The sequence below is a fragment of the Caulobacter sp. GW821-FHT10A06 genome, from assembly GCF_059415805.1.
In genome coordinates, this window is sequence record NZ_JBWKNY010000001.1 from 171,875 (window position 1) to 629,479 (window position 457,605).

General features: G+C 67.8%; 393 protein-coding genes, 2 tRNA genes and 4 pseudogenes (2 of these 399 only partly in view). 249 read left to right on the forward strand and 150 right to left on the reverse strand.

Features of this window, described 5'->3' with window-relative positions:
* A protein-coding gene (locus tag AC07NF_RS00710) for an RsmD family RNA methyltransferase (protein WP_494632486.1) crosses the window boundary here: on the reverse strand, positions 1-78 show its beginning. It extends 834 nt beyond the left edge of the window; only the first 78 of its 912 coding nucleotides appear in the window; the start codon lies at positions 76-78; the stop codon falls past the left edge of the window.
* Between the two features lie 17 nt (positions 79-95).
* On the reverse strand, positions 96-1,514 hold the full coding sequence (locus tag AC07NF_RS00715) for a glycosyltransferase (protein ID WP_494632485.1): 1,419 nt from the start codon (positions 1,512-1,514) through the stop codon (positions 96-98).
* A 210-nt stretch (positions 1,515-1,724) separates the two neighbouring features.
* Between AC07NF_RS00715 and AC07NF_RS00720 the strand changes: the two genes are divergently transcribed.
* The 4 genes from AC07NF_RS00720 to AC07NF_RS00735 are packed head-to-tail and all read left to right on the forward strand — an operon-like array spanning position 1,725 to position 4,903.
* Entirely contained in the window at positions 1,725-2,360 is a 636-nt protein-coding gene (locus AC07NF_RS00720) for a TetR/AcrR family transcriptional regulator (protein WP_494632484.1), read from the forward strand.
* Positions 2,361-2,364: 4 nt separating this feature from the next.
* Positions 2,365-3,171 carry an ABC transporter substrate-binding protein gene (locus AC07NF_RS00725; RefSeq protein ID WP_494632483.1) on the forward strand — a complete coding sequence of 269 codons (807 nt, stop codon included), beginning with the start codon at positions 2,365-2,367 and terminating at the stop codon, positions 3,169-3,171.
* The gene (locus tag AC07NF_RS00730) at positions 3,114-4,154 is read left to right on the forward strand and encodes a FecCD family ABC transporter permease (protein ID WP_494632805.1); all 1,041 of its coding nucleotides are present in this window, start codon (positions 3,114-3,116) and stop codon (positions 4,152-4,154) included. The genes AC07NF_RS00725 and AC07NF_RS00730 overlap by 58 nt, the downstream gene beginning before the upstream one ends.
* Positions 4,151-4,903 carry an ABC transporter ATP-binding protein gene (locus tag AC07NF_RS00735; protein WP_494632482.1) on the forward strand — a complete coding sequence of 251 codons (753 nt, stop codon included), beginning with the start codon at positions 4,151-4,153 and terminating at the stop codon, positions 4,901-4,903. Before AC07NF_RS00730 ends, AC07NF_RS00735 begins: the two co-directional genes overlap by 4 nt.
* On the opposite strand, the gene AC07NF_RS00740 is transcribed toward AC07NF_RS00735, so the two are convergent.
* Positions 4,900-7,005, reverse strand: coding sequence for a lytic transglycosylase domain-containing protein (locus AC07NF_RS00740; RefSeq protein WP_494632481.1), 2,106 nt, complete (start codon positions 7,003-7,005; stop codon positions 4,900-4,902). The genes AC07NF_RS00735 and AC07NF_RS00740 overlap by 4 nt on opposite strands.
* 245 nt (positions 7,006-7,250) lie before the next feature.
* On the opposite strand from AC07NF_RS00740, the gene dapA reads away from it, so the two are divergent.
* Both dapA and smpB read left to right on the forward strand, forming a co-directional pair.
* Positions 7,251-8,135: a 4-hydroxy-tetrahydrodipicolinate synthase gene (gene dapA, locus AC07NF_RS00745; RefSeq protein WP_494632480.1), complete on the forward strand. Its 885-nt coding sequence runs from the start codon at positions 7,251-7,253 to the stop codon at positions 8,133-8,135.
* Positions 8,135-8,596 (forward strand): SsrA-binding protein SmpB, encoded by a 462-nt coding sequence (gene smpB / locus AC07NF_RS00750; protein WP_454716805.1) that lies wholly within the window; start codon positions 8,135-8,137, stop codon positions 8,594-8,596. Before dapA ends, smpB begins: the two co-directional genes overlap by 1 nt.
* 14 nt (positions 8,597-8,610) lie before the next feature.
* Here smpB and AC07NF_RS00755 read toward each other — a convergent pair whose 3' ends face one another.
* Positions 8,611-8,730 (reverse strand): hypothetical protein, encoded by a 120-nt coding sequence (locus AC07NF_RS00755; RefSeq protein WP_494632479.1) that lies wholly within the window; start codon positions 8,728-8,730, stop codon positions 8,611-8,613.
* A 213-nt stretch (positions 8,731-8,943) separates the two neighbouring features.
* Here AC07NF_RS00755 and AC07NF_RS00760 point away from each other — a divergent pair, with 213 nt between their 5' ends.
* Positions 8,944-9,489: a DUF1697 domain-containing protein gene (locus tag AC07NF_RS00760; RefSeq protein ID WP_494632478.1), complete on the forward strand. Its 546-nt coding sequence runs from the start codon at positions 8,944-8,946 to the stop codon at positions 9,487-9,489.
* A 69-nt stretch (positions 9,490-9,558) separates the two neighbouring features.
* On the opposite strand, the gene AC07NF_RS00765 is transcribed toward AC07NF_RS00760, so the two are convergent.
* From AC07NF_RS00765 to AC07NF_RS00780, 4 genes are all read right to left on the reverse strand, one after another.
* The gene (locus AC07NF_RS00765) at positions 9,559-9,753 is read right to left on the reverse strand and encodes a hypothetical protein (RefSeq protein WP_492811588.1); all 195 of its coding nucleotides are present in this window, start codon (positions 9,751-9,753) and stop codon (positions 9,559-9,561) included.
* Between the two features lie 150 nt (positions 9,754-9,903).
* Complete coding sequence (locus AC07NF_RS00770) at positions 9,904-10,899, reverse strand: DUF2891 domain-containing protein (RefSeq protein WP_494632477.1); 996 nt, start codon at positions 10,897-10,899, stop codon at positions 9,904-9,906.
* On the reverse strand, positions 10,896-11,837 hold the full coding sequence (locus AC07NF_RS00775; protein WP_494632475.1) for a DUF979 domain-containing protein: 942 nt from the start codon (positions 11,835-11,837) through the stop codon (positions 10,896-10,898). Before AC07NF_RS00775 ends, AC07NF_RS00770 begins: the two co-directional genes overlap by 4 nt.
* The gene (locus AC07NF_RS00780; RefSeq protein WP_494632474.1) at positions 11,834-12,478 is read right to left on the reverse strand and encodes a DUF969 domain-containing protein; all 645 of its coding nucleotides are present in this window, start codon (positions 12,476-12,478) and stop codon (positions 11,834-11,836) included. The genes AC07NF_RS00775 and AC07NF_RS00780 overlap by 4 nt, the downstream gene beginning before the upstream one ends.
* 149 nt (positions 12,479-12,627) lie before the next feature.
* Between AC07NF_RS00780 and AC07NF_RS00785 the strand changes: the two genes are divergently transcribed.
* From AC07NF_RS00785 to AC07NF_RS00805, 5 genes are all read left to right on the forward strand, one after another.
* Complete coding sequence (locus AC07NF_RS00785) at positions 12,628-13,404, forward strand: class II aldolase/adducin family protein (protein WP_494632473.1); 777 nt, start codon at positions 12,628-12,630, stop codon at positions 13,402-13,404.
* Positions 13,350-14,186: a hypothetical protein gene (locus AC07NF_RS00790; RefSeq protein ID WP_494632471.1), complete on the forward strand. Its 837-nt coding sequence runs from the start codon at positions 13,350-13,352 to the stop codon at positions 14,184-14,186. Before AC07NF_RS00785 ends, AC07NF_RS00790 begins: the two co-directional genes overlap by 55 nt.
* 118 nt (positions 14,187-14,304) lie before the next feature.
* Positions 14,305-15,435, forward strand: coding sequence for an efflux RND transporter periplasmic adaptor subunit (locus AC07NF_RS00795; RefSeq protein ID WP_494632469.1), 1,131 nt, complete (start codon positions 14,305-14,307; stop codon positions 15,433-15,435).
* Positions 15,435-18,578, forward strand: coding sequence for an efflux RND transporter permease subunit (locus tag AC07NF_RS00800; RefSeq protein WP_492811577.1), 3,144 nt, complete (start codon positions 15,435-15,437; stop codon positions 18,576-18,578). Before AC07NF_RS00795 ends, AC07NF_RS00800 begins: the two co-directional genes overlap by 1 nt.
* A gap of 15 nt (positions 18,579-18,593) precedes the next feature.
* Entirely contained in the window at positions 18,594-20,948 is a 2,355-nt protein-coding gene (locus AC07NF_RS00805; protein ID WP_494632467.1) for a thiamine pyrophosphate-binding protein, read from the forward strand.
* On the opposite strand, the gene AC07NF_RS00810 is transcribed toward AC07NF_RS00805, so the two are convergent.
* Genes AC07NF_RS00810 through AC07NF_RS00825 form a run of 4 tightly spaced genes read right to left on the reverse strand, consistent with a single transcriptional unit; the run spans position 20,945 to position 22,551 of the window.
* Positions 20,945-21,301 (reverse strand): nuclear transport factor 2 family protein, encoded by a 357-nt coding sequence (locus AC07NF_RS00810; protein ID WP_494632465.1) that lies wholly within the window; start codon positions 21,299-21,301, stop codon positions 20,945-20,947. The genes AC07NF_RS00805 and AC07NF_RS00810 overlap by 4 nt on opposite strands.
* Positions 21,298-21,669, reverse strand: coding sequence for a nuclear transport factor 2 family protein (locus AC07NF_RS00815; RefSeq protein ID WP_492811574.1), 372 nt, complete (start codon positions 21,667-21,669; stop codon positions 21,298-21,300). Before AC07NF_RS00815 ends, AC07NF_RS00810 begins: the two co-directional genes overlap by 4 nt.
* A 6-nt stretch (positions 21,670-21,675) precedes the next feature.
* Positions 21,676-22,050, reverse strand: coding sequence for a nuclear transport factor 2 family protein (locus AC07NF_RS00820; RefSeq protein ID WP_492811573.1), 375 nt, complete (start codon positions 22,048-22,050; stop codon positions 21,676-21,678).
* Positions 22,051-22,053: 3 nt separating this feature from the next.
* Positions 22,054-22,551, reverse strand: a complete 498-nt coding sequence (locus tag AC07NF_RS00825) for a c-type cytochrome (RefSeq protein WP_494632457.1) — start codon at positions 22,549-22,551, stop codon at positions 22,054-22,056.
* A 280-nt stretch (positions 22,552-22,831) separates the two neighbouring features.
* Here AC07NF_RS00825 and AC07NF_RS00830 point away from each other — a divergent pair, with 280 nt between their 5' ends.
* The 3 genes from AC07NF_RS00830 to AC07NF_RS00840 all read left to right on the forward strand — a co-directional run bounded on the left by AC07NF_RS00830 (position 22,832) and on the right by AC07NF_RS00840 (position 24,326).
* Positions 22,832-23,332, forward strand: a complete 501-nt coding sequence (locus AC07NF_RS00830) for a GcrA family cell cycle regulator (RefSeq protein ID WP_494632456.1) — start codon at positions 22,832-22,834, stop codon at positions 23,330-23,332.
* Between the two features lie 66 nt (positions 23,333-23,398).
* Positions 23,399-23,608 (forward strand): hypothetical protein, encoded by a 210-nt coding sequence (locus tag AC07NF_RS00835; RefSeq protein WP_492811570.1) that lies wholly within the window; start codon positions 23,399-23,401, stop codon positions 23,606-23,608.
* A 190-nt stretch (positions 23,609-23,798) separates the two neighbouring features.
* A complete protein-coding gene (locus tag AC07NF_RS00840) occupies positions 23,799-24,326 on the forward strand; it encodes a MarR family winged helix-turn-helix transcriptional regulator (protein ID WP_492811569.1) in 528 nt (175 codons plus the stop codon).
* A gap of 104 nt (positions 24,327-24,430) precedes the next feature.
* Here the strand turns inward: AC07NF_RS00840 and arfB are convergent, their stop codons facing one another.
* The 4 genes from arfB to amaB all read right to left on the reverse strand — a co-directional run bounded on the left by arfB (position 24,431) and on the right by amaB (position 27,022).
* On the reverse strand, positions 24,431-24,853 hold the full coding sequence (gene arfB, locus AC07NF_RS00845; protein WP_454716787.1) for an alternative ribosome rescue aminoacyl-tRNA hydrolase ArfB: 423 nt from the start codon (positions 24,851-24,853) through the stop codon (positions 24,431-24,433).
* A complete protein-coding gene (locus tag AC07NF_RS00850; protein ID WP_494632454.1) occupies positions 24,850-25,326 on the reverse strand; it encodes a YaiI/YqxD family protein in 477 nt (158 codons plus the stop codon). The genes arfB and AC07NF_RS00850 overlap by 4 nt, the downstream gene beginning before the upstream one ends.
* Positions 25,327-25,364: 38 nt before the next feature.
* Positions 25,365-25,439: transfer RNA gene (locus AC07NF_RS00855), tRNA-Thr, on the reverse strand.
* A gap of 65 nt (positions 25,440-25,504) precedes the next feature.
* Entirely contained in the window at positions 25,505-27,022 is a 1,518-nt protein-coding gene (amaB, locus tag AC07NF_RS00860) for an L-piperidine-6-carboxylate dehydrogenase (RefSeq protein WP_494632452.1), read from the reverse strand.
* A gap of 96 nt (positions 27,023-27,118) precedes the next feature.
* Between amaB and folD the strand changes: the two genes are divergently transcribed.
* Genes folD through AC07NF_RS00875 form a run of 3 tightly spaced genes read left to right on the forward strand, consistent with a single transcriptional unit; the run spans position 27,119 to position 29,791 of the window.
* Positions 27,119-28,012, forward strand: a complete 894-nt coding sequence (folD, locus tag AC07NF_RS00865; RefSeq protein ID WP_494632450.1) for a bifunctional methylenetetrahydrofolate dehydrogenase/methenyltetrahydrofolate cyclohydrolase FolD — start codon at positions 27,119-27,121, stop codon at positions 28,010-28,012.
* A complete protein-coding gene (locus AC07NF_RS00870; protein WP_494632449.1) occupies positions 28,012-28,371 on the forward strand; it encodes a c-type cytochrome in 360 nt (119 codons plus the stop codon). The genes folD and AC07NF_RS00870 overlap by 1 nt, the downstream gene beginning before the upstream one ends.
* Positions 28,372-28,384: 13 nt before the next feature.
* The gene (locus AC07NF_RS00875; RefSeq protein ID WP_494632448.1) at positions 28,385-29,791 is read left to right on the forward strand and encodes a D-arabinono-1,4-lactone oxidase; all 1,407 of its coding nucleotides are present in this window, start codon (positions 28,385-28,387) and stop codon (positions 29,789-29,791) included.
* Between the two features lie 4 nt (positions 29,792-29,795).
* On the opposite strand, the gene AC07NF_RS00880 is transcribed toward AC07NF_RS00875, so the two are convergent.
* From AC07NF_RS00880 to AC07NF_RS00890, 3 genes are all read right to left on the reverse strand, one after another.
* Positions 29,796-30,281: an Hpt domain-containing protein gene (locus tag AC07NF_RS00880; RefSeq protein WP_492811563.1), complete on the reverse strand. Its 486-nt coding sequence runs from the start codon at positions 30,279-30,281 to the stop codon at positions 29,796-29,798.
* A 116-nt stretch (positions 30,282-30,397) separates the two neighbouring features.
* Complete coding sequence (locus tag AC07NF_RS00885; RefSeq protein ID WP_492811562.1) at positions 30,398-31,180, reverse strand: NAD kinase; 783 nt, start codon at positions 31,178-31,180, stop codon at positions 30,398-30,400.
* Positions 31,181-31,223: 43 nt separating this feature from the next.
* The gene (locus AC07NF_RS00890) at positions 31,224-32,309 is read right to left on the reverse strand and encodes a DUF2336 domain-containing protein (protein WP_492811561.1); all 1,086 of its coding nucleotides are present in this window, start codon (positions 32,307-32,309) and stop codon (positions 31,224-31,226) included.
* 162 nt (positions 32,310-32,471) lie between these two features.
* Between AC07NF_RS00890 and glpK the strand changes: the two genes are divergently transcribed.
* From glpK to AC07NF_RS00910, 4 genes and pseudogenes are all read left to right on the forward strand, one after another.
* A complete protein-coding gene (glpK, locus tag AC07NF_RS00895) occupies positions 32,472-33,962 on the forward strand; it encodes a glycerol kinase GlpK (RefSeq protein WP_494632445.1) in 1,491 nt (496 codons plus the stop codon).
* 71 nt (positions 33,963-34,033) lie between these two features.
* Positions 34,034-35,068, forward strand: a complete 1,035-nt coding sequence (locus tag AC07NF_RS00900; RefSeq protein WP_494632444.1) for an SMP-30/gluconolactonase/LRE family protein — start codon at positions 34,034-34,036, stop codon at positions 35,066-35,068.
* Positions 34,975-36,173 (forward strand): annotated as a pseudogene (locus tag AC07NF_RS00905) (Gfo/Idh/MocA family protein). The gene AC07NF_RS00900 and the pseudogene AC07NF_RS00905 overlap by 94 nt, the downstream one beginning before the upstream one ends.
* The gene (locus AC07NF_RS00910; protein WP_494632443.1) at positions 36,170-37,009 is read left to right on the forward strand and encodes an alpha/beta hydrolase; all 840 of its coding nucleotides are present in this window, start codon (positions 36,170-36,172) and stop codon (positions 37,007-37,009) included. The pseudogene AC07NF_RS00905 and the gene AC07NF_RS00910 overlap by 4 nt, the downstream one beginning before the upstream one ends.
* A 2-nt stretch (positions 37,010-37,011) precedes the next feature.
* Here AC07NF_RS00910 and AC07NF_RS00915 read toward each other — a convergent pair whose 3' ends face one another.
* Both AC07NF_RS00915 and AC07NF_RS00920 read right to left on the reverse strand, forming a co-directional pair.
* Complete coding sequence (locus AC07NF_RS00915) at positions 37,012-37,689, reverse strand: uracil-DNA glycosylase (RefSeq protein WP_454760422.1); 678 nt, start codon at positions 37,687-37,689, stop codon at positions 37,012-37,014.
* A 1-nt stretch (position 37,690) separates the two neighbouring features.
* On the reverse strand, positions 37,691-38,287 hold the full coding sequence (locus tag AC07NF_RS00920; RefSeq protein WP_494632440.1) for a LabA-like NYN domain-containing protein: 597 nt from the start codon (positions 38,285-38,287) through the stop codon (positions 37,691-37,693).
* Between the two features lie 48 nt (positions 38,288-38,335).
* On the opposite strand from AC07NF_RS00920, the gene folK reads away from it, so the two are divergent.
* The 5 genes from folK (at position 38,336) to AC07NF_RS00945 (ending at position 44,956) form a co-directional block, all read left to right on the forward strand.
* Positions 38,336-38,824, forward strand: coding sequence for a 2-amino-4-hydroxy-6-hydroxymethyldihydropteridine diphosphokinase (gene folK / locus AC07NF_RS00925; RefSeq protein WP_494632803.1), 489 nt, complete (start codon positions 38,336-38,338; stop codon positions 38,822-38,824).
* 101 nt (positions 38,825-38,925) lie between these two features.
* A complete protein-coding gene (locus tag AC07NF_RS00930; RefSeq protein ID WP_494632437.1) occupies positions 38,926-40,971 on the forward strand; it encodes a M13 family metallopeptidase in 2,046 nt (681 codons plus the stop codon).
* Between the two features lie 134 nt (positions 40,972-41,105).
* A complete protein-coding gene (gene rpoZ, locus AC07NF_RS00935) occupies positions 41,106-41,465 on the forward strand; it encodes a DNA-directed RNA polymerase subunit omega (protein WP_047413437.1) in 360 nt (119 codons plus the stop codon).
* 95 nt (positions 41,466-41,560) lie between these two features.
* Positions 41,561-43,774, forward strand: coding sequence for a RelA/SpoT family protein (locus tag AC07NF_RS00940; protein ID WP_492811552.1), 2,214 nt, complete (start codon positions 41,561-41,563; stop codon positions 43,772-43,774).
* 72 nt (positions 43,775-43,846) lie between these two features.
* Entirely contained in the window at positions 43,847-44,956 is a 1,110-nt protein-coding gene (locus AC07NF_RS00945; protein WP_494632435.1) for an alpha/beta hydrolase, read from the forward strand.
* On the opposite strand, the gene AC07NF_RS00950 is transcribed toward AC07NF_RS00945, so the two are convergent.
* Positions 44,953-45,363, reverse strand: coding sequence for an NUDIX domain-containing protein (locus AC07NF_RS00950; protein WP_494632433.1), 411 nt, complete (start codon positions 45,361-45,363; stop codon positions 44,953-44,955). The genes AC07NF_RS00945 and AC07NF_RS00950 overlap by 4 nt on opposite strands.
* An 81-nt stretch (positions 45,364-45,444) precedes the next feature.
* On the opposite strand from AC07NF_RS00950, the gene pyrE reads away from it, so the two are divergent.
* From pyrE to AC07NF_RS01015, 13 genes are all read left to right on the forward strand, one after another.
* The gene (gene pyrE, locus AC07NF_RS00955; protein WP_492811549.1) at positions 45,445-46,029 is read left to right on the forward strand and encodes an orotate phosphoribosyltransferase; all 585 of its coding nucleotides are present in this window, start codon (positions 45,445-45,447) and stop codon (positions 46,027-46,029) included.
* A 3-nt stretch (positions 46,030-46,032) separates the two neighbouring features.
* Entirely contained in the window at positions 46,033-46,788 is a 756-nt protein-coding gene (locus AC07NF_RS00960; RefSeq protein ID WP_494632427.1) for a pyridoxine 5'-phosphate synthase, read from the forward strand.
* Entirely contained in the window at positions 46,785-47,186 is a 402-nt protein-coding gene (gene acpS, locus AC07NF_RS00965) for a holo-ACP synthase (RefSeq protein ID WP_492811546.1), read from the forward strand. The genes AC07NF_RS00960 and acpS overlap by 4 nt, the downstream gene beginning before the upstream one ends.
* Before the next feature lie 120 nt (positions 47,187-47,306).
* Positions 47,307-48,152: a signal peptidase I gene (gene lepB, locus AC07NF_RS00970; RefSeq protein WP_494632421.1), complete on the forward strand. Its 846-nt coding sequence runs from the start codon at positions 47,307-47,309 to the stop codon at positions 48,150-48,152.
* A gap of 9 nt (positions 48,153-48,161) precedes the next feature.
* The gene (gene rnc, locus AC07NF_RS00975; RefSeq protein WP_492811544.1) at positions 48,162-48,857 is read left to right on the forward strand and encodes a ribonuclease III; all 696 of its coding nucleotides are present in this window, start codon (positions 48,162-48,164) and stop codon (positions 48,855-48,857) included.
* Positions 48,858-48,920: 63 nt separating this feature from the next.
* A complete protein-coding gene (locus AC07NF_RS00980) occupies positions 48,921-49,259 on the forward strand; it encodes a hypothetical protein (RefSeq protein WP_492811542.1) in 339 nt (112 codons plus the stop codon).
* 1,166 nt (positions 49,260-50,425) lie between these two features.
* Positions 50,426-51,322 carry a LysR family transcriptional regulator gene (locus tag AC07NF_RS00985; RefSeq protein ID WP_494632417.1) on the forward strand — a complete coding sequence of 299 codons (897 nt, stop codon included), beginning with the start codon at positions 50,426-50,428 and terminating at the stop codon, positions 51,320-51,322.
* Between the two features lie 48 nt (positions 51,323-51,370).
* Positions 51,371-52,321, forward strand: a complete 951-nt coding sequence (gene era / locus AC07NF_RS00990) for a GTPase Era (protein WP_492811537.1) — start codon at positions 51,371-51,373, stop codon at positions 52,319-52,321.
* A complete protein-coding gene (locus AC07NF_RS00995) occupies positions 52,314-53,165 on the forward strand; it encodes an arylamine N-acetyltransferase family protein (protein WP_494632415.1) in 852 nt (283 codons plus the stop codon). The genes era and AC07NF_RS00995 overlap by 8 nt, the downstream gene beginning before the upstream one ends.
* A complete protein-coding gene (gene recO, locus AC07NF_RS01000) occupies positions 53,162-53,899 on the forward strand; it encodes a DNA repair protein RecO (RefSeq protein ID WP_494632413.1) in 738 nt (245 codons plus the stop codon). The genes AC07NF_RS00995 and recO overlap by 4 nt, the downstream gene beginning before the upstream one ends.
* Before the next feature lie 52 nt (positions 53,900-53,951).
* Entirely contained in the window at positions 53,952-55,544 is a 1,593-nt protein-coding gene (locus AC07NF_RS01005) for an alkaline phosphatase D family protein (protein WP_494632412.1), read from the forward strand.
* Positions 55,545-55,604: 60 nt separating this feature from the next.
* Complete coding sequence (gene parC, locus AC07NF_RS01010; RefSeq protein ID WP_492811528.1) at positions 55,605-57,881, forward strand: DNA topoisomerase IV subunit A; 2,277 nt, start codon at positions 55,605-55,607, stop codon at positions 57,879-57,881.
* Entirely contained in the window at positions 57,878-59,278 is a 1,401-nt protein-coding gene (locus AC07NF_RS01015) for a serine hydrolase domain-containing protein (protein WP_494632411.1), read from the forward strand. The genes parC and AC07NF_RS01015 overlap by 4 nt, the downstream gene beginning before the upstream one ends.
* A 181-nt stretch (positions 59,279-59,459) precedes the next feature.
* On the opposite strand, the gene AC07NF_RS01020 is transcribed toward AC07NF_RS01015, so the two are convergent.
* On the reverse strand, positions 59,460-60,896 hold the full coding sequence (locus AC07NF_RS01020) for a hypothetical protein (protein ID WP_494632409.1): 1,437 nt from the start codon (positions 60,894-60,896) through the stop codon (positions 59,460-59,462).
* A gap of 203 nt (positions 60,897-61,099) precedes the next feature.
* Here AC07NF_RS01020 and AC07NF_RS01025 point away from each other — a divergent pair, with 203 nt between their 5' ends.
* Genes AC07NF_RS01025 through AC07NF_RS01040 form a run of 4 tightly spaced genes read left to right on the forward strand, consistent with a single transcriptional unit; the run spans position 61,100 to position 65,103 of the window.
* Complete coding sequence (locus AC07NF_RS01025; protein WP_494632407.1) at positions 61,100-62,404, forward strand: serine hydrolase domain-containing protein; 1,305 nt, start codon at positions 61,100-61,102, stop codon at positions 62,402-62,404.
* Between the two features lie 25 nt (positions 62,405-62,429).
* Positions 62,430-63,392, forward strand: a complete 963-nt coding sequence (locus AC07NF_RS01030; protein WP_492811520.1) for a quinone oxidoreductase family protein — start codon at positions 62,430-62,432, stop codon at positions 63,390-63,392.
* Complete coding sequence (locus tag AC07NF_RS01035) at positions 63,389-64,324, forward strand: NAD(P)H-dependent flavin oxidoreductase (RefSeq protein WP_494632406.1); 936 nt, start codon at positions 63,389-63,391, stop codon at positions 64,322-64,324. The genes AC07NF_RS01030 and AC07NF_RS01035 overlap by 4 nt, the downstream gene beginning before the upstream one ends.
* 11 nt (positions 64,325-64,335) lie before the next feature.
* Positions 64,336-65,103: an SDR family NAD(P)-dependent oxidoreductase gene (locus AC07NF_RS01040; protein ID WP_494632404.1), complete on the forward strand. Its 768-nt coding sequence runs from the start codon at positions 64,336-64,338 to the stop codon at positions 65,101-65,103.
* 207 nt (positions 65,104-65,310) lie between these two features.
* Here the strand turns inward: AC07NF_RS01040 and AC07NF_RS01045 are convergent, their stop codons facing one another.
* Both AC07NF_RS01045 and AC07NF_RS01050 read right to left on the reverse strand, forming a co-directional pair.
* On the reverse strand, positions 65,311-66,153 hold the full coding sequence (locus AC07NF_RS01045) for an arginyltransferase (RefSeq protein WP_494632403.1): 843 nt from the start codon (positions 66,151-66,153) through the stop codon (positions 65,311-65,313).
* A gap of 119 nt (positions 66,154-66,272) precedes the next feature.
* Positions 66,273-67,172 carry a flagellar motor protein MotB gene (locus tag AC07NF_RS01050; RefSeq protein WP_492811512.1) on the reverse strand — a complete coding sequence of 300 codons (900 nt, stop codon included), beginning with the start codon at positions 67,170-67,172 and terminating at the stop codon, positions 66,273-66,275.
* A gap of 115 nt (positions 67,173-67,287) precedes the next feature.
* Between AC07NF_RS01050 and AC07NF_RS01055 the strand changes: the two genes are divergently transcribed.
* The gene (locus AC07NF_RS01055) at positions 67,288-68,142 is read left to right on the forward strand and encodes an NAD(P)-dependent oxidoreductase (protein WP_494632400.1); all 855 of its coding nucleotides are present in this window, start codon (positions 67,288-67,290) and stop codon (positions 68,140-68,142) included.
* Here AC07NF_RS01055 and bioD read toward each other — a convergent pair.
* Positions 68,131-68,787, reverse strand: coding sequence for a dethiobiotin synthase (gene bioD / locus AC07NF_RS01060; protein WP_494632397.1), 657 nt, complete (start codon positions 68,785-68,787; stop codon positions 68,131-68,133). The two genes, AC07NF_RS01055 and bioD, sit on opposite strands and share 12 nt — an antisense overlap.
* Entirely contained in the window at positions 68,784-69,926 is a 1,143-nt protein-coding gene (bioF, locus tag AC07NF_RS01065) for an 8-amino-7-oxononanoate synthase (RefSeq protein ID WP_494632393.1), read from the reverse strand. Before bioF ends, bioD begins: the two co-directional genes overlap by 4 nt.
* A 71-nt stretch (positions 69,927-69,997) precedes the next feature.
* Between bioF and AC07NF_RS01070 the strand changes: the two genes are divergently transcribed.
* Together AC07NF_RS01070 and AC07NF_RS01075 are read left to right on the forward strand one after the other, a co-directional pair.
* Entirely contained in the window at positions 69,998-71,260 is a 1,263-nt protein-coding gene (locus AC07NF_RS01070) for an adenosylmethionine--8-amino-7-oxononanoate transaminase (RefSeq protein ID WP_494632390.1), read from the forward strand.
* 32 nt (positions 71,261-71,292) lie between these two features.
* Positions 71,293-72,204 carry a DMT family transporter gene (locus AC07NF_RS01075; protein WP_494632385.1) on the forward strand — a complete coding sequence of 304 codons (912 nt, stop codon included), beginning with the start codon at positions 71,293-71,295 and terminating at the stop codon, positions 72,202-72,204.
* On the opposite strand, the gene AC07NF_RS01080 is transcribed toward AC07NF_RS01075, so the two are convergent.
* A complete protein-coding gene (locus AC07NF_RS01080; protein WP_494632382.1) occupies positions 72,194-72,673 on the reverse strand; it encodes a hypothetical protein in 480 nt (159 codons plus the stop codon). The genes AC07NF_RS01075 and AC07NF_RS01080 overlap by 11 nt on opposite strands.
* A gap of 2 nt (positions 72,674-72,675) precedes the next feature.
* Positions 72,676-73,200 carry a superoxide dismutase[Cu-Zn] gene (gene sodC, locus AC07NF_RS01085; protein WP_494632378.1) on the reverse strand — a complete coding sequence of 175 codons (525 nt, stop codon included), beginning with the start codon at positions 73,198-73,200 and terminating at the stop codon, positions 72,676-72,678.
* 124 nt (positions 73,201-73,324) lie between these two features.
* On the opposite strand from sodC, the gene gyrA reads away from it, so the two are divergent.
* From gyrA to AC07NF_RS01100, 3 genes are all read left to right on the forward strand, one after another.
* Positions 73,325-76,084: a DNA gyrase subunit A gene (gene gyrA, locus AC07NF_RS01090; protein ID WP_494632375.1), complete on the forward strand. Its 2,760-nt coding sequence runs from the start codon at positions 73,325-73,327 to the stop codon at positions 76,082-76,084.
* A gap of 30 nt (positions 76,085-76,114) precedes the next feature.
* Positions 76,115-76,606: a pantetheine-phosphate adenylyltransferase gene (gene coaD, locus AC07NF_RS01095; protein ID WP_492811498.1), complete on the forward strand. Its 492-nt coding sequence runs from the start codon at positions 76,115-76,117 to the stop codon at positions 76,604-76,606.
* An 83-nt stretch (positions 76,607-76,689) separates the two neighbouring features.
* Positions 76,690-77,304: a hemerythrin domain-containing protein gene (locus AC07NF_RS01100; protein ID WP_494632370.1), complete on the forward strand. Its 615-nt coding sequence runs from the start codon at positions 76,690-76,692 to the stop codon at positions 77,302-77,304.
* Between the two features lie 165 nt (positions 77,305-77,469).
* On the opposite strand, the gene AC07NF_RS01105 is transcribed toward AC07NF_RS01100, so the two are convergent.
* Positions 77,470-78,045, reverse strand: coding sequence for a glycosyltransferase family protein (locus AC07NF_RS01105; protein WP_492811495.1), 576 nt, complete (start codon positions 78,043-78,045; stop codon positions 77,470-77,472).
* A 377-nt stretch (positions 78,046-78,422) separates the two neighbouring features.
* On the opposite strand from AC07NF_RS01105, the gene AC07NF_RS01110 reads away from it, so the two are divergent.
* The 3 genes from AC07NF_RS01110 to AC07NF_RS01120 all read left to right on the forward strand — a co-directional run bounded on the left by AC07NF_RS01110 (position 78,423) and on the right by AC07NF_RS01120 (position 80,636).
* Complete coding sequence (locus AC07NF_RS01110; RefSeq protein ID WP_494632365.1) at positions 78,423-79,256, forward strand: peptidylprolyl isomerase; 834 nt, start codon at positions 78,423-78,425, stop codon at positions 79,254-79,256.
* 2 nt (positions 79,257-79,258) lie between these two features.
* Entirely contained in the window at positions 79,259-80,077 is an 819-nt protein-coding gene (locus AC07NF_RS01115) for a peptidylprolyl isomerase (RefSeq protein ID WP_492811492.1), read from the forward strand.
* Positions 80,078-80,168: 91 nt separating this feature from the next.
* A complete protein-coding gene (locus AC07NF_RS01120; RefSeq protein WP_454716738.1) occupies positions 80,169-80,636 on the forward strand; it encodes a peptidylprolyl isomerase in 468 nt (155 codons plus the stop codon).
* Positions 80,637-80,690: 54 nt separating this feature from the next.
* On the opposite strand, the gene AC07NF_RS01125 is transcribed toward AC07NF_RS01120, so the two are convergent.
* Positions 80,691-81,668: an endonuclease/exonuclease/phosphatase family protein gene (locus AC07NF_RS01125; RefSeq protein ID WP_494632360.1), complete on the reverse strand. Its 978-nt coding sequence runs from the start codon at positions 81,666-81,668 to the stop codon at positions 80,691-80,693.
* A gap of 39 nt (positions 81,669-81,707) precedes the next feature.
* Positions 81,708-82,313, reverse strand: a complete 606-nt coding sequence (locus tag AC07NF_RS01130; protein WP_494632358.1) for a hypothetical protein — start codon at positions 82,311-82,313, stop codon at positions 81,708-81,710.
* A gap of 127 nt (positions 82,314-82,440) precedes the next feature.
* On the opposite strand from AC07NF_RS01130, the gene queA reads away from it, so the two are divergent.
* Together queA and tgt are read left to right on the forward strand one after the other, a co-directional pair.
* Complete coding sequence (gene queA, locus AC07NF_RS01135; RefSeq protein WP_494632356.1) at positions 82,441-83,538, forward strand: tRNA preQ1(34) S-adenosylmethionine ribosyltransferase-isomerase QueA; 1,098 nt, start codon at positions 82,441-82,443, stop codon at positions 83,536-83,538.
* Positions 83,539-83,540: 2 nt separating this feature from the next.
* Complete coding sequence (tgt, locus tag AC07NF_RS01140; protein WP_494632355.1) at positions 83,541-84,656, forward strand: tRNA guanosine(34) transglycosylase Tgt; 1,116 nt, start codon at positions 83,541-83,543, stop codon at positions 84,654-84,656.
* Here the strand turns inward: tgt and AC07NF_RS01145 are convergent.
* Positions 84,653-85,390, reverse strand: a complete 738-nt coding sequence (locus AC07NF_RS01145) for a hypothetical protein (RefSeq protein ID WP_494632351.1) — start codon at positions 85,388-85,390, stop codon at positions 84,653-84,655. The two genes, tgt and AC07NF_RS01145, sit on opposite strands and share 4 nt — an antisense overlap.
* Before the next feature lie 127 nt (positions 85,391-85,517).
* Here AC07NF_RS01145 and AC07NF_RS01150 point away from each other — a divergent pair.
* The 6 genes from AC07NF_RS01150 (at position 85,518) to AC07NF_RS01175 (ending at position 89,889) form a co-directional block, all read left to right on the forward strand.
* A tRNA-Lys gene (locus AC07NF_RS01150) sits at positions 85,518-85,592 on the forward strand.
* 89 nt (positions 85,593-85,681) lie between these two features.
* Complete coding sequence (locus AC07NF_RS01155; RefSeq protein ID WP_494632348.1) at positions 85,682-86,467, forward strand: LbetaH domain-containing protein; 786 nt, start codon at positions 85,682-85,684, stop codon at positions 86,465-86,467.
* Positions 86,468-86,645: 178 nt separating this feature from the next.
* Positions 86,646-87,518, forward strand: a complete 873-nt coding sequence (gene cysT / locus AC07NF_RS01160) for a sulfate ABC transporter permease subunit CysT (RefSeq protein ID WP_492811380.1) — start codon at positions 86,646-86,648, stop codon at positions 87,516-87,518.
* Entirely contained in the window at positions 87,518-88,387 is an 870-nt protein-coding gene (gene cysW / locus AC07NF_RS01165) for a sulfate ABC transporter permease subunit CysW (RefSeq protein WP_494632342.1), read from the forward strand. The genes cysT and cysW overlap by 1 nt, the downstream gene beginning before the upstream one ends.
* A 15-nt stretch (positions 88,388-88,402) precedes the next feature.
* Entirely contained in the window at positions 88,403-89,422 is a 1,020-nt protein-coding gene (locus AC07NF_RS01170) for a sulfate/molybdate ABC transporter ATP-binding protein (protein ID WP_494632340.1), read from the forward strand.
* 110 nt (positions 89,423-89,532) lie between these two features.
* Positions 89,533-89,889 (forward strand): PilZ domain-containing protein, encoded by a 357-nt coding sequence (locus AC07NF_RS01175; RefSeq protein WP_454716727.1) that lies wholly within the window; start codon positions 89,533-89,535, stop codon positions 89,887-89,889.
* A gap of 1 nt (position 89,890) precedes the next feature.
* On the opposite strand, the gene AC07NF_RS01180 is transcribed toward AC07NF_RS01175, so the two are convergent.
* From AC07NF_RS01180 to AC07NF_RS01190, 3 genes are read right to left on the reverse strand one after another with little or no spacing between them, the layout of a single operon-like run.
* Positions 89,891-90,874 (reverse strand): transglutaminase family protein, encoded by a 984-nt coding sequence (locus AC07NF_RS01180; protein ID WP_494632338.1) that lies wholly within the window; start codon positions 90,872-90,874, stop codon positions 89,891-89,893.
* Between the two features lie 11 nt (positions 90,875-90,885).
* On the reverse strand, positions 90,886-91,830 hold the full coding sequence (locus AC07NF_RS01185) for an alpha-E domain-containing protein (protein ID WP_492811375.1): 945 nt from the start codon (positions 91,828-91,830) through the stop codon (positions 90,886-90,888).
* Positions 91,827-93,350 carry a circularly permuted type 2 ATP-grasp protein gene (locus tag AC07NF_RS01190; protein ID WP_494632337.1) on the reverse strand — a complete coding sequence of 508 codons (1,524 nt, stop codon included), beginning with the start codon at positions 93,348-93,350 and terminating at the stop codon, positions 91,827-91,829. Before AC07NF_RS01190 ends, AC07NF_RS01185 begins: the two co-directional genes overlap by 4 nt.
* Positions 93,351-93,605: 255 nt before the next feature.
* On the opposite strand from AC07NF_RS01190, the gene AC07NF_RS01195 reads away from it, so the two are divergent.
* The 7 genes from AC07NF_RS01195 (at position 93,606) to AC07NF_RS01225 (ending at position 105,214) form a co-directional block, all read left to right on the forward strand.
* Complete coding sequence (locus AC07NF_RS01195; RefSeq protein WP_494632333.1) at positions 93,606-95,390, forward strand: autotransporter assembly complex protein TamA; 1,785 nt, start codon at positions 93,606-93,608, stop codon at positions 95,388-95,390.
* A 71-nt stretch (positions 95,391-95,461) separates the two neighbouring features.
* On the forward strand, positions 95,462-99,592 hold the full coding sequence (locus AC07NF_RS01200; protein ID WP_494632802.1) for a translocation/assembly module TamB domain-containing protein: 4,131 nt from the start codon (positions 95,462-95,464) through the stop codon (positions 99,590-99,592).
* A gap of 100 nt (positions 99,593-99,692) precedes the next feature.
* Complete coding sequence (locus AC07NF_RS01205; RefSeq protein WP_494632332.1) at positions 99,693-100,937, forward strand: hydrolase; 1,245 nt, start codon at positions 99,693-99,695, stop codon at positions 100,935-100,937.
* On the forward strand, positions 100,937-101,941 hold the full coding sequence (locus tag AC07NF_RS01210; RefSeq protein ID WP_494632331.1) for an arginine N-succinyltransferase: 1,005 nt from the start codon (positions 100,937-100,939) through the stop codon (positions 101,939-101,941). The genes AC07NF_RS01205 and AC07NF_RS01210 overlap by 1 nt, the downstream gene beginning before the upstream one ends.
* Positions 101,938-103,389 (forward strand): succinylglutamate-semialdehyde dehydrogenase, encoded by a 1,452-nt coding sequence (gene astD / locus AC07NF_RS01215; RefSeq protein WP_494632330.1) that lies wholly within the window; start codon positions 101,938-101,940, stop codon positions 103,387-103,389. The genes AC07NF_RS01210 and astD overlap by 4 nt, the downstream gene beginning before the upstream one ends.
* Complete coding sequence (gene astB, locus AC07NF_RS01220) at positions 103,386-104,720, forward strand: N-succinylarginine dihydrolase (RefSeq protein WP_494632329.1); 1,335 nt, start codon at positions 103,386-103,388, stop codon at positions 104,718-104,720. The genes astD and astB overlap by 4 nt, the downstream gene beginning before the upstream one ends.
* On the forward strand, positions 104,717-105,214 hold the full coding sequence (locus AC07NF_RS01225; RefSeq protein ID WP_494632325.1) for a GNAT family N-acetyltransferase: 498 nt from the start codon (positions 104,717-104,719) through the stop codon (positions 105,212-105,214). The genes astB and AC07NF_RS01225 overlap by 4 nt, the downstream gene beginning before the upstream one ends.
* Here the strand turns inward: AC07NF_RS01225 and AC07NF_RS01230 are convergent.
* Positions 105,211-106,131 carry a LytTR family DNA-binding domain-containing protein gene (locus AC07NF_RS01230; protein WP_494632323.1) on the reverse strand — a complete coding sequence of 307 codons (921 nt, stop codon included), beginning with the start codon at positions 106,129-106,131 and terminating at the stop codon, positions 105,211-105,213. The two genes, AC07NF_RS01225 and AC07NF_RS01230, sit on opposite strands and share 4 nt — an antisense overlap.
* 12 nt (positions 106,132-106,143) lie before the next feature.
* On the opposite strand from AC07NF_RS01230, the gene AC07NF_RS01235 reads away from it, so the two are divergent.
* Positions 106,144-107,367 carry an acyltransferase family protein gene (locus tag AC07NF_RS01235; RefSeq protein ID WP_494632320.1) on the forward strand — a complete coding sequence of 408 codons (1,224 nt, stop codon included), beginning with the start codon at positions 106,144-106,146 and terminating at the stop codon, positions 107,365-107,367.
* Here the strand turns inward: AC07NF_RS01235 and phhA are convergent.
* Positions 107,322-108,206, reverse strand: a complete 885-nt coding sequence (gene phhA, locus AC07NF_RS01240; protein ID WP_494632319.1) for a phenylalanine 4-monooxygenase — start codon at positions 108,204-108,206, stop codon at positions 107,322-107,324. The two genes, AC07NF_RS01235 and phhA, sit on opposite strands and share 46 nt — an antisense overlap.
* A gap of 81 nt (positions 108,207-108,287) precedes the next feature.
* The gene (gene hspQ / locus AC07NF_RS01245; RefSeq protein ID WP_291873144.1) at positions 108,288-108,617 is read right to left on the reverse strand and encodes a heat shock protein HspQ; all 330 of its coding nucleotides are present in this window, start codon (positions 108,615-108,617) and stop codon (positions 108,288-108,290) included.
* Positions 108,618-108,777: 160 nt separating this feature from the next.
* Between hspQ and AC07NF_RS01250 the strand changes: the two genes are divergently transcribed.
* Positions 108,778-109,890, forward strand: coding sequence for a Ppx/GppA phosphatase family protein (locus AC07NF_RS01250; RefSeq protein ID WP_494632316.1), 1,113 nt, complete (start codon positions 108,778-108,780; stop codon positions 109,888-109,890).
* Positions 109,887-110,597, forward strand: coding sequence for an RlmE family RNA methyltransferase (locus AC07NF_RS01255; RefSeq protein ID WP_492811362.1), 711 nt, complete (start codon positions 109,887-109,889; stop codon positions 110,595-110,597). The genes AC07NF_RS01250 and AC07NF_RS01255 overlap by 4 nt, the downstream gene beginning before the upstream one ends.
* Here the strand turns inward: AC07NF_RS01255 and AC07NF_RS01260 are convergent.
* Both AC07NF_RS01260 and AC07NF_RS01265 read right to left on the reverse strand, forming a co-directional pair.
* Complete coding sequence (locus AC07NF_RS01260) at positions 110,584-110,886, reverse strand: type II toxin-antitoxin system RelE/ParE family toxin (protein WP_494632313.1); 303 nt, start codon at positions 110,884-110,886, stop codon at positions 110,584-110,586. The genes AC07NF_RS01255 and AC07NF_RS01260 overlap by 14 nt on opposite strands.
* Positions 110,883-111,158 carry a type II toxin-antitoxin system ParD family antitoxin gene (locus AC07NF_RS01265; protein ID WP_494632309.1) on the reverse strand — a complete coding sequence of 92 codons (276 nt, stop codon included), beginning with the start codon at positions 111,156-111,158 and terminating at the stop codon, positions 110,883-110,885. Before AC07NF_RS01265 ends, AC07NF_RS01260 begins: the two co-directional genes overlap by 4 nt.
* A 160-nt stretch (positions 111,159-111,318) precedes the next feature.
* Between AC07NF_RS01265 and guaB the strand changes: the two genes are divergently transcribed.
* The 5 genes from guaB to AC07NF_RS01290 all read left to right on the forward strand — a co-directional run bounded on the left by guaB (position 111,319) and on the right by AC07NF_RS01290 (position 117,624).
* Positions 111,319-112,782 (forward strand): IMP dehydrogenase, encoded by a 1,464-nt coding sequence (guaB, locus tag AC07NF_RS01270; protein ID WP_494632306.1) that lies wholly within the window; start codon positions 111,319-111,321, stop codon positions 112,780-112,782.
* 3 nt (positions 112,783-112,785) lie between these two features.
* Positions 112,786-113,181 carry an MAPEG family protein gene (locus tag AC07NF_RS01275; RefSeq protein ID WP_494632302.1) on the forward strand — a complete coding sequence of 132 codons (396 nt, stop codon included), beginning with the start codon at positions 112,786-112,788 and terminating at the stop codon, positions 113,179-113,181.
* Entirely contained in the window at positions 113,181-114,458 is a 1,278-nt protein-coding gene (locus AC07NF_RS01280; RefSeq protein WP_494632299.1) for an RsmB/NOP family class I SAM-dependent RNA methyltransferase, read from the forward strand. Before AC07NF_RS01275 ends, AC07NF_RS01280 begins: the two co-directional genes overlap by 1 nt.
* A gap of 31 nt (positions 114,459-114,489) precedes the next feature.
* On the forward strand, positions 114,490-116,049 hold the full coding sequence (guaA, locus tag AC07NF_RS01285; RefSeq protein WP_494632294.1) for a glutamine-hydrolyzing GMP synthase: 1,560 nt from the start codon (positions 114,490-114,492) through the stop codon (positions 116,047-116,049).
* A gap of 318 nt (positions 116,050-116,367) precedes the next feature.
* On the forward strand, positions 116,368-117,624 hold the full coding sequence (locus AC07NF_RS01290; protein WP_494632289.1) for a tyrosine-type recombinase/integrase: 1,257 nt from the start codon (positions 116,368-116,370) through the stop codon (positions 117,622-117,624).
* 21 nt (positions 117,625-117,645) lie between these two features.
* On the opposite strand, the gene AC07NF_RS01295 is transcribed toward AC07NF_RS01290, so the two are convergent.
* From AC07NF_RS01295 to AC07NF_RS01305, 3 genes are all read right to left on the reverse strand, one after another.
* Positions 117,646-118,812, reverse strand: coding sequence for a hypothetical protein (locus tag AC07NF_RS01295; protein ID WP_494632284.1), 1,167 nt, complete (start codon positions 118,810-118,812; stop codon positions 117,646-117,648).
* A gap of 86 nt (positions 118,813-118,898) precedes the next feature.
* Positions 118,899-119,627 carry an HNH endonuclease gene (locus AC07NF_RS01300; protein WP_494632279.1) on the reverse strand — a complete coding sequence of 243 codons (729 nt, stop codon included), beginning with the start codon at positions 119,625-119,627 and terminating at the stop codon, positions 118,899-118,901.
* 95 nt (positions 119,628-119,722) lie between these two features.
* Positions 119,723-121,237: an AAA family ATPase gene (locus AC07NF_RS01305; RefSeq protein ID WP_494632275.1), complete on the reverse strand. Its 1,515-nt coding sequence runs from the start codon at positions 121,235-121,237 to the stop codon at positions 119,723-119,725.
* Positions 121,238-121,323: 86 nt separating this feature from the next.
* Between AC07NF_RS01305 and AC07NF_RS01310 the strand changes: the two genes are divergently transcribed.
* Positions 121,324-122,247 (forward strand): hypothetical protein, encoded by a 924-nt coding sequence (locus AC07NF_RS01310; RefSeq protein ID WP_494632268.1) that lies wholly within the window; start codon positions 121,324-121,326, stop codon positions 122,245-122,247.
* Here AC07NF_RS01310 and AC07NF_RS01315 read toward each other — a convergent pair.
* Entirely contained in the window at positions 122,232-122,549 is a 318-nt protein-coding gene (locus AC07NF_RS01315) for a helix-turn-helix transcriptional regulator (protein WP_494632262.1), read from the reverse strand. The two genes, AC07NF_RS01310 and AC07NF_RS01315, sit on opposite strands and share 16 nt — an antisense overlap.
* A gap of 686 nt (positions 122,550-123,235) precedes the next feature.
* On the opposite strand from AC07NF_RS01315, the gene AC07NF_RS01320 reads away from it, so the two are divergent.
* Entirely contained in the window at positions 123,236-123,763 is a 528-nt protein-coding gene (locus AC07NF_RS01320; protein ID WP_494632258.1) for an antirestriction protein ArdA, read from the forward strand.
* Here AC07NF_RS01320 and AC07NF_RS01325 read toward each other — a convergent pair.
* The 3 genes from AC07NF_RS01325 to AC07NF_RS01335 are packed head-to-tail and all read right to left on the reverse strand — an operon-like array spanning position 123,714 to position 125,205.
* Complete coding sequence (locus AC07NF_RS01325; RefSeq protein ID WP_494632256.1) at positions 123,714-124,112, reverse strand: hypothetical protein; 399 nt, start codon at positions 124,110-124,112, stop codon at positions 123,714-123,716. The two genes, AC07NF_RS01320 and AC07NF_RS01325, sit on opposite strands and share 50 nt — an antisense overlap.
* Positions 124,109-124,882 (reverse strand): exodeoxyribonuclease III, encoded by a 774-nt coding sequence (locus AC07NF_RS01330; RefSeq protein WP_494632253.1) that lies wholly within the window; start codon positions 124,880-124,882, stop codon positions 124,109-124,111. The genes AC07NF_RS01325 and AC07NF_RS01330 overlap by 4 nt, the downstream gene beginning before the upstream one ends.
* Positions 124,879-125,205 carry a DUF3606 domain-containing protein gene (locus AC07NF_RS01335; protein ID WP_494632250.1) on the reverse strand — a complete coding sequence of 109 codons (327 nt, stop codon included), beginning with the start codon at positions 125,203-125,205 and terminating at the stop codon, positions 124,879-124,881. Before AC07NF_RS01335 ends, AC07NF_RS01330 begins: the two co-directional genes overlap by 4 nt.
* 119 nt (positions 125,206-125,324) lie before the next feature.
* On the opposite strand from AC07NF_RS01335, the gene AC07NF_RS01340 reads away from it, so the two are divergent.
* A complete protein-coding gene (locus AC07NF_RS01340; RefSeq protein ID WP_494632247.1) occupies positions 125,325-125,507 on the forward strand; it encodes a hypothetical protein in 183 nt (60 codons plus the stop codon).
* A gap of 179 nt (positions 125,508-125,686) precedes the next feature.
* Positions 125,687-126,121 (forward strand): hypothetical protein, encoded by a 435-nt coding sequence (locus tag AC07NF_RS01345; RefSeq protein WP_494632245.1) that lies wholly within the window; start codon positions 125,687-125,689, stop codon positions 126,119-126,121.
* An 82-nt stretch (positions 126,122-126,203) separates the two neighbouring features.
* On the opposite strand, the gene AC07NF_RS01350 is transcribed toward AC07NF_RS01345, so the two are convergent.
* The 4 genes from AC07NF_RS01350 to AC07NF_RS01365 are packed head-to-tail and all read right to left on the reverse strand — an operon-like array spanning position 126,204 to position 132,240.
* A complete protein-coding gene (locus AC07NF_RS01350) occupies positions 126,204-126,818 on the reverse strand; it encodes an alpha-ketoglutarate-dependent dioxygenase AlkB (RefSeq protein ID WP_494632244.1) in 615 nt (204 codons plus the stop codon).
* Between the two features lie 7 nt (positions 126,819-126,825).
* Entirely contained in the window at positions 126,826-129,990 is a 3,165-nt protein-coding gene (locus tag AC07NF_RS01355) for an error-prone DNA polymerase (protein WP_494632243.1), read from the reverse strand.
* Entirely contained in the window at positions 129,987-131,426 is a 1,440-nt protein-coding gene (locus AC07NF_RS01360) for a Y-family DNA polymerase (RefSeq protein WP_494632800.1), read from the reverse strand. The genes AC07NF_RS01355 and AC07NF_RS01360 overlap by 4 nt, the downstream gene beginning before the upstream one ends.
* A 37-nt stretch (positions 131,427-131,463) precedes the next feature.
* Complete coding sequence (locus tag AC07NF_RS01365) at positions 131,464-132,240, reverse strand: ImuA family protein (protein WP_494632240.1); 777 nt, start codon at positions 132,238-132,240, stop codon at positions 131,464-131,466.
* A 227-nt stretch (positions 132,241-132,467) separates the two neighbouring features.
* Between AC07NF_RS01365 and AC07NF_RS01370 the strand changes: the two genes are divergently transcribed.
* Together AC07NF_RS01370 and AC07NF_RS01375 are read left to right on the forward strand one after the other, a co-directional pair.
* Positions 132,468-133,043 carry a YbhB/YbcL family Raf kinase inhibitor-like protein gene (locus AC07NF_RS01370; RefSeq protein WP_494632238.1) on the forward strand — a complete coding sequence of 192 codons (576 nt, stop codon included), beginning with the start codon at positions 132,468-132,470 and terminating at the stop codon, positions 133,041-133,043.
* Between the two features lie 8 nt (positions 133,044-133,051).
* Positions 133,052-133,738, forward strand: coding sequence for an extensin family protein (locus AC07NF_RS01375; RefSeq protein ID WP_494632236.1), 687 nt, complete (start codon positions 133,052-133,054; stop codon positions 133,736-133,738).
* A gap of 6 nt (positions 133,739-133,744) precedes the next feature.
* Here the strand turns inward: AC07NF_RS01375 and AC07NF_RS01380 are convergent, their stop codons facing one another.
* The 5 genes from AC07NF_RS01380 to AC07NF_RS01400 form a co-directional block, all read right to left on the reverse strand.
* Entirely contained in the window at positions 133,745-133,912 is a 168-nt protein-coding gene (locus AC07NF_RS01380) for a hypothetical protein (protein WP_494632234.1), read from the reverse strand.
* Positions 133,913-134,003: 91 nt separating this feature from the next.
* Positions 134,004-134,318 (reverse strand): hypothetical protein, encoded by a 315-nt coding sequence (locus tag AC07NF_RS01385; protein WP_494632233.1) that lies wholly within the window; start codon positions 134,316-134,318, stop codon positions 134,004-134,006.
* A gap of 275 nt (positions 134,319-134,593) precedes the next feature.
* Positions 134,594-135,364 carry an SOS response-associated peptidase family protein gene (locus AC07NF_RS01390; protein WP_494632232.1) on the reverse strand — a complete coding sequence of 257 codons (771 nt, stop codon included), beginning with the start codon at positions 135,362-135,364 and terminating at the stop codon, positions 134,594-134,596.
* Between the two features lie 90 nt (positions 135,365-135,454).
* Positions 135,455-135,718 carry a DksA/TraR family C4-type zinc finger protein gene (locus tag AC07NF_RS01395; RefSeq protein WP_494632229.1) on the reverse strand — a complete coding sequence of 88 codons (264 nt, stop codon included), beginning with the start codon at positions 135,716-135,718 and terminating at the stop codon, positions 135,455-135,457.
* Positions 135,719-135,858: 140 nt separating this feature from the next.
* On the reverse strand, positions 135,859-136,500 hold the full coding sequence (locus AC07NF_RS01400; RefSeq protein WP_494632228.1) for a hypothetical protein: 642 nt from the start codon (positions 136,498-136,500) through the stop codon (positions 135,859-135,861).
* Positions 136,501-136,701: 201 nt separating this feature from the next.
* Between AC07NF_RS01400 and AC07NF_RS01405 the strand changes: the two genes are divergently transcribed.
* The 3 genes from AC07NF_RS01405 to AC07NF_RS01415 all read left to right on the forward strand — a co-directional run bounded on the left by AC07NF_RS01405 (position 136,702) and on the right by AC07NF_RS01415 (position 146,191).
* Positions 136,702-141,651, forward strand: coding sequence for a protein NO VEIN domain-containing protein (locus AC07NF_RS01405; protein WP_494632227.1), 4,950 nt, complete (start codon positions 136,702-136,704; stop codon positions 141,649-141,651).
* Positions 141,652-141,653: 2 nt separating this feature from the next.
* The gene (locus AC07NF_RS01410; RefSeq protein WP_494632226.1) at positions 141,654-143,375 is read left to right on the forward strand and encodes an NERD domain-containing protein; all 1,722 of its coding nucleotides are present in this window, start codon (positions 141,654-141,656) and stop codon (positions 143,373-143,375) included.
* Positions 143,376-144,049: 674 nt separating this feature from the next.
* On the forward strand, positions 144,050-146,191 hold the full coding sequence (locus AC07NF_RS01415; RefSeq protein ID WP_494632809.1) for a hypothetical protein: 2,142 nt from the start codon (positions 144,050-144,052) through the stop codon (positions 146,189-146,191).
* 241 nt (positions 146,192-146,432) lie between these two features.
* Here the strand turns inward: AC07NF_RS01415 and AC07NF_RS01420 are convergent.
* Positions 146,433-146,924: pseudogene (locus AC07NF_RS01420) on the reverse strand (DUF736 family protein); the annotation flags it as partial.
* Between AC07NF_RS01420 and AC07NF_RS01425 the strand changes: the two are divergent.
* Positions 146,907-147,242: a DUF736 domain-containing protein gene (locus AC07NF_RS01425; protein ID WP_494632224.1), complete on the forward strand. Its 336-nt coding sequence runs from the start codon at positions 146,907-146,909 to the stop codon at positions 147,240-147,242. The pseudogene AC07NF_RS01420 and the gene AC07NF_RS01425 overlap by 18 nt on opposite strands.
* A 98-nt stretch (positions 147,243-147,340) precedes the next feature.
* Here the strand turns inward: AC07NF_RS01425 and AC07NF_RS01430 are convergent, their stop codons facing one another.
* Positions 147,341-147,994 carry a hypothetical protein gene (locus tag AC07NF_RS01430; protein WP_494632222.1) on the reverse strand — a complete coding sequence of 218 codons (654 nt, stop codon included), beginning with the start codon at positions 147,992-147,994 and terminating at the stop codon, positions 147,341-147,343.
* A gap of 71 nt (positions 147,995-148,065) precedes the next feature.
* Here AC07NF_RS01430 and AC07NF_RS01435 point away from each other — a divergent pair, with 71 nt between their 5' ends.
* Positions 148,066-148,404, forward strand: a complete 339-nt coding sequence (locus AC07NF_RS01435; RefSeq protein ID WP_494632220.1) for a DUF736 domain-containing protein — start codon at positions 148,066-148,068, stop codon at positions 148,402-148,404.
* Positions 148,405-148,412: 8 nt separating this feature from the next.
* Here the strand turns inward: AC07NF_RS01435 and AC07NF_RS01440 are convergent, their stop codons facing one another.
* Positions 148,413-148,904 (reverse strand): helix-turn-helix domain-containing protein, encoded by a 492-nt coding sequence (locus AC07NF_RS01440; protein WP_494632219.1) that lies wholly within the window; start codon positions 148,902-148,904, stop codon positions 148,413-148,415.
* Positions 148,905-149,236: 332 nt separating this feature from the next.
* On the opposite strand from AC07NF_RS01440, the gene AC07NF_RS01445 reads away from it, so the two are divergent.
* The 3 genes from AC07NF_RS01445 to AC07NF_RS01455 all read left to right on the forward strand — a co-directional run bounded on the left by AC07NF_RS01445 (position 149,237) and on the right by AC07NF_RS01455 (position 152,903).
* Positions 149,237-149,848 (forward strand): GntR family transcriptional regulator, encoded by a 612-nt coding sequence (locus AC07NF_RS01445; protein ID WP_494632216.1) that lies wholly within the window; start codon positions 149,237-149,239, stop codon positions 149,846-149,848.
* A 543-nt stretch (positions 149,849-150,391) separates the two neighbouring features.
* Entirely contained in the window at positions 150,392-151,051 is a 660-nt protein-coding gene (locus AC07NF_RS01450; protein WP_494632215.1) for a lasso peptide biosynthesis B2 protein, read from the forward strand.
* Between the two features lies 1 nt (position 151,052).
* On the forward strand, positions 151,053-152,903 hold the full coding sequence (locus AC07NF_RS01455) for an asparagine synthase-related protein (RefSeq protein WP_494632214.1): 1,851 nt from the start codon (positions 151,053-151,055) through the stop codon (positions 152,901-152,903).
* Here the strand turns inward: AC07NF_RS01455 and AC07NF_RS01460 are convergent.
* From AC07NF_RS01460 to AC07NF_RS01475, 4 genes are all read right to left on the reverse strand, one after another.
* Positions 152,810-155,230, reverse strand: coding sequence for a S9 family peptidase (locus AC07NF_RS01460; protein ID WP_494632212.1), 2,421 nt, complete (start codon positions 155,228-155,230; stop codon positions 152,810-152,812). The two genes, AC07NF_RS01455 and AC07NF_RS01460, sit on opposite strands and share 94 nt — an antisense overlap.
* A 32-nt stretch (positions 155,231-155,262) precedes the next feature.
* Entirely contained in the window at positions 155,263-158,340 is a 3,078-nt protein-coding gene (locus AC07NF_RS01465; RefSeq protein WP_494632210.1) for a TonB-dependent receptor, read from the reverse strand.
* A gap of 121 nt (positions 158,341-158,461) precedes the next feature.
* Positions 158,462-159,454 carry a FecR family protein gene (locus tag AC07NF_RS01470; protein ID WP_494632208.1) on the reverse strand — a complete coding sequence of 331 codons (993 nt, stop codon included), beginning with the start codon at positions 159,452-159,454 and terminating at the stop codon, positions 158,462-158,464.
* A complete protein-coding gene (locus AC07NF_RS01475; RefSeq protein WP_494632206.1) occupies positions 159,451-159,990 on the reverse strand; it encodes an RNA polymerase sigma factor in 540 nt (179 codons plus the stop codon). The genes AC07NF_RS01470 and AC07NF_RS01475 overlap by 4 nt, the downstream gene beginning before the upstream one ends.
* A 127-nt stretch (positions 159,991-160,117) precedes the next feature.
* Here AC07NF_RS01475 and AC07NF_RS01480 point away from each other — a divergent pair, with 127 nt between their 5' ends.
* The 31 genes and pseudogenes from AC07NF_RS01480 (at position 160,118) to AC07NF_RS01630 (ending at position 187,389) form a co-directional block, all read left to right on the forward strand.
* Positions 160,118-160,324, forward strand: coding sequence for a helix-turn-helix domain-containing protein (locus tag AC07NF_RS01480; RefSeq protein ID WP_494655319.1), 207 nt, complete (start codon positions 160,118-160,120; stop codon positions 160,322-160,324).
* Positions 160,325-160,423: 99 nt separating this feature from the next.
* Complete coding sequence (locus AC07NF_RS01485; protein ID WP_494632797.1) at positions 160,424-160,651, forward strand: helix-turn-helix domain-containing protein; 228 nt, start codon at positions 160,424-160,426, stop codon at positions 160,649-160,651.
* A 6-nt stretch (positions 160,652-160,657) separates the two neighbouring features.
* Positions 160,658-161,557, forward strand: a complete 900-nt coding sequence (locus tag AC07NF_RS01490; protein ID WP_494632204.1) for a DUF2285 domain-containing protein — start codon at positions 160,658-160,660, stop codon at positions 161,555-161,557.
* 120 nt (positions 161,558-161,677) lie between these two features.
* The gene (locus AC07NF_RS01495) at positions 161,678-161,974 is read left to right on the forward strand and encodes a helix-turn-helix domain-containing protein (RefSeq protein WP_494632201.1); all 297 of its coding nucleotides are present in this window, start codon (positions 161,678-161,680) and stop codon (positions 161,972-161,974) included.
* On the forward strand, positions 161,974-162,444 hold the full coding sequence (locus AC07NF_RS01500; RefSeq protein ID WP_494632200.1) for a DUF2840 domain-containing protein: 471 nt from the start codon (positions 161,974-161,976) through the stop codon (positions 162,442-162,444). Before AC07NF_RS01495 ends, AC07NF_RS01500 begins: the two co-directional genes overlap by 1 nt.
* Positions 162,441-162,956, forward strand: a complete 516-nt coding sequence (locus AC07NF_RS01505) for a S26 family signal peptidase (RefSeq protein ID WP_494632197.1) — start codon at positions 162,441-162,443, stop codon at positions 162,954-162,956. The genes AC07NF_RS01500 and AC07NF_RS01505 overlap by 4 nt, the downstream gene beginning before the upstream one ends.
* Positions 162,953-163,777, forward strand: a complete 825-nt coding sequence (locus AC07NF_RS01510; protein WP_494632196.1) for a lytic transglycosylase domain-containing protein — start codon at positions 162,953-162,955, stop codon at positions 163,775-163,777. Before AC07NF_RS01505 ends, AC07NF_RS01510 begins: the two co-directional genes overlap by 4 nt.
* Positions 163,778-164,011: 234 nt before the next feature.
* A complete protein-coding gene (locus tag AC07NF_RS01515; protein WP_494632193.1) occupies positions 164,012-165,736 on the forward strand; it encodes a relaxase/mobilization nuclease domain-containing protein in 1,725 nt (574 codons plus the stop codon).
* A 13-nt stretch (positions 165,737-165,749) separates the two neighbouring features.
* On the forward strand, positions 165,750-167,702 hold the full coding sequence (locus AC07NF_RS01520) for a conjugal transfer protein TraG (RefSeq protein ID WP_494632190.1): 1,953 nt from the start codon (positions 165,750-165,752) through the stop codon (positions 167,700-167,702).
* Between the two features lie 10 nt (positions 167,703-167,712).
* A complete protein-coding gene (locus AC07NF_RS01525) occupies positions 167,713-168,132 on the forward strand; it encodes a ribbon-helix-helix protein, CopG family (RefSeq protein WP_494632187.1) in 420 nt (139 codons plus the stop codon).
* Between the two features lie 348 nt (positions 168,133-168,480).
* Positions 168,481-169,317: a hypothetical protein gene (locus tag AC07NF_RS01530; protein WP_494632186.1), complete on the forward strand. Its 837-nt coding sequence runs from the start codon at positions 168,481-168,483 to the stop codon at positions 169,315-169,317.
* Positions 169,314-169,850, forward strand: coding sequence for a hypothetical protein (locus tag AC07NF_RS01535; RefSeq protein ID WP_494632183.1), 537 nt, complete (start codon positions 169,314-169,316; stop codon positions 169,848-169,850). Before AC07NF_RS01530 ends, AC07NF_RS01535 begins: the two co-directional genes overlap by 4 nt.
* Positions 169,829-171,943: a DEAD/DEAH box helicase family protein gene (locus AC07NF_RS01540; protein ID WP_494632180.1), complete on the forward strand. Its 2,115-nt coding sequence runs from the start codon at positions 169,829-169,831 to the stop codon at positions 171,941-171,943. The genes AC07NF_RS01535 and AC07NF_RS01540 overlap by 22 nt, the downstream gene beginning before the upstream one ends.
* Positions 171,930-172,121, forward strand: a complete 192-nt coding sequence (locus AC07NF_RS01545; RefSeq protein WP_494632179.1) for a hypothetical protein — start codon at positions 171,930-171,932, stop codon at positions 172,119-172,121. The genes AC07NF_RS01540 and AC07NF_RS01545 overlap by 14 nt, the downstream gene beginning before the upstream one ends.
* Entirely contained in the window at positions 172,121-174,040 is a 1,920-nt protein-coding gene (locus AC07NF_RS01550) for an AAA family ATPase (RefSeq protein ID WP_494632177.1), read from the forward strand. Before AC07NF_RS01545 ends, AC07NF_RS01550 begins: the two co-directional genes overlap by 1 nt.
* Positions 174,040-174,381 carry a hypothetical protein gene (locus AC07NF_RS01555; protein WP_494632174.1) on the forward strand — a complete coding sequence of 114 codons (342 nt, stop codon included), beginning with the start codon at positions 174,040-174,042 and terminating at the stop codon, positions 174,379-174,381. Before AC07NF_RS01550 ends, AC07NF_RS01555 begins: the two co-directional genes overlap by 1 nt.
* 446 nt (positions 174,382-174,827) lie before the next feature.
* Positions 174,828-175,835, forward strand: coding sequence for a nucleoid-associated protein (locus tag AC07NF_RS01560; protein ID WP_494632171.1), 1,008 nt, complete (start codon positions 174,828-174,830; stop codon positions 175,833-175,835).
* A complete protein-coding gene (locus AC07NF_RS01565; RefSeq protein ID WP_494632169.1) occupies positions 175,828-177,063 on the forward strand; it encodes a hypothetical protein in 1,236 nt (411 codons plus the stop codon). The genes AC07NF_RS01560 and AC07NF_RS01565 overlap by 8 nt, the downstream gene beginning before the upstream one ends.
* A gap of 118 nt (positions 177,064-177,181) precedes the next feature.
* Positions 177,182-177,351: pseudogene (locus AC07NF_RS01570) on the forward strand (integrase); the annotation flags it as partial.
* Between the two features lie 259 nt (positions 177,352-177,610).
* Complete coding sequence (trbB, locus tag AC07NF_RS01575) at positions 177,611-178,519, forward strand: P-type conjugative transfer ATPase TrbB (RefSeq protein WP_494632794.1); 909 nt, start codon at positions 177,611-177,613, stop codon at positions 178,517-178,519.
* Between the two features lie 103 nt (positions 178,520-178,622).
* On the forward strand, positions 178,623-178,937 hold the full coding sequence (locus tag AC07NF_RS01580) for a TrbC/VirB2 family type IV secretion system protein (RefSeq protein WP_494632792.1): 315 nt from the start codon (positions 178,623-178,625) through the stop codon (positions 178,935-178,937).
* A complete protein-coding gene (locus tag AC07NF_RS01585; RefSeq protein WP_494632166.1) occupies positions 178,937-179,203 on the forward strand; it encodes a VirB3 family type IV secretion system protein in 267 nt (88 codons plus the stop codon). Before AC07NF_RS01580 ends, AC07NF_RS01585 begins: the two co-directional genes overlap by 1 nt.
* Positions 179,204-179,207: 4 nt before the next feature.
* Positions 179,208-181,658 (forward strand): conjugal transfer protein TrbE, encoded by a 2,451-nt coding sequence (trbE, locus tag AC07NF_RS01590; protein ID WP_494632164.1) that lies wholly within the window; start codon positions 179,208-179,210, stop codon positions 181,656-181,658.
* Positions 181,658-182,371 (forward strand): P-type conjugative transfer protein TrbJ, encoded by a 714-nt coding sequence (gene trbJ / locus AC07NF_RS01595; RefSeq protein WP_494632162.1) that lies wholly within the window; start codon positions 181,658-181,660, stop codon positions 182,369-182,371. Before trbE ends, trbJ begins: the two co-directional genes overlap by 1 nt.
* The gene (gene trbK-alt, locus AC07NF_RS01600; protein WP_494632160.1) at positions 182,368-182,604 is read left to right on the forward strand and encodes a putative entry exclusion protein TrbK-alt; all 237 of its coding nucleotides are present in this window, start codon (positions 182,368-182,370) and stop codon (positions 182,602-182,604) included. The genes trbJ and trbK-alt overlap by 4 nt, the downstream gene beginning before the upstream one ends.
* Positions 182,601-183,836, forward strand: a complete 1,236-nt coding sequence (trbL, locus tag AC07NF_RS01605) for a P-type conjugative transfer protein TrbL (RefSeq protein ID WP_494655317.1) — start codon at positions 182,601-182,603, stop codon at positions 183,834-183,836. The genes trbK-alt and trbL overlap by 4 nt, the downstream gene beginning before the upstream one ends.
* Positions 183,836-184,522, forward strand: coding sequence for a conjugal transfer protein TrbF (gene trbF / locus AC07NF_RS01610; protein ID WP_494631701.1), 687 nt, complete (start codon positions 183,836-183,838; stop codon positions 184,520-184,522). Before trbL ends, trbF begins: the two co-directional genes overlap by 1 nt.
* Positions 184,519-185,307, forward strand: coding sequence for a TrbG/VirB9 family P-type conjugative transfer protein (locus AC07NF_RS01615; protein WP_494631700.1), 789 nt, complete (start codon positions 184,519-184,521; stop codon positions 185,305-185,307). The genes trbF and AC07NF_RS01615 overlap by 4 nt, the downstream gene beginning before the upstream one ends.
* Entirely contained in the window at positions 185,304-186,452 is a 1,149-nt protein-coding gene (locus AC07NF_RS01620) for a TraB/TrbI/VirB10 family type IV secretion system protein (protein WP_494631699.1), read from the forward strand. Before AC07NF_RS01615 ends, AC07NF_RS01620 begins: the two co-directional genes overlap by 4 nt.
* Positions 186,449-186,673, forward strand: a complete 225-nt coding sequence (locus tag AC07NF_RS01625) for a DUF2274 domain-containing protein (RefSeq protein ID WP_494631698.1) — start codon at positions 186,449-186,451, stop codon at positions 186,671-186,673. The genes AC07NF_RS01620 and AC07NF_RS01625 overlap by 4 nt, the downstream gene beginning before the upstream one ends.
* Before the next feature lie 368 nt (positions 186,674-187,041).
* On the forward strand, positions 187,042-187,389 hold the full coding sequence (locus tag AC07NF_RS01630) for a DUF3768 domain-containing protein (RefSeq protein WP_494631697.1): 348 nt from the start codon (positions 187,042-187,044) through the stop codon (positions 187,387-187,389).
* A 35-nt stretch (positions 187,390-187,424) separates the two neighbouring features.
* Here AC07NF_RS01630 and AC07NF_RS01635 read toward each other — a convergent pair whose 3' ends face one another.
* A complete protein-coding gene (locus AC07NF_RS01635) occupies positions 187,425-188,288 on the reverse strand; it encodes a S1/P1 nuclease (RefSeq protein ID WP_494631696.1) in 864 nt (287 codons plus the stop codon).
* Positions 188,289-188,419: 131 nt separating this feature from the next.
* Here AC07NF_RS01635 and AC07NF_RS01640 point away from each other — a divergent pair, with 131 nt between their 5' ends.
* Together AC07NF_RS01640 and AC07NF_RS01645 are read left to right on the forward strand one after the other, a co-directional pair.
* On the forward strand, positions 188,420-188,758 hold the full coding sequence (locus tag AC07NF_RS01640; RefSeq protein WP_494631695.1) for a hypothetical protein: 339 nt from the start codon (positions 188,420-188,422) through the stop codon (positions 188,756-188,758).
* 64 nt (positions 188,759-188,822) lie between these two features.
* Positions 188,823-189,044 carry a hypothetical protein gene (locus tag AC07NF_RS01645; protein ID WP_494631694.1) on the forward strand — a complete coding sequence of 74 codons (222 nt, stop codon included), beginning with the start codon at positions 188,823-188,825 and terminating at the stop codon, positions 189,042-189,044.
* 5 nt (positions 189,045-189,049) lie between these two features.
* Here the strand turns inward: AC07NF_RS01645 and AC07NF_RS01650 are convergent, their stop codons facing one another.
* The 4 genes from AC07NF_RS01650 to AC07NF_RS01665 are packed head-to-tail and all read right to left on the reverse strand — an operon-like array spanning position 189,050 to position 193,049.
* Positions 189,050-189,178: a hypothetical protein gene (locus tag AC07NF_RS01650; RefSeq protein ID WP_494631693.1), complete on the reverse strand. Its 129-nt coding sequence runs from the start codon at positions 189,176-189,178 to the stop codon at positions 189,050-189,052.
* Between the two features lie 10 nt (positions 189,179-189,188).
* Complete coding sequence (gene dinB, locus AC07NF_RS01655; RefSeq protein ID WP_494631692.1) at positions 189,189-190,316, reverse strand: DNA polymerase IV; 1,128 nt, start codon at positions 190,314-190,316, stop codon at positions 189,189-189,191.
* A gap of 49 nt (positions 190,317-190,365) precedes the next feature.
* A complete protein-coding gene (locus AC07NF_RS01660) occupies positions 190,366-191,874 on the reverse strand; it encodes a glycosyltransferase family protein (RefSeq protein WP_494631691.1) in 1,509 nt (502 codons plus the stop codon).
* Positions 191,871-193,049: a glycosyltransferase gene (locus AC07NF_RS01665; RefSeq protein WP_494631690.1), complete on the reverse strand. Its 1,179-nt coding sequence runs from the start codon at positions 193,047-193,049 to the stop codon at positions 191,871-191,873. Before AC07NF_RS01665 ends, AC07NF_RS01660 begins: the two co-directional genes overlap by 4 nt.
* A gap of 410 nt (positions 193,050-193,459) precedes the next feature.
* Between AC07NF_RS01665 and AC07NF_RS01670 the strand changes: the two genes are divergently transcribed.
* From AC07NF_RS01670 to AC07NF_RS01685, 4 genes are all read left to right on the forward strand, one after another.
* Complete coding sequence (locus AC07NF_RS01670; RefSeq protein ID WP_494631689.1) at positions 193,460-194,212, forward strand: response regulator; 753 nt, start codon at positions 193,460-193,462, stop codon at positions 194,210-194,212.
* Positions 194,209-195,165, forward strand: coding sequence for a cytochrome-c peroxidase (locus AC07NF_RS01675; RefSeq protein ID WP_494655318.1), 957 nt, complete (start codon positions 194,209-194,211; stop codon positions 195,163-195,165). Before AC07NF_RS01670 ends, AC07NF_RS01675 begins: the two co-directional genes overlap by 4 nt.
* Positions 195,162-197,576, forward strand: a complete 2,415-nt coding sequence (locus AC07NF_RS01680) for a two-component system VirA-like sensor kinase (protein ID WP_494631687.1) — start codon at positions 195,162-195,164, stop codon at positions 197,574-197,576. Before AC07NF_RS01675 ends, AC07NF_RS01680 begins: the two co-directional genes overlap by 4 nt.
* Positions 197,577-197,681: 105 nt before the next feature.
* Complete coding sequence (locus AC07NF_RS01685) at positions 197,682-198,416, forward strand: nuclear transport factor 2 family protein (RefSeq protein WP_494631686.1); 735 nt, start codon at positions 197,682-197,684, stop codon at positions 198,414-198,416.
* Between the two features lie 241 nt (positions 198,417-198,657).
* On the opposite strand, the gene AC07NF_RS01690 is transcribed toward AC07NF_RS01685, so the two are convergent.
* On the reverse strand, positions 198,658-198,999 hold the full coding sequence (locus AC07NF_RS01690; protein ID WP_494631685.1) for a hypothetical protein: 342 nt from the start codon (positions 198,997-198,999) through the stop codon (positions 198,658-198,660).
* Between the two features lie 374 nt (positions 199,000-199,373).
* Between AC07NF_RS01690 and AC07NF_RS01695 the strand changes: the two genes are divergently transcribed.
* The 3 genes from AC07NF_RS01695 (at position 199,374) to AC07NF_RS01705 (ending at position 201,275) form a co-directional block, all read left to right on the forward strand.
* Positions 199,374-199,913: an isoprenylcysteine carboxylmethyltransferase family protein gene (locus tag AC07NF_RS01695; protein WP_494631684.1), complete on the forward strand. Its 540-nt coding sequence runs from the start codon at positions 199,374-199,376 to the stop codon at positions 199,911-199,913.
* A 185-nt stretch (positions 199,914-200,098) separates the two neighbouring features.
* Complete coding sequence (locus AC07NF_RS01700; RefSeq protein WP_494631683.1) at positions 200,099-200,779, forward strand: MarC family protein; 681 nt, start codon at positions 200,099-200,101, stop codon at positions 200,777-200,779.
* Between the two features lie 157 nt (positions 200,780-200,936).
* Positions 200,937-201,275: a P-II family nitrogen regulator gene (locus AC07NF_RS01705; RefSeq protein WP_494631682.1), complete on the forward strand. Its 339-nt coding sequence runs from the start codon at positions 200,937-200,939 to the stop codon at positions 201,273-201,275.
* On the opposite strand, the gene AC07NF_RS01710 is transcribed toward AC07NF_RS01705, so the two are convergent.
* The 7 genes from AC07NF_RS01710 to AC07NF_RS01740 form a co-directional block, all read right to left on the reverse strand.
* Positions 201,276-201,947 carry a phosphatase PAP2 family protein gene (locus AC07NF_RS01710; protein ID WP_494631681.1) on the reverse strand — a complete coding sequence of 224 codons (672 nt, stop codon included), beginning with the start codon at positions 201,945-201,947 and terminating at the stop codon, positions 201,276-201,278. It abuts the gene before it with no gap.
* 63 nt (positions 201,948-202,010) lie between these two features.
* Positions 202,011-203,312, reverse strand: coding sequence for a glycosyltransferase (locus AC07NF_RS01715; protein ID WP_494631680.1), 1,302 nt, complete (start codon positions 203,310-203,312; stop codon positions 202,011-202,013).
* A gap of 158 nt (positions 203,313-203,470) precedes the next feature.
* Positions 203,471-204,376 (reverse strand): helix-turn-helix domain-containing protein, encoded by a 906-nt coding sequence (locus AC07NF_RS01720; protein WP_494631679.1) that lies wholly within the window; start codon positions 204,374-204,376, stop codon positions 203,471-203,473.
* Positions 204,377-204,569: 193 nt separating this feature from the next.
* Entirely contained in the window at positions 204,570-205,124 is a 555-nt protein-coding gene (locus AC07NF_RS01725) for a cytochrome C (protein ID WP_494631678.1), read from the reverse strand.
* Positions 205,125-205,260: 136 nt separating this feature from the next.
* Positions 205,261-206,175 carry an NAD(P)-dependent oxidoreductase gene (locus AC07NF_RS01730; RefSeq protein WP_494631677.1) on the reverse strand — a complete coding sequence of 305 codons (915 nt, stop codon included), beginning with the start codon at positions 206,173-206,175 and terminating at the stop codon, positions 205,261-205,263.
* Between the two features lie 54 nt (positions 206,176-206,229).
* Complete coding sequence (locus AC07NF_RS01735; RefSeq protein WP_494631676.1) at positions 206,230-206,937, reverse strand: SDR family NAD(P)-dependent oxidoreductase; 708 nt, start codon at positions 206,935-206,937, stop codon at positions 206,230-206,232.
* 326 nt (positions 206,938-207,263) lie between these two features.
* Complete coding sequence (locus AC07NF_RS01740) at positions 207,264-208,148, reverse strand: AraC family transcriptional regulator (RefSeq protein WP_494631675.1); 885 nt, start codon at positions 208,146-208,148, stop codon at positions 207,264-207,266.
* A 261-nt stretch (positions 208,149-208,409) separates the two neighbouring features.
* Here AC07NF_RS01740 and AC07NF_RS01745 point away from each other — a divergent pair, with 261 nt between their 5' ends.
* Positions 208,410-208,949 carry a helix-turn-helix domain-containing protein gene (locus AC07NF_RS01745; RefSeq protein ID WP_494631674.1) on the forward strand — a complete coding sequence of 180 codons (540 nt, stop codon included), beginning with the start codon at positions 208,410-208,412 and terminating at the stop codon, positions 208,947-208,949.
* A 63-nt stretch (positions 208,950-209,012) separates the two neighbouring features.
* On the opposite strand, the gene AC07NF_RS01750 is transcribed toward AC07NF_RS01745, so the two are convergent.
* The 7 genes from AC07NF_RS01750 to AC07NF_RS01780 form a co-directional block, all read right to left on the reverse strand.
* Complete coding sequence (locus AC07NF_RS01750) at positions 209,013-210,596, reverse strand: hypothetical protein (protein WP_494631673.1); 1,584 nt, start codon at positions 210,594-210,596, stop codon at positions 209,013-209,015.
* A complete protein-coding gene (locus tag AC07NF_RS01755) occupies positions 210,596-210,991 on the reverse strand; it encodes a hypothetical protein (RefSeq protein WP_494631672.1) in 396 nt (131 codons plus the stop codon). Before AC07NF_RS01755 ends, AC07NF_RS01750 begins: the two co-directional genes overlap by 1 nt.
* Positions 210,992-211,067: 76 nt before the next feature.
* Complete coding sequence (locus tag AC07NF_RS01760; protein WP_494631671.1) at positions 211,068-211,736, reverse strand: hypothetical protein; 669 nt, start codon at positions 211,734-211,736, stop codon at positions 211,068-211,070.
* 267 nt (positions 211,737-212,003) lie between these two features.
* Positions 212,004-213,368 carry an alginate export family protein gene (locus tag AC07NF_RS01765; RefSeq protein ID WP_494631670.1) on the reverse strand — a complete coding sequence of 455 codons (1,365 nt, stop codon included), beginning with the start codon at positions 213,366-213,368 and terminating at the stop codon, positions 212,004-212,006.
* A 56-nt stretch (positions 213,369-213,424) separates the two neighbouring features.
* Positions 213,425-215,368 (reverse strand): amidohydrolase, encoded by a 1,944-nt coding sequence (locus tag AC07NF_RS01770; RefSeq protein WP_494631669.1) that lies wholly within the window; start codon positions 215,366-215,368, stop codon positions 213,425-213,427.
* On the reverse strand, positions 215,365-215,622 hold the full coding sequence (locus AC07NF_RS01775; protein WP_494631668.1) for a DUF1427 family protein: 258 nt from the start codon (positions 215,620-215,622) through the stop codon (positions 215,365-215,367). Before AC07NF_RS01775 ends, AC07NF_RS01770 begins: the two co-directional genes overlap by 4 nt.
* Before the next feature lie 58 nt (positions 215,623-215,680).
* Complete coding sequence (locus tag AC07NF_RS01780) at positions 215,681-216,352, reverse strand: hydrolase (protein ID WP_494631667.1); 672 nt, start codon at positions 216,350-216,352, stop codon at positions 215,681-215,683.
* A 199-nt stretch (positions 216,353-216,551) separates the two neighbouring features.
* Between AC07NF_RS01780 and AC07NF_RS01785 the strand changes: the two genes are divergently transcribed.
* The gene (locus tag AC07NF_RS01785) at positions 216,552-217,466 is read left to right on the forward strand and encodes an SMP-30/gluconolactonase/LRE family protein (RefSeq protein ID WP_494631666.1); all 915 of its coding nucleotides are present in this window, start codon (positions 216,552-216,554) and stop codon (positions 217,464-217,466) included.
* A gap of 10 nt (positions 217,467-217,476) precedes the next feature.
* Here the strand turns inward: AC07NF_RS01785 and AC07NF_RS01790 are convergent, their stop codons facing one another.
* The 7 genes from AC07NF_RS01790 to AC07NF_RS01820 form a co-directional block, all read right to left on the reverse strand.
* Positions 217,477-218,178 (reverse strand): YoaK family protein, encoded by a 702-nt coding sequence (locus AC07NF_RS01790; RefSeq protein ID WP_494631665.1) that lies wholly within the window; start codon positions 218,176-218,178, stop codon positions 217,477-217,479.
* The gene (locus AC07NF_RS01795; RefSeq protein WP_494631664.1) at positions 218,175-218,612 is read right to left on the reverse strand and encodes a DoxX family protein; all 438 of its coding nucleotides are present in this window, start codon (positions 218,610-218,612) and stop codon (positions 218,175-218,177) included. Before AC07NF_RS01795 ends, AC07NF_RS01790 begins: the two co-directional genes overlap by 4 nt.
* A gap of 117 nt (positions 218,613-218,729) precedes the next feature.
* Positions 218,730-219,599: a substrate binding domain-containing protein gene (locus tag AC07NF_RS01800; RefSeq protein ID WP_494631663.1), complete on the reverse strand. Its 870-nt coding sequence runs from the start codon at positions 219,597-219,599 to the stop codon at positions 218,730-218,732.
* Between the two features lie 90 nt (positions 219,600-219,689).
* Positions 219,690-220,358: a DedA family protein gene (locus AC07NF_RS01805; protein WP_494631662.1), complete on the reverse strand. Its 669-nt coding sequence runs from the start codon at positions 220,356-220,358 to the stop codon at positions 219,690-219,692.
* A 126-nt stretch (positions 220,359-220,484) separates the two neighbouring features.
* Positions 220,485-221,390, reverse strand: a complete 906-nt coding sequence (locus AC07NF_RS01810) for a pirin family protein (RefSeq protein WP_494631661.1) — start codon at positions 221,388-221,390, stop codon at positions 220,485-220,487.
* 130 nt (positions 221,391-221,520) lie between these two features.
* Complete coding sequence (locus tag AC07NF_RS01815) at positions 221,521-221,892, reverse strand: nuclear transport factor 2 family protein (protein WP_494631660.1); 372 nt, start codon at positions 221,890-221,892, stop codon at positions 221,521-221,523.
* Positions 221,893-222,020: 128 nt separating this feature from the next.
* Positions 222,021-223,544, reverse strand: coding sequence for a PAS domain-containing sensor histidine kinase (locus tag AC07NF_RS01820; protein ID WP_494631659.1), 1,524 nt, complete (start codon positions 223,542-223,544; stop codon positions 222,021-222,023).
* Positions 223,545-223,629: 85 nt separating this feature from the next.
* Between AC07NF_RS01820 and AC07NF_RS01825 the strand changes: the two genes are divergently transcribed.
* Both AC07NF_RS01825 and AC07NF_RS01830 read left to right on the forward strand, forming a co-directional pair.
* A complete protein-coding gene (locus AC07NF_RS01825) occupies positions 223,630-224,268 on the forward strand; it encodes a response regulator transcription factor (protein WP_494631658.1) in 639 nt (212 codons plus the stop codon).
* A gap of 109 nt (positions 224,269-224,377) precedes the next feature.
* The gene (locus tag AC07NF_RS01830) at positions 224,378-224,749 is read left to right on the forward strand and encodes a response regulator transcription factor (protein WP_494631657.1); all 372 of its coding nucleotides are present in this window, start codon (positions 224,378-224,380) and stop codon (positions 224,747-224,749) included.
* A 196-nt stretch (positions 224,750-224,945) separates the two neighbouring features.
* Here the strand turns inward: AC07NF_RS01830 and wrbA are convergent, their stop codons facing one another.
* From wrbA to AC07NF_RS01845, 3 genes are all read right to left on the reverse strand, one after another.
* Complete coding sequence (wrbA, locus tag AC07NF_RS01835) at positions 224,946-225,545, reverse strand: NAD(P)H:quinone oxidoreductase (RefSeq protein WP_494631656.1); 600 nt, start codon at positions 225,543-225,545, stop codon at positions 224,946-224,948.
* 75 nt (positions 225,546-225,620) lie between these two features.
* On the reverse strand, positions 225,621-226,277 hold the full coding sequence (locus AC07NF_RS01840; protein ID WP_494631655.1) for a hydrolase: 657 nt from the start codon (positions 226,275-226,277) through the stop codon (positions 225,621-225,623).
* 674 nt (positions 226,278-226,951) lie between these two features.
* Entirely contained in the window at positions 226,952-227,320 is a 369-nt protein-coding gene (locus AC07NF_RS01845) for an alpha/beta fold hydrolase (RefSeq protein ID WP_494631654.1), read from the reverse strand.
* Positions 227,321-227,570: 250 nt separating this feature from the next.
* On the opposite strand from AC07NF_RS01845, the gene AC07NF_RS01850 reads away from it, so the two are divergent.
* Together AC07NF_RS01850 and AC07NF_RS01855 are read left to right on the forward strand one after the other, a co-directional pair.
* Entirely contained in the window at positions 227,571-229,052 is a 1,482-nt protein-coding gene (locus AC07NF_RS01850; RefSeq protein ID WP_494631653.1) for a hypothetical protein, read from the forward strand.
* A gap of 753 nt (positions 229,053-229,805) precedes the next feature.
* On the forward strand, positions 229,806-231,995 hold the full coding sequence (locus AC07NF_RS01855) for a TonB-dependent receptor (RefSeq protein ID WP_494631652.1): 2,190 nt from the start codon (positions 229,806-229,808) through the stop codon (positions 231,993-231,995).
* A gap of 44 nt (positions 231,996-232,039) precedes the next feature.
* Here the strand turns inward: AC07NF_RS01855 and AC07NF_RS01860 are convergent, their stop codons facing one another.
* Positions 232,040-232,828: an MlaA family lipoprotein gene (locus AC07NF_RS01860; RefSeq protein ID WP_494631651.1), complete on the reverse strand. Its 789-nt coding sequence runs from the start codon at positions 232,826-232,828 to the stop codon at positions 232,040-232,042.
* Positions 232,829-233,074: 246 nt separating this feature from the next.
* Between AC07NF_RS01860 and AC07NF_RS01865 the strand changes: the two genes are divergently transcribed.
* Positions 233,075-234,016 (forward strand): purple acid phosphatase family protein, encoded by a 942-nt coding sequence (locus tag AC07NF_RS01865; RefSeq protein WP_494631650.1) that lies wholly within the window; start codon positions 233,075-233,077, stop codon positions 234,014-234,016.
* Here the strand turns inward: AC07NF_RS01865 and AC07NF_RS01870 are convergent.
* From AC07NF_RS01870 to AC07NF_RS01890, 5 genes are all read right to left on the reverse strand, one after another.
* Positions 234,013-236,442, reverse strand: coding sequence for a TonB-dependent receptor (locus tag AC07NF_RS01870; protein WP_494631649.1), 2,430 nt, complete (start codon positions 236,440-236,442; stop codon positions 234,013-234,015). The two genes, AC07NF_RS01865 and AC07NF_RS01870, sit on opposite strands and share 4 nt — an antisense overlap.
* 2 nt (positions 236,443-236,444) lie before the next feature.
* Complete coding sequence (locus AC07NF_RS01875) at positions 236,445-237,434, reverse strand: FecR family protein (RefSeq protein ID WP_494631648.1); 990 nt, start codon at positions 237,432-237,434, stop codon at positions 236,445-236,447.
* Between the two features lie 115 nt (positions 237,435-237,549).
* Positions 237,550-238,077 (reverse strand): RNA polymerase sigma factor, encoded by a 528-nt coding sequence (locus AC07NF_RS01880; protein ID WP_492811338.1) that lies wholly within the window; start codon positions 238,075-238,077, stop codon positions 237,550-237,552.
* A gap of 170 nt (positions 238,078-238,247) precedes the next feature.
* Positions 238,248-239,444, reverse strand: coding sequence for an LptF/LptG family permease (locus tag AC07NF_RS01885; protein ID WP_494631647.1), 1,197 nt, complete (start codon positions 239,442-239,444; stop codon positions 238,248-238,250).
* A 16-nt stretch (positions 239,445-239,460) separates the two neighbouring features.
* Positions 239,461-240,711, reverse strand: a complete 1,251-nt coding sequence (locus AC07NF_RS01890) for a glycosyltransferase family 4 protein (RefSeq protein ID WP_494631646.1) — start codon at positions 240,709-240,711, stop codon at positions 239,461-239,463.
* Positions 240,712-240,857: 146 nt separating this feature from the next.
* On the opposite strand from AC07NF_RS01890, the gene AC07NF_RS01895 reads away from it, so the two are divergent.
* The 6 genes from AC07NF_RS01895 to AC07NF_RS01920 are packed head-to-tail and all read left to right on the forward strand — an operon-like array spanning position 240,858 to position 247,446.
* The gene (locus AC07NF_RS01895) at positions 240,858-242,027 is read left to right on the forward strand and encodes a glycosyltransferase (protein WP_494631645.1); all 1,170 of its coding nucleotides are present in this window, start codon (positions 240,858-240,860) and stop codon (positions 242,025-242,027) included.
* Positions 242,027-242,953, forward strand: a complete 927-nt coding sequence (locus AC07NF_RS01900) for a hypothetical protein (RefSeq protein ID WP_494631644.1) — start codon at positions 242,027-242,029, stop codon at positions 242,951-242,953. The genes AC07NF_RS01895 and AC07NF_RS01900 overlap by 1 nt, the downstream gene beginning before the upstream one ends.
* On the forward strand, positions 242,946-243,839 hold the full coding sequence (locus AC07NF_RS01905; RefSeq protein ID WP_494631643.1) for a glucosamine inositolphosphorylceramide transferase family protein: 894 nt from the start codon (positions 242,946-242,948) through the stop codon (positions 243,837-243,839). The genes AC07NF_RS01900 and AC07NF_RS01905 overlap by 8 nt, the downstream gene beginning before the upstream one ends.
* A 40-nt stretch (positions 243,840-243,879) precedes the next feature.
* On the forward strand, positions 243,880-245,085 hold the full coding sequence (locus AC07NF_RS01910; protein ID WP_494631642.1) for a CDP-glycerol glycerophosphotransferase family protein: 1,206 nt from the start codon (positions 243,880-243,882) through the stop codon (positions 245,083-245,085).
* A complete protein-coding gene (locus AC07NF_RS01915; RefSeq protein ID WP_494631641.1) occupies positions 245,078-246,244 on the forward strand; it encodes a glycosyltransferase family 4 protein in 1,167 nt (388 codons plus the stop codon). The genes AC07NF_RS01910 and AC07NF_RS01915 overlap by 8 nt, the downstream gene beginning before the upstream one ends.
* Before the next feature lie 5 nt (positions 246,245-246,249).
* The gene (locus tag AC07NF_RS01920) at positions 246,250-247,446 is read left to right on the forward strand and encodes a glycosyltransferase (protein WP_494655320.1); all 1,197 of its coding nucleotides are present in this window, start codon (positions 246,250-246,252) and stop codon (positions 247,444-247,446) included.
* On the opposite strand, the gene AC07NF_RS01925 is transcribed toward AC07NF_RS01920, so the two are convergent.
* Positions 247,338-249,560, reverse strand: a complete 2,223-nt coding sequence (locus AC07NF_RS01925; protein ID WP_494631640.1) for a TonB-dependent receptor domain-containing protein — start codon at positions 249,558-249,560, stop codon at positions 247,338-247,340. The genes AC07NF_RS01920 and AC07NF_RS01925 overlap by 109 nt on opposite strands.
* 120 nt (positions 249,561-249,680) lie before the next feature.
* Between AC07NF_RS01925 and AC07NF_RS01930 the strand changes: the two genes are divergently transcribed.
* The 7 genes from AC07NF_RS01930 (at position 249,681) to AC07NF_RS01960 (ending at position 258,032) form a co-directional block, all read left to right on the forward strand.
* A complete protein-coding gene (locus AC07NF_RS01930; protein ID WP_494631639.1) occupies positions 249,681-249,989 on the forward strand; it encodes a PepSY domain-containing protein in 309 nt (102 codons plus the stop codon).
* Positions 249,990-250,015: 26 nt separating this feature from the next.
* Positions 250,016-250,693: a winged helix-turn-helix domain-containing protein gene (locus tag AC07NF_RS01935; protein WP_494631638.1), complete on the forward strand. Its 678-nt coding sequence runs from the start codon at positions 250,016-250,018 to the stop codon at positions 250,691-250,693.
* The gene (locus AC07NF_RS01940) at positions 250,694-252,013 is read left to right on the forward strand and encodes a sensor histidine kinase (RefSeq protein WP_494631637.1); all 1,320 of its coding nucleotides are present in this window, start codon (positions 250,694-250,696) and stop codon (positions 252,011-252,013) included.
* 90 nt (positions 252,014-252,103) lie between these two features.
* Positions 252,104-253,462 (forward strand): TolC family protein, encoded by a 1,359-nt coding sequence (locus AC07NF_RS01945; protein ID WP_494631636.1) that lies wholly within the window; start codon positions 252,104-252,106, stop codon positions 253,460-253,462.
* Complete coding sequence (locus AC07NF_RS01950; protein ID WP_494631635.1) at positions 253,459-254,358, forward strand: hypothetical protein; 900 nt, start codon at positions 253,459-253,461, stop codon at positions 254,356-254,358. The genes AC07NF_RS01945 and AC07NF_RS01950 overlap by 4 nt, the downstream gene beginning before the upstream one ends.
* A gap of 3 nt (positions 254,359-254,361) precedes the next feature.
* The gene (locus AC07NF_RS01955; RefSeq protein WP_494631634.1) at positions 254,362-257,448 is read left to right on the forward strand and encodes an efflux RND transporter permease subunit; all 3,087 of its coding nucleotides are present in this window, start codon (positions 254,362-254,364) and stop codon (positions 257,446-257,448) included.
* The gene (locus AC07NF_RS01960; RefSeq protein WP_494631633.1) at positions 257,445-258,032 is read left to right on the forward strand and encodes a cation efflux transmembrane domain-containing protein; all 588 of its coding nucleotides are present in this window, start codon (positions 257,445-257,447) and stop codon (positions 258,030-258,032) included. The genes AC07NF_RS01955 and AC07NF_RS01960 overlap by 4 nt, the downstream gene beginning before the upstream one ends.
* Here the strand turns inward: AC07NF_RS01960 and AC07NF_RS01965 are convergent.
* On the reverse strand, positions 258,029-258,841 hold the full coding sequence (locus tag AC07NF_RS01965; protein WP_494631632.1) for a phosphatase PAP2 family protein: 813 nt from the start codon (positions 258,839-258,841) through the stop codon (positions 258,029-258,031). The two genes, AC07NF_RS01960 and AC07NF_RS01965, sit on opposite strands and share 4 nt — an antisense overlap.
* Positions 258,842-259,260: 419 nt before the next feature.
* Here AC07NF_RS01965 and AC07NF_RS01970 point away from each other — a divergent pair, with 419 nt between their 5' ends.
* The 3 genes from AC07NF_RS01970 to AC07NF_RS01980 all read left to right on the forward strand — a co-directional run bounded on the left by AC07NF_RS01970 (position 259,261) and on the right by AC07NF_RS01980 (position 263,517).
* A complete protein-coding gene (locus AC07NF_RS01970; protein WP_494631631.1) occupies positions 259,261-261,696 on the forward strand; it encodes a TonB-dependent receptor in 2,436 nt (811 codons plus the stop codon).
* 26 nt (positions 261,697-261,722) lie between these two features.
* Positions 261,723-262,442, forward strand: coding sequence for a phosphatase PAP2 family protein (locus AC07NF_RS01975; RefSeq protein ID WP_494631630.1), 720 nt, complete (start codon positions 261,723-261,725; stop codon positions 262,440-262,442).
* A 70-nt stretch (positions 262,443-262,512) separates the two neighbouring features.
* Positions 262,513-263,517 carry a YncE family protein gene (locus AC07NF_RS01980; protein ID WP_494631629.1) on the forward strand — a complete coding sequence of 335 codons (1,005 nt, stop codon included), beginning with the start codon at positions 262,513-262,515 and terminating at the stop codon, positions 263,515-263,517.
* Here the strand turns inward: AC07NF_RS01980 and AC07NF_RS01985 are convergent.
* The 4 genes from AC07NF_RS01985 to AC07NF_RS02000 all read right to left on the reverse strand — a co-directional run bounded on the left by AC07NF_RS01985 (position 263,514) and on the right by AC07NF_RS02000 (position 267,596).
* The gene (locus AC07NF_RS01985) at positions 263,514-264,917 is read right to left on the reverse strand and encodes a sensor histidine kinase (RefSeq protein ID WP_494631628.1); all 1,404 of its coding nucleotides are present in this window, start codon (positions 264,915-264,917) and stop codon (positions 263,514-263,516) included. The two genes, AC07NF_RS01980 and AC07NF_RS01985, sit on opposite strands and share 4 nt — an antisense overlap.
* The gene (locus AC07NF_RS01990; RefSeq protein WP_494631626.1) at positions 264,914-265,639 is read right to left on the reverse strand and encodes a winged helix-turn-helix domain-containing protein; all 726 of its coding nucleotides are present in this window, start codon (positions 265,637-265,639) and stop codon (positions 264,914-264,916) included. Before AC07NF_RS01990 ends, AC07NF_RS01985 begins: the two co-directional genes overlap by 4 nt.
* 65 nt (positions 265,640-265,704) lie before the next feature.
* Positions 265,705-266,874: a class I SAM-dependent methyltransferase gene (locus AC07NF_RS01995; protein WP_494631624.1), complete on the reverse strand. Its 1,170-nt coding sequence runs from the start codon at positions 266,872-266,874 to the stop codon at positions 265,705-265,707.
* Between the two features lie 179 nt (positions 266,875-267,053).
* Positions 267,054-267,596: a hypothetical protein gene (locus tag AC07NF_RS02000; RefSeq protein WP_494631622.1), complete on the reverse strand. Its 543-nt coding sequence runs from the start codon at positions 267,594-267,596 to the stop codon at positions 267,054-267,056.
* A 146-nt stretch (positions 267,597-267,742) separates the two neighbouring features.
* On the opposite strand from AC07NF_RS02000, the gene AC07NF_RS02005 reads away from it, so the two are divergent.
* Positions 267,743-267,970 carry a hypothetical protein gene (locus AC07NF_RS02005; RefSeq protein ID WP_492811293.1) on the forward strand — a complete coding sequence of 76 codons (228 nt, stop codon included), beginning with the start codon at positions 267,743-267,745 and terminating at the stop codon, positions 267,968-267,970.
* A 22-nt stretch (positions 267,971-267,992) separates the two neighbouring features.
* Here the strand turns inward: AC07NF_RS02005 and AC07NF_RS02010 are convergent, their stop codons facing one another.
* Entirely contained in the window at positions 267,993-268,427 is a 435-nt protein-coding gene (locus tag AC07NF_RS02010) for an EamA family transporter (RefSeq protein ID WP_494631619.1), read from the reverse strand.
* 220 nt (positions 268,428-268,647) lie between these two features.
* Between AC07NF_RS02010 and AC07NF_RS02015 the strand changes: the two genes are divergently transcribed.
* Both AC07NF_RS02015 and AC07NF_RS02020 read left to right on the forward strand, forming a co-directional pair.
* Positions 268,648-270,951, forward strand: coding sequence for a TonB-dependent receptor (locus AC07NF_RS02015; protein ID WP_494631617.1), 2,304 nt, complete (start codon positions 268,648-268,650; stop codon positions 270,949-270,951).
* Between the two features lie 75 nt (positions 270,952-271,026).
* Positions 271,027-271,764 (forward strand): tetratricopeptide repeat protein, encoded by a 738-nt coding sequence (locus AC07NF_RS02020; protein ID WP_494631615.1) that lies wholly within the window; start codon positions 271,027-271,029, stop codon positions 271,762-271,764.
* Positions 271,765-271,766: 2 nt separating this feature from the next.
* Here AC07NF_RS02020 and AC07NF_RS02025 read toward each other — a convergent pair whose 3' ends face one another.
* Positions 271,767-272,273 carry a hypothetical protein gene (locus AC07NF_RS02025; RefSeq protein ID WP_494631611.1) on the reverse strand — a complete coding sequence of 169 codons (507 nt, stop codon included), beginning with the start codon at positions 272,271-272,273 and terminating at the stop codon, positions 271,767-271,769.
* A 183-nt stretch (positions 272,274-272,456) separates the two neighbouring features.
* On the opposite strand from AC07NF_RS02025, the gene AC07NF_RS02030 reads away from it, so the two are divergent.
* Both AC07NF_RS02030 and AC07NF_RS02035 read left to right on the forward strand, forming a co-directional pair.
* Positions 272,457-273,134, forward strand: a complete 678-nt coding sequence (locus AC07NF_RS02030) for a response regulator transcription factor (RefSeq protein WP_494631607.1) — start codon at positions 272,457-272,459, stop codon at positions 273,132-273,134.
* Between the two features lie 70 nt (positions 273,135-273,204).
* Positions 273,205-274,518: a HAMP domain-containing sensor histidine kinase gene (locus AC07NF_RS02035; RefSeq protein WP_494631605.1), complete on the forward strand. Its 1,314-nt coding sequence runs from the start codon at positions 273,205-273,207 to the stop codon at positions 274,516-274,518.
* Here AC07NF_RS02035 and AC07NF_RS02040 read toward each other — a convergent pair.
* The 5 genes from AC07NF_RS02040 to AC07NF_RS02060 are packed head-to-tail and all read right to left on the reverse strand — an operon-like array spanning position 274,495 to position 281,994.
* Positions 274,495-275,835 carry a sensor histidine kinase gene (locus tag AC07NF_RS02040; protein ID WP_494631600.1) on the reverse strand — a complete coding sequence of 447 codons (1,341 nt, stop codon included), beginning with the start codon at positions 275,833-275,835 and terminating at the stop codon, positions 274,495-274,497. The two genes, AC07NF_RS02035 and AC07NF_RS02040, sit on opposite strands and share 24 nt — an antisense overlap.
* Positions 275,832-276,506 (reverse strand): response regulator transcription factor, encoded by a 675-nt coding sequence (locus AC07NF_RS02045; RefSeq protein ID WP_494631596.1) that lies wholly within the window; start codon positions 276,504-276,506, stop codon positions 275,832-275,834. Before AC07NF_RS02045 ends, AC07NF_RS02040 begins: the two co-directional genes overlap by 4 nt.
* 9 nt (positions 276,507-276,515) lie before the next feature.
* Complete coding sequence (locus AC07NF_RS02050; RefSeq protein ID WP_494631593.1) at positions 276,516-277,901, reverse strand: efflux transporter outer membrane subunit; 1,386 nt, start codon at positions 277,899-277,901, stop codon at positions 276,516-276,518.
* Positions 277,898-280,981 (reverse strand): efflux RND transporter permease subunit, encoded by a 3,084-nt coding sequence (locus AC07NF_RS02055; protein ID WP_494631589.1) that lies wholly within the window; start codon positions 280,979-280,981, stop codon positions 277,898-277,900. Before AC07NF_RS02055 ends, AC07NF_RS02050 begins: the two co-directional genes overlap by 4 nt.
* A 2-nt stretch (positions 280,982-280,983) precedes the next feature.
* Positions 280,984-281,994 carry an efflux RND transporter periplasmic adaptor subunit gene (locus AC07NF_RS02060; RefSeq protein ID WP_494631585.1) on the reverse strand — a complete coding sequence of 337 codons (1,011 nt, stop codon included), beginning with the start codon at positions 281,992-281,994 and terminating at the stop codon, positions 280,984-280,986.
* A gap of 239 nt (positions 281,995-282,233) precedes the next feature.
* Between AC07NF_RS02060 and AC07NF_RS02065 the strand changes: the two genes are divergently transcribed.
* Positions 282,234-283,817 (forward strand): rhamnogalacturonidase, encoded by a 1,584-nt coding sequence (locus AC07NF_RS02065; RefSeq protein WP_494631580.1) that lies wholly within the window; start codon positions 282,234-282,236, stop codon positions 283,815-283,817.
* Positions 283,818-283,830: 13 nt separating this feature from the next.
* Entirely contained in the window at positions 283,831-285,450 is a 1,620-nt protein-coding gene (locus AC07NF_RS02070; protein WP_494631576.1) for a glycoside hydrolase family 43 protein, read from the forward strand.
* Here AC07NF_RS02070 and AC07NF_RS02075 read toward each other — a convergent pair.
* Positions 285,431-286,840, reverse strand: a complete 1,410-nt coding sequence (locus tag AC07NF_RS02075) for a glycoside hydrolase family 28 protein (protein WP_494631573.1) — start codon at positions 286,838-286,840, stop codon at positions 285,431-285,433. The genes AC07NF_RS02070 and AC07NF_RS02075 overlap by 20 nt on opposite strands.
* Before the next feature lie 146 nt (positions 286,841-286,986).
* Here AC07NF_RS02075 and AC07NF_RS02080 point away from each other — a divergent pair, with 146 nt between their 5' ends.
* Both AC07NF_RS02080 and AC07NF_RS02085 read left to right on the forward strand, forming a co-directional pair.
* Positions 286,987-290,046, forward strand: a complete 3,060-nt coding sequence (locus AC07NF_RS02080; RefSeq protein WP_494631571.1) for a TonB-dependent receptor domain-containing protein — start codon at positions 286,987-286,989, stop codon at positions 290,044-290,046.
* 237 nt (positions 290,047-290,283) lie between these two features.
* Positions 290,284-292,377, forward strand: coding sequence for a catalase (locus AC07NF_RS02085; protein ID WP_494631569.1), 2,094 nt, complete (start codon positions 290,284-290,286; stop codon positions 292,375-292,377).
* Between the two features lie 108 nt (positions 292,378-292,485).
* On the opposite strand, the gene AC07NF_RS02090 is transcribed toward AC07NF_RS02085, so the two are convergent.
* The gene (locus AC07NF_RS02090) at positions 292,486-293,100 is read right to left on the reverse strand and encodes a TetR/AcrR family transcriptional regulator (protein ID WP_494631566.1); all 615 of its coding nucleotides are present in this window, start codon (positions 293,098-293,100) and stop codon (positions 292,486-292,488) included.
* A gap of 75 nt (positions 293,101-293,175) precedes the next feature.
* On the opposite strand from AC07NF_RS02090, the gene AC07NF_RS02095 reads away from it, so the two are divergent.
* The 3 genes from AC07NF_RS02095 to AC07NF_RS02105 all read left to right on the forward strand — a co-directional run bounded on the left by AC07NF_RS02095 (position 293,176) and on the right by AC07NF_RS02105 (position 299,765).
* Positions 293,176-295,461 (forward strand): TonB-dependent receptor, encoded by a 2,286-nt coding sequence (locus tag AC07NF_RS02095; protein ID WP_494631562.1) that lies wholly within the window; start codon positions 293,176-293,178, stop codon positions 295,459-295,461.
* An 11-nt stretch (positions 295,462-295,472) separates the two neighbouring features.
* Complete coding sequence (locus tag AC07NF_RS02100) at positions 295,473-296,657, forward strand: Ca2+-dependent phosphoinositide-specific phospholipase C (RefSeq protein ID WP_494631558.1); 1,185 nt, start codon at positions 295,473-295,475, stop codon at positions 296,655-296,657.
* A gap of 255 nt (positions 296,658-296,912) precedes the next feature.
* Positions 296,913-299,765 (forward strand): TonB-dependent receptor plug domain-containing protein, encoded by a 2,853-nt coding sequence (locus AC07NF_RS02105; RefSeq protein ID WP_494631554.1) that lies wholly within the window; start codon positions 296,913-296,915, stop codon positions 299,763-299,765.
* 75 nt (positions 299,766-299,840) lie between these two features.
* Here the strand turns inward: AC07NF_RS02105 and AC07NF_RS02110 are convergent, their stop codons facing one another.
* The gene (locus AC07NF_RS02110) at positions 299,841-301,142 is read right to left on the reverse strand and encodes a M28 family peptidase (protein ID WP_494631549.1); all 1,302 of its coding nucleotides are present in this window, start codon (positions 301,140-301,142) and stop codon (positions 299,841-299,843) included.
* Positions 301,143-301,305: 163 nt separating this feature from the next.
* Positions 301,306-302,280, reverse strand: a complete 975-nt coding sequence (locus AC07NF_RS02115) for an MBL fold metallo-hydrolase (RefSeq protein ID WP_494631545.1) — start codon at positions 302,278-302,280, stop codon at positions 301,306-301,308.
* Between the two features lie 313 nt (positions 302,281-302,593).
* Between AC07NF_RS02115 and AC07NF_RS02120 the strand changes: the two genes are divergently transcribed.
* From AC07NF_RS02120 to AC07NF_RS02130, 3 genes are all read left to right on the forward strand, one after another.
* Positions 302,594-303,646 carry a hypothetical protein gene (locus tag AC07NF_RS02120; RefSeq protein ID WP_494631541.1) on the forward strand — a complete coding sequence of 351 codons (1,053 nt, stop codon included), beginning with the start codon at positions 302,594-302,596 and terminating at the stop codon, positions 303,644-303,646.
* A gap of 235 nt (positions 303,647-303,881) precedes the next feature.
* The gene (locus tag AC07NF_RS02125; protein ID WP_492811248.1) at positions 303,882-307,124 is read left to right on the forward strand and encodes a TonB-dependent receptor; all 3,243 of its coding nucleotides are present in this window, start codon (positions 303,882-303,884) and stop codon (positions 307,122-307,124) included.
* A gap of 68 nt (positions 307,125-307,192) precedes the next feature.
* Positions 307,193-308,785 (forward strand): adenosine deaminase family protein, encoded by a 1,593-nt coding sequence (locus tag AC07NF_RS02130; protein WP_494631535.1) that lies wholly within the window; start codon positions 307,193-307,195, stop codon positions 308,783-308,785.
* On the opposite strand, the gene AC07NF_RS02135 is transcribed toward AC07NF_RS02130, so the two are convergent.
* From AC07NF_RS02135 to AC07NF_RS02145, 3 genes are read right to left on the reverse strand one after another with little or no spacing between them, the layout of a single operon-like run.
* Positions 308,782-309,768 (reverse strand): alpha/beta fold hydrolase, encoded by a 987-nt coding sequence (locus AC07NF_RS02135; RefSeq protein ID WP_494631532.1) that lies wholly within the window; start codon positions 309,766-309,768, stop codon positions 308,782-308,784. The two genes, AC07NF_RS02130 and AC07NF_RS02135, sit on opposite strands and share 4 nt — an antisense overlap.
* Entirely contained in the window at positions 309,761-310,261 is a 501-nt protein-coding gene (locus tag AC07NF_RS02140) for a DUF1097 domain-containing protein (protein ID WP_494631530.1), read from the reverse strand. Before AC07NF_RS02140 ends, AC07NF_RS02135 begins: the two co-directional genes overlap by 8 nt.
* 57 nt (positions 310,262-310,318) lie before the next feature.
* Entirely contained in the window at positions 310,319-310,738 is a 420-nt protein-coding gene (locus AC07NF_RS02145) for an organic hydroperoxide resistance protein (RefSeq protein WP_494631527.1), read from the reverse strand.
* Positions 310,739-310,881: 143 nt separating this feature from the next.
* Between AC07NF_RS02145 and AC07NF_RS02150 the strand changes: the two genes are divergently transcribed.
* The 9 genes from AC07NF_RS02150 to AC07NF_RS02190 all read left to right on the forward strand — a co-directional run bounded on the left by AC07NF_RS02150 (position 310,882) and on the right by AC07NF_RS02190 (position 323,370).
* A complete protein-coding gene (locus AC07NF_RS02150) occupies positions 310,882-311,337 on the forward strand; it encodes a MarR family winged helix-turn-helix transcriptional regulator (RefSeq protein ID WP_494631524.1) in 456 nt (151 codons plus the stop codon).
* Between the two features lie 411 nt (positions 311,338-311,748).
* Positions 311,749-313,062 carry a pectate lyase gene (pelA, locus tag AC07NF_RS02155; RefSeq protein WP_494631519.1) on the forward strand — a complete coding sequence of 438 codons (1,314 nt, stop codon included), beginning with the start codon at positions 311,749-311,751 and terminating at the stop codon, positions 313,060-313,062.
* Between the two features lie 174 nt (positions 313,063-313,236).
* Positions 313,237-316,563, forward strand: coding sequence for a TonB-dependent receptor (locus tag AC07NF_RS02160; protein ID WP_494631516.1), 3,327 nt, complete (start codon positions 313,237-313,239; stop codon positions 316,561-316,563).
* A gap of 51 nt (positions 316,564-316,614) precedes the next feature.
* On the forward strand, positions 316,615-319,272 hold the full coding sequence (locus AC07NF_RS02165) for a glycosyl hydrolase (RefSeq protein ID WP_494631513.1): 2,658 nt from the start codon (positions 316,615-316,617) through the stop codon (positions 319,270-319,272).
* A 38-nt stretch (positions 319,273-319,310) separates the two neighbouring features.
* Positions 319,311-320,270 (forward strand): 2-hydroxyacid dehydrogenase, encoded by a 960-nt coding sequence (locus tag AC07NF_RS02170; RefSeq protein ID WP_494631511.1) that lies wholly within the window; start codon positions 319,311-319,313, stop codon positions 320,268-320,270.
* A complete protein-coding gene (locus AC07NF_RS02175) occupies positions 320,254-321,036 on the forward strand; it encodes a kinase (RefSeq protein WP_494631509.1) in 783 nt (260 codons plus the stop codon). The genes AC07NF_RS02170 and AC07NF_RS02175 overlap by 17 nt, the downstream gene beginning before the upstream one ends.
* 98 nt (positions 321,037-321,134) lie before the next feature.
* On the forward strand, positions 321,135-321,671 hold the full coding sequence (locus AC07NF_RS02180; RefSeq protein WP_492811228.1) for an RNA polymerase sigma factor: 537 nt from the start codon (positions 321,135-321,137) through the stop codon (positions 321,669-321,671).
* The gene (locus AC07NF_RS02185; RefSeq protein WP_494631507.1) at positions 321,668-322,681 is read left to right on the forward strand and encodes a FecR family protein; all 1,014 of its coding nucleotides are present in this window, start codon (positions 321,668-321,670) and stop codon (positions 322,679-322,681) included. The genes AC07NF_RS02180 and AC07NF_RS02185 overlap by 4 nt, the downstream gene beginning before the upstream one ends.
* Before the next feature lie 77 nt (positions 322,682-322,758).
* Positions 322,759-323,370, forward strand: a complete 612-nt coding sequence (locus tag AC07NF_RS02190) for a hydrolase (RefSeq protein ID WP_494631505.1) — start codon at positions 322,759-322,761, stop codon at positions 323,368-323,370.
* Positions 323,371-323,413: 43 nt separating this feature from the next.
* Here AC07NF_RS02190 and AC07NF_RS02195 read toward each other — a convergent pair whose 3' ends face one another.
* From AC07NF_RS02195 to AC07NF_RS02205, 3 genes are all read right to left on the reverse strand, one after another.
* Complete coding sequence (locus AC07NF_RS02195; protein ID WP_494631503.1) at positions 323,414-323,887, reverse strand: cupin domain-containing protein; 474 nt, start codon at positions 323,885-323,887, stop codon at positions 323,414-323,416.
* On the reverse strand, positions 323,884-324,804 hold the full coding sequence (locus AC07NF_RS02200; protein ID WP_494631502.1) for an alpha/beta fold hydrolase: 921 nt from the start codon (positions 324,802-324,804) through the stop codon (positions 323,884-323,886). The genes AC07NF_RS02195 and AC07NF_RS02200 overlap by 4 nt, the downstream gene beginning before the upstream one ends.
* 83 nt (positions 324,805-324,887) lie before the next feature.
* Positions 324,888-327,962 (reverse strand): TonB-dependent receptor plug domain-containing protein, encoded by a 3,075-nt coding sequence (locus tag AC07NF_RS02205; protein WP_494631499.1) that lies wholly within the window; start codon positions 327,960-327,962, stop codon positions 324,888-324,890.
* Positions 327,963-328,117: 155 nt separating this feature from the next.
* On the opposite strand from AC07NF_RS02205, the gene AC07NF_RS02210 reads away from it, so the two are divergent.
* The 5 genes from AC07NF_RS02210 (at position 328,118) to AC07NF_RS02230 (ending at position 335,480) form a co-directional block, all read left to right on the forward strand.
* A complete protein-coding gene (locus tag AC07NF_RS02210) occupies positions 328,118-328,699 on the forward strand; it encodes an RNA polymerase sigma factor (RefSeq protein ID WP_492811216.1) in 582 nt (193 codons plus the stop codon).
* The gene (locus AC07NF_RS02215; RefSeq protein ID WP_492811214.1) at positions 328,663-329,610 is read left to right on the forward strand and encodes a FecR family protein; all 948 of its coding nucleotides are present in this window, start codon (positions 328,663-328,665) and stop codon (positions 329,608-329,610) included. The genes AC07NF_RS02210 and AC07NF_RS02215 overlap by 37 nt, the downstream gene beginning before the upstream one ends.
* Positions 329,611-329,684: 74 nt before the next feature.
* Positions 329,685-332,486, forward strand: coding sequence for a TonB-dependent receptor (locus tag AC07NF_RS02220; RefSeq protein ID WP_494631497.1), 2,802 nt, complete (start codon positions 329,685-329,687; stop codon positions 332,484-332,486).
* A gap of 75 nt (positions 332,487-332,561) precedes the next feature.
* Positions 332,562-334,019, forward strand: coding sequence for a CehA/McbA family metallohydrolase (locus AC07NF_RS02225; RefSeq protein WP_494631493.1), 1,458 nt, complete (start codon positions 332,562-332,564; stop codon positions 334,017-334,019).
* 93 nt (positions 334,020-334,112) lie between these two features.
* Positions 334,113-335,480 carry a glycoside hydrolase family 28 protein gene (locus AC07NF_RS02230; protein ID WP_494631489.1) on the forward strand — a complete coding sequence of 456 codons (1,368 nt, stop codon included), beginning with the start codon at positions 334,113-334,115 and terminating at the stop codon, positions 335,478-335,480.
* Positions 335,481-335,483: 3 nt separating this feature from the next.
* Here the strand turns inward: AC07NF_RS02230 and AC07NF_RS02235 are convergent, their stop codons facing one another.
* Positions 335,484-336,422 carry a LysR family transcriptional regulator gene (locus tag AC07NF_RS02235; protein WP_494631486.1) on the reverse strand — a complete coding sequence of 313 codons (939 nt, stop codon included), beginning with the start codon at positions 336,420-336,422 and terminating at the stop codon, positions 335,484-335,486.
* 94 nt (positions 336,423-336,516) lie between these two features.
* Between AC07NF_RS02235 and AC07NF_RS02240 the strand changes: the two genes are divergently transcribed.
* The 6 genes from AC07NF_RS02240 to AC07NF_RS02265 all read left to right on the forward strand — a co-directional run bounded on the left by AC07NF_RS02240 (position 336,517) and on the right by AC07NF_RS02265 (position 347,289).
* Positions 336,517-337,704, forward strand: a complete 1,188-nt coding sequence (locus AC07NF_RS02240) for a mandelate racemase/muconate lactonizing enzyme family protein (RefSeq protein ID WP_494631482.1) — start codon at positions 336,517-336,519, stop codon at positions 337,702-337,704.
* Positions 337,705-337,765: 61 nt separating this feature from the next.
* The gene (dctA, locus tag AC07NF_RS02245; protein ID WP_494631479.1) at positions 337,766-339,034 is read left to right on the forward strand and encodes a C4-dicarboxylate transporter DctA; all 1,269 of its coding nucleotides are present in this window, start codon (positions 337,766-337,768) and stop codon (positions 339,032-339,034) included.
* Between the two features lie 44 nt (positions 339,035-339,078).
* Entirely contained in the window at positions 339,079-342,816 is a 3,738-nt protein-coding gene (locus tag AC07NF_RS02250) for a LamG-like jellyroll fold domain-containing protein (RefSeq protein WP_494631475.1), read from the forward strand.
* A gap of 5 nt (positions 342,817-342,821) precedes the next feature.
* Complete coding sequence (locus AC07NF_RS02255) at positions 342,822-343,028, forward strand: hypothetical protein (RefSeq protein WP_454716557.1); 207 nt, start codon at positions 342,822-342,824, stop codon at positions 343,026-343,028.
* Positions 343,029-343,188: 160 nt separating this feature from the next.
* Complete coding sequence (locus AC07NF_RS02260) at positions 343,189-346,011, forward strand: TonB-dependent receptor (RefSeq protein ID WP_494631467.1); 2,823 nt, start codon at positions 343,189-343,191, stop codon at positions 346,009-346,011.
* A 117-nt stretch (positions 346,012-346,128) separates the two neighbouring features.
* Positions 346,129-347,289 (forward strand): YncE family protein, encoded by a 1,161-nt coding sequence (locus AC07NF_RS02265; protein ID WP_494631466.1) that lies wholly within the window; start codon positions 346,129-346,131, stop codon positions 347,287-347,289.
* On the opposite strand, the gene AC07NF_RS02270 is transcribed toward AC07NF_RS02265, so the two are convergent.
* Entirely contained in the window at positions 347,286-348,434 is a 1,149-nt protein-coding gene (locus AC07NF_RS02270) for an alpha/beta hydrolase (RefSeq protein ID WP_494631462.1), read from the reverse strand. The two genes, AC07NF_RS02265 and AC07NF_RS02270, sit on opposite strands and share 4 nt — an antisense overlap.
* A gap of 64 nt (positions 348,435-348,498) precedes the next feature.
* On the reverse strand, positions 348,499-350,880 hold the full coding sequence (locus AC07NF_RS02275) for a TonB-dependent receptor (protein WP_494631458.1): 2,382 nt from the start codon (positions 350,878-350,880) through the stop codon (positions 348,499-348,501).
* Positions 350,881-351,147: 267 nt separating this feature from the next.
* Between AC07NF_RS02275 and AC07NF_RS02280 the strand changes: the two genes are divergently transcribed.
* The 12 genes from AC07NF_RS02280 to AC07NF_RS02335 all read left to right on the forward strand — a co-directional run bounded on the left by AC07NF_RS02280 (position 351,148) and on the right by AC07NF_RS02335 (position 370,826).
* Entirely contained in the window at positions 351,148-353,832 is a 2,685-nt protein-coding gene (locus tag AC07NF_RS02280; protein ID WP_494631454.1) for a TonB-dependent receptor, read from the forward strand.
* Positions 353,833-353,930: 98 nt separating this feature from the next.
* Positions 353,931-354,461: an RNA polymerase sigma factor gene (locus tag AC07NF_RS02285; protein ID WP_454716549.1), complete on the forward strand. Its 531-nt coding sequence runs from the start codon at positions 353,931-353,933 to the stop codon at positions 354,459-354,461.
* A 4-nt stretch (positions 354,462-354,465) separates the two neighbouring features.
* Entirely contained in the window at positions 354,466-355,449 is a 984-nt protein-coding gene (locus AC07NF_RS02290; RefSeq protein ID WP_494631450.1) for a FecR family protein, read from the forward strand.
* 108 nt (positions 355,450-355,557) lie between these two features.
* On the forward strand, positions 355,558-357,426 hold the full coding sequence (locus AC07NF_RS02295) for a hypothetical protein (RefSeq protein ID WP_492811192.1): 1,869 nt from the start codon (positions 355,558-355,560) through the stop codon (positions 357,424-357,426).
* Positions 357,427-357,474: 48 nt separating this feature from the next.
* Positions 357,475-360,294: a TonB-dependent receptor gene (locus AC07NF_RS02300; protein WP_494631445.1), complete on the forward strand. Its 2,820-nt coding sequence runs from the start codon at positions 357,475-357,477 to the stop codon at positions 360,292-360,294.
* Between the two features lie 272 nt (positions 360,295-360,566).
* A complete protein-coding gene (locus AC07NF_RS02305) occupies positions 360,567-362,990 on the forward strand; it encodes a TonB-dependent receptor (protein ID WP_494631442.1) in 2,424 nt (807 codons plus the stop codon).
* A 55-nt stretch (positions 362,991-363,045) separates the two neighbouring features.
* The gene (locus AC07NF_RS02310) at positions 363,046-364,206 is read left to right on the forward strand and encodes an alginate lyase family protein (protein ID WP_494631440.1); all 1,161 of its coding nucleotides are present in this window, start codon (positions 363,046-363,048) and stop codon (positions 364,204-364,206) included.
* Complete coding sequence (locus AC07NF_RS02315; RefSeq protein ID WP_494631438.1) at positions 364,199-365,314, forward strand: aldose epimerase family protein; 1,116 nt, start codon at positions 364,199-364,201, stop codon at positions 365,312-365,314. The genes AC07NF_RS02310 and AC07NF_RS02315 overlap by 8 nt, the downstream gene beginning before the upstream one ends.
* A 121-nt stretch (positions 365,315-365,435) precedes the next feature.
* Positions 365,436-367,685 carry a TonB-dependent receptor gene (locus AC07NF_RS02320; RefSeq protein WP_494631435.1) on the forward strand — a complete coding sequence of 750 codons (2,250 nt, stop codon included), beginning with the start codon at positions 365,436-365,438 and terminating at the stop codon, positions 367,683-367,685.
* Positions 367,682-369,349: a carboxylesterase/lipase family protein gene (locus tag AC07NF_RS02325; RefSeq protein WP_494631431.1), complete on the forward strand. Its 1,668-nt coding sequence runs from the start codon at positions 367,682-367,684 to the stop codon at positions 369,347-369,349. Before AC07NF_RS02320 ends, AC07NF_RS02325 begins: the two co-directional genes overlap by 4 nt.
* Positions 369,346-370,047, forward strand: coding sequence for a TetR/AcrR family transcriptional regulator (locus tag AC07NF_RS02330; protein WP_492811180.1), 702 nt, complete (start codon positions 369,346-369,348; stop codon positions 370,045-370,047). Before AC07NF_RS02325 ends, AC07NF_RS02330 begins: the two co-directional genes overlap by 4 nt.
* Positions 370,044-370,826 carry an SDR family oxidoreductase gene (locus AC07NF_RS02335; RefSeq protein ID WP_494631422.1) on the forward strand — a complete coding sequence of 261 codons (783 nt, stop codon included), beginning with the start codon at positions 370,044-370,046 and terminating at the stop codon, positions 370,824-370,826. Before AC07NF_RS02330 ends, AC07NF_RS02335 begins: the two co-directional genes overlap by 4 nt.
* Here AC07NF_RS02335 and AC07NF_RS02340 read toward each other — a convergent pair.
* Positions 370,819-372,153: an MFS transporter gene (locus AC07NF_RS02340; protein WP_494631419.1), complete on the reverse strand. Its 1,335-nt coding sequence runs from the start codon at positions 372,151-372,153 to the stop codon at positions 370,819-370,821. The genes AC07NF_RS02335 and AC07NF_RS02340 overlap by 8 nt on opposite strands.
* A gap of 197 nt (positions 372,154-372,350) precedes the next feature.
* On the opposite strand from AC07NF_RS02340, the gene cyoA reads away from it, so the two are divergent.
* The 7 genes from cyoA to AC07NF_RS02375 are packed head-to-tail and all read left to right on the forward strand — an operon-like array spanning position 372,351 to position 379,004.
* Positions 372,351-373,403 (forward strand): ubiquinol oxidase subunit II, encoded by a 1,053-nt coding sequence (gene cyoA, locus AC07NF_RS02345; protein WP_494631417.1) that lies wholly within the window; start codon positions 372,351-372,353, stop codon positions 373,401-373,403.
* Positions 373,404-373,421: 18 nt separating this feature from the next.
* The gene (gene cyoB / locus AC07NF_RS02350) at positions 373,422-375,419 is read left to right on the forward strand and encodes a cytochrome o ubiquinol oxidase subunit I (protein WP_494631415.1); all 1,998 of its coding nucleotides are present in this window, start codon (positions 373,422-373,424) and stop codon (positions 375,417-375,419) included.
* Between the two features lie 2 nt (positions 375,420-375,421).
* Positions 375,422-376,042 (forward strand): cytochrome o ubiquinol oxidase subunit III, encoded by a 621-nt coding sequence (gene cyoC, locus AC07NF_RS02355; RefSeq protein WP_494631410.1) that lies wholly within the window; start codon positions 375,422-375,424, stop codon positions 376,040-376,042.
* Positions 376,039-376,434, forward strand: coding sequence for a cytochrome o ubiquinol oxidase subunit IV (cyoD, locus tag AC07NF_RS02360; RefSeq protein ID WP_492926581.1), 396 nt, complete (start codon positions 376,039-376,041; stop codon positions 376,432-376,434). The genes cyoC and cyoD overlap by 4 nt, the downstream gene beginning before the upstream one ends.
* A complete protein-coding gene (locus AC07NF_RS02365) occupies positions 376,431-377,135 on the forward strand; it encodes an SURF1 family protein (protein WP_494631407.1) in 705 nt (234 codons plus the stop codon). Before cyoD ends, AC07NF_RS02365 begins: the two co-directional genes overlap by 4 nt.
* The gene (locus AC07NF_RS02370) at positions 377,132-378,481 is read left to right on the forward strand and encodes an ATP-binding protein (RefSeq protein WP_494631404.1); all 1,350 of its coding nucleotides are present in this window, start codon (positions 377,132-377,134) and stop codon (positions 378,479-378,481) included. The genes AC07NF_RS02365 and AC07NF_RS02370 overlap by 4 nt, the downstream gene beginning before the upstream one ends.
* Complete coding sequence (locus AC07NF_RS02375) at positions 378,471-379,004, forward strand: response regulator transcription factor (RefSeq protein ID WP_494631400.1); 534 nt, start codon at positions 378,471-378,473, stop codon at positions 379,002-379,004. The genes AC07NF_RS02370 and AC07NF_RS02375 overlap by 11 nt, the downstream gene beginning before the upstream one ends.
* On the opposite strand, the gene AC07NF_RS02380 is transcribed toward AC07NF_RS02375, so the two are convergent.
* The 3 genes from AC07NF_RS02380 to AC07NF_RS02390 all read right to left on the reverse strand — a co-directional run bounded on the left by AC07NF_RS02380 (position 378,997) and on the right by AC07NF_RS02390 (position 384,309).
* Positions 378,997-379,854, reverse strand: a complete 858-nt coding sequence (locus AC07NF_RS02380; protein WP_494631398.1) for a 3-keto-disaccharide hydrolase — start codon at positions 379,852-379,854, stop codon at positions 378,997-378,999. The genes AC07NF_RS02375 and AC07NF_RS02380 overlap by 8 nt on opposite strands.
* Positions 379,855-379,928: 74 nt before the next feature.
* Positions 379,929-381,218, reverse strand: coding sequence for a glycoside hydrolase family 1 protein (locus AC07NF_RS02385; RefSeq protein WP_494631396.1), 1,290 nt, complete (start codon positions 381,216-381,218; stop codon positions 379,929-379,931).
* Between the two features lie 61 nt (positions 381,219-381,279).
* A complete protein-coding gene (locus AC07NF_RS02390) occupies positions 381,280-384,309 on the reverse strand; it encodes a TonB-dependent receptor domain-containing protein (RefSeq protein ID WP_494631394.1) in 3,030 nt (1,009 codons plus the stop codon).
* A gap of 204 nt (positions 384,310-384,513) precedes the next feature.
* Between AC07NF_RS02390 and AC07NF_RS02395 the strand changes: the two genes are divergently transcribed.
* Entirely contained in the window at positions 384,514-385,188 is a 675-nt protein-coding gene (locus AC07NF_RS02395; protein WP_494631392.1) for a TetR/AcrR family transcriptional regulator, read from the forward strand.
* On the opposite strand, the gene AC07NF_RS02400 is transcribed toward AC07NF_RS02395, so the two are convergent.
* Positions 385,185-386,495 carry a spinster family MFS transporter gene (locus tag AC07NF_RS02400; RefSeq protein WP_494631390.1) on the reverse strand — a complete coding sequence of 437 codons (1,311 nt, stop codon included), beginning with the start codon at positions 386,493-386,495 and terminating at the stop codon, positions 385,185-385,187. The two genes, AC07NF_RS02395 and AC07NF_RS02400, sit on opposite strands and share 4 nt — an antisense overlap.
* A 176-nt stretch (positions 386,496-386,671) precedes the next feature.
* On the opposite strand from AC07NF_RS02400, the gene AC07NF_RS02405 reads away from it, so the two are divergent.
* The 7 genes and pseudogenes from AC07NF_RS02405 (at position 386,672) to AC07NF_RS02435 (ending at position 396,356) form a co-directional block, all read left to right on the forward strand.
* Entirely contained in the window at positions 386,672-388,945 is a 2,274-nt protein-coding gene (locus AC07NF_RS02405) for a TonB-dependent receptor (RefSeq protein ID WP_494631387.1), read from the forward strand.
* Between the two features lie 10 nt (positions 388,946-388,955).
* Positions 388,956-390,596 (forward strand): carboxylesterase/lipase family protein, encoded by a 1,641-nt coding sequence (locus tag AC07NF_RS02410; RefSeq protein ID WP_494631384.1) that lies wholly within the window; start codon positions 388,956-388,958, stop codon positions 390,594-390,596.
* Positions 390,593-392,149 carry an AMP-binding protein gene (locus AC07NF_RS02415; RefSeq protein ID WP_492811774.1) on the forward strand — a complete coding sequence of 519 codons (1,557 nt, stop codon included), beginning with the start codon at positions 390,593-390,595 and terminating at the stop codon, positions 392,147-392,149. Before AC07NF_RS02410 ends, AC07NF_RS02415 begins: the two co-directional genes overlap by 4 nt.
* Before the next feature lie 21 nt (positions 392,150-392,170).
* The gene (locus AC07NF_RS02420) at positions 392,171-392,869 is read left to right on the forward strand and encodes a TetR/AcrR family transcriptional regulator (RefSeq protein WP_492811154.1); all 699 of its coding nucleotides are present in this window, start codon (positions 392,171-392,173) and stop codon (positions 392,867-392,869) included.
* Positions 392,870-392,974: 105 nt separating this feature from the next.
* Positions 392,975-393,867: pseudogene (locus tag AC07NF_RS02425) on the forward strand (SDR family NAD(P)-dependent oxidoreductase).
* Positions 393,867-395,039, forward strand: coding sequence for an acetyl-CoA C-acyltransferase (locus tag AC07NF_RS02430; protein WP_494631380.1), 1,173 nt, complete (start codon positions 393,867-393,869; stop codon positions 395,037-395,039). The pseudogene AC07NF_RS02425 and the gene AC07NF_RS02430 overlap by 1 nt, the downstream one beginning before the upstream one ends.
* Positions 395,040-395,078: 39 nt before the next feature.
* Positions 395,079-396,356 (forward strand): MFS transporter, encoded by a 1,278-nt coding sequence (locus AC07NF_RS02435; RefSeq protein WP_494631378.1) that lies wholly within the window; start codon positions 395,079-395,081, stop codon positions 396,354-396,356.
* Here the strand turns inward: AC07NF_RS02435 and AC07NF_RS02440 are convergent.
* Together AC07NF_RS02440 and AC07NF_RS02445 are read right to left on the reverse strand one after the other, a co-directional pair.
* A complete protein-coding gene (locus tag AC07NF_RS02440) occupies positions 396,353-397,363 on the reverse strand; it encodes a serine hydrolase domain-containing protein (protein ID WP_494631376.1) in 1,011 nt (336 codons plus the stop codon). The two genes, AC07NF_RS02435 and AC07NF_RS02440, sit on opposite strands and share 4 nt — an antisense overlap.
* 12 nt (positions 397,364-397,375) lie before the next feature.
* The gene (locus AC07NF_RS02445) at positions 397,376-398,119 is read right to left on the reverse strand and encodes a GntR family transcriptional regulator (protein WP_494631374.1); all 744 of its coding nucleotides are present in this window, start codon (positions 398,117-398,119) and stop codon (positions 397,376-397,378) included.
* Between the two features lie 172 nt (positions 398,120-398,291).
* Here AC07NF_RS02445 and AC07NF_RS02450 point away from each other — a divergent pair, with 172 nt between their 5' ends.
* Together AC07NF_RS02450 and AC07NF_RS02455 are read left to right on the forward strand one after the other, a co-directional pair.
* On the forward strand, positions 398,292-400,625 hold the full coding sequence (locus AC07NF_RS02450; RefSeq protein ID WP_494631372.1) for a TonB-dependent receptor: 2,334 nt from the start codon (positions 398,292-398,294) through the stop codon (positions 400,623-400,625).
* 11 nt (positions 400,626-400,636) lie between these two features.
* The gene (locus tag AC07NF_RS02455; RefSeq protein WP_494631370.1) at positions 400,637-401,923 is read left to right on the forward strand and encodes a protease-associated domain-containing protein; all 1,287 of its coding nucleotides are present in this window, start codon (positions 400,637-400,639) and stop codon (positions 401,921-401,923) included.
* Here AC07NF_RS02455 and AC07NF_RS02460 read toward each other — a convergent pair.
* A complete protein-coding gene (locus AC07NF_RS02460; RefSeq protein WP_494631368.1) occupies positions 401,920-402,540 on the reverse strand; it encodes a glutathione S-transferase family protein in 621 nt (206 codons plus the stop codon). The two genes, AC07NF_RS02455 and AC07NF_RS02460, sit on opposite strands and share 4 nt — an antisense overlap.
* 143 nt (positions 402,541-402,683) lie before the next feature.
* Between AC07NF_RS02460 and AC07NF_RS02465 the strand changes: the two genes are divergently transcribed.
* Entirely contained in the window at positions 402,684-403,910 is a 1,227-nt protein-coding gene (locus tag AC07NF_RS02465; protein ID WP_494631367.1) for a serine hydrolase domain-containing protein, read from the forward strand.
* On the opposite strand, the gene AC07NF_RS02470 is transcribed toward AC07NF_RS02465, so the two are convergent.
* The 3 genes from AC07NF_RS02470 to AC07NF_RS02480 all read right to left on the reverse strand — a co-directional run bounded on the left by AC07NF_RS02470 (position 403,911) and on the right by AC07NF_RS02480 (position 406,673).
* Entirely contained in the window at positions 403,911-404,843 is a 933-nt protein-coding gene (locus AC07NF_RS02470) for an iron-containing redox enzyme family protein (protein WP_494631365.1), read from the reverse strand.
* 137 nt (positions 404,844-404,980) lie between these two features.
* Positions 404,981-405,502 (reverse strand): glycine cleavage system transcriptional repressor, encoded by a 522-nt coding sequence (locus tag AC07NF_RS02475; RefSeq protein ID WP_494631362.1) that lies wholly within the window; start codon positions 405,500-405,502, stop codon positions 404,981-404,983.
* A 70-nt stretch (positions 405,503-405,572) separates the two neighbouring features.
* On the reverse strand, positions 405,573-406,673 hold the full coding sequence (locus AC07NF_RS02480; RefSeq protein ID WP_494631358.1) for a sialidase family protein: 1,101 nt from the start codon (positions 406,671-406,673) through the stop codon (positions 405,573-405,575).
* 97 nt (positions 406,674-406,770) lie between these two features.
* Between AC07NF_RS02480 and AC07NF_RS02485 the strand changes: the two genes are divergently transcribed.
* Complete coding sequence (locus AC07NF_RS02485) at positions 406,771-409,581, forward strand: family 78 glycoside hydrolase catalytic domain (RefSeq protein ID WP_494631710.1); 2,811 nt, start codon at positions 406,771-406,773, stop codon at positions 409,579-409,581.
* On the opposite strand, the gene AC07NF_RS02490 is transcribed toward AC07NF_RS02485, so the two are convergent.
* Complete coding sequence (locus AC07NF_RS02490; protein ID WP_494631354.1) at positions 409,578-410,201, reverse strand: TetR/AcrR family transcriptional regulator; 624 nt, start codon at positions 410,199-410,201, stop codon at positions 409,578-409,580. The genes AC07NF_RS02485 and AC07NF_RS02490 overlap by 4 nt on opposite strands.
* Before the next feature lie 110 nt (positions 410,202-410,311).
* Here AC07NF_RS02490 and AC07NF_RS02495 point away from each other — a divergent pair, with 110 nt between their 5' ends.
* The 7 genes from AC07NF_RS02495 (at position 410,312) to AC07NF_RS02525 (ending at position 424,634) form a co-directional block, all read left to right on the forward strand.
* Positions 410,312-411,742: an efflux transporter outer membrane subunit gene (locus tag AC07NF_RS02495; RefSeq protein WP_494631350.1), complete on the forward strand. Its 1,431-nt coding sequence runs from the start codon at positions 410,312-410,314 to the stop codon at positions 411,740-411,742.
* Positions 411,743-411,777: 35 nt separating this feature from the next.
* A complete protein-coding gene (locus AC07NF_RS02500; protein WP_494631345.1) occupies positions 411,778-412,887 on the forward strand; it encodes an HlyD family secretion protein in 1,110 nt (369 codons plus the stop codon).
* 12 nt (positions 412,888-412,899) lie between these two features.
* Positions 412,900-414,453, forward strand: a complete 1,554-nt coding sequence (locus AC07NF_RS02505) for a DHA2 family efflux MFS transporter permease subunit (RefSeq protein ID WP_494631343.1) — start codon at positions 412,900-412,902, stop codon at positions 414,451-414,453.
* A gap of 124 nt (positions 414,454-414,577) precedes the next feature.
* Positions 414,578-416,821, forward strand: coding sequence for a hypothetical protein (locus tag AC07NF_RS02510; RefSeq protein WP_494631341.1), 2,244 nt, complete (start codon positions 414,578-414,580; stop codon positions 416,819-416,821).
* A 342-nt stretch (positions 416,822-417,163) separates the two neighbouring features.
* Positions 417,164-419,860, forward strand: coding sequence for a TonB-dependent receptor (locus AC07NF_RS02515; RefSeq protein WP_494631339.1), 2,697 nt, complete (start codon positions 417,164-417,166; stop codon positions 419,858-419,860).
* Positions 419,861-419,944: 84 nt separating this feature from the next.
* Complete coding sequence (locus AC07NF_RS02520) at positions 419,945-421,273, forward strand: oligogalacturonate lyase family protein (RefSeq protein WP_494631335.1); 1,329 nt, start codon at positions 419,945-419,947, stop codon at positions 421,271-421,273.
* Between the two features lie 16 nt (positions 421,274-421,289).
* Positions 421,290-424,634 (forward strand): DUF4450 domain-containing protein, encoded by a 3,345-nt coding sequence (locus AC07NF_RS02525; protein WP_494631333.1) that lies wholly within the window; start codon positions 421,290-421,292, stop codon positions 424,632-424,634.
* On the opposite strand, the gene AC07NF_RS02530 is transcribed toward AC07NF_RS02525, so the two are convergent.
* Together AC07NF_RS02530 and AC07NF_RS02535 are read right to left on the reverse strand one after the other, a co-directional pair.
* Positions 424,631-425,992, reverse strand: a complete 1,362-nt coding sequence (locus tag AC07NF_RS02530) for a glycoside hydrolase family 28 protein (RefSeq protein ID WP_494631331.1) — start codon at positions 425,990-425,992, stop codon at positions 424,631-424,633. The genes AC07NF_RS02525 and AC07NF_RS02530 overlap by 4 nt on opposite strands.
* Before the next feature lie 13 nt (positions 425,993-426,005).
* Positions 426,006-428,267, reverse strand: a complete 2,262-nt coding sequence (locus tag AC07NF_RS02535; protein ID WP_494631330.1) for a glycoside hydrolase family 88 protein — start codon at positions 428,265-428,267, stop codon at positions 426,006-426,008.
* Between the two features lie 104 nt (positions 428,268-428,371).
* On the opposite strand from AC07NF_RS02535, the gene AC07NF_RS02540 reads away from it, so the two are divergent.
* The 6 genes from AC07NF_RS02540 to AC07NF_RS02565 all read left to right on the forward strand — a co-directional run bounded on the left by AC07NF_RS02540 (position 428,372) and on the right by AC07NF_RS02565 (position 435,505).
* A complete protein-coding gene (locus AC07NF_RS02540) occupies positions 428,372-429,076 on the forward strand; it encodes a LamG domain-containing protein (protein WP_494631328.1) in 705 nt (234 codons plus the stop codon).
* Between the two features lie 122 nt (positions 429,077-429,198).
* Positions 429,199-432,438, forward strand: a complete 3,240-nt coding sequence (locus AC07NF_RS02545; RefSeq protein WP_494631325.1) for an autotransporter family protein — start codon at positions 429,199-429,201, stop codon at positions 432,436-432,438.
* Positions 432,439-432,561: 123 nt separating this feature from the next.
* The gene (locus tag AC07NF_RS02550; RefSeq protein WP_492811111.1) at positions 432,562-433,290 is read left to right on the forward strand and encodes a response regulator transcription factor; all 729 of its coding nucleotides are present in this window, start codon (positions 432,562-432,564) and stop codon (positions 433,288-433,290) included.
* A gap of 113 nt (positions 433,291-433,403) precedes the next feature.
* The gene (locus AC07NF_RS02555; protein ID WP_492811109.1) at positions 433,404-433,859 is read left to right on the forward strand and encodes a DUF2147 domain-containing protein; all 456 of its coding nucleotides are present in this window, start codon (positions 433,404-433,406) and stop codon (positions 433,857-433,859) included.
* Between the two features lie 5 nt (positions 433,860-433,864).
* Positions 433,865-434,692, forward strand: coding sequence for a helix-turn-helix transcriptional regulator (locus AC07NF_RS02560; protein ID WP_494631323.1), 828 nt, complete (start codon positions 433,865-433,867; stop codon positions 434,690-434,692).
* 81 nt (positions 434,693-434,773) lie between these two features.
* A complete protein-coding gene (locus tag AC07NF_RS02565) occupies positions 434,774-435,505 on the forward strand; it encodes a DoxX family protein (protein WP_494631321.1) in 732 nt (243 codons plus the stop codon).
* Here AC07NF_RS02565 and AC07NF_RS02570 read toward each other — a convergent pair.
* Genes AC07NF_RS02570 through AC07NF_RS02585 form a run of 4 tightly spaced genes read right to left on the reverse strand, consistent with a single transcriptional unit; the run spans position 435,502 to position 439,177 of the window.
* Positions 435,502-435,816 (reverse strand): hypothetical protein, encoded by a 315-nt coding sequence (locus AC07NF_RS02570; protein ID WP_494631319.1) that lies wholly within the window; start codon positions 435,814-435,816, stop codon positions 435,502-435,504. The genes AC07NF_RS02565 and AC07NF_RS02570 overlap by 4 nt on opposite strands.
* Positions 435,813-437,309, reverse strand: coding sequence for an FAD-dependent oxidoreductase (locus AC07NF_RS02575; protein WP_494631318.1), 1,497 nt, complete (start codon positions 437,307-437,309; stop codon positions 435,813-435,815). Before AC07NF_RS02575 ends, AC07NF_RS02570 begins: the two co-directional genes overlap by 4 nt.
* A 43-nt stretch (positions 437,310-437,352) precedes the next feature.
* On the reverse strand, positions 437,353-438,804 hold the full coding sequence (locus AC07NF_RS02580; RefSeq protein WP_494631314.1) for a M56 family metallopeptidase: 1,452 nt from the start codon (positions 438,802-438,804) through the stop codon (positions 437,353-437,355).
* Entirely contained in the window at positions 438,794-439,177 is a 384-nt protein-coding gene (locus tag AC07NF_RS02585; RefSeq protein WP_494631709.1) for a BlaI/MecI/CopY family transcriptional regulator, read from the reverse strand. Before AC07NF_RS02585 ends, AC07NF_RS02580 begins: the two co-directional genes overlap by 11 nt.
* Before the next feature lie 127 nt (positions 439,178-439,304).
* On the opposite strand from AC07NF_RS02585, the gene AC07NF_RS02590 reads away from it, so the two are divergent.
* Both AC07NF_RS02590 and AC07NF_RS02595 read left to right on the forward strand, forming a co-directional pair.
* Positions 439,305-439,883: a 2'-5' RNA ligase family protein gene (locus AC07NF_RS02590; RefSeq protein WP_494631311.1), complete on the forward strand. Its 579-nt coding sequence runs from the start codon at positions 439,305-439,307 to the stop codon at positions 439,881-439,883.
* On the forward strand, positions 439,883-440,554 hold the full coding sequence (locus AC07NF_RS02595; RefSeq protein WP_494631310.1) for a DNA alkylation repair protein: 672 nt from the start codon (positions 439,883-439,885) through the stop codon (positions 440,552-440,554). Before AC07NF_RS02590 ends, AC07NF_RS02595 begins: the two co-directional genes overlap by 1 nt.
* Here AC07NF_RS02595 and AC07NF_RS02600 read toward each other — a convergent pair.
* On the reverse strand, positions 440,542-441,027 hold the full coding sequence (locus AC07NF_RS02600; RefSeq protein WP_492811096.1) for an SRPBCC family protein: 486 nt from the start codon (positions 441,025-441,027) through the stop codon (positions 440,542-440,544). The two genes, AC07NF_RS02595 and AC07NF_RS02600, sit on opposite strands and share 13 nt — an antisense overlap.
* The gene (locus tag AC07NF_RS02605) at positions 441,024-441,377 is read right to left on the reverse strand and encodes an ArsR/SmtB family transcription factor (RefSeq protein ID WP_454716472.1); all 354 of its coding nucleotides are present in this window, start codon (positions 441,375-441,377) and stop codon (positions 441,024-441,026) included. The genes AC07NF_RS02600 and AC07NF_RS02605 overlap by 4 nt, the downstream gene beginning before the upstream one ends.
* A 120-nt stretch (positions 441,378-441,497) precedes the next feature.
* On the opposite strand from AC07NF_RS02605, the gene AC07NF_RS02610 reads away from it, so the two are divergent.
* The 15 genes from AC07NF_RS02610 to AC07NF_RS02680 all read left to right on the forward strand — a co-directional run bounded on the left by AC07NF_RS02610 (position 441,498) and on the right by AC07NF_RS02680 (position 452,834).
* Entirely contained in the window at positions 441,498-441,845 is a 348-nt protein-coding gene (locus tag AC07NF_RS02610) for an ArsC family reductase (protein ID WP_492811094.1), read from the forward strand.
* A gap of 124 nt (positions 441,846-441,969) precedes the next feature.
* Positions 441,970-442,638, forward strand: a complete 669-nt coding sequence (locus AC07NF_RS02615) for an HAD family hydrolase (RefSeq protein WP_494631307.1) — start codon at positions 441,970-441,972, stop codon at positions 442,636-442,638.
* A gap of 47 nt (positions 442,639-442,685) precedes the next feature.
* Entirely contained in the window at positions 442,686-442,862 is a 177-nt protein-coding gene (locus AC07NF_RS02620) for a hypothetical protein (protein WP_494631305.1), read from the forward strand.
* Between the two features lie 12 nt (positions 442,863-442,874).
* Positions 442,875-443,291, forward strand: coding sequence for a hypothetical protein (locus AC07NF_RS02625; protein WP_492811088.1), 417 nt, complete (start codon positions 442,875-442,877; stop codon positions 443,289-443,291).
* The gene (locus AC07NF_RS02630) at positions 443,291-443,821 is read left to right on the forward strand and encodes an RNA polymerase sigma factor (protein ID WP_494631301.1); all 531 of its coding nucleotides are present in this window, start codon (positions 443,291-443,293) and stop codon (positions 443,819-443,821) included. The genes AC07NF_RS02625 and AC07NF_RS02630 overlap by 1 nt, the downstream gene beginning before the upstream one ends.
* Before the next feature lie 57 nt (positions 443,822-443,878).
* On the forward strand, positions 443,879-444,187 hold the full coding sequence (locus AC07NF_RS02635) for a hypothetical protein (protein WP_492811086.1): 309 nt from the start codon (positions 443,879-443,881) through the stop codon (positions 444,185-444,187).
* A gap of 113 nt (positions 444,188-444,300) precedes the next feature.
* The gene (locus tag AC07NF_RS02640) at positions 444,301-444,684 is read left to right on the forward strand and encodes a DUF6249 domain-containing protein (RefSeq protein ID WP_492811084.1); all 384 of its coding nucleotides are present in this window, start codon (positions 444,301-444,303) and stop codon (positions 444,682-444,684) included.
* 21 nt (positions 444,685-444,705) lie between these two features.
* Positions 444,706-445,296: an RNA polymerase sigma factor gene (locus AC07NF_RS02645; protein WP_494631296.1), complete on the forward strand. Its 591-nt coding sequence runs from the start codon at positions 444,706-444,708 to the stop codon at positions 445,294-445,296.
* Entirely contained in the window at positions 445,289-445,672 is a 384-nt protein-coding gene (locus tag AC07NF_RS02650; protein WP_492811080.1) for a hypothetical protein, read from the forward strand. The genes AC07NF_RS02645 and AC07NF_RS02650 overlap by 8 nt, the downstream gene beginning before the upstream one ends.
* Positions 445,673-445,747: 75 nt before the next feature.
* Complete coding sequence (gene panB / locus AC07NF_RS02655) at positions 445,748-446,575, forward strand: 3-methyl-2-oxobutanoate hydroxymethyltransferase (RefSeq protein ID WP_492811079.1); 828 nt, start codon at positions 445,748-445,750, stop codon at positions 446,573-446,575.
* 151 nt (positions 446,576-446,726) lie between these two features.
* On the forward strand, positions 446,727-447,500 hold the full coding sequence (locus tag AC07NF_RS02660) for a tetratricopeptide repeat protein (protein WP_494631291.1): 774 nt from the start codon (positions 446,727-446,729) through the stop codon (positions 447,498-447,500).
* The gene (locus AC07NF_RS02665) at positions 447,497-448,927 is read left to right on the forward strand and encodes a PQQ-like beta-propeller repeat protein (protein ID WP_492811076.1); all 1,431 of its coding nucleotides are present in this window, start codon (positions 447,497-447,499) and stop codon (positions 448,925-448,927) included. The genes AC07NF_RS02660 and AC07NF_RS02665 overlap by 4 nt, the downstream gene beginning before the upstream one ends.
* A gap of 131 nt (positions 448,928-449,058) precedes the next feature.
* Positions 449,059-450,819, forward strand: a complete 1,761-nt coding sequence (gene der, locus AC07NF_RS02670) for a ribosome biogenesis GTPase Der (RefSeq protein WP_494631285.1) — start codon at positions 449,059-449,061, stop codon at positions 450,817-450,819.
* Entirely contained in the window at positions 450,819-451,643 is an 825-nt protein-coding gene (locus AC07NF_RS02675) for a hypothetical protein (protein ID WP_494631282.1), read from the forward strand. Before der ends, AC07NF_RS02675 begins: the two co-directional genes overlap by 1 nt.
* Positions 451,644-451,706: 63 nt before the next feature.
* Positions 451,707-452,834, forward strand: coding sequence for a serine hydrolase domain-containing protein (locus AC07NF_RS02680; protein ID WP_494631280.1), 1,128 nt, complete (start codon positions 451,707-451,709; stop codon positions 452,832-452,834).
* Here AC07NF_RS02680 and AC07NF_RS02685 read toward each other — a convergent pair.
* The 4 genes from AC07NF_RS02685 to purF all read right to left on the reverse strand — a co-directional run.
* Complete coding sequence (locus AC07NF_RS02685; protein ID WP_494631278.1) at positions 452,831-454,318, reverse strand: methyl-accepting chemotaxis protein; 1,488 nt, start codon at positions 454,316-454,318, stop codon at positions 452,831-452,833. The two genes, AC07NF_RS02680 and AC07NF_RS02685, sit on opposite strands and share 4 nt — an antisense overlap.
* A 192-nt stretch (positions 454,319-454,510) precedes the next feature.
* Positions 454,511-455,266, reverse strand: coding sequence for an SDR family NAD(P)-dependent oxidoreductase (locus AC07NF_RS02690; RefSeq protein WP_494631275.1), 756 nt, complete (start codon positions 455,264-455,266; stop codon positions 454,511-454,513).
* A 49-nt stretch (positions 455,267-455,315) separates the two neighbouring features.
* Positions 455,316-456,311, reverse strand: coding sequence for a bile acid:sodium symporter family protein (locus AC07NF_RS02695; RefSeq protein ID WP_494631272.1), 996 nt, complete (start codon positions 456,309-456,311; stop codon positions 455,316-455,318).
* Positions 456,312-456,314: 3 nt separating this feature from the next.
* Positions 456,315-457,605, reverse strand: the 3' portion of a protein-coding gene (gene purF / locus AC07NF_RS02700; RefSeq protein ID WP_454716450.1) for an amidophosphoribosyltransferase. 209 nt of this gene lie beyond the right edge of the window; the window shows 1,291 of its 1,500 coding nt (coding positions 210-1,500); the start codon falls outside the window, past its right edge; it ends in the stop codon at positions 456,315-456,317.

Here is a 457,605-nt window from a genome sequence, read left to right on the forward strand (position 1 = left end):
TCCGCTGTCCAGCAGGGCGTAGTCCGCCCAGCCGGTGGTGCGCATGACGATGGGGGCGGGAGCGATCTTCGGAGCCATCGCCCGCCCATACCGCCTTACGGGTGGGGAGGTCCAGAGCGTGGCGTGTGCCGCGTTTTGTCCCAACGGTGTGGCGCGGTGATGAACTGGTGCAGGGCCTTCACCGCCGCAGCGCTCTGGAACAGCCAATAGGCAGGCATGCCCAGCAGGTGCAGGGACTTTGGCCGGCCGCCGGCCCGCATCACCCCGCGCGCCCCGGCGATGGCGGCCGAGCCCCAGCCCAGGACGTAGAGCATCAGGTCCCACGCCGGGATGCCGAACGCCGCGTCGGGGATGTAGTCGATGATCGCCGCCGTGATGGCCACGGCCATCACCGGTCCGTGTAGGTGGGATGAAGCCACCGATTGGGCCAAGGTCAGGATCAGCGCCACGGCGTTGCGCGGTTGGCGGGGGACCGGACCGCGCGCGTGGACGGCCAGGGTCTGCATGTGGCCCTTGATCCAGCGGGCGCGCTGGGGGAACCACTGCTCGGTAGTGGTCGGGGCGGTCTCCCAGGTCGGGCGGCCGATCACGCCCAGGCGATGACCGGCGGCGGCGAGACGGAAGCCGACATCGGCGTCCTCGGTGACGTTGTAGGGATCCCAGCCGCCAACCGCGCGCAGCGGCGCGGTCTTGAAGTGGTTGCTCGTCCCGCCCAGCGGAAAGGCCAAGCCCCAGCGAGCCAGGGCCGGCAGCAGCACCTCGAAGTGGGCGGCGTATTCCAGGCGAAACTGCGAGGGCAGGAACAGCGAGAAGCCCGGATCCTCGATCCGCAGCGGCGCTTGCAGGCAGGCTAGGCGCGCGTCCGAGGCGGCGAAGCGGGTGGCGGCTTCACGCAGTTGGCCCGGATCGGGCATGTCCTCGGCGTCGTAGATGACCACGAACTCGCCCCGCGCCCGGTCCAGGGCGTGGTTGCAGGCGCGCGGCTTGGTCTTGGGGACGCCCGGCGGGGCGATCAGCACCTGGACGAAGGCGGGCAGGTCGATGGCGCGGACGGCGGCCTTGGTGATCTCGTCGTCGGCCTCCAGCACGATAAGCGCCTGCAGCCGGTCGCGCGGATAGTCGATGGCGATCAGGTTCTCGACCAGCTCGGCAACGACCTCGGCCTCGCGATAGAGCGGGGCGATGATTGTGTAGGTCGGCAGGTCCGCCTCGGCCAGCGGAGGGACGTGGACGGGCGGCAGCGGCGTGCAGGCCGCCGCCAACCGGGTGAAGCCGCCCAGCAGGAAGACGCCGAAGAACAGGTGGTGGATCACCATCATGGCGCCATTCGGATCCAGCGCCACGCCCAAAGCCGCCAGCAGGCCGGCTAGAGCGACAAAGGCCGCCTGAATGCGCGACAGCGTCATGTGCGCGCCGTCTCGCGCGCCGGTTTCCGCCGGTCCTTCCTGTGCAGCAGGCACAGGTCCGCCCATCGGCCTGGACGCGAAGTCCAGCCGCCTTTCCTCGCGCGCCATGGAAGCCCCTGAAACGCTGCTCGCCCCAACGGCGCGCATAACGGAATCGCAACCAAGGGCTGTCAAATAGAAAAATGCGCGTTTTGCGACGTGCTCCTCGCGCGCGCGAGGCCAGGCTCGCCCGAAATTCTCCTGCGACGCACGTTCTTGCGACGGCTGGGTGATTCCCGTTTAGTGTCGGACTGGGGAAATGCAGGGGAAGCCAAGTCCGTGACGGTCGTTCTGAAGAAGCCTCACAAGTCCGCGCGAAAGCCCAAGGGTGACGGGCACTTGCGTCGAGGCGAGATCCTGGCGGCGGCTGAAAAGATCTTCATCGCCGAAGGTTATGCCGGCGCGACGATCCGCAAGATCGCCGACGCGGTGGGCGTGTCGTCGACGGCGCTCTACATGCACTTTCGCGACAAGGACCAGATCCTGCTGGAAATCAGCAATGACGCGATCGAGCGTCTGCTGGAACTGAACACGCAGATCGCCGCCCAGCCGATCGACCCGGTCTCGCGGGTGCGGGTGATGCTGGAGGCGTACATGCAGTTCGCCCTCGACAATCCCAACACCTACCAGCTGGTGTTCTGCAGCACCGGCGAGCACGTCTCGCAGGACAAGAGCGCCGACGTCATGGCGCTGGGCGACCGGTGCTTCGAGAAATTCAGCGAGCCGGTGCACCAGATCGCCGCCCATGGCCGCCTGCGCTCGGGCTCGGCCGTCGAGGCCGCCGAGGTGCTGTGGAGCGGCTGCCACGGGCTGGTCTCGCTGCTGATCACCAAGCCCTCGCGGGGGTGGTCCGATCCCGACCAGCTGATGAAGGTGATGCTGGACGGCCTGTTGTACGGCCTGGTCACGGACTGATTTCATGAGCGCCGCCAAGGCCTTGCTAGCGCTTCTGGCGGCGATGGCGGTTGCGCCCAGTGCGGTGCTGGCCGGACCGCGCGTGATGTCGCTGGACTCGTGCGCTGACCAATATGTGTTGGCCCTGGCGCCGCGCGAGACCATCGTCGGCCTCTCGCATCGGGCCGTTTCGCGCGACAGCTACATGCGGGATCGGGCCGGCGGCCTGCCGCTGCGGCGGGCGACCTTCGAGAGCCTGGTGGCGGCGCGGCCCGAGGTCGTGGTCCGCCTGTGGGGCGGTGATGCGCGGCTGTCCAAGGCCTTGGAAAAGAAGAACATCACCACCGTCGCCCTGGACGACGCCGCCGACTTCGACGGCCTGCGAGCCAATGTCCGCAAGGTCGCCGTCGCCCTGGATCGCAAGCCGCAGGGCGAGGCGCTGATCGCCCGCATGGACGCCCAGTTGGCGCGTTCGGCGGGGGCAGGGCGGGGGCGGCCGGCCCTCTATCTGACGCCGGGCGGTTTCACGGCCGGCTCGGGCACCCTGGTCGACGCCATGTTCAAGGCCGCCGGCTACACGAACGCGACCAAGGGCCCGTACTTCGCCCCGGTGTCGCTGGAGCGCATGGTCATGCAGCCGCCGGCCGCGGTGGTGTTGGGCCTGTTCGACATGGTCCGTGCTGGCGCCGATCGCTGGGGACCTGGCCGCCACGCCGCGCTCCAGAAGGTCGTGAGCACCCGCACCGTGGCCTCGCTGCCTGGCTCCGTGGTCGGCTGCGCTGGCTGGTTCGCCGCCGACGGGGCCGAGGCCCTGGCGAGGGCGGCGCGATGAGCCTGCTGCGTCTTTGTCTTGTGATGCTGCTGGCCTTGGCTGGCGCGGCGATCCTGGCCGTGTCGCTGGGCGAAACGCCGTTGACCCTGGCGCAGTACGGCCTGGCCCTGAGCCATCCGGCCTCGCCGCCGGGCGAGGTGCTGTGGACCATCCGCGCGCCACGCGTGGCGGTGGCGGCCCTGGTCGGGGCGGCCCTGGGCCTGGCGGGCGCGACCATGCAGGGGCTGTTGCGCAATCCGCTGGCCGATCCTGGCGTGCTGGGCGTCTCGGCCGTCTCGGGCCTGGGCGCGGCCTTGGCCATCTCGGCCGGGTTGGCCGTCGTTCCCGGCGGCATCGAGCTGTCGGCCCTCGTCGGGGCCCTGGCCGCCGGCGCCATGGTCGTGGCCCTGGCCGCGCGGTTCAGGGAGCCTGAGGCGTTGATCCTGTTCGGCGTGGCCTTGTCGGCATTCGGCGGCGCTCTGACGGCGCTGGTCTTCAACCTCTCGCCCTCGCCGGTGGCGACGGCCGAGATCCTGGCCTGGCTGATGGGCTCGGTGCAGAACCGCGACTGGACGGACGCCGCCCGCGCCCTGATCCCGATGGTGCTGGGCGCGGCCCTGTGCATGCGGGCCGGGCAGGGGCTGCGCATGCTGACCCTGGGCGAGGAGGCCGCGCGGATGTCGGGCCTGCCGATGTCGCGCCTGCGGGTCTATGCCGTGGCCGGTTCGGCCCTGCTGACCGGCGCGGCCGTCGCAGCGGCCGGCGTGATCGGCTTTGTGGGCCTAGCCGCGCCGCATCTGGTGCGGGCGCTGGTCAAGGATGATCCCCGTCGGATCTTGTGGCCCTCGGCCCTGGCCGGGGCGCTGCTGCTGGTGCTGGCCGACCTGGCCGCCCGCCTGATCCCGACCGAGCAGGAGCTGAAGCTGGGCGTCGTCACGGCCCTGTTCGGCGCCCCGGCCTTCGCCCTGCTGGCCTGGCGCGCCTCGCGGAGTTGGCGGGCATGAGCGCCTGGACCCTCACGGATATCTCCGCCCGCCAGAGCCGCAAGACGGTGCTGGAAGCCGCCTCACTGAGCGTCGCCGCCGGCGAACTGGTCGGCGTGGTCGGCCCCAACGGCGCGGGCAAGACCAGCCTGCTACGCGCGGGCCTGGGTCTGCTGCCGCTGACGGCCGGTGAAGCGAAACTGTCGGGCAAGGCGCTGGCCGCCCTCAAGCCGGACGAACGCGCCAAGCTGGTCGGTTACCTGCCGCAGGATCGCCGCGTGGCTTGGAACCTGCCGGCTCGCATGGTCGCGGCCCTGGGCGCCAGCGACCTGGCCGATACGGCGGCCGACCTGCTGGCGCTGCAATGCCTGGACCGCGTGGGCGCCAGGGACCTCGCAGATCGCGGCGTACTGGACATGTCCGGCGGCGAGCGGGCGCGGGTGTTGCTGGCGAGGTTGCTGGCCACGCGGGCGCCACTGCTGGTCGCTGACGAGCCGGCAGCGGGGCTGGATCCTGACGCTCAGCTGCTGACGCTGGACTTGCTACGCGCCGAGGCCAAGCGTGGCGCGGCCGTCGTGGTGACGCTTCACGACCTGGGCCTGGCGGCCCGGTCCTGCGACCGGATCATCGTCGTTGATCACGGCCGCATCGTCGCCGAGGGCAAGCCGCGCGAGGCGCTGTCGCGGTTCATCCTCAGCCATGTCTTCCGGCTGGACGGCGAGCTGGTCCAGACCGACGTCGGACCGGTGCTCGCCGCGAGGCGCGCCTAGGGCTGCGCCGAGCCCATGTCGGCCGAGGCCACCGACGGCGTGTAGACATAGCCGCCGCGCTTGAGGTCGGACGACAGGGTCAGCGGGCTGACGCCGCCGTTCAGGCGAGCGCGATAGACCATGGTCGTCTCCAGGGTCCGCATCACGTAGTTGCGGGTCTCGGAGAACGGGATGCACTCGATGAAGTCCAGCGGGTCGGTCTGGGCGCCGCGCGGGTCGCCGCAGAGGCCCGCCCAGGCGGCGGGGCGTCCCGGGCCGGCGTTGTAGGCCGCGGCGGCCATGATGTACGAGCCGCTGAAGCTGCGGACCATGTCGCCCAGATAAACCGAGCCCAGGCGCATGTTGTAGGGCGCGTCCGACAGGCGATCGACGGTATGGGCCTCGCCCAGCTTGCGCGCGACGATGGCGGCGGTGGCCGGCATCAGCTGCATCATGCCGCGCGCGCCGACACCCGAGCGGGCGGCCGGGTCGAAATTGCTTTCCTGGCGCGAGATGGAATAGACGAAGGCCGTCTCGGCCGCGCCGGCGCCGGGCGTGAAGTGGTGGTCCAGCAGCGGATAGCCGCGCTCGGGCAGCATCATGCCGCGCTGGGCGGCGGTGCGGACCGCGCGCATGGCCAGGTCCTGGTCGCCATAGCCGCGCGCCATGTCGACCAGCAGGGCCGACTCCTCGGCATTGGGCAGGGTGTCGTCGATATAGAGAACCAGGCTGCGGAACAGGTCGTGCTGGCCGGTGTCGGCCAGGATCCGCGCGGCGCGGACCTGCTCGCGGCCATAGAAGCGGGCGCGGTCAGCCTGGGTGATGACCGGGTCGCGGTCCAGGCGCAGTTCCTTGATGCCGGCCTTCTCGGCGGCCAGCTGGCCGTAGAAGGTGGTGATGTAGCGCGCGCCTTCGCCATAGAAGGCCTGGGCGGCGATCAGGTCGCCTTGGGCCTCGGCCGCGCGGCCCTGCCAGTAGAGGGCGCGTCCGCGGGTAATCGGCGAGGCGCCGACGGCGGCGATCTCGGCGAAGTGGGCGGCGGCGGCGTCGGGGTTTTTCAGGCGGGTCAGGGCGATCCAGCCAGCGTAGAACTCGCTCTCGGCGATGTCGGCAGGGGCCAGAGCCCGGGTGTTGTCGGCGGCGGCGTAGGCGCCCGCGCTGTTGCCGGCCTTCAGGGCCGAGACGATCAGCTGCTTGCGTTCCTTCCAGATGGCGGTGGAGGCTTCTTCGGTCGGCGGGACCGGGAAGTTGACCACCATCGGCAGGGCCAGGGTGTCCATGCCGGCGCGGCGCAGATAGGCGGCGCGCTCGAACACCACGCCGGGCGAAGCCTGCAGGTCGGGCGTCAGGCCATTGTAGAGCGTGTTGGCGCTGGCCGAATTCGAGCGATAGGCCATGCGCACGCGGGCGGTGGCCTGTCCGGTGTCGGACAGCATGGCGACCATGTCGCGGGCGGCCGGGCCTTGTTGGCCATACAGCAGGATGTCGGCGCGGCGGGCGTAGTCGTCGGCGGTCAGCATGCCGCCGAAGCGCGCGATCATGCTGCGCTGGGCGTCGGCCTCGAACACCTTGTCGCGGAAGGTGCGGCGGATCAGGTTCGTGGCGTCTTGATTGCGGCCGGTGGCCTGCCAGGCGCTGGCCAGGGCCATGGCGCCGTCGGCCGTCACCGGCTGGGCGCCGCCGAACCAGGCGATGATGCGGGCCGGATCCAGGCCCGAGGTCGACAGCGCCTTCTCGGCGGCGGCGTCACGGCGGGCGCCGCGCGGCCAGCCCGACAGATCGCGGCGAGCGGCGTCCAGTTCGAAGAAGCTCAGGGCCTCGGCGTTGCTGTCGACTAGCTGCCACTGGGCGATCTTCTTGGCGATCGGGTCCTGCAGGCTGTCCATGGCCATACGCGCGCCCGAGACGTCGCCACGCTTGGCGGCGGCCAAGGCGGTCTGCAGGTTGGCCGAGTCGGTGTCGGACAGGGCGCCCGGGACGGCGGTCGGCGGGGTGGTGATCAGGCCGGGCTGGCTCTGGTACGGAGTCGCATAGCCCGACGTGGTCTGGGCGTCCGCGGCCCCGACGACCAAGGCCACGATGCAGGCTCCCCCGAGCAGAATCCGACGCGCCACAGACACCAAACCACTCTCCTTAACCAAGCCCCCGAAGAGCTTGTACTCGAATCTCGGGCCGTCCCCTATGCGACGATTCAGGCCCTAATAGGTTTAAAGACCGGTTGGCGGGGCTTGACCGGACCGGCTTGGCCCATCAAATCCCGCACCTGCCCCGAGGCGCCCATTGCGGGACCGAGGGGCAGGGACATATTGTCCGCCCCCATCATCCTGCCGCAACCGATGCGGCGTCTCCTCACGGCAATTTGCAAGTCATGGTCCAGTCTCACTTCAAGGGCGTCATTCCGGCCCTCGTCACGCCGCTTCGGGACGGTGAGGTGGATGAAAAAGCGTTCGTGGCCCTGGTCGAGCGCCAGATCTCGGGCGGCGTCCACGGTCTGGTGCCCGTGGGCACCACCGGCGAGACCTCGACCCTGTCGCACGAGGAGCACAAGCGCGTCGTCGAGCTGTGCGTGAAGACCGCCGCCGGCCGCGTGCCGGTGATCGCGGGCGCGGGCAGCAACTCGACCGAAGAAGCCATCATGCTGGTCCAGCACGCCAAGGCCGTTGGCGCCGACGCCACCCTGGTCGTGACCCCGTACTACAACCGTCCCAGCCAAGAGGGCATGTACCAGCACTACAAAGCGATCAACGACGCCGTGGAGCTGCCGGTGTTCGTCTACAACGTGCCGGGCCGCACGGGCGTCGACATCTCCAACGAGACCCTGGCGCGCCTGTCCAAGCTGCCCAACATCATCGGCATCAAGGACGCCACCGGCGACCTGACCCGCATCAGCATGCAGCGCCTGCTGTGCGGTCCCGACTGGGTGCTGCTGACGGGCGACGACCCCTCGGCCCTGGGCTACATGGCCCATGGCGGCCACGGCGTGATCTCGGTGACCTCGAACGTCGCCCCGGACGCCTGCGCGGCCTTCATGAATGCCTGCATGGCTGGCCAGTGGGAAACCGGCCTCTACTGGCAGGACCGCCTGGTGCGCCTGCACAAGGCCCTGTTCCTGGATTCGTCGCCGGCCCCGACCAAGTTCGCCATGGCGCAACTGGGCCTGTGCTCGGACGAGGCGCGCCTGCCCATCACCACCTGCGCCGAAGCCGTGCGTCCGATCATCTTGGAAGCCATGCGCGAGGCCGGTCTCGAGTAATGACCAAGCCGATCGCGGAGAACCGGCGCGCCCGGTACGACTACTTCATCGAGGAGGTCTTCGAGGCCGGCATCATGCTGACTGGCACCGAGGTGAAGTCTCTGCGCGTCGGCCGGGCCAATATCGCCGAGTCCTATGCGTCGGTCGAAGGGCGCGAGATCAAGCTGATCAACGCCGACATCCCGCCCTACGGCCACGCCAACCGCTTCAACCACGAGCCGCGCCGGCACCGTAAGCTGCTGCTGCATCGCAAGCAGATCGACAAGCTGATCGGCGCTGTCCAGCGCGACGGCCGGACGATGATCCCGCTGAAGCTCTATTGGAACGAGAAGGGCCTGGCGAAGCTGGAGATCGGCCTGGCCAAGGGCAAGAAGAACCACGACAAGCGCGAGACCGAAGCCGCGCGCGACTGGCAGCGCGACAAGGCCCGCCTGATGAAGAGCGGCGGCCGAGACGACTAAAGGGGGCCCTCTGCTTAGGAGAGCCCGCCCAGGGTGATGAAGCCGATGGCCAGGCCCAGGGCGAACGCGCCGGCGCTGACCAGGAGGTAGGTTCGGACTTCGGTACGCAACTGGCTACGCGTGGTCTGGGCCATGGCTAGGCTCCATCAGGTCGCGCCATCCCGGGCGCGGCAAATCAGTCCCTGATGAATATGTTAGCCCTACCAGCGGCGAAACATTGTCAACGATTGTAAAGGGTTGGCTTGAGGGGTGTTGCACGGGCTTTACGTGTTCGTCCGTCCTCAGGACTAGCGACCGCTTTCGATGCGGAAGAAGTAGATCAGCCGTCTCGTTTGAAAGGCCCGACCATGTCTCTCCACATTGCCCTGCTGCGCAGCGTTAATGCCGCTGGCGGTCGCCTGTTCACCGCCGACGAGCTGACGGGCCTGCTGACCGATCTCGGCCACACCGAAGTCCGCATGGGCCCCAAGAGCGGCGACCTGGTGTTCGAGAGCGGCGAGCGCACGGGTACAGAACTTCAGACGCAGATCGAAACCGAGCTGATGGCGCGCCTGGGCCTGCGCACCGATGTCTATGTCCGCAGCGCCGAGGCTTGGCGGGCCCTGGTCGCGGCCAACCCGTTCCCGGATTTCGCGGCGACCGATCCGGGCTGGCTGATGACCCTGTTCTGCAAGGACACCCCCGACAAGAAGGCCATGGGCGCCCTGCGTGCGGCAATCCGCGGGACCGAGCAGGCGCGGGCCGAAAGCCGCCAGATCTATGCGATCTATCCCGACGGCGTCGGCGGCTCGAAACTGACCAACAGCCTGGTCGAGAAGACCCTTGGCACGCGGATCACCGGTCGGCCGTGGACGGCGGTGCTGGCGCTCGCCGAGATGCTTGAGCCGATCTAGTCTCCCACCGGCCGTCATTCCCGCCGCAAAAGCGCGAATGACGGAGGTTGGAGGTTGATGCTGCGAACTTCAGGCCAGGACCGGCACTTCGTAGACCTTCGAGGCCACGCCGCGTTCGAACAGGTCGCCACAGATGGCGAGGGCCTGCTTGTAGGCGGTTTCGACGCTGTCGAAGTGTCCGGCCAGTCGACCGTCCTCGGTGACGACCCAACCTTCGGAGACGTGGGCGATTTCTATACGCTGGCAGTGGGCGGCGTCAGGCATGACGACGAACTCCCCGAACTAGAATCGCGCCCCTGAGCTTGAGCGCGCGTTCATCCTTAACGCGTACCCGTCGCCTTGCATTGTCAACGATTGTAAACCGTGTGCGGACATTCGTGCAAGCGATCTTATCGTCAGGGTTGCATGGTCTAGCTAGCCGTTCTCCAGCGCCAGCAGGGCGAAGGTGGCCAGCCAGTGCTCGCCCATATAGTCGCCGGACACGTGCGGGATGGCGGCGGCCAGGTGGTTGAGGGCCGCGTTGACCGCGTGGGGCTTGGCCGGGTCGGCCTCGGACATAGCGCTGGCCAGGGTGCGCCAGCACCAGGCGCGCGACAGGTTCAGGCCGTCCAGGTGGGCGATCTTTCCGTCGCTGCGGTCGCTGACCCGGACAGGGTTGAACAGCGTTGCGGGCTGCTTCTGGCCAAGATCCGGCAGGAAACGGGGGAACCAGATCTGGAACCGCTCGTGCGACAGCAGGCGGCGCATGGCCTCGGCCTCGATCAGGGCGGGCGAGAGGAAGTCGTCGCCCGACGGCTCCCAGGCCGGGCAGGCGGCGTCCTGGCCATACCAGACCAGGGCCCGGCTCTGCAGCAGGTCGAAGAACGCCTGATCGCCGGTCATCTCGGCATATTCATAGGCGAGCACCAGGGCGAAGGCGGTGTTGTAGTGCGTGCCCGTGCGGACCGGATAATCGGCGATCGGCAGGAAGGTCTCGAACCGGGCCTTGAAGGCGGCGGCCAGGGGCGCGTGTGCCTTGGCCCAGGGCCGGTCATGGCGCAGCAGTTCGGCTTGCAGCATCAGGCTCCAGGCCCAGCCGTAGGGGCGCTCGAAGCCTCGGCTCTCGGGACGGGCCAGGTAGGCGACCTCGCCGGCGACCTTGTCCGGCGTGAAGGCGTCGTCGAACAGGGCGATGATGGTCTCGGCCTCGGCCATCTCGGGGCGCAGGCGCAGCAGGGTGGCCAACAGCCAATAGCCGTGCACGCAGGAGTGCCAGTCGAAGCTGCCGAAGAAGATCGGGTGCAGCTCGCGCGGCGAGCGGACGTCGTCCGGCCCCGCCATCACGTGGTCCAGCTTATTGGGATACTCGCGTGTCAGGTGGCCCAGGGCGATCTTGGCGAAGCGCGAGGCGGTGGAGCGGGCGAGGCTCATTTGTGAAAAGCGAGGGCGTTCATCAGGACCACGTTAACGACCAGCATCAGCACCGCGGTCGGCGCCTGGGCGCGGATCACGGCGTAGCGGTCCTTCAACTGTAGCAACGCCGCCGGCACAAGGTTGAAATTGGCCGCCAGCGGCGTCAGCAGCGTGCCACAGAAGCCCGACAGCATGCCGATGGCGCAGACCACGGCCGGATCACCGCCAAAGCGGCCGATGACCAGGGGCAGGGCGATGCCGCCGGTCATCACCGGGAAGGCCGCGAACGCGTTGCCCATCATCACCGTGAACACCGCCATGCCCAGGCAGTAGGCGACGATAACGGCGAAGCGGCTGTCGACCGGCGTCAGCTGCACGGCCAGTTCGCCGATGGTCTTGCCGACGCCCGCAAGCGCGAAGACCGCGCCCAGGGCGGCCAGCATTTGGGGCAGCAGGGCGGCCCAGCCGACCAGGTCCATCAGCCGGCGGCCTTCCTGGAGCGGCGCTGACGCCGGCTGGCGGAACATGATCTTGGCCAGGATCGCCGCGACCAGGGCGGCCAGGGCCAGCGAGACCAGGGTGGCCTGCTTGGGATCGACGAACGACAGGCGCTTGAGGGTCAGGGAGCCGACCAGCACCAGCACGGGAATGACCAGAGCCGGGATGAACAGGCGCGCGCCGTATGTGGCCGCCAGGCTCTCGCGTTCGGCGGGGCTGGTGGTCTTCGGCGAGCCGACGCCCAATTGGCCGGTTCCGGCGATCAGGGCCAGGGCCAGCGCCAGAAAGCCGTTACCCAGGTCACCGAAACGGTCGCCGAACAGGAAGCTCAGGGCGAACAGGCCCCAGAAGGCGGCGTTGCCGAAGCGCTTCTTGTTTTCGCGATCCAGGGCGCTGAGCACCGCGAAGGCCGCGAACATGAGGCCGGCCAGCAGATAGACGAGCGGCAGGCCGATCATGAGCGGATCTTCCGGTCGAACAGCAGCAGTCGGCCGCCGTGGATGACGAAGGCTGCGATCGCAGACGGGATGGCCCACATCGACAGGTGCAGCGGCTCGACGGTGATGCCGCTCTGGTCCAGGAAGCCGACGATCAGCAGGATCGAGCCGATAGCCAGGAAGATGTCCTCGCCGAAGAACAGTCCGACATTGTCGGTGGCGGCGGTCATCGCCTTGACCTGTTCACGCTGTTCCTCGTCCAGCGGCTCGCCGGCGGCCTCGGCCATCGGCGCGACCAGCGGACGGACGGTCTGGGCGTGGCCGGCCACCTGGGTCATGCCCAGGGCCGCCGAGATCTGGCGCAGGGCCAGATAGGCGATCAGGAGCCGGCCCGGCGTGGCCGCCTTCAGCCCCTGGATCGTTCGGCGCGCCTGTTCGCGCAGGCCGGCGCGCTCCAGCACCGCGATGGCCGGCAGCACCAGCCAGGCGACGGTGACATAGCGGTTGGTGTTGAAGGCCTTGCCGAAGGCGGCCAGCACTTCGACCGGCGACAGGCCGGCGGCCAGGCCCGAGGTCAGGGCGGCGGCGATCACGACCAGCAGCGGATTGAAGCGCAGGGCAAAGCCCAACACGATCACCGCCACGCCCAGCAGGGTCAGCATTTGGTCCGACTCGTCCCCTCAGTTCGAAGGCACGGTCTGATGCCTGAGTGAGGCTGGCAAGCGGGCAGACGGGTTTATCGGGCCTCTTGACGGCCGCTGCCCCCGGCGCGACCCTCAAGGTAACAATGATAACCTACGGGAGGCTCACCATGGCCGATGGCGCCCTGCCTATCACGTCCCTCAAGGGCAAGGTCAGCGAAGCGGAGTGGCAGGCGCGGGTCGATCTCGCCGCCCTCTATCGTCTCGTGGCCCTGCACGGGTGGGACGACATGATCTTCACCCACATCTCGGCCCGCATCCCGGGTCCCGAGCATCATTTCCTGATCAATCCGTACGGGATGTTCTTCGGCGAGATGACCGCCTCGTGCCTGGTCAAGGTCGACCTGGACGGCAACGTCATCGACAAGACGCCGTACTACATCAATCCGGCGGGCTTCACGATCCACTCGGCCATCCACGCCGCGCGCGAGGACGCCCAGTTCGTCATGCACCTGCACAGCGACCAGGGCGTGGCGGTGTCGGCCCATGCCGAGGGCCTGCTGCCGCTGACGCAGCATTCACTGATTGTCTTGCCTCAGCTCGCCTATCACGACTATGAAGGCATTGCTCTCAACTTGGACGAGCGGGAACGGCTGGTAGCCGACCTGGGCGAGACCAAGAAGCTGATGATGCTGCGCAACCACGGCACGCTGTCGGTGGGCAGCTCGGCGGCCGAGTGCTGGTTGGGGATGTTCTTCCTGGAGCGGGCGTGCGCGCAGCAGGTCATGGCGTTGTCGATCGGACGCGAGAACGTCCTCCTGGCGCCCGACGCGGCGCAGGAGGAGGTGCGCAAGCAGGTCGGCATGGGCATGGGCATGATCGGCGGCCTGGCGTGGCCGGGCTGCCTGCGCAAGCTGGATCGCGAGCTGCCGGGCTACGCGGACTAGGCTGCGCTTCCAAGATCCTGAAAGCCGTCGCGGTCCTGGCGATCGCGGCGGCTTTTTCGTGCCCGGTCGCGGCGCTGGCCGGCGCCTGGCCGGTGGAGAGGGGGCGTACGCTCCTCATCGCCAAATACGAACAGAGCACCGCAGACCAGGGCTTCGACCCCGACGCCGTGTTGGTCGACATCGGCCATCGCCGCGACGAGGCGCTGTCGGTCTTCGTCGAGCACGGCCTGAGCCCGCGCCTGACCTTGCAGGCCAAGGTCGGCGTCACGCGCGGCCACGACCAGTGGGTCGAGTACTCCGGGCGCGGACCGGTCGAGGCCGGGCTGCGCTGGACCGTTCGGCAGGACGACCGCTCTGCCTTGGCCGTCTATGTCGGCGCGGGCGAAGCGGGGGCAGGGCGCAACGCCGGCTATGCCGCGCCGGGTCAGGGGAGCCTGGACCTGGAAGCGCGCGTGCTCTACGGCCGCTCGGGCGTCTGGAAGGGCCGCGAGGTCTATGTCGACCTGCAGGCCGCGCGGCTGAAGCGCCAGGGCCTGGCCGACGAGACCCGGATCGACACCACCCTGGGCCTGCGTCCGGCCAAGAACTGGCTGCTGTTGGCCCAGACCTATGGCGGCCAGGCCGACCGCGACACGATCAAGGCGCGCTGGCTGAAGGCCGAACTCTCCGTCGTCAGATCGATAGGAAACTGGAGCGTCCAGGCCGGATGGCGTGATACCCTCTCCGGGCGCGAAACCGCCCGAGATCGCGGCGTCGTGCTCGCTTTGTGGCGACGTCTGTAGCTTGTTTCAAAACTGAAACAGTTGGTCATCCGCGTGTCACTGGACGCCGCTTTAGGCTGCGGTGCATATCTCGCCGCACTTATAGCTTCGCCGAGTCATCGGCGCCCGGAGCGTTTTCTTGATCCGTAGGCACTTCTTCCTCGTGGTGGCCCTGGTGGCCGTGGTCCTGATGGTCGTGATCGGGGGCTGGAAGCTCGCCTTCGCCGACAAGGAGGCCAAGGGCGGCGCGGGCGGCGGTCGTGCGACCAACGTCTCGCAGACGGTGGTCGCCGAGCAGGCGTTCACCGACCGCATCGAAGTGCTGGGCGCGGCCAAGGGCCGTCAGTCGGTGACGATCACCTCCAACACCCCGGAACTGATCACCTCGGTGCACTTCAGCGACGGCCAGGCCGTCACGCGCGGCCAGGTGCTGGTTACCCTGAAGGCCGACCAGGAAGACGCCGGCATTTCGGAAGCCAAGGCCCGCCTGGCCCAGGCCGAGCGCGACTACGCCCGCTGGAAGACCCTGGCCGACAAGGGCATCGCCCCGCGCGCCACGGCCGAGCAATACCTATCCGCCCTGGAGGTCGCCAAGGCCTCGGTCGGGACCGCCCAGGCCCAGAAGCTGGACCGCGTGCTGCGCGCGCCGTTCTCGGGCCGTGTCGGCATTTCGGACGTCGCGCCGGGCATGCTGATCGCCGCCGGCACCCCGATCGTCAGCCTGGACGACGCCTCGGTGATCCGCGTCGATTTCTCGGTGCCCGATCGCTACCTCTCGACCCTGCGCGTGGGCCTGCCGATCGCGGCGCGTCCCGACGCCCTGCCGGGCGAGACCTTCCAGGGGACGATCGCCCAGATCGACACCCGCATCGATCCCGCCACCCGCGCCATCAAGGCCCGCGCCGAGTTTCCGAACGGCGGCGGCCGCCTGAAGCCGGGCATGCTGGTCAAGGTCGCCATCGACCAGGGCGTGCGCAACGCCCCTGCCGTGCCGGAAGCGGCCGTGCAGTTCGAAGGCAACCAGGCCTCGGTCTACCGCATCGCCAAGGGTCCGAAGGGCATGGTCGCCCGTCGCACCGACGTCGACACCGGCATCACCCAGAACGGCTTCGTCGAGATCCGCGGCGGCCTGAAGGCTGGCGACAAGATCGTCGCCGACGGCCTGAACCGCATCCAAGACGGCGCTCCGGTGGGCGGCGGCAAGGGCGGCCAGGGTGGCGGCCAAGGCGGCAAGGGCGAAGGCAAGAAGCGTGAAGGCAAGGCCGGCTGATGCTGTCCGACCTTTCCGTCCGTCGCCCAGTCTTCGCCGCCGTCGCGGCGATCATTCTCTGCGTCATCGGTTTCGCGGCGTTCTCGTCGCTGGCGATCCGCGAGCTGCCCAATGTCGACCCGCCCGTGGTCTCGGTCTCGACCGCCTATCGCGGCGCCTCGGCCGAAGTCATCGAAGAGCGCATCACCCAGGTGATCGAGCGCCAGGTGGCCGGCATCCAGGGCATCGACCGCGTGAACTCCAGCAGCCGTGACGGCCGCTCGCAGATCACCATCACCTTCAACCTGGACCGGGACCTGGACGCGGCCGCCAACGACGTGCGCGACGCCGTCAGCCGGGTGACCAGCAACCTGCCGGACCAGGCCGATCCGCCTCAGATCGCCAAGGCCAACGCCGACTCCTCGCCGATCATTATCCTGAACCTGACCTCGACCACGCTGGATCCGTTGCAGCTGGCCGACTATGCCGACCGCTACCTGGTCGAGCGGATGTCGACCATCGACGGCGTGGCCCAGGCCAACCTGTTCGGGGCCAAGATCTACGCCATGCGGATCTGGTTGGACGCCAACGAGATGGCCGCCCGCGGCGTGTCGGTGGATGACGTCGAGAACGCCCTCAACGCCCAGAACCTGGAACTGCCGGCCGGCTCGCTGGAAAGCGCGTCCAAGGACTTCACCATCCGCGTGGCCCGCGCCTACGCCAAGCCGGAAGAGTTCGCCCGCCTGCCGCTGCGCGCGGCTGACGCCAACGGCTTCGTGCTGCGCCTGGGCGATGTGGCCCGCATCGAGGAAGGCCCGGACGAGCGCCGCCGCCAGTTCCGCGGCAACGGCATCGACCAGGTCGGCATCGGCCTGACCCGTCAGTCGCAGGCCAACGACGTCGCCATCTCCGAGGCCGTCCGCAAGGAAGTGGACGTCATCAACCAGAGCCTGCCGCCCGGCACCAAGATGGTCGTGGCCGTGGACAACTCGATGTTCACCGCCGAGGCCATCCACGAGGTGTGGATCACCATGGGCATGTCGATCGGCCTGGTGGTGCTGGTCAACCTGATCTTCCTGGGCAGCTGGCGCTCGGCGCTGATCCCGTCGATCGTCGCGCCGATCTGCATCCTGTCGACCTTCATCGTCCTGGCCCCGCTGGGCTTCTCGCTGAACCTCCTGACCCTGCTGGCCCTGGTGCTGGCCGTCGGCCTGGTCGTCGACGACGCCATCGTGGTGGTCGAGAACATCCAGCGCCGGGTGGACGAGGGCGAGCCGGCCCTGGTCGCCGCCGAGCGCGGCACCCGCCAGGTGTTCTTCGCGGTCGTCGCCACCACCATCGTGCTGATCTCGGTGTTCGCGCCGCTGATGTTCCTGCCCGGCTATATCGGCCGCCTGTTCGTCGAGCTGGCCGTGGCCATCGCCGCCGCCGTCGGCTTCTCGGCCCTGCTGGCGCTGTCGCTGTCGCCGATGATGGCGTCCAAGCTGCTCAAGCCCGCGCACGGCGAAGGCTGGCTGGCTCGTCGCGTCGATCGGGCCATGGACGCGCTGAAGAACTCGTACCGCGCCTCGCTGGAAAGCATCCTGGGCGGCTGGTCGGCGGCGATCGCCGGCGGCATCGTGGTGCTGCTGGCGGGCTTTGCCTTCCTGCTGTTCACCCACATCCCCAAGGAGCTGGTGCCGCCGGAAGACCGTGGTCGCGTCGACATCCAGATCAGCGCGCCGGAAGGGGCGGGCTACGACTACACCGCCTCGATCGGTTCGCGCGTCGAGAAGATCATCTCGAAGTATCGCGAGAACGGCGAGGCCGAGCGCACCATCCTGACCATCCCGCGCTTTGGCCAGAACCAGTTCAACAGCGGCAACGCCGTCGTGGTCATGAAGCCCTGGGGCGAGCGCAAGAAGACCGCTGACCAGGTGGCCGCCGAGCTGAACAAGGAGCTGTCCAAGATCACCGGCGTCCGCGCCGTGGCCAGCGTCCGTGGTCCGTTCCAGCGGGGCGGCGGTGGCGGCGGTGGCGGCGGCACGAACGTCGACCTGATCGCCGTGGGCAACGACTACATCCAGCTGGCCGATTGGCTGAAGCCGATCCTGGCCGAGGCCCAGGACAATCCGGGCCTGTCGCGTCCGCGCCTGGACTACGAGCCGACCGCGCCGCGCCTGCTGGTGCAGATCGACCTGGACAAGGCCGCCACCCTGGGCGTCTCGGCCCAGTCGGTCGGTCGCGCCCTGGAGACCATGTTCGGCTCCCGCCAGGTCACGACCTACATCAAGAACGGCCAGGAATATGACGTCCTGCTGCAGACCAACCTCGACCAGCGTCGCAGCGTCGAGGACCTGAACCGGCTGAACGTCCGAACCAGCTCCGGCGCCCTGGTGCCGCTGTCGACCGTGGTGACCACGCAGCTGCGCGGCGACACCCCGGACCGTCCGCGCGTCGACCGTCTGCGCTCGGTGACCCTGACCACCCAGCTGAACCCCGGCTACACCGTCGGCGACGCCGTGACCTTCTTCCAGGACCTGGCCAACGAGCGCCAGGCGCCCGGCGTCAGCATCAAGTGGGGCGGCCAGGCCAAGGACTATCTGGAAGGCTCGGGCGGCATCGCCATCGCCTTCGGTCTGGCCCTGCTGCTGGTGTTCCTGGTGCTGGCGGCCCAGTTCGAAAGCTGGATCCACCCGGCCGTGATCATGCTGACCGTGCCGCTGGCGGCGCTGGGTGGCCTGTTCGGCCTGCTGGTCATGGGCTCGACCATCAACACCTACAGCCAGATCGGCCTGATTATCCTGGTCGGCATCGCCACCAAGAACGGCATCCTCATCGTCGAGTTCGCCAACCAGCTGCGCGACGAGGGTCTGACCGTGCGCGAGGCGGTGATCGAGGCGGCGGCCCTGCGCCTGCGTCCGATCATCATGACCTCGATCGCCGCGGCCATGGGCGCTCTGCCGCTGATGCTTTGGGCGGGCGCTGGCGCGGGAAGCCGCAAGACCATCGGTTCGGTGATCTTCACCGGCTCGATCTTCGCGACCCTGCTGACGCTGTTCATCGTTCCGGTGTTCTATGACCTGCTCGCGCGCTTCACGAAGTCGCCGGAGTGGACGGCGCGCCAGATCGAAGAGTATGAAGCCGCCGAGAAGAACGGCGAGGGGCAAACCTCGCCCGCTTAACGCAGGTGAGGAAGCATGGCTGATGGCCATCCGACGGCCAAGCGGCAGGAAATCGCTCTGCTGCGCCGTCTCGAGGAACGGATTCTGTGGTTGGCGGCGTGGACGATCCACAACGCCAACCATCTCCGCGAAAGCCGCGATGGCCTGAAGGTCGGTGGACACCAGGCCTCCTGCGCCTCGATGACCACGCTGATGACGGCCCTCTACATGAAGGCGCTGCGGCCGCAGGACCGGGTGGCGGTCAAGCCGCACGCCAGCCCCGTCTTCCACGCCATCCAGCACCTGTTCGGCCGCCAGAGCCTGGACAATCTCAAGCGTTTCCGCGCCCTGGGCGGGGCGCAGTCCTATCCCTCGCGCACCAAGGACGTGGACGACGTCGACTTCTCGACGGGCTCGGTCGGCCTGGGCGTGGCCATGACCGCCTTCGCCTCGCTGACCCAGGACTATCTGGCCGCGCGCGGGGCGGTGAAGCCGGAGAAGATGGGGCGGATGATCTCGCTGCTGGGCGACGCCGAGCTGGACGAGGGCAACATCTACGAGGCCCTGATCGAGGCCTGCAAGCACGACATTCGCAACACCTGGTGGATCGTCGACTACAACCGCCAGAGCCTGGACGCGACCACCCAGGACCGGATGTTCACCCGCTACGGCGAGATCTTCGAGGCCGCAGGCTGGACCGTCGAAACGCTGAAATGGTCCAAGCGCCAGCGCGAGGCCTTCGCCAAGCCGGGCGGCGAAACGCTGCGGGAATGGATCGAGACCGCGCCGAACGACCTGTTCTCGGCCCTGACCTACCAGGGCGGCGCGGCCTGGCGTGAGCGACTGAATGCCGACCTGGAGGGTAGTCCCAAGACCCTGGCCCTGATCGCGTCCTACAAGGACGTGGACCTGGCCGAGTTGATGACAGAGCTGGGCGGCCACTGCCTGGAGACCCTGCTGGAAGCCTTCGAGAAGGCGGGGCAGGATGACCGGCCGCGCTTCTTCATCGCCTACACCGTCAAGGGCCTACGCCTGCCGTTCCAGGGCCACAAGGACAACCATGCCGGCCTGATGACCCCGTCCCAGATCGCCGAGCTGCGCGAGCGGCTCGGCGTCGTGGAGGGTGAGGAGTGGGATCCGCTGTCGGGCCTGTCGGCTGCCGAACGCACGGCCCTGAAGGGCCTGGTCGCGCGCGCGCCGTTCACCAACGAGGTCGAGCGCCAGCATGTCGCGCCGGCCATCCCGACGCCCACGGCCGACGAACTGCTGGCCGCCGTCGCCGGCGGTGGCGAGCAGTCGACCCAGGCCGCCTTCGGCAAGGTGATGTTCGAGATCGCCGCCCGGAAGGACGAGTTCGCCGGCCGCGTCGTCACCACCTCGCCGGACGTGACGGTGTCGACCAACCTGGGCGGCTTCGTGAACCGCCGGGGCGTCTTCCAGCGCCGCGCCCACGACGACGTCTTCAAGCGCCGCCGCATCCCCTCGGCCCAGGTCTGGTCCAAGGCCGAGACCGGCCAGCATGTCGAGTTGGGCATCGCCGAGAACAACCTGTTCATCGCCCTGGCGGCGCTAGGCCTGACCGCGCCGCTGTTCGGCGAGCGGCTGTTCCCGGTCGGGACCCTGTACGACCCTTTCATCGCCCGCGGCCTCGATGCCCTGAACTACGCCTGCTACCAGGACGCCCGGTTCCTGCTAGTCGCCACACCCTCGGGCCTGACGCTGGCCCCCGAAGGCGGCGCGCACCAGTCGATCAACGCTCCGGTCATCGGCATGGCCCAGCCGGGCCTGGACACCTACGAGCCGGCCTTCGCCGACGAGACGGCGGTGCTGATGGCCCACGCCTTCGACCGCATCCAGGCCGTGGACGGCTGCTCGACCTATCTGCGCCTGTCGACACGGGTGCTGCAGCAGCCCGAGCGGATGGAGGACGCCTGGCGCCAGGGCGTGATCGACGGGGCCTATTGGCTGAAGCCTCCGGCGCCCGGCGCGCGCCTCGCCTTGGTCTACAGCGGCGCGCTGGCCCCCGAGGCCCTGGCGGCGTTCGAGGCGTTGGCCGAGGACATGCCAGAGGCCGGCCTGCTGGCCGTGACCTCGGCCGACGTGCTCCACCGCGACTGGACGGCTTCTGGCCGCGCCCGCTGGACCGGGGAGGGCGCTTGTGTCTCCACGATCGAGACCCTGCTGGCCCCGCTGGATCGCGACGCCGGCCTCGTCACCCTGACCGACGGTTCGCCGTTGGCCCTGTCATGGCTGGGTTCGGTGCGTGGACAGCGGGTGCGTGCCCTGGGCCTGGAGGTCTTCGGCCAGTCCGGCGACCTGCCGGATCTGTACGGGAAGTACCGCCTGGACGCCGACGCGATCCTGGACGCCTGCGCGGACCTGTTGGCCTAGAACCCGCCGACGATCGTCATGCCGGTCAGCAGGCGGTCGCGGAAGTGATAGGTCAGGGTCGCGCGGGTGTCGGTCCAGACGTGGCCGTCGGGGCTTTCCACCGAGTACTGGGCCTCGACCATCAGGGCGTCGGCGGTCTCTTCCAGCACCCGGATCAGCTGGATGTTCGGCACGATGGTCGCGAAGATGTGGGCGAACTGGGCCATCGTGGCTTCCAGGCCGACGAAGGGTGGGCCGCTCTCCAGCGTGTCGGGCCAGGTCACCTCGGGATGCAGCGCCGCGCGGATGCCCGCCAGGTCTTGGGCGTTGAAGGCCTCATAGGCCTCTTCCAGCACGGCCAGCAGCGCGCTCATGGTTCGTTTCCGTCCCGACCGCTGTCGTCGACGTCCTGCTCGGCGATCAGCCCCCGGTCCAAACGATACCAGACCGTGATCACATCGTCCTGCCAAAGCCCGCCGCCAGGGCCGCGCGTGACGATGTGCAGGCGGGCGCGGACGCGGTCGTCGGGTTCGCGCGTGAGCGTGATCGCGGTCAGCTCCACGCGAACGGCTTCGAACAGATGGACGAAGTGGGCGCGGATAGCGTCCAGGCCTTCCAGCATGCCGCCTTCGAGCGGATCGGCGAAGCGGGCGTCAGGCGCGTAGCACGACACGGTCGCGTCGAGGTCCCGGGCGTTGATGGCCCTTAGCAGCTGCGCGATCCGATCCTCATCGGGCGTCATGGGCCTTCAGTCCGAGTCCCCCCTGGAACCCACATCCATGCGCCAGAAAAGGCCGTCGCGGAGCGTGTAACAATGCCGCACGCACATGTCCGACCATAGCTGGCCATTGCGGTTCCAGACCACCTGGTTGGCGTCCACGATGATGCGGTCGTCGTCATCCAGATGGACCTCGACCGGCGTGGTTTCCACCCGGATCGCGGCGTCGTTGTAGGCCCAGTACGCGCGAACCGCCTCGGGCGAGGTCAGCACGCCGCCTCGCGTGGCGTCCGGCCACTGTAGGTCCGGTGCGACCAGGGCGCTGAACGCCGCGAAGTCGCGCCGCTGGTTGGCGTCGTAGAGGCGCTGGACCAGCGCCTCGATCTCGGGCGGGGCCGGGCGCATCGCTTACGGAGCCGGTTTGTAGCCGGTCTCGACCTTCAGATAGGCGATCAGGTCGATGCGGTCCTTGGCGTCGTGGATGCCCGCGAAGGTCATCTTGGTGCCGGGCAGGAACTCGCGCGGGCTCGACAGCCACTTGTCCAGATGTTCGGCGTCCCAGGTGAAGCCGGCGCTCTTCACCGCCTCGGAATAGGCGTAGCCGGGCTTGGAGCCGACCTTGCGGCCGAACACGCCATAGAGGTTGGGGCCGGTCATGTCCGGGCCGCCCTCGGTGATGGTGTGGCACGAGCGGCAGAAGGCGAACTTGCTCTGGCCGTTCGACAGGTCGCCGGTGTTGTACGGGGCGGGGAGGGCGGCCAGGGCCGCGGCCTTGTCGGCGTCGGTGACCTTGGGCGCGGACGCCGGTGCGTCGGCGGGGGCGTCCGCCGAGCTGCCGCCGTCCTTCGAACAGGCTGAAACGGTCAGGCAGAGGGCCGCGACGACGGCCAGTTTCACAGTACGCATGATGGTCCCCGACTGACGTTTCGCCGCACGGTCTGCGACCGCGCGACGCATTCCAAACCCTTATAAAATCAGGGCCGCGGGCTTGTCACGGAACAATGTTCCTTAATCTAAGCTTGGCCGCGCCCCTGCGACAATCGCCGGTATCTACGTGATTCTTCACACGAAAAGTGAAATCGCAAACCGTGGGTCTGCACATAACTGTTTGACGAGCGTTAACCATAAAATCTACCACTTTTCTCACCGGAGCGGGCTGGCTCCGGACGGGCAGGGAAGAACGACCATGGACTGGAGCGAAGAGCGGACCGCCACCCTCAAGAAGCTGTGGCTCGAAGGCCTCAGCGCGAGCCAGGTGGCCCGTCAACTGGGCGGCGTCAGCCGTAGCGCGGTGATCGGCAAGGTCCACCGCCTAGGCATCACCGTCCGCGAAGTTCCGGTGCGCCAGCGCGTCACCAGCGTCCGTGTTTCGTCGCGGATCCCGGCGCGCCGACCGACCCGCGAGACCACCGCCGCGCCCCACGTCGCGCCGCGCCTGGAGCGCACCGAAGAAGACCTGCTGCCGACCTCGGGCATCCTGGAGCTGGGCGCCCACTCGTGCCGCTGGCCGATCGGCAATCCGGAAGGCGACGACTTCGGCTTCTGCGGCCGCCCCAAGCTGACCAGCCGCGGGTCCTACTGCGAGCAGCACACGGCCGGCGCCTTCCGCCGCCTGGGCAATGCCAAGGCCGTCGAGGCCTGGGCGCTGAAGGGCCTCAAGGAACGCGTCCAGCCCAGCCAGATCTAGGCCCGGTTCCGACCTTCCTTCCGCACGACTTTCTCATTTTCCTCGAGATCACCGAGTAGAACCCCCATGAACATGGTCCTGATCGAGAACGCCGCCGGCAGCAGCCAAGTGATCACCATCATCGAGGAGTTCGCCGGCCACTCGGTGTCGCGCGATCTGAACCCCGGCGACCACGCCAGCATCCCTGTCACCCAGTTCAAGTCGATCACCGTCCGTGAGACGTATCCGGACGATTGGTTGACCCGCGGCGTCACCCGCAACCGCGCCGCCGCCTGACTAGGGGCTCGCGCCTGAGACCGGTAACACCGGGCAAGCGCATTTCACCGCTCGGGTTTCGCGCTTAAATTGAAAGAGATGACCCCGCGAAGCCTTTCGCGGGGTTTTTCGTTTGGCCTAGGGGCGCCGCAGATTGCGTGACCGTTAACCTTATGAGACACAGAGCGCCGCTTTGGGGGGCGAAACGACTATGCGTAAGGGGGATGAGCGCGCCGGCTTGGTCGAGGACCACGCCCTGCCGCTGCCGAGCTATCTGAGTTACTTGCTTTATCAGACCGAGCAGCATCGCCGCGCGGTCGCCGCCGACCTGTTGGCGCAACACGGCCTGACCTTCGCCAAGTGGGTGGCGATGATCTCTCTGCGTCGGTTCGGCGACCTGTCGATGACCCGGCTGGCCAAGCTGGCGGCCACCGATCGCACGACCCTGACCCGTTCGATCGACAGCCTGATCGCCGACGGCCTGGTGGCGCGGGAAGCCTCGCCCAGCGACCGCCGGATCGTCGTCGTGTGCCTGACTGACACCGGTCGCAACCTGCTGGAAAAGATCCGCGGCGAGATCCGTCCGCTGAACCGCGAGATCTGCGCCAACCTGACCCCGGAAGAGCAGGCGGCCATGACCGGCTACCTGCAGAAGATGCTGACCGGCCTGATCGTCGAACCGGAATGGAAGCAGGACGTGATCGGCTTCAGCACCCCGGCGCCGCCGGAGACGGCTTGAGGGTCCGTCCTCGTCCTTCGACAGGCTCAGGATGAGGACTACTTTTGACGGCGGTTCACTAGAAACCTCATCCTGAGCTTGTCGAAGGACGAGGTTTCGGCCGTTCAGTCGTCGAACTTCACCCGTCCGCGTCCGGACTTCACGGTCCCGCGCTTGGCCTTGCCGTCCAGGCGCTTGAGCTTGCTGGAATAGGTCGGCTTGGTCGCCTTGCGCGGCTTGGGCCGTTCGGTGGCGCGGCGGATCAGGTCGACCAGGCGCTCCTGGGCGTCCTGGCGGTTCATTTCCTGCGAGCGCGAGCCTTGCGAGAACAGGATCAGCACGCCGTCCTGCGTCAGGCGGCTGCCGGCCAGGGTCTCGAGCCGCGCCTTGACGTCCTCGGGCAGGGCCGGGGAGTTGCGGACATCGAACCGCAGCTCGATCGCCGTCGAGGTCTTGTTGACGTGCTGGCCGCCGGGACCGGAAGCGCGCGTGGCCTTCCAGACCAGCTCGTCCTCGTCGATCCGCAGCCAGGAGGTGATCTCGATCATCTTGGGGCGATCTTGGGCGGCGCTACGCGCTTGGCTTTCACCACCAGCTGATCCAGCGCCTGCAGGAAGCGCGAGCGGTCGGCGTTGGCGAAGGCGGCGGGGCCCTTGGTGACCTCGCCCATCGAGCGCAGGTGCTCGCCGATGGACCGTGAGGCCAGGGCCGAGCCGATCATGTCGGGGCTGAACACCCGGCCGTTCGGGGCCAGCGCCGCGCCGCCGGCCTTCAGCACCCGGTCGGCCAGGGGGATGTCGTTGGTCACCACCACGTCGCCCGGCCCGCAGCGCTCGGCGATCCAGTCGTCGGCGACGTCCGGCCCGGCGTCGACCACGATCTGCTCGATCACCGGCGTCGCGGGCACCCGGATCCAGCTGTTGGACACCACGAAGGTCTTGAAGCCGTGGCGAGCGGCGACCTTGTAGGCCTCGTCCTTCACGGGGCAGGCGTCGGCGTCGATGAAGAGGATGGCGGTCATCGACCTGAAGCCTACCGGAAAGGGGACCTGGAAGAGAATGGTGCCGGCTGAGGGGATCGAACCCCCGACCTTCGGTTTACAAAACCGCTGCACTACCGCTGTGCTAAGCCGGCGTTTCATGGGTCGATGACCCGAGGCAGGGCTTATGCCGTTTGCCGGGGCGGACGGCAAGGGCGCCTCACAGATCGAACCGCACCCCTTGAGCCAGCGGCAATGCCCCGGAATAGTTCACCGTCGCGGTCTGGCGGCGCATGTACTGCTTCCAGCTGTCGGAGCCGCTTTCGCGGCCGCCGCCGGTTTCCTTCTCGCCGCCGAACGCGCCGCCGATCTCCGCGCCCGAGGGGCCGATATTGACGTTAGCGATGCCGCAGTCGCTGCCGGCGGCCGACAGGAAGGCTTCGGCCTCGCGGACGTCGTTGGTCATGATGCAGGAGGACAGGCCTTGCGGGACGTCGTTCTGGATCGTCACGGCTTCGTCGAAGTCGCCGTAGGGCACGACATGCAGCAGCGGCGCGAAGGTCTCGCGCTGCATGCAGGGCGCCGGCGCGGCGAGGCGGGCCAGGGCGGGGCGCACATAGAAGGCGTCGGGGTGCTCGTCGATCAGCAGGCGTTCGCCGCCGCTGACGGTTCCGCCCTCGGCGCGGACCTGGTTCATGGCCTCGACGAAGGCGTCATAGGCGGCCTTGTCGATCAGCGGGCCCAGCAGGGTCTTGGCCTCACGCGGATCGCCGACCGGCAGGCGCTGGAAGGCCGTGTCGACGGCGCCGGCGACCTTGTCGACGAGGCTCTCGTGGACGATCAGCCGGCGCAAGCTGGTGCAGCGCTGGCCCGCCGTGCCGGCCGCCGAGAAGACGATGGCGCGCAGGGCCAGGGACAGGTCCGCCGAGGGCGTGACGATCATGGCGTTGTTGCCGCCCAGTTCCAGGATCGAGCGGCCGAACCGCTCGGCGACCAGCGGCGCGAGCGCCTTGCCCATGCGGGTCGAGCCGGTGGCGCTGACCAGGGCGATGCGCGGATCGCGGGCCAGACGCTCGCCGGCGTCGCGGCCGCCCAGGACGACGGAGCACAGGCCCTCGGGCGCATCCTCGAAGCGGGCAAGAGCGCGCTGCAGGATGGCGTAGGTCGCGAGCGCCGTCAGGGGTGTCTTCTCGGACGGCTTCCAGATCACCGGATCGCCGCAGACCAAAGCGAGGCAGGCGTTCCAGGCCCAGACGGCGACCGGGAAGTTGAAGGCGCTGATCACCAGCACCGGTCCCAGCGGGTGCCAGGTCTCGCGCATGGCGTGGCCGGGGCGCTCCGACGCGATGGTCAGGCCGTGCAGCTGGCGGGAAAGACCGACGGCGAAGTCGCAGATGTCGATCATCTCCTGGACCTCGCCGGCGGCCTCGGAGGCGATCTTGCCGGCCTCCAGGGTGACCAGGGCGGCGAGGTCGGCCTTGGCGGCGCGCAGTTCTTCGCCGAACAGGCGGACCAGTTCGCCCCGACGCGGAGCGGGAACGATGCGCCAGGCGGCGAAGGCATGGCAGGCGGCCGAGACCTTGGCGCCGATCTCGCGGGCGTCGTCGAAGGCGACGTGGGTCAGGACCTGGCCGTCGATCGGGCTGCGGACCGGGTGACCTGCGTCAGCGGGAAGCGCGGGCACGCCCAGTTGGCTCAGCAGGTCACGGGCATGGGCGGCGGGAGAGGGCTGGCTCATGAGGCGAGGACACGCCGGCGCCATCGAACGGTCAACCCCTCGGCGTTGCGAGTCTCGTCTCCAAACGGTAGGGACGGGCCAAGCAGGAGAACGACCATGGCCCAGGGCAAACTCATCGACGGCAAGGCCTTCGCGGCCGATCTGCGGGCCAAGGTCGCGCAGGAAGTCGCGGCGCTGAAGGCCGAGCATGGCCTGACCCCCGGCCTGGCCGTCGTGCTGGTCGGCGAGGATCCGGCCAGCCAGGTCTATGTTCGCAGCAAGGGCCAGCAGACGGAAGAGGCGGGGATGTACTCCGAGACCCACCGCCTGCCGGCCGAGACGACCCAAGACGAACTGCTGGCCGTGGTCGCCAAGCTGAATGCCGATCCGAAGATCCACGGCGTGCTGGTGCAGTTCCCGGTGCCGTCGCACATCAACCAGATGGACGTCGTGGCGGCCCTGTCGCCGGACAAGGACGTCGACGGCCTGACCGTGACCAATGCCGGTCGCCTGGCCAGCGGCCTGCCGGCCCTGGCGCCCTGCACGCCGACGGGCTGCATGATGCTGATCAAGGACGTGATCGGCGACCCGAAGGGCAAGAACGCCGTGGTGATCGGGCGTTCGAACCTGATGGGCAAGCCGATGGCCCAGATGCTGCTGGCCGCCGACTGCACGGTGACCATCGCCCACTCGCGCAGCCAGGACCTGCCGGGGATCGTGCGCCAGGCCGACATCGTCGTGGCCGCCGTGGGCCGGGCCGAGATGGTCAAGGCCGACTGGATCAAGCCGGGCGCGGTGGTGATCGACGTCGGCATCACCCGCTTCCCGGCTCGCGATCCGGAAGCCGCCGCGGCCGGCAAGACCCGGCTTGTCGGCGACGTCGCCTTCGACGAGGTTAGGGAAATCGCCGGCGCCATCACGCCGGTTCCGGGGGGAGTCGGGCCGATGACCATCGCTTGCTTGCTGGCCAACACGCTGACGGCGGCCAAACGCCTGTCGGGGATCGCCTGATGCGGAGGGCGTTCGTCGTTGTAGCGTCCGCCCTTTTCCTCACCGCTTGCGGGGCCAAGACCCCGCCGCCGCCCACGCCTGAACAGGCGGCGGCGCTGCGCCCGACCAACGCCAAGCTGGCCGGGCTCTACGAGACCTCATGCCACGCCTGCCACGCGACGCCCGGCACGGGCGCGCCGCTGGTCCATGACCACGCCGCCTGGGACCCGCGCTGGAAGCAGGGCGAGGCCGTGCTGCTGGACCACACCATCCAGGGCTTCAACGCCATGCCGGCCACCGGACAGTGCGTGGCTTGCACACCGGATGATTTCCGGGGTCTGATCCGATTCATGGCGGGGCGCGAAGACTCCGGCAAATAGGCGAGGAGCGGGCATGATCTCCAGGCGCGGAGCCCTGATCGCGGGCGGAACCGGAGCGGCTGTGGTCGCGGGCGGCGGTGTCGCCGCGTACAAGGTCGCCACCGGGGACAAGCCCGAACCGCCGTCGCCGGCCTCGGTCAATGCCGACGGCAAGCTGCTTTGGCGAAACTGGTCGGGCGTGCAGCACGCCTATCCCGCCGCCCGCCTGGCCCCCAAGGACGAGGGCGAGCTGGCCACGGCCCTGAAGGTCGCCCAGGCCCCGATCCGGCCCGTTGGCGCAGGCCACTCCTTCACCGCGCTCGCCCCCACCAGCGGGACCTTAGTGTCGCTGGACGCGATGTCCGGCATCGTTGGCTGGGAAGGCGACGAGGCGATCATCCGCACCGGCACCCGGTTGGGCGCGCTCGGCCCGCTGCTTGCTGAGAAGGGCCGGGCGCTGCCGAACCTGCCCGACATCAACAAGCAGTCGCTGGGCGGCGCCCTGGGCACCGCCACCCACGGCACGGGCCAGAAAATCATGGCCATGCACGGCGACGTCACAGGCCTGAGACTTGTGACGCCCTCGGGCAAGGTCATCGACGCCGACGCGACCAAGAACCCCGAGGTCTTCCAGGCCGCTCGCGTCTCGCTGGGCTCGCTGGGCGTGATCAGCCAGGTGCGGATGCGCACCAGCGCCAACCGCCGCCTGCGCCGCAAGGTCTGGCTGGAGCCGTTCGATGAGGCCCTGGCCAACGCCGAGGCCCGCTGGGCTCAGCACCGCAATTTCGAGTTCTACGCCGTGCCGTTCACGGGGCTGGCGGCCAATATCAGCCACGACGAGACCGACGATCCGGCCCTGGACCGGGGTCCCGACCAGGACACCGAGTTCCTGCTGGCGCTGCGGGGCCTGCGCAACCTGCTGGGCTTCGCGACGCCGCTGCGCAAGGCCGCGGCCAAGGCGCTGCTGTCGACCGCCAAGCCCGAGACCGCCGTCGACGAGGGCTGGAAGCTGCTGTCGACCGAACGGCCGGTGCGCTTCAACGAGATGGAGTTCCACCTGCCGGTCGAGAACCAGCTCAAGGCCCTGCAGGAGGTTGTCGCGACCATCGAGAAGGAGCGTCCCGACGTCTTCTTCCCGATCGAGGTGCGGCGCATCGCGGCCGACGATGCCTGGCTGTCGCCGTTCCAGGGCGGGGTGCGCGGCTCGGTGGCGGTGCACGCCTACTACCGCGACGACTTTACGTTCCTGTACGAGCTGATCGAGCCGATCTTCCGCCGCTATGACGGCCGGCCGCACTGGGGCAAGCTGCACACGCTGAACGGCGGCCAGCTGGCGGCGATCTATCCACGCTGGAAGGACTTCCTGGCCGTGCGCCAGGAACTGGATCCGGAGGGCCGGATGCTGAACCCGTATTTGAAGGGGCTGTTTGGCCTAACCTGATCGGTTAGGCCGCAGCGCCCAGATATTCGGTGACGCGGGCTTCCAGCTCGGTGACCAGGGCCTTGCCCACCGGATGGGTGTCGACCTTGATGTCGTCGCGGACGCAGGCCTTGATCGCGTCGATGTGAGCGTCGACCAGGAACATCGGCGCCGACAGGCGGGTGTCCGGATCGTCGATCAGCTTGCACAGCGAGGCCGACAGGCGCGTGATCAGCGGGAACTCGTAGGTCGCGCCGAGGCCCTTGAGGTCGTGAGCGCGAAGATACAGCGTCTCGACCGTCTGGGCGTTGAGGCCCTCGGTGCGAACGCCCAGACGAGCGGCTTCCAGCTTGGTGATTTCGTCGTTCAGCCATTGGGCGAAGTTGCCCGACAGGCTCTTCAGAGCGGCCTCGGCTTTGGCGATGGCAGCCATGTCGATGCCGCCACGCCCGCCCACCTTGAGCTTGAGCATATTCGGCACCTGAATGACTTCAGCGGTCTTGTTCGTCACGGAGCGCCTCCCCAGTGGCGGATAGTTGAGTACCGCTAACATAGCAGGCGTTAACATTGGATGAGACCGTCGTTTCCCGCGACCCAACGTCTCAGGGGGCGGGCGAGATCTTCAGATCAGGCCGAGAACTGTTCGGCCAACACTCTCTCTTCCAGGCTGCGGCCGGCGTCGAACAGCATGGACAGCGAGGTGCCGCGATCCTCGGAGATGTGGACCTCGATCACGTCGCGGACCTCGAAATTGTCCGCCACCGCACTAACCGGACGCTTGTCGGCCTCAAGGATCTCGAAGGTCACACGGGACGACTGCGGCAGCAGGGCGCCCCGCCAACGGCGGGGGCGGAAAGCGGAAATGGGCGTCAGGGCCAGCACCTGGCCGTCGATCGGGATGATCGGGCCGTGGGCGGACAGGTTGTAGGCCGTCGAGCCGGCCGGGGTGGCCAGCAGGGCGCCGTCGCAGACCAGCTCGCCCATCCGCACCTTGCCGTCGATCGAGATGCGCAGCTTGGCGGTCTGGCGGGTCTGGCGCAGCAGCGAGACCTCGTTAATCGCCAGGGCCCGATGCTGGGTGCGGCGCGAATCGATGGCGACCATGGCCAGCGGATGGATGACGGCGCGCTCGGCGGCGTTGATCCGCTCCAGGAGGTCGTCCTCGCTGTACTCGTTCATCAGGAAGCCGACCGAGCCGCGGTTCATGCCGTAGATCGGCGTCTGGGTGGCGATCGCCTCGTGCAGGGTTTCCAGCATGAAACCGTCGCCGCCCAGGGCCACGATGACCTGGGCGTTCTCGTCGCCGACATCGCCATAACGGGCGGTCAGGCGTTCACGCGCTTCGATGGCCTCGGGCCGGTCGCTGGCCTTGAACGCCAAGCGAGTCACGATCGGTTGCGGCTGGTACATGCGGCCAAGTGGCGGGAACGCCGCCGCCTTGTCAAACCACAGATCAGGCCTGGCCGACGGCCTGACGGAAGGCCATGCCGGCGATGTCCGGCGTGAAGGGGCCGAAGGCGCTGGCGGCGCGTCGCACGCCCTCGTCACCGCCGCCAGGACGGCCGCCGTTCAGCTGGCGGACGTGCTCCAGGATGGTCGGGAAGACGCTGCGGTCGATGCCCACGGCCGAGCAGGCCAGGGCCAGCAGTTCGGGGCGGCCGCTGTCGATGGCGCGGCGGATCTGGGCGGATTCGAACTTGCCCAGGCGCGCCAGGGCCATGACGAACAGCTGCAGCCGGCCTTCACGCAGCACGCGCAATAGGTAGCCGGGGCGCAGCTGGCCGGCGGAGTCGAGCTTCTCGATCAACGAGCGCTCCATCTCCTCGCGGTCCTCGTCCTGTTCGACCGGGCCGACCTCGTCATCGTTCTCGCCACGATGTGCGGCGCGCAGGGCGTCGTTGACCGCCGCCTGCATCTTGGCCGGATCCAGGTGGAAGCGAGTCGCCAGCGCGTCGCGCAGCGCGCGGCCGACCAGCAGATAGAGCTGCTCGGCCAGGTCGCTGGACAGCCTGGGATGGCGCGCCAGGGGCGAGCGCAGGGCGACGACCTCGCGCGAGCGGCTCACCAGACGGCCCATGGCGTCGGGCGAGATTTCGGCGGTCTCGTTGGAGGCCAGGGCGGTCAGCACGGCCGGCTCGTCGCGGCTGATGATCGCCTCGACCACGGCGCCGGGCAGGCGCGGGCGGCGGGCGATCTCGATCTGGTGTTCCAGGGTCGCCTGGACCAGCAGGCGGATCAGGTCGTGATCCTGCAGCACCGGGCTGCGAGCGATGATCGGCCGGGCGATGTCGATCTCGTCCAGCGCCATGATGTTGATCAGGGCCGAGGGCGCCCAGTCGGCGTCGGCCAGGCGTTCGGACAGGCGATGGCGAATGTCGCGCTCGGCCTCGACCACCAGGGTCATGAAGATCGAGTTCAGCAGGGCCTGGATGTCGGGGTGGGTCGGCTCGCCACGCGCCTGGCCGGCCTCGCACAGGTCGATGATCCCCGTGAGCAGACGTTCACGGTCTCCGGCCTCGCGACTGCGAGCCAGCTTCATGAGCGATGCGATTTCGACGGCTTGGATGGCCCGCCTCCTTCGAATCCGGAAGACCGGATGAGGATGACCTTGCCGTCCCCAAATGAAAACATGCTTAAACGGAACAAAGACGCCGACGCAGCGTATCGCGTCGAGATGTCGCAAGCTTGAGCGGAGGCGCGTGTGGCCCAAGATCTGATTTTGGCCCTGGACCAGGGCACGACCAGCACCCGGGCCATCCTGTTCGACCGCGCCGGCCAGCCGTTGGCCGAGGCTACGCGGCCGCTGCGCCAGAGCTATCCGAACGACGGCTGGGTCGAGCACGACGCCGAGGAGATCTACGCCGCCTGCGTGGCGGTGCTGCGTGAAGCTTCGGAGAAGTCGGGCCGCGCCGAGCACATCGCCGCCATCGGCATCACCAATCAGCGCGAGACGGTGGTGATCTGGGACCGCAAGACCGGCCGCCCGATCCATCCGGCCGTCGTCTGGCAGGACCGCCGCACCGCCGAGGTCTGCGCCAAGCTCAAGGACGAGGGTCACGAGCCGCGCGTCACCGAGGTCACGGGCCTGCTGCTGGATCCGTACTTCTCGGGCACCAAGATCGCCTGGATCCTCGACAAGGTCCCCGGTGCGCGGGCTCGGGCCGAGGCGGGCGAGCTGTTGTGCGGCACCATGGACACCTGGGTCATCTGGAAGCTGACGGGGGGCGGGGTGCATGCCACCGACGCCACCAACGCCTCGCGGACCCTGCTGTTCGACATCGCCGGGCAGGACTGGTCGGCGGAGATGCTCGAGCTCTTCAACGTGCCGGCGGCGCTGCTGCCCAAGGTGCTGGATTGTGTCGACGACTACGGCGCGTCGAAGGTCGAGGTGCTGGGTCGCGAGGTCCCGATCCGAGGTGTGGCCGGCGACCAGCAGGCGGCGCTGATGGGGCAGGGGTGCGTGGCGCCCGGCCAGATGAAGGCCACCTACGGCACCGGCTGCTTCATGCTGATCAACACGGGCGAGGACCGTCCGATCTCGCGCTCGCGGCTGCTGACCACGGTGGCGGCGCGGGTGAACGGCAAGACGACCTATGCTCTGGAAGGCTCGATCTTCGTGGCCGGGGCGGCGATCCAGTGGCTGGGCGAGGGGCTGGGCATCACCGGCGGGCCGCGCGCGGCGGAGGCTCTGGCCCGCGCCGCCAAGGCCGACCACGGCGTTGTCGTGGTGCCGGCCTTCACGGGCCTGGGCGCGCCCTGGTGGGACGCCAATGCGCGCGGCGGCATCTTCGGCCTGACCCGCGACGCCGGCCTGCCCGAGATCGCGGCCGCCACCTTCGACAGCTGCGCCCTGCAGAGCCGCGACCTGATCGAGGCCATGCGGGCAGACGCGCCCACCGCGTTCGGCGAAGCGGCGCAGCTGCGCATCGACGGCGGCATGTCCAAGAGCGTCTGGTTCTCCCAGCGCCTGGCCGACCTGACCGGCATCTCGGTGCGGCGAGCCAGCTACCAGGAGATGACGGCGCTGGGCGCGGCCTTGTTCGCAGGGGTCGGGGCGGGGCTCTACGCCTCAGTCGAGGAGGCGGCTGAAGTCAGTCCCGCCGCCGAAACCCTGACACCCTCGATCAAGGATCACGAGCGCGAGGCGGCCTACGCCCGCTGGGTGGACGCGGTGCCCCGTATACGACTTTAGTCGTACTGCGGATTGCAGCGACAACGCTGTCTCCGCATAAAGGTCAGACCAATCAAGAAGCGGAACTCATCATGACAACCCGCCGCGCCGTGCTGGGCGCTGGAGCCGCCCTGTTGGCCTCGAGCCAGGCCTTCGCCGTTCCGACGGCCTATCCCAAGATCGGCCGAATCCGCCGCCTGTCGCCGGAACTGGACGCGATCATCGACGCCAATGCCCCGATTGAGCAGATCGCCGACGGCATCACCTGGGCCGAGGGGCCGACGTGGGTCTGGGAAGGCAAGTACCTGCTGTTCTCGGACGTGCCCGGCAATGTCATGCACCGCTGGGACGCCAAGGGCGGCAAGACCGATTTCCTGCGGCCCTCGGGCTATGACGGCTCGCCGACCAAGATCTTCCGCGAGGCCGGCACCAACGGCGCGATCATCAGCCTGGCCGGCGAGCTGCTGGCCGCCGACTGCGGCAATCGCGGCATCGCCAAGATCGACCTGGCGACCAAGAAGAAGACGATCCTGGCCGGGACCTACAAGGGCAAGAAGTTCAACAGCCCCAACGACCTGGTCGAGGTCCGCGACGGACCACTGCGGGGCTCGCTGTACTTCACCGATCCGCCCTATGGCCTGGAAGGCGGCGACGCCTCGCCGGCCAAGGAGCTGCCGTTCAACGGCGTCTATCTGCTGCGGCCCAATGGCGAGGTGGCGCTGGTCGACGACAAGCTGACCTTCCCGAACGGCGTCGGCCTGTCGCCGGACGGCAAGCGGCTGTACGTCGCCATCTCGGATCCGAAGCGGCCAGTGATCATGGCCTATGACCTGGGCGCGGACGGCCTGCCGACCTCGTCCAAGGTGTTTTTCGACGCGACCGAGCTGAAGGCCGCCGGCGGTCCCGGTTTGCCCGACGGCATGAAGGTCGACGCCAAGGGGCGGCTGTTCGCCAGCGGGCCGGGCGGCATCCTGATCCTGACGCCGGAGGCCAAGCTGCTGGGCGTGATCGAGACCGGCGGGCCCGCCGCCAACTGCACGTTCGGCGAGGACGGCAAGACGCTGTTCATCACCTCCAACCACGTCGTGGCGAAGGTGCGCACCAAGACCTCCGGACTAGCCTGGTAAGGGGAGAAGCATCATGGACGAGATCAGCAAGCGGACATTCCTGGCGGCTGGTCTCGCCGCCGCTCTGCCTCTGGGCGCGAAAGCCGCCGAGCCCGGGCGCAAGCTGGGCTACGCGATCCTAGGGCTGGGCTACTACGCCACCCGGATCATCATGCCGCGCTTCGCCGAGTGCGAGCACTCCAAGCTCGTGGCCCTGGTCAGCGGCACGCCCGAAAAGCTGAAGACCTTCGGCGAGCAGTACGGCATCCCGGAAAGCCACCGCTACAGTTACGAGACCTTCGACAAGATCATCGACAATCCCGACGTCGACATCGTCTACATCATCACGCCCAACAGCCTGCACCGCACCTTCACCGAGCGGGCGGCCAAGGCCGGCAAGCACGTGATGTGCGAGAAGCCGATGGCCAATACGGTCGCCGACTGCGAGGCGATGATCGCCGCCTGCAATAAGGCCGGCCGCAAGCTGATGATCGGCTATCGCAGCCGCTTCCAGGCCCACAACATCGAAGCCATCAAGCTGATCCGCGACGGCGCGCTGGGTCCGGTGCGGACCGTGGTGGCCGACCACGGCTTCACGATCGGCGATCCCAAGCAGTGGCGGCTGAACAAGGCCCTGGCCGGCGGCGGCAGCCTGATGGACATCGGCATCTACAGCCTGAACGCCGCTCGCTACCTGACCGGCGAGGAGCCGATTGCGGTCAACGCGGTGGAGTCCACCGACCGTAGCGACATCCGCTTCAAGGAGGTCGAGGATGTCATCAGCTTCCAGCTGAAGTTCCCCTCGGGCGCGACGGCCAACTGCTATTCCGCCTACAGCGCCAACTTCAATCGTTATCGGGTGACGGGGCCCAAGGGCTTCGTCGATTGCGAGCCGGCCACCAGCTATGAGGGCCAGTCGATGCGCGCCCGGTTCAGCGGTCAGAACGGCCAGCGCGAGCCGGCCCCGCAACCCAAGAGCCAGTTCTCGGCCCAGCTGGACCACCTGTCGGAATGCATCCTCCAGAACCGCGAGCCGATCGTGTCGGGCGAGGAGGGGCTGAAGGACCTGCGGGTGATCGAGGCCATCTACCGCGCCGCCCGCGAAGGCCGGACGGTGAAGCTGTGAGGGCTCTGGTCCTGGCCTTGGCGCTGCTGGCGCCTGGCCTGGCTCATGCCCAGCAGCAGATCCCGCTGTGGCCCAAGGGCGCGCCGGGCTTCGAGAGCCGCAAGGACATGTCCGAGATCCCCGGCGACTATTGGCTCAGGAGCATCAACAACCCGTCGGTCACCGTCTATCTGCCGCCCAAGGACATCGCCACCGGCGCGGCCCTGGTCGTGCTGCCGGGCGGTGGTCACCGGATCCTGGTCATTCGCTCGGAAGGCACGGACGTCGCCAAGGTCCTGAACCCGGCCGGCGTGGCGGTCTTCATCATCAAGTATCGGCTCTTCCGTGAGGAGGGCTCGCCCTACACGATCGAGCACACCCGCCAGGACGCGGTGCGCGGCGTGCGGTGGGTTCGCAGCCACGCCGCCGAGTATGGGATCGACCCCAAACGCATAGGCCTGATGGGCTTCTCGGCCGGCGGCGAGACGGCGAATCTCGAGGTCTACCAGGGCGCGTTGGCCAGCGACCCGAAGGTCGACGCCATCGACCAGGTCAGCGCGCGGCCGGACTTCCAGGTGCTGGTCTATCCGGGACCCTTGGGCGTACCCGACAAGGTACCGGCCGATACGCCGCCCGCCTTCATGGTCGCGGCCAATGACGACGAGTGCTGCTCGGCGCCGCTGGTCGACCTGCTGCCCAAGTTCCGCGCCGCCAAGGTGCCGGTTGAGCTGCACCTGTTCCAGGCCGGCGGCCACGCCTTCAACATGGGCCTGCGCAAGGAGCAGGCCTCGTTCAAGCACTGGCCGAACCTGCTGGTCGACTGGCTGAACGACAACGGCTGGATGAAGCCCCGCTAGGGTTAGGGGTTCTCGTCCAAGTACGCCTTCACTCGCTCGAACAGCGCCTCGAACATCGGCGTCGTCAGGCGGCCGGTGTTCGTGTTCAGCCGCGAGCAGTGATAGCTGTTGAAGATCCGATAGGGGCCGGCCTGGAACTCCGAGCCGTGGCCGGGGATGCCCGCCGAGGCCTTCAGGCCCAGGGTCTTCAGGACGTTGCGTCGCGAGACGTCGCCCAGGGTGACGATGACTTTCAGGTTCGGGAACATATCCAGCCGCGCTTTCAGGAACGGCCGGCAGTTGTTCTCTTCCGAGGTCTCGGGCTTGTTGCCGGGCGGGGCGCAGCGGACGGCGTTGGTCACCGCCGCGCCGACCAGCTTCAGGCTGTCATCGGGCCGCGCCTCGAACTTGCCGGTGGCGAAGCCGTACTTGATCAGGGTCTCGTAGAGCAGGGTGCCGGCATAGTCGCCGGTGAACGGCCGGCCGGTGCGGTTGGCGCCCTTGCGGCCGGGCGCCAGACCGGCGACCAGCAGACGGGCGTCCTTGTCGCCAAACGACGGGGCGGGGCCGTTGAACCAGTCCGGATAGAGATCCTGGTTCTCGCGGCGATAGGCCACCAGGCGCGGACAAAGCGGGCAGTCGCGCGGCGGCTCGGCGGGGTTGGGGACCACTTCGCCGACGATGTTGGAATGTTGCTGCATCTCAGTACTCGTCGTCGGCTTCGCGTTCGGCCGGGGTGCGGGTGTCCGAGGCCGGGCGCGGCTGGATCCGCTGCGGGCGGCCGATGATGTTGCCCAGGTCGTTGAGGTCGACGAAGTTGTCGGCCTGACGGCGCAGGTCGTCGCTGGTCATCGGCGGCTGGCTCTTCATGGTCGAGACCACGGTGACGCGGCGGCCCTTGCGCTGCACGGCCTCGACCAGGGCGCGGAAATCGCCGTCGCCGGAGAACAGGACGAGGTGGTCGGCCGTTTCAGCCATCTGCAGCATGTCGACGGCGATCTCGATGTCCATGTCGCCACGCCAGCGCTTGCGACCCTGGCTGTCGGTGAACTCGCGGGCCGGCTTGGTCACCAGGGTGAAGCCGTTGTAGTCCAGCCAGTCGACCAGCGGGCGGATCGGCGAATAGTCGTCGTTCTCGGCGATCGCGGTATAGTAGTAGGCTCGGATCAGGACGCCGCGCTTTTTGAACTCGTCGAGCAGCTTGCGGTAGTCGATGTCGAAGCCCAGGGCCTTGGCGGCGGAGTAGAGATTGGCCCCGTCGATGAACAGGGCCAGTCGGTCGGTAGGATAGAAGGTCACGGTAATCCCTTGAAAAATCAGGTCTCTAGAAATGACTTGGACGAGGCCGTGATCGTGGCGCTCGGGTGCAATCTGCCGGGAGCCTATACGAGTCGCGAGGCCTTGTTGGAAGCCGCCCTGGAGGCTCTGCCGGGCGAGGGGCTGGCGCTGGTGGCGCGCTCGACCTGGTGGGCCTCGGCGGCCTGGCCCGATCCCACGGGGCCGGAATACCGCAACGGCGTGGCCGTCGTCCGCACCGAACTCGATCCGTTCGAGACCCTGGCGGCCCTGCACCGGATCGAAGAGAGCTTCGGGCGGGCGAGGGGGGAGGCCAACGCCGCTCGCACCCTAGATCTCGACCTGATCGCCCATGGTCGCACGGTGCTGGAAGACGACGTCTGGGTGCCGCATCCCAGGGCCCATGAGCGCTTGTTTGTGATGGGGCCGCTGGCCGAGCTGGCCTCGGCCTGGATCCATCCGGTCAATGGCGAGCCGGCCTTCCGCTTGGCCGCCAACGCCACGGTGGGGCGCGACGCGCGCTCCATTGCCAAAGTTTAATCCCCGATCGGATCAAGCGGCGCCCATAGTCCGGCCAGATTTCCGCGCCCCCATTTCCTATCAATGGCGTCTCCGCACGCTCATCTGGACCTAGCTCAGCCATGAACCTGACCCGCTCGCTGCTCGCCTGCGCCGCCGCCTGCGCGCTGCTGACCGCCGCTCCCGCCGCCTTCGCTCAAGCCAAAAGCGGCGTCGACCTGACCTCGATCGACAAGACGATCAAGCCGGGCGACGACTTCTGGACCTACGCCAACAACGAATGGATCAAGGCCCACCCGATCCCGGCCGACCGCAGCCGATACGGCATCGGCGCGGTGATGACCGAGGAGGCCAGCAAGCGCACGGTCGACCTGATCCAGGAAGCGGCCAAGGGCGGCAAGGGCGACGGCCAGAAGGTTGGCGACTACTACGCCAGCTTCATGGACGAGGCCGGCATCGAGGCGAAAGGCCTGGCGCCGGCGAAGGCCGATCTCGCCCGTATCGCCGCCATCAAGGACAAGAAGCAGCTGGCCACGGTGCTGGGCGGCAATGTCCGCGCCGATGTCGACGCCCTGAACGCCACCGACTTCTACACCGACAACGTCCTGGGCCTGTGGGTCTCGCCGTCGTTCGACGACACCAGCAAGTACGCGCCGTTCTTGCTGCAGGGCGGCTTGGGCATGCCCGATCGTGAGTACTACCTCTCGGACAAGGCCTCGATGGTCGAGGCGCGGGCCAACTATCTGGCCCATCTCGAGAAGATCCTGGCCCTGGGCGGCGGCGTCGACGCGGCCGGCAAGGCCAAGGCGATCATGGGCCTGGAGACCCAGCTGGCCCGGGCCTCGGCGACCCGCGCCGACAGCGCCGACGTCCAGAAGGCCAATAACAGCTGGACCCCGGCCGACTTCGCCAAGAACGCGCCGGGCCTGGACTGGAGCGCCTTCTTCGCCGCCGCCAAGCTGACCGGCCAGCCGCGTTTCATCGTCTGGCATCCGACCCTGGTCGTCGGTCTGGGCAAGGCCGTGGCCGATGTGCCGCTGGAGACCTGGAAGGCCTATCTGACCTTCCACCTGCTGAACCACAACAGCTACTACCTGCCCAAGGCGTTCGTGGACGAGCGCTTCGCCTTCTACGGCGCGGCGCTGCAAGGCACGCCGGCCATATCGCCGCGCTGGAAGCGGGCGGTGAACGCGACCAACGGCGCGCTCGGCGACGCCGTTGGCAAGCTCTATGCCGACAAGTATTTCTCGGCGGAGTCCAAGGCGGCCGTGACCGCCATGGTCGACAACATGAAGGTCGCCTTCGAAAAGCGCATCGACGGCCTGGACTGGATGGACCCGACCACCAAGGCCGAGGCCCGCAAGAAGGTCGCCGTGCTGAAGGTCGGCGTCGGTTATCCCGACACCTGGCGTGACTATTCCGGCTATTCGGTCGTGCGCGGCGACGCGTTCGGCAACCAGAAGCGCTCGGAAGCCTTCGATTACGCCACCGCCCTGGCCAAGCTGGGCAAGCCGGTCGATCGCGGCGAGTGGGTGATGACCCCGCAGACGGTCAACGCCGTGAACCTGCCGATGCTGAACGGCCTGAACTTCCCGGCCGCCATCCTGGCCCCGCCGAACTTCGACCTGAACAACGACCCGGCCGCCAACTACGGCGCGACCGGCGCCACGATCGGCCACGAGATCAGCCACAGCTTCGACGACCAGGGCGCCCAGTTCGACAGCCAGGGCCGCCTGCGCAACTGGTGGACGCCGACCGACCTGGATCACTTCCAGAAGGCCGGCGCGGCCCTGGCCGACCAGTTCGACACCTATAAGCCGTTCCCGGACCTGGCGGTGAACGGCAAGCTGACGCTCAGCGAGAACATCGCCGACGTCGCCGGCCTGGGCGCGGCGCTGGACGCCTACCACGCCTCTCTGAAGGGTAAGGAAGCTCCGGTGATCGACGGCCTGACCGGCGACCAGCGCTTCTTCCTGGCCTATGCCCAGAGCTGGCTGGGCTATTCGCGCCCGGCGGCCCTGCGCCAGCAGATCATCACCGACGGTCACGCGCCGGACCAGTATCGGGCCTTCACGGTGCGGAACCTGGACGACTGGTACGCGGCCTTTGGCGTGAAGCCGGGGGATTCCATGTATCTGCCGCCCGAGAAGCGTGTGAAGGTCTGGTAGACCCAACGGGGTAGACATTGACTCGCGAAGGGGGCATAAGCGCCCCCTCGCGAAAGCTAGAACATCGTGCGCGGCGTTGCGTGTCGCCGCACGGAAGCCTATTTTGCGATAGCTAACCGCAGCCCGAGGAACTCATGGCCCGCGTCACCGTCGAAGATTGCGTCGAAAAAGTTCCGAACCGCTTCTCGCTCGTCCTGCTGTCGGCGCACCGCGCTCGCGGCATTTCGGCCGGCGCGGCCCTGATGGTCGACCGCGACAACGACAAGAACCCGGTCGTCGCCCTGCGCGAGATCGCCGACGACGTGATCGATCACGAGGCCCTGAAGGAACACCTCATCAGCACGCTGCAGCGCGTCGATGAGCACACCGAGGCCGAGGAAGAGGCCGAGACGCTGGCCCTGCTGGCCGATCCGAGCCACATGCAGATGAGCGAACTGGAACTGGTCCGCGCTCTGCAGAGCGACCGCGACGGCGGTCAGGAGGAGCGGTACTGAGCCCCGAAGGCGCAGACCCTCTGACCCTGGAAGCGGTCGAACCGACCGCTTCACCCCAACGCGCGCCCGATCCAGAATCGGGCGCGTCGTCGTCTGTGGCTCCTGCCACGCCGACTGAAGCGCCGAAGCCTCGGCCGAAATTCCTTCGCCAATACGAACTGATCGAGCGGGTCCATGCCTACGACCCGACGGCCGACGAGGCGCTGCTGAACCGCGCCTATGTCTACGCCATGCGGATGCACGGCTCGCAGACCCGGGCCAGCGGCGACCCGTACTACGCCCACCCGATCGAGGTGGCGGGCATTCTCACCGAGTACCGTCTCGACACCGCGACCATCGTCACGGCCCTGCTGCACGACGTGATCGAGGACACCCCGGTCACCAAGGACGAGATCGCCAAGCTGTTCGGCGACGAGATCGGCGAGCTGGTCGAGGGCGTCACCAAGCTTTCCAAGCTCGAGCTGCAGGCCGAGCACATGCGCCAGGCCGAGAACCTGCGCAAATTCATCCTAGCCATCTCCAAGGACGTCCGCGTTCTGCTGGTGAAGCTGGCCGACCGTCTGCACAACATGCGGACGCTGCACTTCATCAAGAACCAGGCGAAGCGCGAACGGATCGCCCGCGAGACCCGCGACATCTACGCGCCGCTGGCCCGCAACATCGGCTGCCACAAGATCTGCGTGGAGCTGGAGGAGCTGTCCTTCCAGCACACCAATCCGGTCGCCCGTGACGCCATCATCCGCCGTCTCGACACGCTGCGCGAAGAGCAGGGCGGGGCGGTGACCCTGGTCAGCCAGGAGATCGGCGCGCGCCTGGAATCGGCTGGCCTGCCGGCCCGCGTCTTTGGTCGCGAGAAGTCGCCTTATTCGATCTGGCGCAAGCTGCAGCGCAAATCGATCGGCTTCTCGCAGATGGCCGACATCTATGCGTTCCGCGTGATCGTCGACAGCGAGGAAGACTGCTACCGCGCCCTGGGCGTCGTGCACCGGGCCTGGTCCAGCGTGCCCGACCGCTTCAAGGACTACATCTCGACGCCCAAGCGGAACAACTACCGCTCGCTGCACACCACCGTGGTCGGCCCGCGCGGCATGCGCATCGAGATGCAGATCCGCACCGAGAGCATGGACCGCGTCAACGAAGAGGGCGTCGCCGCCCACTTCCGCTACAAGGACGCCTCTTACGGCCTGGACCTGGAAGGCATGGAAGCCGCTGGCGGCCGCGATCCGCTGGCCAACCTGCGCCAGTTGGTCCAGGTGCTGGAGCACGGTGGCGACAGCGAAGAACTGGTCGAGCACGCCAAGCTCGAGATGTTCCTGGACCAGGTGTTCGTCTTCACCCCCAAGGGCAAGCTGGTCAGCCTGCCCCGGGGCGCGATGCCGCTGGACTTCGCCTATGCCGTCCACACCAGCGTCGGCGACACCTGCATCGGCGTGAAGATCAATGGCGAGCTGAAGCCGCTGCGCACCCCGCTGGTCAATGGCGACGTGGTCGAGGTGGTGCGCGGCTCCAAGCCCGTGGTGCCGCCGGACTGGCGCTCGCTGACGGTCACGGGCCGGGCCCGCTCGGCCATCCGCCGCCACATCCGCCAGACCGAGAAGGAAGAGTTCCTGCGCCTGGGCCGGGCTTCCCTGGAACAGGTCTTCGAGCGCGCCAGCAAGAAGCTGAAGGACGTGTCGCTGCGGCCGATCCTGGAGCGCTTCGCCCTGGAGAGCGACGAGGCGCTGTTCGACGCCGTCGGTCGTGGCCGGGTCTCGCCCAGCCAGGTGCTTGAGACGGCCTATCCGGGCATGAAGGACTCCGATCGCGAGGCCGCCACGGCGCGCCGCAAGATCGAGGGCGGCCAGGACGCGACGCTGTACGTGCGTGGCGGCGGCCTGACGCCGGGCGTCTCGCTGCACTTCGCCCATTGCTGCAGTCCGGTGCCGGGCGACCGCATCGTCGGCATCCTGCGCGAAGACGGCGAGGGCCTGGACGTCCACACCATCGACTGCCCGCGCCTGGCCGAGTTCGAGGACCACGAAGAGCTGTGGCGCGACCTGAACTGGACGCCCGAGGCCGAGCGCTCGACCATCTCGCTGACCCGCCTGCACGCCACGATCCAGAACGCCCCGGGCGTGCTGGGCCTGGTCTGCACGATCATCGGCGAGGCCGGCGGCAACATCGTCAATCTGCGCATGCACCACCGGCAGAGCGACTTCTTCGACACCGACATCGACGTCGAGGTCCGCGACGCCAAGCACCTGACCAACATCCAGGCCGCCCTGCGGGCCTGTCCGTCGGTCGAGACCGTGGACCGGACGCGGGGTTAAGCCCCAAGCTGCGCGGTTGATGAATTCTCGTTAAAGGCGCATCGTCCTTCTCCTGCAAGTCAGGGGGCGGCCATGGAAGAAGTGCGCGTCTACTTTGCGACCAATCGCAACTATCAGCCCGAGAACAGCCACCTGGTGTTCGGGGGCGGCATCAATCTGGACGGCGTAGCCGCCTTGCGGTTCGGCCATGTCGACTTTGGCAAGGGCGTCGACAAGCTGCTGGGCGGCGCCACGGTCGAGGTCTACGAGGACGTCGTGGTCGACCCGAATAAGCCGCCTCCCGCTGAGCCGGATCTGGAGCGTGGCGGCGGACGGCTCCTGGAAGGGGTCCGCAAGGCGATGTGCGAGGGTCGCGACACCCTGGTCTTCATCCACGGCTTCAATGTCAGTTTCAACGACGCCATGGAGGCCGGCGCGCGTCTGGCCCGACAGCTGACGGTCACGCCGCTGGACGACCATGGCCGGCCCGAGGCCGAGCCTCGCCTCCTGAATGTGGTCGTGTTCACCTGGCCGTCGGATGGCCAGAAGGTGCCCTGGATGTCGTACTACAGCGACCGCGATGACGCCCTTGCGTCGGGAGCGTCGCTGGCGCGGGCCTATTTCAAGCTGCGCGATTTCCTGACCTGGCTGCAGAAGAAGGACGCCCAACGTCCGGAAGGAACACCGTCGATCCTCTGCGACCGTGACATCCACCTGATGACTCACAGCATGGGCGCCTATGTGCTGCGCCACGGCGTCCAGGCCCTGCTGTCCAAGGAGCGAGAAGGGATCAAGCGGATCTTCGGTCAGATCCTGCTGGCCTCGCCCGACGAGGATGACGACACTTTCGAGCACGACGACAAGCTCAAGCCGCTTCCGGGTCTGGCCAAGCGGGTCACGGTCTACTTCAATCCGAAGGACAAGGCCCTGTGGGTCTCCGACAAGACCAAGACCAACCCCGACCGGCTCGGTACGGATGGACCGCGCTTGATTGATCTGCTGCCCAAGAAGGTGGCGCTGGTCGATTGCCGCCGGGTGGCCGATATCTCTGACCGGCAAGTCCAGCACAGCTACTACACCGACAATCCTGCGGTGGTCAGCGACATCGATCGGACCTTGGCCGGCGCGGATATTGACGACTTCCCGCGCCGCAAATGGGTGCTGGAGCGCCGGGTCTGGCGGATCGAGGTGGCGACGGCCTAGCGCGCCGCCTTGAGGGCCGCCACGGCGTCCAGGCTGCCGGCGGTCATCGGCGAGGGCAGGGCGTCCAGCGCGAACCAGCCCCATTCGTGGATGGCGTGGGCTTCCTGGATGACCGGCTCGCCCTCGAAGCTTTCGACCGCGTAGGTGATGGCCACCCAGTGATAGTCCGGCGCGACCATGTCGGTGACCGCCAAGACGCGGCCGGCCTTGATGGTGATGCCCAGTTCCTCGTTGATCTCGCGTTCGGCGCAGACGTGGGCGGCTTCGCCCCAGTCCAGCTTGCCGCCGGGCACGCCCCAGTGGTCGGCCTCGGGGTTCTTGACCCGCTTGACCAGCAGCAGCCGGCCCTGATCGTCGAGGATGGCCGCGCCGCAGCCGACGCGAGGGCGTTGAATCTCTTCGCTCATGGGCGCGGTTGAGCCCGAAAGCGTCCCGTAAGGCAAGGCGGTGTTTGAAGACTCAGCCTCCTGCTTCTATATCCGTCGCTCATGACCAACGACGACGTCCTCGACGAATTCCGCGCCGCCGGCGCTCTCCGTGAAGGCCACTTCGTGCTGTCTTCCGGCCTGCACAGCCCGGTGTTCCTGCAAAAGAACCTGGTGTTCATGCGCCCCGAGCGGTGCGAGCGCCTGTGCAAGGCCCTGGCGGAAAAGATCATCGCCACGGTGGGCCAGCCCGACGTCGCCGTCTCGCCGGCCGTCGGCGGCATCATCCCGGGCTACGAGACCGCCCGTCACCTGAACGTCGCCTCGATCTATGTCGAGCGCGAGGGCGGCGGCTTCAAGTTCCGTCGCGGCTTCCACCTGGAGCCTGGCCAGAAGGTCGTGATGGTCGAGGACATCGTCACCACCGGCCTGTCGTCGCGCGAATGCATCCAGGCGATCGTGGACGCCGGCGGCGACGTCGTCGCGGCCGCCTGCATCGTCGACCGCTCGGGCGGCAAGGTCGATGTCGGCGTGCCGCTGATCTCGCTGTGCAGCCTGGAAGTGCCGGCCTATCCCGCCGACGCCCTGCCGCCTGAACTGGCCGCGATCCCGATCGAGGATCCCGGCTCCCGTCGTCTGAAGGGCTGAGCCATGCTGCGTCTGGGCGTCAACATCGACCACGTGGCGACGATCCGGAACGCCCGGGGCTCTTCCTATCCCGAGCCGGTCCGGGCCGCCGAGCTGGCCCTGGCCGCCGGGGCCGACGGCATCACGGCGCACCTTCGCGAGGACCGTCGGCACATCAGCGACGCCGACATCGCCGTTCTGACCGACCTGTGCCACAAGCGCGGCAAGCCGCTGAACTTCGAGATGGCGGTGACCGACGAGATGATCGGCATCGCGCTGGGCGCCAAGCCGCACGCCGCCTGCCTGGTCCCTGAGCGCCGGGAAGAGGTCACCACCGAAGGCGGCCTCGACGTGGTCAAGGGGCAGAACCGCATCGCCGACGCCACGAGCCGCCTGCGCACCGTTGGGGCGCGGGTCTCGCTGTTCATCGAGGCCGATCCCGACCAGATCCGCGCCTCGGCCGCCGCCGGCGCCCAGGTCGTCGAGCTGCACACCGGCGCCTATTGCGACGCGGCCCGCGAAGGTCACCTCGAGCGCGCCGAAGCCATCCTCGAGCGCCTCAAGAAGGGCGCGGCCCTGGCCGCCAGCCTTGGCCTGGAGGTCCACGCCGGCCACGGCATCGACTACGCGACGGTGAAGCCGATCGCGGCCATCCCCGAAGTCGCCGAGCTGAACATCGGCCACTTCCTGATCGGCGAGGCGATCTTCGTGGGTCTGCCGCAGGCGATTCAACGGATGCGCGCCCTTATGGACGCGGCGCGCCTGGAGGCCGCGGCGTGATCATCGGGATCGGCTCGGACCTGTGCGACATCCGCCGGATCGAGAAGTCCCTCGAGCGCTTCGGCGACCGGTTCACCAACAAGGTCTTCACCGAGATCGAGCGCAAGCGGTCCGAGCGCAAGCCCGACCGCGCCTCCAGCTACGCCAAGCGGTTCGCGGCCAAAGAAGCCTGCTCCAAGGCCCTGGGCACGGGCCTGAAGCGCGGCGTCCACCTGGCCGGCATGGGCGTCGTCAACCTGCCGTCGGGCAAGCCGACCATGGCCCTGACCGGCGGCGCGCTGGAGCAGCTGAAGTCGATGACCCCGCCGGGCATGGAGGCGGTGATCCACCTGTCCCTGACCGACGATCACCCCTACGCCCAGGCCTTCGTGATCATCGAAGCGCTGCCTAAGGCGTAGGTCGCCCCAACACCGCCTCAAAGCCAAGCTAACGCGCCGCACTTGCCCGGCGGGCTCAGCCCGTCTAGCAAAGCCAAACGGGTTCGCCCGGAAATCATCTTCGAAGAGCTCAGCGCCCGCATGACCGACGCCGCCGACGACCTCACGCCGCCCGAAGAGAAGGGCGTCGTCGCTGAGCTCATCGAGATCATCAAGACCGTCGCTTACGCCCTGGGTATCGCCCTGGTGCTGCGGGTCCTGCTGTTCCAGCCGTTCACGATCCCGTCGGCCTCGATGGAGCCCAACCTCTATCAGGGCGACTACATCATCGTGTCCAAGTTCAGCTACGGCTGGAGCAAGCACTCGATCCCGTTCAGCCCGCCGATCATCAAGGGCCGGATCCTGGGCCATGCGCCCAAGCGCGGCGACATCATCGTCTTCAAGCTGCCGCGCGATAACCGCACCGACTACATCAAGCGCCTGATCGGCATGCCGGGCGACAAGGTCCAGATTCGCGGCGGTCAGGTCTACATCAACGGCAAGGCCCTGCCGCGCAAGGAGCAGGCTCCGGCCCTGGTCGACACCGGCTACGGCTTCACCCAGCAGGTCCAGCGCTTCGCCGAGACCAATCCGGAAGGTCGCGTCTACAACACCCAGGACTTTGGCCCCGACAGCCGTGGCGACAACACGGGCATCTATACGGTCCCGGCCGGCTGCTACTTCTTCATGGGCGACAACCGCGACAACTCGGCCGACAGCCGCTTCGACCCGGGCGTCTCGCCGTACAAGGAAGCCGCCTGCAAGTGGGACTATGAGCTGGACCAGTATATCGGCGACGAGGTCGGCGTCGGCTTTGTTCCGGAAGAGAACCTGGTCGGCCGCGCCCAGATCATCCTGCTGTCGTGGAGCGCCGAGGCCAGCCTGTTCAAGCCGTGGACGTGGTTCCTGAACGCCCGTCCCAGCCGCTTCTTCCACGTGCTGAAGTGATCTCGCAAAATGGATAGACGGGTCGCCGCCGTCGGCGACCTGGAGCGCCGGATCGGCCATCAATTCCAAGATCGCGAACTGCTCGAACGCGCCCTGACGCACGCCAGCGTCGGGGACGGGGCCAAGAAGGTCCGCGACAACGAGGTGCTGGAGTTCATCGGCGACCGCGTCCTGGGCCTGCTGGCCGCCGAGGCCCTGGCCCAGCGGTTCCCCAAGGCCAAGGAAGGCGAGCTGGCCCCGCGCCTGAACGCCATCGTCAGCCGCGAGACCTGCGCCCGTGTGGCCCGCAAGGCCGAGCTGGGCGCGTCCCTGCGCCTGTCGGCCTCGTCCAGCAAGATCGGCGGTCGCGAGACCGACTCGATCCTGGCCGGCGCCACCGAGGCCCTGATGGCCGCCCTCTATCAAGACGGCGGCCTGGACGCCGCCCGCAAGGTCTTCCTTGACCTGTGGAGCGAGGAGTTCGACCGGGCCGGCGAGGGGCGTCCGCGCGATCCCAAGACTGCTCTGCAGGAGTGGGCGCAAGGCAAGGGCCGGCCGCTGCCGACCTATCGCGTCCTGGACCGCACCGGGCCCGACCACGCCCCGGTCTTCACCGTGGAAGCGACGGTCGCCGGCGTCGACCCGGCCATCGCCAAGGGCAAGTCCCGCCAGGAAGCCGAAAAGGCCGCCGCCAAGGCGCTGCTGGAGCGGGAAGGGGCGGGCTAGGTTTCCAAGCGGAACCAAGGCCTTATCCATGCGCTGCTCTTCGGGGTTTTCCAGGAGCTGTTCATGAGCCTTTTGATACGAACGACCACGGGTCTGATGCTGATCGCCACGCTGGGCGGCTGTTCCATGGGCGGCCGGATGAGCGCCGGCGGTCCCAGCAGCGATGAACGGATGTGGGCCACCACCTTCGCGTCCTGTCGCGAGCAGGTCCGGGCCGGCAAGACCGACAACTTCAAGATCTCGTCCGCCTCGCCGGCGGCGCAGGCCACGCCCAGCGGCGACACCGGCCTGCGCCTCAAGCCGCCGTACGACCGCCACAAGGGCAAGCAGCGCCACGCCCGCAATGCCGCCACCGAGGCCGCGACCGAGCGGTGCATGGCCGCTAACGGCTACCAGCCCTGACAGGGCCGCGCGGTCGCCGCTTCACGCGGCGACCGCTGAAGTTCGTGAAAGGGACCGCGGAGCGCCGGGCGTCGCCCGGAAGGGGGATGAGTTGAATACCGTTTCGACGAAGTCCGAACGCTCCGCGTGATCCGTTATCCGGTGAGCCTGCGAGACGCGGGGTCTTAACCCGCTCCCGACCTTTGGCCCCCGACGGGCGGAGGGATTGGCCATCCCATCCGGACCGCATGGGCGATTTCAGCCCGTGCCTGCCGCGTTTTCCGAACCCTCGCCGCCAGAGCTTCGTCCCGATGTTTCAGGGAGCCTGCTGCTGGATCCGTCGCGAAGGCGAGACTTCGAAAAGCCCCGGGAACGCTTCCCGCTCGATCACCCCTGACGGCCGCCCAAGTCGCCGGCCGGACGTCCCTTTCGCGCCGTCAGGTGAGGATGAGTATGAGGGCGGTTCTGGGCGCGGATCATTCAAGGCCGCGTAAAATCGACAACACATTGAATTCTTTGGCTTCGATCTCGCGAACGCCGAGCGTTGGGCCGCGCCAATCCCCGTCGACTCCGCCTTCGAGTTGCTCCGGACCGGAATGCGTCCGGGAGTGTATGTAAAAGCAATCGCTCTATACTTATAACGTATAACTACTTGGTATTTTACAATTTAATACATTCTTTACCTGGAAATCCCAGATTTCCACAGAAACCAAAATGGGTTTCTCGGAATTGAGTTTGCGAAGAGACCTGAACTCTACATAGGATTTATTCCGACACCGCAAGGTGTCTCCCATCCATTGACGACTTTCTTGTTCGCGGTCCGGTGGCCTACGGGGGGCGACGACGGCGTGAGCCAGGAGCTTTTTGATCGTCCTGCGAAGAGACATGCCCCGTGCCAAGTATTGTGCGTTCGAGTGATCTGAAGCCGGAAAACAAGACGCTGGTGGTTGTCACGACCATCCTGCAGTTGTCGGCCATCATTCTGGTCTGGCTTCTGGCAATCGTCCCCGCGGCTTTGCTAGCGCTGGCGGCGATCGTGGGAAAGACGGTCGCCGGAGCTCTCCGGGACTCTCGCAAGCACCCACCGACGTCATAAGCTGCGCCTAGAAGGTGCGCGCTTCAATTTCCAGACGGATACCGATGCCCGACTTCAAGCCCCGCCGCGCGACCCGGATCTGAGCGCCCGCATGGAACTTCGCCATATCCGTTATTTCCTGGCCGTCGCCGAGGAGCAGAACTTCACGCGGGCCGCGGCGCGGATCGGCATCGGCCAGCCGCCGCTGAGCCAGCAGATCCGCGACCTGGAGACCGAGATCGGTTTCGCCCTGTTTCGCCGCCGGCCGCACGGGGCGACCCTGACCGAGGCCGGCGAGGCCTTCCTGCCCGAGGCGCGCAAAATCCTGGCCCAGGCCGAACGCGCCGTGCGCGCGGCCCGGCGCGCGGGCGGCGGTGAGGACGGCGCCCTGCGGGTGGGCTTCACCTCGTCGGCCAACTTCCATCCGATCGTCACCGAGGCCTTCACGGTCTTCCACTGGAAGCACCCCGACGCCAGCCTGGTGGTGGAGGAGGGCAATACCGCCCGCCTGGTCGAGCGGCTGCGCAGCGGCGAGCTGGATGCGGCCTTCGTGCGCCCGGCCAATGTCGAGGACGGCGCCGACCTGCGCCTGATCCCGCTGGGCGAAGAGCCGCTGATCGTGGCCCTGCCGGTGGGCCACGCCCTGACCGGCCGGGCCAGCGTGCCGCTGTCGGCCTTGCGCGCCGAACCGTTCGTGATCTTCTCGCGGGGCATCGGCCAGACCTTCCTGAACCTGATCGCCGAGGCTTGCCGGCGGGAAGGCTTCGAGCCGACGATCGCCCAGGAGGCCCCGCAGATCGCGGTGATGGTCAATCTGGTCGCCGCCGGCCTGGGCGTGGCGCTGGTCCCGGCCTCGATCGCCCAGCTGGCGGTGAAGGGCGTGGTCTACCGACCGATCGACGGCGAGCCGCCCCGCGTCAGCCTGGCCCTAGCCGCCCGCGCCGGCGACATCCCGGCCAGCGCCCGCAACTTCCTGGCCCTGATCCCGAGCGCCGAAAGCGGGGCCTGACGCGGCCTCGCTACCGCCGGAACGTCATCGGTGCTACACGCACGCGCAATGACTGACACCACCTCCCAAACTAAGGCCGGGTTCGCGGCCATCATCGGCGCGCCGAACGCCGGCAAGTCCACCCTGGTCAACCGCATGGTCGGGGCCAAGGTCTCGATCGTGACCCAGAAGGTCCAGACCACCCGCTTCCCCGTGCGCGGCGTCGCCATCGAGGGCGACACCCAGATCGTCCTGGTCGACACCCCCGGGATCTTCAGCCCGCGCCGTCGTCTGGACCGCGCCATGGTCCGCTCGGCCTGGGCCGGCTCGGAAGACGCCGAGGCCACCGTCCACCTGGTCGACGTGCAGGCCGAACTGTCCAGCCGCGCCGACAAGGCCACGCCGGGCGAGTTCCGCTCGGCCCAGGACGTCCAGACCATCATCGAGGGCCTGAAGGCCGCCGATCGCAAGGTCATCCTGGCGCTCAACAAGATCGACGGCATCAAGCGCGACACCCTGCTGGCCGTGGCCAAGGACTTCTTCGACCAGGGCGTCTATTCGGACGTCTTCATGATCAGCGCCACCACCGGCGCGGGCGTCGAGGACCTGACCGCCAAGCTGGTGACCCTGATGCCGGAAGGCCCGTGGCTGTATCCGGAAGACCAGACCGCCGACCTGCCGGCCCGCCTGCTGGCCGCCGAGATCACCCGCGAGAAGGTCTACCTCCGCGTCCACGAAGAGCTGCCCTATGCGGCCAGCGTGGAGACGACCGCTTTCGAGGAACGCAAGGACGGCAGCGTTCGCATCGAGCAGACCATCTTCGTCGAGCGCGAGGGCCAGCGGGTCATTGTCATCGGCAAGGGCGGCCAGACCTTGAAATGGATCGGCCAGGCCTCACGTGAGGAGCTGTGCGACATCCTCGACCGCAAGGTTCACCTGTTCCTTCACGTGAAGGTCAAGGAGAACTGGGCCGAGGAGCGCGGTCTGTTCAGCGATATCGGACTGGATTTCGATGTTTGATGCTCCGGCCTCGGCCGTTGATCTCGACGCCTACTTCGGGCGCATCGGTTATGACGGCCCCCGCGAGCCGACCATGGAGACGCTGCGCGCCATCACGCTGAAGCACCCGGACCTGATCCCGTTCGAGAACCTCGACGTCCTCTTGGGACGCGGGATCAGCATCGTGCCGGCCGATATCGACGCCAAGCTGATCGTCGGCGGGCGGGGCGGCTACTGCTACGAGCAGAACGGCCTCTTGAAGCGCGTGCTGGAGACCCTGGGCTTCCAGGTCGAGGGCCTGATGGCCCGCGTGCAGTGGATGCTGCCGGAAGGCGCGCCGCCGCGTCCGCGCTCGCACCAGGTGCTGGGCGTTTCGATCGACGGCGAGACCTGGCTGGCCGACGCCGGCTTCGGCGGCTGCGTGCTGACCGCGCCGCTGCGGCTGTTCTCGGACGAGATCCAGGACAGCCCGCACGGCAAGTTCCGGATCGTCGATGCTGAGACCGACGGCGTCGCCGAGCGTCAGGTCCAGGCCGACCTCTCGGGCCGCTGGGCGCCGCTGTACCAGGTGTCGAAGGGCGGCTGGGCGGCGGTCGACTACGAGCAGGCCAACTTCTTCACCTACACCCACCCGAGCTCGCACTTCACCTGGAGCATGACGGTGGGCCGCACCACGGCCAACGCCCGCTACGCTCTGAAGAACAACCGCTTCACCCATCGCGACCTGACCGGCGCGGTGGTCGAGCAGCGCGACCTGACCGTCGACGAGCTGGAAGCGACCCTGCGCGACGTGATCGGCCTGCCGGTCGAGGCTGACTGGAAGCCGGTGCTGGAGAAGGTCGTGGCCTGGGGTACGCCCGCTTGACCACCGAATGGGAGGACGAAGCCTACGTCCTCTCGGCCCGCTCGCATGGCGAGACGGGGGCCATCGTCGAGCTGTTGACGGAAAGCCACGGCAAGTTCGTCGCCCACGTGGCCGGCGCGGCTTCGCGGCGGATGAAGCCGTTCCTGCAACCGGGCGCGCGGGTCATCGCCCGCTATCGCGCCCGGGTCTCCGACCAACTGGGCTCGGCCACCCTGGAGCCGATGGGCGAGGGGCCTTCCAGCCTGTTCGACGACAGCCTGGCGCTGGCGGGCCTCTCGTCCGCCGCCTCGGTCGCCGCCTTGGCCCTGCCGGAGCGCGAGGCCCATCCCGGCGCCTTCCACGCGCTGGAAGCCCTGATCCGCGTGCTGGAGATCCCCGAGATCTGGCCGGCCGTGTACGTCCGCTACGAGGCGGGCCTGCTGCAGGAGCTGGGTTTCGGCCTGGACCTCTCCAAGTGCGCCGCGACCGGCAGCTTCGACGACCTCGTCTATGTCAGCCCGCGCACCGGCCGGGCGGTAAGCCGCGCGGCGGGCAAGCCGTATCACGACAAGCTGCTGCCGCTACCGCCGTTCCTGCTGTCGGCCCAAGGCGGTCTGGGCGAGGGCGACGTCAAGGCCGGCCTCGATATCACCGGCCACTTCCTGGAGCAGTTCGTGTTCGGCCCGCTGAACCGACCGCTGCCCGCGCCGCGCCTGTGGCTGCTGGATCGCCTGACGGAAGCGGGCCGGCTTTAAGAACCGTCACACTGCCGCGCTATCGGCGGAGCTTCAGTTCTGGAGTTCCGCCATGTCTGTCCTCGACCGCTACGCCCTCAGCCGTCGCCGCCTGCTGAACGTCTTCGGCGCTTCGGCGATCACCGCCCTGGCGATCCCGCTTGAGAGCGGCAAGGCGCTCGCTCAAGTCGCGTTCCGGACCTATCCGTTCCAGCTGGGCGTGGCCTCGGGCGACCCGTCGCCGGACGGCTTCGTGATCTGGACCCGCCTGGCCCCCGAGCCGTTCGAGATCGGCTACGGCATGCCCATGGCCCCGGTGGCGGTCGACTGGGAAGTCGGTGACAGCGCCAACTTCAAGACCGTCGTCGCCAAGGGCACGACCATCGCCCCGCCGGAACTGGGCCACGCCGTCCACGTCGAGGTCGCGGGCCTGCAGCCGGGTCGCGACTACTGGTACCGCTTCACCGTCGGCAAGGAGCGCAGCCTGACCGGTCGCGCCCGCACCACGCCGGCCCTGGGCGCGGCCCTGGACCGCGTCCGCTTCGCCGTCGCCGGCTGCCAGGCCTATGAGGCTGGCTACTACACGGCCTATCGCCGCCTGGCCGAGGACAATCCCGACTTCGTCTTCTGCTACGGCGACTACATCTACGAAGGGCGCGGCAACCGCACCTACAACGGCGGCGCCAATGGCCCGACCGAGAATGTCCGCCAGCACTTCGGCAGCGAGATCTACGCGCTGGACGACTACCGCCGCCGTTACGCCCAGTACAAGATGGACACCGACCTGCAGGCCGCCCACGCCGCCGCGCCGTGGTTCACCGTCTGGGACGATCACGAGACCGACAACAACTGGGTCGGCGACCGGGATCAGGACGGCACCGATCCCAAGCTGTTCAACCTGCGCCGCCAGGCCGCCGTGCAGGCCTATTACGAAAACATGCCGCTGCGGGCCTCGAGCTTCCCGGCTGGCGCATCCATGCAGATCTACCGCCGCGCCGCCTATGGCCAGCTGTTGAACCTCAACCTGCTGGACACCCGCCAGTTCCGCACCGACCAGCCCTGCGGCGACAAGTACGCGGCGTCCTGCGCCGAGATTGGCGATCTCAAGGCCGAGGTCGTCGGCGCGGCCCAGGAGAAGTGGCTGATGGAGGGCCTGACGGGCTCGAAGTCGACCTGGAACGTTATCGCCCAGCAGATCATGATGATGGATCTCGATCGCGACGCGGCTCCGGGCGTGCAGGTCAATCCGGACTCGTGGGCCGGCTACCGTATCCCGCGGGGTCGCCTGCTGCAGAAGATGAAGGACGCCAAGGTCGCTAACGCCGTTGTCCTGACCGGCGACGAGCACCAGAACTTCGCCGGCGACCTGTGGGTGGACGGCGCCAAGCACGAGGGGGCGCCGATCGCTTCGGAATTCGTGATCACCTCGATCACGTCGGGCGGCGACGGCGTCGACCAGCGCGCCGACATGGCCAAGGTCCAGGCCGGCAACCCGCAGCTGAAGTTCAACAACAGCCAGCGCGGCTACGCGATCTGCGACGTGACCCCCAAGGCCTTCGTCACCGAGTTCAAGGTGCTGGACGCCGTCTCCCGCCGCGACGGCAAGCTGTCGACCCGCGCCAAATGGGCGCTGGAAGCCGGAAAACCGGGGATCGTTCAGGCCTAAGCGCTCGAATCAGCGGGGGGATTCCTGCTAGACTCCTGACCCGGAGTACGAATCCCCTCGATGAACAAATCTGTCCTGCCCCCCGGCGGTCCCGACGACGGTGATCGCATCCTCGACGAGCCGCTGACGGAAGCCCTGTCGCGGCGCTATCTGGCCTATGCGCTGTCGACCATCGGCTCGCGGGCGCTGCCCGACGTGCGCGATGGTCTCAAGCCCGTGCACCGTCGCGTCCTGTACGCGATGAGCAACATGCGCCTGAACCCCGAGGCCGCCGCGCGCAAGTGCGCCAAGGTGGTCGGCGAGGTCATGGGTAACTTCCACCCGCACGGCGACCAGTCGATCTATGACGCCCTGGTGCGTCTGGCCCAGGACTTCTCCCAGCGCGTGCCGCTGGTCGAGGGGCAGGGCAACTTCGGCAATATCGACGGCGATAACGCCGCGGCCATGCGTTATACCGAGTGCAAGATGACGGAAGCGGCGACGCTTCTGCTGGACGGCATCGACGAGGACGCGGTCGACTTCCGCCCGACCTATGACGGCCAGGACGAGGAGCCGGTGGTCCTGCCGTCGGGCTTCCCGAACCTGCTGGCCAACGGCTCGTCGGGCATCGCGGTCGGCATGGCCACCTCGATCCCGCCGCACAACGCCGCCGAGCTGATCGACGCCTGCCAGCTGCTGCTGACCAATCCCGACGCCACGACCGAACAGCTGATGGAGAAGGTGCCGGGTCCGGACTTCCCGACCGGCGGCGTCATCGTCGAACCGCGCGCCAGCATTCTCGAGACCTACGAGACCGGTCGCGGCGGCGTGCGCATCCGCGCCAAGTGGGAAAAGGAAGACACCGGTCGCGGCACCTACCAGATCGTCGTCACCGAGATCCCGTACCAGGTGAAGAAGTCCGATCTGGTCGAGCAACTGGCCGATCTGATCGACAGCAAGAAGGCCGCCCTGCTGGGCGACGTCCGCGACGAGAGCGCCGAGGACATCCGCCTGGTGCTCGAGCCCAAGTCCAAGAACGTCGAGCCCGAAGTGCTGATGGAGAGCCTGTTCAAGCTCTCGGCGCTGGAGAGCCGCTTCCCGGTCAATATCAACGTGCTGGACGCGCGGGGTACTCCCGGTGTGATGGGCATCAAGCAGGCCCTGATGGCCTTCCTGGCTCACCGCCGCGAAGTGCTGACCCGCCGGGCCCGTCACCGCCTGGCCAAGATCGAAGCCCGTCTGCATATCCTGGACGGCCTGCTGATCGCCTATCTGAACCTCGACGAGGTCATTCGGATCGTCCGCTACGAGGACAAGCCGAAGGAAAAGCTGATCGAGACCTTCGGGCTCTCGGACATCCAGGCCGACGCCATCCTCAACACCCGCCTGCGCCAACTGGCCAAGCTGGAAGAGATGGAGATCCGCCGCGAGCACGCCGAGCTGGTCGAAGAACGCGACAAGATTCTGGCGATGCTGGCCAGCGACGAGAAGCAGTGGAAGCTGGTGGGCGTGGGCCTGGCCGAGGTCCGCGCGACCCTGCTGAAGATCAAGCACCCCTGGGACAAGACTCGTCCGACCGGCGTCAACGGCCGCTCGATCTTCGCCGATGCGCCGATCGTCGACGCCGACGCCGCCATCGAGGCGATGATCGTCCGTGAACCGATCACCATCATCCTGTCGGAACGCGGCTGGATCCGCGCCGCCAAGGGCAAGATCGACGATCCGTCCGAGCTGAAGTTCAAGGAAGGCGACAAGCTGGGCTTCCTGGTCCCGGCCGAGACCACCGACAAGCTGCTGATCTTCTCCAGCGACGGCCGCTTCTTCACGCTGGGCTGTGACAAGCTGCCCAGCGCGCGCGGCCATGGCGAGCCGGTGCGGATGATGATCGAGCTGGACGACAAGGTGAAGATCATCGACGTCTTCCCGTTCAAGGCCGGCCGCAAACGCATTCTGGCCTCGAAGCTGGGCTACGGCTTCCTGATGCCCGAGGAAGAAGCGCTCGCGAACCGCAAGGCCGGCAAGCAGGTCCTGACCGTCGACGCCGCCGGCGCCGCCTTCTGCCTGGAAGCCGTGGGCGACCAGTTCGCGGTGATCGGCGACAACGGCAAGATCCTGATCTTCCCGCTGGAAGAGCTGCCCGAAATGCCGCGCGGCAAGGGCGTCAAGCTGCAGGCCTACCGTGAGGGCGGCCTGCGCGACGGCCTGTCGTTCAACGCCGAGACCGGGGCCTACTGGATCGACACCGCCGGCCGCCGCCGCGATTGGGCGGAGTGGAAGGAATGGGTCGGCCGTCGCGCCGGGGCTGGCAAGCTGGTTCCCAAGGGCTTCGCGACCAACAAGCGGTTCAAGCCGAAATGATGAGTGGACGGCTGCGTCGTCGCGCGCTGCGCCTCCTGGCCAGCGTGTTCGGCTGCGCGGCCGTTGCCGCGACTCCGGCCTTGGCCCTGCCCAAGGCCAAGCCGGAGGACTTAGGGTTCTCGTCCGAGCGCCTGAAGAAGCTGGACGAGCACATGCAGGCGATGGTCACCAATGGCCAGGTCGCCGGCGGCGTGACCCTGCTGGCCCGCCACGGCCGCGTCGTCCACGCCAAGGCCTTCGGCAAGCGGGCTCTGAACGGCGAGCCGATGCCGTTCGACGCCATCTTCCGCATCCGCTCGGAGACCAAGCCGGTCACCGGCGTGGCGATGATGATCCTGTACGAGCAGGGCCTGTGGAAGCTGGACGACCCGATCAGCCTGTACGTGCCCGAGTTCGCCAATCTGCGCATCGCCACCGGCGTCGACGCGGCCGGCCAGCCGATCCTGGCCCCGATCACCCGCCCGCCGACCATGCGCGAGCTGATGACCCACACGGCCGGCTTCGCCTATGGCCTGGCCGATGATCCTAACAGCCCGGCCGATCAGGCTTACTACCGGGCCGGGGTGCTGCAGTCTTCGTCGCTGACCGACCTGGTGCAGAAGGTCTCGGGCCTACCGATGTTCTCGGAGCCCGGCCAGCTGTGGCGCTACAGCGTGGCGGCCGACATCCAGGGCTATATCGTCGAGAAGCTGTCGGGCGAGGCCCTGCCGATCTTCATGGAAGAGCACATCTTCAGCCCCCTGAAGATGAAGGACACGGCCTTCTACGTGCCCGAGCAGAAGCAGGGGCGCCTGGCGGCCCTGTATGACGGCGACCCGGCCACCGGCCAGCTGGTCCCGGCCGTCGAGGGCGCCTGGCGCGACGTCAGCAAGCCGCCGGCCGCGCCGCTGGGCGGGGGCGGGCTGGTCTCGACGACCGACGACTTCGCACGTTTCGCCCAGATGATCCTGAACAAGGGCCAGCTGGGCGGCGTGCGGATCCTCAAGCCCGAGTCCGTGGCCCTGATGACCCAGAACCATCTGCCGCCGGGCTTCGTGGTCACCACCAACGGCACGACCGGGGTCCTCAAGCCTGGCCCCAAGCCGTTCCCGTTCGCCGCCGGCATGGGCTACGGCCTGGACATGGCCGTGGCCGTTGACCCGGCCGCCTCGGGCGCGCCGGTGGGACCGGGCACCGTCAGCTGGGGCGGCAGCGCCGGCACCTGGTTCTGGATCGACCCGGTCAACGACCTGTTCTTCGTCGGCATGATCCAGCGGCTGGGTGGCGTGGGGCCTGGCCTGGACGCGCAGTCGCGGAGCCTGGTGTATCAGGCGATCGAGCGGCCGCCGGTCGTGCCGGCGCCGCCGGGGCAGCAGCCGGCCAAGCCGCCAACGGTGAAGACGACCGCGGCGCGGTAACTCAAATACCTGTCATCCCGGCCGCAGCGAAGCGAAGAGCCGGGACCGCGGAAAGCTCGGCGCTTCCGGCGGTCCCGGATCGGCGCGCTGCGCGCTTGTCCGGGATGACAGTTTTTGACGAAAAAGCTCCCCCCGCGGTGGGCGAGGGGAGCTCCGTCACGGTCCTAGAAGGGCTGAAGTTCTAGGCCGCGAACAGGATGTCACCGACGCCCACGCCCTTGCCGACGGTGAGGCCGGTGACGCCGGCCAGCTTGATCAGGCCATCGCCCGCATCCAGCCCCGCCGTGGCGTTGTTGTGGAAGACGTAGGTGTCGCCGCTCCACTCGAAGACGGTGTTGCTGTTGGCGGCGGTCTGGCCGGCATAGGCGGTCAGGGCGTCGTCGAAGGTGGCGGTGGCGATGAAGTAGAGCTGCTTCTTCTCGCCCGGACCGACCACGCCGGCGAAGCTGAGCAGGTCGAAGCCCTTCTGGAAGTCCTGGATCACGGCGATGTCGGTCGCCTTGCCGCCGACCAGGTGCATCGCCGCGAACGAGCCGATGTCGACATTGTCATAGCCGGAGCCGGTGATGATCTTGCCGTCGAACTTCTCCAGGAAGATCGAGTCGTTGCCGGTTCCGGTGTCGATCAGGCCGCGCATGACGCCGTTGTCGACCCGCACGACGTCGTTGCCGCCCGCGGTGCGGATGTGCTTGCCGGCGTCCAGGCCGCCGATGTCGGAGATCACCGGCTTGATCACGTCGTTGCCGTCGCTGGCCAGGACGTGGGTGTTGTCGTCCGGCTCCTGGTTGAAGGCGTCGACGTTCCAGTCGTGGGCGAAGCTGGCCTTTTCGCCGGGCAGGCCGGGGTCGGACGGGCCGCCGGCGGCGTAGTCGCCGCCCTTGCCGTACAGGGAGTAGAAGGCGTTCACGGGCGTGGCCTTACCGTCCAGGCCGATGTCGGCAAGGTAGGCCTTCATGGCCTCGGCATAAGGACCCTGGCCGATCTTGACCGCCTCGGCCATCAGCCAGCCGATCATGGCCGCGCGGGTGCCGATGCCGAACGAGCCGTCGCCGCCGATCGCCTCGAAATAGGCGAAGCGGCCATAGGTCCCGCCTTTGCCGTCGGGCACCGGCTCGGCGAAGATGGCCAGGACCTCGTCCAGCGTCTTCTCGACCCCGAACAGCTTCAGATAGGCCTTCTGGAAGGTGTTGATGGGCGAGGCGTTTTCGCCGTAGGCGGCCGAGAACTCGTCCTTGGCCTCACCGAACTTCACCAGGTTGAGGGCGAAGTTGATGAAGCGGTTCTCCAGGCTGAACTGGGCGTAGTAGGCGCTGTTCAGGTTGTTGGGATTGCCGCCCGTCGCCGAGACCAGATAGTCCAGCCCGCTCGAGCCCAGGGTCACGTCGGCCAGGAAGCCGTACGACATCACCGCCACCTCGGTGGTGGTCTTAGCGCTGCCCTGGATCCAGTCGACCGCGCTGGCATAGGTCCAGGTGTCGCCGGCCATGCCGTTGCGCGCCGCGTCGATGCCCTGGGCCATCAGCGTCAGCTGGGTCCAGGCGTTGGCGGGCAGGTCCGAATTGCCCGGCAGGCGGTGCACGTTGCGATAGATCGAGACCAGGTTGTCGATCGTGGCCATAGGTGGGTCATCCCCGATTTATTTCGTAATCCCTCGTGCAGTAAAAAATATACATGAACGCCGTTCGATCAACCCAGCTTCACATTAAAAGACCTTAACGTGAGACGAGCTGGCGCGCGTATGGCGCTGGTCGCAGAAAAAGCGGGTTTCATCGCGGGAAAGCGCGCTCTAAGGTCCCTCAAACATCTGTTCGGGAGGGCGTGTTGGCGTTTCGTAGAGTGATCGCGGCGGTGCTGGCCGCGACTTTGATGACGGGCGGCGCATCCGCCGCCTATGCCGCTGCTCCCGCGTCGATCGTGGCCGCCGCGCCCGACAGCGTCGGCTTCTCGGCCGAGGGCCTGAAGAAGCTGGACGCCCACATGCAGGGCCTGGTCGACACCGGCCACCTGCCTGGCGTCACCACCATGCTGGTCCGCCACGGCAAGGTCGTGAACTACGAGGTCCACGGCAAGAAGGGCTTCGACGGCCCGCCGATGACCAAGGACACGGTCTTCCGCATCTACTCCCAGACCAAGCCGGTCACGGGCGTGGCCATGATGATCCTGTTCGAGGAGGGCAAGTGGAAGCTGGACGACCCGGTCAGCAAGTACGTGCCGGAGTTCGCATCCTTGCGCGTCTTCAAGGGCGTCAATGCCGACGGTTCGTTCGACACCGTGCCGGCCGACCGTCCGCCGACCATGCGCGAGCTGATGAGCCACTCGGGCGGCTTCGCCTACGGCCTGGTGCAGGACAACCCGATCGACAAGGCCTATGCCGAGAAGGTGCTGGGCGCCAAGTCGCGTCCGGAGTTCGTGCAGAACATCGCGGCCCTGCCGCTGGTCGCCCAGCCGGGCACGCGCTGGAAGTACAGCATCTCGGTCGATATCCAGGGCCTGATCATCGAGAAGCTGACCGGCATGTCGCTGGGCGACTTCATGAAGTCGCGGATCTTCGACCCGCTGAAGATGACCGACACCGGCTTCTGGCTGCCGGCCAGCAAGATGGACCGCCTGGCCTCGCTGTATCTATGGGGACCCAAGCAGAACAAGCTGATCCCGGCCGAGGGCTTCATGGTCCTGGACATCACCAAGCCGCCGGCCATGGCGTCGGGCGGCGGCGGCCTGGTCTCGACCAATGCCGACTATGCCCGCTTCGCCCAGATGCTGCTGAACGGCGGCGAGCTGGACGGCAAGCGCATCCTCAAGCCTGAGACCGTCAAGCTGATGCGCACCAATATGCTCAGCGACACGATCATGAGTTCGGATCCGTCGTTCAGCACCGCCAAGGGGCGGGGTTTCGGCCTGGACTTCGCCGTGGTGCTGGACAGCGCCAAGGCCGGGCCGCAGGGCGAGGGGACCTACAGCTGGGGCGGCGCGGCCGGCACCTGGTTCTGGATCGACCCCAAGAACGACCTGTTCTTCCTGGGCATGATCCACATCCTGAACAAGCAGGGCGACCCGGCCATCAAGGACATCGACGATGACAGCGCCAAGCTGGTCTACGACGCGCTGATCGACCCTTCGAAATAACAAGAACAAGTCTGGGAGGAACGCCATGAAGGCCGCCGTCTATTACGAGACCGGGGCGCCGGACGTCTTTCGCTATGAGGACGTCGCCGATCCCGTCCTCCATCCGCAGGGCGTGATCATCCGCGTCGAGGCGGTCAGCATCGAGGGCGGCGACACGCTCAATCGCGGCGGCGGCCAAATGGCGGGCAGCCCGCACATCGTCGGCTACCAGGCCGCCGGCGAGATCGTCGAGGTCGGGGCCGAGGTCAGCCACCTCAAGGTCGGCCAGAAGGTGGTCACCGTGAACGCCTTCGGCTCGCACGCCGAGCTGCGCGCGGTGCCGGCCCGCAACGCCTGGCCGATCCCGGACGGTTTCGACATCCACAAGGCCTCGGCCATCCCGGTGCCGTTCGGCACGGCGCACGAGTGCCTGTTCGGCGCGGGCCGCCTGAAGGCCGGCGAGACCGTGCTGGTCCAGGCCGGGGCAGGGGCTGTGGGCCTGGCCGCCATCCAGCTGGCCAAGCAGGCCGGCGCGACGGTAATCGCCTCGGCCTCCAGCGACGAGCGGCTGGAGCGCCTGAAGGCGTTCGGCATGGATCACGGCATCAACTACGGCCGCGACGACCTGGTCGAACAGGTCATGAAGCTGACCGGCGGCAAGGGCGTCGACCTGGTCGTCGATCCGGTCGGCGGCGCGACCCTGCAGGGCAGCCTGGGCGCCCTGGGCTATCGCGGCCGCATCTCGCTGGTCGGCAATGCCGGGCGCGAGCCGATGAAGGTCGACGTCTCGTCGTTGATGGGCGGCAACCGCTCGCTGACCGGCGTCTTCCTGGGCGCGGAGATCATGACCGACCGCGTGCACGACATGATCCAGGAGATGATCGACCGCGCCGCCAAGGGCGAGCTGGAAGTGGTCATCGACAAGACCTTCCCGCTGTCCGACGCGGCGGGCGCCCACGCCTATATCGAGAGCCGCCAGGCCGTGGGCCGGGTGCTGCTGATCCCATGAGCAACCGCGTCCTAGCGCACACCGGCGCCAAGTACCCGATCATCCAGGCCCCGATGGGCTGGATCGCTCGTTATCCGCTGGCCTCGGCGGTATCGCGGGCCGGCGGGCTGGGGGTCATCGAGACCTCGTCGGGCGAGACGGAGAACTGCAAGGCCGAGATCACCAAGATGGCGGCCAGCGGCCTGCCGTTCGGGGTGAACCTGCCGATCCTGTTCCTGCGCGACGACGCCATGCTGCGTTTCGTCTGCGAGAGCGGGGTCAAGTTCGTCACCACCTCGGCCGGCAGCCCGGCCAAGTTCGTCGGGCCCCTGAAGGACGCCGGCATCGTCGTCTATCACGCCGTGCCCACCGTCGATGCGGCGGTGAAGTGTGTCGACGCCGGCGTCGACGGCCTGGTGGTCGAGGGCGCCGAAGGTGGCGGCTTCAAGAACCCCGAGGAGGTCTCGACCCTCGTCCTGCTGCAGGCGATCCGGGCCAAGGTCGACGTGCCGATCGTCGCCGCCGGCGGCATCTGCGACGGCCGCGGCATGGCGGCGGCGTTCGCCCTGGGCGCCGAGGCGATCCAGATGGGCACCCGCTTCGTCAGCTCGGCCGAGAGCCCGGTCCACGCCAACTACAAGGCCGCGATCACCGGCGCGAAAGAGACCGGCACCTGGGTGCTGAACAAGAAGGCCAGCCCCTGCATCCGGGCGATCAAGTCGGAGCTGACCAAGGAGATCCACGACGCCGGCGTCATGCCGCCCGACGTGCTGAAGAACATCCTCGACGTCTATTTCGGCGGCGACATGGAGGCCGCGCCCGCTCTGGCCGGCCAGACCGTCGGCCTGATCGACGAGGTGAAGTCCGCCCAGCAGATCATCGACGAAACCGTCGCCCAGTTCCACGCCATCACCGGACGCCTCGGCGCCCTGGCCGCCACGCGCGGCTTCTAGGAGTTCCCACCATGCAAGACCTGTTCTCCCTCGAAGGCCGCGTGGCCCTGGTCACCGGCGGCTCGCGCGGCATTGGCGCGATGATCACCAAGGGCTTCCTCGTCTACGGCGCCAAGCGCGTCTACATCACTGCCCGCAAGGCCGCCGCCTGCGACGCCGCCGCCGAGGAACTCAGCCAATACGGCGAGTGCGTCTCGCTGCCGGGCGACATCTCGACCATGGAAGGCATCGAGGGCCTGGCCAAGCGCATCGCCGAGCGTGAGGACAAGCTCGACATTCTCGTGAACAACGCCGGCGCCGCCTGGGGTGCGGGCTTCGACGAGTTCCCGGAAGCCGGCTGGGACAAGACCGTCGACCTCAACATGAAGACCCCGTTCTTCCTGACCCAGGCCCTGATCGGCCAGCTACGCGCGGCCGGTAAGGATCGTGTCGCGAAGGTCATCAACATCGCGTCGATCGACGGCCAGTCGGTGGCGCGGGAAGAGACCTATCCCTACGGCGCGTCCAAGGCCGGCCTGCTGCACATGACCAAGCGCATGGCCCTGCGCCTGGCCCCCGACAACATCGCCGTCAGCTGCATCGCGCCCGGCGCCTTCGCCTCGGACATGAACAAGGTCGCCCGCGACCACGCCGAAGCGGTGTCCAAGGCCATCCCGGCCGGCCGCATCGGCTCGGAAGAGGACATGGCCGGCGCGGCCATCTACCTGGCCTCGCGAGCAGGGGACTACGTGATGGGCGGCGCGGTGACGGTGGACGGCGGGGTGAGCTTCGCGCGGTAGAGCCTACTACCCAGTTCCATCCCACACTTGCGTTCCTCGCCCTTGTGGCGAGGACCCATGGCGCGGCTGGGTTCTGGATCTCGGGAGCGCTTCGCTAGCGTAGGCGCGCTCCCGGCGCTTCCGAGCAAGCGGATGCATGGGTCCTGGGCACAAGGCCCAGGAAAGCAAATTTTGAGTGTTTGAAGAGCGGTGGGAGAGGGCGGTCCTCTACCCCAGCTCCTCGATATCCGCCGGCTCCGCATCGCTCAGCGGCAGGTCACAAGGATCCTTGGCCCCGCCACGCATGCTGCTGGGCGGCCTCGCCCCGCGTTCGCGGGCTGACATCAGCGACCAGCCGCCGGGCTTGAGGATCTCCAGCGGCGAGAAGCGCGCCTTGTAGGCCATTTTCTCGCTGCCCGGGACCCAATAGCCCAGATAGACGTAGGGCAGGGCGCCCTGCTGGGCCTGGACGATGTGGTCCAGGATGATGAACGAGCCCAGGCTGCGGCGCGGCAGGTCGGGATTGTAGAAGCTGTAGACCAGCGACAGGCCGTCAGCGAGCACGTCGACCAGCACGCAGGCGATCAGGTCGCCCGGGCCGCCGTCCGTCGACTTCTTGCGGTATTCCAGAAGGTGGGTGCGGACCGCGGTGTCTTCGACCATGGCCACGTAATCGGGCCAGGTCATCTCGGCCATGCCGCCGTCGGCGTGACGGGCCAGGAGATAGCGGCGCAGCAGTTCGAACTGCTCCAGCGTGGCCTCGGCCTCGACCAGGTGGCGTTCCAGGTCGTCGTTGCGGTTCAGGACCTTGCGCTCCGAGCGCGACAGCACGTACTCGGCCGCCGGCGCGCGGGCCGACTGGCAGGCGCGGCAGGTCTCGCAGGCGGGGCGGTAGGCGATGTTCTGGGAGCGACGGAAGCCGACCTGGGTCAGGCTGTCATTGACCGTCGGGCCGTCGGACAGCGGCAGGTGGGCGAACACCTTGCGTTCCTCGCGGCCAGGGAGGTACGGGCAAGGCGTGGGCGCCGTCAGAAAGAACCGAAGCTGCCGCGTCGGAAAATGCTGCGTCACTGTCGCCCTGTCCCCTTCAACTGATGCTCAGCCCTGAACGAGATTAGGGGGCATTGCGTTCAGTTGCGCAAGCTTCGCTGCGCACGCACGCGGCGAACGGTCACAGGTTGACGGCTCTACTAGAGATTATCCGGCAGAACGGGCTTTTCGCGCAACAGGACGATCGAGATCCGACGGTTGCCGGCCAGGGTCGGATCGTCGGCGTAGAGCGGCTCGGAATTGGCCTTGCCCGACACCTGATAGATGCGGTCGTCGTCGACTCCGGCGCTGCGCAGCACGATGCGCGAGGCGTCGGCGCGCTGGGCCGACAGGGCCCAGTCGCCGTCCTGCTTCTTGCCATAGGCGTTGGCGCTAGTGTGGCCCGAGATGGTCACGCGGTTGGGCAGCTGGTTGATCACCTTGGCCACGGCGCGCAGCAGGATCTTGGCGCGATCGTTGGGTTCCTTGGAGTTTTCCTTGAACATCGAGCGGCCTTCCTGGTCGACCAGCTGGATGCGCAGGCCTTCCGGGGTCTGGTCGATCATGATCTGCTTCGACAGCTCGGCCAGTTCGGGCATGTCCTGCAGCGACTGGCGCAGCGACTGGGCGGCCGAGGCGAAGGCGTCCTGTTCCTTCTTGGCCAGGGCGTCGCGCAGGGCCTGCTCGCTGGCGGAGTCCAGGTTGGCGGTGGTGGTGCTCTGGCCGTCCTTGTTGACGTTGTCGGGCGCTTCGGGAGCCATCTGCTGGATGACCGACATCTTGCCGTCGGCCTTGGCGCCGTCATCGCCCAGCGAGGTGCCGCCCAGGATGCCGCCCGAGCCGCTGGTGGTCGACGAGATCGAGGCGGGCGCGAAGTAGTCGGCGATGCCTTGCTTCTGTTCGGGGCTGGTCGTGTTCAGCAGCCACATCAGCAGGAAGAAGGCCATCATGGCCGTCACGAAGTCGGCATAGGCGACCTTCCACGCGCCACCGTGGTGACCGTGTCCGCCGCCTTTCTTCACCTTCTTGATGATGATCGGCTGTTCGCTGTTGACCGCCATCGTGCTTAAGCCCGCTTAACCATAGGGTCGGAACCTGCCCGAAGGTCGTTAAGATGGGGTTGCCGCGAGCCCTGCCAGGCGCGTAATCCCGGGCTCTCTTGCAAGGAGTCTGCGCATGAAGACGGCGTTTATCGGCCTGGGCGTGATGGGCTTTCCGATGGCGGGCCACCTGAAGGCCGCCGGCCACGAGGTCGCCGTCTACAACCGCACCGCCGAAAAGGCCCGGAAATGGGCCGAAAAGCACGGTGGGCAGGCTTTTGAGACGATCGCTGAAGCCGTGGCGGGCGCGGAAGTCGTGCTGCTGTGCGTCGGCAACGACGCCGATGTCCGCGACGTCGTGGCGCAGGCGCTTCCCGCGTTGGCGGAGGGCGCGACCGTCGTCGACCACACCACCACCTCGGCCACCGTGGCGCGCGATATGGCGCAGCTGCTCGGCGAGAAGGGCCACGCCTTCGTCGACGCCCCGGTCTCGGGCGGCCAGGCGGGCGCCGAGAACGGCCAGCTGACGATCATGGTCGGGGCCGAGCAGGGCGCTTACGACCGCGTGCTGCCGGTCATCGACGTCTACGCCAAGGCCGTGCGCCGCATGGGCGAGGTCGGCGCGGGCCAACTGACCAAGATGTGCAACCAGATCGCCATCGCCGGCGTCGTCCAGGGCGTGGCCGAGGCGCTGCACTTCGCCAAGCGCGCCGGCCTGCCGACCGACGACGTCCTGGCCGCCATCTCCAAGGGCGCGGCCCAGTCGTGGCAGATGGAAAACCGCTGGCCGACCATGGCCCAGGGCAAGTTCGACTTCGGCTTCGCGGTCGACTGGATGCGCAAGGATCTGGGCATCGCACTCGAGGAAGCAGGCCGCAACGGCGCCAACCTCGAGAGCACGGCCCTGATCGACCAGTTCTACGCTGAGGTCCAGGCGATGGGCGGCAACCGCTGGGACACGTCCAGCCTGGTGGCGCGGCTAGAGAAGTAGGTCTGCGAGGTCCGCCGCGTCCCAGTCTGTTTCGCGCGGCGCGACGACAATCGGCGTTTGCCGTTCGAAGGCGCGCAGCATCTCCACGGTCTGGGCCAAGTCCGGCGCATCCAGGCTCTCGCTGACCACGATGGCGGCGACGATCAGGCCGCGCGCCCGCACCACCTCCAGCGCCGTCAGCAGGTGGCTGGCCGTGCCCAGGTAGCTGCCGGCGACCAGCAGGACGGGCAGGGCCAGGGCGGTCATCAGGTCGAGATTGGTCGCGTCGTCGGTCATGGGCGACATGACGCCGCCGGCGCCTTCGACCAGAGCGAGGTCGACGTCGCGCGCAGCCAGCCAGGTCCGGCAGTCGGCGACGAGGTCGGGCATGGCCAGGGTCTCGCCTTCCAGACGGGCGGCCAGGTTCGGGGCCAGGGGGGCGCGGTAGCGGCGGGGGGAGATCTCTGGCCAGGCGTCCGGGCGGCCCAGTGCGACGGCGAGGCGGGCGGGGTCGCTGGTTTCCGGCTCGGCGGGATCGAAGCCGCTGACCACGGGCTTGAAGGCGTCGACGGTCAGGCCCTTGGTCCGAGCGGCGCGGAGCAGGGCGCAGGCGATGTGGGTCTTGCCGAGGTCGGTGCCGGTTCCGGCGACGAAGAGGCTTTTCATCGCAGCGCCGCCACAGCGTCGGCCAGGCGGATCACGTCGGCGTCGGCGTGCTCGGCGCTGAAGGCCACGCGCAGGCGGGCCGTGCCCTCCGGCACGGTCGGTGGGCGGATGGCGACGACCAGGAAGCCCTGCGCCTCCAGCGCGGCCGAGGCGGCGAGGGCGGTGTCGGCGTCGCCCATGATCACCGGGACGATCGGGCTCTGCGCATCGGGCAGGCCCAGGCGGCGGGTGAACAGGCGGGCCTTGGCCAGCGGCTGTTCGGTGAAGGCTGGATCGGCCTCGATCAGATCCAGCGAGGCCAGGGCGGCGGCGGCCGAGGCGGGCGGCAAGCCGGTGGCGTAGACCAGGGTGCGGGCGCGGGTCTTCAGCAGGTCAATCACCGCCTGCGAGCCGCAGAGGTAGCCACCGTATGAGCCCAGGGCCTTGGACAGGGTGCCCATCTGCAGCGGGATCTTGGCGTCCGGGAACAGGGCGGCCGAGCCCTTGCCCTCGGCCAGCACCCCCACGCCATGGGCGTCGTCGCTGAGCAGCCAGGCGTCGTGCGCCTCGCAGAGCGCCGACAGCTGGTCTAGCGGCGCGATGTCGCCGTCCATCGAGAAGACGCCGTCGGTGGCGACCAGGGCGCGGCGGGCCAGCGGGCGTTCGGCCTGCAGCAGGCGCTCCAGGTCGGCGACGTCGTTGTGGGCGAAACGGATGATCTTGGCGCCGGACAGCTGGGCGCCGGCCCAGATGCAGGCATGGGCCAGGGCGTCGACGAAGACCACGTCGCTGGGCCCGACCAGGGTGGGGATGACGCCGGTATTGGCCAGGTAGCCCGAGCCGAACACGCAGGCGGCCTCGGTTCCTTTCAGGCGCGCCAGGCGCTTTTCCAGGTCGCTGAGCAGCGGGTGGTCGCCGGTGACCAGGCGCGAGGCGGCCGCGCCCGCGCCGTAGTTCAGCGCCGCTTCCGCCGCCGCCGCGCGGACCAGGGGGTGCTGCGACAGGCCCAGATAGTCGTTGCACGAGAACGAGATCAGCCGCTTGCCGTCGCGCTCGACCACGGCGCCGTCGTGGCGGCGGGTGGGCTTGAGGCGTCGGCGCAGGCTCTTGGCGTCCAGGGCGGCCAGCTTCTCGCCGGCGAAGGCGTCGAGGCTCTGCATGTCGTTTCCCTTTGCGGCCAGTGAGCCGGGGGCATAGGCAAGGCGCCCCGAGTCCGCAAACGGAAAGCGTCATGACCCAACCCGACTGGCTTACCGCCGGCGCGCCGCATGTCTGGCGTCCGTATTGCCAGATGAAGACCGCGCGGCCGCCGCTGCCGGTCGTGGCGACCAAGGGTTCGCGGCTGGTGCTGGCCGATGGGCGCGAACTGGTCGATGGCCTGGCCTCGTGGTGGACGGCCTGCCACGGCTACAACCATCCGCACATCGCCGACGCGCTGCGGGCGCAGATCGAGACCATGCCGCACGTGATGTTCGGTGGCCTGGCGCATGAGCCGGCCTATCGCCTGGCGGCGCGGCTGGCCAAGCTGCTGCCCGGCGACCTGGACCACGTGTTCTTCGCCGAGAGCGGCTCGGTCTCGGTCGAGATCGCCATGAAGATGGCGCTGCAGTTCCAGATCAATCGGGGCGTGAAGGGGCGCACCAAGTTCCTGGCCTTCCGGGGCGGCTATCACGGCGACACCCTGGCGACGATGACCATCTGCGACCCGGAGGAGGGCATGCACAGCCTGTTCGCCGGCGTCATGCCCGCCCAGGTGATCGCCGACCTGCCGCGCGATACGGCCGGTGAGGTGGCGCTGGATGCGCTGCTGGCGGCGCGCGGCCACGAGATCGCGGCCATCCTGGTCGAGCCGCTGGTCCAGGGCGCGGGCGGCATGCTGCTGCATCCGCCGGAGGTGCTGCGCACCCTGCGCCGCCTGGCCGACAAGCACGGCGTGCTGCTGGTGTTCGACGAGATCTTCACCGGCTTTGGCCGCACCGGGACCCTGTTCGCCATGCAGGCGGCGGGGATCGAGCCTGATATCGTCACCCTGTCCAAGGCCCTGACCGGCGGCACCCTGCCGCTGTCGGCGGCGGTGGCCTCGCGCAAGGTGTTCGAGGCCTTCTGGTCCGACGACGCGGGCGCGGCGCTGATGCACGGCCCGACCTACATGGCCAATCCGCTGGCCTGCGCGGCGGCCAACGCCTCGCTGGACCTGTTCGAGGACGGGAGCTGGGCCAAGGACGTGGCGCGGGTCTCGGCGGCGCTGGCGCAAGGGCTGGAGCCGTGCCGGGCGGGCAAGGGCGTCGTTGACGTCCGCGTCCTGGGTGCGATCGGCGTCGTCGAGTTCGACGCGCCCGTGGCCGTCGGCGATCTCTGCGCCCGTTTCGCCGAACTGGGGGCCTGGATCCGGCCGATGGGCAAGGTGATCTACCTGACCCCGGCTTTCACGACGTCGAACGCGGATCTCGAGCTGCTGACCTCCGCCGTCCGTAAGGTCGTCGGCGTGAATTGATTTTCCAGGCGAGGGGTGGTCCAAGCACGGCCATGTCCTCCAAGTCGTCGCCGCTTACGGTCGTGGAATATCTCGCCATCCTGGCGATCATCCTGACCTGGGGGATCAACAACGCCGCCGCCAAGGTGGCGACGGCCTATCTGCCGCCGATGCTGATGGGCGGCCTGCGCTTCGCCTCGGCCCTGGCCTTCCTGTTCCCGTTCGTGCGGCCGCCGTTCCCTGAGCCCAAGAAGCTGCTGACCATCGTGCTGCTGACCGGGCCGATCCATTTCGGCGTCATCTATGTCGCCTTCAGCATGGCCGACGCCCTGAGCCCGCTGGTCGTGGCCAGCCAGCTGTGGATCCCGTTCACGGCCATCTTCGCCTGGCGGATGCTGGGCGAGACCATGCGTCCGCCGGCCGTCATCGGTTTAGGGATCGCCTTCCTGGGCGTGGCCTGGATGAGCCTGGACCCGCACGCGGCCGGCGACCTGCCGGCCATCGCGCTGATCGTCTTCGCCGGCGCCTGCTGGGCGGTGGCGACGGTGCTGGTGCGCAAGACACCCGGCATCAAGCCGCTGAAGATGCAGGGCATGACCGCCCTGGTCGCCGCGCCGACCCTGTTGGCGATGTCGTTCCTGTTCGAGCACGACCAGGTCGCCAAGATGCAGGCCGCGCCGCCGATCGCCTGGCTGTGCGTGCTGTTCGCCGGCGTGGTCTCGACCATCGGCGCCAGCGCCTTGCTGTTCTGGCTGGTGCAGAAGCGCGAGCCCGGGCGGGTGACGCCTTACTTCCTGCTGACGCCGCTGGTGTCGTGCACGATCGGCATCCTGTTCCTGGACGACAAGCTGACCGCCCAGCTCTTGATCGGCGGCGGCGCGACCATGGTCGGCGTGGCGCTGGTGGCCCTGACCGAGAAGCGGGCCAAGGCGGCCGAAGCGGTGGTCGAGACCGCTAACCCTTGAGCGGTGGGCACTGCGCGGCCGGCTGACGGCTCAGCAGGGCCGGCGTCGCGGTGAGCTCGCTCTGTTCGCCGTCATCGGCATAGACGCCCGTGAGCAGCTTGCCGCTGACGCCCAGCGGCTGGCCGTGGGGGCGGATCAGGAAGAGGCCTTCCAGATCGTCCAGATGTTCGATGCTGACAAACCCCGCGCCGACCGTCGCATAGCCTTTGATTGCCGCGCCTGAGGCGTCGATGATCCAGCCGGGCGGCTTCTTGCAGACCGAGACGATCTCGGCCCCGGTCAGTGTCAGCTCGAAGGACTGGAGGTTCTGGTTGGCGTCCGCCGGCTTCCAGGCCAGCGAGACGAGCTCCGTCGAGGCTGAAGCTGGAGCCTTGGGAGGCGGCTTGGCCTCCTTGTCCCCCTTGGAGTCATGACAGGCGGCCGTCGCGGCCAGCAGAACAGCGAGAAGCGACAGCCGCCAGGTGCGCATGACTACTTGATCACCCCGCAGGCGGCGCGAGCGCCGGCGCCGCCGATCGGCTGGGTCTTGTGGTCGTCGGGGCTGGCGTGGACGACGATGGCGCTGCCGTCGGCGTCCAGCAGGGCGGGACGGCCGCCCGCGCCCTTCAGCGACACCAGAGTCGAATAGACCTCGGCCGTGGCCGCGCCGTCGGCGCCGGCGAAGACGTTGGGCAGGTCGCCGCTGTCATTGGAGTCCGGGTTCAGCAGGCCGTGCACGGTCGTCGCGGCGGTGTGGACGTGGGCGCCGGCCGACTTGAAGTCCGGCGCGCCGCAGTCGCCCTTCTCGTGGAAGTGGATGGCGTGCCAGCCCGGCGTCAGGCTTTTCAGCTCCAGCTTCAGCAGCACCCCGTGCGGCGCTTCGGTAGCGGTCACGACGCCGGCGTCCTTGCCGTCACCGGTCTTGACCACGGCGGTCGCGGTGGTCTGGGCCAGGGCAGGAGAGGCGGCGATCAAGGCGGCAAGGCTCAGGGCAGTCGCGATGGGGAGGCTACGCATGCGTTATTCCTTCTGAATCAACCGGAGGCTGGGGTTCCTGCACCGGTGAAGGTGGCGCCGCCGTCCTTGAAATGCTAACCCTTTTCGACGGTTCCGTGTCCGATTCTGACGGCGAAAAATCCCCTTGAGCGACGATCAAAACACTATCCCCGCTGACGGTTCTCGCGGGGATGTCGCCCCGATCAATATCGAAGACGAACTGCGTCGTTCGTACCTCGACTATGCGATGAGCGTCATCGTCAGCCGCGCCCTGCCGGACGCGCGCGACGGTCTCAAACCCGTGCACCGCCGGGTGCTGTTCTCGATGCACGAGCAAGGGCAGACGCCCGAGCGTCCGTACGTCAAGTCGGCCCGCGTGGTCGGTGACGTTATGGGTAAGTATCACCCGCACGGCGACGCCTCGATCTACTTCACCCTGGTCCGCATGACCCAGTCGTTCTCGATGGGTCTGGTGCTGATCGACGGCCAAGGGAACTTCGGTTCGGTCGACGGCGATATGCCGGCCGCCATGCGTTACACGGAATGCCGCATGGCCCCGCCGGCCATGTCGCTGCTGGCCGATCTGGACAAGGACACGGTCGACTTCGCCGACAACTACGACGGCAAGGAGCAGGAACCGACCGTCCTGCCGTCGCGGATCCCCAACCTGCTGGTCAATGGCGCGGGCGGCATCGCCGTCGGCATGGCCACCAACATCCCGCCCCATAACCTGGGCGAGATCATCGACGCCTGCCTGCTGCTGATCGACCAGCCGGACGTGACGACCGACCAGCTGCTGGACCTGGTGCCTGGTCCCGACTTCCCCACCGGCGGCGAGATCATCGGCCGCGCGGGCCCGCGCCAGGCGCTGCTGACCGGCCGTGGCTCGGTCATCATGCGTGGCGTCGCCACCGTCGATGAGATCCGCGCCGGCCGCGAAGCCATCATCATCACCGAGATCCCGTATCAGGTGAACAAGGCCAACCTGGTCGAGCACATCGCCGAGCTGGTCCGCGACAAGAAACTCGAAGGCATCGCCGACATCCGCGACGAGTCCAACCGCGACGGCATGCGCATCGTGGTCGAGCTGAAGCGCGACGCCTCGGGCGAGGTGATCCTGAACCAGCTGTTCCGCTTCACGGCGCTGCAAAGCTCGTTCGGCGTCAACATGCTGGCCCTGAACCGCGGCCGCCCCGAACAGATGGGCCTGCACAAGCTGCTGCAGCTGTTCGTCGAGTTCCGCGAGGAAGTCGTCGTCCGCCGGACCAAGTTCGAGCTGGGCAAGGCTCGCGACCGCGGCCACGTGCTGGTCGGCCTGACCATCGCCGTCGCCAATATCGACGAGTTCATCCACATCATCCGCTCGTCCAAGGACCCGACCGAGGCCCGCGAGCGTCTGGTGGCCAAGTCCTGGCCGGCCGGCGACATGCTGCCGCTGGTCGAGCTGATCGCCGACCCGCGCACGATCCAGGAAGGCGGCGGCCTGATCCGCCTGACCGACGAACAGGCGCGCGCCATCCTGGCCCTGACCCTGTCGCGTCTGACGGGCCTGGGCCGTGACGAGATCGGCAACGAGGCGACGGCCCTGGCCGACGCCATCCGCGGCTATCTGGAGCTGCTGTCGGACCGCGCCAACATCATGGCCGTGGTTCGTGAGGAGTTGGTCGAGGTCCGCGAGAAGTTCGCCATCCCGCGCCGCTGCCAGATCGTCGACGGCGACGCCGACATGGAAGACGAAGACCTGATCGTCCGCGAGGACATGGTCATCACCGTCACCATGAGCGGCTACGTCAAGCGCACCCCGCTGGCCAACTACCGCACCCAGCATCGGGGCGGCAAAGGCAAGTCGGGCATGGCGACCAAGACCGAGGACGCCGTCACCCGCGTGTTCTCCGCCTCGACCCACGCGCCGCTGCTGTTCTTCACCTCGGGCGGCAAGGTCTACAAGCTGAAGGTTTGGCGTCTGCCGCAAGGCGTCGCCAATTCGCGCGGCAAGGCGTTCGTCAACCTGCTGCCGATCGAGCCGGGCGAGACCATCACCTCGATTCTGGCCCTGCCGGAGGACGAAGCGACCTGGGGCGGCCTGGACGTGATGTTCGCGACCCGCTCGGGCAGCGTGCGTCGCAACAAGCTGTCGGACTTCGTGGACGTCCGCCGCAACGGCAAGATCGCCATGAAGCTGGACGAAGGCGACGGCATCGTCGGCGTCTCGGTCTGCAACGCCGACCAGGACGTGCTGCTGACCACGGCGGCCGGCCGCTGCATCCGCTTCTCGGTCGACGAGGTGCGTGTGTTCGCCAGCCGTGACTCCACGGGCGTTCGCGGCGTGAAGCTGGCGGGCGAGGACACCGTCATCTCGATGGCCGTGCTGCGCAGCGTCGACGCCACCCCGGCCGAACGCGCCGCCTACCTCAAGCACCAGCGCGCCATGCTGCGCGCCGCCGATGGCGAAGAGGGCGAGGATGTCTCGACGTCCGCGGATGAAGGCGACGAGGAGGTCGGTGAGGCCTCGCTGACGCCGGAACGCATCGCCGAGCTGGGCGCGGCCGAGGAAATCCTGCTGACCGTATCGTCGGAGGGCTTCGGCAAGCGCACCAGCGCCTACGACTTCCGCCGCACCGGCCGTGGCGGCCAAGGCCTTGCCGCGCAAGACCTTTCCAAGCGCGGCGGTCGTCTGGTGGGCTCGTTCCCGATCGACGAAAGCGACCAGATCCTGCTGGTAACTGATCAAGGTCAACTTATTCGGGTGCCGGTCTCGCAAATTCGTGTTGCAGCGCGGAATACTCAAGGCGTAACCATCTTCCGCACCGCGCAAGACGAGCACGTCGTCAGCGTCGAGCGCCTCGCCGATTCCGGCGGTGACGACAACCAGGGCGAGGACAGCGGGGCGGAAGAGACCCTGTAACCCCTCGAACCCTTAGAGGAAGGGGGCTGCATGCGGGTTGGGCTTTATCCGGGGACCTTCGATCCGGTCACCAACGGTCACCTCGACATCATCGGGCGGGCCGTCAAGCTGGTGGACAAGCTGGTGATCGGCGTGGCGGTGAACAGCGGCAAGGGTCCGTTGTTCACGCTGGACGAGCGGGTCGCCATCCTGGAGCGCGAGACGGCGCACCTGACCAAGATCGCCCAGATCGAGGTCCGGCCGTTCGAGAGCCTGCTGATGCACTTCGCCCGCGAGGTGAACGCCCAGATGATCGTGCGCGGCCTGCGGGCCGTGGCCGACTTCGAATACGAATTCCAGATGACGGCGATGAACCAGCAGCTGGACCGCGAGATCGAGACCGTCTTCCTGATGGCCGACCCGCGTCACCAGGCCATCGCCTCGCGGCTGGTGAAAGAGATCGCGACCCTGGGCGGCGACATCGGCAAGTTCGTCCCGGCCGGCGTGGCCGAGCAACTGCTGGCCAAGGTCGGCAAGGGCTAAAGCGGAACCTTTTGGCGGACCCCCGCGTAGGCGTCCTGAACGACGGGCCGTGACCTGCGGCTCGTCCCAGAGGGAGCCAAGCCATGCCGGGCCACACGCAGGACGTCTCAACCCCCCGCCGCGAGCACGACGCCAAGGCCGAGGCCATCGCCAAGGCCAAGGCGATCGCGCCGAACATCGCCGCACGCATCGGCAGCACGCCCAAGACGACGTTCCGGGGCGACCCGGACGTCTTCGGCCGCCTGGTCGAGGATCATGACCGCCACCGCGCGTTGCTGGCCATGATCGAGGAAACTCACGGCGTCTCCGAAGACCGCCGGACCCTGTTCGAAGAGCTGACGCGTGAGCTGAAAGCCCATGCGGCGGCCGAGGAGCAGGCGCTGTGGTCGTCGGTGTTGCGCGATCCGGCCACCACCGACTTCGCCCGCCACGCCATTTCCGAGCACAAGGAAATCGACGACATGCTGGCCGACCTGGCGGCCCGCGACATGGGCTCGCCCGGCTGGCTGCGCCGGTTCGCGGGGCTGAAGGAGGAGTACCTCCATCACATCCGCGAGGAAGAGCAGGAGCAGTTCGTCGCCGCGCAGGAGCACCTCAGCGCCAGCGACGTGCGCCACATGCGTCAGGTCTTCGAGCGCCGCAAGAAGGCCGAGAAGGCCAGTGCCGTGATCGAAAAGAAGATCAAGCTCAAGGACTAGGACCGATCGCCATTTGTCCTTCGGCTACCTCCAGACCCGACTATCCCCGCGAAAGCGGGGATCCAAGCCGAGTCAGAGGATTGTCGCTCGGTCTCACCTCATCCTGAAAACCAGCTTGGATCCCCGCTTTCGCGAGGATGATCGGTGATGGGGAAGCTCTAAGGATTACAGGCGGGCGCGGAACAGGAACGGGCCGAAGTGGCCGACCGTGTCGTCGAAGATCGTCCACAGCTCGCCGCCCTTGTCCCGCCAGCGGCGGCAGAAGGACAGGTCTTCGCCGATGGCGACGCCGTTCGGCTCGTAGACCGGGTCGAAGCACTGCAGGACGTTCTTCAGGCCCTGTGACTGGTAGTAGCTGTCGGCCGCCGACCGGTAGAGGTCGGGATAGTCCTGGCGGATCTTCTCCAGCGCCTCGCGCTTGATCAGCATCAAGCCGGCCGGGATGGTCTCGGCGCGATAGAAGTCGCCGCGCGAGACGTGTGGGGTTTCCAGGGTCATCGGAAAGCTGAGCGCCGTGGCCCAGGCGGAGTTGGCGTCCGCGCGGTTTCGGGCCTGGTGGAAGAAGCGCTGCTGGTCGATCGTCCGCTGCGGATAGACCGCGCCGACGATCTGCTGGTCGAACTCGATCAGACGTTGAACGATTTCGGGCTGAAAACTGACATCAGAGTCAATAAATAGCAGGTGGCTGAAGTCTTCTTCAAGCACACGGCTGGCCAGGGCGTTGCGCGCGAACGCAATCAAGGTGCCATTCGTCGTCGCCCACTCCATCTTGTTGCCAAGGAGTTTGGAGAGTCCCAGCAATGATGACGTATACGGAGTAGTGAGCTGTCCGTTATACGTCGGAGTCCCGACGAGAATTCGCATATACGCACCCAATATTAGTGGCGAGACTCTACTCGTCTCACCTTGAGGTTGGCGCAGGTGGCACGCACCCCGGCGTAAGGTCCAGTTTCTTTTTGTTCATGATCGCGGCGAGGGGAGGCCGATCCTCGCGATCGGCGGTGATCGTCCGACGTCGCCCCGAAGCGGCCGGAATCGTGCGGTTCAAGGGCTGTCGCACTTGTCGGGGAGGCCGTGTCGTTCTACGCCCACCCGGCCTATCCAGTTCGGGGAATTCGATGAAGCTCGCCATGACCGCCGCCGTGCTGGCGCTTACCGCCACCGCGACGTCCTTTGGGGCGGCTTCGGCCCAAACGGCCGCCGATTGGCGCACACCCGATCCGAATAACGTCATCGTCGTCGAGACCAACAAGGGCCGGATCATCGCCGAGCTCTATCCGCAGGCCGCGCCGAACCATGTCGAGCGCATGCGGAGCCTGGTGAAGAGCGGCTTCTATGACGGCCTGACCTTCTTCCGCGTGATCAACGACTTCATGGCCCAGACGGGCGATCCGCAGAACACGGGCATCGGCGGCTCGGACCAGCCCAACCTGACAGCCGAGTTCACCTTCCGCCGCGGCGCCGACACGCCGCTGGCCCAGAGCTACAAGGTCGGGACCAACGAGGCCGGCTGGGTCGGCGTGATGCCGGTGACCAGCCAGAACTCGGCCCTGGCCGTGATGACCGCCGACCGCAAGGTCGCGACCTGGGGCAACTTCTGTCCGGGCGTCCTGGGCGCGGCCCGCGCCGGCGACCCCGACAGCGCCAACAGCCAGTTCTTCTTCATGCGCCAGGCCAACGACTCGCTGGACAAGACGTACACGGCCTTTGGTCGCGTGCTGCAGGGCCTGGAAGCCGTTCGCGCCATCAAGACCGGCGAGCCGGTGCCGGACCCGCAGGACAAGATGATCAGCGTCAAGCTGCTGGCCGACCTGCCGGCCGACAAGCGTCCGTCGATCCAGGTGATGAACACCGGCTCGGCCGCCTTCAAGGCCCTGGTCGACAAGCGCCGCGCCGAGATGGGCGGCAGCTTCACCAACTGCGACGTCGACGTTCCCGTGCAGGTGAAGTGACCATGAGCCTCGCGATCGCCCTCATGGCCGCCGGTTTGGCGACCGCCGCGCCGGCCAAGCCCACCGAGGCTGACTGGCGCACGCCGGCGCCTGAGACGGTGATGGTGATCGACACCAACAAGGGCCGCGTGCTGGTCGAGCTGGTCCCCGAGGTCGCGCCCAACCACGTGGCGCGGCTGCAGGACCTGACCCGGGCGGGCATCTATGACGGCCGGACCTTCTTCCGGGTCATCGATCGCTTCATGGCCCAGACGGGCGATCCGACCAATACGGGGGAGGGCGGCACGGACCGCCCGAACCTCAAGGCCGAGTTCACCTTCCGTCGCACCGCCGCGACGCCGTTCGTGGCCATGGCCGCGCCGGCCGGGCTGGAAGTCGGCTTCATCAAGTCGCTGCCGGTCGTCAGCCAGGCCTGGAGCTGGGCCGAGGCGACCAGCGACAAGAAGGTCTCGGCCTGGGGGACCTATTGCCCCGGCGTGCTGGGCATGGCCCGCGACGAGGACAACAACTCGGCCAACAGCCAGTTCTTCCTGATGCGCCAACCCTATCCGTCGCTGGACAAGCGCTACACGGCCTTCGGTCGGGTGATCAGCGGCCTGGAGGCGGTGCGCGCCATCAAGACCGGCGAGCCCGTGCCCGCGCCGCAGGACCTGATGCAGAAGGTCCGCCTGCTGAGCGACATCCCCGAGAACGAACGCCCCAAGATCCGGGTGATCGACCCCAAGGGGCCGTGGTTCGCCGCCGAGACCCAGCGCCTGCGGGCCCTGAAGGGCGCGGATTTCTCGGTCTGCGACATTGATCCGCCGGCGCAGGTTCGTTAGCGACTACCGTTTTCCGGGCCAAACTTGGTTCACAGATGGGCGTGAACCGCGCTAGAAGCGCGATCACACATTTTCCATCCAAGGGAAGACCATGTCGGCCGACCTCGAAAACACCCTGATCCTGACGCTCGAGACCGGCCCGGTCACCATCAAGCTGCGTCCCGACCTGGCCCCGGGCCACGTCGCCCGCATCAAGGAACTGGTGCGCGAGGGCTTCTATGACGGCGTCGTCTTCCACCGCGTGATCCCGGGCTTCATGGCCCAGGGCGGCGATCCGTCGGGCACCGGCCGCGGCGGTTCGGACAAGCCGGACCTGAAGGCCGAGTTCAACGACGAGCCGCACGTGCGCGGCGTGGTCTCGATGGCCCGCACCCCGAACCCGGACTCGGCCAACAGCCAGTTCTTCATCGTGTTCGACGACGCCACCTTCCTGGACAAGCAGTACACTGTCTGGGGCCAGGTGACCGAAGGCATGGACCACGTCGACTCGCTGCCCAAGGGCGAGCCGCCGCGCGCGCCGGGCAAGATCGTCAGCGCCAAGATCGCCGCCGACGCCTAAGCGTTCCAGCGACCTGATTTTGGGAACGGCCTCGGACCTCGTCCGGGGCCGTTTCTATTTGCGGCGCAGGGTGACCACGATCGGGCGGTGATCCGAGCCGAGGGCGGGGCCGCGCTCGACGTTCACGGCGTGCCATTCCGAACCCGCATAGACGTGGTCGATCGGCAGGAACGGGGCCGGGGCGACCATGACGCGCGAGAACTTGCTGGCCGGCCACGAGGGGATGGCGCGGGTCCAGCGGCGCAGGCCCAGCGCCTTGTCCTGACGCTTCAGCGTGAACGACCACGGGGTCGAGTTGAAATCACCGGTGACGATCGCGCTCTTGCGGTCGAAGCCGGAGACCAGCTTCACCAGCTTGCGGCTCTGCGCCTGCTGCAGGCCGGGCGGCACGGGCCAGGTATAGTGGACGCCGGTGACCGTGAACGGCCCCTTGGCGTCGGCCAGGGTCGCCCAGGCGCCGGACAGATAGGGCCGTTCGGCCGGCATGCCGCCGCGCGCCAGCATCTTCTTGCGCGAGAAGATCCAGGTCTCGCAGCGGCTGACCTTGTCGCACGAGGCGAACGGATAGGCTTTTCTCAGCGCTTGGATGGTCGGCCAGGACTCCCCGGCGCCTTCCTCGATGATCACGACGTCGGCGTCCTGGTCCAGGATCCAGGCCAGGCTCTTCTCGGCGGTCTGGTTGTCGTGCCAGACGTTGAACTGGCCGATCTTGAGGTCGCTAGCGGCCGGCGTCGCGGGCTTGAAGCGCCATGACGCCCACAGCTCGGGCAGCATCAGCACCGAGCAGGCCAGCAGCGTCGCCGTCCCTAAGCCCACCATCACCCAGCGCTCGCCGCCGCGGGCGAAGATCCCGCCCAGCACGACCGCGCCGACACCCATCATCAGCCACAGCGGGGCGGCGTGGGTAAAGGCATCCAACCGGTCGCTCCAGGCCCCGCCGAGGCAAGCGATGGCCATGCCGACCCCGACCAGGCCCAGCATCAGGGCCGTACCACGGACGAGAAGACTCAAGAGCTGGACGATCAGGCGCATGATCCGCCCATAGCACGCCTTCCATGAAGGAAGCGTCGCTTACTCTCCGGGGTGGTACGAGAAGCTGAGATTGCGGATCCGCTCGGCGCCGATCTGCAAGGAGCCGGTGAAGACGGGCTTCTGCACGCCGTCGTTCGGGCCGCTGGAGCGGGCTTTCTTGTAGGCGGCCAGGTCCGGATAGAGCTCCAGCACCACCTCGCCCAGGCGCTTGTCGTTGGCGTGGTAGCGCACCGTCTTGCCGTCGACGCTGTAGCTGTCGGGCAGCAGGCGCAGGCTGACCTTGTGATAGGTCCGGCCCAGTTCGTTCTCGGCGGTCGGGCTGGTGACGTCGTCGAAGGCCAGGAAGATCGGCGCATAGGTTTCGGTGCGCTTGCCCGCTTCCCAGTCGACGAAATCGGACGGCTGGCCGATGTCCAGCGAGGTCAGTTTCCAGTTCCCGGCCTGGACAGGCGTTTCTGTGAAATAGAAGCCGGTCAGCTCGACGGCGGGGTCATGCTTGAAGGCCGTCTCGGCAGCGGTCGAGGTGGCCGGCGTGGCGACGGTGCGCTCCTCGGCCGGGGCGGGCGCAGGCGGCGCGGCGGTCTTCTGTTCGCAGGCGGCGAGCAGCAGCAGCGGCGCGAGCGCTGGGATCAGCAGGCGTTTCATGGCGTTCTTCCCCCGAAGAGTATCGTTATCCGAAACCATGCCCGTGTATCGCCAGGGTTGTCCATCGCGCTCGCGTGAGGGCGTATGTCTTGACGTCCTCGGTCCATCGTGCGCTTGAAGCCCGCCCATGCGCCTTTCCGACTTCGATTTCGACCTGCCCGAGGACCGCATCGCCCTGCGTCCGGCCGAGCCGCGCGACGCCGCGCGCTTCCTGGTGGTCCGACCCGGCCAGCCGCTCGCCGATCATGTGGTCCGCGAGCTACCCGACTTCCTGCGTCCCGGCGACGCCCTGGTGTTCAACGACACCCGCGTGATCCCGGCCCGCCTGTCGGGCCTTCGCGAAGGCCGCACGACCGGCGGGTCCGATGGCACGCCGGTGGCCGTCGAGGCGACCCTGCACCGCCGTGTCTCGCCCAGCCGCTGGAGCGCCTTCATGCGTCCGGGCAAACGCCTGAAGGTCGGCGACCGTGTCGCGTTCGGCGCCAGCGAAGACCGCGCCTGTGACGCCGACCGCTTGGACGCCACCATCGTCGAGAAGCACGAGGGCGGTGAAGTTCTGCTGGCCTTCGACGTCTCGGGTCCTGACCTGGACATCGGCATCGCCAGGCACGGCGACATGCCGCTGCCGCCCTATATCGCCGCCAAGCGGGGCGAGGACGAGCGCGACCGCGCCGACTACCAGACCGTCTACGCCCGCGAGGACGGCTCAGTGGCCGCCCCGACCGCCGGCCTGCACTTCACGCCCGATCTGCTGGAGCGCCTGAAGGCAAAGGGCGTCTCGCTGCACTTCGTGACCCTGCACGTGGGGGCGGGGACGTTCCTGCCGGTCAAGACCGACGACGTTTCCGACCACAAGATGCACGCCGAGTTTGGCGAGGTGACGGCCGACGTCGCCGACGCCCTGAACGCGGTCCACGCCGCCGGCGGCCGCATCGTCTGCGTCGGCACCACGTCCCTGCGCCTGCTGGAGAGCGCCACGGGCGAGGACGGGATCGTCCGCCCGTTCGCCGACGAGACGGCCATCTTCATCACCCCCGGCTATCGCTTCCGCGCCGTCGACGTCTTGATGACCAACTTCCACCTGCCCAAGTCGACCCTGTTCATGCTGGTCAGCGCCTTCGCCGGCCAGGCGACCATGCGCGCGGCCTATGAACACGCGATCGCGACGGGCTATCGCTTCTATTCCTACGGCGACGGCAGCCTGCTGTTCAAAGACGAGGCTTAGCTATGGCGTTCCCCTTCGAGATCAAAGCCACCGAAGGCAAGGCCCGCACCGGCGTGCTGAAGACCCCGCGCGGCGACATCCGCACGCCGGCCTTCATGCCGGTCGGCACGGCCGCGACGGTCAAGGCCATGACCGTCGACCAGGTCAAGGACACCGGCGCCGACATCATCCTGGGCAACACCTACCACCTGATGCTGCGGCCCTCGGCCGAGCGGGTGGCGCGCCTGGGCGGCCTGCACAAGTTCATGCGCTGGGACAAGCCGATCCTGACCGACAGCGGCGGCTTCCAGGTCATGAGCCTGTCGGGCATCAGCAAGCTGACCGAGGAGGCGGTGACCTTCTCCAGCCACGTCGACGGCTCCAAGCACGTGTTGACGCCTGAGCGCTCCATCGAAATCCAGGCCGACCTGCTGGGCAGCGACATCGTCATGCAGCTGGACGAGTGCGTCGCCTGGCCGGCCGAGGAGGCGAGGGCGCGCAAGGGCATGGAGCTGTCCGCCCGCTGGGCCCAGCGCTCCAAGGACGCCTTCGGGACGCGCGACAGCCAGGTGCTGTTCGGCATCCAGCAGGGCTCGACCTTCGAGAACCTGCGCCGCGAGTCCTCCGACCGCCTGCGCGAGATCGGCTTCGACGGCTACGCCATCGGCGGTCTGGCCGTGGGTGAGGGCCACGAGGCGATGTGTGAGGTGCTGGACTACGCGCCCGGCATGCTGCCTGACGACCGTCCGCGCTACCTGATGGGCGTGGGCAAGCCGATCGACCTGGTGGAAGCCGTGGCGCGGGGCGTCGACATGTTCGACTGCGTGCTGCCCACCCGCTCGGGCCGCCACGGCCAGGCCTGGACCTGGGACGGCGCGATCAACATCAAGAACGCCAAGTACGCCGAGGACGAAAGCCCGCTGGATCCCGACAGCGATTGCCCGGCCAGCCGCGACTATTCCAAGGCCTATCTGCGCCACCTGTTCAAGGCCGAGGAGATCCTGGGCCAGGTGCTGCTGTCCTGGCACAACATCGCCTTCTTCCAGGCCCTGACGGCGGCCATGCGCGCCGCGATCGAGGAAGGTCGTTTCGAGCAGTTCCGCCGCGACTTCCGGGCGCGGCACCTGAACGAGGGCTAGTAGCGAGGCCCTTGCGGCACCGGCGGGACCTCTTCCTTGGTGATCGGGAAGCGGGGCTTGCGCGGGCCGTAGGGATCGCGCGGCGGCGGCATGCCGGGCTCGACGACTGGCGCTGCGGTCGGCGGCTTGTGCTGCGGCGTGGCCGGCGGATTGCAGCCGCGCGCCTCGCCCAGGCCCTTCAGATAGGCCCGCCGCACCGCGCCCGAAGCGACCGCGCTCTGCACGAGCCGGTCGTGGCGCTCGGCCCCCGTCAATTTCCGCACCCAGCCGCGCATCGGAATCATGTCCTGCGCCGCGCTGGCCACCGCCCCCAAGGCCGCGCCGCCGGCCGCCCGGCGGCCGCGGTCCATCAGGTCCTCGTTCTCGGCCGGCGGTACGCGGTCGATATCCTCGCCCAGCGCGACGTCCAGAGGCTGGACCAGGCTGATCAGGGTCTTGCAGTCGCCGCTGGCGGGTCGCTGGTAGGGATCGTCCATCGCTTCGAGCAGCACCCTCGGGATCTTGGTGCGAACCAGGTTCACGTCGCGCAGCGGCGCCTGCATGGCGCCGGTGATGCCATCGCGGTTGGCCTCGGAGGTCGATCTGATTCGTCCGTCGTCGGTCGGTTGGACGGGCGAATCCTCATGCTGAGGAGGCGGCACGCCCAGCAGGGGCGGGGGCTGCTGCTGCCGGGCGAAGGCCGTTCCGGCCAGGCTGGCGCCGCAAAAGACCGCCAAAAGCAAGGTTCCACGCATGACTCACCCTAACCCGCCCACAGCTTTACCGTCATCCATCGGAAAAACGGCGAAACCATGCTTGCGGCGCGGAAGACCCCCGCCTATGGTCCGCGCCGCTTCCAACCGGCGCCCGCCGGACGTTAGCGGGCCGGTAGCTCAGTGGTAGAGCATTCGACTTTTAATCGAATGGTCGTGGGTTCGAACCCCACCCGGCCTACCAATCAAACCTCTGATCTTGCGGGATTTCAGAGCCCATCCGGCGCCGCATGGCGCGTTTGCGCGAGGCATTTGTTCTGCTAGCCAGAGCAGATGAACTGGTCCGCTCCCGTCTCCATCACTCTGCCCGGCGACGCCACCGCCTGGAACAGGATCCTGACGTTCCTGGGCCACTACGACAGTCGTTTCTACTGCTCGCCCGGGGCCTATGTGGATATCGGGGCCGGCTCGCTGCCCTGCGTCACCAACCTGATGCTGGTGCCGGCGGGTGAGCCGGGCAAGATCGGCGAGATCGGCCGGTTCTGCGAGATGCACCCATCGGCGCGCATTCTGGTGCGGGGCGAGCACGCCAACGACCGGCCGGTGAACATCTGCTTCAGCGGTCTGCCGATCATACACGGCAGCTTCGACGATGAGGGCCTGGCGCCCTTGCAGCCCTTCAGCATCGGCAACGGCGTCGTGGTCTCGGCCAACGCCCAGGTGCTGAGCGGTCGACGCATCGGCGACGGCGCGGTGATCGGGGCCTCCAGCGTGCTCACCAAGGACGCCGAGCCGCGGGGCATCTATGCCGGGGTTCCGGCCCGCAAGCTGCGGACGCGCGAGGCCTGCGCGCCCTGGTGGGATTTCGACATCGCCTATCTGACGGCCAACAAGGCGAGTCTGCAGGCGCTGGCGGCCGATGGTTCGGCGGCGCATGTCTATCGGTCCGAACGTCCGCGTTTTGTCCTGCGCAACGAAGGGACGTCGATGTCGCTGCTCGGCTTCCTGGACGGCGACGCGATCCGGTCGTTCGACGACGCGCCGACTAAGGTTCGGGACTATGTGGTCCAGGCGTTCGGCTCCGGGCCGACCCACTGGCTGGCCGATTGCTGGGCCTGAGGCGTCTCGCCAGTTTTTCTGCGGCCCCGACCGGGGTTTTCTCATTTGCCCCATAGGCGCGGTAGAGATTTAAGCGGCTCAGTTTCAGCAGCGCCGCCGGGACCCTTATCGGATCCGGCGCGTTCAACCTTTGCCTTGAGCTATGTGGCGAGCCCGGACCCTGGACGACGATCAGACGATGACCGCCGACACCGCCTCGCGCCGGCCGTCTGGCCCGAGCGGAAAGCGGCCGTTTTTCCGTAGGCGTTCGGCTATTCCGGGCTTTGGCCTGACGATGGGCGTGACGCTGACGGTGCTGTCGCTGATCGTCCTGATCCCCTTGAGCGCCGTGGTCCTGAAGGCCGCCAACCAGTCGCCGGCCGAGTTCTGGGCCGTGGCCACCTCGCAGCGCTCGATGGCCGCCTATCGGCTAAGCTTTGGCGCGGCGTTCGTGGCGGCAGTGATCAACAGCATCTTCGGCGTGCTGACCGCCTGGGCCCTGGTCCGTTACGAGTTCCCCGGCAAGACGATCATCAACGCCCTGGTCGACCTGCCGTTCGCCCTGCCGACCGCGGTGGCCGGCATCGCCCTGGCGACGCTGTATGCGCCGAACGGCTGGGTGGGGCAGTTCCTGACGCCGCTGGGCATCAAGGCCGCCTACAACCCGGTCGGCGTGACCATCGCCCTGATCTTCATCGGCCTGCCGTTCGTGGTCCGCACCATCGAGCCCGTCCTGCGCGACGCCGCCGAGGACGTCGAGGAGGCCGCCGCCAGCCTGGGCGCCAATCGCCTCGACACGATCCTTCGGATCGTCCTGCCCGCGCTGGCGCCCGCCTGGCTGACCGGCTTCGCCATGGCCTTCGCCCGGGGCGTGGGCGAGTACGGCTCGGTAATCTTCATCGCCGGCAACATGCCCTACAAGTCCGAGATCGCGCCGCTGCTGATCATCATCCAGCTGGAGCAGTTCGAATATGCCCGCGCCGCGACGATCGCCGTGGTGATGCTGGCCGTCTCGTTCACGATGCTGCTGGTCATCAACGCCATCCAGGCCTGGGCGCGGAGGTTCGACTGATGGCTGGCGCCTCAAACTTCGCTAAGGGGCACCGCAAGGCCACCGACGATCCGCTGTGGGCCAAGGTCCTGGTCATCGGCACGGTCATGGCCTTCCTGGCCCTCGTTCTGATCCTGCCGCTGGTCGCCGTGTTCGCCGAGGCGCTGCGCAAGGGTTTCGGCGCGGCCATCGAGGCGATCAACAACACCGACGCCCTGGCGGCCGTGAAGCTGACCCTGATCACCGCCGCGATCTCGGTGCCGTTCAACGCCGCCTTCGGCCTGTGCGCCGCCTGGGCGATCGCCAAGCACGAGTTTCCGGGCAAGCCGCTGCTGATCACCCTGATCGACCTGCCGTTCTCGGTGTCGCCGGTCGTGGCCGGCCTGATCTACGTGCTGATCTTCGGCTTGCAGGGCTGGTTTGGTGAGTACCTGGTCGACAACGACATCAAGGTCATCTTCGCCGTGCCGGGCATCGTGCTGGCGACCGTCTTCGTGACCTTCCCGTTCGTGGCCCGCGAGCTGATTCCGCTGATGCAGGAGCAGGGGACCAGCGAGGAAGAGGCCGCCGTGTCGATGGGCGCTGGCGGGCTCTACACCTTCTGGCGGGTAACCGCCCCTAACGTGCGCTGGGGCCTGATGTACGGCGTGCTGCTGTGCAACGCCCGCGCCATGGGCGAGTTCGGCGCGGTGTCGGTGGTCAGCGGCCACATCCGCGGCCTGACCAACACCATGCCGCTGCACGTCGAGATCCTCTACAACGAGTACGACTTCGTCGGCGCCTTCGCCGTCGCGGCCTTGCTTTGCCTGCTGGCCGTGGTGACCCTGGTGCTGAAGACGGCGGTCGAAGCCGCCCAGCCCGGCGTGCGCAGCGGCCGCGGCGGACACTGAACGGACTGAAGACCCATGACCATCTCCATCCGCTCCGTCGAAAAGAAGTTCGGCCGCTATCCGGCGCTGAACAAGGTCGATCTCGAGATCAAGGACGGCGAACTGCTGGCCCTGCTGGGGCCGTCGGGCTCGGGCAAGACGACGCTGCTGCGCACGATCGCGGGCCTGGAATTCCCGGACGCCGGCCAGGTGCTGTTCGACGGCCAGGACGTGACCTTCGCCTCGGCGGCCGACCGCCGCGTGGGCTTTGTGTTCCAGCAATATGCGCTGTTCAAGCACATGACTGTGGCCAAGAACATCGCGTTCGGCCTGGACGTGCGGAAGGGTAAGGACAAGCCGTCCAAGGCCGAGATCACCAAGCGCGTCGACGACCTCTTGAAGCTGGTCGAGCTGGATGGCTTGGGCAAGCGCTACCCCTCGCAGCTGTCGGGTGGCCAGCGCCAGCGCGTGGCCCTGTCGCGCGCCCTGGCGGTGCAGCCCAGCGTGCTGCTGCTGGACGAGCCCTTCGGCGCCCTGGACGCCACGGTCCGCAAGTCGCTGCGCAAGGAGCTGCGGCGCGTGCACGACGCCACGGGCGTCACCACCATCTTCGTGACCCACGACCAGGAAGAAGCCCTGGAGCTGGCCGACCGCGTGGCCATCCTCAACAAGGGGCAGATCGAGCAGATCGGCACGCCCGACCAGGTGCACGACACGCCGCAGACCGCCTTCGTCTGCGGCTTCGTGGGCGAGGCCAACAGCTTCGAGGGTCAGGTCGGCGGCGGCCAGTTCACCGCTGGTCTGCTGCGCCTGCCGGCCGGCGGCGTGCGCGAAGGCTCGGCTACGGCCTATGTCCGCCCGCACGACTTCGTGCTGGATGACAGCGGCTTCGAGGTGCGGGTCGAGCGCGCCCACGTGCAGGGCGCCCTGACCACGGTCAACGCCACGGCGCTGGACGGCCGTCCGATCGAGATCAGCGCCTCGCGCGCCGAAGCCGCCCGTTTCCAGGGCACGGTGAAGATCGCCGCCCGCAAGGCGCACGTTTACGCCGCCTAAGCTTCTCTCGGTTATACCGGCGTCGGACGAACGTGGGCCAACCTAGGCGCGCGTTGCGTCCGGTTGCGCTAAAATCGTCTCCGACGACTCGGCGGGAGTTCTAAGGTCGCATGGTCATGGTCGAGCCCACCGGCGCCGAACGTCGCGTCCACCCCCGGATGCCGGCGGCGCGCAAGATCTACATCGTGGATGATCCGCGGTCGTGGAAATGCTCGCTGCTGGACGTCGCCGAGAAGGGCGCGCGCCTGTCGACGGCCGGCATCGCCACGCCGCCGGACAAGTTCATCTTCGTCGATGCGGGCGGCCGCCGGGTGCACCTGGCCCACGTCGTCTGGCGCTCGGGCACGGAAGCTGGCGTGCAGTTCCTGCAGACCGAACGCATCGGCCCGCGGGCTGGCGGCGCCGCAGGGGCGCTGGACATCGCCCGCCGCTTCGCCGCGACCCTGACCCCCGAAATTCTTCAGTAGGTCACTGCTGCTGCTGTTGCTGCTGCTGTTGGTGCAGCTCCTGCTTCAGCGCCGAATCCGGACGACGACGGCCGCCGGCGAAGCTGGGTCGGGCCATGCGCAGGAACTCCGGCTCGGCTATGGCCGCGCGGGCCCGGCGCACCGTGACGCCCACCGCCAGCTGGCTCTCGGCATTGCCCTTGTAGACCCCGCGTGAGGGGGTGACGTCGGCATAGTCGCGGCCGACCGCCACGGCCACGTGCCGTTCGCAGGTCATCATGTTGTTGGTCGGATCCAGGCCCACCCAGCGCAGGCTGGGCAGGAAGACCTCGACCCAGGCGTGGGTGGCGTCGGGGTCCGAGCGGTCGCCGGCGTCGCGGTCGGTGAACAGATAGCCCGAGACATAGCGCGCCGGGATGCCCCACTCGCGGCAGATCGCCAGCATGATGTGGGCGAAGTCCTGGCAGACGCCGCTGCCGGCCTTCAGGGCCAGGTCGATGGGGCTGTCGGCGTCGGTGACGCCCGGCTGGTAGTCGAACGCCTTGTAGATGGTCTCCGACAGGGTGCGGACCGCCGTCAGCGGGTCGCGACGCTTCAGGTCGTCCAGGTCGTGCGCCTTGATAAAGCCCCGCAGCGCCTCGGTGGTCTCGACGAAGCCGTGCGGGCGCAGGAAGTCGAAGCACTCGCCGCGCACGAACTCGCTGCGCAGCCGGTCCCATTCGCCCATGTCCAGGTGGTCGGGGCGCTCGCCGGTCGGCTCGGTCTCGACGGCCGAGCGGGCGATGATGGTCAGCTTGTCGTGCGGCTGGGGCACGTCGAAGTGATAGACGGCGTTGCCGAAGCTGTCGGCGTAGGAGAACACCTGGGCGGCGGGCTCCAGGTCCAGCTCGAAGCTGACCAGGCGCTGGCGGGCGGTCTTCTGGGGCTGCATCCACAGCTCCATCAGGCTTTCCCGGACCGGGCGCTCATAGTGGTACTGGGTGACGTGGCGGATCTCTAGAAGCACTGGATTTGATCCTAAGCCGGGAGACGCATTTCGAGCGGATAGGCCACGAAGGTCTCGTAGATCGCTTCGTGGATGCGGGCGCACTCGTTGACGACGGTGGTCAGCAGCGGGCCGGCGCCGACGGCTTCCAGCTCGTCGACATCGGCGAACTGCAGGCGAGCCTTCAAGCGGCCGGCCAGGCGTTCGGGCGTGGCGCGCTCGCCGCCGCCCGCGCGGGCCATGGCCGACAGGTGCTGCTCGATCTGGGCGGTGGCGAAGCGGATCGAACGCGGGAAATCCTCGTCGAAGACCAGGAACTCCAGGATGTGCCGCGGCTCGATCTCGGCGGTATAGACCCGCAGATAGGGCTCCAGGGCGCAGGCCATGCGCAGCACGCTGACCAGGGCCACGTGGTCGTCGACCTGGCCGTGGGCGGGGCTCTCGGCGAAGCAGACTTCCAAGAGGCGCGAGACCAGCTGGGCGCGCTCCATATAGATGCCCAGCATCATGAACCGCCAGCTTTCGCCATGGCTCATGGTGGTGTCGGCCGCGCCCTTGAACAGGTGCAGGTCGGCGATGACGTCGTGCAGGAAGTTGGCTGAGCCGTCCGAGAACGCCTTGCCGGCGTCCTTGTCGGTGACCTTCAGGTACAGCAGGTTCAGCCGCTCCCAGGTCTCGGTGGTGATCTGGTCGCGCACCTGGCGGGCGTTCTCGCGGGCCCTGGCCAGGGACGAGACCACCGAATTGGCGTCCGAGCGGTCCAGCACCAGGGCCTGGGCGGCCTCGAACGAGTTGATGCTCTCGCCGTCATTGGCGTCGCCGACGGCGGCCATGGCGATCCAGACGGCCTGGGTCCCGGAGTCCGTCTGGTCCAGGGTGGCGTTGAGCATCACCGACGACAGGCGAGACAGGTGCTCGGCCCGTTCGATGTAACGGCCCAGCCAATAGAGGCTGTCGGCGACGCGAGCTAGCATCATGGGCGTTGCCCCCCATTGCCGGAGCCATTGGAGTGGCCGTTCTCTTCGGCCAGCACCCAGGTGTCCTTGGAGCCGCCGCCCTGGCTGGAGTTCACGACCAGAGAGCCGCGCTTCAGCGCCACGCGGGTCAGGGCGCCAGGCGTGACGATGGTCTTCTCGCCCGACAGGATGAAGGGCCGCAGGTCGACGTGGCGCGGCTCGATGCGGCCGTCGACCAGGCAAGGGGCGGTCGACAGCTGGATGGTCGGCTGGGCGATGTAGTTGTCCGGATCGGCCTTGATCGCCTCGGCGAAGTCGTCGCGTTCCTTCTGGCTGGCGTGCGGGCCGACCAGCATGCCGTAGCCGCCCGAGGCGCCGACGGCCTTGACCACGTACTTGTCCAGGTTCTCCAGCACGTGGCCCATCTGGCGCTTCTCGCGGCACAGGAAGGTCTCGATATTGGGCAGGATGGCGTCTTCGCCCAGGTAGTAGCGGATGATGTCGGGGACGTAGGCGTAGACGGCCTTGTCGTCGGCCACGCCGGTGCCAGGGGCGTTGCAGATCACCACATTGCCGGCCCGATAGGCGTTGAACAGGCCCGCCGCGCCCAGCGAGCTGTCGCGCCGGAAGGTGAGGGGGTCGATGAAGTCGTCGTCGACCCGGCGATAGATCACGTCGATCCGGCGCAGGCCCGTCGTGGTCCGCATGTAGACCATGTTCTCGTGCACCACGAGGTCGCGCCCCTCGACCAGCGGCACGCCCATCAGGCGGGCGAGGTAGGCGTGCTCATAGTAAGCGCTGTTGTAGACGCCGGGGGTCAGCACCACGACCTGCGGATCGTTGCGCCAGTCGGCGGCCATGCTCTTCAGCGTGGAGAGCAGAAGGTCGGGATACCGCTCGACCGGCCGCACGCCGGCGGCGCGGTAGGTGCCGGGGAAGGTGCGTTTGGCCGCGTCGCGGTTGGCCAGCATGTACGAGACGCCGGACGGGACGCGCAGGTTGTCTTCCAGCACCGCGAACTGGCCGTCCTGGCAGCGGATCAGGTCGCTGCCGCAGACATTGGCGTAGGCCTTGTGCGGCACATAGACGTGCTGCATTTCGCGGCGGTACGAGGGCGCGCCCAGCACCAGCTCGCGCGGCACCACGCCGTCCATCAGGATCTGCTGGTCGCCATAGATATCGGCCAGGAACAGGTTCAGCGCGTGCAGGCGCTGGGTCAGGCCCAGCTCGATCCGCTTCCACTCGTCCGCCGGGATGATCCGCGGGAAGAGGTCGGTCGGCATCACCCGCTCGGTGGTGTTGTCCGCGCCATAGACGGTGAAGGTGATGCCCTGCAGCAGGAACGAGCGCTCGAGCGTCCGCTGGCGGCCCGCCAGCTCCTCGGCGCCCAGGGTCGACATGCGCCCATGCAGGGGATCGTAGTGCGGCCGGACCTCGCCATCAGGCGTGAACATCTCGTCGTAGGCGACCCCCGGCAGGTACGCCGCCTCCGTCATCGGCAGGGTCGGTGCGTCGTCGAGGGTCTGGGTCTTCGCCGCCACGCTTTTGTCCACGTTTCTCATAACCTTGGGCGCGGCCGTTGAGACCGCGCCATCCCCGACTCTAGAGCGTTGCGCGGCGCGAGCGCGACGGATTCGACCTCCGCCGCGTGATTGCGCACGACTGCTCAGCATTTGGGCGCCGATCGCCTGCTTTGCTAAGCGCTACTAGGGCGAAGTCGTTGCATTTACTGTCGTGACATGGCGCGAACCCCGGACTACAGCAGGGCCGGGGGCGCTTCGCGCGGGGTATGTGATTTGGTGCTTGGGCGGACTACCCTGGCTTTGACGGCGGTGACTTTGCTGGCGGCTTCGGCTGCCCGCGCCGACGAGCCGATGGCCCAGATCCAAGGCGTCGACGACAAGGCCCTGCGTGAGGCCATCCGGCTCGCCCTGACCGAATCCAAGCATCCTGCCCAAAGCCGCGCCGAAGCCCGCCGCCGCGCCCGCCAGGCCGGCGAAGACGCCATCGCCGTGCTGCGCGCCGAGGGCTACTATGCCTACACCGTCGAGCCCGACGTTCTGGACGGCGAGCCGCCGCGCGCGGTGGTCAAGATCACGCCGGGGCCGGCCTTCGTCATCGCCGATCCGCGCATCGACTGGTCCGGCGCGCCGCCCGACGAGGGCACCCGCCAGCGCGCTGCCGCCTCCATGCGCCTGACCCAGGGCGAGCCAGGGCGCGCCGCCGACGTCGTCGGGGCCGAGGGCCGCATCGTCGCTCAAGTGGCCAAGCTGGGCTATGCCGACGCCGCCGCCGAGCCGCGCGAGGTCATTGTCGACCACGCCGACCACACGCTGCGCCCGGCCTTCAAGATCGCTTCCGGCAGCCTGGTCCACATGGACGGCGTCGAGGTGGTGACCAAGGGGCGAACCAATCCGGCCTGGGTCTCGCACCTGGCGCCTTGGAAAACCGCCGACGTCTATGACCCCGAGGACGTGGCCGAACTGGAGCGCCGCCTGCGCGACACCAGCGTCTATGACTCGATCTCGGTCTCGCTGGCCGGGCCTGAGAAGGCCACGCCCGACGGTTTGCGCCCCGTGGTCGTCACCCTGGCCGACCGTCGCTCACGCACCATTGAAACCAGCGCCGGCTATTCGACCAGCGAAGGCTCGGGCTTCGACATCCGCTGGAGCCGCTACAACCGACTGAAACGCGCCGACACCACCACCTACGCCCTGCGCCTGGCCAAGCTGGAGCAGCGCCTGGGTGCCGAGATCTCGCTGCCGCACTGGCAGCGGCCACAGCAGACCCTGAAGCTGAACAGCTCGGTCTTCCGCAACGACACCGACGCCTATAACGAAACCGGCGCCACGGTCGGGGTCGACCTGACCAAGCGGCGGCAGACCACGTCCTATCGCACCTTCGGCGTGTCGATGGACCTGTCCCAGACCAAGGAGCAGATCAGCCGCAACGGCTCGGTCGCGGGCCGCAAGCTGAACCTGGTCACCGTCGCGGGCCTGGCGGCCTATGCCTGGGACTTCTCCGACAGCATCCTGGATCCCAAGCGCGGCTGGCGTCTGGAGGCTCGCGGCGAGCCGACCTATGTGGTGGGCGACACGACCCTGCCGTACCTGAAGCTGACGACCCAGGGCTCGATCTACCTGCCGGTCGGCAAGGGGGCGAGCACCGTGCTGGCCACCCGGGTCAAGCTGGGCGCCATGCTGGGCGGCAGCATTCCCGACGTCCCGGCCTCGCGGCGCTTCTACGCCGGCGGCGGCGGTTCGGTGCGCGGCTATGCCTACCAGGCCATCGGCCCGCGCCTGACCGACAACACGCCCCAGGGCGGCGTCTCGCTGGTCGAGACCTCGTTCGAGCTGCGCCAGAAGATCACCTCGAAATGGAGCGGCGTGGCCTTCATCGACGCCGGCGCCATTGGCACGGACAAGACCCCGCGACGCGAGGACTTCCGAGCCGGCGCGGGCATCGGCATCCGCTACGACCTGGGCTTTGGCCCCATCCGCGCCGACATCGCCGCCCCGCTGGGCCGCCGCAAGGGCGACCCGGCCTTCCAGATCTATCTCAGCATCGGGCAAAGCTTTTGAGCGGGGAGCAGGACAAGCCTGACCTGACGGAAGCCGTCACCCACGCCGCCGAGGCGACGGGCGAGGCCGCGGTGAAGGTGGCCAAGAAGATCGGCTGGGGCGGCGCGGTGCTGATTGCCTCGGCGATCCTGGCGGCGATCCTGATCGTCATGGCCGGCGGCCTGCGCTTTGTCCCCATCACGCCGCAAGGCCGCATGTTCCTGGAGGCCCGCGCCTCGGGCCTGAAGCTGGGTCGGATCGGCAAGCTGCATATCGAAGGCCTGTCGGGCGACATCTGGAAGGACTTCGGCGTCCGCCGCCTGACCATCACCGACGAGAAGGGCGTCTGGCTGGAAGCCCACGACCTGCGCGTGGCGTGGCGTCCGACCGAGCTGTTCGGTCGTCGTTTCCACGCCGAGCGGGTCGACGCCCGAGACGTCATCGTCCTGCGCCGCCCGACCATGACGCCCAAGGGCCCCAAGTCCGGCGCCGCGCCGGTGTCGGTCGACCTGGACGCCTTCAAGTTCCGCCTGATCACCCGGTCCGCATTCAGCGGCCGCGAGGGCGATTTCGACGTCGGCGGCGACTACGAGATGGCGCGGCAGGGCGGACACAAGGGCAAGCTGGCCGTCGCCTCGCGCCTGCATGTCGGCGACCACCTGAACCTCGACTTCGACCTGGGGCGCACCCAGACCCTGCATCTGAAGGCCGACGCCACCGAGGCCAATGGCGGCGCCATCGCCGGCGCGCTGGGCCTGGCCGCCGACCGGACCTTCGATCTGAAGGCCAAGGCCGACGGCACGCTCAGCCGCGCGGCGTTCAACGTGCTGGCCCGCTCGGGGAACACGATCCCGCTGCAGGCCGACGGCGCCTGGACCGAGCAGGGCGGCTCGGCGCGTGGCCGGCTGGACCTGGGCGCCTCGCGGTGGACCCAGCGACTGGAGAAGATGTTCGGCCCCGAGGCCAACTTCACGCTCGACGGCAAGAAGGCGACCAAGGACGGCCTGTCGAACCTGAACCTGGACATCCGCGCCCAGAACCTGTCGCTGCAAGGCCATGGCCTGGCCGATCTGGCCAAAAAGCGCACCGGCCCCGACGGCATCGCCTTCACCGCCCAGGTCGGCGCGCTGAAGCGCATCGTCACCATCCCGCAGATGGGCCGCGGCCTGGCCGACGGCGTCTTCCGGCTGGAGGAGGGCGGCTTCTCGGTCGAAGGCGATGTCGATGTCGCCGATCTGGAGCTGCTGGGCTACCACCTCAAGCGCGCCAAGGGGCCGGCCATGGTCCGCTGGGCCAAGGGCGAGCTGGAGATCAAGGCGGCCGCGACCAGCTCGGGCGGCGGCGGCACGGGCCTGCTGGCCCTGCTGGGCGCCAGCCCCAAGGCCACCTTCGAGGGCGCGCGGGTCAAGGGCGGCCGTTTCCTGATCAAGGCCGCCCGCATCGACGCCCCCAACCTGATCGTCACCGGCAAGGGCGAGCGCGGCGTGCTGGGCGGCCTGTCGTTCGACGGCGAGATGCGCGTGGCCAGCATGGGTCCGGTGCGGCAGGGGGCGAAGGGCTCGCTGCTGGCCAAGTGGACGGCTTCCAGCTTCGCCAATCGTCCGTGGAGCTTCACCGTCGATAGCCGCGCGTCGAACTTCGCCACCGGCTATGCCGAGATCGACCGCCTGCTGGGCGCGACGCCACGCCTGACCGGCAAGGGCGCCTGGAACGACGGCGTGCTGAGCATCTCCGACGCCAAGCTGGACGGGACCAACGCCAGCCTGAAGTCGTCGGGCAAGATGACGGTCGCCAAGGCCCTGGGCCTGGACTTCAAGCTGGACTGGACCGCCACTGGCCCGTTCAGCGCCGGTCCGGTCGAGGTCGCCGGTAAGGCGGCGGGCGACGGCCACATCGGCGGCACGCTGGCCGCGCCCCAGGCCCAGCTGAACGCCGACTTCGACAGCATCGACCTGCCGCGCCTGCCGCTGACCAAGGCGCACCTGACCTTGACCTTCGCGCGCGGTCCCAACGCCACCGACGGCGTCGCGGCGCTGCAGGCAGACAGCCAGTATGGCCCGGCGCGCGGCCGCACCGCCTTCCGCTTCTCGCAAGGCGGCATCGAGCTGTCCGAGCTGGACGTCGATGCCGGCGGCGCGAAAGCCAAAGGCGCGATGAGCCTGCGCGATGGCCTGCCGGCCACTGCCGACCTGACTGTCGCCGTCGGCCCTGGGGCCTTCCTGCCGCAAGGCCAGGTCAAGGGCTCGGCCAAGCTGGTCGACGCCCCCGGCGGCGGTTCGGCCGCCGCGACTCTGGACCTGACGGCCGAAGAGGTGGCTTTCGGGTCGTGGAAGGTGCGATCGGCGCGGATCAAGGCCGACGGCCCGCTGGCGCGCCTGCCGCTGTCGATCGACGCGCGCGGTGACGCGCCCGGCGGCCGCTGGCGCATCGGCGGCGCGGGCCAGCTGGCCCAGGCCGGCAAGGCCTATGACCTGGCGCTGGATGCGGCCGGCCGCATGGGTCGCACCGAGATCAAGACCCGCGAGACGGCCAAGATCCACTTCGGCGACGGCCCCACCCAGGCTCGCCTGCGCCTGGCCATCGACAAGGGCCGCGCCGACATCGACGCCGACATCGGCGGGGCCGCGGTCATGCTGAAGGCCGAGCTGGCGGACGTGGCCATCACCGCCTTCAACCCCGACCTCGAAGGCGACATCAACGGCGCGTTCAACCTGCGTGGCCAGGGCGAGACCCTGACCGGCGACTTCGATATGCGTCTGGCCAACGCCCGCGAGCGCGGGGCCAAGATCGAGCAGTCGCTGGACGCCAAGATCCATGGCGACCTGACCGACAACCAACTGACCATCGTGGCCGACGGCGACAATCGCCAGGGCCTGAAGGCCGACGCCCACCTGGTGCTGCCGGTCGAGGCCTCGGCCAAGCCGCTCAGCCTGGCCATCAGCAAGAAGCGTGGCGTGCAAGGCCGGTTCTCGGCCCAGGGCGAGATCAAGCCGCTGTGGAACCTGCTGATGGGCGCGGACCGCTCGCTGTCGGGTCGTATCAGCCTGCAGGCCACGATCGGCGGCACCCTGGGCGACCCGCGCCTGCTGGGTTCGGCCACTCTGGACAATGGCGGCTTCGAGGACGGCCAGACGGGTCTGCGCCTGAAGAACGTCACCCTGCGCTCGGCCCTGGCCGACAACGCCATCGACGTCAGCCAGGCCATCGGCGAGGACGGGCAGGGCGGGTCGATCTCGGGCGCCGGCCGCATCAGCCTGGCCCGCGATGGCGTCGGCAGTTTCAAGCTGGACCTGAAGGGCTTCCGCCTGATCGACAACGACTTGGCCTCGGCCGTGGCGACCGGCTCGGCCACCGTCAACCGCTCGGCCGACGGCAAGATCAAGCTGGCCGGCGCGGTGACCATCGACCGCGCCGACGTCTCGGCCCAGAGCAAGACCCCGGTCGGCGTCGTGGCCATGGACGTGATCGAGCGCAACCGCCCGTCCGACCTGGACCAGGGCCTGCAGCGCCGTCCCAACACTGGCGGCATGATCCTGGACCTGGACCTCAAGGCCCCGCGCCGGGTGTTCGTGCGCGGTCGCGGCCTGGACGTCGAACTGTCGCTGGACGCCCATGTCGGCGGCACCTCGCTGGCCCCGTCGCTGAGCGGCGTCGCCCGCGTGGTGCGTGGCGAGTACGACTTCGCCGGCAAGCGCTTCGAGTTCGATGACGACGGCACCGTCTATCTGTCCAGCCAGCTGGACCGCATCCGCCTGGACCTGTCCGCCACCCGGGAGGACGCGTCCCTGACGGCCGTGGTGCGCATCCAGGGCACGGCGGCCAAGCCGGAGATCACCCTGACCTCCAAGCCCGAACTGCCCAGCGACGAGGTGCTGAGCCAGGTGCTGTTCGGCTCGTCGGCGGCCCAGCTGTCGCCGATCGAAGCCGCACAACTGGCGTCCGCGCTGGCTTCGCTGGCCGGCGGCGGCGGTTTCGACGTGATCGGCAACCTGCGCAGCTTTGCGCGCCTGGATCGCCTGGCCTTCGCCGAAAGCGCCACGGGCATGACGGTGTCGGGCGGCAAGTACGTGACCGACGACGTCTATGTCGAGATCATCGGCGGCGGTCGCGAAGGCCCCGCCGCGCAAGTCGAGTGGCGGATTCGCCGGACCCTGTCGCTGGTCTCCCGGATCGGCGGCCAGAACGACGCGAAGCTTTCCGTCCGCTGGAGAAAAGACTACTAAGACAGCAAGGCTGTTGCGCGGGACATCGGTTACCTCGTCTGAGGTGAGCACGATTTGCCCGCGGCCCTTGGTTATCGTGACTGAGGGAGGACCGGCCTAAATGCATCTCAATTCAGAAGATCGCGCCGTTCTGGATCACATCGCGCGTGACGGCGGCCAGATCGTCGACCGCGCCGTGGCCTGGTGCGCGACAAACTCCGGCAGTCGGCATCTAGTTGGCCTGGAGCGCCAGAGGCAAATCCTGCTCGACGCCGCCTCGCGCCTGCCAGCCGCGCCGATCGACGTGCCGCTGTCGCCCTCGCGCGAAGTCGCCGCTGACGGCCGTGAGACCGAGTTCGCCCATCCGCCTTCGCTGGCCGTCGTCGTGCGCCCCGAGGCCCCGGTCCAGGTCGTGCTGACCGGCCACTACGATACCGTCTATCCCGAGACGAGCCCGTTCCAGGTGGTCCGCACCCGTCCCGACGGCGCGCTGCATGGTCCCGGCATTGCCGACATGAAGGGCGGGATTTCGGTGATGCTGGCGGCGCTCGAGGCCTTCGAGCGATCGTCAGACGCCGCCAATGTCGGCTACCGCGTGCTGCTGTCGCCGGACGAGGAGATCGGCTCGATCGCCTCGGGGCCGGTGCTGGCAGACTTCGCCCGGCGCGGCCATGTCGGCCTGACCTACGAGCCGGCCCTGGCCGATGGGGCGCTAGCCTCGGCGCGCAAGGGTTCGGGCAATTTCCACATCGTCATCCATGGTCGCGCGGCCCATGCCGGCCGCGACTTCGCCGCGGGCCGCAACGCGGTGATCGGCGCGGCCCGCGTGGCCGAGAAGCTGCACGGCCTGAACGGCCAGCGCGACGGCGTCACGGTCAACGTCTCGCGCATCGACGGCGGCGCGCCGCTGAACATGGTGCCGGACGTGGCGGTGGTGCGCTTCAATGTCCGCTTCCCGGAAGCGCAAGCCGCCGCCTGGTTCGAGGCCGAGGTGGCGCGGATCGTCGGTGAGGTCGGCGACGATTTGCACGCCCACCTGCACGGCCTGATCACCCGCGGCGCCAAGCCGTTCAACGCCGCTCAGCAGCAGCTGTTTGGGGCGGTGAAGGACGTCGGCGCGCTGCTGGGCCAGGACATCGCCTGGAAGCCGTCCGGCGGGGTCTGCGAGGGCAACAACCTGTTCGCCTCGGGCCTGCCGAACGTCGACACCCTGGGCGTCCGGGGCGGCGACATCCACAGCGAGGCCGAGCACGCCTTCCCCGAAAGCTTCGTCGAGCGCGCCCAGCTCTCGGCCCTGATCCTGATGAAACTGGCCAGCGGCGAGATCGACGCCCGCGCCATCCGCGCCGCCATGGGAACTGTCTGATGCTTGTTGTTCGCCCCGCCGGTTCGCCCGACTTCGAGGCCCTCATGGAGTTGGCCGTGCTGTCCGGGCGCGGCTTTACGAGCTTACCCGAGGACGAGCCGACCCTGCGCGCCCGCCTGGCCCTGTCGGAAGCCAGCTTCCAGGCCAATGTGGCGCCGCCCGAGGCCTGGTACACCCTGATGCTGGAAGACCTGGAGACCAGCGACGTGATCGGCGTCGCCGGGGTCAAGGCGGGGGTGGGGCTGAAACGCCCGCACTTCTCGTTCCGCGTCGTCACCCTGGCCCAATCGTCGCCGACCCTGGAGAAGCGCTTCGATCACCGCGCTCTCGTTCTGGTCAACGAATGCGCCGGTTGGTCAGAGGTGGGCTCGCTGTTCCTGCGGCCCGAGCGGCGCAAGGGCGGGGCGGGGCGCCTCTTGGCTCAGTCGCGTTACATGCTGATCGGCCTGGAGCCCCAGCGCTTCGCCGAGATGGTGCTGGCCGAGCTGCGCGGCTGGTTCGACGAGGATGGCGGCTGTCCGTTCTGGGATCACGTGGCCAGCAAGTTCTTCCGCCTGGAGTTCGACGAGGCCGACATGATGAGCGCCTCGACGGACGGCCAGTTCATCCTGGACCTGGCGCCGCGACACCCGATCTATGCCGAGCTGCTGCCGGAGCAGGCCAGCGCGGTGCTGGGCCGCGTCCACCGCGAAGGCGAAGCCGCGCGGGCTATGCTGGAGACCGAAGGCTTTCGCTACCAGGGCCTGATCGACATCTTCGACGCCGGACCGACGGTCGCGGCGCGTCGCGACGACATCAAGACCGTGCGCGAGGCGCGGCGTCTGCGCGTGAAGATCGGCGAGGACGCTTTCGGCGAGGAGGCCCTGGTCTCCACGGGCGAGGTGGCCAGGTTCCGGGCCGTGCGCGCGCCGGTGCTGATCGATGGCGAGAGCGCGATCCTTGGACGCGACGCGGCGCAGGCCCTGGGCGTGAGTGAAGGCGACATGGTGCGGGTGAAGGCATGAGCGGCTTGTTCATCGACGGAAAGTGGCGTTCGGGGCAGGGGACGGAGCTGGTCTCGACCGATCCGGCGACCGGCGAGATCGTCTGGCGAGAGGCCACGGCCACCGAGGCCGACGTCACTGACGCCGTGACCGCCGCGCACCGGGCTTTCCCGACGTGGGCCGACCAGCCGCGCGAGGAACGGATCGCGGTCCTGCGTCGCTACAAGGAGATCCTGGTCGAGCGCACCGCCGCGTTCGCCGAGGCGCTGAGCCGGGAGACCGGCAAGGCGCTGTGGGAGACCAAGGCTGAGCTGGGCTCGATGGCCGGCAAGGTTGACCTGTCGATCAAGGCCTATGACGAGCGCACCGGCGTCACCGAGACGACCATGCCGTTCGGCCGCGCCGTGCTGCGCCACCGGGCGCATGGCGTCATGGCGGTGCTGGGACCGTTCAACTTCCCCGGCCACCTGCCCAACGGCCACATCGTGCCGGCGCTGCTGGCGGGTGACACGGTCGTCTTCAAGCCCTCGGAAGAGACGCCCATGGCCGGCCAACTGATGGTCGAGGCGCTGGAGGCGGCCGGCGTGCCGGCGGGCGTCGTCAACCTGGTGCAGGGCGGGCGCGAGACCGGCCAGGCGCTGATCAACCAGCCGATCGACGGCCTGCTGTTCACCGGCTCGGCCACGGCTGGGACCTTCTTCCGCCGCCACTTCGCCGACCGGCCCGACGTGATCCTGGCCCTGGAACTGGGCGGCAACAATCCGCTGGTGGTCTGGGACGCCGATGACGCCGAGGCCGTGGCGGCCCTGGTCGTGCAGTCGGCCTTCATCACCACCGGCCAGCGCTGCTCGTGCGCCCGGCGCCTGATCTTGCCGGACGACGCCTTCGGGCGGAAGGTGATCGAGGCGACGGCCGGCCTGGCCGAGCGCCTGTCGATCGGACCCTGGAACGGCGAGGGAGAGGCCTTCATGGGCCCGCTGATCTCGGCCCGCGCGGCGCAGGCGGCGCGCGCTGTGGCCGACACAATGGGCGGCGATCGCATCCGGTCGCTGGGTTCGGTCGAGGGCTTGAGCGAGGCGTTCGTGACCCCCGGCCTCGTGGATGTCACCGGCGTCGACACGCCCGACGAGGAGCTGTTCGCGCCGTGGCTGCAAGTGCGTCGAGTGGCCAATTTCGACGACGCGCTGAAGGCCGCCAACGCCACGCGGTATGGTCTCTCGGCAGGGCTTATCTCTGCTGAGTCAAAGCGTTGGGATCAGTTCCTGAACCGCATCCGCGCGGGCGTCGTGAACTGGAACCGCCCCACCACGGGCGCCGCCGGCTCGATGCCGTTCGGCGGGCTGGGCGCCTCGGGTAACCACCGGCCCAGCGCCTACTACGCCGCCGACTACTGCGCCTATCCGGTCGCCAGTTTCGAGGCCGAGGCGGTCGCCGATACGCACAAGGACATCAAGGGCCTGCGCGGATGAGCTGGGAAGCCAATTGCGACGGCCTGGTCGGTCCGACCCACTCCTACGTCGGTCTTTCGCCCGGCAACCTGGCCAGCGCCAAGAACGCCGGCGAGGTCTCCAACCCGCGCGGCGCGGCCCTGGAAGGGCTGGGGAAGATGCGCCGGCTCTCGGACCTGGGCATCCCGCAGTTCGTGCTGCCACCGCATGAGCGGCCGGCGGTAAGCCTGTTGAAGTCGCTGGGCTTCTCGGGTTCCGAGGAAGCGGTGATCGAAGCCGCCTGGAAGGACGCACCAGCCCTGGCCGCCGCCGCCTATTCGGCCTCGCCGATGTGGGCCGCCAACGCCGCCACGGTGACGCCCAGCGCCGATACGGCCGATAGCCGGGTGCACTTCACGCCGGCCAACCTGCTGACCAACCTGCATCGCAGCCTGGAAGGCCCGCAGACGACGCGCGCCCTGCGCCGCCTGTTCCCGGACGAGACCCGTTTCGCCGTCCACGACCCGTTGCCGGCCCAGCCGCACTTCGCCGACGAGGGCGCGGCCAACCATGTGCGCCTCTGCGCCGAGCATGGCGCGCCGGGGGTGAACCTGTTCGTCTGGGGTCGCGAGGCCTGGACGCATTGGGACGGCAAGTTCCCGGCCCGCCAGACCCGCGAGGCCTTCGAAGCCATCCAGCGTCGCCACGGCGCGGCGCGGGCCGTCTTCCCGCAACAGGGCAAGGCGGCGATCGAGGGCGGGGCGTTCCACAACGACGTGGTCTGCGTCGGCACCCGCGAGTGCCTGTTCTTCCACGAACGCGCCTTCGAGGATCGCGCCGGGATGGAGCGCCAGGTCCGCGCCGCCGCCGATGGCCTGTTCGAGCCGGCCTTCGTCGAGGTCTCGGAAGCCGACCTGCCGATGGCCGACCTCGTGGCCAGCTACCTGTTCAATTCGCAGCTGCTGGTCGTGCTTGGCGAGGACCGCCTGGTGCTGCTGGCCCCCGCCGAGACGCGGGACAATCCCCGCGCCTTCGCGGTGGCCGAGAGCCTGGCGTCCTCGAACGGTCCCATCGGCCGCGTGGAGTATGTCGATGTCCGCCAGAGCATGCGCAACGGCGGCGGGCCGGCCTGCCTGCGCCTGCGGGTGGTGCTGACCGACGCCGAGCTGGACGCCGCCAATCCGGCGCAGCGCTTCTTGCCGGGTCTGCACACGACCCTGGCCGACTGGGTCACGCGCCGGTATCGCGACCGCCTGGCGCCGGCCGACCTGGCCGATCCTCTGCTGCTGACCGAGAGCCGTGAGGCGCTGGACGAATTGACCCAGATTCTCGACCTGGGCGGCGACTTCTATCCGTTCCAGAGGGACGCGTGAGCACCTCGGTCCGTTCCGCGACGCCGGCCGACCGCGAGGGCATCGTCGCCCTGCACCAGGCCGTCGCCGCCATCCCTGGCGGCCTGGCCCGACGGCCCGAGGAGGTGACGGCGGACTACGGCGACTACGCCCTGGCCAACGACGTCTGCCTGGTCGCGGTCGAGGCGGACGGCTTCATCTGCGGCGAGATCCACGCCAGTCGCGAGAGCCTGGCGATCTTCAATCACGTGCTGGGCGGTCTGACCGTGGCGGTGCATCCGGAGCGACAAGGGCTGGGGATCGGCTCGCAGCTGTTCGAAGCCCTGATTGCTTGGGCGCGGGCGGCGCAGCCGGAGATCCTGCGGATCGAACTGGAGACCGGAGCGGCGAACCACGGTGCGATGCGGCTCTACGAGCGGCTGGGCTTCAAGCATGAGGGCCGCCAGACCGCGCGAGGGCGCTTGCCCGACGGCCGGTTCGAGGACGACATCCTGATGGGGCTGCTGCTGTTCTAGCCGCGCAGGGTCGCGAGCGCTTCGGGGAACCGCCGCGACAGCGGAACCTCCAGCGCGCCCAGCTCGACGGCGTAGTCGCCGGAACCCTCGGGCTTGAGGCCCGTGACCCGCGCCGTATTGACCAGCCAGGACTTGTGGGTGCGGACGAAACCGTGCGGGGCCAGGCGCTCCAGAACCGCGCTCAGCGACGAGCGGGTCAGCGGGCGGCGGCCGTCGGCGAGTACGAACTCGGCATAGTTGCCGGCCGAACGCACGGCCAGGATCTCGGACACCGGCACGCGGATCAGCCGCGCGCCGTCCTGGATGTCGAAGGTGGTGGGCGGGGCAGGGGTCAGGACCTCGGGCTTCTGGCCGCTGCGACGCAGGGCCAGCCAGAAGATGATCGTCGCCAGGCCGTACGACATCATGTCCTTGCGGAACTCGTACGGGAACTCAGTCGACAGCGGGCCGAACTGGTAGCGCTCGTTCAGCAGGACGTGGTGCCCCAGCTTGCGCAGCACGACGAACCCCGAGACGTGCAGCACCGAATAGATCAGCACGGTGACCAGATGCGCCGGGACGGCCAGCCACCAGCGTGGCTGAGTGCGGACCATCCAGAACGCCATCGCGCCCGGGATCATGAAGATGCAGAAGGTGACCAGCGCGCTGCTGACCTCCCAGATCGCCGGCCGGATGACGCCCAGGCGCGGCGCGTCGTGCTGGATGGTCAGGACGTTGACGAAGGCGATGGCGCCGACCAGCGCGACGCCCAATAGCCAGGCGCGGGTCAGCCACAGACGCTCCTCGCCGGTCATCCCGAAGGGCCCGCCGCTCGTCCCTGAAGCTTTTCCGGTCGTCCCAGCCAGCGACCGCTGGTCACCCAGCGCTTGGCCGGTTTGGGCGTCGTGCGGCAGGTCCTTGGCGTCGCTCTTCACCACGGACGCCTCTTCATGACCACGACCTCACCACCCCTGGACCGGCGCTACGACCTCGATTGGATTCGGGTCGGCGCGTTTTTCCTGCTGATCCTGTACCACACCGGCATGTTCTACGTGCCCTGGGATTGGCACGTGAAGACCCCGCATCCGGTCGAGGCGCTGGAGCCCTTCATGCTGCTGACCAATCCGTGGCGGCTGACCCTGCTGTTCCTGGTCTCGGGCGCGGCGACGCGGTTCATGGCCGACAAGGTCAGCGTCGGGAAACTGACCACGGCGCGGATCGCGCGCCTGCTGCCGCCGCTGATCTTCGCCATGCTGGTGATCGTGCCGCCGCAGTCCTACTACCAGATCGTCGAATATATCGCGGCCCATCCGGGCACGCCGCTGACCGTCGACAACTTCTGGATCCGCTACGTCACGGCCTCGGGCCAGTGGTGCGGGACGGACGGCAATTGCCTGATCACCCCGACCTGGAACCACATGTGGTTCGTGGCCTATCTCTTTGTCTACACGATGGTTCTGGCGGCCATGCTGCTGGTCTGGAGGAGGGCCGGCGAGCACATCCAGAAGGGCGCGGAATGGCTGCTGAAGGGCGTTGGCCTCTTCGTCTGGCCGGTGCTGTTCCTGGGGATGCTGCGCGCCACCCTCTACGCTAAGTTCGGCGAGACCCATGCCCTGGTCGACGACCCCTATGTTCACGCCGTCTCGTTCAGCGCCTTCCTGCTGGGCTTTGGCCTGGCCAAGTCGCAGCTGCTGCGCGATCGCCTGACCGCGGCGCGTTGGCCGGCCCTGGTTCTGGCGGTCGCCGCCTGGGCCGTCTGGTCATGGATGGTGTGGACCTACTGGCGCCACGACGGCCTGCCGCAACCGTCGCCTCTGGTGGGCCTGGCCGGTCGCTTCGTGTTCGCGATCCAGGGCTGGTGCGCCATCGTCGCGATCCTGGGCTTCGGCGCCAAGCACCTGGCGAACCGGGGAGGGCCGGCGCTGCGCTACCTGACCCTGGGCGTGTTCCCGTTCTACCTGGTGCACCAGACCCTGATCGTGGTCATGGCCCATCACTTGGCCAAGCTTCACCTGCCGCTGGCCGTGGAAGGCGCGATCCTGGTCGTGGCCACCTTCGCCGGGTGCTTCGCGACCTACGAAGCGGTGCGACGCATCCCGGGTGTGCGGATCCTATTCGGCCTGAAAGGTCAGCCCGCCGAGGCGGTCGCCAAACGTCCGCCGGCCTTCGCATAGGCCTGGGAGCCGCGCGTGATGACGGTGTCGCCGGGGACGATCTCGGCGACACCGATGTCGCTAGCGCCGGCCATGCGGTCATAGATCGCGCCGAAATCGCGCAGCGTCACTTCCTGCAGGGTCTGGATCGAGTCGATCACGAAATAGACCTGCTGGAAGTCGTCGATCCGGTAGTTGGTCCGCATCACCCGCTCCAGCTCGAAGCCGATGCGATTGGGCGAGGGATCGTCCAGGGCGAAGATCGACTCCGTGCGCGACGAGACGATGCCGGCCCCATAGATGCGCAGGCCCGCGGGCGTGTTCATCAGGCCAAACTCCACCGTGTACCAGTAGAGGCGGGCCAGGTTCTTCAGGCGGCCCAGGCCCAAGGCCCGCTGGCCGCCCTGGCCATAGGCCTGCATGTAGTCGGCGAAGACCGGGTCGGTCAGCATCGGCACGTGGCCGAAGACATCGTGGAAGATGTCCGGCTCCTGTAGGTAATCCAGCTCGTGCGGCTTGCGGATGAACTGGCCGGCCGGGAAGCGGCGGTTGGCCAAGTGGTCGAAGAATACGTCGTCGGGCACCAGGCCCGGCACGGCGACCACGCTCCAGCCTGTCAGGCGCTGAAGCTCTTCATTGATGCGATTGAAGTCGGGGATGCCCGTGCGGTGCAGGTCCAGCGCGTCCAGGCCACGCATGAACTCGTCGCAGGCGCGGCCATGCAGCATAGCCGCCTGGCGTTCGTACAGGGTGATCCAGACGTCGTGCTCGGCTTGGGAGTAGTTCTCCCAGCCCTGATCGATCGTCCAGTCGGGGCGGGCGCCTGGGGGCGGCCCGTTGCTAAAACCATCTCCGCTCATGCGATGACGCTACGCCCCGAATTTCGCAATTGCTGTTCGCAGTTTGCGTCAAAAGGGCAGGTCGGCGGATAGACGTTTCGCCTAGTGGGAAATCCGGGGACGAAGCTTGTACAGCCCGTGATCGAAGGACTCGAAGATCACCGCGGTCTGCGGATGGCCGACCGGCTCGCCGCTGTCGTCGGGCAGCAGGTTCTGTTCGGAGACATAGGCGACGTAGCTGTTGTCGTCGTTCTCGGCCAGCAGATGGTAGAACGGCTGGTCCTTGGTCGGCCGGATATCCTCGGGAATGGATTGCCACCATTCCTCGGTATTGGCGAACACCGGGTCCACGTCGAACACCACGCCCCGGAACGGGAAGATGCGGTGCCGGACGACCTGGCCGATCGCGAATTTGGCGAGTCGAGAGTTCATGGCGTTAAGGATAGCCGGCTCACCTGACTGAAACCTGAACGGTCTGATGTCCGAACCCGGATGACAAGCGGGCGCCTTCCGGTGGGCGAGTCACGTGATATGGTCGACTCGAAGTGAGGCTTCGCAACGTTCGCGAAGACCTGCGAGACAGGTAGAGACCATGTCGGAGGCGCCGCGCGCGCCCGGCGCCGCTCCGCAAGGCCGGCGTCGGCGGTCTCAGGATGAAGCGGCTGCGTGCTACGCGGCGCTCGACCTGGGGACCAACAATTGCCGCCTGCTGGTGGCCACGCCCACGCCGCGCGGATTCCGCGTCGTCGAGGCCTATTCCCGCATCGTGCGCCTGGGCGAGGGTCTGTCGCAGACCGGCGAGCTGTCGGACGCGGCCATGGAGCGCTCGCTGGCGGCGCTGAAGGTCTGCGCCGAGAAGATCCGCCGCCGCAAGGCGATCCGCGTGAAGGCCGTGGCCACCCAGGCCTGCCGGGGTGCGACCAATGGCCCCGACTTCGTGCGCCGGGTGCATGAAGAGACCGGCCTCAAGCTGCAGATCATCAGCCCCCGCGAGGAAGCCCAGCTGTCGGTGGCCGGCTGCATGAGCCTGTTCGACCGCGAGCAGGACGCGGCCCTGGTGGTCGATGTCGGCGGTGGTTCGACGGAGTTGTCCTGGGTCGACCTCAAGGGTGGCGGCCTCGACGCCAAGCCACGCCAGTTCGCCGCCTGGAAGCTGCCGATCAAGGCCTGGCTGTCGATCCCGGTGGGCGTCGTCACCCTGGCCGAACGTTTCCCCGAGGGCGAACGCGCCGACGAGGGCTGGTTCCGGGCCATGGTCGAGGACGTCAAGGCGCGGATCGAGGCCTTTCCGCACGCTGAGCCGATGCGCGAGATCTTCGCCGAGGGCCGGGCGCATCTAGTGGGCACCTCCGGCGCCATCACCAGCCTGGCAGGCCTGCACCTGGGCCTGCCGCGCTACGATCGCAACGTCGTCGACGGCCTGTGGATGGACCGCACCGACTGCGAGGCCGCGTCCGAACGCCTGCAAGGCCTGACCGCCGCCGAGCGCGCGCTGGAGCCCTGTATCGGCGCCGATCGGGCGGATCTGGTCCTGGCCGGCGCGGCGATCCTGCAGGCCGTGCAGGAGCTGTGGCCATGTTCGCGCGTGCGTGTCGCCGACCGAGGCCTTAGAGAGGGGCTCCTGATGTCCCTGATGTCCGACCAGCAGAAGCGCCCGCGTCGGCGCCGTCGCGGCGGCTCTTCAAAGAAACCGGTAGCCGCATGAGCGACGAAGAACCGCCCCGCAAGCGTATGGTCAAGCCGCCGGCTGGCGGCAACGAAGGCGGCCGCGCCAAGCCCGCGCGCCTGAAGACCGCCTACGGCCGCACGCCCAGCCAACAGGCCTGGCTGGAGCGCCAGATCAACGACCCGTTCTCGGCCAAGGCTCGCGCCCTGGGCTATCGCAGCCGCGCGGCCTTCAAGATCAGTGAGATCGACGACAAGTTCCGCTTCTTCCACAAGGGCGCGAAGGTCATCGACCTGGGCTGCGCGCCCGGCGGCTGGCTGCAGATCGCCGTCGAGCGTGGCGTCACGCAACTGGCCGGCATCGACCTGCTGCCCGTCGACCCGGTGGCCCCGGCGCACCTGCTGGAGATGGACTTCACCGCCGACGACGCGCCGGCCCAGCTCCTGGAGCTGTTGGACGGCCAACCAGATGTCGTGCTGTCGGACATGGCCCCGAACACCGTCGGCCACCGCGAGACCGATCACCTGCGCATCGTGGGCCTGATCGAGATCGCCGCCGAGTTCGCCATCGACGTCCTCAAGCCCGGCGGCGCCTTCGTCGCCAAGGCCTTCCAAGGCGGCGAGACGGCCGAGGTCATCGCCCGGCTGAAGAAGCACTTCGACAAGGTCCAGCACTACAAGCCCAAGGCCAGCCGAGCGGACAGCTCGGAGGTCTTCCTGGTCGCGACGGGGTTCAAGGGGCGGTAGACGGTAGCAGGCCGGTGACGTCGCGTGCGCTGTGCAGGATGCGGGCGACGAGAACCTCGTTCGGGAGGACGCGATAGTAGATCGTGTATCTCCCAAGCGGCCTGCGGCGAAACAGGCCATCGAGGACGCCTTCAGCCTCGGGATAGGCCTCAGGCGTATCGCCCAAAGCGCGGCAGGCGGCCTGAATTTCGAGAGCAATTCGGCGCGCGACGATCGGGCGATCCTTGGCGATCCAGGCAGCGATGGACCGGATATCCGTCGTCGCCGCCTTGGAAAGCCGAGCGATCATTCCTCCGCGAAGCCGGCTGTCGGGCGCGACAGGAGGTCGAGATCGGCCTCGACCATGGCGAAGGCTTCTTCCAGCGAGTAGGTGCGGCCGGCTTCGATGTCGGCCAGACCTTCCGCGAGCGCGGCCTCCAGCGCCGCCAGTTTCGCCTCGCGTTCCTGCAGCAGGCGTACGCCCGTGCCGAGCACGTCGACCCTCGAGCCATATCGACCCGTCTGGACCAATGCGTCGATGGCGGCTTCAAGCTCCGGATCCAGATCACCGCTGATCGCCATCAATGTTCTCCTTTTGATCTAATATCCGCCATCGGCCCTGGATCGGCAAGCCGGTCTCGCCAGACACTGCCCTTGAAAAATTCATCTCCATTTCGCACTTGCGGCGGGTCGACAACCGCCCCCCTCGCGGCTACATACGCGCCGCAAAATGGAGACTCCGATGGAGATTCGCGAAGGGCTTACCTTCGACGACGTTTTGCTCGAACCCGGCCCGTCCGACGTCATGCCTACCCAGGTGACGACCGAGACCCGGTTCACGCGTGAAATCAGTCTGAACATTCCGCTCGTGTCCGCCGCCATGGACACGGTGACCGAAAGCCGCCTGGCCATCGCGATGGCGCAGGCCGGCGGCCTTGGCATCCTGCACCGCAACCTCACCAACGAGGAGCAGGCCGACCAGGTGCGCGAGGTCAAGCGCTACGAAAGCGGCATGGTCATCAATCCGCTGACCATCCACCCCGACACCACCTTGGCCGAGATCCGCGAGATCACGGCCCGTCGCAAGATCTCGGGCTTCCCGGTGGTCGAGCGCGGCACCGGCAAGCTGGTCGGCATCGTCACCAACCGCGACATGCGCTTCGAGGGCGACGCCAACGTCCCGGCCTCAGCGATCATGACCCGCGAGAACCTGATCACCGTCGCCGAAGGCGTCGACCAGGCCGAAGCCCGCGAGCTGCTGCGCAAGCACAAGATCGAACGCCTGATCGTCGTCGACGAGGCCTATCGCGCCGTCGGCCTGATCACGGTGAAGGACATCGAGAAGGCCCAGGCTCACCCCCTGGCCGCCAAGGACGACAAGGGCCGCCTGCTGGTCGGCGCGGCCTCGACCGTCGGCGACGCCGGCTTCGAGCGCTCGATGGGCCTGGTGGACGCCGGTGTCGACGTCGTCGTCATCGACACCGCCCACGGCCACTCCAGCCAGGTCGCCGCGGCGGTCTCGCGCCTGAAGCGCGAAGCCAACCGCGTCCAGATCGTGGCCGGCAACATCGCCACCTATGACGCTGCCCGCGCCCTGATCGACGCCGGCGCCGACGCGGTGAAGGTGGGCATCGGCCCGGGCTCGATCTGCACCACCCGCATCGTCGCAGGCGTGGGCGTGCCGCAGCTGACCGCGATCATGGAAGCCGTCCGCGCCGGTCGCGAGAGCAACACCCCGATCATCGCCGACGGCGGCATCAAGTACTCGGGCGACCTGGCCAAGGCCATCGCGGCCGGGGCCTCGACCGCCATGATGGGCTCGATGTTCGCCGGCACCGAAGAGGCGCCGGGCGAGGTGTTCCTGTACCAGGGCCGCTCGTACAAGAGCTATCGCGGCATGGGCTCGGTGGGCGCCATGGCCCGCGGCTCGGCCGACCGCTACTTCCAGAAGGAAGTGACGGACAACTTCAAGCTGGTGCCGGAGGGCATCGAGGGCCAGACCCCGTTCAAGGGGCCGATCTCGCCGGTGCTGCACCAGCTGGTCGGCGGCCTGCGGGCGGCCATGGGCTATGTCGGCGCGCCGACCATCGCCGAGCTGCAAAAGCGCGCCAAGTTCGTGCGCATCACGGGCGCGGGCCTGCGGGAAAGCCACGTCCACGACGTGATGATCACGCGCGAAGCCCCGAACTATCCGAGCGCGGTCTAAGCGATGCGGATGGCCTTCGAGCTGCAGATGCTGGCGGTGGCGGTCCTGATCGGGATCGTCCACCTGCTGTGGGCGGCTGCCGCCGCCCAGCCTCAGCGCGGCTTGAAGTGTAATACGGGTCCCCGCGACGAGCCGGTCGTGCTGACCGGCGTCGCGGGGCGCCTGGAACGCGCCTTCGCCAACTTCCGCGAGACGTTCGCGTTCTTTGCGGTGCTGGTGATCGTCGACTATCTGGGCGGTCGTCTGGGCGACCTGACCGCCTACGGCGCGGTGGTCTATGTGGCCGCGCGCGCCGTCTATATTCCGCTCTATGCGTTCGGCGTGCCTTATGTACGCAGCCTGGCCTGGGTCGCTTCGATGGTCGGGATCTTGATGTTGCTCGCGGCCCTGGTGGTCTGATGCGAGACGGCGGACGGGTTTCAGCAGCGATCGAGGTTTTGACCGAGATCGAGACGCGGCATTTTCCCTCGAAAATGGCTCTGAAGCGCTGGGGCGAGACGGCGCGCTACGCCGGCTCCAAGGACCGCGCCTTCGTCTCGGGCCTGGTGCTGGACGCCCTGCGTCGCAAGCGCTCGCTGGGCTGGATGATGGGCGATACGAGCGCGCGCGGCGTGATGCTGGGCGTCCTGGCCTTCGTCTGGGCGTGGACGCCCGAGCGGATCGCTGAAGCGGCCTCGGAAGAGCACGGCTTCGGCGCCTTGACCGACGGCGAGCGCGAACGCCTGGCCAATCCCGTTGCGCTGGACGGCGCGCCGGCCCCGGTGGCCGGCGACTATCCCGACTGGCTGGAAGAGCGGCTGGTTCGCACGTTCGGCGCCGACCAGACCGTCGAGATGCGGGCGCTGTCGGAACGCGCGCCGGTCGACCTGCGCATCAATACCCTGAAGACCGACGCCGAGCGCGGCGCCAAGGCGGTCGCGCTGATCGGCGCTGTCCCGGCCGGCGTCCTGCCCACCGCCTTCCGCATCCCCGCGCCCGAGGCCGCCGACCGCACGCCGTCTGTGGAAGCCGTGCCGGCCTTCTCCAAGGGCTGGTTCGAGGTCCAGGATCTGGGCTCGCAGATCGCCGCCGCCGTGGCCGGTGAGGTCAAGGGTAAGCAGGTGCTGGACTTCTGCGCCGGCGGGGGCGGCAAGACGCTCGCGCTCGCCGCCGCCATGGGCAACACCGGCCAGATCTTCGCCCACGACAGCGACGCCCGCCGCCTGGCCGACACCATCCGGCGCGGCCAGAGGGCAGGGGTCCGCAACCTGCAGATCCGCTCGCCGATCGAGGCCACGCCGCTCAAGGGCCTGGAAGGCAAGATCGACGTCGTCTTCGTTGATGCTCCCTGCACCGGCGCCGGCACCTGGCGCCGCCACCCTGATGCGAAATGGCGTTTGTCGCCCGACCAGCTGGCGAAGCGCCAGATCGAGCAGGACTCGGTCCTGGAGGACGCCTCGACCTTCGTGAAGGCCGGCGGCCGCATGGTCTATGTCACCTGCTCGCTGCTGACCGACGAGAACGAAGACCGCGTCGCCGGCTTCCTCGAGCGTCACCCCGAATTCACCGTGAAGCCGATCGCCCTGGACGGCGTCGAGCACGTCACGCCCGAAGGCTATCTGCGCCTGACCCCTTATCGCGCTGGCACCGACGGCTTCTTCGCCGCCGTGCTGGAGCGATCGTCCTACACGCCCTGACCTTGACCGCTAGACCGCTGGAGATTTGCCGATGACCACCGAACCCAACCACCAGCGCGTCCTGATCGTCGATTTCGGCAGCCAAGTGACCCAGCTGATCGCGCGCCGAGTGCGCGAGGCCGGCGTCTATTGCGAGATCCATCCGTTCGACAAGGCTGAAGAGCTGGTCGACAGCTACAAGCCCTCGGCCATCATCCTGTCGGGCGGTCCGGCCAGCGTGCTGGAAGACGACAGCCCCCGCATCGGCCGCAAGCTGTTCGACCTGGGCCTGCCGATGCTGGCCATCTGCTACGGCCAGCAGCTGCTGTGCGACGTGCTGGGCGGCAAGGTCGAGGGCGGTCACGCCGGCGAGTTCGGCCGCGCCGAGCTGACGGTCGGCAAGGTTAGCCCGCTGTTCCAAGGCCTGGCCGGCGTCGGCGAGCTGGAAACCGTCTGGATGAGCCACGGCGACCGCGTCACCGCCATCCCGGAAGGCTTCGAGGTCATCGGCACCTCGACCGGCGCCCCGTTCGCCGCCATCGCCAATGACGCCAAGCAGATCTACGCCCTCCAGTTCCACCCGGAGGTCTATCACACGGTCAACGGCGCCAAGATCTACAAGAACTTCCTGGCCCTGGCCGGCCTGACGGGCGACTGGACCATGGCGGCGTTCCGCCAGGAGATGGTCCAGAAGATTCGCGACCAGGTCGGGACCGGCAAGGTGATCTGCGGCCTGTCGGGCGGCGTCGACAGCTCGGTGGCCGCCGTCCTGATCCACGAGGCGATCGGCGACCAGTTGACCTGCGTGTTCGTCGACACCGGCCTGTTGCGCAAGAACGAAGCCGACCAGGTCGTCACCCTGTTCCGCGACCACTACAACATCCCGCTGGTCCATGTGGACGCCGGCGACATGTTCCTGGGCGAACTGGCCGGCGTCAGCGACCCGGAAACCAAGCGCAAGACCATCGGCCGCCTGTTTATCGAGGTCTTCGACAAGGAAGCCGCCAAGATCGACGGCGCGCAGTTCCTGGCCCAGGGCACCCTCTATCCGGATGTCGTCGAGAGCGTCTCGGCGCGTGGCGGCCCGTCGGCGGTGATCAAGAGCCACCACAATGTCGGCGGCCTGCCGGACTACATGAAGCTGAAGCTGGTCGAGCCGCTGCGTGAGCTGTTCAAGGACGAAGTCCGCGCCCTGGGCGTCGAGCTGGGCCTGGCGCCCGCCTTCGTCGGTCGCCACCCGTTCCCTGGTCCGGGCCTGGCCATCCGCATCCCCGGTGAGATCACGCCCGAGAAGGTCAAGGTCCTGCAGGACGCCGACGCCATCTATCTGGAAGAGATCCGCAACGCCGGCCTCTACGACCAGATCTGGCAGGCCTTCGCCGTGCTGCTCCCCGTGAAGACCGTCGGCGTCATGGGCGACGCCCGCACCTACGAGAACGTCCTGGCCCTGCGCGCGGTCACCTCGACCGACGGCATGACCGCCGACTTCTTCGAATTCCCCTGGCCGATCCTGGGCAAGACCGCCACGCGCATCATCAACGAAGTGCGCGGCGTCAACCGGGTCGTCTACGACGTGACCAGCAAGCCGCCTGGCACGATCGAGTGGGAATGATTCTGGGTCCTTTTCGGACCTTCGCGGACAATCGCGGATAGCGTCTAAATCATTGAAATAATTTGTGTTCTGGCTCTCCAACGATCGGCAACGATCGGGGGGAGCCAGTTCACATTTCGTGCGTCTGACGGTATCGCCGCGACCTTGCTCGCGAGGCCGGGCGGCTGATACCGTCATGGCAAGTCAGGCCTGACGGTACTTTTTCCAGCATCAAGCCCCTGAATTTACTCAGGAAAAGTCGCTCCTAGCATGCCGTTTTCGGCGTGACGGTATTTTGCGTCGCTTTTCATGGTTTTCGGGGTGCGCAGGAGGCCGATCATGCTCACCGACGCAGCTCTCAAGCATCTGAAACCAAAGAAGAAACCGTACAAGGTCGCTGACCGTGACGGTATTTATGTGGTGGTCTCTCCCGCAGGGTCGATCACCTTCCGCCTGGACTACCGGCTCAACAACCGACGGGAGACCCTGACGCTCGGCCGATATGGCCGCGACGGCGTCAGCCTGCTGGCGGCGCGCGAGCTCGGCCTGGAAGCCCGCCGCAAGGTGAGGGAAGGGATCTCGCCCGCGATCGAGAAGCAGAGGGACAAGGCCCGCATCAAGGCGGCCAAGACCTTCGGCGACTTCGGCCGCAAATGGCTGGAGGAAGCCCGCATGGCCGAAAGCACCAGGGCCATGCGCCGCTCCATCTACGAGCGCGACGTCGAGCCCGCGTTCAAGAACCGGCTGCTGACCGAGATCGAGCCGGCAGACATCCGGGCCCTCTGCCAGACGGTGAAGGACAGGTCCGCACCGGCCACCGCGATCCACATCCGCGATCAGATCAACCTGATCTTCGCTTTCGCCCGACTGCACGGCGAGAAGGTCGAGAACCCGGCCAGCGACGTCAGCCCCTCGTCGATCTGGTCGTTCGTGCCCCGCGAGCGCGCCCTGTCGCCCAAGGAGATCCGGCTCTTCTACCCGCTCCTCGAGCAGGTTCCGACCCTGCCGACGATCAGGCTTGGCATGAAGCTCATCCTGCTGACCCTGGTCAGGAAGAGTGAGCTGCAGGACGCCACCTGGGACGAGGTCGACTTCGTCAACGCGGTCTGGTCCATTCCCGCCGCCCGGATGAAGGGGGCGAGGGCGCACAACATCTATCTGTCGACCCAGGCGCTCGACATCATGATCGCGCTCAAGACCTGCGCGGGAAACTCGCCCTACCTGTTGCCGTCTCGCTATGAGGCCGACCAGCCGATGTCGCGGGCGACCTTCAACCGGGTGACGATGTCGATCGGCGAGCGGGCCAAGGAGCAAGGTCTGCCGCTGGCGCCGTTCACGGTCCATGACCTGCGACGGACGGGATCGACTCTCCTGAACGAGGTCGGGTTCGAGAGCGACTGGATCGAGAAGTGCCTCGCCCATGTCGATCGTCGGACCTCTCGCCGCGTCTACAATGTCGCCGAGTACGCCCAGCAGCGTCGGCACATGCTCCAAGAGTGGGCCGACATGATCGACGCCTGGGTGAGGGGCGAGCGGCATGTGCCGACGCTGCGGCCGGCCGAGGTCCATGGGGTCACCTTGGATCCGCGCGCCTGAGCCAGGGTTCCCGGACCAGGTCTAGGCGTCCGAGGCGTCGGGCAAGGACAAGCCGCCCGATAGGACCGGATCGAGGACGTCTGCCTCCGCCAGCGCCCAGTCGGCCCAAGCCCCGAGGTCCTCGGCCGACTGGGCGGGAGCCGGCTGGGCCAGCACCGAGGCGACGAAGCCGCGAATGTCCTGCGCCGTCCGCCAATCCCGGGCCTGGCCGAACAGCTGCTCCCGTCGGGCCTGGAGCGCGGCGGCGCGGCGCTCGCGAGCTTGCCTCTCAGCCTCGATGCGGCGCTTTTCCAGGTCGCGCGCCAGCTCGATCCGATATTGGAGCCGTCGTTCATGGATCCGATGCTGGGTCGCGCGGTACTCCGCCTCGCCGGCCACGACGGTCTCCAAAGCGATCGCGGTCAGCTGTTCCTCCAGCTTGCCCTCGTCGCCGTCCTCCCAGACGGCCTGGTAGTTCCCGGCGCGATCCTTGTCGGGTCCGATGATCAACCGCAGATCGTCTACCGGGCCCTCCCGGATAGCCCATTCGCCGTGTTGGCTGGCCTTCGCCGAGGGATGGTCCAGGCGGATCTTGATGGGCGTATCACCGACCGTCGCGAGGATGTCGCGACCCGTGCGGCCGCGTACGTCCAGCCGGATCTGGCTCTTGGCCAAGCCCAGGCCGAGGCTGTTGAGAACCCGCATCCGGCGCCTTTCGAAGGGGCTCTCGAATTGCGGATTGTCCCAGGAGAAGCTGTAAGGGCTGGTCTGCTGGCGAAGCGCGCGCTTGGCGTCTTCCTGCACGAGCCGGCGCAGACCGGCGCACGGGCTGGTCAGGTCGCGCACGAACTTGACCTTGCCTAGACGCCGTTCAGCCCGGGCGCGCACGGCGTCTAGGGCTTCGTCGAAGACGGGCGCCTCCGGCGGCGGCTTGGCCAATTCGGCCTCGGCGTTGAAGCTGCCATAGGTCTCGGGACCGATCCGGATCCTGTCGTTGGCGCCTGGGTCGCGGGGCGGGAGCTTAAAGCGTATGACCGGTTTGCCGGCCGTCAGCTTGGCCCAGTAGCCGCGCTCGGGAACGGGTATGCCGCCCCGCATGCAGTACTTCTTGAACGCGACGTCGGACATCCCGAAGCGGGGCGCGATGACTTTGACGGGCTCGGACCAGACGAGATCGTAAAGCGACTGGCGCGTGAATTCCTTTTCCATGGGCTCCTTCCTCGTGCGGTGACGGGACGGCTAGCCGAGGAACGCCAATTTGCAAACGCCGCTGGTTGAGGCGCCAGGCGATCGAGCTATGGCGTGGTCAGCCAGTCGAGCGTTTCCTGCGGCTGAATAATCACCGCGCGGTAGAGCGCTGGCCGCCAGCCGTTGACGGGTTCGCCGAATTCGGGGTTCTCGATTTTCGAATGCAGCGCTTTCGCAACCGCCGCTGCCGAGTGGCCTGCAACGCTGGCCTTAAATGAGGCCATGTAGCTGTGAGCTCGCCGGCTGTAGCGATCACCCAGACCCAGGCGAGCGAAGTGGCGTTTTACCAGCGCGAGCTCGTCATCCGACAAAGCCCCGGCGTCGTCGATGCGATAGGTGACGGTCATTTTTCCATCTGCGAAGCTGAGGTCGGCTTCCAGCACCTGGGCATTGTCGGTTGGTTCAGCACTCGGGTGCAGGAACAAGCGCGCGTTCGTGACCTTGGCTTTGATGGCGTTGAGCTTCTTGCGATTGCAGGGCGTGCAGATCGGAACGAGGTTGCGCGCATGCAGTGAGAACTCCGGGAACACGGCCTTGGGTAAGAAGTGGTCGAGGTCCGGATTGGTGTCGAGCGAGCAGTAGGGGCAGAGGTCAGCGTCCGCGGCCGGCAAGGAGGCGATCATCTTGCCCAGCCGGCGCTTGATCGCGACGGTGCGGCCGTCATAACCATCAATCAGGGCGTCGCGATCGACCTTGGTCATCTTGATCGCCGCCAGCGCATGAACATCGGGCGACGCGTCGTCGTAGGCGGCGCAAGCCGCAGCTACGGCGGCCACGAAGGGTTCCAGGGTCGCCTTACGCTCGGGCGTCGAATCTTCCACTAGAGTGGCGAACGACGGAACGGTTCTCGCCGCGTAGGGTCCCAGCCGCCTCACAGTCCGCCGTCCGGGTCTTCTTGGGCTTCCTCCAGGCCGTACAGATGCATTTGGGCCGGAACACCCAGCGGGTAGGGAAACAGCGCTTGCACAGCCTCGGCGCTGCCATGCTGCTTGAACAGCGCGTCCAGTACGTGCGTGAAGTCGGTCTCCGGATCAGCCAGGCCCAGGACACGTCGGGTCAGTTCCCCCAGGTCTTCCCCAAAGCTCTCAAACCTGGGTGTCCGGATGTTGGGCCGATCGGCGCTATCGCGCGTGAAGACGCGAACATAGCGACTGGGGATCTGCTGCAGCAGGATCGGGGAATGCGTGGCCACGACGGCGTAGGAATCGAATTCTTCCAGCGTCTGGTTCAACGCCGCGATGACCGTGGTGAGGAGCCCGGGGTGAAGGTTCGTTTCGGGTTCGTCGATCAGAAGCAACGAGCCTTCCTCGATAAAGCCGACGATGTTGCTGAAAATTGCCGCCACGAGGCGCTGACCGGCGCTCAAGGCACGTACCGCTTCGTCCCGGACGTCCTGGTCGCCGGAACTCAAGGCTTCGGCGCGCGCGGGGTCGAGCAGCGTGGAGAGGACGCGCTGGAGAACGTCCTCCCGGTCGCTTTCGACGACCGGCTGCAGCGCTTCACCCAGCATTTTGCTGATTTCGTCGGCGTTGATCGTGCCGTCGACCGTGCGTAGACCGCAATACTTGTACGAGGCCCTGGAGCGATAGGACACACCCAGCAGTCGCGGCGCGCGCGCCGGTTCATTGGGTAGGGGGAACTCGTCGAAGGCGTTGTACGAGATGGTGATCACCCGACTGATTTCGGGGGGCGGGGTGATCTCGGCCTTGGGCATGCCTTTGCGCGTGTCTTCGGTGAAGACCTGAGGCGGCATGACGGTGGCGGCCAAGCTGGAAAGCGCACGGGTCTTGCCGGTGCCGTTGCGGCCGACCAGCAGGATGGTTCGGTTGGGCAAGCCGTTGTGCGCCGAAAAATCCAGGTCGACGACGTGGGGACCGGTGGCGCCCTTAAGCTTCATCGTGAACTTGAAGACAGGCGGTTCGATTTTCTCGCTGGGCGCGTCGATATAATGGCCGCCACGCTTCAGCGCGTGCCGTGAGGAGGCTTCCCGTTGAAAAGAGTCCTCCCACAGCTTGATGGCTGTGATGCGTTTCTGCCGCGAAGGCCTAGCGACGATATCGCGAAGCGCAGTGAGATACCTTTTTCGCAGCTTTTCGGGGAGTTCGCCAATACGGCGGTAATAGGCGATGGATTCGCCGAGGGAGGCCGCCTTGGCCGGCAGCTCGTCGATGAGCGCCGGAAGTTCTCCGCCCCGAAAGCCCTTGTCTCCCACGGCGATGCGCACCGCACCCAGGTCGATCTCGTCGTCCTTGGTACGATGCAACGTGGCTATGAACCGGCATTTCCAGCCGAAGTCGTCCCAGGCGTCCTGGTAGAGACTGACATAGGGGTATGTCAGGCCCTTCAGCGTGGGGGTCGATCGGGTCCGATAGACAAGAAACTGCATCCAGGCACTATGCCCGTCCGCCTATGGCTAAGCTAGGGTCCGCGAGTTGGTTCGTTTTTGGACCTGAGGTTGAAGCAGGATCCACCTTGGAGCATTTCATCCGCATCGGAAGGCATGGCGAAAATCTCGGGGTTTACAAGGTGACGCCCGCGCAGATCAGCCAGGTCGACATCATCGCTTCGCGGCACATTCCCGGGTCTCTGTTCAAGGCGCAGCCAGGCGACGAAGACGCGTGGGTCGAGATGCGACGGCAGTGTCCCAGCTGGCTCCCGCCGGTCAACGAGGGCACCTTCCACCGCCTTGACCTCGGGCCTGGCCGGTTTCATCGCCGGATCGCTCGGCCGATCTACGTGCGCTCGGGTACGGAATCCTTTTCAGCCGGAGGACCGACGCCAGGCATGGTCGCTGATCGCGAAGCCATCGCCAGTGGGCTGGCGCAGTTGTCGGTGCTCAACCGTTCATTGGAGCGGATTTGCCTGGTGATCGAGCCCAGGGGGCGCAACCTTGCGGCCTATGGCCACGAGACCCGAAACCTGCTGCTTTTGGCGGCTATGGAGGTCGAGGCCCACTGCCGAGCCGTGCTGCGCGCCAACGGCTATGTGCGACCCAAGTCCAACACCAATGACTATGTGAAGCTCTTGCCGGTTCTGAAGCTCGACAAATGGCTCGTGGAGTTTCCGCAGTACCCTTGGCTCGAGCCGATGGCGCCGTTCGCCGGCTGGAACGCCGGAGCGCCGACGACGTCGTTGCCTTGGTATGACGCCTACAACGCCACCAAGCATGATCGCGAGACTGGCTTGGCCCGTGCCGGCTTGCAGCAGGCGTTCCACGCGGTGTCCGCCTGCGCCATCCTGATGGCGGCGCAGTTCGGCTCCGCCGGCCAGTTGAAGGTTGGCGACGGCGGTGCGCCGGCCATCTGGCCGACATTCATTCCGGGACCCACCGAGGTCTATGTGCCGGCTTACAAATCCCACGGGCGTTGGCGGGCCCAGGACTATCCGTTCGATTGACGCTGAACGGATCTCACCGGACGGGTCCTGCGATCTCGCACGTCAGGTGCGGGCGCGCGCTCCTGGACGCCTGCTTCACCGTCGCGCTTGCGCTCGGCCAGCCAGGCCTCGACCTCGGAAAGGTCCCAGACCACGCAGCGGCGGGTGAGGGCGAACCGGCGCGGAAACTCCCCGCGTCGCTCCATCTCGTAAATGGTGGTGTCGGCCAGCGGCACGATCTGGCGAAGCTGGGCGCGCCGTATAGCGCGCGTGGGCATGGAATCAGGGTGGCGTCGAGGCATTTGCGGTGCGCTTTGGGTCATGGTCGTGCTCCTTGGCAATGACCTAAGTCCTTGGCCATCGCCCCGAAAAGCGTGTTGTCACCCACTGCCGGCCCTGGCGCGCAAAGGCAGGCAAACGGCGGTTGCGGGTTCGAGCCGTGAACCAGCGACGTCCGCGTGGCCGCGAGGGTGTGCAAGCTCCGCTGGTTCTTGCAGTCGGAGCAGCCAAGGGGTTAGCTAGGATCATGAGGCCTCGGAAGTCGCTCGATGACGTCGATTGGGACGAAGCTGCCGGCCATCTGATCGGCGCGTTTCCAGGCGCATCTTTGAGCGAGGTAATCGCTCGGGCGGAGGCTGCCGCGATCACGCTAGAGCAGTGGGGCAAGGCGCGCGAGGCGGAGTCCATGCGGCGCGCGGCGGCCCACATTCGAAGAAAGCTTTTGAACTGACCCGCCAGTTGGCGCGTAATCCCGTTCTCGCCACCGCTTCGCGAGCAGATCGCGAGGCGACCGTGACCTCGACACCACCAGAATAGTACGGGCAGGGCTTGGGGCTCCGCCCCCGGCGCGCTTCGGACCGGCTTCCGCCCAGCTTCGGCCGGCCTGCGGCCGTCCTGCAGCCGGGTCCCCGCGAAGCCGGCCGCTCCGCTTGCACCCCCGGTCTCGCCGACGGGCGTCGGGGTTCAGCGCGCCTTTTGCGCTCGAACCCCGGCCTTCGAGGAGAGCCCCATGCAAGACCCTGACGCCCTGGAGCCGCGCATCTATGTCGCCTGCCTGGCCGCCTACAACGGCGGCCGCCTCCACGGGGCCTGGATCGAGGTCGGCGAGGACGCCGACGCCGTGCGGGCGGCCATCGCCGCCATGCTGGCGGCCTCGCCCGAGCCGCTGGCCGAGGAATGGGCCATCCACGATCACGAAGGGTTCGGCGGGATCGACATCACCGAAGATGCGGGGATCGACCGCGTGGTCGCCGTCGCCGCCTTCCTGCGTGAGCGTGGCGAGCTGGGGGCGGTGGTGCTTGAGCATGTCGGCGGCGACCTGGAGGCGGCGGCCGGGGCGCTCGACGAGGACTATCGCGGCGCCTACGACAGCCTCGCCGACTGGGTCCAGGAGCTGACCGAAGAGACGACGGAAATCCCCAAGACGCTGCGCTACTACATCGATTGGGAAGCCATGGCCCGCGATGCGAAGTTGAACGGCGAAGTCTTCACCCTGCGGACGGGCCGCGACGGGGTTCACGTTTTCCTGTCGCGCTAGTGGTTCCGCGTCGCCCGGGGCGCTGTTCTTCGGTCTCGGTCAGCTCGGCGAACCACGCGGCGTAGGGGGTGTTGCGCGCCATGTGGCGATTGAGGTCGGGGGCGCCGTCGCGCCACCATACCGGTCCGCGCTCACCGAGCCCGACCTTGGCCGCATCGACCTGGGCGCGCGCGTCCGCCAGAGCGGCGGGTTCGTCGGTCTTCAGCGCCGCGCGCACGGCTCGCCGTCCGTTCATCAGCGCGGTCACCAGGGCTTGGCGCTCGCGCTCGGGAAGGCCGGGGTTGGCCGCGCGCCACAGCCGACCGCGCACCAGGATGTAACGGCCATCGGGCGTGCGCGGCGCGCTCACCGGGCAAGCTCGATCCAGGCCGGGGCATGGTCGCTGGCGCCGTCCTGGCCGCGGGTCCAGCGGTCCACGCCCGCCGAGACCATTTCGGCGGCAAGGTCGGGCGTCAGCAGAAGGTGGTCAATCCGCATGCCCTTGTCGCGTGGCCAGCGCTCGCGAAGATACGACCAGAAGGTCCAGGGCGGCGCCTCGGGGACGGCTGTGAGCAGGGCGTCAGTCCAGCCCTGATCCAGCAGCCGCTGGTAGGCGGCCCGGGCCTCGCGCGAGAGCAGGGCGTTGCCGGCGTAGGAATGGCCGGCATAGAGGTCGGCCTCGCTGGGCACGACATTGTAGTCGCCGGCCAGGACCACGGGCGCGCCGGTGGCCATCAGGCCGGCGGCATGATCGATCAGCCGCTCGAACCAAGCCAGTTTGTAGTCGAACTTGGGTCCCGGCCTAGGATTGCCGTTGGGCAGGTAGAGACAGCCGACCAGCACGCCGTTCACCGCCGCCTCGACATAGCGCGCCTGGCGATCATCGGGCGCGCCGGGCAGGGCGGTGCGGGTCAGGACCGGGGTGGCGCCGCGCGCCAAGATGGCCACGCCGTTCCAGGTGCGCTCGCCGCGCCAGACCGCGCCGTAGCCCAGCTGCTCAAGCATCTCGGCCGGGAACCGGCCTTGCTCGGCCTTCAGCTCCTGCAAGCAGACGACATCGGGCTCGGCCTCGGCCAGCCAGTCGATCAGGTTGTCCAGGCGCTTGAGGACGTCGTTGATGTTGAAGGTGGCGATCTTCACGCCGGACCGGAGGCCCCGCGCGCTGAGGCCAGTCTGAGGCCGACCGCCTCGCTGTCGGTCCCCACCGCGATCACCGCATTGCGCACGGCGTCGGCGTCTACGCCCAGGCGTTCGGCCCAACGCTGCAGGGCGCGCGGATCTCCGATGTCGATCGCTTCGACATGGCCGTCCTCGGCCCGCGTGGCCGCGCTATCCAGTCGCGCGGCCGTTTCGTGCGCGGCCTGTGGGGTCATCGACACGCCCGTCGGTCCAGGGCCGCGCACGCTGACCTCGCCCTCGACGGGGTCGACTTGGCTTGGCGTATCGTAGGCGTCGGTGTTCATGATGTCCTCCAGACTGGCCTAACCGACAGGCGGCGCGCGCGTTCCGGGTTGGCGCGGCAGGGACAAGGACGGAACCAGCAGCCTGAGTCGCGGATTCGCCTTCCAGAAGGAGACCCGCCATGTCCAAACGCGAACTCATCGAGCCCACCCCCGGCGACAAGCGCTTCGTCCGGCGCGACGGCGAAGGCCACTTCACCGAGGAGGTCGATGTCGGCAAGTCGTTGGCCGCCGACCAGCGCCGCCACTCCAGCCACGACGCCGGTCCCGGCCAGGGTGACAAGGGCGATCGCCAGAAGGCTTGAGGCCGGCCCGCCGCGATCACGTCTGGATCGGGGAACCAGATCCGGACGCGATCGCTGGATTTAAGCTCCGTCGCGTGGCGTTTCGGCGGACGGAGAAGGCCGGTTCGTGCGTTCGCCCTCTAGCGCCCGCGAGCCGGCCGATCTCTCGAAAAGCGCTGCTCGCATCCCCATTTAGGATCATGGCACGGACACCGGCGGCTCACGCTGTTCTCGACCTCTTCGACGACGACGCGACCGCCCCTCAGGCGGCGGAAGTCCTCGGCGTGGACGGCGTCGTGGCCCGTCGCGAGCTCTTCATGGCGCACGCCGCCGCCGCCAGTCGCGTTGCGGTCTACGAATTCCGCATCGCGCCCGGCGCGAGGGTCCAGGCGCTCGGCGCCGGGGCAGGCGAGCGCGACGCGCACGACCAGCTGTTGCTTGCCGTGGCCTTGACCGGCGGGGCGGTCGGCAAGTTCCCGGGCGGGCTGCGGGCCCGCGTTCCGCTGGCCGCCGTCCAGCGGTTCGAGACCCTGGCCGCGCCGCTCATCGACGGCTTCATGATCGCGTTCCAGCGCGATGCGGCAGACAGCGAAGTCCTGCTTAACCGGGTCATGGCGCACGCCCGGCGGCCGTGACTGGAACGACGCGGGCCGCCCGGCGCCGAAGTGGTCGTCACCCTGCCGCGCGAAGCGCCCAACGAAGGCCTGCGACGGGCGGCTAGGGGTTTGCTGGCACGAACCGGTCTCGAAACGTGCGGAAGGTCACCGAATAGCGCAGCGTCTCCACGGGCGGGATCGAATGCTCCCAGATCTCGCGCGCCGGCCCCGTCAGCACATAGGCCGATCGCGGCGCCGGCCGCAGCGTCGCGCGCTCCCAGCGCTCGCCCGTCGTGCGCCGGAAGCGGAACGGGCAGCTGGAAACCAGGGACACGCCGGCGACGACGTCGAACTGGGGCCGGTCGCGATGCCAGCCGATGCCGGCGCCGGGGGCGTATTCGATCGCCAGGGCCTGCCGGAAGGCTTCCGGATCGCGCCCGGCCAGCGCCGCTACCCGATCGCGAAGGGGCAGCAGGAACGCCGGGATCGGCGCGGCAGGCTCCAAAGTCTGCCGCGCGAAATCGTACGACCAGCCGAAGGCCACGACCCGGCGATTGCCCTCGTAGCCGTGGAACTGGAACGGCGCGAAGGGCAGCGCGGCGATCTCGCTCGCCAGCACGGCCTCCTCGTTGGCGTCGATCAGGTCCGGCCGGTAGAGCAGACCCTCGGGGAGGCCGGCCGCCGGGGCCGCGCGGGGCGCATCGTCCAGGGTGAAGAGGCTTGGTTGCGGGCTCATCGGTTCCTCAGCAGAAGTTGCGGCTGCGCCGCGCCCACGACAGGTCGCCACCGTCCGCGCCCCGCTCGCGCAGGGTGGCCAGGACATCGCTCAGGTCGTGCAGCTTGTAGGCCACCAGGTGAACGACCGCGCCCTCGCGCTGGATGCGGCCATCCACGCCCAGCAGGTGCGCGCCCAGGGCGATGCGCCGCTGCTTTTCGTAGAGGGTGCGCCAGATCACCAGGTTGGCCTCGGCGTCCTCGTCCTCGATGGTCATGAACATCACACCCTTGGCCGTGCCGGGCATCTGGCGCACCAGCACCAGACCGGCCGTCCTGACGAACTGGCCGTCCTTGCCGTTGGCCGCCACCTGGCAGGGGACGCGGCCGAGATCGGCCAGGGCACCGCGCAGAAGGGCGAGCGGGTGGCGGCGGAGCGAATGGCCCATGTGGCTGTAGTCCTCGACGATTTGGCGACCCTCGGTCATGGGCTTGAGGTCCGGCGCCGGCTCGTTGAGCTCGGCCGCGCCCGGCTGATCGAACAGTGGCAGGACGTCGTCGCGCAGCGCATCGATGGCCCAGCCGGCCTCGCGGCGGGCCAGGCCCAGGCTCGGAGCGAAGGCGTCGGCCTGGGCCAGGCGCGACAGGGCGCCGGTCTTGATCCCGGCGCGCCGCCACAGGTCGTCGACGGCGCGATAGGGCGCCTCGCCGCGCGCCAGCACCAGGCGCGCCGCGTCGGCCTCGGCCAGGCCCTTGACCCGGCGAAGGCCCAGCCGCACCGCCAGCGCGCCGTCGGCCCCGTCCTCCAGCGTGCAGTCCCAGCGCGAGGCGTTGACGCAGACGGGCCGCACCTCGACCCCGTGGCGCTGGGCGTCGCGGATGATCTGGGCCGGCTGATAGAAGCCCATCGGCTGGCTGTTGAGCAGCGCCGCGCAGAAGACCTCGGGATGGTGGCACTTGAGCCAGGAGGAGGCGTAGGCCAGCAGGGCGAAGCTGGCGGCGTGGCTTTCCGGAAAACCGTAGGAGCCGAAGCCCTCCAGCTGGGCGAAGGTCTGCTCGGCGAAGGCCTGGGGATAGCCGCGCTCGACCATGCCGCCCACGAGCTTGGTCTTGAAGTGGCTGACACCGCCGGTGAACTTGAAGGTGGCCATGGCCCGGCGCAGCTGGTCGGCCTCGCCCGGCGTGAACCCGGCGCACTCGATGGCCACCCGCATGGCCTGCTCCTGGAAGAGCGGCACGCCGAGCGTCTTGCCCAGCACCTTCTCCAGCTCGGGCTTGGGGTAGCTGACCTGCTCCTTCCCCTCGCGGCGGCGAAGATAGGGATGGACCATGTCGCCCTGGATCGGGCCGGGGCGCACGATCGCGACCTCGATGACCAGGTCGTAGAAGCTGCGGGGCTTTAGCCTGGGCAGCATGGCCATCTGGGCGCGGCTTTCGATCTGGAAGACGCCCAAGGTGTCGGCCCGGCGGATCATGGCATAGGTGCGCGGGTCCTCCGGCGGGATCGTCGCAAGATCCCGATCGACGCCCTTGTAGGCTTTCAGCAAATCCAGGCCGCGCTTGAGGCAGGTCAACATGCCCAGGGCCAGGCAATCGACCTTCATGAACTTCAGCTCGTCGATGTCGTCCTTGTCCCACTCGATGATCTGGCGGCCGTCCATCCGCGCCGGCTCGATGGGCACCAGCTCGTCGAGACGATCCTCGGTCAGGACGAAGCCGCCCGGGTGCTGGGAGAAGTGGCGCGGGGTGTTGAGAAGCTGGCTGGCCAGCTGCAGCGTCAGCCGCAGCCGCCGGTCGGTGAGATCCAGCCCCACGTCGCGCGCGTGCTTCTCCTCGATCTCCTCGCGCGAGAAGCTCCAGACTTGGTTGCCTAGCGCCTCGGTCATGTCCTCGGGCAGGCCCAGCACCTTGCCCACGTCCTTGACGGCGCCGCGCGGCCGGAAGCGCTGAACGACCGCGACCAGGGCGGCGCGATGGCGGCCATAGGTCTCGAACACCCACTGCATGACGATCTCGCGCCGCCCGTGCTCGAAATCGACGTCGATGTCCGGCGGCTCGTCGCGCTCCTGGGAGACGAAGCGCTCGAACAGGAGGTCGTTGCGCTCGGGGTCGATCGAGGTGATCCCCAGCACGTAGCAGACCGCCGAGTTGGCGGCCGAGCCGCGGCCTTGGCACAGGATGTCCTGGCTGCGCGCGAAGCGGACGATCGAATTGACCGTCAGGAAGTAGGGGGCGTAGCCGAGCGCGCCGATCAGCTTCAGCTCGTGCTCGAGGATGCGCCGCACCTCCGGCGTCACCCCGTCGGGAAAGCGCTCGGTCGCGCCCGCCCAGGTCAGCCGCGCCAAGGTCTCCTGGGCCGTACGCCCCGGCTCGATGACCTCGTGGGGGTACTGATAGGTCAGCTCCTGGAGGCCGAACCGGCAGCGCCGGGCGATCGCCACCGAGGCGGCGATCGCATCGCGATGGCGGGGGAAGAGCCGCTCCATCTCGATCGGCGCCTTCAGGTAGCGGTCGGCGTCGCGCTCGCGGCGAAAGCCGACGTCGTCGATCGTGGTGTGCTCGCGGATGCAGGTGACCACGTCCTGCAGCAGCCGCAGCTCCCTGTGGTGCATCAGCACCCGGTTGGTGACCACCGGCGTCACCCCGGCCGCGCGGGCCAGCTGCTCCAGTTGGTGCAGCCGCATCGCATCGCCCGGTCGCCGGCGCAGAGTCAGGGCTAGGTGCGCGTCGGGGCCGAAGATTTCGGCCAGTCGCTCCAACCGGCGGGCGCACTCGGCGTCGGGCCGGTCGGGCACCAGCATGGCGATCAGCCCTTCGGCGTGGGCGGTCAGGTCGGCCCAATCCAGGTCGCATTCGCCCTTTCCGGCCCGGCCCTTGCCCAGGGACAGGAGCCGGCAGAGCCTGGCGTAGGCCGCCCGATCGGTGGGGTAGACCAGCACCACGGCGCCGTCGCGCAGGGCCAGCTCGCAGCCGACGATCAGGCGAACGCCGGTGGCCTTGGCCGCCACATGGGCCCGCACCAGGCCGGCCAGACTGTTGCGGTCGCAGATGGCCAGGGCCGTGTAGCCCAGGGCCCGGGCTTCCTCGAAGAGCTCGCCCGGCGAGGAGACTCCGCGCAGCAGCGAGAAGTGCGAGGCGCACTGCAGCTCGACATAGTCGCCCAGGTCGGCGAGCTCGTGGTTGGAAGGGGTCATCCGAACACCCCGGCCATGAACCACCGCTGCGAGCCGGTCTCCAGGTCCTCGCCGTCGCCGTCGCGATAGATCCAGAAACGCTCGCCGCCCTCGTCCTCGACCTGGAAGTAGTCGCGCGAACGGGCCAGTTCGGCGTCGGTCTTCCACCATTCCCCGAACACCCGCTCGGGCCCGTCCGCCCGGCGCACGCGCCGGCGCTGGCCGCGCCAGGTGAAGGAGGCCGGCGGCTGGTCGGGCAGCAGGGCCACCGTCTCGATCGGCTCGGGTCGCGGGAAGATCCGCGCGGGCCTTGGCCAGTCCAGCGGCCAAGAGAACGCCTCCGGTTCGGCCAGGGGCGGGGCCTTGCGCACCGATCGCTCGGGAATGTCGCTGTCGGCGCTGGCCAGGCGATAGACGTGGTCGGCCCCGAGGCGATGGGACAGGGTGTCGATCAGGCCGGCCAGATCCGCTCCGCACGGGCCGTCCTGGCCGGCGCGGCCGCTGATCGCCGCCTCGGCCTGGCGGTAGCCGAGCGGCTCGGCGCCGGGCGCGGCCAGCAGCATCCGGTCGACCCCGAACCCGGGATCGACCTTTTCGAGCGTCTCGCACAAGAGCTTGGCCAGCCGCTTGCCGTCGCGCGCCGGGGCGCTGAGGCCGACGCGCGCGGTCTCGACCCGGTTGTCGATACGGAAGAACCAGGCATCCAGGCGCTTGGCGCCCTGGCCGGCGGCCTCCAGCGCCGCGCAGAGTTCACCGGTCAGCAGGGTCAGGTAGCGGGCCAGCGTCTCGGGCGCGCCGATCGGCTCGGCGAACACGCGCTCGACCCGGATCGTTTCGGGGGCCAGGACCGGCACGATCGGCTCGGCCTCGCGGCCGTGAGCCTGGTCGAGCCGGCGGACCGGATCGAGGCCCAGACGCCGAACCAGCGGTCCCTTGGCCGTCGCCTCCAGCTCGCCGATGGTGTCGAAGCCGTGCTTGGCCGCGGCCTGGACGAGGTCGGCGGACAACCTCAACGCCGCCACCGGCAGATCCTCCAGCGCGCGGCCCGTGGCGCCGGGGTCGACGATGAACACGGCCCGCCCGCCATGGCGGGCCAGGGCGTGGGCGCCGCCCCAGGTGTCGGCGATGGCGACCTGAGCCGCGAAGCCCGCCTTGGACAGCCGCTGGCGGATGTCGATCGCCATCTTCTCCTCGCCGCCGAACAGGTGGGCGCAGCCGCTGGCGTCGATCACCAGGCCATCGGGCGGGTCGGGCGCGACGCTGGGCGAATAGCGCTGGGCCCACAGGGCCAGCCGATGCAGGGCCGCGGCGTCGCCGGCCGCGTCGAGGTCGCGCAGCACCAGGCCCGGGACGAGCGCGGTGGCGTGGGCCACGGCCTGGCCGATCCTCAGGCCGGTACGGGCGGCGGCCAGGTTCATGTGGGCGATGGCGCGGCGGCGGCCGATCCGCCCGACCATCACCACGGGGGTCTCCGTTCCGGCGCCGGGCGCGGTCTCAGGCGGCGACGCGCCCTGGCTGGGCCTGGCCGGGCTGCGCGTCCGGGCCAGCCGGTCTGTTGGCCAGCGGGGGAGGAAGACGGAGATGACCCTTTGCGTCACAGGCTTCTAGCTCGATGTCGAAGGCGTCGCCGGCGCGGCAGCGGAGAAGTTCGAGAAACCAGCGGGAGCGGCCCACGCCGGGAACGGGAAGCGGGCTGGAGGGCAGGGCCGAGATCCGCCATCGCGTCTGGGCCGCGGTCGGCTGGCCAAGGTCCGCCGCATCGGCCACCCGCCGCCATCTTCGCACCGCGATGGCCATCTGGCCGCTCTTCTCGGCGGCCAGATGCAGGCGCCGCGAGGCGGTCATCGACAGCTTGCCGACCTCGCCGACCACGCCGGCCAAGCTCGCGTGTCGCAGGCCTTCCTCCATCGAGGCCAGGACGCCGGCTTCGTCGCCGGCGTCGGCGAAGATCACCCGTCCCGGCGGCAGGCCGACCAAAGCCAGGGACGGGGCGAAGAGATCGGCATGGCGACGGCACCACAGCACCTGACCGCCGGTCCGAGCCAGGATCCCGGCCGCAAACAGCGCGGCGGACGCGCCGTAGAGCGCCTCGTCGCCGCCGCCCGCCACCTCATGCAGCGCGCCGAAGGCCAGGCCACCGCCCGGCAAGCGCGCGTCCAGAGCCGCCACCCCGAACGGCAGCACCGCGCGCGTCGCCCTGTCCTCGGCCTCCAGGGCGCGGACCTTGCGGCGAAGCGCGTCGAGCGCGGCGGGAGCGGATGCTGGGGTCATGGCCTCTTCGAGAACGAGCGCGTTCCAGCTTTGTTCTCTTCAGGCGCCGGGAGTCAACGGGTGGCGGGGTGCGGCGCAGACGCGCGGGTGGCCAGACTCGCAGTCGCCACAAGGCTTTGGGCCGATTCAGAAAATTTCCGGCACGCTCAAGCTGCGACCGCTTCTGTCGGGCCGTCCGATTGAACAAAGGCGGGCGCTCGACGGTTAGGCGAGGACCGGAGGTCCCCATGCTCGAGAACATTCCCCGCGGCCTCGGCCACGCCCTGCGCGGCGCCCGGGCCGGCTTCGACAAGATCGCCAGCGAGGATCGCGCCTTCGCGGCGGCCGCCGATACGATCGCCCTGACCAGCACCGCCTTCGAAGATGGCGCGGCGATACCCGCGCGCCATACCGCGGACGGGGAGGGCCTGTCGCCGCCGCTGGCGTGGCGGAGCTTGCCGTCCGGAACGGCCGCCGTGGCGATCCTCGTCGAGGATCCCGACGCCCCCACGCCAAACCCGCTCGTCCATCTCCTGGCCTGGGACCTGCCGCCCGATCTCGAAGAATTGCCCGAGGGGCAGTTCAAGAGCCCCGGCCATGACGGCCTCGACGAGAACCTGGGCCGCAACAGCTTCCTGGCGGCCGGCTGGCTTCCGCCCGATCCGCCCACCGGCCATGGCCCGCATCTCTACGTGTTCCAGATCTTTGCCTTGGATCGGCCGCTGGTCTTCGACGGCCATCCGGGCCGAGAGGCCTTCATCGACGCCATCCAGGGGCGCGTAATGGCCAAGGGCCTGCTGGTCGGCGCCTACGAGCGGCCGTGAGGCCGTCCGTGCGGAGCCGGATCGCCGTGGCGGCCGCCGCCGTGCTGGCCGCCGGTTGCCAGCCGCTGACGAACCTGGGTCTGGATCGTCGGCCGGTAAATCTTGCGGACCCGATCGATGCGACGACGCGGGGGCGCCTGTCGGCGAGCCTCGACGGTCCCGGCGCATGCCCCGCCTGGCTGAGGAACAACGGACTGTCCTTCCGGCCGATGGCCGATCGCGCCGAAACCGCCGTCTGCGACGTGCGGGGGGCTGTCCAACTGGTCGAGGCGCCGCGCGTGGATCCACCACTGTCGCCGGCCCGGCCGATGATGGACTGCAAGCTGGCCGCGGCCGTCGCGATCTGGCGGCGCCAGTCGGTCGAGCCCGCGGCGCGTGAGCTTCTCGGCGCCGGCGTGCAGCGGATCGATCATTTGGGAGTCTATGCCTGTCGCGGTGTCGGCGATCCGCTGACCGGGCGTCCGAGCGCCCATGCACGCGCCCAGGCCATCGACATCGCGGGGTTCCGCCTGTCCGACGGTCGGCGCGTGACCGTGGCCAAGGACTGGTCGGGCCAGGGCCCTGAGGCGGCCTTCCTGCGCCGGGTGCGCAATGACGCCTGCCGGGTGTTCGGCGTCACCCTGTCGCCGGACTACAACGCCGCCCACGCCGACCATCTCCATCTGGAGGCGGCCGGCGGACGGCTCTGCAGCTGATCGGCCTTAGCGAGGCGGCGTGTCGTAGGGGCGCTCGTCGCCGGGATCGATCGGCGGGACCTGCTCGGGGGTCTCGGAAGGCGAGGGCGGATCGACGATTTCAGGCGGCGCCGCGGCGGGATCGATCTCGGGCGGCGGCGGCGTGACGGGCGGCGGGGCGGTCGGGTCGGTCATGGGACGCTCCTGATGACGGGCAGAACAAACGTCCGCGGCGCGGCGAGGCTCCATGGCTGCGCGTGATCGACACCGTGATGACCCGTCCCGTTCAGGGCTCGGATGGGGCCAGGCGCAGCAGGAACGGGCGCAGGCTGGGATGCTCGGCCACGAGCGGGCGCATCGCGAGGGCGACGAACGGCGCCAGGGACGGGGTCTCCTCGGCGAGCTGCGTCGTGACGGCGACGATGGTCCGCAGGTCCGGCGAGACAAGCCGCCGACGCTGATCCTCAAGGCGACCGCGCCGCTTCTGATCCCCCGTGGCTGCCTGTTCAGCGATCGCCTGGTCGCAATCCAGGATCAAGCTGGCGATGCGGCGCTCCAGCCCGATCATGCGGGCGCAAGCCATGAAGTCGTCTTCGGCCATGGGCGTGGCTTTACAGGCCGACGCTGCGGAAGTCGCCTATCCGTGAGCCGAAATTTGGCGCAGATCGGGTAGGACCTTCGCGGCCGGTCGGCGAGCGCGGTCCGCGCCTGCGTGGCGCTTCGTCACCAGCGCTGGGATCGCCGGATCGGCCTTGAGCCTTCACCGCGACTAGGTCCTGCGCCTTGGGCAAAGGTCGCCCGGGCCCCTGTCGATGCGGAGAGGGCGCACGCGCGATCCGGGCTTCGACGACGTTTGATCGACCATCGGGGTCGACTTCAGGCCGCCGCCGCTTCGCGCTGGGGCGGGGTCTCGATCACCTGCAGGTCATCGTCGGGCAGGGGGCGCTGCAGGGCGGTGGCTTCCTTCCAAGGCGCGCGAAGCCAGGTGTCGATCTCCTCGGCGGTGCGCAAGAACACCGGCATCGCCTTCTTGTGGAACGGCTTGACCACGGCGTTGGCGTCGGTGGTCAGGAAGCCGTAGAGCTCGCATTCCTCCCAGCCGGTCTTGATCTTCTTGACGCAGGCATGGGCCGTCCAAACGCCGGCGAAATAGGCCAGCGGCCGCGCTTCGTTCAGGGCGAACCACACCGGTTTGAGCGACTTGGTCAGGTCCTGGTCGGGCTCGCTGAAGGCGGTGATCGGCACCACGCAGCGGTGCTCGATCCCATGCCAGCGCCGCCAGTGCGGACTTTCCAGGTTGCGGATGTTGGTGACGCCGGGGTCGGGCTCCATGCGCAGCAGCTCGGCGAAGTCGTAGGGCTTGCCCTGCTTGTCCAGGCGATCGGCGCGCTTGCGCGCCAGCTCCTCCAGCCGGTTGCGGGCCGACGGCATGCCCCAGCGGGCGAAGTGGACTTCGTGTTCACCGTCGTGACCCAGCCTCACGGTCGGCGACCGATAGTCGGGATAGGCGAACTGCTTGTAGTAGAGGTCGATGTTGGCGGATGAGAACGGCACGCCGCCCGGCAGGCTGAGGTGGCGGCCCAGGAGATCCTCGTGGGCCTTGGCCCAACCGAAGATGTCGTAATAGAGCTCATAGAGATTGCACACCGGTCGCTGGTCCTTCCGTGTCCGGACCAGACGCTAAGCGATCGGCCGGCGAGCGCAAGCCGGGGGACGCGGGCCGGAAGACAGCCCGGCCTACCGCAGCTGGCTGTCCTTGCTGCCGCGCCGATTGATGCCGCCGATCACCACGCGCTTGTCCCGGCCCGACTGGCAGGCGACGCAGGTTCGCGCGCCCGGCAGGGCGCGGCGCCGGGCTTCGGGAATGTCTTCGCCGCACTCGTCGCAAAACAGCGAGCCCTCTCCAGTGGGCAGGCGCGCGCGGGCGTGCAGGACCCCGTCGGTGACCGTGTCCTCGATCTGGTCGAGGACGCCTCCGTCATGTGTCCATCCGCCAGCCATGCCGCGTTGATCTCCTGACCTTTACAGGTGGTTAGATGGGGCTTTTACGGTCCGGATCCAGATGACGGAGACGGCGCCTGACCCCGGCAAATCGCCGCATGGGAACGCGGAGAGCGTCAATCACGGACCGAGTGCGTGGGCTATGTCTCGGCTTCGAGGAGCGCCAAGGCCTTCTTCAGGGCCTTGTCCTTCTGATCGCGCCGCTCTTGTTTCGCGCGACGTCCAAGCTCAACGATCGTCTCACTATTGAGGTGCTCACGTCGCCGGCCGTGCCAGGCTAGATCGCCGATATTGTCGTCGATGTCGTATTCGATGAGGTCCGGCCACGACAGATGGGGCCGGCGTCGACGGCGCACCCCCTCGGGGGAATACCAGCGATTGACGACGACCACAGAGTCCTTGGGTGGCGTGCAGCGCTTGGCCTTGTTGAGGGGAAGCGCCAACAGAAACGCCAGCGCGCTTTCCGCCAGATAGAGCGGCGGCGACCACTTGCGCGCGTGATGGCTGGCCTTGCGGCCCGCGACGGCCTGCGAGGTGACAATTCCAATGAAGAGTCGAAGGTTGTCGCGCTTGAGCACCGTCTGGATGGGATGCTTGCCGTCGAAGCGCGCCGTCAGATCGGTCGTGATGCCCACATACTGGATATGGACCTCCCGCTGACGTGGTCGTGAGCCGATGGCCACGTAAAGCGCCTCTCCGACGCGCCATTCGCCCGCCGCCTCCTCCAGTGCTGCGATTGTCGCGAAGGGGCCGTACCAGTCGATCACGGAAGCATAGGGCAAGGCGTTGTTCCCAACCCCAGTTGCGGGGGCGTTATCAGACGCTACCGTTGATCACAGTCAAGCTCCAGCACCCGCTTGAGTTTCACGGCAGGCACGGCCTATCGTTGGACGGGGGACGCAAAATGCCAAGTTCGACAATCGGGAGAAAACCCGGCGCTAGCGGCGATCCAGCGTTCGCGACCCCGGTCGGGTGGGCCTAAAATGATCGATCTTGATTACCGCGCTGATCTGCTGGGCAACATCCAGCAGGCGCTGACCGGCCTGCAGGGCTTTGAAGTCATGGCGCTGGAACTGGTCCAGAACGCCGACGATGCCGGCGCTGCTAAGCTCGTGTTCGACGTGCGTGATGACGCCTTGGTCGTGCGCAATGACGCCCGTTTCACCCGTTGCGACCTAGCTAGCGTCCAATGCCCGTGGGAAGAGGGCGGCGATCCGGACGGCGCCCTGCGGCCCTGTAATTTCCACGCGATCTCGTTGATGGGCGCGCGCAGCAAGATGCGAACCGGCTCACAAATTGGCCGGTTCGGCATCGGCTTCGTGTCCGTCTACCAGATCACCGACGAGCCCATCATTCGCTCGGCGGGCGTGGAGATGCGGCTCGACCCATATCTGGGTAAGAGCCTCACCAGCGGCATACCGATCGCGCCTGTCACCGAGTTCGAGCTTGGCTGGGCTTCAGCGCCGTCGAGGATCAGGGCTGGTTTGAACGCCTCGATCACCCCCGACGACGTCGTTCCAAAAATGGTCGCGGCCGTGGCCGAGGTTATGTCGCGCGGCCTGCTGTTCTTGCGACATTTACAGCGGGTCGAGCTGCACCAAAACGGTGTGCTGCAGAACGCGATGACTCTGGCCAGAGCCGATGGCGTGGTCACGATCTCAACTCACCCGGCCAGTGGCTCCCAAGCCTGGCGCGTGCTGCAGAAGGACGCGCGGCCTCTGGCGGAGGAGCGGGGTCTTTATCGCGACTACCCCGCGCTGCGGGATCTTGATCGGTCAACGGAGGTGCAGCTCGCGATCCCGCTGGGCGATGAGCCTGTCGATGGTCGGCTCTACGCCTACCTGCCGACCGATCAATCGTCCGGGCTGCCGCTGCACATCAACGCTGATTTCTTTCCCCACTCCAGTCGGCGGGCGATTGTCCTAGACGGGCTGCAGCACGATCGGCCCTGGAACGAAGTCCTTCTGGAAACCGCGGCGACCGCGATCGCCGAGAGTTTCGACAGCTTGCGCCAAGACCTAGGACATCGGCGTTTGTGGGCGCTGGGCGGAGCGGCCTATGCGATGCGGGAGAAGCGGGCGTTCGAGCCGTTCTGGACGCAGTTCTCCGAAGCCGCGTCACAGATCGACAGCATCTGGACGATCAAGGACGAGTGGCGACCGGCCAGTGAGGCGCTGTTGGCCGCCGAAGCGCTGAGCACCGACCAGAAGATTGCGGTAGCGGACCTTGGCCTGGATATCATCCATGACGATCTGAGGGGCCACTACAACGCCCTGCAGACCTTGGGGGCCAAGCCGCTGCGCTTGCCCGCGGTCGTTGACCGTTTGGACGCCCTGTTTACCGCGACCGAAACGTCGCACGTTTCGCTCGTGCCTCTCTGGCAAGCCGTGGACTATCTGGGCGCCAATTTCGGCCAACCGCCATTTGCGTCGCCGGCCGTTGTCGAGCGTCTGAAACTCATTCCATTTTGCCGGGACGTGGACGGCGCCCGGGGGGCGCCCAAAGATCTCTGGCGACCAGCTGATGGCGTGAACGCGTCCGATGTCCGCGCCTATATCCGCGATTGTCGCTTCGCGGACCCCGAGGTCCTGTCGCTCAGTTGGTTGGGACCAAAAGTCGACGTTTATGATTTCGACGACCTAGCGCGGGATCTCGCTGCGACGATCAGCTCGACCGAAGACGCCACTCGAGTGATTGGCCCGACCCTCATCGAAGCCGAGCGCTTCTACAATCTACTCTCTGCCTTCGACTCCAAGCCGGATAGCACCGCGCGTTTGGTTCTCGCTGAGACGCCAATCCTGCGGACGGGCCTTGGCTTCCAGGTTCCTCAGCACGTCCAGATGCCCGGCGGGTTCGTTGATCCCATCGGCCACTTCGACTTGATGGATATGTCGATCGTCGACGACCGGATGCGCCGCGTGGCCCGCGACAGCCTAGGTGTCGGCGTGCTGACTTTTCAGGCTTATGTCCAGGATCATCTGGAGACCATTCTCGCCAGCGATCCCGGTCCGGCGCCATATCGCGACCTGCTCACCCAGATTGCCCGACATTCATCCCAGTTGGACGTAGACGGAGGCATCCAAGCGCTGGCGAATGTCGCCTTCATCCGCAACCGGGCGGGCGGCTGGTCGCGACCCAGCGACTGCTACTATTGGACCCCCACCTTAGACGCCTTGCTTGGCGAAAGCGGCAGCCATTGGGTTGATGAAGGTTGGATGCCTTCAGGATTGGATGGAGCCCGCCTAAGAGACCTTTTTGAAGTTCGACTGGGAATGGAAACTCGGGTTTCCATGGCCGATGCGGCGGGGAGGATCGCCGCCATCGTCGCGTCGGAATGGTCCGAGGCGTCGATACGAGTCGTCAACAGAGTAACCCGCTACATCTTGGATCGGTTCGTGGGTCTGTCACCCGACCATAGGCTCGCGCTTAGGCCGCTTCAGACCCTGAAGTGGATACCCGCTTCATTGAATGGCGAGCTCTTGGCTGAGCCGATGGCGCCAAACCAAATATATCGCGCGGTCCGGGCCCAAGGCTTTTCGTCTCAGGCGCCGGTGGTTGAACTGCCGGTCTTGCGCGGCACGACGGCGCGGTCGTTGGGTGACTTCCTCGACTTTCTGGAGATGCCGCTGCAGCCTGCCACCGCAGTCGTCGTCGGCCACCTGCAGGCCTGTATGACGCGAAACGCTCCGGCCCACGACACGGTCTACGCAATGCTGCAGGAGGGGCTGCTGAGAGGTGACACCGCCGCTATCGATGCCCTCGTCGGTCAGGCCTGCATCTATGACGGCGAAAAGGAACGTTACTACCTGCCGCGCGAGGTGTTCTGGACCCATCCACCGTTCGGGGGGCGATGGCACAACGCCACCGAACGCATGCGCACCCGCATGGAGGTCTACAGCTACCTGGGAGTGAAGCAATCACCCACGGCTGAGGACTATGCTTACCTGCTGGTCGAGATCGGTCGGCAAGGTCAGGTCGGCGCGGAAGACGTGGCTGTCCACACCCAATGTCTTTTGCGCCTGGCGACGGACCTGGAGTCTGATCCTTCAGTTGAGACGGTGTTGGAAGACATCGCCGGCCAACCCGTGCTCCTCAACCTTCTCGACACCTCTATCCTTCCCCACGCTGCGGTCTGGCTCGACAGCGAGGCGCTTTCGACGCCGTTCCAAGGCGGTCTCGATGCACAGCTGGTGAGGCAGCCACCCGTGGCCCGGGCGACGGCCGCGCGGCTGTTCCGCGCCCTGGGTTGCGCGCCGCTCTCCGATGTCGCGCATTTGAAGTTGGCGAGCGAACCCGACCGCACGCCGGAAGACCAAGTGACCGCTGCGCTTCACAGTCGCGCGGACCTACTGCTCTGGCTGGCGCCGACGCCGGAGATCGCCTCGGCCCTTCAGGATATCCTCACGAGGGTCCAGGTGGTGTCGACCCTGGCCTTGCAGGTCCGCAGCGAACTGTTCAAATCAGAGCCGCCCATCCCGTCCTCGCCCAGCGCCGCCAAGGCGTTTCTGGACGCTGAGACGCTGGACCTCCACGTGCGCGCGACGCCTGGAACTCCGCCAGACTGGCCAACGGTCTTCATGGCGATCTTCGCTCAGCTCGAACGGTACACTCACGGCGTGGACATGCGTCCCCTGGCGATGACCGCTGCCTACGTCATGTCCTTCATGACCGCAGAGGAGGCCAGACTCGCTCTGTTGGCCTCGGAGTTCAAAGCGCCGGTGATCCCAGTCGATCATCTGCCCGCGGTCGAGGCGATTGGCGACGCGGCGCCGGATGTCGAAGATGAAGAGGGCGTCCCTGAAGACGGCGAGCTTCCGCTCGACGACGCCGTAGCTGACGACCCCGTTGCGGACGATCCCCTGGCGGACGACGTCGTGACCGACGAAGAAGAGACCGTCGCGCAACAGGCCGGTGACGACGTCGTGGATGACGAAGGTGGTTCGCCCGTTGTCGATGAAGCGGTGCGTCCAGCCGTCGAGGGCCCCGGTGTTGGCGCAGGAGAGACCGGACACGCTGTTGCTGGCGGCGATCTCCGGGACTCGGCCGCTGAAGGTGCGGCCGGTGCGGCCGGTGCGGCCGAGGCCGCCCAAGGTCAAGCCGAACCCCGCGGTGGTCAGGAAGAGTTCACCTCCAGGCGCGGGTCCGGTGGATTTGGAGACGAGCCGTACGCGGGGAACGGCGCGGGCCAAGAGTCGGGCGTGTCTTCTGGCGCGGGGTTCGGCGACGGCTACGGAGGCGGCTACGGTCGCGGCTGGACGGGGTCTCGCCGTGTGACCCATGTCGATGGCGAGGTCCGGCGATCGCGCATGCTGGCCTATGTCGTTACCGAGGCTCATGACCATCGCACCGGCGATGACGACCGCCAGGAACAGGCCGATCGGTCCAGGGAGCTCAATGCTCAGATCGACGCCGGCGCCGTGGCCGCCGTCATGGAGTATGAGCGCGCCCGAGGCTGGACGCCCGAGGAACAGGCGCATGGCAATCCCGGGTTCGACGTCGTCTCGCAAGGCCCAAGCGGCGAACGAAGACTGATCGAGATCAAGGGCCTGCGCGCCGATTGGACCGCCCGGGGCGTCAAGCTGTCCTCGGTGCAGTTCTCGACCGCCCAGGCCTATCCGGGCGACTATTGGATCTATGTCGTCGAGCGCGCCTTGGACGCCACCCAGCGCCATGTGACGGCGATCGCCAATCCCTTCTCCAAGGTGGCCGAGTATTGGTTCGACGACGGGTGGCGCGGCGTCGCCGAAGATCGTCCCCCGCCTGAAGGCGGCGCCATCCGCGAGGGACAGCGCGTTCAGCACGACCTCTGGGGGCAGGGAGAGATCGTCGAAATTCACCACGGCGGCGTCGCACCCAGCGTCACCGTCGACTTTGGGGAAACCCATGGACGTCGCCGCGTGCCCGCCACCGGCGCCCTGATGATCCTGGACTAGTCATGGCGATCTGTATTCCCGCGCCCGAAATCGTCACCCCGACCTCCAAGGCCGAGGCGCGGCTGTACGCGGCCTTGTGCGAGCAGCTGGATGACGACTTCCTGGTGCTGCACTCCGTGGCCTGGATCGCCAAGCCCAGGGGGCAGGCGCGCGATGGCGAGGCTGACTTCCTCATCGCTCATCCCAAGCTTGGCCTTCTGGTTGTTGAGGTGAAGGGCGGCGAGGTGTCGCTGGACTATGAGCGGTTGCAGTGGACGTCCCGCGATCGAAACGGCGTCCTGCATGACATCAAAAACCCCTTCGATCAGGCCAAGGGCGCGAAATTCAGTATTCTTGAGAAGCTCAAGGAAAGCCCGATCTGGCAGCGCCTGAAGGTGGGCCGGATCACCCTGGCCCATGCGGCTTTCATGCCGGACATCGACAACGGCCAGCGTCTGGCGGGTCCCGACGCGCCGGCGATCCTGATCGGTGATCGAGGCGATATGGGGTCCTTGGCCACCTGGGTCACGAACGCCCTTGGCTTTTGGCGTGCGGAACCGGGCGGGGGTTCGGCGACCATGGGGCCCAGTGGCGTCGCCGCCGTGCGCCAGATCTTTGCCAGGGTCGCGTCGACCCGCGCGCTGCTGTCGACTCGCCTGCACGAGGAAGAACAGCAGCGCATCGAGCTCACCAAGCGCCAGGCCGCGATCCTGGATTTTCTGTCGCGACAGCGGAAGGCGATGATCGCTGGCGGGGCCGGCACGGGAAAGACCCTCATCGCCCGCGAGAAGGCTGTCCGCCTGGCCGGCGAAGGCATGCGCACGCTGTTGGTCTGCTACAATCGGGGTCTCGCTGATTTCCTGCGCGAGCAGAGCCAGGATGTGGAGGGCCTGGACGTGGCCGGCTTCCACCAGCTGGCCAACCTTTGGATCGACCGCGCGAAGGCCGAAAGGGGCAGGGACCTGATGGCCGAAGCCCGCCGAAAGTACCCCACGGCGGACCGCTACAATCATCAAGAGCCCGCGGCCCTGGCGGACGCCCTGGATATATTCGGTCCCCAGTACGACGCGATCGTTGTGGATGAGGCCCAGGATTTCGGCGACGACTACTGGTTGCCAATCGAGATGATGTTCACCAAGCCCGATGACGCCTTGCTCTACGTCTTCCTCGACGAGAACCAGGGCATCTATCGTCGCTCGGCCGTCATTCCGGTCCAAGGCGAGCCGTTCGTTCTCGACAGCAACTGCCGCAACACCGGGCGCATTCATGAGGCGGCCTATCGCTATTATCGCGGTGAGGTGGTCACGGCGCCGGCGCATGACGGCGTGGTCGTGGACAGCCTGGTTGGCGCAGGCCTGGATAAGCAGGCAGGCATGATCGCCCAGTTCGTCACCCGCCTGATCGCCGAAGAGCACGTCGCGCCCCACCACATTGGCATCCTCGTCGTCCAGAGCGGAAAAATGGACGCTTGCGCCAAGGCGCTGGCGGCTACGCCAATTCCAAAATCCGCCCGCTTTGGTCGGATCGAGAACTACGCCGATGGGGTCGTCACGGTGGATACAGTCGCCCGCTTCAAAGGCCTTGAGCGGGCGGTGGTCATTCTCTGGGCGTTGGACGACAGCGACCCAGTGGAAGATCGCGAAATCCTGTACGTGGGTCTGTCGCGCGCGAAATCGGTTCTGGTCCTGTGCGGTACCGCAGAGGCCTGCGGGAAAATCCTGTCGCCTCCGACTACACTCGCCTGAGGACCACTTTCGGTCGCGCAGAACCGCGGTCTGGGCATTGCCCTCCAGGATCGATGAAGGCGGGGGGGCAAAGCAGGGTCAGCGTTTGCGCGGCCAAGCCCCCGTTTTCTGCGGTAATGCGCGCCGTCATTCACCGGGTCATTCTTCCCTCGTCGCTGGTTGCGTGAGAACGGCAAGCGACAGGCCCGGCGGCGTGAGAAGCGTCGGGCCACCCTGATTTAGAGGGTTCTCGCCGGCCGCTTTCGCGCCCGGCTTCACCTGATCCCGAGGTCGGCCGGCGGTCACGCTCGGTCCCGCGGCTTTCGCCGCTCCTACGGGCGCGACACCCGGCGGGCGCCTTTATGGCGCCGCCGTCCTCCCGGCGCCGCTTCCCGCCACGCGCTGTTCGCGCGGGCTCCTCGCAGTCTTCATTGTTAGCGGCGGCCTGACGGCCGCGTGGGTTTGTCTGGCCGCTGCCGCGGCCGGGGCTTGGGGCTCTGCCCCCAGCGCGCTTCGGACCGGCTTCCGCCCAGCTTCGGTCGCTGGCCGGGAGGACGGGATGGATGGGGTTGAACGCCCTGTAGCCGGGTCCCCGCGAAGCCGGCCGCTCCGCTTGCACCCCCGGTCTCGCCGACGGGCGTCGGGGTTCAGGCGCGCCTTTTGCGCCTGAACCCCCATGCCCCAAGGAGGCAGACATGACCACTCACAGCCAAGCCGTTTCGTCCGCTGGCGTCCAGTGCGGCGAGGAGCGCATCTATCCGCTCAACAAGCTCAAGAAATCGCCGCGCAACGTGCGCAAGGTGCCCCACACCGAGGCCGAGATTGAGGCGCGAGCGGCCAGCATCAAGGCCAAGGGCGTACTGCAAATGCCCGTGGTCGAGCCCGAGCTTCGCGCCGATGGCTCCGAGACCGGCTACGCCCTGGTCACCATCGGCGAGGGCCGCCGCCTCGCCCTGCGCTTGCTGGCCAAGCGCAAGGTGATCAGCAAGACCACCCCGGTCAAATGTCTTGTCGATACGGTCAACGACCCGCAGGAAATCTCCTTGGACGAGAACGTGTCCCGCTCGGCGCTTCATCCGGCGGACGAGTACGAAGCTTTCCGCGATCAGGCCGAGCGCCGGGGTTTCGGGGCCGAGGAGATCGGCGCGCGGTTCGGCGTCACCGCCGCCGTCGTGCGCCAGCGCCTCCGCCTGGGCGCGGTGGCGCCCGACCTGCTGGACGTCTACCGCGCGGGCGAGCTGACCCTCGACCAGCTCATGGCGTTCGCCGTGTCCGAGGACCACGCCCGCCAGCGGCAGGTGTTCGAGACCCTGACCAACCGCCAACCCCACGCCATCCGCCGCGCCATGACCGAGGCCCAGGTCACGGCCGACGACCGCCGTGTGGCCTTCATCGGCTTGCCCGCCTATCTCGCCGCTGGCGGCGAGGTGGTGCGCGACCTCTTCACCGAAGACGCCGGGGGCTATTTGGACGTGGCGCTGGTGGACCGTCTGGTCGCCGACAAGCTGGCGGACATGGCCCAAGACCTTCGCGACGCCGAGGGCTGGAAATGGTCCGTGGCCTATCTGGACTATCCGCACGGTCATGGCCTGTCGCGCATCTATCCGCGCCCGGTCGAGCGCGACGAAGCCGAGGCCGCGCGGCTGTCGGCCCTCCGCGACGAGTACGCCGAGCTTTCCGAGCAGTGGGGCGCGGTCGAGGACCTTCCCCCCGAGATCGAGGCCCGGCTGAGCGGGATCGAGGAGGAACTAGCCGCCGCGCCGGAGTACGCCTACGACCCCGCCCAGATCGCCTATTCCGGGGTGATGGTCATCCTGGGCTATGACGGGGAGGTCCGGATCGAGCGGGGTATGGTCCGCGTCCAGGACATTCCGGCGCCCGAGCCCGAACCCGAGACGGACGAGACCGGCGACGAAGGGGAGGCGGCGCAGGATGGCGACGGCGCGCCGCCCTGGACAGAGGACGACGAGGCCGGGGAGGCTCCGGCGCCGGAGCCCGAGGACGAACCGGCCGGTGATCCCGCCGCGCCGCTGCCTGCCAAGCTGGTGGCCGAGCTGACGGCCTACCGTACGGCGGCCATGCGCCAGAGCCTCGGTCAGGACCCGGAGCTGGCCCTGGTCGCTCTGACGCACGCCCTGGTCCTGCGCGCCTTCGTCCAGTACGGCGCCATGCCGACCTGCCTGGACGTGCGGATGGCCTCGCACAGCCTGAGCGAGGAGGGCGGCGCGGCCGAGGGCTGTCCGGCGGCTCTGGCGGTGGCGGATCGCCATGCGGCCTGGGCCGCCCAGGTTCCGGCCAACGCCCAGGACATCTGGGCGTTCGTCGTCGGCCTGGACCCGGTCAGCAGGCTGTCGTTGTTGGCGCACTGCGTTGGCCTCAGCGTCAACGCCGTCCACGGTTGGGAGCGCCGTCCCGCCGCCTGGGCGCATGCCGACCAACTGGCGCAGGCGATGGGCCTAGACATGGCCGAGCATTGGTCGCCCACGGCCGACCGCTATCTTGCCCGTGTCACCAAGGCCCACATCGCTGCGGCCGTGAGCGAGGCGGTCTCCCCGGAGGCGGCCGCGCGGCTGGCCGGGTTGAAGAAGGACGCCATGGTCGCCGCCGCCGAGCCGCAGTTGGTTCCGGCGCGGTGGCTGCCGGTGCTGCTGCGCACCGGCAACGCTTCGGCCCGCGCCGAGACGTCCCAGGTCGAGGCGTCCCACGCCGGGACCACCGAGGCCGAGGCGGACCAGACCCGAGTGAACGCGGTCCTGGCCAGCGAGGCCGTGGCTGACGTCCTGGTCGAGCCCGACACCGCTGAGGAGGTCGATCAGCACCTCGTCGCCGCCGAGTAGGAGAGGGCGGGGCGGCTTTGGCCGCCCCGCTGTTCCGTTTCCAATCCAAGCTCCCGTAGCCTCCGGCTCGAACGAAAGGCGCCCGCCCCGTGACGGCGGGCGACGTCATGTCGGCCAACCACCTCGTCGCTGGAATGGCCGGCTTGGACGGGCGACCCCAGGCCAGATCGAAGACTTCAAGGCGGCATGCGTCCAGGCGGGATCGGAACCGGCACGCACGGGTCGTCGGCCTGACAGACAGGTAGTCGTTGCCCTCGCGCGACTTGCGCTTCCAGGCCGCTCCGATCGGCACGCCGTCAAAGGCGGCGACACGTTTATCCGGCTGTTTCCAAGCGCCGTCGCATTCGACCGCCCGAAAATGCACGCTCTTCAGGGCTAGCTTGAGCGAGCGGAGGGCGCCGACCAAGCCGTCCAGACGAGGCGAAGAGACCAAGGTGGCCAAGTCAAAGTCCGGTTCGCCTTCCGGGCCGACCCGATGCCGCGTCCTCTTTTGGCTTTGATCCGACCGAGGCGGTCCCAGCCCGCAACCTGGCCGGCGACTGTCTTCCCCTGGGCGGCGCCCATTCCTCGCGAGGCAACACAGACGCCGTCGGCGGTCCTCCGCTCCGCTGCGGGGCGCGCTCGCGCGCCTGCCGGCCGGTCCATCGCCCCGGTCCCTGGATCGCCATCGAGGCCGCGATCGGCGCGGCCCGGAAGACGAACAGGAGCTTTTCAGATGTCCACCATTGGTCATTTCGCCATCGCCTCGGACGGTTATGTCGGCGCCATCCGCTCGCTCAAGCTCAACCTCAAGAACGTCCGCTTCCGCGAAGTCGAATGCGACGACGCCAAGAAGCAGCCAGCCTATCGCATCGACGCCGCCGGCGGCGTGCCGATCGGAGCGGCCTGGAAGCGCAAGTCGCGCGAGGGCAACGACTACCTGTCGGTCAAGCTGGACGATCCGAGCTTCCCGGCCCCGGTCTTCGCCCGGCTGCACGCCGCCAAGGAAGGCTTCGACTTGGTGTGGAGCCGCCCGTCCAAGCCCGGCCAGCCCGACGACGAGGAAGGCTGATCGAAACGACGACGCCCGCCGCAATGCGGCGGGCGCCTTTCGTTCGGGGCGGGGCTAGGGGAGCTTGAGGTCGGGTCCGGCCGCGTCACACGCAAGCGTCAGCCTACGGCCCTTTCTGGAACGCCTACTGCGTCTGCGTCTGGTTCGTCGATCTCGGCAGCCCACAGGGCCCAGCGGATCGGCACGGTGACGGCGTCCGGTCCTGTTTCGCCGGGGCGCTGCTGGGAACCGGCCAGATGCACCAGCAGCTCGTTCATTCCCGCGCTTACCGCATAGGCCCAGCTTGGATGGTCGTGGCGAGCGACGCGGTTGATGTCCTTGGCCAGCTCGTAGTGAAGGATGGTGCGGCCGCCGTCCGGGTCACGCCGGGCGAAGGCGAACAGGCCATCGCCGCGCACGAACCGGCCGTCGTGGTGATGGAGGCTCATGAACGCTACACCCTCGATGATGACTTCGCTGTCCGGCATCTCGGCCTCCTCGTTACGAAAGCGAACATAAGCAGAACATCTCTCCGCTGTGGAGTCCGGATCCGCGATGCCGATCTCGGCGGGTTCGCCGATTCCACGCCAGGGCCTGTCTCTACGCGACCAGCCAGCGAGACGGATTGAGCCGCCGTACGCCTTGGCGGACAACGGTTTGGCGGGTCCGCGACGACGCTCCCAACCGCCCGCCAAGCGTCGGCTTCGCCCCCGCAGATCGCCGCCGCCTTTCTCCCCCGAGGCGGCGGCGACGGCGGCGGTCCAGGACAGCACCGGTTTCCCCCCGCCGGTTCCTGGGCCGCCGCCGATGGCGCAGCTTGCGGGCTTCTACAAAGGACAAGACCATGACCACCATCGGCCACTTCCGGCGCGAGGGTGAGGCGTTCGTCGGCCGCCTCACGACGCTGCATCTCGACGTCACGCTGAGGCTGGCGCCCGGCGACAAGTTCTCCAGCAGGGCGCCGGACTACCTGGCGTTCGTCGGGGAAAACGAATGCGGGGCCGCATGGCGCGGATCGGATGCCTCCGGTGCAATCCTCAACGTCAAGCTCGACGATCCCACCTGGCCCGAACCCGTCAATGCGCGACTGATGCCTGCCGAAGACGGAGTCTTGCCGCTCGTCTGGATCCGAAAAGCCGAGGCGCCGAACCCGCCGACGGCGGCTCCGCCCGCGCCCGCCTAGTGCGCGGGTCACTCGGTCTGGGGATCGTACGGCGGCTTGTAGAGGCGGCTGATCTCCTGTTCGAGCCAGCGTTCCGCGCCGGTGTCGCGCCGGCGGAGCAGCTCGCCCAGCTCGGCGAAGGCCTTGCGGAACGCCTCGAACGCCGACGTCCCGGGGATGCCGGCCATGGCGTCGCCGACGTCGTCGCCAAACTCGCGCAGCGCGATCCAGAGGATGGTCGAGATCTTGTTGTCCATGGCCCGCAGCGCAATGTCCGCCGAACCAAACATCACGCCCAGCAGGATGGCGACCGCGTCAGAGCGGGTGGCCTCCGCGAACAGGCGCACCTTTTCGAGGTCGAGCCGCCCTCGGCCGGCCTCGAAATTCTCATAGGTCTTGAGGGCGATGCCCATGGCGCTGGCGACCTCGGCGGCTTTCAGTCGTCGCTCGCGTCGAATGGTCTTCAGGATGAGGGAAAGCAGTTCGGACTGCCGCGCGTAGCTTTCCGCAGATTTCGTCATGCGCACTCCGCAACACACGCGGTCAACCTAAAGACGCGAACCACTCTGGGATTCATCCGCAAGCCGATCAATTGGCAACTGCTGTTGAAGCTGAACGCGGCGGCCGTATAGGCCGATTGTGCTGGCCTTGGAGCGTTTCTGCGGTTGGACTCCCGTTATACGGCGGAAACACCCGCACAGTTCTGGGGATACGCCCGCATACCCAGGTTTCAACGGCGTGGGATCGACAGCCGACCCAGTCTTGGCGGGTCATTTTGAAACCGTCAAAGCGGCGCGTCATCGACAGCAGCACACGACGGGCGTCAAGCTCTGAGCCTTTGCGGTGATATGCTGTGAGCCGTGATCGGGACCCCTTCGAGCGCGCGCTGGACGCCATCCGTTTGAAGGTGCGGGCGGGCGAAGGGCTGCAGGGCCGACCCTTGGCCATCAATCTCCTGGCGCGTGAGCTGAACGTGAGCCAGACGCCTGTCCGCGAGGCGCTCGCCTGGCTGGCGGGTGAGGGCCTCGTGGTGAGAACCCACGCCGGCTACGTCGGCCGAACCTACGAAGCCACCAACCTAGCCGAACTCTACCGCCTGCATCTGACACACCTCCTGGCCGCCCTGTCTACCGACGCCCGGCTAGCCCGGCTCGGGCCAGGGCAGGGTTCTCCGGCCTGGCCCGTCACCCCCGTGGGCGAGCCCGCCGCCGTCTTCGATGTCCTGGCCGCCCTGGGCGGCGACCGCACCCTCTTGGCGTCGCTGAGGCGAACGCGCGAGCCCCTGTCGGCCTTCCTGCCGGCGGAGATCGTCGTGATTGGCGACGGCCAAGCCAGCATGGCCGAGTTGCGCGCCGCCTATCCTGAGCTCGTTCCGCTCCGGGCCATTGCGCGCGCCTACTACAGACGGCGCATTGCGACAGCAGCCCTACTGCTGCGGGAGACCCTCGAGCGCCTTCAGATATAGGCCGGATATAGTTTGAATATACCTCCGGCCGGTCGCCTCCTGATTGGGCTGCAATCTGCAGCTGCACATCGAATGAAGGAGAAGACCATGCGCAACACGTTCACCCTCATCCGTCTGGGCTCCGCCAAGAGCCTGACCCAGAACGGCACTGGCGACCTGTTCCCGGAGGTCGCCCAACCCGACCGTTACAACGGCATCTGACACTCGTCCAAGACGGCGGCCCTCGGCCGCCGTCGCCACCGGCGGGCGGCGCTCAGACGATCCGTCGCGCCTTTGCCGACCGTCTCCGGGCGATCGGCTGACAAGGAGGACTTCGACCATGACCAAGTTCAAAATCCTCAGCCTGGGGGCCGCCTCGGTGCTCACCCAGGACGGCTCCGGCTGGCAGGCGCCCGAACTTCTCATGCCCGATCGCTACAACATCACCTGAGCGGCGGCTCGGCGTGAACCTTACGGGATCGCGATCGAAGGGGCCGGCTTTTCAAGCCAAGCTCGATGGGCCGGCCCCCATCGGCTCCTCCACACCAGATCAGGATTGAACCCATGGCGCTGCGCTTGGCCGACGGCGTGTTCGCCGTCCAAGTCTCTTCCGACCTCGTCTTCCTGGTTCCTCGGGACGACGCCTACTTTTGTCTTCCGCTCGACCCTGGCGCGCTCGATCTGACAGACGACCAAGTCGCCGCGCACGTTCCGGGGCTTGCCGAGGCGCTGGTCGAGTCCGGGTTGGTCGAGCCGGTGACGGCCAAGGCAGTCTTGTCGATGCGTGCGCCGCCTGGCGTTCCGATCCGCACCGCGCGGCGACTGATCGAGGATCAGATCAAGATCCTGGATCGTCGCCCGCGCCTGCGCCACGCCAGGGCACTGTGCGCCGCCGTTCTGGAGGCTTCCCGTTTCCGCAGTCGTCCGATCGGGGAACTCATCCGGGTCGCGACGGGACCGGACGACGCAGAGCCGTCGCCAGGCCTCCTGACCGACCTCAATGTCTTTCGGCGCTTAACGCCCTGGCTGCCTATCGACGGCCTCTGCCTGTTCCGAAGCCACATGCTGCTGCGCTACCTAACCGCGTTGGGACATGGCGCGCGCTGGGTATTCGGCGTTCGAACCTGGCCCTTCCGCGCGCACTGCTGGCTGCAGGTCGGCGACGTCGCCCTCGACGACGAGGCCGAGCGGCTGTCGGCCTATACGCCGATCATGGTCGTCTGACATGGGCTATCTCATCCTCACCCATCCGCCCGGCCGGCCGGGCCAAGCCTTCGACGCCATGGTCGAGGACTTGACGCATCAACCGGACTGGACCCTGGCCTTGAGGGCCTACGGCTTGGCCGTCTTCGTCCAAGGGCAGGCTGCGCCGGACGTGCGGCCGATCACCGGCGCGGCCGGCGTCGGCGGAGTGCTGGTCGGCCGGGCCTTCGAACGGAGGGCGGCGGAACGCGGTGTCACGGCCCGGGCCGATCTCGCAGGCCTTGCCGACCTGGATCCGCTTGAGGCCTGCCGGCTGCTTGTCGATGGCGCCTGGGGCGATTATGTCGCCGTGCTCGTGCCGCGCAGGGCAGACCCGCCCACGCTGCTGTGTCCGCCCATGGGCGGCCTGGCCGCGTTCGTCTGGGAGCGAGACGAGGTCACCGTGATGGGATCCACGGTGCCGGACGGCGCCGCCGCGCCGCGACAGGTCGCCATCGACTGGACGGTCCTAGGTGAAATCCTGGCCGACCCGCCGCGCGCGGGCGGGGCGCCGCCTCTGACCGGCATCGGCTGGATCCCACCGGGCGCGGTACGACATGGCGCGGGAGCCACCAGCCTTGTTACCCTTTGGTCGCCGGCGGTCATCGCCCGCCGATCCGGCCGGCAGCGGCCTGGCGATGCGCGGGAACTGCGGGCGCTCCTGGCCCACACCGTGGACATGTCCATCGCCGCCCAGGCTGACGGAGCGGAGCGCATTCTATGTGAAGTCTCCGGCGGACTGGACTCCGCGGTTGTCGCCACCGGTCTGGCAGCCCTCGGACGTAGCCCGGTTCGCACCACCAACTTCTTCCGCGACCAGGCCGAGGCCGACGAGCGCGGCTACGCTCAAGCGGTGGCCGATCGCATCGGCGTGCCGCTGGCGGCGATGGCGAGGCCGCCGATCACGATGAGCGAGGAGAGCCTCGCGTTCAGCGCCCGCTCGATCCAGCCCAATTTCAACGCCGTGGACATCGACTACGATTTGTTGCTGGCCAAGGAGATCGCCGAGGTGAAGGCTGACGTTCTGTTCACCGGCCACGGCGGCGATGTCGTCTTCCTTCAAATCGGAGCCGCAGAGCTCGCTGCCGATCTTCTGAGAGGCGAGCCTTGCGAGGGGCGGCGCTCGGCCAGGCTGGGCGACATCGCGCGACGAACCCGGCGGTCGGTCTGGAGCTTGGCTTGGCAGGCGATCACTGGTCGACCCGGCATGGGCTCGCCCGAGCGATTGGTGAACCGCACCAATATAGCCCGCCGGGCAGGGTCTTTGGGGGCGGGACACCCTTGGGCGAAGGACCTCAAAGGAGTCACGCCGTCCAAGCGCCTGCAGATCGCCGGTCTCGTCCTCAGCCAGCGAGTGTTCCACGAGACCTTGCGTGACAATCTCGTGCGTCAGGCTCATCCCCTGCTTAGCCTCCCGGTAGTCGAGCTAAGCCTTTCGATCCCGGCGCCGCTGCTCAGCTCAGGCGAAGGCGAACGCACGCTGGCGCGCCAAACCTTCGCAGAGCGCCTACCGCCTTCGATCGTTGCGCGGCGGTCCAAAGGCGACATCAGCGTGTTCTTTGGCAAGAGCATGGCGCGCAGCCTTGATTTCCTGCGCCCCTATCTGCTTGGCGGGCGGCTCGTGGCCGAGGGACTGGTTGATCCGGTCGCCCTTGAGCGCATCCTTGATCGCGACGCGCTGATTTGGCGCGACGACTACGGTCAGATTCTCGCGGCGGCGACGCTGGAGGCTTGGGTGCGTCATTGGGAGGCGCGCATCGGCTGCGGCTTCGTTGCCGGAGCCTCGCTCGGTCGGGCCAGTGACGTCGCGAGAAAGCCGAAGGCGCGGGCGTAGAGATCTCGTACATTAGCCGGGCTGACGACGACATGTTGTTCACCCCGGTACATCAGCAGCTGCGCGTCCTTGCCGAGCCTGTAGAGCGACGCAAAAACCGCCTCGACCTCGCTGGCGTCGGTATCGAGGTCGCCATAGATCAACATCACCGGAGGGGACATCCTGTCGATCTGCAGAGCGGGACTGTTGCGCACATAGCGGTCAGGATCCTTCCACGGCGGGCTTCCCATCCGGCCCTGGCCGCTCTCTGCCCAGGCAAGCCGGCCGGGGATCTGCAGCAGGACCTCGGGCGTGGCCAGCGCCGCCGGAGCCAGAGCGCCGTGCCGGGCGATCAGGTTTGTCACAGCGGCTGAAGCGATGACCGCGCGAAAGCGCCCCGATTGTATGCCGGCCGCCAGTGCGCCATAGCCGCCATAGCTCTGGCCCCATACCGCCAGACGATCCGTCGATAGTTGCGGATGGTCGCGGCGCGCCTGGTCCACCGCGCGTAGCATGGCGTCCGCCAGGCCCGGCATCGGTTCTGCGCCAGCGGCCAGCGGCAGGCTCGGCACTACGACAGCATAGCCGGCGGCCGCCATCAGCTGAACATTGGTGTCGAACTTCAGCTCGCCGGGACCCTGATCGACGGGCGGCGCGGCGTAGCGTCCGCCGGGATAGGGCACCACGATTACCGGTATGTCGGCCCTTCCGGGTGGTTCAGGGGGCAAGTAGAGCCAGCTTGTCAGATACTCGCCCTCGGCGCCCAGATGGCGGACGGGAAGTGGCTTGGTGAAGGCGATCGAGGCCAGGCGCGCATTGATCTTCGTCAACAGGCGGTCGTGTGAGCCTTGCCGGAGCAACAGAGATCGGACCCCGTGATCGTCACGGCGTTCGATCAGCAGTTGGCCGGGCACGGGCGAGATCGCCAGCACCCGGGCGTCGTCCGGCAAGGTCGGCAGCGCAAGGCTCGAGCCATTGGCCTCCACGAGTCTGGCCTGGCGCCGAGCGTTCGCGCCGATCACGACCGCGGACCGGCTGGCACGGCCGGCCCTCGACGCTCCCGTTGGCGCCGGGGAGCCGACCAGCGATCGGGGCGGGCCATCCGCGTGAACGGCGATCAGACCCAAGCGAGTTGCCAGTAGCGCATCGGCCCGGTCGGCCGCCAGGACCTGGGGTAGGGCGCCTTCGCTCGAGGCCGTGAGGTTGACCGGGCTGCCCGACGTGACACGCCACCAATCGAGTCTTGACGGGTCCGATCGGCGGCCCATCACGATCGGATCGCGGCCCGGCCAGGCAACGGCAGCAAGCGGAAGTTTGTCGCGGCCGCCGGCTTCGCCGACCGACAGGTGGTGCGACAGGACCTTTGCCTGACCGGTCCGCGTGAAGCGCCAGTAGCGGGCTTCGCCGAGCGGCTCGCCATCCCGCCGCACCGGCGCGACCAGTTCGTGGCCGTCCGGAGACCAGGTCCAAACGAACGGCAGGAGATCGCAGGTCGCACAAGGCCTGGTCGCCACGCCGGTCGATACGTCGATGAGCACCAGGCGCCGTCGACGCTCGAACCCTGACCCCAGCACGGTAGTGGCGGTGGGCAGGATTGCTTCCGCTTCCTCGATTAGGGCGACGGAGCCACCGCCCGGCGCTAGCTTGAGGTCCGCAAACCGGCCGCTCGCCAACCGATGCGCAGCGCCGGTCACCGGATCGATCGACATGAGATCGGCCTTGGGCGCTGGCGGATTATAACGCTCATAGGCGCCGGCGCCCAAGGCCGTCACGGAAAGCTCCCCCCGGGCCGCGGCGGACCATCCCGCCTCGGTGCGCGCCTGGACCTGCCAGCCCCGGCCCAAAAGCAGCGATGCTGTCTCGGGAGCGGCGGACAGGGCCAGGATCTCGCCGTCGTCGCGCCAGACCGCCGAGGGCGTCCAGAGCTCCGGCTGGACATGCTGGCCCGTCCACACCACCGCGCCGGAAGACAGGGTGACGACGCCGAGTTCTCTGCGGCGACCCTGAAGCCGGAACACGATAGCCCTGTCGCCGCGCGGCGACACCGCACCCAGCGTGTCTCCCGCCCCCGCCACCGGCGCGAGCAGGAGGCGAGGCGGGGCCTCTCCTTGGAGGTCGACGACGAAGACGCGGCCAAGTCCCTGCTGGATCAGGAAGTCGTGGTCGAAGGACGGGGCTTCCTTCCACGGGCCGAAGGTCTCGTAGACGAGCCAGCGGCCGTCGGCGGAGAACTCCGCATGCCCGACATCCTGCAGGGACAGCAGGTCCTCGACCACAAAGGGCCGGCCATCGGCGCGGGCCGTCGTTGCCAGGATACAGGCGAGCAGAAGCGTTGCGAGAAATCGCATTGGACGGTTCCAGTGCTGTGGGAGCGTTAGGCCTACCAGGCCTTGGTTAGTTGCAGAGCCACCACACGGCCCGCCGGCTCATAGTTGGCCGGGTCGTATCCGACGGCCGCCCGCGAGTCGTAGAAAGGCGGCCGCTGGTCGAGGATGTTTTGCACCGTCACGGCCGCCACGACACCGCGCCAGGCGCCGGCCTTGGCGCGTGCGGCGTACTGGACCTGCAGATCAGCCGTGGTCTGGGCATGCACCCGCAGCCCGTCGGGGTTGCTGAGGTCCCCGACGTGGTTGAGGCTGATGCTGGTGGTTATGGGGCCATGGCTCCAGGCCGCAGACAAACGCCCACGCAGGTCGGCGGGGTTTTCCACGAAGCCCGCCAGCTCCACTGATCGGGCTGAGGCGGTGATGCGTCGCTTGTAGGACATCAGCCACGAGAGGTTGGCCGACAGAGCCACCGGATCGCCCGCGATCGACAGAACGTAGGCCCCAGTCAGATCCAGCCCGCGCACTTCGAAGCTGCCGGTGTTGACGTAACGGGCGTCGGCGATGGCCTGATAGGACGTCGCTGGGAACAGGGCGGCCGCGGACGGGCTGGCGGTGGCGAGCACGGACTGGACCAAGGCAAGGTCCGCCGAGTTGCTGGCGGGGCTCACGAACTGACGAAAGGGAGCCAGATCCGGCGCCGTCAGGATGGTGGTCAGGTTGCTGATCGCCGGCTGGCCGATCCTGTCGTTGAACTTCGTCTCGAACAGCGTCGCGGACAGTCTCGCGCCCGGTGTCGAGCGGGGCGCGAACTCGACGCCGGCGGTCCAAGACTTGGCCGTTTCGGGCCGCAGGGCTGGGTTTCCGCCGACGCGGACGAGAGTGAGCGCCGTGGTGGGACCATTGCTGATGATGACCGGCGTAGCCTGGGCGGGATCGGTCAGCTCGCCCAAGGAGGGCGCGCGGAATGACTCGCCATAAGTGGCCTTCACCGTCAGGCTATCGATAGGCGACCAGACCAAGCCGACTTTGGGCACGGTACTGGAACCCTGGTTTTCATAATGCTCGCGGCGGACCGCGAGCGACAGCTCCAGGCGCTCCAGGCCAGGACGCCTGAAGTCGGTCCCGAACAGTGGGGCGCGCAGTTCCGCAAAGACCGCGCTGACGTCGCGCTCACCCCGCCTCGAGAAGGCCGCGACCGGGACGACGTTGCTGGAGAGGCTCCTCCCGACGCTCTTGAGGCCTTCGGTCCGGAACTGAGCCCCAACGGCCAACCGCGCCGAGCCGGCGGGGAGCCGGACGAGGGCGCCATCGGCGATCAGACTGACGGTGTCCAGGCGGCCCACGGTGTGGCGCTGCTCGAAGCCGGAGGTCACGAAGTCGAGGACGGCTTGCTTGTTTCGGCCCTGGCCGATGAAGGGATTGAAGTAGCCGTCGCGCGCGGCGCTGAAGGCGGTCAGCGGATTGTCGGCGGTGTTGCCCAGCGCTTCGTTGAGGTAGACCGAGTTGATGACGTTGGTCGACAAGCTGTCCTGCAGCTCTTCGGCGTGCAGGGCGTAGCCGTTCAGCCGCCAGTCGGCGGGTAGCCGAACGACTGCGCCCACCGTGAAGGCGCGGCTTTGCACCTCGCCGGTGCTTCTCAGGCCACCTGCCTCGTTTTGAAACGAATAGGCGATCGTGTGGGAAGCCGACCCGTTGGGCGAGACGAAGAAGGGGTTGTTCCGGCCGACGGCGAGGTTGGTCATCGGCGGATTGGCGTGGGTCGTATAGCGGCGATCGCTATAGCGGGCGTCCGCCGTCAGGGTGAGCCGCGATCCGACATCTTGGGAGAGGGCGACATAGAGACTGCCGCGCTCCTGCACAGGCAGGATGTCGAGGGTATCGCGGAAGTTCTGACGATTGACCTGGCCGGCGATGAAGTCGCCGGGCTTGAGCGCGGTGCCGTCCTGGCCGGCGGGGATCGCCCACATCGGGACCGATAGCCGCGTGACGGGATCCACGCCGAGAATGTTTCCGGGCTGGCTGAAATTGAGCCTGCGATCCGTGCCGCCCAGCGGTCGCAGATCGGCGTTGCTGGTGAACGCCCGGTCGGCGGCGCGGAGCCGATCGCGACGCTGGTATTCGCCGCTGACCAACATGGAGCCTGACTGCCAGGCGCGGCCAAAGGTCTGCGCGAACTGCCTTTGGCCGAGATCGCCGCGCGTGGAGCCGCCGATGCGGGCGCGGGTTTCGGCACCGTCGTAGCGATCGCGGAGCACGATGTTCACCACGCCGCCGACGGCGTCGGAGCCGTAGAGGGCAGAAGCGCCGTCGAGAAGCACCTCGACCCGTGCGACGGCGGCAAGCGGGATGGAGGAAACGTCGGCGAAGTCGCCCATCAGGCCCGACCCCGCCATGCGGCGGCCATTGACCAGCACGAGGGTGGCGTCGGCGCCCAGGCCGCGTAGGTTGAAGCCCGTCGCGCGCGTGTCGTTGGTCGTGGTGGGATCGGTCGCGGTGGTGCGCGCGTCATCGCTGGCCGAGCCGCCGAAGGCCTGCGGCAGGGCAGACAGCGCGTCGGCCAGGGTCGCGTAGCCGCCGCGATCAATCTCTTCGCGGCCGATCACAATGACCGGAGAGGCGTCATCCTTGACGCCCCGGATATGACTGCCGACCACGATCTCCGAAACCATGAAGGCCTCGGCCGGCTGAGGTGCCGGAGCCGGATCGTCGGAGGCGGACGTTGCGCTCGCCTGCACCTCGCCTGGTGCGCCGACGGCGTCCGGATTTGTCCGCATCGCGCCGAGCGCGGCGTTGGGCTGCATCGCCGGGCGTTTCTTCGGGTGCAGCACGAAAACGCCAGGACCCGCCTGACGGACGTCGATTTCTGCCCCGGTCAGCAGCTGGGAAAGGGCGACGGACGGCGCCAGCTGTCCGCGCACGCCGGCCGTGCGGCGACCCGCGACCAGCTCGCTAGTGAACATGATCCGCAGTTTGGCTTGCTTGCCCAGAGCGATCAGGGCGGCGTCGAGCGGTCCCGCCGGAATTTCGACTTGCACTGCGCGCTCGGCGGAGAGGCCGGCACTAGGCGCCGCGGCGAGGCAGGCGATTGGCGAAACCCAAGCCAAAAGGACGCGGCGATACGAAAACGACATTCAAACACCCCCGGCCCGCCGGCGGCCCGCGTCACGATGACGGGCGCTTGAATGCCGGCGGTAGCGGGGGAGACGCCCAACCTGGCGCTTCACCCTACCGCGCTGTGAAATAAATATGACGTCAGGGTGTCCCCGGGCCTTTGGCGTGGAGTTCGATGGTCCGGCCGTTCTTCCCAGGCCGCATCTCCAGATCAAGAACGTCGCTGGCGGCGAGCGCGAAGCCATCCACGTCGCCGGTCGGGAACGCGCCATTGATCCGCCGCTCAAGGGGCGCGTCGTCGGCGAGCACGACCTTCCTGCTGCTGTAGCGGTTGACCTCGGCGACCGCCTGCGCGAGCGGCGTGTCATGCAGAATGACCTGGCCGGAGGTCCAGCTGGTGTCGGCGCCGATGTCGGCGGGGACCGGGCGGGCGGTGGGGCCCACCACGATCTTCTGACCGGGCGCGAGCATCCATGAGCGGCCGTGGTCGGCGTCGTCGCGGATCGAAACCTTGCCCTGGGTCAACGTCACTTGAACGGCGCCGGCGCGGCGATAGACGTCGAAGCGCGTCCCCACGGCGGTGATCTCGGCGTCGCCGGCGTCGACGATGAACGGCCGGGCCGTATCGTGGGCGACCTCGAACAGCGCCTGGCCGCGCGTCAGCGTGATCCGTCGCTGGCCCTGGGTCATGCGCACGGCGATCTGACTGTTGGTGTTGAGCGTCACCTCGGATCCGTCGGCGAGGCGAAGGATCTTGCGCTCGCCCACAGCGGACTCGTAGCGCTGGGCGCCGCCGCCGTAGAGCGTCACGGCCCCCACGACCAGGCCCGCCGCCAGCATCAGTCCCGCGCCGATCGCGATACGACTCGCTTGCCGACTTTTGGGGCGGCTGCGCGCGCCCGCACGCGCGATGGCGTCTTCGGCGAGCGCATCGAGGCCAGGATCGCTGCGCAGGTCGCGCAGCTTGCCCGCCATGGCGGACAGCCGGTTGTAGGCGTCCAGGTTCTCCGGCGTCTTCCGCCAAACCTCGAACTGCTTGAGGTCCGGGTTCTCGATCACGGTCGAATTCAGGCGCGCGTACCAGTCGGCCGCTTCCCGATCGATCTTCGTTGGTCTCTGCTGTTGCTCGATCATTCTGGGTTCACGTCGCACATCTTCGCGGCGCAAAGGATCATGGCCTTGCTCATGCGTTTCTCGACCGTCTTGACCGATATGTCGAGCAACACCGCGATCTCCGAATAGGTCATGCCGCGCACATGGTTCAGAACCAAAACATCGCGCAACTTCGACGGCAGGGCCAGCATGATCTGTCGGAAAAGTACCGCTTGAAGCTGCGGACCGTGGACCGGCGCTGCGGCGACGGCGTCTTCGTCGAGGGGTTCGGTGATCCGCCGCCGCCCGTTTCGGCTCCGGTCCTTCGCCAGGTTCCTGGCGATGTGCAGGAGATACGAGCGCGCATCGCGCAGCGGTCCGACCGGCGGCAGCCGCGCGACGCGGAGGTAGGTTTCCTGGGTCAGCTCATCGGCGGCTTCGGCCCCATAGCGGCGGCGGAGATACCCCAGCAGCCAGGGCGCGTGGTCGCTGTAAAGCGCTTCTACGACCACAGATGGCCGTTGATCACCCGTCACGACCTGTCGCGGTGCACTTACCTTCTTGAGCGTGGCTTCCATGCTGCCTGCCTCGTGGGCCCGTACTCACCAGTGCCGCGTCAGGCGGCGGGTCGATTTTGGTCGGGCACGTAGCTGACTTTACTCATAGTCTATTCACAGTCCAGCCCAAATACCGATGCCTGCCCGGATGCACCTGCGGGCTGTCATCGGCGAGAATATTCGGGCGCTTCGGAAGGTGAAGCTGCTCAAGCAGGAGGAACTCGCCTTCCGAGCCGACATACATCCTACGTATCTATCTGGAATCGAGAATGGCCGGAAAAATATAACTATCGATTTGCTCGAACGAATTGCAAATGCACTCGATGTAACTGCCAAAGATCTGGTTCGCCGATAACCCTGGGTGCGGATGCCAGTTAGATTCCCAGCTGTGGATAAGGGCGAACTTTACTCATAGTCTATTCAACCGTGCCGCCGGTTCGTGCGCCGTGTCGCCATGCATCTACGGCATGTCGTTGGAGAGAATATTCGCGCGCTGCGCGAGGACCGCGACATCGCGCAGGACGAGCTTGCGCATCAATCCGACATCCATCCGACATACTTATCTGGCGTCGAATCCGGTAAGCGGAACATCACGCTGAACGTCCTCGAGCGCATAGCGAGAGCGCTGAATGTGAGCGAGGAAGTTTTGGTTCGGCGATCAGCGGAGCAATCCGAGACCTGAGGGTAAATGACACCTTTTTCTGGTGGTCATTTCCCAGCTGCACGACTTTCAATCCCGAAAACCGACGGGATTGCTCCCTACAAGATGCGGGCCAAGCTCGCTTCGTTCAGAGTTGTTGGCGTTTTACTCGCCAAGTCTGTGTTCGCTCATTGCGATGCCCCGATGGCCGCGCCGCTCGCTCGAACGAGATCGGGACGGTCGCCGGACGGCGGCGCCGACGGCGACGGACCGTCGTTCGCGAGCTTGAATGTTCCCGGCTTCGCGTGGGAGTTTCTGCGGCGAAATCCGGACTATCGCACCGACTATGGTCGGTCGAAGCCGGTCGTGGATGCGCGTTGGGGACTTCGTTTCCCTGCTGATCCCGCGCTTCCCGCGACCCAGGCCGAGGTGTTCTGGCGGGAGGATGTCGCGCCGGGGATCGTGCTGCCGTTGATTAGCGGGGCGGATTCCTCTGGAGAGCGCCTGGCGACGCGCGTCCCGGACGGCCTGGTTCGTCGGGGCGAGGACGGCCTTCATCTGCGTCTGGCGGCAGGGCTACAGCTGTTGTTCCGGGGCGAGGCGACGCCGGCCGGCCCGGTGCTGGTGGTGCTCGGCTTTGACAAGGACTTTGGACTCCGCGTGCGCGCCGTCGAGGCGCTGGAGCGCGTCGCCAGCGGACGCGCCGCGCCGCGATCGCGCCTGACGGCTGCTCAGCGCTTGCGCCTGTCGCGCAGCCTTGTGGCGCTGGACGGCTCTCAGCGCCGCGAAAGCTACCGCGAGATCGCGCGCGCGGTGTTCGGCGACGCCGCCGTCGAGCGCGACGCCTGGCGGACCGCGTCGGTCCGGGACGCGACCATCCGCTTGGTCCGGACGGGGAGGGCGCTGATGCGGGGCGGCTATCTCAACCTGCTGAAGGGCGGCCTTTGAGGGGTGGCGAAAACGGCGCCCCCGATCTTCGCCATCCCCCTGGGCGCAGACGCTTCGCCAAGGTGACCGGGCTTGGCCGCGGCCTCTCCAGGCCCGGCGACCATCGCCCGGAGTACGCCCATGTCCAACTCGTCGTCGGCCTCACTGCCGCCCAACCTGATCGGCCACCTCAATACGCCGGAGGCTGCGCGCTTCCTGAGCCTGTCCGGCCGAACCCTTGAGAAGCATCGCACCTACGGGACGGGTCCGACCTATCGGAAGATCGGCGGCCGGGTGATCTACGCTGTGGCCGATCTAGAGGCCTGGGCTGCGCGCGGGGTGCGCACCTCCACGAGCGAGCAGAGCGCCGACAACGTGCTCCCGGCCAAGCGGCACGCAGCCATCGCGCCGGCTTTCGCCACGCGCCGGGACGACTGATGAGCGCCGGCCTCGAAACCAGCGTCGAGCTCGTCTGGCTGGAAGGGCAGATCGAACGCTGGATCCGCTTCGGCCGTGTCGCTGGCGAGCAGTTGATCGATCGCCGGCGCCGGATCGTCTCGTTCGCGCCAGGATCGATCTTCGCCTTGGTCCGCTGGCGGGCAGGCGAATACGGCACGGTGGAGTCGCGGATCGCCATCCTACGCGCAATCCGGCCACATGAGGCTTTCACCACCGTGCCCTTCGTCGCGCCCGGCGCGGAGCTGCTGCTCGACATAGCGGGATGGCCAAAGGTGCAGGCCGTCCTGGCCGCGATCGACGCGCTGGAAGTCGTCGGGCTATCGCCGGAGACGGTCGCGCCGGACTACTGGCGGCACGTCCATGCCCGAGTGGTCGTGGGCTTGCCGCCGAGAACGTACACGCGCTTGCGGCATCGTGCGTGGCTACTCCGCCGGAGGATCGCGCCGTGACGGCCCGCCGACTTGCCGTCTCCGGCCTGGCCGTCGCCGGGATCGTGCTGCTCACGGGCCCGGCGCTGTTCCGGCCTGCGCCGCGCCTGCTGTACAACGCTACCGCCAGCGCGCCCGTGGGGTTCTACATCCTGGATCGCACCCAGCCAGAGATTGGCGATTGGGTGGTGGTGCGGCCGCCTCCCGGACTAGCGGCATGGATGGCCCAGCGCGCCTATCTGCCCGTCAATGTGCCGCTTCTCAAACGCCTCGCGGCGTCTGAGGGGCAAATGGTGTGTGGCAGGGCCGACGGCGTCTTCATCGACGGTCATTGGCGCGCCGAAGCACGGTCGCGGGACCGTGCAGGGCGTCGCCTCCAGCCGTTCCAAGGGTGTCGGAGGCTCGGGCGCGGCGAGGTCTTCCTGCTCAACGACGCGGCCCCTGCGAGCTTCGATGGCCGCTACTTCGGCCCATTGGCTCGTGCCTCCATCGTGGGCCGGGCGACACCCTTCTGGATCTGGAGCGACCGATGATCGCGCGGATCATTTTCCCTTCAATCCACCTTTCCTGGCTCGGCTGGAAAGCGGGCCCTTTCCTCGTCCCGGCCAAGTTTCCCCTGGCGACCGGGCGCAGCGGAGGTCAAGGGCGGCCGTCAGGCCGGCGCGGGACGCGCCTTGCCCTTGAGGTCCGTCAGCCCGATCGCATGCTTGGTGACAGAGGGACCAGCGCCCTCATGCTGCGGTTTCACGGCGTGGCGGTCGCGACGTCGGTGCTGGTTCTTGGCATCGGCGTCCTGCACGGAGCGCCAGCTGTAGCCGATGAACTGCGCGAAAGTCCCGCCGCCGCCCGTCAGGCGATCGACGAAGCATCGACCAGGTTCGGACTGTCGGCACGCCTGATCCGCGCGGTGATGGCGGCCGAGAGCGGCGGCCGCCGTGACGCCCTATCGCCCAAGGGCGCCATGGGGCTGATGCAGCTCATGCCCGTGACATGGCGGGAAATGCGCGCCGAACTGGGCCTTGGCGACGATCCATTCGAGCCGAGGGACAACATTTTGGCGGGCGCGCGGTATCTGCGCTGGCTCTACGACCGCTTCGGGTCGCCCGGCTATCTGGCCGCTTACAATGCTGGGCCCGGGCGATACCGCCAGCATCTTCGCGGTGCCCCGCTTCCCCGGGAGACCCTGGTCTATGTCGCTCGCGTCCAAGAACGCCTGGAGCGCTGGCCTGCATCGGTGGAGACGGCGCCGGATTGGCGCACGGCCGGTCTTTTCGCCAGTGGGCCCCGTGCGGCACATGAGCACGCTAAGGGCGATACGATCTTCGTCACCACCGATCGGGACCAGCGGCCATGAACCGGTGGGTCGGTGCGGCTGTAGGGGAAGCAGGAGCGGGAAACGGACCTCAAGCTGGTCGTCGGAAACCCACAAAAGAACGACGGCAAGATAAAAGCACCGGGACCCTGCGGCCCCATGGTGTTGATGGTGTTGAGGATTTTCAGGGACCTGGGGCTCTTCGTCGGGCCTTGCGTCTCTGGAAGCTACGGGTTTTCAAAGGGTTATCAGGGACCTTGAGCCTCGGAAGCCGTCATGGCGGCTGACGACGAATTCGAGCCCAGACTCGGCAAAATCCGCAACGATGGCGCGGCCGCCTCGCGCAAGGGGCGCAGCTTCGTCTCGCAGGTCATGACCGCCGCGAGGCGCTCAGGCGGCGGAGCCGTCGATGTGGGTCCGCGCGGGCGAGGGCCACGACCAGGACGCGGAAGCGGCAAGGGGCCGGCGCGCGCCAGCGCGCGTCAGGTCGTCATCAAGTCCAGGATCATCCGGCATCAGGGAGCCCGATTTCGGGCCGCGCCGCTGTCCCAGCATCTGCGATACCTTCGCCGAGAGGGTGTCAGCCGGGACGGCCAGCCGGGTGAAGTGTTCGATCGGGACGGAGCTGGCGACCACGAGGCGTTCGCCGCCCGGTGCGAGGACGACCGACACCACTTCCGCTTCATCGTCTCGCCCGAGGACGCCGCGCAGCTCCAGGACCTGCGGGCTACGACGCGTGACCTCATGGCCCAGGCCGAGCGCGATCTACACACGCGGCTGGACTGGGTCGCCGTGGACCACTGGAATACCGACAACCCCCACGTCCACGTCCTCGTCCGTGGCTTGACCGACGACGGATCCGATCTGGTGATCAGCCGCGACTACATCTCCCGCGGCTTGCGCCAGCGCGCCATCGATCTGGTCTCGCTGGAGCTGGGTCCAAGGTCGGAGCGCGAAGTCGCCGCCAGCCTGGAGAAGGAAGTGTCGGCCCAGCGCTGGACCAGCCTCGACCATCAGCTCCGAGGTCGCGCCGACGATATCGACAGCGTGGTCGATCTTCGTCCGCGTCATGGGCGGCTGACTGACGCTGACCTTCGCCTGGTCGGCAGAGCCAAGTTGCTCGAAAGCCTCGGACTGGCGCAGCAGGTCGGGACGGGGCGGTGGCGCCTGGCCGATGACCTCGAAGCCCGGCTTCGTGCGTTGGCTGAGCGCGGCGACATCATCAAGACCCTGCATAAGGCGATGGGCGAGGGGAGGGACCCCACGGCAATTGCCATCGGCGACCAGTGCTTGAACGAGCCGGTCTTTGGCAAGCTCGTGGATCGAGGGCTACACGACGAGCTCAACGGCCAAGCCTATGTCGTCGTCGATGGGGCCGATGGGCGGCTGCACTACCTGAAATTTGGGGACCTGTCGGCGACGGGCGACACGCCGGTCGGCGGCTTGATCGAGGTGCGCAGCCGCACCAATGCCGAGGGCGTGACCCGGCTGGATCTCGTCCACCGCGCCGACCTGACGATTGCCCGCCAGATCGACGCGGACGGCGCGACCTGGCTGGACCGGCAAATGGTCTCGCGCACGCCCCAGCCCCTGGCGTCGGCGGGCTTCGGCGCGGAGCTGCGCGCAGCGCTGGAACGGCGTCTGATGCGTCTGGAGGGCAAAGGCCTGGCCAGGCGCCAGGATGGCCGTCTCGTCCCGGCGCCCAATCTGGTTTCGACCCTGCGAGAGCGGGACTTGGCGCGCGCCGCCGCCAACGTCCAGGCCGAGACGGGGGGCGCTCCCGGCGAACTCGTCGTCGGCGACGCTGTCAGCGGCGTCTATCGCCGCCGGCTGGACCTGGCGTCCGGACGGTTCGCCTTGATCGAGGACGGGCTCGGCTTCCGGCTCCCGCCCTGGACGCGGGCGCTGGACGACAGGCTGGGCCAGGAGGTGAGGGGGACGGTCATGCCGGGCGCGGGCGTCGACTGGTCATTGGGACGCAAGCGGGGGATCGGGCTTTGAGGAGCAGATCACCATGAGTGGAACCAAGGTCCTCTGGGGCCAGATCCTGATCGTCGCCGCGCTGGCGCTGGCCGGCGTGTGGACCGCGACGCAGTGGACGGCATGGCAGCTCGCCTACCAAGCGCGACTGGGGCCGCCATGGTTCGAGCTTGCAGGATGGCCTGTCTACCCGCCGCCAGCCTTCTTCGTCTGGTGGTTCATCTACGACGCCTACGCACCCTCGGTGTTCGCGCGCGGCGCGTTCATTGCGGCTGGCGGCGCTCTGCTGGCCGTCGCCGTGGCGATCGCCATGTCGGTCTGGCGCGCGCGCGAGGCCAAGAAGGTGACGACCTACGGTTCCGCCCGCTGGGCCGAACCGCAGGAAGTCCGCTCCGCCAACCTGCTGGGAGAGCAGGGCGTCGTCCTCGGACGCTACGGCGAGCACTATCTTCGTCATGACGGCCCCGAGCATGTGCTGTGCTTTGCGCCGACCCGGTCGGGTAAGGGCGTGGGGCTGGTGGTTCCGACGCTGCTGACCTGGGCCGGCTCCGTCGTTGTCCATGACATCAAGGGCGAGAACTGGGACCTGACAGCCGCCTGCCGCGCGAAGATCGGCCACGTCCTTCGGTTCGATCCGACCGACCCCAACAGCAGCGCCTACAACCCGCTGCTGGAAGTGCGGCGAGGCGATAGCGAGGTACGCGACGTCCAAAACATCGCCGACATCCTGGTCGATCCCGAGGGCGCGCTGGAGCGCCGGAACCATTGGGAGAAAACCAGCCACAGCCTGCTGGTCGGCGTGATCCTGCACGTGCTTTACGCCGAGCCCGACAAGACCCTGGCTGGCGTCGCCAATTTCCTGGCCGATCCTCAGCGGACCATCGAGGCGACCCTGCGCGCCATGATGACGACGCGGCACCTGGGCGATAAGGTCCACCCGGTCGTCGCCAGCGCAGCCCGCGAGCTGCTGAACAAGAGCGACAACGAGCGATCGGGCGTCCTGTCGACCGCCATGAGCTTCCTGGGTCTCTACCGCGATCCGGTGGTCGCGCGGGTGACCCGCCGCTGCGACTGGCGCATCGCCGACCTGGTCGATGCCGACCGGCCGGTCAGCTTGTACCTCGTCGTGCCGCCGTCCGACATCAGCCGGACCAAGCCACTGATGCGCCTGATCCTCAACCAGATCGGCCGGCGCCTGACCGAGGGCTTGGAGGAGGCGCGAAACCGGCGCCGTCTTCTGCTGATGCTCGACGAATTTCGCGCGCTCGGGCGGCTGGAATTCTTTGAGCAGGCCCTCGCGTTCATGGCCGGCTACCGCATGAAGGCCTTCATAATTGTCCAGAGCTTGAACCAGATCGAGGCCGCGTACGGCGCCAACAACGCGATCCTCGACAACTGTCATGTGCGCGTGGCGTTCGCCACCAACGACGAGCGGACGGCGCGCCGGATCAGCGACAGCCTGGGCACGGCTACGGAGCTGAGGGCGATGAAGAACTACGCCGGACATCGCCTGTCGCCTTGGCTTGGCCACCTAATGGTAAGCCGCCAGGAAACGGCGCGCCAGCTGCTGACCCCGGGCGAGGTGATGCAGCTCTCGCCGGACGAGGAGGTGGTCCAGGTGTCAGGCTCACCACCGGTCCGGGCCCTGAAGGTTCGCTACTATTTGGACCCCAGGATGACCGGACGGGTGGCAAAGCCGCCGGCCTCCGGCGCTCGCCTCGCCGGACAGCCCGACGACTGGGGTGAGGATCAGGACCCTGGCGATGGCGGTAATGGAAGCGCGTCGGTTATCGATGAGGGCGGGCAGCGCATCGAGCCTGAGCTCGCCGGCATGGAGCAGCATGCGACGCCCGCGCGGGAGCTAGAGCCGCCGCCTGAACTGGACGGCGAGGGGGACGAGGTCCAGCAGGCGGCCGAGGTACAACGCCGATTCCGCACAGCCGCGCGCCAAGCCGCTCTCGATCCCGACGACGGCATCGCGCTGTGAGGCCCAGATCATGAAGGTTCAGGCCAAGGTGTTCCTGCCAGGCGATGTCGCGCGTGCGCTCGATGAGGCGGCGCGGCGGATGCGCCGATCGAAGTCCGAAATCATGGTCGCGGCTCTGGCCACCTACCTTTCGCCGGACGGCGCCGAGGCGACGGAAGCGGCGATGACTCGCCGACTGGACCGGATGAGCCGACAGCTCGAGCGGCTCGAGCGGGACATCACGATCTCGAACGAGGCGGTGGCGCTGTTCGTCAAGACATGGCTACGAAACACTCCGTCCATCGTGTCTCGAGACGATCGTGCCGCCACTGATCTTGGCCGAGAACGCTACCGACGCTTTATCGAAGCGCTCGCCCGAGGGATCAGCGGTGGCCGTTTGCTCCGGGATCAACTCATGAATGATGTCAGCGAGCCCGTCGAAGAGACCTAAACTAGGGATGCTCGGAGGGTGCGAGGCAGGCGAGATCTACGAGCAGACCTGACTCATCGCTTCCGTTTGGAAAGTCCGCTTGCTGGCAGCTGCCGTGCGCTGGCAAGGTCGGTCCTGAGGCGAGAAAACGACGCCATGGGATTTCATTCAAGCGTCCGTCTTTTAGGGCGTCTGACCGGTTTGATTGTGTCCGACGAGTTGGGCGACGGCCAGCGCCCGGACAGCTTCAGCATGCCAATCGAGGTCTCGGCGGTAACCGCGGCTACACGCTGTCTCGCCGGTTGAGGTCGTCAACCTTCAGCGTTGAACTATGGGGGTGCACTCGCTACGCATGCCTCGTTGACAACGATGGTCGGCGGCACCGCATCACCCACGACCGAAAGGCATAGTTTGACTGGCGCGCCAAAGAGTCTCCGTCCGTTCTTCAGCTACTACGGCGGCAAGTGGCGCGATGCGGTTCGCCTCTATCCCGCTCCCATTCACAATACCATCATCGAACCTTTCGCCGGGTCGGCTGGATATAGCCTTCGGTATCCGACAAACCGGGTTGTTCTCTATGAAATCGACCCGGTTATCGTCTCGGTTTGGCGATATCTGATTGCTGTGAAATCCGACGAGATCTTATCACTTCCTGATCTTCCGGAAGGAGGTGTGGTTGATGATCTGGCCATATGCCAAGAGGCAAGGTGGCTTGTTGGGTTTTGGCTTAACCGCGGCGCATCTAGTCCCCGTAAATCTCCGTCCAAATGGATGAGGGACAAGATCCGCCCTGGATCGTTCTGGGGTGATCGTGTCCGCAAAACGATCGCCAGTCAGGTTGATAGCATCCGTCATTGGGAGGTGCACAACAGCGGCTACGTCGAGTGCCCCGACGCGCTAGAAGCTACTTGGTTTGTCGACCCGCCATATCGAGAAGCAGGTCGCCACTACCGGTTCGGATCAGAGGTCATCGACTACCCCGCGCTCGGACGTTGGTGCCAAGAGCGACTTGGGCAGGTTATCGTCTGCGAAAATTCTGGCGCCGACTGGCTTCCCTTTCGTGAGCTGGCATCGACCAAAACCACAAGGGCGGCGCAGCGATCCAAAGAAGTCTGGTGGCAGAATACCTTCGGCGCCGTTGGTGATCCAGAGGCCGACAACGTCGCGTCAGATGGACGCGAAGATATCGACGAGAATGAAGCATGAGCGAACGAACCGCTCGGCTTAATCGATCGCTCCTGGGCGCTCTTGCCGCGCGCGTGGCGTGGCACAGTGATGTTTCTAGCAAACCGCTTCTAGTCGACTTTGCCGCTCCCATCGCGCTTCGCCTGAGGGTCTACATGTACACATTGGTGGGGGGTGTGGGTGAACGCGCCCGGCGGGAATACAAGGTGGTACTTCGAGTGAAGGATCATCCCATCGGCGAGTATGGTTCATTCGACCATTCAGACGGACGGTTTACCACAGTCGCCGGATATGACGCGGATCTGGACGTCTTTGTGCTGTGGGACGCGGTTCTACATCCACGCTTCAAGAATGGCGGCAATCTTCAGGTGCGAGATGAGGTCGTCCGGCAGGCGGCAGCTAGCGGAACAGCCGAACAGATTCGATCTTTGACGAGCGGGGCGAGAGAGGTGGTCCTCGCTTGCCAGAGCGGCGATCTTGGGCGTGCGTTGGAAGCCAGGATCATGGCAACGGGCGGCTTGGAGACCGGCGAATGCCAGACCTTTCTGAGCTGACCCTCCGAACGTCGTATCACAAGGGGCGCGACGATATTGCCCGAGATTTCTACCTGCCATGCATGTCGCGTTCGATACGATTTGACCGCGCCGTCGGATATTTCCGCAGTACGGCGTTCATCATTGCTTGGCCGGCCCTGAAAGGCTTCCTGCACCGGGGCGGTAAAATTCAGGTGCTTTGTTCGCAAGTTCTCGCCGACGCAGACATTGATGCGTTGGAGGCGGGTTACGCCGCGAGAGCCGATGCAAGTCTGGCGGAGCGTTTCAGGGAGGAAGTCGCGTCCCTCCTCAAAGACGATGCGGTACGGAGTCCTGCGCGGATCCTAGCCGGCCTGGTGGCGCAGAATGTTCTCGACCTTCAAATTGCCGTCCTGCGGCAGAGCGACTTGAGGTCGGCGAAGGGGCGTATTTTCCACGACAAGCTGGGCATTTTTCGAGACAGCCTCAACAACCGGGTCGTGTTCAAGGGGTCAATGAACGAGACTTGGACTGGTTTGGCCGCCGATGGGAACTTGGAGTCAGTCGATGTGGCCGCGACATGGCTCGGTGCCCGTGACCTGCAGCGCTGCCAGGCGGAGGAGGCGTATTTCGACGATCTCTGGGGCCGCGACTATCCTGGACTACTGGTACGCCCGTTTCCGCAAGTGGCGCGTGACGAGCTAAGGCGTGCGGCGCCCGCGGATCTCGAAGCGGCGATAGACGAAGCGCTCGAAACGCAATTGGCCCCGGTAGGAGATACGCGGGGGCGGGTGTTGAAGCCTCACCAGGCTCAAGGCTTGTCGTCCTGGACGGCTAATGGCCGGGAGGGGATTTTGGCCCTCGCGACCGGCGCGGGGAAGACGTTTACCGCGTTGTCGGCGATGCGCGAGGCTCTGACGCGGTTTAATGAAACGGTGATTGTCGTTGTTCCCGATCGGACTCTCTTTGGGCAATGGGATAAGGAAATTCGGGAAGCGCTGAGTGATTTGGACCTGCGTGTCTTAAAGGCGGGGGCTGGTCATACTCGCTGGCGTGCTGTGCTAAGGCAGTGGACCGCGCCCAGCGATCAGCCACGTTTGGTGTTAGCGACGCTCAAAACAGCTGCGAGCGATACCTTTCGCCAGCAGCTTTCTGGCGGCAAACACCTGATGATCGTGGCGGATGAGGTGCATAACCTTGGAGCGCGGAAGAATCAGGCGATCATGGTCGATGAGGCCTTTGGTGCTCGACTGGGCCTCAGCGCCACGCCGGAGCGCTATGGCGACCCGGACGGCACCGCAGCGATATTGAAATTTTTCGGGGGCGTCCTTCTGCCCCGATATGAACTTGCCGACGCTATTCGGGACGGCGTGCTGACGCCGTACTTCTATCGACCTCATCCAATTGAACTCGAGCAAGACGAAGCTGATGAATGGAGTCGATTGAGTCAAGAAATTCGACGTCTCCACGCCCGCGTCAAACAGAATGATACGACGGCGGGTCTTGGCGAGAAGATGCAAAACCTCCAGATCGCTCGGGCTCGTGTTGTCAAACACGCGCGAGCGAAAATAAATCTCGCCGCCACCGTGTTCTCGCAGCACTATAAACAAGGTGAGCGCTGGCTGATCTATTGCGACGATGGGCGCCAGCTGACGGAGGTCAGCGCAGCCCTTGGCACCATTGGCATCGAGGCCATGGCGTATCACTCGACTATGGACGGTGACCGTGACCAAACCCTCAAATGGCTGGCACGGCGGGGAGGGGTCATCGTCGCGATAAAATGCCTAGACGAGGGGGTCGACATTCCATCGGTAACTCACGCTCTGATCCTGGCCTCTTCGCGCAATCCCCGCGAATTCGTACAGCGACGTGGCCGAGTGTTGCGACGCTCACCGGGCAAGGCGCTGGCCTATGTCCACGACGCGATTGTTCTACCGCCGCGCACCGATACCCAGGAGAGCCAAGACCAGGAAAAGCCAGATACGCTGACAGCCGGCGAGCTGGTTCGGGCAATCGAATTTGCTGAACACGCCGCAAATCCAGCGTCGGCAACGGACCTTCAGCAGATTGCGATACGGGCGCGACTCAACTGGAATGCGTTGACTGGCTTGGGTGTGGAAGATGCGGAAGACTGATCTCAACGACATCCGTGCGGTGCTGCACAGAATCAGAGCGGCTCGATATCCCCATATCGATGAGGCGCTCCTTGACGCGATTCTCGAGGTCGAGGCTGGTGCGAGCGAGGACGATGCTCATGCGCTTCGAGAGGTGAGGCTTGCGGTGGACGCGAATCTCGCCGGGGAGCAGGACTGATGTTGCGGCTCATACGACTAGAAATTCAAGGGTTTGGACCCTTCGCGGACAAGCAGGTCCTCGACTTCCCCGACAAAGCCGGTGTCGTCGTCATTTACGGCGAGAACATGCGGGGCAAGACGACGCTGCTCAATGCCATCCGCTACGCGTTCTTCGGCAAGGTGAAGGGAAGAGGGCAAAGTCACCGAAAAATCCACAGTCTTTCAAATCGCGAGCTCGCCGCACAGGGAAAGTACGGGTTTGGCGTAACTCTCAAATTCGATTTTGATGGTGAGACATTTGAACTCTATCGGGGGCATGAGCCAAGAACGGAACACCCTGTTCACGATGGCGATTACCAATCTGAGGTCATGCTGCGAAAGGGTGCAAGGGTTTTAAGCCTTCCGGAGCAAGATCGCCTATTGGCCCAGATCTTCCCTGAAGATGTTTCTCGTTTCTTCCTCTTCGATGGCGAGCTTTTGCAGGAATATGAAGAGCTCATAATAAATGATAGTGAGGCCGGACCGCAAATCTCAGCGGCAATAGAACGGATTCTGGGTGTTCCCATTCTCAAGGCGGGGCGGCGACACCTTTCTGAACTGGTTGTCGAAAGCGACCGGCAGTCCGCGAACGAAGCAACGCGTCACAAAGATACTGAAAGCATGGGGGTGGCGCTCCAGCAGGCCATTACAATCCGCGATGGCCAACAGGCGGAGCTTGTGCGCCTCAATGACAAGGCTGCGGACCTGGCGCGGCAAAAGACCGATCTAGAGGTTAAGTTAGGGGCAGACCGGCGTTCGCAGGACCTAATGGCTCGCCGCCAGGCCGCGCTTGGGCGCGCTGACGCGGCCGCCGCGAAACAGGCGGCCCTCCGCTCAGATATCAAAAGAGCCTTGGTCGGATCTTGGCGCACTTTACTTCGCGATCCTATCCGGAAGGCCCGGGATGAAGCCCGGCTGCAGTTGCAGGATCAATTGGATCAAACGCGAGCGGAGCTTCGGCGTGCCGCGATCGATCTCGGTCATTGCGATGTTTGTGAACAGGATGTCGATGCCGGCCAGGCTGAACGGCTTAGGAAGCATTTGGCCGGACCTCAAGTGCATCAGGCGCGTCCAGCGCACCTTCAAATGCTAATGAGCTTTGATGACCAAGATGTATCCGCAGCCGTTCGCCTGTTGGCGCGGCAGATGCGGGAGCAGGCGGTAGAGGAGCAGCATGAGCGTGATGAGGCCAAGGAACTGATCAATGCCCTCGCTGATACTGACCAGCAATCGGTCCGTAGCACTCAGGCCAACTATGCCGAGGTGCTTGAGCAGGTGGGGGCGGTAAAGTCCGGAATTGATCGTCAGGCACTCGAGCTGCAGCGTCAAAGTGAACGTGTTGATGGCCTGCTACGAAAGCTTCAAAATACCGCCCTTGGCGATCTGAGTGCGATAGAATCCAAGGCTAAAATTCTTAGGGACTGCGCGGCAATATTTGAAGAGGCGGTTGAGGAATATAAATCTGATCTACGGGAGCGCGTGGAAGCGAGCGCTACTGATCTATTCCTGTCCATGACCACGGAGCAGGTCGACTATGACCGGTTGAGTATTAATTCGGACTACGGTTTAACGATTGTTCACAAGGATGGTCGTCCGGAAGACGCCCGATCGGCTGGGGCCGAACACGTTGTGGCCTTGGCTCTGATGGGAGCGCTGCAAAGGAATGCTCCTCTACGTGGTCCAATTGTTATGGATTCGCCTTTTGGTCGACTAGATGACGGGCATACTTCCAACGTTGTGAGCGGGCTGCACAAGATGGCGGATCAGGTTATTTTGTTGGTTTATGAAGCAGAAGTTGGGCGAAGAAGGGCCCGTGATCTACTTGGTTCTCGTTTAGTCGCCGAGTATGAACTCGAAAAGGTCAATAGCCGGCGTAGCAATATTCGGGAGGCCCGGTGATGGAAGACCGTCGTAGTATTGGGCTGACGACCGAAGCTCAGCGTCAGATAGACGATATCATGGCTATGGATTGGTTTAGCGAGGCTCAGGAAGCCGCCCGGTTCGCAATGGCCTATGCAATGCGAAACGGGGTGTCACCGGCTCACGCGTCCGGAGTCGACACGCGCTGGGCTAGCGGCCTTTTCGATCCCACTGGTGAGATCGTGGCGTTGATGGGCGCTCTCTATCCGGATGTTTCCACGCCAGTGCGGGCGATCGAGGGACTGGTTAATGAGGGGATAGGCCTCGTGCACGATCGGCTCGTAACTCGCGGCGAAACACCCGCTGATCTTTTGCCATAAGGACGACGACATAGCCGAGCCTACTGCCGCGCGCGCGGTGGTGCCGCGAGCGGCGTCAACGCGGGCTGGCTCCGTTCCTGGTCATCGAACGCGAAGGCAGCGCTGCAACTCGCAGCCGTCAAGTGTCAAGCTGGATGTGGAACAAGCGGGTACTCGACGCCTGGATGGCAAGTAAGGGCGGTCTTTCTAATGGGAAGCTGCGGTTGAACGTCCCGCCCCAAGCGCCGGCAGCGGCGCGAATACCAGCGGCCGCGACCGTTTTTGTCGCATGAGCCGATCATGATCTCCTCGCCAGACACCGCAGCATGTGCCCAGCGAACTCGTCATGATGCTGGGTGATCTGAAAGTTCAACCTGGTTGCTGGTGGCGCCGACCCTTTACACCTGCAATTGTGTCCGGGGGCCGGAGCCGACTCGGCTCGTAAATCAAGTCTACTGGGGCGGAACATGACCAATCAGATCATCAATGTTGCTATTCATGATCTGGAGCGCGGCGAAGACGGCTTTCGTGTGAAGACCGGCAACGATCATCTCAAAGTCACGCCGACCACCCAACGCGTTGTCGACGAGTTGTACGAGCTCTACAGTCGGCGAGCTTCGAAATCGTACGGTAAGTTCTCGGCCGCAGGCGATGCCGCGCCTACGGAGAAGCACCTTCGCGACTATCTTGCCGATAAGTCCGACTTTTCGGACCTTACCGACAAGATGATGGCGACTCTCAAGCATCAGGCCGGCCTGAAGAATTCGGCTCATGGTGGGCACGTGTTCTTCGCGCATTTTGAACGCGACAGCCGCCAGTTCCTCTTGGTCGCAATCCTCAACGACAAGCTGAGCGCAGCCCTCACGAGCTCCTACGATGTGGCGGATGTTCAGCACCTCGACATGGATGGCTTTCGCTTCGCCGGCCGTATCAACCTCACCGGCTGGGCGGCCAACGAGGAGCGTTACATCGGCTTTCTCAAAGGCAAAGGCGCGGTCTCCGAGTATTTCATGGCCTTCTTGGGCTGCGACAACTCTGTACAGGTTCGACAGGATACGACTGACCTGGTGCAGGCCTTGAAGGGCTATGCCGACGCTCAGGGCATGATCGGCGAAGAGCGCGACGAATTTCTTGGGAAGGCGAAGACGATCTGCGACAAGGCCTCGCGCAATCGCGAGGAGATCGAGTTCGAGGCCCTCGCGAACGAGCTTGCGCCGAAGGACCCAAAAGCGCTCTTATCCGTCCTGACCGATCCCGACCGGAAGCTCAATGACCGGTTCGTGCCGGACCGACGTGCGCTCAGTTCTCTGGTGAAGTTCAAGGGAAAGACGGCGCAATGGTCGGTGGAGTTCGAGCGCGATGCCTTGAGTGGTGGAAAGGTTCGCTACGATGCTAGCGAGAACAGCCTGACTTTGCTCGACCTTCCCGACGACCTTTCCGCCCAGCTCAGGCATGAGTTGGTGAAGGATGCCTAAGCTCCGTTTCGAGCAGTTGCTGGGTCTTTATCGAGACATCGATTTCGACCCGACAGGTGATGAAGGGGCCCTGGTCCTGTCGACCCAGCAGCAACTCACCGATCTCCAGTTTATCGAAACCGATGACGCCGCTGGCGAAGACGCCAATCTTGCGGTGCTCGGTGACCCGACCATGCTCACGATAGGGCAAGCTGTCCGGCTGCGCGTCGGTCCGCCACGACTGGGACTAGGCCTGCTCGCCCGCTCGTTCGATGATCTCTTGAAGGCATCGGATGCGCGGATTGCGGAGCCTCAAGCCTATTTCGTCGTCAACGGAAAGATTGAGCCGCAGACGACACCATCGCCCGTCATCATCGCTTACCGCAAGGTGCTCGCGGTCGTGGCCCTGTTGGCTAAAGCCGCCGCCTATCTAGACCCGATGCGTCAGGAGCTAGTGTTCGTACATGACGGAAAGGTGGTCGTTCCAGTGCGGTACGACGTTGCCGTCTTAGACCGGATGTCCGGGACGACAATTGATGCCCTGCTCGAAAATTTCAAGGACGACGTCCATCAGGACCAAAAGCTGGCCATTCTCGAAAATGCCGTCGTTAAGATGGTCGAGAGCCAACCGGCCGCGAAGCGCTTCACCTACCTCTTGGACAATCTCTCTGCGCTCGCGGAGACGGTGCGACAAGGCTACAAGCTATTCGCGTCCAGCTTTTCCTACACGAAGATCAGGGGCGAGGTGGAGGCCGCTAAGGTCGATTACGTCGCCAAGATCCACAAAACCCTGATCGATATTCAGGGCCAGCTGCTGGGAATCCCAGTGGCCACCATTATTGTCGCCTCCCAGCTCAAAGCCAGCAAGGCTTGCGGAGTGGAGATCTGGACTAACGTCGCGGTTCTCGCTGGCGCGTGGGTGTTCCTCGCCCTGCTTCTTATCGCCATCGTCAACCAGTGGGTTACGTTGAGCGCGATCGGCGAGGACATTGCTGCGCAGAAGAAGCGGCTTGAACGTGACTACGCCGCGATCAGCGCGCAATTTCTGACCATCTTTGAAAGTCTGACTCGCCGTGTCCGATGGCATCGTGGGGCTCTCATCGGCGTCGGCATCGTTGCGGCCGCAGGCGCGATGTTCGCAACATACGCATATTCCCGCCTCACCAAGGCGCCGCTTGCCTGCTTCGTGCCGGAACAGGTGCCGCCCGGGACGAAGCCCTCTGCAAAGCCCCCCGCTCCGGTCGCGTAGGGCAAGTCTGCTCCCGCGCCGGGGGCATCAAAGACTTCCTCGCGCCCTTAGCTAGTGGAGCGAGGACGCCTTTGGGTTCGCCTTGCTCGCGCGGACCCCCGCAACACCAAGTGAACCTTATGGCACGCAAAGTTTGCGCCGAACGAAGGTGGCGTTGAAGCACATGAAGACCGGCAACCTACGACCTGCCAACTTCTGCTTGGCCATCGGAAACTAGAAAGCACCGTGCGCTATCTTGGCATCGAGATAGACGATGCGCTGGAGATGTCAGAGCAGATCGGGCTCTGACTGCGCTTCCTGACGCTTTTTGCCTGCGGCGGCAGCCCCGACTAAGCATCGGGGAAGTAGGGCGACCCGCCTCTCTCGCGTTCCGTCATCATCCCGCCTGAGGCGCACGCCTATCGCCTGTCTTCCCACGCTAGCCTACGATCGGCCGATTTGGCTGTTGTGATCGGACGAAACGCGGTCCTTTTAGTCGTCTCCGTAAGCAGCGGAGACGAGCGTGGAACCCTCCCAGACTGAAATCGAACTGCCGCGCAGCCGCAAGATGCTGCGCACCGCGCTGGGGCCGCTGCTGCTGGCCCGGCTCGAGGATGCCGGCGTCGCCGAGGTGATGCTGAACCCGGACGGCCGGGTCTGGATCGACCGCTTCGAGGGCGGCCTGGCCGAGGCTGGGCTAGTCCTGCCGCCCGCCGACGGCGAACGGATCCTGCGCCTGGTCGCCCACCATGTCGGCGCCGAGATCCATGCCGGCCGGCCGCGCGTGTCGGCGGAACTGCCCGGGACCGGCGAGCGGTTCGAGGGCCTGATGCCGCCGCTCGTGGCCGGCCCGGCCTTTTCCCTGCGCAAGCCCGCCAGCCGAGTGTTCCCGCTGGCCGACTATGTCGCCGCCGGCGTGATGGACGCCCGCCAGGCCGGGATTCTCGCCGAGGCCGTGCGCGAGCGGGCCAACATCCTCGTGGCCGGCCCCACCTCCAGCGGCAAGACGACCCTGGTCAACGCCTTGCTCGCCGAGGTCGCCGCTGGTGGCGACCGTGTCGTGATGATCGAGGACGTGCGCGAGCTGCAGTGCGCCGCGCAGAACCTCGTGGCCCTGCGGACCGGGGAGGGGACCGCCAGCCTGGGCGAGCTGGTGCGCTCGTCCCTGCGCCTGCGGCCCGACCGCATCATCATCGGCGAGGTCCGCGGCCCCGAGGCGCTGGACCTGATCAAGGCCTGGGGCACGGGGCATCCCGGCGGCGTCGGCACCCTGCACGCCGGCTCGGCCCTGGGCGCGCTGCTGCGCCTGGAGCAGCTGATCCAGGAAGCGGTCGTGACCGTGCCGCGCGCGCTGATCGCCGAGACCATCGACCTGATCGCCGTCCTGTCCGGCCGTGGCCGACAGAGACGCTTGATCGACCTTGCCCGCCTGGAGGGCCAGGCGCCCGACGGCGCCTACCAGCTCAGCCCCGTCTGAGACCTCGCCCCCCAAACCCCTGAAAATCTGAGGAGATAGTCTCGTGCTCACGAGCCTTGCCCAGCCGCGCGCCTATGCGCCCGGCCTTCGCCCCCGCACGCCCCTGCCGCGCCTGTCGCGCTGGATCTACGCCGGTCTCGCCGCCGCCCTGGCGCTGAGCGCCGCCCAGGCCCAGGCGGCCGGATCGTCGATGCCCTGGGAGGAGCCGCTCCAGCGGATCCTGGAATCGATCGAAGGCCCGGTCGCCAAGATCATCGCGGTGATCATCATCATCGTCACGGGCCTTACCCTGGCCTTCGGCGACACCTCCGGCGGTTCGCGCAAGCTGATCCAGATCGTGTTCGGCCTGTCGATCGCCTTCGCGGCCTCCAGCTTCTTCCTGTCGTTCTTCTCGTTCGGCGGCGGAGCGCTCGTCTGATGGCCGGCGATCGCGCCCTGGGGTTCGCCGCTCCTGTCCACCGCGCCCTCACCGAGCCGATGCTGCTGGCCGGCGCCCCGCGCGCGATCGCCTTGGTCAACGGCACCCTGGCCGCGGCCCTCGGCGTGGGCCTTCGGCTCTGGCTGGTCGGGCTCGGCGTCTGGTTCGTCGGCCATGCCCTGGCCGTCTGGGCCGCCCGCCGAGACCCGCAGATCTTCGACGTCGGCCGTCGGCACGTCCGCCTGCCGGTCCGGCTGGAGGTCTAGGCCGATGTTGGACCTTCGCGACTACAATCGCCGGGGCAAGGCCCTGGTCGACTACCTGCCCTGGGCCGCCCTGGTCGCCCCGGGCGTGGTGCTCAACAAGGACGGCGCCTTCCAGCGCACCGCCGAATTCCGGGGACCCGACCTCGACTCGGCCGGCGACGCCGAGATCGCCGCCGTCGCCGCACGGCTCAATGGCGCCCTGCGCCGGCTGGGCTCGGGCTGGGCGCTCTTCGTCGAGGCCCGGCGCGATCCGGCCATGGCCTATCCCGACAGCCGGTTCGCTGATCCGGTCTCGGCCCTGATCGACGAGGAGCGCAAGGCTCGCTTCCGCCAGGCCGGCGCGCACTTCGAGAGCCGCTACTTCCTCACCCTGGTCTATCTGCCGCCGGCCGAGCGAACGGGACGGCTGGAGGGCCTGTTCGTCGAGGGACGCGCCTCACGCGAGATCGACTGGCGCGGCGAGCTGAAGGGTTTCGTCGATCGGTCCGACCGCCTCCTGGCCCTGCTGGACGGGCTGATGCCCTTGGCGGCCTGGCTGGACGATGCGGCCACCCTGGCCTTCCTGCATGGGGCGGTGACCACCTCGCGCCAGCGCGTGCGTGTCCCCGAGACCCCCATGCAGCTGGACGCCCTACTGGCGACCCAGGCCCTGGACGGAGGGCTGGAGCCGCGCCTGGGCGACGCCCACCTGCGCGTCCTGACCGTCGTGGGATTACCCACCCAGACCGTCCCAGGCGTGCTGGACGAGCTCAATCGCTTGGCCTTCGCCTACCGCTGGACGACCCGCGCCATCTGCCTGGACAAGCCGGCCGCCGCCGCCCTGCTGGGCCGGATCCGCCGCCAGTGGTTCGCCAAGCGCAAGTCGATCGCCGCCTTGCTGAAGGAGGCCCTGACCCAGGAGCCATCGCCCCTGGTCGACAACGACGCGGGCAACAAGGCCGGCGAGGCAGACCTGGCCCTGCAGGATCTCGGCGCCGACGCGGTGTCCTATGCCTACGTCACCGCCAGCCTGGTTGTCTGGGACAACGACGCGGCGATCGCGGACGCCAAGCTGGCCTTGGCCGAGAAGGTGCTGCAGGGCCGCGACTTCACCGTCGCGCGCGAGCGGGTCAACGCCGTCGAGGCGTGGCTGGGGACCCTTCCTGGGCAAGCCTACGCCAATATCCGCCAGCCGCCGCTCTCGACCCTGAACCTTGCCCATATCGCGCCGCTGTCGGCGGTCTGGGCGGGCCCGCGCGAGAACGCCCACCTGGGTGGTCCGCCGCTGCTGATGGCCCGCACCGAGGGCTCCACGCCGTTCCGGCTTTCCCTCCACGTCGGCGACGTCGGGCACACCCTGGTGACCGGTCCGACGGGCGCGGGCAAGAGCGTGCTCCTGGCCCTGATCGCCCTGTCGTTCCGGCGCTATGTCGGCGCGAGGGTCTTCGCCTTCGACTTTGGCGGCTCGATCCGGGCCGCGGCCCTGGGCATGGGCGGCGCCTTCCACGACCTGGGCGGCGCGCTGTCGGGGCAGGGCGGCGCGGTCGCCCTCCAGCCGCTCGCGGCGATCGATGAGATGTCCGAGCGCAGCTGGGCGCTGGACTGGCTGGTGGCGATCCTGGCCCGAGAGGGCGTGGGCGTCACGCCCGCGGTTCGCGATCACGTCTGGTCGGCCCTGGCCAGTCTCGCCTCCGCCCCGGTGAACGAGCGAACGCTCAGCGGCCTGATCGCCTTGCTGGCCTCGCGGGAGCTGAAGGACGCGCTGGCCCCGTACGGCCTGGGCGGCGCCTGGGGCGCCTTGCTCGACGCCGACCACGAGAGCGTGGGCGCCGACGACGTCCAGGCGTTCGAGACCGAAGGCCTGTTGGGCACGGCCGCCGCGCCAGCCGTCCTGGCCTATCTCTTCCACCGCGTCGCGCGGCGCCTGGACGGCAGGCCGACCCTGATCCTCGTCGATGAGGCCTGGCTGGCGCTCAACGATGCCGCGTTCGGCGCGCAGTTGGAGACCTGGCTGGGCGCGGTGCGCAAGAAGAACGGCTCGGTGGTGCTATCGACCCTGTCGCTGGCGCAGGTCGAGAAGAGCGCCATCGCCGCGGCCATCGCCGAGCTCTGCCTGACGCGCATCTTCCTGCCCAACGCCTGGGCCATGGATCCGCAAGGGGCGGCGACCTACCGGCGGTTCGGGTTCAACGACCGCCAGATCGAGATCCTGGCAAGGGCCACGCCCAAGCGCGACTACTACCTGAGAACCGCAGCCGGCGATCGCCTGTTCGAGCTCGATCTTGGACCCGTGGCCCTGGCCTTCTGCGCCGCCGCTTCCAAGCCCGACCAAGCCGCCATCGCCGCCCTGCTCGCCGAGCACGGCTCGGCCGGGTTCGCCCGCGCCTGGCTGGTTCATCGCGGCCTTGGCTGGGCCGCCGACCTGCTGCCGGGCGAGCCCGGCGCCGACACCCCCTTCTTTCCGGAGCCCCTGTGATGACCCTGACCCGACGCCGCCTGGCGGCGGCCCTGACGCTCGCCTTGGCGGCCTCGCCGCCGGCGACGGCCCAGGTCGCCGTCTACGACCCCAGCAACTACGCCCAGAACGTGCTGCAGGCCGCCCGCGCCCTTCAGAGCGTCAACAACCAGATCGCCTCGCTGCAGAACGAGGCCCAGATGCTGATCGGTCAGGCCAGGAACCTGGCCGGACTGCCGTATTCGTCGTTGGCGGCCCTTCAAGCCCAGGTGGCCCAGACCCAGGCGCTGATCGGCCAGGCCCGGGGCCTGACCTATGACGTCGGCCAGATTCAGGACGCATTCAAGGGGCGATATGGCGCGGCGCCGCTCGGGGCCACGGATCTCGACCTGACCGCCCGGGCCGACCAGCGCTGGGCCACTTCGGTGGCCGGCTTCGAGGACGCCCTGAAGGTGCAGGCCGGCGTCATCGGCGGCCTGGAGACCGGGCGAGGAGAGATGCAGGCCCTCGTCTCGGCGAGCCAGGGCGCGAGCGGCGCCCTGCAGGCCGCGCAGGCCGGCAACCAGCTCCTGGCTCTTCAGGCCCAGCAGCTCTCGGCGCTCACGGCCTTGGTCGCCGCCCAAGGACGCGCTGACGCCCTTGAGGCGGCCGATCGCGCCGCCGCCCGCGCCGACGCCAGGGCCCGGTTCGACAAATTCATGGGCCGGGCCGGGGAGGCTTCGCCCAAGCCATGAACCGGTCCCTCGTCTGGGGGGCCGCACTGATCATGCTCTTCGGCGCTGCGATCCTGGCGGGTCGGGCCGCGCCGAAATCGACAATGGCCACGACGCCGTCGCCGCAAGGCGATCCGGCGCTGGCGCGCTGTCGCGCCGCCGGTGAGGAGGCGCTGGCCGATCCGGCGTGCCGGCAGGCCTGGGACGGCGCCCGCGCCCGGTTCTTCGGCCGAACGCCGGAGGCGCGGTCATGAACGACACCGGCGTCATCGACCGCTTCTTCGAGGTCTTCAGCCGCTACATCGATTCCGGCTTTGGCCTGCTGGGCGGCGAGGTCGCGTTCCTCTCGACCACCCTGGTGGCCATCGACGTGACCCTGGCCGCCCTGTTCTGGGCCTGGGCGCCGGGCGAGGACGTGCTGTCGCGCCTGATCAAGAAGACCCTCTATGTCGGGTTCTTCGCCTTCCTGATCGGCAACTTCCACACGCTGGCGACCATCGTCCTGACCAGCTTCTCGGGTCTGGGCCTGAAGGCGGCTGGTGGCGGGCTTTCGGCCGAGGACTTCCTGCGACCAGGCCGCGTCGCCGCCGCCGGCATCGACGCGGCCAAGCCGATGCTGGAGGCAGCCGCCGAGCTCAGCGGTTTTCCAGCCTTCTTCGAGAACATCGTTCAGGTGGTCGTGCTGCTGATCGGCTGGCTGCTGGTGGTCGTCGCCTTCTTTATAATTTCCGTGCAAATCTTTGTTGTCGTTATCGAATTCAAGCTGACGACCCTGGCCGGCTTCGTGCTCGTGCCGTTCGGCCTCTTCGGTCGCACCGCCTTCCTGGCGGAGCGCGTACTGGGCAATGTCGTCGCCTCCGGGATCAAGGTCCTGGTGCTGGCGGTGATCACCGGCATCGGCTCGTCGCTGTTCTCCGAGTTCACCGCCGCCATCGGACCTGGGCAACCCAATCTCGAGACGGTTCTGGCCCTCGGGCTGGCGTCCCTAACCCTGTTGGGCCTCTCGGTCTTCGGGCCAGGCGTCGCCGCGGGCCTCGTCTCCGGTGCGCCCCAGCTGGGGGCCGGGGCCGCCGTGGGCACCGGGCTGTTGGTCGGCGGCATGGCCATGGCCGGGGCCGGCGCCGTGCAGCTCGCGGCGGGCGGCGGCGCGAGCCTGGCCGCTGGCGCCGGCGCCGCTGGCGGCGGGCGGTCCGGGCCGACGGGCGGCGGTGATCTCAGGCCGCCATCCGGGCCGCAGGATCCAGGACCGGCGCCAGGCGGGGCCTCCGCCTCGGGGGCTCCACCGGCCAGCCCGCCGCCGCGCGGCGACGCCTCGAACGGCGGCTCGCAAGGTGGTGAGGGTGGCGCAGGTGGCGCGCCGACCTGGGCGCGCGAGCTGCAGCACCGCCAAGCCATCGCCCACGGGGCCGGCCTGGCCGCCCACACCATCGCCAGCGGCGACGCAGCCGGCGGCGGAGCCAATCCATCTCTTTCGGAGGATCGCTGATGAATCCCTTCAAGGGCTCGCCGCGCCTTGGCGCGACGCCCATTCCCGAAACCCCCTATCAACGGGCCGGCCAGGTCTGGGATGCGGGCGTCGGCGCCTGGCGCGCCCAGGCCGCCGGATGGCGCCTGGCGGCGCTGGGCCTGCTCGTGGTCAATGCCGGCCAGTCGGCCGGGCTGATCTGGCAAGCGGCCCATGGCGGCGTCACGCCCTGGGTCGTCGAGGTCGATCGCCTGGGCGAGGCGAGGGCGAGCGCGCCGGCCGTCCAAGGCTGGCGACCCACCGACCCGATGATCGCCTGGAGCCTGGCGCGGTGGATCGAGGATGTGCGCGCGCTGCCCGCCGACCCCGTGGTGCTCGGTCAGGCCTGGCGCCGCGCCTATGACTTCGTGGACGACGCCGGCGCCGTGGCGCTCTCCGATCATGCGCGGGGCGCCGATCCCTTCGGCCAGGTCGGCAAGGTGCAGGTCACGGTGGAGGTGTCCAGCGTCGTGCGGGCCTCCCCGGACAGCTTCCGCGTCGCCTGGATCGAGCGGCGCTACGAGAACGGACAGCTGGCCGTCACCGAGCGCTGGAGCGGCATCCTGACGATCGCCATGCGCCAGCCCCGCACGCTCGACAGCGTTCGCAAGAACCCGCTGGGAATCTTCATCCATTCAATGGCCTGGTCCAAGGAGTTCACGTCATGACGACGCGTGTTGGATCGCTTCTTCTCGGGGTCTGCGCGGTCGCGATCGTTGCGCCTGCTTGGGCTGCGGCAGAACCTGGCGATGATCTTCCGGCGGCGAGCGCCGCGCGTCGGACCTACCCCTACGAAGACGGCATGGTCTACCGGGTGCTCGCCAGCCCCGGCCGGATCACCGACCTGGTGCTGCAGCCTGGCGAGCGTCTGGCGGCTTCCGGCCCCCTGGCGGCGGGCGACACGGCGCGCTGGATCATCGGCGAGACCTCCAGCGGGACGGGCGGCGAACAGCGCGTCCATGTCCTGGTCAAGCCCACCGCCGCCGGCCTGGCGACCAACCTGATCGTCAACACCACGCTGCGCACCTATCACCTGGATCTCGTGGCCGTGCCACGCGGTGGCTATCCGGAGGTGCGCTGGCGCTATCCTCAGGCGCCGCTCGTCGTCGTGGCCGCGCCGGCGGCGCCGGTCGCCAAGCCGGGGATCGTCGAGCCCGACCTTGCACATCTGAACCTGGCCTACCGGATCAAGGGGCCCCGGGTGGCTTGGCGCCCCAAACGCGCCTTCGACGATGGGCGCCGCACCTATGTCGAGTTTGGCCCGGAGGCGAGGCTGGCCCAACTGCCGCCGTTCTTCCTCTCCGCCGAGGACGGCAAGTCGGTGGAGCTGGCCAACTACATCATCCAGGGCCGGCGCATCGTCGTCGATCGCGTCATCGACCGGGCCGAGCTGCGCCTCGGGCAAGGGCGCTGGGCGCGGCGGATCTCCATCGTGCGGGAGACTGGCCGATGAGCGATCCGATCGCAACGTCCGTCGATGACGAGGAGAAAGCCATCGCCCGCACCCTGCGCCTGCGCGCCAGCCCGCCGCCGGTGACCCGGATCTCCCGCCGCGCCCTGGCGGTCAGCGGCGCCGTCCTGGGTCTGGGTCTGGCCGGAGCGCTGGGCTGGTCTTTGATCGAGCGCCGCAAGCCGCCGGCTGAACCGGCCTATGCTCCGGCGCCGCCGCCGCCCGAGCCGGTGGCCAACGCGCCGCGAGGCTATGTCGGCCCGGCCAGTGCGCCCGTGCTCGGGCCGCCGCTGCCGGGCGACCTGGGCCGGCCGATCGTGGCCAGCCAGAAGGCGCGCGATGACCGTGACGCCGTGGCGATTGTGAATGAGGCCAAGGCGCCGGACGTAACACCCGTCGATCCGGCGATCGCCGCGGCGCGGGCCCAGCGCCAAGCCGCCGCCGCCAGCGCCCTGTTCGCGGCGGGACCGCGTCGGACGGAAGGCGATCGGCCTGCCGAGCCCGTCGTCTCGCCGATCTCCGAACCGGTTCCCGACCCCCGGGTGGTGAGCACCGAGAGGCTGCAGGCGCCGGCCTCACCCTATCTCCTGCAGGCCGGTGCGGTCATCCCCGCAGCTTTGGTCACGGGCTTGCGATCCGACATCAAGGGGCCAGCCATCGCCCAGGTGACCCAGGATGTGTTCGACAGCCTGGGCGGCGGTGTCCTCCTCATCCCGGCCGGCGCCCGCTTGGTCGGCGAATACGAAGCTGGGCTCAGCGCCGGCCAGAGCCGCCTTGGCGTGGTCTGGACCCGGCTGATCCTGCCATCAGGGCGCTCAATCGTCTTGGACAAGGCGCCGGCCGCCGATCCGCAAGGTCGGGTCGGCTTGCAGGACGGGATCGATCGCCATGGCCGCGAGGTGCTGGGCGCCGCCGCCCTGAGCACCTTGCTGGCGGTCGGCGCCGAAGCCGGCGCGTCGGACGAATCCGATCTGGCCCGGGCGGTGCGGCGCGGCATGTCCGACACCGTCGGCGATGTCGGCCGGCAGATGGTCGGGTCGAGCCTCTCTCGCGCGCCGACCCTGACCATCCGGCCAGGCGCGCCGCTGCGCGTCTTGCTGACGAGGGACCTGGTGCTGGAACCCTATCTGGAAAGGAATGGACAATGAGCAAGCTGAAGCTCGGACCGATCGAAGACGACACGCCGGTGAAGATCACTCTGGATTTGCCGGCCTCGCTCCATCGTGACTTGATCGCCTACGGACAGGCCCTCGGCTCGGAGACCGGAACCAAGGCCGTAGAGCCGGTAAAGCTCATCGGTCCGATGTTATCGCGCTTCATCGAGACCGATCGCGGTTTCGTCAGGGGCAGACGGTCGGGCAAGGCCTGAGGAACCTTCGTCAGGTGCGCTGAACGCTCTTGTCGAAGCGGTCGACCGAAACCAACTCGGCTTTCACGGCTAGATTGGGGGGGATGATCCGCAGAAGCCTAGGGGTTCGCGCGACGACGTCGAGTTGGCGCGAGCGGCTTCGATCGATCCAGGCATGCGCTCTGTGACGCGTGCCTGCGGCAGGCCGGACGCTCGTCCCTAGCCGGCGGCGCCGGACCCGCAAGGCGGCTTGCTTCCTCCGCTTCGCTCCGTGCAGCGCGCCCCGCTGCGCGGCGGGCCTGCGGCCCGGCCTTGCTGCTCCGGCTTTGCCGTCTGGACCGCGCTCGTCCGGCCCGCCGCAGGGGCGCGCCCGGCAAGGAGCGCAAGCCATGTCCGACAATTCCCGATCCCTCGACGCCAAGACCGCCCGCATCGCGGCCCTCAACGACGCCCTTCGCCACCGCCCCGGTCCGGGCTGGACCTGCACCGCCGGGGTCCAGGCCCACGGTGAGGCGTTCTTCGCCAAGGTCCTGGCCGCCGTCGCCGCCTTTGACGACTTCGACGCCGACAACGACCCGCACGGCGAGCGCGACTTCGGCACGCTGCGCGTCGAGGGCCAGCGCCTGTTCTGGAAGATCGACTACTACGATCTGGCCCTGCGGTTCGGGTCGCCGGACCCGGCCGACGTCTCGGTCACGCGTCGGGTTCTGACCGTGATGCTGGCCAGCGAATATTAGAAGGTCAGGCCCCGCTTCGGCGGGGCCGCTCGGCCTCAGCCCAAGGCGCGGTTCAGCGCGAGGGCCAGGCGAACGCCGGCCCGCTTCAGTTGCAGCGCCACGGCCGTCTGGGCGGTCTGGCCGTAGCCGGCGGGGAGGGCGATTGGCGCGGTGTCCGACGCGCAGCCCGGCTTTGAGCCGAGCGTGTAGACTGTCGATTTACCGACGGCGTAGCTCTCCATGGCCCACGTCCTGGCGTCACCGCGTTCCCAGGCCTTGCGCTCAGCCGGGGTGATCTCGGCGGTCAGGCGGGCCGCCAGCTTGGTCGGATCGGGCTCGATGGCTTCGACCGCCACCGTGTCCCAGTAGCTGTGCAGGTTGACCGTGCGCGGGCCGCCCAGCGCCAGCGGCACGCAATTTCCGCCCCGGTCCTGGTTGTCGGCGGCGTGCAGCGGCTGGTGCAGGTCGCCCACGAAATGCAGCACGAACTTGAAGGCGAGAAGGCGCTCGGCCGGATCGGTCGCCGGATCGGCCAGTTCCTTGGTGAAGGCGTCAAGGCGCCCGATGATGCAGTCCTTTTCCGGCCCCGCGCTGGCGGGCGTGGCGCTCGCCGGGAAGCCAAAGCAGGCCGCCTCGATGTCGGGGTGGGCCACATCGATATTGGCGAAGTGCCAGTTGGTGGTCTGCCTGTGGTCCTGGCGCCAGGCGTCGGCCCAGGACGCGCGTGCGCCAAGGTCGGGCGAAGTCAGGATGTCGGTGTCCGCCGCCAGCAAGGCGTCAACGGCTGCGGCCGCCTTGGGGTTCAGGTAGCCGCGCGCGATCTGGGCGACCGCGGCGTGTCCCGTACGGCCCCAGGCAAGGGCTGGCGCGGGCAGGGCGGCAAGGCTCGCCAGGGCGAGCGCCAGAATCTTCGAACGCATGAACTTTCCTCGGTCTTGAGCATGGGCTGATGCGGCAGGGCGCCGGCGCTCGCAAGCCCGAAGGGCGCGTTTCTCGCTGTCGCGACTCATGATTTCGTTCTGCGCTTCGGTCCGAGGTCGTAGGAAACAGCATGGCTCCCGAAGCCTTCGTCGCCCTGGCTAGCGGCTTGGCCATGGTCAAGGCCAAGACGGTGATGGGCGCGGTGCGGCTGGCGGTCGGCGGCAAGACCTTCGCCACCGTCGGCTGGCCCGAGGCCGGCATGGCGGTCGTCAGCCTCGTTCCGGCGGACCAGAGGGGCCTGATGGCGCTGACCAAGGCCCTGGAGCCCGAGCCCGGAAGGCGCGGCCAGCGCGGCGTCACCCTGGTGCGGCTCCACGCCCTGGACGAGGCGACCGCCAGCCGCGTCGCGCTGGCCGCCTGGCGACACGCCCAAGGTCAGAACGCGGCGATCTCGGCCAAGGCGGGATAGGCGCTCGATCCAGGGACTCGCGCTTGGCGCGTAATACGCGCTAAGGTCGAGCTTCGGAGGCGCCATGGGCTGGTATGATGAGGAAGAAGCGGGGTGGCTGCCCGAGTGGGCCGTGACACCGATCATGTGGATCGGATGCCTGGCGACGGCGATCCTGCCCGCTGGCATCGTGCTTGCGCTCATTCAGCTGGTTTGGCCGCAGCCTGCGCCCGCGATCGGTGCGGGGGTCTATCTGGCCAGCGTGGGCTTGATGATCGCGGCCATCAGGCCTTGGACGGTCCGTTGAACCCCTCAAGGGCCGGGCGTCAGGATCGCCAGGACCATCGCCGCGCCTAGGCCGGCCACCACGGTGGCCAGCGCCAGGACGGCGATCCGACCGGCCGGCGACAGGAGGCGAGCGCTGGGGCGTCGGCGAAGCATGGTGTGAACCTCAAGCATGGGCTGGGACGCGGGCCGCCGACGCGATAGCGGGGCCGGGGTCCAGCGCCAAGCCCAGTTGCTCATCCTTAAGCGTCAGGTCCTTCTCGAAGCTGGACAGGGTGACCCCGACCAGCCGCACGCCCAGGCGCGGCGGATAGACCGAGCGGACGAGGTCCAGGCTCGTGCGGATCAGGGTTTCGCGCTCGGCGATCGGTCCAGGCAGGGTCCGGCAGCGGGTGGTCTGCTGGAAGTCGGCCCACTTGATCTTGACCGTGACCGTGCGGCCCCGCGCGCCGGTCTTGCCGCACCAGGTCCACACCTCATCGGCCATGGCCAGGATTCCGGCCTCGATCGGTTCGGGAGCGATCTGGTCCTGGTCGAAGGTGGTCTCCGATCCCGAGGATTTTCGCACCCGGTCGGGGTTGACCCGGCGGTGATCTTCGCCCCGCGCGATGGCGAAGAACCAGGGGCCCGACTTGCCGAAGTGGCGGCTCAGGAACTCCAGGCTCTGACGGTTCAGGTCCTCGCCGGTGTGGATGCCCAGGCCCTTCATCTTGGCCTCGGTGACCGCGCCCACGCCATGGAAGCGACCGATCGGCAGGCTGCGGACGAAGGTCGCTCCCTGTTCGGGCGGCACGACATACTGGCCGTTGGGCTTGCGCTGGTCGGAGGCGAGCTTGGCGATGAACTTGTTGTAGGACACGCCCGCCGAAGCGGTCAGTCCGGTCTCCTCGAGAATTCTCGCGCGGATCTCCCGGGCCGTCGCCGAAGCGGTAGCCAGGCCCTTGCGGTTCTCGGTCACGTCCAGATAGGCCTCGTCGAGGGACAAGGGCTCGATCAGGTCGGTATAGTCGGCGAAAATCCCGTGGATCTGCCGCGACACGGCCTTGTAGACCTCGAAGCGCGGCGGCACGAAGACGAGGGTCGGGCACAGGCGCATCGCCGTCGTGGAGGGCATGGCCGAGCGAACGCCGAACTGGCGCGCCTCATAGCTGGCGGCGGCGACCACGCCGCGCCGGGCGCCATGGCCAACGGCCAGCGGCCGGCCCCTCAGGCCAGGATCATCGCGCTGTTCCACCGACGCAAAGAAGGCGTCCATGTCGATGTGGATGATCTTGCGAATCCCGTCGCCGTCCATGGCTCGGGCATAGCACGAGTTGAACGAAAGGGGAACATGCGGGCGGGCGTCACTCGCCGGGAAGGCGTTCATAGATGACCACCCGCGAACCCTTCAGCGGCACGGTGTCCACCCATCTGTAGTGGTCGCGCAGCTCGGCCTTGACCACGGCGGCGACCGCGAAGTTGAAATCCCTCGCCACCGGCTCGTGGTCGACGATCACGGACGGCTTGGCCGCGAGGATGCGGCGCACCTCGGTCATCTGGTCGATCCCGATCGCGCCGTTCTCGCGCTTGAGGTTGAGGTGTCCGGCGAAGGGGTAGCGACTGGGCAGGCACGAGCCGGTGTAGTGGTAGAGGAGCGGGCTGCCGTCCCAGACATAGAGGCAGTTGGTCAGGCGCGGCCGGATGGCCGCGACCATGGTTTGCATCTCCGCGGCCGTGCCGCGCTTGAGGTGCATCTTGCGGATCACCACGGCATTGGCGACGCCTCCGGCCAGCAGGACCAGGCTCGCGGCGGCCACGGACGCTGTCCGGCGCGGCAGGGCGAAGAGCGGCGCCATCGCCGCCGCCAGGGGCGCGAACAGCGGCAGGGCGTAGTGGTCGAAATAGGTGCCGAACACCAAGTAGCCGACGACGGCGGCGGCCAGCCAGGCCATGACCAGCCTGAAGGTCTCTGAGCCCTTCTCGAACCGCAGCCAGGGCCGCATCGCGCAGACCAGCACGACCAGGAACACCGGCAGGTGCAAGGCTCTCCAGGCCTTGCCCAGGCGCTTGAGGAGTTCCGCAGGCGTGGCGGACGAGCGGTCGCCGATCGACAGGAAGTTGGCGTAGACGAAGGCCTGGCCATGGCCGGCGGCGGCGTAGAACGCCCAGGCCGCGGCGGTGGGGAGCACGGCGATCGATATCCAGAGACCAGCGTCGATGGCCAGCCGGTCCCAGCAGCGGCTGGCGCGCCAGGACGCCCAAAGCAGCACCAGGCCCAGGAACAGGCCCTCGAACACGACGGTGTATTTGACCTGCATGCCCAGGCCGACCAGGGCCATCGCCAACGCGCCCAGCCCGCGGATGCGCCGCGGCGTCGCCACGGCTGCCGAGGCTTGGAAGCTGGCCCAGGCCGCGCCGGCGACGAGCAGGTTGTAGAACACCGGGGCCTGGCCGCCGGTCCCGCCCACCAGGCCCAGCAGCATCAGATAGGCGACGCCCGCGACCGTGGCGGCTGGCCGGCCGGCCATCGGCGCGGCGATGCGGGCGATGATCCAGGCGGTGGCCGCCGCGAACACGGTCGCCACGACCTGATATTCGACCACGCCGTCGCCGCCCAGAAGCCGAATGGCCGCGTAGATCAGGAAGAGGCCGACCGGCTTGCGGTCCCAGATATCCACGAAGGGCAGGGCGCCGTGCAGCATGCGGTCGCCGACCAGCAGGTAAAAGCTCTCGTCGACATGGACTAGCGGATTGCCGAACTGACCGCCGCGCAGGAGCAGGGCGCTGGCCAGGAGGATGACGCCAATGGCGGGCCAGCCCAGCCAGGCGGGCTCGCCCTGAGGGAGCCCCGGGTTCCGGACCGGGCTGCTCATGGCGCCTGCACCTTGGTCTCGAGCGGTGCGGCCGGAGCGGTCTTGGCGGCGGGCGGCGATCGCCACGTCAGCTTCTGGGCGGCGCGGTAGTTCCAGACCGCGCCTAGGACCACGCCCACCGTCCCGGCCGCCCACCAGGCCGTACCAAGCGATTCCAGGGCCGCCCCGGCCAGGGCGCTGACAAGGCCGCCGGCTAGGCAGGTGGCGTAGAAGCTCGCCAGACCTCGCCAAAAGGCCGGGCCTCTCAGCCGACGGTCGCGGAAGGTCAGGCTGTTGTTGAGCACGAAGTTCCAGCTCATCGCCACCAGGATGGCCAGGGACTGTCCCAGGATGAACGGCGCGGCGGCCAGGTGGGCCAGGGCCAGCACCGAAAGGTGTATGGCCAGGCCCGTGAGGCCCACCAGCAGGTACTGCGTCACCCGCGCGGTGAGCCAGCCGCCGGTCCGCTTCTCGACCAGCAGGGCCAGGAGGTCGAAGACCACCCGGAAGTCGAGCTTGGACTCGCCGCCGGCCCGCGGGCGCAGGGCGGTGGACACCTGGGAGACGCTCGGGCGGCGGCGATCGGAGGCCACGACATCGACGAGTATCTTGAATCCCAGGCCCGAAAGTCGAGGGCGCACCCGGGCGTACCAGTCGCGCCGCATCAGGAAGCAGCCACTCAGGGGATCGGCGAGCCGCAGGCCGAGCAGGCCGCTCGACAGGGCGATCCCCAGCCGGCTGATCACATGGCGGTGGGGCGCCAGGCCCGAGCCCTGGCCGTCGATATAGCGGCTGGCCACCACGAGCTCGACCCCGTCCTGATCCATGCGGGCCATCATGGCCCCGATCAGGGCCGGGTCGTGCTGGCCATCGCCGTCCATGATCGCCAGCCGCTCGCCCCGCGCCACGTCCCAGCCGGCGATCGCCGCCGAGGCCAGGCCGCCTGTGGCCTGCCGGCGCACGAGGCGCAGCGCCGGGTGGGCGGTCATCCGGGCGCGCACGACGTCGGCCGTTCGCTCGTCGGCGGAATCGTCGACCACGATGATCTCATGGGCCAGGCCGTCCAGGCTGGCGCCCAGATCATCGATCACCCCGCCGATCGCCTCGTGTTCATCCAGGGTGCAGATGACGACCGACACCTTCGGAGACGTGTCGCTGGGGGCGGCGCGGTCGAGCGCGGGGCTGGGCAAGGTCATCGAGGGTGGGGGTCCGTCGCCAGGGAACGCCGGCGGCTGGACCGGCGTCGAACGCGCCGTCGCGGAACATGACGGCGCGCGGACCCATAGGCGCCGCGACCGGGGACGCGATTGACCCAATCTGACGGCCGTGGATGGTTTCGGCGGAAAACGGCGCGGATGGCCCGCGGATGGCTAATGCTCGACGCGCCGCGCGCGCGAAAGCGACGAAGATCAGCAGAAGATTGCAAGACCCGCCGCTTAGGCGAGCGCTAAGAGCGGCGTTCTGCCAAGCCCTGCGCCGGGCGCCGCGTCTCCGGGCGATTGGCGCGGGCGCTGGGTTTTCGCGCCGGGGCGGCGCGCGCGCGGACCGAGGGGGCGAGTGATCCAACTGTAACGCCGGCTCAGTACGCGGGCGGCCCTGAGGTAGTATGAATAGCCAGACCAGCGGCCCAGCGGCGGGGCCGGCCAAGATCCCGGCGCGGATCCTGATCGTCGACGACGACCGCGCTATGCAAAATATGCTCACGGAGTTCTTCGGCGGCCATGGCCTGAGGCCTTCCGTGGCGGCCAACCAGGCCGAGATGGTCGAGAAGCTTGGCGACGAGCCCCACGTCATCATCCTGGACCTGCAACTCGGCGAAGACGACGGCCTGGACCTGCTTCGCCTGATCCGGGCTCAATCGGATGTGCCGGTGATTATCACCACGGGCCATCGCCGCGACGAGGTCGACAGGATCCTGGGCCTGGAACTGGGCGCGGACGACTATGTCAGCAAGCCCTTCAGTCCCCGCGAGCTCCTGGCGCGAGTGCGCGCGATCCTGCGGCGTGGCGGCGGGGTCGCCGAGCAGAAGCGCACGCGCCGGCGCAATCGGGTGCGGTTTGGCGACTGGGAGCTTGATCGGCTGACCTACACCATCCAGCGGGGTCAGGAACCGGCGATCAAGCTGACCAAGGGCGAGTACGGCCTGCTGCAGGCCTTCCTCGAGGCGCCGCAACGGGCCCTGACGCGCGAGCACCTGCTGACGGCGACCCGTATCCACGACGACGTCTTCGACCGGTCCATCGACGTCCAGATCCTGCGCCTGCGCCGCAAGCTAGAGGGCGACCCCACTGCGCCGCAACTGATCGAGACCCTTCGGGGCGTGGGATACATCTTCAACGCCGCGGTGGAGGTCCCTTGAGCCGCGCCATGGCCCTGTCGCTGGCGACGACCGTTCTGGTCTCGGGTGGCGCGTTGCAGGTCTGGGCGCAGCCTGCCACGGCGAGCCCACCGGCGGCGCGGGGCCCGTTCCGGCCCATTGCCGTGGAGCCGCCCCCGACGTCCCGTCGGGAGACCCTGCAGGTCGCCTTGGGCGAGGCGTTGTTTGCCGATACGCGGCTGTCGGGCGATGGCCGGCGGGCCTGCACGTCGTGCCACGGTGTCGGCGCCAACGGCGCCAGCGGCCGGGCGCGCGACCGCAGTCCTCAAGGGCGGCCCCTGGCCCTCAACACGCCCACCGTCTTCAACGCCGCGGCCAACTTCCGCCTCAACTGGTCGGGCAACGCCCGGACCCTGGAGGAGCAGGCCAGGGCCTCGCTGCGCAATCCGATGATCATGAACGCCGACATCGGTCAGGTCATCGCCCGGCTGAGCGCCGACCGGAGCACCGTCCGGCGCTTTGGCGACGCCTTCGGCCGGCCGCCCGACGAGGCCGGCCTGCTGCGCGCACTGGCCCGGTACGAGGCGAGCCTGGCCACGCCCGGCGCGCGCTTCGACCGTTATCTGATGGGCGACACCGCCGCCTTGAGCGCCAAGGAACAGCGCGGCTATCGCCTGTTCCGGTCGGCCGGCTGCGCCGCCTGCCACCAGGGCGCCAATGTCGGCGGCAACCTCTTCCAGCGCAGCGGGGTCTATCACCCCCTGGCGGAATTTGGCTCGCCGACTCTGCGCGTGCCGTCCTTGCGCAACGTCGCGGCGACCGCGCCCTATTTCCACGACGGCAGCGCCCGGACGCTCGAGGATGCGGTTCGCGCCATGGGCCGGGCCCAGCTCAACCGTGTCCTGTCGCCGGTCCAGGTCGATGAGATCGCCGCCTTCCTTCGGACCCTGACCGGGCAGCACCGGGGACGCGCGGTCACCGCGCCGCGCCGATGAACCGCCGGTGGCTCTATGCGGTGGCCGTTCTGGTCATCGTCCTGCTGACCGGCCTCCTGCGCAACGGCCTCCAGCCGCGCACCGCAAGGCTCGACGCCATGCAGCGGGCGCTGGAGAACTTCGAGAACGCCCAGCATGTGCTGCGCCGCGACGTCATCAGCGTGCGTGCGGGCCTTCTGCAGTCCTTCGATCCCTTGGTCAGCGACGTCCGGGCCCTGCATCGATCCCTCGATCCATTGAGCCAGGCCGGGGACGCCGAGGCGGTGGCGCCGCTGGTCGCGCGCCTGCGGGCCTCGGCGGGGCGGCAGGAGGCCCTGACCGAGGCGCTCAAGAGCGACAGCGCCCTGCTCCAAAACAGCCTGGCCTATTTCGGCACCCTCAGCGCCAAGGCCGATCCGGTCGAAAGCCCAGACCCCGAGGCCGGACGCCTGTCGGGCGCCATGCTGCGCCTGACCCTCGACACCTCGCCGGAGACCCGGCAGATCGTCGATCGCAGGATCGCGGCCTTCGCGCGTCGGCCGGCGCGGGGCTCGGCAGAGCGCGAGGCCCGGGCAGTGCTGCTGAGCCACGCGCGCCTTCTTCGCCGTCTGCTGCCGGAGGCCGACGCGCAACTGGCGAGCCTGCTGGCCGACGATGACCGCTCGGCCCGCGCGGAGCTTCGAGCCTGGATCGGCCGCGAGCGGGCGGCAGCCGAGCGCACCGCCCAGGCCTACCGCTACGCGCTCTACGCCACGGCCGTCCTCCTGACCGTGGCGATCGCCAACCTGGCCTTCAGACTCGCCGCCCACGTGACGGCCTTGCGGCGCAGGTCGGCCTTCCATCACGCCCTGGCGCAGATGTCGGCCCGGATTGTCGCGGCCCATCCCCATGAGGTGAAGGCGCGCCTGGACGAGGGCCTTTCGCGGCTGGCCGGCCACGCCGGCGCGCAAGCGGCGTTCCTGTTCGGAGAGGGCGGCTATGCCTGCGCGCGCCTCTGGCCGCCCTGTCCCGAGACCCATGCCGCCGACTGGTGTCCCACCGCCCGGCGCCTGGCCGAAGCAATCGGCGAGCGGCCGGACGGCGTCTTCCACGGCAAACTGGACTGGCCGTCGCCGGCCGGCTGCGCCCAGGCGAGGCGGCCCGATATCCTCGCGGTCAGACTGGTCAACGAGCACGGCGACCGATGCGTCCTCGGCTTCGCCCGCTTCCAGGGGCGGGTCGAGGTCCCTGCCGCCGACCTCGACGTCATCAGGCTGGCCCTCGACGTCCTGGCCGGCGCGGTCAGGCGCTCGCGCACGGAGCAGCACCGCGCGGCCCTGGAGGCGCGTCTTCGCCATGCGGGCCGCCTGGAGGCGGTCGGCGCGTTCGCCAGCGGCATCGCCCACAACTTCAACAACATCCTCGGCGCGATCGGCGGCTATGCCGAAATGGCGGCGGAACATGCGGGTGAACGATCGGTGGCCGGCCGCCACGCCGGCCAGATCGGTCTGGCCGTTGTCCGGGCTCGGCGGCTGGTCGACCAGATCCGCGACTATGGGCGACGCCCCGTCCAGCCCGCCGCGCCGATCGATCTTTCCGACCTGCTGGACGAGAGCGTAGCCTTGCTGCGCGCCGGCCACGCCCGGACCGCGACCTTCGTCGTCGGCGACGCGTCATCGGGCCTGGAAGTCCTGGGAGACCCCGAGCGCCTCCAGCAGGTGATCCTCAACCTGGCCACCAATGCGGTCCAGGCGACCGGCGGCGGCGTTGTCCGCCTGGGCCTGGCCCGCCGGTCCAATCCTGCGCCGGCCGAGCTGGCCAGCGGCGTGCTGCTGGCCGGGGACTACATTGTCCTCAGCGTCGCCGACGAGGGACCGGGGATGAGCGCCGTCACGCAGGCGCGGATCTTCGATCCGTTCTTCACCACCCGGGCCGAAGGCACGGGCCTGGGCCTGGCCACGACCGCGCAGACGGCCCGCGAGCTTGGCGGCGCCGTGGGCGTTCGGTCTTCGCCGGGACAGGGGGCGCTGTTCGAGGTGTGGCTGCCGGCCTTGGGCAGGGTCCCGACAGGCCTCCCGCCGCCATCGGGCCTGGGCCAGGCCATCTTGCTGCTGGACGCCGACCCCGAACGGCTCCGCATCGGGGAGGAGGCCATCGCGGCGCTGGGCTACGAGCCCGTGGGATTTACCAGGATCGCGGCGGCCCTGTCGGCGCTCGCGGCCTGGCCGCAGCGCTTCGACGCCCTGGTGGTGCGCACCGGTCAGGCCGACCTCGTCGGCGCCTTGCGCGAGGCCGCCCAGGGCCTGGGCATGATCGTTGTCGCCGAGGGGGCAGATCCGGCGGCCCTTGGCGCGGCGGCGGCGTCGGCCGGCCATTGCCAAATCGCGGCCTGGCCGCTGGAGCCGGACATCCTCATGCAGGCGGTGGGGGCGGGCGGGCTGACCTCGGTTTGAACAAGAACGCCATCCGGCGTTCAGCTACCCAGGTCGGCGAGGCCGGGCCGCCGGAAAGCCCAAGGGCGTTTGATGCGGCCGGCGTGTCCTGAAGGGAGCCTTTGAATGTCGCTCGACCGCTATCCCGTCGGCCTGCAACTGGACGTCACGTTCGAAGCCTTTCAGGCCACGCTCACGCTGATTTCGGACGCCCAGCTGAAGTTCGAAATCAAGTCGGGGCCGTTCGCCCACGCCGAGACCGTCGATATCCACGTCGTCCCGCTTGGAAACAGCCTCTTCGTCGTCAGCTGGAAGGAGGCGGCTGGGGCGACCGTGACCCACGTCCAGGACTTCGACCGTGGCGTCATCCATTCCCACGCCACCCTTACGGACGGCCAGTTTCTGCGCATGAGCGGGCCGATGACGATCATCAAGCCGGCCGATCAGGGGGCGGACCAGCGTCCCGGGCGCAACAAGGCTCTGGTGGTCGAGGCGATGACGAGCCTCTTCCAGCGCCGTGACGCCGCCGCCGTCGAGCGCCTCTATGCCGTCGATTACGTCCAGCACAATCCTCACATCCCGCAGGGGCGGGGGGCGCTGAAGGCGCTGGTCGAGCAGCTGTCGCCCGACGTCTACTACGAGCCTGGTCTGATCGTGGCCGAAGGCGACCTCGTCGCCATCCATGGCCGGATTCGGGGCTGGGCCGACGCCCCGCAGGTGGTCGTGGATCTTTTCCGCGTCGCGGACGGCAAACTCGCCGAGCACTGGGACGTGCTCCAGGACGAGGTCGCGGCCGATGCCGCCTTGGCCGGCCTGGCGATGTTCGACCCCGATGAGGCCAAGCGCGCGCCGGCGGCTTGAGGGTTCGTGGCGGCCTGGCGTTGAGCCCTCCAGGGCACGGCGTTACGTGCTCTGGAGGGCCGCCGCTCAAGCGCAGGGTCTTCTGCTTCCGATCCAGGGCCGTGCCAGGACCGGCGAACGCTTGGCCCCCGGACCTCCCGATGCTCGACGAGGGAGGCCGCAGGCGGCGCTTCTTGATCCGACTTTCCGGCCAGGGACTTGAAACGGCAAGGAAAGACGGGTTTCAGCCGTAACAGGGCGTCTAGGACGCGCAGCGGATCGTGGTCGCGGCGAACTGGTCATGAGGCCCGCTGGCGCGCGGCAAGGCGCGGGCCTGGCAAGGCTTGCCGGCAGGATCGACGGCCGCCTGGCCGGCGGCCACGCGGCTCAGGCGGGGATCGAACACCGAGTAGGTCACGCCCGCGCAGACATAGGCATTCTGGTAGGGCGAGGATTTGTGACCCGGATTGATGCGGCTGATCAGGGTACAGGGACGATCCTGGTCGTCGCGGACCAGGGGCGCGGCGTGCGTCGGCAGGGCGGGCGCGATGGCCGCGGCGGCCAAGGCGAAGCTCACGACGAAGCGGCGGGCAAATTTCAACATGGGGCGTCTCCGGGATTATTCAGCCCGCGGGCGCGGGATCGGCGCGCGGACGAAAGGGGAGCCCTGGTCATAGATCGGCGCCCAGCGCTGGCCGCCCAATGCTTGGTTACAAGCGTCATGCGTGGCGTTGTTTCGGGTTACAGTCGTCGCTTTTATGACGTGCTGGCGTCAGTCTGCTGACCTGCACGCCAGGTGAATTCGCAGAGCACGATCCGAGGGTGCGACGAATGTTTCAGCTGTAGTCATTTGGTGATCCGAAGACTGTGATCTTCGAGTGACTTTGACGCATGCGGCTCTAGGAAGGTCCGTCGTTCGCCCGCTCGTCGAGCGTGGGCGAGACGCCAACGCATCCCTCCGAAAGGCGCGACACGCTCATGATCGATGCAGCACATTGGGCCGTCGGCCTCTGGATCTTCGTTCCGGCGGCCATCGCCTTTCGCCTGGCGACCCTGGCCCTGTCGCGGCGTAACGAGGCGCGACTGCGCCAGGCCGGCGCGGTGGAGGTGGGCGACCGAAACAGCCGGGACCTGACCCTGGCTCACATCGTCATCTATCTGGCCGCCATCGCCGAGGGCCTGCTGCGCGGCCTGCCGACGGACGTGCTCTCCGCCTCCGGCGTGGCGCTCTACGGGTTTGGCGCGGTGATGCTCATCCTGGTCATCCGCGGCCTAGGCCGGATCTGGACCGTGAAGGTCTTTCTGGCTTCGGACCATGTCCTGGTGCGCAGCTGGCTGTTTCGCAGCGTGCGGCATCCCAACTACTATCTGGCCATCGTGCCGGAGCTCGTGGGGCTGGTGCTGGCCATGCACGCCTTCGTCACTCTGGCCGCGATGCTTCCGATCTACGGCGCCTTGCTGGCGATCCGCATCCGGCTCGAGGAAGCGGCGATGCGCGAGCGGTTCGCCGCCTACTGACCATCGAGATTGCGCACGACCCGCCGCGCGGGCGCAGTTTTCATCAATCCGGCACGGGCTCCAAGTCCTACGACCGGGGATGCCAAGTCGTCGAGCGCTCGCCGCAAGATGATGTGGCCGGATCGACAACACTCTCATCATCATCTCTAGCACGGCGCAGTGGCGCCGCCAGCAAGGCCGCCGCCATGCCCGCCCATTACCTCGCGCTCAATTTCCTCGTCGCGCTGTTTGCACTGATCAATCCGATCGGCAATCTGCCGGTGTTCGCGGCTATGACGTCCAGCGCCAACCCGAGAGCGCGGCGCAAGATCGCCCTCTATATCGGCGTGTTCATCATCGGGCTCCTGGGCCTGTTCTATCTCACCGGCTTGGCCCTGCTGCAGGTGTTCGGCATCTCGCTGTCAGCTTTCCGGATCGCCGGCGGGGCCATCCTCTTCCTGCTGGGCCTGGACATGGCTCGCAACGACCTGGCGGGCGGCGACGAGACCGATGAGCTGGCGGCGCTGGTCGATCATCCCACCTATGCGCGCCGCTTGTTCGAACGCATCCTCGTGCCGTTCGCCATCCCGATCCTGATCGGACCCGGCGCCATCTCCACGGTCGTGATCTACGCCAGTGAAACCCGCTCGCAGGGCCTGGACGCCATGGTCGCGGGGGTCATCGGCATCATCGCTGCCTCGGTGGCTGTCGTCGCCGTTCTGTGGGCCACGCCGGTGATCTCGAAGCTGCTGGGGCGGGTTGGCATGACCGTGACAGTGCGAGTGCTGGGTCTGATCCTCTGCGCCATGGCGGTGCAGTTCATGATCATGGGCGCGGCCGACGCCACCCACGGCTTCATCCGCCAGGATACCGCGCGTCCTTACTGAGCCGAGCGCCGGTTACGGCTGTAGCCGGAGCCGGCGCCGCCGACATTCCCGCGTAGCCGCGCGCCGATAGGGTCGGATCGACCCCGCCGCCTCGACGCCGCTGGCGCTCCCAACAGACCTTCGAAAGAGAGCGCGGCGGACGCCGCGACCATCGCCCATGAAAATGATCGTCGCCTACGTCAAACCCTTCAAGCTTGAGGACGTGCGCGAAGCGCTCGTCGAGGCCGGGGCCGAAGGCCTGACCATCTCCGAAGTCCGGGGCTTTGGCCGCCAGAAGGGCAAAACGGAGATCTATCGGGGCGCCGAGTACGAGGTGACGATGATCCCCAAGATCAAGCTGGAGGCGGTCTTGCCCGATGAGTCCGTGCCGGGCGCCCTGGCCGCGATCCAGGAAGCGGCGGCGACCGGCCGTATCGGCGATGGCAAGATCTTCGTCCTGGACGTGACGGCGGCGCTGCGGATCCGCACCGGGGAGACGGGCCTGGCCGCGCTCTGATCAGCCGCGCGGCCGGCGGTGATCTCGATAGATCGCCAGGCCCGACAGCACCGCCCAGGCCACGCCGGCGCTCCATCCGGCAAGGACGTCGCTGCTCCAGTGGACGCCCAGATAGAGACGGCTCAGCCCGACCAGCAGCGCCGCGAGCACGGCCAGGGCGAGAATGGTGGCGCGCAGGCTGCGGCTGCGCGTCCCGCGCATGATGACGATGGCCGTCGTCAGCAAGATCGCCGTCGCCAGCAGGGTATGGACGGACGGAAAGCTCGACCCCTGAGCGTCGATGGCGCGATAGGCCAGGCCAGGGCGTTCACGCTGGATGAGGGCCTTCAGCGCTTGGCCGATCGCCAGGCTCCCGATGGCGCCCAAGGTGATGAGGATGGCGTCACGCCCGCGCCCGCGCAGGGCCAGCACCACGACCACCAGGCCGGCCAGCAGGCCAAGCGCCGTTGGCGACACCCGCGCGGTGACGGCGATGGCGGCGTTGAGCAGCCACGGTGGTCCGAGCGCTCGGCCCGGCTCGACCGGCGCGCGCAGGGCGTCCAGAACCTGGGAATCGAAGGCTTGTGCAACGCCCGCCAGGACCAGGCCCACCGTGGCGATGAAGAGGCCGGTGGAAACGCACGCGACCAGACGCAGGGGGCGGTGACCGTCGCGGCCGAGGGCAGGCGGCATGTCGCGGATCCTCTGGGAGGGGCGGGGGCCGGCCAGGCCGCGATGGGCCTGGCCGGCGAAGGGTCAGAAGAACTGGGAGGCGTTGCGCTTCCGGGCTTGCTCCAGCGCCTGGGTCAGGGCCGTACGAGCATCGTAGAGGGCGAACTCGCCCGCCAGCGCCTGGGCGCGCTGCTTGAACCCCTTCTGGCCCAGCACCTGCTTGAGGGCTTCGGCCATCTGCGCATTGGTCGGCTCGTCGGTGTCCAGACTGACGCCAGCGCCCGACCAGGCCACCCGCGCGGCGACCTCCTTCTTGTCCTCGGTCGTGCCGGCCACGACGATCGGCACGCCTTGGGCCAGAGCCTGGAGCACGCCGCCGAAGCCGCCGTTGGTCACCAGGGCGTCGATCTTGGGAAGGATCCAGTCGAACGGCAGATAGTCGGCCACCCGCACATTGTCGGGCAAGCGCTCGGCGCCGGATACGGCTCGGCCGCCGCCGGTGGCGACGATCAGGGTATTCTTGTCGTCGGCCAGGGCCGCCACCGTCGGGGCCAGCAGGCGCTGCATGTCGCCGTTAGCGACCGTGCCCTGGGTGACGAGGACCACCCGGCGGTAGTTGTCGAGATCCGAGGCCCAACTGGGCGCATCGACCGGAGCCGGAGGCTGGGGCGGCAGGCCCATGAAGCGGAAGTTGGCCGGTAGGTGTCCGGACGGGTATTCAAACCCCGGCACGCCTGACTGCAGGTAGATGTCGGCGTTGCGGATGTTGGCGCGCAGGAAGTCGCTGTTGGGCTCGCCCAGGTTCAGGCTAGCCAGGACGTCGGCATAGATCGCCTGGATTGGTTCCAGCAGGCCCGCGACCATCGGCGCGACGACATCGCGATAGTGGATCCGCTCCTCGGGGACGTCAGTGAAGGGCGCGCCCGGACCAAACGGCCCCAGGTCGGTGCGCGGCAGGGGCGGCGGGCAGATGCCGCATTGGATCACGGTCGGTCGCGGCGCGTGATTGCGCAGGATCAGCGGCAGGGCGCCGTAGAACAGGCCCTCGGTCAGAATGACCTCGGCGGGCCATTGCAGCAGAAGCTGGCGCAACCCTTCATCCTGCTGCGCGATCGCGCCCAGGAACATCTTCTCGAAATCGAGCGCGACCTGGTCGTGGGCCGGCAGCGCGGCGCGGCCTTCGAAGCAGGCGTCAATGTCGGTGAGGTCGAAGTCGACCGGGGCGGGAAGGGGATGGAACTTCAGGCCCAGGCTCGTGACCCGCGCCTGCATGGTGGTGCCGGTATAGACGCAGATCTCGTGGCCCTGCTGGGCCAGGAAGCAGCCGACGCCGAGCATCGGGTTGATGTGGCCGCCCGCTGGCAGGGCGGCGATGATGATCTTCATGGGGGAGCCTTGTCTGAACCGCATCGGGCGCGGCGGAGACGCTCTCACTAGACGCTCGCGCCGCGGGGCTCTTGGCGGCTTGCCGCGCCCGGTGGCGGATCATGCTGTCTTGTCGCTTTGCGCCCCTTTTTTCCCTGGGCGAGGGGACGGCTCCAGACCTAGGCCGGCCCGCCCAGGCGGCGGTAGGCGCCGGGCCCCACGCCAGTGGCGCGCTTGAAGAGCCGGCTGAAATGGCTCTGGTCGGCATAGCCGCAGGCCATGGCGATCTCGGCCAGCGGAAGGTCGCCCGCCAGCAGCTCGCGGGCGCGATCCAGGCGCCGGGCCTGCAGCCAGACGTGGGGCGACTGGCCCGTGGAGGTCTTGAAGGCCCGCGAGAAGTGGGCCACCGAAAGGCCGCACTGGGCGGCGACCTCGGGCAGCGACAGGTCCTTGCGCAGGTTGTCGGCCAGCAATTCCTTGGCGCGCGACAGCTGCCAGGGCGCCAGCTCGCCGTTGCGGAAGACATGGGGCCGCATGCCGCCATAGGTGTGGGCGACATGCCCGCCCAGAGCCATGCCGACATGGTCGAAGAAGAGGCTGCTGGTCGGGGTGGCCATGTCCAGGGCGGCCAGCAACAGCGGGCGCGCGGCGGTGAGCACCGGATCGACCGTGCGCCATTGCTCGGGCGGCCGCAGGTCCTCGACGGGCGCGGCGGCGACATCCTCCGCCAGGTCCCGCAAGGCGAGCTTCGGGATGTGGATGTGCAGGCTATCGACCGCGGTGGAAACCAGGCCCACCGGCTCGGTCGCCAGGTCGATGATGTGGATATGGCCCTCGGGGCTGCTGAGGGCCGGCTGGAACTTGCCGTCCACCCAGAAGTCGTGGGCGGGATGGTCGCGTAGCTGGTAGATCAGCAGGAAGCCGTCCTTGTCCGCCATCGAGAAGGCTTGCGGCTGCAGCACCTCCTCGCGCTTGAAGCGCCTGACGGTAATGGCGGCGCGGCGCGTCGCGGCCCGGACAGACCGGGTCTCCGGGGCGAGAAAATCCACCGGATCGAAGAGCTGGCTGGGGAGCGGCTTCAACATCGGGCGACCAAGGGGCGGCGAGCGGCGGCCAGGCGCGGGGAGCGCCGATGCGCCTGAAGGATGCGACTGAACTTCCAGCATCGTGCGGTTTCCGGCTTGTCGTTTCCTGCTACCGCCGCGACCCCGCTGATCCGTGGGATCGACGGCGCGGCGCGCAAGCCAAGGTCTTGAGGTGAGCTCCCGCCGTGGGCCATCAGGAGCAGGGGAAGCTCCGGCGCTGTTCGGCTCCGGAACCCAGGCTGCACCCCTTGGCGGGCATGACGGGGACCATCTCTATGTAGGGCGTTTGCGGTGTCTCGCCAGGGGCCAGCCGCATCGGCGCGGCCGGGCCTGTTGGACCAAGCGACCGGATGTACCGGTAGAGCGAGCGCTTGTTGGCGTCGGTCATGGCGTGGGTGACCGGCCATGGCATCGGCGGGGCGTCGGTGCGGCTGCCTAGCATGGCCACCCAGTCGTCCTCGGAGATATTCTCCGCCGTCAGGCGCAGATTGCTGGCGTAGGTGACGCCCCAGGGCCCGTGGAAGCCGACGGGGCTCCCCTTCAGCCATTCCGTTTCCGGCGTCTTGCCTTCGGCCTGCAGGAAGCCCGCCGTATGGCAGTCGTTGCAGCCGCCGACCCGCGTCAGATAGCGGCCAACCTCGATGTCGCTCGCGCCCGAGACCTCGGTGACGGCCGGCGGAGCCTTGGCGGCGGGCGCGCAGCCCGCGGTCAGTCCCGCCAGGAGCAGCAGAGCCGATAGGGTTTTCATGATCTGATCCAATGTCCGGTCTGGCCGCCCTGGATGCCGGACCCCGGCTACCGGCGGATGTCTCCGCGCGAGCCGATGGGTTTCAGCTGAAACCGGGGCAGGGGTATCGCCGCCCTTGCGGGTGCGTGGGGAAGGGTCAGGGCGCGGGGGCCTCACCAGCCGAGGTCCAGCTGGCAAGGCCCGCATCCTGTAGGGCCAGGCCGGTGATGGCCGCCCAATCCAAGGCCTCGCCGCCCTGGGCGATCAGGCGCGTCGAACGCTCGCGCAGCAGCCCGCCCAGCGGCATGGGAACGTCCAGCGCCTCGGCCTCGGCCAGGATCAGGTTGATGTCCTTGCGGCCCAGAGCCGCCCGCATGCCCGGAGGCGAGAAGGCTTGGGTCGCGATCAGCGCGCCGTAGATTCTGTAGATCGGGCTGTCGAACAAGGTTGTGGTCAGGACCTCTAGGAACTGCTCGCGATCGACGCCGCCCTTGCCGACCAGGGCCATCGCTTCGCCCATGGCCTCGATGGCCGAGGCGGTGAGGAAATTGACGCCCAGTTTGACGAGGCTGGCCGCGCGGGGGTCCTCCGACAGTACGAAGACCTTGCGGCCCATCGCCTCGAGCAAGGGCTGGGTCCGCTCAAGGACCTCCGCGGGGCCGGCGGCGAGAATAGCCAGCTGGCGGGCGGCGGCGGCGGCCGGGCGTCCGATGACCGGCGCCGTGACCAGATGCTGGCTGGCCGCCGCATGCGCGGCTTCCATCCGGCTCACCAGGGCGCCGCTGAGCGTCGAGCACGCCACATGGACCGCGCAGGGCGCCAGGGAGGCGATCAGGCCTTCCGGAGCGAAGGCAACGGCCTCCATCGCCCTGTCGTCGGACAGCATCGTGAAGACGAAGTCCGCGCCGACGCAGGCTTGCGCCAAGCTGGACGCCACCCGGGCGCCGACGAGCGTCTTCAGCGTCTCGGGCGCGGGGGTGCGATTGTAGACCGTGACGGCGTGTCCCGCCGACAGCAGGCTGGCCGCCATGGGCGCGCCCATCCGGCCCAGTCCGATAAAGGCCAGGTGCATGATCTCTCCGGAGGGATCTGGACGCCGGCGCGGACGCGCGTCGGCGTCGAAGGGTCAGCGCAGGTGGTAACCGCCGTCGACGATCAGATCGACGCCGTTGACCCCCGGGGTGTCCAGGAGGAAGAGCGCCGAGCGCGCCACGTCCTCGGTGGCCAGCAGCCGGCCCTCGGGCGTGCGCTCGATAATCGCGTCGACGAACGGCTTGGGCGCGGTCTGGAACATCTCGGTGTCACCGATCGCTCCGGGCAGCAGGGCGTTGACCCGGACGGGCGCCAGTTCCACGGCCAGGGTGCGGGTGAGGCCGATCACGCCGCCGTTGACGGTCGAGATCGAGGTCGATCCCGGATAGGGACGCACGAAGCCGAGGCCCGCGAACAGGACGATGCTGGAGGCCGGACCCAGGCGATCGGCCAGGGTCGCGGCCACCGTCGAATAGCCGATCAGCTTGAGGCCGACAGCGCGCTGGGCCGCGACCATGTCGTAGTCGCGAATGGTGTTGCGATCGCGCTCCACGGCGTTGAGCACCAGATGGTCGATCGGACCCAGGTCGGCGAGCGCCGCGCGGATGGTTTCGGGCTTGGTCAGATCCAGCGCCAGGCCGCGGCAGCCTTCGCCTAATTCGGCGGCGGCGGCGGCGGCGCGACCGGCGTCACGGCTGGTGAGAATGACCTGCTCGCCGCGTTCGGCCAGCAGCCGGGCGACGGTCTTGCCGATGCCGCCCGTAGCGCCCACGACGAGGGCCGTCTTCTTGGAATTGGACATGGTGGTTCCAGTTGGTAGCTAGGGTTTTCAGAGGCGCGCCGCCGGCGGTCGAGACCGCGACGGTCCGGAGGGCCATCGCGGGAGACCGCGACAGGCGCCGTGTTCGCGGGCTGGATTTAGAGGTTCAGGGCCCAGCGATCTTGCCGACTTCGCGCACGCCTGCCGCGATCCTGCTGTCGTCGTGCAGGGCTAAGGCCAGGGCCAGGGCGTGGGGCATCGGCCGCGGCGAGAGAGCCGGCGGCAGGGCCGCTGCGCTGGAGCGGGAGATGGACTATGCGGCTCGACCGCGTGTCGTCGCGGCGCGGCCGGCGGTCACGTGGTCTGGTTCAGGCGGTCTGGTTCAGGCGCCGCCAGGCGACCGGACTTGCGCCGACGTCCCGCTTGAAGATGCGCGAGAAATGGCTGTGGTCGCCAAAACCGCAGGCCCGAGCGATCTCGGTGATCGACGGGCCCTTCTTTATCAGCATCGCCTGGGCGGTCTCCATGCGCCGGCCCTGGAGCCACGCATGGGGCGTCACGCCTGTCGCCTGCTTGAAGCCGCGCGAGAAGTGGGCGACCGAAAGGCCGCAAGCGCCGGCGATATCGACCAGGGCGACCGAGCGGGCCAGACTTTCGTCCATCAAGGCCTTGGCGCGCTTGACCTGCCAGGGGGCCAGGCCACCGGTGCGCGGCTTCTCGGCGCGAACGCCATAGGCCTCGGTAAGATGGGTCACGACGCCCCAGACCAAATGCTCCACATAGAGCTTGCTGAGGTTTCCCGCGTTCAGCGCGTGGGTCAGCATCGGGGCCAACTGGATCATCTTGGGGTCGTGGGTCATCCAGCCCGCCGGAGCCCGCAGGCCCTGGTAGGTCTCAGGGCGCGACGGCGGCGCAAGGTCATTGAGCGCCTGCTGCGGAAGCAGGATGTGCAGACTGTCGAGAGCGCCCTCTGTGCGAACGCTGGCCGGTTCGCTGACATCGATCAGGTTCATCTGGCCGGAGCTGACCGGCGGGGTCGGGACGTGCTTGCCGCCGAGCCAAAGGTCATGGGCGGGATGGTCGTTCATCTGGAACACGAGCAGTTGGGCGTCCTGCGGCTCCATCGCCATCGTCGTACCCCCGGGCGCGGCGTCATGGCGAACGCGCGTCACCGTTACCGCCGATCGCTCGGTCTCCAGGCTCAGCTTGGAAGCGCCGCCTTCGATCGGGTGAAGCAGGACGGGGTGGTACACGGGACGCGATCCAATGGGAGAGGAGGCAAACCAGATGGGAGGACGACAGCATCGCCACCGAAGCTGTTGCAGATGGCGATCTGACGCTCGCTTTTCAATGTCCCGACCCAAGGGCGGAAATAGGGCTCGCCGATATACCCAGGGATAGACGCGCTAAACCCGCGCCATGGACCAGCAGACGGATGGACGGCTGGGGGCGCGCCAAGCCGCGCCATAAGGTTTGGCTCATCGAACACCGGTTCGCCGGCAGCGGAGGTGACCATGACCTATCATTTCGCAGACATCGCGCCGGGTTCGTTGCCGTTGCGCGGACAAGCCCGCCAAGCCAGCGGCGGCTGGCGCGACCCGCGCGGCGGCCTCCGGACGGAACCGCGGTCCTGGCCAGAGGCCGTCGATGGCGCCGAATCCGGCGAACCGGATCCCGCCAGGGATCGCCGCCGTCCCCCGCAGCGGAACACGCAGTTGGCGCCGTGGGGCGTGAAGAAGGTGATCGCCTTCATCGAAGCCAATGTGGACGCGAGCCTCGAGATCGAGACCCTGGCTGGCCTCGTGCGACTCAGCTGCGCCCATTTCACGCGATGCTGCAGGAACACCTTTGGGCTTCCACCCCACGCGCTGGTCATCCGTCATCGCATCGCCCGGGCCCAGGCCCTCATGCTCGGCGGCCATGAGCCCCTCAGCCAGATCGCCCTGGCCTGCGGCTTCGCCGACCAGGCGCATTTCTCGCGGACGTTCCGTCAGTGGGTCGGCGAGACGCCACGGGCATGGCGCCGCGAGAATTGGGTCGAAGCGGCAGCTTGAGAGGGCGTTCGCTGAACGCCTTGCTGTGCGGGCGGCCCGACGTTCCGGGCCGCCCGCCGCAGTCTACTTCTTGGGCTTTGTGCCAAACAGGTTCGGCGCGTTCGCTGGCCCAAAGGTCAAGGTCACCAGAAAGGTCTTGTCCTGCAAAAGATCCGAGTCGCCGTCGGCCTCGCCGTAGCTCACGCCGGCCCACACCCCGCCTTCGGCGTTGCTGATAAGCCGTTTGCCGGAAACCAGCCATCGCTCGCCCTCTCGCGAGAACGCCGATTGGGTGGGGTCCTTGGCGTCGATGTCGATCCATCCATACTGGCCGGTCAGCTGGGTCTTCTGCGTTACCCGCTCTAGGCCCACCCAGATGTCCGTACTGTTGGCCTTGAACTCCTTGATGGTGTCGTCGCCGGTGTCGAGCGTCTCATCCCGGCCGATCCGACCGCTAACACCCACCATGAGGTAGCGAAGCGGCCCCTTGCCATCCACGCCCGCCTTGGCGCCGAAGAGTTTGGCGACCGGATAGCGAAAGCCCACCCACGCGGCGGCGCCGGCCGGATCCAGATCCTCCAGGTCGCCCTGATTGCCGGTCCACAGCGTGGCCAGGCCAACATTCAGCTGAGGCTGGTAGAGGGCCTGCAGCGAAGCCTTTTGCGCGCAGGCCTTGGCCTCTTCGATCAGTCCCAGGTCGGTGCTGAACACCAAGCTGGCCTTGGTCACGCCTTCTTGGCGATCCTTGATCAGCTTACGTAACGGCGCGACGTACCTGGCGCGCTCATCGTCGGTGAGGGCTGGTTCTTGTCCCTCGCCCAGTTTGGGCATCACCTGCAGAGCATCGAGCCGACCTTTGAAATAGCTGACCGCATTGGCGTCTTTGTTCTTGGCTGCGTCGGCAATCAGCACCTGCAGCGCGCTGATCACTTTGGCGTCCGGCTCGGGCGGCGCGGGCGGCGGAACACCGCCGACGGGGTCGAACAGCCGCGCCAGGGTGGCGCGGCTTCCGGACTTCAGAGGCTGGCCGCTGGCGATGGACTGTTCCAAGATCTGAAGGTTCGTCACGTCCGTGGAGAACCGCGTGGTTGCTTCGCGCTGGGCCTGCTTGTTCGGAATCTTGTCGACGCAGTCGTCATAGAGGTAGCCGCGCGTGGCGCTGCCCGGGAGTAAGGCGCTCCTCTGAAGGACCGGGTCACTGGCCTTCAAGAGAGAAGTGCTCAGGGCAAGGGCCATTCTGGACGCCTTGGCCTTTTTGGGATCGCCATCGCCATCGTCGCCGTTCGTCGCCGCCCATCCCAATCGCAAGCGCTGCAACGCTTGGAGGGCGCCCGGCGTGTTGCGGTAGGCCTCCAATGTCTGATTTCTCGGGATGCCGAAGAGCCAGGCGGGGGCCACATCGAGGGCGGCCGACTGGCCGGCGGCGCCGCTGCCGAGGGCGGGCAGGCTGATGACGAAGGGCTTCAGGCTCGACGAGGTCGTCGTCTTGTCAGCCGAGAGCCCCGCCAGATTAAGCGCTGGCAAGGAGGGCGTCCCGTAGTCAAATCCGAAGATGCCTTCGTTCTCCGGCAGTTTCGAGACGATCGATGCGGTCGCCGGCTCCTGGGCCTCGGCATGGGTCGCGATCAGAACGGCGAGGGTCGTCAGGACAAGCGCTCTGGCCAGCATCAGTTCAGCTCCACGCTGAAGACGAACTGAGCCGTGGTCGCGCTGGTGATCTTGCCAAGCCCGACCTCGCCGTGCGGTCCGCTTGGGACGTCTTCGCCGTTCAGTTCGGCGGCGAGAGGCTCACCATCCTGACTGATCGCCAGCCACGCGTGCGCCGAGCCGCCGATCGAGAACGGCTGCATGATGAGGAGGAAAGGAAGTGGGTTATCGGATCGCGTCCAGTGGGCGACCATGCCGCTCGGGATCGCGTAGTCGAAGGCGCCGCCTCGCGGATCGCCAAGCTTGGGTTGGATAAGGGCGCCCGGCAGCCCCATGTCCGCGCCCAGGCCCGCGCCGAGATAGCGCAGCTCGATGGTTCCGTTGGCCCGATCACCCAGATAGGCGCGTAGGAACAAGCTCTTGTTTCTTCGACCTTGGAATAGCATGCCTCTGTTCCCCCTGGACAAAGCGTTGAATGGATCGGTGTTGGCGTCATGCGCCTTCGACCTTGCTCCCGACGATCTTGTCGATGTCCGGAGGCTTGACCGGATCGATCATCGAGATCCCGGACAGCAATTTTTGAGACCACGTGCGCTTGGGTGGCATTGGAGGCGTCGACTCCGGGCCAAGCGCGCCGCCCCAAGACTCGAACCGTCTCAGAAGCGCCAGCGCGCCGTGGTAGTCGTACTTGGCAAGGTACGCCTCGAAGACGTCACGGCGCTTGGCCATGCATCGCGCGAGATAGGAGAGCGGGAAGAGCACGTCGTAGACACTGATCAGGTCGATCTTGATCCACTGAGCGGCGCGCTCGAATTGATAGAAAAGATGGTCGTAGCTGTCGCGGATCAGCATCTCCCGCGCGGTGAACTTGTCGGTTCGGACCACGCGCAGCGCCTCGTCGATCTCATCCCACCAGAGAACCAGTTTCTTGCCGTTCAAGACGACTGGCCGTCCGTTCCAGTCCAAGCAGAGCATGGCTGCTTCGGCGTATGGGTCGTCCTCCATCTCGTTGAGGACGATCCGAGCCTGTTCGGATTGGCGCCATCGGAGTTCACGTTCCTGTAGACGCTGCTTTTCGCGGGCTTGATGCACGGCCTTGTAGGCGGCGTGGAGCGACGTGAGGGCGAAAATCGCGAGCAATATCTGCTGATAAGCGGCCATTTCGCCGCTCACCAAGAGACAGGCTGGCGGCCGATCGCGACTGCCCAGCCTACGCGTCGTTGTCCTCCGGCGATATCCACCCGAGGCCGCGCGCTGAAACAGGTGCTCGTACGCATTCCCCGGCCACTCCATTCCGGCACGCCAAGGCTAAGCTCGCCTCGCGCAGCTGCCGTGCTCATGATCGAAAGTGGGGCTCCCCGCCAAGGTCAAGCTGCGCTCAACCTTGGCGGGCGTCAATTGAAAAAACACCGTTCGGCAATGCGCAGGTCAGAAGCGATATTGGAGAATGAGCATGGCAAAATCGCTGTCCTTCCCGCCTATCGCCTTGATGGCGGCGCCGGCCTCCTGGCGCACGACCTGGGCCTGTAGCCTGATGTTGCGGCTGGCTTGCCAGCTCGCGTCGATTTGCAGAGCATTTCCGACGGCCTTGGCCTCGGAGGCTGCGGAGCCAGGCAGAACCTGCATGGACTGGAGATAAATGGCGTCGCTCCCGGTCGCGCGATCGCGCACCGTGTAGCTCACTTCCAGGCTTAAGCCCTTGACGGGTGAGACCCCCAGGCTCGTCCTGACGGCGCTAAGGTTGGACCAGCTGGTCAAGGCGCTCTCATTGAAATAGGCGCCGCGCGGGAAGAGCGGATTGAAGGTCTCCAGCTTGCCATCGGTGGGATCTTGATCGCCCGAGCCGACGTCGTAGCGCAGGCCCAGGCGCGGCTTCCACGAATGCGAAAGGGTGTATCCGGCGCCGACGCTGCCGCCCCAGGCGCGTATCTGCCGGCCGGCGAACCGGCCGCCCTGGATCATGCCTTCGGCCTCGACGTCGATCGGGCCGCGCGCGCCGGCCAGGCGTGCGCCCAGCGACTGGCGATGTTCATCGCCGCTGGTGCTTCCGAACCGCACGTCGTCTCGATCCAGGCCCAGTGCGTAGAGATCCAAGGTGAGGTCCTTGGCCAGGCGGGCTGATCCGTAAACGCCGTAGAAGCGCTGGCCCCCATTGCGCTGGTCGTTGAAGACGCCGGGTTCGACCAAGACTGGCTGGAGGTAGAAGACGTCCAGCCTTAGGGATGGCGTAGCGCGGGTGATCCGTAGACCGTCGAAGGCCTGGCGGATGTTGGGGCCTTCGCGCACGGCGATGAACCGCTGGCTAGGGCTGAGCATGAGCTCCTGACGGCCGGCGCGAAGGCGCCAGGCGGCGTTGGCCCGCAGGTCGATGAACAGCAGCTGGGCGTCCAAGCCATTGCGGTCGATCGGCGAGGGGGCATCGGTCTTGCCCAGGTCGCGATGCAGACCAAGCTCGCCATAGACCCGCACCCTGTCGCCGAGATGCAGATCGGCGCTGAACAGGAACCGGGCCAACCCGAACGTGTCGGCTGGCTCGCCGCCGACGCCGAACTGGGGCGCATCGATAGTGTCGATACGCACCCGGGCCTCGCCGCCGAGGCTGAGATGGCGTGAGCCATTCGCGTTGAGCGGAATGAACCGGATCGCATCGGCTCCTGTTCGGTCGGCGGCATCGCGCAGGTAGCCGTAGTCCTCGTCCGATCTCACGGACTTGAAGGCGGGTGCGTCACCGGCCGCCGCCGAGGTCGCGGCGAGCGTACAGACGGCGGCGAGAAGGCAGGCCGGGCGCGGCATGGTGGGTCCTTTCGCGAGCTGGCAGGCAAGGACAGGCCTCGCTTGCCGGCCTGGTCTCACACGGCCCAACAACCGCAGCCGAGGGAGCCCCAGAACGAGCGGGCGTCGGCGGTCGGCGCCTCGCGGCCCAGGGCGGAGGCATGGTCGTGGCCGTGAACGCCGCAGGCGCTGGCGCATCCGCAAGCGCTGGCCAGGGCCATCGCGGTCTGGCGCGAACGGTTCTGGTAGCCGCCGAAGGTGCGGACCGGCGACCAGTCCGGCATCGCCGGCGGCAGGTCCGGCGACAGCTTGGAGAACGCTCCCTCACCATGGACAACCTGACCGCCGAGCAGGGTCAGCACCGAGCCCAGGTGCGGGATCTCGTCCTCTGGGACGGTGAAGAAGTCGGCCGAGAGCACCGCGAGATCCGCCAGCTGGCCAACGGCGATCTGACCCTTCTTGCCTTCCTCGTTGGAGAACCAGGTGTTGGCAGTGGTCCACAGACGCAGGGCTTCCTCGCGGTCCAGCCGATTGGCCTGCGGATAGAGACGTGTGCCCCCGACCGTCTTGCCGGTGATCAGCCAGTTGAGGGAGACCCACGGATTGTAGCTGGCCACCCGGGTGGCGTCGGTGCCGGCGCCGACCGGCACGCCGGCCTTCAGCATCTTGCTGATCGGCGGGGTCATCTCGGCGGCCTTGGCGCCGTAGCGGTCGATGAAATACTCGCCCTGGAAGGCCATGCGGTGCTGCACGGCGATCCCGCCGCCCAGCGCGGCGATGCGATCGATGTTGCGCTCGCTGATCGTCTCGGCGTGGTCGAAGAAGAAGTGCAGGCCATCGAACGGGATGTCCTTGTTGACCTTCTCGTAGACGTCCAGGGCACGGTCGATGGTTTCGTCGTAGGTCGCGTGGAGGCGCCAGGGCCAGCGCTGCTCAGCCAGCAGGCGGATAACCGGCTCTAGGTCGTCCTCCATGTTGGCCGGCATCTCGGGCCGGGCCACCCGGAAGTCCTCGAAGTCGGCGGCGCTGTAGACGAGCATCTCGCCCGCGCCGTTGTGGCGATAGGTGTCGTCGCCTTGGCCCGGCTTTACGGTTTTGGACCAGGACTGGAAGTCGGCCAGCTCGCCCTTCGGCTTCTGCGGAAAGAGGTTGTAGCTGATGCGCAGCGTCAGCTGGTTGTCGGCATGCAGCTTCTCGATGATCTCGTAGTCGTCGGGATAGTTCTGATAGCCGCCACCGGCGTCGATCACGCCGGTCACGCCCAGACGGTTCATCTCGCGCATGAAGTGGCGGGTGGAGTTGAGCTGGTATTCTGGCGGCAACTTGGGTCCCTTGGCCAACGTCGAATAGAGGATCATGGCGTTGGGCTGAGCCAGAAGCAGGCCGGTGGGATTGCCGGCCGCGTCGCGGACGATCTCGCCGCCGGGCGGATTGGGCGTGTCCTTGGTGTAGCCGACGGCGCGCAGGGCTGCGGCGTTCAGCAAGGCGCGATCATAGAGGTGCAGGATGAACACCGGCGTCTCGGGCGCGGCGGCGTTGATCTCGGCGATCGTCGGCAGGCGCTTCTCGACGAACTGGTGCTCGGTGAAACCGCCGACCACGCGAACCCACTGCGGGGGCGGGGTGTTCGCCGCCTGCTTCTTCAGCATGGCCATGGCGTCGGCCAGGGTCGGCACCCCATCCCAGCGTAGCTCCATGTTGTAGTTCAGGCCGCCGCGGATGATGTGCATGTGGCTGTCGATAAGGCCGGGGATCACCCGGCGGCCGCCAAGATCGACAATCGTGGGATTGGCCCGCGCGGCGGCGCGAACCTCGCCCTCGTCGCCGACCGCCACGAAGCGGCCTTCGCGGACCAGCACGGCGCTGGCGCGCGGATTGCCGCGATCGAGCGTAGTGATCTTGGCGTTGGTCAGGATGAGATCCGGTTGGGGCATGTCGGCGTTCCCGGGCTGGGCGAGGAGGGACGAGGGGAGCATGGCCGCGCCCAGAGCCAGGGCGCTGCGGCGGGTAATCGGGGTCATGCCTGGTCCTTTCGGCGCAGGGATTCGGACGCACGGGCGCCAAGAACCCGGTCGGCGCATTCGCCCGCCAGATAGGCCATGACCGGAGCCTTGGCGGCCAAGCGCTTGGCGATCGGGACGGCCTGTTCGCCCAGCAGGATGCCCAGCAGGCCGATCAAGGCGATGGTAGGCGGGGCCGGGGAGCGGACATTGAGCAGCGCATAGAAGACGCCCACGAGAAGGCCGGCGCCGAGTGAGAGCAGGTAGGGCTTCATGGGAATCTCCAATTTGCGGTAGGCGGCGGCGGGACGCAGACCCCGCCGCCAGCATGGATCAGGCGGCCTGGGCGTGGCCGCCCTCGGACGCCCCGAACATGGTCTTGGCGTAGGTGATGCCCAGACCGTAGGCGCCGCCGAACTTGCGGGCGATGCCGCCGGTCAGGTCGTAGGTCTCGGTGCGGGCCCAGTCGCGCTGCAGTTCCAGAAGGTATTGCAGCGAGGTCATCGGCCGGGCGCCGGCCTGGACCATGCGGGCGACGGCGCGCTCGTGGGCTTCGGCCGAGACGTCGCCGCTGGCGTCGGTGATGACGTAGACCTCGAAACCCTGCGACAGCGCCGACAGGGCCGGCCCGACGATGCAGACGCCGGTCCACAGGCCGGCCAGGACGATGCGGTCCTTGCCGATGGCGTTGACGCGCTTGATCACGTTGGCGTCTTCCCAGGTGTTCATCGAGGTGCGGTCGGTAACCTCCGCACCGGGGAACGCGTCCAGGATCTCGCTGAAGATCGGGCCGGAGAAGCTCTTCTCGGCGACGGTGGTCAGGATCGTGGAGACGCCGAACCCGGCGGCGGCCTGCGCCACCAGGGCGGTGTTGTTGCGAAGCTCGGTGGCCGAGATCGAGTGGGTGGCGAAGGCCATTTGCGACTGATGGTCGATGAGGATCAGGGTGTGATCCTTGGGCGAGATCAGGCCCTGGCCGGGCGTCGGGGTGGCGGTGATGGACATGGTCGAGCTCCTGTTCTGCGGGAGAGGGTTGATGCGCCCAGATTGGCGCACCGCCTCGACATCGCCCATTGAACAGGGGGTTTTCGGACGCATACGCGGGTATGCGCCTCCAACCCCAGGCATAGGCTGTTCCGATCGCGTCTTGGCGTAAGGCGCGCGGCCCGTTAGAGAACGCTGTGCGCCGAACCAGGGGGGGCTGATGCGCAATCCGATCATCGCCGGCGACCTGCGCCAGCCCGAAGGACCTGCGTTCGACGCCAGCGGTCGCCTGCATGTCGTCGAAATGGACGAGAGCCGCGAGTGCTTGACCCGGCTCCAGGCCGACGGATCGCGCGACGTCATCGGGCGCCCCGGAGGACGCCCGACAGGGCTGGCCATCGATGGCGACGGTTGTTTCTGGGTGGCCGGCGGCGTTGGCAACAGCCTGGTCCAGCTCGATCCCGAGGGTGTGGTCAGACGCACGATAGCGGGCGACGACAGAGGTCCGTTCTTGTTCCCGAACGACCTGGCTTTCGGCCCCGACGGACTCCTCTACATGACGGACTCCGGCATGCGGCCGGACGTCTTCATCCAGGGCCTGGCCATTCGGCCCGACTTTCAGACTGCGACCTACGACGGAAGCCTCTTCCAGATTGATCCAGTTGCGGGACGGGTGATCCGTCGCCTGGACGGCGGTATGCGCTTCACCAACGGCATCGCCTTCGCGGCCGACGGCTCGCTTTTCGCCAACGAGTCGCTGACAGGCTGGATCTATCGCTACGCGATCCTGGGCGACGACATCTCGCGCGAGCCTTTCGCCAATGTCCTGATCGCCGCGCCCGGCGAGCAGTTCGTCGGGCCGGACGGCATGGCGTTCGACACCCTGGGTAACCTCTACTGCACCGTCTACGGGCAGGGCGAGGTGACAGTCATCGATCCCTCGGGCGCGATTATCGATCGCTTGCCGACCAACGGCCGCCTGCCCACCAACGTCGCCTTCGAGCCGAACAGTCACACGATGGTCGTGACCGAGGTCGAACACGGCGTCGTCGAGCGGCTCGAGGGCCGCGCGCCAGGCCTGGGTCTACATGCGCCCATGGGGCAACCGGAGCGCTCGGTGGTAGACGCCGGCTAAGACTTGCGCCTCAGCTGGCGGAAGGGAGATCTCGCACCAGGATGACGGTGGATCCCAGCACGGCGACAGCCGCGAGGATAAGCGGCAACGCGAGCCCGCCCCAATTCAAAAGCAAGGCGCCGACCAGGGCTCCGGCGAAGATCGACAGCACCGCCGCGGAGCGCCGTCCGACATTGGTGTTCTTTCCGCCGGCTAGGGTGGAGTCCGCGGCGATCCCCGTCACCGTCAGCGTCAGGACCGTAGTCGTGAGGTCGGCGACCTTGAGCTGGCGAACCGTCGCGTTGCGGACCCCCATGGCTGTCGCGGTCAGTCCGATCATGGCCATCAGAGCCCATGTGGGCGTGGCAAGTGCGGGATCATAGCCGATCGAGCAGGCAGCGGCGGCGAGCAGCATGACCGCCTCGACGCTCGCCACGACGAGCAACCACCGCCGACGGCCGGACGTTTGGCCGCGCCGTTCCAGCCGGCCCGCCATGCCGGCGCCGAGGGCAAAGAAAGCCAGTGCCGCCACGAAGAGCGGCCACTTGAAGCCGGGGGCGCCCGCCAAGGCGAAGGCCAGAAAGACCACGTTGCCGGTCATGTTGGCGGTGAACACCTTGGAAAGACCAAGAATGCTGACCGCGTCCACCAGGCCGGTGGTGAATGACAGCATGATCAGCAGCGCGACCATGGGGTCGCGCGGCTGAGCCGTAGGCTTGACGGCGGAGTTCACGAGCGTTGCTCCGGCCGGCGGTCTGCGATCATGGCTGCGAGCACCAGGCCGCCGATCAAGCCCAGGTGCTCGAAGAAGGCGTTGGTCGCCATGAACCGCTCCTGGCCTTCCATGCGCCAGAACGCGTTAGCCACGAGGGCCGCCAGTAGGGTGAAGACGCCGAGCATCCCAGCTCCGAGCCACGCCCATCGGCCGAAGAGCACAAGACTGGCCCCGACAAGTTCCACGATGATGGTCACGATCGCGAACAGCGCCGCCGGCTGGAGACCGAAATGCGCCTGCTCGGCGACCGCGCTGGGGAAGTCCAGCGCCTTGACGATCCCGCCGAGGAGATAGGCCCCGACCAGGGCCAGGCGCGCCAGGAAGCTCGTCGTCGGCGCTTCCAGAATAGCGATCACCCAGCGCGGCGCCGGGGTGGAAGGGATCGACGCCATGGGACCTTCTCCATCAGGGGGGCGCCCCGTCTTTTACGAGGCCTTGATGCCGCCAACCTGTCTGGAAGGTGCGCCGTCCGCCATTGAACGGGGGTTTGGCTTCACATACCTGGGTATCTAGCCGAAGCGCTCGATCAACAGCTCGGTCAGGACCCGGATCTTTCTTCCGGGGTTCTGCCCCGGCGGACGAACGACAAAGATCCCGCCTTCGACGAGAGGGTAGCGCGGCATCAAGGGTACGAGCGCGCCGCTGGCCAGATGGGCCTCGATCAGAAAGTCGGGCAGGGCGGCGATGCCGATACCGGCCAAGGCCGCGGAGACCAGGGCCGTCCCGTTGTCGGCCTTGAAGCGGCCTTGGGGGTGAACGGTGCGGATCCTGTCGCCGTCGACGAACCGCCACGCTTCCGTTGCCTGCATGAGCGCTTCGTGCGCGAGGATGTCCGGCGGCGTTTCTGGCTGGGCGTGCAGCGCGAGATAGTCCGGTGAGGCGACCAGCGTCCCGGCGATCGGTCCGATGCGCCGGGCCACCAGGTTGGAGTCGCTCAGCGTCCCGACCCGCACGGCGCAGTCAAAGCCTTCCGCCACGATGTCCACGAACCGGTCGCTATAGGCGGCATGAACCTGCAGGAAGGGATGTCGTCGCGCCAATTCCGCAAGCACGGGAGCCAGGTGTGTTGGTCCAAACGAGAGCGGCGCAGCGATCCTGAGGCGTCCGCGCAACGCGCCGTCGGCCGACAAGTCCTCCCGGGCGGTCTCGATTTCCGCCAGAGCCCGCGCTGCATGGTCCCGGAAGGTGGCCCCGGCCTCCGTCAACGCCGCGCCACGAGCGCCGCGCGCCAGCAACTGGGCGCCAAGCGCTTCCTCGAGCCGTTGAAGCCGCCGACTGACGATCGACTTGGACAGCCCAAGACGCCGGGCGGCTGCCGATACCCCGCCAGCACTGGCGATCGCTACAAACGTCTCAAGGTCCTCGAGATCCACAGTCATGCCTTCGGGTTGCTTCGTTCGCCATGGGGCGCCGGGCCAGCTTAGGGCCACGCCCCGTGGGCGTCGCCGGCGGCGTAGGTGAGGGGGCGCCTATTGGCCGAACGCGAACTGGAGACGCGCATCGGACTTGAGCTTGGCGCGCGCGATCGGACGGTGACGAGCGAGCACCAACCATCCAAGACCGCCCACGATCCCCACGGCCAGGATGGTCACCAAGGCAGGCCCGGCCGCGCTGGCGCCAAGATCCAGGACGGCCAGGCCTTTGCCGGCCAGGTAGCCTGGCGTCACGAAGGCCGCCACCCAGATCAGGCCAGACAGCGCATTGGCCAGGTGGAACTTCCCGGCCGGCATGCGGAGCATGCCCGCCATCACGGGCGCGACGGCTCGCAGCGGACCGGCAAAGCGGCCAAGAAAGATGGTCAGGATCCCAAACCGGCGGATGGCCAGGCGTGTCCGGGCGATCGTTCGTCCATGTGGCGCAAGGAGCCGGTGGCGCAGCAGCTTGGCGCCGACACGCCGGCCCAGCCCGTAGGATGCGGCGTCGCCGATGACGGCCCCGATCGTCGCCCAGAGGAGGACCGAGGCGGCGTCGAGCAGGCCGGTGGCGATCATGCCGCCCGCCAGGATGAGCAGCGCCGTGGCAGGCAGAAAGGCGCCGACGACGAGCATGGACTCGCCGAAGGCCGCCAATCCGAGGATGACGCCGGCCCAGGCGCGATGCTCGCTGACGAAAGCGGACGCTGATTGGGTGAGGGTCATCGACTTTCTCGGCTTGGGGTTATCGGGAGGGTCTCGATTGAGCCGCGCGAGGCTTTGTGGATCCGAGGACGATCGAGGCGGTGACGAGGGGCGGCGGACGACCCACGGAACGTGCGCCGCCCGGCCTCAGCGAAAGATCGGGGTGGAGCCCGACGCCGTACGCCGATCGCCGCTTTCTTCGAGGCGAAGGCGAAGCGCCTCGATCCTGGCCTCGCCCTGGGCGAGCGCCGCCGCGGACGTGTGAACCGAGTAGTAGCCAAGGTGCAGGTCATGGGCGTGGGGGCGCGCCGAGCCGAGCACGAAGGTCGCGCCTTGCTCCGCATCGGCGACCAGGCGGATCGGCTGCTGCGACGGTTCGAACATGGCCAGATGCGCGGCGGCGATGGGCTCGCCGCTGACGAGCGCGCCGCGAGAGACCGCGACCCAGCCCACGACGTGTCCGGCGGGCGGCGTGTAGGTCCATTCTTCGCCGGGCTTGAGCGTCACCAGCAGGTAGTTGATGTCGGCTGGCGAACGCACCGGGCTTTCGGCGCCTTCGTAGCGACCCAGGATCAGGCGAGCCGGGCCAACCGTCGGCGTCGCATCAGCCTCGATGTACTGGCTGTCGACAGGACCGTTTTCGGTTTCGGGGGGAAGGGCCAGCCACAGCTGGAAGCCCTGCATGGTCGCCGAACGGCCAGCCGAGATCTCCTTGCCGTGCCACACCCCACCGCTGGCGCGCATCCATTCGACCCCACCATAGGCCAAGGTGCCCTTGCCCGCGTCGGGATCGTCGTAAGTGACGTCGCCCTCGGTGAAGACCGTCACGGTGGCGATCCCCGAATGGGGATGCAACGCCATGGACTGGTTCAGCCGGCGCATGTCGCCGCCGAACAAGTCCAGGAAGACGAAGGGCTTCAGATGGCCGCCAAGGTCGGACGGGCTCATCAGCCTGCGGATCGCACCGTGGCCATGGCCCGCGGTTTGAAACGCCACTTTCCGGGGCTCGTCGAGAACGGAAGCGACGGGCGTTTGAACTGCGACCGAAGTCATGGCTAGGGCCTCCAAAGCCCTCGCGAGGGCGGGTTGATGCGAGAAGGATTTGGCGTCGCGCAGAGCTGCGCGGCAGATCGGCGAACGGCGACCCTGCGTCGCAAAAACAGCAACGATGCGGATCGACGCCTTAGTCGAGGTGGACGTAGAGGCGCGCGATGCGGCCGCCTTCGACGATGGCGATGTCGCGGCCGAAGGTATGCGGCGCCTGGCCCGGCACGGCGGCCTCCCACGGCAGAACGAAGAGGTCATGATGACCAGTGGCGGAAGCGGTCGGCGTAAAGACCGTGCCAGGCGGCAGCAGCCCGTGAAGCGCGCCGACGGCGGCGCTGATCGCGTCCTTCCCAGTCACGACGTCGGTGGGCTCGTAAAGGACGCCGTCAGGAACCCAGAGGCGTTCCAGGGCCGCCAAGCGCTTGCCCGCGTCACGCTCGTTGAACACGCTGTCCAGGTTCGCATGCAGCAGCGCGCCGGCGGCCGCCAAGTCGATGTGCTTTTCCATCTGAACTCTCCGAGGTCGCCCCGAAGGGCCTTGTCCCGAAGATGCGCGTGGTGCTGGCCAGGGGCCATCGTACGGGCGGCTGTCTGACGCATACTCGGGTATGCGCTGCGCGGCCTTGTGAGACGGCCTCAGAGCGGAACTGTGAACCGGAAAGTCGCGCCCCTTGGCTGACCCGGGACGACCGAAATCTCGCCGTCGTGGGCTTCGACGATGGTCTTGGCGACCGACAGGCCCATCCCCATCCCGGTGGCCTTGGTGGTGTAGAAGGCATTGAAGAGCTGTGACGCTCGCTCTACGTCGATGCCGGGCCCGGTGTCCCCGACCTCGACTGAAAGTACCTCGCCGTCGCGCCGTGACCGCAGCGTTATGACCCGGACGGGATCGGCTTGCTCGGCCATGGCCTGCGCAGCATTGACCACCAGGTTGATCAGCACTTGCTGCAACTGGATCCGGTCACCCGTCACATCCGGTAGGTCCGCTTGCAGGTCCAGCCGCAGATCGGCTCCCAGGCCTGACACCTGACGCGTGACCAGCTTGACCGTCTCATCGATCATGTCGTTGAGCGAAAACGGCGCGCGCTGGGATTCGCCCTTTACCGCCATCGACCTGGTCCGTGAGATGATCTCGGACGCGCGCGTGGCCTCCGAGACAATGTGCCTGATAGCGTCCAGCGCCTCGCTGACCTCCGGTTCTGGTCTGTCGAGCCAGCGCCGTGCGGCGTTTCCGCTGGCGACTGCGGCCGCCAGCGGCTGGCCGACCTCGTGCGCGATCGACGCCATCAGCTCGCCAAGGGTGGCGATCCGCGAGGCGTGAGCCAGGTCCGCCTGCACCCTGGCCAACTCGCGCTCGCGCAAGACGCGCGCCCGAATGTCGGTGACGCCCAGCACGGCCGTGTTGCGCGAGATCGCGTGTTTGGGGAATGCACAGGTCAGGTGGACGTCCACCGCCTCGCCATCAGCGGTCTTCAGGACGGTCTCCGTCTCGAAGCTGGGCTCGCCAGAGAAATAGGCGCTGAAGTACTTGGCAAAGGCGGGCTGGCTGGACGGGACAGTGAGCTGTTCGAGCGACAGGCCCGCGGCCGTGGCGTTATCTAGGCCGAACAGCGCCATGGCGCGGTCGTTGCCGTCCACGATCTTCACTGCGGAGAGCAGTTCACCCACGAGGGCGGCGTCGGCCAGGATCTGCTTGACCGGATTGGCTCCCGCTGCCGCCATCGCGTCCAAGACGGCGTTGGCCTGGGTGAAGTCCAGCTCCCAGAACGCCATCGAGGCGCCATGGAAGACGCTGTTGAAGCGGTGTTGATGAAGCGCCACGTCGAAGACGAGGATGTAGAAGCCCTCGAACGTCCCATCGATCATCTGGGGAACGTAGCGGATCGCGGCATCTCTGAACGTGCCGTCGAGGTGAGGGACTTGGGCGTCGAAAGAGACCTGCTCGCCGCGGGAGACGCGCTCGATGAAGGGGCGGCGGCGAGCATAGCCCTCGTCACCGAGGAAACCGCTCATATGCAGACCGACAAGATCCTCGGGCGCGCGACCATACCAGCGGCGGTGATGATCGTTGGCGAACCGGCAGATGTGGTTCTTGTCAAAGAAGGAGATCAGCGCCGGGACAGCGTCTGTAATTGCACGCAGTTGCTCTGAAGCATCCATTCCCGGCGTTCCAAATACTTCGTCAATGGCACAAATGCGAATGGCCCGGATTGACGCGCGTGGCTAGCCCGGTCAGATCGGATTGATGGAACATTCGCCAGCCAGCCAGTCCAACTTCAAGCCGGTGGTCTACGTCGTCGATGACGACCAGGGTGTTCGAACCGCTCTGGACCAACTTTTCCGGTCGGTCGGCTACGAGACGCGCGCCTACGCCAACACCGCTGACTTCATGGCGTCAGGCGCTCCCGTTACGGCCGGCTGTCTGGTCCTCGATATTCGCCTGCCAGGATCAAGCGGGCTGGATTTCCAGGCGCAGCTCGCCAACGCAGGCGTGAACATGCCTGTGATCCTGATGACGGGACATGGCGATATTCCCATGACTGTCCGGGGCATGAAAGCCGGCGCGGTGGATTTCCTCCCCAAGCCTTTCCGCGAGCAGGACATGCTCGATGCGGTTGCCGCTGCGCTCTCGCGCGACGCCGCGCAGCGTTCGGAGCGGAGCCAATTCGACGAGGTGCGCGCCAAGTTCGAGGCCCTCACGCCCCGCGAGCGCGAGATCATGGACCGCGTCGCCATGGGCAAGATGAACAAGCAGATCGCTTTCGAGATCGATCTGGCGGAGATCACGGTGAAGATCCACCGCAGCGGGGCGATGCGAAAGCTCGGCGCCAAGACCCTGGCCGATTTCATCACCATGGCCGAGACGCTCAAGCACGGTCGCTGATGCGACATTACGGCCCAACATCCTCGCGTATAATTTCGGAACGCGAGCCGATCTCGCATCTTGGTCTAGTAAGCGGCGCGTCGTCGCTTGCCTGAGCAGGAGCGTTTGAGTGTCGGACCAGCGTCTGATTTCCGTCGTCGACGATGATGAGGGCGTTCGTCGCTCCCTCGCCGGGCTGGTCCGCAGCGCCGGCTACAGCGTCGCGACGTTTGCGAGCGCGGAAGCCTTCCTCAAATCTCCGGAAGCCAAGGACAGCGTCTGCCTCATCAGCGATGTGCAGATGCCCGACGGCATGAACGGGATCGAGCTGACGCGTCTCATCGGCGCCTCGATCAGCGTCATACCGGTGATCTTGATCTCGGCTTTCTTCGACGACAGGATGCGGGAGGACGCTCTAGCGGCCGGCGCGCACTGCTTTCTGAAAAAGCCTTTCGACGGCGACAAGCTGATCGACTGCGTGGATCGGGCGCTACACGCCTAAACGGCTCGCACCCACCAAATCTGACACGCTCCAACCCTGACCCATCACGACTAAGGCCGGCCGGCTCTGGGGAGAGCCGACCGGCCTTGACGACCGATAGGGGGGATATCGGCCGTCAGGTCTCCCGGATCGAGCGGTCGCTCCAGATCAGGGGAGGGCTTCAAGCAGCTTGGGGAAGCCGCCTGAAGGGTTGCGCTTAGCCGAAGAGTTTGGCGGCGGTTTTGGCGACGATCTCGCCTTGGTGACGGGCGCCGTCGAGCTCGATCTGGGTGGGCTGACGCGAGCCGTCGCCGCCGGCGATGGTGGTGGCGCCGTACGGCGCGCCGCCGGTGATTTCGTCGACCGTCATCTGACCTTGGTGGCTGTAGGGCAGGCCCACGATCGTCATGCCGAAATGCAGCAAGTTGGTGATGATCGAGAACAGGGTGGTCTCATTGCCGCCGTGCTGGGTGCCCGACGAGGTGAAGGCCGCGCCGACCTTGCCGTTCAGAGCGCCCCGCGCCCACAGGCCGCCGGCCTGGTCCAGGAAGCTGGCCATCTGCGAGGCCATGCGGCCAAAACGCGTGCCGACGCCGACGATGATGGCGTCATAGTTCTCCAGGTCCGCGATTGTGGCGATCGGGGCGGCCTGATCCAGCTTGAAGTGGGCGCTCTTGGCGATTTCCTCGGGCACAAGCTCCGGAACCCGCTTGATATCGACGCTGGCGCCGGCGGCGCGAGCGCCCTCGGCGACGGCGTTGGCCATCGTCTCGATGTGGCCATAGGCGGAATAGTAGAGAACGAGAACCTTGGCCACTTTGGCCTCCTTGGTTGGGGGGAGTTAGCGCGTCTTCCAAACGGCTGTCGGGAAGACGCGCAGGGTTGATGGTCGTCAGGCCGCCGCTTCGAGCGCGACGGGGGTGGCCAGCAGCTGGTACTCCCAGCCCAGCGCGACGCCGGTCCCGCCAGCGTGTTCGACGAGCACTCCGCCGAGCGCCGGCACGGTGTCGAGACGAGCCCAGTCACGCTGCCATTCGGCGCCGATCGCCAGCCAGGTCATCGGATTGGCGCCTGCGGCGACCATGCGCTGGACCGCGACTTCGTGGGCTTCCTTGGACACGCCGCCAGAGGCGTCCGTCACGATCGTGACGTCCCAGCCTTCGCCGAGGGCGTGGATCACCGGCATTGCCAGGCAGACCTCGGTCCACAGGGCGGCCATGATCACGCGCTTGCGGCCGGTCGCTTTGACGGCGTTGACGACGGCCTGATCCTCCCAGGTGTTGATGAAGGTTCGGTCGATCGGGGTCTGGTCGGGAAACACCGCTTGAAGAGCCGGGATCAGGTTGCCGCCTCGGCCCGCCACGACGGTGGTCAGGATGGTGGGGACGCCGAACGCCTTGGCCGTCTTGGCCAGGCCCACGGTGTTGTTGATCACCATGGTCGGCTCGTGGCTGTGCAGGTTGGCGAACTGGAAGGGCTGGTGGTCGATGAGCACCAGCACGCTGTCTTGCGGGGTGAGGAGGGCTTGCAGCCCAGTCTTCGCGGTCATCGGTCGTCTCCTTGGGTTTAGCGCCCTAGGCGGCGCCGATGAGCGAACACTGCTCGCTCGAGCCGACCGCAACCATTCTACGAACGGTTCTCAGCGGCATACCCGCGTATATCGAGGCGGAGGGGCGAGGCTGGGCTTCAGTGCGTCGCATCGCGTCGCTTTGGCTTGGCCGTGGAGCCGAGGGCTTGGGACTGTCGGGAGCCGGGGAAGGGTATGACGTTCTGCGCCAAGCGAAGATCGCAACCCATGCGGTCAGGGTCGATCTCGGCGAGGCGAACGAAGCCCTCGATGAACGCGTCCAGCTCCGTAGCGGCATGTTGCGAAGCGGGAAGAGGCCGATCGGGAAGCTGTCGCCTCACGAGGCGCGGACAGCTTTGCGCGAACCGATCAGAGTCCTGAACCCTGAGGGTAGAGGTGGCGTACCCGACCGGGACGCTGAGCGCGGCGCCGGCCTTCTCGGCATCGTACTGGAGGAGGGCCTCGGCAAACGCCCGTCTCGGATCTGCGGCGGCCAACGCTCTAAGGGCGGCGGACTCGCTGGGGCCGGTCACGCGATGGACCCCGTGGGCGACGCTCTCGATGAGCTCCGTCAGGCGGCCTCGTCGGACTGGAACTGGCGGCAGCTAAAGACAGTCGTGTCGCGTCGCTCATCATGATCGACACTGTGCTTCCGCCTACGGACCCGGCTCCGTCATGGTTCCGCGCCGTGGGGCGCACCTTGGCCGGCGGGGCGCCATTCCCTGACCAACCACGTGCGCGGCTTTGACATCGAGATGGTTCAGCAGAGCCAGCGCGTCGTCGCGGAAGGTCTCAAGGTCCAAGCGCGCGTATGGCGCAGTGCTACCCCCGTGACCGCGCAGGTCGAGCGACAGCACTCGCCGCCGATGGGCGAAGGCTTGAAATTGAGATGCAAAGCTCGACTGGTCAGCTGTCCAGCCATGCAGGAACAGGATCGGCGCCAAGCCGAGTTCGCCGGGGCCCTCGTCCCGGTAGGCCAGGCGGAGGCCGTCGTGAGTGAAGGCTGTTTGTGACGCGCTGAACATTCGGACCGTTTACGGCGAGCCACAGCCGTTTGATTGATCGATTGGAACGTCCCCAGGCAGATCCTGCGCTCATCAACGCCGGGCGCGTGGAGCGCGGACGCGGCGCCAGCGTCCGCTGACTGAGCTCAAATGTCGACCACGGCCGGCACGCAAATCGCGAGCTTCAGTACAAGCTTGACTTATTGGCGAGCCTGAGGGGAGCTTGTTGGCTGGAGTGCCATCCGGCAGCGTCCGCATTGGGGAGGGCGCGTTGCTCAACGGTTTCCTTGGCAAGCTGTTAGCTGTGGCTCTTGCAGCAATCCTTGTGCCCATAGCCCTCAAGTACCTGAAGTTCGCCCTTAGGGGCGGCGTGTGGATATTTCTAGTTACGCTTTGCCTCCTTGCGGGGGCTGGCACCGCGGGGCTCTTAGGGAGGCCTGCTTTAGCCTCTGTGACGCTTGCGACTGCGCTCATCGCGCCGTACGCGCTTCGGGAGCTCCGTAGGTACGTTTTGGACCGGCAGCGCTATAGGGCGCTGGAACCAGATGACCTGTTTGGATTGGCAAACTTTATCTCCGACAAGGAGGTACGCTTCTTCAGGCGAGCGGCGGCCGCACGAGTCACATCGGAGATTGATCGGTTCATCCTAGCTGCGGACAGTCTCTTCCGGATTACTGGCTCGCCGATCTTCCGGCTGATGACAGCGCTGATGATTACCTACCGCAACCGCGGATTTCGGCCGGTCCCTATCAGCATCGATTGCAACTTCGATTTCAGCCAAACCAACGCTTACCTTGGCATCATTAACGAGGCTGGGTATTGGGCGCGATATACCGCTGCCGCGGAGGAACAGTTGGCCGCCGCTCGCGCTGCTCTGTCCGCGCCTGGGATCGATGACGGCCAGATCCAGCAACTGAACGCTAGCGTTAAGACGTATCAGCGCTACGTGAACGTCGGGCGAATTGCTGAACGTTGCGGGCTTGGCCTTGGGGAAGTCCCGGAGAACGATCCTGCCAAGCAAAAAGCGGAGCAAGACTGCGCCTTGGCTATGGCTCAAGTTCTTGGCCGGTTCATGCCGCCATCGACATTTGACGTCAACGGCTCCGACGCATCCTTCGCGCTGTCGCACTGGGTCACGCCGGGCGTCAATGGATCGATGCTGCCCGGCCTATGGGTCAAGGGTGACGACAGAGAGCAGGCCATAGCAAACGGCGACGTCTTGATGTCGGTGCAGATCGCGCATCTGGATATCCGATGGGAAGCTCGGACTGACGCGGAGGCATTCCGTGGCGAGCGCCGCGAGGCTTTCGTTTTCGGCGGAGCTCCCGTTGGGCCGCGCCGAGTGCAAGTTTACAGGTCCTCTCTTCTTATGGCCGTACTCAAGCATGTGACGCTCGACTTCGCAAAAACCCTCGCCGGGCCGATAATCTCGCCATTGGCGAACGCCGACGCAGACGGACGCCCTAGTCAGAACGTCCTCCGCGACGTCGGGAAGGATCTCGCTGAGGAAATCAAATCCAAGACTGGTGAACAGATCGAGTCTGTTCTCGGATCTGTAGCAACCGCGTCAACGCTTGTGGCGCTGGACGACGTTTATGCCAAATATGGCGATGAGATAAATGGGAAGGTGAGGGAGGCATACGGTTGGGCGTTGAATGAGATGTTTAAGGGGCTGGAGGGTGACATGAAGAACTATTTCTTCAGCACGCTAGACTTTGATATAGACATAGAAATCGACATAGATATCGGTTAAATAGGTGCTGCATTTTTACGCCGCGCCAACATCGATGGGTTTCGTTCAGTGGTTTCGCGCTCTTGAATCGCATATCGCGAAATCTGTTCAGCGCGAGATCAATATTTCCGTCGTTTTGAAGAGCGCCCCAGTGCTCGACCGGTCTGCCGCCTCGAATCCGGAAAACATTGACGACGTGCGGGTCCTCCGGCCGGCCACGGATCGCGACCAGATCGCCCCTGGGCGATCATCAGGCCACCCTCGTGAGCGAAGGCGGTTTGTGACCCGTGAATGTGTGGAGGGTTTACGGCGGGGCATTGTCATTCGATTGATTTAGCGTTGGGGCGTTCTAAGGCAGAGCCAGCGCCCATTGCCGCTCAGCTTTGCTGTTGGTGCCGCCCAGACGCTGGCAGGTGAACGTTGACGATAGATGTGGCTGAATAGATCTGGCGATCTGCTTCCGCACGATCACACGATCCATGTTTTGTCAAATTTAGAAATTCCCCAATTAAATCAAAACGCTCGAAATCGACGGTATTGATCACGGGTATACACAAACGTGTTATTAAAAAAGCCCAGCAAATACAATTTGCTGGGCTCGAAATCATGATTGAGTGGGAGTGAGGGATCGCGGAAATTACAGACTTATTTCCGCTGCTATACAAATTCCCAAGCTTTGAAATTTTCGGCTGAGCCGGCCCGGACCTGGCGCTATACGGCGCGAATGAAAATCGTTCGCACTTAAGCGAGCTTCAGGTCCGGGATTTCAATCACATGTCGATCAACCGCGTGTTCCGCGGCGCGCCGTCGCGCGCCCTGCTTCTGGCCTCGACGGCGGCCCTTCTGGCCACGCCGGTTCTGGCGCAGACCTCCACCGAGGTGAGCGGCGTCACGATCACGGGCCAGACGTCCTACAAGACGGGCGCCATCACCTCGGCCACCAAGACGCCGACGGCGCTGATCGACGTGCCCCAGGCGGTCAACGTCGTCTCGGTCAAGCAGATCGAGGACCAGGCCGCCAACGGCATCGGTGACGCCGTCCGCTACGTGCCGGGCGTCTTTTCCTCGCAGGGCGAGAACAACCGCGACACCCTGAGCTTCCGCGGCAACCTGACGACGGCCAGCTTCTTCGTCGACGGCGTGCGCGACGACACCCAGAGCTATCGCGACCTCTACAACATCGAGCGCCTGGAGGTCTTCAAGGGCCCTAACGCCATGATCTTCGGTCGCGGCATCACCGGGGGCCTGATCAACCGCGTGACCAAGGTCGCCGACGGTCAGCAGCATCTGGGCGCGCGCGTGGAGGTCGGCAGCTACGATCACTATCGCGGCCAGGTCGATCTGGGCGCGCCGGTCAGCGAGACGATCTCGCTGCGCGCGACGGGCGTCTGGCAGGACAGCCAGAGCTTCCGTAACGGGGTCTACAACAAGCGCTGGGGCTTCAACCCGACCGCGACGTTCAAGCTCGCGCCCGACACCACCCTGTCGATCGGTTACGAGCGCTTTCACGACAAGCGCATCGGCGATCGCGGCGTGTCGTCCTATCTGGGCAAGCCGCTGGAGACGCCGCGCAGCCAGTTCTTCGGCGACCCGGCCCAGAGCCCCAACTGGATCGACTCCAACGCCGGCACGGTCTTCGTCGAGCACCGGTTCAGCGACACGATGTCGATCCGCAACCGCACGCGCTACGCCTACTACGACCGCTTCTACCAGAACGTCTTCCCGGGCGCGGTGAACACCACGGCCCAGACCAACCCGGCGGGCCTGGCGGCCGGCGTCTATGCGCCCGGTTCGATCGTGGCGATCAGCGCCTACAACAACGGGGCCAAGCGTCGGAACCTGATCAACCAGACCGACTTCAACGCCAAGGTCCAGACGGGCGGGATCGAACACACTCTGCTGGTCGGCGCCGAGTTTGGCCGTCAGACCACCAGCAATCTGCGCACCGAAGGCTTCTTCCCCACGGCGACCAGCGCCAGCGGCGTGCAGACGATCTTCGTGCCCGTGTCCGCCTCGCGGATCAGCCGTCCGGACATCCAATGGCGTGAAGCCGCCACCAGCGGCCATAACTTCAGCATCGCCAAGCTGGCGGCCGGCTACGTCCAGGACCAGATCGAGCTGTCGCCGGCGCTGCAGATCGTCGCCGGCGTTCGCTACGAGCACTACCAGACCGACGTCACCAACCGGAACCCGTTCCTGGCCGCCGGCACGCAGCGCGACTTCAGCGCCACCGACAATCTGTGGTCGCCGCGGGTAGGGGCGATCTTCAAGCCGGCCGCCAACACCTCGATCTACGCCTCGTATTCGAAGAGCTACCTGCCACGCGGCGGCGACCAGCTGTCGGCGCTCAGCCTCTCCAACCAGAGCCTGGATCCGGAAAAGTACGAGAACTACGAGCTGGGCGCGAAGTGGGACATCCTGCCGACGTTCAACCTGGCCGCCGCGATCTTCCAGCTGGACCGCGACAACGTGCTGGCGCTGAGCGATCCCAACAACGCCGCTTCGCCGACCATCCCAATCGGCCGCCAGCGGTCCAAGGGCGTCGAACTGAGCGCCCAGGGCGAGATCACCCGCCAGCTCAGCATCGTGGCCTCCTACACCTATACCGACGCCAAGTTCCTGGACTCGCAGTCGGCGACGGTGCGGGCCGGCAATCGCGTCAACCACGTGCCCAAGTCGTCGGGCGCGGTGTGGCTGCGCTATGACCCGACCAAGACCTTCGGCGGCGCGATCGGCGTGACCAGCATGGGCAAGCGGTTCGCCGCGACGGACAACACCGTCTCGCTGGCCGGCTATACCCGCGTCGACGGGGCGCTCTACTACCGGGTCAATAAGACCTACGATCTGCAGCTGAATGTCGAGAACCTGCTCGACAAGCGCTACTTCCAGTACGCCGACAGCAACAACAACATCTCGCCGGCCTCGGGGCGGGCGGCGAAGGTCAGCCTGAACGCCCGCTTCTGACGGCGACGCGGCGCGGGTTCGGCCCGCGCCGCGCCAGGGGGAGGTCAGAAATCAGGCAGGGTTTCGGCCTCTCCCGTCGCTTCACGGACGGTCGCGTCCCGACGCTGGAGGTAGGCCGACCGCATGCTGGCGTAAGGATCGGTAGCGTCGTCCAGCGCGCGGAGGCCTCCATCGAGTTTGACGCGGGTGTTCAACCGGCTCGCGTTCTGGCGGACCGTGCCAAACGTCGTCCCTTGGCCGCCGCCGATCCGGGTGACGGGGTCGGCTGCGCCATCGACCAGCCGGCCGACGGCGTCGCGAACGGTCAAGGGACCCAGCAATGGAACATAGAGATAGGCGCCTGGACCGACGCCATATCGGCCGAGCGTCTGGCCAAAGTCGCTACGGTGATGGGCGATGCCCATCTTGCCGGCGACATCGAACAGCCCAAGCAATCCGGCCGAGGAATTGATCACGAAGCGCGACGTCGCTGTCTCTGCCCGCCGGGCATGGCCTTGGGCCAGATCGTTGAGGACCGTCCGGGGTTCGCCGAGATTGGTGATGACCGCATCGACCCTGGCTCGCGCGGAGGCGGGCGCGACGGCCACATAGGCGTGGGCGACGGGCCCCAGGACCGCGTGGTCCAGGGCCATGCCGAGGCCGAAGCTCACGCGATTGAGGCGCTGGAGAGGGTCTTTGACGGGTGTCTGGAGCGTGGCCAGCTCGGCGGCCAGCGGATCGGGCTCGATGGCCTGGGCCGCGGCGCCTGTCGCGATCGCACAGCTTAGAAGCAGGCCGGTCCAACTGCGGCGGAAGGCCCAATGCGCGAGACGGCGTTCCGTACGAACGGGCAAACAAGACGATCTCATGGGCGATCCTGCTGTGGATGACGTCGATGTCGCCAATGACGCCACGGGCAGACCCACCTCTCACGATATCGCCGATGTCCCAGGGAGCCGCCGTCCCGTGTGGACATCGCCGAGACCGACTGATCATCTGTGTGCGGACAGCTGCGTCGCCAAATCGGTGAGAGGGCTGCGCGACGATGTCGTCGTTGACGCACGGGCCATCGGGGCCCTGGATCGTTCCGGAGGTCCCTAGTGTCCCAATCGTCCCTGGACCGTCGCGCGCTTCTGGCCGGCCTTGCCGCCAGCGCGGCGTGGACCGCGCCGGCCGCCGCCGAGGATCAGGCGATCAGCTTCGTGGCGCTGGGCGACTGGGGCCGTCGCGGTAAGCGCTCCCAGCGCCAGGTCGCCCGGGCCATGGGCGCGGCGGCGCAGGATCTGGCCAGCCGCTTCGTGCTGGCGGCCGGCGACAACTTCTATCCGGCGGGCGTCACCTCGGTGGACGACTCTCACTGGCGCACATCCTTCGAGGATGTCTATGACGCGCCGGCCCTGCAGACGCCTTGGTACGCCGCGCTCGGCAATCACGACTATCGCGGGGTCGCCCAGGCTCAGATCGACTACACCGCACTCAGCCATCGCTGGCGCATGCCCAGCCGCTATTTCAAGATCGGCGGCGAGGCGCTGGGCTCGAGCCTGCTCGATCTTTTCGTGATCGACACCGCCCCGCTGGTCGACCACAGCAACTACGACGAGATGCTCCAGCAGATGGCGCGCGGCCATCGCGAGCGCTACGACGGCGCCGAGCAGATCGTTTGGCTGGAGCAGGCGCTGAAAGCCTCGCGCGCGCCGTGGAAGATCGTGATGGGCCATCACCCTGTCTATTCGGGCGGCCACGGCGACAGTCCCGAGCTCGTGGAAAAGGTCGCGCCGCTGCTCGAAGCCCATGGCGTCCAGGTCTATGTCAACGGCCACGACCACAGCCTGCAGCACATTCGCCGGGGAAGCGTCGACTATGTCTGTACCGGATCCGGCGCGGACGCCCTGGACAAGGTCGAGGCGGTGACGGGCACGCGGTTTCATCTGTCGCGACCCGGCTTCGCGGCCTTCAGGCTTGAGGCCGAAGCGCTGGACCTGGAATTCTGCGACCTCGAAGGCCAGTCGGTTTATAAGACGCGGTTGCCGCGCCGCGCCTAGAAGCGGGCGGTCAGGCGCACGCTCAGGGTCCGGGGACGCGGCGGGGTGACGATCTGGTCGCGGGTGATCAGGAACGGATTGCCGAACGAGAAGCTGTTGGCGTGGCTGTTCAGGGGATTGTCCAACGTCGCCGCCAGGGTCCAGCCTGGCGTCGTCAGGCTGGCGACGCCGCGCAGGCCCAGATACTCGCCCATCTCGTGAGCGGTGTCGGCCTCGAAGGTCAGATAGGAGCCGCCGACATAGGTGGCTTGGCCCTGAAGCCTCAGCGTCGGGCCACGCGCCAGATCCTGGTGATAGTCGAAGCCGAGGCTGGCCGAAGCCCTCGCCACGCCGGGAAGACTGACGTCCTTCTTCGTGCTGAAGGCCGGGTTGAGCTTGGTGACTTCCGGGTCGTTGAGCAGCGCCGCGGCGCGCAGGTCCAGCCGCTCGCTGACCCGGAAGGCGGCCTCGGCTTCGACGCCCCAGTTGTCGCCATTGCCGATATTGGCGGTGTAGGCCGCGCCGTCGGCCATGTACTGGTCGCTCTGCACCGACTCCCAGGCTGCGTAGAACACCGCCGCGCGCCCCTGCAAACGGTCATCGAAGGCGCGCAGCTTGAGGCCCAGTTCATAGTTCCACAGCTCGTCGGCCTTGTAGCGGCGGGGCGGGGTCAGGGGGGCGTCGAAGACCTGGCCGATGCGGCCGGCGGTGTTGAAGCCGCCGGGCCGATAGCCCTCGGCGGCCTGGGCGTAGACCAGCAGGCCTGGCCGCGCGTCGTAGCTGACCAGCACCTTGGGCGAGAAGCCGGCGGCGTCGGCCGCCTGGTCTGTCTGGCGCTGGCCCGCCGGCTGGGTGACCAGGGAGGTCGTGTCGAACTTGAAATCGAACCAGCGTATGCCCGCTGTCGCCGACAGGCGCGGGGTCGCATCGAACGTCGCTTCGCCGTAGAGCGCGACTTCCCGGATCTCGTCGCGTCGCCGCTCGGCATAGGCGGCCGTGGAGCCGGCGGGGAGGGCGTGCAGGCTGGTTTTCAGGCGGATCGACCCCGTCGAGGCGAAGGCGCCGACCAGGCCGTGCAGGCGACGTTCGCCCGGCGTGGCGTAGGTGACTTCCGCCACGGTCAGGTCGATGCCCTTGTCCTCGTCGAACGCCGCTGGCGCGCCGGACAGGCCGTAGAGCGTCGAGACCGAGGTGGCGTCGTAGCGGCTGTCGAAGTGATGGGACAGCTGCGAGACCGAGCCCGTCACGCGCCCCCAGCCGCCTTCGCCGGTCAGGGTCAGGGAGAGGTGATCGAAGTCGTTGTCGTGCGGTTCGCGCACGACCGTGTCGCGGACCTTGGGGCCCAGCCGCCGCAGGCCGTACTGGGTGTCGTGATTGTCGATCCACTGCTGGGTGACGCCCAGCGTCAGGGTCCAGCCTGGCGTCAGGGCCGCGCGCAGGCTGGCGCGAACGCCCGCGCGCTCGGATCCGTTGACGCGGCGCAAGTCCAGGGCGCGATTGGCGATGTAGCCGTCCTGGGTCTCGAGATAGGCCACGGCCCGCAACGCCACGCGACCGTGGATGAGCGGCAGGTTGGCCATCGCCTCCAGCTCGTCGCTGCGACCGCCGCCCTGGGTCCAGCCCAGGCCGGCCAGAACGCTGGCCTGGTAGCGATCCAGGTCGGGCTTGCGGGTGGCGATCCGCATCACCCCGCCCAGCGAGCCGCCGCCATAGAGCGTGCCTTGCGGGCCGCGCATGATCTCCACCCGCTCGACATCGGCCAGCCGCAGGTCCGGATCGGGCGCGCTATAGGTGATCGGCACGTCGTCGAGATAGAGCGCCACCATCGACTGGGTCTGGCCGGTGAAGGCGCCGTCCGACAGGCCGCGCAGCAGCACCTTGTCGCGGCCAGGGCCCAGATTGGTCACGGTCATCCCCGCGATCTGGCTGGTCAGGTCATAGAGGCTGGCCACCGCCTCGCGCTCGATCGCGCCGCCCGAGACCACCGAGATGGCGTAGGGCGTGCGGCCTGGCAGGTTGGGATAGCGCTGAGCCGTGATCACCACCTCGCCCAGGCCCAGCGGCGTGATCGCCGGCGCGGGCTTGGCTGGCCGCGGCGCGGCGGCCAGGCGATGGATGATCACCGTGCGCGGATCGGGCTGGCTGTAGCTGCAGCCGCTACCGGCCAACAGGCGGTCGAGCGCGGCCGAGGCCGAGAGGCGTCCGGCCAGGGCCGGGGCCTGGCCTCGGCAGGCGTCCAGGTCGCCGCCCAGCGACAGCTCGGCCTGCAGGGCGAAATCGATCAGGGCCGCGTGGACCGGCTTGGCGGCGATCTGCAGGCGCACCACGGGAGATTGGCGGCCGGCCAGCAGGCGCGGCCCGGCCTCGGCCGAGCCGGCGAGGCCCGTCAGGCCAACGCCCAGGGCCGCGGCCCACAGGCGGCCGCCGCGGTCGGTTCTGCCCCCCACGGTCAGCGGCGCGCCGACTTGGCCTTGAGGATGACCCCAGTGGGCGTCGCCTCGGCGACAATAGGCGCGAACAGTTCCAGGCGCCGGATCATGGCGGCCTCCTCGTCGACGAGCAGCACGCCCGACACTGTCACCGAGGCGGCGTTGGGATCAACGCGGATCGGTGTCGCGACATAGCGATTGAGGTTGGCGACGACCTGGGTCAGCGGCGTCTTGTCGTAGATCAGCTTGCCGGACTTCCAGGCAAAGGCGGCGTCGGGCTGAACCGTGGTGACCTTGGCGGCCGCGCCCGGCGTCTTGGCCAGCTGCTGGCCGCGGGCCAGGCGCACGGCGCCTTCCGGGCCGCCCGAGACCGACACCAGGCCGCGGCGCACCGAGACGGCGAGGTCTCCGGCGTGGTTGAGGATGTTGAATTCCGTGCCCAGAACCCGCACCTGCCGGTCGCCCACGGCCACCGCGAAGGGGCGTTCCTCCAGGTGGGCGACGTCGAAGCTGGCCTCGCCATCGACCAGGGTCACGTCGCGCTGCCGGGCGCCAAGGCTGACGCGCAGGGTGGTGCTGGCGCCCAGGGTCAGTCGCGAGCCGTCGGCCAGGGTGATCTCGCGCGTCTCGCCGCGCCCGGTCGAATAGTCGGTGAAGGTGGGCTGGGTGAAACGCGGAACAGCGACCAGACCCACGATGGCCGCGGCCGCCGCGACACCGAGCCCGATCAGTAGACCGCGCCGAGGCGCTCCGGTGGGCCGGCGCAGGGGCGTGACATTGGCCGCCAGCGGCGCGGCGACGACCGGATCGGGCGCGGTGTCATTGGCGGGCAGCTCCTCGAGGTCGAGCCACACCGCCTCGACCGCCTCATAGGCGGCCGCGTGCGCGGGGTCGGTTTCCAGCCAGGCCTGGAACGCCGTCCAGTCCTCCAGGGCAGGATCGCCCTGCAGCCTGGCGAACCAGTCGGCGGCGGCCTGCTGGATCGGATCGTGGTCGACGGACTTCGTCATCGGCGGTTCGCGCTTCCTTCGCGCCAAGTCTGCAACGGGCGTCGTCCCATTGACGTCACGCCGCCGCAACCGTCTCTCCACATCCCGGTAAGGTGAGGCCAATAGGTCACAGTCGTCATCGGCCCACCCGCTTGACCAGATGGCTCAGGGCCAGGCTGACGTGTTTTTCGACGGCGCTGCGCGAGATGCTCATCCGCTCGGCGGTCTCCGCGTGGGTCAGGCCCTCGAACTTGTGCAGGCGGAAGACGCGCTGGGTCAGCGGCGCCAGGGTCTCCAGCGCCTTCGACAGCTTCTCCAGCCGCTGGCGGGCGATCACCGCGCTTTCGGCGTCCGGGGTGTCGGCGATGTCGAGCACGCCGACCGTGGCGTGGTTCGTCCGGCGCCACTCGGTGTCGCGCGCGCCGGCCCGCTTGGCCTGGCGCAGCCGGTCCAGCATCAGGTTCGAGGCGAGGCGATAGAGATAGGCCTGCGGGTTTTCGATTGGCTCTTCGGTGACCGCCTGGACCTTGAGGTAGAGCTCCTGGACGAGGTCCTCGACCTCGCCACGACCGCCCAGCCGCGCCAGGAAGAACCGGCGCATGTCCTCGCGCCGCTGCAGATAGACGGCCGCCAGCGGCGAAAGATCGGCGGGGGCGTCTTTCATCGCGCGCGGGCGCCGCAACGGTATGGGAGCAAGATCGGAATCTGGCTGTCGGCGTTGGTCTGCATCGCCAGGCGTTCGGGCCGCTGAAGGAGTCGCTGGTACCCCAAGAGACATGGCTTGGTGGCGCTGCGAAGGCAAGCCGTCCGAAAGGCGGTGAAGGCTGGCGGCGGTCACGGCAACGCCGCCCGGCGCGCGCCGAGCGCCTGGGCGATGGCGACGAACAGCGCGGCGATACGCTCGGTCACCCAGCTGACGGGGTTTTCGCCAGGGCGCTTGCGGCTGGCGACCCAGGTGGCGATGCAGATCGTGGCGAAGACGGCGGCCGGCAGGCCGACCGTTAGGGCCGCCGGCAGCCCGACGCTCGTGGCCATAGCCTCGCCGAGGATCATGGAGGTCTCGAACAGGAAGAGCAGGATCCCGCCGGTCGCCATGGCCGAGCCCGATCCGGCGCGCTTGGCGCTGAGACCGAAGGGCACGGCCAGCAGCGGCAGCAGGGGCAGGATCAGGGCGCGCGACATGCGAGCGTAGAAGTCGGCGAGCAGGGTCTGCCGGGGCAGGGCCGGCTGGGCCTTGCCGAAACCTCGCTGCGCCAACTCGATCAGCGTCAGCTCGCTGACGTCGTCGCCCCGGACGCGGAACAGCTTGCCCGACAACGATAGCGGCACGTCGAACGAGAAGCTCGCGAAGTCGGTGACATAGACCTGGGCGTCGGGCGTCGTGCTCACCTGCCGGCCGTCGTGCAGGTCCAGCGTGACGCTTTGGTCGCCGGCGTCCTTGCGCAGGACCGCCGAGATCGCCGTCAGGACGTCTTCCCGTCCGTCAGGTTCGATCCTGCGGATGAAGACGTGCTCCAGGCGCCGCCCAGTGGCGTCGGTGCGATCGGCGGTCAGGAAGAGGGGGCCCGTGGAGAGCAGGGCCTTGGGACGGACGTCGCCGTTCCATCCGGCCTTCTCGGCCGCGTGCAGCACGGCATGGTAGGCATAGCGGCTGTAGGGCTGGACGAAGCCAAACAGCAGCACGCTGAACATCATCAGCGCGATGCCCAGGCCCACGAACGGGGCGGCGAAGCGGCCCAGCGACAGGCCGCTAGCCAGGATCGCGTCGATCTCCGAGCTCTTGTTGAGGCCGTTGACGACCACGAAGAGGCCAATGAAGAAGCCGCCGGGCAGGGTCAAGCCGACATAGTGGGGGACCAGATTGACCAGCAGCTCGCTCAGATATTTTAAGCCGTCGGTCGTCTGGGACAGCAGCTGGAAGGAGCGCATGATGCGCTCCATCAGGAACGCCACCATCGTGCTGATCAGCACCGCGGTCATCGGCGTCAGGGCCCGCCTCAGGAGATAGCGGTCTAGCGTCTTGAGGATCATGAGCGCGCGGGAGCCTTCAGAGCGCCGCCAGGCCGGCGGCCTGTGGATCGGCCATCGCGCCGTGACGGCGGGCGGCGATCCTCGGCGCGGTCACGGCCGTCCGCGCGCCCAGGGCCTCGGCATAGACCTCGACCACCTCGTCGAGGATCTCCGACCAGCGATAGACGGCGCTGCGCTCCAGCGCCTCCGCGCCCAGGCGTCGTCGGGTTTCGGGGGCGCGGATCAGTTCGCTGAGCGCCTCGCCATAGGCGGCGGGCTGGTCGACGCAGAGCCGGGCGTTGCGGCCGTGCCGCAGCAGGGCGCGGGTGTTGGGCGCGTCGGCGCAGACCATGGCCAGGCCGCAGGCCATGGCCTCGAGATTAACGTTGCCGAAGGTCTCGGTGGTGCTGGGATTGAGGAAGATGTCGCCGCTGGCCAGGGCCGTGGCCAGGGCTTCGCCCGACAGGAAGCCGGCGAAAACCGCGCCCGGCAGCCGCTCTTCGAACCAGGCGCGAGCAGGGCCGTCTCCGATCACCAGCACCTGCGGCTTGTGGCCAGCCGCCTCGACCAGGCGGATAGCCTGGGCGAACGCCGCCAGGCCCTTCTCCATAACGATCCGGCCCAGGAACACGATCACCGGACGGTCGGGATCGAAGCCCTGGCTCAGCCGCCAAGCCTGGCTGCGCCGCGCGGGATTGAAGAGATCGGGATCGACGCCGCGCGCCCAGGTCCGCACCTGCGTGGCGGGGTTCTGGGCTCGCAGCTCCTCGCCGATCGCCTCGGTCGGGGTCATGACGTAGTCGCAGGCGCCGTAGAACTTCCAGAGCTGGCGGCGCACCAGCGGCCGCAGGCGGCCAAGGCCGTAGTAGTCGAGATAGGTGTCGAACAGGGTGTGCAGGCTGGCGACCACCGGGACCTTCAGCGCGCGGGCGAACTTCAGCGCCGCCGAGCCCAGGAGGTCGGGGGCCGAAAGGTGGACGAGGTCGGGCTTGAAGGCCTCGACGTCGCGGCGCACCAAGCGCGGCAGGCCCAGCGCCAGGCGGTAGTCGCCCCGAAACGGGATCTTCACCGACGGCACGGAGACGAGCTCGCCGGCCGGTTCGAAGGCGGGATTGGGGCTGGTCGGGGAATAGACCCGGACCTGCGCCCCGATCGTGCTCTCCAGGTGGCGGACCAGCCGGTTCAGTGACTTGTTGGCCCCGTCCAGGGTGTAGTTGTAGTTCCCCGAGAACAACGCGATCCGCAACGGGCGCGCACCATGCATGTGCGTCTGCGCCTTGATGTCCATGCTGGTCTTTCCACGTGTACGCCCCGGTCCCAGCCGACCAAGACGGCGCGGTTGCCTCACCCCCACACGGAATTTCGAAAATCGGTGAGACCCGCGTCGGCTCGCGTCGTCGTTGGCCCAGGGCGACGGGGCCTATTCGGAAAAACATGATGCGGGTTGTGGATGTCGCCGAGTTCTATTCGCCCACCGGCGGGGGCGTGCGAACCTATATCGACCGCAAGTTCGAGGCGGCTGCCCAGCTGGGCCACGAGCTCTTCGTCATCGCGCCCGGACCGACCGACGGCTTCGAGCCCCGCGCGGCGGGCGGCGTGATCCAGGTCCGCGCGCCCCGGCTGCCGTTCGACGCCAATTACCACATGTTCTGGGACGCGGCGCCGGTCCACCGCACGCTCGACTTCCTGACCCCGGATCTGGTCGAGGCCTCGTCGCCCTGGCGGGGCGCCGGGATCGTCGCCAGTTGGGAGGGCCGAGCCCCGCGGGCCATGTTCATGCACGCCGACCCGGTGGCGTCCTATCCCCAGCGATGGCTGGCGCCCGTCGCCACGCCCCAGCGGATCGACCAGCTCTTCGGATGGTTCTGGAGCTATCTGCGCCGGCTGGCCGGCGGCTTCGGCTCCGTCGTCGCGGGCGGGCCCTGGCTCGCCGACCGGCTGACGGGGCAGGGTGTCGGCGCGGTGGCCAGCGTGCCGCTGGGCATCGACCGCGGCGCCTTCTCGCCCGGCAAGCGCGACGCGGCGCTACGATCACGCCTGCTTGCGGCCTGCGCCTGTCCCGACGACGCCAGGCTCGTTCTGGGCGTCGGACGCTTCCATCCGGAGAAGCGCTGGCCGATGGTCATCGAGGCGACGATGCGCGCCCGCGCCGATGCGCCGATCGGTCTCGTCCTGATCGGTGACGGGATCGATCGTGTCCGGGTGGCCCGCGCCGCGGCCGGCAATCCCCATGTGCGCATCCTGCCGCCGATCCGCGACCGCGGCCTGCTAGCGGCCCACCTGGCCAGCGCCGACGTCCTCGTGCACGGCTGCGAGTCCGAGACCTTCGGCCTGATCCCGGCCGAGGCCATGGCCAGCGGTCTTCCGGTCGTCGGACCCGATCGCGGCGGCTTCGCGCATCTGGCGCAGCCGGCGACGTCGGAAATCTATCGCGCCGGCGACACCGGGTCCGCCACGGCCGCCATCCGCCGCCTGCTGGCGCGCGATCCTGGCTTGCTGAGGGCCGCCGCCATCGACGCGGCCGCCAAGGTCCGCCGTGACATCGACCACTTCGCCGACCTCTTCGATCACTACGGGGCGGTTGCGGCCGGGGCGCGGGCGTAATGCGTAGGGTGAAGACCTCGCGCTCATGGGCCTGGCTGGGCGGCGTCCTGTCGGTCGGGCTGGTCGGCGCTATCGTGCTGCAGCTGGGCGGGGCCAGCGGCGATGTGGTGAAGACGGTCCGCCAGCTGCCGCTCGTCGTCTGGCCAGCCTTCCTGCTGCTCTATCTGACACAGACGCTCTTCGACTACGCGATCTTCCGGCGGCTCTGGACTTTGCCCCTGGCCGGCCTCGAGGCGCTGCTGCGCAAGAACGTCATTAACGAGGTCGTGCTCGGCTACAGCGGCGAGGCCTTCCTGTATGTCTGGGCGCGGCGGGCGTCCGGGGCCGTGGTCGCGCCTTTCGCCGCGATCAAGGACGCCAACATCGTCTCGGCCCTGATGGGCAATCTCCTGACCTTGGTCCTGGTGGTGGTCAGCGCCACGCAGCTGCAGGACCTGGATTTCGCCCGCCGGCTCGGGCCGGCCCTGTGGTCGGGCCTCATTCCGGTGGCGATATCGCTCGGCGTCCTGGCCTTCGGGCGCAGGGTATTCTCACTGCGTCCGAGGCAGCTCGTCTATGTCGCCGCGGTCTGCGGCCTGCGTCTTGCGGCCTGGACCGGGCTGACGGTGCTGGTCTGGAGCCTGGCGCTGCCGGAGGTCGCGCCGGGCCTGTGGGTCGTCCTCCTGGCGATAAGGCTGCTGGTGTCGCGGATCCCGCTGATCTCGAACAAGGACCTGGTGTTCGGGGGGCTGATGCTGCTGCTGCTCGGCGCACACTCGGCCGTCGCCGTGCTGCTGGCGGCGCTGGCGGTCATGACGCTGGGCCTGCACCTGGCCGTCATCGTCGGGCTCGGCCTGGCCGATCTGGCGCGCGGCCTGCGGCGCGCGGCGGCATGGCCAGGGCCGGCGGGCCAGGCCGTCGTCGAAGCTGGCGGCGTCCATGACTAGCTGGGGCCTGAAGATCCCGGGGCGGGACATCTGGCGCGTGGGCCTGGTCGAGGCGCCCATCGCCGACGTCGCCCGGCGCGGCTTTCCGGCGGACGCGCGCGTCCACTGGCTTCCCGAGGAGGGCGGGCGGAAGTTCCTGGCCGATCCTTTCGGGGTCTGGCGCGACGGGCGCCTGCACGTCTTCGTCGAAGCCTATGACTACCGGACCCGGCACGGCGTCATCGAGGTGATCGAGTTGGACGCCGGCTTCGCGCCCGTGCGGCGGTCGGTGGTGCTGCGCGAGCCCTGGCATCTGTCCTATCCGCAGGTCTTCGAGGCCGAAGGTGAGATCTGGATGTTGCCGGAGGCCTACAAGTCCGGCGTGCTGACGCTCTACCGCGCGGCGGCGTTTCCGCATGTCTGGGAGCCGGTGGTCCGGCTGGAGCTCGATACTCCGGCCATTGACGCCACTCCGTTCCGCCACGACGGCCTGTGGTGGCTGGCCTATTCGCCGACCGGGCCGCAGCGCTGGAAGCAGGGGCGGCTTCACTTCGCCTTCGCCGAGCGCCTGACCGGGCCCTGGCGCACGCACCCGGGCAATCCGGTCCGCAACGACCTCTCTTCCAGTCGGCCGGGCGGCACGGCGTGGGTCGAGCATGGCCTGCCGCGGCTGCCGATGCAGGACTGCACGCGCACCTATGGCGGGGGCATCCGCCTGCTCACCATCCTCAGGCTGGACACCACGCACTTCGAGGCCGAGGCGGCGGCTCCTCTGAGCTTGCCGCCCGGGGCGGGCGCCTATTCGCAAGGTCTGCACACCCTTTCTGCCTGCGGTCCGATCACCTTGTTCGACGTCAAGCGTATCGACCGCTCGCTCCGGGCGCCTCGCCGCGAGGAGGCGGCTTAAAATCGATGAGAGGGTCCAAAGCCCATGGCGTCGTTTGGCCATGCGCATCGGCTTTCTCTTCAATCACGACCAGATCCACCAGGTGGCCCACAGCCTGCCCATCGCCCTGGCGCTGGCGCGCGCCGACCTTGGCCTGGAGATCGTGGTGGCGACCACCAACCGGCGGATGACCGCCGAGGTGGTCCGCCTGGGCGGCGGGCTGATCGGCCACGGCGTCGACCTGGTCGAGCTTGGCCTGACGCGGAGGACCTCGCAGGTCCTGGCTGCCGCCGCCCAGGCGGTGCTGCCGGCCGCCAAACTCCTGGTCTACGGCGACAATCTCGACTTCTTCCGCGGGCTGGACATGCTGGTTGTGGCCGAGAAGGCCTCGCTGATCCTCAAGACCCGCTACGGTCTCGACCACCTGAAGATCATCCATACCCGGCATGGCGCCGGCGACCGCGCCATCGGCTTCGACAAGGCCAGCGCCGGCTTCGACCACGTGCTGGTCTCCGGCCGCAAGATCCGCGACCGCCTGGTCGGCGAGGCCGGGGTCGATCCGGACAGGATCTCGGTCGTCGGGTATCCGAAGTTCGACCTGCTGGCGCGGGGCCGGCCCACCCATCCGCTGCTCGACGACGGCCGGCCGGTGGTGCTCTACAATCCCCACGTCTCGCCGCACTTGTCGTCCTGGTACGAGGCGGGCCGGCAGGTCCTGGACTGGTTCGCCGCGCGCGACGACTACCACCTGATCTTCGCGCCGCACGTCATGCTGTTCGAGCGGCCGTTCGTCGTCACCATCGACAAGCTGAGGCTCGACCGGGCTGGCCGGATCGAGGAGCGCTATCTGCGCGCGCCCAACATCCACATCGACCTGGGCAGCCGCGCCTCGACCACCATGGCCTACACCCAGCGGGCCGACATCTATCTCGGCGACGTCTCCAGCCAGGTCTACGAGTTCCTGCTGCGGCCCCGGCCGTGCGTCTTCCTCAACACCCATCGCCAGGCCTGGCGGGACGATCCCAACTACGGCCACTGGCGGGCCGGGCCGGTGATCGAGACGCCCGACCAGCTGGGGGCGGCCCTGGACTCGGCGCGAGCCGAACACGAGGCGCGCTGGCGGCCGGCGCAGAAGGCGATGTTCGCCGAGAGCTTCGACCTGACCGAGGAACCTTCGGCCGTCCGCGCCGCCCGGGCCGTGGCGCGCCTGGCCGGCCTGGACGGGTCGGCGGCGGCTCTTGCCGAACCGGAGCGAGCCCATGGCTGAACTGCGCATCGCCTATGTGATCAATTCGGTCGAGGGCGGCGGCGCGGCCCTGCCGGTCCCGGCCGTGGCGCGGGCCCTGATCGCCCAAGGGGCGCGCCTGGAGGTCTTCGCCCTAACCCGTCGTGACGGCCGGGCGGTGGCGGCCATGGAGGCCGCGGGCCTGACCGTCCACGTCCGGCCGGGCGGCGAGAAGGATCATCGCAAGACCCTGGCCTGGCTGGACGCGCGCCTGCGCGACTGGCGGCCCGACGTGATCTGGACGTCCCTGACCCGGGCGACCCTGCTGGGCCAGATCGTCGGCGAGCGCCTTGGCGTGCCGGTGGTCAGCTGGCAGCACGCCGCGCGCCTGAAGCTGGCCAACCTTCTGCTGCTGCGCCTGCGCCAGGCGCGTTCGCGGCTGTGGATCGGCGACTCCCACAGCGTCACCGACCTGACCGCCGAGCGGCTGGAGATCCCGCCATCGCGTCTGGTCGCCTGGCCGCTGTTCGCTGCCAATCCTGACATATACCGGGCCTATCCTTGGCGTCCTGGGCAGACTCTGGAACTGGGGTCTTTGGGGCGGCTGCATCCGGTGAAGGGCTACGACATCCTGATCGAGGCGCTGCTGCGGCTCCAGACGCAGGGCTGCTGCTTTCCGGCCGCGATCCGCGTGCGTATCGCCGGCGAGGGCAGGGCGCGCGCGGCCCTGGAGGAGCGCGCCGAGCGCCATGGCCTGACCTTCATCGAGTTCACGGGCTTCAACGACCGGCCCCTGGAATTCCTGGCCGACCTGCACCTCTACCTGCAGCCGTCACGGTCCGAGGGCCTGTGCATCGCCGCCCACGAGGCCATGCAGGCCGGGCTTCCCGTCATCGCCTCCAGCGTCGGCGAGCTGCCCTACAGCATCGAGAACGGCGTCACCGGCCTGACCGTGCCGCCCGGAGATCCCTGGGCGCTGGCCGAGGCGCTGGGACGTCTGCTGTCGCGCCCCGAGCGCCTGGCCCAGATGGGCGCGGCCGCCCGGACGCGCGTGCTTCAGCGCTTCGGGCAGGAGGCGTTCGACCGCACAGGCGCGGCGATCTACCGGCGGCTGCCGGGCTTCATCGCCGAGGCCGGCCGGGCGCCAGACCGCACGCCGAGGCGACTGCATGATGCGGGGGGCAGTCCCTGCGCGTCCTGACCTTCCTGCACAGTTTCGAGCCCGGCGGCGTCGAACGCATCGCTTTGCGGCTGGTGCGGCAGTGGCGCGCTCTGGGCGTCGACGCGCCCCTGTTCCTGGGGCGGACCGATGGCGACATGCGTGAGGATGTCGGCGCGGACCTGGATTTCATCCTGCCGCCCAAGGGCGGTTCGAGCCTGGCGAAGATCGAGATGCTCTGGATGATCTGGGTGCTGCCCAAGATCGTGCGCCATGTCCGCCCCGACGTCCTGTTCTGCGCGGGCAACACCTATGCCGTCGTGGCGGTGGCGCTCAAATTTTGGCTCGGACGCGATTGCCCGCCCATTCTGCTGAAGGTCAGCAACGACCTGGATCGTCGCGACAAACCAGGGTGGTTTCGGTTCTTGTACCGCCGGTGGCTCAGGGCCCAGGGCCGCCATCTGGATCATTTCATCGGCATGGAGACGCCGATGATCGACGAGATCCGCGAAGGCCTCGGCATATCGGCGGACCGGATCACGATCATCCCGGACCCCGCCTTGTCCAGGCCGCTGATCGAAAGACTGCGGGCCGCGAAAAGCTCCGGTCGGTGCGAAGACGCGGGCCGGCGGTTCGTCTGTGTGGGCCGGCTGACGCCGCAGAAGAATATCGCCCTAATGCTGCGAGCGTTCGGATGCGGCGCTCGCGAGGGCGATACGCTGACGGTGATCGGGGATGGCCCGGAACGCGCGAAACTCGAAGCCCTCACGCGTGATCTTGGGCTTGAGGAGCAGGTGATGTTCCGGGGCTATGTTCCTGAGCCGGCAAACCTTTTGCCCGAGTTCGACGTCCTGCTGCTCTCCTCGAACTATGAGGGTGTGCCCGCCGTCGTCCTCGAAGCTCTGGCCGCCGGACTCCCCATCGTCGCCACCGATTGCAGCCGGAGCATGCCGACCCTGCTCGGCCACGGCGCGATGGGCCAGCTTGTCCCGGTCGGCGACGAGCAGGCGCTGGCTGAAGCGATCACAAAGGCCCGGCCGTCTTCCCAGGACGAGCACCTGAGCCTCGTTCAAGCTCAGCGCTTCACGATCGAGGACGCCTCCGAGGCCTATCTCAGGGTCATGGCGCGGCTTTGTCAGGGGGCTCCGTACTCGAAGCCGGGGTCCTTGGCCTTGCCGCCGGCCCCGAACTTCCAGGACAGGCTGACGAACGCCGTGCGGCCCAGCTGGCGGCGTTCGAACTGATCGCCGAGAGCCGGGGTGTCGATCACCGTGCGGTCACGCTGCTTGTTGAAGAGGTCCGACACCGTGAACACGGCTGACAGGTCGCTGGTCAGCTTGCGCCGGTAGCCCAGGTTGACGCTGCTGCTGGGCAGGCGGTGGCCTTGAGCGGTCAGGCGCTTGCCGCTGTAGCTGGCGCTGACCTGGACGAAGTCATTGGGCGAGAGAGCGTAGTCGACGCTGGCCTTGCCGGTGTAGCCGACCGCCGAGCGTTTGCCCGCGAAGCCCAGATTGGCCGCGTCGATCTGATTGTAGAAGACGTTGGTGCTGAGGTTGTAGCTCAGCGCGCCAGCGAGCTTGCCGCTGGCCGACAACTCCACGCCGCCGGAGGTGCTTTTGCCCAGGTTCTCCTTGGTGGTCAGCAGCACGGTCGGGCTGATGTAGCGGCTGACCTCGGTCATGCCGTTGAGGCTGCGGCGGGCATAGGCCGTGGCCGCCAGGGTCGCGCCGTGCGTCCGGGTCTCGTAGCCGATCTCGAATGCGTGGGTCTCCTGCGGCATCAGGTTCGGATTGCCGGCCCGGGCGCTGAAGGCGTCGATGACCACGAAATAGGGGTTGAGGTCCTCAGGCTCGGGACGCGCCACCCGCTTGCTGTAGCTGAGGCGCAGCTTGCGATCCTCGCCCAGGTCCCGCTCCAGGTGCAGGGTCGGATAGGCGCGGAAGTAGTCGGTGCTGTTCTTCAGCGCGCTGGTGAGCTGGTTGGTGTCGATCAGCGTCTCTTCCAGCCGCAGGCCCGCCAGCAGGGTCCAGTCGCCGAGCGGTCGTTCGTAGGTTCCGTAGAGGGCGTGGACGGTGCGCTTGTAGAGGAAGCGGTTGGTCTGGGACGGATCGACGACGTGCAGGTCGCCGACGATCGTGCCGCCGTAGTTGTCGTAGTCGTCATCGTCGCGCTGCAGGTCGTAGCCGAGCTTCAACTTGGCCTTGCCGGGCAGGGCGCCGGCATATTCGGCAGACAGCTCGCGGGTGATCTCGTTGGCGCGGGGGATCAGCTCTTCTCGAAGGTCCGCGCCGGAGGGGCTGCGGAAGCGGCTGACATAGGCGCGACGGCGGTCCTCCTTGGTCTGGCCGCGCTGCAGGTCCAGCGTGAACTCGCCATCATTGGCCAGGGTGCGGCGATAGCCGGCCGAGATCTGGGTGCTGGTCTCGTGGCCGCGTCCAGAACCCAGCCGGTCGTAGTCCCTCAGCACCGTCCCGCCCGGATCGGCCGCCCGGTTGCGCTCGCCGATCGTCAGGGTCTCGGCGCGGCGGTTGTAGCTGACCGCGCCGTTGATCCGGCTCTTGGCGTCGAGGTCGTAGTCGAAGCCGACCGAGACGATCTTGGCGTCTCGCTGCTGGGTGCTGACCACGGTCTGGTCGCTGGCCGCGACCCCGCCGGCGACGGCGTCGCGGCGCAGGCGGTGGTCGGTCGTCGTGCGCTTGCGGGTCTCGTGGCGCAGCGAGGCCGAGCCGAAGAGGTTCAGGGCGCCGGACTTGTAGGCCGCCGTGGCGCCGAGATTGTAGCGACCCTCGGTCCCGAGGCTGGCCTGGGCCGTGCCCGAGCGGCCGGGGCGGCGGTTCTTCTTGGTGACGATGTTGATGATGCCTGACGAGCCGTCCGGCTTGAACTGGGCCGACGGGTTGGTGATCACCTCGATGGACTCGATGGTGTCGGCCGGCATCTGCTGCAGGATCGCCCCGCGATTGGCCGCGGACATCATGGTCGAGGGCTTGCCGTCGATCAGCACCTGGACATTGCTGTCGCCGCGCAGGGAGAGGTTGCCCAGCACGTCGACCTCGACGGACGGCAGGTTGCGCAGCACGTCGCCGACCGAGCCGGCCGTCGCTTGCAGGTCATGCGCCACCGAATAGGTCCGCCGGTCGATGGAGGTCGTTGCCGCCGGCTTCTGGGCGGTGATCACCACGCCGGAGACTGACGGAGCCTGCGCTTGCTGGGCCAGGGCCACAGCGCCAGGCGCGCAACCGGCCGCCAGGGCCGCCATCAAGGTCTTCCGCATGGTGTCGTCCCGCCCAGTAAAGCTGTGGCGGGTATCGGCGGTGGCGTCTTCGCGGCCCATGTCGATCAGATTGATAATTCCCAACCTGGCTCCGCGACGATTGGGAATCGGTAATGTCGCGGCCATCGTGGGCGAAGACGGGCCGGCGCATCGTGGGCGTCAGTCGGGGTCCTCGAGGATCCCGCTTTGAAAGGGAAGTCGCCCATGAAGAAGCTGATCATCGCCGCGGCCCTGATCGCCGCCGCCACGCCGGTCCTGGCCCAGACGGCCAAGACCTTCACCGGTCACGAGCTGGCCAAGTCCGCCAAGGTCTCGATGCACGACGCCGAAACCATCGCCCTGAAGGCCCGTCCGGGCGTGATCAAGGATCGCGAACTGGAAAAGGAGAAGGGCGGCAGCGGCCTGCGCTATACGTTCGATCTCGTCGGCAAGGACGGCAAGAAATACGAAGTCGGTGTCGACGCCGCCGATGGCAAGGTCCTCGAGAACGGTCTCGACAACGACAAGGACTAGGCGGTCTCCGGGAGCACGATGACGGCATGAAGATTTTGCTGGTCGAGGACGACAAGGAGGCCGCCGCCTATCTGCGGCGCGCCTTGTCGGAAGCGGGTCACACCATGGACCACGCGGCCAATGGCCGTGAGGGGCTGATGCTGGCCGCCGGCGAACCCTATGACGTCATCGTGCTGGATCGCATGCTGCCTCAGCTGGACGGCCTGGCCATCCTGCGCACCATCCGCTCGGCCGGGGTCAAGACGCCGGTCCTGCTGCTGACGGCGCTGGGCGGCATCGACGATCGGGTCGAAGGCCTGGAGGCGGGCGGCGATGACTACCTGGTCAAGCCGTTCGCCTTCGCCGAGTTCCTGGCCCGGGTGAACGCCCTGGCGCGCCGACCGCCCCCTCAGGAAATGGTCTCGGCTCTGCAGGTGGCCGACCTGCGTCTGGATTTGCTCAAGCGCGCGGTCACCCGCGCCGGCCAGCGCATCGACCTGCAGCCACGCGAGTTCCAGCTGCTGGAATATCTGATGCGCAACGCCGGACGGGTCGTGACCCGGACCATGCTGCTGGAAAGCATCTGGGAGTTCCACTTCGACCCCAAGACCAACATCGTCGAAACCCACATGAGCCGGCTGCGCGGCAAGGTCGACCGGGGTCATGCCCAGGAGCTGATCCACACGGTGCGCGGCGCCGGCTACTGCCTGCGCGAGCCTGACTAGGTGCTGCGCTCGACCAGCCTGCGCCTGGCGGTTCTCTACACCCTGGGCTTCGCGCTCTCGGTGGTGCTGCTGGGCGCGCTGACCCTCTACAGCACGCGCGCGGCCCTGTCGGACCAGTTCGACGCGCGTATCCGGTCTGAATCCGCCGCCTTGGCCCAGGAGTTCGCTACCGAGGGGCTGGATGGCGTCGTCCAGGCGGTGCGCGAGCGCGATCGCACGCCGGGCGCACTGGACTACGGCCTGATCGGGCCGGATGGCCGGTCGCTGGCCGGCCGCTTTTCGAGCACTGCGGCCAAGCCGGGCTGGGCGACCCTGGCCGCGCCCCAGCGCGACGGGGAGATCGAGCCCATCCGCGTACTCACCACGGTGCTGCCGGACGGCTACCGTCTGATCGTGGGTGACGATGAGGAGCGTATCGAGGCCCTCGACACCGTCGTCCTTCGCGGTTTCGCCGGCGCCTTGGCTGGCGTGGTCATCATCGGCGTGGCTGGGGGACTGGCCTTCAGCCGCGACGTTCACCGGCGGCTCTCCGCCATCTCGGGCACGGCCGAGGCGATCATCGATGGGGATTTGAACCGGCGCGTGCCCGCGCGCGGCTCTACCGACGACATCGATCGGCTGGCCCATACCTTCAACCGCATGCTGGATCGGATCGGCGCCCTCATGGAGAGCCTGCGCCAGGTCTCCAACGATGTGGCCCACGATCTACGCACGCCGCTGACGCGGCTGCGGCAGCGCCTGGAGGCGGCCCAGAGTTCGCCGGGCGAACAGGCCGAGGCCATCGATGGGGCGCTGGGTGATCTCGACTCCATCCTGGAGACCTTCGCGGCCCTGTTGCGGATCGCCCAGATCGAGGGCGGCGCGCGACGGGCGGGGTTCCGGCAGGTGCGCTTGCGCACGCTGGCCGCTACGGTGGTCGACGCCTTCGCGCCCTCAGCCGAGGAGGCGGGCCAGTCCCTGTGGCTGGAGGCCGGCGAGGATCCGGCGATCGAAGGCGACGCCGAGCTTCTGACCCAGATGCTGGTCAACCTGATCGAGAACGCGCTGCGCCATACGGGCGAGGGGGCGCAGGTCCGGGTCGGGATCGGCCTAAGCGATCGCGCGCCGGTCCTGTGGGTCGTCGACAACGGACCCGGCGTCCCGGCCGGCGAGCACGCGCGCCTGTTCGACCGCTTCTACCGCCTCGAGCGCAGCCGCTCGGATCCGGGCAACGGCCTGGGCTTGGCGTTGGTCGCCGCCGTCGCCAAGCTGCACGAGGCCACTGTGCGCCTGAGTGACGCCGAGCCTGGTCTGCGGGCCGAGGTCGTCTTCCCGCGCTGACTTGTCGCGGCAAGATTGGGAATTCGCAATCTTGCAGCCATGCGACCGTCAAGCGGCGCAGTCTAAGCCAAAAGGATCGAGGAGATCCGGATGAGCACCTCTCTTAAGCCGCTCGCCATGGCCATTGTCGTCGCGGGCCTGTGCTTGTCGGCCTGCGTGGCCTATGCGCCCGCGCCCGTGCGGCTGGAGGCCTATCCGGATCACCGCGCGGCGGCGCGTCTGTCCGCGCCGGCCGACGGCCATGCCTGGACGGGGGCCGAGCTGCTGGCCGAGGCGCTACGCAACAATCCGTCCGTCGCGGAAGCGGCGGCCAAGTACCGGACGGCCCGCGCGGCGGCCAAGGTCTCGCACGTGCCGCCGCCGGCCAGCCTGACCCTGACGGCCGAGTTCGCCAAGTCCGAGCCCAAGCAATGGCTGTACGGCGCCGTTTCGGACATCCCACTGGACATTGGCGGCCGACGCAAGGAACGGATCAGCGCCGCCGATCTGGCGGCCCTGCAGGCGCTCTACGATTACGGCGAGGCGGTCTGGACCATCCGCACGGCGCTGGCCAAGGCGCGGACCGAACGGGCTTTCGCCGATGAGGAAATCACCCAGGCCCGCGCGATCGAAGCCATCCGCCAAGCTCGCGCCGATCGCCTGGACCAGCGTGTCGCCGCCGGCGAGGACGACCGCAGCCTGGCCTTGATCGCCCGGGGCGAACTCGAGACGGCTCGTCGTCGGGTGACCGACGCCCAGGGCCGCCGCGCCGCCGCCGACGCGGCGTTGGCTGGAGCGTTGGGCGTTCAGGCCTCTGCCGTGCGGGACCTGCGCCTCGCGTCGGCGACTACGCCGCCGGCCAACCTCGATGTCCCGGCCGCCGCACGAACCGCCGCCCTGACACGGCGCGACGTCCTGCGGGCGGTGGTCGACTACGACCTGGCCGAAAGCGCCCTGCGGCTGGAAATCGCCAAGCAATATCCGGAGGTCCGCATCGGGCCCGGCTACACCTATGATCACGGTGTCGCCAAGCTGCCGTTCAACCTGGCCCTGACCCTGCCGCCGCAGGACCTCAACCGCGCGGCCATCGCCCAGGCCGAGGCCAAGCGCGCCGAGGCCGGACGCTCGCTCGAAGCCGTCCAGGCCGCCGCGCTCTCGGCCATCGACGCCGCCGAAGCGGTCCTGGACGCGACGCGGACCACGACGGCCCAGGTTCAGGGGCGCGACATTCCCAACGCCGACGCCCTCGCGGCGACGACCGCCCGCAGCCTGAGGGCCGGCGCCGCCGATCGTGTCGACGATCTGGGCGCACGGGCCCTGGCGCTGGAGACGCGGCTCAACCTGCTCGACGCCCGCAAGGCGCAGGCCTTGGCCGGGATCGATCTGGAGGACGCCCTGCGCGCGCCCTTCGATCCGGCCGAACTCAACTTGCTCGAAACCACGTCCCGCACCCTAGGAGACGGACAATGAAGTCTGGCGCGAAAACCAGCGCCCTCGCGGCCCTGATGGCGGTCGCCTTCGCCGGCCACGCCTTCGCGGGCGTCGAACTGGACGCGGCGACCCAGAAGCGCCTGGGTGTGACCACCGCCCCTCTGGCGGCGGCGCGTTATGCCGGCACGATCAACGGCTTTGCCCGCGTGCTGGACCCCGTGCCGCTGGCGACCCTGGACAGCGACCTGCTGGCCGCCCAGGCCGCCGCCCGGGCCTCGGCAGCCGAGGCCGCTCGGACCAAGGCGCTGGCGGCCGCCGACGCCACTATTTCGCTCAAGACCGCCCAAGCCGCCCAAGCGGTGGCCAGCGCCGACGCCGCCAAGCTGGCCCTGCTGCGCCGTCGGATCGGACTGGAGTGGGGCTCGGCCTTTGTGTCTGACGGACCCCGAGCCCGGTTGCTGGCCGATCTGGCGGCCGGTCGCGCGGCCCTGGTGCGGATCGACGCGCCGGCCGGCGCGGCCAACGCTCGCGGCGTCCAGCTGGAGCTCAGTGGTGGCGAGCGGCCCGTCGTGACCCTGCTGGGTTCGGCGCGGACGGCCGACACCCGCCTGCAGTCGGGTGGGCTGATCGGCGTGGTGCGCGGTCCGGCGGCCGGCCGGCTGGCGGCGGGTCTTACCGCACCGGCCGTGCTCAGCGGACCAGTGGGAACGACCGGCATTCTCGCGCCGCGATCAGCGGTGATGCGCGCCCAAGGCAAGGTCTTCATCTACGTCCGCCAGGACCCGACCCATTTCGAGCGCCGCGTCCTGAGCGGCGTCGTCCCGCAGGCGGATGGCCTGTTCGCCACAGGCGGCGCGAAGCCGGGCGAGCCGGTGGCAGTGTCCGGCGCGGCCGCGATCTTCGCGGCCGAGAACGCCCCCAAGGGCGGAGACTGATCCATGCTCAGCGCCATTGTCCGCTGGTGCCTGGAAAGGCCCCGCCTCGTCGCGCTCGGCGCGATCCTGCTGCTGATCTATGGCGGCGTGGTCCTGTCCCACGCCAAGTTCGACGTCTTTCCAGAGTTCGTCCCGGCCCAGGCCGAGATCTCGACCGAGGCGCCGGGCCTGACCGCCCAGCAGGTCGAGCAGCTGGTGACCCGGCCGGTCGAGCAGGCCGTCAACGGCGCCTCGGGCGTCCAGACCGTGCGCTCGGACTCCCAGCAGGGCCTGTCGTCGGTCAGCGTCGTCTTCAAGGAGGGCTCCGATCCCTACCGCGCCCGCCAGGTGGTGGCCGAGGCGCTGGGCGAAGTGGCTGGGACCTTGCCGGCGGGTGTCGCCCCGCCCAAGGTCGCGCCGCTGACCTCCTCGACCATGGACCTGCTGAAGATCGGCTTCACCTCCGAGCGCCTGTCGCCGATGGAGCTGCGCGATCTCGTTCAGTGGACCGTTCGGCCGCGTGTCCTGGCGGCGGCCGGCGTGGCGCGCGCCACCGTCTATGGCGGCGAAGTCCGTCGCTTCGAGGTCCGCGCCCGGCCTGACGATCTGGCCGCCCGCGACCTGTCACTGGCGGACCTCGTCACCGCCGTGAAGGCGGCGACCGGCGTCAGCGGCGGGGGCTTCATCGACACGCCCGAGCAGCGGATCCTGATCGACGCCCGTGGTCAGGCGCTCACGCCCGCCGACATCGGCGCCGCGCCGATCCCGAGTTCAGTGGGTGGCGCGCCTGTTCGCGTCAGCGATGTCGCCGACGTGGTCGACGCTGCCGCGCCCGACGTCGGCGAGGCCGTGATCATGGGCAAGCCCGGCGTGCTGATCAGCTTGTCCAGCCAGTATGGGGCCAACACCCTGGACGCGACCCACGCCGTCGAGGCGGCGATGGCGGAGTTGAAGCCGGCCCTCGACAGCCAGGGCGTCAAGGTGTTCGCCGACCTGCACCGGCCGGCCAATTTCATCACCGCCGCGCTGGGCGGGATCACCGAGGACCTGGTGATCGGCGCGGTGCTGATCGCGCTCGTTTTGCTGCTGTTCATGCGCAATCTGCGCGCGGTCCTGGTCTCGTTCATCTCGATCCCGCTGTCGCTGCTGACGGCGGTGATCGTACTGGACGCTCTGGGCTGGACGATCAACACCATGACCCTGGGCGGCCTCGCCGTGGCGCTGGGCGTGGTGGTCGACGACGCGGTCATCGATGTCGAGAACATCGTCCGTCGCCTGCGCGAGCGCGGCGATCGGGCGGCGGTCGAGGTCGTGCTCGGCGCCTCGCTGGAGGTGCGCGCGCCGGTCATCTACGCCACCGTCGTGGTCGCCCTGGTCCTTGCCCCGGTCCTGATGCTGGGCGGCCTGCAAGGCGCGTTCTTCTCGCCCCTGGCCGCCGCCTTCATCCTGGCGACGGCCGCTTCCCTGGCCGTGGCCGTGGTGGTGACCCCACCGCTGGCCCTGCTGTTGCTGGGCAACGCCCATGTGCCTGAGGAGCCCCGGGCGCTGGAACGCGCCAAGGTCTGGCACGAGGGCGTCCTGACCCGCGCCAGCGGCCGTCCGGGCCTGGCCGTCATCGGCGTGATCGCCGCCGCAGCGGTCACCGGCGCTGGCTTCCTGCTGTTCAATTCCGAACTGCTGCCCAACTTCCGCGAAGGCCACTTCGTGCTCGGCGTCGCCGGTCCGCCGGGGACCTCGCTGGGCGTCATGCGCAAGTACGGGCAGGGGATCACCCACGACCTCCTGGCCGTCGACGGCATCCAGAGCGTCGAGCAGCAGATCGGCCGCGCGTCCGGCGGCGAAGACGCCTTCGGGACGGAGCGCAGCGAATTCCACGTCGAGCTGAAGCCCAAGCTGTCGGGCAAGGACCAGGACCGCATCCAGGAAGAGATCCACAAGGTCCTCGACAGCTATCCGGGCCTGGAGACCGAGGTGCTGACCTTCCTCGGCGACCGCATCGGCGAGTCCCTGTCGGGCGAGACCGCGTCGCTGGCCGTCGGCATCTATGGGGCCGACCTCGACACGCTGGACAAGACGGCCGCCGGCATCGCCGCGGTGATGGAGAAGGTCTCCGGCGCGACCGATGTGAAGATCCAGATTCCGCCGAGCACGCCGGTCGTCCGCGTCGACCTGAACCTGCCGGCCCTGGCCCGCTACGGCCTGGCCCCGGCCGAGGTGCTGGATGCGATCCAGACGGCCTATCAGGGCGCGGTGGCGGCCCAGGTCTATCAGGAGAGCCGGGCCCTCGACATCGCCGTGACCACGCCGCCGGAGGTTCGCCAGGACCCCGAGGCCGTCGGCGACCTGCTGATCCGCGCCCAGGGCGGCCAGGTCGTAGCGCTGAAGGACATCGCCAAGGTCTATCTGACCGACGGCCGGACCAGCATCGCCCACGAAGGCGGCCGGCCGCGCCAGGTGGTGACGGCCAACCCGACGCCCAAGGACGCCCAGAAGGTGACCAAGGCCGTGCAGGACGCCATCGCCGAGTCGGTCAAGTTGCCGCCCGGCGTCTATCTGGACTACAGCGGCACGGCCGAGGGGGCGGCGAGCGCCGGGCGGCAGCTGCTGTTCAATGTCGCGATCGCCCTGATCGGCGTGGTGGCGGTGCTGCTGATCACTTTCCGCAGCGGCCGCTCTGTCGGCCTGATCCTGGCGTCGGCGCCGTTCGCCCTGGTCGGCGGCGTCGCGGCCGTGGCCCTGACCGGCGCCAGCCTGTCGCTGGGTTCGCTGGTCGGCTTCGTGACCCTGTTCGGCGTGGCGGCCCGCAACGCCATCTTGCTGGTGTCGCACCTGGACCACCTGGTGCTGGTCGAGGGCGAGGCCTGGTCGCTGGCCGCCATCGCGCGAGCGACGCGGGAGCGGGTAACGCCGATCCTGATGACCGCCCTGGTGACGGCGTTGGGCGTGCTGCCGCTGGCCATCCAGACGGGGCAGGCCGGCCGAGAAATCCAGGGGCCGATGGCCATCGTCATCCTCGGGGGCCTGGTCACCTCGACCATCGCCAGCCTCGTGGTCCTGCCCAGCCTGATCTGGCGCTTTGGACGGCCTCCTGTGTCCGGCGCTCCCGCATGAAACCGGTCGGCGCCCAGCTTGCCCGCGTCGTCCTGATCGTCGCCCTGCTCAATCTCGTCTATTTCGGTGTGGAGTTCGCGATCGCCGTCCGCATCGAGTCCGCCTCGCTGCTGGCGGACGCCGTGGACTTCCTCGAGGACGCTACCGTCAACCTGCTGATCCTGGTCGGACTGGGCTGGACCGCCGCGAACAGAGCCAGTCTTGGCCGGGTATTGGCGTTGTTGCTGCTCGCGCCCGCCCTGGCGTTCCTCTGGACCCTCTGGCGCAAACTACAGGCGCCGGTGGTTCCCGCGCCGGATCTGCTCTCGCTGACCGGGTTGGGGGCTCTGATCGTCAACCTTAGCTGCGCCTTCCTCCTGGCGCGCTACAGGGACCATGAGGGCAGCCTGACCAAGGCCGCCTTCCTGTCGGCGCGCAACGACGCCATCGCCAATGTCGGGATCATCCTGGCGGCGGGCCTCACCGTCGTGACGCGATCCATTTGGCCCGATCTCCTGGTCGGCTGCGCCATCGCCTGCATGAACATCGACGCCGCACGGGAAGTCCTGGCGGCCGCTCGGGGCGAGAGCGACGCCGAGGCCTAGAAGGCGCTATTGGGCGCGGCGTGAAGATACGGTCCGTAGAGGCGTTGGGCCTTGCCGAAAGCGTGAGGGCCCAACGCCACCGCGACGATCGCCACGGCGGCGATGAAGGCCACACCATCGCGCGTGGGGCGCGTGTCCGGCCTGGCGCCGGCGGCGAAAGCGATGGCCAGGCTCGCCAGCGCGCCGCCCAGCGCCATGCCAGCGACGACGTCCGAGGGCCAGTGCGCGCCGACATAGACCCGGGAGACGGCCGTCACGAGGACGGCGGCGCAGGCCAGCAGCCAGGCCAGGGGCCGCCAGCGGCGGGCGAGACCGCGCGACGCCATCCAGGCGAGAGTCAGGTAGAGAGCCGCGGCCGAGGTCGCATGGCCGCTGGGGAAGCTGTAGGCCTGGGCGCCGGAATAGAGCGTGGAAGGGCGCGCGACATGGAATGCGGTCTTGAAAGCCGGGGTGATCAGCGCTGAACCGGCCATGACGAATACCAAGGCGAGCGCCCACCGCCACCGTCGCCGCCAAAGCAGATAGAGCGTGGCCAGGGCGGTGATCGCGGTGCGCTGGCTGCCATCGCCCAGCGCGGAGGCCATCATCATGAGGTTGTCGAGCCAGGGCGCGCGCAGGCCCCGGAGCTGGCCGGCGAGCGCTGCATCGGTCCGGACGATGGGTCCTTGACTAACGACGTCCGCGCCCAGCTTGAGCACGTAGAGCACGAGCAGGACGCTGAGACCGACGGCGATCAGGCGCCAATGGACGAGCACGCGGTCGGCGATGGCGCCAAGCGCTGTCTGGGGAGGCGTGGAGGGCTGAGGCATCGGATCTTCCGCGCGCGGGGCGGATCCGCGAGCGCGGCAGAATGCGATCTCTAACCTTGGCGGTAGGTGGCCGGAACTATACAAAACCCCAAGGTTTTAGGTAGGCGTAGAGTCGCGCGCTTCTGAGCAATTGGAAGTCGAAGTCGGATCCTATCTGCCGAATGGGCCGAAGATGCTGCCGGCGGCTTTGTATTGAGTCAACTGTCGGCAACATTGAGATATCTCAATCTTCCGGCCTTTCGCTCCGGTCGTCTGAAATTCGCTTGTAGAACAACGTCGTCCCTCGCTGATGCGAAAGTGTAGTCGTTCGGACATCAAGTCTTCACACGCCAAGCCGTCCCCGGCCGACTAATCCGCCGCCGAACCCGACCGGAGCGCTCCCTTTCGCTTCGATCGTCAGTGAACGGGGGATAAAACCGATGACGAAGTTCTCGAAGGCGCGCCTGGAGGTCCTGGCCTCGGCGTCGATGCTGGCCCTGGCGCTGTGCGCGGGCCTGGCCAACGTGGCCCATGCGGCCGACGGTCCGGCGGCTGAGCAGGAAAAGGAAGTCGACGCGGTCGTCGTCACCGCGCTCAAGGGCCACGCGGCCAATGTCGCGCCGGTCTCGGCCTCGCTGACGGCGACCGAACCGCAGGCGGTGATCACCCGCAAGTTCATCGAGGAAAGCGCCCCGCGCGTCGGCGACTACACGACCACGGCGATCCTGGCGCCCTCAATGGCCACCATTCCCAATTCCAACGGCTCGGGCGCGACCGACGGGGCCAAGATCACCCTGCGCGGCTTCCAGGACGGCGAGTTCAACGTCACCTATGACGGCATCGCCTGGGGCGACACCAACGGTCCCAGCCACCACTCCAACTCGTTCTTCCCGTCCTCGACCATCGGCGGCGTCGTCATCGACCGCGGCCCAGGCCAGGCGACGGACCTGGGCCAGGCCAATTTCGGCGGCTCGGTGAACCTGTTCTCGCTGCCGTTCGAGGACAAGCTGTCGGCCCGTCAGACTCTGACGCTGGGCAGCTTCGGCACGAAACAGGCCGTGACCACCCTGGCCACCGGTCCGATCGCCAAGCTGAACGGGGTCAACGCCACCCTGAACTTCATGGAATACAAGACCGACGGCTACCTGACCAACAGCGCCAGCGATGGCTACAACCAGTTCCTGAAGGTCGGCGCGCCGCTGGGCGAGAAGTGGAACCTGACGGCCCTCTACACCCACAACTACAACACCTACTACCAGGGCGACGCCAGCGGCAACGCCACGGTCGCCCAGACCGAGCTCTACGGGAAGCGGTTCGCGCTGAGCGACGACCCGACCCTGCAGACCTACAAGGGCTACAACTACACCAAGAAGGAAACTGAGTTCGGCTATGTCCGCCTGGAGGGCGAGCTGGCCGAGGGCCTGCATGTCCAGAACACGGCCTACGAATACTGGTATTCGAACAAGACCCTGTCGGCCAACGACAACGGCGCGGACGCCTCGATCGGCGCCACGGCGCTGGCGGCGGCCAACAAGGTGATCCTGACGCCGGCCGCGGCCTATCCGGCCGGCGGCGCGGGCTACGCCTCGGGTCTGAAGGTCAACGGCCTGCCGGGCTACCTCAAGCGCAACAAGTACCGCGTGCGCGGCGATATCCTGAAGTTCACCAAGGACTTCGACGCGGGTGTTCTCACGGTCGGCGGGGAGTACGAACTGGCCAAGACTGGCCGCTCGCGCCTCGACATCGACCTGATCACCAAGGCGCCGGACTATCGCGAGAAGGCCGCCGTGGTCGCCGGCGACAGCGCCTGCGGTGACTGGGCCAAGCAGAGCGCGCCGGGCAAGGCGTGGGACGGCGCCTGCCAGGTCCCGCTCAACATCGCCTACAACGAATATTCCGGCTGGCATCAGTACCAGCCCTTCGCCCAGTTCGAGTGGAAGCCGAACGACCGGCTGACCGTGACGCCGGGCGTCAAGTACGTGCACTTCAAGCTCTATGTCCGCGCGCCCGCCGTGGCCGTGAAGGGCTCGATCCAGCCGGCCGATGTGTCGGGGACCTTCACCAAGACCCTGCCGTTCCTGACGGCCAACTACCGCGTGGCGTCGAACTGGTCCGTCTACGGACAATATGCCCAGGGCTTCCTGGTCCCCAGCATCAGCATCTTCTACGTCAACAATCCCGGCTCCAACAAAGTCGTGCCGCAGGAGTCGACCAACTACCAGATCGGCACGGTCTACAACGCCGGCAATCTGACCCTGGACGCCGACGCCTACTACATCGACTTCAAGCACAAGATCCAAACCCAGACCGAGCTGACCACCGGCGAGACCTTCCAGACCAACTTCGGCGGCGCGACCTACAAGGGCGTCGAGCTGCAGGCGACCTATGTGCTGCCCTACGGCTTCAGCGTCTTCGCCAACGGCACGGTCAACCAGGCCACCGGCAAGGACGACCCGCTGAACCCCGGCTACAACGGCCACCAGCTGGCCAAGGTCCCGCGCGGCACGGCGGCGCTAGGCGTCCGGTCGGAGCGTCACGACGTCCTGGCCCAGGGCGACAACCTGATCGTCACGCTGAACGACAAGCTGATCGGACCGCAACTGGCCACCGCTGCTTCGGGAACCACGCCGCCGACAGGCCTTGTGAAGTCGTTCAACCAGGCCGACCTCTCGGCCACCTATCACCTGGGTCACTACAGCTTGCAGGCCCAGGTGCTGAACCTGTTCGACACCAACGACATCACCTCGTTCAAGGGCAAGGCCCTGCTGGCCGGCACGAACCTGCCGGCCGAGACGGTCGCCCAGGGCGGGGCGGCCAATGTGTTCACCTATCAAGTCGGCCGCAGCTACCAGATCACCCTCAAGGCCGCGTTCTGACGCGCGCCCTGGACAAGGAATTCCCCATGCTCCGTCATCTCCTGATCAGCGCGGCGATCATCGCCGCGCCCCTGCCGGCGATCGCCCAGACCGCGCCCGCCAAGCCCGAGAAGGTTCTGCAGCTGCTGGTTCCGGCCGATGTCGATCCGGCCCGCCTGCTGCCGCCGCCGCCTGCCGAAGGCTCGGCCGCCGAGAAGGCCGACCTGGCCGAGATCCGCCGTATCATCGCCGAGGCCTCGCCCGAGCGTCGCGCCCAGGCCAAGTGGGACGACGACCACGAGGATCCCTCGATGTTCGTCCCGACCTTGGGCGAGCGCTTCGATGTCGCCAAGCTGCCCGCCACTCGCGAGGTCCTGGCCATCGTCCAGAACGACGCCTCGATCGCGGCCGGCGGCGCCAAGAAGCTCTTCCTGCGCAAGCGGCCCTGGGCGGTCGACGCCTCGATCCAGAGCTGCGATCCGGGCGACAAGCCGCTGACCTCCTATCCCAGCGGCCACTCGACCCTGGGCTATTCGCTGGCCATGACCCTGGCGGTGCTGATCCCGGAAAAGGCCCAGGTGCTGATGGCGCGGGGCCAGGACTACGCCTACAGCCGCGTGGTCTGCGGTTCGCATTACGTCACCGACACCCGCGCCAGCCAGGCCTTGGCGGCCGCCTTCGTCGCCACGCTGCTGAAAGACCCGGCCTTCCAGGCCAAGCTCTCGGCCGCGCACGCCGAGCTCAAGGGCGCGGGCCTGGCCCAGTAAGAAAATCGATGTGGCCGGCGCCGAGCGGCGGCGTCGGTCACCGTCTCCGACACTGTACGAGGACTACCGCATGAAGATCGTTTCTCTCGCCCTGGCCGCCGGCCTGGCGCTTGTCGGCGCCGCCGACGCAGCTGCGCCGCCGCTGAAGATCACCCAGCGCATCGCCGGGCCTGACGGCCCGTGGGACTACGCCAATTTCGATCCGGCCCATCACCGGCTCTATGTCGCGCATGGCGCGATGATCACGGCCATCGACGTCGACACCGGCAAGGTGACGCCCAGCCTGCTGCCGGCCCAGAAGGCGCACATCGCCTTGCCGCTGCCGGGCGGCGACGAGATCCTGATCACCAACGGCGCAAGCAACACCGCGGTCCTGGCCAACGCCATGACCGGCGCGGTGCGGGCCACCATTCCCACCGGCACGAGCCCTGACGCGGCCCTGATCGAGCCGACGACCGGCCTGGCCCTGGTCATGAACGGCCACGGCGGCGACATCACCCTGATCGACCTGAAGGCCGGTCAAGCGGTCGGCGCGATCCCGGTCGGCGGCACGTTGGAATACGGCGCGGCCGACGGAGCGGGCCGGGTGTTCGTCAATATCGAGGACACCGGCGAGATCGTCGTCATCGACATGGCCGCGCGCAAGGTCAGCGCCCGCTGGAAGCTGGACGGCTGCGAAGAACCCAGCGGCCTGGCCTATGCGGCGTCCTCGAAGGTGCTGATCTCGGCCTGCGCCAACGGCGTGGCCAAGGCCGTCTCGGCCGTCGACGGCAAGATCGTTTCGACCCTGAAGATCGGTCCCAAGCCCGACGCGGCCTTCTTCGATCCCGCGCGCAAGCTGGCCTACATCCCCAGCGGCGGCGACGGCACGCTGTCGGTGATCGCGGTGCGCAGCGCCACCGACGTGGCGGTGGTCGGCAGGATCACGACTCAGCCGGGTTCGAAGACCGGTACGATCGATCCGACGACTGGCAAGGTCTACCTGCCGTCGGCCAAGTACGACGCGCCCGCCAAGCCCGGCGGCAAGCCGGCTCAGCAACCCGGGACCTTCGCGGTCTTGGTCCTGGACCGCTAGGCGTCCGGCTCCGTCGTCGGCGGAAAGACAAGATCGACCACAAGGCCCGGCCCGGCGTCGCCCAGCACTACGCGGGCGCCGCTGCGCCGGGCGATGGCCGCGACGATCGACAGGCCCAGGCCCGAGCCCTTGGTGGTGCGGCTGGCCTCCAGGCGCACGAAGGGCTTGAGGGCCGCCTCGCGGGCCTCGGCCGGCACGCCCGGGCCGTCGTCGGCGATCCGCAGGCGCGATCCGCTGTCGCCCGTCGAGGTCTCCAGCCTGATGCGCGCCCCGACCGGCGTATGGCGCAGGGCATTCTCCAGCAGGTTGGCGCAGACCTGGGCGATCAGCGCCGGGTCGGCCGCCGCCGGGGCCGCGACGCAGGCCACGTCCAGGCGCCGGCCACTGGCCTCGATGTCCGGACGGAAGGCCTCGGCGACATGGGAAGCCGCGCTGGCCAGGTCCATGATCGCGTCCGGCCGGTCCTGGCGGCTGATCTCCGAGAGCTGCAGCAGGGCGTCGAAGGTGCGTAGGATCTCGCCGACGTCGTCGTCCAGCCGGGCCACCGCCAGGGCCTGCGGTGAGGTCGGGTCCAGCGTGCCGCGCAGGCGCTCGATCTTATGCCGTAGCCTGGTCAGCGGCGTGCGCATGTCGTGGGCGATGTCGGTGGTCACCTGGCGTAGCTGGTCGATCAGCGCGCCGATGCGATCGAGCATGCCGTTGAAGGCCAGGGCGAGCTCATCGAGGTCGTCGGGCGTGCGGCTCGGTCGGACCGGCGTCCGGACATCGAGGCGTCCGGCCGAGACCAGGCGCGCCGACCGCGCCACCTGGGCGATGCGCCGCCAGGCCTGGATGTTGAAGGCGAACGAGGCGCCCAGGCAGAAGATCGCGCCCAACGCGCCGCACAGGAACAACACCTGGTTCACGGCCCGCATTTGGCCGGCCGCGATCGCAAGGTCCTGGCCGACCGACAGCCGCGAGCCATCGGCCAGGCGCTCGGTAAAGATCAGGAACCGGTGCCGGCTGGCGTCGGTGCGCGATGGCACGCCGGCCAGCTCGGTCCAGCCCATGGCGCTGGGCTCGGGCAGGCGGCCGGCCTCCAGGGTCCCGTCGGCCCGGACCAGGCGGTAGTCGAAGCCGCGCCACAGCCTCGTGCGCTTGGCGACCGTGTAAGGCAGATGTGGCCGGCCCTTCTGCACAACCTCGTCGCGCAGGGAGGCGATCTCGCCCTTCACGTGCTCGCGCATGATGTCGCGGTCGAGCCGGCTGATGGCCGCCTGGGCGAGATAGCCCGCCAGGGCGAAGGCCAGGATGACGATGACGACCTGGATCAGCGCCAGGCGCATGCCGGTGTTGCGGCTCAGCCGAGCCAGCCCGCGCGGCGTTTCGGCCAGGGTCTCGGTGTCGGCGGGGCCCATCATGCCGCCGGCGGCCGGACGACGTAGCCTTCGCCGCGCACCGTGGCGATCAGCGACGGCGATCCGGCCGGATCGACCTTGGCGCGCAGGCGGCTGAGGTGGGTCTCGACGATGTTGGTACGGGGGTCAAAGTGAAAACCCCAGACCTTCTCGAGCAGCATGGCGCGGGTGACGACCTGGCCTGCGTTCAGCATCAGATATTCGAGCAGCTTGTACTCGAGGGGCAGCAAGGCGATGGGCTGGCCGTCGCGCGTGGCTGCGCGTTCCAGGCGGTCCAGGGTCAGGTCCGCGCAATGGAGCAGGGTGCGTTCGCGCAGCGGCGCTGGCGAGCGGCGGGCGAGGGCGGCGACGCGGGCGTTGAGCTCAGCGAACGAGAACGGCTTGACCAGATAGTCATCGCCGCCGGCGTGCAGGCCATCGACGCGATCGTTCACCGCGCCCATCGAGGTGACGAAGAGGATCGGCGTCTGGACACCAGAGGCCCTGAGCCTGCCGACGACGGAGAGCCCGTCGAGGCCGGGGATCATCCGGTCGACGATCAGCACGTCGAAAGCGCCGGTCAGCGCCATTTCCAGGCCGGCAAGGCCATCATTGGCCAGTTTCGCCAGACAGCCCGCCGCGGTGAGCGCCTCGCACATGTGCTCGGCCGTCTCGCGTTCGTCCTCGATCACAAGGACGCGGATCGGCTCGGGCGCGCGGGCGGCGGAAACGGCGGGTTCAGTCATGGCGGGGCGCATTTCTCGAAGACCATCGGCGCTTTGCGTGACGCGCGCGCGACCGTGGCCGAAGGTCAGGGGACGGGACGCGGATACTTCAGTCGGCCCCAGCGGGCCCGCACCTCAGGATCGTCGGCGATCGCTTCGAGCAGGCGCAACGACTCTTCCTCGCCGCGCACCGTCTCGCGCGTCGGCGGCGCGGCGTCCGGGCGCGGGGCCAGCTGCAGCTGGTAGACCACGAGCGACCCATGCCGGAAGGCCGCCTCCAGCGCCGACAGATAGTATTCCCACATCCGGCAGAAATGTTCGTCGAACAGCGCTGCGGTTTCCTCGCGGCGGGCCATGAAGGCTTCGCGCCAGGCCCGCAAGGTGCGGGCAGGGTGGTCACGCTGCTGTTCGACGTCGGTGATGGTCAGGCCGGCGCGCTCGGCCGATCGCGCGATGGCCGACAGCGAAGACGCATGGCCGCGCGGCCAGACATGCTTGGCCATCCAGGGGTCGTAGGGGCCGCCTCCACCTGCGTGGCAAGTGGTGTGAAGCAGCATAAGGCCGTCGGGCGCCAATCGCTTCCGGCAGGCCCGGAAGAAGGCCGTCTCGCCGCCCAGACCCGGATGCTGGAAAGAGGCCACCGAGACGATCCGGTCGAAGACTCCCTCGGCGCTGTGGCAGTCGGCCAGCCGGAAACCGACCCGGTCGGAGAGGCTTTCGGTGCGGGCCCGCACGGTCGCGCGGGCCAGCTGTCTGTAAGAGAGGGTCACGCCCAGTACGCTGGCCGCGCCGGCGACCTTGGCGAGGTAGATGGCGAGGCCGCCCCATCCGGAGCCGATATCCAGCACCCGATGGCGCGGCTCGATCATCAGCTTGGCGGCGATGTGGCGATCTTGCGCTCGCTGGGCGTCCGCCAGCGACTGGCCCGGCGTATCGAAATAGGCGCTGGAAAAGCGCCAGTCCGAGCCCAAGAAGTGACCGTAGAAGGCGTCGCCGATCTGATCGTGGCGGGCGGCCTCGCTTTGCGCGGCCGCATGATCGCTCATCCTGCGCCAGGCCGTGAGACCAGCTCGCAGGCGGCCGAGTACGCCAGCGATCGGCGACGAGGAGGCCCGGCCGTCGACGCGTATCCGGCAGAGGAGGTCGTAGACCGAGCCCTTCACCATCACCAGGCGCCCGGCCGTGAAGAGCTCGCCGATCTGTAGGCTGGGGTTACGCAGCAGCGCCCAAGCCGCCGTCTCGTCCGTCAAGCGCACGACCACGGGTCCGTCGGTCGGAGGGCCGACCCGGACCGTTTGGCTGGATGCAAGTTCAATATGCAGCGGGCCGTGCGTAACGAGCGGCGTCAACGCCCGGCGCAGCAAGGTGGCGGCCAAGGTCATCGGGTCCCCGTGTCTGGTTCGCTCGGGATCGACGCCATGGACGGGCGAGCGCCTCACCGTTTCTCGGACTCCGGCTCAACGCTGTCGCGGGCGACCAGGTGGACCACGAGGTCGTGGCCATCGACCTTGCAGCCCGCGCTTACGAGTGCGCCGATCAAGCGTTCGATGGCTTCGGGGTTTTCGATGGTGATGGCGGTTTGAGCGCCGCCTCCGCGAACTTCGAGTTTCGTGGCGAAGGGAGCGGCATAGCGGATGGCGCGGCCATTCTCGGCGATAATTAACACCCGGGAAGCGACCAGACCGCGGATCAGGACATAGACGTGCGAGCGGCTCACATTCAGACCAAGGTCCCTGGCCCGAGCCCAGACCTCGCTGACCGAAAGGGGTGAGTCCGTCTCGTCAAATATCCTCGCCAGCCGTTCGTGATCCCGGATGAGGACGACGCGTTGAGCTTGGCAGCTCTCGTCGATCGTCAGGCGCAGGCGCGGCGGCGCATCGCCGGGGGCGGCGGGGGACGAGGAGAAAACCGCTGTATATCGCTGGCGCAGGGCTCGGTCGCGGGCGTTCAGCTGGTCGACTGGAGGCGGATGAGCCATGGGAAGGTTCGATAAGCGGCCGGGGAGGGCGTTCGAACCCTTCCACTAGACCTCCCACGGACGATGTCGACGACCCGCTGACAATATTGGGAAATTGTATAGGCGCGGAAATCTTCCGGTCTGCTAAGCCGGTGTCGGAGCACTTCATGGACACCTTTACCTTCGTCTGTCTCAGTGAAAAGCAGGTGGCCACGGCCGTGGATGTCCAGGTCCTTCCGGACGGCGAATATCGTCGCCACGCCCTGCAGCTGATGCACGAGCACGCCAGCGCCGTGGCGGTCGAGGTCTGGTCGGGCGATGAGGTGATCGCGACAGTCGACCGCAACGGTCCCTGGCCTAGAGCCGCCCAGGCTGAAGGTGATTTGGCCCCCTGAGGCGGGGATCGAGGCGGGACGCTCAGGCTCGCAAGGTCAGGAGCAGGACGCCGGCCCCGACCAGCAAGACGCCCAGCCAGTTCGTCGGCGACAGCTTTTCGCCCAGGAACGCCACGCCAAACACCGCGACCAGGATGACGCTGAGCTTGTCGACCGGCGCCACCCGCGCGGCGTCGCCCAGCTTCAGGGCCTTGAAGTAGCAGAGCCACGAGGCGCCGGTGGCCAGGCCTGACAGGATCAGGAAGAGCCAGCTCTTGGCGCCAACCGTATCGAGCGGCTGCCATTGCCGCGTGCCGGTCAAGAACGCTCCGAGCGCCAGCAAGATGACGACCGTACGGATGAAGGTCGCCAGGTCGGAATTGACCTGGCTGACGCCCAGCTTGGCGAAGATCGCGGTGAGGGCGGCGAAGCTCGCCGAGCCGAGCGCCCAGCCGATCCAGTTGGTGGTCGTTCCCATGCCAAGTTCTCCGACAAGCCAAACGGCAGGCTAGACGCCGGGTTCGCGACGGCGCCAGAGCTGAAGGCAAACATTGGGAAATCCCAATGTTCATTGGGAATTATCAATGTTAGTTGCGAATGCTTCGCATTGATGTGTCGGGATTGTGTAGTTAAGAGCGCCTCTCAGTTTCAAAAGGCGCTTGGCCCTCCCTGGTCGAGCAAGTCTGGGGATTATCGACATGAACACCTTGTCTTCGCCGGGTATCCGGAGCCGGAGCCGCCGCGCGCTGAGCGTCGCCGCCGTGGCGGGCGTCGCGGGCCTGGGCATCTCGGCCGCTCATGCGGAAGCCGTTTCGGCCGACGGCGCGATCGCCACCGCGCCGGCCGACGAGCAGACCGAAGTCAGCGGCGTCCAGATCGATGGCAAGAAGGCCAACCTGTCGCCCAAGCAGACCGCGCCTCTGCGCGACACGCCCAAGTCGATCACGGTGATCTCGCAGGACCTGATCCAGCAGACCGGCTCGGCCAGCCTGGTCGACGCCCTGCGCACGGTGCCGGGCATCACCTTCGGCGCGGGCGAGGGCGGCAATCCGGTCGGCGACCGTCCGTTCCTGCGCGGCTACGACGCCCAGTCGGCGACCTTTGTCGACGGCCTGCGCGACATCGGCGCCCAGTCGCGCGAAGTCTTCAACACCGAGAGCATCGAGGTCGTGAAAGGCGCCAGCGGCAGCTATGCCGGCCGCGGCGGCGCGGGCGGCGGCGTCTACATCAACAACAAAGCCCCAAACCGCACCAATTCGATCGGTGGTCAGGTCGCGGTCGGCACGGCCGACTACAAGCGCGCTACGTTCGACGTGAACCACGTGATCGCTGACGGCGTGGCCGTGCGCCTGAACCTGATGGTCCACGACGCCGGCGTGGCCGGTCGCGACGAGGTCCACCAGAAGCGCTGGGGCGTCGCGCCGTCGATCGCTTTTGGCCTAGGCACGCCCAACCGCGCCACGGTCAGCTTCTATCACCTGCAGAGCGACGACCTGCCGGACGCGGGCATCCCGTACAACAACCCGACCTTCACGGCCCGCACCGACGGTCGGCCGCGCGTGCTGCAGACGGGCAATGGCGAGCCGATCAAGGTCGACCGCAGCACCTTCTACGGCGTCAAGGATCGCGACTTCCGCAAGGAGCGCGTCGACATGGCCACCGTGCGCCTGGAGCACGACTTCAGCCACGACATCCACCTGCGCAACACCACCCGCTATGCCGAAAGCGCCCAGGACTACATCTGGACCCAGCCGGACGACAGCAAGGGCAACCTCTATTACGGCCTGATCTGGCGTCGCCCCAACAGCCGCGTCACCGAGGTCAGCTACCTGACCAACCAGACCGACTTCTATGGCAAGTTCAACACCGGCGCGGTGATCCACAACTTCGCCACGGGCCTGGAGTTCTCGCGCGAGGAAGGCGAGAACGACAGCTACAACGTCTTCTACAACGGGGCGCTGGCGGCGACCTACAACACCTGCAACGCCGCAGCGATCGCCGCCTTCGTCTGCACCAGCGTCAACAATCCCAACCCGAGCGATCCCTTCAACGGGACGATCGTGCGTAACAACAACCCGACCAACGCCCGCACGATCACCAAGGCGCTGTACGCCTTCGACACGATCGAGCTGAACCCGCAATGGCAGGTGAACCTGGGCGTTCGCTACGACGACTATGACGCCCGCTTCATCAGCGCCCGCGCCACGACAACGCCGTTCGCCCGCAGCACGTTCAACCGCAATGATAAGCTGTGGAACTACCAGACCGCCGTCGTCTACAAGCCCGTCGAGAGCGCCGCGCTCTACGTCTCGTACGCCACGGCCTCGACGCCCTCGGGCAGCTCGATCGCCCAGGGCAGCGAGAGCACGCCGCTCAGCAGCGACGTCAACGCCGCGCTGAGCCCAGAGAAGAACCACACGCTGGAAGCCGGCGCGAAGTGGGATGTGTTCGGCGGCAAGCTGTCGCTGACCGGCGCGGTGTTCGAGGTCAAGACCGACAACGCCCGCATCACCCAGACCGACGGCACGGTGGCCATGGCCGGCGAGAAGCGCGTGCGCGGCTTCGAGATCGGGGCCTCGGGCTCGATCACCGACAAGTGGGACGTCTTCGGCGGCTACACCTATCTGGACGCCATCCTGGTCAAAAACGGCGGCTCGGGCGCGGCGGCCGGCCTGACCGACGGCCAGCCCTTCCCGAACACGCCCAAGAGCAGCGCCTCGCTGTGGACGACCTACAAGGTGCTGCCGCGCCTGACGATCGGCGGCGGCGCCAACTACATGGCCAAGGTCATGGGCAGCACCAATCCGAACCTGCCCAAGTTCGTGCCCAGCTATTGGCGCTTCGACGCCAACGCCAGCTACGTGATCAACGACCATCTGACCGCGCAGCTGAACATCCAGAACCTGACCGACAAGACCTATTTCAGCCAGGCCTATCCGACCCACTACGCCACCATCGCCCCCGGGCGCTCGGCGGTGTTCTCCCTGAACGCCAAGTTCTAGTCCTCCCCTGACGACTTGGCTCAAGGCCGCCCTGGTTTAGGCTGGGGCGGCCGCTTTGTTTTCATGCGAACCCCGATGACCGATCACGACTCCAGTCCCGCAGATCCCATGGTCTCCCAGGTCGCGCGCCGGATGGCGGGGCCGCCGGACGAGGCGCGGGCTTGGATGCTCGGCCTTGCCGAGCGCGGCGTGCCACGCGCCCAGGCGCTGCTGGGCCAGATGATGCTCGACGGCTTCGGCGGTCCGGCCGCGCCGACCGAAGCCCTGGCCTGGTTCATCAAGGCCTCGGCCGGCGGCGACGCCCTGGCCTTCAACATGGTGGGGCGGGCTTACGAGAACGGCTGGGGGGCGCCGGCCGACATCGTGGTGGCGGCGCAATGGTACCGCCAGGCCGCCGAGCGCGGCGACGAATGGGGCATGTACAACTACGCGACCCGGCTAATGCTGGGCGACGGCACGGCGGAAAACCGCGCCGAGGCCCTGCAATGGTTCCAGCGCGCCGCCGCCCTGGGTCACGCCAAGTCGATCAACATCGTCGGCGGATTCCACGAGGACGGCTGGGAAGTCCCGCAGGACTTCGCGATCGCCGCCGAATACTACGCCCGCGCCGCGGCGGCCGGCGATTTTCGGGGCAGCTTCAATCTTGGCCGTGTCCTGGCCTCGCGCGGCGCCGTCGCCGAGGCCTTGGCCAGTTTCGAGCAGGCCGCCACGACTGCGACGCCGGCCTTCATCGACAAGATGATCGCCTTCCTGCGGGCGGCTCCGATCGAGGCCTATCGGGCGCTGGCCGATCGCCTGGAGGCCGCGCGATGACGTCAGTCCGCCAGGCTGATGACGATGCGGCGGCCGGCCGCGTCCACGCCATGACGCGCCAGGGCGTCCAACAGGTGCTCGATCAGGGTCGGATCATGCTCGGTCGCCGAAGGCGCGTCGGCGCCGGCCGAGATCTCCACCGCGACGGCGGGCGGCGTGGCGTATCGCGTGCGGCGGTCGGCGACGCCGATCTCCCGCAGCACGCCGACCGCGACCAGGTCGTTGGCCAGGCGATGCAGCGACGATCGGTTGACCTCCAGTTCCAGCTCGACGGCCTTCCACCAGACCGTTTCCAGGTCGATAGGGGCGGGGACCATGTCGAACACCTCGGCCAACCGCCGACGCTTGGCGGTCAGGCGCACGCCCAGCATTTCGCAGCGCGCGACGACGCTCGCCCGCAAGCCGCCCGGGGCAGGCGCCGCGGCGGTTTTGGGCTCGGGCGTCGCGGCCTGGATGGCGAACTGCCCGCCCAGGCGAGGACGCAGTCGCCGACCGTTCAGACGAAGCATTGCGCTGGCTTGGGACATCGTGTTTCGATCGGCTATTGTATTGCGAGCAAGTCGCGTTATCAGCAGATAGCGCCTCGGCTGACGGTGTCGACGCCTCGTGGACAATGTTGGGAAAATGTATAGTCGGGCCAATCTGGCGCTAATGTTCGAGGTCCCCTGCAAGCGAGTGCGGGGCGTCACGCCTTGAACGTCTTTTTGCTTGAGGATGACGCCGAGACCGCCGACTTCGTCGTGCGTGGACTGAAAGAGCGCGGCCATCAGGTCGAGCTGTCGATTGACGGGGTCACCGCCCTCCAGCGCCTGTCGGCGGCGAGTTTCGACGTCGTGGTGCTGGACCGCATGGTGCCGGGCATCGACGGTCTTTCGCTCCTCAAGGCGCTGCGCGCGGCGGGCGACAACACCCCTGTCCTGATGCTGACGGCGATGTCGCAGATCCACGACCGGGTGACGGGGCTGGAGGAGGGGGCTGACGACTACTTGGTCAAGCCGTTCGCCTTCTCCGAACTGGCCGCCCGGGTCATGGCGCTGGGGCGCCGACCGGCCACCGCCGAGCCGATGGCCATGCTGCGGATCGCCGACGTGGAGATGAACCTCCTGCGGCGCGAGGTTCGCCGGAGTGGACGTCCCGTGGAACTGCAGCCGCGGGAATTCATGCTGCTGGAACAGTTGATGCGCAGCCCGGGCCGTATCGTGACCCGGACCATGCTGCTCGACCGGGTCTGGAACTTCGGCTTCGACCCCAAGACCAACATCGTCGAGACCCACATGTCACGGCTGCGCTCCAAGCTGAACGAAGGCTTCTCCCGCAGCGCGATCCGCACCGTGCGCGGCGCCGGCTACATGATGGACGACGGTGTTTAGGCGCCTTCCTCGGACGATCGGCGGTCTGGCGCTCACCGTGGCGGGCGTGTCCTGCGTCCTGACCCTGGCCGTGGGCGCGATCACCTTCGACAAGGTGCACCATGAGATCGAGCGCCAGCTGGACCGGCGGATCGAACTCGAGACCGCGTCCTTGCTGGCGACCTATGCGCGGAGCGACTTCGACGTCCTGGTCAGCGCCGTCAGCGACCGCACCCAGCCTTCCAGCCGGCGCATGATCGGCTACCTCAACGCGGCGAGCGAGGAGGGCAATGGCATGGGCTATCTGGTCCTCGATGCGCAGGGACGGCGACGGGCCGGTGACTTCAACGGTCCTGTTCCGCCCGCCGGCTGGAGCGAGTTCGCCCGGTTTCGGCGCGCCGACGGGTCACAGGGTGTCGCCCAAGCGATGAACAGTCCGCTGGAGCGCGGCGGACGCCTGATCGTCGCGGCCGACCGGGGCGGTCTTCACAAGATCGATCGTTCGCTGAAGCGGCTGTTCCAGATCAACTTCGGCATCATGATCGCCGCCAGCCTGCTGGCCATGCTGCTGTTCGGGCGCGTGGTGCAACGCCGGTTGAACGCGATCCAGACGACGGCCGAAGGGATCATGGGCGGCGATCTCAAGCGCCGGATGCCGATCGATGGTTCAGGCGGCGAGTTCGACCAGTTGGCCCAGGTCCTCAACCGCATGCTCGATCGGATCGGCGACCTGATGGGCAATCTGCGCCAGGTCTCCGGCGACATCGCCCACGACCTGCGCACGCCGCTGACCCGTCTGCGCGCGCGTCTCGAGGACGTCGAAGCCATCGCCACGACCGAGCCGCAGCGCGAGGGGCTGGCCGGAGCCTTGCAGGAAGTCGACGGTCTGCAGGATCTGCTCTCGAGCCTGATGGCGCTTTCGGAGCTGGAAGGGCGCTCGGTGCGCGATCGGTTCGGGCCGGTCGCGCTGGAGGCGGCGATCCGCGAGCTGGCTGAAGCCTACGGACCGGCGTTCGACGCCGCGGGCATGACGCTGGATCTCGATCTGCATCCGGTCGAGGTGCGTGGCGAACAGCGTCTCCTGCAGCGCGCCCTGGCCAACCTGCTCGACAATGCGCTGGTCCATGCCGGGCCGAAGGCTCGCGTGGCGGTCAGTCTGCGTGACGTCGCCGGTCTTGTGGAACTGGAAGTCGCCGACGACGGCCCCGGCGTGCCGCCTCAATCACGCGACCTGATCTTCAAGCGCTTCGTCCGGCTCGACGCCGCACGCTCTTCGCCTGGACATGGGCTGGGTCTGTCGATCGTGTCGGCGATCGTCGCCGCGCATGACGGCAGCATTCGGGTGCGCCCCACCGAGCGGGGTCTAGCCATCATCATCACGCTACCGGCCGGTCGCCAGACGTAGCGACACGTTCAGTCCGGGGCCGGCGTCGCTCAAGCGCAGTTCCGCGAAGTGCGCCCGGGCGATAGCCGCGGCCAGGCTCAGGCCCAGACCGTTGCCTGGCTTGTGGCGGCTCTGTTCCAGGCGCGAGAACCGGCGAAGGACGAAGGCGTGCAGGTCGTCTGGGATGCCCGGACCATTGTCGCGGATCGACAGTTCGGCATGGTCGCCAGCCCGCGCCAACCGGACCTGGATCGTGCTGCCCGGCGGCGTGTGGCGCGCGGCGTTCTCGATCAGGTTGACGATCAGCTGGGACAGCAGGTGTCGGTCGCCGTCCAGCACGATGTCCGGCGCCAGGTCGGCGACCAGGGCATAACCTTCCGCCTCGACGTCGGGACGCAGCGCGTCGATGCAGCGCTCGGCGACCGCCGAGAGGTTCGTCGGCTGGAACGCGCCGCGGACCTGGAAGCTCTCGATCTCCGAAATCCGTAGCAGGGCCGCGAAGAGATCCAGCAAATCCTCGGCGTGCCGCGAGGCGTGCGCCAGAGCCTCCTTGGCCTGCTCGGCGCTCAGGTCCTGGCGCATGGCCGCGTCCAGGACGTTGCGCAATCGGGCCAGGGGCGTGCGCATGTCGTGGGCGATGTCGCTGGACACCTGCTGCAGGTTCTCCAGCAGCGCCTCGTTGCGGTCCAGCATGCGATTGAGCGTCGCCGCCAGATCATCGAACTCGTTGGCGGCGGGATCGCGCGGCACGCGCCGGGCCAGGTCGCCGTCGATGATCGCCTCGGCGGCGGTGGTGATCCGGGCCAGCCGATGTCGGATCACCGAGCCCAGCAGCCATGCGCCCCCGACGCCGGCGGCCAGCATCAGCGAGAAGGCGATGCCGAAGGCCTTGAGGATCGCCAGGTCGATCTCGCCGATCGGCGCGCGGTCCGCGGCCACGGTCAGGCGAGCGCCGTCGGGCAGGCGGGTCGTCAGGGCCTGGGAGGTCCGTCCGCCCTCCGAATGCAGGAATTCCAGCCAGCCTGGTTGCGGCGTCGCGGCCCGCAACCCGCCGGCTAGACGCTGTCCTGCGGCGTCGTCCAGGATGTAGCCCATCCCGTCGCTGCGTTCGGTCGCTTCGCGTTGCTTGATCCCGGTCGCCAAGGCCGGAAGCCCGCCGTGGCGGTGCAGTGTCAGAAGGCCATGCGTCTCTACGGCGATCCGATGGTCGAGCTGCCGCTCCAGCGCCTCGTGCGATACCGTATAGACGGCGAAGCCCAGCACGATGGTGGTGATGGCGAGAGCGGCCGCCACGAGGGCGACCAGACCCGCGGTCGAGCGGGGAAGGCTTCTGATCATTCGCTGCGGATCATGTAGCCAGAACCGCGCACCGTGATGATGGCGTCCTCCGTGAAGCCGGCGTTCAGCTTGGCGCGCAGCCGGCTGATGTGGGTTTCGACGATGTTGGTGCGCGGATCGAAGTCGAAGTCCCAGACCTGCTCCAGCAGCATGGTGCGGGTCATCACGCGATGGGCGTTGCGCATCAGGGCTTCCAGCATCGTGAATTCGCGCGGCTGCAGGTCGAGCCGACGTCCGCCTCGGCGGGCGATGCGCTTTTGCAGGTCGAGCTCCAGGTCCAACACAATGAGCGCCCGTTCGGCCTCCGGTGGCGCGGGACGGCGGGCGATGACGTTCAGTCGCGCGTGCAGCTCCGAGAAGGCGAAGGGCTTGATCAGGTAGTCGTCGGCGCCGTTCTCCAGCGCCTCGACCCGGTCGACGATGCGACTGACGGCGGTCAGCATCAGGGCGGGGGTCCGCACCCCGCCGGCGCGCAGCATCTTCAACACGGACAGGCCGTCCAGCCCCGGCAGCATGCGGTCCAGGACCATGACGTCGAAAGACTCGCTCGTGGCCAGGAACAGCGCGTCATTGCCCGAGGTCGCCAGGGAGGTGACATGGCCGACCTCGCGCAGGCCCTGGGTCAGGAAGGCGGCGGTCTCTTCGTCGTCTTCGGCGATCAGGATCTTCATGCGCGCAGTCTAGCGTCCCGGGCCGCCGGGAGCGACCTCCCAGCCGCCGCCCAGGGCGCGGAACACCGCCACCTGGGCGCGGGCGACGGAGGCCTCGGCGGTCAGCGACTGCGCGGCAACGGCGTTACGGGTGCGCTCGGCGTCGACCACGACCAGGTAGGTATCCGCGCCCAGACGGTGGCGGGCCTGGGCGCGTCGGGCGGCCTCGGCGCTGGATGTGGCCGCCGCCGCGAGGGTCTCGCGCCGAGCCGTGCGCGCCTGATAGTCCGACAGCGCCGTCTCGACCTCCTCCAGCGCCCGCAGCACGGTCCGCTCCCAGCTTGCCAGGGCGGTCGCGCGTGCGCCATCCGCCGCGCCGATCCGGGCGCGGATCGCCGCCTGGTTGGGGAAGGCCCAGGTGATGAGCGGCGTGAGGAAGGCGTCGCTGCCGCCGCCGATCAGACCGCCCGAGCCGCCGAGCTGCATGCGAGGATAGAGATCAGCGCGCGCGACGCCCAGTCGAGCCGTCGCACCGACCAGGCGGTGCTCGGCCTCACGGACGTCGGGACGCCGCGCCAGCAGGGCCGCGCCGTCGCCGACCGGGAAGGACGAGGCGATGCGCGGGATCACCGCACAAGAGGCGTCGAAGCTGGCGGCCGAGGCGGGCGGCAGGCCCTCCAGTGTCGCCAGGCGGAAGAGCGCGCGTCGGCGATCGGCTTCGAGGTCCGGGATCGTGGCGGCGGCCTGGTCACGCAGGGTGGCGGCCTGGGCGCGTTCCAGCGGCGACACTTCGCCGGCTTTCAACTGCTCCTCGGCCAGGGACAGGGCGTTGGCCTGTGTCGTGGCCAGCTCTCGGGCCAGGGCCAGGCCGGCGTTCGCCACGCAGAGATCGAGATAGGCGCCTACCGTGTCGGCTGCGACGGTGACCGCCGCTGCATCATGCGCCGCTCGGACCGCTTCGGCATCTGCGTCGGCGGCCTGAGCGGCCTGGCGCAGGCGGCCGAAGAGATCGACTTCGAACGCCACGGCCGCGCCCAGCTCGTAGCTGGTCTTGGGCACGGCGGTGGTGCTGGGCTGGCGATCGGCGCGCTGGGGACCCGCGCCGCTCTCGAGCACCGTCGAGGGCAGGCGCGCGGCGTTGGACTGACGCGCCGCCGCGCGGGCGGTCTCGAGATTGGCCAGCGCGACCTTGAGGTCGAGATTGGCCGCCAGGGCGCGCTGCACATGGGCGTCCAGCGTCGCATCGTCGAACAGGCGCCACCAGCGCTCCGGCGGCGCGCCGGGCAGAGCGTCCGCCGCTTGTGTTCCGATGAACGGCGCCAGAGCCGTGGCGGGCGGAGTAGGGGGCGGCGACGTCGTGGTCGCGCAGGCGGCCAGCATGGCCGACGCCGCCAAGATGGTGAGCGTGCGCCTCATCGGGCCAGGCCTTTCGGTTCAGGAGCGCGGCCGAAGCGACCATACAGGGTCGGCATCAACAGCAGGTTCAGCAGGGTGGAACTGACCAGGCCGCCCAGGATCACCAGCGCCATCGGGTGCTCGATCTCGTGGCCGGGCTTGTCGCCGTTGACGACCAGGGGCAGCAGGGCCAGGGCCGCGCAAAGGGCGGTCATCAGGATCGGGGCCAGCCGCTCCTCGGCGCCGCGCAGGATCAGGCCCGGGCCGAAGGTCTCGCCCTCGTGCTGCTCCAGATGCTTGAAGTGGCTGAGCATCATGATGCCGTTGCGGGCCGAGATGCCCAGCACGGTGACGAAGCCCACGACCGATCCCAGGGACATGGTCCCGCCCGACAGCAGCACGGCGATCACCCCGCCCAGCAGGGCGAAGGGCAGGCTGACGGCCACCAGGGCGGTGATCCGCAAGCTGCGGAACTCCAGCCAGACCAGCAGCAGCACGCCCAGGAAGCACAGGGCGCCCAGCATCGACAGTCGCTGCGACGAGGCTTGGCGCTCGGCATATTCGCCCAGCACTTCCGGGTGGTAGCCTTGGGCGAAGCGTATCCCTGCAACCTTGGCCTCAACCGCGCGGGCCACGGCGCCCAGGTCGCCGCCGGCGACGTTCAGGGTCACGTCGATCCGGCGTGAGCCGTTCTCGCGCTTGATCTCGTTGGCGGCCGGCGCGATGCGCACCCGCGCCACTTCCGACAGCCGGACCTGGGCGCCCAGCGGCGTGGCGATCAGCAGGTCGCTGATCGCGTGCAGGTCACCCCGAGCGGCCGCGACGCCCCAGACGACGACGTCGTTGCTGACCTGGTCGCGATAGACCTCGCCGACCTTGGTCCCGGCGATCACCGTGCTAACGGCGCGGCGCACCTCGCCCGGCGTCAGGCCATAGGCGGCCAGGGCCTCGGCGCGGGGCTGGATCTGGATCTGCGGGATCAGGGTCTGCTGCTCGACCTTCAGTTCGGTGACGCCGGGCACGTCGGCGAGGGCGGCGCGCACCGTCTGGGCGGTGGACCGCAGGCCGTCGACCTCGGGGCCATAGATGCGGACCACGATGCTGGCGCCGGCCCCGGTCAGGACCTCCTTGATGCGCTCGCGCAGATAGGTCAGCACGTCGCGATAAAGGCCAGGATAGCCGTCGATGGCCTCCTGGATCTTGGCGACGCTGGCGTCGTAGTCCGCTTTCTCATCCAGGCTGATCCACAGCTCGGTGAAGTGCGGGCCATAGACCTCGTCGCCGCCTTCGGCCCGACCGATGTGCGAGCCAAAGTTGCGCACGCCCGGGATGGACCGCAGCTCGCGGCTGGCCTGGATCGTCACCCGCTCCATGGCCTCGATCGAGGTCCCGGGCTTCTCGACGAAGTGCATCAGGAAGTCGGTTTCGCGGAAGTTCGGCAGGAACTGGTCCTTGGTGAACAGCGAGCCGACCCCCGCCAGCGCCAGGCCGCCGATGATGATTCCGACCGCCAGGCGAGGGCGGTGCAGGATGCGCGGCAGGAAGGCGCGATAGCGGGCCTTGAGGCGGCGCACATAGCCGGGCTCGCGAGAATGCTCGGCGGCGTTGGGCAGCAGGAACAGACACAGCGCCGGCGTCACCGTCAGGGCCACCAGCAATGAGGTCCCGATCGCCAGGATGTAGGCGGTGGCCAGCGGGCGGAAGAACGAGCCCGAGACGCCTTCCAGGAAGAAGATCGGCAGGAAGACCAGCATGACGATCAGGCTGGCGAAGACGACGGCGCTGCGCACTTCCAGCGAGGCCTGCAGCACCACTTGCAGGGGCGGGGCGGGTGTCGCCAAGGCCCGGTTCAGCCGCAGGCGGCGGCCGATGTTCTCGACGTCGATGATGGCGTCGTCGACGATCTCGCCCAGCGCGATGACCAGGCCGGCGATGACCATGGTGTTGATGCTGGCGCCGCTCCAGGACAGCACCAGAGCCGCGCCCAGCAGCGACAGTGGAATGGCCGTCAGGCTGATGGTCGCCGAGCGCCAGTCGCGGGTGAAGGCGATCAGCACGATGGCGACCAGCGCGCAGCCCAGCCACAGGGCGTTGGTCAGGTTGCCGATCGAGCGCTCGATGAAGGTGGCGGGACGGAAGATGGTCGAGTCGATCTCGACGCCGGTCAGGCCCGGCTTCAGGTCGGCCAGGGCCGCTTCGATCCCGCGCGTGACGTCCAGCGTGTTGCCGCCCTGTTGTTTCTCGACGATCAGCAGCAGGCCTGGGCCGTCATTGATGATGGCGCTGCCGATCGGGGCGGCGTGATCGCGTACGACCTCGGCTACGTCGCCCAGGCGCACGGGCGCGCCGCCGGACAGCTTGATCACCGTGCGGGCCAGATCCTCGGCGGTGACGGCGGGGGCCAGGTGACGGACGGCCAGGCGCTGGTTGGGCGTGTCGACGAAGCCGCCGCCGCCGATTACCGCCGCGTCGCCGGCGGCGCGCTGCACCTCGGCCAGGGTGACGCCGGCCGCATTCAGGCGAGCCGGGTCGACCAGCACCTGCAGCTGCGGATCGCGCTGACCCCAGACGGCGACGTTGGCGACACCGGGCACGGCCATCAGGCGGGGCTTCATCGTCCAGCGCACCAGCTCCGACAGCGCCATCTGGTCCATGCTCTTGGACGAGATGCCGATCTTCATGGCCCGGCTGGTGGCCGACAGCGGCGGCAACATGACCGGCGGTCGCACGCTGACCGGCAGGCGTGGCGCGACCATGGCCACCCGCTCCTGGACCAGCTGGCGGGCGCGGACGACGTCCGTGCCTTCCTTGAAGATCAGGACCACCGAGGACAGCCCCAGCACCGACTTCGACCGCAGGGTCTTGAGGCCGGGCACGCCGTTGACGCCGGCCTCCAGCGGCACGGTCACCAGGTTCTCGATCTCCTCGGTCGACAGGCCTGGACCTTCGGTTTGCACCTCGACCATCGGCGGGGCGAACTCGGGAAAGACGTCCAGCGGGACGCCCTGCGTCGCCCTCAGGCCCAGCAGCACCAGGACGAGGGCGATCGCGATGACCAGTACGCGCTGCTGCAGCGCGCTTCGAACAAGCCAGCTCAGCATAGCTATTTGGCTCCGAATTCCGTGCCGAACAGTTCGGCCGCGCCGGCGGACACCACCTCGACGCCCGCGCTGAGGCCGCGCGCCAGTACGATGCGGTCGCCCTGATGGCTGGCCGCCTCGATGCGCCGTCGCTCGAAGGTCTGGGGCTTGGTGCGGACATAGACCCACTCGCCGCCGTGGATGTCGTTCAATAGGGCCGAGGCCGGGACGACCAGTCCGCTCTCGTCGCCTCGCACCGGCAGGGCGACGGCGACCCGTTCACCCAGCCGGAGACGACCGTCCGGATTGGCGAGGGCGTAGTAGAGATCCACGGCTCCGGCGGTCGGGCTGGCCGACGGCGGCCCGGCGACGGGACGAGCGATCAGCAGCTGGTCGTCGCCGAGCGGTCGCACCTGAGCTGCGCCGGCGCGGTCCAGGCGGGCCAGATCGCCGGCGAACACCGAGACCTTCACCCAGAGGTTGGCGGCGTGCGTCGCGCCGGTGAGCCGGGGGCCCAGCAGCGCGCGCTGTTGGCGGGCGGCAGTCAGGTTCGCCCGGGCCGCGCCCATGACCGACTCGGCCTCGTCCTGAGCTCGCAGGCTGCCCGCGCCTTCGCGGACCAGCGCCTGAGCGCGGTCGAAGGCCTTGCGGGCGACGTCGGCCTCGGCGGTCAGGCGGCCGACCTCGCCATCGGCGCGAGCCTGGGCCGCGGCTAGGGCTCCGAGGTCCTGAGCGGTGGTGATCGGCAGGCCGCCGGCGAACGGCGCGGCCATGACCTCGCCATGGGTCACGCGGCTCTGGCGGGCCGAACCGCGCTCGACCCGGGCGTACCGCAGTCCCAGCCGGGTCTCGGCCTGCGGCGTCAGCGTCAGGCGCATCAGCTCGGTCTCGTGGCCAATGGCCTCGACCTTCGCCGGTTTGGGGTTGGAGGCGGCGGGCTTGCCTTGGCCGCAGGCTGTCAGCGTCAGGCAGGCAGCGAGGACGGCCAGGGTCTCCGGCGCGCGGCGGAGGGCAGGGGGCGGTAGGGGCGCCAAGACACGGTCTCCTCGTTGGATGATCCGTGTCGTTGATGGCGGGCGCGCCCTTGGTTCCCGATGGCCGGAACTATACGATCCGCGAAGGTTCGTCCGAGAGCGAGAGGCGGAAGAGGCACGGCGCGGGCGCCAGCGCTGGCATCGTCAATGCTACCGGTAACAAATTGTCGTTGACTCTATTGCGCTCAGATTGCTTGTCTCGCGCCAGACCTGACAAAACGGGCGATGGGAGGGGTGCGATGACCATGGATCGACGAGGACTTATGCTGGGCGCCTTGGTGGGAGGCGCGGCGCTTGCTCCGCCCCATGTCGCCCGCGCCGCGACACCGGTCGGCCCGGCGCGAGGCCCTACGCCGCACATCTTCAGCGTCCGTGATTTCGGCGCCGTCGGTGACGGGGCGACGATCGACTCGCCGGCCATCAACAAGGCGATCGACTACGTGGCGTCGCTGGGCGGCGGGACGGTGCATTTTCCGCCTGGAACCTACGCCTGCTACACCCTGCGCCTGAAGAGCAACATCACCCTGCATTTGGGCGAAGGGGCCGTGATCCTGGCCGCCGCGCCCAATGGCGTCGCGCCCAACGGCTATGACGATCCCGGTCCCGGCGCGGGGAACGCCTTCCAGGACTATGGTCACAGCCACTGGAACAACAGCCTGATCTTCGGCGAGGGCCTGCACGACGTGTCCATCGTCGGGACCGGCCTGATCTGGGGCAAGGGCCTGACCCGCGGCAACCGTTTCCCGGGCGATGCGCCTGACATCTCCGGCCCCGGCGTCGGCGACAAGGCCATCGCCCTGAAGAACTGCCGCAACGTGCTGCTGCGCGACTTCAAGGTCCTGCAGGGCGGGTGGTTCGCGCTGCTGGCTACCGGCGTCGACAACATGACGATCGACAACCTGATCGTCGACACCAACCGCGACGGCCTGGACATCGACTGTTGCCGCAACGTCCGCGTCACCAACTGCACGATCAATTCGCCTTGGGACGACGGCATCTGTCCCAAGAGCTCGTTCGCGCTCGGCTATGCCCGGCCAACCGAGAACCTGACGATCTCCGACTGCTTCCTGACCGGCAACTACGAGATGGGCTCGGTGATCGACGGGACCTGGAAGAAGATGCCGCCGGGCTTCCACGGCTATGGTCGGATCAAGCTAGGGACGGAGTCGAACGGTGGCTTCAAGAACGTCACCATCACCAACTGCGTGTTCGACCACTGCTACGGCATTGCGCTGGAGACGATGGACGGGGCGCTGACCGAAGATATCGCCATCAGCAACATCACCATGCGTGGTCTGGGCTTTCCGCCGCTGTTCCTGCGCCTGGGCAGCCGCATGCGCGGTCCGGCGGGCGCGGTGGTGGGCAAGCTGCGGCGGATCACCATCCAGAACATCGTCAGCCATGGCGCCACGCCGCAGCCGTCGATCATCGCCGGCGTCGCGGGTCACCCGGTCGAGGACGTCAAGATCAGCGACGTCTATTTCCACTCACAGGGGGGCGGCTCGGCTGAGCTGGCCAGGCGTCGGCCGCCCGAGGCCGACAAGGCCTATCCCGATCCCGACATGTTCGGCGACCTGCCGGCCAGCGGCTTCTTCATCCGCCACGCCCGCAACATCGAGATGAGCAACGTGGAGATCGTCACCGAGGCGGCGGACGCGCGTCCGGCCTTCTGGCTGAACGATGTCGAGGAGATCGATCTCTTCCGACTGCGCCTGCCCAAGGGGCCGAGCTTCCTGCTCGACAACGTCACCGGCTTCCGGTCGTTCGGCAGTCGCTGGCTGCCCGATCGCCGGATTGACGAGACGACGACCCAGTCGTTCTAGGCGGAGCCTTGTGATGCGCGTGATGGGATTTCTGGCGGCGACGGCCCTGGCCTTGGCCGCGCCAGCGCTCGCCGCGCCCAAGCCGGCAGCCGTCTATCGCAACCCTGTGCTGCCGGCCGACTATTCCGACCCGGACGTGATCCGGGTTGGCGACACCTACTATCTGGTGGCGTCCAGCTTTCACTTCTCGCCCGGCGTGCCGATCCTGACGTCCAAGGACCTGGTCCACTGGACGATCGCCAGCCACGTGCTGCCCAAGCTGCCGTTCGCGCCGGAGTACGACCTGCCCGGGCCGGTGCCGACCGACGATGCGGGCAAGCGCATGCCGCGCGACCAGCGCACCTCCGGCCAGCGCTATGCCGGCGGGGTGTGGGCGCCGTCGATCCGCCATCACGACGGCAAGTTCTACGTCTATTTCGCCACCCCCTATGAGGGGATTTTCATGTCGACCGCGACCAAGGTCGACGGGCCGTGGAGCGCGCCGGTGGCGGTGGTGGCCGGGCCGAACTTCGAGGACCCGTGCCCCTTCTGGGACGACGACGGCCAGGCCTATCTGGTCCACGGCAAGGTCGGCGCGGGCCCACTGGTGCTGCACCGCATGGCCCCGGACGGCCAGTCGGTGCTGGACGAGGGCAAGGTCATCGTCGAGGACGCTAAGGCCCTGCCGGTGCTGGAGGGGCCCAAGCTCTACAAGCGCAACGGCTGGTACTACATCTTCGCGCCGATCGGCGGGGTCGATACGGGACCCCAGGCGGTGATGCGCTCCCGGTCGATCTGGGGGCCTTACGAGCATCGCGAGGTGCTGGTCCCGGGCAACGGCCTGAAGGGCCCGCACCAGGGCGGTTGGGTCGAGACGCCCTCGGGCCAGGGCTGGTTCATCCACTTCAACAGCGAAGGCGCCTATGGCCGCATCGTCCATCTGCAGCCGCTGACCTGGAAGGACGATTGGCCGTTCATCGGCGAGCCGATCCCCGGCGCGGGGCCGGATGCGCAGGGCGGCCGGCCGGTCCTCACGCACGCGATGCCCGATGTCGGCGGACGCTTCGCGCCGGTTTCGCCGCAGACCTCCGATGCGTTCTCGACCGCCAAGCTCGGGCCTCAGTGGGAGTGGAACCACAATCCCGACGACAGCCGCTGGAGCCTGACGGCGCGATCCGGCTTCCTGCGCCTGACGGGTGGGCCGGCGGTCAATCTGGTCAGCGCTCGCAACACCCTGACCCAGTCGCTGCAGAGCCGAAGCTCGGTGATCACCGCGCGCCTCGACGCCAAGGGCCTGGTCGAAGGGCAGCGGGCGGGCCTGGCCATGTTCGGCGCGGGGATCGGGGCGATCGGCGCGATCCGCAGGGATGGCCAGATCCGCGTCGTCTTCTCGCTCCGAGGCGTCGACACCCTGGGGCCGGCTTTGCCGGCCGACGCGGTCGACCTGCGGGTGGCTGTCGCCGACCAGGCCGCGCACTACAGCTACAGCCGCGACGGCGGAAAGACCTTCGTCGACATGGGCGGCGGGGTCCTGCCGCGCTTTTCCTGGTGGAAGGGCGCGCGGCCGGCGCTGTTCAGCTATGGCCAGCCGGGGCAGAGCAAGCCTGGTGTCGCTGACTTCGACTGGGTCGACGTCAAGTCGGTGGCGCGCTGAGCAGGGCCGGGGAGGGGACGCGTCGTCTGTTGACGGTGACGCGCTCCAGCCGCAGCGCGTCGGCATGGGCGATGACACTGGCCTTGGTGACCCCGTCGAAGCGGCAGTCGCTCAGCACGATCTCGCCCAGCGGCGCGTTCGGCAGGCCTTGCAGGTCGAGGACCTGGGCGGCGGCGTGGGCCCGCATCCGCTCGATCCGGACCTTGCGCAGCACCGGCGTGAAGCCGCCGCGCGCGCCTTCCTCGTAGTTGAAGTCGCAGAGGATCGCCGCGCGCGACACGCGCCCGACGGTGACGTCGCGGGCGTAGATGTCCTGGATGATCCCGCCGCGCATGGCGTTGTTCTTGAAGCGCAGGGCGTACCAGAGATCCTCGCTGTCCATGTGGCAGCGCTGGACGAAGACGTTGTCGACGCCGCCGGAGACCTCGCTGCCGATCACCACCCCGCCGTGGCCGTCCTTCATCACGCAGTCCTGGATCAGGATGTTGCGGGTCGGCTTGGCCAGGCGGCGACCGTCGGCGTTGCGACCGGACTTGATGGCGATGCAGTCGTCGCCGCAGTCGAAGGTGCAGCGTTCGATTAGCATGCCGTCCACCGACTCCGGATCGCAGCCGTCAGTGTTGGGGCCGTGGCCGATGAACGTCACGTCACGGACGGTCACGTTGCGGCACAGGACGGGATGCAGGGTCCAGAAGGGCGCGTCGCGCAAGGTGACGCCCTCGACGAGCACGTTCTCGCAGTTCTGGAACTGCACCATCGGCGGCCGCAGGTACGAGCCTTCGCCGAAGACGCGCTCGGCGAGCGGGAGACCGCGTTCGGCCATGGCGAAGAGGGTCTCACGGGCCTTGCGCTGGTCGGGCATGCCCGGGCGCCAGCCAAACTGCGCGCCACTGCTCCAAGACCACCAGGCCGGGCCCTGGCCGTCGAGCGTTCCGCTGCCGGTGATCGCCACGTCATGCTCGCCGTCGGCAAAGACCAGCGGGGCGTAGTTGATCAGCTCGACCCCTTCCCAGCGCGTGGCGACCATCGGGTAGCGGGCGGGATCGGTGCTGAAGACCAGGGTGGCGCCTTGCATCAGGTGCAGCTCGACGCCGCTGCGCAGCCGGATCGCGCCGGTCGGCCATCGGCCAGGCGGTACGACCACCCGCCCGCCGCCGCCCGCCACGCAGTCCTGGATCGCCTTGGCGATGGCCGCGCTTGTCGCATCCACATCGCCTTGGACAGCGCCGGCGCGCGTGATGTCCCATCGACGTGCGCCGAACGTCGGCGGCCGGATCTCGCGCCGGATCGCCACGGCTGCGGCCCACGCGTCAGGGGCGGCGGTCGCCACGCCCGGAAGGGCGATGGCGCCTGCCAGCAAGCTTCGACGAGATAGCGTCAGGCGGGTCATAGCCAGGTCCTTGCAATCAGCCAGATTGATAGCCGGCTCAGATAGCCCCGGAATACCAATTTATGGACACCCATTGCATATGTCGGAATTTGAGGTACCGTTACCATAATGACCGCAAATGATAGCGGTACCTACGGGAGGGGACTATGAAGAACACTCACAAACAACGCCTGTTCATGGGCTGTGAAACGGCCATCGCGCTGGCGGCAGCCATGCTTGTGCCAGCGCTGGCACAAGCTCAAACCCAAACTCCGGCGGCGGCTGAGACCGACACCGTGACCGAGGTGGTCGTGACCGGCTCGCGCCTGTCGGCCCGTGGCTTCAAGGCTCCGACGCCAGTCACCGTGATCGGCGCGGAAGAGATCGGCCTATCGGGCACGCAGAACGTCGAGACGCTGCTGAACGACACGCCCCAGTTCCTGGGGTCGCAGAACAACGGCCCGACGGCCAACACCGTGCCGGGCGGGACCGCGACGCTGAACCTGCGCGGCTTCGGCGCCCAGCGTAACCTGGTGCTGGTCAATGGCCGGCGCTTCACGATCACCGGGCCGGACCAGACGACCGACATCAACACGATCCCGGCGGCGCTCATCAAGCGCGTCGAGACCGTCACCGGCGGCTCGTCGGCCGTCTATGGCTCGGACGCCATCACCGGCGTCGTCAACTTCATCATGAAGGACGACTTCCAGGGCGTGGAGCTGACCGGCGAGGCTCGCCAGGACACCCACACCAAGACCAAGACCTACACGGCCGACCTGACCTTCGGCGCGAACTTCGCCGACGATCGCGGCAATGTGGTCGTGGCGCTGAACTACCTGGATCGCGGCGGCTACACGCGCGGCGACCGTGGCGGCTGGGCCACGCCCAGCATGGCCGACGGGTGCGTTACGGCCGGCACATGGAGCGCCACGCGTCCGGGCACGCCGCAGGCCATTGCGGCCGGCCAGACCTGCGTGTCGGCGGGAGGGCGGCCGGGGCTGATCTTCGGTGGCAGCGGCACCATTCCCAACGGCCGGTTCGTCACCGTCGGATCGCCCTCGAGCCCCGGCCTGACGGCCGCGCTCGCCGCGGCGGGGCTCGGCGGCATGGGCTCGCGCGGCTTCACCTTCGACAACGCGGGCAAGGTCGCCCGGCCGGCCGTTACGCCCGGCGACGACTACGATCTGGGTCCGGCCGCCTATCTGGTCATTCCCCAGCGCCGCTGGATGGCCAACCTGGCCGGTCACTACGACTTCAATTCGCACATGACGGGCTATGCCGAGGCCCACTACAGCAACAACCGTGTCTCGATGCAGCTGCCGCCCAGCGGCATCGGCGGCAACTTCCTGCTCAACACCAACAATCCCTATCTGACGCCCCAATTGCAGGACGTGCTGCGTCAGCTCGATCTGGCTGAAACCGGCACGGTTCGCGTCACCAACGGCACGTCCTCGCTGACCACGGTCGCCGGCGACGGCCTGGCCGTCCTGAACGTCAACCGCCGCCTGCCCGACGTGGGCAACCGCCTCAACACCGCTGACCGCTCGGCCTTCCGCTCGGCGATCGGCCTGCGCGGCGACGTGGGCAGCGTTTCCGAGGGCTTCCTGCGCAATCTGCGGTACGACGCCTATTACACCTACACGCGCACCACCGACACGAGCATCTCCAGCGGGGCGGCTTCGCTCAGCAAGTTCCAGGCGGGCCTGCTGTCGGTGGGCGGTGCGGCCCCGGTGCTCAACATCTTCGGCGCCAACCTGTCGCCGCAGGGCGCCAGCTCGATCGCGGTGTCGTCGACCAACTACACGGAGTCCTCGCAACAGGTCCTGGCCGCCAGCCTGGCCGGTGAGCTGTTCGACACCTGGGCCGGCCCGATCGACTTCAGCACCGGCGCCGAATACCGCAAGGCCTCGGCGCGGTTCGTCCCCGACAGCTTCCTGGCTTCCGGCGACGTTTCCGGCTTCAACGCCGCCCTGCCGACCAAGGGCTCGGAGTCGGTTAAGGAAGTCTACGGCGAAGTCCGTGTGCCGCTGCTGAAGGACTCGCCCCTGGGCGAGCGCGCCAGCGTCAACGGCGCCTTCCGCTATTCCGACTACGACCTGGCCGGCGTCGGCGGCGTGTGGACCTATTCGGTGGGCGGCGAGTACGCGCCGATCTCCGACATCACCCTGCGCGGCCAGTTCCAGCACGCCATCCGCGCGCCGAACGTGGGCGAGCTGTTCGGCGGCAACACCACCAGCGGCCCCTCGGCGGTCGATCCCTGCTCGAGCCGCCAGCCGACGGCCCAGCAGACGGCGGCGGTGCGGGCGATCTGCGTGGCCACCGGCGTGCCGACGGCTTCGGTCTTCACCCTGTCGGTGCAGCCCAACACCTTCATCAACCAGGTCTCGGGCGGCAATCCGAACGTCGGTCCCGAAGAGTCGGACACCACGACCTTCGGCCTGGTGCTGCAGCCGCGCTTCGCGCCCGGCCTGGCGCTGAGCGTCGACTACTTCAAGATCAACCTGGACGGCGCCATCGCGCCCCTGGGCGGCGGCATCGCGAACACCCTGAGCCTCTGCTACAACACCATCCAGGACGCCAATAGCGTGTTCTGTAAGGCGATCACCCGCGACCCCCTGACCGGCCAGATCGCCGCGCCGGGCTATGTCACCACCACCAACGGCAACACCGGCGGCCTGAAGACCTCGGGCGTCGACTTCGACGCCAGCTACCGCTTCAACCTGGCCTGGGGTCCGTTCGGCGAGAGCCGCTTCGATATCGGGACCAACTTCACCTACACCGATGAGTTCACCGCCACGCCCGTCCAGGCGCTGCCGGCGACCAAGAACTACTGCGTCGGTTCGTTCGGCCCGACCTGCGGCCAGCCGATCCCAGAATGGAAGGGCACGACGCGCATCACCTGGCGCTCGGGCCCGGCGACGCTCAGCCTGCGTCACCGCTACATCGGCGAAGTGACGGTCGACACCTACCTGCTGCCCAAGCGCCTCGGCGCGGCGTTCCCCGACAAGGCGACGCTGACCACGCCGGTGATCAAGGCGCAGAGCTACTTCGACCTGACCGGCGCCTATGACGTGACCAAGGACATCTCGGTCACCGCCGGCGTCCGCAACCTGTTCGACAAGAACCCGCCCATCGTCGGTTCGTCGGCGCCGTCGAACAACACGTTCTCGGCGACCTACGATGTCGAGGGCAGGGTGGTCTACGCAAGCGTGACCGCCCGGTTCTAGCCGGACCCCGGCTTGGCGATGGGTCCTTCACCCCTGTCGCCAGGCTTGAACGACCTCCCCTACGGTCGGCGCGAAAGCGCCGGCCGTCTCTTTTTGGGCGCCAGGCCTCGCGAAGGTCCAGTTTCTGGCGGAGCGCTGACGACGGCAGTTGGATGCTACGCAGGTTTAGTCACGGAACCGCCCCGGCCAGCACGGGTTTGGCCCTCGACCCGAACGTCGGGCTTCGAGGAGGCGACCATGGACGACGGCTTCATCACCGAGCGCGGCGAAGGCGACGAGACCCATCAGCGCGTGCCGGACGGCGGTCCGCACAGCCCTGAAGGTCATCTGACCACCAACCAGGGCATCCGGGTCTCCGACAACCAGAACCAGCTGAAGGCGGGCGCCCGCGGGCCGGTGCTGCTGGAAGACTTCGTCCTTCGCGAGAAGATCTTCCACTTCGACCACGAACGGATCCCCGAGCGCATCGTCCACGCCCGCGGTTCGGCCGCCCACGGCTATTTCGAGGCCTACGAAGGCGCGGCGAAGCTGTCCAAGGCCGACCTCTTCCAGCGCCCCGGCGAGAAGACGCCCGTGTTCGTGCGCTTCTCCACCGTGGCCGGTGGCGCGGGCAGCGTCGACACGCCCCGCGACGTGCGCGGCTTCGCTGTGAAGTTCTATACCCAGCAGGGCAACTGGGATCTCGTCGGCAACAACATCCCGGTGTTCTTCATCCAGGACGCCATGAAGTTCCCCGACCTGGTCCATTCGGTGAAGATGGAGGCCGATCGCGGCTATCCGCAGGCCGCCAGCGCCCACGACACCTTCTGGGACTTCATCAGCCTGATGCCCGAGAGCACCCACATGATCATGTGGGCGATGAGCGACCGGACCATCCCACGCTCCTTGCGCACCATGCAGGGCTTTGGCGTCCACACGTTCCGGCTGGTCGACGCCAAGGACAAGGTGACCTTCGTCAAGTTCCACTGGAAGCCCAAGCAGGGCGTGGCCTCGACGATCTGGGACGAGGCGGTGAAGATCGCCGGCGCCGATCCCGACTTCCAGCGCCGCGACCTCTTCGAGGCCATCCAGCGCGGCGACTTTCCCGAATGGGAGCTGGGCGTCCAGGCCTTCGACCAGGCCTTCGCCGACAGCCTGCCGTTCGACGTGCTGGACCCGACCAAGATCATTCCGGAAGAGGTGCTGCCGGTGCAGCCGATCGGGCGGATGGTGCTGGATCGTTATCCGGACAACTTCTTCGCCGAGACCGAGCAGGTCGCCTTCTGCCCGGGCAACATCGTACCTGGCGTCGACTTCACCGAGGACCCGCTGCTGCAGGGGCGGCTGTTTTCGTATCTCGATACCCAGAAGAGTCGTCTGGGCACGGCCAACTTCCATCAGATCCCGGTCAACGCCCCCAAGTGCCCGGTGATGAACTTCCAGCGCGACGGCATGATGCAGATGCTGCAGCCCAAGGGCCGCGCCAACTACGAACCCAACAGCCTCGCCGAGACAGCGGGAGAGGAGGGTGGTCCGCGCGAATGTCCGGTCACCGGCTTCCGCACCACCAGCGTCGGCGCCGACCTGGGCGCGGAGAAGCTGCGGGTCCGCCCGGAGAGCTTCGCCGACCACTACAGCCAGGCGCGGCTGTTCTTCCGTTCGCTGGATCCGGCCGAGCAGGCGCACCTGGCCTCGGCCCTGGTGTTCGAACTCTCCAAGGTCGGCATCGAGGCGGTGCGGACACGGATGCTGTCCAACCTCGTCAATGTCGATCCCGACCTCGCCAAGCGCGTCGGCGCGGGCTTGAACATGCCTGTGCCCAAGGCCTCGAAGGCGGCGGTTCCGGTCCAGGACCTGGCGCTGTCGCCAGCCCTGCGGATCATCAACGGACCGTTGGAGCCTGCCGACATCAAGGGCCACGTCATCGGGGTTTTGGTGGCAGACGGCTCGGACGCCAAGGCGGTCGACAAGCTGAAGGCGGCGATCAAAAAGGCCGGGGCCGTGGCCAAGGTCATCGCGCCGAAGATCGGCGGAGCCAAAGGCGCGGACGGGACCCTGATCCCGGCCGATGGCCAGCTGGCCGGGACGCCGTCGGTGACGGTGGACGCCATCGCGCTGGTGCTGTCCGAAGAGGGCTGCGCGGCCCTGCTCAAGGAAGCCGCCGCCGTCCAATTCGTCATGGACGCTTTCGGTCACCTGAAAGCGATCGGCGCTAGCGACGCCGCCCAGCCCTTGCTCGACAAGGCTGGCGTTGAGCCGGACGAGGGCGTGACCGACCTGGGCGGTGACTTCATCACGGCGGCGGCCAAGCGGTTCTGGGATCGCGAGCCGAAGGTGCGAACCTTGGCCTAATCCTGGCGGGCGCCACGCTCAAGCTCTGTAGAGATCCGCGTCCGGATCGTTCGGGGCGCCCGACAAGACCGCTTTCGACCCGAGAGGCGTTAGCTCTGGCCTCGGCTGCTAGACGGCCGGGCGCATGCGCAGCACGTCTTCGCAAAGGGCTTTGACCTCGGCCTCGGACATCGTCCGGCCCATCAGCGCCACCCGCCAGAACACGGCGCCCAGCAAGGCGTCGATCGCTCGGTGGATGGCGTCGTCGGGGGTGTCCTGACCCCAGGCCGTACGCAGGGCGACGGCGAACTTGGGCCGATCCTCGTCGACGATCCGGTCCAGGGCGTCGGCCAGCTCCGGCTCGGAGGCGCGGGCCTGGGACAGGGCCAGCAACGCCCGCCGGCCCGGACCCGACAGGAAGATCACCAGGCCCGCCACCCAGTCGACCAGGCTCTCCAACGGCTCGCCCATGCGCACGGGGCGGGCGCGCACCGTGTCGTCGATGAAGCCCTGCAGGGCTTCCAGCACCATCGGCTGCTTGCCGGGCCAGCGGCGGTAGAGGGCGGGTTTCGAGCAGCCGGCGCGCCGCGCCACCTCGTCCATGGTCAGTCGGTCGTAGCCGACCTCGCCCAGCGCCTCCCAGACGGCCAGGCGGACGGCGCGTTCGACCTGGGGATCGCGCGGCCGGCCCCGGCCACGCGGCGCTTCGGAAACCGTCGTCTCGTCTTGTCTTGAAACCGCCATCAACGCTTCACCGGATTGAAGATTATTATCGTTACGTCACCGTTACGTATTTAGCGTCAAGGCGGACGGTAGGCTATGAAAATCATCAAGACACGAAGCGGACGCAACACCCTGACCGCATCGGTCTCGCTGGCGGCCCTGGGCTTGGCCTGCGCGGCTCACGCTCAGAACGCGCCAGACCCCAAAGCGAGCGAGATCGAGGAGATCGTCGTCACCGCCCAGTTCCGGGAGCAAGCGGCCAAGGACGTGCCGCTGTCGCTGAAGGCCTTCTCGGGCGAGACGCTTGAGCGCTTCGACCTGCGCTCGTGGGAGGACGTGGCCAGCCTGACGCCGGGCGTCTTGATCCAGCAGCAGAACGACAGCTCGCCCAGCTACGTCATCCGCGGCATCGAGGCCCCGACCGCCGACGCGGCGTCGGAGCCGGGCATCTCGATCTTCGTCAACGGCGTCGACTCCAGCCGCACCAAGGGCTCGCTCAGCGAGCTCTACGACATCGACCGCGTCGAGATCGCGCGCGGCCCGCAGAGCACGCTTTATGGCCGCGGCGCGGCGGTCGGCGCGTTCTCGATCCGCACCCGCATGGCCGATCTCGACAAGGCCTCGATCCAGTTCGAGGGCCAGGCCGGCAACTACAAGGCCTACAGCGCCACGGCGATCGTCAACGCGCCGATCGTCGACGACAAGCTGGCCGCGCGCCTGGCCGTGCGCCGCCGCGAGCGCGAAGGCTACATGGAGAACCTGGCCGATCCGGGCCACAAGCTGAACGACGACGACCTGTGGGCCGCGCGCCTGTCGCTGCGCTGGCGTCCGATCAACGACCTGACCTTCGACCTAGTGGCCGGCTATCAGCGCGACCAGGACGGCGACACGGTGGCCAAGGCCATCGCGCTGCCCTCGCCGGGCGGCGACACCAGCGCCTTCTCGACCGCGGCCCAGAACCCGATGGAAAACAAGTTCGACCGCGAGGTCAGCACGCTGACCCTGCTGGGCGAGTGGAAGCGCGGCGACTGGACGATCAACAGCATCACCGGTTGGCGCAAGATCGACTTCGACAACGGCTGGGACCCGGACGGCACCAGCTACAACTTCCTCTATGGCCGCGAGGACCAACGCGAGGAAAGCGACAGCCAGGAGCTGCGCTTCGCCTACGACAATGGTGGGCGTCTTCGCGCCCAGTTCGGCGGCAGCTGGTTCCGCGACGTGGTGCATGACGGTCTGACCCTGGGCGCCAACGAGCAGTATCTGGTCGGCGGCTTCCCGGCCCGGCTGACTCCCGTCCCGGCCATCCCTGTCGGCGGCGGTGTCTTCCTGCCGGTGTCGACCCGCATCGACTCGCTGAAGAAGATCGCCAGCAAGCGCACCAGCGTCGCCCTCTACGGCAATATCAGCCTGGACGTGACCGAGCGCCTGACCGTCGAGCTGGGCGTGCGCCAGGCCTGGGACGACGCCGACCTCGCCGCCGCCACCTCGGTGATGTCGCGCGACGGCCGCGCGCCGATCGCGGTGCCCAACGGCCTGCTGGGCAATTCGAAGGGCCAGACCTTCACCACCTCGGGTGACTTCTCGGCGTTCACCCCGCGCCTGGCGGTGGTCTACAAGCTGACCCCGGCCGTGAACCTCTATGGCTCGGTCGCCAAGGGCGTGCGCGGCGGTTATCCGCAGATCAACATCACCAACCCGACGCCGACCACGGTCCTGGCCACGCCCTCGCCGGTGAAGGCCGAGACCATCTGGAGCTACGAGGTGGGGGCCAAGGGCCGCGCGCCGATCACCGGCGGCAGCTTCGACATCTCGGCCTTCTACTACGACTACACCAACTTCCAGACCCTCAGCCTCGACATCACCCAAGGCACGGTCAACGCCGGCGCCGCCAAGGCCTGGGGCGTGGAGGCCAGCTACGATCAGCGCCTGACCGACACCCTGCGGATCTTCGCCGGCTACAACTTCCTGCACACCGAGTACCAGGACTTCCGCGATCGGGTCGGGGGCGTGGTCTACGACCTGTCAGGCAACCGCTTCCGCCTGGCGCCGGAGAACACCTTCTCGGTCGGAGCGGACTGGACCCAGCCGGTCAGCGACAAGCTCTCGGCCTATCTGCGGGGCACCTACGCCCACCGGTCGGCTTACTTCTTCAACAGCGACAACCTGCCCAGCGAGCAGCAGGAAGCCTTCGGCCTCTTGAACCTGCGCACCGGCCTGGAAGCCTCCGACGGGCGCTGGGCGGTCGAGGCCTACGGCACGAACCTGCTCGACAAGGACTGGGTCCGCGACATGGGCAACGCCGGCAAGAGCTTCGGCGTCCCCACCGCCATCCGCGCCGACCCGCGCTTCGTCGGCGTCCGCCTGACCGTCCGCCGCTAGGAGATTTGATCATGAAGACCCAAGCCCTCGCCCTGCTGGCGGCCCTGACCCTGGCGGCGCCCGCCGTCGCCCAGGACAAGATCGACGCCCTGAAACTGAACCAGATCCAGGTGATCGGCACCCACAACAGCTATCACCTGTCGGCCGACCCTCGTGTCCTCGACTATGCCGCGCCGCAGGTGACGGCGGCCATCGAGGCGGTGCTGGCGCGCCTGACGCCCGAGCAGCGAAAGGCCTACGAGTCGGAGTTTACCAACGGCTCCACGCCCGACATCCGCCGCACCCTGGCCTATGTCGAGCCGCCCCTGTCGACCCAGCTTTCGGCCGGGATCCGCTCGGTGGAGCTGGACCTGCACCACGATCCGGAAGGCGGCCGCTTCGCCGACCCGATGGCCTATCGCGTGCTGAGCCAGAAGGGCGAGACGGATCTCGCGCCGTTCTTGACCCAGGACATGGACAAGCCGGGCCTGAAGGTCCTGCACATGTCGGACATCGACGTGCGCAGCCAGTGCCCGACCTTCCGCCTGTGCCTGAAGGATCTGCGCCAATGGTCGGACGCCAATCCGGGCCACACGCCGGTGTTCATGATCATCGAGCCCAAGGCAGGCGCTCTGCCGCTGCCGGGCGCGGTCAAGGTGCTGCCGTTCGACGCCGCCGCCTGGGACGAGTTCGACCGCTCGATCCTGGAGATCATCGGCCGCGACAAACTGATCACGCCGGACGACGTGCGCGGCTCGCGCGCCACGCTGGAAGAGGCCGTGCTGGCCGGCGGCTGGCCCACCGTGGCCAAGGCGCGCGGCAAGTTCATCTTCCTGGTGCTCAGCCCGGCCGGCCAGCAGCAGTACCTGGCGGCCTATCTCGACGGCCACGCGGCGCTGAAGGGGAGGGCGGCGTTCATCGACTCCAAGCCGGGCGACGCCCACGCGGCCTTCATGCAGGAGGACAACGCCCTGGCCGACACCAAGGCCGTCACGGCCCTGGTTAAGAAGGGCTACATCGTCCGCTCGCGCTCGGACATCGACACCGAGGAGGCCCGCCGCAACGACACCGGCCGCCGCGACACGACCTTGGCCACCGGCCCGCAGGTGGTGTCGACCGACTACTATCAGGCGCCGAACCTGTTCGGGAACGACTATCATGTCGCGCCCTTCAAGGGCGGCGCGCGCTGCAATCCGGTGACCGGCGGAGGCTGCTGACATCAGCGACGTTTTAGGGCGCCGCCTGCACATAATCGACGTTGTGCGGCGCCCGAAATGTTCAATCTCTAGGCGCGAAGCCATCTCGACGGCGACGACCCGACGCCTCCGCAATCTATGGCGGATTTGTGGCGTAACAGCGTTACTCTTGTAACGTTTGTATCGGGGAGCGGCTGAGTCATGTTGCAATTGGATATGTTGAAGAGCCTCCGGGGGCGCCTTCTGACCGGCGTCGCCATCGCGGCGGGATCCGCCTTGAGCCTTGCGGCCAACCCGGCCTCCGCGGCCGAACAGGCCGAGATCCTCCAGCTGGCCCTCCAGGCGACCGGCGCGCCTGCCCCGCAACAGGGGGAAGCCAGCCAGGTCGAAGAGGTGGTCGTCACCGGCTCGCGCATCGTGCGCAATGGCAATGAAGCGCCGACGCCGACCACCGTCCTGTCGGCGGCGGACATCCAGGAGCGCAACCCGACCAACATCGCCGACTACATCACCCAGCTGCCCTCGATGGGCACGGGGAACACGCCGCGCACGACAACCTTGTTCGCGAATGCCACCGGTGGCGCCAACCAGCTGAGCGCCCGCGACCTGGGCGTCACGCGCACGCTGGTGCTGCTGGACGGCCGCCGCGTGGTCGGCTCGGGCATGTCTCCGGCCGTGGACGTCAACATGCTGCCGCAGAACCTGGTGCAGCGGGTCGATGTCGTGACGGGCGGCGCCTCGGCGGCCTACGGCTCGGACGCCGTCGCCGGCGTCGTCAACTTCATCCTCGACACCGGCTTCACCGGCCTCAAGGGCGGCGTCAACTACAGCAAGACCGGCCATGGCGACGGCGAGATCGTCTCGACTGACCTGGCCTATGGCCGCAAGTTCGCGAGCGGCCGCGGCCACGTCCTGCTGAGCGGGAACTACTACAAGGGCGATCGGATCGATTTCTACGACGATCCCCGCGACTGGTTCCAGCCGGGGCTGCGGCTGATGAACAACCCGAACTGGACGGCCACGAACGGCCAGCCCGGTCAGATCGTCCGCACGGACGCGGGCTACAACAGCACCCCCGGCGGCGTGGTCGCGTCCGGACCGCTGATGGGCATGGCCTTCGGCCCCGGCGGGACGATCCAGAACTTCGTCTTCGGTCCGATCCAGCAAGGCCAGGTGCAGGCCGGCGGCACCATCGAGTCGATGCCCATCCGCGGCGCCCTGCTGCCCGACGATGAACACTGGAGTCTCTTTGGCCGAGCCAGTTTCGAGCTGACCGACAAGATCACCGCCACCTTCGAGGCCAGCTACGCCGGCAACGACACCGTCAACTGGTCGGCGGTCTATAACCGCCAGGGCGCCACCGCGATCACGATCAACAGGGCCAACCCGTTCCTGCCGATCGCGGCGCAACAGGCCATGGACCGGGCCGGCGTCACGACGTTCCAGATGAGCCGGCTCTTCTACGACATGATCAACACGCCGGGGACGCATATCGGCGAGGCCGGCTATTATCGGCGTCAGGACCGGATCCTGGCGGCGCTGGACGGCCGCTTCCTGGATAGCGGCCGGTGGCGGGCCTACTACCAGCACGGCCACAGCAAGGTCTGGTACACCCGCGACAACAACATCATCCTGGACCGCTTCAACCGGGCGATCGACGTCATCGCCAACCCCGCGACCGGGGGCGTGGCCGGCGTCGCCGCGGGCGCCGCGATCTGCCGCTCGACCCTGGCCAATCCCACCAACGGCTGCGTGCCGATGAACCTATTCGGCGAGGGCTCGCTGGGCGCGGCGTCCATCGCCTGGGTCACGGGCGCGGCCGAAGGGCTGCGGACGCGGCAGGATCTGGATTTCAACCAGGACGTCTGGTCGATCGACGGCCAGTACAGCCCGTTCTCGACCTGGGCCGGGCCAGTCTCGATCGCCGCGGGCTTTGAGTATCGCAAGGAGACCTTCTCCTCGACGGCCGACGCCTATTCGCTGCAGTCGCTCTGGAACGTCGGCAACTACAAGGGCGGCAGCAACGGCTACAACGTCAAGGAAGTCTTCGGCGAAGCCCTGGTCCCGCTGCTGAAGGACACCGTCGTGGCCAAGAGCCTGGAGCTCAATGGCGCGATCCGCCGGACCGACTACTCGACCAGCGGCGCGGTGACGACGTGGAAGGCGGGGCTGACCTGGGACATCAATGACGACCTGCGTCTGCGCGGCACGCGCTCGCGCGATATCCGCGCGCCCAACCTGAACGACCTGTTCGCGCCCAGCAGCCAGTTCGTGAACGCCTATCTGGACCGGACCCAGACCGGCAGCCCGCAGGTGCCCAACATCACCCTGAGCGGCGGCAATCCGAACCTGAAGCCGGAAATCGCCGACACCTGGACCGCCGGCGGCGTCTATCAGCCCCACTGGGCGCCCGGCCTCAGCCTGTCGGTGGACTGGTACAAGATCGATATCGCCGACGCGATCACGGCGGTCGGCGCGCAGCAGATCATCGACATGTGCTACGGCTTCAACCGGCCGCAGAACCCCGCCGCTTGCGACTCCATCGTCAAGGCGCCGGGCGCGACCAACCTGGTCAACGCCACCATCTATACCAGCGGCATCAACGCCCAGACCGTCGCCGTCGAGGGGATCGACTACGAACTGGGCTACCGCACCACGCTGGACCGGTTCAGCAAGGCGCTGCCCGGGGCCGTCAACTTCCGCCTGCTGGTCTCCCAGCGGCTCAAGGACGAGACGATCCTGCCGGGCGACGTCGCGCCGCCGACCCTGGGCACCTTCGCGAGCCTGAAGTGGCGCGGGATGCTGACCACGACCTATGTCGTCGGCGCCAGCCGCACGACCCTGACCACCCGCTACCTGGGCAAGGGCAAGATCACCAACCAGCCCGAGACCAGCCGCACCGGCATTCCCGAGGCGTTCAACAAGGTGGACCCGGTCTGGTACGTCGAGCTGGCCGAGAACTACGACGTGACCATCGGCGGCCGACGGGTGACGCTGTTCGCAGCGGTGGAGAACCTGTTCGACCGCGATCCCGAACCGATCCCCAGCAGCGGCACCTCGTTCGGCACGAGCGCGCCCTACGACCTGCTGGGCCGCTCCTACCGAGCGGGCGCGCGTTTCAAGTTCTAGGCAGTCACTGAGACAAAAAAGAACCCGCGCGGGTCAGCCTGCGCGGGTTCAATCTTATTCGGATCCGGGCGCTTGCTAGCGTCGCGGGGCGCGTCCGCCGAAGGTGACGATGCTGTCGTCGCCGCTGGACGACAGCGCCGACACGCCGATGAAGACGTCGTCGACGATCACGTCCTTGAGCGTGGTTTCCGTCGCGCCGGCCGGAATGTCCCGATGGTCGGTCCAGTCCTGCTTGTCGTTGCGACGCCAGTGGACGCGGTAGCCCGCCGCGCCGGGTACGGCGGTCCAGGACACGGTCGTATCGCTGCCCAGGGCGCCGCGCAGCAGCACCTCGTCGGGCGCGGCCGGCGCGGCCGCCAGGCGGGCGATGGTCCCGACATTGATCGCCGTCACCTTGGCCAGGTACGGGAAGTCCATCTTGTCGACCGTATCGCCATATTCGACGCCATTGGCGGTGCGCAGGTCCTGGTGCTGCTGATTGTAGTTCTCGATGCCCACCGAGAAGCGGACCGCGGGATACCCCAGCCGCAGGAAGGGCTCATGGTCGCCGCCGCGGCCGAAGCGGTCGGGCCGCCGGTCCACGAAGGCGTCCAGGCCGCCCGGGATGCCTTGCGCCACATGGTCGACGGCCTTGGCGAGCGCGCGGCTGGGGCCGTCGTCCTCGCCGCCGTTGCCGCGGCGCACCAGCTGTTCGGGGACGCCCTCGATCGCCCGGATGCCCTCGGAGAACACCCGCACCCGGTCGGCGACACGCGTACCGTTCTGGCCGACCGTGTTGCCGACGATGTCGTTGTTGAGCACGGCGGTGACCTTCCAGCCGCGCTCCTTGGCCGTCTCGGCCAGCAGGGTCCCGCCCAGCAGGCCCTGTTCCTCGCCCGAGAGCGCCGCATAGACGATCGTTGCGTCGAACGTCTTGCCCGACAGCAGCCGCGCCGCTTCCAGCACCAGCGCCACGCCCGAGGCGTCGTCATTGGCGCCCGGCGCGTCGCTGGTGAAGTTCATGACATCGGTGACGCGGCTGTCGATGTGGCCCTGCACGATCACCACGCGGTTGGGATCGCGGCCGGGCTGGATGGCCAGGACGTCGACCACGTTCACACCCTTGGGGGCGCGGTCGTTGGTGAACACGTGCTCGATGGTCGAGACCTGCAGACAGCCGCCACACTTCGCGCCGATCCGCTTCATCTCGTCGGCATACCAGCGCCGCGCCGCGCCGATCCCGCGCGTCGGATGATCGGGGTCGGACAGCGTGTGGCGCGTCCCGAAACTCACCAGCTTGGTGACGTCGGCCTTGAGCCGGGCCGGATCGGGCGCGGTCTGAGCAGAGACCGCTGTGGGCAGCAACAACGCTGCGAAGACCATTGACGAGAAACGCACGACTTCCCCTTCGCTTTACATGAGCACAGTGATCTTAGGTCCAGATCGGCGATGCGCACACAGGTGATGATGTCTAGGCGCCTCGAAGCCAATGGCGCGTCCGGCTGCCAATCCGCCGCTCAGTCCGTGCCTTGAGTTCACGCAGTAAGATCGTGCTCTTCAACTAGAGCCCGTACCGGCGTCCTTCCTCCGCGATCACGAAGTTGAAGAGGCCGATCTTTTCCAGTTGCCGCTTGACCGCCTTGCGGCTCGAGCCTGGCGCCCCGGAAGGCTTGATGTGCGTGACCAGGATGGGCAGGGCGCGCATGCGGGCGTCGTCCTGCGTCAGGCCACGCAAGGCCTGCAGCTCGGTGTTCAGCCACATTGGAGTCAGGTGCCCATAGAGCCGGGCGTCCGGGACCGGGTCGGGATAGGACACCTCGATCAACATGCCCCGCAGCCGTCCTTGCCGCACCAGCGGGGCCACGGCGCGCCAAAGATCCGCCAGGCTGCTGGCGTGCTCGACCGCGTCGGGTCCGGTGTCGCCCAGGCAGAGGAAGGCGTCTTCTCCACTGCGGAGTAGGAACGCGGTCGACGTCACGCCGCCGTGTGACAGCGGGTAGGCCGTGACGGTCATGCCGGTCTCGGAGATCGGCGCGGGCCCTGCGCCCGGCTGCAGGTCCTTGTAGTGATATTTGGCGATGCGCGGCGGCGTACCGCGGTCGCCCATGTTGGGCCAGACAGCCCAGTTGAAATAGTGATCCGCCAGCGCCTGATTGACCTGCGGCAGGCCTATGATGGCCTTGGGCGTGTCGTCGGGAGACGCCAGCACCAGTCCCGCGACATGGTCCAGGTGAGCGTGGGTGATCAGATAGGCGGCGATCGAGTTCATCACCGGGCCGCGAGAGGTCTTGCCGGGATAGCTGCCCTGGCGCACCGCCCGGTCAAGGCCCGAGGCGAGCGTGCCGGCGTCGCACATGACGCCGGACCGGGCTCCGCGCGCGGTGATGTGATAGGCGCTGGTCGGCTCTTCCACACCACCCTTGACGCCCAGCGCCACCACATCGAAGGCGGGCGGCGCGGGCGCGGCCGCCGACAGCAGGAGCAGCGCCGGAATCAGCGCCCAATTAAGCGCTCTGGGAAAACCCCGACCTTGCATTGTTCAGCCCCCGGACAGATTCGCAGCTTGTCGCGCCAAGCCCGCGATGGCCAGGCGGAGGGAGGAGGGGACGTCACGACCCGTGCGTCTTTGGCGCGCCTGGCGCTGTCCGAAGCGGCAGGGCGAGCATCAGGCGCCCGGTCCGGCGTCACACTGAAGTAAGATTTTATTTCCCACCCGAGGCTCGCTTGACCGGCGTCCGCGCGACGCCGTTGCATCCGACTGAAACAAGGGTTTCAACGTCCTGGTGATCCCGCCGCGACGTCGGACCCTCTGCGTAGTGTTGCGGGGCCGAGTTGGGGAATTTGCGATCATGTTGAACCTGTCCGTCTGGACACGCCGCGTTCTGGTGGCGACAGCCTTCGCGGGCATGACGGCGACCGTAGCCCTGGCGCAGGCGCCCGCGTCGCCGCCCAGCACGGCCGCGACCGCCGCGCCCATCCCGATCCGCGTTGTCGTCGTGACGGCCTATGCGCTGGAGGACAAGGCCTGGATGGCGCAGGCGCCCCAGACCCTGGACTTCCCCAACGGGGTCGCTCCCTTGGGCTATGACCCGGCGAAGGGCGTCCTGATCGTGCGGACCGGCGTGGGCACCAACCATGCCGCCATCACCACCTTCGCCCTGGCGACCGATCCGCGCTTCGACCTCTCGAAGGCCTATTGGGTGATCGCGGCCATCGCTGGGGTCAATCCGGACGAGGCCTCGCCGGGGTCGGCCGCATGGATCGGCAATGTCATCGACGTCGATTTCGGCAAGTGGGTCGATCCGCGCGAGGCCCCGCCTGAGTGGGTGGGCGGCTATCCGCCGTTCCAGCCGCCGCGCGCCGACCGTCCCAACAGCGTCTACTATCCGCTCAACATCGGGCTGCGCGACTGGGCCTATGACCTGACGAAGGGCGTCCAGCTTCCGGACACCGAGGCCCTGAAGGCGGCGCGGGCGCGGTTCTCCAGCTATCCGAATGGCTCCAAGCCGCCGTTCGTGCTGACCGGCGACGAGATCTCCGGCCAGGCCTACTGGCACGGCGCGATGCTGACCAAGCGCTATGCCCAGCTGGCGACCGACTACAGCGGCGGCAAGAGCCGGTTCGTGATGACCGCCATGGAGGACACCGGCGTCGCCAACGCCCTGCGGCGGCTCACCACCGTGGGCAAGGCCGACTACAGCCGCCTGATCGTCCTGCGCACGGCCAGCAACTATTCGCAGCAGGCCCCGGGGGAGGGGCCGGTCGACAGCATGAACCGTCCTTATGCCGGGGTCGGCGACGCCGCCGCCTACGCCGCCCACGTGGTGGCCGGCAAGGTCGTCGACGAGCTGTCGGGCCACTGGACCGTCTATCGCGACAAGATTCCCGGCGACGGGAAGTAGCGACGTGAAACGGCGGGCCGACCCCTTGCGGTCGGTCCAGCCGCGAGGACGCGCAAAGCGTCCCGACCCTGGGGGAAACCGTCAGAGACCCTGACCTCGTGGTCCGCCGCGCGCTTCGTCGCGCCTTGGCGCGATTGGGGGCGCGACCGCGGCGTGGTCAGGGCGCAGTGGGTGTAACGGCTTCAGTTCGGTGTGGCACGGGGGGACCGCGACGCACCATCTTCAGGGGACACATATGCGACATCTCTATGCCGCGAGCGCCATCGCGCTTGCCTTGTCGGCCACCGCGACAGCGGTCGTCGCGCAGGAAACCACCTCGTCGATCCGCGGTTCGGTGACCGCAGGCGGCGCCGCCGCCGTCAAGGCCGCCGTCACCGCGGTGCATGAGCCCTCGGGCACGACCGCCAGCGCCACCACCAACAGCGCGGGCGCCTTCAACCTGACCGGCCTGCGTCCGGGCGGTCCCTACACGGTGACGGTGACTGTGCCGGGCTTCGCGCCGGTGACCTCGCAGAACCTCTTCCTCAGTGTCGGCCAGCCCTACCTTCTGCCGGTCGCCGTCGGCGACACCCAGGTCGAAGAGCTGGTGGTCACCGCTTCGCGGGCGGAGAAGAGCGGGCCCCTGGTCACGGTGTTCGACCGCGAAAGCGTCGCCAGTGTGGCTTCGGTCTCGCGCGACATCCGCGACATCGCCCGTCGCGATCCGTTCGCGTCGTTCAACCCCAGCACGCGCGGCGTCTCGATCGCGGGCCAGAACGGTCGGACCAACCGCTTCTCGGTCGACGGCGTGCGCTTCTCGGACAACTTCGGCCTGAACCAGGGCGGCCTGCCCAGCGCGCGGGGGCCCATCCCGCTGGACGCCGTCGAGCAGCTGTCGGTCAAGATCGCGCCCTACGACGTCTCCGAAGGCGACTTCCAGGGCGGCTCGATCAACGTCGTCCTGCGCTCGGGCGGCAACAAGTTCACCGGCGCGGGGACCTACACCTACTCGAACGACAACCTGATGGGCACGAAGTCCAAAGGGGCGGCCTTCGCGCAGGAGATGACCTCCAAGACCTATGGCGGCTTCCTCTCGGGTCCGATCATCAAGGACAAGCTGTTCTTCGCCTTCGCCTATGAGAAGCTGGACGAGACGGTGCCGTCGGTCTTCGGCCCGCCCGGTTCGGGCAATGCGGTGCCCAACCTGACCCAGGCCCAGATCGACCAGGTCAGCTCGATCGCCAAGAGCGTCTACGGCTACGACACGCTGGGCGTGCTCACCAGCCGTCCGGAGACGGACAAGAAGTGGACGCTGAAGCTCGACTGGAACATCACCGACAACCAGCGCCTGTCGTACTCGACCATCCAGAACAAGGGCGAGACGGTGGCCCTCAGCGGCGGCAGCTCGTCGGCGACCTCACCGGGGCTGGGCCTGGGCTCCTACGCCACCCACGAGCCCGAGCGGGTCGAGACGCATTCCGTGCAGCTCAACTCCACCTGGAGCAACGCGTTCAGCACCGAACTGCGGGTCAACTATCGCGACTCGATGAAGGCCCCGATCTCGTTCGGCTCGCCGGGCTATAGCGACATCACCGTCTGCCTGGACCCCGTCGCGGTCGGTTCGCTGAACCAGTGCACCCAGACCGGCACGCCGCGCCTGGTCTTCGGCACCGAAGCCTTCAGCCACGCCGATATCGTCGGGCAGAAGCAGTACGGCGCCGAATTCATCGCCCGCTACAATCTCGGCGACCACGCTTTCAAGGTGCATGCCGCCTACAGCCGGCTGAAGATCACCAACACCTTCGTCGCCAACTCCCTGGGGACGTACTATTTCGACTCCCTGGCCGACTTCCAGGCCCGCCAGGCTGGCCAGCTGCTGTTCCAGTATTCGATCACCGGATCGCTGGCCGACGTCAGCGCCAGCTTCGACTATGACCAGCTGACCTTCGGCGCCCAGGACAGCTGGGACATCACGCCGGACCTGAACGTCACCGCCGGCGTGCGTTTCGACGGCTACAAGATGAACGACCAGGCGCCGCTGAAGACGTCGTTCGTCACGCGCTACGGCTTCGCCAACAACGCCAATATCGACGGCAATATCGTTGTTCAGCCGCGCGTGGGGGTGACCTGGCGGGCGACCGACCGTTTGACGCTCCGTGGGGGCTTTGGCCTGTTCAACGGCGGTTCGCCGGACGTCTTCGTCGGCAACAGCTTCTCGAACGCGGGCGTGTTCACCAACACGGTCACGATCGGGCGCGCCGTCGGCGCCACCGGCTGCACCATTCCGGTGACGGTGACCAACGCCGCGGCGATCTGCGCGGCGGCCCTGAACAATGTGCAGGGCAACAAGGTCGATCCGCTGGTGCTGGGCTACCTGCAGACCAACACCGCCGCCTTGGGGGCCTCGCCGACGTCGTTCTTCCTGCCCAGCTTCAAGCTGCCGGCGCAGTGGAAGACCAACCTGTCGGTCGACTATGTGGCGGACTTGGGCGAGCGGCTGGGCGACGGCTGGCGCTTTGGCGGCGACCTGTTCTACGGGCGCACCGACTCCGCAGCCTATTATACCGACCTGCGCCTGACCCGCGTGGGGACGGCGCCCGACGGTCGCCCGATCTATGCCGACACCTACACCAACACGGCCAACAGCGACCTGGCCATGCTGAGCACCGACAAGGGCAAGTCGATCATCGCCGTCGCTCGGGCCAGCAAGTCCTTCGACTTCGGCCTGGATGCGGGCGTCAGCTACACCTACTCGGACGTCAAATCGCTGTCGGACATGGGCAGCTACGCCTCGGGCGGCTCGACCGCCAGCGGTACCTATGGCGGCCAGCCGATGGGCGATCCGAACCAGCCGGCCTATGGCACGTCCAGCTATGAGGTGCGGGATAACTGGAAGTTCAACGTCGACTACGAGCACGCCTTCTTCGGCAACTACAAGACGCGCTTCAACCTGTTCGGCGAGCTGCGTTCGGGCTCGCCCTACAGCCTGACGATGAACACCACCTCGTCCAACAGCCGCTCGACCCTGTTCGGGACGACCGGCGGCACCAACCGCTACCTGCTGTACGTGCCGGACGTGTCGAGCATCACCGCCGACTCCAAGGTCAGCTACGCCTCGACGGCGGTCTATGAGGCGTTCCGCGACTTCGTGAAGGCCAATGGCCTGAGCCAAGGCATCATCGGCAAGAACACCGAGAAGAACCCGGACTACTTCAAGGTCGACCTGCATGTCGAACAGGAGCTGCCCGTGCCGCTGCTGTCGTCGGCGCGCTTCAAGCTGTTCGGCGACGTCGAGAACCTGCTGAACCTGATCAACAGCGACTGGGGATCGTACCGGACCTACAACCCGCTGACCTCGGTGGTGAACGTCGCTTGCGCCCAGCAGGCCGGCTCCAGCTGCAATCAATACTCCTACACCGCCTTTACGGCGCCGACCCTGCAGGCCAACGCGCAACTGGGCGTCTGGCGCGTACGCCTGGGCGCGCGCTTCGAATTCTAGTTTTTACAGCTTAAGTATCGGCCTCGGCGTTCGCGCCGAGGCCGTTTTCATATGGGGGAGAGCGTTTGATGTCCGCATGCATGAAGGGTCTTGCGGCCCTGTTCGTCGCCAGCTGCCTGGCGTCGGCCGGTCCGGTCATGGCCGGGACCCCTGCGGACGTCGAACTAGACGCCTTGCTGGCCAAGGCGGCGACGTCCCCGCCGTTGCTGCGCATCCTGCTCACCAAGATGCCCAAGGGCGCGGACCTGCATAATCACGCGGGCGGTGGCACCTATGCCGAGGACTTCATCACCTGGGCGGCGGCGACCGACGGTTGCTTCTCCAAGGTCAGCCAGTCCCTGGTCCCGGCGCCGTGCGGCGACTCGGGCGCCGATCTGGTCGCCTTGAAAGGGCTGCCCGAGCGCGATCCCGACCTCTACAGCGACATCGTCGACGCGCTTTCCACCCGGCGTTTCGAGCAGGGCGTGGGCGAGCCCGAGGTCTCCGGCCACCGGCGGTTCTTCCGCACGTTCGGCCGCTTCGGCCGGGGCGGCGGCGCGGATCGCGGCGTGAACATCCAGGCCGAGGCCCTGCGCCAGGCCGCGCTCGACAACACCCTGTATCTGGAGCTGATGGCCGGCTCGAGCGCCTCGCGCGCGGTGGTCGAGGCCTCAGCCGCCATCCCGTGGACCGATCCCTGGATACGGACAGCGGACGGCGCGCCGCCCGAGCGCCTGGACGCCAAGATCCTGCAAGCCCGCCTCGACCGGTTGAAGCCGACGATCGCCAAGGCCCTGCCGGCGGCGGCGGCCGTGGCGGACGCCAATGACAAGGCCATCGCCGCCCTCAACCGCTGTGGGACCGCCAAGCCCGAGCCGGCGTGCGACGTCACGCTGCGCTATCTGCTGTCGATCTCGCGTCAGCGCCCGCCCGAGGTGGTGTTCGGCCAGATGGCCGCCGCCTTCGCCCTGGTGAAGACCGATCCGCGCTATGTCGGCATCAACATTCTGGAGCCCGAGGATGGCCCGGTGTCGCTGCGGGACTACCGGCTGCACATGCGCCTGTTCGCCTTCTTCAAGGCGCTCTATCCCGACGTGCCCCTGACCCTGCACGCGGGCGAACTGGCGATGGGCCTGACGCCGCCGCGCGACCTGCGTTTCCACATCGCCGAGGCGGTCGAGATCGCCGGAGCGCGCCGCATCGGCCACGGGGTCGATATCGCCTATGAGGACGACGCCGAAACGGTGCTGGCGCGCATGGCTCGCGACAAGATCGCTGTCGAGATCAATCTGACCAGCAACGACGTAATCCTGGGCGTGAAGGGCAAGGACCATCCGCTGTCGCTGTACATGGCGGCCGGCGTGCCGGTGACCCTGTCCACCGACGACATGGGCGTTGCGCGCAGCGACCTGACCCAGGAGTACATGCGCGCGGTCCTGGAGCAGGGCGTGAGCTATGGCCGGCTAAAGCAGATGTCCCGCGACAGCCTGACCTATTCGTTCCTGCAGGGCGTCAGTCTGTGGGATGGTCCGTGTACGAACGTAAGCGGCCCGACGCCGTCGGCGGCCTGCGCGGCCGTGCTGAAGGCCAGCCCCAAGGCGCGCGATCAGTGGCGCCTGGAGCGGGCCTTCGACGCTTTCGAGACCAGCATGAAGGTGATCGTCCCGAAGCTGGCGCCCTAGGCAGCCCATCGCGCGACATCCAGGACGGCGCGCGCGAAGGCCTGGGGCGCTTCCTGCGGCGGGTTGTGACCGATGCCGCCTGTCAGCAGGCGGTGCTCGTAGCGGCCCTTGAACTTGCCGGCATAGGCTTCCGGCGGCGGATGCGGCGCGCCGTTGGCGTCGCCTTCCAGGGTGATGGTCGGGACCCGGATATCGGGGCGCTGGGCCAGCTTGGCTTCCAGGGCGTCGAAGCGCGCTTCGCCCTGAACCAGGCCCAGCCGCCAGCGGTAGTTGTGGATCGTGATCGCCACGTGGTCGGGATTGGCCAGCGACGCGGCCGAGCGTGCGAAGGTCGCCTCGTCGAACGCCCACTTGGGCGACGCCGTGCGCCATATCAGTCGCGCGAAGGCGTCGCGATTGGCCTCATAGCCCAGGCGGCCGCGCTCGGTGGCGAAGTAGAACTGGTACCACCAGGACAGTTCGGCCTCGGGCGACAACGGCGCCTGGTTGGCCTGCTGGCTGCCGATCAGGTAGCCGCTCACCGACACCATGGCCTGGACGCGTTCGGGCCATAGCGCGGCGACGATGTTGGCGGTGCGCGCGCCCCAGTCGAAGCCGCCGATGACGGCCTTGTCGATGTTCAGGGCGTCCATCAGCGCGATCACGTCGACGGCCAGGGCGGCCTGCTGGCCGTTGCGTGGCGTGGCGGCCGAGCGGAAGCGGGTGGCGCCGTAGCCGCGCAGGGACGGAACGATCACCCGCTTGCCGGCGGCCGCCAGGATGGGCGCGACCTCGGCATAGGCGTGGATGTCATAGGGCCATCCGTGCAGCAGCAGTACCGGCGCGCCGTGGGCGGGGCCCAGCTCGGCATAGCTGATGATGAGGTCTTCGGTCGCGACCTCGCACAGCGTCCACGGAACCGGAGAGGCGGCGGCGATGGCGGGCGCCAGCATCGTGAGCGCGCCGGCGGCCTGCAGGATGTTTCGGCGCGAGAGGTTACGCATGACGGACCTCCGTCGAGCGGACGACCAGGCTCTGGGCCAGACCGGCTAGCGCGCAGGCCGCGCCGCCGATGACGCCGGCCGCGCCCAGGGCAAGCAGGGTCTGCCCGGTGGGCGCCAGGCCCGAATAGAAGAAGCTGGTCAGGCCCAGGAAATAGGCGAGGGGATTGTTCAGCGTCGGCAGTCCGCGCAGGGACAGGACCAGCACGACCACGCCCGCCACGGCCAGCGGCGTGGCCAGGACGCCCAGAGCTGGCGTCAGCGCCGTGGCGGTCAGGGCCGTTCCCGCGCCGAAGGCCAGGCCCAGCAGGAAGGCGCCGGTATTGGCCAGGCCGCCGCGCCGCGATGGTCCGGCCAGGTCAAAGGCGACCCAGCCCAGGAACATGGCCGGGGCGGACAGCATGGCGGTGTTGGTGCCGTAGGTGGCCGCCGCGGCGACGGCCGCGACGCTCAGGGACACAGCATGGAAGCGCACGGGCGCTTGGTCGGATGACATGAATTTCCTCCTGGAAGACGAAGGGGCGCCGCTCGGCGACGCCCCTCGGGATGCGGATCAGGCGACGGTCAGCGTCACGTCGATGTTGCCGCGGGTCGCCTTCGAGTACGGGCAGGTCTGGTGCGCGGCCTCGACCAGGCTCTGGGCGAGCGTCTTGTCCAGGCCCGGCAGGCTGACGTTCAGGCGGGCGCGCAGCAGATAGGCCTCGCCGGTCTTGGCCAGGTCGACCTCGGCGTCGACGGCCACGTCGGCCGGCAGGGTCACGCCCTGGGCGCGGGCGGCCAGGCCGATGGCGCCGATGAAGCAGGCCGACCAGCCGGCGGCGAAGAGCTGCTCGGGGTTCGTGCCGGGCGCGGCGCTGCCGGGCGGCGACAGGCGCACATCCAGCTTGCCGTCGCTGCTGCGCGCGGCGCCGTCGCGGCCGCCGGTGACATGGGTTTGAGCGGTGTAGAGCACGGTGTCGATGGGGGAGGTCATGGGGAGGTTCCTTTAAGATCGGATCCGAATTGATCGGATACGATGTAATAAGTTTGGCGATCCAAACTTGTCAACCTTCCGATTTAATCGGATCCGAATTATATTGTTCGTACCGTACGACGCCACGCTCGCGAAGGACCCCGATGTCGAAGCCCGATCCCGCCGCCAAGGCCCCGAAACTGGCCGATTTCCTGTGTTTCGCGGTCTATTCGGCCAATCTCGCCTATGGCCGGGCGTACAAGCCCATCCTGGACGAGCTGGGCCTCACCTACACGCAGTGGATCATCATCGTGGCGCTGTGGGAGGAGGGCAGCCTCAGCGTCAAGCATCTGGGCGAGAAGCTCTTCCTGGAATCCAACACCCTGACGCCGATCCTCAAGAAGCTGGAGGTCGACGGATATCTGCAGCGCCGCCGCGACCCCGCCGACGAGCGCCAGGTCATCATCACCCTGACTGAAGCTGGCCGCGCGTTGCGGGAGAAGGGTGGTCAGCGCACGCTGGTCCAGGCCACCGGGCTGGAACCCGAGGAGTTCGCCATGGTGCAGAAGGCGATCTCCAAGGCGCGGGACAATCTGTTGCGCCATGCCGGCGGTGGCTGACCACCCACGGCGGTGAAATTGGGTTAGCCAATTTTAGGCGCTTGATCCGCCGGACACAGGAGCTGGGCCGGCGATGTGTCGACGCGAGGTCCCAAGATCTATCTCATTGAAAATAAGCGCTATTGCTTAGCGCCTGGACCCTCCGTGCGTATGCGGAGGAGGCGTTTCCGCGCGCCTCGACCTGCCGCCATCCGGCAACTGGTCTGTCCGCATTGATAAAATCCAGTTCATTAGTAATTGACTTGCTCACGCTAAACGCGTTCCATCATGTAAATGGTAAGACCATTATGTGGGATAATGGTGTGCGATCGTACAAAGGCGCCTTAAGGTGCGTTGCGCGAGGCGGTTGCCGATTCACGTCGGGAGCCGGGTTCGCACGCGTTGTCGCATTGAAAAGAGTCGGGTGAGGAAGTGACGAAGACAAACGGTTCGATCGGCGGCGTTTGCCGCGCGGCGCTGCTGGGCATGACGATGATGGTCGCGCCGGGCGTCGCGAATGCCGCGGTGATCGGCAAGAACCAGCCGGCGCGTTCGCTGACCGCCGAGCGACTCACTGAACTGCCGGCGGCGCAGCGCGCGGCCTGGGCCGCCTACATCAAGCGCTCGCAAGCCCAGATGCAGACCGACAAGGCGACCCTGGCGGCCGAACTGCCCGCCGGCCAGACGCCGCCCCCGCCGCCCGAAGCCGGCAGCGGTCACATGCCGCTGGACAAGGACGCGGCCTGGTACGCCAGCGCCGAGGCCCGCGCCATCGCCGACACCATCGTCAGCTTCCAGACCCCCGCCGGCGGCTGGAGCAAGAACCAGGATCGCACCAAGCCGCCGCGCCTGAAGGGCCAGCGCTACGCCAACAATGCCGAGCACATGGCGCTGGACGACAGCTTCGACACGCCGACCGACCGCTTCTGGACCTTCGTGGGCACGCTGGACAACGGCGCGACCACGACCGAGATGCGCTTCCTGGCCAAGGTGCAGCAGCAGGCCCCGGGCAAGGACGGCGACGCCTATCGCGCCAGCATCCTCAAGGGCGTGAACTACCTGCTGGCGGCCCAGTATCCCAATGGCGGCTGGCCGCAGATCTACCCGATCGAGGGCGGCTTCCACGACGCGGTGACGTTCAACGACAACGCCGTGGCCGAGGCCGCCATGATCCTGGAGGACGTGGCCGAGGCCAAGGAAGGCTTCGACTTCGCTTCGCCGGCCCTGCGCAAGACGGCCGGCGCGGCCTCGGCGCGCGCCATCCGTCCGATCCTGGACGCCCAGGTGGTGGTCGGCGGCAAGAAGACCGTCTGGCCCCAGCAGGTCGATCCCCTGACCCTGAAGCCCAGCTCGGCGCGCGACTACGAGATGCGCTCGCTGGCCAGCGCCGAGAGCACCGACATCCTGCTGTTCCTGATGCGCCAGCCGAACCCGACGCCCGAGGTGAAGGCCTCGATCCATGCCGGCGTCGCCTGGCTGAAGGCTCACGCCGTCCGCGACAAGGCCTTCACCAAGGTCAGCGACGAAGAAGGCCGCAAGCTGGTCGACAAGCCCGGCGCGCCGGTCACCTGGTCGCGCAACTACGACATCGTCACCGGCCAGCCGATCTTCGGCGACTGGGGCAAGACCATCCACGACGACGTCAACGAAATCTCCAAGGGACGCCGCAACGGATACTCCTGGTATTCGTCCGGCCCGCAAAAGGCTTTGGATGCGTATGAGCAGTGGGCGCCTTCGCATCCGTAAGGTGCGAAGAGCCTAGGTCACCGATCAAGACTGGAAAGGAAGATCAACGCCCCGCGCCGGGGCGAATGATGACGCTTGTCTGAAAACAAAAGTTCTGTCGATGCGGCCGTGAAATCGCGGCCGCATCCGCCAAGACACAAGAAAAGAGGCCGATAGGCCGGGGTAGGGAACAACATGAAACTCTCGAAGAACACAGATGCCGTCGCTGTGAAGCTGATGGTCGGCGCGTCGATCCTGGCGCTGGCCGCCGGGGCGGCGAGCGCCGCCCGCGCTCAGACCGTCGCCACGGCCGCCGCGACGCCGGCCGCCAGCGAGCAGGTCGAGGAGATCATCGTGGTCGGGGCGCGCAAGGCCGAGCAGTCGGCGATCCAGCGCAAGAAGCGCGCGGCCACCAATCAGGACTCCATCGTCGCCGACGACGTCGGCAACTTCCCCGACAAGAACGTTGGCGAAGCCGTGGCCCGCATCGCCGGCGTGGCCCTGGATGTCGCCGACGACGGCCAGCAGGGCGGGTTCTCCATTCGCGGCCAGAGCGCCGACCTGGTGCGCGTCGAGGTCGACGGTATGTCGATGTTGGCCACGGGCAACCAGGACGGCCGCTCGGTGACCGGCCTGGGCGACATGTCGTCGGACCTGATCAAGAGCGTCGACGTCATCAAGGGCCAGACCGCCGACATGACGCCCGGCGGCGTCGGCGGCACGGTGAGGATCGAGCAGCGCGGCGGCCTGGATTTCAGCAAGCCCATGGTCAAGCTGAACGTCCAGTACCAGAACAGCTCGCTGGAGAAGAAGTGGTCGCCGCGCATCAGCGCTTTCGCCACGCGCAAGTTCTTCGACGACCGCCTCGGGATCCTGGTCAACTTCACCTATGACGACGTGCGCACCGTCACCGACACCGCGCGGGTCTCGGACAAGCAGGCGGGCTACATCCCGCTGGGTGACCATGACAACTCGGCGAGCAAGAGCTTCACGACGCCGTACGACCCGATCGCGGCGGCCGTGACCAGCAAGGCCGGCTGCGCGTCTTTGCCGGCGCCAATAGGGACGGCGGCCGACTCCCGCCTGAACTGCTACGCCCAGTTCGAGGACTTCGTCCCGTCGCTGGTGCGCTTCAGCCGGGGCGTCCGCGAGGACAAGCGTTATTCGGCCCAGTTCCGCGCCGACTTCCGGGTCAACGACAACCTGACCGTCTTCGCGTCGTACAATCCCAACATCAATGACCAGGATTTCAACAACTTCAATCTCAGCGTCGCCAGCCCGACGGGCACGACCAACACGGCCGGCGTCCTGGCGACCAGCATGCGCAACGTCACGGTCAATCCGAACCACTACGTGACGCAGTTCGACCTGATCCGCGGCAACGGTTCGACGACCCTGAACTGGACGACCCAGGACCGCTACATCGAACGCCACGACCAGCAGCACTACCTGCAGGGCGGCGCGGACTTCGCGGCGGGCAAGTGGATCGCCAAGGCTCGGATCCAGTACGGCATGGCCAAGTCCACGCGCGAGGACGAGGCGTTCAGCTTCGTGGCCTCGATCCCGTCGGCGACCTTCAAGATGGTGCCGGAGAACGGCCTGTGGACCATCCTGACGCCGAACTCGGTCGATCTGAACAACCCGGCCTCTTATTATCCGGTGCTGGGCGCGAACGGCCTGAGCGCCACCTCGCAGCTGGAATACACGCCCCAAGCCGACAAGAGCACCGAGCTCAACTACCAGATCGACGTCACGCGCGAGTTCGATCACTTCGGTCCGGTCAAGACCTTCAAGTTCGGTATCCAGCGCCGTGACCACGACAACACCACCTGGCGCGAAGGCGGTTTCGACCTGTCGCCGGGCGTAACCCTGTATCGCGCGCGCGCCCTGGACCTGGTCCAGTTCTGCTTGCCGTCGGCGGCGCCGGCGTCCGCGCCCTGCAAGTTCGGCACGGCTGATCGTCCCAGCACCACGGTCCAGGACCAGCGGTACCGCACTTACACCCTGACCCAGGACCAGTATCAGTCGCTGATCAAGAACAGCCTGCAGGACATTCCGGGCGGTCAGTTCTTCGGCGGCATGCCCGATCGCGGCACGCTGCTCGACAGTTGGGCGGCCTATGATTTCAAGAAGTTCTTCGGCGAGCTTGGCCAGAATGCCGACCTGAGCCGGCACAATATCGACTGCCTGTATCGCTGTGTGGCCTCGGACGGTAAAACCTATGACCGCCCATCGTTCTCGACCACGGAGAAGACGACCTCGGCCTACGCCATGGTCGACTTCGAGACGCGGCTGGGCTGGATGCCGGTCATGGGCAACTTCGGCGTGCGCTACCAGCAGGTGGACGTCACGGGTCAGCCGTCGGTCGTGCTCAACAACCTGACCATCAACCCGGCCGCGCTGGCGGACCTCAACGCCGGCAAGGTCGTCGATCCGAACTCGGTGATCACCGCCACGCTCGTCGAGCGCAGGATGACGGACATCAAGCGCAAGTCGAACGACTTCCTGCCCAGCTTCAACCTGGCCCTGTGGCCGATCGAGGACCAGTTCGTGGTCCGCTATTCGATCGCCAAGCAGCGCGCGCGACCCAAGATGGGGGAGCTGACCGGCACCAGCTCGGCGACCTGCAACAAGATCGACGCGACGACCCAGGCGGCGATCGAGAAGCTGATCGCGCAGTATCCCGGCCAGTTCAACGATCCGAACTCGGACGAAGACGACGCCAGCCTGATCCGCGGCGATGCGGTCAGCAACTGCACGGGTCGTATCGGTAATCCCGAGCTGAAGGGCTATGCGGCCACCACCCAGAACCTGTCGGCCGAGTGGTACCCGAACGCCGACACGCAGCTCAGCGTGGGCCTGTTCGCGATCGACGTGAAGTCGGGCTATCCGGACCCCGTCACGATCGCCAACTACGATCTCGACGGCGAGAAGTACGCCGCCAACACCTATGTGGACGGCCCCAGCGGCCTGAAGCAGAAAGGCTTCGAAGTGGCGGGCCGCACGGCCTTCACCTTCCTGCCGTGGCGGCTGAAATATACCGGCGCCGGCTTCAACTACGCCAAGAACGAGTCGAACGAGACCAACACCCAGATCGACCTGTTCACGGGCAAGGCGCTGCCGCCGGCCAAGCAGTCCAGCTTCACCTACAACCTGAACCTCTGGTACGACGACGGCCGGGTGAACGCCCGCATCGCCTACCAGCGCCGCGACCTGTACTACGATCGCACCGAAGTGGCGGGCATCAACCGGATCCCGGCGGCCGGCGGCGGCACGACAACCAGCTACTACAAGGTTGTTTCGCCGATCTTCAAGATCGGCACCAAGTCGCTGGACGCGCGGGCTTCGTACAAGTTGACCAAGCAGATTCAGCTGTTCGCCGAGGGCAAGAACTTGCTCGACGACAAGATGTCGCGCTTCGCGCCGGACGAGTTCCGCAGCATCGGCGGCGGCACGCCGTATGTCTACGACACCACCTTTTCGGGCCGGCGCTACTATGTTGGCCTGATCGCGACGTTCTAGGGTTCAAGACGGGACCGGCCTCGCGAGGGGCCGGTCCCTGGAGTTTCAAGCATGCGGGCGACACGACGTGGATTCCTGCTCGGCGCCAGCGCGCTGGGCCTCTCGACGGCCTTGCCCGCGACGGCGGCGAACCGGCCGGGTCTGGCGCAGTTGGCGGCCGGGTTCGCCCAGCCGCCCGCCGACAGCCGGCCCATGGCCCGCTGGTGGTGGTTCGGCGGCGCGGTCGAGGCCGACGAGATCGTCCGCGAGATCAAGGCGATGAAGGCCGGCGGTTTCGGGGGCTTCGAGATCCAACCGGTCTATCCGCTGGCGCTGGACAATCAGAAGCTCGCCATCCGCAACAAGCCGTACCTGTCGAAGGACTTCCTGGACATGGTCTCGGTCGCGGTGCGGACGGGGCGCGCCGAAGGCTTGCGCGCCGACATGACCCTGGGCTCGGGCTGGCCCTTTGGCGGACCGCATATCGACCCCGAGATCGCCGCCTCGAAGGTCGTCAAGCTGGACCTGCCCGCGCCCAGCGGCGCCGAGGGCGCAGACCTGCCGGCGCTCGAGCCGGGCCAGCGCTACATCGCCGCCTTCGTCGGGACCTCGCCGGCCGACGCCCAGCCTGTCGAGATCCGAGGCGCGCGCGCCGTGTTCGCCAAGGCCTCGGCGGACCGGACCCTGTATCTGGTCCAGCAGGCGCGCACCCGCCAGCAGGTGAAGCGTCCGACGGTGGGTTCGGAAGGCTTCGTGCTCGACCACCTGAACGCCCGCGCCGTCCGCAAGCACCTCGACACCGTGGGCGAACCGTTGCTGGCGGCGTTCGGTGAGGACCGACCCTACGCCATCTTCAGCGACAGCCTGGAGGCCTACGGATCCAACTGGACCGACGACCTGTTGCCTGAGTTCAAGGCTCGTCGCGGCTATGACCTGGTCCCGCATCTGCTGAGCCTGTTCCACGACACCGACCGTTCGGCGGGCGTGCGTTACGACTGGGGCCTGACGTTGTCGGAGCTGGTCAACGAGCACTACCTGTCCCAGGTCAGCGCCTGGGCCAAGTCGCGCCAGACCCTGTTCCGGTCGCAGACCTACGGCACGCCGGCCGTGACCCTGTCCTCCAACCGCCTGGTCGACCTGGCCGAGGGGGAGGGCGCCGAATGGCGGCAGGCGAACTCGACCCGCTGGGCCAGCTCGGCCAACCACCTGTATGGCCAGCCGGTGACCTCTGCCGAGAGCTTCACCTGGCTGCACAAGGGCGCCTTCCGGGCGACGCCGCTGGACATCAAGGCCGAGGCCGACGTCCTGATGCTGCAAGGCGTCAACCAGTTCATCGTCCACGGCTGGCCGTACTCGCCGCCCAAGGTTCCCGAGCCCGGCTGGGCGCTCTATGCGGCGGCGGTTTTCAACGACCACAATCCGTGGTGGCCGGTGATGGCCGACGTGAACCTCTATCTGCAGCGGCTGAGCCACCTGTTGCGCCAGGGCGCGAGCGTCGCCGACGTGGCCCTGTACGTCCCCACCGAGGACATCATGTCGGGCTTCCAGCCAGGCAAGGACGTCTCGATCAACGACGTGCTGCGCAAGACCTTCCCGGAGGCCGTCCTCGAAGGGCTGCTCGACGGCGGCTACAATTTCGACCTGATCGACGGTGACGCCATCCTGCGCCGAGGGATCGACCACAACGTCCTGCTGCTGCCGCACATCGAGCGCATCGCGCCGGAGGCCTATGAGCGCATCCGCGCCTTCGCCGAGGCTGGCGGGATCGTCATCGCGGTTGGCGCGCCGCCGTCAAAGGCCCCTGGCCTGAAGGACGCCCAGAGCCACCGTGTCGCCGAGCTGTCGAAGGCGGTGTTTGCGTCCAAACGCAACGCCGTCACGGACGAGGCGAGACTGGTCAGGACGCTCAACGGTTTCCTGCCGCCTGACCTCGGCGGAGCGCCCAAGGGCGTCGGCTATGTCCATCGCCAGCTGGAAGGCGGCGACCTCTATTTCGTCGCCAACACCACCAATGCGCCGGTCACCGCCAAGCTGGCGTTCGGAGCCTCGGCGGAGCTCGGCCAAGCCTGGGATCCGGTGACGGGGACCGCCGACAGCTTCAAGCCCGGCAGCGAGGTTCGCCTGGCGCCGTTCGAGTCCCGCGTCTTCGTCTTCGGTCGTGACATGGCGCCGCCGCGCGAGGTTATTCCGGCGGAAGAACGCAGCCTGCCCCTGACAGGCGGCTGGCGCATGAAGGTGGGCGCCGCCGCGCGAGAAGCCTTCGGCTCCTGGACCGATGAGCCGTCGCTTCAGCACTATTCCGGCCAGGGGACCTATACCCGTGACGTCGAGCTGACGGCAGCGGACCTGAACGCGCCAGCGATCGCGCTCGATCTCGGGGCAGGCGGGCCGGGTGTCGCCAACGAGCGCAAGGGGCCTGGCTACTACGCTCAGTACGACGCGCCAGTTCGTGACGCGGCCGAGGTGTTCGTCAACGGCCAGCGGGCCGGCGCCATCTGGTGCGCGCCGTTCCGGCTGGACCTGAAGCCCTTCCTGAAGCCCGGCCGCAACCGGCTGGAGATCCGCGTCTACAACACCGCGATCAACGAACTGGCCGGCCGTCCGCCCACCGACTACACGGCCCTGCGCAACGTTTATGGCGACCGCTTCCAACCGCAGAACATGGCAGAGTTGAAGCCCTTGCCGTCGGGCCTGATCGCCGAGCCGACCCTGAGGTTCGGCCCGACCTAGGGCTGGTTGCTCTAGTCGCGGACCTCTACGAAAGCGGGATGATGAAGCCGAAGATCCTGATCAGCCGCTCCTGGCCCGAGGCCGTCCAGCAGCGCTTGGCCGCACGTTACGACGTGACGCTGAACGCGACCGACACGCCGATGACGATCGCCCAGCTGCAGGCGGCGATGACCCAGCACGACGCCATCTGCCCGACGGTGTCGGACAAGATGCCCGCCGAGGTGCTGAACACGCCCGGTGCGCGGGTAAAGATCGTCGCCAACTACGGCGTGGGTTTCGAGCACATCGACCTGAACGCCGCCAAGGCCGCCGGCATCGTGGTGACCAACACCCCCGACGTCCTGACCGACGCGACGGCCGAGCTGGCCGTGCTGCTGATGTTGATGACCAGCCGGCGGGCCGGGGAGGGCGAGCGTGAGCTGCGGGAGGGGCGATGGGCCGGCTGGCGGCCGACGCACCTTCTGGGCCAGTCGCTGACGGGCAAGACCCTGGGCCTGGTGGGCTACGGCCGCATCGCCCGCGCCACCGCCCGGCGCGCCAAGGCGGCGCTGGGCATGGAGCTCGCCTACTACAGCCGCCGGCAAGTGACAGACGAAGACGGCGCGACCTATCACGACAGCCTGGAAAGCCTGGCGGCGGCCTCGGACCTGCTGTCGCTGCACACGCCGGGCGGGGCCGAGACGCATCATCTGGTGAACGCCGCGCTGCTGTCGCGGATGAAGCCGACGGCGATCCTGATCAACACCGCGCGCGGCTCGGTCGTGAACGAGGCGGATCTCGCCAAGGCCCTGACCGATGGCGTCATCGCCGGCGCCGGTCTGGACGTCTATCAGGGCGAGCCCAAGGTGAACCCGCTGCTGCTGGCCGCGCCCAACACCGTGCTGCTGCCTCACCTGGGCAGCGCCACGCTCGAGACACGCACGGCCATGGGCATGCGGACGGCCGACAATCTCGACGCCTTCTTCGACGGAAAGCCACCCCGTGACCGCGTCGCTTGACGCCGTCGAACAGGCTCTGGACGGCTGGCGCGGCGACGGGCCGTTCGTCCTGGGCGTCTGCGGCGCGCAGGGCTCGGGCAAGTCGACCCTGGCGGCAGGGCTGACGGCGCGGCTGGAGGCGCGGGGCCTGAGGGCGGCGACGCTGTCGATCGACGACCTCTACTTTTCCCGCGCCGAGCGGGCGCGGTTGAGCCAGGTGATCCATCCACTGTTCGCGACACGGGGCGTTCCCGGCACCCATGATACGGAAGCGGGCATCCGCGTGCTGGACGCGGTCCGCGCCGGCGCCGACGTGGTGCTGCAGCGCTTCGACAAGGCCACGGACGAACCCGCATCGACCGGGACAGCGGTGAAAGGGCCTTTGGACGTCCTGGTCTTCGAAGGCTGGTGCGTCGGCGCCCGTGCCCAGGACGACATCGCCCTGAGGACGCCGGTCAACGCCCTGGAGGCCGAAAGCGATACCGACCTGGTGTGGCGCCGTTTCTCCAACCTGGCTCTGGCCACGGACTATGCCGAACTCTTCACCCGGATCGACAGGCTGGTGCTGCTGGCCGCGCCGGGCTTCGAGGTGGTGCGGGACTGGCGCATCCAGCAGGAGCACGACCTGCGCGCCCGCGTGGGCGATGGCGCTCGCACGATGACCGACGCCGAGATCGGGGTCTTCATCCAGCACTACGAGCGCCTGACCCGCCACATCCTGTCCGACATGCCGGCCTATGCGGACCTGACGCTGCGGCTGGATGAACGTCGCGGCCTCAAGGCCTGACGTCAATCGGCACGATTTCCCCGCCGACGTGATGAGGACTTCGCGCGCCGCTGCGTTTTGCCTTCTCGAAAGCCGGCATCGGCTGGCCGGAGGCTCTGATGAGAATGGCGCGAGAGGAGGCCGACGCCGCCGCGCGCGCGGACGTCTTCGCTCGCCAGGCCGCGGCGATGCGCGGTCCTCTCGCCGCCTACTTCCGGCGACGTGTGCGCAACGCCGGCGAGGTCGAGGACCTGGTGCAGGAGGTGTTCCTGCGCCTGACCGTGCGCGGCACGCCCGACAACACCGACCACGCCAGCGCCTACATCTTCCAGACCGCCGCCAGCGTCCTGGCCGACCGCTACCGCCGCCGCACGGTCCGTCATGCCGACGAGCATGTCGCCCTGGATCCGGACCTGAGCGGTGAGCAGGACTTCGATCCGGCCCGGATCTATGCCGGCAAGCAGGCTTTGAACGCGGCCGCCGCGGCCCTGATGACCATGCCGGAGCGGACGCGGACCATCTTCCTGCTGCGCCGGATCGACGGCCTGCGCCACCAGGCGATCGCCTCTCAGCTGGGGCTCTCGGTCAGCGCGGTGGAGAAGCACATGGTTCGCGCCATCGAGCATCTGATGGCCCACGCGGGAGACGCCCGATGACCCGCGTGACCCCGGCCCAGGCCGCCGCCCAATGGCTGGCCCACGACGACCTCGACCAGTCGCCCCAGCGCGAGCAGTTCGCCGCCTGGCTGGACGAAAGCCAGGAGAACCGCGACGCCTGGGGCCAGGTGCATCGGGTGTGGGCGATTTTCGATGACGCCGACGACAGCGACCTGATCGCCGCGATGGCGCGGGCGGCCCGTCGGGCGGGACCCGAGCCCGTCGCTAAGCCTTGGCTGCCACGCCTGATCGCGGCGTCGATCGCCATCGCGGCGGTATCGGCGGCGCTGTTGCTCGGGGCCGGGCAAGACTGGTTCAGGCGCGAGGCCAGGCCCGTGCAGGTCGCGACGGCGCCCTCGCTCACCGCCGAGGGCCGGCCCGACTACGTCACCGGCAAGGGGCAGAAGTCCGTAGTCGACCTGCCGGACGGCACGCGCGTGACGCTGGACGCCGACAGCGCGCTGGACGTGGCTTTCGCAGGAGGGCGACGCGATCTGCGCCTGCTGAGCGGCCACGCCTTCTTCGACGTCGCCCACGATCGCGCTCATCCCTTCGCCGTGCAGGCGGACGGACGCGTGGTCACGGCGCTGGGCACCCAGTTCGATGTGCGACTGACGCCGGGCGCCGTGAGGGTGGTACTGGCCGAGGGGATCGTCTCGGTGGCCTCGGCTGGCGGACAAGCGGTCAGGCTCGCGCCAGGCCAGGCGTTCGCGGCCAGGACCGGCGCGGCGGGTGCGGTGTCGTCGACCAATGTGGACGAGGCTCTGGCCTGGAAGCAGGGCGTGGTGGAGTTCCGCGACCAGCCGCTGTCCGAGGCCGTGGCCCAGCTGAACCGCTACACCCGCGCTCGGATCGTCATCCGTGATCCCAAGGTCGCGGCGCTGCGGATCACCGGCGTCTTCAAGACCGGTGACATCAAGCGGTTCGGCCGCTCGGTGTCGCAGGTGCTGCCGGTGCGGATGATCGCCCGCGACGTCGACACCTACGAACTGGTCTCGACCCGGCGCTGAGGAGTTCCGGCAACCTTGCGTTCCCCCTTAGGGAGCGTCGCAGGTCGTCGCTCGAAACCCTTGAGCGAGAACCGAAAATGACATCGCCCCTGACGATCCGCGACCCGCTCGCGGATCACCTGCTGACGCCGCAGAACGCCGCCCTGCTGATCATCGATTTCCAGCCCGTGCAGGTCTCGTCCATCGTCACGATGGAAAAGCGCCTGCTGATCGCCAATGTCACGAACCTGGCCAAAACGGCCAAGCTCTATGACCTGCCGGTGGTGCTGACGACGGTGAACGTGGCCACGGGCCTGAACACCCCGACCATCAAGCCGATCACCGACGTCCTGCCCGACGTCCAGCCGATCGATCGCACGGCCATCAACGCCTGGGAGGACGAGGACTTCGTCGCCGCCGTGAAGGCCACCGGCCGCAAGAAGCTGATCATGGTCGCCCTGTGGACCGAGGTCTGCCTGGCGTTCCCGGCCTTGGACGCCCTGGCCGAGGGCTATGACGTCTTCGCGGTGGTGGACGCTGTCGGCGGCACCTCGCAGCTGGCGCACGAGGCGGGCATTGACCGTGTGGTGCAGGCGGGCGGCAAGCCGGTCAGCTGGATCCAGGTGGCGTGCGAGCTGCAGCGTGACTGGAAGCGCAAGGCGACCGCCGAGGGCTTCGCCGACATCGTCCTGCGGGCAGTGGGGCACTAAGGAAAAGGGGAGCAGGGCGGTCCGTCCTGCTCCCCGATTGCCGTCAGGGCTTGGGCGCGTCGGCCGGCTCGACATAGTCGGTGCTGGTCGGGCCATAACCGGAGATGTAGACGACCGCGCCTTCCGGACCGGTCATGGCGAAGTGCTCGACGCCCGCCGGCTCGCTGTAGAAGCTGCCCGGCGGCAGGACCTTGACCAGGCTCTCATCTGCCTTGCGTCCGTAGCCGAACCGCCAGACGCCGCCGACCACGATGGCGGTGCGGTCGTCGCGGTGCCCGTGGGCGGCGATGCGCGTGTTCGGCGGGACCTTCAGCGCGATCGTGTAGGGGCCGGCCTTGGTCGGATCGCCGTACAGCACCGTGGTGCGGATGCCGGTCACGCCCGAAGTACCGGCCGTGGCGCCGCCCTGGGTCAGGCCCTGGATTTCCGGTGGGGTCAGCCGCACCTGGCGCTCTTGGGCCGACGCGGAGCCGGCGATCAGCAGCAGTGCGGCGGCAAGGATGAGACGACGGCTCATGGCTTGGCGTCCAGGAAGTTACGCACCAGCGTCACGGTGGCCTTGGGGTTTTCTTCCATGATCCAGTGGCCGGAGTCCGGAACCACGCCTTCGGTGACGTTGCTGGCGGCGAAGCGCATCACCGTCGCCATCATCGGGCCGAACGACTTCTCGCCGCCCAGGGCCAGCACGGGCATGTCCAGCTTGCCCTCGGCGACGAAGGCCTTGTTGTCGATAGCGTCCTGGTCGAAGGCGGCGAATTGCGAGAAGCCGCCGTGCATCGCGCCCGGCTGGGCGTAGAGCTTGGCGTAGTGCTGGCGCGAAGCCTCGGTGAAGCGGGCCGGCGTGGCCGAGAACTCGTTCCAGAAGCGGTCCAGATAGATGCGCTCACGGCCGGCGACCAGGCGCTCCATGTCGGGGCCGCCGAACCGGAAGTGCCACAGCAGCGGGTTCTTGAGGATCTCCTCCCACGGGCCGACGCCGGGCAGGGGCGCGTCGATCAGCACGAAACGATTGACGCGATCGCGGTGCTCGGCGGCGAAGGCGTAGCCGACCATGTTGCCGATGTCGTGGGTGACCAGGTCGACCTTGGTGATCTTCAGAGCATCGAGCACGCCGGCCACGTCGCCGCCTTGGGTCTTCTTGTCATAGCCGCTCGACGCCGGCTTGGACGACAGGCCTAGGCCCCGCAGGTCGGGGACGATGACGGTGTGGTCCTTGGCCAGGTCCGCGGCCATCGGCTCCCACATGTCGCCGGTCTCGCCATAGCCGTGCAGCAGCACCACGGCTGGACCCTTGCCGCCGACCCGGACGTGGATCGTTACGCCGTTGGTCGCGATCTCCTGGGTCTTGAAGTCGGCCGGGAAGGGTTTGACCTGCGCCATCGCGGAGGTCGAAAGGGCTAGGGCCGCCAAGGCGACTGGTATGAGCTTGAGCACGGGCTGTCCTCCGAAGTGCGGGGCGTCCGGTCGGACGCCTTCACCAGGGGGAACGCAGGTTTTCGAAGAACCCTCACCAGGGCCTAGAAGTGGCCCGACAGGCTGAGCTCGAAGCGCCGCCGGCGCGGGTCGCCGCGATAGTCGTAGCCCATGTTGGCCGGGTCGGCGACGATCGGCGGGCTGGTGTCCAGCAGGTTCTGGACGGCGAAGCGCACGTCCAGCGACCGCAGGGCGTGGCCGGCCGGGAAATCGAAACGGCGGCGGGTCGCCAGGTCCAGATAGACGCGTGACGGGATGTAGGTCCGGCCCTGGTTGCGCGAGGTGGTCTGGATGATCCCGCTATAGGGCGACCACAGCGGGCTGGAGCGTCCCAGGTACTGGGCGTTGAGGTCCAGCAGCAGCGGGCCGCGCGTCCATTGCAGGCCCGCATTGCCGCGCCATTCCAAGGGGCCGTCGCGATAGCCTACCCGGTCCAACCAGGGCGTCTCGGGCCTGCGCCGGGTCCGCAAGGTCGGCTGCCAGGTGGCGGCGCCGTAGAGCTGGGTCTGGCCGCCCCGCACAGACGGCAGCGCCCAGTCGAGCTGGACATCGATCGTCTCGGCGACGGTGCGTCCGATGTTGGTCACGCCAGTGTAGAGGGCGGTGATCCGGCCGGCGGAATAGCCCAGGGCCGCGTCGGTGGGCGACAGAGGCTCGCGGACGACGTGCCTGGCATAACGCGCCTCGTCATTGATGACGGCCTGTGGGGTCAGGCCGAGAAGGCCGATCTCGTCGCGGATCTCGACCCGCGAGGCGTCGATCGAGACGCGCGGACCGCCGCGGCCCGACGGATTCAGCACCACGCCGACCGACCGCGTCAGGCCCTGTTCCTGGCCGATGTCGTGCCAGCCGTTGCGGCTCCAGATGTAGGGGCCGTCGGCGGAGAGGGCGCGCCCGCCGCGCTTGGGATCGGTCAGTCCGAAGGCGGCGATGGGGACGATGCCCATCTGCTGCAGCTGGCTCATGTCGGGCGGTGATTTTCCCGTCGCCGCGCTGGCGCGCAGCATCAGCCAGTCGGCCGGAAAGGTCCGGAGGCCCGCCGTATAGACGTCGGCCGTGTGACGGGTCGTGGCGCGGGTTCTGACGGTCGCTACGCCGTTCAGGACGATGTCGGGGAAGGTCATCCTGACCTGGTCGCGACGCACGGCCAGCTGCAGCTCCAGGCCCCGCGCCGGGACGAGCCGCGACGTGCGCGCCAGCAACGGCGCCCGCAGCTCGACATAGCCGGACGCTACCCGTTGGACCCGGTCGGGCGAGATGTTGAGGATCGTTCCGGCTTCGTTGATCTGCACATATTCGGTTTCCGGCATGCGCTCGCGCCGGATCTCGGTCAGCACGGTGGCCGTCAGCGGACCGCCCGGCAGCGTCATCAGCGGGCCGGCCGCGCGGACGACCCCGCTGCTGAACTGGGTGATGATCCGCGTGTGGTCGCTGCTCGGAATGGCATAGGCCATAGCCGCCGACTGCAAGGTCGCGAAGTCCCCCAGAGGCATGATCGGCGCCAGGCCCCGCGCGTTGGTCGAACCGGTCCGCAGGGCGGTGTCGAGGCCGGAGGGCGCGATCAGGCCCTCACGCTGATAGTCCACCAGCGCACGGCCGACCGTGTAGTCGACGGACGCCTTCCAGCGCCCGGGCAAGGTGGCGATCAGGCCTCCGGTCAGCCGGCGGACATCGACCGTGGTGGTCTTCTGGTCGGCCAGGCCGGGCAGGGGGAACGAGAAATTGACCGCATTGGCGAACAGGTTGCCGGCGGCGTCGGCGGCGATGATGCTGCGCGTGTTCATGGCCTTGGGCGTGTAGGCCCGCGCCCGGTCGTGCAGATCCAGGCCATCAACGAAGGCCTCGACCCGGTCGCCGATCCGCCGACGGGCGCTGAACAGGATGGAATAGGTCCTGGGCGTCGAGACCAGCGAGGTGTCGTCGCCGGCCATGCCCTTGGCAGGGTCGGTAGGCAGGCGGCCGGCATTGGCGATCAGCAGGGCCGCCTTCTCCTGGTCCGTGCCCTGGAAGCCGATCGGCAGGAAGGTGTAGGCGCCGCTCAGAACCGTTCCGTCGTCCAGTCGCAAGGACTCGCCCGTGGCGTTGCGGACGGTGATCGCGTTCAACGCCCTGTTCTGGATCAGATATTCGGCCGGGTTGTTCTTGGCCTGCAGCTCCAGGGAGCGACGGGCGTAGTCGCGCTGGCCGACAGTGAGCGCCTGGGCGGCCGAGTAGGAGGCCGACAGCATCACGTCGGTGCGCCCGTGGTCGGGCGTGAAGCCCAGGCGGGCCTCGACGCGGCCCCGGCCGGCGTCGCCCCGACTGGACATCCCGGAGACCACGGTCAGGTCAGCGCCCCGGTAGTCGCGCTTCAACACCACATTGACGACCCCGCCAATGGCGTTGGGGCCATGGATGCCGCCGGCCGTGGCGGTCAGGGTTTCGATCCGTTCGATCGCGCCTAGTGGGATGGCGTTGATATCGCTCTGTTCCAGCCCGGTCATGCGCGTCGGCAGGCCAGGCAGGCGGCGGCCGTCGACCAGGACCAGGGTCCGCTGCAGGCCGACGCCACGCAGGTCGATCGCCGAATTGGGCGCGCCGGTGTTGTTCACCTGCTGGCTGGGCGAGACGACCTGGCCGTTGGCGGACAACCGCTCGCGCAGGTACTGGTCGACATTGTCCTGGGACGCGACGGCCAGGTCGCGCGGGCTCACGACCCTGTAGGGCTGGATGTCGTTTTCGGTGCGGCGGATGTCGGCGTTTTGCGTGCGGCGACCCGGGACTAGCACTTCGGAGATTGCGCCGTCGCCCGGGTCGACGATCTCGCGCCTGGGCAGTTCGAACAGCACGAAGACGCCGTCGACCGTGACCCGGTAGCCGACGCTCGAACCGGTTAGCAGCTGGGCGAGCGCCTGCTGCGTGGTCAGCCGTCCCTTTACGGCAGCGGTTCGCCGTCCTCTGACCAGGTCCGCGGAATAGAGGATGTCGACGCCGTTTTCGCGCGCCAGTTCGCTCAAAGCGTCCTGCAGTGCGCCGGCGCGGAGGTCGATAAGGGCAGGGGTCGCGTGCGCGGTCGCCGCCGTGGCCAGCAGAACGCCGACGCAGGTCCAGAGCCGGAATGCGGGTCGGTGCGGATGCATACCTTCCCCCAAAGGCGCCGGATCACCAGCGCGGTATCTAGGCCTGTCCCGGCGGACACGCGAGTCCCATCGCGTCGATCGTCAGCAAACTGACACGTCCGCTCGTTAGTGCAGCGCTCCAAGGAGTCGGCGAGTCGCCGACGGGACACCGCGCGATGGCCTGGCTACGTGAGATCGACAAGTGGTTCGCCGAGGCGGTGCTGCCGTCCGCGCCCGTCTATCGCGCCTATGCCCGCAAGCTGACGGGCGACGCGGTCGAGGCCGAGGACCTGGTGCAGGAAGCCTATGCCAAGGTGCTGGGCGTGCCCGACTGGCGACGCCTGGAGCAGCCCGAGCGCTTCGTCCTGACCATCATCCGCAACCTGGCCTTCGAGCGGTTCCGCCGGGCCAAGGTGGTGGGCATTCGCCAGATCGGGGTGCTGGAGATGGAAGCCCTGCCAGACCCGGCGCCGGACGCCCACGCCGTGACCAGCGCCCGGGAGGAGCTGCTGCGGGTGCTCGAGGCGGTCGATCGATTGCCGGAGCAGTGCCGGCGAGTGGTCACTTTACGAAAAATGGAGGGGCTTTCGCCGGGCCAGATAGCGGTTCGGTTGAACTTGTCCATCTCTACGGTTGAGAAGCATCTGGCCAAGGGGCTGATGCTCCTGACCAAGTCCCTGGCGGCGAGTGAAGGCCGCGGGATCGGGAGTAAAGCGGGTACATGGCGAAAACGGGCGATCAAGACAGAAACGCGCTGATCGCCCAGGCTTCGGAGTGGCTGGCGCGTCTGGACGCCGGTCGTGCCGACCCCGCCGAGTTCGAGGCCTGGCGCGACGCCGATCCGCGCCGCGCCGCCGCCTTCGCCGAGGTCGCCGCCGCCTGGAGCAAGCTGGACGCCTTGCGCGACGCCGAGCCGCTGCGCCGGCCGGCGATGAACCGTCGCGCCTGGCTGGGCGGAGGCCTAGCCCTGGCCGCCGGTCTCTCCGGCGCGGCCTATCTGGGACGCGATCAGCTGCTGCGCGCCCGCACCGTCACCGGCGTCGGCGAGCGGCGCACCCTGGCTCTGCCCGACGGCAGCTCGGTCGAGCTCAATACCGACACCGAGGTGCTGTGGCGCTTCGACCGCAAGCATCGGCGGCTGTGGCTGCGGCGCGGGGAGGTGGCCCTGACCATCGCCCAGGACGTCCTGCGGCCGTTCGAGCTGTTCACTGAGCAGGGTCTGGCGCGGCTGGCGTCCGGCCAGTTCAACGCCCGCCTGCGTCCGGCGGGCCTGGACCTGATCGTCCTGGCCGGCCGCGCGGCCATCGAAACCGCCGCCGGCGCGGGGCAGGCGGCCGTGGAGACCGCCACCGACGCCCGTCAGGCCCTGGCCATCACCGCCGCCGGCGTGGCCGTGGCCGCGGCGCCCGAGGCCGAGGTCCAGGCGGTCCAAGCCTGGCGGCGTGGTGAAATCGTTTTCGAAGGTCAGCGGCTGTCCGAGGCGGTCGAGGAATACAATCGTTATCTCGTCCGCAAGCTGGTCATAGAAGACGCCAAGGTCGGCGCCATGCGCCTGGGCGGCCGGTTCCTGACCGACAATCCCGAAACCTTCCTGGAAGCCCTGCGGACGACGTTCGGTCTACGGATCATCGAGGATGGTCCGTCACGAATTCTTCTCAAATCTCGATAGAGGTTTTTCCCGGCCCTTTCATCTTCCCGAGCGAGACGCCGATTTCCGGCGAGACCAAAACGGGGCGAAATACGATGACTAGGTCTTGGACGCCGCGCATCGGCGCGTGCTTGCTTCTGGCCACGACGGCGCTGGTGACCCCTGTGGTCGCTCAAGCCCAAACGGCCGCGCGGGTGGAGTTCAACATCCCGGCCGGCGACACCGCCCAGGCCCTGACCGCCTTCTCGCGCCAGGCTGGCGTGCAGATCCTGTTCCCCTATGACGTCGCCGCCAAGCACCGCACGAGCGGCCTGCAGGGCGCGTTCGGTCGCGAGGACGCGGTCCGCAAGCTGATCGACGGCAGCGAGCTGGAGATCGCCTCGGCGACCGCCCAGGTCATCACCCTGCGCCAGCGGGGCGCCGGCCCTTTGGCCGCGGGCGCGGCCGCCGCTGACGTGTCGACGGTCGAGGAACTGATCGTCACCTCGCGCGCCGGCTCGGACGCCCGCACCCGCCTGGCGACCAGCTACGCCGTCACCACCATGAACGAAGAGGCCCTGCGCCTGCGCTCGCCGATGGGCGTGGCCGACGCGCTGAAGTCGGTGCCCGGCTTCTGGGTCGAGGCCTCGGGCGGCGAGGCCAGCGCCAACATCCGCGCCCGCGGCATCCCGCAGGAAGGCTTCTCGGCCATCGCCCTGCAGGAAGACGGCGCGCCGATCCAGCATGACGGCGGCCTGGGCTACCTGAACGCCGACCAGTCGTTCCGCCTGGACGAGACCATCGACCGCATCGAAGTGGTGCGCGGCGGCCCGTCGTCGATCTTCGCCTCGTACGCCCCGGGCGGCACGGTCAACTTCATCACCCGCAAGGGCGACGTGAAGGAAGGCATCATCAAGGTCCAGGGCAGCGACTATGGCCTCAAGCGCGTCGACGCCTATTACGGCGGTCCGATCGGCGACTGGCGCATGGGCGTTGGCGGCTTCTGGCGCGAGGACGACGGCATTCGTGATCCGGGCTTCACGGCCAACAAGGGCTATCAGGTCCGCGCCTCGATCGGCCGTGACTTCGAGCGAGGCAGCTTCGACTTCAACATCAAGCACCTGGACGACAACGTCATCCTGTTCGCCGGCGTGCCGCTGAAGTTCAACGCCGAGGGCGAGCCCAGCGCCGCGCCGGGCTTCGACCCGCTGACCGGCACCCTGTCGGGTCCCGAGACCAACAAGCTGACCCTGCGCGGCCCCAAGGGCCCGTTCGACTGGGACCTGTCGCGCGGCACCGAGGTCAAGCTGACCCAGGCCACCGCCGAGCTGAAGTACGAGATCGCCGACGGCTGGCATCTGCAGGAGACGCTGCGCTACCGGACCTCGGAGTCCAAGCGTATCGGCCTGTTCCCCAACACCCCGGTGACTGGCGCGGCCCGCATCGCCCAGTACCGCACGGCCCTGCTGGCCGCCACGCCGGGCGCGACCGACGTGCAGCTGCGCTACGCGACCAACCCCAGCGAGGTGTTCAACACCACGGGCGCGGGCCAGAACGGCAATGGCCTCGTGCTGGACGGCTCGCTGCGTTACGTCTCGGTCCCGCTGGACGAGCTGATCAGCGACACCCGCCTGCTGCACAAGTTCGAGATCGGCGGCCAGACCCACGACGTCGCGTTCGGCTTCTACCGCGCCCACGTCGAGGAAGCCTTCAACCGCTATTCGGCCAACGCCCTGCTGGACGTGCGTGAGAACGCCCGCCGTCTGGACCTAGTGGCCGTCGACGCCTCGGGCAAGATCCTGTCCAGCCTGACCGAGAACGGCATCAGCCGCTACGGCGCCGAGTTCGCCAACGGCGACGGCAAGTCCAACACCACGGCCCTGTACCTGACCGACGAGTGGCAGGTGACGCCGGCCCTGCGCATCGACGCCGGCGTGCGCTGGGAGCGGACCGAATTCACTGGTCGTAGCGAACGCACCGCCACGATCAATCTGGGCCTCTCGCCGACCCCGGCCGACGACACGGTGCTGGCTGGCTCGGGCGTCTATGATCGCCTGAACAAGAAGTTCGAGCACAGCGGCTGGACCGTCGGCGCCGACTATCGGATCAACGGGCAGATGGGCCTGTTCGCCCGCTACACCTCGGCGTTCCGCCTGCCGTCGCTGGGCGACTACATCACCAACGCCAGCAACACCTCGCCTTTCATCCAGACGATGGATCTGATGGAAGGCGGCTACAAGCTGAGCACCGGCAAGCTGGACCTGTACGCCACGGTGTTCCACACGGCCTATGACGCGCTGAGCTTCGGCAGCCTGGTGTTCAACCCGACCACCGGCGCCTACGTCTCCCAGACCAGCATCACCGACACCAAGACCCTGGGCCTGGAGCTGGAAGGCACGCTGCGTCCGGTCTCGTGGTTCGACCTGGGCTTCAGCGCCACGATCCAGGATCCCAAGTTCGGCGACTACAAGTTCGAGGAGGCCTGCACGGTCGCCGCCTCGGACCCGACCTGCCAGGTCAAGCCGCCGGCCGGGACCGCCAGCCGCACCCGCGACTTCACGGGCAAGCAGCTGATCCGCGTGCCCAAGACGGCCTTCCGTCTGACGCCGGGCGTGAATCTGCTGGACCGCCGCCTGCGCCTGGAGAGCAGCATCGAGCGCTACGGCGACCGCTATTCGGACGCGGCCAACACCTCGAAGCTGTCGGCCTACACCCTGGTCAACGCCACGGTGCGGTTCAACGTCACCGACCAGCTCTCGGTCTACGCCTACGGCACCAACCTGACCAACGAACTGGGTCTGACCGAGGGCAACCCTCGCGCCGGCCAGATCATCAGCGGCGAGGCCGGAGCCCTGTACGGCATCGGCCGTCCGGAGTTCGGTCGGGCCTTCAAGGCGGCGCTTCTCTACAAGTTCTAAGGCGCGCCGCCTGATCCTTTTCCCCTGAAACTTGGGCGGCCGCAGCCTCGGCCGCCCATTCTTTTGGATACGCCCATGCTTCGCTGGCTCGCCCTCGTCCTGCTGCTGATCGCGTCTCCGGCCCTGGCGCAGGAGGGCAAGCCCGACCTCGTCCTGACCGGCGAGATCACCGGCGCCGACCATCAGACCTACAAGCCCGTGCCGTTCGACGTTCCGGCCGGGACCACGCGCGTCACGGTGGCGTTCGACTACACCGGCCGCGAGAACAAGACGGTGGTCGACTTGGGCCTGCTGGATCCCGTCCGTTTCCGAGGCTGGAGCGGCGGCAACAAGAAGGGCTTCTTCGTTTCGACCGAGGCGGCGACGGCCAGCTATCTGCCGGGGCCGCTGCCGGCCGGGAAGTGGACCCTGCTGCTGGGCGTGCCCAATGCTCGGCCGAACTCCAAGGCGACCTACGAGGCCAGGGTCTGGTTCGCGCGGGGCCCCGTTGCGCTGCCGGCGACCCTGCCCAAGGCGACAACGCCCGGCTGGTATCGCGGCGACCTGCACACGCACACCGCCCACAGCGACGGCGGCTGCACCACGGGCGACGCGCCGCGTGCGCCGTGTCCAGTCTATCGCACCGTGCTGGCCGCTCAGGCCGCCGGCCTCGACTTCATCGCGGTCACCGACCACAACACCACCAGCCAAGCCGAAGCTCTGACGGAGCTGCAACCGGCGTTCCCGAACCTGCTGCTTATGACCGGTCGCGAGATCACGACCTTCCAGGGTCACGCCAACGTCTTTGGTCCGACGGCCTTCATCGACTTCCGCCTGGGCTCCAAGACCGTCCCGACCATCCGCAGCCTGCAACAGGCGGTGAAGGCCGCCGGCGGCGTGTTCTCGATCAACCACCCGGCTGTGCCGTCGGGCGAGATCTGCATGGGCTGCGGCTGGACCGCCAAGGACACCGACTACGGCGCGGTCACCGCCATCGAGGCCGCCAACGGCGGCAACGAGAAGGCGTTGGGCGGTTTCGAAGGCATCCTGTCGGGCGTGCCCTTCTGGGAGGCTCAGCTGAACCAGGGCCGCCGGATCACCGCCATCGGCGGCAGCGACAACCACGACGCTGGCATCCCGCACGACAAGCCTTCAGCCGTCGGCCGTCCGGCCACGGTGATCCACGCCGAAGGGCTCTCGACCGAAGCCCTGCTGGCGGGGCTGAAGGCGGGGCGGGTGTTCGTCGACCTAGATGGAACTCGCGATCGGATGCTGGACCTGTCGGCCCGCACCGGCGATCGGACGGCGGTTATGGGCGGAGCGCTGGCGGCTAAGCCGGGCGAGGCGGTGGTCTTCACGGCCTCTGTCACCGGCGCCGATGCGGCGAGCCTGGAGATCATCCAGGACGGCGCCAAGGTCACGCCGGCGATCTCGGACGGCAGGTTCGAGATCCGGATGGGGCAGGGTGCCAGCTGGGTGCGGGTCAATGTCCGCGACGCCGCCGGTCGCCTGCTGCTGATCGGCAATCCGATCTACCTGACACAAGCGCCCTAGCTATGCCGGGACGGCATGGCGAACGCTGATTTAGGCATGGGCGGCGAGAGGACTCGCCGCCTAGTCTCCCGCGATAATCGGGAGGCTTTCAGTATGCGCGACGGGTTGATGATGGCGGGGGCCGTAGCGGCCCTTCTGGTGGCGGCGACGGGGGCTCAGGCGCAATCGACCAACAGCTTCCCGGCCAAGGTCTGCGACGTGCGTGAGTACGGCGCCGGCGGCACGCGCATCTGGTTCGACACCGAAGCCTTCCAGAAGGCCATCGACGCCTGCGCCTCGGCCGGCGGCGGCACCGTGCGGGTGACGCGCGGCGAATATCTGATCGGGCCGATCTGGCTGAAGTCCAACATCCGTCTGGAGATCCAGAAGGGCGCCGAGGTGCTGGCCGGCACCGACGCGGCGCTGTTCCCGCATGGCGAGCGCAGCGGCGTGATCAATGTCGACGGGGCCGAGAACGTGGCCATCGTCGGTGACGGTCTGGTCGACGGCCAGGGCCAGGTCTGGTGGGAGCGGATCCGCGCCGTGTGGCGCGCGATCCCCGACTTCGCCACCAACGGCCAGGCCCGCCAGCAGCAGAAGGACGAGCGTCCGCGCCTCGTCTGGATCAACAAGAGCAAGAACGTCCTGTTCGAAGGCTTGCGCTTCGAGAACTCGCCGTCCTTCCACCTGGTGATCAACAACAGCGACTACATCACGATCAACAAGGTCCGCATCACCGCGCCGGCCCACGCGCCGAACACCGACGCGATCGATCCGATGAACACCCGCCACGTCGTGATCACCAACAACATCATCAGCGTCGGCGACGACATCGTGGCCATCAAGTCGAACGGCCCGGACGAGCGTTATCCGGACGCGGTGTCGTCCGACATCCTGATCGCCAACAACACGATCCTGGAAGGTCGTGGCATCTGCATCGGCAGCGGCGCCAGCGGCGGCGTCCAGCGCGTGCGGGTCGAGAACAACACCTTCGAGGGCTCGATGTACGGCCTGCGCATCAAGTCGATGCGCGGCAAGGGCGGGACGATCAAGGACGTGGTGTTCAAGAACAACACCATGAAGGACGTCGAGACCCCGCTGGTCTTCACCAGCTACTACGCGTACCGCCCGCTGGACCTCGCGTCGGCCGAGAAGCAGTTGCAGCCGGGCGGCTTCATCCTGGGCAACCAGATCTGGCCGGGCCCGACCGATCCGGTCCAGCCCTTCGTCCACGACAAGACGCCGGACATGTCGGGCATCGTCGTCGACGGCGTCACCGCCACGGGCGCGGACCTGGCCGGCATCGTCACCGGTCTGCCCGAAAAGCCGATCGGCATCACGCTGAAGAACATCAAGATCACGGCCAAGAAGGGCCTGCTGGTCCGCAACGCCGAGGTCCTGACCCAGGGCGTGGCGATCCAGTCGTCCGACAAGACGCCGTTCCGCCCCGAGGCGGGCGGCCTGGTCAAGGCCGCCAAGTAGTCGTCAGGCGTTCGCGGCCTGGTCGGGGATCTCCTCGGCCTCGCCCGGACCCTTGAAGCCACCCAGCTCCGACCAGAACCCCTCGGCCGCCAGGCTCTGGCGGGCGGTGGGGCGGAAGACGCGGATGTCGACGGCCACGTCCCATTCGGGGCCGCCGGCGCGCACCAGGCGGCCCTCGGCGACCTCCAGCTCGGCCAGGGTTTCCGGCAGCCACGCCACGCCGCGTCCGTCGCGGGCCATCGGCATCAGGCTGGCGGCCAGACGGGCCGAGAACACCTCACGCAGGCCCGAAGCGCGATCGATGAACCGCTGGGACTCCAGGATCCGGCCCAGTCCCGACTCGGCGCTGTAGCTCAGATACGGGATGTCGGTGTCGCCCTCGGTCAGGGTCCAGCGCGGCGCGCCGGTTTCGTCGGGCGCGCAGAAGGGGACCAGAGCGTCGCGGCCCACCATCACCGAGCGGAACTGCGAGCCGAAGCGGCCCGGTGCGGCGGCGTGGTGATGGCACAGCAGGAACTGGGCCTGGCCGTGCAGCATCAGCTCTTCACAGGCCTGCATGCTGTCGGAGATCAGCCGCACAGGGCCAAGCGGTGCGCGCGACTCCAGCAGGCGAATCCACTGCGGGAAGAAGGTGAAGGACAGGGCGTGGGTGGCGGCGAAGCGCAGGGTCGCGGCTTCCTTGCCGCCGGCCTCGCGCGCTTCGCGGCGCAGCTGGATGATCCGCCGGATCAGCTCGTCGGCGCCGCCACGGAATTGCTGGCCGGCGGCGGTCAAGGCCACCCCGTTGGCGGTACGGTCGAACAAGGGCGCGCCGATCCAGTCCTCCAGCGCCCGGATACGGCGGCTGAACGCGGGCTGGGTCACGTTCCGGTTCTCGGCGGCGCGTGAGAAGTTGCCGGTCTCGGCCAGCGCCGCGAAGTCTTCCAGCCAGATCAGTTCCATAGTTGATGCCTGTTGCGCATAGCGACCATCGAGAATGGCATTGGCCCGTCCGAGGGGCTCCGGCCTAGGGTTTGTCTGACAAGTGGAGAACCCCGTGCGAATTCTAGACATCCGCGAGAAGACGGTCTCAATCGCCTCGCCGATCGCCAATGCTTATATCGACTTTTCAAAGATGACCTGCTCGGTTGTCGCCGTCATTACCGATGTGTTGCGGGACGGCAAACCGGTTATCGGCTACGGCTTCAATTCCAATGGCCGGTATGGCCAGGGCGCCTTGATGCGCGAGCGCTTCCTGCCGCGCCTGGCCGAGGCCGCTCCCGACAGCCTGATCGACGAGAAGAACGACAACCTCGACCCGTTCGCCATCTGGAAGACCCTGATGACGAACGAAAAGCCGGGCGGTCACGGCGAGCGCTCGGTGGCGGTCGGCACGATCGACATGGCCATCTGGGACGCGGTCGCCAAGATCGCCGAGAAGCCCCTGTATCAGCTTCTGGCCGAGCGCTATCGCGGCGGCCAGGCCGACGACAAGGTCTGGGTCTACGCCGCCGGCGGCTACTACTATCCGGGCAAGGACGACGCCCAGCTGCAGGCCGAGATGCGCAGCTATCGCGACCGCGGCTACAAGGTCGTGAAGATGAAGATCGGCGGCGCCTCGCTGGACGTTGACCTGCGCCGCATCGAGTCGGTGCTGGAAATCGTCGGCGACGGCCAGAACCTGGCGGTGGACGCCAACGGCCGCTTCGATCTGGAGACCGGCATCGCCTATGCCGAGGCCCTGAAGCCCTACAATCTGTTCTGGTACGAAGAGGTCGGCGACCCGCTGGACTATGCCCTGCAGGCCGAGCTCTCCAAGCACTACGAATTGCCGATGGCGACCGGCGAGAACCTGTTCTCGCACCAGGACGCCCGCAACCTGTTGCGCCACGGCGGCATGCGTCCCGACCGCGACTACCTGCAGTTCGACTGCGCCCTGTCGTATGGCCTGGTCGAGTATCTGCGCACCCTGGAGGTGCTGGAGCAGAACGGCTGGTCGTCGCGCCGGATCGTCCCGCACGGCGGTCACCAGATGTCGCTGAACATCGCCGCCGGCCTGCACCTGGGCGGCAACGAGTCTTATCCCGACGTCTTCAAGCCGTTCGGCGGCTTCGCCGACGGCATCCGGGTCGAGGACAGCTATGTCGGCCTGCCGGACGTGCCTGGTGTCGGCTTCGAGGCCAAGTCGGAGCTGTACGCCCTGATGCGGACCTTGACCGAAGACGTAGCGCACCGCGCGGCCTGATACCAAAGACAACGGGACGACCCGGCGAAGACAGCCGGGCGTCCCCGGGGGGACTAAACACTTGAACCTCAAGCGCCTGTTTTCACAGATCTACATCCAAGTTCTGATCGGCATCGCGATCGGGGCCGCGATCGGCATTCTGTGGCCCCATGTTGGCGCGGCGCTGAAGCCCGTCGCCGACGGCTTTATCAAGCTGATCAAGATGCTGCTGGCCCCGATCATCTTCGGGACCGTAGTGGTGGGCATGGCCCGCATGGGCGACCTCAAGGAGGTCGGCCGGATCGGCGTGAAGGCCCTGATCTATTTCGAGGTGCTGTCGACCATCGCCCTCGTCATCGGCCTGGTCGTCGTCAACGTCATGCAGCCGGGCGCGGGCCTGAACATCGACGCGTCGAACCTGGACGGCAAGGCCCTGGCCAGCTTCACCGAAGCCGCCAAGGAACAGGGCGTCATCCCGTTCCTGCTGGACATCATCCCGACCACCTTCGTCGACGCCTTCGCCAAGGGCGCCATGCTGCAGGTGATCCTGCTGGCGGTGCTGACCGGCACGGCCGTCAGTCAGCTGGGCGAGCGCGGCAAGCCGCTGGTCGACTTCATCGACGTCTTCCTGGACGCGATCTTCAAGATCGTCGGCATGGTCATGCGCCTGGCGCCGCTGGGGGCGGGGGCGGGGATCGCCTTCACGATCGGCAAGTACGGGGTCGATACCCTGTGGTCGCTGGGCCGGTTGCTGATCGCCCTCTACGTCACCTCGATCGCCTTCGTGGTCATCGTGCTGGGCCTGGTCATGCGCTCGACGGGCCTGTCGTTCTGGAAGTTCCTGAACTTCATCCGCGAGGAGATCTTTGTCGTCCTGGGCACCTGCTCGACCGAGGCCGTGCTGCCCCGGATGATGAAGAAGCTGGAGGACATGGGCTGCGCCAAGCCGGTCGTCGGCCTCGTCCTGCCGGCGGGCTACACCTTCAACGCCGACGGCACCTGCATCTACCTGACCCTGGCCACGGTGTTCGTGGCCCAGGCGACCAACACCCACCTGTCGCTGCTGGACCAGCTGGTGATCCTGGGCGTGCTGCTGCTGACCTCGAAGGGGTCTGCGGGCGTGGCCGGCGCGGGCTTCATCACCCTGGCCGCGACGCTCTCGACCCTGCACGCCATCCCGGTCAGTGGCCTCGTGCTGCTGCTGGGCGTCGATCGTTTCCTGAACGAGGCGCGGGCGGTGACCAATCTGATCGGCAACGGCGTCGCCACCGTGGCGATCGCCAAGTGGGACGGCGCGCTGGACATGGACCAGGCCCGCGCGACCCTGGACAAAGGCGCGACCAGCGCATGACCCTTTCTCAGTTCGAGCTTACCCCGAAGAGGAGCGCCAAGTTGGTGCGTCGATCGAACAAGGCCCTGCGGGCCGCTCTCCTGGCTTCTGCTGCTCTGGCCCTGCCGACCATCGGCAGGGCCGATGGCCTTCTGTTCCACCTCACGGGTGACAAGGGCCTGAAGGCTGATGTCGCGGCCGGGGAGGCGACGCCGAACTTCGCCGACAAGGTCAAGATCAAGACCGACCCGACGCACGGCGCCTATATCGAAGCCTCCAGCGAGCAGGTGCTGAGCTGGATGGCCCCGGGCAACATCTACGCCCAGCGCGGCACGCTCAGCTTCTACTGGCGCGCCCGTGAGCCGGTGGGGACGACGCCGTTCCCGCTGTTCCGGGTCGGCTATGCCGACCACACCAGCTGGGACATGGCCTGGCTGCGCATCGATTGGAACGGCAAGGGCTTCGACGCCTTCGTCACCGACGACAACCTGGCCCGAGTCCGGGTCTCGACCACTCAGGCCGCGCCCAAGCCCGACCAGTGGGTGCTGATCACCTTCGCCTGGGACGAGGCGAAGGGGATCTCGCTCTATATCGACGGCAAGCCGGTGGCCTCGAAGCTGCAGACGGCGGCGCTGGACGCCGGCCTCGACCAGTTTGGCCCGCACAGCCGGGTGGTCTCGCCGCACCAGGTGCAGAGCGCCTATCAGTTCATCCGCGGCGGCGATGTCGACGACATCCGCATCTATGACCACGCCCTGAGCGACGCCGATGTCGCCGGGCTGGTCTCGGGCCAGGAGCCGAGCAGCGCCGCGCCGGCGCCGGACATGAAGGCCTGGGCCTACCGCTACGGCTGGAACCGCCCGACCGATCCGCCGCCGTATCTGGCCGACGCCGCGACCAAGATCCGCAAGGTCGAGTTCACCGAGCAGTTCGATCTGAAGGAGCGCATGAGCCTGGGCTCGGACGGCATCGCCGAGACCACCTGGCCGGGCGTCTACAATCGCTCCAAGCTGCCGGGCCGCCACGACTATTTCGAGCTGCCCGACTGGAACGTCTACACCGAGGGCGGCAAGGGCATCACCTTCACCCTGCCCAACGAGCCGTGGAATCGCCTGGAGTTCCAGGGCGCGGCCTATGGCACGCTGACCGGCCCCGACAAGCTGCTGATCAAGCGGCCGCAGGGCGAGCTGCGCACCCTGAACCAGTTCACGACGCGCACCGGCGGCCAGCTGAAGTTCGAGAACGTGGTCCAGGAGACCCCGATCCAGGAACTGGGCGCCTACTTCGTGGCCGGCGGCGCTGAGCCTGACGAGACGACGCTGAGCTACAAGGTCAAGCTCGACGCCGACGTCGGCGTCTATCCGTCGCTGGACGAGCTGACGACCTTCGTGAAGGGCCGCTTCGGGCCCGGCGAGCGGACCATGGTCGCGGCCCTGCCGGCCAGGGCGCCGAGCGCGCCGCGCAAGGCCGAGACTGGTCCCAGCCTGCCGATCGCTCACATCCTGATCCCGGCCGACTTCCGCCAGACCCGCGCCGCCGGCCCGGTCGGCAAGTTCCAGTATGGCTGGCAGGGCATGGATGAGGGTCTGGACGGCATCGCCATCGATATTCCGGCCCTGAAGGTCGCGGCGCTGGCGGGTGGCCTGTTCCCGCTGAACATCAAGATCAAGGACCCGCTGTGGCCGGGCCGCGACCTGCTGGACGTCAATGTCTCGGTCAAGCCGGGCGAGGCGCGGACCGTGTTCCTCGACACCCGCGACCGGATGATCATGCCGGGCAAGAGCCTGCTGATCACCATCGCCGGAGCCGGCGCGGACTTCGACGCCCGCCAGCTAGACGGCATGAACGTCCGCCTGAAGTTCAAGCCCGCCGACGCGGCCAAGGCCGAGCACGTCGCCGACCGCCTGGCCCAGGCGCGCGACAACCTGGCCTTCCTGGTGGAAGAGCACGACGTCTCCAAGCGCCTGGCGCGTTATGCGCGCCTGGATCTGGAGCTGTCGGACCTGCTGCGGATCGATCCCAAGAACCAGCACGGCCGCGAGATGTGGGCCGAGCTCAATCCCGAGCAGCCTGGAACCCCGGTCACCGTCCCGACGGCGCCGGCCGGCGTGCCGCTGTGGGCCTTCCTGCAGACGGAAGACCTCAAGCGCGTCCGCAAGTTCATCGAGTGGTGGATCGACAACCGCCAGGTCAGCTACGGCGACTTCGGCGGCGGCATCTCGGACGATGACGACCTGACCCAGCAGTGGCCACCGCTGGCCCTGATGGGTGACATCCCCGACAAGGTCACCGCCTCGCTGAACGCCCTGGTCGACGCGGCCTACAAGAACGACATGCTCCCGGGCGGCCTTGGCAAGATCAAGACCGACGAGCTGCACTCATACGAAGAGGCGATCAACGCCAAGTCCGAGGCCATGTACACCGGCTATGGCGACCCCAAGGTCGTCGAGCGGCTGATGGAAACGGCGCGGGCCTATCCGACCGTGATGCAGAAGGCCGAGGACGGCCACGTCCACGTGATCAGCCGGTTCTTCTCGGCCACCGACGTGTCGCGCGACGGGCCGTGGGGCTGGTCGCACCCGTACTCCTACCTGATCCTGCATCCCGGCATCGCGCTGGCCGACTTCAACGACGACCCGACCGTCAAGAAGCTGGTCGTCGACCTGGCCGACGGTCACATGGCCCACGGCAAGCAACGGCCCGACGGCTCGTGGGTCTATCCGGAGGACATCCATTCGGCGACCGGCGAGAGCCGTGGCGAACTGGTGGCCGGCGCGCGGGGCAATGTCTCGACCGCCCAGCTGTTCTGGGCCGCCTGGCGCTGGACCGGGGACGAAAAGTACCTGCGGCCGCTGAAGGGCGAGATGGTCAAGGGCAAGCTGGCCGATCTCGACGAGCTGAACGCCGACGTCGTCGACAAGCTGGGCATGCGCGACACGTGGGGCGCCAAGCTGAAGGCCGACGCCGATGCGGGGGCCGAAGACGCCTACACCCTGTACCAGGCCTGGAAGACCAGCGGCGACACCAAGTACCTGGAGAAGGTCTTCCACGACGAGGTCGTCACGGCCGAGCAGCGCATGTGGATGATGACCGACGCCCACTGGTGGTCGGACCGGGTGGAGCTGTTCAGCGACACCCTGCAGCGCACCCGCCTGGGCGGCATGGCCCTGCGTCGCAACCAGCTGGTCCCCGGCCACCTGGTCAGCTGGCGCTTCGACACGCCGACCGCCGCCGAGGATGTCGGCATCCTGGTCACCGGCACGGGCGAGAAGACCTTCAAGGTCACGGCCTTCAACCTGACCGACAAGCCGATGCACGCGGTGATGACCGGCTGGGACGTCTCGGCCGGCCAATGGAGCGTGACCCGCGCGGTGGATGGCGCTGCTGATCCGGCCGCCCAGGTCGCCCTGGAGCGCACCGCCGGTGTCGACCTGACCTTCGCCCCCGGCAAGACCACGACCTGGGAGTTCACGCTGAAGACCCCGGCCGATGCGCCGGCCAAGCGCTTCGACCTGGGCATCGGCGTCGACGACGTGAAGGCCAAGAAGGGCGGCGGCATCGACGTCACGGTCCACAGCCTGGGCGCCAAGCCCGCGCCGGCCAGCGTCGTGATCCTGGAGGACGGGCAGGGCAAGGAACTGGCGCGCGCCAACGTTCCGGGCCTGGCCGCGCCGCTGGACCTGAAGCCCAAGACCGCCAAGGTCGCGCTGAAGGGCGAATGGAAGACCGGCTACCGCGTCCGCCTGTCGGCCGCCGGGGCCGAGATCACCCAACTCAACAACGTCGTAACAGCCAAGCCCTAGGACCCATGGCCCAGACCATCATCGCTTCCCGAGAAACCTTTCAGAGCCTGCGGGCGCGGCTTCCCGCCGTGACCCGCGAGCACCTGTTCGACTGCTATGCGATCAGCGAGACCACCTGGAACAAGCTGCGCGATGGCAAGCCCGTGAAGTGCGTGACCTTGGAACGAATTTTGGCTCGATTGGCGCGTTTGGAGCAGCGCTTAGCGGCCTGATGCCGAACCAGCATAACCGCGTTCCAACACGGCATTGGCGGGAGTCGACGACCCGACCCTAGTCTTCCTGTCAGACGCCCAAGCTCGCGCACTTCGAACCGCGCGAGCCCAAGCGGCGTCCCAAAACAAAGACGGCAGGAAACCCGTTAGGGGAGGGATTATGCGTACCAAGGAACGCCAGCTGTGGCTGGCCAGCGTCTCGGCTGTGGCCATCGGCTTGAGCTTCGCGGGAGCCGCGTCGGCTCAGCAAACCGCGCCCGCGGAAGACAACTCGGTGACCGAAGTGGTCGTCACCGGCTTCCGCTCCAGCCTGGACAAGGCGCTGAACGTCAAGCGGTCGGAAGCCGCGGCGGTCGACTCCATTCTCGCCGAGGACATCGGCAAGTTCCCGGACCTGAACCTCTCGGAATCCATCCAGCGCATCCCGGGCGTGGCCCTGGCGCGTGATGGCGGCGAAGGCCGTCAGATTTCGGTGCGGGGCCTCGGTCCCCAGTTCACCCGCGTCCGCATCAACGGCATGGAAGCCCTGACGACCGCCGGCGGCGCCGACGCCTCGGGCGGCACCAACCGCGGCCGTTCGTTCGACTTCAACGTCTTCGCCTCGGACCTCTTCAACGCCATCACGGTGCGCAAGACGGCCTCGGCCGACACGGAAGAAGGCTCGCTGGGCGCGACCGTCGACCTGCGCACGGCCCGTCCGTTCGACTACAAGGGCTTCACGATGGTGGGCTCGGCGCAGCTGGGCTACAACGACCTGGCCAAGTCGAAAAACCCGCGCGGCGCCTTCATGATCGCCAACACCTGGGGCGACGGCAAGTTCGGCGCCCTGCTGTCGGTGGCCTATTCCGAGCGCAAGCTGCTGGACGAAGGCTCTTCGACGGTGCGCTGGGCGACGGGCAACGTCTTCTCGCCGGGCTTCAACGCCTTGCCGAACGCAGCCGGCCTGCCGAGCACGGTCAATCCGGCCGAGGCCGCCAACAACGCCGCGTTCCACCCGCGCTTCCCGCGCTTCGACATCTTCAAGAATGACCAAAAGCGCCTAGGTGGCACGCTGTCGCTGCAATATGCGCCGACGGACCGGACCGAGATCGGCCTCGACGTTCTTTATGCCGACTTCAAGGGCACTCGCGAGGAGCAGTACCTGGAGGCCCCGTCCTTCAGCGTCGGCGGCGCCTGTACGGTCGCCAACGTCAGCAATTCGTGCGGCATCGCCCAGACCCAGGTGGTCTCGGCGACGATCGACGCCAAGACGAACACGATGACCAAGGGCGTGTTCAACAACGTCGACCTGCGTGTCGAGGACCGCTTCGACAAGCTGGACACCAAGTTCACCCAGGTTGGCCTGTCGGGTAAGCACCACTTCACCGACGATATCGTGGTCGAGGGTCTGATCGGTCACTCCAAGTCGGATCACCAAAACCCGATCCAGACGACCGTCCAGTACGATCAGTTCAATATCCAGGGCTACTCGTACGACTACACTCAGGGCCGCGGCCCGGTGATCGGCTACGGCAACGCCAAGCTGACCGACCCGAACGCCTGGGTGCTGACCCAGATCCGCATCCGTCCGCAATCGGCGGTGAACACCTACGACGTCGCTTCGCTGGACGGTACGTGGGACAACCTGGGCATCTTCAAACTGTCGGCTGGCGTCTCGTTCAAGAAGTACGACTTCGAGACCACCGAATTCCGCCGCTCGAATGGCACCAGCACCAATATCGAGCCGACCGTGCCGGCCGCCCTGGTGGCGATCGACAAGTCGACCTACGGCCAGGTGGTCAATTTCGCGGGCTTCGACAGCCTGATCCCCGACACCATGAAGGCCGCCAGCGTCCTCAGCCTCTATGACCAGACCGCCTATGGCGGCACGTTCAAGATGGGCAAGGAGCCGGCGCTGGGCAACAACCGCGGCGTCCGCGAAAAGGACAGCGGCGGCTACGTCCAGGCCGATTGGAACACCGAGCTGGGCGCCTGGCCGTTCCGCGGTAACGTCGGCGTCCGCTATGTCGAGACCCAGCAGGACTCGAACGGCTACACCTATCTTTCGGGCGCGCCGCTGCAGATCGAGGCCAGCCGCAAGTATCACGATACTCTGCCGTCGCTGAACATGGTGCTGGAGCCGCGCGACAACTTCCTGATCCGCTTCGGCGCCGCCAAGGTCATGGCCCGTCCGGATCTGGGCAGCTTGACGCCGGGCGCGACGGTCAGCGTCTCGGGCGCGGGCCGCTCGGTCACCGCGGGCAACCCGAACCTCGATCCGTTCCGCGCAAAGGCCTACGACCTGTCGTTCGAATGGTACTTCAAGAAGTCGGCCCTGCTGTCGCTGGCCCTCTTCCAGAAGGACATCTCCAGCATGGTCCAAACGCAGCAGAGCAACATCGCCTTCACGGGCAATCCGTTCGGCCTGCCCGACAGCGTGGCCATCGCCGCCTGCGGCAACACCAACGGCTGTAACCCCGCGGCGCAGTGGCAGTTCAGCACGCCGGTCAATACCAAGGGCGGCACGCTGAAAGGCTTCGAGATCAACTATCAGCAGCCCTTCAGCTTCCTGCCGGGCGCGCTGAAGCACACCGGCATCCTGCTGAACTACACCGGCGTGAAGTCCGAGATCGACTACCTGAACGGCGCGGGCGCGGTCATCGCCACCGGCGACCTGACCGGCCTGTCGCGCAGCTCCTACAACGCCACCCTCTACTACGAGGACAGCAAGTGGAGCGCCCGCGCCTCGGCAGCCTATCGTGACAACTACCTGACCCGCATCCCAGGTTCGGAAGCGGGCACTAACGCCGATGGCACCAAGGCGACGCTGAACGTCGACGCCTCGCTGCAGTACACGCTGAACGAACACTTCAAGCTGTCGCTGGAAGGCGTGAACCTGACCGACGAATACCAGGACCAGTTCAACGACAGCGTCGCCGACCGGACCTCGTTCTACCACCACACGGGTCGCGAGTTCATCCTGGGCCTGCGGTATACCTTCTAGCCTGGGCATGAAGCGGCTTTAGCTTGTCCTCCCTTGCTAGAGCCGCGGCCAGGCGCGCGGACGCCAATACTCCTCCCGGCGTCCGCGCGCCTGGCGACACTTGTAAGCGGTGTGGCGATGCGTCTTCGAGTTCTCAGCGGCGTCGCCGCCATTGGCCTGCTGATCGTGCCGTGCGTGGGGTATGGGCAGATCGCGGTCTCGGCCAATGACGGCAAGCAGGTGCTGGACGACGGCGAACAGGTGGTCCCCGCCACGCCGCTGCCCGACACCGTCTCGCTGATCGACCTGGGCGCCTCGCCCCCCAAGCTTCTGGGCTCCGTCGCGGCCCCGACCAGCGTCATTGGCCCTCCCGCCAGTGTCGCCGTCGCGCCCGACGAGTCCATCGCCCTGGTCACCGCGGCCCGCAAGCTCTCCCCAGCTGGGCCCGGTGGCCAGGGGGCGGATGACCAGGTCAGCGTCATCGCCCTCAAGGACGGTCCGCCGCGCGTGGTCGCCACGCTGCGCGCGGGGCAGGGCGCCTCGGGCGTCTCGATCAGTCCCGATGGCAAGCTGGCCCTGGTCGCCAACCGCGCCGAGGGCACGGTCTCGATCTTCAGCATTTCTGGTCAGGCCGTGCAGCCCGCCGGGACGGTGGTCATCGGCGACGCCAAGTCCGCGCCGGCCGAGCCGGTGTTCTTCGACGGCGGCAAGCGCGCCCTGGTTAGCCGCGATGGCGACCACAAGATCTCGGTGCTGCGCATCGACGGGACGACCGTGACGGTCGAGCCCAAGACCCTGGCGCCCGGCCTGCGTCCCTATCAGATCGACACCGTCGGTCCGCGCCGCTTCGCCGTGGTCGGCAACATCGGCGGCGGCGGCAAGGACGTCGACACTGTCAGCCTGATCGACCTGGTCTCGGAAGCCTTCCCGCGCGTCGTCGACGTCGTGGCCGTGGGCCTGACGCCCGAGGGGCTGAAGATGTCGCCTGACGGCCGCTTCGTGGCGGTCAATGTCAACAACGGCTCGAACGCCAGCCGCAAGTCGCCGCGCTACGCCAAGGACGGCCTGGTGCAGGTCTGGCGCATCGATGAGCCCGGCAAGCTGGTGAAGGTCGCTGAGGCCAGGACCGGCGGCTGGGGACAGGGGATCGTCTGGTCCAAGGACAGCAAGACCCTGCTGGTCCAGTGCATGGTCGAGCAGCGGCTGGACGTCTTCGGCTTCGACGGCAAGCGCCTGAAGGCCAAGGGCGTGATCGCCATGCCGGCCGGGCCGGCGGCGATCCGCACCGCCGAGCCCTAGTCGAGCCTCTTGGTTTTCAGCCAGCCCTGGATCAGCTTGGCGACTTCGGTCGAGTGCTTCTCGATCATGACCATGTGGCCGCCGCCGTGCAGGCCCACATCCTCCAGCCGCGTGAAGTCGGTCGCGACGCCCGCTTGGCGCAGGTAGCGCACCGTGCAGTGGTCGTAGCCGGCGTGGTACGAGGCCTCGGACACCAGCACCAGGACCGGGAGTTTCGACAGGTTCACCAGCTTGCGGGCCGGCTCGGCCTGCAGCCAGCAGCGGACCAGATCAGGCTTCTCGGGCGCGGCGTCCTGAACCCTGGTCAGGTCGGCCGGCGAGGTCAGCGCGGGCGCGTAGGCCAGCGGCGTCGTGGTCAGGCCGTAAGGGCGGCTCAGCTTGTCGGGATCGGAGTCGCCCCACGGCGGCGGCGCGCCGAAGAAGGGCGGGCCGCTGGGCTCGACCGCGACGATCGCCTTGACCAGCGCCGGCCGCGCCTCGCCGATGGCCCAGCCGAACGCGCCCGACTGCGAGTGGGTGACCACGATGGCCGGGCCGATCTTGTCCAGCAGGGCCGCGCCGGCGTCGGCCACCAGCTTGGCCGAGACGTCGCCGCCGGCGCTCTCGACCTGCGAGGCGTAGAACTGGTCGAAGATCGGATCGCCGGGCTTGCCGGTTCCGGGGAAGCCGGTGTGCAGCTTGGCCTGGGGCCAGCCCTGCGGTTGACCCGGGGCGGGCTCGAAGTTCTGGGTGGCCGTGAAGCGCTTCTGCAGGAACTCCGGCGTCTGGCGTTTGACCGCGCCGTAGCTAGCTTCATAGCCCGAGGCCCCGCGACCCGGCTGGTCCATCAGATAGACGGTCCAGCCGGCGTCGGCGAACACCGACGCCCAGCCGGGCCGGCCGTCCGGCGTGGCCAGGAAGTTCGTCACCGTCTGACCGGCGCCGGGGATGAAGACCAGCGGCGTCGCGTGTTTCGGCTTGGCTGGCTTCATGAACAGGATGTGCGCCTGGCCAGCCATCGCCTGGCCTTCGCGCACATAGTGTCCGCCGACGAAGAAGGTCCCGACGGCGGGCGCCTCTATTGCCTTGGAAGACTGGGCTTGCGCGGCGGGGGTGAGACAGGCCTGGAGGCAGACCAGGGCGATAACGGCCAGCAATCTGTTCATGGCCTATCTCAACCCCCGCGACGGGGCTTGGCCAATGCCGAAACGGCTTGGCCTCATGCTCCTCTTAGTAGCTGGCCCTCAGGGTGAAGGCGACGGCGCGCGCGTCGCCGGGCGTGCCGACCACCAGGCCCGAGTTGCCCGAGACCACGGTGATGTTCTGGATGTACTTGGCGTCGAAGGCGTTGCGCACCGACACGAACGCCTCCCAGCCGCTGTCCGACTGGAAGCCGGCCCGCAGGTTGACGATCTCGTAGGCCTTGATGCGGGTGTAGATCGAGTCCGAGCTGTCGGCGAAATAGGCCGAGCGGAAGCTGGCGTCGACGCCGGCATAGGCCTCGCCGGTCAGACGGCCCAGGCTGGTCTTGGTGCGGTATTCGGCGCCGCCCGAACCGGCCCACTTCGACAGGCCCGGCAGCGCCTTGCCCGACAGATCGCAGGCGGCCGTCGAGGTGCCGATCCGCTCCAGCGGGCAGGGGCCGTTCTTGAAGCTGGCGTACTTGCCGTCGGTGTAGGCCAGGTTGCCGTAGAACTTGAAGCCGCCGATCGAGCGGGTCGTGGCGTCCAACTCGGCGCCGCGCACCTCGACCTTCTCGACATTGGCCAGGTAGCCGCGCAGGGCGCCCGGGCCACTGTCGACGACATTGGCCTGGAAGTCGTCCACATCGGTGGCGAACACCGCCAGGTTGGCCGTCAGCAGGCGATCGAACCACTGGGTCTTCACGCCCAGGTCGATGGTCGAGACTTTCTCGGGGCGGATCACGGCGGCCGACAGCGAGGGCTGGCTTGAGCTGTTCAGGGGCAGGGCGGTCATGTTGATGCCGCCCGACTTGAAGCCGCGCGAATAGGTGCCGTAGACGTTGAAGTTCTCGTTGAAGGCATAGACCGCCGCGATCTGGCCCGACAGCGAGCCGTCGTCGGTCTTGGCCGAGAAGGTCTGCGGCCGGGCGATGCCCAGGCGGCGGTTGATCAGGGTGGTGTCGGTGGTCGTCGAGCCGCCAGCGGTGGTCTGGTCGTAGACGCCGTCCTTCTTTTCCTTGGTGTAGCGCAGGCCCGGCGTCAGGCTGAACCGGTCGTTGACCTTCCAGGTCAGCTGGCCGAAGGCGGCGTAGCTGGTGGTGTCGATGCTGCTGTTGTTGAACACCGTGTAGCCCGCCAGCAGCGAGTCCGGCGAGTTGGTGCCGGGCAGCAGCCAGTACGAGGCGTCGTTGCCGTACTCGGTCACGCCGTGGGTGGTGACGTTCTGGTCGAACCAGTAGAGGCCCGCCGTCCAGTTGATGGTGTTGTCGCCGTTCGAGGACAGGCGGAACTCCTGGCTGTCCTGCTTCTGGTGCGACGGGTTGGCCGAGCGGCGGGTGACGTCCAGGGCGGTGTAGTCGCGGTCGTTGCGCGGCTCCCAGTCCCAGTTCCGGTGGGCGGTGACCGAGGTCAGGGTGACGTTACCGAAGTCGTAGTCGACGATCACCGAGCCGCCGCCGGCGAACTGGTCGGCCTGGATGTCGTCATCCACGTCCGACAGGCGGTCATAGGGGTTGGTGCTGGCCACCTTGTAGTTCCGGCCTGCCGCCAGAGCCGCATATTGCTGGGCGGCCGGCTTCAGGGTCGTGCCGACGGTGACATAGACCTGGGTGCAGCATTCGGGATGCTGGGCGCTGTAGTCGGCGGCGACCTTGATGGTCAGCTTGTCGGTCGGGGTGTACTTCAGCTGGCCGCGCACGCCGACGCTGTCGCGGGCGTTCTGGCGAAGCTTGCTGATCGGGTTGTAGAGGTCGCCATCGCGCCAGGTGCCGACGACCGACAGGCGGGCGGCCAGCTTGTCGGCGATGATCGGGCCGGCGGCCGTAGCCTTGACCTGCCGGAAGTTCAGGCTGCCGACCGAGGCTTCGGCGTCAGCCTCGAAGGTGTTGGTGGCGTCGCGGGTGGTGATGTTCAGGGCGCCGGCCGTGGTGTTCTTGCCGAACAGCGTGCCTTGCGGGCCGCGCAGCACCTCGATCTGCTGGATATCGACGAAGTCCAGGGTCGCCGCGCCGGGACGCGAGACATAGACCTGATCGACATAGATGCCGACGCCTTGCTCCAGGCCGTCATTGGCCAGGCCGTACGAGGCGCCCAGGCCTCGGATCGTCAGGGCCGTGTTGCGGGCGTTGGGCGAGAGCACCTGCAGGGTCGGCACCAGCTGGGTCAGGGCGACGATGCTGTTGACGCCGGTCTGGGTCAGGGTCTCGGCCGAGGTCACGGTCAGGGCGATCGGCACCGACTGGGCGCTTTCCTCGCGGCGGCGGGCGGTGACGAAGACCTGGCCCACCAGGCTGGCGTCGGACTGCGCGGTGGTCTCGGCGGGAGCGGCAGGCGCCGGCTCGCTGGCCAGGACGGCGGTGGCCGCGCTGGAGCACAGCAGGCCCAGCAGCAGGCGGCGGGAGAAGGCGGTCGCCGAAGCACCAATGATCACGTGTAGCCCCCAAATCGGAACGTTGTTCGATGAGGCGGGATCAAAACTCTATTAAACAGATCGAATAAATCGAGTTTGGCTCGCTCGTGGCCCAGATTTTCTGGATGTGGGCGTTCAGGCGCCAGGACCAGACAGCGTTGTCCGCTTGGTTCTCGCGCAAATCGCATTTTTGTTGAGGGTCGGATCACCAGGCGCGTCGTAAGGGAAAGGAGTCGTCTTGACCGGCGACCCGCACAGCGGCCGAAGAGCCGCGTAGGGGAGGTGAACATGGATCGGCGCGTCGTTCGCGCTCGCCGCCGCGGGCGTGTCGGGGCTCTGTTGGGCCTGGCCCTGCTGGCGCCTGCCGCGGCCATGGCCGCCAACCCCGTTACGACCTTCGACCAGGACGCCTCCAATCTCAGCCTGGCCTTGCAGCGCCTGGGCCAGGCCGCCGGCGAGCAGCTGCTGTACGCCCCCGAATTGACGGCCGACCAGCGCGCCCCCGCGCTGCGCGGGCGGATGAGCGTCGACCACGCCCTGGCGCAGTTGCTGGCCCGCACCGACCTGGCGTTTCGGCGTACGGCTTCCGGCGTCATCGTCATTTATCGTGTGAAGCCCGTCGTTCGCCCGCAGCGCGAGCCCACGCCCGTTCGGACCGCTCAGGAGATCGAGCCTGTCGTAGGCTTGGAGGCGGTGGTCATCACCTCCGGCAAGCGTATGGAGACGCTGGGCCGCTCCGACGCTTCGGTGCAGGCGCTGTCCAGCCAGATGATGGAGCGCGCCGGCGTGCGCGACTTCGACGACCTGGCGCGCCTGGCGCCGACCCTGACGATCTCCAAGACCACCCAGCCGGGCAACAACAGCATCAATGTCCGAGGCGTGGGCACCTATTCCTATTCGATCGGCACCGAGCCCAGCGTGGTGGTGGTGGTCGACGACGTGCCTCAGGCCTTCCAGGCCATGGCTTTCACGGCCCTGGCCGATGTCGAGCAGGTCGAGATCCTGCGTGGTCCGCAGAGCACCCTGTTCGGTAAGGCCGCCTCGGCGGGCGTCATCTACATCACCACCAAGCCGGCCAGCGACGCCTTCGCCGCCCATGCCGAGACGCTGTTGACCGACGACCACGAGCAGCGCGCGCTCGCGACCCTGACCGGGCCGATCTCCGACGATCTGAAGTTCCGGCTGTCGGCCGCTTACAGCCGCTATCGGGGCAATGTCTTCAACCTGGCGACCCGCGAGTGGCTGAACGCCCAGTCCGACGTCAACCTACGGGCCAAGCTGGTCTGGACGCCGGGCGACAACTGGACGGTCGCCGTCTCGCCCTACCTGACCCGGACCCTGTCCTCATGCTGCGTCGGGGCCGACACCTATGTCTCGCCGCAGGCCACGCTAGGGAAGGGCGAACTGTCGCGCGCGGCGGTCCTGCGCGGGATCGTCCCTGGCCCAGACAACTACTTCGCCCGCTACGACGTCAACGCCCGCGGCAACGCCACGGACAAGGGCGTCAACATCCGCGCGGTCGGCGCGGTGGGCTCGTGGCGACTGACCTCGATCACCGCCCTGGACCGCTACTATCTCTACGATCGCCAGGACACCGACGCGACGGACCTGGACTACAGCCTGCAAGACCCCCGGCTGCCGCGCGGGGGCTCGTCCAACGGCGGCTATTTCCGCATCCGCGCCGAGAGCCAGGAACTGCGCCTGAACAGCCCGACCGGCGGCCGCTGGGACTATGTCGGCGGCGTCTATGTCGGGCACACCAAGGCGGCGCGCTATTTCGTGCGCGGCTCCAACAGCCTGGGCGACTACAACGGCCTGTCGTCGCTGCCGACCACCAACAGCACGGCCTATTCGCGCTATATCTCCGGGACCTTCAGCACGACCTACGCGGTGTTCGGCCAGGGCGCGTTCGCGGTGAACGACCGGCTGTCGATCCTATCGGGCGCGCGGATCAGCCACGAGAAGATCGGCTATCGCTTCGACGACCTGGGCAACGGCGTCGTCTATGGCGCGCCGAAATGCTCGAAGGCCTCGCCGACCGTGCCGATCGAGACCTGTCACAGCGACACCGCGCTAAGCGGCCGCATCGGTCTGCAGGGCGTGGTGAGGCCGGGCGTCACCGCCTATGCGACCTATTCCACCGGCTACAAGGGCCGGGCCTACGACCTGACCAGCAGCCTGACCACGCGCACCCTTCTGACCTCCGGACCCTATGCCGGAAAGCCGGTGGCCGACGCGATCGCCGCCCAGCAGCCGGTCGCCTCCGAGACGGTCGAGAACTACGAGGTCGGGGTGCGGGCCATCTCGGCCGATCGGAACCTCAGCTGGAACCTGACGGCCTATCAGGAGCGGTTCTCGGGCTTCCAGGCCCAGAGCCGCGACGACGCCACCGGCCTAAATGTCCTCAACAGCATCGGCAGCGTGAAGGCGCAGGGCGTGGAGAGCGAGTTCAGCGCCCGCCTGACCGAGCGCCTGACCCTGGCCGGGGCGGGGGCCTACAGCCGCGCGGTGATGGACGATTTCGACAGCGCCGCCTGCTATTTCGGCCAGACGGCGGCGCAGGGCTGCGTGGGCGGGCGGCAGGACCTATCGGGCAAGACCCTGTTCAACGCGCCGCGCTGGTCGCTGAACCTCAACGCCTATTACCAGCGCCCGGTGGGCGCGGACCGTCGGCTGGAGGTCAATGCCGGCTATCGCTGGCGCTCGCGGGTCTATTACAGCCTGCTGCAGGACCCGGCCTCGATCGAGCGGCCCTACGGCGTGTTGGACGTCTCGGTCGGTCTGGGCGGGGCGGGCTGGCGGGTCACCGGCTTCGTCAACAACGTGCTGGACAAGCGGTTCGCCGTGACGCGCGGGCGCGACGTGCAGTGGAACCTCCTCGGCGCCGACGGCCAGCCGGCCTTCGCCACCCACTGGAAGCCCGCGCGCGACAGCGGCCGCCACCTGGGCGTCCGCCTGGCGATGGATTACTGAAAATGAGCACGCGCGCATTGAGGATCGGCTCGGCAAGCGCGTCGGAACCCAATGGGCGCGGCGAAGATTCGTGCTGTAGGGAGGACTTGTCGTAGGCCATGGCCGCGCAGCCGAAACTCGATCCGCGCGAACAGGCCTTCCTCCAGCGCCTGTCGGAGGCCTATCGCGGGCCGCTGACGGCGTATTTCGAGCGCCGCGTCTATTCGCGCGACGAGGCCGAGGACCTGACGCAGGAAGTGTTCCTGCGCCTGGTGCGCCGGCCGGACGGGGCGGATATCGACAATCCCGAGGCGTTCCTGTTCCGCACGGCCGTGAACCTGCTGCGCGACCGGTCCCGGCGCCAGAAGACCTTCCGCAGCCACCTGAGCGAGACCGAGCTTCGCCAGGACCGCTTTGAGGGTATTTCGCCCGAGCGCGTCTTAGGAGACAGGCAGGCGTTGCAGGCGGTGATGCAGCGCCTGGCCGAGCTGGATGAGCGCACCCGCGACGCCTTCATCCTGCATCGGCTGGAGGGATGGAAGCACGCCGAGATCGCCCGGGCTTTCGGCGTTTCCGTCAGCTCGGTCGAGAAGTACATCATCAAGGCCCTGGCGCACCTGATGCGGTCGCCCGGTCCGTTTCAGAGTTGAGCCGTTGTCGAACCCGCTTCAACAGTCCCTGATCGACGAGACCGCCGCCGGCTGGGCCGCGCGACGGCTGGGCGGGGCTGCGTCCGACGAGGCCGGCTTCGCGCGCTGGCTGGAGCAGGATCCGGCCCACGCCGGGGCCTATGACCGTGCCGAGGCCGTCTGGCGGCTGATGGGCGAGGCGGCGGGGACCGACGACCTGGTGGCCGTCCGCCGCGAGGCGCTGCAACGGGCCCGCGCGCGGCGTCATCGCACGGCGGGTCCCGACCGCCGCCTGGTCGCCGCCGGCATCGTGGCCGCCATCGCCGCGCCGGTGGGCGGGCTGTGGTGGATGCGCCATCGCGCTCAGCAAGGCGCCTTGTTCCAGACGGCGCTGGGCGAGCAGCGCACCCTGACGCTCTCTGACGGCAGTCGGGTCACCCTGGACGCCCTCAGCGTTATGCGGGTGCGCTACACCGCTGCGGTGCGCTCGATCGACCTGGTGCAGGGCAGGGCCTATTTCGAGGTGGCGCACGACACCAGCCGCCCGCTGCGGGTGCATGCCGGACCGCGCACGGTGACGGCCGTCGGCACCGCCTTCTCGGTGCGCCGCGAGCCACGCGAGACCACCGTCGTCCTGGCCGAGGGCAAGGTCGCCGTCAGCAATCACGAGAGCGCCGCGACCCTGGCCGTCCTGACCCCGGGGCAGTCGATGCAGATGACCGACGGCGTGCGCGCCGGCGAGCCGCGCAAGGTCGACCTGGACCGCGCCCTGGCCTGGCGCCAGGGGCAGCTGGTGTTCGACAACGTGGCCCTGGCCGACGCGGCCGCCGAGATGAACCGCTACTCGACCCTGCAGGTCGTGGTCGCCGACGCGCGGCTGAAGTCGCTACGCATAAGCGGCACGTTCCGCACGGGTGAGAGCCGGGCGTTCGTCGAGGCGGTGCAGTCCTATTTCCCGGTGCGGGCCCAGAGCTCGGCGACCACGGTCGAGCTGCACGCCGCGCCCTAGACAGCGCTGCCCTCAAAAAACTTTCGATTTCCATTGAGGAGGTCGCCGACCAGCGCGTCGGAACGGTCAAGAGCAAGGTCGGAATGACCACTCGGGAGGACCGTAGACTTGTACCTGACACCGGTTACCAGCGTAGCGCGCGGCGTTTCGATCTCGACCCTGATCCTGTTGGGCATGGGCGGTGTCGCCCAGGCGGCCGAGGCTCCGGCCAGCGCCATCCCGGCCTACGACGTCACGGTCCAAGACCGCATTCAGCCCCAGACCGAGCAACTGCTGATCAAGCTGGTCAAGGACGGCCGCAAGCTGGAGCTGGACGGCCAGCCGGTGTTCAACGGCAGCGACAAGTTCCTGCCGGGCAAGATCGCCATCGGCCTCGTCGACTTCCTGGTCACCCTGCCGGACAACGATCCGCGCCTGCCAACCTACCTGGCCGACTTCCGCAAGATCGCCAAGCTGACGGCCGACGACGCCAATGACAGCTGGGGCGCTTACTACTACCTGTCGGCGCTGAACAAGCTGCGCGAGGCCGGCCGTCTGAAGGACGCTGTCGACCCGCTGACCCTGGCCAAGCTGCGCGTGCGGCTGGACTGGCGGATGTTCGTTGACGTCGACACCTACGCGCTGATCGACCACCCCAACAACTACTACTGCGTGGCCTTCGCCATCGCCCGCCTGCGCACCCGCATGGGTTGGGACGACGGCGCGCCGGCCGAGAAGCTCTACGCCAAGATCGCCGAGCACTACGACCTGTACTCCGGCCAGTACGGCTTCGCCGACGAGACCGACGGCGAAGGGCGGTTCGATCGCTATTCCGTGTTGCTGGCCGGCGAGATCGCCCAACGCTTCATCGAGACCGGGGGCAAGCCGCCCCAGCAGGTCCTGACCTGGCTGCGCAAGTCGGCCGACGTGATGCTGATGCGCCTGGATGCCGAGGGGCAGGGCTTCGAGTACGGCCGCAGCATCGGCCCATATGGCGAGACGGCGATCATCGAGACCCTGACCGCCGCGGCGGTGCTGGACCTGCTGACCCCGCAGGAAAAGGAACTGGCCTATGCCTACTCCGCCCGCGCGGCCCAGCGCTACGCCGAGTTTTGGCAGGACCCGAAGACCGGTTCGGTGAACCTGTGGGACGGCGGCCGCCGCACTGACGACTATCGCGGCAAGTTTCGTATCCTGGGCGAGAACCTCTCGCTGGCGCACCAGTACGCCTATACCAGCGCTCACTGGGCGCGGATGGGCTACGCGGGCAAGTCGCCCGCCAGCGACTGGGCCAAGGGCCTGTCGACCCTGCCGCGTCGCCAGGTGACCTGGTTCCAGCGCGGCGACTACGACCGCCTGCTGGTCAGCGTGCGTGACGGCAGCCGGATGATCGCCTTGCCGGTGATCAATGGCGGCGAAAGCCAGCACAATCACAACCCGTATTTCCCGATCCCGTTCTCGCCGGGAATGCTGGCGGGCTCGCCCGACGGCGTCGCGCCGTTCCTCACCCCCCGCCTGACCCTGGAAGATGGCTCGGCTCTGATGCCGCTGGCCTATTTCAAGGACGCCAAGGTCGAGGCCAAGGGCGCCAAGACCACGGTGTCCTGGCGCCAGGACGAACTGGACAAGATGGGCGAGCGCGCGCCGGTCGCCGACAAGCGCGTCTCGGTCAAGACGACCTATGTCCTCGAGCCCGGCCGCATTACTCGCACCGACGTCTTCACCCCGGCCGCGGGCGTGAAGGTCAAGGACGTCGAGCTGCAGTTCGGCTCGTTCTCCGGCGGCGCCAAGCAGGCCGCCGGGACCACCACCTTCACCGACGGGACGGTGCGCCGCTTTGCGGTGGAAGGCCTGAAATCCTGCCAGTCCGGCCCGGTGGGCCAGGACAAGGAATACCGATCCGCGACGGGCGCCATGACGACCAAGGTCGTCTGCCATGGCGCGCCGACGGGTGAAGCGACGCCGTTCAAGATCACCTGGCGTCTGGACTACCGCTGAGGGGAAGGACCTCGGCCAAATGACCATAAAAGAAGGGGAGAACCACCAATGAAATCATCGTTCTATCGCAATCTTCTGCTGACCGCCGCCATCGTGCTGCCGGCCCAGGCGCTGGCCCAGGCCGCGCCGGCCCCGGCGCCCGCCGAGGACACGATCGAGGCGATCGTCGTCACCTCGGCCCGCGCCACCCAGCGCAGCTCGATCGAGACCAAGCGCAATTCCAGCGTCATCGTCGACGGCATCGTCAACGACGAGATCGGCGCCCTGCCGGATAACTCGGTGGGCGACACGCTGGAGCGCATCACCGGCGTCACCGCCGACCGCTTCAAGGGCAACGCCAACGAGCTCAGCGTCCGGGGCCTGGGTCCCGCGCTCAGCTTCTCGACCTTCAACGGCCGCGAGGTCTCGACCGCCGGTCCCGACCGTTCGGTGGCCTTCCAGCAGTTCCCGTCGGAACTGGTCAACGGCGTCCTGGTCTACAAGTCGCAACAGGCCGACTTCCTGGACGGCGGCATCGCCGGCGTCATCGAGCTGAAGTCGATCCGCCCGATCGACTACGGCAAGCGCCGCATCCAGATGGAAGTGCGCGGCGCCTATCTGCCCAAGGATGACGACATCCGCGGCCACAACGGCCTCGGCTATCGCGGCAACATCTCCTACACCGACAGCTTCGACACCAAGTTCGGCGAGATGGGTGTCAGCCTGGGCTACCAGCGCCTGGATCAGGCCACGCCCGAGGACTACTACATCACCAACTCGGCCTTCGTGCCGTGCACCACCTATGCCGGGGCCCCGGGCACGGCGACGGCCAACTGCTCGAACGCCACGACCGCGCCGACCGGCTCGACGCTGGGTCCGCGCTACTTCGCCACCAGCTCGCGCACCTTCCAGTCCAAGGTCACGGACGAGAAGCGTGAAGCGCTGATGGGCACCTTCCAGTGGAAGCCGACGTCCAACCTCGACATCAGCATCGACGGCCAATACTCGACCCGCAAGAGCGGCGAGTACCGTAACCAGTTGGCGATCACCGAAGGCCTGCGTGGCATCCAGCCGCTGGTCGTCGGCGGCGTGTCGAACGACGACAGCGCCGGCGCCCTGCTGAAGTACAGCGGCAACTCGAACCTGGAGATCCAGGTCGAGGACCGTCAGCGTAACGAGAAGTATATCGGCGGCGGCGGCGCGGTGACCTGGACGCCGACCGATCGCCTGACCATCAGCGGTGACCTGTCCTACTCGCAGTCGCATCGCACCGAGCTGCAGAAGGCCACCAACATGCGCTCCAAGTCGCGCGTGGCCTATACGCTGGACGGTACGGGCGACGAGGTCCCCTCGGTCACCTTCACCAATTTCGACATCAACGACCCGGCCAACTTCCTGTTCGGCACGCCGACCAGCAACAGCAACTATGCGCGCTATCGCCTGGTCACCGACCGCTTCGACAAGATCGGCGCGGTGCGGGCCGACGTGACCTACGAGCTGGGCGACGGCTTCTTCCAGAGCATCAAGGTCGGCGGCCGCCTGTCGGATCACCGCCGCACCCAGGACGCCAACAACAACAGCGATCAGCCCATCCCGGTCGCCTATGACGGCCGCACGCCGACCCAGCTGGTGGCCGACGCCAACGCCAATTGCCGCGTGCCGTTCTCGACGTCCGACTTCATGGGCGGCAAGACCAACGTGAAGAGCTGGGCGCTGTTCGACAACGACTGCCTGTTCAAGACCTATACCGGCAAGGACAGCTTCACCCTGCCGTCCAACGCGCCCGGTCCGGAAGACTCCAACATCCGTGAGCGGATCAGCACCGCCTATGTGATGACCAACTTCCGCACCCAGCTGGGCGACACGCCCGTCTCGGGCAACGCCGGCGTTCGTTACGTCCGCACCCGCGTGCTGTCGAAGGGCTTCCGGGGTGAGCTGACCGTGACGCCGTCGATCGGCGGCGCGGCCGCGACCGTGGTCCGCACGCCGGGCACGCCGCTGCAGGAGATCGAGGGCACGGGCGGGTACGAGTACTTCCTGCCCAGCGTCAACGTCGCCTTCGACCTGACCGACGTCGTGAAGCTGCGCCTGGCCGGCTACAAGGCCCTGTCGCGCTCGGGCATCGAGGACTTCAACGTCGGCATCAACCCGATCGCCGACACCACCGCCACCACGGTGCAGGGCGTGCTGGCCAACAGCACCACCGGCAACCCGAACCTCAAGCCGATCCGCGGCTGGAATCTGGACGCCTCGCTGGAGTTCTACGTCAACCGCGACACCTCGTTCGCGGTCGCCACCTACTACAAGTGGCTGAAGGGCGCGGCGTTCGACGCCCAGGAGCCGCGTGAGACCAGCATCATGGCCAACGGTGCGCTGGTGACCTTCAACGCCATCGCGCCGGCCAACGACCCCGCGACCCGCGACCTGTACGGCATCGAGTTCTCGGGCAACCACGCCTTCACCTACCTGCCGGGCCTCCTCAGCGGGTTCGGCGTGCAGGGCAGCTTCGCGATCACCGAGGCCAATTTCGAGATCCCGGACCCGTCGACCGTCAGCCCCTATATGGGCGCGGCCAACCTGAACGGCCTGTCGAAATATACCGGCAGCGGCTCGGTCTACTGGGAGAACGAAAAGCTCTCGCTGCGCGCCTCGTATCGCTACCGTTCGGACTACTTCAAGCCCAACAGCAGCACCAACCGCAGCGCCAAGGGCTCGGGCTATCTGAACCTGTCGGCGTCGTATGACCTGACCAAGCAGGTCCAGCTGAAGCTGCAAGCCCTGAACGTCACCGGCACGCGCGACGTCATGTACAAGGCCGGCGAGGACTCGATCACCGAGGTCTCGGACAACGGTCCGCAGATCTACTTCGGCGCCCGCCTGCGCTTCTGATCCTATTCGGTCGGCGGGTCCTTCTTTAAACCCCCGCCGGCCGACACCTATCCCGCCGCCATCGCGGTCCGTCGGTCGTCCGGATTCCCCATCGCCTCCCAAGCGCGGAGCTCCTGACCGACGGATGATCCCCCAGCCAAGGCGCTGCGGGGACGCGGGATCCCTTTATCCGCTGCGTACCCCGGGTTCGCACTTCGGGAGACGTGGCAGGGCAGCGGTCGCGAAACCCTTCCATCGCGGTCGCCGATCAAAAAGGAAGGGGGGAGAGAACCATGTCCTGTAAATCCATCCTGCTGGCGTCAGCGGCTTTCGTCGGCCTAGCCGGCGCCGCTCACGCCCAAGACGCCGCGCCCGTGTCGTCCACAGTCGAAGAGATCATCGTCACCGGCACCAAACAGGCCCAGAACATCCAGAACGTGCCGTCGTCGGTGCTGGTGGTCACGGCCGCCAACCTGGAGCGCGGCAATGTCCGCGACTTCGACGACCTGCCGCGCGCGGCGCCATCGCTGACCATCTCCAAGACCACCCAGCCGGCCAACAACAGCATCAACATCCGCGGCATCGGCACCTACGCCTTCTCGATCGCCACGCAGCCCAGCGTCGCCGTGGTCATCGATGACGTGCCGCAGGCCTTCCAGGCCGCCGCCTTCGCCGCCCTGGTCGACGTCCAGCAGGTGGAAGTGCTGCGCGGCCCGCAGAGCACCCTGTTCGGCAAGGCCGCCTCGGCCGGCGTCGTCAACATCACCACCGAAGCGCCCAGCAAGGTCTTCACCGCCAAGGCCGACGCCCTGGTCACCGATGATCACGAGCGCCGCCTGCAGGCCAGCGTCTCGGGCCCGGTCAGCGATACGGTGGCCGTGCGGGTGGCCGCCAACTACAGCCACTATCGCGGCAACATCCTGAACCTGACGACCGGCAACTGGCAGAACGGCACCACCGACTACACGGTGCGGTCCAAGATCGCCTGGAGCCCGACCGACCGGTTCACCGCGACCCTGTCGCCTTACTACACCAAGACCGAAGGCACCTGCTGCGCGCCGGCCCAGTACTTCCTGAGCCCCGGCGTCACCTTCAGCCGCGCCAACCTGCCGGCCTCGACCATCCTGGCGGGCATCACGCCGGGCAAAAACAACCGCCTGACGCGCCTGGACCTCGATACCGAAGGCTTCGCCGAGGATTACGGCACGGGCTTGCGCCTGGTCTATGACCTGCCGAACGGCGGCTCGCTGATGTCGATCTCGTCCTACGACAAGTACCGCCTGGAGGACTTCAAGGACTCCGACTCCAGCGACTTCGACTTCAGCACCCTGACGGTTGGCGGCGTGAACTTCGCGACCGCGCCCAAGGGCGGGGTAGGGGACGGCGGCTCGTTCGACGTCAAGACCATCACCCAGGAACTGCGCCTGACGTCGCCCAACAGCGGCGCGTTCCGCTACGTGGCCGGCCTGTTCTACAGCAAGACCGACAGCACCCGGGACTACGTCCGGGGCTCCAACACCCACGGCAGCTTCAACGGCGTGATCTTCAACGGCCAGCAACAGCTGCCGACGACGAACTCGCTGGTCTATTCCAGCTACCTGACCAACTCGACGTCCAAGACCTATGCCGCCTTCGCGCAGGGCTCGTACGACATCACGCCCAAGCTCACCGTGATCGGCGGCTTGCGTTACCACCACGAGAAGCTCAGCTACGACTTCCTGGATCGCGACACCGGCGTGACCTACGGCAAGCCTGGCTGCTCGACCAACACGCCCACGCCGTCGCTGAAGATCTCGACCTGCGACAGCGACAGCGTCGTCACCGGCAAGGCCGCCGTGCAGTACCGGTTCACGCCGGGCTTCATGGTCTTCGCCAACGCCGCCAAGGGCTACAAGGGCCTGGCCTACGACCTGACCAGCATCCTGACCACGCGCACGCCGACCACCGCCGCCGGCTCGTGCTTTGGCCTGCCGGTCGCCGACTGCGTGGCCTCGCGCCAGCCGGTGCCGCCCGAGACCAGCAAGTCGTATGAGGCCGGCTTCAAGGGCGCGTTCTTCGATCGTCGCCTGACCTGGAACATGACGGCCTTCTTCGAGGACTATCGTCACTTCCAGGCCCAGAGCCGCGACCTGGATCTTGGCCAGAACATCCTGCAGAGCCTGGGCAAGGTGACGTCCAAGGGCGTCGAGACCGAGGTGGCGATCTATGCCGGCGGCCTGACCCTGAACGCTAACGGCAGCTACAACATCGCCCGCATGGACACGTTCCTGAACGCGCCCTGCTACGCGGCTCAAACTGCGGCGGAGGGCTGCGTCGGCGGTCGCCAGAACCTGTCGGGCAAAAACCTGCCCAACGCGCCCAAGTGGACCGGCACGCTGACGGGCCAGTACGACTGGCGCCTGAACGCCGAGTACGGCGCCTTCATCCAGGCCTCGTATCGCTGGCAGTCGGACGTCAGCTTCAGCCTGGTCCAAGACCCGGACGCGGTGCAGGAGGCCTACGGCATCTTCAATCTCGGCGCCGGTGTCCAGAAGGACAACTGGAAGCTCAGCGTCTTCGCCAACAACCTGTTCGACAAGAACTACGCCCTGACCAAGGGCCGCGATAACGCCTGGAACTTCAGCCGCACGGCGACCCCGGCCACCCTGGCGGTGAACTGGAAGCCGGGCCGCGACAGCGAGCGCTACTTCGGCGTCCGCGCTCAGGTGAAGTACTAGTCCATCTCGCGAGGGCGGCGTTCGCGTCGCCCTCGCTTTCGTTCGGAGCGTATCCATGAACCGACGCGACTTCTTCCTCGGGACGGCCCTGGCGCTGACGGCGTTCGGGGCCGCGACGGCGACCCCGATGGACATCGCGGCCATCGACCGGGCGCGGATCCTCAAGGCCGCCGACCGCTATCTCGCCGAGAAGCCGGTGACCATCACCGCCTTCGCCGCGCCGCGCAGTCCGGGCAGCCGGCAGGACTACTATTCCGAAGCCGACTACTGGTGGCCCGATCCGGCTAATCCGAACGGGCCGTACATCCGCAAGGACGGCTACTCCAACCCCGACAAGTTCACCGCCCACCGCGACGCGGTGATCCGGCTGGGCGTCCAGCTGCCGGCGCTGGCGGCGGCCTACAAGGTGACCAGGGACGCCCGCTACGCCGAGCATGCCGAGAAGCATCTCCAGGCCTGGTTTGTCGCGCCCGACACCCGGATGAACCCCAACCTGGAGCACGCCCAGGCGATCATCGGCGTCAACACGGGCCGGGGCATCGGCGTCATAGACACCCTGCATCTGGTCGAGGTCGCCCGCGCCGTCGGCGTGCTCAAGGCCGCGCGGCCCAAGGTCGGCGTCTACGCCCCGACCGTGGCCTGGTTCGACGCCTACCTGACCTGGATGAGCACCTCGGCCAACGGCGTCGACGAGCGCGACCAGAAGAACAACCACGGCACCTGCTGGGCGCTGCAAGCGGCCGCGTTCGCCAATCTGACCGGTCGCAAGGCCGAGCTGGACGTGGCGCGCGGCCGGATCAAGGCGCTGGTCCCAGGCCAGATCGCCGCTGACGGTTCACAGCCCTTGGAGTTGGTCCGCACCAAGCCCTACGGCTACTGCCTATTCAATCTGGATGTCCTAGCCGCCTGCGCTCACGTGATGTCGACGCCGACCGACAACCTCTGGACCTTCAAGGGCGCGCAGGGCGGCTCGATCGCCGACGCCCTGGCCTACATGGCCCCGTTCATCGCCGACAAGAAGACCTGGCCCAAACCGCCCGACGTCGAGGCCTGGGACGGCTGGCCCGTCCGCCAGCCCAGCCTGTTGTTCGGCGGCCTGGCCCTGAAGCGCCAGGACTATCTGGATCTCTGGCGTAAGCTTGACCCGGACCCGACGCAGGCCGAGATCATCCGCAACTACCCCCTCCGCCAACCGGTGCTCTGGATCGATGCGTAGACTGTTCCTGGCGGGCCTCGCCGCCTTGCTCGCTTCTTCGGCCCAGGCCGCCGACGTCAGGCGCGAGCCGTTCGGCGCGACCAAGATCGGCGTGCCGGTGGCGAAGACGATCCTGCGCAACGACTTAGGGATGACGGTCTCGGCCATCGACTACGGCGCGACCCTGACCATGGTCAGCGCCCCGGACCGGGCCGGCAAGTTCGAGAACGTGATCCTCAACCTGCCCAGCGTGGCCGCCTACGAGACGAGCGCGCGGCGCTGGGCCTCGGTGATCGGGCGTTATGCCGGGCGGATCACGGACGCGAAGATCACCGTCGACGGCAAGCCCTACGCCCTGCCGGCCGGCAACAACCACATGACCCTGCACGGCGGTCCGAACGGATACGACAAGCGGGTCTGGACCAGCCATGCGGTCAGCGACGCCCAGTCGGTGGGCGTGGCTTTCGAACTGCACAGCCCGGACGGCGACCAGGGTTTCCCCGGCGGGCTCGACATCACCGTGACCTATCGGCTGATGCGCAAGGCCAACGAGCTGCACATCGACTACGCCGCTAAGACCTCGGCCCCGACGGTGCTGAACCTGACCAACCACGGCTTCCTGAACCTGGCGGGGGCCGAAAGTGGCGACGTCCGCGACCAGACCATCTGGCTCGACGCCGACCGCTATGCCGAGGTCGACGCCCGCAAGGCCCCGTCGGGCAAGCTGCTGCCGGTCGAAGGCACGGTGCTGGACTTCCGCAAGGCCCGCCGCGAGGGCGAGGCGATGAAGCTGGACGATCCGCTGCTGTCGCCCTCCCAGGGCTTCGACCACAGCCTGGTCTTCCGTGCGGCCAAGCCCAGCCTACGCAAGGTCGCCTGGATGGAGGACCCCGTCAGCGGTCGCCGTGTCACCCTGCTGACTGATCAGCCCTCGGTGCAGATCAACAGCGGCAACGGCTTCGACGGGACCGAGAGGGGTCCTGGCGGCGCGACCTATCCGAAGTATGCCGGCTTTGCCTTCGAGACCCAGCACCTGCCCGACAGCCCCAACCAGCCGGCCTTCCCGTCGACCGAGCTGCGGCCGGGCAGGGTGTTCAAGTCGACCACCATCCTGAGGTTCTCGAAATAGCGCGCTCACAATACTGACTGTCGAGTAAGTCAATATTGACACGCGCGTCAGTGTGATGCGACGGTGAACGCTGTTCGCGGAATAGCGCCAAAAAGGCGCGGCCGGCGACAGGGAGGGAACCATGAAACGCATCGCCTACACGGCGTCGGCGCTGGCGCTGACCATTGCCGCGCCCGCCATCGCGCAAACCACTTCCAAGCCGAGCTCGGGCGCCGAGCAGGTCGACGAGATCGTCGTCACCGCCACCCGGCGCAGCGAGCGCCTGCAGGACGTGCCGCTCAGCGTCACCGCCTTTTCGCAGGCCGAGCTGACCAAGAAGGGCATCGTCAACTACGAGGGCATCGCCCGCGAGACGCCTGGCGTCGTGCTGAACCGCGCCAGCGACAACAATGTCCGCTTCACGGTCCGGGGCATCTCGACCAACGGCTGGGGCGCGGGCCTGCAGACCACGACGACCATCTATCTGGACGAACTGCCGCTCACCACGATCGGCAACACCGTGACCCTGGATCCCAACCTCTACGACGTCCAGCGGGTCGAGTTCCTGCGCGGGCCGCAGGGCACGCTGTTTGGCTCGGGTTCGCTGTCGGGCGCCCTGCGGGTGCTGACCAAGAGCCCGGACCTGACTGGCTATGATAGCTCGGCCCTGGCCGACATCGGCTACACCCCCGACAGCGAGGGCTGGCGCCAGCGCTACAACGCCATGGTCAACCTGCCGCTGATCAAGGACGAGCTGGCCCTGCGGGTGGTCGGCTTCTACCGGGACGAGGACGGCTACGTCGACAACCTGGGCACCGGGGTCAAGAATTCCAACAAGCTGAAGAACTGGGGCGGGCGCGGCATCCTGCTGTGGAAGCCCAACGATCGGCTCAGCGTCCGCCTGCTGGCGTCCTACGAGGACAGCAATCCCAAGGACTCGGCGCTGACCTCGCCGAACCTGGGCGATCTTAAGCGCTACAGCACCGTTCCCGACCAATATACGTCCAAGACCCAGGTCTATAACGGCACGGTCGAGTACCAGTTCGACGGCGCGCGCCTGACCAGTTCCTCGACCTATTCGGTGGCCGACAGCCTGTTCAATGTCGACTTGGCCGGCACCTTCGCCCTGGCCGTGCCGTTCTATCTGTTCGACAGCTTCACCTCGAAGACCTTCGTCCAGGAGACGCGCCTGGCCTCGGACGGCGGCGGCAAGTTCGACTGGGTGGCGGGCGGCTTCTATCTGCACCGCGACACCGACCTGAACGGCGAGAACCGCTCCAATGCCGCCTTCCTGACGGCGCGCAAGCTGACCGGCCTGCCGGGCGCCACCTTCTCGAAGTTCGGCAGCGACACCCGCACCTACGAACTGGCCGGTTTCGGCGAGCTGACCTACCACCTCAGCGACAAGCTCTCGGCCAGCGGCGGCGTGCGCTACGGCAAGTACGGCGGCGAGGTCGACACCTATGCCGGCTTCAACTCGGCCTATTTCACCTATGCGCTGCTGAACCTGTCCGGGCCGCTGGTCCTGACGCCCAATGCTCCGGCGACGACCAAGTACCCGTCGGCCTCGAAGGCGTCGTGGAAGGCCAGCCTGACCTACAAGCCGTCGCGGGATCTCACGACCTACGCCACGGTCTCCACCGGCTATCGCACGCCCGTCTACAACGCCCGCGCCGGCAGCGTCAGCACGGTGACACCCAGTGACCTGATCATTCCGGCGGGCGCGGGCTCGGATAACCTGACCAACTACGAGGTCGGTCTGAAGGGCCGCTTCCTGGACGGCCGGCTGACCGCGGCCCTGGCGGCCTACTATATCGACTGGAAGAACATCCAGGTGCAGGCCAACCGCCAGTCGGACTCCATCCAGTTCGCCACCAATGTCGGCCGCGCCGCCTCCAAGGGCCTCGAGGCCGAGGTCAGCTTCACGCCGGCCAAGGGCGTGCTGCTGGGCGTCAACGGTTCGCTGAACGACGCCAAGGTCACCGAGTTGAGCACCTCGGAGGCGACCATCTCCGGCGCGGTCGACGGTTCGCGCCTGGCCTCGCCGCATGTGCAGGGCTCGTTCTTCGGGACCTTCAGCTATGACCTGCAAAGCGGGGCCCAAGGCTTCACCAGCTTCCAGGTCCAGCACGTGGGTTCGTTCCCGAACGGCTTCCCCAACACGCCGGGCAAGGCCGGGACCCAGAGCCCGCTCTACGGTTTCACCGACCGCTACACCTATGTGAACCTGCAGACCGGCGCCCGGTTCGGCAGGACCACGGTGACGGTCTATGGCGAGAACCTCGGCAACAGCCGGGCCACGACCTACATCCATCCGGAAGCCTTCGTGTACAGCCGCTTCGCCGTGCTGCGGCCGCGCACCTTCGGCGTTCGCGTGGGCTACAACCTGTGAGCCGGCTCTGGGCCTGCCTGACCCTGGCCGTCGCCGTCCTGGCGGCAGCGGCGGTGCGGGCGGAGGAAGGGCGGGTCCAGGTCCGCCAAGGCGCGCTGCAAGGCGTCTCGGAGGCAGGGGTCTCTGCTTACAAGGGCATTCCGTACGCCCAGCCGCCGGTCGGCCCGCTGCGTTGGCGGGCGCCGGTCCCGGCTGAGGGCTGGACGGGCGTGCGAGACGCCAAGGCCTTCGGCCCTGCATGTCTCCAACCGCCGCAAGCGCCGAACGGGCTCTATTCCGGCGGCCTGGCGCCGATGTCCGAGGACTGCCTGACCCTGAACGTCTGGGCGCCGGCCGGGGCCAAAAAGCTGCCCGTGATGGTCTGGATCCACGGCGGTGCGCTGCTGGGCGGGGGCAGTTCCGAGCCGCTCTATGACGGCGCCAAGCTGGCCAGGCAGGGCATCGTCTTTGTGTCGATCAACTACCGCCTGGGCTTGCTCGGCTACTTCGCCCATCCGGCGCTCAGCGCGGAGTCGCCCCAGAAGCTGTCGGGCAACTACGGCCTGCTCGACCAGATCGAGGCGTTGCGCTGGGTGCGCGACAACATCGCGGCGTTTGGGGGCGACCCAGCACAGGTGACGATCGCGGGTGAGTCCGCTGGCGGTCTGTCCGTCATCGCCCTGATGACCAGTCCGCAGGCGAAGGGGCTGTTCCAGCGGGCCATTGTCCAGAGCGGCTACATGCCGGCTTACCGCGCCCTGCACGAACCGACCCTGGGCCTGCCCTCGGCCGAGGCCGGCGGCGAGGCGCTGGGCGCGGCGGCCGGGGCCAAGACCGCCGAACAGCTGCGGGCCACCGATCTGGTCACCCTGTTCAAGGCGGGCCTGGCGACCGGCTGGCAGCCAGAACCGGTGATCGACGGCGTGACGCTGCCGCGTCAGCTGGTCGACACCTTCGCGCGCGGCGAGCAGGCCAAGGCCGACGTCCTGGCCGGCTTCAATGAAGGCGAGATCCGTTCGCTGCTGTTCCTGATGCCGCCCGCGCCGGCGACGTCCGAGGCCTATGTGGCGGACGTGAAGGCGCGTTTCGGCGCCAAAGCGAAGACCTATCTCGTCGTCTATCCGGGCGCGGCCCCCAAGGCCGATGTCATGGCCTCGATCCGCGACGGGCTCTACGGCTTCGCGGCTCAGTATCTGGTGCGTCAGCAGGCGGCGGCCGGGCAGGGCGGCTATCTCTACTATTTCCGCCACAGCACCCTAGCCCAGAAGGCCCGCGATCTGGCGGCCTTCCATGCGAGTGAAATCCCGTACGTCTTCGGCCAGGTCGGCGAGGGCGCTGCGCTTGGCCCGAACTGGCCGCGCCCGCCGCTGACCGCAGAAGAGACGGCGCTGTCGGACGCCATGCTGAACTACTGGGTCTCGTTCGTCCGAACCGGCACGCCGACCGCGCCGGGCGAGACGGCGTGGCCGCGCTTCACAGCCAAGGAGCGCGGCTACCTCGACATCGACGACCGGCCCATGGCCGCGCGCGACCTGCAGCCGGCCGCCTATGGCTGGGCCGACGCCCTGGTCGCCGAACGGCGCGCGAAGGGGCAGGCGTGGCGGCTCGACATCGGCTTCTCGGCCTTCCCGCCGCAGGGTCACGTTGACGACCTCGGCACGAAGCGGCAACCAGAGGCTCGATGAGCACCGACCAGACCCAAGAGGCCAAGGCGCCCCGCCACAAGGCCCGCGCCCGCGAACAGTCGATCGAGCGGATCCTGGACGCCGCCGAGCAGCTGTTCGCCGAGTTCGGCTATCACGGCGTCACGCTGAAGGACGTCGCCGCGCGCATCGGGGTCAGCTCGACGCTGATCCACTACCACTTCAACGGCAAGGAGAGCCTGTTCGAGGCGGTGTGGGCGCGGCGGGCCCCGGTCTCGGCGCAGAATCGTCTCGACGCGATGCGGCGCTATGCCGAGGAGGTCGGCGACAAGGTCACGGTCGAGGGCGCGCTGCATGCCTGGATCGACACCGACCTGAATGTCCAGATCCACGACACCGAGCAGTGGCTGGCCTTTGGCCAGATCAGCGCCCAGGCCAACAGCGCCGCCGGCTGGGGCGCCGAGAAGATGGGCAAGTACTTCAACCCCGTCGTCCTGGCCCTGATCGACCTGCTGAAGAAGGCCATGCCCGACTGCGACGAGGCGACGATCTTCTGGGGTTACCACTTCGTCTCGGGGGCGATGACCCACAACATGGCCCGCACGGGCCGGCTGGATCAGCTGTCTCATGGCCTGTGCTCGTCCAACGATTTTGAGTCCATCCGCCAACACATGGCGACCTTCATGGCCGCGGGCTTCAAGGCGATCTGCCAATGCCCGCCGGCGGAGACCGCGAAATGACCAAGACCCTGGGCGGCCTGTTCGACCTCGCCGGTCGCGTGGCGATCGTCACCGGCGGCTCGCGCGGGCTGGGGCTGCAGATCGCCTCGGCCCTGGGCGAGTACGGCGCCTCGTTGGCGCTGGTGGCTCGCAAGCAGGCCGAGCTGGACGCCGCTGTCGCCGAGCTGGCGGGGAAGGGGATCCAGGCCGAAGGCTTCGCCGCCGACCTTGGCGCGCCCGACGCCGCCACGGCCCTGACCGAGCGGGTCCTGGCCCGCTACGGCCGCATCGATATCCTCGTCAACAACGCCGGCACGGTCTGGGGCGCGCCGGCCGAGGACTATCCGATCGAGGGCTGGAACAAGGTCATCGACCTGAACGTCACGGGCCTGTTCCTGCTGACCCAGGCGGTGGCGCGCGAGGCCTTCCTGAAGCAGGGCAAGGGCGCGGTGGTCAATGTGGCCTCAATTGAGGGGCTGATGGGCCACCATCCCGACCAGCTGGGCACGATCGCCTACAACACCGCCAAGGGCGCGGTGGTGAACATGACCCGGGCCTTGGCCGCCGAGTGGGGCCCGCGCAACATCCGGGTCAACGCCGTGGCGCCGGGCTACTTCCCGTCGAAGATGACGACCGCGACCATCGGCGAGCATGGCGAGCGGATGCTGCGCGACACGCCGCTGGGCAAGCTGGGCGGCGAGACCGACCTGATGGGGCCGGCCTTGCTGTTGGCCTCGGACGCCGGCGGCCACATGACCGGTCAGATCCTGGTGGTCGACGGCGGCGCGACGATTATTTGAGCGCTTTCCGCTGGCGATTACGGTCCAGGGTCAGGGCGACCAGGGTCGCGATGGAGCCCGAGGCCAGGTAGAGGCCGATGGCCGGCAGGCCCCAGACCGAGGCCAGGCCCAGGGCGGCCAGCGGCGCGAAGCCCGCGCCGATCAGCCACGACAGGTCCGAGGTCAGGGCCGCGCCGGTGTAGCGATAACGCTTGGAGAAGCGCGAGCTGACCGTGCCGGCGGCCTGGCCAAACGACAGGCCCAGGATCGCGAAGCCAACGACCACATAGATCGTCTGGCCGACCGAGCCGCCGTCCAGCAGGCGCGGGGCCAGCAGGCTGAAGCCGCCGATCAGCAGGGCCGACAGGGCCAGCTGGTTCTGGCGGTTGATGCGGTCGGCGATCCAGCCCGAGGCCAGGATGCCCAGCACGCCGACCACGGCGCCGACCAGCTCGATGCGCAGGAAGGTCAGGGCCTGAGCGTCATCATGCAGCGCCACCCACGACAGCGGGAAGACGGTGACCAGGTGGAACATGGCGAAGGTGGCCAGCGGCGCGAACATGCCGATCAGCACATTGCCGCCCTCGGCCCGCAGCAGCGAGGCGATCGGGGAGGGGCGCAGTTCGCGCTTCTCGAACAGCGCGCCGTATTCCTCGGTGGCGACGATGCGCAGGCGGGCGAAGAGGGCCACGACATTGATGGCGAAGGCCGCGAAGAACGGATAGCGCCAGCCCCAGTCCAGGAAGTCGGCCGAACCCAGGCTGGCGACGAAATAGGCGAACAGGCCGCTGGCCAGCATGAAGCCGAACGGCGCGCCCAGCTGCGGGATCATCGCGTACCAGCCGCGCTTGTTCTCGGGCGCGTTCAGGGCTAGCAGCGAGGACAGGCCATCCCAGGCGCCGGCGAGCGCCAGGCCTTGGCCGATACGGAAGGCCGCCAGGGCCCAGATAGCCAGCGGGCCGGCGACGGCGTAGCCCGGCAGGAAGCTGATGGCCGCCGTCGAACCGCCCAGCAGGAACAGGGCGACCGTCAGCTTGGCCCCGCGACCGAAGCGCCGGTCGATCATGCCGAAGATCACCGAGCCGATCGGCCGGGCGATGAACGCCAGGGCGAAGATCGCGAAGGCGTACATGACGCCGGTCAGGCGATCGACGAACGGGAAGAACAACTGCGGGAACACCAGCACCGAGGCGATGGCGTAGACGAAGAAATCGAAGAATTCCGAGGTTCGGCCGATGACCACGCCCAGGGCGATCTCGCCCGATCGGACGCCGTGGGAATCGGCATGCATCCGCCGCGCGTCGCGCTCCAGGCCGGATGAGGTGGGTACTGTGAACTCTTGAGCCATGAACTGACGCGCCTATTCCTCGTTTCCGTCCCAGTTTCCAAATGTCGCGCCGCCTTTTTGGCGGTCTGGAGGCGAGCATGGGGCCAAGGGACGCGATCTGGCAAACGCCTTTGCGGCGCTTCCGCTCCGAGCGTGACCGGGGCCTAGGACAAACGGTCCAATGTCGCAGTGCAGCAGACTGCCCTATCGGCCGCGCTATGCGTCCGAAACTCCTTCCGTCGCCCCGTGTTTTGGCCAAGTTGGCCCTGTTGCCCGCGCTCCTGGCGCTGGGCGGCTGCGACTGGGTGGTGATGAACCCGTCCGGCGATATCGCCATGCAGCAACGCGACCTGATCATCGTCGCCACCGTGCTGATGCTGGTGATCATCGTGCCGGTGATCGCCCTGACCCTGTTCTTCGCCTGGAAGTACCGGCGCTCGAACGAGGACGCGCCCTACGATCCCGACTGGCACCACTCCACGCGCCTGGAGATCGTGATCTGGGCCGCGCCGCTGGTGATCATCACCATCCTGGGCGCGGTGACCTGGACCAGCACCCACCTGCTGGACCCGTACCGCCCGCTGGACCGCCTGGCGCCCGGGCGCAGCGCCGAGAACGTCAAGCCGCTGAAGGTCCAGGTCGTGGCCCTCGATTGGAAGTGGCTGTTCATCTATCCCGAACTGGGCGTCGCCACGGTCAACGAGCTGGCCGCGCCGGTCGACACGCCGATCGACTTTCAGCTGACCAGCTCGTCGGTGATGAACTCGTTCTACGTGCCCGCCCTGGCCGGCCAGATCTACGCCATGCCCGGCATGACCACCCAGCTGCATGCGGTGATCAACAAGCCCGGAACCTTTGACGGCTTCTCGGCCAATTTCAGCGGCGAGGGCTTCTCGCACATGCGCTTCAAGTTCCACGGCATGAGCCGGGCGGACTTCGAGCGCTGGGCCGCCGACGTCCGCAAGGGCGACCAGCGCCTGGACGGTCCGCGCTACCTCGTCCTGGAAAAGCCCAGCCAGAAGGCCCCGGTGCAGAAGTTCGCCTCGGTCGATGCCGGCCTGTTCGACAAGGCCGTCAACCGCTGCGTCGAGCCTGGCAAGATGTGCCAGCACGACATGATGCGCATCGACGCCAACGGCGGCCTCGGTATGGCCGGCGTCTACAACGTCACCACCCTCGAATACGACAAGCGCGTGCGGCGCGGCCAGGAGGGCGGCCTGCGAGCCTTCGTCGCCGCGCTCTGCGCCCCAAAGTCCGCCGAAGCGCGCTGATTGAAAGTCTAGAGAGCCATGTCCCCGGACCTCGTCAAATTCATCTTCGGCCGTCTCACCTGGGACGCCATTCCGCTGCACGAGCCGATCCTGCTCGTGACCTTCGCCATGGTGGCTCTGGGCGGTCTCGCCGTCCTGGGCCTGCTGACCCGCTACAAGCTGTGGGGCTACCTGTGGCGTGAGTGGCTGACCAGCGTCGATCACAAGAAGATCGGCATCATGTACATCATCCTGGCGATCATCATGCTGCTGCGTGGTTTCGCCGACGCCCTGATGATGCGGGCCCAGCAGGCCATGGCCTTCGGGGCCAACGAAGGCTACCTGCCGTCGCACCACTACGACCAGATCTTCACCGCCCACGGCGTGATCATGATCTTCTTCGTGGCCATGCCGCTGGTCACCGGCCTGATGAACCTGGCCGTGCCGCTGCAGATCGGCGCGCGCGACGTGGCCTTTCCGTTCCTGAACAATTTCAGCTTCTGGATGACGGTGGGCGGCGCGGTGACGGTGATGCTGTCGCTGTTCGTCGGCGAGTTCGCCCGCACCGGCTGGTTGGCCTATCCGCCGCTGTCGAACCTGGCCTACAGTCCGGATGTCGGGGTCGACTACTACATATGGGCGCTGCAGATAGCCGGGGTAGGGACAACCCTCTCAGGTATCAACCTGGTCGTGACCATCATCAAGATGCGCGCGCCGGGCATGAGCCTGATGAAGATGCCGGTCTTCACCTGGACCTCGCTGTGCACCAACGTCCTGATCGTGGCGACCTTCCCGATCCTGACCGCCACCCTGGCCCTGCTGACCGCCGACCGCTACCTGTATACGAACTTCTTCACGAACGACTTCGGGGGCAACCCGATGATGTACGTGAACCTGATCTGGATCTGGGGGCACCCCGAGGTCTACATCCTGATCCTGCCGGCCTTCGGCGTGTTCTCCGAAGTGGTCTCGACCTTCTGCGGCAAGCGCCTGTTCGGTTACAGCTCGATGGTCTACGCGACCGTCGTCATCACCATCCTGTCGTACCTGGTGTGGCTGCACCACTTCTTCACGATGGGCTCGGGGGCGAGCGTGAACTCGTTCTTCGGGATCACGACGATGATCATCTCGATCCCGACCGGGGCCAAGATCTTCAACTGGCTGTTCACGATGTACCGCGGCCGCATCCGGTTCGAGGTGCCGATGCTGTGGACGCTGGGCTTCATGGTCACCTTCGTGATCGGCGGCATGACCGGCGTGCTGCTGGCCGTTCCGCCCGCCGACTTCGTCCTGCACAACAGCCTGTTCCTGATCGCCCACTTCCACAACGTGATCATCGGCGGCGTGGTGTTCGGCATGTTCGCCGGCATCACCTACTGGTTCCCCAAGGCCTTCGGCTTCAAGCTGGATCCGTTCTGGGGCAAGGTCTCGTTCTGGTGCTGGCTGGTCGGCTTCTGGGTCGCCTTCACGCCGCTGTACGTGCTGGGCCTGATGGGGGTGACGCGCCGCGTCAGCCACTTCGAGGATCCGAGCCTGCAGATCTGGTTCGTGATCGCCGCCCTGGGCGCGGTGATCATCCTGGGCGGCATCCTGGCCTTCATCATCCAGATCGTCGTCAGCATCCGCAACCGCGAGGCCCTGCGCGACGAGACCGGCGACCCTTGGGGCGGCCGGACGCTGGAGTGGTCGACCTCGTCGCCGCCGCCCGCCTACAACTTCGCCTTCACGCCGGTGGTCCACCAGCTGGACGCCTGGTGGGACATGAAGGCGCGTGGCTATGAGCGCCCGACGACCGGCTACATCCCGATCCACATGCCGGCCAACACTGGCGCGGGCGTGATCCTGGCCGGGATCAGCACGGTGCTGGGCTTTGCGCTCATCTGGCACATCTGGTGGCTGGCGGCGCTGTCGTTCGTGGCCCTGATCGTCACGGCGATCGCCCACACCTTCAACTTCAAGCGCGACTACTACATCCCGGCCGAGGAGGTCGTCCGCGTCGAGGATGCGCGCACCGAAGCCCTGCGGAGCTTGACCTGACCATGGCCTCTCATGCCCTGACGGAAGCGGACAAGAACCGCTTCCACATGACCGAGGAGCACCATCCGGAGAACGGAACCCTACTGGGGTTCTGGATCTACCTGATGAGCGACTGCCTGATCTTCGCGGTGCTGTTCGCCACCTACGCCGTGCTGGGCCGCAACTACGCGGCCGGGCCGTCGGGCGCGGACCTGTTCGACCTGCCGCTGGTGGCGGTGAACACGGGCCTCTTGCTGTTCTCGTCGATCACCTACGGCTTTGCGATGCTGTCGGCCCAGGCCGACCGCAAGACGCCGACCCTGGTCTGGCTGGCGATCACCGGCCTGTTCGGCGCGGGCTTCCTGTCGCTGGAGCTCTACGAGTTCGCCCACCTTATCCACGAGGGCGCAGGGCCGCAGCGCAGCGCCTTCCTGTCGTCGTTCTTCACGCTCGTGGGCACCCACGGCCTGCACGTGACGTTCGGCATCATCTGGCTGGTCACCCTGATGGTCCAGGTCGGCCAGCGCGGCCTCGACGAGGCCATGAAGCGCCGCCTGATGTGCCTGTCGATGTTCTGGCACTTCCTGGACGTGATCTGGATCGGCGTCTTCTCGTTCGTCTACCTACTGGGATCGCTGAAATGACCGCCGCTGGCCACGACACGCACCACGCCCCCGGCGCCCACGAAGGGCACGGACACGACGCCGGCCACGGCTCGCTGAAGGACTACGTCATCGGCTTCGTGCTGGCGGTAATCCTGACGGCGATCCCGTTCTGGCTGGTCATGGGCCACGTCCTGCCGACCCCGCAGATGACCGCCGTGGCGGTGATGGGGCTGGCGGTGATCCAGGTGCTGGTCCACATGATCTACTTCCTGCACATGAACTCGCGTTCGGAAGGCGGATGGACCCTGCTGGCCCTGATGTTCACCCTGATCCTGGTGGTGATCACGCTGAGCGGCTCGCTGTGGGTGATGCACAACCTCAACACCCACATGATGCCGCTCGACGCGCACGACATGAAGCAGATGCCGTGACGACGGGAAGGCGCGCACGATCGATCGCCCTGATCGGGCTGTGCGCCGCCTTCACCGTGGTTTTCGGGCTGCTCGGCGCCTGGCAGGTTCAGCGCAGGGCCTGGAAGCTGGACCTGATCGCCAAGGTCGAGCACCGGATTCACGCAGAGCCCGTTGCCGCGCCAGCGGGCTGGTCGAGCGATGACGTCTATCGCCGTGTCCGCGTCTCCGGCGTCTTCGATCATGGCTATGAGACCCTGGTCCAGGCCGTCACCGAGAAGGGACCCGGCTTCTGGGTCCTCACGCCCCTGAAGACCGATCGCGGCTTCACCTTGCTGGTCAATCGCGGCTTCGTGCCGGCCGAGCACAAGGGCGCCGCTTCACATCCCGCTGGCCCCGTCGTGGTGGTCGGCTTGATGCGGGCGACCGAGCCTCATGGCGGCTTCCTGCGAGCGAACCAGCCGGGGCAGGGGCGGTGGTACTCCCGCGACGTCCAGGCCATCGCCGCCGCGCACAAGCTCACCAACGTCGCGCCGTACTTCGTGGACGCCGACGCCACGCCCAATCCCGGCGGCTGGCCCCTAGGGGGTCTTACGGTCGTGCGTTTCCCCAACAGCCATCTTATTTACGCCCTGACCTGGTTCGGCCTGGCCCTGCTGACGAGCGGCGCTGGCCTGTATGTCGCGAGCGACGCGCGGCGGAACCCCGAAGGAGACGTATGAGCCCGACCGCCAGCATCCTGTTCTCCGGCGTGGCGGGCTGGCTTTCGGGCGCGCGGGCGGCGGACAACGCCAGCGGTCCGGCCGACGCCATTGCTCGTCAGAACATGCTGCAGCTGATCCACCTGCGCTGGATCGCGGTGCTGGGCCAGGTGGTCACCATCCTGGCGGTGCATTTCAGCCTGGGCTTCCGCCTGCCGCTGGCCGCCATGATGCTGGTGCTGGCGGCGTTGGTGGCGCTGAACCTGTTCAGCCTCGCGCGTCTGAAGCGGACGACGGCGTTGGGCCGCTACGATCTCTTCCTGGCCCTGGCGCTGGACGCCCTGGCCCTGACCGTCCAGCTCTATCTGAGCGGCGGAGCGACCAATCCGTTCACGACCCTCTACCTGCTGCACGTGATCCTGGGCGCTGTGCTGCTGGAGGCCTGGGCGACCTGGGCGATCGTGGCCCTGACCAGCTTCTGCTTCGTCATGCTGGTGGCCTTCAACCGGCCGATCGTGGCCACGGGCCTCAGCGACCAGACCTTTTTCGATCTGTTCCTGATGGGCATGCTGGTCGGCATCGTGCTGGACGCGGTGCTGCTGGTGACCTTCGTCGATCGCATCAACGCCAACCTGCGCCGCCACGACGCCCGCCTGGCCGAGCTGCGCCAGCGGGCCGCCGAGGAGACCCACATCGTCCGCATGGGCCTCTTGGCCTCCGGCGCCGCGCACGAGCTGGGCACGCCGCTGGCGACGCTGGACGTGATCCTGGGCGACTGGCGGCGCATGCCGATCTTCGCCAGCCAGCCCGACCTGGCCCAGGAGCTGGAGGACATGCGCGGCGAGGTCCAACGCTGCAAGACCATCGTCACCGGCGTCCTGCAATCGGCCGGCGAGGCGCGCGGCGGCGAGGTGCGGGCCAGCACCCTGCGAGCCTTCATGGACGAGGTCGTGGCCGATTGGCGCGCCACCCGCAACGGCGAGGCCCTGGTCTACGAGACCGACCTGATCGCCCCGACCCCGATCGTCGCGGAATCGACCTTGAAGCAGGTGATCCACAACGTCCTCGACAACGCCTTGGACGCCTCCACCGGCGCGGTGCGGCTGTGGGCGGGCGTGCGCGAAGACCGGCTGCTGATCGAGGTCGAGGACGACGGCCCTGGCTTCACCGCCGAGACGCTGGAGAACTTCGGCAAGCCCTACAACTCGACCAAGGGCCGGGCCGGCGGGGGCTTGGGTCTCTTCCTGGTGGTCAACGTCCTGCGCAAGCTGGGCGGCCGCGCTGGCGCCGAGAACCTGCCCGAGGGCGGGGCGCGCGTCGTTTTGGACCTGCCGCTGTCGTCCCTGGAGATCAGCCGTGCCGACTGACCGCAAGCTGATCATCATCGAGGACGACGAGAAGTTCGCCGCGACGCTGAAGCGCTCGTTCGAACGGCGGGACTACGAGGTCGTCCACGCCCGCGGCCTGGACGAGGCGATGGCGGCGCTGGAGACCTTCACGCCGCGCTATGCCGTGGTCGACCTGAAGCTGGCCGGCGAGTCTGGTCTGGCCTGCGTCCGAGCCCTGGCCGAGCGGGATCCGGCCATGCTGATCGTGGTGCTGACGGGCTTCGCCAGCATCGCCACGGCCGTCGAGGCCATCAAGCTGGGCGCCCGCCACTATCTGGCCAAGCCCTCCAACACCGACGACATCGAGGCGGCGTTCCACAAGGGCGAAGGCGATGTCGACGCCGCCATCGGCGAGCGGGCGACGTCGATCAAGAACCTGGAGTGGGAGCGGATCCACCAGACCCTGGTCGAGACCGACTTCAACATCTCCGAGACCGCCCGGCGGCTGGGCATGCACCGCCGGACCCTGGCGCGGAAGCTGGAGAAGCGCCGGATTACCTGACCTTGGGCAGGGCGGTGATCGGCTCCAGCACGATGTCGCGGAAGAAGGTCTCGGCGCCTTCCGATTGCAGCTGGATCGCGCCGTGAGTCAGGGGCTGGCCGCCGGCCTTCAGGTCGCGGACCTCCAGCACCGGCACGCCGTTGACCACATGCACGGCCCGGTCGCCCAGCACGTAGAGGTCCAGGGTGTTCCACTCGCCGGCGGGCTTCTCGGCGTCGCTATAGGCCTCGACATTCCAGTCAGCCGTGCCGCCCTTGGCGGTGACGGCGCGGCCGGTGGGGGCATAGCGCAGGTTCGGCTTGATCAGGGCCGGATCGTCGACGGCGTTGGTGACGACCGAGATCGCCTCGCCCACGGGCACGACCATGCCGATCGAGCCGGTCATGATCTCGAACTCGACCGCCTGGCTCCAGGTGCCCCAGACCACGCCGGGCGCGCCGTGCGAATGGTAGAGCAGGCCGTTGTTGGGCGCCTGGGTCTCGCGCGGCGCCCAGCGGCCCTTGCCCCACTTGTACTGCAGGCGCAGGTGGTAGTCCTTGAAGTCGCCCTTGTGGACCAGGCTGCCCCAGATCTTGCCGTTGACGTAGAGGGCGGGGCGACCGTCCTCCTGCACCACCTTGAAGATCTCGGCGCTCTGGGCTGTGGCGCCGATCGGGGCCACGGGCGGGTGCTTGTAGGTGAGGGCGGGGTCGGCATAGCCCAGCCAGGCGTCCCAGTCCTTCAGGTCCTTGCCGTTGAACAGCGACACCGTCGGACCGGTGGCCTTCGGGATATCGGTCAGAGTCAGCGGCGCGGCGAGGGCGGGCGCGGCGGTGGCCAGCGCCAGGGTGAAGGCCAGGGTCTTGAGCATGCGTCCTCGCACTCGAGTTTCGAGCGCACCCTAGCTGGCAGCGCTGTCACGGCAAGGCTCGCGTGGTCGTAGACCTAGATTGCGTTGGCCCTGGCGATCCGGCCCAGGTGCAGGGCGCTGGGACGCGGCGTGCGCTTGAAGGTCTGGCGGTCGACTGCGACCAGGCCGAACGGCACGCCGTAGCCGGAGGTCCACTCGAAATTGTCCAGTAGCGACCAGTAGAGATAGCTGTGCACCGGGATGCCGTCGTCGATGCACTGCCGCACGCCGGCCAGGGCCTGGTCGATGAAGGCGATCCGGCGCGTATCGTCCGTCACGGCCACGCCGCTCTCGGTGACATAGACGGGCTTGCCGATCGCCCGGTGCGCCCAGCGGATCGTGTTGGCCAGGGCCTGTGGATAGAACTCGTAGCCCGACAGCGTAAGCTCCGCGCCGGGCGGCGGGGTTTTCACGCCGTGCGCGTCGACCACGAACCGGGTGTAGGTCTGGACCCCGAAGAAGTCGGCATGGCTGCGCGCGACCTCGACCCAGTCGCCATAGAGTTTGCGCTGATAGAGTTCGACCAGGGCCGGGTCGTCCGACTGGATGTCCTGCGTCGTCAGGGTGATGCCGACGGGCAGGGACGGGCGCGCTTGCTTGATGGCGTCGTAGGTCTGGCGGTGGGCTTCGATCATGATCGGCGTGACGATCGCCGGATCGGCATAGGCCAGGCGCGAGAAGCGCGGCGAGTCCGTGGCCTTGGCGGCGGCGGCGATGGCCGCCTTGACCACCGGGACCACGGCCTGGATCCCCGGCATCAGGTCGACGAGCAGCCGGATATTGGCCTCGTTGAACGTGGTCGCCATGTGCATCAGCGGCCCCAGGCGCTCGACCACCTTGCGGCAGAAGCGGGCGAACAGGGCCGGCGCGTCGGCGACCTCGAAGCCGCCGCGCTGGGCGAACCACAGCGGCGTGGTGAAGTGGTTCAGGGTGACGATGGGCTTAAGGCCCCGCGCGCGACAGGCCTCCAGCACGCGAGCGTAATGGTCCAGCTCGGCATTGGAGAAGAAGCCTTCGCTGGGCTCGATCCGCGCCCACTCCACGCCCAGGCGGTAGGTGTTGAAGCCCAGGCCGGCGGCCAGGGCGAAGTCCTCGCCGTAGCGGTGATAGCTGTCGACGGCGTCGCCCGAGCGCTCCTTGAACATGGAGGGCTTGAGGTTCTCCATCAGCCAGGCGTCGCTGTTGGTATTGCCGCCTTCGCTCTGGTGGGCCGAGATCGCCGTGCCCCACAGGAAGTCCTTGGGCAGGGCGCGCTTGGGTTTGGCGACAGCCGGCGACGCCAGGGCCGCGGCGGCTCCGGCGATGAGAAGGTCGCGTCGGATCATATTGGTTCTCAAAGAAAAATGGCGGGCGACACGAGGCCGCCCGCCAGGCGCGAGGTAGACCTTAGAACGCTTTCTTGACGCCGATCTCGAAGGTCCGGCCCAGCGGATTGCCGGTCCATGGATCGTAGCCGAACTCCTCCTGGGCCGGCGGCGGATCGCGGTCGAAGATATTGGCCACGGTTGCGGTCAGGGCCATGTCGTCGCCCAACTGGATCCGGTAGGTGAAGTCGGTGGTGATCCACTTCTCACCATCCTCGCCGTACTGCACGCCCGCCCGCTCATCCTTGACCGCCGAGACGAAGTTGACGCCCAGGCGGAAGTTCTGGCGACCCAGCCCGTAGTTGACGCCTAGGTTGGCGCGCCACTTCGGAGCCGCTTGGGCGAAGGTGGCGAAGTTCAGTGTCCCCAGGCGATCATCGCCGGTCGAGATGGTCACGCCGTCCAAGGTGGTCGGGCCGGTGCGCAGCTCGGTCACGCGGGTGGCGTTGACGTTGATGTCCAGGTCGCCCGGGCCCAGCGGCAGGCCGTACTTGGCCTGGATGTCGAAGCCCTTGGTCGTCTGGCCGGGGCCGTTGCCGTAACGGGTCGAGACGGCCGAGAAGGTGCCGACACCGCTCATGCCCACCGTGCAGCCGTTGTTGAAGCTGATGCGGGCCAGCAGCGGCTGCTTGGTCGCGTCGCAGGTGGTGATCGTGCCGCCGGCGCCGTTGAACACCAGGCTGGCGATCTGGTTCGGGTCGGCGACCTGGCCGATCTGGTCCTTCGTACGGATGTCGAAATAGTCGACGATCAGGCGGAAGTCGTGGCCGTCGGCTAGGCCCCGGCTCTGCCAGATCGCGCCGATATTGCCGGTCTTGGCGGTCTCGGGCTTGAGGTCGGCGTCGGTGATGAACTGCGCCGCCAGCCAGTTGCTGGCCGCCACGGTGTAGGTGCGCGCGGCCACCGTGATGGCGCCCGGCGTCACGCCCAGCGGCGGGGTCTGGTAGTTGGTGCCGTACGAGGCGCGGAAGGTCAGCGGACCCCAGACGTTCCACTTGCCCGACACCTTGTAGACCGTCGCGCCCAGGTCGTTGGAGAACTTCTCCCTGCGGGCCGCCAGCTGGATGTCGACGTTCGAGAACAGCGGCACCTGCAGCTCGCCAAACAGCGAGTACTGGCTCTGCTCGGCCTGGCTGGGCAGGGTCGGGGCGAACAGCACGAACGGCCCCGGCGCGTCGGGTGTGCAGCCCCGGAAGTTCGGGCTGGTGGTCGGCGTCGGGGTGGGGTTGAGATTGCCCGAGCCCGGACCGTTGGCGCTGGTGGTGTTGCTGGGCCACTCGCACTGGATCGAGCCGTTGTTGAACGCGCTGGGCACGTTCACGCGGTTGGCCAGCGAGCGGTATTGCGCGCCCAGGGCCCAGCCGATCTCGCCGCCGGGCAGCTTGATGCCCGACTGGCCGTTGAACACCAGGTCGGCGGTGAAGTTGTGGCTGAGGGTCTCGACCGCGCGCGGGTCGAACATCCACAGGGCCAGGTCCTCGGGGTTCTCCTTGCCCGCGACATAGTTGGGATTGGCCAGGCCTCGGACCGGCTGGCCCTTGAACGAAGACGAGAAGGGGTTCCAGTACTGGCAGCCGTTCTTGCCGGCGGCGGCCGCGTTCTGGGTGCCAAAGCGGCTGGGATCCAGGTCCACGGCTTGGCACTTGGGACCGCCGAAGCCGTTCAGGGCTTCCTGTAGGCGATAGCCGATCGTGTCGGCGTGGGTGTTGTAGTTGTAGGCGTCGTTATAGGTCAGGGCGAAGTCGTAGCCGACCTTCTTGGCGAACGGGGCGAGATCGCCCAGGTCGCCCGTCAGCCCGGCCGAGACGCGCCAGACCTTGTTGTCGATGCGGTCGGCCACGCCGAAGCCGTCGCCGCCCGAGTAGTACGGGTTCCCGCCGTGACCGAAGAGGCGGTAGGTGATCGGGGTGAAGCCCGAGGCGCCGACGATGCCGTTCTTGGCCGCGAACTCGGCCGCGAACGGGTTGGTGATCGGCACGTAGAACTGATTGACCGCGCCCGTGGTCAGGGCCGGGCCACGCGACACCGGCTGGGCCGGCGAGCCCATCACCTGGGGCAGGTTCACCCGGCCGTACGACGCGTCCATGTGGAACTTCATCGTGTCGGTGATGTCGGCCTTCAGCTGGGCGTACAGGCGGTAGGTGTCCTGGTTCTCTACCAGGCGGTAGTAGGGGATGTAGTTGTAGGCGCAGGTGAAGGCGTTGTCGTAACGACCGCCGACGGCCGCGCAGCTGGCCGGCGTGAAGTCCGAGACGATGCCGCCCAGGTTCGCGCCCCACTCGCCGACGTCGGTGGCGGTGGGCGTGGCGGGCAGGGGACCGCGCGGCTGCCAGCCGGTCAGGTTGGTCAGGGTCGACCAGGGCGCGGGGTTATAGCCGGTCACCGGGTTCAGCGAGGCCTCGGTGAACTTGCGCTCCAGGGTGTTCAGGCGCGAGCGATGTTCGTACTCGGCCGAGACCAGCAGGTTGACGCGGTCCGCGCCGATGCCGCCCATCACGCCGACCGAATAGTCGCCCTTCGAGCCCTTGATGTGCTTGTACTGGCCTTGCGCCTCCAGGCCGACGAACTTGTCGCGGGTGATGAAGTTGACCACGCCGCCGGTGGCGTCGGCGCCATAGATCACCGCCGCGCCATCCTTCAGCACCTCGGTGCGGGCCAGGGCGATCGACGGGACGTTGGCGGTGTTCTGGTTCATCCGCCGGCCGTTCAGCAGGACCAGCGTCTTGTCGGCCCCCAGGCCGCGCAGATTGTAGTTCACCGAGCCGACCAGGGCCGGGCCGCCGAAATAGTAGCTCTCGCCGGTCGTCGGGCCCGAGATCGTCAGGCTCTTGGCGAACTCCAGCGCCGTCGGTGAGCCCTGCTTCTCCAGCTCCGCTTGCGAATACACCTCGACGGGGAGGGCGGCGTCCAGCGCCGAGCCCCGGATGTTGGAGCCGGTGACGACGATCTCTTCGACTTGGGTCGATTGATCCTGAGACCAGGCAGGCGCGCCGAAGCCCGCGATCCCGATGAGCAGCGCGACGCCCGACGCGCCGGATAGCCCGATTTTCATGTGGCGAACCCTCCCGTTGAATGAGTCTCTTAACGCTCATTCTCACAAGAGTGAGTGTTGTAGCATCGCCTTTACGGCGTCAATGATCATTGTTCGACCAGATGGTCGTAGGCCCGGGATGGGGTGGTTGCCGCTATGGGAACGATTGACACGAGCGCGCCGCACCCCGACTACGCGACGTATCGAAGGACCCAGGAGGACGGCTTGGCGGGAGCGACGGCGGAGCAGGGCAGGGCGCGGCGGACCAAGGCCGAGCAGCGCGCCCAGAGCCTGGAGCAGATCCTGGACGCGGCCGAGTACCTGTTCTCGCAGAACGGCCTCTATGGCGTGACCCTGCGCGACGTCGCCGTGCGGGTCGGTATCCACACCACGCTGCTGAACTACTATTTCAAGGACAAGACCAACCTGTTCGAGGCCGTGTTCGCGCGGCGCGCGGGGGTCACGTCCGGTCGACGGATGATCGCCCTGGAGCAGTACGAGCTGGCGGCGGGCGACAAGCCGACCGTCGAGGGCGCGTTGCACGCCTTCCTCGACACCGACCTCGACCTCTACTGGGAGGGCGGCGAGCACTGGATGAACTATGCGGCCTTCTGCGCGCGGGTCAGCAACACGCCCGAGGGCGCGGCGCTGATGGACGAGCACTTCGACCCGGTGGTCCTGAAGCTGGTCGGCATCCTCAAGCGCGCCCTGCCGGACTATGCCGACGAGGAGATCTTCTGGGGCTACCACTTCGTGTCGGGCGCCCTGATGAACACCCTGGCGCGGACGGGCCGGATCGACCGCCTGTCCAGCGGCCTGTGCCATTCGGACGACTTCCCGGCGATCAAGAAGCGGATCGCCCGCTTCATGGCCGCCGGGTTCATCGCCCTGAAGGTCTAGGCTCTCTCGGCCTTACGGAAGATCCGGGCCAGCCACAGGAAGAGGCCGATCGCCAGCACGTAGAATGGCGTCAGCGTGTACAGCGCCATCTGCAGTGAGTTGTGCGGATGACTGGCTTTGAAGAAGTCGCTGGCCGCGCCGACATAGGTCGGGCCAAGGCCCAGGCCGATGAAGTTCATGACCAGCAGCAGCAGGGCGCCGGACATCACCCGCTGCTCAGGCCGCACCTCTTCCTGGACCAGCGCCACCGCCGACGACAGGTAGAAGTAGTTCAGGAAGGTCGGGCCAATCAGGAAGGCCAGGGCCAGCGGCCAGGTCGGGGCCCAGACGAAGCCCAGATAGAACGGGATCGCCAGGGTCAGCGAGATCACCGGGGCCAGGGCGTAGACCGTCTTGGACTTGCGGGCGTAGCGGTCGATGACCCGGCCCGAGATATAAATGCCGGCGCTCATGCCGATGCCGACGACCAGGGCGTACCAGACGGCGACTTCGCTGAGGGTCATGCCCTTCTCGCGCATCAGGAACAGGGTGGTGAAGTTGCCCAGGCCGTAGGTCACGAACTGGGTCGCGCCGCTGCCCAGCGAGGCCAGCACCAGGGTCGGGCGCGAGAAGAACATCCGCAGCGTCGACCAGAAGCCGGCCTTCTCGAGCTTGAGGCCCGCGCCGTCCAGGCCGCCGCGCTTGGGCTCCTTGACCATCATGGGCAGGATGGCCGCGGCGATCAGGCCGACGACGCCCAGGATGATGAAGGCGTAGCGCCAGTTGAAGGCCGCCGCGATCGCCGCGCCGAAGGCGATGCCCAGCGCCGCGCCCACGGGCGGACCCAGGTTATAGATGCCCAGCGCCGTGCCGCGTCGGCCCGGTGGGAAGTAGTCGGTGATGATCGCGTAGGATGGCGGCACGCCGCCGGCCTCGCCGAAGCCGACGGTCATCCGCGCGAAGGCGAACTCGCCATAGCTGCGCGACAGGCCGCAGGCCACGGTCGCCGCGCTCCAGATCCCGCAGGCCAGGGACAGCACCGCCACGCGGTTGGTGCGGTCGGCCAGCCAGCCCACCGGAATGGCGATGAAGCAGTAGAACATCGCGAAATAGAGCCCGCCGATCAGCCCCAGCTGGCTGTCGGAGACATGCAGCGTGTCCTGGATCGGCTTGGCCAGGATCGACATCAGCTGCCGGTCCAGGAAGTTCAGGACGTAGACGAACCACAGCATGCCCAGCACCAGCCAGGCGCGGCGATCGGGAGTTGGGTGAGTTTGGTCTGGGCGCGCGGATAGAGCCGCGGCGCCATCGCGCTCGAGGTCGTTCAAGGTTTCCTCCCAGCTGCCCGTTCTCGAGCTTTGCTTGATGTGAGGATGACCTCAATCTCGATCGTTCGTCAATATTCACACGCGTGTGAGTGAGTGTTGACAGCGGCGCGGATCGCCGCCACCGTGACCCCACAACGTCGACGCAAACGATCGACGCTCACTGGGGAGTGAACGCCATGAAGTCTGGGCTGCTTGCGTCGGCGTGCGCCGTCGCGCTCGTCGCGTTTTCGACAACACCGGTGCTGGCTCAAGAGGCCGGCGCGGATCAGGGGAGGGGCGACCGCAAGGACGCCGAACTGGTGGGAGAAGTCGTCGTCACCGCCACCCGCCGCCCCGAGAAGCTGCAGGACGTGCCGCTCAGCGTCACCGCCTTCGACCAGAAGGAGCTGACCGCCAAGGGCATCGTCGGCTACGAGGGCCTGGCCCGCCAGACGCCGGGCGTGGTGCTGAACCGCGCCACCGCCAACTTCAACAATTTCACCGCGCGCGGCATCGCCACCAACGGCTATGGCGCCAACCTGCAGAGCACGGTCGCCGTCTATATCGACGAGCTGCCGATCTCGACCATCGGCAACACCACGGTGCTGGATCCCAACCTGTTCGACGTCGAGCGGGTGGAGTTCCTGCGTGGTCCGCAAGGCACCCTGTTCGGCTCGGGTTCGCTGTCGGGCGCGCTGCGTATCCTGAACAAGGCGCCGAACCTCTCCAGCCGCGAGGGCGCGGCCCTGGTCGATGTCGGCCTGACCGGCTCGGACTCAGTCCGCCAGCGCTACAACGGCATGCTCAACCTGCCGATCATCGAGGACAAGCTGGCCCTGCGCGTGGTCGGCTTCTACCGGCACGAGGAAGGCTATCTCGATAACGTCGGCACGGGCGTCCACAACTCCAACACCCTGGTGAACTGGGGCGGTCGCGCGAACCTGATGTGGAAGCCCAACGACCGCCTGACGGTGAAGGCGCTGTTCTCGTACGAGGACAGCAACCCCAAGGACTCGTCGATGATCAGCCCGTCCCTGGGCCGCGAGAAGCGGATCTCGGACCGGCCCGACCTGTTCGTCGGCAAGTTGCGCACGCACAATGTCACCATCGACTACCAGTTCGACGGCGCGCGACTGACCAGCTCGTCGACCTATTCCAAGTTCGACCAGAAGTTCTTCGTCGACCTGGCCGGCACCTTCGGCGGCGGCGTGGCCTTCGCGCTGGACGCGGGCGGTTTCCAGAAGACCTTCGTCGAGGAGGCGCGGCTGGCGTCGGATCCGGGCGGCAAGGTCGACTGGGTGGTTGGCGGCTTCTACATGGATCGCCGGCTGGACGTGGACTACTTCTACCGCTCCAACCCGGCCTTCCTGATCTCGCATGGCATCACCGGCCTGCCGGACGAGTACTATCAGCGCCAGTACACCCACTTCCTGTCGCACGAGAAGGCGGCCTTCGGTCAGTTGACCTACCGCTTCAGCGACAAGGTCTGGGCCACCGGCGGCATCCGCTACGGCAAGGTCGACAGCCAAGGCTTCACCGAGGCCGGCGGCTATACCAGCGCCTATCTCACCTACGCCCTGCTGGGCATCCGAGGGCCTCTGGCCCTGACCCCCTTCACGGCGGCGACAGGCGTCAAGGCGACGGGCAGCAAGCCGTCGTTCAAGGTCAGCCTGTCGTACAAGCCCTCGTCGGCGCTGACGACCTACGCCACGGTCTCGACGGGCTTCCGCACCCCGGTGGTCAACGGCTTCGCCGGCCGGCCCAGCCTGGTCAATCCGAATGACCTGATCATCCCGAATGGCGCCTCGTCCGACGACCTGACCAACTACGAGCTGGGCGCCAAGGGGCGGTTCCTGAATGGTCTGGTCTCGGCCAATGTCGCCGTCTACCTGATCGACTGGAGCAACATCCAGGTCCAGGCCAACCGCGTCTCCGACAGTGTCCAGTTCGCCACCAATATCGGCGCGGCGCGCAGCAAGGGTATCGAGCTGGAGCTGCTGGCCTTCCCGGCCAAGGGCCTGACCATCGGCCTGAACGGTTCGCTGAACGAGGCCAAGGTCACCGACCTGACCCCGGCCGAGGCGGCGATCTCGGGCGCGGTCGCCGGCGCGCGGCTGGCCTCGCCCAAGGTGCAGGGCTCGCTGTTCGTCAACTACGGCTGGGACCTGACGCCGACGGCCAAGGCCAACCTGTCGGTCTCGCTGCAGCATGTCGGCTCGTATCCGGGCTCGTTCCCGCACGTGCCAGGCCAGCCGACCGTGACCAGCCCGACCTACGGCTTCACGGACTCGTACCAGAACGTCAACGCCACCTTCGCCGTGGCCATGGGCCAGACCACGATCGGGGCCTATGTCGAGAACCTCTTCGACGACCACTCGATCACCTATGTCCACCCCGAAGCCTTCCTCGCCAGCCGGTTCGCCACCATGCGGCCGCGCACGGCCGGGGTGCGGCTGGGCTATGCGTTCTAGGGGGGCGGTGATGAGCAAGCGTCTTCTCGTCTCGGCCCTTGCGGTTCTGGCGCTCGCGCCGGCCGCCTATGCCGAGCCCGTCATCAAGGCTCCGGCCGGCGCCGTTCGTGGCGTCGAGGCAGGCGGTCTCCAGGTGTTCAAGGGCATCCCGTACGCCGCCCCGCCCGTGGGCGCATTGCGCTGGAAACCTCCGGTCGCTGCGCCGGCCTGGACGGGTGTGCGCGACGCGCTCGACTTCGGCCCTGCCTGTCTGCAGCCCAAGCCGCGTCCGGGCAGCATCTACGCCTCGCCGCTGAAGGCGTTCAGCGAGGACTGCCTGTCGCTGAACGTCTGGACGCCTCAAAACACACGGGGCAAGGCCAAGAAGGCCCCGGTGCTGGTCTGGATCCACGGCGGCTCGCTAATCGCCGGGTCCAGCGCCGAGGGCATGTACGACGGCGCGGCCCTGGCCAAGCAGGGCGTCGTGGTCGTCTCGATCAACTACCGCCTGGGCGTCCTGGGCTACATGGCCCACCCGGAACTCAGCGCGGAGTCGCCCGATCATGTCTCGGGCAACTACGGCCTGCTCGACCAGATCGCGGCCCTGAAGTGGGTGAAAGCCAACATCGCCGCCTTCGGAGGCGACCCCGGCAACGTCACCATCGCCGGGGAGTCGGCCGGGGCGCTCAGCGTCATGTACCTGATGGCCTCGCCGCCGGCGCGCGGACTGTTCCACAAGGCTATCGCCCAGAGCGCCTACATGGTCTCGACCCCGCAGCTGCGCGATCCGAAGTTCGGCCACATCCCGGCCGAGACCATGGGCGCGGCCACCGCCGCCAAGCTGGGCGCCAAGAGCCTGGCCGAGCTGCGGGCCATGGACGCCGAGACCATCACGACCTCGGCCCTGCTGGCCGGCTTCCAAACCTTCGGCGCGGTCGATGGCAAGATCCTGCCCAAGCAACTGGTCGACACGTTCGACGCCGGCGAGCAGGCCCACGTGCCGATCCTGGCCGGCTTCAACAGCGGCGAGATCCGCTCGCTGCGCTTCCTGGCCCCGCCGCCGCCGGCCGATGCGGCGGCCTATGAGAAGGAAATCCGCGCCCGCTACGGCGACCTCGCGGACGATTTCCTGAAGCTTTATCCGTCTACGGATGTTCCCGAAAGCGTGCTGCTCGCCCCGCGCGACGCTCTCTACGGCTGGACCTCCGAGCGGCTGGTCGCCAAACAAACGGCGGCTGGGTCGCAGGGCTATCTCTACTACTTCGACCACGGCTATCCGGCGGCCGAGGCGGCGGGTCTGCACGGCTTTCACGCCAGCGAGCTGCCCTATGTCTTCGGCACGCCCGACAAGACGCCGCCGGCCTGGCCGAAGAACCCCGACACGCCGGCCGAAGCCAAGCTGTCGGCGGCCATGATCGGCTACTGGACGTCGTTCGCTCGTGATGGCGTCCCCGCAGCGAAGGGCGAGCCCGCCTGGAAGCCCTACGGGACCGCGCGCGCCTACATGACCTTCGCCGAAGGTCCCCAGCCTGGCGCGCACCTGCGCCCGGGCATGTACGAACTCAACGAGACCGTCATGTGCCGACGCCGCGCCCAGGGCGACACGCCCTGGATCTGGAACGTCGGCGTGGTCTCACCCCCAATGCCTCCCGGAGTTACCCAGTGTCGATGATTGACGGCGAGATGCAGGCGTTCGCCCTGACGCTCGAAAAGTTCCTGGACCATGCCGCCAAGTGGCGATCGAACGGGGAGGTGGTGACCGGCCGCGAGGACGGGCGGATCGATCGGATCACCTATGCGGACCTGCGCGACCGCGCCCTGCGGGTCTCGTCCGTGCTGGAAGGCCTGGGCGTGAAGACCGGCCATCGGGTCGCGACCCTGGCCTGGAACAGCCAGGACCATGTCGAGGTCTGGTTCGCGATCATGGGCATGGGCGCGGTCTGCCACACGCTGAACCCGCGCCTGACCGCCGAGCAACTGGCCTCGATGGTGGTGCAGTCGGAGGCCGACATCCTGATCGCCTCGGCCGACCTGGCGCCGCTGGCGCGCAAGATCATGGACGCCGCGCCCGGCGTGACGAAGCTGCTGGTCATCGACGGCGAAGCGGCCGAGGGCCAGACCCTGGCGCCGCTGGTCGACGCCGAGACGCGCCGCGCCGTCTGGGGCCAGTTCGATGAGACCGCGCCCTGCGGCCTCTGCTTCACCTCCGGCACCACCGGCGCGCCCAAGGGCGTGACCTACACCCACCGCTCCAGCTACCTGCACACCCTGCGGGTCCTGCAGGTCGACGGCATGGCGATCTCGGGCGCGGACGCGGTGCTGGCCGTGGTGCCGATGTTCCACGCCAACGCCTGGGGCCTGCCGTTCGCCACGCCGGCCGTCGGAGCCAAGCTGGTCTTGCCCGGCCGCAACGCCGACGGCGCCAGCCTGGCCCGCCTGATCGCCGCCGAGAATGTCACGGTCTGCGTGGGCGTGCCCACGGTGTGGCTCGGCCTGATCGAGCACCTGGAGGCTACCGGCGAGACCCTGCCGTCGCTGAAGCGGATCATCGTCGGCGGCGCGCCGATGCCGCCGGCCCTGATGGAGCGCATCGAGCAGCGCCTGGGCGTGCGCGTCCAGACCAGCTGGGGCATGACCGAGCTGTCGCCTTGCGGCACGCTGGCGCCGCTCAGCGCCCCGGCAGAGGCGGCGGTCTCGGGCCGTCCGGCGGTGGGCGTCGACCTGCTGCTGACCGACGCCGACGGCGTGGCCTTGCCGCAGCAGCGCGACGTCGAGGGCCATCTGCGGGTGCGCGGGACCTCGGTGATCGAGCGTTATTTCGGCTTCGAGACCTCGGCCACCGACGCCAACGGCTGGTTCGCCACGGGCGACTTGGCGCGCATCGACGCCGAGGGCAATCTGATCATCACCGGTCGCGCCAAGGACCTGATCAAGTCCGGCGGCGAGTGGATCAATCCGGCCGAGATCGAGGCGGTGGTCTGCGCGCTGCCCGAAGTGTCCCTCGCCGCCGTGATCGGCCGCACCCATCCCAAGTGGGGCGAGCGGCCGATCCTGCTGGTCGAAACGCAGGGCGAGGTCAGCGACGAGGTCCTGCTGGCGTCACTGCGTGGCCGCGTGGCCAGCTGGTGGATCCCGGACGCGGTCTTCCGCCTGGATCGCATGCCTCTGGCGTCGACCGGCAAGATCGACAAAATTCGGCTGAGGTCGGAGTACGGCGCGGGCTGACGCCCCGCCGGTCCGCAACGAATGGAAGTCCAAGTGTCCGAAGCCCAGCCGCGCCGCCGCAACACCAAGGCCGAACAGCGCGCCGAGAAGATGGAGCAGATCCTCGACGCGGCCGAATACCTGTTTTCCAAGCACGGGCTGCACGGCGTCACGCTGAAGGATGTCGCCAAGATGGTCGGCGTGCACCACACGCTGATGAACTACTACTTCGACGACAAGAAGACCCTGTTCGATGCGGTCTTCGCGCGGCGGGCGGTGATCACCAGCGAGCGGCGGATGCGGGCGTTGGAGGACTACGAGACGGCCTGCGCGGGCAAGCCGACGGTGGAGGGCGCCTTGCGCGCCTTCCTCGACACCGACCTGGATCTCTATATCGAGGGTGGGGAGGGCTGGAAGAACTACGCCGCCCTCGGCGCCCAGGTGGCCAACACGCCCGAGTGGGGCGCGGACCTGATGGACCAGCACTTCGATCCTGTCGTGCTGCGCCTGATCGACCTGCTCAAGCGGGCGCTGCCTGACTGCGCCGAGGCCGACATCTTCTGGGGCTACCACTTCGTCACCGGGGCGCTGATGCTGACCCTGGCCCGCACGGGGCGGATCGACAAGCTGTCGGGCGGGGTCTGCCGCTCGGACGACTTCCATGCCGTGAAGGAGCGGATGGCCGCGTTCATGGCCGCCGGCTTTTTGTCGGTGTGCGGCCGCAAGGGGGCGCCGGCCTAGTTTCCAAGCGCCTCCGCTCAGGCGGAGCTGCATTCAAAACATTCACTGTCGAGTTAGTGAAGAATTGTGCGAACCTTGTTTCGCGAAACGAGAAGGGGATTTTCGATGTTGCTCGAAGGACGTGTCGCCATCGTCACCGGCGCGGGCGGCGGCCTGGGCCGCGCCCACGCGCTGTATCTGGCCAGCCAGGGCGCCAAGGTGGTCGTCAACGACCTGGCCCAGGAGGTGGCTGATCGCGTCGCCGCCGAGATCGCGGCCCTGGGCGGCGCGGCGATCGGCGTGGCGGCTTCGGTCACCGACGAGGCCGCCGTGGCCCAGATGGTCGAGCAGGTCGTGGCCCGCTGGGGTCGGGTCGACATCCTGATCAGCAACGCCGGCATCCTGCGCGACAAGACCTTCGCCAAGATGAGCCTGGATGACTTCCGCCTGGTGTCGACGTGCACCTGATGGGCGCGGCGGTCTGCGCCAAGGCCGTGTGGGGCATCATGCGTGAGCAGGGTTATGGCCGCATTGTCCTGACGACCTCGTCCTCGGGCCTGTACGGCAATTTCGGCCAGGCCAACTACGGCGCGGCCAAGATGGCGCTGGTGGGCCTGATGCAGACCCTGGCCATCGAGGGCGAGAAGTACAATGTCCGGGTCAACTGCCTGGCCCCGACGGCCGCGACCGGCATGACCGAGGGTGTGCTGTCGGAAGAGAGCCTGCAGCGCCTGAACCCGGCCCTGGTCAGCCCGGGCCTGCTGGCCCTGGTCGCCGACGACGCCCCGACGCGCGCCATCCTGTGCGCCGGCGCCGGCCACTTCGCGACGGCCAACATCACCCTGACCGAGGGCCGCTACATTGGCGGCACCGCCGACGCGGGCGAGCAGGTCATCCGCCTGTGGGACGGCGTGGCTGATCGCAAGGACGAGATCGTGCCGGCCTACGGCTTCACTCAGGCCGAGCGCGAAGTCGCCAGCGCGGGCCTGATGAGCAAGGTCGCGGGAGGCCGCGCGTGATGCGTCAGGCCGTCATCGTCTCCACGGCGCGCACGCCGATCGGTCGCGCCTATCGCGGGGCCTTCAACGACACTCCGTCGCCGACCTTGGCCGCCCACGCCCTGACCCATGCGGTCGAGCGCGCGGGCGTTGATCCGGGCGAGGTCGAGGACTGCATCCTCGGCTGCTCGCTGCCGCAGGGCTATCAGCAGACCATCGGCCGCACGGCGGCGCTGCGGGCCGGTCTGCCGGTCACCGTGCCGGGCATGACGATGGATCGCCAGTGCTCCTCGGGCCTGATGACCATCGCCACGGCCGCCAAGCAGATCATCGTCGACCGCATGGACGTGATCGTGGCCGGCGGCGTGGAGTCGATCTCGCTGGTCCAGACGCCGGAGTTGCGCGTCGACCAGGATCCCGGCCTGCTGGCCCTGCACGCTGACGCCTACATGCCGATGCTGGACACGGCCGAGACGGTCGCGGCCCGCTACGGGATCACGCGCGAGGCTTGCGACGTCTATTCGGCGGCCTCGCAGTACCGCGCCGCCGCGGCCCAGCAGACCGGCCGTTTCGACGCCGAGCTCGCGCCGATGACGGCGACCATGAAGGTGGTCGACAAGGCCACGCAGGAGGTCTCGCAGCGTGAGATCACCCTGGATCGCGACGAAGGCGTCCGTCCCGAGACGACGCTGGAAGGCCTCGCCGCGCTGAAGGCCGTTCGGCCAGGCGGCGTGGTCACGGCGGGGAACGCCAGTCAGCTGTCGGACGGCGCCTCGGCCTGTGTTGTCATGGAGGCAGGTCTAGCCGAGAAGCGCGGCCTGGCGCCGCTGGGCCGCTATGTCGGCATGGCCGTCGCGGGGACCAAGCCGGACGAGATGGGCATCGGCCCGGTCTTCGCCATCCCGAAGTTGCTGGAGCGCTTCGACCTGTCGATCGACGACATCGGCCTGTGGGAGCTGAACGAGGCCTTCGCCTGTCAGGTCCTCTATTGCCGCGACCATCTGGGCATCCCGGACGAGCTCTTGAACGTCAACGGCGGGGCGATCGCCATGGGTCATCCTTACGGCATGTCGGGCTCGCGTCTGGTCGGCCACGCGCTGATCGAGGGCAAGCGCCGCGGCGCCAAGCACGTGGTCGTCACCATGTGCGTCGGCGGCGGCATGGGCGCGGCGGGGCTGTTCGAAGTCCTTTGATCGGATAGCGCGCCGTCAGAGCGCGCGGGGGAGAGAACCATGGCCCACACGCGGCTGCCTTCGGGCTCGTCGATCATCAAGATCGCCGTGACGGCTTCGGCCGGCGCGGCGATCGAGTGGTACGACTTCTTCATCTACGGGACCGCTGCGGCGCTGGTGTTTCCCAAGCTGTTCTTCCCCGCCGACCTGCCGCCGTTCGTGGCCCAGATCGCGGCGTTCAGCACCTTCGCGGTCGGCTTCCTGGCCCGGCCGATCGGCGGCCTGCTGTTCGGCCACTTCGGCGACCTGTTCGGTCGCAAGCGGGCCCTGGCCGTGGCGCTGCTCATCATGGGCGCGGCAACCACCTGCGTGGGCCTGTTGCCGACCTACGCGGCGGCCGGCGTCCTGGCGCCGCTGCTGCTGGTGCTGTTGCGCTTCGTCCAGGGGCTGGCCGTCGGCGGACAGTGGGGCGGGGCGGCTTTGCTGGCGATCGAGAGCGCGCCGCCGGGCAAGCAAGGCTTCTACGGCAGCTTCGTGCAGATCGGCGTGCCGCTGGGCGTCGTTTTGGCCAATGTCGTCTTCCTGCTGGCGGGCGTGCTGCTGCCGGCCGATCATTTCCTGGACTGGGGCTGGCGCGTCCCGTTCCTGCTGAGCGTGGCCCTGGTGCTGATCGGGCTTTACGTCCAGTTCGCGCTGGAGGAGCCGCAAGCCCCCAAGGTCGAGACCGACCAGCCCAAGGCGCCGCCGCTGGTGCGGATCCTCAAGGAGCACCTGGGCGACGTGCTGCTGGCCGGCGGCGCGTTCGTGGCTAACAACGTCTGCTTCTACGTCGCCATCACCTATGCGGTGGCCTATGGCGCGACCACCGTCGGGGTCGCCAAGGAGACCATGCTGTCGGCGGTGATGATCGGCAGCGTGGTGATGGTGCCCGTGCTGATCGCCTGCGGCGCGGCCTCGGACCGCTACGGGCGGCGCGGCATCTTCATGCTGGGCGCGGTGTTGTGTGGCCTGTGGGCCTTCGCCATGTTCCCGCTGATCGACACCGGCTCGCCGCTGGCCATTACCGTGGCGATCTCGGTGGCGCTGGTGCTGATCAGCCTGATGTACGGACCCCAGGCGGCGTTGTTCGCCGAGCTGTTCCCGGTCGAGGTTCGCTACTCCGGCGCCTCGCTGGGCTACCAGATCGGCTCGGTGTTCGGCGGTGGCTTCGCGCCGATCATCGCCACGGCGCTGTTCGAGCGCTTCCGCTCCAGCGGATCGATCGCGGTCTACATGGCCGCGATGTGCCTGGTCTCGCTGGCCAGCACGTGGATGCTGGCCAGGCGGGCGAAGCGCTAGCCGAGGGCCTTGGCCAGCCGCAGCCACAGCTGCTGGTCGAAGTCCTTGTCCGTCGCCGCCTGGCCCGTGCGCACGACCACCAGCTTGCGGCTGGGCACGACATAGAGGCGGCGGTCCATGAAGCCGAGGGCGGCGACCAGGTCGGCCGGGGCGGCGGGGATCAACTGGCCGGGCGCGCGGACGCCGCCGCTCTTGATCGTCTCGGACCCGCCGTTCAGCCACCACAGGCGGCCATACGCGGGATTGGTCGCCGAGCGCTGGAACAGCGACTTCAAGGCCGCCTCGGAGACGATGCGGCGACCGTCCTTGGCCCTGCCGCCATCCAGCACGATCTGGCCGAAGATGGCGGTGTCGCGCGGCGTGGTCACCAGGCCCGTGGCGTTGCCGACATTGCCCAGGGCGGCCGGCCGCTGGCGCCAGGCGGTGTTGCTCATGCCGGCCGGAGCCGTCAGCCAGTCGCGGGTGATGGTCTCCAGCGAGGCCTTGGCGGTCGCCGCGACCACACGTTTGGTCACCGCATAGACGGGGGTGTTGTAGAAGAACCGGTCGCCGGGCGGGGCCACGAAAGCAAAGCCCTCGTTCAGGCCCGAGGACATGGTCAGCAGGTGGATCACCCGGATCGCCTGCTCCTGCTCCGGAGCGGCTTTGGACCAGCCCTTGCCGACATAGTCCGAGACCGGTTTGTCGACGTCGATCAGGCCCTTGTCGATGGCTGCCGCGACCAGCATGGCCACGAAGCTCTTCTGCTGCGAGGCGACGTCCTCCAGCAAGGCGCCGTCGGACGCCGTCCCGTAGGTGAAAGCCTGGCGGAAGGCGTCGGCGTCGGCGGGCAGGGGCCAGTTCTTCTCGACCAGGGTCTTGCGATCCTGGACGATCAGGAAGCCGGTGGTGTTCTGACCTTGCACGTAGTCCAGCACAGGCTGGAAGTCGGGCGCCGCCAGGGCAGGGGAAGCGGCCAGGACGCCCGCGCCGGCGAGCACGGCGCGGCGGGAAATCGCGAACGTCATGTCGGTGTCCTTCTAGGCTTTGCGCGCCCGCGCGGGCCGGGTGTCCTCGGCGGGCATCATGCCCTGGCCGCGCGAGATCATCAGGCGCATGGCCTCGTTCTGCATGTGATAGAGGATGTTGCGCGCGCCCTCGGCGGCCATGGCCCCGTCGCGCTTGGCCAGGCCCGCGCGCACCACGCGCCAGTGGTTGAACGGCGCGCCGCCGGCGCTCTCGGCCAGGCTGACATAGGAATAGTGCCAACGGGTCTTGCGGCGGATCGACTCGATCATCTTCTGGGCGTCGGCGCTGGAGACGCTGGCCAGGCGGCTGAAGATGTCCTCGCTGAGATGGATCAGGTCCTCGGCCGAGGCGCCGGTCTCGTAGTCCGACAGCAGCTTGTCGACCAGCTCCAGGGTCTCGGCCATGTGCTTGGGCGTGGCGCGGATGCAGGCGAAGCGTGCAGCGCAGCCATAGAGGGCGGCGCGCACCTCGTAGAGGTCGAACACTTCCTGCACGGTCGTGGCCGCCACATAGGCCCCGCGGTTTTCTTCGATCACCACCAGGCCGTCATCGGCCAGGATGCGCAGCGCCTTGCGAGCGATCGAGCGGCCCACGCCAAATTCGTTGCAGATCCGCGCTTCGCGCAGCCACTCACCTGGGGAAATGACGTCGTCCTGGATCTGGCGACGCAGCGAGGCCGCGAGGTCGACAGCGCCGGGCGGGTCTTGGACTTCAGGCATGGAGACGAGGGCCTCAGGAAAAACGGTGACGGTCATTCTGGCGCTTCGAATGGGATCCGGAAAGTCGGACTGGCTTAAACCCTACGGTATTGATAGAAATTCGGATCAGCGATCCAGAGAATATTGTTCAACAATCTATCTAGCATCGTCGTACCGTCTGTGTATCCTTTTTATCAACGGCGCACAAAAGCGTCAGAAGGAGGGGGGTATGCGACAGCTATTTTTGTCCGCAGCGTCAATTTCGCTCGCGGTTGCATCTTCGGCGGCGGCTCAGACGAGCAGAGCGCCCGACACCATCCAGGCGATCGAGGAGATCGTCGTCACCGCGCAGCGCAAGGAAGAGAGCCTCAAGGACGTTCCGGCGACGATCTCGGCCGTGACCGCCGAGCAGCTGGACGCCATGGGGCCGACCACCAGCACCGGCGATCTTCTGCGCACCATGCCGGGCGTGCGGTTCAACGACCTGCAGTCCAACAATCTGAGCGAAATCTCGATCCGGGGTTCGGGCACCCAGCGCGCCACGGGCGCGGACTCGGGCGTCGGTTTGTTCGTCAACGGCGCCTATGTGGGCTCCAGCACCCTGGGCGGCCGCAACTTCCGCCACATGGACTATTTCGACCTGGAGCGGGTCGAGGTGCTGGAGGGGCCGCAGGGGGCGCTGTACGGGCGCAACTCCGAATACGGCGTGGTCAACATCGTCTCGGCCAAGCCGAAGTTCAACGACAGCGGCTATATCAGCGCCAACTACACCGGCGACCTGCAGCAGACCAAGCTGACCGCCGTGATCAACGAGAAGGTCACCGACGAGGTCGCCGTCCGCGTCGGCGTCCAGGGCATCAGCCAGGGCAAGGGGTTCTTCTACAACCCCAACAGCGACAAGTACTACGACCACACCGACGGCTGGATCTTCCGCGGCCAGGTTCGCTACCGCAAAGGTCCGCTGGACGTCACCTTCCTGGTCGATGCCCAAGACCTGAACCTGCCCAGCTTCCTGAACACCTATGTGCTGCCGCCGGGCGTCAACACCGCGATCCCGCAGGGGCTGACCCAGGATCGCTTCGTGATCCCGCACGATGGCAAGGACGGCGTCCACCAGAGGGCCCAGCGGGCCATGATTCTGGCCGACTACGACCTGGGCTGGGGCAAGCTGACCTCGACCACCATGGCCACGCACTGGATCTCGCGGCAGGACTACGCGGCGGCGATCGACTTCGCCAAGGAGTCCGAACTGCAGCGCAGCGGCCAGCTGGGCCTCTACCCCTTCGGCCAGACCTCGACGGTGGCCAAGGACCGCACCTTCTACCAGGACTTCCACCTGGCCGGGCAGGCGCTGAACGGCAGCGTCGACTGGCTGGCGGGCGCCGACTACCTGATCCAGCATGACCTGAACGGCACCGACACGGCGACATCGCCCTGCACGTTCCGCCTGAACGCGGGCATCTGCACGGGCACGCCCAATCAGCCGCAGTGCTATCTGCCGACGCCGACCTCGACGGCCTGTCCCGCGATCTTCCCGGCCGCCTTCGGCACCTCGGCCCGCGCGCCGCTGCGCAACGAGTCGATCTCGGGCTACGGCCTTGTCCGCTACCGCACCGGCAACTTCACCTTCGCCGGCGAGCTGCGCTATTCGCACGACAAGAAGAAGGCCAGCCAGGAGACGGTGCTGCTGTACACCAGCATCCCGGCCTCGCCGCGCGCGGCCTATGTCTTTGGCGCCGACCGGACGAACTACACCCTGACGGCCAGCTATCGGATCCCTGGACCGATGCAGTCGCTGGTCTACGCCAAGGTCGGCACCGGCTATCGCGCGGGCGGCGTCAATGCCCGCACCTCGTCGCCAGCCGCGCCGAACCCGTTCCGCTCCACCTACGACAACGAGGATACGACCAGCTACGAGGTCGGGTTCAAGGGCAATCTGGCGCGCAACATCTATCTGCGGCTGGCGACCTATCGTTCGACCACGGACAACGCGATCACCTCGATCACCGACGGCTGCACGGTGCTGAACGCCTGCCAGCGGGCGGGCACGATCTTCAACATCAACGGCGGCACCGTTCATGCGCGCGGCGTCTCGGCCGCGATCGACGGCCGCTTCCACATCGCCGACGGCCTGCTCAGCGTCAGCGTCAACGGCGCGCGTCAGCGGGCCCGCTACGTCGAGACGCCGAACAACTATTCGGGCCTGCCTGTGGTCGGCTCGTCGGTCGCCCAGATCCCGAACTGGACGGCCTCGGCCACGGTCGACTACCGTCGCCGCATCACCGAGAAGGTCACGGGCTTCGGCAACGTCACCTACAACGCCCAGGATGGCGGGGTGCAGGACACCGTGACGGTGGCGACACCGGCGATCTATCTGCGCCCGGTCGACCTGATCAGCCTGCGGGCCGGGGTCGACATCGGCAAGATCCAGGCGGCGGTGTTCGTCCAGAACCTGGCGGACAAGACCATCGCCCTCTTGCAGTTCCAGAACGCCGGCGCTCCGCTGGCCAATCGCTACAACGCGCCCCGGACCATCGGGGCCAACGTGACCTACCGCTGGTAAGGGAGATCGGCATGAAGGCCTCGCGGCGGGATCTTTTGGTAGGGGCGGGCGTGCTCGCGGCGGCGTCTCAGGCGAGGGCGGCTTCGGCCGCTCCGCCGCAGGACGCGGCCTGGTTCCAGGCCGTGCTCGAGCGGTTCGCCGGCTTCGGGGTGAAAGCCTCGGGCGGGGCGGGGGACACCGCTAGCGGCGCGTGGCTGGAGGGCGACCTGAACGCCCTCGGCTATCGCTGCGAGCGCCAGGTCTTCGACGTGCCTTATGCCGAGGTCCGCAAGGCGACCCTGGTTGTCGGCGACAAGGCGGTAACCGTCTTCCCGCAGGCGATCGTCAAGACCACCGGCGCGGACGGCCTGACCCTGCCGATCAAGCCGGCCGGCGCGAGCGGCAGCCTGGACGGGGCGATCGCCCTGGTCGTGCTGCCGTTCAGCCGTTGGGTCAGCATGGCCCAGCCGGCCATCGGTACGGCCCTGAAGGACGCCTTCGATCGTGGCGCGGCGGCAGCGGTCGTCGTCACCACCGGTCCGACCGGCGAGGTGATTGGCCTCAATGTCAGTCCGTCGCAGCCCGGCTTCCAGAAGCCGGTCGTGCTGCTGGCGCCGAAGGACGCCGCGCCGTTCGTCGCCGCCGCCAAGACTGGAGCGACGGTGACCCTGACCGTCGACGCCGAGGTCGGTCGGCGGCCGGCCTACAACCTGGTCGCTCGCCTCAATCGCGGCGCGGCCAAGACCCTGATCGTCACGACGCCGCGCTCGGGCTGGTTCACCTGCGCCGCCGAGCGTGGGGCCGGCGTGGCGGTGTGGCTGTCGCTGGCCCATGCTTTGGCTGAGGCCAAGCCCGGCGTGAACCTGGAATTCGTCGCCACCAGCGGCCACGAATACATCTATCTGGGCGGCGAGCAGTATCTGGAGCATCACGCGCCCAAGCCCGCCGACACCAAGCTGTGGTGTCACATCGGCGCCAGCGCGGCCGCGCGGGACTGGCACGAGCTGGCCACCCTGCGGCCGCTGCCCAGCGCCGACAGCCAGCGGGTGCTGACCGCGACGCCGGACCTGATCGCGCCGACCAAGGCCGCGTTCAAGGGGCTGAACGGCCTGGAAGCAGTCTATGAGGCCAACAAGTCCAATGCCGGCGGCGAGCTGGTGAACGTGATCGAGGCCGGCTACCCGTCGGCGATCGGGCTCTATGGCGGTCACCGCTTCTTCCATACGGCGGGCGACGACATGCGGTGCGTATCGGGGGAGCTGGTGCTGCCGGTCGCCAAGGCGTTCCGGACAGCGATCGATGCGGCGTTGAAGGCCTAGGCCGGCTTCTGCGCGGCCTTGGCGGCCTGGAAGCCGGGGCGGGCGGCCAGGCGATCCCAATAGGCCGCGACCTCCGGGCTGAACTTGTGCGAGAGGCCCAGGTCGCGGGCCAGCAGCAGAGCGTAGCCGACGCAGATGTCGGCCATGGTGAAGCGTCCGGCGCACAGCCACTCGCGGTCAGCCAGGGCGCGGGTCAGGTGGCGCAGGCGCGACAGGAACCACTGGGTGTAGTCGTCGGCGGCCTGCTTCAGCCGACGTTCCTCCGGCTCCAGCTGGGTGTAGCGCAGCACGATCGTCTGCGGGAACGTCAGGGTCGCCTCGCTGCGATGCAGCCAGTCCAGCCACAGGCCGTAGTCCGGCTCTTCGACCCCGACGGCCAATGGCGAGGGACCGTGGCGCGTGGCCAGGTACTGTGGAATGGCGGCGCTCTCGGTCATGCGCACGTCGCCGTCGATCATCAGCGGGATGGTGCCCAGAGGGTTCTGCTCCAGATATTCCGGCTGCAGGATGCGGGGCGGGAAGGGCAACAGGTGCAGGCGATAAGGCAGGCCCATCTCTTCCAGCGCCCACAGCGCGCGGAACGAACGAGCGTCATGGCAGTGATAGAGCTCGATCATCCCGGGCCTCCCCCAAAGTGCGACCCACACGAGATCGCTGGATGATTGTTGAACAATCATTCCATTATTGATCAACGAAAATCTTGCCGCCGAAGCGAAGCGGCCATACGCTTGTATCAAACAACAAGATCGGGGAGAGCGCGATGAAGATCAAATCGCCAGAAAAGCACGGTTTCGACGCGAGCCGCCTGAACTTCGTCGATGCGTTCCTGAAGGAGCGCTACATCGACTCGGGCAAGCTGCCGCACGCCCAGCTGCTGATCAGCCGCGACGGCGAAGTCGTCCACTTTAGCAGCCAGGGCCAGGCGCGCGAGGGCTCGGACAAGGCGATCGATGAAGGTTCGCTGTTCCGCATCGCCAGCATGACCAAGCCGGTCACCTCGGTCGCCTTCATGATGCTGGTCGAGCAGGGCAAGGTCGCGATCGACACGCCCGTCAGCCATGTCCTGCCCGAGTTCAAGGGCGTCGGCGTCCATGCGGGCGGCGGCGGCGACGCGCCGTTCATGACCAGGCCCACGGCCGAGCCGATGCGCATGCTGGATCTGCTGCGCCACACCTCCGGTCTCACGTACGGCTTCCAGAACCGCACCAATGTTGACGCCGCCTATCGCAAGGGCAAGATCGAGGACTGGCACGACAATCTCGACCTGGACGGCTTCGTCGGCGCGCTGGGCAAGCTGCCGCTGGAGTTCTCGCCGGGCGAGGCCTGGAACTATTCGGTGTCGACCGACGTGCTGGGCGCGGTCGTCCAGCGGGTGTCGGGCATGCCGCTGGACCAGTTCTTCGCCGAGAACATCTTCAAGCCGCTGAAGATGCACGACACCGGCTTCGTCGTGCCGAGCGACAAGGCCGATCGCCTGACCGACTGCTGGATCTGGAAAGGCCCTGACCAGCCGCGCGGCATCCTGGATCGCGCCGAGGAAAGCGCCTGGCGCAAGCAACCCAAGCTGCTGTCGGGCGGCGGCGGCCTGGTCTCGACCGCCCTGGACTATCACCGCTTCTGCCAGATGTGCGCCAATGGCGGCGAGCTGGACGGCGTCCGTATCCTGGGACGCAAGACGCTGGAGCTGATGACCCTGAACCACCTGCCAGGCAAGGGCGACCTGGCCACGCAGTCGCGCTCGCTGTTCAGCGAGACCCAGAACGCCGGCACCGGCTTTGGCCTGGGCTTCGCCGTCACCCAGGATCCCACACGCGCGATGATCCCGGGTTCGGTCGGCGAGTATTATTGGGGCGGGATGTTCTCGACCTCGTTCTTCATCGACCCCGTCGAGAAGCTGCACATGGTGTTCATGACCCAGATGAGCCCGTCGTGGATCTATCCTATCCGCCGGGAGCTGAAGACGCTGATCTACTCGGCCCTGACCTAGCTACTCGGCCGCGTAAACCAGCGGGTGGGTGTGAGCCCACAGGTGGGCGCGATAGGTGTCGAAGCATTGCTCGCCACAGATCAGACGCATGACCGCGCCCTCGGCGATGTGGCGGGCCCGCGAGGGATCCTCCGACACCAGCGGGACCAGGGCCTCGGCGTTCCAGGCCTTGGAGTGCTCGATGTCTAGCTGGGCGTGCAGGGCGAAGTACTTGCGGGCCTCGGGCGAGACGCCGTTGCGCTTGAGGCCCGCATCGACGCAGGCCACTCGGGTGGGGGCGGTCAGCTCGACCACGCCCAGGGCGCCGATCGACTGCCAGACATAGCGCCGCGTCGTGGCGAAGGCGGTCATGACATTGGCCAGGCACAAGGACTGCCACAGGGTGCTGTCGATGGTCGGCGTCAGGCCCAGGGTTTCGGTCGTCCGCGTCAGCATCGGACCGTGCATGCCTTTGGCGCTGCCTCGGCCCATCTCATCCCAATAGTTGCGAGCCAGCTCCAGCTTGGCGCGGTCGGGGACCTTGACCTGGGTCATGGCGACCAGGTCGTCGAAACCGGCCTCGCCAGCCGCTTCCTGGGTCAGGAACCACTTGAGGTCTTCCAGCGAGGCGGCGCCTTCCAGCCAGTCGAACAGCGGATCCCATTGGCCGGGACCGTGTTCCTTCAGCGCCTCGAACCAGGCGATGAAGCCGTCGGCGTCCTGCGGCACGTCCTCGACCAGCGGGGCGATATGGGCGCGGAAGGCTTCGACGAACGCGCCTTCGATCCGGCGCATCCGCAGTTCACGATCCAGATCCTCTCGCCAGCCCTCGCTCGGCGTACTGGGGGCGAGGCGATCATGGTTCCAATGCGCCAGGCCCTTATGCAGGGCCTCGGCGTCGGGAAACTGCGGGCTGAACGCGCCCAGGCGCGAAAGACGTTCGCCACCGTACACGGATGACCTCCCTCATGAGTCCCGCCGGAGGGCGGGGTGGGAAGGCAAACGGCGGATCCGGCGATTGTGTTCCTATGTCGGAAAAACGACGCCGGGTAAGGCCAAGTCTTTGACTAACAAAGGATATGCCTTTGAACTCAGCCCGCGTCGGGCGTGAGCGAGACATCGACCATGATCTCGCCGGAAATGGCCTCCAGCGCCGCCTGGACAGCCTCGGCCTTCAGCGACGGCGGCAGGCGCAGGCGGGCGTCCATGTGGAACAGCGGCGCGCCGGAGTGGGGCTCGACGCTGAGGCGGGTGTCGAAGGCCTCGATATTGGCGTTGATGCCACTGAGGACGCCGGTCACCTGGTGGACGATGCCGGGGCGGTCGCCGCCGACCAGGCTGAATCGGACGACGTCTCCCTCGGTGGCGCCGCTCTCGATCGTCGGCGCGATACGGACTTCCAGGCCCTCGGCGTCTACGGCGCTGACGGCCTCGCGCAGCGCGTCAACGCGGTCGCCGTCCAGCTCGACCAGGACCGAGCCAACATAGAGGCCGCCCAGCTGGCTGAGATGGCTCTCCAGCCAGTTGCCGCCGGCCGACAGCACCGCGCCCGCCAGCGCCTGGGTAAGGCCGGGACGGTCGCTGCCGATGACGCTCAGGATCAAGGTGGCCATGGATCACTCTCTACGAAAGACGGGAGCGAACGAGCCATGCGCGTCCGCCTCCGTCAATCGTGGACCGATGTCAGGCAAGCCGCTTGGGATCGATCATCACGTGGCGGATGCCGCGCCGGTTGACGGTGTAGGTGACGTGCACCTTGCCGTCCTGCGCCTGGATCACGGCGGGATAGGCATAGCCGTCGGGCACGACCTCGGTCTCGAGCGTCAGCACCTCGCGCCAGCTGACGCCATCGTTCGAGATGGCGATGTTCAGCGGCACGCGCGGACCCTTGCCCGGCGAGGTCGGGCGGTGGCCGGCGTGGTTGTAGACCAAGAGCTGGCGGCCGTCGGCCAGGGTCACAGCGTCCGTGCCGGAATTGGGATTAGGCAGGTCGATGGCGGCCAGCGGGCTCCAGGTCTTGCCGTCGTCCTTCGACCAGGTCTGGGCCAGGGCGCCTTGGCGGGTGCGGGCCACGGCCTCCAGCGAACCGTCGGCGTGGAACAGGATGCTGGGCTGAATGGCGTCGACCTTCAGGGGGGAGGGCACGAGATCGGTCTTGGTCCAGGTCTTTCCGCCGTCCTCGCTGCGCTCGAAATAGAGGCTCCAGCCGCCGCCGTCGGCCTTGGTGACGCCTTCGGACTGCTCGACGCTGACGGGCGACAGCCAGGCGCCGCTTTTCAGCACGACAGGCTTGTTCTTGATCGGGCCCAGGATGCCGTCGGGCAGGCGCTCGGGCTTGCTCCAGGTCCTGCCGTCGTCGGCCGAGGTCATGACCATACCCCACCAGTCCTGAGGGCTGGGGCCGACCTTGTAGAACAGGAAGAGCTCGCCGCCGGGCGGTTGGAACAGCACCGGGTTCCAGGTCGGCAGGCGCGGCTTGCCATCGGGCTGGACGCCGTTGGCCAGCTCCTTGGCGTCCTGCCATTTGCCGTCGATATTGCGGGCGAACCAGATGCCGACGTCGGGATGGCGCTCGTGCGTGCCGCCGAACCAGGCCGCCGCCAGGGTTCCGGCCTTGGTCTCGACGATCGTGGAGGCATGCGACTGCGGGTAGGGGGCGTTGGTGTAGACGGGCTGAGAGACCAGGACCGCGCTGGGAGCCGCCTTGGCCGGCGCACCGGCCAGGCTGGCGAGGCCGCCCAGGCCCAGACCGGTCAGCAACGAACGCTTGGAGACGACGGCCATGGGAACCTCACACGCTTAAGGACTTTCGAGAGCTTGCGTTTGCGCTCGAATGCTTCTGGTATCGCTACCGCGTCCGGGCGGGAACAGGGAAGTGCGTATGAGTACCAAGGTCAGTCGCCGTACGGTGGTGGGTCTCGCCGCCGGCATGGGCCTGCTGCCGTCCCTGGCCGACGCTCGTGAGCCCGGCCTGGCGGCGCGGGACCTGCGCGTGGAGTGGCTGACCGACCCCGTGGGTATCGACACCCGCCGCCCGCGTTTCCGCTGGCTGCTGGAAGCGGGCGAGGGCGCGCGAGATGTGCGGCCGACGACCCTGCGGGTGATCGTCGCCAGCTCGCCCGAGCGCCTGGCCGCTCGCGTGGGCGACGTCTGGGACAGCGGCCGACGCAAGTCCGGCAAGTTGGACATCGCGCCGCCCAAGGACCTGCCGCTGGCCTCGCACACGCCCTACGTCTGGGCGGTCGAGATCGATGGGACATGGAGCGCGCCGGCGCGGTTCGTGACCGGCATCCTGGATCCTGCCGAGTGGCGCGCCCACTGGATCATGGCCAAGCCCGAGAAGGTGCGCGGCGACCACGTGCGCGGTTGGAGCAAGGAACTCACCGACCCGGCCGAGACCGCGCCGCCGCTGTTGCGGAAGGACTTCGACCTGAAGCGTAAGCCGCGCCGCGCGGTGGTCTCGGTCTGCGGGCTGGGCCACTTCGAGCTGACCGTCAATGGCGCGTCGGTCACGACCAGCGTGCTGAACCCCGGCTGGACGGCCTATGACAAGACGGCGCTCTACACGACCTACGAGGTCGAGGGGCTGCTGCGGCCCGGCGCCAACATGCTAGGCGTGCGGCTGGGCGGCGGCATGTACGACGTCGAGAAGGTCGCCGGCCGCAAGTCCAAGTTCGTCGACAGCTACGGCCGGCCCCGACTGCTGCTGCAACTGAGTCTGCATCACGACGACGGCTCGGTGCAGCACGTCGTCAGCGACGAAAGCTGGCGCGTGGCCGAGGGATCGATCGTCTTCGCCTCGATGTTCGCCGGCGAGGACGTCGACGCTCGTCGCGAGCGGCCCGGCTGGGACCTGCCCGGCGCCAGCGACGACGGCTGGCGGCCGGCCTTGCCGGCGCCCGATCGCAAGATCCGGCTCAAGGCCCAAGGTGTGCCGCCGGTCGCCATCCACCAGCGCTTCGAGACCGTGGCGATCACCGAGCCCAAGCCGGGCGTCTTCGTCTATGACCTGGGCCAGAACTTCGCGGGCCGGCCGGAGATGGTGGTGCGCGGCCCGGCGGGCGCGGCGGTCAAGCTGACGCCGGCCGAGGTGCTGGGCGAGGACGGCCTGGCCTGGCAGCGCAGCTTCAACGCCGGTCCTGATCGCTGGGTGCTCTACAACTACACGCTGGCGGGTAAAGGCGAGGAGCGGTTCGTGCCTCGCTTCAACTATCACGGCTTCCGCTACCTGCAGGTCGAGGGCGCGGTTCCGGCCGGCCGGGCCAATCCGGATGGCAAGGCGGAGATCGTCTCTCTGGTCGGTCAATTTCTGTATGCGGATCTTCCGCAGGTCGGGACTTTCGCCAGCAGCGACAAGCTGCTCGAGCGAACTCATCACCTTATCGAGCGCGCGGTGGTGTCCAACGCCTACAGCGTGCTGACCGACTGTCCGCATCGCGAGAAGCTGGGCTGGCTGGAGCAGGCGCACCTGAACGCGCTGACGGTGATCTACAACCGCGACGCCTCGACCATGTACGAGAAGATGATCGGCGACATCGTCGACACCCAGCAGCCGGACGGCATGGTCCCGGGCATCGCGCCCGAATACACCGCCTTCCTGGAACCCGACGGCCGCGACCAGGACGCCCGCAACTCACCGGAATGGGGATCGGCGGTGGTGCTGGCGCCGTGGGCGGCCTACCGCGCTTATGGCGACAAGAAGGTGCTGGCGGACGGATATCCGGCCATGCGCCGTTACGTCGACTACCTGGCTGCTCGCGCGCAGGGCCATATCGTCGATTTCGGCCTGGGCGACTGGTACGACGTCGGTCCCGGCAAGCTGGGCGCCTCGCAGCTGACCAGTCGGGCGCTGACGGGGACGGCGACGTCCTATCAGGCTCTCACCACGCTGGCGTTGATCGCCGAGGTGCTGGGTCGGCCCGCTGCCGAAGCCGCCGACTACCGCAAGCGCGCTGAGGTGATCCGGACGGCGTTCAACGCCAAGTTCTTCGACGCGACGGCGGGCTCCTATGATCGCGGCAGCCAGACCGCCAACGCCATGCCGCTGGCCCTGGGCATGGTCCCGAAGGGGCAGGAGGGCAGGTTGCTGGACGCTCTCGTCCGTGCCGTGCGGGCCAGCCAGAATGGCGTCACAGCCGGCGATGTCGGCTTCCACTACGTGGTGCGCGCCTTGGCCGAGAACGGTCGCGACGACGTGATCTTCGACATGATGTCGGTCACCGACCGGCCCAGCTACGGCTACCAGCTGGCGCGCGGCGCGACGGCCTTGACCGAGGCCTGGGACGCTGACCCGACCAAGTCGTTGAACCACTTCATGCTGGGTCATGGCGAGGGCTGGCTGTTCGGCGGGCTGGCCGGGATTGCCGTCGACTTCGCCGCCGCGCCGGATCGGGTGATCACGGTCGCGCCCAAGCCCGTCGGGACGGTGGCGTCGGCGGAGGCGACCTTCCGCTCAGCCTTAGGCCCGGTTCGCAGCGCCTGGCGCAGGGAAGGGGGCGTGCTGGCCCTCGACGTCGACGTGCCGGCCGGCGCGCGGGCGACCGTGCGGCTGCCGACCAGCGCTCCGGCCCAGGCGCGCGAATGCGGTGTCGCGGCGGCGACCGCGAAGGGCGTGCGCTCAACCCGCGCCGTCGCCGGCGGGCTGGAGATGGTCGTGGGTTCCGGTCGCTACCGGTTCACCGCGCCCGTCTAGCGCGGGCCGAAGGCCGCCATGAAGGTGCTGACCGCGGCCTCGACCTCGGTGTCGACCTCTTCGGGCGTGGGCTGGCCGATGTAATTGACCAGGCGCGCCTTCAGCATGCGGTTCTGGCACAGGCCGATGAACTGGTGGCCGGCGGCGATCGGGTCTGAGACCTCGATCCGGCCTTCCAGCTTCATGCGCGCCAGGAAGCCGCCCAGCAGCCGCGCGCCGCGCAGCGGGCCGGCCTCGTAGAAGGTGCGGCCCAGGTCGGGCGAGCGCTCGGCCGCCGTGGCGATCAGGCGGAAGTGGCGCATGTTGCGGTCGGACATGACGTTGGTGACATAGCGCCGGCCCAGGCGGGTCAGCGCCGCGCGCACGTCGTCGACCTCGTCGTCCAGCAGCTGGAACATCTCCGCGCCCTGCCAACCGCAATAGCGCTCGATATGGGCCTGGAAGATCTCTTCCTTGCTCTTGAAGTAGTTGTAGAGCGTGCTCTTGGAGCCGCCGACCTTGGCGGCGATGGTCGACATCGAGGCGGCGTCGAAGCCTTCCTCCAGGAACACCTCGGCGGCGACGTCGAGGATGGCCTCGCGGCGGGCGTTACGGTCCAGGTTGGGCTTGGCGTCGATCATCGAAATTCTTTCCGACCGTACGGTACGGTCGCCTTGACTGTAGCGCAAGAGGAGCCTACTTGCACTCCTGCATATGACTATACCGTACGGTCACATCAAGGCGCCTCCCCATGCCGACCTTCTCTTCTCGCCGTAGCCTTCCATTCTTCGCTGCCGCCAGTGCTCTGGTTCTGGCCGCCTGCGCCAGCCTGCCGCCGGCGCAAGCCGCGCGGGTGGCGAAAGCTCCGCAAGCCTACGAAACCGCCCAGACCCTCGCGGCGCCGACCGCCGATTGGCCGGCCGACGCCTGGTGGGCCGCCTATGGCGACGCCCAGCTTAACGCCCTGGAAGACGAGGCCCTGAAAGGCTCGCCGACCCTGGCCGCCGCCGAGGCTCGCCTGCGCCGCGCCCAGTCGCTGGTCGCCCAGGCCAAGTCCGCCGACCTGCCGCAGGTTTCGCTGGGCGCCTCGGCCGCCGAGAGCAAGCAGAGCTACAACGCCGGCATCCCGCCGGCCTTCGTGCCGCAGGGCTATAACGACATCGGCCGCCTGGCCCTCGACTTCAGCTGGGAGCTGGACTTCTGGGGCAAGAACCGCGCGGCCGTCGCCGCCGCAACCTCGGAAGCCAAGGCCGCCCAGGCCGACGCCGCCCAGGCCCGCCTGACCCTGTCGACCGCCGTCGCCTCGACCTATGCCGAGCTGTCGCGCCTGTACGCCCAGCGCGACGTCGCCGCGGCCGCCGTCAGCCTGCGCGAGCAGACCAGCAATCTGGTGTCCAAGCGCGTCGCCAACGGCCTCGACACCAAGGCCGAGAGCGAGCAGGCGGCCGCCGGGCCGCCCGCTTCGAAGGCTGAACTGTCGGCGATCGACGAGCAGATCGCCCTGACCCGCAACGCCCTGGCCGCCTTAGTCGGTGCCGGCCCCGATCGCGGCCTGGCCATCGCCCGTCCGGCCAATGCGACGATCAAGCCGTTCGGCCTGCCGCAGAACCTGCCGGCCAATCTGATCGGCCGCCGCCCCGACGTGGTCGCCGCCAAGTGGCGGGCCGAGGCCGCGACCTCGCGCACCAAGCAGGCCAAGGCGATGTTCTATCCGGACATCAACCTGACCGGCTTCATCGGCGCCCAGTCGCTGTATCTGGACAAGCTGTTCTCCAGCGGTTCGGACATCGGCCAGGTCGGCCCGGCCCTGCGCCTGCCGATCTTCGAAGGCGGTCGCCTGCGCGCCGGCCTGCGCGGCGCCGAGGCCGATCGTGACGCCGCCGTGGCCAGCTATGACAGCGCCCTGACCCAGGCCCTGCGCGAGGTGGCCGACGTCACCGCCAGCGAGAAGGCTTTGACCTCCCGCCTGGCTGACGCCCGCTTGGCGTTGACCGCCAACGAGAACGCCTACCGCATCGCCCGCCTGCGCTACGAAGGCCAGCTGTCGACCTACCAGTCGGTGCTGCTGGCCGAGCAGTCGGTCCTGGCCCAGCGCCGGGTCGTCGCCGACCTGGAAAGCCGCGCCTTTGCCCTCGACATCGCCCTGATCCGCGCCCTCGGCGGCGGTTTCACCGGCGCCTGAACCCTCACGACATTCGTTCCTTAGGACTTGCACCTATGTCCGATCAACAACCCGCTGCTAACAACAAGCGCCGCCGCCAGCTGACCCTGCTGGGCGGCGCCGTCGCCATCGGCGTCGTCGGTTACGGCGCCTACTGGCTGGCTTTCGAAAGCCACTATGTCGAGACCGACGACGCCTATGTCGGGGCTGAGACCGCCCAGGTCACCGCCCTGTCGCCCGGTCCCGTCGCCAAGATCTTCGTGGTCGAGACCCAGGCCGTGAAGGCCGGCGACCCGCTGGTCATCATCGACGACGCCGACGCCCGCATCGCCGTCGCCCAGGCCGAAGCGGCCCTGGGCCAGGCCGAGCGCAAGGTGAAGGGCTACTTCGCCAACGACACCGCCCTGGGCGGCCAGTTCGAAGCCCGCCAGGCCGACGTCGCCCGCGCCGACGCCCAGATCGTCGCCGCCAAGTCGGACGTCGAGCGCGCCCGCGTCGACCTCTCGCGCCGCCAGGCGCTGGTGGGCGAGGGGGCTGTCTCCGGCGACGAGCTGACGACCGCTCAAAACCGCTTGCAGAACGCTCAAGCCGCCCTGAACGCTGCGCAAGCCGGCCGCGCTCAGGCCCTGGCCAGCCGCGACGCCGCGATCGGCACCCGCGAGGTCAACACTGTGCTGATCTCCGGCGCTTCGGTCACCGAGAACCCGGAAGTGAAGGCCGCCCAGGCCCGCCTGGACGCCGCCCGCCTGACCCTGGCCCGCACCGTGGTCCGCGCCCCGACCGACGGCATCGTCGCCCGCAAGTCGGTGCAGGTCGGCCAACAGGTCGCCATCGGCTCGCCGATGATGGCCGTGGTGCCCACCACCCAGGCCTATGTCGACGCCAACTTCAAGGAAGTGCAGCTGAACAAGGTGGTCCCCGGCCAGCCGGTGGTGCTGACCTCCGACCTCTACGGCGGCGGCGTGAAGTTCCACGGCAAGGTGCGCGGCCTGGCCGGCGGCACCGGCTCGGCCTTCTCGCTGATCCCGGCCCAGAACGCCTCGGGCAACTGGATCAAGGTGGTCCAGCGCGTGCCCGTCCGCATCATCCTGGACCCGGCCGACCTCGCCAAGCACCCGCTGCGCGTGGGCCTGTCGATGAAGGCCAAGATCGACGTCGCGAAGTAAGGAGTCGCCATCATGGCGTCCGAACAATCTCAAGCGGTCGGTCCGCCGCCGATGACCGGCGCGCTGCTGGCGATCACCTCGATCGCCCTCGCGCTGGGCACCTTCATGCAGGTGCTGGACAGCACCATCGCCAACGTCTCGATCCCCACGATCGCCGGCAATCTGGGCGTCAGCTCCAGCCAGGGCACGTGGGTGATCACCGCCTTCGCCGTGGCCAACGGCGTCTCGGTGCCGCTGACCGGCTGGCTGATGGGCCGCTACGGCGTAGTGAAGACCTTCGTGGTCTCGGTGATCCTGTTCACCGTCGCCTCCCTGCTGTGCGGCCTCTCCTGGAACCTGGAATCCCTGATCCTGTTCCGGATCCTGCAAGGCGCGGTGTCGGGACCCATGATCCCGGGCTCGCAAGCCCTGCTGATCATGATCTTCCCGCCCGCCAAGCGCGGCACGGCCCTGGCCATCTGGTCGATGACCACCCTGGTGGCCCCGATCTGCGGGCCGATCCTGGGCGGCTACATCTCTGACAACATCTCCTGGCCGTGGATCTTCCTGATCAACGTGCCGGTCGGCATCCTGTGCGCCGTCATCTGCTGGCGGAACATGGCCAGTCGCGAGACCCCGACCCGCAAGCTGCCGATCGACCGCACCGGCTTCATGCTGCTGCTGATCTGGGTCGGCGCGCTGCAAGTGATGCTGGACACCGGCAAGGAAGCCGACTGGTTCTCGTCGCCGGCCATCGTGGTCGAGCTGGTGCTGGCGATCGTGTTCTTCATCGCCTGGGTGATCTGGGAGCTGAACGAGAAGCACCCGATCGTCGACCTGTCGCTGTTCCGCTCCAGCAACTTCACGATCGGCACCATCGCCTTCTGTCTGGGCTATGCGGTGTTCTTCGGCAACAACCTGCTGCTGCCGCTGTGGCTGCAGACCCAGATGGGCTACATCGCCACCTGGGCTGGCCTGGTGGCCGCGCCCAGCGGCGTGGTCGCGGTGCTGCTGACGCCGTTCGCGGCCAGGATCATGACCAAGGTCGACGCCCGCTGGACGGCCAGCCTGTCGCTGGCGGCGTTCGGCCTCTCGTTCTTCATGCGCTCGGGCTACAACTCGCAGGCCGACTTCTGGTCGCTGGTCATGCCGATGCTGGTGCAGGGCGTGGCGATGAGCACCTTCTTCATCTCGATGGTGACCATCTCGCTGAATGGCATCCCGCCGCAGCAGACGCCGCAGGCCTCGGGTCTGTCGAACTTCTCGCGGATCACCGCGGGCAGCTTCGCCGCCTCGCTGGCCACGACGATCTGGGACCGGGGCGAAGCCGTGCACCAGACCCGCCTGGCCGAGACCATGAGCTCGGGTAGCCCTGCCTGGATTGACGCCGTGAACAAGCTGCAAGCGGCGGGCATGACCCATCTGCAAGCGGTCGGGGCGGTGACCCAGCAGGTCGTCAACCAATCCTACCTGCTGGCGGCGCTGGACTTCTTCCGCGTCTCGGCCTGGCTGTGCGTGATCCTGATCCCGCTGATCTGGCTGACCAAGAAGGCCATGAGCGGCGGTGGCCCGGTCGCCGCCGACTAGGATCTCACTTTCATAATGTGAGATTGACTCCTATAGAATGGAATGGCGGGGCGTTGATCCGAAACGATCGACGCCCCATCGTTCAACCGCGGTCCACCGCGGACAAGCGTTCTGGGAGTCATCGATGCGACGCGCGCTTCTGGCCGGTCTGGCCTTCTCCATCCTCGCCGCGCCGGCCCTGGCCCAGCCCATCGACCGCCACGCGCTGGTCAGCCGCCATGACGTCAAGCTGACCAAGGTCGACCCGTCCGCGCCCCTGATGGTCGGCAACGGCCAGATCGGCTTCACCGCCGACATCACCGGCCTGCAGACCTTCCCGGAAGCCTATTCCAAGATCGCGCCGCTGCTGACCGAGGCCCAGTGGGCCTGGCACGCCTTCCCGAACCCGAACAACTATACCTATGCCGATGGGACCACGCCGATCGACGTGCGCGGGACCAAGCAGCCCTACGCCTACATGAAGGACTGGAACGAGGCGGCCAGCCGTCCGGCCCTGGCCTATCTGCGCGAAAACCCGCACCGCTTCTCGCTGGGGCGCGTGGCCCTGGACCTGCGCGACAAGGCGGGCAAGCCGGCCAAGTTCGAGGACCTGACCGCGACCGAGCAGACCCTGGACCTGTGGACCGGCGTCCTGACCAGCCGCTTCGTCTATGACGGCGAGGCCGTGACGGTCCGCACCAGCGTGCATCCGACCCTGGACATGATCGTGGTCGACGTGGACTCGGCGCTGGTCGAGCAGGGGCGGCTGAAGCTGTCGGTGAAGTTCCCGGGCGTCTCCAAGGCCCTGAACCCCGATCCGTCCGACTGGAGCCATCCGGAGCTGCACACCACCAAGGTGACCGGGGAGGGCGCTTCGCGTCTGGACGTCTCGCGCCAGCTGGACGCCACCAAGTATTTCGCCGCCCTGCAGGCTGATCGCGCCGTCGACTTCACCGCCGCCGGCCCACACGCCTATGTCGTCGCACCTAAGGCCAAGGGCCGGACACTGGGGCTCGAGGTCGCCTTCTCGCGCCAGGCCGTGGCCAAGCTGCCGACCGTGACGGTCGCCGACCAGGCCACGCGCGCCCATTGGAAGTCGTATTGGACTGAGGGCGCCGCCGTCGACTTCTCGGGCAGCACCGACCCCCGCGCCGCCGAGCTGGAGCGCCGGGTGGTGCTGTCGCAGTACCTGATGGCCCTGAACGGCGCCGGTGAAGTCCCGCCGCAGGAGGAGGGGCTGTTCTCCAACAGCTGGAACGGCAAGTTCCACCTCGAGATGCACCCCTGGCATGCCGGCCACTTCGCCCTGTGGAACAAGCCGGAATATCTGGAGCGCAGCCTGCCCTGGTACGTCGGCCACCTGAAGGACGCCAAGGCCCGCGCCGCGAGCCACGGCCTGAAGGGCGCCTGGTGGCCCAAGATGGTCGGCCCCGACGGCGTCGACAGCCCCAGCAAGGTCTCGCCCTTCATCATGTGGCAGCAGCCGCATCCGATCTGGATGTCCGAGCTGATCTGGCGCGACAAGCCGACCAAGGCGACCCTGGCCAAGTACGGCCAGCTGGTCTCCGAGACCGCCGACCTCTTGGCCAGCTTCCCGCACCGCGACGACAAGGGCCGCTTCGTGATCGGCCCGCCGATCATCCCGGTGCAGGAGAACTACGACCCGCTGACCACCTTCAACCCGGCGTTCGAGCTGGAATACTACCGCTGGGGTCTGGAGACCGCCCAGCAGTGGCGGATCCGCGCCGGCCTGGCGCGCAAGCCCGAGTGGGACGCGGTGATCAAGGGCCTGGCCCCGATGGCCACCAAGGACGGCCTCTATCTGCCGACCGAGTCGACGCCGGACTTCTGGGACGTGGCCAAGAGCAAGGACTGCTCCAAGCACGCCGTCGGCGAACAGTGCATGAACCGCGACCACCCCTCGTTCCTGATGGCCTATGGCCTGATCCCCGGAAAGGCCGATCCCGAGACCATGCGGCGCACCCTGCGGGCCGTGGAGAGTGACTGGGACCTGCGCCAGACCTGGGGCTGGGACTATCCGATGATCGCCATGACCGCCGCGCGCCTGAACGAGCCGGACAAGGCCGTCGACTGGCTGTTCTTCGACGCCAAGAACAACAAGTTCGGCGTCTCGGGCATGACCCCGCGCGTCCACCTCGACGCCCATGCCCAGGCCTTCCTGGCCACGGCCAAGGACGGCGAGCCGGTCGGCCCCGACGGCCCCGGCTACACCCGCGCGGCCGAGACCTACTTCCCGTCGAACGGCTCGCTGCTAGCGGCCGTGGCGATGATGGCGGGCGGCTGGGATGGCTCGAAGGGGCCGGCGCCGGGCTTCCCGAAAGACGGCAAGTGGAGCGTCCGCGCGGAAGGCTTCAAGCCGATTCCGTAAGGACCATTTTTCCTCGGATTCTTGCCGAAGCCGTCTTCGCCGAGGGGCGAGGGCGGCTTCCTTTACGTCAGCTTGGCCGTTTCGACAGCGTTATCAAAACCGGCTGAAGCTGAACTGGTAACGCCAACGAATAGTCGAGCAAAAACATATTCATACCGGACTTTTGCGCCGGTTTTGACGATCGACCTAGTTAGCCGCTTGCCGTGAAATCGCGGCCAATTGGTAAGACCAGAGTTGCGTTTCTTTGCAACTTGTCACAAGATATGGATAGATATCCCACATTCTGAGAAGTGTGGTTAGTGAAGACACCGGTGTCACGCACCGGTAGGGGAGAAACACAGGATGATTTTCAGCACGTTCAAAGCGCGCCTGCTCGTGTCGTGCGCGGCCATGACCGTGGCTAGCGCTGCCAGCGCTGGCGCCGCCATGGCCCAAACCGCTGCCGCTCCCGCCGCCGAAGACACCCAGGTCGAAGAAGTCATCGTCAGCGGCTACCGCTCCAGCCTGAGCAAGGCCCTGGGCGCCAAGCGCACCAGCATCGGCGCCATCGACGCCATCCTGGCCGAAGACATCGCCGCGTTCCCCGACCAGAACCTGGCCGAAGCCATCCAGCGCCTGCCGGGCGTGACCATCGACCGCGTCGGCGGCGAAGGTCGCCAAATCTCGGTGCGCGGCTTGAACGCCGACTTCACCCGCGTGCGCATCAACGGCGTGGAAGCCATCGCCACGGGCGGCGGCAACCGCAGCCGCGGCTTCGACTTCAACGTCTTCGCCTCGGAACTCTTCAACAGCATCACGGTGCGCAAGACCCAGTCGGCCGACGTGGCCGAGGGCTCGCTGGGCGCCACGGTCGACCTGCAGAGCGGCCGTCCGTTCGACTACACCGGCTTCAAGGCCGCCGCCTCGGCCGAGGGCAGCCTGAACAGCATCACCGACCGCATCCTGCCGCGCGCGGCGGGCCTGCTCAGCTGGTCCAACCCCGACAAGACCTTCGGCGTGCTGGCCTCGGTGGCCTATTCGAAGCGCCAGCCCGTGGCCGAGGGCTTCAACACCACCCGTTGGCAGGGCGCCGACGCCAGCGACAACTTCGCCAGCTGCTCCAAGTGCACGACGCCCGAAGAGCTGGCCAAGGTCCAGAACGCCTTCTATCCGCGCATCCCGCGCTACACCGCCTCGAAGATCGACTCCGAGCGCCTGGGCATCACCTTCTCGACCCAGTGGCGCCCGAACGCGAAGTCGGAACTGGCGCTGGACGTCCTCTATTCGGACCTGAACCAGTTCACCGAGAGCCCGAACCTGGAAGCCATCTCGTTCAGCCGCTCGAACGCGGCCGGCGTCGGCTCGACCATCGTCCGCGACTACGCGCTGAACGATCGCAACACCTTCACCTACGGCGTGTTCGACAAGGTCGACGTCCGTTCGGAGAACGGCACCCAGCGCGACCACACGACCTTCACCCAGGTGACCCTGACCGGGAAGTACGAGTTCACCGACCGCCTGCGCGGCCAGGTGCGCCTGGGCGTGGCCAATTCTGACTACCGCATGCCCGAGCAGATCTCGTTCCAGCTCGATCGCAACGACGTCAACGGCTACACCTACGACGCCCGCAAGAACGACCGTACGCCGATCATCACCTACGGCTTCAACGTCGCCGACCCGAACCTCTACACCCTGACCGAGATGCGCTCGGCGGTGCAGACCTCGCTGAACATCACCCGCACGGCCAGCGGCAACCTGGAATTCGACGTCGACGAGCACCTGAAGCTGCGCGGCGGCGTCGACGCCCAGCAATACGTGGTCAAGTACCGTGGCGCGAGCCGCAACCAGGTGCTGACCGGCTCGAACCAGATCGTCGGCGTGGGCGCCTTCTCGAAGGTCGTCTCGTTCGGCCGCGACTTCCCGTTCCCGGGTGGCGACCGCAGCTATGTGGTGGCCGATATCGACAAGGCCCTGGCGGCCACCAAGCTGCTGAACTTCCCGCTGATCGTCCAGCAGGGCGACACCCGCGACGTCGAGGAAAAGGACCTGTCGGGCTTTGGCCAGGCGGTCGTGGACGCCACCGTGTTCGGTGGCAAGCCGCTGCGCGCCGACTTCGGCTTCCGCGTGGCCCACACCAAGGTCACCTCGCAGGGCTTCATCGGTTCGGGCGTCTATCTGACGGCCAAGAACGACTACACCGACGTCCTGCCGTCGATGAACGTCACGCTGGAGCCGCGTGACAACTTCATCCTGCGCGGCGGCATCGCCAAGGTCATGGCCCGTCCGACGCTGGGCAGCCTGACCCCCGGCGGTTCGGTCGGCGCCACCACGCGTACGGTCAACTTCGGCAATCCGGACCTGGAGCCGTTCCGCGCGACCAACTTCGACCTGGCGGCCGAATGGTACTTCGCCTCGGAATCGCTGATCGGCGTGGCGGTCTTCTACAAGAAGATCGACAGCTTCATCGCCAGCCAGACCACGCGCGCCGTCTATAGCTCGCTGGGCCTGCCGGCCAGCCTGCTCAGCACCAGCGCCGGCGTCTCGGTCAACGACATCTTCGACGTCACCAACCCCTACAACGGCGAAGGCGGCTGGCTGAAGGGCGTCGAGTTCCAGTACCAGCAGCCGTTCAACTTCCTGCCGGACGCCTTCCGCGGCTTCGGCTTCATCGGCAACTTCACGTATGTCGACTCGAGCGTGAACTACGGCACCACCGCCGCGCCGAAGTACAACAAGCTGACTGGCCAATCGAAGACGACCGCCAACGCGACGATCTACTTCGAGCGCGGCAAGTTCAGCGCCCGCACCTCGCTGGCCCGTCGCTCGGGCTTCCTGACCCAGTTCCCGGGCTCGAACGGCAACAGCGAGCACGGCACGCACGGCAGCACGTACTACGACTTCTCCTCGAGCTATAAGATCCGGCCGAACCTGGTGGTCACGCTGGAAGGCATCAACCTGGGCGACAAGTTCACCGACGCCTATGTCGACACCGCCGACCGCGTCAGCGACTACCGCCACACTGGCCGCGAGATTCTGCTCGGCGTGCGCTGGACGTACTAATCTTCCTTTTCTCGACTAGGTCCTCCCTGGGGCTCGGCGTGATCCATTCCTCGCGCCGAGCCCACCTTTTTCGGAGAATATGACGTGATCGCTCGCAGAACCGTTCTTGGCCTGGCCGCGGCGGCCCTGGCGACGCCCGTCCTGGCTCAGCAGCCGGCACCGGTGGCGACGACCGCTCCGAAAGACTGGATCGACCCCAAGACCGGCCACCGCATCGTGCGCCTGTCGGAGGAGGGCGGGAGCAAGAACCTCTACTTCCACCAGCACGGCTACACGCCCCAGGGCGATAAGCTGGCGATCAGCACGCCGTCGGGCATCGCCCTCGTGGATCTCACGACCTTCAAGCTGACCACGCTGCCGAAGACGAAGGACGCGGACTTGCTGTTCTTCCCGCGCAATTCGCGGCGGCTCTACTACTCGGTCACGGCGCCTGGTGAGGGCCAGCCGACCGATCGTCCCAAGACCATCTACGCCCTCGACATCGACAGCGGTAAAGCCAAGGTCGTGGCCAAGCTGGCCCAGGGCGGGATCACCTCGATCAACGCGGACGAGACCCTGCTGCTTGGTGTCGTGACCTATGGCGGCAAGCCGCTGCAACCCAACACCGTCGACGACCGCAAGCGTTTCGGCCAGGCCGAGTACGCGGCCAACGGTCCGGACGGCAAGCCGCTGTCCTTCGCCAAGGCCAAGGGCGTGCGGATGACCGAACGCTTCGAAACGCCGACGCCGATGGAGATCTTCACGGTCAACCTGAAGACCGGCGAGCGCAAGGTGATCCACGCCTCGGACAAGTGGCTGGGCCACGCTCAGTTCTCGCCGGCCGATCCAGCCCAGGTGATGTTCTGCCACGAAGGCCCCTGGCACCGCGTGGACCGCATCTGGACCATCCGCACCGACGGCACGGGCCTGACCAAGATCCACACCCGGACCATGAACTTCGAGATCGCCGGCCACGAGTTCTTCTCGGCCGACGGCAAGTGGGTCTGGTACGACCTGCAGACCCCGCGCGGCCAGGTGTTCTGGATCGCCGGCCACGAGCTGGCGACGGGCAAGAAGCTCTATCGCCGGGTCGAGCAGAACGAGTGGTCGGTGCACTACAACGTCGCCAAGGACGGCGTGCTGTTCGCCGGCGACGGCGGTGACGCCGACATGGTCGCCCACGCGCCCGACGGCAAATGGCTCTACGCCTTCCGGCCCGAGACCATCCGCGACGCGGCCCTGCCGTACTACACCGAAGACCTGATCACCGTGGACAAGATGGCCAGCGAGCGACTGGTCGACATGTCGGCTCATGACTACCGTCTAGAGCCGAACCTGACCTTCACGCCGGATCAGAAGTGGATCGTCTTCACGTCCAACATGCACGGCGCCAACCACGTCTACGCCGTCGAGGTCGCCAAGAAGAGCGCCTGATCTGAGGGGAGCGGGAATGAACGGTATCCGTCGCAGCGCCGGTCTGGCTCTGGTTCTTGTCGCTAGTCTCACGAGCGGCGGGGCCTTGGCCCAGACCGCGCCGGCGGCGGTCGGCGGCCCTCGTCCCAATCTTGTCGACAACATCGAGCGACCGATCCGCTACCGGCCCGACGGCGGCGACTTCGTCATCGAGAATGGCGTCGAGACCTTCAACCGCCCGCTCTATGGCGGCGACACGGCGTTCCGCGTGGACGGCGGCGACAAGCCGGAGTTCGTGCTCTACCTGCCGGGACGCGGCGGCAATCTGCGGCTGGCCCTGGTTAGCGCGGGCGGCGCGAAGTGGCTGCATGAGGCGGCCAGGATCACCACCCGCTACCGGCCTGGCGAGCTGATCTACGAGATCCGTGATCCGCTGCTGGGCGATGGCGTGCTGCGCGTCGAGGCCGTGGCCTATGCCGTGACCGAGGGCCTGTCGCTGCGGATCGAGGGCTCGGGTTTGCCGCCGGGCCTGGAGCTGGTCTGGGCGTTCGGTGGCATCACCGGCCAGCGCGGCGCTCGCGACGGCGACATCGGTACCGAGAAGGTCCCGATCGCCGAGTGGTTCCAGTTCAAGCCGGCCTTCGCCGAGATCAACCGCGTCGGGCTGGACGACAACGGCTTCAAGCTGACCGCGCCCCAGGCGGTGATCCTGGGCGCCGCCAGCGGCCCGGCCCGCTACCAACGGGGCGAGGCGGGGGCGTGGAACGATCTGCCGCGTCTGCTGGCCAGCCAGGGCGCGGAGCAGGGCAGCGTCGCCCTGGGCCGCGCCAGCTTGTCCTCGAACACGCCGCTGACCCTCTCCTTGCAACGCGTCGATCCCGGCGTCGCCGATGACCTGGCCGACTACAAGGCCGTCCGGGCCGCCCGACCCGAGGACAAGGTCACACCGACCGCCCGTCCGCCGGCCTTCGCCAAGGCCGAGCTGGCCACGCGGTTCGAAGAGGCTCGCGCCCACTTCCAGGCCCTGCGCGCGCAGGTGCGGATCGAGACGCCCGATCCCTATATCAACGCCGCCATGGCCGCCTTGAACGTCGGGGCCGAGGCCACCTGGGACGGGCCGCAGCAAGCGGTCATGCACGGCGCGGTCGCCTGGCGCACCAAGCTCTTGGGCTGGCGTGGACCGTACTGGCTGGACGCCCTGGGCCGCGCCGATCGCGCCGACCGCCACTTCCGTGACTGGGCCAAGGGCCAGAACGTCTCGCCCATCCCGGCCGCGATCCCGCCAGCCGACGAGGACGCCAACCTGGCGCGGGCCGAGAAGGCGCTGCACTCGAACGGCGACCTGTCGAACTCCCACTACGACATGAACACCGTCTATATCGACGCGCTGTTCCGGCACCTGGAGTGGTCGGGCGACCTGAAACTGGCCCGCGACCTGTGGCCGACGATCGCCCGGCACCTGGCCTGGGAGAAGCGGCTGTTCCGCCGCGAATTCGGCCCGCGCAAGCTGCCGCTCTACGAGGCCTACGCCCAGATCTGGGCCAGCGACCATCTCTCGTACAATGGCGGCGGGGCGACCCATTCGTCGGCCTACCAAGCCTATCACAATCGCATGGCCGCCAAGGTCGCGCGGCTGATCGGCGAGGACCCGACGCCCTACGACCGCGAGGCCGACGCCATCCAGGCGGCCATGCGCGAACTGCTGTGGATGCCGCAGGAAGGCGCCTTCGCCGAGTACAAGGACCTGATGGGCGAGCAGCGGCTGCACCCGTCGTTCGCCCTGTGGACCTACTACCACGCCATCGATTCCGAGATCGTTCCGCCGGCCGACGCCTGGCGGATGTCCGACGCCCTGGCGCGGCTGCCGCGTATCCCGATCAAGGGACCGGGCGTGTCGGCCGACGCGGCCTACGGCATGTACGCCAGCACGGACTGGCTGCCCTACGCCTGGTCGATCAACAATGTCGTCACCCAGGAGAACCTGCACACGGCCCTGGCCCTGTGGCAGGCGGGGCGGGCCGACGAGGCCTTCCGGCTGACCAAGAGCGGCCTGCTGGCCAGTATGTTCATGGGCATCTCGCCCGGCAACATGGGCACTCTGGCCTGGCCGGACGTCTACCGCCGCGAGTCGCAGCGCGACTTCGCCGACAGCGCCGGGGTGACCGCGCGGACCATGGTCGAGGGGCTGTTCGGCCTGCATCCCGACGCATTGACTGGGACGCTGACGATCCGTCCGGGTTTCCCGGCAAGCTGGGATCACGCGTCGATCGCGCACCCGGCCTTCGCCTATGACTTCAAACGGCAGGGCGATGAAGATCGCTGGACGTTGAAGCCGGGCGACCGCCGCTTCAAGACCGTGGTTCTGCGCCTGCCGGCGCCGCGTGAGGGCGTGGCAAGCGTCGAGATCGACGGCGCGAAAGCGGCCTGGAAGTCCGCGTCCGACGCCATCGGCGGTCCGGCCATCGAGATCACCGCGCCGGGCGACAAGGCCGTCGAGGTCGTCGTGCGCTGGAGCGGCGTGGCCGTCGCCAGTCCCGCGACAGGATCGGCGAAGAGCTTCCAGCGCGTCTCGCGCAACGGCCTGACCTGGCTGGCGCCGGTCGCCGGTCCGGTTCCCGCCAAGCCGGCGACGTCTGCGGTTCCGGTCACTGTCGCCGGCCGCATGGACCCCGTCACCATCACCTTCAACGACCGCGTCACGGCGATCTACGCCAAGAACAAGTACCGCTCGCCCCGGCCGCGTGGTCCGTCGCTGGGTGTGCCGGCGCAAGGCCTGGGCGGCTGGGCCGGGCATGTGAACCAGATGGCGACGATCGACGATGCGGGTCTGCGCCGCGTCGCGGCCGGGCAGGGCGGCCAGATCACGACGCCGTCGGGCGTGGTCTTCCGCACGCCGGGCGCGGCCGACGTCCCGAACATCGCCTTCACGTCGCTGTGGGACAACTACCCCAAGCAGGCCGTCACGCCGCTGTCGGGCAAGGCCAGCCGCGTCCACCTGCTGATGGCGGGCTCGACCAATCCGATGCAGAGCCGCTTCGACAATGGCGAGGTGGTGGTGACCTATCAGGACGGGACGACGGCCCGTCTGGCGCTGCGCAATCCCGACACCTGGTGGCCGATCGAGGAGGACTTCTTCCTCGACGACTACCAGTTCCGCGTCGACACGCCGCCGCCCACGCGCGTGGACCTGGCGACCGGCCAGGTGCGGGTTCTGGATCCCGTGACCTTCAAGGGCCAGGGCCGCGAGGTGCCTGGCGGGGCGGCCACGGTGCTGTCCCTGGCGCTGGACCCCCGCAAGCCGCTGCGCGACCTGACGGTGCGCACAACGGCCAACGAGGTGGTGATCGGCCTGATGGCCGTCACGCTTGAGCGCCCGAACTAAAGCCCCGTGACGCCCGTCGAGGCCGAGACCTCGGGCGGCTTGCCGTCCAGGGTGTCGACCTTGCTGCGGGTGAAGGTCCAGTCCTTGGCGTTGGCGATGCGGCCGCCGGCCTGGACGTCCAGGTCCAGGTTGTCGAACGCGAAGCGCTCCAGCGGCAGGTCGGGGAAGGCCGCGACCTCGAAGGCGGTCTTGGCCCCGATGGCCTTGATGTCCTTGATGCGCACGTCGCTGAGGCGGCAGCGGCCCTGTTCCGGCGGCACGTGCTGGGTCATCACCTTCCAGTACGGCGGCACGTCGGTCATGCCGGCCGGGATCTCGGCATAGCTGTAGCTGGGATTCCAGTTCAGGTTCACCCGCAGGACGGTCGGCACGTCGTGCAGGACCATGCCGGCGATGTCGATATCCTTGACCGTGCCGCCGCGCGTATGGGCCGACTTGAACAGGATGCCGACCGGGGTCGGGTTGTGCACCGTCAGGCCCGCGACCTTGATGTCGTGGAAGCCGCCCGAGGTCTCGCTGCCGAAGGTGATCCCGGCCGAGGCGTCGCGGATCACGCAATCGCGGATAACGACGTTGTAGGTCGGCCGGTTTACGCGCAGGCCGTCGGCGTCGCGGCCGGCCTTCAGGCACAGGGCGTCGTCGTTGCAGGCCACGTCGATCCGCTCGACCAGCACGTCGTGCGAGCTGTCGATGTCGACGCCGTCGGTCGAGGGGCCGCGGCCGCCTTCGTTGTTGCGGATCTCCAGGTCGGCGACGTGGATGTCGTGCGAGTAGCAGACATGCACGGTCCAGAAGCCCGAACGGCGCAGGCGCGGCCCGGCCAGCTCGATCTTCTCGCTGTCGAACACCTGGATCAGGCGCGGGCGCTTGCAGTCATAGTCGGCGGCCCAGCGCAGGCCCTTGGGATCGTATTTCCGGCGCAGGGCCCAGTAGCTGTCCCAGAACACCTTGCCGTCGCCGTCGATCGTCCCTTCGCCGACGATGCGGACGTTCTTCTGCTTGTAGACATTCACCAGCGCCGCCGGCCAGGTCAGCTCGATGCCGGCCACGCGGGTCGCGATTTCCGGATAGTCAGCGAGGTTCTGCGAGCCCAGCAGGGTCACGCCCTTGTCCAGGCGCAGGGTGACGCCCGACTTCAGGAAGATCGAGCCGGTGCGGTAGACGCCCGGCTTCAGGGCCACGGTCGCGCCGGTCTTGGCGGCCTCGTCGATGGCGGCCTGGATGGCCTTGGTGTTCAGCGCCTTGCCGTCGCCGACCGCGCCATGGGCGTTGGCCAGGATCGCCTTGCCGGCCGCCAGGGCCAGGGTGGGGGCGGAAGCGGCCACGAGGCCGAGCTGGAGAAGGGCGCGTCGTTGCATGTGAGCCTCGGACCTAGTGAGCCGGGTTGAAGTCGGGCTTCTGGGCGAACACGTAGGCCTCCCAGTCGGCGCGCGAGTGGAAGTCGAGGCCTTTGTCCCAGGCCGCGCCCATGTAGTAGACGAACGGCTTGCCGGGCGTGACCTTGACCAGCACCAGCCAGTCGCTGTCGGTCTCGACGACGTCGACGATCTGGCGCGGATCGATCAGCAGCGACACGCCCATCGTGCCCTTGTCGGGGTCGGTGACATCCCAGAACGAGAACACGCCCTTGGCCTTGTCGGCGCGCAGGTCGCCGGCCGTCTTGGCGGTCGGGGCCTTGGTGATGCCGATGGCGACGGTGATCGGGCCCTTGGCGTTGGAGCCTAAGGTCGAGACCATCCGCGTGAAGTTGGTGCCCATCGGCAGGGTGAAGGTCCGGCTTTCCCAGACCTCGCGCTTATCCCCGACCTTCCAAGGGGCGTAGCTGACCTTGAACGAGGCCGCGTCGGGGCCGTCCTTCAGGATCTTGTAGTCCTTCCAGTTGCGCGACACCCACAGCTTGCCGCCGTCCCAGACGCCCAGGCCGCCCGCGCCGCGGTAAGTCTTGACGTTGTAGTAGTCGATGCCTTCGCCGTGATAGGCGTGCTGGTCGCCGGTGCGCAGCTGGCGGGTCATGAACGGGTAGCGGACGCTCTTGCCCCAGGCGTCGACGCCCGAGGTCGAGGGCGGCTCGTACTGCTCCAGGGCCGGGCCGTAGATGCGGTGGGCCGTGCGGTCGTTCTCCCACAGGATGTCGTCATAGCGCTCGGGCGCGTAGCGGACCGTGGCGCGCGGCGTCTCCTGGCCGGTCGGCGGCGGGGCCATGCGGAAGATCATCTTGGGCGGCGTCGGCTGGCCCGGCGCGGCGGGCGGGACCTGGGCGGGGGCCAGGCCCGGGCCTTCGATCAGCGGGTCGTAGGCGAGGGCGGCGACGGCCTTCATCTCGGTGGCGTGGCGGGCCTCTTCCTCGGGACCGCGCACGGTGCGCGGCACGGCCGGGACCGGCATGGTGGCGGCGACGAAGGCGGCGGCGTCCGGCGCGGGCTCGGCCAGGGGCAGGGCGGCCACGGGCTTGGAGAGGTTCATCACCTCCAGCCCGGCCAGCAGGAAGGCGCCGGCGCCGTAGGGGCCGATGTCGTCCGCAGCCGTGGTGACGGGCTGGTCGCCGGTCTTCTGCACCGCGCCCAGCATGCCGTTGGGCAGCACCTGGGCCTCCAGGCCCTTCCAGCCCTTCACGACCACCGGCAGATAGGTCGCGCGGTCCAGGACGCCGTGATTGATCCCCCAGGCCAGGGCGTAGACGAAGAAGGCCGAGCCCGAGGTCTCGGCTTCCGGGAAGCGGTCGGGTTGCAGCAGGCTGGACGACCACAGGCCGTCGGCGCGCTGCAGGCCGGCGATCCGCTTGGACATGGCCTGGAAGATGGCGACGTAGCGCGGCCGCTGGATGTAGTCGGCCGGCATCGACTCCAGCACACGGGCCATGCCGCCCATCACCCAGCCGTTGCCGCGCGACCAGAACAGCTTGCGGCCCTGTTCGTCACGGCGCTCGATGAAGCGCTCGTCGCGGTAGTAGAGGCTCTCGTCCGGATCATAGAGGCGGGCGAAGGTGCGCCACCACTGGGTGTCCATGGCCTTGAGATACTTTGCGTCGCCGGTCTGGGCGCTCATCCGGGCCAGGACGGGCGGGGCCATGAACAGGGCGTCACTCCACCACCAGACCAGGTGCTCGGGGATCGGCTGGCGGGTCAGGTGCGGCAAAGCCCAGTCCAGGCGCTGGCGCAGGGGCATGATCACGCCTTCCTGGCGCCGGCGCGCATAGAGCTCTTCATAGAGGTCGCCGATCGCCATCTCGTCGGCGTTCAGCATGTTCTTGGGCGTCTTGGCCCCGCGTAGGGCGTAGTTGTAGTGCTCGGCCGCGTCGGTCAGGAACTTCAGGGTGTCCTTGTCCTGGGTGACGCGGGCCAGGCGCGCGGCGCCGACATAGTAGGTGGCCGAGACCCAGTTGGACGAGATCTCGCGCACGGCCCCGCCGGTGGTCAGCGGAATAGGCTCTGCGCGCATGGCCTTGATCTGGGCGGAATTGGCGCGGTTCAGTACCGCAAGCACCGCGTCGGCGGAGGGCAGGGCTTCCTGTTTCGCCGAGGCAGTCTTGGGGGCGCGGGCCGGCGCGGCGTGGGCGATCGCGCCTGTCGTCAGCGCGGTGCCGGCAAGCGCGAGGGCGATCAAGGTGCGGTGGTTGGAGACGACTCGAAACATCCGTGATTTCCTCCGCCCAATGCCACTGCAACCGGTGTCATTGTCATTATGTGGAAGCCTATGCCACAAAGTGGAACGCGTGAAAAGAAAATCGGGGAGATGATATGACGCTCGAATGGAGCCGCCGCGAGGCTTTGGCCGCGGCCGCCGCCTTGCCCGTCCTGGGCCTGGCGACATCGGCCTCGGCCGGCAAGAAGCTTAAGGACCAGGCCGTCTGGACCTTCGACAACCTGACCAAGATCGGCGGGATCGAGGCCCATGCCGAGGGCGCGCCCAAGATCATCGACAGCCCCGTCGGCAAGGCCGTCCAGTTCGACGGCGTCCAGGATGTGCTCTTCGTCGAGCAGCACCCCCTGGCCGGGGCCGAGACCTGGACCTTCGAGGCCGTGTTCCGCCCGGACGGCGGCAACGAGGCCCAGCGCTGGTTCCACCTGCAGGAGATGGCCCCGGAAGGCGCGCCGCCCTCGACCACGCGGTTCCTGTTCGAGATCCGCACCGTCGGGACCGAGTGGTGGCTGGACGCTTTCGTTACCGGGCCGGGCTACAAGCACACCCTGATTTTCCCGGACAAGCGCTTCCCGGTCGGCCAGTGGTTCCACGTCGCCCAGAGCTTCGACGGCAAGATGTATCGCGCCTATGTCAACGGCGTCCTCCAGGGCGAGGCCGAGGTGCCGTTCAAGCCGCAGGGGCCGGGCCGGGCCTCGATCGGTTCGCGGATGAACAAGGTCGACTTCTTCAAGGGCGCGGTCCACGAGGCCCGCTTCACGCGGCACTATCTGGAGCCCAAACACTTCACCGGCGTACGCTAACCTTTCGAAACGTCACTGGAAGCTGCGCCAGGTTGCGCGGCGCGGCGGACGGGAAACAAGCCAGCCACGCGAGCGCCAAGCGTGGCGGCTAGGCCTTCGGGGATTGTCCTCGAAGGTTCCCGATGCCGCGCAAGCTTCTCGTCGCCACGGCCGCCGCCGCCCCGTTGCTCCTGTATGCCGGACATGCCTTCGCCGAGGTCGAGGTCACCAGCAGCACGCGGACCACGCCAATCACCACCGCCAGCCCCAACGACGGGGCCGCCGACGATGTGAAGGTGACCGAAGACGGCGTCATCACGCTGAGCACGGCGGGCGGGATCGTCACCCTGAACAGCGACAATGCCGTCACGATGAACGGCGGCCTGGCCAGCGTCGGTGTCGACGATTCGGTCGGCATCCTCGTCATCGGCGGCCATACGGGCAGCGTCACCAGCGCCGGCTCGATCAGCCTGACCGAGGACTACGACTATGAAGACACCGACGAGGATGGCGACTACGACGGCCTCCTCGCCAAGGGCTATCGGCGCTACGGCATCCGGCTGACCGGCGACCAGCCCTTCACCGGCGCGATCACCAACACCGGCACGATCACCATCGAGGGCATGGACTCGGCGGGGATCAGCATCGAGGCGCCGCTGGTCGGCAACCTCGTCCACTCCGGTTCGATCAGCGTCACCGGCGATCGCGGCTATGGCGTCCATATCGCCGCGCCGGTCACTGGAAAGGTCCAGATCGAGGGTTCGACCAGCGTCATCGGCGAAGGCTCGGTCGGGGTGGCGGTCGACGCGCCGATCGAAGGGGCGTTCGTGCTGCAGGGCTCGGTCTATTCGACCGGCTACCGCGTCACCTCGCGCTACAGCGATCCCGACGACCGGGCGCTGCTGGACGCCGACGACAAGCTGGAAGGCGGCGGCGGGGTCAACATTACGGCCAATGTCTCCGGCGGGGTGTTGCTGGACCGGCCGCCGACCGACACCAACGACGACACCACCGACGACGAGGACGGCGACGGCGTCGCCGACAACGCGGAAGGCACGGCGTCGATCTCGGTCTATGGCGGCGCGCCGGCGCTGAAGATCGGCTCGAACACTAACACGGTGACGATCGGCGCGGTGGGCGAGGGCGACAACGCCTATGGCCTGGTCATCAACGGCTCGGTCAGCGCCGCCAGCGTCTATGACGGGGTCGAGACCACCGGCGTGCAGATCGGCGGCGACGCGGGCTACGAGACCTTGCTCGCCAATGGCATTCGCGTGACGAGTTCGATCACGGCCGGAGGCTATGAGGCCCAGACCAACGGCCTACGGCTGAAGGCGGGCGCGATCGCCGACACCATCTGGAACGAGGGCTCGATCAGCGCCTCGACGGTGTCGGAGGGCGCGTTCTCGGCCCGGGCGCTGGTGATCGACGCCGGCGCGGTCTCGCGCGTGCTGAACAACGATGGGGTGATCACCGCCACGGTGTCGGGCGAGAAGGGCAACGCCTACGCCATCCTCGACGAGGCCGGGACGCTGACGACGATCAACAACACCCGCACGATCGCCGCTTATGTCGTGGCCACCGACGACGAATACGACACCGACGACGACAATACCGACGCCTCGGACGAGACGATCACCGGCAAGGCCATCGCCATCGACGTCTCCAAGAACACCACCGGCGTCACCATCACCCAGACCGGCGTCAATGACGGGGACGACGGCGATGACGGGGTGGCCGACACCGACACGGATGGCGACGGCGTGGACGACGCCGACGAGCCGGCCATCATCGGCAAGATCCTGTTCGGCGCGGGCGACGACACCCTGAACATCCTGAACGGCTCGGTGATCGGCGCGATCGACTTCGGCGCTGGCCTCGACACCTTGAAGATCGACGGCGGCGCCTATGTGCTGACCAGCCTGTCCGACAGCGACGGCCGGCTGAACATCAGCATCGGCGACGGCATTCTCGCCTTGACCAACACCAATGACCTGAAGATCACCAACCTCAGCCTGGGCGCCGCCAGCAAGCTGGTCTTCAGCGTCGACCCGGCCGCCGGGACCTGGGGTCGCATCATCGCCGACACGGCCACGATCGAGTCGGGGACGAAGCTGGGGCTGGTGCTCAATAACCTGCTGACCAACGCCTCGACCTTCGAGGTCATCCAGGCCGGCAGCCTGACCGCCGGCACGATCGACCAGGACCTGCTGGGCAGCGCGCCGTACCTCTATGTGGCCAACGCCTATCAGTCGGGGAACAGCATCAATATCGACGTGCGCCGCCGCACGGCCACCGAGGCCGGCATGACCACCAACCAGGGCTCGGCCTATGACGCGGTGTTCGCGGCGCTGTCCAAGAACGAGGACATCGCCAGCGCCTTCCTGGCCCAGAACACCCGCGACGGCTTCTACAACCTCTACAACCAGATGCTGCCCGACCAGGGGCTGGGCATGTTCTCGGCCCTGCAGTCGGTGAACCAGCAGATCTCGGCCGCCACCGCCGTGCGCCCCGACCTGGGCGACCGCTATGGCCCCGACAGCATCTGGGTGCAGCAGATCAATACCATGGTGAAGCGCGAGGACGGGACCGATCAGGGCTCGGACGCAGCGGCTTTCGGGTTCGTGGCCGGCTACGAAGCCATGGGCGATGCAGGCGGAGCGCTGGGCGTCACCCTGGCCATGGTCAATGTCGAGGAACACGATACGACCGCCAAGGCCGGCGAGCACACGGTCAATACGATGGTCCAGGCAGGGCTCTACTGGCGGCGCGCGGTGGGCGGCTGGCGCTTCAACCTGGGCGGCGGGGCGGGCTACGGCTGGCTGACCGGCGACCGCAGCTTCTACAGCGAGGACGTCAATGGCGACGGCGTAGCCGACGCCTCGGTCACCAATGTCGCCCACTGGAACGGCGCGACCGCCAACGCCTTCGCCGGCGTCGCCTACGAGCAGAAGATCGGCCGCATGTTCATCCGGCCCGAGACGCGATTGGACTATCTCTATTTCTCGGAAGGCAAACGCAGCGAGACGGGCGGCGGCGATGGCTTCGACCTGATCCGCGACGCGCGAGCGTTCAGCAATCTCAGTGGCGATGTCGGTCTGGTGCTGGGCGCGCAGTTCGGCGAGGCAGTGTGGTGGCGGCCTGAGCTGCGGGTCGGTTATCGCAAGACGCTGTCGGGCAGCATCGACGACACCGTGGCGCGGTTCCGGGACGGAGAGAGCTTCACCCTGACCTCGATCGCCGACAAGCAGGGCGCGGCGACCCTGGGCTTCGCCATCCGCGCGGGCTCGGCCCTGTCGTACCTGGCGCTGGAAGGCGGGGCGGAGGCGGCCAAGAAGACCACCCGCTACTACATGCGCTTCTCGGGACGGGCGATGTTCTAGCTTCTTGCATGAGGATTTGGCCACAATCGCGCCTTAATTGCGAACCTCGCAATACAAACGGAAAGTATTTTCGCCGCTCCGCCCAGCTACGCCTTAGCCGCGACAGAGGACGGAGTGACGGGCATGCGGCAAAGGATCTTACTTCTCGATGCGGACCAGTCCGCGCGGTCGCAGATGCACGACCTGCTGTGTCGGCACGAGTACGAGGTGGTCACCGCCTCGTCGGCGCGGCAGATGGACAAGATCCTGACCACCGTGCCGGTCGATGCGGTGGTGCTGGACATCATGCTGCCGGGCGAGGGCGGGTTCTCGGTCTGCAACCGCCTGCGCAGCCAGCAACCCCAGCCGGGCGTCATCGTGGTCAGCGCCATGGCCGACGAGAGCGACATCGTGGTGGGTCTGGAGATCGGGGCCGACGACTATGTGGCCAAGCCCTATCGCCAGCGCGAGCTGCTGGCCCGCATCCGCTCGGTGCTGCGTCGGCGCCAGGCGGGCCTGCGGGTGCGCCGCGACGACGACAAGGCCAATATCTACCGCTTCGACGGCTGGCGGCTGAACATCATCACCCGGCAGATGTTCGACCCCTATGAGCGCAGCGTCGAGCTGTCTTCGGGCGAGTTCACCCTGCTGAGCACCTTGCTGGCCAGCCCGCAGCAGATCGTGCCGCGCGCCCGGCTGCTGCAAGATCCCAACACCGGCGACCGCTCCGAGCACGAGCGCCAGATCAACGTCATCGTCAGCCGCCTGCGGGCCAAGCTGGCGCGGGTCGAGGGCGGCGACCTTTTGATCCGGACGGTGCGAGGCCAGGGCTACCTGCTGACCGTGCCGGTCGAGAGCATCCTCGTCGACTGAGAGACGAAAACCGTCGCCGCCCAGATTCTGACGGCTTCACCTGCTTCTCTTCGCAGTCTAGCGTGCGCCCGCGATCCGGGTGGCGCGTGTCTAGAGAGTTGGAAGAGGGCTTCATGAGCCGTAGAAATACGCTGCTGGCAGCGGCCGTTGTGGCGCTGTCGAGCCTGGCTGGCGCAGCGCTGGCCGCCGATGTCACGCCGCTTAAGGCGAGCGACGTCTATGGTGTCTGGCGCAATCCCAAGGGCAGCGTCCACATCGAGATCAAGCCGTGCGAGACCCGCACCTGCGGCTATGTCGTCTGGGCCAATCCTGACGCGCGCGCCGACGTGAAGAAGAAGAAAAACGAAGACCTGGTCGGCATGCAGCTGCTGCGTGACTTCTCAGCTTCCGATCCGAACGAATGGAAGGGGCGCGTCTACGTGCCCGACCTGGACATGACTTTCTCGGGCCAGATGCGCCTGCTGGACCGCGCCTCGCTGCGCGCCAAGGGTTGCTTCCTGGTCCTGTGCAAGACCCAGGTGTGGACGCGGGTCGACACCGCTTCGGCGTCGACCGGCCGGGCGCTCTAGGGCCCATGTCGGAAGGGGCCGAGTTCCGGGTGGAGGTGGACGGTCCCGTCCTGGCCAGCCGGGGCGGCCTCTACGGCGCGGGCGATGTCAGCTGCGCCGCGCCCGCCCGGACCCTGGCTCGCCACCGTTATGCGCGCTCGGCAATCGGGGCGGTGGTGTCGGGTGTGTTCGGTTACCAGACCCCCGTCGGCTCGGCGACCGCCACGCCCGGCGCGATCGTGCTGGGCAATGCGCAGGAAAGCTTCGGTTGCCTGCACCTGGACGGGGCCGGCAATCGCCGGGCCGTTCTGGCCTTGGACGACATCCTGATGGACGAGCTGGCCGAGGATCTACGTTGCGCTGACGGCCGCTTCGCCGTTGCGACCGTCGCCTCCGGCCGCGAGACCGCGCCGCTGTATGGCGCGATCCGCCAGCTGGCGCGCGATAGTCGTCCTCAGGAAGAGGCGGTGGTCGCCGTCACCGCCGCCGCCCTGGCCCTGGGCCGCCGCGTGCGCCGCCGCGACGCCAGCCGTATCGACCACGGCCGGGTGCGCGAGGTCGCCCACGACGTCCAGCGCCGTTATGCCGAGACCCTGCCGCTGACGCAGCTGGCTGCCGATGCGGGCCTGTCGCGCTACCACTTCATCCGCGCGTTTCGGGACGTGACGGGGGAGACGCCGCGTCAGTTCCAGATCGGGGCGCGCTTGAAGGCCGCCGCCGATCAGCTGCTGGACACCAAGGCGCCGATCACCACGATCGCCCTGAACGTCGGCTTCAACGACCTCTCGCACTTCAACCACACCTTCCGCGAGGCGTTCGGTTGTTCGCCCCGGGCGTGGCGGCAGGCGGCTTAGCCACCGCAACAAACCCCAAGTTCCGCCGGCCGCGCCGTGCTGCCTTGCCTCACCGAGGTTTCAGGGGAGTCGGAGCAGGTGATGGTGTCGGGGAAAGCGGTTCCGTATGCGCTGGGCGCGTTTCTGCTGGGCGTGCTGGGGCTGATCTCAAGCGACTTCGCCTTCCAGTGGCAGCCCGTGCCGGACAACGTTCCTCTCCGGTCCGTGCTGGCCTCCGCCTCCGCCGTCGCGATGGCCGCCGCGGCCCTCGCGGCGGTGCTGCCGCGCCTGGCGAAGGGCGGCCGGCTGCTCCTGGCGATCTTCTTCGGTCTTTGGGCCGTCTTGCTCCATGGCCCCCGCGTGGTCGCGCAACCTGGCTCGGTCGCCGAATGGCTGGGCCTGGCCGAGAGCGCGACGATGTCGGCGGGCGGCGTCGCGCTCCTCGCGCTATCCCTCGGGGGAGACTTGCGACGCCGCCTGGCTTTTTCGACCCGCATCGCGTTCGGGCTGTGCCTGCTGGTCTTTGGCCTGTCGCACTTCGTCTATCTGAAGTTCACGGCCCAGATGGTCCCGGCCTGGCTGCCTTGGCCGACCGGCTGGGCGGCGGCGACCGGGGCTGGGCACGTGCTGGCGGGGCTGGCCTTCCTGTCCAATCGCGGACTGAAGGCTGCTGGTCCCGCGATCACCGGCATGATGGCCAGCTTCGTGGTGCTGCTGCACATCCCGCGCATCATCGCTGAGCCGGCCAGCCGCATGGAATGGACCATGACCTCGGTGGCCCTGACCCTGACCGGCGCGGCCTTCGCCCTGTGGCGGCTGAACGTCGAGGACTAGCCCTCCAGCGATAGCAGGGCGAACAGCGCGCCTTCGGTGTCCGACAACCGCCAGCCGCGATAGCTGAACACTGCGCCCTTGCGGAAGTCGGCAACCGCCTGGGCGCGCAAGGCGGGCAGGGCGTCGGGGCCGCGTCCGGCGGGTAAAAGTCTCTTCGTCAGTTCACGGATGGAGGTGGTCGGATGCTGTTTGCGCCAGGCCTCACCGATCCGGCGCACGGCGGCAGGATCGAGGCCGTCTGGCGTGCGGGCCAGGGCCGGCGTGGCGGCCAGCGCGAAGAGGGCGGCCAGCAGGTCGCGGCGGCTGGTCATTGGACGGTCTCGCTCTTGAGGTGGTCAGCCAGGCGCATGACCAGCGCCAGGATGGTCAGGGTCGGGTTGGCGATGCCGGAGGTGGGGAACACCGAGCTGCCGGCGACATAGAGGTTCCTGGCCTCGTGCAGGCGCAGATCCGCATCGACGACGCCCTTCTTGGGATCGACGTGCATCCGCGTCGTGCCCATGTGGTGGCGAGAGGCGCTGGAGATGGCCAAGAGCTTGTCGCGCGGGATCGCCCAGCACATCCGGCCTTCGCCCGACGCGCCCAGGGCGGCGGAGAGGCCGGTGATCGAGCGCTCGAGGTCGACATAGTCTTTCTCACCATAGGTCCAGGTCAGCCGCACGCGCGGCATGCCCAAGGCGTCCTTGTGGTCCGGATCCAGGGTCACGCGGCTGTCGGGATTGGGGAAGTGCTCGGTCATGGCGAAATAGCCGAGCAGTTGGCCGTCGCCCTGACGGACATTGGCCTTGGCGATGGTCTTGCTGTCAGGATCGGGGACGTCGGCCCGGAACAAGGTGGCGGTGAAGTTGCCGGTCTTCATCCGCGTCTGGGCCTTCAGGCCGGAGCCGATCACACAGTGCGCCGCCATCCGTTTGGTCGGTGCGTAGAGCTCCAGCGGTTCGGCGCGGGAGACGGCCAGGGCCGTGCCTTCGTTCCCGGCGTCGCCATCGTTGGAATAGGTCACGTGGCCTTGGAAGAAGCGCCCGACCAGATCCTGGCGATTGCCCAGGCCGTCGGAGGCCAGCAGCAGCCGGACGTTCTCGATGCCGCCGGTGGCTAGCACGTAGCGGGCCGCCTTGGCTGTGTGGCGCTTTCCGTCCAGGCAGGCGATGTCCAGACCGACGACCTTGTCGCTCTCTCGTCGGACCTTCACGACATTGGCGTGCAGATAGACGGTGATGTTGGCGGCCTCGGCGAACTGGGTGCGGAAGGCGTCAAAGGCGGCCTTGTTGGTTCCGCCCGAGAACTTTGAGAACTCGCGCGGGGCCGGGAAGAAGCCGTCGCTGGGGTCCAGCGCCAGCGGTTGCAGTGCGGGCTCGGCCGAGGCCTTCCGCTCCAGCGGAAAGCGCGGGATCTCCAGCAGGTCGCAGGCCCGGTCGTAGTAGGGCTGCATCTGTTCTCGCGTGACTGGCCAGCCGCTATGCGGAATCCAGGCGCGTTCGGCGAAGTCGGCCGGGTCCAGCGGGGCGCACTTGCCGCCCCAGACCAGGCCCGAGCCGCCCAGGGCGCGAACCCGGGACTGGATCGGATACTCGTCGAACGGCCGGTCGGGATTGCCCGGCGCCGTCTGGACGCCCGAGCCGGCGTAGAGGGCCTGGTTCTCCATGTCGATCTCCAGGCCGCCGCTCTCCAGGATCACGACCTTCAGCGGGCCGCCAGCCAGTTCCTTGGCCAGGGCGATGCCGGCCAGACCGCCGCCGATGATCACGAGGTCGGCCTCGATCGGGCTGGCGTCAGGCAGAGTCCGGGCGTCGATGATCGCCATCGTTTTGAAACTCGCTGATTTTGTTGGGGAAGTTCGGGCGCGCTTAAGAGCGCGCGCCCCGGCTCTTGAGGTAGGCGACGACGTCGAGGCGGCCGTTGCGCTTGGCTTCGCTCAAGGGCGAGCGCGTTCCGCCATTGGCCGGCACTTCGCGGTTCACGTCGGCGCCGCGTTCGATCAGATATTTGACGATGGTCAGGTTGCCAGCCTGGGCGGCGTTGATCAGCGGGGTCTCGTCATTGGGCACGAAGATCTCGACATCGGCGCCGCGTTCCACCAGCAGGCGGACGATCTCGAGATTGCCCGACAGCGAGGCCTGGATCAGCGGGGCGCCGTCGCCGCGCACCGGCAGGTTCGGATCGGCGCCGGCCGCCAGCAGCATCTGCACCAGGTCCATGCGACCGTGGCGGGCAGCCTCGATCAGCGGGGAGCCGTCGCCGGGCAGGACGGCATTGGCGTTGGCGCCCAGGTCGATCAGCTCGCGGACAGCCGCGGTGTCGCCAGAGCGGACGGCGTCGAACAACGGTTGGCTCAGATGGCGGGCAACGGCGCGCTTGGCCTGTTCCGGCGATTGCTGGACGACCTGAGCCGGCTGGGCGGCCCAGGCGGCGACCCCGGCCGACAGGCTGAGGATGGCGACGGCGGCGGCCCCGGCCAGGTGGCGGCGGCGATTGGCGTGATGGTGGGCGAGCAAGGTGAAACGCTCCTTCAGTTGTTTGTTGGCGGAGGCGGGCCAATGACAGCCCAGCGGCGGGGCGCTGTGAGCCAGCTGGGTCTTCAGCATGGCTTCGCCATAGGTCCGGCGGGTCTTGGGGTGACGGGCCAGCACGGCGGCGTCGCAGGCGATCTCCTGGTCGATGCGCAACACGGCCGCGCCGACATGGATCAGCGGGTTGAACCAGAAGAGGCACTGCAAGGCCGTGACGGCGGCGTTGATCTGGGCGTCGCCGACGGCCAGGTGGTTCTGCTCGTGCGCCAGGATCAAGGCCTGTTCCTCGGGCGAGAACCGGGCCGCGAAATCGGCGGGCAGCACCACGCGCGGCGCCAGGGCGCCGATCACGGCTGGGCCGACGCCGGGACGGTCTGACCAGAAGAGGCCGCCCTCGGCGCTGAGCTTGCCCAGCGAGCGCACGAAACGCCGTTGGCGCTCGGCCTGGATGGTGAGGGCAGCCAAGGTGACGGTAAGCCAGAGGCCCAGGGTGATCTCGGCGATGGGGAGGATCCGCGTCTGCGGGGAAACGGGTTCAGGAGCCTGCGCCGTCGCAGCGGGGGTCTGCGCTACAGCGGCAGGCTTGGTTGCGACAGGCGCGGGCAGGGTGATCGTCCGCGCCGGGATCAGCAGGGCCAGGATCGACAACGGGACGACCAGCCACAGCGCATAGGCGCTGCGAGCGCCGAACGCGGCCCGGACCGGCTTGCGCAGGACCAGCACCAGCAGCACGGCCGCCGCCAGGGCCAGATTGGCCCTCAGCAGGAAGGGAAAGATCTCACTGGCCATCGTCGAGCTTCTCCAGCAGGCGGCGCAGTTGGGCGACATCCTCTGGGGCCAGCTTCTCGCGCTTGGAGAAATGGCTGACCAAGGGCGCCAGGCGGCCGTCGAACAGGCGGTCCAGCAGACCCTGGCTCTCGGTGTCGACATAGTCGTCGCGGCCGATCAGCGGGCGGTACAGGAAGCGGCGGCCCTCCTTGTCGGCGGCGACCGCGCCCTTGTTCAGCAGGCGGTTGAGCAGGGTCTTCACCGTGCCCTCGGCCCAGCCCTGGTCCTTGGCCAGGATCGCCGTGACGTCCTCGGCGGCCTTGGGGCTGTCGGCCCACAGGACCTTCATGACTTCGCTCTCGGCGGCGCTGATGCGGTGCGGGTTCGTATCCATGCTCTGACGATTACGCACGTAAACGATCGCGTCAAGCCAACGATTACGCACGTAAACGAAATGTAATGCAGCGTTTGCCGGAAGGCCGAAGCGGCGTAATCCTGGCGGCGACCAAGGAGGGAGCCGGATGGCCGAGACGTTGCAGATGGGCCTGCCGGGCTTCGACCCGCCGACGCCGACCGACCGGCTGATGTTCCTGCTGTATCCGGACGCCCAGACCGCCGAGCAGATCGCGCGGGAAGCCCGCCGGCTTAAGGAGAGCTTGGGCCTGCGCGGCCAGCCGCTGTCGACCGACCGTTTCCACATCACCCTGCATCACCTGGGCGACTATGTCGGCCTGCCCAATGACATGGTGGCCAAGGGCAAGATGGCCGGCGAAGCGCTCTCGGCCGCGCCGTTCGAGGTGGTGTTCGACAAGGCCGTCAGCTTCGCCAACCGGCCGGGGAACAACCCCTTCACCCTGCAAGGCGGGGAGGGTGTCGCGGCCCTGATCGACTTCCAGAAGGCGCTGGGCCTGAAGATGGCCGGCGCGGCCCTGAAGCCCGACAAGCAGTTCCTGCCGCACATCACGCTGCTCTACGACGGCCAGGTCGTGCCCGAGCAGGCGATCGCACCCATCCGTTGGACGGTGGACCGCTTCGTGCTGGTGCAGAGCAAGCTGGGCCAGACCCAGCATATCGTCCTGGCCGAGTGGAGCCTGGGCTGATGACGACCGCCGCCGAGGTCCTCCAGGAACTGGAAGCGCTCGGCGACGACGGTTACCGCGAGCGCATGGCCGGCTTCGCGATCACCTATGAGAAGGCCTTCGGCGTCCCGGTCGGTGAACTGCGCAAGCTCTCCAAGCGGTTGGGTCGCGACCACGCCCTGGCCCAGGCCCTGTGGGACACCCGCTGGTACGAGGCCCGGCTGCTGGCCGGCATGGTCGATGACCCTAAGCTGGTCACGCCCGAGCAGATGGACGCCTGGCGCGCCGAGTTCGACAGCTGGGCGGTGACCGACACCCTGTGTTTCGACCTCTTCGACCGAACGTCCCACGCCCTGGACAAGATCGACCAGTGGGCGACGCTGGAAGGTGAGTTCGACAAGCGCGCCGCCTTCGCCCTGCTGGCCAGCGTGGCCCTGCATCGCAAGGAACTGCCGGACGAAGTGTTTCTGGAGCGCCTGCCGCTGATCGAAGCTGCGGCCACGGATCCTCGGAACTTCGTCAAGAAGGGCGTCAACTGGGCGCTGCGGGCCATCGGCGTACGCAAGAGCCCGGTCCTGAAGGCCGCCGCCCTGGACTGCGCCGCGCGACTGGCGGCGAGCCCGGATGCGACGGCCCGCTGGAACGGCAAGGACGCCCTGCGTCAGCTGAGCCGCAAGGCTCAGGCCGGCTGAGCCATTTCCTCCAGCAGCGTATCGAGCAGGCCATAGCCCGACTCCATGCCGTCCAGCATCGGCGTCGCCAGGGCCCCGGCGCGGCCCTCGGGCGAGGCGTATTCGATCGTCATGGTCATGGTGGTGATGCCGCCGACCTCGGCCAGCAGGGTGGTGATCCGCGTGCGGCCGCCGGTCCAGTCTTCGTCGAAGATCTCTTCGTGGACGGTGCGGGCAGGGGCCTCGACTTCGAGGTAGACGCCGCCCATGCCCATGTCGACGCCTTCGGTGTTGCGCCAGACGTAGCGGAACTTGCCGCCGGGCCGCAGGTCGATCTCGCAGACGGGCATGGTCCAGCCGGGCGGGCCCAGCATCCAGCGCTGCACCAGGGCCGGCTCGGCCAGGGCTCGGAAGACCAGGTCGCGGGGCGCGTTGAACACGCGGGTGACGATCAGGTCGCGGTCGCCGGACTGGACGACGGTTAGTTTGCTCATGGGGCGTCTCCTTCTTTGGTCTGGGCTTTGAGGTCCTCCAGGACCTGGTCGAGTTCGGTGAAGCGGGTTTCCCAGAAGGCGCGGAAGGCCTCCAGGAAGGCGGTGGCCTCGGCCAGCGGCTGGGCCTCCAGCCGGCGGGGCCGGCGCTGGGCGTCCTTGCCGCCCGAGATCAGGCCGGCGGTCTCCAGCACCTTGAGGTGACGCGAGATGGCCGGCTGGCTCATGGCGAACGGCTGGGCCAGTTCGCCGACCGAGGCCGGACCCTGGGCCAGCCGGGCGATGATCGCGCGACGGGTCGGGTCGGCCAGGGCGGCGAAGGTGGTGTCGAGGCGGGCGGCGGCGAGGCTCATTTATAACGTACTCGTTATGTAATGAGGTGGTTATGGATTCGATCGCGCTAGCCGTCAAGCGGTTGGCTCGGCTAGGGCAGGGAGAGGGCGCGGATTCGCTGGCCCTCAGGAGGCCCCGCCATGACCGCCACGATGTACGGCATCAAGAACTGCGACACCGTCGCCAAGGCCCGCAAATGGCTGGAAGATCGTGGCCACGCCTACGCCTTCCACGACTACAAGACCGCCGGCATCGATCGCGCCACCCTGGAGGGCTGGGTCAAGGAGCACGGCTGGGAGGTGATCCTGAACCGCGCCGGCACGACCTTCCGCAAGCTGGACGAGGCCGACAAGCAGAACCTGGACGCCGACAAGGCCATCGGCCTGATGCTGGCCCAGCCGTCGATGATCAAGCGTCCAGTCCTGGACCTGGGCGACAAGCGCCTGGTCGGCTTCAAGCCCGATATCTATGAGGCTGCTGTAAGCTAAACCGCGAATTGTCCACGCGTTTCGTCGCCTTCTAAGCGAAGTTTAAGACGACAACTTGCGGGGGATCAGTCTATCACTGGACGGAGCGTCCGGTTGAAACGGACTCAAGTGGGGGCATAGGCGCGTGGGGGAGTTCGCCATCTCGCGGTACGAGCTGGTCATCTTCGACTTCGACGGCACGCTGGCCGACAGCGCGGCGTGGATGATGCGAGCCGTCAATCCGATGGCGCGCCGATATGGCTTCAAGACCGTCACCGACGATGAGATCGAGATGCTGCGCGGCCGCAGCACGCGCGAGGTCATCCGTTATCTGGGCGTCTCGCCCTGGAAGCTTCCGCTGATCGCGCGCGCCGGCAAGAAGCTGATGGCCGCCGACGCCCACACGATCCCGCTGTTCCCCGAGACTGCTCGGATGCTGCGCGCCCTGAACGAGGCGGGCGTGAAGATCGCGGTGGTCAGCTCCAACAGCGAGGCGGTGATCCGCCGGGTGCTAGGCGAGGAGCTGGGCAACCTGATCAGCCTGTACGCCTGTGGCGCGTCGCTGTTTGGCAAGGCCCGCAAGTTCAAGCAGGTGACCCGCCAGGGCGTGTCCCGCGACAAGATCATCTGCATCGGCGACGAGACCCGCGACATCGAGGCCGCCCGCGCGGTGGGCCTGGACTGCGGCGCCGTCAACTGGGGCTACGCCAAGCCCTCGATCCTGGCCCAGCACCAGCCCACGGTGTCGTTCAGCACGATGTCCGAAATTATTTCGTACGTCGGCGCATCCAACGCGGCGGTCGGCGGCGACTAACCTTCGAAAGCGCGAGAGATCGCGCCGCTGATCGAAGGGATCGACCGATGGACAATCTGTTCTGGCACTTCTGGTGGCTGATGTTCCCGCTGGGCTTCATGGCGCTTCGGGTCTTCCGGTCTTGGCTGGACTACTGCGCCCGCCGCGACGCGGCCCAGGTGCTGCGCGAGCTGGCCGCCGCCGGCCGCGAGCCGCCCGCCGCCCTGATCAACCGTCTGCTCTAGGGGAAGCTTGAGATGCGTGAGGAATTCTTCTGGCAGTTCTGGTGGTTGATCTTCCCGGTGGGGTTCATGCTGCTGGGCGCTTTCCGCACCTGGCTGGACTATCGCGCCCGCCGCGAGGCCCTGGACCTGATCAAGACCTATGTCGCCTCCGGCCGCGAGCCGCCGGCCGAGCTGCTGAACAAGATCAGCCGCCGCCTGCATCGCGACGACGACTATGACGACGAGCGTCCGCGCTATCGCCGCCGCCGCGAGCGCAGCTGGTACCAGGTGGTGCTGTTTGGCTTGCTGGCCAGCGGTTTCGCGGTCGCCGCCGCCACCGACATGTACGGCGCGGGCGAGGCCTTCGTGATCGTGGCCTTCGTGCTGGGCGCGCTGTGCGCCGCGACCCTGGTGCAGGTGATCCTGGATCAGAAGGGCCCGACCATCTGATGGACGCCGCGCTCGTCAGGCAGGCGCGCGCGGGATCCCAGGCTGCTTTCGCCCGACTGGTGGCGATCCATGAAAAGCCGTTGCGGGGCTTCCTGCGCAAGAGCGGCTGGATCGACGCCGACGATATCGCTCAGGAGGCCTTCGTGGCGGCCTGGGCGGGGCTGCCCAAGCTGCGCGAGGACGAGGGCTTTCGGGCCTGGCTCTACGGCGTGGCCTGGAAGAAGGCCCTGTCGCAGCGACGCGGCGCCCAGCGCGCGGCCGCCCGCGACGAGGCCTGGCGGGGCGAGCAGGAACTGGAGACCGCCGCCGAGGTCGGGGCCGAGGATCGCATGGCCCTCGAAGCGGCCCTGGCGACGCTTCCGGAGGATCAGCGGGCCTGCGTCACCCTGTGCCTGGGCCAGGGCTGGTCGCACGCCGAAGTCTCGCAGGCCCTGGGGCTTCCGCTGGGCACGGTCAAATCGCATGTTACCCGCGGCCGCGAGCGGCTGCTGGCGGTGCTACAGCCTTCCCGATCCGATCGGATCGGATAAGAGGGCTCGTCAGGAAAAACGGGAGCATTTCGAAGAAATGCTCAAGGGAGGTTCGCAATGAACCTGGACGATCAACTCTCGGCCTTCCTGGGTGAAACCCCCAAGCAGAGCCGCGCCGACATCTTCACCGCCGAGGTGATGAAGCGGGTCGAGCAACAGGCGTTCCTGGATCAGCTGAAGACGATCGTGATCGGGGCAGGGGCGAGCGCCCTGGTGCTGTGGGCCTGCGCGCCGGCGCTGAACGCGGCGGTCTCGGCGATCGCGCCCAGCCTGGCGCCGACCGCCGCCATGCTGGCCTTTGTCGCGGCGGTGGTGATGGCTGGCGGCCCCGGCGTCTGGCGTCGCCTGGGCTTGTCGGCGGGCTGAAATCAGCCTTACGAAAGTTTCATGCGGGCGGGCGCCTCCAAACGAGGTCGTGAACGCCTCTTATCAGTGAAGGCGGCGCGGGGGCGTCGTCACCCCGTTAGGAGAGCACTGCCATGGAAGGCATTTTCGTTCCGATCGCGTTCTTCAGCCTGATCGCGGCCATCTGCATCGTTCCCGTCTGGCTGAAGAGCCGCGAGCGCAAGGAGATGCAGGCCACGATCCGCTCGGCGATCGACAAGGGCCAGGCGCTGCCGCAGGAGCTGATCGACGCCATGACCAAGGACGTCCGCCAGCCCGCCACGGCGCTGCGCGACCTGCGCTCGGGTGTCATTTGGCTGGCCGTGGGCCTGGGCCTGGCGGGTCTGGGGACCATGATCGGCTTCGAGGAGCACGACGCATTCCATCCGATGCTGGGCATCGCCTTCATTCCCGGCATGATCGGCCTGGCGCTGATCCTTCTCAGCTTCTTCAACCCCAACAAGGAACCGCGGGTTTAAGCGGAAGGCCTTGGGAGGGGCTTGAAGTCGATGGGCATGGAACGCCCGCCTACCGGTCACGACGTCGAACTCGCCGCGCTCGCGGCGGCGGGCGATCGCAGGGCCTACGGGGAGCTGGTGCGCCGGCACGGTTCGGCCGTGCGGGGGCTGCTCCGACGCCTGGGCGCCGACAGCGCCACGGCTGACGACGTGGCCCAGGACGCCTTCATCACCGGTTTCGAACAGGTGGCGGAGTTCCGCGGCGAGGGCGCCTTCGGCGGCTGGATCAAGAAGATCGCCGCGCGGCTCTATCTGAAGAAGGTCAAGCGCGAGGCGCGGCTGATCTTCTCGGACAATGTGGAGCCGGTCGAGGAGATCACGGTGCGCGAGGCGTCCGGAGACGGCGCCGCGGCCAGCCGGATCGACCTGGACGAGGCGTTGAAGACGCTGTCTCGCGGGGAGCGCCTGTGCGTTTCCCTCTGCTACGGGGCCGACTGGTCTCACGCCGAGGCGGCCGAAGCCTTGAACATCCCGATCGGCACGGTGAAATCCCATGTCAAACGTGGTTTGGACAAACTTCGGGCGAAACTCGCCCGACCAGAGGAAGGGACGAGGAGGGAAGCCCATGGCTGAACCCGATTTCGAAGCCCAACTAAGTCGCCTGTTCGCCGAGACGCCGTCGTTCCCGGACGCGGCGCTGTTCACTGCCGAGGTCGCGTCCAAGCTGGATCGCGGCTGGGCGATGCGGCGGCTGTTCATTGGCCTGGCGGGCACGGCGGCTGGCCTGTTCGCCGCGTTCCAGATCCTCAGCAGCCGGTTCTCCAGCGAGATCTCGCAGCTGTCGCGCAACAGCGGCCATAACCTGCAGACCGAGATCGACGCTGGCGTGGCCAAGTTCAACGGCCTGCTGACGGGCGCTCCGGCCAGCGGTGAGGCGATGTGGCTGGCGGCGGGCTTGGCGGTGTTGGCTTTGGCCTTCGCGGTGACGCGGGCGGTCGAGGACCTGTAACCACTGTTCATGTTGCGGTGCGGCGCGATCCGGCCCACAAACGGCGCCCGAAATGCGTCTAGGGAGGGTTCGCCCGTGTCCGCCCATCGTGAAGAGACGGTCCGCCGTCTGGCCGCCCCCGACATCGCCAGCCGTAAGGGCGGCGTGCCCGTCGTCTGCCTGACCGCCTACACCGCACCCGTCGCGGCGGCCCTGGACGAGTCCTGCGACCTGCTGTTGGTGGGGGATTCGGTCGGCATGGTCGTCCACGGCCTGCCCAACACCGTCGGCGTCACCCTGGAGATGATGATCCTGCACGGCCAGGCGGTCATGCGCGGCTCCAGGCGGGCCATGGTCGTCATCGACATGCCCTTCGGCTCGTACGAGGGCTCGCAGGAAGAGGCCTATGCCAACGCCGTGCGGATCATGAAGGAAACCGGGGCCCAGGCCGTGAAGGTCGAGAGCGGCCCGACGGTGCCTGACACCATCCGCTACCTCACGCAGCGTGGCGTGCCGGTCATGGGCCATGTGGGCCTGCGCCCGCAGGCGGTGCTGGTCGACGGCGGCTTCAAGGCCAAGGGCAAGGACGCCGCCGAACGCGAGCGGATTCTGGAGGAGGCCAAGGCCACCGCTGACGCCGGCGCCTTCGCCGTGGTGGTCGAGGGCGTGGCCGAGAGCCTGGCGCGCGAGATCACGGCCGCCATCGACGCGCCCACCATCGGCATTGGCGCTTCCGCCGGTTGCGACGGCCAGATCCTGGTCACCGACGACATGCTGGGCCTGTTCGACTGGACCCCGAAGTTCGTCCGCCGCTACGCCGACCTGAAGACCGAAATCACCCGCGCCGCCGCCGATTACGCGCGTGACGTGAAAGATCGCAGCTTCCCCGGCGAGGGCGAGACCTACTACGCCAAGAAGTCGTAAAAGGGCTCGTTGCGGCTACGCGCGGCACGCTATAGGTTCGCCGCCTCGGCGAGCGGCCCTCCGCTAGCCACAATCTGTCTTAAACCAGCGACGTCGCCTAAGTTCTGGCGCGACGTCCAAGGGCCTGCCGCCCGTTTCGGAGCCTCGTTTCGTGGTCGATGTTTTTGACGAAGTCGAAGAGCAGCTTCGGTCGGAGCGCTATCGCAGCCTGGCGGTGAAGTCGCTGCCCTGGGTGGCGGCGGCGACGGCGGCCGTGGTGATCGGCGTCGGCGGCTATTGGGGCTGGACCTCGTATCAGACGACCCAGGCCGACAAGGCCTCGGAAGGCTATCAGGCCGCGCTGGAGACCGCCCAGAAGCAAGGTCCGGCCAAGGCTTTCGGCCAGTTCAAGACCGTCGCCGACACCGGCTCCAAGGGCTACAAGGCCCTGGCCCTGCTGCAGATGGGCGACATCCGCGTCGAAGAGAACAAGACGACCGAGGCGGTCGGCTATTTCGACGAGGCCGCCAAGGTCGCGCCGAATGTTCTGCTGGGTGACCTGGCCCGCCTCAAATCCGCCTTCGCCCTGATGGACACCGCCTCGTTGAAAGACATCGAGTCGAGGTTGACGCCGTTGGCGGGGGAAAAGAGTCCGTACCGCGTGTACGCCAAGGAAGCCCTGGCGTTCGCGAAGCTGCAGGCCGGTGATCTGGCCGGCGCGCGCGCGGATTTCGTCATCCTGGCCAACTCGCTCGACTCAAGCACGTCCGAAGAGGTGCGCCAGCGCGCCCAGGCCGCCATGCAGTTGATCGACTCGGGCGCCGCCAAGGAACTGGGCGCGGCCGTGAAGGCCGCCGCCAAACTGCCTCCGATGCCGCCGATGGGTCAGCTGCCCGCCGGTCTCGCGCCCAACGCCGCCGCTGCCGGCCCCAACGCCTCTCAATGAGCCGCCTGATGATCTCCAAGCGTTCCGTCGCCCTGGTCGCGCTGATGTCCGCGTCCGTGGCCATCACCGGCTGCTCGACGGCTTCGAAACTCAATCCCTTCGGCGGCAAGGACAAGAACAAGTCCACGGCCAGCCAGGGCCAGCGCATCTCGATCATCGCCTTCGACCAGAAGGTCGAGGCCAACGAGACGCTGAAGGGCGCCGACTTCTTCCTGCCAGAGCCGGTCGCCCAGACCGAATGGCGCCTGCCGGGCGGCAACGCCGAGCAGTCGATCGAGCACGTCGACGCCGGCAAGGGCTTCCAGATCGCCTGGAAAAAGGGCTTCGGCAAGAAGGGCGGCAAGACGTTCCACGTCACCGCGCCGCCGGTCTCGGCCGATGGCCGCATCTACGTGATGGACGGTGAAGCCGACGTCGTGGCGCTGGACGCCAAGTCGGGCTCGCAGATCTGGCGCAAGGACCTGCGTCCGGCCGCCGGCCCGACCATCAAGGGCGGCTTCATGGGGCTGATCCCCAAGAAGAACGATCGCCTGGGCTTCGGCGGCGGCGTCGCCGTCGGTCCGGACGGTAAGCTGTACGTCGCCTCGGGCTTCCGCTTCGTGGCCCAGATCGACGCCGCGACCGGCAATATCGGCTGGACCCAGCAGACTTCTACGCCGATCCACAGCGCCCCGACCGTCGCCGACGGCCGCGTGTTCGTGGTCTCGACGGACAACGAACTGCTGACCTACGCCACCGAGAACGGCGCGCCGGGCTGGACCTACCAGGCCCTGAGCGAACCGGCCCGCATCCTGGCCGCCTCGAGCCCCGCCGTCAGCGGCGACACCGTCGTGGCGGGCTTCGCCTCGGGCGAACTGGTGGCCCTGCGCGCCGCCAACGGCAACGACCTGTGGAGCGAGGCCCTGAGCCGCGCCAGCCGCACCAACGCGCTGTCGGAAATCCGCGACATCCCGGGCCGCCCGGTGATCTACAAGGGCGACGTCTTCGCCGTCAGCCACTCGGGCGTCTTCGCCGCTACCGACTTGCGCACGGGCCAGGCCCGCTGGAGCCTGCCGGTCACCGCCATCACCACCCCGTGGGCCGCCGGCGACGTCGTCTATGTCGTCGACAAGGCTGGCCAGGTGATCTGCGTCTCGCGCGAGAACGGCTCGGTCTACTGGATCCAGGATCTCAACAACACCGAGAGCCTGTCCAAGAAGCAGAAGAAGAAGCGCGCCAAGCACCCGATCCTGTGGTCGACGCCGATCCTGGCCAATGGCCGCCTGATCACGGTGTCCAGCAACGGCGAGGCCGTGGCCCTGAACGCCAAGACCGGCGCCAAGGAAAAGACCCTGAAGATCGGCGCTCCGGTGCTGATCAACCCGATCGCGGTCGGCGACACCATCTACCTGGTCACGGACGAGGCCGATCTGGTCGCCATTCGTTGATCAAAACGGGTCTTTCGGGGCCCGCTCACAACTTGAAATGCTCTTGAGCCCGGGTCCGCGAAAGCTGGCCCGGGCCTTCGCTTTTCCAGCGCCTTTTGCGGGAAACGTGAAAATCGACTACTGGACGCCTTATGCCTTTGAAACTCGCCATCGTCGGCCGCCCCAATGTGGGCAAGTCCACGCTGTTCAACCGTCTGGCCGGCAAGAAGCTGGCCATCGTCGACGACCAGCCGGGGGTCACTCGTGACCGCCGCTACGCCGACGGCCGCCTGGGCGACCTGGACCTGCACCTGATCGACACCGCCGGCTTCGAGGACGTCGCCGACGAGAGCCTGGAAGCGCGCATGCGCGCCCAGACCGAGCTGGCGATCGAGGAAGCCGACCTCTCGCTGTTCATCTATGACGCCCGCGAAGGCGTGACACCGCTGGACGAGGTCTTCGCCACCCTGCTGCGCCGTCGCGGCAAGCCGGTGATCATCGCCGCCAACAAGGCCGAAGGCAAAGCCGGCCAGTCGGGCATCGGCGAGGCCTACAAGCTGGGCCTGGGCGAGCCGATCCCGATCTCAGGCGAGCACGGCGAAGGCATGGCCGAGCTGTACGCCGCCATGCTGGAGGCCGTTCCCGAGGACCAGTACTCGGATGACGAGGACGACGAGGACAAGCCGATCCGGCTGGCCATCGTCGGCCGTCCGAACGCGGGCAAGTCCACCCTGATCAACCGCCTGATCGGCGAGCAGCGCCTGCTGACCGGCCCCGAGGCCGGCATCACGCGCGACTCGATCTCGGTCGACTGGGTCTGGGGCGACAAGAAGGTCCGTCTGGTCGACACCGCCGGCCTGCGCAAGAAGGCCAAGGTGCAGGAGAAGCTGGAGAAGCTCTCCACCCAGGACACCATCCGCGCCATCACCTTCGCCGAAGTCGTGGTGCTGGTCATGGACGCCACCCACCCGTTCGAGATCCAGGACCTGCAGATCGCCGACCTGACCGAGCGCGAAGGGCGCGCCCTGGTGTTCGTGCTGGCCAAGTGGGACCTGATCGAGGACCAGGCCGCGACCCTGGCCGCCTTCCGCGAGCACGCCGAGCGCATGCTGCCCCAGGTGCGCGGCGCGCCGGTGGTGGCGCTGTCGGGTGAGACCGGCAGCGGCGTCAACAAGCTGATGCCGGCCGTGTTGAAGATCCACAAGGACTGGTCGACCAAGGTCAAGACCCGCGACCTGAACGACTGGCTGCAGATGGCCATGCAGCGTCACCCGCCGCCCGCCGTTTCGGGGCGCCGCGTGAAGCCGAAGTACATGGCCCAGACCAAGGCCCGTCCGCCGACGTTCGTGCTGTTCTCCAGCCGCGCCGATCAGATGCCCGACCACTATCGGCGCTATCTGATCAACAGCCTGCGGGAGAGCTTCGACCTGCCGGGGGTGCCGCTGCGCATCACCATCAAGTCGGGCGCCAACCCCTATGCCGACGGCGAGGCCAAAGGCCATAGCGGCCGGGGCAAGCGCGAGTTCGAACGCCGCGAGCGCGAGGAGGAACGCATCCGCGCCTCGCGCAATACGGTCAAGAAGTCCAAGCGCATCGCCGACGAAGCTGCCGCCAAGGCCGCGATCGAGGCAGGCCTGCCCGATCCGCGCTTGGCCAAGCCGGTCAAGAAGAAGGCTCCGGCCGCGCCGAAGCTCGCCGCCGCTCCCGTCGAGGGCGCCGCGCCGGCCGAACCGGGCAAGGCCGCCGTCAAGTCGGTCAAGAAGCTGGGCCCCAAGGTCCAGAAGAAGGTGTCGACCACGCCCAGCTACAAGGTCGGCGTCAAGTCGGCCGGCGGCAAGGCGGCCGGTCCCAAGCGTCCGGTGTCGGGCGCGCGGACGGTGCGGGGCAATACCGGTCCGGGCAAGAAGCGCTGATGATGAAGGCCGCGATCGCCCTGGCCTTCGCGGCCGTCCTGTCCGGGCATGCCGTCGCCCAGACATTGCCGCAGCGCCTGACGTTGCCGAAAGGCGCGGTCCTGGCCGTGAGCGTCGAGGAGACCAACACCGACGTCTTCCTGGGGGAGACGCGAACGGTGACGGGCGTGATCGGCTATACCGAAACCGTGGATGCCGCCGGCGACCGCGTTCACGTGACGCGGACCTTGCGGGATCGGTCGGGCCAGTTCGCGGGCGATCCGGGCGACTGGATCGCGCGGGCGGCCAAGCTCGGCTTCTGGGCGGACGCGCGGATGTCACCGCAGTCGATCGAAGACTATCCGACCTTAGTGACCGCCATCTTCGAGACCGGTCCGTTGGCCAAGGCCTCGGAAGAGGATCGCGCCGATGCGGGCCTGTCGCCCAGCCGTCGACGTATTTTCGAGAGTTTGACGCCCGAAGTGGCGGCGCAAGGGCTGATGCCCGCGCAGATGCTGCTGGCCGAGCCGCAGGGCCAGGCCCTGATCATGGGCAAGCCGCAGCTTCAGCCCGGCGCGAATGGCGTTCCTCGCACGCTAACCTTCACTGGTCTGGACGCGCAGGGGCGAGCCAAGGTGACCCTGGACGCTCGCCAGGAGGGGCGGATCGGTCCGGATGGCCATCTGGTCGTGACGGTCCGCTGCGACTACCTGATCGACCAGACCACGGGCCTGGCCCTGCAGGCGACCTGTGTCAGCGGCCGCGACCTGACCGCGCCCGGCGACATGTCCCGCAAGACCACGGCGCGCTTCGTCATGTCCCAGAAGCTTGTGACCACGCCCTGAGCCTAAACTTCGCCATACGCGTTTAGCCCTCTGAAGCTGAACCGGAGGATGGCGATGCGGAGGATGGGGCTAGCGTTCGTGCTGGCGGCTCTGCCGGCGATGGCTGCTGCCGCCGACTACAAGCCCGTGGTCTGTAAAAGCGCTGTGACCTATGCCGGTTCGCCGCTGCATGCGCCGGTCACGCCGCAGCTGTTGGCCGAGGTCCCCAAGGCCGCGCTGGATCCGCAGACCGTCGCACGACTGGAGGCGGGCTTCCTGCAGGCCAAGGCCGCGACCAAGGCGCCGGCCATGACCGCCGCCATCCTCATCCCCGGCAAGGGCGTTTGGGAGAAGACCGACAGCGGCGACCAGCCGCCGATGCTGTTCTGGGCCAGCGCGGGCAAGAGCCTGATCGCTATCGTGACCCTGCAACTGGTCGAGGCCGGCAAGCTGAAGCTGGAGGACCCGATCGGCAAGTACGTCGCCGGCGTGCCCAATGGCGACGTGGTGACCATCCGCGACTTGCTGGCCCACACCGGCGGCCTGTTCAGCGCCAACGAAGACCTGAAGGCCAGAGCCGAGCACCGCGCTCACACGCTGGACGAGGACGTGAAGATCATCGCCCGCCACGGGGCGTTCTCGTGTCCCGGCGAGCGCTGGCGCTATTCCAACACCGGCTACGCCTTGCTGGGTAAGGTCATCGAAGAAGCCGACGGTCAGCCCTGGCAGGCCTCCGTCGAGACGCGGATCATCAAGCCTCTGGGGCTGATGTCGCTGCGCGTGCTGGCGGACGTCGACAAGGCCGAGGATGTGGCCAAGCTGGTCTCGGTCAAGGACGCCCCGATCGAGCCGGCCTGGGCTGGTCCAGCGGGCCCCGCCGTGGGCTCGGCGGGCGACATTGCGCGGGTCTGGGCGGCGCTGCTGGGCGGCAAACTGCTGAAGCAGGAGACCGTGCAGGCGATGTTCGGGAAGCTTTATCCGATGTTCGACGCCGGCAGCTTCTACGGACTGGGCGCTATGGTCGTGGAGGTCCCGGACGCGGACGGGACCAAGAGCCTGTGGCTGGGCCATCTGGGCGGCACACCGGGCGCGAGCGCGGTCGTGGCGTATTCGGTCAAGGATGGTGTGATCGTGGCCGCCGCCCTGACCGGAGACGGCTCGGCGGCGGCCACGGCGAACCTGCTGCTAAGGCAGGTCCGCTCCTCCCACTAGAACTCTTCCCACTCCTGGGCCGGCGCGACGGCCGCCGAACCGCCCGGACGGGCAGTCGCGCGAGCGCGCGGCGGGGCTGGAGCGCGAGCGTGAACCGGCTCGGGACGACGCGCGGGCGCATGATGGGCGCCGGTCTGGAAGCGCGAGACCTGGCGGGCCAGGTCTTGGGCCTCGCCGCGCAGGGCGGCCGACGAGGTGTTGGCCTGCTCGACCATGGCGGCGTTCTGCTGGGTGACCTGGTCCATCTGGTTCACCGCGGCATTGACCTGGTTCAGGCCGGTGGCCTGCTCCTGCGAGCTTTCGGCGATCTCGCGGATCAGGCTGTTGATCTCGCCGACCTTGCTGACGATGCCGCTCAACGCCGTGCCGGTGTCGCCCACCAGGCGCACGCCGCGCTCGACCTGCGAGGACGAGTTGGCGATCAGGGTCTTGATCTCCTTGGCGGCGTCGGCCGAGCGCTGAGCCAGGGCCCGGACTTCCTGCGCGACGACCGCGAAGCCACGACCGGCTTCACCGGCGCGGGCGGCTTCGACACCAGCGTTCAAGGCCAGAAGGTTGGTCTGGAAGGCGATCTCGTCGATCACGCCGATGATCTGGGTGATCTGGCCCGAGGACTTCTCGATCTCGCCCATGGCGGCGACGGCTTCGGCGACGACGGTGCCCGAACGGTCGGCGTCGGTGCTGGCGGCCGAGGCGGCGGCCGAGGCCTGCTTGGCGCCGTCGGCGCTGCGCTTCACCGTGGCGGTGATCTCGTCCAGGGCGGCGGCGGTCTCTTCCAGGCTGGCGGCCTGTTGCTCGGTGCGCTTGGACAGGTCGTTCGAGGCGCTGGCGATCTCGTTGGCGCCGCTCTCCATGCCGCTGGCGGCCTCGGCGATCGCGCTCATGGCGTCGCGCAGGCTGTCGATGGCGGCGTTGAAGTCCTGCTTCAGCTGGGCGTAACGGCCGTCGAAGCGGGCCTCGATGCGGGCGGTCAGGTCGCCGCGGGCCATGCGGCCCAGGCTGTCTGCCAGCACCGAGACGACGTGGTCCTGCTCGACCTTGACCTCTTCGCGCTCCGCTTCGTTGCTGGCGCGCTCGGTCTCGATCGCGGTGATGTCCGAGGCGAACTTGATGACCTTCACGGGCTTGCCGGTCTTGTCGAAGACCGGGTTGTACGAGGCCTGGATCCAGACCTCGCGACCGCCCTTGCCGATGCGCTTGTACTTGCTGGCGAAGAACTCGCCGGCGTTCAGGCGGCGCCAGAAGTCGCCATAGGCGGGGCTGCCGGCCTCGGAGGCCTCGACGAACAGGCTGTGCTTGCGGCCCTGGATCTCCGACAGGCTGTAGCCCAGCGTCTTCAGGAAGTTCTCGTTGGCAGTGATGATCGTGCCGTCGAGATTGAACTCGATGACCGCCTGCGAGCGCTGGATCGCCGCGACGATGCCCTCCAGGTCGGAGATTTTGCCAGTGTCACCGGTGTCACGGCCGCGAGAGAACAGCGCCATTTGCGGGGTCCCAAGGAACGGCGTCTTTGCCGTGCGGCAACGTGTCGCGGCAAGGGGGTTAATGAGACGCTAATTTGCGAAGTCGTCGCAAAACATTGTTCCCCGGTTTAGTGCCAGGGTGGTACTTTTTACCTTTAGACAACCTGAAAGTTTATTTCCGTAACAATTCCCGCAACATTTGAAGTCGTCTTATCAAATGTTAGTGCTAGGTGATTCCTGGCCACGGTCCTTGAAGCGGACGACGCCCTTGGGCGGCTGGCGGTCCGAGCGGACCAGGTCGATGACGAACGGGACGATGGTGTCCGCCGCCGGGACGCTCTGGGGATCCTCGCCGGGGAACGCCGCGGCCCGCATGCGGGTGCGCATGGCGCCCGGATCGACGCACAGGGCGCGGATCGGGGTGTTTTCGGTCTCGTCGGCATAGACGTCGACAATGGCTTCCAGCGCCGCCTTGGTGGCCGCATAGGCGCCCCAGAAGGCGGGGCGGGTCTTGGCCACGCTGCTGGAGAAGAACAAGGCGCGGCCGGCGTCCGAGGCGCGCAGCAGCGGATCCATGGCGCGGATCAGGCGCCAGTTGGCCGTCAGGTTGGTGGACAGGATCATGTCCCAGCCCTTGGGCTCCAGATGGCTTACGGGCGTGAGGGGGCCGAGCAGGCCCGCCGCGCCGACCACGATGTCCAGCTTGCCCCAGCGCTGATGGATGGCCGCCCCCAGGTGGTCCAGGCCGTCGGGCTCGCGCAGGTCCAGCGGCACCAGGGTGGCGCGCTCGCCCGTCGCTTCCAGGATCGCATCGTCCAGGGCCTCGAGGGCGCCTTGCGTGCGGCCCACCGCGATGACGTGGGCCCCGGCCTTGGCCAGGCCCAGGGCGACCGCCTCGCCGATACCGCGCGTGGCGCCCGTGACGAGGGCGATGCGGCCGGCCAGCGGCTGGGAGGAGTCGGAGGTCATGGGCGGGTTCTAGAGCAGGGAAGGGCGGACGGGAACCGGCGCTAGGCGCTTAAGCGACCATGTCCTGTTCGGCGGCCTTCTTGGCGTAGTGCTGGGCGATGACCGAGCAGGCCATCAGCTGGATCTGGTGGAAGATCATCAGCGGCAGGACGATGACGCCGGCGGTCGGGCCGGGGAACAGGATGCCCGCCATCGGCACGCCGGTGGCCAGGCTCTTCTTGGAGCCGCAGAAGGTGATGGCCTTCTCGTCCTCGGGCGAGAAGCCCAGCGCTCGCGCGCCGAAGGTGGTGGCGGCCAGCACCACGGCCAGCAGCACGCCGCACACCGCCAGCAGGATCGCCAGCTGCAGCGGCGAGATCTTGTGCCAGATGCCGCCGACCACGGCCTCGCTGAAGGCGGCGTAGACCACCAGCAGGATCGAGCCGCGATCGACATAGCCGATCAGCTGCTTGTGCCTGTTGATCCAGGCGCTGACCAGCGGCCGAGCCAGCTGGCCGGCGATGAAGGGCAGCAACAGCTGGACGACGATGTCCTGCACCGACTTCCAGCCGCCCGACGCGCCGCCCTGCGTGTGCATCAGCAGGCTGACCAGCACGGGCGTGATGAAGATGCCGAACAGGTTGGAGGCGCTGGCCGCCACGACGGCGGCGGCGACATTGCCGCGCGCCATTGAGGTGAAGGCGATCGACGACTGCACGGTCGAGGGCAGGCAGCACAGGAACAGCATGCCCGCCGCCAGGGTGGTGGGCAGGATCGAGATCTTGCTGATCACCAGGCCCAGGATCGGGAACATCACGAAGGTGAAGGCCAGGATCAGCAGGTGCAGCCGCCAGTGCGTCAGGCCCGCCACCACGTTCTCGCGCGACAGCTTGGCGCCGTGCAGGAAGAACAGCAGGGCGATGGCCAGCTTGACGACGATGTTCAGCCCGTGCGCCGCCTCGCCGCGCACGGGGATGATCGACGCCAGCACGACCATGCCGAACAGGGCGATGACGTACGGCTCGAGCTTCAGCTTCTCGAGGACGGCCTTTACGCTCACGGACAAGACTTAGGCGCTGAGCAGCGAGAGCTGCTTGTCGTTGGTCTCGTTGCGGCCCTCGGCGATCTCGCGGTCCGTCAGGCGGGTCGGATAGTCGCCGGTGAAGTAGTGGTCGGTGAACTGCGGGGCGGCCGGGTCGCGCGGACCGGCTTCCAGGGCGTCGTACAGGCCTTCGACCGACAGGAAGCCCAGCGAGTCGACTTCCAGGAACTTGGCCATCTCTTCCAGCGACTTGTTGGCCGCCAGCAGCTGCTCACGTTCCGGCATGTCGATGCCATAGAAGTCCGGCCACTTGATGGGCGGGCTGGCCGAGCGGAGGTGAACCTCCTTGGCGCCGGCCTCGCGGACCATGCGGACGATCTTCAGCGAGGTGGTGCCGCGCACGATTGAGTCGTCGATCAGGATGACGCGCTTGCCGGCCAGGATGGCGCGGTTGGGGCTGTGCTTCATGCGCACGCCCAGCTCGCGGACGCCCTGGGTCGGCTGGATGAAGGTGCGGCCCACATAGTGGTTGCGGATGATGCCCATCTCGAACGGCAGGCCGCTCTCCTGGGCGTAGCCCAGCGCCGCCGGCACGCCCGAGTCGGGCACCGGCACCACGACATCGGCCTCGACGCCGGTTTCCTTGGCCAGGTTCCGGCCCATGCGCTTGCGCACGCCATAGACCGAGCGGCCGTTCACGACGCTGTCGGGACGGGCGAAATAGACATATTCGAACACGCAGGGACGCGCGGCCTGGGTCTGGAACGGCTTGGTCGAGGTGATGCCGGTCTCTTCGATGACCACCATCTCGCCGTGCTCGATGTCGCGCACGAAGCGGGCGCCGATCATGTCCAGCGCGCAGGTTTCCGAGGCCAGCACCGGCTTGCCGTCCAGGTCGCCCAGCACCAGCGGGCGGATGCCCAGCGGGTCGCGCAGGCCGATCATCTTCTTGTTGGTGATGGCCACCAGGGCGTAGCCGCCTTCGATCTGGCCGACGGCGTCGACGAAGCGGTCGACGATCCGCGCCTTACGCGAGCGGGCGATCAGGTGGAGGATCACTTCCGAGTCCGAGGTCGACTGGAAGATCGCGCCTTCCTGCACCAGGCGCTCGCGCAGGGTCAGGAAGTTGGTCAGGTTGCCGTTGTGGGCGATGGCGACGCCGCCGGTCTCCAGGTCGGCGAACATCGGCTGGACGTTGCGGATGCCCGCGCCGCCGGCCGTGGAGTAGCGCGTGTGGCCGATGGCCATGTTGCCGGGCAGGCGCTGCACCAGGTCCGAGCCGGTGAAGGCGTCACCGACATGGCCCATGTGGCGCTCG

What these genes read in the sequence shown, in the direction of transcription:
- AC07NF_RS00715 (WP_494632485.1), bottom strand. Translation starts at nt 1,514, where the DNA reads ATGGCGCGCGAGGAAAGGCGGCTGGACTTCGCGTCCAGGCCGATGGGC.
- AC07NF_RS00725 (WP_494632483.1), top strand. Translation starts at nt 2,365, where the DNA reads ATGAGCGCCGCCAAGGCCTTGCTAGCGCTTCTGGCGGCGATGGCGGTT.
- AC07NF_RS00735 (WP_494632482.1), top strand. Translation starts at nt 4,151, where the DNA reads ATGAGCGCCTGGACCCTCACGGATATCTCCGCCCGCCAGAGCCGCAAG.
- dapA (WP_494632480.1), top strand. Translation starts at nt 7,251, where the DNA reads ATGGTCCAGTCTCACTTCAAGGGCGTCATTCCGGCCCTCGTCACGCCG.
- smpB (WP_454716805.1), top strand. Translation starts at nt 8,135, where the DNA reads ATGACCAAGCCGATCGCGGAGAACCGGCGCGCCCGGTACGACTACTTC.
- AC07NF_RS00755 (WP_494632479.1), bottom strand. Translation starts at nt 8,730, where the DNA reads ATGGCCCAGACCACGCGTAGCCAGTTGCGTACCGAAGTCCGAACCTAC.
- AC07NF_RS00760 (WP_494632478.1), top strand. Translation starts at nt 8,944, where the DNA reads ATGTCTCTCCACATTGCCCTGCTGCGCAGCGTTAATGCCGCTGGCGGT.
- AC07NF_RS00765 (WP_492811588.1), bottom strand. Translation starts at nt 9,753, where the DNA reads ATGCCTGACGCCGCCCACTGCCAGCGTATAGAAATCGCCCACGTCTCC.
- AC07NF_RS00770 (WP_494632477.1), bottom strand. Translation starts at nt 10,899, where the DNA reads ATGAGCCTCGCCCGCTCCACCGCCTCGCGCTTCGCCAAGATCGCCCTG.
- AC07NF_RS00775 (WP_494632475.1), bottom strand. Translation starts at nt 11,837, where the DNA reads ATGATCGGCCTGCCGCTCGTCTATCTGCTGGCCGGCCTCATGTTCGCG.
- AC07NF_RS00780 (WP_494632474.1), bottom strand. Translation starts at nt 12,478, where the DNA reads ATGCTGACCCTGCTGGGCGTGGCGGTGATCGTGTTGGGCTTTGCCCTG.
- AC07NF_RS00785 (WP_494632473.1), top strand. Translation starts at nt 12,628, where the DNA reads ATGGCCGATGGCGCCCTGCCTATCACGTCCCTCAAGGGCAAGGTCAGC.
- AC07NF_RS00800 (WP_492811577.1), top strand. Translation starts at nt 15,435, where the DNA reads ATGCTGTCCGACCTTTCCGTCCGTCGCCCAGTCTTCGCCGCCGTCGCG.
- AC07NF_RS00805 (WP_494632467.1), top strand. Translation starts at nt 18,594, where the DNA reads ATGGCTGATGGCCATCCGACGGCCAAGCGGCAGGAAATCGCTCTGCTG.
- AC07NF_RS00810 (WP_494632465.1), bottom strand. Translation starts at nt 21,301, where the DNA reads ATGAGCGCGCTGCTGGCCGTGCTGGAAGAGGCCTATGAGGCCTTCAAC.
- AC07NF_RS00815 (WP_492811574.1), bottom strand. Translation starts at nt 21,669, where the DNA reads ATGACGCCCGATGAGGATCGGATCGCGCAGCTGCTAAGGGCCATCAAC.
- AC07NF_RS00820 (WP_492811573.1), bottom strand. Translation starts at nt 22,050, where the DNA reads ATGCGCCCGGCCCCGCCCGAGATCGAGGCGCTGGTCCAGCGCCTCTAC.
- AC07NF_RS00825 (WP_494632457.1), bottom strand. Translation starts at nt 22,551, where the DNA reads ATGCGTACTGTGAAACTGGCCGTCGTCGCGGCCCTCTGCCTGACCGTT.
- AC07NF_RS00830 (WP_494632456.1), top strand. Translation starts at nt 22,832, where the DNA reads ATGGACTGGAGCGAAGAGCGGACCGCCACCCTCAAGAAGCTGTGGCTC.
- AC07NF_RS00835 (WP_492811570.1), top strand. Translation starts at nt 23,399, where the DNA reads ATGAACATGGTCCTGATCGAGAACGCCGCCGGCAGCAGCCAAGTGATC.
- AC07NF_RS00840 (WP_492811569.1), top strand. Translation starts at nt 23,799, where the DNA reads ATGCGTAAGGGGGATGAGCGCGCCGGCTTGGTCGAGGACCACGCCCTG.
- arfB (WP_454716787.1), bottom strand. Translation starts at nt 24,853, where the DNA reads ATGATCGAGATCACCTCCTGGCTGCGGATCGACGAGGACGAGCTGGTC.
- AC07NF_RS00850 (WP_494632454.1), bottom strand. Translation starts at nt 25,326, where the DNA reads ATGACCGCCATCCTCTTCATCGACGCCGACGCCTGCCCCGTGAAGGAC.
- amaB (WP_494632452.1), bottom strand. Translation starts at nt 27,022, where the DNA reads ATGAGCCAGCCCTCTCCCGCCGCCCATGCCCGTGACCTGCTGAGCCAA.
- folD (WP_494632450.1), top strand. Translation starts at nt 27,119, where the DNA reads ATGGCCCAGGGCAAACTCATCGACGGCAAGGCCTTCGCGGCCGATCTG.
- AC07NF_RS00870 (WP_494632449.1), top strand. Translation starts at nt 28,012, where the DNA reads ATGCGGAGGGCGTTCGTCGTTGTAGCGTCCGCCCTTTTCCTCACCGCT.
- AC07NF_RS00875 (WP_494632448.1), top strand. Translation starts at nt 28,385, where the DNA reads ATGATCTCCAGGCGCGGAGCCCTGATCGCGGGCGGAACCGGAGCGGCT.
- AC07NF_RS00885 (WP_492811562.1), bottom strand. Translation starts at nt 31,180, where the DNA reads ATGTACCAGCCGCAACCGATCGTGACTCGCTTGGCGTTCAAGGCCAGC.
- AC07NF_RS00890 (WP_492811561.1), bottom strand. Translation starts at nt 32,309, where the DNA reads ATGAAGCTGGCTCGCAGTCGCGAGGCCGGAGACCGTGAACGTCTGCTC.
- AC07NF_RS00900 (WP_494632444.1), top strand. Translation starts at nt 34,034, where the DNA reads ATGACAACCCGCCGCGCCGTGCTGGGCGCTGGAGCCGCCCTGTTGGCC.
- AC07NF_RS00915 (WP_454760422.1), bottom strand. Translation starts at nt 37,689, where the DNA reads ATGCAGCAACATTCCAACATCGTCGGCGAAGTGGTCCCCAACCCCGCC.
- AC07NF_RS00930 (WP_494632437.1), top strand. Translation starts at nt 38,926, where the DNA reads ATGAACCTGACCCGCTCGCTGCTCGCCTGCGCCGCCGCCTGCGCGCTG.
- rpoZ (WP_047413437.1), top strand. Translation starts at nt 41,106, where the DNA reads ATGGCCCGCGTCACCGTCGAAGATTGCGTCGAAAAAGTTCCGAACCGC.
- AC07NF_RS00945 (WP_494632435.1), top strand. Translation starts at nt 43,847, where the DNA reads ATGGAAGAAGTGCGCGTCTACTTTGCGACCAATCGCAACTATCAGCCC.
- AC07NF_RS00950 (WP_494632433.1), bottom strand. Translation starts at nt 45,363, where the DNA reads ATGAGCGAAGAGATTCAACGCCCTCGCGTCGGCTGCGGCGCGGCCATC.
- pyrE (WP_492811549.1), top strand. Translation starts at nt 45,445, where the DNA reads ATGACCAACGACGACGTCCTCGACGAATTCCGCGCCGCCGGCGCTCTC.
- AC07NF_RS00960 (WP_494632427.1), top strand. Translation starts at nt 46,033, where the DNA reads ATGCTGCGTCTGGGCGTCAACATCGACCACGTGGCGACGATCCGGAAC.
- lepB (WP_494632421.1), top strand. Translation starts at nt 47,307, where the DNA reads ATGACCGACGCCGCCGACGACCTCACGCCGCCCGAAGAGAAGGGCGTC.
- rnc (WP_492811544.1), top strand. Translation starts at nt 48,162, where the DNA reads ATGGATAGACGGGTCGCCGCCGTCGGCGACCTGGAGCGCCGGATCGGC.
- AC07NF_RS00980 (WP_492811542.1), top strand. Translation starts at nt 48,921, where the DNA reads ATGAGCCTTTTGATACGAACGACCACGGGTCTGATGCTGATCGCCACG.
- AC07NF_RS00985 (WP_494632417.1), top strand. Translation starts at nt 50,426, where the DNA reads ATGGAACTTCGCCATATCCGTTATTTCCTGGCCGTCGCCGAGGAGCAG.
- era (WP_492811537.1), top strand. Translation starts at nt 51,371, where the DNA reads ATGACTGACACCACCTCCCAAACTAAGGCCGGGTTCGCGGCCATCATC.
- AC07NF_RS00995 (WP_494632415.1), top strand. Translation starts at nt 52,314, where the DNA reads ATGTTTGATGCTCCGGCCTCGGCCGTTGATCTCGACGCCTACTTCGGG.
- AC07NF_RS01005 (WP_494632412.1), top strand. Translation starts at nt 53,952, where the DNA reads ATGTCTGTCCTCGACCGCTACGCCCTCAGCCGTCGCCGCCTGCTGAAC.
- parC (WP_492811528.1), top strand. Translation starts at nt 55,605, where the DNA reads ATGAACAAATCTGTCCTGCCCCCCGGCGGTCCCGACGACGGTGATCGC.
- AC07NF_RS01015 (WP_494632411.1), top strand. Translation starts at nt 57,878, where the DNA reads ATGATGAGTGGACGGCTGCGTCGTCGCGCGCTGCGCCTCCTGGCCAGC.
- AC07NF_RS01020 (WP_494632409.1), bottom strand. Translation starts at nt 60,896, where the DNA reads ATGGCCACGATCGACAACCTGGTCTCGATCTATCGCAACGTGCACCGC.
- AC07NF_RS01030 (WP_492811520.1), top strand. Translation starts at nt 62,430, where the DNA reads ATGAAGGCCGCCGTCTATTACGAGACCGGGGCGCCGGACGTCTTTCGC.
- AC07NF_RS01035 (WP_494632406.1), top strand. Translation starts at nt 63,389, where the DNA reads ATGAGCAACCGCGTCCTAGCGCACACCGGCGCCAAGTACCCGATCATC.
- AC07NF_RS01040 (WP_494632404.1), top strand. Translation starts at nt 64,336, where the DNA reads ATGCAAGACCTGTTCTCCCTCGAAGGCCGCGTGGCCCTGGTCACCGGC.
- AC07NF_RS01050 (WP_492811512.1), bottom strand. Translation starts at nt 67,172, where the DNA reads ATGGCGGTCAACAGCGAACAGCCGATCATCATCAAGAAGGTGAAGAAA.
- AC07NF_RS01055 (WP_494632400.1), top strand. Translation starts at nt 67,288, where the DNA reads ATGAAGACGGCGTTTATCGGCCTGGGCGTGATGGGCTTTCCGATGGCG.
- bioD (WP_494632397.1), bottom strand. Translation starts at nt 68,787, where the DNA reads ATGAAAAGCCTCTTCGTCGCCGGAACCGGCACCGACCTCGGCAAGACC.
- bioF (WP_494632393.1), bottom strand. Translation starts at nt 69,926, where the DNA reads ATGCAGAGCCTCGACGCCTTCGCCGGCGAGAAGCTGGCCGCCCTGGAC.
- AC07NF_RS01070 (WP_494632390.1), top strand. Translation starts at nt 69,998, where the DNA reads ATGACCCAACCCGACTGGCTTACCGCCGGCGCGCCGCATGTCTGGCGT.
- AC07NF_RS01075 (WP_494632385.1), top strand. Translation starts at nt 71,293, where the DNA reads ATGTCCTCCAAGTCGTCGCCGCTTACGGTCGTGGAATATCTCGCCATC.
- AC07NF_RS01080 (WP_494632382.1), bottom strand. Translation starts at nt 72,673, where the DNA reads ATGCGCACCTGGCGGCTGTCGCTTCTCGCTGTTCTGCTGGCCGCGACG.
- sodC (WP_494632378.1), bottom strand. Translation starts at nt 73,200, where the DNA reads ATGCGTAGCCTCCCCATCGCGACTGCCCTGAGCCTTGCCGCCTTGATC.
- coaD (WP_492811498.1), top strand. Translation starts at nt 76,115, where the DNA reads ATGCGGGTTGGGCTTTATCCGGGGACCTTCGATCCGGTCACCAACGGT.
- AC07NF_RS01100 (WP_494632370.1), top strand. Translation starts at nt 76,690, where the DNA reads ATGCCGGGCCACACGCAGGACGTCTCAACCCCCCGCCGCGAGCACGAC.
- AC07NF_RS01110 (WP_494632365.1), top strand. Translation starts at nt 78,423, where the DNA reads ATGAAGCTCGCCATGACCGCCGCCGTGCTGGCGCTTACCGCCACCGCG.
- AC07NF_RS01115 (WP_492811492.1), top strand. Translation starts at nt 79,259, where the DNA reads ATGAGCCTCGCGATCGCCCTCATGGCCGCCGGTTTGGCGACCGCCGCG.
- AC07NF_RS01120 (WP_454716738.1), top strand. Translation starts at nt 80,169, where the DNA reads ATGTCGGCCGACCTCGAAAACACCCTGATCCTGACGCTCGAGACCGGC.
- AC07NF_RS01125 (WP_494632360.1), bottom strand. Translation starts at nt 81,668, where the DNA reads ATGCGCCTGATCGTCCAGCTCTTGAGTCTTCTCGTCCGTGGTACGGCC.
- AC07NF_RS01130 (WP_494632358.1), bottom strand. Translation starts at nt 82,313, where the DNA reads ATGAAACGCCTGCTGATCCCAGCGCTCGCGCCGCTGCTGCTGCTCGCC.
- queA (WP_494632356.1), top strand. Translation starts at nt 82,441, where the DNA reads ATGCGCCTTTCCGACTTCGATTTCGACCTGCCCGAGGACCGCATCGCC.
- tgt (WP_494632355.1), top strand. Translation starts at nt 83,541, where the DNA reads ATGGCGTTCCCCTTCGAGATCAAAGCCACCGAAGGCAAGGCCCGCACC.
- AC07NF_RS01145 (WP_494632351.1), bottom strand. Translation starts at nt 85,390, where the DNA reads ATGCGTGGAACCTTGCTTTTGGCGGTCTTTTGCGGCGCCAGCCTGGCC.
- AC07NF_RS01155 (WP_494632348.1), top strand. Translation starts at nt 85,682, where the DNA reads ATGAACTGGTCCGCTCCCGTCTCCATCACTCTGCCCGGCGACGCCACC.
- cysT (WP_492811380.1), top strand. Translation starts at nt 86,646, where the DNA reads ATGACCGCCGACACCGCCTCGCGCCGGCCGTCTGGCCCGAGCGGAAAG.
- cysW (WP_494632342.1), top strand. Translation starts at nt 87,518, where the DNA reads ATGGCTGGCGCCTCAAACTTCGCTAAGGGGCACCGCAAGGCCACCGAC.
- AC07NF_RS01170 (WP_494632340.1), top strand. Translation starts at nt 88,403, where the DNA reads ATGACCATCTCCATCCGCTCCGTCGAAAAGAAGTTCGGCCGCTATCCG.
- AC07NF_RS01175 (WP_454716727.1), top strand. Translation starts at nt 89,533, where the DNA reads ATGGTCATGGTCGAGCCCACCGGCGCCGAACGTCGCGTCCACCCCCGG.
- AC07NF_RS01185 (WP_492811375.1), bottom strand. Translation starts at nt 91,830, where the DNA reads ATGATGCTAGCTCGCGTCGCCGACAGCCTCTATTGGCTGGGCCGTTAC.
- AC07NF_RS01205 (WP_494632332.1), top strand. Translation starts at nt 99,693, where the DNA reads ATGCATCTCAATTCAGAAGATCGCGCCGTTCTGGATCACATCGCGCGT.
- AC07NF_RS01210 (WP_494632331.1), top strand. Translation starts at nt 100,937, where the DNA reads ATGCTTGTTGTTCGCCCCGCCGGTTCGCCCGACTTCGAGGCCCTCATG.
- astD (WP_494632330.1), top strand. Translation starts at nt 101,938, where the DNA reads ATGAGCGGCTTGTTCATCGACGGAAAGTGGCGTTCGGGGCAGGGGACG.
- astB (WP_494632329.1), top strand. Translation starts at nt 103,386, where the DNA reads ATGAGCTGGGAAGCCAATTGCGACGGCCTGGTCGGTCCGACCCACTCC.
- AC07NF_RS01235 (WP_494632320.1), top strand. Translation starts at nt 106,144, where the DNA reads ATGACCACGACCTCACCACCCCTGGACCGGCGCTACGACCTCGATTGG.
- phhA (WP_494632319.1), bottom strand. Translation starts at nt 108,206, where the DNA reads ATGAGCGGAGATGGTTTTAGCAACGGGCCGCCCCCAGGCGCCCGCCCC.
- hspQ (WP_291873144.1), bottom strand. Translation starts at nt 108,617, where the DNA reads ATGAACTCTCGACTCGCCAAATTCGCGATCGGCCAGGTCGTCCGGCAC.
- AC07NF_RS01250 (WP_494632316.1), top strand. Translation starts at nt 108,778, where the DNA reads ATGTCGGAGGCGCCGCGCGCGCCCGGCGCCGCTCCGCAAGGCCGGCGT.
- AC07NF_RS01255 (WP_492811362.1), top strand. Translation starts at nt 109,887, where the DNA reads ATGAGCGACGAAGAACCGCCCCGCAAGCGTATGGTCAAGCCGCCGGCT.
- AC07NF_RS01260 (WP_494632313.1), bottom strand. Translation starts at nt 110,886, where the DNA reads ATGATCGCTCGGCTTTCCAAGGCGGCGACGACGGATATCCGGTCCATC.
- AC07NF_RS01265 (WP_494632309.1), bottom strand. Translation starts at nt 111,158, where the DNA reads ATGGCGATCAGCGGTGATCTGGATCCGGAGCTTGAAGCCGCCATCGAC.
- guaB (WP_494632306.1), top strand. Translation starts at nt 111,319, where the DNA reads ATGGAGATTCGCGAAGGGCTTACCTTCGACGACGTTTTGCTCGAACCC.
- AC07NF_RS01275 (WP_494632302.1), top strand. Translation starts at nt 112,786, where the DNA reads ATGCGGATGGCCTTCGAGCTGCAGATGCTGGCGGTGGCGGTCCTGATC.
- AC07NF_RS01280 (WP_494632299.1), top strand. Translation starts at nt 113,181, where the DNA reads ATGCGAGACGGCGGACGGGTTTCAGCAGCGATCGAGGTTTTGACCGAG.
- guaA (WP_494632294.1), top strand. Translation starts at nt 114,490, where the DNA reads ATGACCACCGAACCCAACCACCAGCGCGTCCTGATCGTCGATTTCGGC.
- AC07NF_RS01290 (WP_494632289.1), top strand. Translation starts at nt 116,368, where the DNA reads ATGCTCACCGACGCAGCTCTCAAGCATCTGAAACCAAAGAAGAAACCG.
- AC07NF_RS01295 (WP_494632284.1), bottom strand. Translation starts at nt 118,812, where the DNA reads ATGGAAAAGGAATTCACGCGCCAGTCGCTTTACGATCTCGTCTGGTCC.
- AC07NF_RS01305 (WP_494632275.1), bottom strand. Translation starts at nt 121,237, where the DNA reads ATGCAGTTTCTTGTCTATCGGACCCGATCGACCCCCACGCTGAAGGGC.
- AC07NF_RS01315 (WP_494632262.1), bottom strand. Translation starts at nt 122,549, where the DNA reads ATGACCCAAAGCGCACCGCAAATGCCTCGACGCCACCCTGATTCCATG.
- AC07NF_RS01320 (WP_494632258.1), top strand. Translation starts at nt 123,236, where the DNA reads ATGCAAGACCCTGACGCCCTGGAGCCGCGCATCTATGTCGCCTGCCTG.
- AC07NF_RS01335 (WP_494632250.1), bottom strand. Translation starts at nt 125,205, where the DNA reads ATGAACACCGACGCCTACGATACGCCAAGCCAAGTCGACCCCGTCGAG.
- AC07NF_RS01340 (WP_494632247.1), top strand. Translation starts at nt 125,325, where the DNA reads ATGTCCAAACGCGAACTCATCGAGCCCACCCCCGGCGACAAGCGCTTC.
- AC07NF_RS01345 (WP_494632245.1), top strand. Translation starts at nt 125,687, where the DNA reads ATGGCACGGACACCGGCGGCTCACGCTGTTCTCGACCTCTTCGACGAC.
- AC07NF_RS01350 (WP_494632244.1), bottom strand. Translation starts at nt 126,818, where the DNA reads ATGAGCCCGCAACCAAGCCTCTTCACCCTGGACGATGCGCCCCGCGCG.
- AC07NF_RS01355 (WP_494632243.1), bottom strand. Translation starts at nt 129,990, where the DNA reads ATGACCCCTTCCAACCACGAGCTCGCCGACCTGGGCGACTATGTCGAG.
- AC07NF_RS01360 (WP_494632800.1), bottom strand. Translation starts at nt 131,426, where the DNA reads ATGGTCGGGCGGATCGGCCGCCGCCGCGCCATCGCCCACATGAACCTG.
- AC07NF_RS01365 (WP_494632240.1), bottom strand. Translation starts at nt 132,240, where the DNA reads ATGACCCCAGCATCCGCTCCCGCCGCGCTCGACGCGCTTCGCCGCAAG.
- AC07NF_RS01370 (WP_494632238.1), top strand. Translation starts at nt 132,468, where the DNA reads ATGCTCGAGAACATTCCCCGCGGCCTCGGCCACGCCCTGCGCGGCGCC.
- AC07NF_RS01380 (WP_494632234.1), bottom strand. Translation starts at nt 133,912, where the DNA reads ATGACCGACCCGACCGCCCCGCCGCCCGTCACGCCGCCGCCGCCCGAG.
- AC07NF_RS01385 (WP_494632233.1), bottom strand. Translation starts at nt 134,318, where the DNA reads ATGGCCGAAGACGACTTCATGGCTTGCGCCCGCATGATCGGGCTGGAG.
- AC07NF_RS01395 (WP_494632229.1), bottom strand. Translation starts at nt 135,718, where the DNA reads ATGGCTGGCGGATGGACACATGACGGAGGCGTCCTCGACCAGATCGAG.
- AC07NF_RS01405 (WP_494632227.1), top strand. Translation starts at nt 136,702, where the DNA reads ATGATCGATCTTGATTACCGCGCTGATCTGCTGGGCAACATCCAGCAG.
- AC07NF_RS01410 (WP_494632226.1), top strand. Translation starts at nt 141,654, where the DNA reads ATGGCGATCTGTATTCCCGCGCCCGAAATCGTCACCCCGACCTCCAAG.
- AC07NF_RS01415 (WP_494632809.1), top strand. Translation starts at nt 144,050, where the DNA reads ATGACCACTCACAGCCAAGCCGTTTCGTCCGCTGGCGTCCAGTGCGGC.
- AC07NF_RS01425 (WP_494632224.1), top strand. Translation starts at nt 146,907, where the DNA reads ATGTCCACCATTGGTCATTTCGCCATCGCCTCGGACGGTTATGTCGGC.
- AC07NF_RS01435 (WP_494632220.1), top strand. Translation starts at nt 148,066, where the DNA reads ATGACCACCATCGGCCACTTCCGGCGCGAGGGTGAGGCGTTCGTCGGC.
- AC07NF_RS01440 (WP_494632219.1), bottom strand. Translation starts at nt 148,904, where the DNA reads ATGACGAAATCTGCGGAAAGCTACGCGCGGCAGTCCGAACTGCTTTCC.
- AC07NF_RS01450 (WP_494632215.1), top strand. Translation starts at nt 150,392, where the DNA reads ATGGCGCTGCGCTTGGCCGACGGCGTGTTCGCCGTCCAAGTCTCTTCC.
- AC07NF_RS01455 (WP_494632214.1), top strand. Translation starts at nt 151,053, where the DNA reads ATGGGCTATCTCATCCTCACCCATCCGCCCGGCCGGCCGGGCCAAGCC.
- AC07NF_RS01460 (WP_494632212.1), bottom strand. Translation starts at nt 155,230, where the DNA reads ATGCGATTTCTCGCAACGCTTCTGCTCGCCTGTATCCTGGCAACGACG.
- AC07NF_RS01465 (WP_494632210.1), bottom strand. Translation starts at nt 158,340, where the DNA reads ATGTCGTTTTCGTATCGCCGCGTCCTTTTGGCTTGGGTTTCGCCAATC.
- AC07NF_RS01470 (WP_494632208.1), bottom strand. Translation starts at nt 159,454, where the DNA reads ATGATCGAGCAACAGCAGAGACCAACGAAGATCGATCGGGAAGCGGCC.
- AC07NF_RS01475 (WP_494632206.1), bottom strand. Translation starts at nt 159,990, where the DNA reads ATGGAAGCCACGCTCAAGAAGGTAAGTGCACCGCGACAGGTCGTGACG.
- AC07NF_RS01480 (WP_494655319.1), top strand. Translation starts at nt 160,118, where the DNA reads ATGCACCTGCGGGCTGTCATCGGCGAGAATATTCGGGCGCTTCGGAAG.
- AC07NF_RS01485 (WP_494632797.1), top strand. Translation starts at nt 160,424, where the DNA reads ATGCATCTACGGCATGTCGTTGGAGAGAATATTCGCGCGCTGCGCGAG.
- AC07NF_RS01490 (WP_494632204.1), top strand. Translation starts at nt 160,658, where the DNA reads ATGACACCTTTTTCTGGTGGTCATTTCCCAGCTGCACGACTTTCAATC.
- AC07NF_RS01495 (WP_494632201.1), top strand. Translation starts at nt 161,678, where the DNA reads ATGTCCAACTCGTCGTCGGCCTCACTGCCGCCCAACCTGATCGGCCAC.
- AC07NF_RS01500 (WP_494632200.1), top strand. Translation starts at nt 161,974, where the DNA reads ATGAGCGCCGGCCTCGAAACCAGCGTCGAGCTCGTCTGGCTGGAAGGG.
- AC07NF_RS01510 (WP_494632196.1), top strand. Translation starts at nt 162,953, where the DNA reads ATGATCGCGCGGATCATTTTCCCTTCAATCCACCTTTCCTGGCTCGGC.
- AC07NF_RS01515 (WP_494632193.1), top strand. Translation starts at nt 164,012, where the DNA reads ATGGCGGCTGACGACGAATTCGAGCCCAGACTCGGCAAAATCCGCAAC.
- AC07NF_RS01520 (WP_494632190.1), top strand. Translation starts at nt 165,750, where the DNA reads ATGAGTGGAACCAAGGTCCTCTGGGGCCAGATCCTGATCGTCGCCGCG.
- AC07NF_RS01525 (WP_494632187.1), top strand. Translation starts at nt 167,713, where the DNA reads ATGAAGGTTCAGGCCAAGGTGTTCCTGCCAGGCGATGTCGCGCGTGCG.
- AC07NF_RS01530 (WP_494632186.1), top strand. Translation starts at nt 168,481, where the DNA reads ATGGTCGGCGGCACCGCATCACCCACGACCGAAAGGCATAGTTTGACT.
- AC07NF_RS01535 (WP_494632183.1), top strand. Translation starts at nt 169,314, where the DNA reads ATGAGCGAACGAACCGCTCGGCTTAATCGATCGCTCCTGGGCGCTCTT.
- AC07NF_RS01540 (WP_494632180.1), top strand. Translation starts at nt 169,829, where the DNA reads ATGCCAGACCTTTCTGAGCTGACCCTCCGAACGTCGTATCACAAGGGG.
- AC07NF_RS01545 (WP_494632179.1), top strand. Translation starts at nt 171,930, where the DNA reads ATGCGGAAGACTGATCTCAACGACATCCGTGCGGTGCTGCACAGAATC.
- AC07NF_RS01550 (WP_494632177.1), top strand. Translation starts at nt 172,121, where the DNA reads ATGTTGCGGCTCATACGACTAGAAATTCAAGGGTTTGGACCCTTCGCG.
- AC07NF_RS01555 (WP_494632174.1), top strand. Translation starts at nt 174,040, where the DNA reads ATGGAAGACCGTCGTAGTATTGGGCTGACGACCGAAGCTCAGCGTCAG.
- AC07NF_RS01560 (WP_494632171.1), top strand. Translation starts at nt 174,828, where the DNA reads ATGACCAATCAGATCATCAATGTTGCTATTCATGATCTGGAGCGCGGC.
- AC07NF_RS01565 (WP_494632169.1), top strand. Translation starts at nt 175,828, where the DNA reads ATGCCTAAGCTCCGTTTCGAGCAGTTGCTGGGTCTTTATCGAGACATC.
- trbB (WP_494632794.1), top strand. Translation starts at nt 177,611, where the DNA reads ATGCTGCGCACCGCGCTGGGGCCGCTGCTGCTGGCCCGGCTCGAGGAT.
- AC07NF_RS01585 (WP_494632166.1), top strand. Translation starts at nt 178,937, where the DNA reads ATGGCCGGCGATCGCGCCCTGGGGTTCGCCGCTCCTGTCCACCGCGCC.
- trbE (WP_494632164.1), top strand. Translation starts at nt 179,208, where the DNA reads ATGTTGGACCTTCGCGACTACAATCGCCGGGGCAAGGCCCTGGTCGAC.
- trbJ (WP_494632162.1), top strand. Translation starts at nt 181,658, where the DNA reads ATGACCCTGACCCGACGCCGCCTGGCGGCGGCCCTGACGCTCGCCTTG.
- trbK-alt (WP_494632160.1), top strand. Translation starts at nt 182,368, where the DNA reads ATGAACCGGTCCCTCGTCTGGGGGGCCGCACTGATCATGCTCTTCGGC.
- trbL (WP_494655317.1), top strand. Translation starts at nt 182,601, where the DNA reads ATGAACGACACCGGCGTCATCGACCGCTTCTTCGAGGTCTTCAGCCGC.
- trbF (WP_494631701.1), top strand. Translation starts at nt 183,836, where the DNA reads ATGAATCCCTTCAAGGGCTCGCCGCGCCTTGGCGCGACGCCCATTCCC.
- AC07NF_RS01615 (WP_494631700.1), top strand. Translation starts at nt 184,519, where the DNA reads ATGACGACGCGTGTTGGATCGCTTCTTCTCGGGGTCTGCGCGGTCGCG.
- AC07NF_RS01620 (WP_494631699.1), top strand. Translation starts at nt 185,304, where the DNA reads ATGAGCGATCCGATCGCAACGTCCGTCGATGACGAGGAGAAAGCCATC.
- AC07NF_RS01625 (WP_494631698.1), top strand. Translation starts at nt 186,449, where the DNA reads ATGAGCAAGCTGAAGCTCGGACCGATCGAAGACGACACGCCGGTGAAG.
- AC07NF_RS01630 (WP_494631697.1), top strand. Translation starts at nt 187,042, where the DNA reads ATGTCCGACAATTCCCGATCCCTCGACGCCAAGACCGCCCGCATCGCG.
- AC07NF_RS01635 (WP_494631696.1), bottom strand. Translation starts at nt 188,288, where the DNA reads ATGCGTTCGAAGATTCTGGCGCTCGCCCTGGCGAGCCTTGCCGCCCTG.
- AC07NF_RS01640 (WP_494631695.1), top strand. Translation starts at nt 188,420, where the DNA reads ATGGCTCCCGAAGCCTTCGTCGCCCTGGCTAGCGGCTTGGCCATGGTC.
- AC07NF_RS01645 (WP_494631694.1), top strand. Translation starts at nt 188,823, where the DNA reads ATGGGCTGGTATGATGAGGAAGAAGCGGGGTGGCTGCCCGAGTGGGCC.
- AC07NF_RS01650 (WP_494631693.1), bottom strand. Translation starts at nt 189,178, where the DNA reads ATGCTTCGCCGACGCCCCAGCGCTCGCCTCCTGTCGCCGGCCGGTCGG.
- dinB (WP_494631692.1), bottom strand. Translation starts at nt 190,316, where the DNA reads ATGGACGGCGACGGGATTCGCAAGATCATCCACATCGACATGGACGCC.
- AC07NF_RS01660 (WP_494631691.1), bottom strand. Translation starts at nt 191,874, where the DNA reads ATGAGCAGCCCGGTCCGGAACCCGGGGCTCCCTCAGGGCGAGCCCGCC.
- AC07NF_RS01665 (WP_494631690.1), bottom strand. Translation starts at nt 193,049, where the DNA reads ATGACCTTGCCCAGCCCCGCGCTCGACCGCGCCGCCCCCAGCGACACG.
- AC07NF_RS01670 (WP_494631689.1), top strand. Translation starts at nt 193,460, where the DNA reads ATGAATAGCCAGACCAGCGGCCCAGCGGCGGGGCCGGCCAAGATCCCG.
- AC07NF_RS01680 (WP_494631687.1), top strand. Translation starts at nt 195,162, where the DNA reads ATGAACCGCCGGTGGCTCTATGCGGTGGCCGTTCTGGTCATCGTCCTG.
- AC07NF_RS01685 (WP_494631686.1), top strand. Translation starts at nt 197,682, where the DNA reads ATGTCGCTCGACCGCTATCCCGTCGGCCTGCAACTGGACGTCACGTTC.
- AC07NF_RS01690 (WP_494631685.1), bottom strand. Translation starts at nt 198,999, where the DNA reads ATGTTGAAATTTGCCCGCCGCTTCGTCGTGAGCTTCGCCTTGGCCGCC.
- AC07NF_RS01695 (WP_494631684.1), top strand. Translation starts at nt 199,374, where the DNA reads ATGATCGATGCAGCACATTGGGCCGTCGGCCTCTGGATCTTCGTTCCG.
- AC07NF_RS01700 (WP_494631683.1), top strand. Translation starts at nt 200,099, where the DNA reads ATGCCCGCCCATTACCTCGCGCTCAATTTCCTCGTCGCGCTGTTTGCA.
- AC07NF_RS01705 (WP_494631682.1), top strand. Translation starts at nt 200,937, where the DNA reads ATGAAAATGATCGTCGCCTACGTCAAACCCTTCAAGCTTGAGGACGTG.
- AC07NF_RS01710 (WP_494631681.1), bottom strand. Translation starts at nt 201,947, where the DNA reads ATGCCGCCTGCCCTCGGCCGCGACGGTCACCGCCCCCTGCGTCTGGTC.
- AC07NF_RS01715 (WP_494631680.1), bottom strand. Translation starts at nt 203,312, where the DNA reads ATGAAGATCATCATCGCCGCCCTGCCAGCGGGCGGCCACATCAACCCG.
- AC07NF_RS01720 (WP_494631679.1), bottom strand. Translation starts at nt 204,376, where the DNA reads ATGTTGAAGCCGCTCCCCAGCCAGCTCTTCGATCCGGTGGATTTTCTC.
- AC07NF_RS01725 (WP_494631678.1), bottom strand. Translation starts at nt 205,124, where the DNA reads ATGAAAACCCTATCGGCTCTGCTGCTCCTGGCGGGACTGACCGCGGGC.
- AC07NF_RS01730 (WP_494631677.1), bottom strand. Translation starts at nt 206,175, where the DNA reads ATGCACCTGGCCTTTATCGGACTGGGCCGGATGGGCGCGCCCATGGCG.
- AC07NF_RS01735 (WP_494631676.1), bottom strand. Translation starts at nt 206,937, where the DNA reads ATGTCCAATTCCAAGAAGACGGCCCTCGTCGTGGGCGCTACGGGCGGC.
- AC07NF_RS01745 (WP_494631674.1), top strand. Translation starts at nt 208,410, where the DNA reads ATGACCTATCATTTCGCAGACATCGCGCCGGGTTCGTTGCCGTTGCGC.
- AC07NF_RS01750 (WP_494631673.1), bottom strand. Translation starts at nt 210,596, where the DNA reads ATGCTGGCCAGAGCGCTTGTCCTGACGACCCTCGCCGTTCTGATCGCG.
- AC07NF_RS01760 (WP_494631671.1), bottom strand. Translation starts at nt 211,736, where the DNA reads ATGGCCGCTTATCAGCAGATATTGCTCGCGATTTTCGCCCTCACGTCG.
- AC07NF_RS01765 (WP_494631670.1), bottom strand. Translation starts at nt 213,368, where the DNA reads ATGCCGCGCCCGGCCTGCCTTCTCGCCGCCGTCTGTACGCTCGCCGCG.
- AC07NF_RS01770 (WP_494631669.1), bottom strand. Translation starts at nt 215,368, where the DNA reads ATGACCCCGATTACCCGCCGCAGCGCCCTGGCTCTGGGCGCGGCCATG.
- AC07NF_RS01775 (WP_494631668.1), bottom strand. Translation starts at nt 215,622, where the DNA reads ATGAAGCCCTACCTGCTCTCACTCGGCGCCGGCCTTCTCGTGGGCGTC.
- AC07NF_RS01780 (WP_494631667.1), bottom strand. Translation starts at nt 216,352, where the DNA reads ATGTCCATCACCGCCACCCCGACGCCCGGCCAGGGCCTGATCTCGCCC.
- AC07NF_RS01785 (WP_494631666.1), top strand. Translation starts at nt 216,552, where the DNA reads ATGCGCAATCCGATCATCGCCGGCGACCTGCGCCAGCCCGAAGGACCT.
- AC07NF_RS01795 (WP_494631664.1), bottom strand. Translation starts at nt 218,612, where the DNA reads ATGGCGTCGATCCCTTCCACCCCGGCGCCGCGCTGGGTGATCGCTATT.
- AC07NF_RS01800 (WP_494631663.1), bottom strand. Translation starts at nt 219,599, where the DNA reads ATGACTGTGGATCTCGAGGACCTTGAGACGTTTGTAGCGATCGCCAGT.
- AC07NF_RS01805 (WP_494631662.1), bottom strand. Translation starts at nt 220,358, where the DNA reads ATGACCCTCACCCAATCAGCGTCCGCTTTCGTCAGCGAGCATCGCGCC.
- AC07NF_RS01810 (WP_494631661.1), bottom strand. Translation starts at nt 221,390, where the DNA reads ATGACTTCGGTCGCAGTTCAAACGCCCGTCGCTTCCGTTCTCGACGAG.
- AC07NF_RS01815 (WP_494631660.1), bottom strand. Translation starts at nt 221,892, where the DNA reads ATGGAAAAGCACATCGACTTGGCGGCCGCCGGCGCGCTGCTGCATGCG.
- AC07NF_RS01820 (WP_494631659.1), bottom strand. Translation starts at nt 223,544, where the DNA reads ATGGATGCTTCAGAGCAACTGCGTGCAATTACAGACGCTGTCCCGGCG.
- AC07NF_RS01825 (WP_494631658.1), top strand. Translation starts at nt 223,630, where the DNA reads ATGGAACATTCGCCAGCCAGCCAGTCCAACTTCAAGCCGGTGGTCTAC.
- AC07NF_RS01840 (WP_494631655.1), bottom strand. Translation starts at nt 226,277, where the DNA reads ATGACCGCGAAGACTGGGCTGCAAGCCCTCCTCACCCCGCAAGACAGC.
- AC07NF_RS01845 (WP_494631654.1), bottom strand. Translation starts at nt 227,320, where the DNA reads ATGTTCAGCGCGTCACAAACAGCCTTCACTCACGACGGCCTCCGCCTG.
- AC07NF_RS01855 (WP_494631652.1), top strand. Translation starts at nt 229,806, where the DNA reads ATGTCGATCAACCGCGTGTTCCGCGGCGCGCCGTCGCGCGCCCTGCTT.
- AC07NF_RS01875 (WP_494631648.1), bottom strand. Translation starts at nt 237,434, where the DNA reads ATGACGAAGTCCGTCGACCACGATCCGATCCAGCAGGCCGCCGCCGAC.
- AC07NF_RS01880 (WP_492811338.1), bottom strand. Translation starts at nt 238,077, where the DNA reads ATGAAAGACGCCCCCGCCGATCTTTCGCCGCTGGCGGCCGTCTATCTG.
- AC07NF_RS01885 (WP_494631647.1), bottom strand. Translation starts at nt 239,444, where the DNA reads ATGATCCTCAAGACGCTAGACCGCTATCTCCTGAGGCGGGCCCTGACG.
- AC07NF_RS01890 (WP_494631646.1), bottom strand. Translation starts at nt 240,711, where the DNA reads ATGGACATCAAGGCGCAGACGCACATGCATGGTGCGCGCCCGTTGCGG.
- AC07NF_RS01895 (WP_494631645.1), top strand. Translation starts at nt 240,858, where the DNA reads ATGATGCGGGTTGTGGATGTCGCCGAGTTCTATTCGCCCACCGGCGGG.
- AC07NF_RS01900 (WP_494631644.1), top strand. Translation starts at nt 242,027, where the DNA reads ATGCGTAGGGTGAAGACCTCGCGCTCATGGGCCTGGCTGGGCGGCGTC.
- AC07NF_RS01905 (WP_494631643.1), top strand. Translation starts at nt 242,946, where the DNA reads ATGACTAGCTGGGGCCTGAAGATCCCGGGGCGGGACATCTGGCGCGTG.
- AC07NF_RS01910 (WP_494631642.1), top strand. Translation starts at nt 243,880, where the DNA reads ATGCGCATCGGCTTTCTCTTCAATCACGACCAGATCCACCAGGTGGCC.
- AC07NF_RS01915 (WP_494631641.1), top strand. Translation starts at nt 245,078, where the DNA reads ATGGCTGAACTGCGCATCGCCTATGTGATCAATTCGGTCGAGGGCGGC.
- AC07NF_RS01930 (WP_494631639.1), top strand. Translation starts at nt 249,681, where the DNA reads ATGAAGAAGCTGATCATCGCCGCGGCCCTGATCGCCGCCGCCACGCCG.
- AC07NF_RS01935 (WP_494631638.1), top strand. Translation starts at nt 250,016, where the DNA reads ATGAAGATTTTGCTGGTCGAGGACGACAAGGAGGCCGCCGCCTATCTG.
- AC07NF_RS01945 (WP_494631636.1), top strand. Translation starts at nt 252,104, where the DNA reads ATGAGCACCTCTCTTAAGCCGCTCGCCATGGCCATTGTCGTCGCGGGC.
- AC07NF_RS01950 (WP_494631635.1), top strand. Translation starts at nt 253,459, where the DNA reads ATGAAGTCTGGCGCGAAAACCAGCGCCCTCGCGGCCCTGATGGCGGTC.
- AC07NF_RS01955 (WP_494631634.1), top strand. Translation starts at nt 254,362, where the DNA reads ATGCTCAGCGCCATTGTCCGCTGGTGCCTGGAAAGGCCCCGCCTCGTC.
- AC07NF_RS01960 (WP_494631633.1), top strand. Translation starts at nt 257,445, where the DNA reads ATGAAACCGGTCGGCGCCCAGCTTGCCCGCGTCGTCCTGATCGTCGCC.
- AC07NF_RS01965 (WP_494631632.1), bottom strand. Translation starts at nt 258,841, where the DNA reads ATGCCTCAGCCCTCCACGCCTCCCCAGACAGCGCTTGGCGCCATCGCC.
- AC07NF_RS01970 (WP_494631631.1), top strand. Translation starts at nt 259,261, where the DNA reads ATGACGAAGTTCTCGAAGGCGCGCCTGGAGGTCCTGGCCTCGGCGTCG.
- AC07NF_RS01975 (WP_494631630.1), top strand. Translation starts at nt 261,723, where the DNA reads ATGCTCCGTCATCTCCTGATCAGCGCGGCGATCATCGCCGCGCCCCTG.
- AC07NF_RS01980 (WP_494631629.1), top strand. Translation starts at nt 262,513, where the DNA reads ATGAAGATCGTTTCTCTCGCCCTGGCCGCCGGCCTGGCGCTTGTCGGC.
- AC07NF_RS01985 (WP_494631628.1), bottom strand. Translation starts at nt 264,917, where the DNA reads ATGATGGGCCCCGCCGACACCGAGACCCTGGCCGAAACGCCGCGCGGG.
- AC07NF_RS01990 (WP_494631626.1), bottom strand. Translation starts at nt 265,639, where the DNA reads ATGACTGAACCCGCCGTTTCCGCCGCCCGCGCGCCCGAGCCGATCCGC.
- AC07NF_RS02000 (WP_494631622.1), bottom strand. Translation starts at nt 267,596, where the DNA reads ATGGCTCATCCGCCTCCAGTCGACCAGCTGAACGCCCGCGACCGAGCC.
- AC07NF_RS02005 (WP_492811293.1), top strand. Translation starts at nt 267,743, where the DNA reads ATGGACACCTTTACCTTCGTCTGTCTCAGTGAAAAGCAGGTGGCCACG.
- AC07NF_RS02010 (WP_494631619.1), bottom strand. Translation starts at nt 268,427, where the DNA reads ATGGGAACGACCACCAACTGGATCGGCTGGGCGCTCGGCTCGGCGAGC.
- AC07NF_RS02015 (WP_494631617.1), top strand. Translation starts at nt 268,648, where the DNA reads ATGAACACCTTGTCTTCGCCGGGTATCCGGAGCCGGAGCCGCCGCGCG.
- AC07NF_RS02020 (WP_494631615.1), top strand. Translation starts at nt 271,027, where the DNA reads ATGACCGATCACGACTCCAGTCCCGCAGATCCCATGGTCTCCCAGGTC.
- AC07NF_RS02025 (WP_494631611.1), bottom strand. Translation starts at nt 272,273, where the DNA reads ATGCTTCGTCTGAACGGTCGGCGACTGCGTCCTCGCCTGGGCGGGCAG.
- AC07NF_RS02040 (WP_494631600.1), bottom strand. Translation starts at nt 275,835, where the DNA reads ATGATCAGAAGCCTTCCCCGCTCGACCGCGGGTCTGGTCGCCCTCGTG.
- AC07NF_RS02045 (WP_494631596.1), bottom strand. Translation starts at nt 276,506, where the DNA reads ATGAAGATCCTGATCGCCGAAGACGACGAAGAGACCGCCGCCTTCCTG.
- AC07NF_RS02050 (WP_494631593.1), bottom strand. Translation starts at nt 277,901, where the DNA reads ATGAGGCGCACGCTCACCATCTTGGCGGCGTCGGCCATGCTGGCCGCC.
- AC07NF_RS02055 (WP_494631589.1), bottom strand. Translation starts at nt 280,981, where the DNA reads ATGCTGAGCTGGCTTGTTCGAAGCGCGCTGCAGCAGCGCGTACTGGTC.
- AC07NF_RS02065 (WP_494631580.1), top strand. Translation starts at nt 282,234, where the DNA reads ATGACCATGGATCGACGAGGACTTATGCTGGGCGCCTTGGTGGGAGGC.
- AC07NF_RS02070 (WP_494631576.1), top strand. Translation starts at nt 283,831, where the DNA reads ATGCGCGTGATGGGATTTCTGGCGGCGACGGCCCTGGCCTTGGCCGCG.
- AC07NF_RS02075 (WP_494631573.1), bottom strand. Translation starts at nt 286,840, where the DNA reads ATGACCCGCCTGACGCTATCTCGTCGAAGCTTGCTGGCAGGCGCCATC.
- AC07NF_RS02080 (WP_494631571.1), top strand. Translation starts at nt 286,987, where the DNA reads ATGAAGAACACTCACAAACAACGCCTGTTCATGGGCTGTGAAACGGCC.
- AC07NF_RS02085 (WP_494631569.1), top strand. Translation starts at nt 290,284, where the DNA reads ATGGACGACGGCTTCATCACCGAGCGCGGCGAAGGCGACGAGACCCAT.
- AC07NF_RS02090 (WP_494631566.1), bottom strand. Translation starts at nt 293,100, where the DNA reads ATGGCGGTTTCAAGACAAGACGAGACGACGGTTTCCGAAGCGCCGCGT.
- AC07NF_RS02095 (WP_494631562.1), top strand. Translation starts at nt 293,176, where the DNA reads ATGAAAATCATCAAGACACGAAGCGGACGCAACACCCTGACCGCATCG.
- AC07NF_RS02100 (WP_494631558.1), top strand. Translation starts at nt 295,473, where the DNA reads ATGAAGACCCAAGCCCTCGCCCTGCTGGCGGCCCTGACCCTGGCGGCG.
- AC07NF_RS02115 (WP_494631545.1), bottom strand. Translation starts at nt 302,280, where the DNA reads ATGCAAGGTCGGGGTTTTCCCAGAGCGCTTAATTGGGCGCTGATTCCG.
- AC07NF_RS02120 (WP_494631541.1), top strand. Translation starts at nt 302,594, where the DNA reads ATGTTGAACCTGTCCGTCTGGACACGCCGCGTTCTGGTGGCGACAGCC.
- AC07NF_RS02125 (WP_492811248.1), top strand. Translation starts at nt 303,882, where the DNA reads ATGCGACATCTCTATGCCGCGAGCGCCATCGCGCTTGCCTTGTCGGCC.
- AC07NF_RS02130 (WP_494631535.1), top strand. Translation starts at nt 307,193, where the DNA reads ATGTCCGCATGCATGAAGGGTCTTGCGGCCCTGTTCGTCGCCAGCTGC.
- AC07NF_RS02135 (WP_494631532.1), bottom strand. Translation starts at nt 309,768, where the DNA reads ATGCGTAACCTCTCGCGCCGAAACATCCTGCAGGCCGCCGGCGCGCTC.
- AC07NF_RS02140 (WP_494631530.1), bottom strand. Translation starts at nt 310,261, where the DNA reads ATGTCATCCGACCAAGCGCCCGTGCGCTTCCATGCTGTGTCCCTGAGC.
- AC07NF_RS02145 (WP_494631527.1), bottom strand. Translation starts at nt 310,738, where the DNA reads ATGACCTCCCCCATCGACACCGTGCTCTACACCGCTCAAACCCATGTC.
- AC07NF_RS02150 (WP_494631524.1), top strand. Translation starts at nt 310,882, where the DNA reads ATGTCGAAGCCCGATCCCGCCGCCAAGGCCCCGAAACTGGCCGATTTC.
- AC07NF_RS02160 (WP_494631516.1), top strand. Translation starts at nt 313,237, where the DNA reads ATGAAACTCTCGAAGAACACAGATGCCGTCGCTGTGAAGCTGATGGTC.
- AC07NF_RS02165 (WP_494631513.1), top strand. Translation starts at nt 316,615, where the DNA reads ATGCGGGCGACACGACGTGGATTCCTGCTCGGCGCCAGCGCGCTGGGC.
- AC07NF_RS02170 (WP_494631511.1), top strand. Translation starts at nt 319,311, where the DNA reads ATGATGAAGCCGAAGATCCTGATCAGCCGCTCCTGGCCCGAGGCCGTC.
- AC07NF_RS02180 (WP_492811228.1), top strand. Translation starts at nt 321,135, where the DNA reads ATGAGAATGGCGCGAGAGGAGGCCGACGCCGCCGCGCGCGCGGACGTC.
- AC07NF_RS02185 (WP_494631507.1), top strand. Translation starts at nt 321,668, where the DNA reads ATGACCCGCGTGACCCCGGCCCAGGCCGCCGCCCAATGGCTGGCCCAC.
- AC07NF_RS02190 (WP_494631505.1), top strand. Translation starts at nt 322,759, where the DNA reads ATGACATCGCCCCTGACGATCCGCGACCCGCTCGCGGATCACCTGCTG.
- AC07NF_RS02195 (WP_494631503.1), bottom strand. Translation starts at nt 323,887, where the DNA reads ATGAGCCGTCGTCTCATCCTTGCCGCCGCACTGCTGCTGATCGCCGGC.
- AC07NF_RS02205 (WP_494631499.1), bottom strand. Translation starts at nt 327,962, where the DNA reads ATGCATCCGCACCGACCCGCATTCCGGCTCTGGACCTGCGTCGGCGTT.
- AC07NF_RS02210 (WP_492811216.1), top strand. Translation starts at nt 328,118, where the DNA reads ATGGCCTGGCTACGTGAGATCGACAAGTGGTTCGCCGAGGCGGTGCTG.
- AC07NF_RS02215 (WP_492811214.1), top strand. Translation starts at nt 328,663, where the DNA reads ATGGCGAAAACGGGCGATCAAGACAGAAACGCGCTGATCGCCCAGGCT.
- AC07NF_RS02220 (WP_494631497.1), top strand. Translation starts at nt 329,685, where the DNA reads ATGACTAGGTCTTGGACGCCGCGCATCGGCGCGTGCTTGCTTCTGGCC.
- AC07NF_RS02225 (WP_494631493.1), top strand. Translation starts at nt 332,562, where the DNA reads ATGCTTCGCTGGCTCGCCCTCGTCCTGCTGCTGATCGCGTCTCCGGCC.
- AC07NF_RS02230 (WP_494631489.1), top strand. Translation starts at nt 334,113, where the DNA reads ATGCGCGACGGGTTGATGATGGCGGGGGCCGTAGCGGCCCTTCTGGTG.
- AC07NF_RS02235 (WP_494631486.1), bottom strand. Translation starts at nt 336,422, where the DNA reads ATGGAACTGATCTGGCTGGAAGACTTCGCGGCGCTGGCCGAGACCGGC.
- AC07NF_RS02255 (WP_454716557.1), top strand. Translation starts at nt 342,822, where the DNA reads ATGGCCCAGACCATCATCGCTTCCCGAGAAACCTTTCAGAGCCTGCGG.
- AC07NF_RS02260 (WP_494631467.1), top strand. Translation starts at nt 343,189, where the DNA reads ATGCGTACCAAGGAACGCCAGCTGTGGCTGGCCAGCGTCTCGGCTGTG.
- AC07NF_RS02265 (WP_494631466.1), top strand. Translation starts at nt 346,129, where the DNA reads ATGCGTCTTCGAGTTCTCAGCGGCGTCGCCGCCATTGGCCTGCTGATC.
- AC07NF_RS02270 (WP_494631462.1), bottom strand. Translation starts at nt 348,434, where the DNA reads ATGAACAGATTGCTGGCCGTTATCGCCCTGGTCTGCCTCCAGGCCTGT.
- AC07NF_RS02280 (WP_494631454.1), top strand. Translation starts at nt 351,148, where the DNA reads ATGGATCGGCGCGTCGTTCGCGCTCGCCGCCGCGGGCGTGTCGGGGCT.
- AC07NF_RS02285 (WP_454716549.1), top strand. Translation starts at nt 353,931, where the DNA reads ATGGCCGCGCAGCCGAAACTCGATCCGCGCGAACAGGCCTTCCTCCAG.
- AC07NF_RS02300 (WP_494631445.1), top strand. Translation starts at nt 357,475, where the DNA reads ATGAAATCATCGTTCTATCGCAATCTTCTGCTGACCGCCGCCATCGTG.
- AC07NF_RS02305 (WP_494631442.1), top strand. Translation starts at nt 360,567, where the DNA reads ATGTCCTGTAAATCCATCCTGCTGGCGTCAGCGGCTTTCGTCGGCCTA.
- AC07NF_RS02310 (WP_494631440.1), top strand. Translation starts at nt 363,046, where the DNA reads ATGAACCGACGCGACTTCTTCCTCGGGACGGCCCTGGCGCTGACGGCG.
- AC07NF_RS02315 (WP_494631438.1), top strand. Translation starts at nt 364,199, where the DNA reads ATGCGTAGACTGTTCCTGGCGGGCCTCGCCGCCTTGCTCGCTTCTTCG.
- AC07NF_RS02320 (WP_494631435.1), top strand. Translation starts at nt 365,436, where the DNA reads ATGAAACGCATCGCCTACACGGCGTCGGCGCTGGCGCTGACCATTGCC.
- AC07NF_RS02330 (WP_492811180.1), top strand. Translation starts at nt 369,346, where the DNA reads ATGAGCACCGACCAGACCCAAGAGGCCAAGGCGCCCCGCCACAAGGCC.
- AC07NF_RS02335 (WP_494631422.1), top strand. Translation starts at nt 370,044, where the DNA reads ATGACCAAGACCCTGGGCGGCCTGTTCGACCTCGCCGGTCGCGTGGCG.
- AC07NF_RS02340 (WP_494631419.1), bottom strand. Translation starts at nt 372,153, where the DNA reads ATGGCTCAAGAGTTCACAGTACCCACCTCATCCGGCCTGGAGCGCGAC.
- cyoA (WP_494631417.1), top strand. Translation starts at nt 372,351, where the DNA reads ATGCGTCCGAAACTCCTTCCGTCGCCCCGTGTTTTGGCCAAGTTGGCC.
- cyoB (WP_494631415.1), top strand. Translation starts at nt 373,422, where the DNA reads ATGTCCCCGGACCTCGTCAAATTCATCTTCGGCCGTCTCACCTGGGAC.
- cyoC (WP_494631410.1), top strand. Translation starts at nt 375,422, where the DNA reads ATGGCCTCTCATGCCCTGACGGAAGCGGACAAGAACCGCTTCCACATG.
- cyoD (WP_492926581.1), top strand. Translation starts at nt 376,039, where the DNA reads ATGACCGCCGCTGGCCACGACACGCACCACGCCCCCGGCGCCCACGAA.
- AC07NF_RS02370 (WP_494631404.1), top strand. Translation starts at nt 377,132, where the DNA reads ATGAGCCCGACCGCCAGCATCCTGTTCTCCGGCGTGGCGGGCTGGCTT.
- AC07NF_RS02380 (WP_494631398.1), bottom strand. Translation starts at nt 379,854, where the DNA reads ATGCTCAAGACCCTGGCCTTCACCCTGGCGCTGGCCACCGCCGCGCCC.
- AC07NF_RS02385 (WP_494631396.1), bottom strand. Translation starts at nt 381,218, where the DNA reads ATGATCCGACGCGACCTTCTCATCGCCGGAGCCGCCGCGGCCCTGGCG.
- AC07NF_RS02390 (WP_494631394.1), bottom strand. Translation starts at nt 384,309, where the DNA reads ATGAAAATCGGGCTATCCGGCGCGTCGGGCGTCGCGCTGCTCATCGGG.
- AC07NF_RS02405 (WP_494631387.1), top strand. Translation starts at nt 386,672, where the DNA reads ATGAAGTCTGGGCTGCTTGCGTCGGCGTGCGCCGTCGCGCTCGTCGCG.
- AC07NF_RS02410 (WP_494631384.1), top strand. Translation starts at nt 388,956, where the DNA reads ATGAGCAAGCGTCTTCTCGTCTCGGCCCTTGCGGTTCTGGCGCTCGCG.
- AC07NF_RS02415 (WP_492811774.1), top strand. Translation starts at nt 390,593, where the DNA reads ATGATTGACGGCGAGATGCAGGCGTTCGCCCTGACGCTCGAAAAGTTC.
- AC07NF_RS02420 (WP_492811154.1), top strand. Translation starts at nt 392,171, where the DNA reads ATGGAAGTCCAAGTGTCCGAAGCCCAGCCGCGCCGCCGCAACACCAAG.
- AC07NF_RS02430 (WP_494631380.1), top strand. Translation starts at nt 393,867, where the DNA reads ATGCGTCAGGCCGTCATCGTCTCCACGGCGCGCACGCCGATCGGTCGC.
- AC07NF_RS02435 (WP_494631378.1), top strand. Translation starts at nt 395,079, where the DNA reads ATGGCCCACACGCGGCTGCCTTCGGGCTCGTCGATCATCAAGATCGCC.
- AC07NF_RS02440 (WP_494631376.1), bottom strand. Translation starts at nt 397,363, where the DNA reads ATGACGTTCGCGATTTCCCGCCGCGCCGTGCTCGCCGGCGCGGGCGTC.
- AC07NF_RS02445 (WP_494631374.1), bottom strand. Translation starts at nt 398,119, where the DNA reads ATGACCGTCACCGTTTTTCCTGAGGCCCTCGTCTCCATGCCTGAAGTC.
- AC07NF_RS02450 (WP_494631372.1), top strand. Translation starts at nt 398,292, where the DNA reads ATGCGACAGCTATTTTTGTCCGCAGCGTCAATTTCGCTCGCGGTTGCA.
- AC07NF_RS02455 (WP_494631370.1), top strand. Translation starts at nt 400,637, where the DNA reads ATGAAGGCCTCGCGGCGGGATCTTTTGGTAGGGGCGGGCGTGCTCGCG.
- AC07NF_RS02460 (WP_494631368.1), bottom strand. Translation starts at nt 402,540, where the DNA reads ATGATCGAGCTCTATCACTGCCATGACGCTCGTTCGTTCCGCGCGCTG.
- AC07NF_RS02465 (WP_494631367.1), top strand. Translation starts at nt 402,684, where the DNA reads ATGAAGATCAAATCGCCAGAAAAGCACGGTTTCGACGCGAGCCGCCTG.
- AC07NF_RS02475 (WP_494631362.1), bottom strand. Translation starts at nt 405,502, where the DNA reads ATGGCCACCTTGATCCTGAGCGTCATCGGCAGCGACCGTCCCGGCCTT.
- AC07NF_RS02480 (WP_494631358.1), bottom strand. Translation starts at nt 406,673, where the DNA reads ATGGCCGTCGTCTCCAAGCGTTCGTTGCTGACCGGTCTGGGCCTGGGC.
- AC07NF_RS02485 (WP_494631710.1), top strand. Translation starts at nt 406,771, where the DNA reads ATGAGTACCAAGGTCAGTCGCCGTACGGTGGTGGGTCTCGCCGCCGGC.
- AC07NF_RS02490 (WP_494631354.1), bottom strand. Translation starts at nt 410,201, where the DNA reads ATGATCGACGCCAAGCCCAACCTGGACCGTAACGCCCGCCGCGAGGCC.
- AC07NF_RS02495 (WP_494631350.1), top strand. Translation starts at nt 410,312, where the DNA reads ATGCCGACCTTCTCTTCTCGCCGTAGCCTTCCATTCTTCGCTGCCGCC.
- AC07NF_RS02500 (WP_494631345.1), top strand. Translation starts at nt 411,778, where the DNA reads ATGTCCGATCAACAACCCGCTGCTAACAACAAGCGCCGCCGCCAGCTG.
- AC07NF_RS02505 (WP_494631343.1), top strand. Translation starts at nt 412,900, where the DNA reads ATGGCGTCCGAACAATCTCAAGCGGTCGGTCCGCCGCCGATGACCGGC.
- AC07NF_RS02510 (WP_494631341.1), top strand. Translation starts at nt 414,578, where the DNA reads ATGCGACGCGCGCTTCTGGCCGGTCTGGCCTTCTCCATCCTCGCCGCG.
- AC07NF_RS02515 (WP_494631339.1), top strand. Translation starts at nt 417,164, where the DNA reads ATGATTTTCAGCACGTTCAAAGCGCGCCTGCTCGTGTCGTGCGCGGCC.
- AC07NF_RS02525 (WP_494631333.1), top strand. Translation starts at nt 421,290, where the DNA reads ATGAACGGTATCCGTCGCAGCGCCGGTCTGGCTCTGGTTCTTGTCGCT.
- AC07NF_RS02530 (WP_494631331.1), bottom strand. Translation starts at nt 425,992, where the DNA reads ATGCAACGACGCGCCCTTCTCCAGCTCGGCCTCGTGGCCGCTTCCGCC.
- AC07NF_RS02535 (WP_494631330.1), bottom strand. Translation starts at nt 428,267, where the DNA reads ATGTTTCGAGTCGTCTCCAACCACCGCACCTTGATCGCCCTCGCGCTT.
- AC07NF_RS02540 (WP_494631328.1), top strand. Translation starts at nt 428,372, where the DNA reads ATGACGCTCGAATGGAGCCGCCGCGAGGCTTTGGCCGCGGCCGCCGCC.
- AC07NF_RS02545 (WP_494631325.1), top strand. Translation starts at nt 429,199, where the DNA reads ATGCCGCGCAAGCTTCTCGTCGCCACGGCCGCCGCCGCCCCGTTGCTC.
- AC07NF_RS02550 (WP_492811111.1), top strand. Translation starts at nt 432,562, where the DNA reads ATGCGGCAAAGGATCTTACTTCTCGATGCGGACCAGTCCGCGCGGTCG.
- AC07NF_RS02555 (WP_492811109.1), top strand. Translation starts at nt 433,404, where the DNA reads ATGAGCCGTAGAAATACGCTGCTGGCAGCGGCCGTTGTGGCGCTGTCG.
- AC07NF_RS02560 (WP_494631323.1), top strand. Translation starts at nt 433,865, where the DNA reads ATGTCGGAAGGGGCCGAGTTCCGGGTGGAGGTGGACGGTCCCGTCCTG.
- AC07NF_RS02565 (WP_494631321.1), top strand. Translation starts at nt 434,774, where the DNA reads ATGGTGTCGGGGAAAGCGGTTCCGTATGCGCTGGGCGCGTTTCTGCTG.
- AC07NF_RS02570 (WP_494631319.1), bottom strand. Translation starts at nt 435,816, where the DNA reads ATGACCAGCCGCCGCGACCTGCTGGCCGCCCTCTTCGCGCTGGCCGCC.
- AC07NF_RS02575 (WP_494631318.1), bottom strand. Translation starts at nt 437,309, where the DNA reads ATGGCGATCATCGACGCCCGGACTCTGCCTGACGCCAGCCCGATCGAG.
- AC07NF_RS02580 (WP_494631314.1), bottom strand. Translation starts at nt 438,804, where the DNA reads ATGGCCAGTGAGATCTTTCCCTTCCTGCTGAGGGCCAATCTGGCCCTG.
- AC07NF_RS02585 (WP_494631709.1), bottom strand. Translation starts at nt 439,177, where the DNA reads ATGGATACGAACCCGCACCGCATCAGCGCCGCCGAGAGCGAAGTCATG.
- AC07NF_RS02590 (WP_494631311.1), top strand. Translation starts at nt 439,305, where the DNA reads ATGGCCGAGACGTTGCAGATGGGCCTGCCGGGCTTCGACCCGCCGACG.
- AC07NF_RS02595 (WP_494631310.1), top strand. Translation starts at nt 439,883, where the DNA reads ATGACGACCGCCGCCGAGGTCCTCCAGGAACTGGAAGCGCTCGGCGAC.
- AC07NF_RS02600 (WP_492811096.1), bottom strand. Translation starts at nt 441,027, where the DNA reads ATGAGCAAACTAACCGTCGTCCAGTCCGGCGACCGCGACCTGATCGTC.
- AC07NF_RS02605 (WP_454716472.1), bottom strand. Translation starts at nt 441,377, where the DNA reads ATGAGCCTCGCCGCCGCCCGCCTCGACACCACCTTCGCCGCCCTGGCC.
- AC07NF_RS02610 (WP_492811094.1), top strand. Translation starts at nt 441,498, where the DNA reads ATGACCGCCACGATGTACGGCATCAAGAACTGCGACACCGTCGCCAAG.
- AC07NF_RS02620 (WP_494631305.1), top strand. Translation starts at nt 442,686, where the DNA reads ATGGACAATCTGTTCTGGCACTTCTGGTGGCTGATGTTCCCGCTGGGC.
- AC07NF_RS02625 (WP_492811088.1), top strand. Translation starts at nt 442,875, where the DNA reads ATGCGTGAGGAATTCTTCTGGCAGTTCTGGTGGTTGATCTTCCCGGTG.
- AC07NF_RS02630 (WP_494631301.1), top strand. Translation starts at nt 443,291, where the DNA reads ATGGACGCCGCGCTCGTCAGGCAGGCGCGCGCGGGATCCCAGGCTGCT.
- AC07NF_RS02635 (WP_492811086.1), top strand. Translation starts at nt 443,879, where the DNA reads ATGAACCTGGACGATCAACTCTCGGCCTTCCTGGGTGAAACCCCCAAG.
- AC07NF_RS02640 (WP_492811084.1), top strand. Translation starts at nt 444,301, where the DNA reads ATGGAAGGCATTTTCGTTCCGATCGCGTTCTTCAGCCTGATCGCGGCC.
- AC07NF_RS02650 (WP_492811080.1), top strand. Translation starts at nt 445,289, where the DNA reads ATGGCTGAACCCGATTTCGAAGCCCAACTAAGTCGCCTGTTCGCCGAG.
- AC07NF_RS02665 (WP_492811076.1), top strand. Translation starts at nt 447,497, where the DNA reads ATGAGCCGCCTGATGATCTCCAAGCGTTCCGTCGCCCTGGTCGCGCTG.
- der (WP_494631285.1), top strand. Translation starts at nt 449,059, where the DNA reads ATGCCTTTGAAACTCGCCATCGTCGGCCGCCCCAATGTGGGCAAGTCC.
- AC07NF_RS02675 (WP_494631282.1), top strand. Translation starts at nt 450,819, where the DNA reads ATGATGAAGGCCGCGATCGCCCTGGCCTTCGCGGCCGTCCTGTCCGGG.
- AC07NF_RS02680 (WP_494631280.1), top strand. Translation starts at nt 451,707, where the DNA reads ATGGGGCTAGCGTTCGTGCTGGCGGCTCTGCCGGCGATGGCTGCTGCC.
- AC07NF_RS02685 (WP_494631278.1), bottom strand. Translation starts at nt 454,318, where the DNA reads ATGGCGCTGTTCTCTCGCGGCCGTGACACCGGTGACACTGGCAAAATC.
- AC07NF_RS02690 (WP_494631275.1), bottom strand. Translation starts at nt 455,266, where the DNA reads ATGACCTCCGACTCCTCCCAGCCGCTGGCCGGCCGCATCGCCCTCGTC.